Origin of the sequence: Streptomyces sp. NBC_00019 (assembly GCF_045041015.1) — a bacterium.
Classification (GTDB): Bacteria; Actinomycetota; Actinomycetes; order Streptomycetales; family Streptomycetaceae; genus Streptomyces.
Genome location: NZ_CP108302.1, coordinates 3,800,042 through 4,261,414, shown reverse-complemented (window position 1 = coordinate 4,261,414; position 461,373 = coordinate 3,800,042). Strand labels below are relative to the sequence as shown.

Annotated in this window: 387 protein-coding genes, 9 tRNA genes, 7 pseudogenes and 1 riboswitch (2 of these 404 only partly in view); of the genes and pseudogenes, 212 read left to right on the top strand and 191 right to left on the bottom strand. The window is 70.3% G+C overall.

The features are described 5' to 3' along the window. Positions 1 to 302, top strand: partial view of a GNAT family N-acetyltransferase gene (locus OHU89_RS20055; protein ID WP_405654574.1) — the 3' portion only. Its footprint begins 100 nt before the window's first position; the window shows 302 of its 402 coding nt (coding positions 101-402); its start codon lies beyond the left edge, outside the window; it ends in the stop codon at positions 300 to 302. On the opposite strand, the gene bcp is transcribed toward OHU89_RS20055, so the two are convergent. Beyond that, complete coding sequence (gene bcp, locus OHU89_RS20050) at positions 299 to 766, bottom strand: thioredoxin-dependent thiol peroxidase (RefSeq protein ID WP_266891840.1); 468 nt, start codon at positions 764 to 766, stop codon at positions 299 to 301. The two genes, OHU89_RS20055 and bcp, sit on opposite strands and share 4 nt — an antisense overlap. A 95-nt stretch (positions 767 to 861) precedes the next feature. Here bcp and OHU89_RS20045 point away from each other — a divergent pair, with 95 nt between their 5' ends. The 3 genes from OHU89_RS20045 (at position 862) to OHU89_RS20035 (ending at position 2,145) form a co-directional block, all read left to right on the top strand. Continuing rightward, complete coding sequence (locus OHU89_RS20045; RefSeq protein ID WP_405644720.1) at positions 862 to 1,191, top strand: DUF3618 domain-containing protein; 330 nt, start codon at positions 862 to 864, stop codon at positions 1,189 to 1,191. A 44-nt stretch (positions 1,192 to 1,235) separates the two neighbouring features. Beyond that, complete coding sequence (locus OHU89_RS20040) at positions 1,236 to 1,586, top strand: GroES family chaperonin (RefSeq protein WP_405644718.1); 351 nt, start codon at positions 1,236 to 1,238, stop codon at positions 1,584 to 1,586. 98 nt (positions 1,587 to 1,684) lie between these two features. After that, a riboswitch (guanidine-III (ykkC-III) riboswitch) is annotated at positions 1,685 to 1,760 on the top strand. A 34-nt stretch (positions 1,761 to 1,794) separates the two neighbouring features. Continuing rightward, a complete protein-coding gene (locus tag OHU89_RS20035) occupies positions 1,795 to 2,145 on the top strand; it encodes a DMT family transporter (RefSeq protein WP_405644716.1) in 351 nt (116 codons plus the stop codon). Here OHU89_RS20035 and OHU89_RS20030 read toward each other — a convergent pair. Beyond that, positions 2,139 to 4,517: a transglycosylase domain-containing protein gene (locus OHU89_RS20030; RefSeq protein WP_405644715.1), complete on the bottom strand. Its 2,379-nt coding sequence runs from the start codon at positions 4,515 to 4,517 to the stop codon at positions 2,139 to 2,141. The genes OHU89_RS20035 and OHU89_RS20030 overlap by 7 nt on opposite strands. Positions 4,518 to 4,730: 213 nt before the next feature. On the opposite strand from OHU89_RS20030, the gene OHU89_RS20025 reads away from it, so the two are divergent. From OHU89_RS20025 to OHU89_RS20010, 4 genes are read left to right on the top strand one after another with little or no spacing between them, the layout of a single operon-like run. Further along, positions 4,731 to 5,531, top strand: a complete 801-nt coding sequence (locus OHU89_RS20025; protein ID WP_365398640.1) for an ABC-2 family transporter protein — start codon at positions 4,731 to 4,733, stop codon at positions 5,529 to 5,531. After that, a complete protein-coding gene (locus OHU89_RS20020) occupies positions 5,524 to 6,399 on the top strand; it encodes an ABC transporter permease (RefSeq protein WP_405644713.1) in 876 nt (291 codons plus the stop codon). Before OHU89_RS20025 ends, OHU89_RS20020 begins: the two co-directional genes overlap by 8 nt. 18 nt (positions 6,400 to 6,417) lie before the next feature. After that, on the top strand, positions 6,418 to 7,383 hold the full coding sequence (locus OHU89_RS20015) for an ATP-binding cassette domain-containing protein (protein ID WP_405654572.1): 966 nt from the start codon (positions 6,418 to 6,420) through the stop codon (positions 7,381 to 7,383). A 33-nt stretch (positions 7,384 to 7,416) separates the two neighbouring features. Beyond that, the gene (locus OHU89_RS20010) at positions 7,417 to 8,229 is read left to right on the top strand and encodes a DUF1707 domain-containing protein (protein ID WP_405644711.1); all 813 of its coding nucleotides are present in this window, start codon (positions 7,417 to 7,419) and stop codon (positions 8,227 to 8,229) included. A gap of 113 nt (positions 8,230 to 8,342) precedes the next feature. On the opposite strand, the gene OHU89_RS20005 is transcribed toward OHU89_RS20010, so the two are convergent. Next, entirely contained in the window at positions 8,343 to 9,680 is a 1,338-nt protein-coding gene (locus tag OHU89_RS20005) for an SGNH/GDSL hydrolase family protein (RefSeq protein ID WP_405644710.1), read from the bottom strand. A 188-nt stretch (positions 9,681 to 9,868) separates the two neighbouring features. On the opposite strand from OHU89_RS20005, the gene OHU89_RS20000 reads away from it, so the two are divergent. Continuing rightward, the gene (locus tag OHU89_RS20000; RefSeq protein ID WP_405644708.1) at positions 9,869 to 11,245 is read left to right on the top strand and encodes a DUF445 domain-containing protein; all 1,377 of its coding nucleotides are present in this window, start codon (positions 9,869 to 9,871) and stop codon (positions 11,243 to 11,245) included. 113 nt (positions 11,246 to 11,358) lie between these two features. After that, positions 11,359 to 12,843, top strand: coding sequence for an MFS transporter (locus tag OHU89_RS19995; protein ID WP_405644706.1), 1,485 nt, complete (start codon positions 11,359 to 11,361; stop codon positions 12,841 to 12,843). A 210-nt stretch (positions 12,844 to 13,053) separates the two neighbouring features. Here the strand turns inward: OHU89_RS19995 and OHU89_RS19990 are convergent, their stop codons facing one another. Beyond that, entirely contained in the window at positions 13,054 to 14,496 is a 1,443-nt protein-coding gene (locus tag OHU89_RS19990; RefSeq protein ID WP_405654570.1) for an alginate lyase family protein, read from the bottom strand. Positions 14,497 to 14,631: 135 nt separating this feature from the next. On the opposite strand from OHU89_RS19990, the gene OHU89_RS19985 reads away from it, so the two are divergent. Next, a complete protein-coding gene (locus tag OHU89_RS19985; protein ID WP_405644704.1) occupies positions 14,632 to 14,991 on the top strand; it encodes a VOC family protein in 360 nt (119 codons plus the stop codon). Here the strand turns inward: OHU89_RS19985 and OHU89_RS19980 are convergent. The 3 genes from OHU89_RS19980 to OHU89_RS19970 form a co-directional block, all read right to left on the bottom strand. Then, complete coding sequence (locus tag OHU89_RS19980) at positions 14,988 to 15,662, bottom strand: hypothetical protein (RefSeq protein ID WP_405644702.1); 675 nt, start codon at positions 15,660 to 15,662, stop codon at positions 14,988 to 14,990. The genes OHU89_RS19985 and OHU89_RS19980 overlap by 4 nt on opposite strands. Before the next feature lie 108 nt (positions 15,663 to 15,770). Continuing rightward, positions 15,771 to 16,073 carry a hypothetical protein gene (locus OHU89_RS19975; protein ID WP_266826492.1) on the bottom strand — a complete coding sequence of 101 codons (303 nt, stop codon included), beginning with the start codon at positions 16,071 to 16,073 and terminating at the stop codon, positions 15,771 to 15,773. Between the two features lie 128 nt (positions 16,074 to 16,201). After that, positions 16,202 to 16,699: a hypothetical protein gene (locus tag OHU89_RS19970; RefSeq protein WP_405644700.1), complete on the bottom strand. Its 498-nt coding sequence runs from the start codon at positions 16,697 to 16,699 to the stop codon at positions 16,202 to 16,204. 201 nt (positions 16,700 to 16,900) lie between these two features. Between OHU89_RS19970 and OHU89_RS19965 the strand changes: the two genes are divergently transcribed. Both OHU89_RS19965 and OHU89_RS19960 read left to right on the top strand, forming a co-directional pair. Next, complete coding sequence (locus tag OHU89_RS19965; protein ID WP_405644698.1) at positions 16,901 to 17,707, top strand: alpha/beta fold hydrolase; 807 nt, start codon at positions 16,901 to 16,903, stop codon at positions 17,705 to 17,707. Between the two features lie 32 nt (positions 17,708 to 17,739). Beyond that, positions 17,740 to 18,294, top strand: a complete 555-nt coding sequence (locus tag OHU89_RS19960) for a GNAT family N-acetyltransferase (RefSeq protein WP_405644696.1) — start codon at positions 17,740 to 17,742, stop codon at positions 18,292 to 18,294. 13 nt (positions 18,295 to 18,307) lie between these two features. On the opposite strand, the gene OHU89_RS19955 is transcribed toward OHU89_RS19960, so the two are convergent. After that, the gene (locus OHU89_RS19955; protein ID WP_405644694.1) at positions 18,308 to 19,066 is read right to left on the bottom strand and encodes a hypothetical protein; all 759 of its coding nucleotides are present in this window, start codon (positions 19,064 to 19,066) and stop codon (positions 18,308 to 18,310) included. Positions 19,067 to 19,303: 237 nt separating this feature from the next. Between OHU89_RS19955 and OHU89_RS19950 the strand changes: the two genes are divergently transcribed. Further along, complete coding sequence (locus OHU89_RS19950) at positions 19,304 to 19,639, top strand: hypothetical protein (RefSeq protein ID WP_405644692.1); 336 nt, start codon at positions 19,304 to 19,306, stop codon at positions 19,637 to 19,639. A 78-nt stretch (positions 19,640 to 19,717) separates the two neighbouring features. Here the strand turns inward: OHU89_RS19950 and OHU89_RS19945 are convergent, their stop codons facing one another. The 9 genes from OHU89_RS19945 to OHU89_RS19905 all read right to left on the bottom strand — a co-directional run bounded on the left by OHU89_RS19945 (position 19,718) and on the right by OHU89_RS19905 (position 35,306). Further along, on the bottom strand, positions 19,718 to 20,215 hold the full coding sequence (locus tag OHU89_RS19945) for a peptidylprolyl isomerase (RefSeq protein WP_405644690.1): 498 nt from the start codon (positions 20,213 to 20,215) through the stop codon (positions 19,718 to 19,720). A gap of 409 nt (positions 20,216 to 20,624) precedes the next feature. After that, positions 20,625 to 21,083: a hypothetical protein gene (locus OHU89_RS19940; protein WP_405644689.1), complete on the bottom strand. Its 459-nt coding sequence runs from the start codon at positions 21,081 to 21,083 to the stop codon at positions 20,625 to 20,627. Between the two features lie 92 nt (positions 21,084 to 21,175). Further along, entirely contained in the window at positions 21,176 to 22,363 is a 1,188-nt protein-coding gene (locus OHU89_RS19935; RefSeq protein ID WP_405644687.1) for a helix-turn-helix domain-containing protein, read from the bottom strand. A gap of 107 nt (positions 22,364 to 22,470) precedes the next feature. Next, positions 22,471 to 23,112 carry an HAD family hydrolase gene (locus OHU89_RS19930; protein WP_405644685.1) on the bottom strand — a complete coding sequence of 214 codons (642 nt, stop codon included), beginning with the start codon at positions 23,110 to 23,112 and terminating at the stop codon, positions 22,471 to 22,473. A 69-nt stretch (positions 23,113 to 23,181) separates the two neighbouring features. Beyond that, complete coding sequence (gene drmB, locus OHU89_RS19925; protein WP_405644683.1) at positions 23,182 to 25,041, bottom strand: DrmB family protein; 1,860 nt, start codon at positions 25,039 to 25,041, stop codon at positions 23,182 to 23,184. Then, positions 25,038 to 28,286 (bottom strand): helicase-related protein, encoded by a 3,249-nt coding sequence (locus tag OHU89_RS19920; RefSeq protein WP_405644681.1) that lies wholly within the window; start codon positions 28,284 to 28,286, stop codon positions 25,038 to 25,040. Before OHU89_RS19920 ends, drmB begins: the two co-directional genes overlap by 4 nt. Beyond that, entirely contained in the window at positions 28,283 to 30,187 is a 1,905-nt protein-coding gene (locus tag OHU89_RS19915; protein WP_405644679.1) for a UvrD-helicase domain-containing protein, read from the bottom strand. Before OHU89_RS19915 ends, OHU89_RS19920 begins: the two co-directional genes overlap by 4 nt. After that, the gene (locus OHU89_RS19910; protein WP_405644677.1) at positions 30,184 to 34,950 is read right to left on the bottom strand and encodes a DEAD/DEAH box helicase; all 4,767 of its coding nucleotides are present in this window, start codon (positions 34,948 to 34,950) and stop codon (positions 30,184 to 30,186) included. The genes OHU89_RS19915 and OHU89_RS19910 overlap by 4 nt, the downstream gene beginning before the upstream one ends. A gap of 170 nt (positions 34,951 to 35,120) precedes the next feature. Beyond that, on the bottom strand, positions 35,121 to 35,306 hold the full coding sequence (locus OHU89_RS19905) for a hypothetical protein (protein WP_405644675.1): 186 nt from the start codon (positions 35,304 to 35,306) through the stop codon (positions 35,121 to 35,123). 136 nt (positions 35,307 to 35,442) lie between these two features. On the opposite strand from OHU89_RS19905, the gene OHU89_RS19900 reads away from it, so the two are divergent. From OHU89_RS19900 to OHU89_RS19885, 4 genes are all read left to right on the top strand, one after another. After that, positions 35,443 to 35,634 (top strand): hypothetical protein, encoded by a 192-nt coding sequence (locus tag OHU89_RS19900; RefSeq protein WP_405644674.1) that lies wholly within the window; start codon positions 35,443 to 35,445, stop codon positions 35,632 to 35,634. Positions 35,635 to 35,834: 200 nt separating this feature from the next. Continuing rightward, positions 35,835 to 37,979 (top strand): helix-turn-helix domain-containing protein, encoded by a 2,145-nt coding sequence (locus tag OHU89_RS19895; RefSeq protein WP_405644672.1) that lies wholly within the window; start codon positions 35,835 to 35,837, stop codon positions 37,977 to 37,979. 4 nt (positions 37,980 to 37,983) lie between these two features. Beyond that, the gene (locus OHU89_RS19890) at positions 37,984 to 38,979 is read left to right on the top strand and encodes a hypothetical protein (RefSeq protein ID WP_405644671.1); all 996 of its coding nucleotides are present in this window, start codon (positions 37,984 to 37,986) and stop codon (positions 38,977 to 38,979) included. Continuing rightward, positions 38,976 to 39,854 carry a DUF6339 family protein gene (locus tag OHU89_RS19885; protein ID WP_405644669.1) on the top strand — a complete coding sequence of 293 codons (879 nt, stop codon included), beginning with the start codon at positions 38,976 to 38,978 and terminating at the stop codon, positions 39,852 to 39,854. Before OHU89_RS19890 ends, OHU89_RS19885 begins: the two co-directional genes overlap by 4 nt. Here the strand turns inward: OHU89_RS19885 and OHU89_RS19880 are convergent. From OHU89_RS19880 to OHU89_RS19860, 5 genes are read right to left on the bottom strand one after another with little or no spacing between them, the layout of a single operon-like run. Beyond that, a complete protein-coding gene (locus OHU89_RS19880) occupies positions 39,829 to 41,202 on the bottom strand; it encodes a DNA cytosine methyltransferase (protein ID WP_405644667.1) in 1,374 nt (457 codons plus the stop codon). The two genes, OHU89_RS19885 and OHU89_RS19880, sit on opposite strands and share 26 nt — an antisense overlap. Before the next feature lie 28 nt (positions 41,203 to 41,230). Continuing rightward, complete coding sequence (locus OHU89_RS19875) at positions 41,231 to 42,208, bottom strand: DNA cytosine methyltransferase (RefSeq protein WP_405644665.1); 978 nt, start codon at positions 42,206 to 42,208, stop codon at positions 41,231 to 41,233. Then, positions 42,205 to 42,606 carry a very short patch repair endonuclease gene (locus OHU89_RS19870; protein ID WP_405644663.1) on the bottom strand — a complete coding sequence of 134 codons (402 nt, stop codon included), beginning with the start codon at positions 42,604 to 42,606 and terminating at the stop codon, positions 42,205 to 42,207. The genes OHU89_RS19875 and OHU89_RS19870 overlap by 4 nt, the downstream gene beginning before the upstream one ends. A gap of 38 nt (positions 42,607 to 42,644) precedes the next feature. Then, positions 42,645 to 45,599 carry a Z1 domain-containing protein gene (locus OHU89_RS19865; RefSeq protein ID WP_405644661.1) on the bottom strand — a complete coding sequence of 985 codons (2,955 nt, stop codon included), beginning with the start codon at positions 45,597 to 45,599 and terminating at the stop codon, positions 42,645 to 42,647. Between the two features lie 20 nt (positions 45,600 to 45,619). Beyond that, on the bottom strand, positions 45,620 to 47,173 hold the full coding sequence (locus OHU89_RS19860; protein ID WP_405644659.1) for an ATP-binding protein: 1,554 nt from the start codon (positions 47,171 to 47,173) through the stop codon (positions 45,620 to 45,622). A 781-nt stretch (positions 47,174 to 47,954) separates the two neighbouring features. Between OHU89_RS19860 and OHU89_RS19855 the strand changes: the two genes are divergently transcribed. Beyond that, complete coding sequence (locus tag OHU89_RS19855; RefSeq protein WP_405644657.1) at positions 47,955 to 49,274, top strand: DUF222 domain-containing protein; 1,320 nt, start codon at positions 47,955 to 47,957, stop codon at positions 49,272 to 49,274. Between the two features lie 9 nt (positions 49,275 to 49,283). Here OHU89_RS19855 and OHU89_RS19850 read toward each other — a convergent pair whose 3' ends face one another. Together OHU89_RS19850 and OHU89_RS19845 are read right to left on the bottom strand one after the other, a co-directional pair. Beyond that, positions 49,284 to 49,706 (bottom strand): DUF3592 domain-containing protein, encoded by a 423-nt coding sequence (locus OHU89_RS19850; protein ID WP_405644655.1) that lies wholly within the window; start codon positions 49,704 to 49,706, stop codon positions 49,284 to 49,286. Between the two features lie 21 nt (positions 49,707 to 49,727). Continuing rightward, the gene (locus OHU89_RS19845; RefSeq protein ID WP_405644653.1) at positions 49,728 to 50,744 is read right to left on the bottom strand and encodes an SEC-C domain-containing protein; all 1,017 of its coding nucleotides are present in this window, start codon (positions 50,742 to 50,744) and stop codon (positions 49,728 to 49,730) included. Positions 50,745 to 50,924: 180 nt separating this feature from the next. Here OHU89_RS19845 and OHU89_RS19840 point away from each other — a divergent pair, with 180 nt between their 5' ends. After that, positions 50,925 to 51,743, top strand: a complete 819-nt coding sequence (locus OHU89_RS19840) for a hypothetical protein (RefSeq protein WP_405644651.1) — start codon at positions 50,925 to 50,927, stop codon at positions 51,741 to 51,743. Between the two features lie 41 nt (positions 51,744 to 51,784). Here OHU89_RS19840 and OHU89_RS19835 read toward each other — a convergent pair whose 3' ends face one another. Beyond that, positions 51,785 to 53,257, bottom strand: a complete 1,473-nt coding sequence (locus OHU89_RS19835) for a beta-1,6-galactanase (protein ID WP_405644649.1) — start codon at positions 53,255 to 53,257, stop codon at positions 51,785 to 51,787. A gap of 417 nt (positions 53,258 to 53,674) precedes the next feature. Between OHU89_RS19835 and OHU89_RS19830 the strand changes: the two genes are divergently transcribed. Further along, on the top strand, positions 53,675 to 54,451 hold the full coding sequence (locus tag OHU89_RS19830) for a class E sortase (RefSeq protein ID WP_405644647.1): 777 nt from the start codon (positions 53,675 to 53,677) through the stop codon (positions 54,449 to 54,451). Positions 54,452 to 54,473: 22 nt separating this feature from the next. Here OHU89_RS19830 and OHU89_RS19825 read toward each other — a convergent pair whose 3' ends face one another. Together OHU89_RS19825 and OHU89_RS19820 are read right to left on the bottom strand one after the other, a co-directional pair. After that, entirely contained in the window at positions 54,474 to 54,644 is a 171-nt protein-coding gene (locus OHU89_RS19825) for a hypothetical protein (RefSeq protein WP_405644646.1), read from the bottom strand. 294 nt (positions 54,645 to 54,938) lie between these two features. Next, complete coding sequence (locus tag OHU89_RS19820) at positions 54,939 to 56,321, bottom strand: MFS transporter (RefSeq protein WP_405644645.1); 1,383 nt, start codon at positions 56,319 to 56,321, stop codon at positions 54,939 to 54,941. A gap of 69 nt (positions 56,322 to 56,390) precedes the next feature. Here OHU89_RS19820 and OHU89_RS19815 point away from each other — a divergent pair, with 69 nt between their 5' ends. The 4 genes from OHU89_RS19815 (at position 56,391) to OHU89_RS19800 (ending at position 59,127) form a co-directional block, all read left to right on the top strand. Further along, the gene (locus OHU89_RS19815) at positions 56,391 to 56,918 is read left to right on the top strand and encodes a winged helix-turn-helix transcriptional regulator (RefSeq protein ID WP_405644644.1); all 528 of its coding nucleotides are present in this window, start codon (positions 56,391 to 56,393) and stop codon (positions 56,916 to 56,918) included. A 55-nt stretch (positions 56,919 to 56,973) separates the two neighbouring features. Continuing rightward, positions 56,974 to 57,276, top strand: coding sequence for a DUF6412 domain-containing protein (locus OHU89_RS19810; RefSeq protein ID WP_365411934.1), 303 nt, complete (start codon positions 56,974 to 56,976; stop codon positions 57,274 to 57,276). A gap of 166 nt (positions 57,277 to 57,442) precedes the next feature. Beyond that, positions 57,443 to 58,141 (top strand): YidC/Oxa1 family membrane protein insertase, encoded by a 699-nt coding sequence (locus OHU89_RS19805; RefSeq protein WP_405644642.1) that lies wholly within the window; start codon positions 57,443 to 57,445, stop codon positions 58,139 to 58,141. Between the two features lie 128 nt (positions 58,142 to 58,269). Next, entirely contained in the window at positions 58,270 to 59,127 is an 858-nt protein-coding gene (locus OHU89_RS19800; protein WP_405644640.1) for a fumarylacetoacetate hydrolase family protein, read from the top strand. A 98-nt stretch (positions 59,128 to 59,225) separates the two neighbouring features. On the opposite strand, the gene OHU89_RS19795 is transcribed toward OHU89_RS19800, so the two are convergent. Further along, positions 59,226 to 59,735, bottom strand: a complete 510-nt coding sequence (locus tag OHU89_RS19795; RefSeq protein WP_266891903.1) for a heme-degrading domain-containing protein — start codon at positions 59,733 to 59,735, stop codon at positions 59,226 to 59,228. Then, positions 59,732 to 60,817, bottom strand: a complete 1,086-nt coding sequence (locus tag OHU89_RS19790) for a Gfo/Idh/MocA family oxidoreductase (protein WP_405644638.1) — start codon at positions 60,815 to 60,817, stop codon at positions 59,732 to 59,734. The genes OHU89_RS19795 and OHU89_RS19790 overlap by 4 nt, the downstream gene beginning before the upstream one ends. Here OHU89_RS19790 and OHU89_RS19785 point away from each other — a divergent pair. From OHU89_RS19785 to OHU89_RS19765, 5 genes are all read left to right on the top strand, one after another. After that, complete coding sequence (locus OHU89_RS19785) at positions 60,816 to 61,985, top strand: ROK family protein (RefSeq protein ID WP_405644637.1); 1,170 nt, start codon at positions 60,816 to 60,818, stop codon at positions 61,983 to 61,985. The genes OHU89_RS19790 and OHU89_RS19785 overlap by 2 nt on opposite strands. A 368-nt stretch (positions 61,986 to 62,353) precedes the next feature. After that, on the top strand, positions 62,354 to 63,064 hold the full coding sequence (locus OHU89_RS19780) for a hypothetical protein (RefSeq protein ID WP_405644635.1): 711 nt from the start codon (positions 62,354 to 62,356) through the stop codon (positions 63,062 to 63,064). A gap of 145 nt (positions 63,065 to 63,209) precedes the next feature. Continuing rightward, positions 63,210 to 63,989, top strand: coding sequence for an HAD-IIA family hydrolase (locus OHU89_RS19775; protein WP_405644633.1), 780 nt, complete (start codon positions 63,210 to 63,212; stop codon positions 63,987 to 63,989). 103 nt (positions 63,990 to 64,092) lie between these two features. Then, entirely contained in the window at positions 64,093 to 64,614 is a 522-nt protein-coding gene (locus OHU89_RS19770) for a hypothetical protein (RefSeq protein ID WP_405644631.1), read from the top strand. Position 64,615: 1 nt separating this feature from the next. Beyond that, on the top strand, positions 64,616 to 65,269 hold the full coding sequence (locus tag OHU89_RS19765; protein ID WP_405644629.1) for a class F sortase: 654 nt from the start codon (positions 64,616 to 64,618) through the stop codon (positions 65,267 to 65,269). Between the two features lie 280 nt (positions 65,270 to 65,549). On the opposite strand, the gene OHU89_RS19760 is transcribed toward OHU89_RS19765, so the two are convergent. Further along, a complete protein-coding gene (locus tag OHU89_RS19760) occupies positions 65,550 to 66,320 on the bottom strand; it encodes a GAF and ANTAR domain-containing protein (RefSeq protein ID WP_405644627.1) in 771 nt (256 codons plus the stop codon). A 164-nt stretch (positions 66,321 to 66,484) separates the two neighbouring features. Here OHU89_RS19760 and OHU89_RS19755 point away from each other — a divergent pair, with 164 nt between their 5' ends. Continuing rightward, positions 66,485 to 67,504, top strand: coding sequence for a glycoside hydrolase family 6 protein (locus tag OHU89_RS19755; RefSeq protein WP_405644625.1), 1,020 nt, complete (start codon positions 66,485 to 66,487; stop codon positions 67,502 to 67,504). Between the two features lie 55 nt (positions 67,505 to 67,559). On the opposite strand, the gene OHU89_RS19750 is transcribed toward OHU89_RS19755, so the two are convergent. The 3 genes from OHU89_RS19750 to OHU89_RS19740 all read right to left on the bottom strand — a co-directional run bounded on the left by OHU89_RS19750 (position 67,560) and on the right by OHU89_RS19740 (position 72,517). Next, on the bottom strand, positions 67,560 to 69,497 hold the full coding sequence (locus OHU89_RS19750; protein ID WP_405644623.1) for a galactose oxidase-like domain-containing protein: 1,938 nt from the start codon (positions 69,495 to 69,497) through the stop codon (positions 67,560 to 67,562). Next, positions 69,494 to 71,485, bottom strand: coding sequence for a glycosyltransferase family 2 protein (locus tag OHU89_RS19745; RefSeq protein WP_405644621.1), 1,992 nt, complete (start codon positions 71,483 to 71,485; stop codon positions 69,494 to 69,496). Before OHU89_RS19745 ends, OHU89_RS19750 begins: the two co-directional genes overlap by 4 nt. A 315-nt stretch (positions 71,486 to 71,800) precedes the next feature. Beyond that, on the bottom strand, positions 71,801 to 72,517 hold the full coding sequence (locus tag OHU89_RS19740; protein ID WP_405644620.1) for a FadR/GntR family transcriptional regulator: 717 nt from the start codon (positions 72,515 to 72,517) through the stop codon (positions 71,801 to 71,803). A gap of 230 nt (positions 72,518 to 72,747) precedes the next feature. Between OHU89_RS19740 and OHU89_RS19735 the strand changes: the two genes are divergently transcribed. Together OHU89_RS19735 and OHU89_RS19730 are read left to right on the top strand one after the other, a co-directional pair. Continuing rightward, positions 72,748 to 73,707 carry an ATP-binding cassette domain-containing protein gene (locus OHU89_RS19735; RefSeq protein ID WP_266891929.1) on the top strand — a complete coding sequence of 320 codons (960 nt, stop codon included), beginning with the start codon at positions 72,748 to 72,750 and terminating at the stop codon, positions 73,705 to 73,707. Between the two features lie 36 nt (positions 73,708 to 73,743). Next, a complete protein-coding gene (locus OHU89_RS19730; protein WP_405644618.1) occupies positions 73,744 to 74,580 on the top strand; it encodes an ABC transporter permease in 837 nt (278 codons plus the stop codon). Between the two features lie 65 nt (positions 74,581 to 74,645). Here OHU89_RS19730 and OHU89_RS19725 read toward each other — a convergent pair whose 3' ends face one another. After that, entirely contained in the window at positions 74,646 to 77,762 is a 3,117-nt protein-coding gene (locus OHU89_RS19725) for a BTAD domain-containing putative transcriptional regulator (RefSeq protein ID WP_405644616.1), read from the bottom strand. A 140-nt stretch (positions 77,763 to 77,902) separates the two neighbouring features. Beyond that, positions 77,903 to 77,976, bottom strand: a tRNA-Lys gene (locus OHU89_RS19720). Positions 77,977 to 78,200: 224 nt separating this feature from the next. Here OHU89_RS19720 and OHU89_RS19715 point away from each other — a divergent pair. The 6 genes from OHU89_RS19715 to OHU89_RS19690 all read left to right on the top strand — a co-directional run bounded on the left by OHU89_RS19715 (position 78,201) and on the right by OHU89_RS19690 (position 84,134). Further along, positions 78,201 to 79,469, top strand: coding sequence for a peptidoglycan-binding protein (locus OHU89_RS19715; RefSeq protein WP_405644614.1), 1,269 nt, complete (start codon positions 78,201 to 78,203; stop codon positions 79,467 to 79,469). Positions 79,470 to 79,533: 64 nt separating this feature from the next. Beyond that, on the top strand, positions 79,534 to 80,676 hold the full coding sequence (locus tag OHU89_RS19710) for an SPFH domain-containing protein (protein WP_405644612.1): 1,143 nt from the start codon (positions 79,534 to 79,536) through the stop codon (positions 80,674 to 80,676). A 98-nt stretch (positions 80,677 to 80,774) separates the two neighbouring features. Next, positions 80,775 to 81,380, top strand: a complete 606-nt coding sequence (locus OHU89_RS19705; protein ID WP_405644611.1) for a lytic polysaccharide monooxygenase — start codon at positions 80,775 to 80,777, stop codon at positions 81,378 to 81,380. Positions 81,381 to 81,429: 49 nt separating this feature from the next. Next, complete coding sequence (locus OHU89_RS19700; RefSeq protein WP_405644609.1) at positions 81,430 to 81,837, top strand: DUF3592 domain-containing protein; 408 nt, start codon at positions 81,430 to 81,432, stop codon at positions 81,835 to 81,837. Between the two features lie 58 nt (positions 81,838 to 81,895). Beyond that, positions 81,896 to 82,429 carry a DUF3592 domain-containing protein gene (locus OHU89_RS19695; RefSeq protein ID WP_405644607.1) on the top strand — a complete coding sequence of 178 codons (534 nt, stop codon included), beginning with the start codon at positions 81,896 to 81,898 and terminating at the stop codon, positions 82,427 to 82,429. A gap of 55 nt (positions 82,430 to 82,484) precedes the next feature. Further along, positions 82,485 to 84,134, top strand: coding sequence for a long-chain-fatty-acid--CoA ligase (locus OHU89_RS19690; protein WP_405644606.1), 1,650 nt, complete (start codon positions 82,485 to 82,487; stop codon positions 84,132 to 84,134). A 137-nt stretch (positions 84,135 to 84,271) separates the two neighbouring features. Here the strand turns inward: OHU89_RS19690 and OHU89_RS19685 are convergent. From OHU89_RS19685 to ehuB, 6 genes are all read right to left on the bottom strand, one after another. Further along, positions 84,272 to 84,345 (bottom strand) — tRNA-Lys (locus OHU89_RS19685). Between the two features lie 97 nt (positions 84,346 to 84,442). Further along, complete coding sequence (locus OHU89_RS19680; RefSeq protein WP_266891945.1) at positions 84,443 to 85,201, bottom strand: IclR family transcriptional regulator; 759 nt, start codon at positions 85,199 to 85,201, stop codon at positions 84,443 to 84,445. A gap of 193 nt (positions 85,202 to 85,394) precedes the next feature. Continuing rightward, positions 85,395 to 86,156: an ectoine/hydroxyectoine ABC transporter ATP-binding protein EhuA gene (gene ehuA, locus OHU89_RS19675; RefSeq protein WP_405654568.1), complete on the bottom strand. Its 762-nt coding sequence runs from the start codon at positions 86,154 to 86,156 to the stop codon at positions 85,395 to 85,397. A 19-nt stretch (positions 86,157 to 86,175) separates the two neighbouring features. Continuing rightward, the gene (gene ehuD, locus OHU89_RS19670) at positions 86,176 to 86,826 is read right to left on the bottom strand and encodes an ectoine/hydroxyectoine ABC transporter permease subunit EhuD (RefSeq protein WP_405644604.1); all 651 of its coding nucleotides are present in this window, start codon (positions 86,824 to 86,826) and stop codon (positions 86,176 to 86,178) included. Further along, positions 86,823 to 87,542, bottom strand: coding sequence for an ectoine/hydroxyectoine ABC transporter permease subunit EhuC (ehuC, locus tag OHU89_RS19665; protein WP_405644603.1), 720 nt, complete (start codon positions 87,540 to 87,542; stop codon positions 86,823 to 86,825). The genes ehuD and ehuC overlap by 4 nt, the downstream gene beginning before the upstream one ends. Beyond that, positions 87,539 to 88,468 (bottom strand): ectoine/hydroxyectoine ABC transporter substrate-binding protein EhuB, encoded by a 930-nt coding sequence (gene ehuB, locus OHU89_RS19660; RefSeq protein ID WP_405644602.1) that lies wholly within the window; start codon positions 88,466 to 88,468, stop codon positions 87,539 to 87,541. Before ehuB ends, ehuC begins: the two co-directional genes overlap by 4 nt. Positions 88,469 to 88,564: 96 nt before the next feature. Between ehuB and OHU89_RS19655 the strand changes: the two genes are divergently transcribed. Next, positions 88,565 to 89,059 carry a DUF3830 family protein gene (locus OHU89_RS19655; protein ID WP_266891952.1) on the top strand — a complete coding sequence of 165 codons (495 nt, stop codon included), beginning with the start codon at positions 88,565 to 88,567 and terminating at the stop codon, positions 89,057 to 89,059. On the opposite strand, the gene OHU89_RS19650 is transcribed toward OHU89_RS19655, so the two are convergent. After that, positions 89,040 to 90,425, bottom strand: coding sequence for an amidase (locus OHU89_RS19650; protein ID WP_405644601.1), 1,386 nt, complete (start codon positions 90,423 to 90,425; stop codon positions 89,040 to 89,042). The two genes, OHU89_RS19655 and OHU89_RS19650, sit on opposite strands and share 20 nt — an antisense overlap. Before the next feature lie 34 nt (positions 90,426 to 90,459). Next, complete coding sequence (locus OHU89_RS19645; RefSeq protein WP_405644600.1) at positions 90,460 to 91,407, bottom strand: D-2-hydroxyacid dehydrogenase; 948 nt, start codon at positions 91,405 to 91,407, stop codon at positions 90,460 to 90,462. Between the two features lie 132 nt (positions 91,408 to 91,539). Here OHU89_RS19645 and OHU89_RS19640 point away from each other — a divergent pair, with 132 nt between their 5' ends. From OHU89_RS19640 to OHU89_RS19630, 3 genes are all read left to right on the top strand, one after another. After that, positions 91,540 to 92,340, top strand: a complete 801-nt coding sequence (locus tag OHU89_RS19640) for an aspartate/glutamate racemase family protein (RefSeq protein WP_405644599.1) — start codon at positions 91,540 to 91,542, stop codon at positions 92,338 to 92,340. Beyond that, positions 92,337 to 93,068, top strand: a complete 732-nt coding sequence (locus OHU89_RS19635) for an aspartate/glutamate racemase family protein (RefSeq protein WP_266891962.1) — start codon at positions 92,337 to 92,339, stop codon at positions 93,066 to 93,068. The genes OHU89_RS19640 and OHU89_RS19635 overlap by 4 nt, the downstream gene beginning before the upstream one ends. A gap of 241 nt (positions 93,069 to 93,309) precedes the next feature. Further along, entirely contained in the window at positions 93,310 to 94,398 is a 1,089-nt protein-coding gene (locus OHU89_RS19630; protein ID WP_405644598.1) for an LLM class flavin-dependent oxidoreductase, read from the top strand. Here the strand turns inward: OHU89_RS19630 and OHU89_RS19625 are convergent. After that, complete coding sequence (locus OHU89_RS19625) at positions 94,377 to 96,194, bottom strand: bifunctional diguanylate cyclase/phosphodiesterase (protein ID WP_266891966.1); 1,818 nt, start codon at positions 96,192 to 96,194, stop codon at positions 94,377 to 94,379. The two genes, OHU89_RS19630 and OHU89_RS19625, sit on opposite strands and share 22 nt — an antisense overlap. Positions 96,195 to 96,506: 312 nt before the next feature. On the opposite strand from OHU89_RS19625, the gene OHU89_RS19620 reads away from it, so the two are divergent. Then, the gene (locus OHU89_RS19620) at positions 96,507 to 97,778 is read left to right on the top strand and encodes a M6 family metalloprotease domain-containing protein (protein ID WP_405644596.1); all 1,272 of its coding nucleotides are present in this window, start codon (positions 96,507 to 96,509) and stop codon (positions 97,776 to 97,778) included. Between the two features lie 197 nt (positions 97,779 to 97,975). Here the strand turns inward: OHU89_RS19620 and OHU89_RS19615 are convergent. From OHU89_RS19615 to OHU89_RS19585, 7 genes are all read right to left on the bottom strand, one after another. Further along, positions 97,976 to 98,049 (bottom strand) — tRNA-Lys (locus OHU89_RS19615). Continuing rightward, on the bottom strand, positions 98,040 to 98,615 hold the full coding sequence (locus tag OHU89_RS19610; RefSeq protein ID WP_405644594.1) for a bifunctional DNA primase/polymerase: 576 nt from the start codon (positions 98,613 to 98,615) through the stop codon (positions 98,040 to 98,042). Before OHU89_RS19610 ends, OHU89_RS19615 begins: the two co-directional genes overlap by 10 nt. Positions 98,616 to 98,722: 107 nt before the next feature. Beyond that, positions 98,723 to 99,088, bottom strand: a complete 366-nt coding sequence (locus tag OHU89_RS19605) for a hypothetical protein (protein WP_266891973.1) — start codon at positions 99,086 to 99,088, stop codon at positions 98,723 to 98,725. Between the two features lie 95 nt (positions 99,089 to 99,183). Then, positions 99,184 to 100,518, bottom strand: a complete 1,335-nt coding sequence (locus OHU89_RS19600) for an AAA domain-containing protein (RefSeq protein ID WP_405644592.1) — start codon at positions 100,516 to 100,518, stop codon at positions 99,184 to 99,186. Next, positions 100,515 to 102,116 (bottom strand): hypothetical protein, encoded by a 1,602-nt coding sequence (locus tag OHU89_RS19595; RefSeq protein ID WP_405644591.1) that lies wholly within the window; start codon positions 102,114 to 102,116, stop codon positions 100,515 to 100,517. Before OHU89_RS19595 ends, OHU89_RS19600 begins: the two co-directional genes overlap by 4 nt. Continuing rightward, entirely contained in the window at positions 102,107 to 103,273 is a 1,167-nt protein-coding gene (locus tag OHU89_RS19590) for a hypothetical protein (RefSeq protein ID WP_405644590.1), read from the bottom strand. The genes OHU89_RS19595 and OHU89_RS19590 overlap by 10 nt, the downstream gene beginning before the upstream one ends. Continuing rightward, entirely contained in the window at positions 103,224 to 104,177 is a 954-nt protein-coding gene (locus OHU89_RS19585) for a phosphatase PAP2 family protein (protein WP_266891981.1), read from the bottom strand. The genes OHU89_RS19590 and OHU89_RS19585 overlap by 50 nt, the downstream gene beginning before the upstream one ends. Positions 104,178 to 104,368: 191 nt before the next feature. On the opposite strand from OHU89_RS19585, the gene OHU89_RS19580 reads away from it, so the two are divergent. Beyond that, on the top strand, positions 104,369 to 104,965 hold the full coding sequence (locus tag OHU89_RS19580) for a histidine phosphatase family protein (protein ID WP_405644588.1): 597 nt from the start codon (positions 104,369 to 104,371) through the stop codon (positions 104,963 to 104,965). Here OHU89_RS19580 and OHU89_RS19575 read toward each other — a convergent pair. Beyond that, positions 104,962 to 106,401 (bottom strand): hypothetical protein, encoded by a 1,440-nt coding sequence (locus OHU89_RS19575; RefSeq protein ID WP_405644586.1) that lies wholly within the window; start codon positions 106,399 to 106,401, stop codon positions 104,962 to 104,964. The two genes, OHU89_RS19580 and OHU89_RS19575, sit on opposite strands and share 4 nt — an antisense overlap. 288 nt (positions 106,402 to 106,689) lie before the next feature. Here OHU89_RS19575 and OHU89_RS19570 point away from each other — a divergent pair, with 288 nt between their 5' ends. Both OHU89_RS19570 and OHU89_RS19565 read left to right on the top strand, forming a co-directional pair. Beyond that, the gene (locus OHU89_RS19570; protein ID WP_405654566.1) at positions 106,690 to 107,103 is read left to right on the top strand and encodes a hypothetical protein; all 414 of its coding nucleotides are present in this window, start codon (positions 106,690 to 106,692) and stop codon (positions 107,101 to 107,103) included. 78 nt (positions 107,104 to 107,181) lie between these two features. Further along, positions 107,182 to 108,051: a spermidine synthase gene (locus OHU89_RS19565; protein WP_405644584.1), complete on the top strand. Its 870-nt coding sequence runs from the start codon at positions 107,182 to 107,184 to the stop codon at positions 108,049 to 108,051. 22 nt (positions 108,052 to 108,073) lie between these two features. Here the strand turns inward: OHU89_RS19565 and OHU89_RS19560 are convergent, their stop codons facing one another. After that, positions 108,074 to 108,583 carry a hypothetical protein gene (locus OHU89_RS19560; protein WP_405644582.1) on the bottom strand — a complete coding sequence of 170 codons (510 nt, stop codon included), beginning with the start codon at positions 108,581 to 108,583 and terminating at the stop codon, positions 108,074 to 108,076. A 100-nt stretch (positions 108,584 to 108,683) separates the two neighbouring features. Between OHU89_RS19560 and OHU89_RS19555 the strand changes: the two genes are divergently transcribed. The 3 genes from OHU89_RS19555 to OHU89_RS19545 all read left to right on the top strand — a co-directional run bounded on the left by OHU89_RS19555 (position 108,684) and on the right by OHU89_RS19545 (position 112,356). Next, a complete protein-coding gene (locus tag OHU89_RS19555) occupies positions 108,684 to 109,373 on the top strand; it encodes a response regulator transcription factor (RefSeq protein ID WP_266891993.1) in 690 nt (229 codons plus the stop codon). Next, complete coding sequence (locus OHU89_RS19550; protein WP_365400347.1) at positions 109,370 to 110,776, top strand: HAMP domain-containing sensor histidine kinase; 1,407 nt, start codon at positions 109,370 to 109,372, stop codon at positions 110,774 to 110,776. Before OHU89_RS19555 ends, OHU89_RS19550 begins: the two co-directional genes overlap by 4 nt. A 107-nt stretch (positions 110,777 to 110,883) precedes the next feature. Next, positions 110,884 to 112,356: a cellulose binding domain-containing protein gene (locus OHU89_RS19545; protein WP_405644580.1), complete on the top strand. Its 1,473-nt coding sequence runs from the start codon at positions 110,884 to 110,886 to the stop codon at positions 112,354 to 112,356. Positions 112,357 to 112,443: 87 nt separating this feature from the next. Here OHU89_RS19545 and OHU89_RS19540 read toward each other — a convergent pair whose 3' ends face one another. From OHU89_RS19540 to OHU89_RS19525, 4 genes are all read right to left on the bottom strand, one after another. Further along, positions 112,444 to 113,883: a GH1 family beta-glucosidase gene (locus OHU89_RS19540; protein WP_405644578.1), complete on the bottom strand. Its 1,440-nt coding sequence runs from the start codon at positions 113,881 to 113,883 to the stop codon at positions 112,444 to 112,446. Between the two features lie 97 nt (positions 113,884 to 113,980). Further along, positions 113,981 to 114,886 (bottom strand): carbohydrate ABC transporter permease, encoded by a 906-nt coding sequence (locus OHU89_RS19535; protein ID WP_405644576.1) that lies wholly within the window; start codon positions 114,884 to 114,886, stop codon positions 113,981 to 113,983. A gap of 11 nt (positions 114,887 to 114,897) precedes the next feature. Next, positions 114,898 to 115,908 carry a carbohydrate ABC transporter permease gene (locus OHU89_RS19530; protein WP_405644574.1) on the bottom strand — a complete coding sequence of 337 codons (1,011 nt, stop codon included), beginning with the start codon at positions 115,906 to 115,908 and terminating at the stop codon, positions 114,898 to 114,900. Positions 115,909 to 115,913: 5 nt separating this feature from the next. Further along, a complete protein-coding gene (locus OHU89_RS19525; RefSeq protein WP_266892005.1) occupies positions 115,914 to 117,236 on the bottom strand; it encodes an extracellular solute-binding protein in 1,323 nt (440 codons plus the stop codon). 392 nt (positions 117,237 to 117,628) lie between these two features. Here OHU89_RS19525 and OHU89_RS19520 point away from each other — a divergent pair, with 392 nt between their 5' ends. After that, a complete protein-coding gene (locus OHU89_RS19520) occupies positions 117,629 to 118,684 on the top strand; it encodes a LacI family DNA-binding transcriptional regulator (protein WP_405644573.1) in 1,056 nt (351 codons plus the stop codon). A gap of 45 nt (positions 118,685 to 118,729) precedes the next feature. Here OHU89_RS19520 and OHU89_RS19515 read toward each other — a convergent pair whose 3' ends face one another. The 5 genes from OHU89_RS19515 to OHU89_RS19495 all read right to left on the bottom strand — a co-directional run bounded on the left by OHU89_RS19515 (position 118,730) and on the right by OHU89_RS19495 (position 122,082). Then, positions 118,730 to 119,230 carry a GNAT family N-acetyltransferase gene (locus tag OHU89_RS19515; protein ID WP_405644571.1) on the bottom strand — a complete coding sequence of 167 codons (501 nt, stop codon included), beginning with the start codon at positions 119,228 to 119,230 and terminating at the stop codon, positions 118,730 to 118,732. Positions 119,231 to 119,295: 65 nt separating this feature from the next. After that, positions 119,296 to 119,368, bottom strand: a tRNA-His gene (locus OHU89_RS19510). 115 nt (positions 119,369 to 119,483) lie between these two features. Next, positions 119,484 to 120,086 (bottom strand): oligoribonuclease, encoded by a 603-nt coding sequence (gene orn, locus OHU89_RS19505; protein ID WP_405644569.1) that lies wholly within the window; start codon positions 120,084 to 120,086, stop codon positions 119,484 to 119,486. A 119-nt stretch (positions 120,087 to 120,205) separates the two neighbouring features. Next, positions 120,206 to 121,399, bottom strand: coding sequence for a helix-turn-helix domain-containing protein (locus tag OHU89_RS19500; RefSeq protein WP_266892012.1), 1,194 nt, complete (start codon positions 121,397 to 121,399; stop codon positions 120,206 to 120,208). Positions 121,400 to 121,776: 377 nt separating this feature from the next. Next, the gene (locus OHU89_RS19495; RefSeq protein WP_405644567.1) at positions 121,777 to 122,082 is read right to left on the bottom strand and encodes a hypothetical protein; all 306 of its coding nucleotides are present in this window, start codon (positions 122,080 to 122,082) and stop codon (positions 121,777 to 121,779) included. 309 nt (positions 122,083 to 122,391) lie between these two features. Between OHU89_RS19495 and OHU89_RS19490 the strand changes: the two genes are divergently transcribed. After that, a complete protein-coding gene (locus tag OHU89_RS19490) occupies positions 122,392 to 122,919 on the top strand; it encodes a universal stress protein (protein ID WP_046260901.1) in 528 nt (175 codons plus the stop codon). Between the two features lie 150 nt (positions 122,920 to 123,069). Continuing rightward, positions 123,070 to 123,627: a GPR1/FUN34/YaaH family transporter gene (locus tag OHU89_RS19485; protein ID WP_405644565.1), complete on the top strand. Its 558-nt coding sequence runs from the start codon at positions 123,070 to 123,072 to the stop codon at positions 123,625 to 123,627. A 175-nt stretch (positions 123,628 to 123,802) separates the two neighbouring features. On the opposite strand, the gene glmS is transcribed toward OHU89_RS19485, so the two are convergent. Both glmS and OHU89_RS19475 read right to left on the bottom strand, forming a co-directional pair. Then, on the bottom strand, positions 123,803 to 125,620 hold the full coding sequence (gene glmS, locus OHU89_RS19480) for a glutamine--fructose-6-phosphate transaminase (isomerizing) (protein WP_405644563.1): 1,818 nt from the start codon (positions 125,618 to 125,620) through the stop codon (positions 123,803 to 123,805). A gap of 41 nt (positions 125,621 to 125,661) precedes the next feature. After that, positions 125,662 to 125,919, bottom strand: coding sequence for a hypothetical protein (locus tag OHU89_RS19475; protein WP_266892021.1), 258 nt, complete (start codon positions 125,917 to 125,919; stop codon positions 125,662 to 125,664). Between the two features lie 174 nt (positions 125,920 to 126,093). On the opposite strand from OHU89_RS19475, the gene OHU89_RS19470 reads away from it, so the two are divergent. Next, entirely contained in the window at positions 126,094 to 127,662 is a 1,569-nt protein-coding gene (locus OHU89_RS19470; protein ID WP_405654564.1) for a purple acid phosphatase family protein, read from the top strand. A 29-nt stretch (positions 127,663 to 127,691) separates the two neighbouring features. Here the strand turns inward: OHU89_RS19470 and OHU89_RS19465 are convergent, their stop codons facing one another. Then, positions 127,692 to 128,585 (bottom strand): DUF4429 domain-containing protein, encoded by an 894-nt coding sequence (locus OHU89_RS19465; RefSeq protein ID WP_405644561.1) that lies wholly within the window; start codon positions 128,583 to 128,585, stop codon positions 127,692 to 127,694. A gap of 173 nt (positions 128,586 to 128,758) precedes the next feature. On the opposite strand from OHU89_RS19465, the gene OHU89_RS19460 reads away from it, so the two are divergent. Further along, entirely contained in the window at positions 128,759 to 130,342 is a 1,584-nt protein-coding gene (locus OHU89_RS19460) for a beta-N-acetylhexosaminidase (RefSeq protein WP_405644559.1), read from the top strand. 75 nt (positions 130,343 to 130,417) lie between these two features. Here OHU89_RS19460 and OHU89_RS19455 read toward each other — a convergent pair whose 3' ends face one another. The 6 genes from OHU89_RS19455 to OHU89_RS19430 all read right to left on the bottom strand — a co-directional run bounded on the left by OHU89_RS19455 (position 130,418) and on the right by OHU89_RS19430 (position 137,753). Further along, positions 130,418 to 132,190: an IucA/IucC family protein gene (locus tag OHU89_RS19455; protein WP_405644557.1), complete on the bottom strand. Its 1,773-nt coding sequence runs from the start codon at positions 132,188 to 132,190 to the stop codon at positions 130,418 to 130,420. Further along, on the bottom strand, positions 132,187 to 132,750 hold the full coding sequence (locus OHU89_RS19450; protein WP_405644555.1) for a GNAT family N-acetyltransferase: 564 nt from the start codon (positions 132,748 to 132,750) through the stop codon (positions 132,187 to 132,189). The genes OHU89_RS19455 and OHU89_RS19450 overlap by 4 nt, the downstream gene beginning before the upstream one ends. Beyond that, complete coding sequence (locus OHU89_RS19445; RefSeq protein WP_405644553.1) at positions 132,747 to 134,024, bottom strand: lysine N(6)-hydroxylase/L-ornithine N(5)-oxygenase family protein; 1,278 nt, start codon at positions 134,022 to 134,024, stop codon at positions 132,747 to 132,749. The genes OHU89_RS19450 and OHU89_RS19445 overlap by 4 nt, the downstream gene beginning before the upstream one ends. Further along, positions 134,008 to 135,450 carry a lysine decarboxylase DesA gene (gene desA / locus OHU89_RS19440; RefSeq protein WP_405644551.1) on the bottom strand — a complete coding sequence of 481 codons (1,443 nt, stop codon included), beginning with the start codon at positions 135,448 to 135,450 and terminating at the stop codon, positions 134,008 to 134,010. Before desA ends, OHU89_RS19445 begins: the two co-directional genes overlap by 17 nt. A 227-nt stretch (positions 135,451 to 135,677) precedes the next feature. After that, complete coding sequence (locus OHU89_RS19435; protein ID WP_405644550.1) at positions 135,678 to 136,571, bottom strand: siderophore-interacting protein; 894 nt, start codon at positions 136,569 to 136,571, stop codon at positions 135,678 to 135,680. A 132-nt stretch (positions 136,572 to 136,703) separates the two neighbouring features. Further along, positions 136,704 to 137,753 (bottom strand): ABC transporter substrate-binding protein, encoded by a 1,050-nt coding sequence (locus OHU89_RS19430; protein WP_327717261.1) that lies wholly within the window; start codon positions 137,751 to 137,753, stop codon positions 136,704 to 136,706. Between the two features lie 275 nt (positions 137,754 to 138,028). Between OHU89_RS19430 and OHU89_RS19425 the strand changes: the two genes are divergently transcribed. Next, the gene (locus tag OHU89_RS19425) at positions 138,029 to 139,957 is read left to right on the top strand and encodes a glycosyltransferase family 2 protein (protein ID WP_405644548.1); all 1,929 of its coding nucleotides are present in this window, start codon (positions 138,029 to 138,031) and stop codon (positions 139,955 to 139,957) included. 37 nt (positions 139,958 to 139,994) lie between these two features. On the opposite strand, the gene OHU89_RS19420 is transcribed toward OHU89_RS19425, so the two are convergent. Genes OHU89_RS19420 through OHU89_RS19405 form a run of 4 tightly spaced genes read right to left on the bottom strand, consistent with a single transcriptional unit; the run spans position 139,995 to position 145,649 of the window. After that, entirely contained in the window at positions 139,995 to 141,155 is a 1,161-nt protein-coding gene (locus tag OHU89_RS19420; RefSeq protein ID WP_267015809.1) for an acyl-CoA dehydrogenase family protein, read from the bottom strand. 5 nt (positions 141,156 to 141,160) lie between these two features. After that, entirely contained in the window at positions 141,161 to 142,105 is a 945-nt protein-coding gene (locus OHU89_RS19415; RefSeq protein ID WP_405644546.1) for a hydroxymethylglutaryl-CoA lyase, read from the bottom strand. After that, positions 142,102 to 144,018 (bottom strand): acetyl/propionyl/methylcrotonyl-CoA carboxylase subunit alpha, encoded by a 1,917-nt coding sequence (locus tag OHU89_RS19410; protein WP_405644544.1) that lies wholly within the window; start codon positions 144,016 to 144,018, stop codon positions 142,102 to 142,104. The genes OHU89_RS19415 and OHU89_RS19410 overlap by 4 nt, the downstream gene beginning before the upstream one ends. A gap of 14 nt (positions 144,019 to 144,032) precedes the next feature. Then, positions 144,033 to 145,649, bottom strand: coding sequence for a carboxyl transferase domain-containing protein (locus OHU89_RS19405; RefSeq protein ID WP_267015811.1), 1,617 nt, complete (start codon positions 145,647 to 145,649; stop codon positions 144,033 to 144,035). A gap of 86 nt (positions 145,650 to 145,735) precedes the next feature. Between OHU89_RS19405 and OHU89_RS19400 the strand changes: the two genes are divergently transcribed. The 5 genes from OHU89_RS19400 to OHU89_RS19380 all read left to right on the top strand — a co-directional run bounded on the left by OHU89_RS19400 (position 145,736) and on the right by OHU89_RS19380 (position 151,343). Next, positions 145,736 to 146,332, top strand: coding sequence for a TetR/AcrR family transcriptional regulator (locus OHU89_RS19400; RefSeq protein ID WP_405644542.1), 597 nt, complete (start codon positions 145,736 to 145,738; stop codon positions 146,330 to 146,332). Between the two features lie 273 nt (positions 146,333 to 146,605). Continuing rightward, complete coding sequence (locus OHU89_RS19395) at positions 146,606 to 148,072, top strand: helix-turn-helix domain-containing protein (RefSeq protein WP_405644540.1); 1,467 nt, start codon at positions 146,606 to 146,608, stop codon at positions 148,070 to 148,072. A 178-nt stretch (positions 148,073 to 148,250) separates the two neighbouring features. Then, positions 148,251 to 149,408: an acyl-CoA dehydrogenase family protein gene (locus OHU89_RS19390; RefSeq protein WP_405644538.1), complete on the top strand. Its 1,158-nt coding sequence runs from the start codon at positions 148,251 to 148,253 to the stop codon at positions 149,406 to 149,408. A 35-nt stretch (positions 149,409 to 149,443) separates the two neighbouring features. Next, a complete protein-coding gene (locus OHU89_RS19385; RefSeq protein ID WP_266892058.1) occupies positions 149,444 to 150,316 on the top strand; it encodes an acyl-CoA thioesterase II in 873 nt (290 codons plus the stop codon). A gap of 31 nt (positions 150,317 to 150,347) precedes the next feature. Beyond that, positions 150,348 to 151,343, top strand: coding sequence for a cation diffusion facilitator family transporter (locus OHU89_RS19380; RefSeq protein ID WP_405644536.1), 996 nt, complete (start codon positions 150,348 to 150,350; stop codon positions 151,341 to 151,343). Here the strand turns inward: OHU89_RS19380 and OHU89_RS19375 are convergent. After that, positions 151,282 to 152,070, bottom strand: coding sequence for a phosphatase (locus tag OHU89_RS19375; protein WP_405644534.1), 789 nt, complete (start codon positions 152,068 to 152,070; stop codon positions 151,282 to 151,284). The genes OHU89_RS19380 and OHU89_RS19375 overlap by 62 nt on opposite strands. 62 nt (positions 152,071 to 152,132) lie before the next feature. Beyond that, entirely contained in the window at positions 152,133 to 153,584 is a 1,452-nt protein-coding gene (locus tag OHU89_RS19370) for a PucR family transcriptional regulator ligand-binding domain-containing protein (RefSeq protein WP_405644533.1), read from the bottom strand. Positions 153,585 to 153,708: 124 nt separating this feature from the next. Here OHU89_RS19370 and OHU89_RS19365 point away from each other — a divergent pair, with 124 nt between their 5' ends. From OHU89_RS19365 to OHU89_RS19355, 3 genes are all read left to right on the top strand, one after another. Beyond that, complete coding sequence (locus OHU89_RS19365; RefSeq protein WP_405644531.1) at positions 153,709 to 155,169, top strand: sodium:solute symporter; 1,461 nt, start codon at positions 153,709 to 153,711, stop codon at positions 155,167 to 155,169. Between the two features lie 91 nt (positions 155,170 to 155,260). Further along, positions 155,261 to 156,241, top strand: coding sequence for an agmatinase (gene speB, locus OHU89_RS19360; protein WP_267015814.1), 981 nt, complete (start codon positions 155,261 to 155,263; stop codon positions 156,239 to 156,241). Further along, the gene (locus OHU89_RS19355) at positions 156,238 to 157,926 is read left to right on the top strand and encodes a thiamine pyrophosphate-binding protein (protein ID WP_405644529.1); all 1,689 of its coding nucleotides are present in this window, start codon (positions 156,238 to 156,240) and stop codon (positions 157,924 to 157,926) included. The genes speB and OHU89_RS19355 overlap by 4 nt, the downstream gene beginning before the upstream one ends. 166 nt (positions 157,927 to 158,092) lie before the next feature. Here the strand turns inward: OHU89_RS19355 and OHU89_RS19350 are convergent, their stop codons facing one another. Continuing rightward, positions 158,093 to 158,902: an endonuclease I family protein gene (locus tag OHU89_RS19350; RefSeq protein WP_405644527.1), complete on the bottom strand. Its 810-nt coding sequence runs from the start codon at positions 158,900 to 158,902 to the stop codon at positions 158,093 to 158,095. A 192-nt stretch (positions 158,903 to 159,094) separates the two neighbouring features. Then, positions 159,095 to 161,392 (bottom strand): ArnT family glycosyltransferase, encoded by a 2,298-nt coding sequence (locus tag OHU89_RS19345; RefSeq protein WP_405644526.1) that lies wholly within the window; start codon positions 161,390 to 161,392, stop codon positions 159,095 to 159,097. A gap of 144 nt (positions 161,393 to 161,536) precedes the next feature. Between OHU89_RS19345 and OHU89_RS19340 the strand changes: the two genes are divergently transcribed. Beyond that, entirely contained in the window at positions 161,537 to 162,376 is an 840-nt protein-coding gene (locus OHU89_RS19340) for a serine hydrolase (RefSeq protein WP_405644524.1), read from the top strand. Positions 162,377 to 162,424: 48 nt separating this feature from the next. Next, positions 162,425 to 163,447, top strand: coding sequence for an esterase-like activity of phytase family protein (locus OHU89_RS19335; RefSeq protein WP_405644522.1), 1,023 nt, complete (start codon positions 162,425 to 162,427; stop codon positions 163,445 to 163,447). A gap of 54 nt (positions 163,448 to 163,501) precedes the next feature. Here the strand turns inward: OHU89_RS19335 and OHU89_RS19330 are convergent, their stop codons facing one another. Further along, positions 163,502 to 164,071, bottom strand: a complete 570-nt coding sequence (locus tag OHU89_RS19330) for a hypothetical protein (protein WP_405644520.1) — start codon at positions 164,069 to 164,071, stop codon at positions 163,502 to 163,504. A gap of 179 nt (positions 164,072 to 164,250) precedes the next feature. Here OHU89_RS19330 and OHU89_RS19325 point away from each other — a divergent pair, with 179 nt between their 5' ends. From OHU89_RS19325 to OHU89_RS19315, 3 genes are all read left to right on the top strand, one after another. After that, positions 164,251 to 167,964: an ABC transporter ATP-binding protein gene (locus OHU89_RS19325; protein ID WP_405644518.1), complete on the top strand. Its 3,714-nt coding sequence runs from the start codon at positions 164,251 to 164,253 to the stop codon at positions 167,962 to 167,964. 117 nt (positions 167,965 to 168,081) lie between these two features. Then, on the top strand, positions 168,082 to 168,465 hold the full coding sequence (locus tag OHU89_RS19320; protein ID WP_405644516.1) for a hypothetical protein: 384 nt from the start codon (positions 168,082 to 168,084) through the stop codon (positions 168,463 to 168,465). 121 nt (positions 168,466 to 168,586) lie between these two features. Then, positions 168,587 to 170,014: a S28 family serine protease gene (locus tag OHU89_RS19315; RefSeq protein WP_405644514.1), complete on the top strand. Its 1,428-nt coding sequence runs from the start codon at positions 168,587 to 168,589 to the stop codon at positions 170,012 to 170,014. Between the two features lie 25 nt (positions 170,015 to 170,039). Here the strand turns inward: OHU89_RS19315 and OHU89_RS19310 are convergent, their stop codons facing one another. The 3 genes from OHU89_RS19310 to OHU89_RS19300 form a co-directional block, all read right to left on the bottom strand. Continuing rightward, positions 170,040 to 170,675 carry a hypothetical protein gene (locus tag OHU89_RS19310; RefSeq protein WP_405644512.1) on the bottom strand — a complete coding sequence of 212 codons (636 nt, stop codon included), beginning with the start codon at positions 170,673 to 170,675 and terminating at the stop codon, positions 170,040 to 170,042. A 122-nt stretch (positions 170,676 to 170,797) separates the two neighbouring features. Then, the gene (locus OHU89_RS19305; RefSeq protein ID WP_405644510.1) at positions 170,798 to 172,576 is read right to left on the bottom strand and encodes a glycoside hydrolase family 3 protein; all 1,779 of its coding nucleotides are present in this window, start codon (positions 172,574 to 172,576) and stop codon (positions 170,798 to 170,800) included. A gap of 333 nt (positions 172,577 to 172,909) precedes the next feature. Further along, positions 172,910 to 173,827: a LysR family transcriptional regulator gene (locus OHU89_RS19300; RefSeq protein ID WP_405644508.1), complete on the bottom strand. Its 918-nt coding sequence runs from the start codon at positions 173,825 to 173,827 to the stop codon at positions 172,910 to 172,912. Between the two features lie 88 nt (positions 173,828 to 173,915). Between OHU89_RS19300 and OHU89_RS19295 the strand changes: the two genes are divergently transcribed. The 3 genes from OHU89_RS19295 (at position 173,916) to OHU89_RS19285 (ending at position 177,273) form a co-directional block, all read left to right on the top strand. Next, positions 173,916 to 174,848, top strand: a complete 933-nt coding sequence (locus OHU89_RS19295) for an EamA family transporter (RefSeq protein ID WP_405644506.1) — start codon at positions 173,916 to 173,918, stop codon at positions 174,846 to 174,848. Between the two features lie 555 nt (positions 174,849 to 175,403). Next, positions 175,404 to 176,657, top strand: coding sequence for a 3-phosphoshikimate 1-carboxyvinyltransferase (gene aroA / locus OHU89_RS19290; RefSeq protein WP_405644504.1), 1,254 nt, complete (start codon positions 175,404 to 175,406; stop codon positions 176,655 to 176,657). Beyond that, entirely contained in the window at positions 176,641 to 177,273 is a 633-nt protein-coding gene (locus OHU89_RS19285) for a GNAT family N-acetyltransferase (protein ID WP_405644502.1), read from the top strand. Before aroA ends, OHU89_RS19285 begins: the two co-directional genes overlap by 17 nt. 42 nt (positions 177,274 to 177,315) lie before the next feature. Here the strand turns inward: OHU89_RS19285 and OHU89_RS19280 are convergent, their stop codons facing one another. Continuing rightward, on the bottom strand, positions 177,316 to 178,269 hold the full coding sequence (locus OHU89_RS19280) for a LysR family transcriptional regulator (RefSeq protein WP_405644500.1): 954 nt from the start codon (positions 178,267 to 178,269) through the stop codon (positions 177,316 to 177,318). A 50-nt stretch (positions 178,270 to 178,319) separates the two neighbouring features. On the opposite strand from OHU89_RS19280, the gene OHU89_RS19275 reads away from it, so the two are divergent. Then, positions 178,320 to 178,895, top strand: coding sequence for an alpha/beta hydrolase (locus OHU89_RS19275; protein WP_405644498.1), 576 nt, complete (start codon positions 178,320 to 178,322; stop codon positions 178,893 to 178,895). On the opposite strand, the gene OHU89_RS19270 is transcribed toward OHU89_RS19275, so the two are convergent. The 4 genes from OHU89_RS19270 to OHU89_RS19255 form a co-directional block, all read right to left on the bottom strand. Further along, a complete protein-coding gene (locus OHU89_RS19270) occupies positions 178,873 to 180,126 on the bottom strand; it encodes an MFS transporter (protein ID WP_405644496.1) in 1,254 nt (417 codons plus the stop codon). The genes OHU89_RS19275 and OHU89_RS19270 overlap by 23 nt on opposite strands. Before the next feature lie 79 nt (positions 180,127 to 180,205). Further along, a complete protein-coding gene (locus tag OHU89_RS19265) occupies positions 180,206 to 181,006 on the bottom strand; it encodes a sugar phosphate isomerase/epimerase family protein (RefSeq protein ID WP_405644494.1) in 801 nt (266 codons plus the stop codon). Between the two features lie 17 nt (positions 181,007 to 181,023). Next, complete coding sequence (locus OHU89_RS19260; RefSeq protein ID WP_405644492.1) at positions 181,024 to 181,956, bottom strand: GNAT family N-acetyltransferase; 933 nt, start codon at positions 181,954 to 181,956, stop codon at positions 181,024 to 181,026. Between the two features lie 93 nt (positions 181,957 to 182,049). Beyond that, positions 182,050 to 182,637, bottom strand: coding sequence for a dihydrofolate reductase family protein (locus OHU89_RS19255; protein WP_405644490.1), 588 nt, complete (start codon positions 182,635 to 182,637; stop codon positions 182,050 to 182,052). Between the two features lie 180 nt (positions 182,638 to 182,817). Between OHU89_RS19255 and OHU89_RS19250 the strand changes: the two genes are divergently transcribed. Both OHU89_RS19250 and OHU89_RS19245 read left to right on the top strand, forming a co-directional pair. Continuing rightward, positions 182,818 to 183,486 (top strand): class I SAM-dependent methyltransferase, encoded by a 669-nt coding sequence (locus OHU89_RS19250; RefSeq protein WP_405644488.1) that lies wholly within the window; start codon positions 182,818 to 182,820, stop codon positions 183,484 to 183,486. 119 nt (positions 183,487 to 183,605) lie between these two features. After that, positions 183,606 to 184,517 carry a hypothetical protein gene (locus OHU89_RS19245; protein WP_405644487.1) on the top strand — a complete coding sequence of 304 codons (912 nt, stop codon included), beginning with the start codon at positions 183,606 to 183,608 and terminating at the stop codon, positions 184,515 to 184,517. 81 nt (positions 184,518 to 184,598) lie between these two features. Here the strand turns inward: OHU89_RS19245 and OHU89_RS19240 are convergent, their stop codons facing one another. Both OHU89_RS19240 and OHU89_RS19235 read right to left on the bottom strand, forming a co-directional pair. Next, positions 184,599 to 186,434, bottom strand: coding sequence for a hypothetical protein (locus OHU89_RS19240; protein ID WP_405644486.1), 1,836 nt, complete (start codon positions 186,432 to 186,434; stop codon positions 184,599 to 184,601). A 550-nt stretch (positions 186,435 to 186,984) separates the two neighbouring features. Beyond that, positions 186,985 to 188,031 (bottom strand): LacI family DNA-binding transcriptional regulator, encoded by a 1,047-nt coding sequence (locus tag OHU89_RS19235; protein ID WP_266892126.1) that lies wholly within the window; start codon positions 188,029 to 188,031, stop codon positions 186,985 to 186,987. Between the two features lie 335 nt (positions 188,032 to 188,366). Here OHU89_RS19235 and OHU89_RS19230 point away from each other — a divergent pair, with 335 nt between their 5' ends. From OHU89_RS19230 to OHU89_RS19220, 3 genes are read left to right on the top strand one after another with little or no spacing between them, the layout of a single operon-like run. Continuing rightward, on the top strand, positions 188,367 to 189,518 hold the full coding sequence (locus OHU89_RS19230; RefSeq protein WP_266892128.1) for a Gfo/Idh/MocA family protein: 1,152 nt from the start codon (positions 188,367 to 188,369) through the stop codon (positions 189,516 to 189,518). Continuing rightward, a complete protein-coding gene (locus OHU89_RS19225; RefSeq protein ID WP_405644483.1) occupies positions 189,515 to 190,666 on the top strand; it encodes a dihydrodipicolinate synthase family protein in 1,152 nt (383 codons plus the stop codon). The genes OHU89_RS19230 and OHU89_RS19225 overlap by 4 nt, the downstream gene beginning before the upstream one ends. Before the next feature lie 32 nt (positions 190,667 to 190,698). Then, the gene (locus OHU89_RS19220; RefSeq protein WP_405654562.1) at positions 190,699 to 191,496 is read left to right on the top strand and encodes a sugar phosphate isomerase/epimerase family protein; all 798 of its coding nucleotides are present in this window, start codon (positions 190,699 to 190,701) and stop codon (positions 191,494 to 191,496) included. 220 nt (positions 191,497 to 191,716) lie between these two features. Here the strand turns inward: OHU89_RS19220 and rbsD are convergent, their stop codons facing one another. From rbsD to OHU89_RS19195, 5 genes are all read right to left on the bottom strand, one after another. Further along, a complete protein-coding gene (gene rbsD, locus OHU89_RS19215) occupies positions 191,717 to 192,112 on the bottom strand; it encodes a D-ribose pyranase (protein ID WP_405644482.1) in 396 nt (131 codons plus the stop codon). Beyond that, a complete protein-coding gene (locus tag OHU89_RS19210) occupies positions 192,109 to 193,011 on the bottom strand; it encodes a ribokinase (protein WP_405644481.1) in 903 nt (300 codons plus the stop codon). Before OHU89_RS19210 ends, rbsD begins: the two co-directional genes overlap by 4 nt. Before the next feature lie 68 nt (positions 193,012 to 193,079). Beyond that, positions 193,080 to 195,029: a substrate-binding domain-containing protein gene (locus OHU89_RS19205; RefSeq protein WP_405644480.1), complete on the bottom strand. Its 1,950-nt coding sequence runs from the start codon at positions 195,027 to 195,029 to the stop codon at positions 193,080 to 193,082. Continuing rightward, a complete protein-coding gene (locus tag OHU89_RS19200; RefSeq protein ID WP_405644478.1) occupies positions 195,019 to 196,548 on the bottom strand; it encodes a sugar ABC transporter ATP-binding protein in 1,530 nt (509 codons plus the stop codon). Before OHU89_RS19200 ends, OHU89_RS19205 begins: the two co-directional genes overlap by 11 nt. Then, positions 196,545 to 197,561: a LacI family DNA-binding transcriptional regulator gene (locus OHU89_RS19195; RefSeq protein ID WP_405644476.1), complete on the bottom strand. Its 1,017-nt coding sequence runs from the start codon at positions 197,559 to 197,561 to the stop codon at positions 196,545 to 196,547. The genes OHU89_RS19200 and OHU89_RS19195 overlap by 4 nt, the downstream gene beginning before the upstream one ends. Before the next feature lie 209 nt (positions 197,562 to 197,770). Here OHU89_RS19195 and OHU89_RS19190 point away from each other — a divergent pair, with 209 nt between their 5' ends. From OHU89_RS19190 to OHU89_RS19180, 3 genes are all read left to right on the top strand, one after another. Continuing rightward, positions 197,771 to 198,136: a hypothetical protein gene (locus OHU89_RS19190; protein WP_405644475.1), complete on the top strand. Its 366-nt coding sequence runs from the start codon at positions 197,771 to 197,773 to the stop codon at positions 198,134 to 198,136. A 47-nt stretch (positions 198,137 to 198,183) separates the two neighbouring features. Then, positions 198,184 to 200,418 carry an ATP-dependent RecD-like DNA helicase gene (locus tag OHU89_RS19185; RefSeq protein ID WP_405644473.1) on the top strand — a complete coding sequence of 745 codons (2,235 nt, stop codon included), beginning with the start codon at positions 198,184 to 198,186 and terminating at the stop codon, positions 200,416 to 200,418. Positions 200,419 to 200,651: 233 nt separating this feature from the next. Beyond that, positions 200,652 to 201,941, top strand: a complete 1,290-nt coding sequence (locus OHU89_RS19180) for a citrate synthase (protein ID WP_405644471.1) — start codon at positions 200,652 to 200,654, stop codon at positions 201,939 to 201,941. A 692-nt stretch (positions 201,942 to 202,633) separates the two neighbouring features. Here the strand turns inward: OHU89_RS19180 and OHU89_RS19175 are convergent. The 3 genes from OHU89_RS19175 to OHU89_RS19165 form a co-directional block, all read right to left on the bottom strand. Next, a complete protein-coding gene (locus OHU89_RS19175; RefSeq protein ID WP_405644469.1) occupies positions 202,634 to 204,853 on the bottom strand; it encodes a heavy metal translocating P-type ATPase in 2,220 nt (739 codons plus the stop codon). Between the two features lie 79 nt (positions 204,854 to 204,932). Then, a complete protein-coding gene (locus OHU89_RS19170; protein WP_266892149.1) occupies positions 204,933 to 205,172 on the bottom strand; it encodes a heavy-metal-associated domain-containing protein in 240 nt (79 codons plus the stop codon). 279 nt (positions 205,173 to 205,451) lie between these two features. Beyond that, positions 205,452 to 206,117 carry a TetR/AcrR family transcriptional regulator gene (locus OHU89_RS19165; RefSeq protein WP_405644467.1) on the bottom strand — a complete coding sequence of 222 codons (666 nt, stop codon included), beginning with the start codon at positions 206,115 to 206,117 and terminating at the stop codon, positions 205,452 to 205,454. A gap of 143 nt (positions 206,118 to 206,260) precedes the next feature. Between OHU89_RS19165 and OHU89_RS19160 the strand changes: the two genes are divergently transcribed. Together OHU89_RS19160 and OHU89_RS19155 are read left to right on the top strand one after the other, a co-directional pair. Continuing rightward, positions 206,261 to 208,513 (top strand): MMPL family transporter, encoded by a 2,253-nt coding sequence (locus tag OHU89_RS19160; protein ID WP_405644466.1) that lies wholly within the window; start codon positions 206,261 to 206,263, stop codon positions 208,511 to 208,513. After that, complete coding sequence (locus tag OHU89_RS19155) at positions 208,482 to 209,525, top strand: zinc-dependent alcohol dehydrogenase family protein (RefSeq protein ID WP_405644464.1); 1,044 nt, start codon at positions 208,482 to 208,484, stop codon at positions 209,523 to 209,525. Before OHU89_RS19160 ends, OHU89_RS19155 begins: the two co-directional genes overlap by 32 nt. Here the strand turns inward: OHU89_RS19155 and OHU89_RS19150 are convergent. The 4 genes and pseudogenes from OHU89_RS19150 to OHU89_RS19135 all read right to left on the bottom strand — a co-directional run bounded on the left by OHU89_RS19150 (position 209,506) and on the right by OHU89_RS19135 (position 212,230). Continuing rightward, positions 209,506 to 210,072 carry a GNAT family N-acetyltransferase gene (locus tag OHU89_RS19150; RefSeq protein WP_405644462.1) on the bottom strand — a complete coding sequence of 189 codons (567 nt, stop codon included), beginning with the start codon at positions 210,070 to 210,072 and terminating at the stop codon, positions 209,506 to 209,508. The two genes, OHU89_RS19155 and OHU89_RS19150, sit on opposite strands and share 20 nt — an antisense overlap. A gap of 119 nt (positions 210,073 to 210,191) precedes the next feature. Continuing rightward, a complete protein-coding gene (locus tag OHU89_RS19145; RefSeq protein ID WP_046262470.1) occupies positions 210,192 to 210,392 on the bottom strand; it encodes an AlpA family transcriptional regulator in 201 nt (66 codons plus the stop codon). 316 nt (positions 210,393 to 210,708) lie between these two features. Continuing rightward, positions 210,709 to 211,024 (bottom strand): annotated as a pseudogene (locus OHU89_RS19140) (helix-turn-helix domain-containing protein); the annotation flags it as partial. A 288-nt stretch (positions 211,025 to 211,312) separates the two neighbouring features. Further along, positions 211,313 to 212,230: a sugar phosphate isomerase/epimerase gene (locus OHU89_RS19135; protein WP_046262469.1), complete on the bottom strand. Its 918-nt coding sequence runs from the start codon at positions 212,228 to 212,230 to the stop codon at positions 211,313 to 211,315. A 126-nt stretch (positions 212,231 to 212,356) separates the two neighbouring features. Here OHU89_RS19135 and iolC point away from each other — a divergent pair, with 126 nt between their 5' ends. From iolC to mmsA, 5 genes are read left to right on the top strand one after another with little or no spacing between them, the layout of a single operon-like run. Continuing rightward, positions 212,357 to 213,307 carry a 5-dehydro-2-deoxygluconokinase gene (gene iolC, locus OHU89_RS19130; RefSeq protein ID WP_405644460.1) on the top strand — a complete coding sequence of 317 codons (951 nt, stop codon included), beginning with the start codon at positions 212,357 to 212,359 and terminating at the stop codon, positions 213,305 to 213,307. Then, positions 213,304 to 214,194: a deoxyribose-phosphate aldolase gene (locus tag OHU89_RS19125; RefSeq protein WP_405644458.1), complete on the top strand. Its 891-nt coding sequence runs from the start codon at positions 213,304 to 213,306 to the stop codon at positions 214,192 to 214,194. Before iolC ends, OHU89_RS19125 begins: the two co-directional genes overlap by 4 nt. A 7-nt stretch (positions 214,195 to 214,201) precedes the next feature. Continuing rightward, a complete protein-coding gene (gene iolB, locus OHU89_RS19120; RefSeq protein ID WP_266892169.1) occupies positions 214,202 to 215,014 on the top strand; it encodes a 5-deoxy-glucuronate isomerase in 813 nt (270 codons plus the stop codon). After that, entirely contained in the window at positions 215,011 to 216,894 is a 1,884-nt protein-coding gene (gene iolD / locus OHU89_RS19115) for a 3D-(3,5/4)-trihydroxycyclohexane-1,2-dione acylhydrolase (decyclizing) (protein WP_405644455.1), read from the top strand. The genes iolB and iolD overlap by 4 nt, the downstream gene beginning before the upstream one ends. A gap of 14 nt (positions 216,895 to 216,908) precedes the next feature. Next, complete coding sequence (mmsA, locus tag OHU89_RS19110) at positions 216,909 to 218,411, top strand: CoA-acylating methylmalonate-semialdehyde dehydrogenase (protein ID WP_266892173.1); 1,503 nt, start codon at positions 216,909 to 216,911, stop codon at positions 218,409 to 218,411. Between the two features lie 34 nt (positions 218,412 to 218,445). On the opposite strand, the gene OHU89_RS19105 is transcribed toward mmsA, so the two are convergent. From OHU89_RS19105 to OHU89_RS19095, 3 genes are all read right to left on the bottom strand, one after another. Next, positions 218,446 to 218,982, bottom strand: a complete 537-nt coding sequence (locus tag OHU89_RS19105) for a hypothetical protein (protein ID WP_405644453.1) — start codon at positions 218,980 to 218,982, stop codon at positions 218,446 to 218,448. A 638-nt stretch (positions 218,983 to 219,620) separates the two neighbouring features. Further along, complete coding sequence (locus OHU89_RS19100; protein WP_405644452.1) at positions 219,621 to 220,430, bottom strand: DUF2637 domain-containing protein; 810 nt, start codon at positions 220,428 to 220,430, stop codon at positions 219,621 to 219,623. Next, positions 220,423 to 220,629, bottom strand: a complete 207-nt coding sequence (locus OHU89_RS19095) for a hypothetical protein (RefSeq protein ID WP_405644450.1) — start codon at positions 220,627 to 220,629, stop codon at positions 220,423 to 220,425. The genes OHU89_RS19100 and OHU89_RS19095 overlap by 8 nt, the downstream gene beginning before the upstream one ends. A gap of 429 nt (positions 220,630 to 221,058) precedes the next feature. Here OHU89_RS19095 and OHU89_RS19090 point away from each other — a divergent pair, with 429 nt between their 5' ends. From OHU89_RS19090 to OHU89_RS19080, 3 genes are all read left to right on the top strand, one after another. After that, positions 221,059 to 223,713, top strand: coding sequence for an alpha/beta fold hydrolase (locus OHU89_RS19090; RefSeq protein ID WP_405644449.1), 2,655 nt, complete (start codon positions 221,059 to 221,061; stop codon positions 223,711 to 223,713). Beyond that, positions 223,710 to 224,564, top strand: a complete 855-nt coding sequence (locus tag OHU89_RS19085; RefSeq protein ID WP_405644447.1) for an ABC transporter permease — start codon at positions 223,710 to 223,712, stop codon at positions 224,562 to 224,564. Before OHU89_RS19090 ends, OHU89_RS19085 begins: the two co-directional genes overlap by 4 nt. A 378-nt stretch (positions 224,565 to 224,942) precedes the next feature. After that, on the top strand, positions 224,943 to 226,484 hold the full coding sequence (locus tag OHU89_RS19080; RefSeq protein WP_405644446.1) for a von Willebrand factor type A domain-containing protein: 1,542 nt from the start codon (positions 224,943 to 224,945) through the stop codon (positions 226,482 to 226,484). Between the two features lie 34 nt (positions 226,485 to 226,518). Here OHU89_RS19080 and OHU89_RS19075 read toward each other — a convergent pair whose 3' ends face one another. The 3 genes from OHU89_RS19075 to OHU89_RS19065 form a co-directional block, all read right to left on the bottom strand. Next, positions 226,519 to 227,127: a chorismate mutase gene (locus tag OHU89_RS19075; RefSeq protein WP_405644444.1), complete on the bottom strand. Its 609-nt coding sequence runs from the start codon at positions 227,125 to 227,127 to the stop codon at positions 226,519 to 226,521. 82 nt (positions 227,128 to 227,209) lie between these two features. Next, positions 227,210 to 228,427 carry an IS110 family transposase gene (locus tag OHU89_RS19070; protein WP_405644442.1) on the bottom strand — a complete coding sequence of 406 codons (1,218 nt, stop codon included), beginning with the start codon at positions 228,425 to 228,427 and terminating at the stop codon, positions 227,210 to 227,212. A 345-nt stretch (positions 228,428 to 228,772) separates the two neighbouring features. Beyond that, positions 228,773 to 229,036 carry a hypothetical protein gene (locus OHU89_RS19065; RefSeq protein WP_405644441.1) on the bottom strand — a complete coding sequence of 88 codons (264 nt, stop codon included), beginning with the start codon at positions 229,034 to 229,036 and terminating at the stop codon, positions 228,773 to 228,775. Between the two features lie 159 nt (positions 229,037 to 229,195). On the opposite strand from OHU89_RS19065, the gene OHU89_RS19060 reads away from it, so the two are divergent. Beyond that, positions 229,196 to 229,672, top strand: a complete 477-nt coding sequence (locus OHU89_RS19060) for a hypothetical protein (RefSeq protein WP_405644439.1) — start codon at positions 229,196 to 229,198, stop codon at positions 229,670 to 229,672. Here the strand turns inward: OHU89_RS19060 and OHU89_RS19055 are convergent. Continuing rightward, a complete protein-coding gene (locus OHU89_RS19055) occupies positions 229,669 to 230,556 on the bottom strand; it encodes a hypothetical protein (protein WP_405644437.1) in 888 nt (295 codons plus the stop codon). The genes OHU89_RS19060 and OHU89_RS19055 overlap by 4 nt on opposite strands. Before the next feature lie 173 nt (positions 230,557 to 230,729). Between OHU89_RS19055 and OHU89_RS19050 the strand changes: the two genes are divergently transcribed. From OHU89_RS19050 to OHU89_RS19015, 8 genes are all read left to right on the top strand, one after another. Continuing rightward, complete coding sequence (locus OHU89_RS19050) at positions 230,730 to 231,071, top strand: hypothetical protein (RefSeq protein WP_405644435.1); 342 nt, start codon at positions 230,730 to 230,732, stop codon at positions 231,069 to 231,071. Positions 231,072 to 231,268: 197 nt separating this feature from the next. Continuing rightward, positions 231,269 to 231,538, top strand: a complete 270-nt coding sequence (locus tag OHU89_RS19045) for a hypothetical protein (protein WP_405644433.1) — start codon at positions 231,269 to 231,271, stop codon at positions 231,536 to 231,538. 466 nt (positions 231,539 to 232,004) lie between these two features. After that, a complete protein-coding gene (locus tag OHU89_RS19040) occupies positions 232,005 to 232,274 on the top strand; it encodes a hypothetical protein (protein ID WP_405644431.1) in 270 nt (89 codons plus the stop codon). A gap of 465 nt (positions 232,275 to 232,739) precedes the next feature. Continuing rightward, a complete protein-coding gene (locus OHU89_RS19035) occupies positions 232,740 to 233,000 on the top strand; it encodes a hypothetical protein (RefSeq protein ID WP_405644429.1) in 261 nt (86 codons plus the stop codon). 465 nt (positions 233,001 to 233,465) lie between these two features. After that, positions 233,466 to 233,726: a hypothetical protein gene (locus tag OHU89_RS19030; protein ID WP_405644427.1), complete on the top strand. Its 261-nt coding sequence runs from the start codon at positions 233,466 to 233,468 to the stop codon at positions 233,724 to 233,726. Between the two features lie 201 nt (positions 233,727 to 233,927). Continuing rightward, on the top strand, positions 233,928 to 234,179 hold the full coding sequence (locus OHU89_RS19025; protein WP_405644426.1) for a hypothetical protein: 252 nt from the start codon (positions 233,928 to 233,930) through the stop codon (positions 234,177 to 234,179). A gap of 850 nt (positions 234,180 to 235,029) precedes the next feature. Beyond that, positions 235,030 to 236,244: a hypothetical protein gene (locus OHU89_RS19020; protein WP_405644424.1), complete on the top strand. Its 1,215-nt coding sequence runs from the start codon at positions 235,030 to 235,032 to the stop codon at positions 236,242 to 236,244. Between the two features lie 210 nt (positions 236,245 to 236,454). After that, positions 236,455 to 237,639, top strand: a complete 1,185-nt coding sequence (locus OHU89_RS19015) for a glycoside hydrolase family 26 protein (protein WP_405644422.1) — start codon at positions 236,455 to 236,457, stop codon at positions 237,637 to 237,639. Positions 237,640 to 237,666: 27 nt separating this feature from the next. Here OHU89_RS19015 and OHU89_RS19010 read toward each other — a convergent pair whose 3' ends face one another. Genes OHU89_RS19010 through OHU89_RS18975 form a run of 8 tightly spaced genes read right to left on the bottom strand, consistent with a single transcriptional unit; the run spans position 237,667 to position 247,011 of the window. Beyond that, positions 237,667 to 238,809: a GNAT family N-acetyltransferase gene (locus OHU89_RS19010; protein WP_405644421.1), complete on the bottom strand. Its 1,143-nt coding sequence runs from the start codon at positions 238,807 to 238,809 to the stop codon at positions 237,667 to 237,669. Further along, entirely contained in the window at positions 238,806 to 239,489 is a 684-nt protein-coding gene (locus OHU89_RS19005; RefSeq protein WP_405644419.1) for a lipopolysaccharide biosynthesis protein, read from the bottom strand. Before OHU89_RS19005 ends, OHU89_RS19010 begins: the two co-directional genes overlap by 4 nt. Then, the gene (locus OHU89_RS19000; RefSeq protein ID WP_405654561.1) at positions 239,486 to 240,652 is read right to left on the bottom strand and encodes a glycosyltransferase; all 1,167 of its coding nucleotides are present in this window, start codon (positions 240,650 to 240,652) and stop codon (positions 239,486 to 239,488) included. Before OHU89_RS19000 ends, OHU89_RS19005 begins: the two co-directional genes overlap by 4 nt. Before the next feature lie 18 nt (positions 240,653 to 240,670). Further along, positions 240,671 to 241,456: a polysaccharide deacetylase family protein gene (locus tag OHU89_RS18995; protein ID WP_405644417.1), complete on the bottom strand. Its 786-nt coding sequence runs from the start codon at positions 241,454 to 241,456 to the stop codon at positions 240,671 to 240,673. After that, the gene (gene murJ, locus OHU89_RS18990; RefSeq protein ID WP_405644415.1) at positions 241,440 to 243,086 is read right to left on the bottom strand and encodes a murein biosynthesis integral membrane protein MurJ; all 1,647 of its coding nucleotides are present in this window, start codon (positions 243,084 to 243,086) and stop codon (positions 241,440 to 241,442) included. Before murJ ends, OHU89_RS18995 begins: the two co-directional genes overlap by 17 nt. After that, positions 243,083 to 244,402, bottom strand: a complete 1,320-nt coding sequence (locus OHU89_RS18985) for an O-antigen ligase family protein (RefSeq protein WP_405644413.1) — start codon at positions 244,400 to 244,402, stop codon at positions 243,083 to 243,085. The genes murJ and OHU89_RS18985 overlap by 4 nt, the downstream gene beginning before the upstream one ends. A gap of 6 nt (positions 244,403 to 244,408) precedes the next feature. Continuing rightward, complete coding sequence (locus tag OHU89_RS18980; RefSeq protein WP_405644411.1) at positions 244,409 to 245,881, bottom strand: exopolysaccharide biosynthesis polyprenyl glycosylphosphotransferase; 1,473 nt, start codon at positions 245,879 to 245,881, stop codon at positions 244,409 to 244,411. Then, a complete protein-coding gene (locus tag OHU89_RS18975) occupies positions 245,878 to 247,011 on the bottom strand; it encodes a glycosyltransferase (protein ID WP_405644409.1) in 1,134 nt (377 codons plus the stop codon). The genes OHU89_RS18980 and OHU89_RS18975 overlap by 4 nt, the downstream gene beginning before the upstream one ends. A 550-nt stretch (positions 247,012 to 247,561) precedes the next feature. Here OHU89_RS18975 and OHU89_RS18970 point away from each other — a divergent pair. The 4 genes from OHU89_RS18970 to OHU89_RS18955 all read left to right on the top strand — a co-directional run bounded on the left by OHU89_RS18970 (position 247,562) and on the right by OHU89_RS18955 (position 250,378). Continuing rightward, on the top strand, positions 247,562 to 248,197 hold the full coding sequence (locus OHU89_RS18970; protein ID WP_405644407.1) for a hypothetical protein: 636 nt from the start codon (positions 247,562 to 247,564) through the stop codon (positions 248,195 to 248,197). A gap of 280 nt (positions 248,198 to 248,477) precedes the next feature. Continuing rightward, the gene (locus tag OHU89_RS18965; RefSeq protein WP_405644405.1) at positions 248,478 to 248,759 is read left to right on the top strand and encodes a hypothetical protein; all 282 of its coding nucleotides are present in this window, start codon (positions 248,478 to 248,480) and stop codon (positions 248,757 to 248,759) included. 289 nt (positions 248,760 to 249,048) lie between these two features. Continuing rightward, entirely contained in the window at positions 249,049 to 249,528 is a 480-nt protein-coding gene (locus OHU89_RS18960; protein WP_405644403.1) for a tyrosinase family oxidase copper chaperone, read from the top strand. Then, positions 249,512 to 250,378, top strand: coding sequence for a tyrosinase family protein (locus OHU89_RS18955; RefSeq protein ID WP_405644401.1), 867 nt, complete (start codon positions 249,512 to 249,514; stop codon positions 250,376 to 250,378). The genes OHU89_RS18960 and OHU89_RS18955 overlap by 17 nt, the downstream gene beginning before the upstream one ends. 60 nt (positions 250,379 to 250,438) lie before the next feature. On the opposite strand, the gene OHU89_RS18950 is transcribed toward OHU89_RS18955, so the two are convergent. The 3 genes from OHU89_RS18950 to OHU89_RS18940 form a co-directional block, all read right to left on the bottom strand. Further along, positions 250,439 to 251,404 (bottom strand): D-2-hydroxyacid dehydrogenase family protein, encoded by a 966-nt coding sequence (locus OHU89_RS18950; RefSeq protein WP_405644399.1) that lies wholly within the window; start codon positions 251,402 to 251,404, stop codon positions 250,439 to 250,441. 26 nt (positions 251,405 to 251,430) lie between these two features. Continuing rightward, entirely contained in the window at positions 251,431 to 252,654 is a 1,224-nt protein-coding gene (locus OHU89_RS18945; protein ID WP_405644397.1) for a hypothetical protein, read from the bottom strand. Positions 252,655 to 252,973: 319 nt separating this feature from the next. Continuing rightward, complete coding sequence (locus OHU89_RS18940; protein ID WP_405644396.1) at positions 252,974 to 255,088, bottom strand: NACHT domain-containing protein; 2,115 nt, start codon at positions 255,086 to 255,088, stop codon at positions 252,974 to 252,976. A 400-nt stretch (positions 255,089 to 255,488) separates the two neighbouring features. Between OHU89_RS18940 and OHU89_RS18935 the strand changes: the two genes are divergently transcribed. The 4 genes and pseudogenes from OHU89_RS18935 to OHU89_RS18920 all read left to right on the top strand — a co-directional run bounded on the left by OHU89_RS18935 (position 255,489) and on the right by OHU89_RS18920 (position 258,023). After that, positions 255,489 to 255,764 (top strand): hypothetical protein, encoded by a 276-nt coding sequence (locus OHU89_RS18935; RefSeq protein WP_405644394.1) that lies wholly within the window; start codon positions 255,489 to 255,491, stop codon positions 255,762 to 255,764. A gap of 91 nt (positions 255,765 to 255,855) precedes the next feature. Next, a complete protein-coding gene (locus tag OHU89_RS18930; protein ID WP_405644392.1) occupies positions 255,856 to 256,548 on the top strand; it encodes a hypothetical protein in 693 nt (230 codons plus the stop codon). Between the two features lie 587 nt (positions 256,549 to 257,135). Continuing rightward, positions 257,136 to 257,501: pseudogene (locus OHU89_RS18925) on the top strand (DUF2637 domain-containing protein); the annotation flags it as partial. A 342-nt stretch (positions 257,502 to 257,843) separates the two neighbouring features. Further along, positions 257,844 to 258,023, top strand: a complete 180-nt coding sequence (locus OHU89_RS18920) for a hypothetical protein (protein ID WP_405655106.1) — start codon at positions 257,844 to 257,846, stop codon at positions 258,021 to 258,023. Here the strand turns inward: OHU89_RS18920 and OHU89_RS18915 are convergent. After that, entirely contained in the window at positions 258,018 to 258,797 is a 780-nt protein-coding gene (locus OHU89_RS18915) for a hypothetical protein (protein ID WP_405644390.1), read from the bottom strand. The two genes, OHU89_RS18920 and OHU89_RS18915, sit on opposite strands and share 6 nt — an antisense overlap. Before the next feature lie 534 nt (positions 258,798 to 259,331). On the opposite strand from OHU89_RS18915, the gene OHU89_RS18910 reads away from it, so the two are divergent. From OHU89_RS18910 to OHU89_RS18890, 5 genes are all read left to right on the top strand, one after another. Next, a complete protein-coding gene (locus OHU89_RS18910) occupies positions 259,332 to 259,835 on the top strand; it encodes a DUF4365 domain-containing protein (protein WP_405644388.1) in 504 nt (167 codons plus the stop codon). Positions 259,836 to 259,845: 10 nt separating this feature from the next. Next, positions 259,846 to 260,931: a hypothetical protein gene (locus OHU89_RS18905; protein ID WP_405644386.1), complete on the top strand. Its 1,086-nt coding sequence runs from the start codon at positions 259,846 to 259,848 to the stop codon at positions 260,929 to 260,931. A 30-nt stretch (positions 260,932 to 260,961) separates the two neighbouring features. Beyond that, on the top strand, positions 260,962 to 261,573 hold the full coding sequence (locus OHU89_RS18900; RefSeq protein WP_405644384.1) for a hypothetical protein: 612 nt from the start codon (positions 260,962 to 260,964) through the stop codon (positions 261,571 to 261,573). Continuing rightward, entirely contained in the window at positions 261,570 to 264,680 is a 3,111-nt protein-coding gene (locus tag OHU89_RS18895) for an ATP-binding protein (protein ID WP_405644382.1), read from the top strand. The genes OHU89_RS18900 and OHU89_RS18895 overlap by 4 nt, the downstream gene beginning before the upstream one ends. Positions 264,681 to 264,978: 298 nt before the next feature. Further along, complete coding sequence (locus OHU89_RS18890) at positions 264,979 to 265,275, top strand: hypothetical protein (RefSeq protein WP_405644380.1); 297 nt, start codon at positions 264,979 to 264,981, stop codon at positions 265,273 to 265,275. A gap of 424 nt (positions 265,276 to 265,699) precedes the next feature. Here OHU89_RS18890 and OHU89_RS18885 read toward each other — a convergent pair whose 3' ends face one another. Further along, the gene (locus OHU89_RS18885; RefSeq protein ID WP_405644378.1) at positions 265,700 to 266,368 is read right to left on the bottom strand and encodes a nucleotidyl transferase AbiEii/AbiGii toxin family protein; all 669 of its coding nucleotides are present in this window, start codon (positions 266,366 to 266,368) and stop codon (positions 265,700 to 265,702) included. Next, a complete protein-coding gene (locus tag OHU89_RS18880) occupies positions 266,368 to 266,688 on the bottom strand; it encodes a hypothetical protein (RefSeq protein WP_405644376.1) in 321 nt (106 codons plus the stop codon). The genes OHU89_RS18885 and OHU89_RS18880 overlap by 1 nt, the downstream gene beginning before the upstream one ends. Before the next feature lie 109 nt (positions 266,689 to 266,797). On the opposite strand from OHU89_RS18880, the gene OHU89_RS18875 reads away from it, so the two are divergent. Then, entirely contained in the window at positions 266,798 to 266,953 is a 156-nt protein-coding gene (locus OHU89_RS18875) for a DUF2399 domain-containing protein (protein ID WP_405644374.1), read from the top strand. Positions 266,954 to 267,143: 190 nt separating this feature from the next. Here OHU89_RS18875 and OHU89_RS18870 read toward each other — a convergent pair whose 3' ends face one another. Further along, the gene (locus OHU89_RS18870; RefSeq protein ID WP_405644372.1) at positions 267,144 to 269,375 is read right to left on the bottom strand and encodes a hypothetical protein; all 2,232 of its coding nucleotides are present in this window, start codon (positions 269,373 to 269,375) and stop codon (positions 267,144 to 267,146) included. Between the two features lie 587 nt (positions 269,376 to 269,962). Here OHU89_RS18870 and OHU89_RS18865 point away from each other — a divergent pair. Beyond that, positions 269,963 to 270,652 carry an NADPH-dependent F420 reductase gene (locus OHU89_RS18865; RefSeq protein ID WP_405644370.1) on the top strand — a complete coding sequence of 230 codons (690 nt, stop codon included), beginning with the start codon at positions 269,963 to 269,965 and terminating at the stop codon, positions 270,650 to 270,652. 197 nt (positions 270,653 to 270,849) lie between these two features. Continuing rightward, positions 270,850 to 271,482: a TetR-like C-terminal domain-containing protein gene (locus OHU89_RS18860; protein ID WP_267017331.1), complete on the top strand. Its 633-nt coding sequence runs from the start codon at positions 270,850 to 270,852 to the stop codon at positions 271,480 to 271,482. 112 nt (positions 271,483 to 271,594) lie between these two features. Here OHU89_RS18860 and OHU89_RS18855 read toward each other — a convergent pair. From OHU89_RS18855 to OHU89_RS18830, 6 genes and pseudogenes are all read right to left on the bottom strand, one after another. Continuing rightward, positions 271,595 to 271,732, bottom strand: a pseudogene (locus OHU89_RS18855) (universal stress protein); the annotation flags it as partial. Between the two features lie 38 nt (positions 271,733 to 271,770). Beyond that, on the bottom strand, positions 271,771 to 271,902 hold the full coding sequence (locus OHU89_RS18850; RefSeq protein ID WP_405644368.1) for a hypothetical protein: 132 nt from the start codon (positions 271,900 to 271,902) through the stop codon (positions 271,771 to 271,773). Positions 271,903 to 272,231: 329 nt separating this feature from the next. Beyond that, positions 272,232 to 272,867: a hypothetical protein gene (locus OHU89_RS18845; protein ID WP_405644366.1), complete on the bottom strand. Its 636-nt coding sequence runs from the start codon at positions 272,865 to 272,867 to the stop codon at positions 272,232 to 272,234. A 61-nt stretch (positions 272,868 to 272,928) separates the two neighbouring features. Next, on the bottom strand, positions 272,929 to 274,191 hold the full coding sequence (locus OHU89_RS18840) for a hypothetical protein (RefSeq protein WP_405644364.1): 1,263 nt from the start codon (positions 274,189 to 274,191) through the stop codon (positions 272,929 to 272,931). Next, positions 274,188 to 274,610: a hypothetical protein gene (locus OHU89_RS18835; protein ID WP_405644362.1), complete on the bottom strand. Its 423-nt coding sequence runs from the start codon at positions 274,608 to 274,610 to the stop codon at positions 274,188 to 274,190. Before OHU89_RS18835 ends, OHU89_RS18840 begins: the two co-directional genes overlap by 4 nt. Further along, positions 274,576 to 275,349 (bottom strand): hypothetical protein, encoded by a 774-nt coding sequence (locus tag OHU89_RS18830; RefSeq protein ID WP_405644361.1) that lies wholly within the window; start codon positions 275,347 to 275,349, stop codon positions 274,576 to 274,578. Before OHU89_RS18830 ends, OHU89_RS18835 begins: the two co-directional genes overlap by 35 nt. A gap of 66 nt (positions 275,350 to 275,415) precedes the next feature. Here OHU89_RS18830 and OHU89_RS18825 point away from each other — a divergent pair, with 66 nt between their 5' ends. Further along, positions 275,416 to 276,120, top strand: a complete 705-nt coding sequence (locus tag OHU89_RS18825) for a UPF0158 family protein (protein WP_405644359.1) — start codon at positions 275,416 to 275,418, stop codon at positions 276,118 to 276,120. A gap of 13 nt (positions 276,121 to 276,133) precedes the next feature. Here OHU89_RS18825 and OHU89_RS18820 read toward each other — a convergent pair whose 3' ends face one another. Further along, positions 276,134 to 276,448: a hypothetical protein gene (locus OHU89_RS18820; RefSeq protein WP_405644357.1), complete on the bottom strand. Its 315-nt coding sequence runs from the start codon at positions 276,446 to 276,448 to the stop codon at positions 276,134 to 276,136. Between the two features lie 366 nt (positions 276,449 to 276,814). Beyond that, positions 276,815 to 276,887 (bottom strand) — tRNA-Arg (locus tag OHU89_RS18815). Between the two features lie 321 nt (positions 276,888 to 277,208). Between OHU89_RS18815 and OHU89_RS18810 the strand changes: the two genes are divergently transcribed. The 7 genes from OHU89_RS18810 to OHU89_RS18780 all read left to right on the top strand — a co-directional run bounded on the left by OHU89_RS18810 (position 277,209) and on the right by OHU89_RS18780 (position 285,961). After that, positions 277,209 to 278,816, top strand: a complete 1,608-nt coding sequence (locus OHU89_RS18810) for a dynamin family protein (RefSeq protein ID WP_405644356.1) — start codon at positions 277,209 to 277,211, stop codon at positions 278,814 to 278,816. Positions 278,817 to 278,819: 3 nt separating this feature from the next. Further along, positions 278,820 to 280,712 carry a YfjP family GTPase gene (locus tag OHU89_RS18805; protein WP_405644354.1) on the top strand — a complete coding sequence of 631 codons (1,893 nt, stop codon included), beginning with the start codon at positions 278,820 to 278,822 and terminating at the stop codon, positions 280,710 to 280,712. Positions 280,713 to 280,916: 204 nt separating this feature from the next. After that, positions 280,917 to 281,375 carry a single-stranded DNA-binding protein gene (locus OHU89_RS18800; RefSeq protein ID WP_405644352.1) on the top strand — a complete coding sequence of 153 codons (459 nt, stop codon included), beginning with the start codon at positions 280,917 to 280,919 and terminating at the stop codon, positions 281,373 to 281,375. Between the two features lie 263 nt (positions 281,376 to 281,638). Next, positions 281,639 to 283,033, top strand: coding sequence for an LAETG motif-containing sortase-dependent surface protein (locus OHU89_RS18795; RefSeq protein ID WP_405644351.1), 1,395 nt, complete (start codon positions 281,639 to 281,641; stop codon positions 283,031 to 283,033). Between the two features lie 178 nt (positions 283,034 to 283,211). Next, positions 283,212 to 284,876: an energy-dependent translational throttle protein EttA gene (ettA, locus tag OHU89_RS18790; RefSeq protein ID WP_266892265.1), complete on the top strand. Its 1,665-nt coding sequence runs from the start codon at positions 283,212 to 283,214 to the stop codon at positions 284,874 to 284,876. A 6-nt stretch (positions 284,877 to 284,882) separates the two neighbouring features. Further along, complete coding sequence (locus tag OHU89_RS18785; protein WP_266892267.1) at positions 284,883 to 285,296, top strand: thioesterase family protein; 414 nt, start codon at positions 284,883 to 284,885, stop codon at positions 285,294 to 285,296. Beyond that, positions 285,293 to 285,961, top strand: coding sequence for a hypothetical protein (locus tag OHU89_RS18780; protein ID WP_405644348.1), 669 nt, complete (start codon positions 285,293 to 285,295; stop codon positions 285,959 to 285,961). The genes OHU89_RS18785 and OHU89_RS18780 overlap by 4 nt, the downstream gene beginning before the upstream one ends. 58 nt (positions 285,962 to 286,019) lie before the next feature. On the opposite strand, the gene OHU89_RS18775 is transcribed toward OHU89_RS18780, so the two are convergent. The 4 genes from OHU89_RS18775 to OHU89_RS18760 form a co-directional block, all read right to left on the bottom strand. Next, positions 286,020 to 286,982, bottom strand: coding sequence for an ABC transporter ATP-binding protein (locus OHU89_RS18775; protein WP_405644346.1), 963 nt, complete (start codon positions 286,980 to 286,982; stop codon positions 286,020 to 286,022). Positions 286,983 to 287,037: 55 nt separating this feature from the next. After that, positions 287,038 to 289,734 carry an FtsX-like permease family protein gene (locus tag OHU89_RS18770; protein ID WP_405644344.1) on the bottom strand — a complete coding sequence of 899 codons (2,697 nt, stop codon included), beginning with the start codon at positions 289,732 to 289,734 and terminating at the stop codon, positions 287,038 to 287,040. A gap of 1 nt (position 289,735) precedes the next feature. Then, a complete protein-coding gene (locus tag OHU89_RS18765; protein ID WP_405644342.1) occupies positions 289,736 to 292,963 on the bottom strand; it encodes an FtsX-like permease family protein in 3,228 nt (1,075 codons plus the stop codon). A 146-nt stretch (positions 292,964 to 293,109) separates the two neighbouring features. Continuing rightward, complete coding sequence (locus OHU89_RS18760; protein WP_266892277.1) at positions 293,110 to 293,514, bottom strand: globin; 405 nt, start codon at positions 293,512 to 293,514, stop codon at positions 293,110 to 293,112. Between the two features lie 139 nt (positions 293,515 to 293,653). Here OHU89_RS18760 and OHU89_RS18755 point away from each other — a divergent pair, with 139 nt between their 5' ends. Beyond that, positions 293,654 to 294,640: a methyltransferase domain-containing protein gene (locus tag OHU89_RS18755; protein WP_405644340.1), complete on the top strand. Its 987-nt coding sequence runs from the start codon at positions 293,654 to 293,656 to the stop codon at positions 294,638 to 294,640. A 181-nt stretch (positions 294,641 to 294,821) separates the two neighbouring features. Here OHU89_RS18755 and OHU89_RS18750 read toward each other — a convergent pair whose 3' ends face one another. From OHU89_RS18750 to OHU89_RS18685, 14 genes are all read right to left on the bottom strand, one after another. Further along, complete coding sequence (locus OHU89_RS18750) at positions 294,822 to 296,426, bottom strand: FHA domain-containing protein (RefSeq protein WP_405644338.1); 1,605 nt, start codon at positions 296,424 to 296,426, stop codon at positions 294,822 to 294,824. A 58-nt stretch (positions 296,427 to 296,484) separates the two neighbouring features. Beyond that, a complete protein-coding gene (locus OHU89_RS18745) occupies positions 296,485 to 297,831 on the bottom strand; it encodes a vWA domain-containing protein (protein ID WP_405644337.1) in 1,347 nt (448 codons plus the stop codon). Between the two features lie 100 nt (positions 297,832 to 297,931). Then, a complete protein-coding gene (locus tag OHU89_RS18740) occupies positions 297,932 to 299,275 on the bottom strand; it encodes a PP2C family serine/threonine-protein phosphatase (RefSeq protein WP_405644335.1) in 1,344 nt (447 codons plus the stop codon). Next, the gene (locus OHU89_RS18735) at positions 299,276 to 301,804 is read right to left on the bottom strand and encodes a tetratricopeptide repeat protein (RefSeq protein ID WP_405644333.1); all 2,529 of its coding nucleotides are present in this window, start codon (positions 301,802 to 301,804) and stop codon (positions 299,276 to 299,278) included. Then, positions 301,801 to 303,135, bottom strand: coding sequence for a hypothetical protein (locus tag OHU89_RS18730; RefSeq protein WP_405644331.1), 1,335 nt, complete (start codon positions 303,133 to 303,135; stop codon positions 301,801 to 301,803). The genes OHU89_RS18735 and OHU89_RS18730 overlap by 4 nt, the downstream gene beginning before the upstream one ends. Before the next feature lie 62 nt (positions 303,136 to 303,197). Further along, positions 303,198 to 304,214 (bottom strand): glutamate ABC transporter substrate-binding protein, encoded by a 1,017-nt coding sequence (locus tag OHU89_RS18725; RefSeq protein WP_405654558.1) that lies wholly within the window; start codon positions 304,212 to 304,214, stop codon positions 303,198 to 303,200. A 104-nt stretch (positions 304,215 to 304,318) separates the two neighbouring features. After that, positions 304,319 to 305,728, bottom strand: a complete 1,410-nt coding sequence (locus OHU89_RS18720) for a hypothetical protein (RefSeq protein ID WP_405654556.1) — start codon at positions 305,726 to 305,728, stop codon at positions 304,319 to 304,321. Between the two features lie 256 nt (positions 305,729 to 305,984). After that, the gene (locus OHU89_RS18715; RefSeq protein ID WP_405644329.1) at positions 305,985 to 306,950 is read right to left on the bottom strand and encodes an N-acetylglucosamine kinase; all 966 of its coding nucleotides are present in this window, start codon (positions 306,948 to 306,950) and stop codon (positions 305,985 to 305,987) included. After that, a complete protein-coding gene (locus tag OHU89_RS18710; RefSeq protein ID WP_405644328.1) occupies positions 306,947 to 308,212 on the bottom strand; it encodes a 6-phospho-beta-glucosidase in 1,266 nt (421 codons plus the stop codon). The genes OHU89_RS18715 and OHU89_RS18710 overlap by 4 nt, the downstream gene beginning before the upstream one ends. Before the next feature lie 5 nt (positions 308,213 to 308,217). Beyond that, complete coding sequence (locus OHU89_RS18705) at positions 308,218 to 309,111, bottom strand: carbohydrate ABC transporter permease (RefSeq protein WP_405644326.1); 894 nt, start codon at positions 309,109 to 309,111, stop codon at positions 308,218 to 308,220. Positions 309,112 to 309,114: 3 nt separating this feature from the next. Continuing rightward, on the bottom strand, positions 309,115 to 310,056 hold the full coding sequence (locus OHU89_RS18700) for a carbohydrate ABC transporter permease (protein ID WP_405644324.1): 942 nt from the start codon (positions 310,054 to 310,056) through the stop codon (positions 309,115 to 309,117). A gap of 2 nt (positions 310,057 to 310,058) precedes the next feature. After that, positions 310,059 to 311,393, bottom strand: coding sequence for an ABC transporter substrate-binding protein (locus OHU89_RS18695; RefSeq protein WP_405644322.1), 1,335 nt, complete (start codon positions 311,391 to 311,393; stop codon positions 310,059 to 310,061). A 72-nt stretch (positions 311,394 to 311,465) separates the two neighbouring features. Continuing rightward, complete coding sequence (locus OHU89_RS18690; RefSeq protein WP_365394332.1) at positions 311,466 to 312,659, bottom strand: ROK family transcriptional regulator; 1,194 nt, start codon at positions 312,657 to 312,659, stop codon at positions 311,466 to 311,468. A gap of 185 nt (positions 312,660 to 312,844) precedes the next feature. Continuing rightward, positions 312,845 to 313,681, bottom strand: coding sequence for a hypothetical protein (locus OHU89_RS18685; protein WP_405644320.1), 837 nt, complete (start codon positions 313,679 to 313,681; stop codon positions 312,845 to 312,847). Positions 313,682 to 313,921: 240 nt separating this feature from the next. Here OHU89_RS18685 and OHU89_RS18680 point away from each other — a divergent pair, with 240 nt between their 5' ends. After that, positions 313,922 to 314,515, top strand: a complete 594-nt coding sequence (locus OHU89_RS18680; RefSeq protein ID WP_405644318.1) for a hypothetical protein — start codon at positions 313,922 to 313,924, stop codon at positions 314,513 to 314,515. Between the two features lie 184 nt (positions 314,516 to 314,699). On the opposite strand, the gene OHU89_RS18675 is transcribed toward OHU89_RS18680, so the two are convergent. After that, entirely contained in the window at positions 314,700 to 315,794 is a 1,095-nt protein-coding gene (locus OHU89_RS18675; protein WP_405654554.1) for a mechanosensitive ion channel family protein, read from the bottom strand. 291 nt (positions 315,795 to 316,085) lie between these two features. Here OHU89_RS18675 and OHU89_RS18670 point away from each other — a divergent pair, with 291 nt between their 5' ends. Continuing rightward, complete coding sequence (locus OHU89_RS18670; protein WP_266892303.1) at positions 316,086 to 316,622, top strand: HNH endonuclease; 537 nt, start codon at positions 316,086 to 316,088, stop codon at positions 316,620 to 316,622. Positions 316,623 to 316,709: 87 nt separating this feature from the next. On the opposite strand, the gene OHU89_RS18665 is transcribed toward OHU89_RS18670, so the two are convergent. The 3 genes from OHU89_RS18665 to OHU89_RS18655 form a co-directional block, all read right to left on the bottom strand. Next, a complete protein-coding gene (locus OHU89_RS18665) occupies positions 316,710 to 318,131 on the bottom strand; it encodes an ABC transporter permease (RefSeq protein WP_405644316.1) in 1,422 nt (473 codons plus the stop codon). A 149-nt stretch (positions 318,132 to 318,280) separates the two neighbouring features. Further along, positions 318,281 to 318,967 (bottom strand): ABC transporter ATP-binding protein, encoded by a 687-nt coding sequence (locus OHU89_RS18660; protein ID WP_405644314.1) that lies wholly within the window; start codon positions 318,965 to 318,967, stop codon positions 318,281 to 318,283. Then, the gene (locus OHU89_RS18655) at positions 318,964 to 319,497 is read right to left on the bottom strand and encodes a PadR family transcriptional regulator (protein WP_267015864.1); all 534 of its coding nucleotides are present in this window, start codon (positions 319,495 to 319,497) and stop codon (positions 318,964 to 318,966) included. Before OHU89_RS18655 ends, OHU89_RS18660 begins: the two co-directional genes overlap by 4 nt. A gap of 650 nt (positions 319,498 to 320,147) precedes the next feature. Between OHU89_RS18655 and OHU89_RS18650 the strand changes: the two genes are divergently transcribed. From OHU89_RS18650 to OHU89_RS18605, 10 genes and pseudogenes are all read left to right on the top strand, one after another. After that, positions 320,148 to 324,176 (top strand): amino acid adenylation domain-containing protein, encoded by a 4,029-nt coding sequence (locus tag OHU89_RS18650; RefSeq protein ID WP_405644312.1) that lies wholly within the window; start codon positions 320,148 to 320,150, stop codon positions 324,174 to 324,176. 61 nt (positions 324,177 to 324,237) lie between these two features. Then, positions 324,238 to 324,846, top strand: a complete 609-nt coding sequence (epsC, locus tag OHU89_RS18645; protein ID WP_266892313.1) for a serine O-acetyltransferase EpsC — start codon at positions 324,238 to 324,240, stop codon at positions 324,844 to 324,846. Positions 324,847 to 324,943: 97 nt separating this feature from the next. Then, positions 324,944 to 325,924: pseudogene (locus OHU89_RS18640) on the top strand (acetyl-CoA carboxylase biotin carboxylase subunit family protein); the annotation flags it as partial. Next, complete coding sequence (locus tag OHU89_RS18635) at positions 325,925 to 327,169, top strand: cysteine synthase (protein WP_405654552.1); 1,245 nt, start codon at positions 325,925 to 325,927, stop codon at positions 327,167 to 327,169. Beyond that, entirely contained in the window at positions 327,166 to 328,434 is a 1,269-nt protein-coding gene (locus tag OHU89_RS18630; RefSeq protein WP_405644310.1) for an ATP-grasp domain-containing protein, read from the top strand. The genes OHU89_RS18635 and OHU89_RS18630 overlap by 4 nt, the downstream gene beginning before the upstream one ends. A 64-nt stretch (positions 328,435 to 328,498) precedes the next feature. Then, entirely contained in the window at positions 328,499 to 329,758 is a 1,260-nt protein-coding gene (locus OHU89_RS18625; RefSeq protein ID WP_405644308.1) for an ATP-grasp domain-containing protein, read from the top strand. A 50-nt stretch (positions 329,759 to 329,808) separates the two neighbouring features. Beyond that, on the top strand, positions 329,809 to 331,086 hold the full coding sequence (locus OHU89_RS18620; RefSeq protein ID WP_405644307.1) for an MFS transporter: 1,278 nt from the start codon (positions 329,809 to 329,811) through the stop codon (positions 331,084 to 331,086). 190 nt (positions 331,087 to 331,276) lie between these two features. After that, the gene (locus OHU89_RS18615) at positions 331,277 to 331,507 is read left to right on the top strand and encodes a hypothetical protein (protein ID WP_405644305.1); all 231 of its coding nucleotides are present in this window, start codon (positions 331,277 to 331,279) and stop codon (positions 331,505 to 331,507) included. Beyond that, positions 331,508 to 333,595, top strand: coding sequence for a 4-alpha-glucanotransferase (gene malQ / locus OHU89_RS18610; RefSeq protein WP_405644304.1), 2,088 nt, complete (start codon positions 331,508 to 331,510; stop codon positions 333,593 to 333,595). Between the two features lie 97 nt (positions 333,596 to 333,692). After that, positions 333,693 to 333,968 carry a hypothetical protein gene (locus OHU89_RS18605; protein WP_405644302.1) on the top strand — a complete coding sequence of 92 codons (276 nt, stop codon included), beginning with the start codon at positions 333,693 to 333,695 and terminating at the stop codon, positions 333,966 to 333,968. A 134-nt stretch (positions 333,969 to 334,102) separates the two neighbouring features. Here OHU89_RS18605 and OHU89_RS18600 read toward each other — a convergent pair. Next, positions 334,103 to 334,486, bottom strand: a pseudogene (locus tag OHU89_RS18600) (TetR/AcrR family transcriptional regulator); the annotation flags it as partial. Between OHU89_RS18600 and OHU89_RS18595 the strand changes: the two are divergent. Beyond that, positions 334,486 to 335,691, top strand: a pseudogene (locus OHU89_RS18595) (FAD-dependent monooxygenase); the annotation flags it as partial. The pseudogenes OHU89_RS18600 and OHU89_RS18595 overlap by 1 nt on opposite strands. Positions 335,692 to 335,838: 147 nt before the next feature. On the opposite strand, the gene OHU89_RS18590 reads toward OHU89_RS18595, so the two are convergent. Further along, on the bottom strand, positions 335,839 to 336,360 hold the full coding sequence (locus OHU89_RS18590; RefSeq protein WP_405644300.1) for a MarR family winged helix-turn-helix transcriptional regulator: 522 nt from the start codon (positions 336,358 to 336,360) through the stop codon (positions 335,839 to 335,841). A gap of 145 nt (positions 336,361 to 336,505) precedes the next feature. Between OHU89_RS18590 and OHU89_RS18585 the strand changes: the two genes are divergently transcribed. From OHU89_RS18585 to OHU89_RS18570, 4 genes are all read left to right on the top strand, one after another. Continuing rightward, positions 336,506 to 337,816, top strand: coding sequence for an MFS transporter (locus OHU89_RS18585; RefSeq protein ID WP_405644298.1), 1,311 nt, complete (start codon positions 336,506 to 336,508; stop codon positions 337,814 to 337,816). Between the two features lie 81 nt (positions 337,817 to 337,897). Further along, positions 337,898 to 338,839: an EamA family transporter gene (locus tag OHU89_RS18580; protein ID WP_405644296.1), complete on the top strand. Its 942-nt coding sequence runs from the start codon at positions 337,898 to 337,900 to the stop codon at positions 338,837 to 338,839. Between the two features lie 35 nt (positions 338,840 to 338,874). Next, a complete protein-coding gene (locus OHU89_RS18575) occupies positions 338,875 to 339,774 on the top strand; it encodes a DMT family transporter (protein ID WP_405644294.1) in 900 nt (299 codons plus the stop codon). Positions 339,775 to 339,784: 10 nt separating this feature from the next. Next, entirely contained in the window at positions 339,785 to 340,693 is a 909-nt protein-coding gene (locus OHU89_RS18570; protein WP_405644292.1) for a LysR family transcriptional regulator, read from the top strand. A gap of 198 nt (positions 340,694 to 340,891) precedes the next feature. On the opposite strand, the gene pepN (OHU89_RS18565) is transcribed toward OHU89_RS18570, so the two are convergent. Continuing rightward, positions 340,892 to 343,465, bottom strand: a complete 2,574-nt coding sequence (pepN, locus tag OHU89_RS18565; RefSeq protein WP_405644290.1) for an aminopeptidase N — start codon at positions 343,463 to 343,465, stop codon at positions 340,892 to 340,894. Between the two features lie 121 nt (positions 343,466 to 343,586). Between pepN (OHU89_RS18565) and OHU89_RS18560 the strand changes: the two genes are divergently transcribed. Next, positions 343,587 to 344,063, top strand: coding sequence for a DUF1203 domain-containing protein (locus tag OHU89_RS18560; protein ID WP_405644288.1), 477 nt, complete (start codon positions 343,587 to 343,589; stop codon positions 344,061 to 344,063). Here the strand turns inward: OHU89_RS18560 and OHU89_RS18555 are convergent. Continuing rightward, positions 344,060 to 345,076 carry an aspartate-semialdehyde dehydrogenase gene (locus OHU89_RS18555; RefSeq protein WP_405644286.1) on the bottom strand — a complete coding sequence of 339 codons (1,017 nt, stop codon included), beginning with the start codon at positions 345,074 to 345,076 and terminating at the stop codon, positions 344,060 to 344,062. The genes OHU89_RS18560 and OHU89_RS18555 overlap by 4 nt on opposite strands. Positions 345,077 to 345,182: 106 nt before the next feature. Further along, positions 345,183 to 347,234: a TerD family protein gene (locus tag OHU89_RS18550; RefSeq protein ID WP_405644285.1), complete on the bottom strand. Its 2,052-nt coding sequence runs from the start codon at positions 347,232 to 347,234 to the stop codon at positions 345,183 to 345,185. Between the two features lie 106 nt (positions 347,235 to 347,340). Between OHU89_RS18550 and OHU89_RS18545 the strand changes: the two genes are divergently transcribed. Then, positions 347,341 to 347,886, top strand: coding sequence for a sigma-70 family RNA polymerase sigma factor (locus tag OHU89_RS18545; protein ID WP_266892345.1), 546 nt, complete (start codon positions 347,341 to 347,343; stop codon positions 347,884 to 347,886). A gap of 1 nt (position 347,887) precedes the next feature. Next, positions 347,888 to 348,634 carry a hypothetical protein gene (locus OHU89_RS18540; protein WP_405644283.1) on the top strand — a complete coding sequence of 249 codons (747 nt, stop codon included), beginning with the start codon at positions 347,888 to 347,890 and terminating at the stop codon, positions 348,632 to 348,634. An 85-nt stretch (positions 348,635 to 348,719) separates the two neighbouring features. Here the strand turns inward: OHU89_RS18540 and OHU89_RS18535 are convergent, their stop codons facing one another. Both OHU89_RS18535 and OHU89_RS18530 read right to left on the bottom strand, forming a co-directional pair. After that, positions 348,720 to 352,013: a S8 family serine peptidase gene (locus OHU89_RS18535; RefSeq protein ID WP_405644281.1), complete on the bottom strand. Its 3,294-nt coding sequence runs from the start codon at positions 352,011 to 352,013 to the stop codon at positions 348,720 to 348,722. 239 nt (positions 352,014 to 352,252) lie between these two features. After that, positions 352,253 to 352,780 (bottom strand): CGNR zinc finger domain-containing protein, encoded by a 528-nt coding sequence (locus tag OHU89_RS18530; protein ID WP_405644280.1) that lies wholly within the window; start codon positions 352,778 to 352,780, stop codon positions 352,253 to 352,255. A gap of 110 nt (positions 352,781 to 352,890) precedes the next feature. On the opposite strand from OHU89_RS18530, the gene OHU89_RS18525 reads away from it, so the two are divergent. The 6 genes from OHU89_RS18525 to OHU89_RS18500 all read left to right on the top strand — a co-directional run bounded on the left by OHU89_RS18525 (position 352,891) and on the right by OHU89_RS18500 (position 358,501). Continuing rightward, positions 352,891 to 353,334 (top strand): VOC family protein, encoded by a 444-nt coding sequence (locus tag OHU89_RS18525; protein ID WP_405644279.1) that lies wholly within the window; start codon positions 352,891 to 352,893, stop codon positions 353,332 to 353,334. Positions 353,335 to 353,336: 2 nt separating this feature from the next. Continuing rightward, on the top strand, positions 353,337 to 354,233 hold the full coding sequence (locus OHU89_RS18520) for a pyridoxamine 5'-phosphate oxidase family protein (protein WP_405644277.1): 897 nt from the start codon (positions 353,337 to 353,339) through the stop codon (positions 354,231 to 354,233). Positions 354,234 to 354,242: 9 nt separating this feature from the next. Further along, positions 354,243 to 354,689, top strand: coding sequence for an NUDIX hydrolase (locus OHU89_RS18515; protein WP_405644276.1), 447 nt, complete (start codon positions 354,243 to 354,245; stop codon positions 354,687 to 354,689). Between the two features lie 231 nt (positions 354,690 to 354,920). After that, positions 354,921 to 356,684 carry a TIGR03767 family metallophosphoesterase gene (locus tag OHU89_RS18510; RefSeq protein ID WP_405644274.1) on the top strand — a complete coding sequence of 588 codons (1,764 nt, stop codon included), beginning with the start codon at positions 354,921 to 354,923 and terminating at the stop codon, positions 356,682 to 356,684. A 95-nt stretch (positions 356,685 to 356,779) separates the two neighbouring features. Beyond that, a complete protein-coding gene (locus OHU89_RS18505) occupies positions 356,780 to 357,925 on the top strand; it encodes a serine hydrolase domain-containing protein (RefSeq protein ID WP_405644272.1) in 1,146 nt (381 codons plus the stop codon). A 174-nt stretch (positions 357,926 to 358,099) separates the two neighbouring features. Beyond that, complete coding sequence (locus OHU89_RS18500; RefSeq protein ID WP_405644270.1) at positions 358,100 to 358,501, top strand: hypothetical protein; 402 nt, start codon at positions 358,100 to 358,102, stop codon at positions 358,499 to 358,501. Positions 358,502 to 358,593: 92 nt separating this feature from the next. Here OHU89_RS18500 and OHU89_RS18495 read toward each other — a convergent pair whose 3' ends face one another. Both OHU89_RS18495 and pepN (OHU89_RS18490) read right to left on the bottom strand, forming a co-directional pair. Continuing rightward, entirely contained in the window at positions 358,594 to 359,640 is a 1,047-nt protein-coding gene (locus tag OHU89_RS18495; RefSeq protein WP_405644269.1) for a hypothetical protein, read from the bottom strand. 245 nt (positions 359,641 to 359,885) lie between these two features. Further along, positions 359,886 to 362,459, bottom strand: coding sequence for an aminopeptidase N (pepN, locus tag OHU89_RS18490; protein ID WP_405644267.1), 2,574 nt, complete (start codon positions 362,457 to 362,459; stop codon positions 359,886 to 359,888). A gap of 157 nt (positions 362,460 to 362,616) precedes the next feature. Here pepN (OHU89_RS18490) and OHU89_RS18485 point away from each other — a divergent pair, with 157 nt between their 5' ends. Then, positions 362,617 to 363,273: a DsbA family protein gene (locus tag OHU89_RS18485; RefSeq protein WP_405644265.1), complete on the top strand. Its 657-nt coding sequence runs from the start codon at positions 362,617 to 362,619 to the stop codon at positions 363,271 to 363,273. A 10-nt stretch (positions 363,274 to 363,283) separates the two neighbouring features. On the opposite strand, the gene OHU89_RS18480 is transcribed toward OHU89_RS18485, so the two are convergent. From OHU89_RS18480 to OHU89_RS18460, 5 genes are all read right to left on the bottom strand, one after another. Then, a complete protein-coding gene (locus OHU89_RS18480; protein WP_266892370.1) occupies positions 363,284 to 363,505 on the bottom strand; it encodes a hypothetical protein in 222 nt (73 codons plus the stop codon). A gap of 68 nt (positions 363,506 to 363,573) precedes the next feature. Next, a complete protein-coding gene (locus OHU89_RS18475) occupies positions 363,574 to 363,804 on the bottom strand; it encodes a hypothetical protein (protein WP_405644263.1) in 231 nt (76 codons plus the stop codon). Continuing rightward, a complete protein-coding gene (locus tag OHU89_RS18470; protein WP_405644261.1) occupies positions 363,804 to 364,850 on the bottom strand; it encodes a glycerophosphodiester phosphodiesterase family protein in 1,047 nt (348 codons plus the stop codon). The genes OHU89_RS18475 and OHU89_RS18470 overlap by 1 nt, the downstream gene beginning before the upstream one ends. A gap of 26 nt (positions 364,851 to 364,876) precedes the next feature. Next, a complete protein-coding gene (locus tag OHU89_RS18465) occupies positions 364,877 to 366,304 on the bottom strand; it encodes an FGGY family carbohydrate kinase (protein ID WP_405644259.1) in 1,428 nt (475 codons plus the stop codon). Between the two features lie 17 nt (positions 366,305 to 366,321). After that, on the bottom strand, positions 366,322 to 367,347 hold the full coding sequence (locus OHU89_RS18460) for a 2-hydroxyacid dehydrogenase (RefSeq protein WP_405644257.1): 1,026 nt from the start codon (positions 367,345 to 367,347) through the stop codon (positions 366,322 to 366,324). A 68-nt stretch (positions 367,348 to 367,415) separates the two neighbouring features. Here OHU89_RS18460 and OHU89_RS18455 point away from each other — a divergent pair, with 68 nt between their 5' ends. Then, a complete protein-coding gene (locus tag OHU89_RS18455) occupies positions 367,416 to 368,609 on the top strand; it encodes an RNA-guided endonuclease InsQ/TnpB family protein (protein WP_405654551.1) in 1,194 nt (397 codons plus the stop codon). Between the two features lie 29 nt (positions 368,610 to 368,638). Here OHU89_RS18455 and OHU89_RS18450 read toward each other — a convergent pair whose 3' ends face one another. From OHU89_RS18450 to OHU89_RS18425, 6 genes are read right to left on the bottom strand one after another with little or no spacing between them, the layout of a single operon-like run. Continuing rightward, a complete protein-coding gene (locus OHU89_RS18450) occupies positions 368,639 to 369,712 on the bottom strand; it encodes an ABC transporter ATP-binding protein (protein ID WP_405644256.1) in 1,074 nt (357 codons plus the stop codon). After that, the gene (locus OHU89_RS18445) at positions 369,690 to 370,529 is read right to left on the bottom strand and encodes a DeoR/GlpR family DNA-binding transcription regulator (RefSeq protein WP_405644254.1); all 840 of its coding nucleotides are present in this window, start codon (positions 370,527 to 370,529) and stop codon (positions 369,690 to 369,692) included. Before OHU89_RS18445 ends, OHU89_RS18450 begins: the two co-directional genes overlap by 23 nt. Further along, entirely contained in the window at positions 370,526 to 371,611 is a 1,086-nt protein-coding gene (locus tag OHU89_RS18440; RefSeq protein WP_405644252.1) for an ABC transporter ATP-binding protein, read from the bottom strand. Before OHU89_RS18440 ends, OHU89_RS18445 begins: the two co-directional genes overlap by 4 nt. Continuing rightward, the gene (locus tag OHU89_RS18435) at positions 371,608 to 372,438 is read right to left on the bottom strand and encodes a carbohydrate ABC transporter permease (RefSeq protein WP_266892385.1); all 831 of its coding nucleotides are present in this window, start codon (positions 372,436 to 372,438) and stop codon (positions 371,608 to 371,610) included. The genes OHU89_RS18440 and OHU89_RS18435 overlap by 4 nt, the downstream gene beginning before the upstream one ends. Next, positions 372,435 to 373,316: a carbohydrate ABC transporter permease gene (locus OHU89_RS18430; RefSeq protein ID WP_405644249.1), complete on the bottom strand. Its 882-nt coding sequence runs from the start codon at positions 373,314 to 373,316 to the stop codon at positions 372,435 to 372,437. Before OHU89_RS18430 ends, OHU89_RS18435 begins: the two co-directional genes overlap by 4 nt. Before the next feature lie 2 nt (positions 373,317 to 373,318). Further along, a complete protein-coding gene (locus OHU89_RS18425) occupies positions 373,319 to 374,740 on the bottom strand; it encodes an ABC transporter substrate-binding protein (RefSeq protein ID WP_405644247.1) in 1,422 nt (473 codons plus the stop codon). A 164-nt stretch (positions 374,741 to 374,904) separates the two neighbouring features. Here OHU89_RS18425 and OHU89_RS18420 point away from each other — a divergent pair, with 164 nt between their 5' ends. From OHU89_RS18420 to OHU89_RS18410, 3 genes are read left to right on the top strand one after another with little or no spacing between them, the layout of a single operon-like run. Next, the gene (locus OHU89_RS18420; protein ID WP_405644245.1) at positions 374,905 to 376,338 is read left to right on the top strand and encodes an FGGY-family carbohydrate kinase; all 1,434 of its coding nucleotides are present in this window, start codon (positions 374,905 to 374,907) and stop codon (positions 376,336 to 376,338) included. Further along, positions 376,335 to 376,958, top strand: coding sequence for a histidine phosphatase family protein (locus OHU89_RS18415; RefSeq protein WP_405644243.1), 624 nt, complete (start codon positions 376,335 to 376,337; stop codon positions 376,956 to 376,958). Before OHU89_RS18420 ends, OHU89_RS18415 begins: the two co-directional genes overlap by 4 nt. Before the next feature lie 12 nt (positions 376,959 to 376,970). Further along, positions 376,971 to 377,747: an SAM-dependent methyltransferase gene (locus OHU89_RS18410; protein ID WP_405644241.1), complete on the top strand. Its 777-nt coding sequence runs from the start codon at positions 376,971 to 376,973 to the stop codon at positions 377,745 to 377,747. Positions 377,748 to 377,861: 114 nt separating this feature from the next. On the opposite strand, the gene OHU89_RS18405 is transcribed toward OHU89_RS18410, so the two are convergent. The 3 genes and pseudogenes from OHU89_RS18405 to OHU89_RS18395 form a co-directional block, all read right to left on the bottom strand. Further along, the gene (locus OHU89_RS18405) at positions 377,862 to 378,503 is read right to left on the bottom strand and encodes a superoxide dismutase (protein WP_405644239.1); all 642 of its coding nucleotides are present in this window, start codon (positions 378,501 to 378,503) and stop codon (positions 377,862 to 377,864) included. A 100-nt stretch (positions 378,504 to 378,603) separates the two neighbouring features. Further along, positions 378,604 to 378,864, bottom strand: a pseudogene (locus tag OHU89_RS18400) (sugar kinase); the annotation flags it as partial. Positions 378,865 to 378,922: 58 nt separating this feature from the next. Beyond that, the gene (locus tag OHU89_RS18395; RefSeq protein WP_353694792.1) at positions 378,923 to 379,009 is read right to left on the bottom strand and encodes a putative leader peptide; all 87 of its coding nucleotides are present in this window, start codon (positions 379,007 to 379,009) and stop codon (positions 378,923 to 378,925) included. A gap of 271 nt (positions 379,010 to 379,280) precedes the next feature. On the opposite strand from OHU89_RS18395, the gene OHU89_RS18390 reads away from it, so the two are divergent. Beyond that, the gene (locus OHU89_RS18390) at positions 379,281 to 379,859 is read left to right on the top strand and encodes a biotin transporter BioY (protein ID WP_405644237.1); all 579 of its coding nucleotides are present in this window, start codon (positions 379,281 to 379,283) and stop codon (positions 379,857 to 379,859) included. Here OHU89_RS18390 and OHU89_RS18385 read toward each other — a convergent pair. Both OHU89_RS18385 and OHU89_RS18380 read right to left on the bottom strand, forming a co-directional pair. Then, entirely contained in the window at positions 379,849 to 381,141 is a 1,293-nt protein-coding gene (locus OHU89_RS18385; RefSeq protein ID WP_405644235.1) for an FAD-binding oxidoreductase, read from the bottom strand. The genes OHU89_RS18390 and OHU89_RS18385 overlap by 11 nt on opposite strands. A 50-nt stretch (positions 381,142 to 381,191) precedes the next feature. Then, a complete protein-coding gene (locus tag OHU89_RS18380) occupies positions 381,192 to 381,905 on the bottom strand; it encodes a hypothetical protein (RefSeq protein WP_405654548.1) in 714 nt (237 codons plus the stop codon). A 241-nt stretch (positions 381,906 to 382,146) separates the two neighbouring features. On the opposite strand from OHU89_RS18380, the gene OHU89_RS18375 reads away from it, so the two are divergent. After that, positions 382,147 to 384,324 carry a protein kinase domain-containing protein gene (locus OHU89_RS18375; RefSeq protein ID WP_405644233.1) on the top strand — a complete coding sequence of 726 codons (2,178 nt, stop codon included), beginning with the start codon at positions 382,147 to 382,149 and terminating at the stop codon, positions 384,322 to 384,324. Positions 384,325 to 384,405: 81 nt separating this feature from the next. On the opposite strand, the gene OHU89_RS18370 is transcribed toward OHU89_RS18375, so the two are convergent. After that, positions 384,406 to 385,869, bottom strand: a complete 1,464-nt coding sequence (locus OHU89_RS18370; RefSeq protein WP_405644231.1) for an amino acid permease — start codon at positions 385,867 to 385,869, stop codon at positions 384,406 to 384,408. Between the two features lie 205 nt (positions 385,870 to 386,074). On the opposite strand from OHU89_RS18370, the gene OHU89_RS18365 reads away from it, so the two are divergent. After that, the gene (locus OHU89_RS18365) at positions 386,075 to 386,560 is read left to right on the top strand and encodes a ribose-5-phosphate isomerase (protein ID WP_266892417.1); all 486 of its coding nucleotides are present in this window, start codon (positions 386,075 to 386,077) and stop codon (positions 386,558 to 386,560) included. Positions 386,561 to 386,805: 245 nt separating this feature from the next. Next, positions 386,806 to 387,615, top strand: a complete 810-nt coding sequence (locus tag OHU89_RS18360; protein WP_405644229.1) for an Fpg/Nei family DNA glycosylase — start codon at positions 386,806 to 386,808, stop codon at positions 387,613 to 387,615. Between the two features lie 7 nt (positions 387,616 to 387,622). Here OHU89_RS18360 and OHU89_RS18355 read toward each other — a convergent pair whose 3' ends face one another. Next, positions 387,623 to 388,864, bottom strand: a complete 1,242-nt coding sequence (locus OHU89_RS18355) for a GNAT family N-acetyltransferase (protein WP_405644227.1) — start codon at positions 388,862 to 388,864, stop codon at positions 387,623 to 387,625. 162 nt (positions 388,865 to 389,026) lie between these two features. Here OHU89_RS18355 and OHU89_RS18350 point away from each other — a divergent pair, with 162 nt between their 5' ends. From OHU89_RS18350 to OHU89_RS18335, 4 genes are all read left to right on the top strand, one after another. Next, positions 389,027 to 390,208, top strand: coding sequence for a PP2C family protein-serine/threonine phosphatase (locus tag OHU89_RS18350; protein ID WP_266892422.1), 1,182 nt, complete (start codon positions 389,027 to 389,029; stop codon positions 390,206 to 390,208). Between the two features lie 121 nt (positions 390,209 to 390,329). Continuing rightward, positions 390,330 to 391,082, top strand: a complete 753-nt coding sequence (locus OHU89_RS18345) for an ABC transporter ATP-binding protein (RefSeq protein ID WP_267015897.1) — start codon at positions 390,330 to 390,332, stop codon at positions 391,080 to 391,082. Next, the gene (locus tag OHU89_RS18340; RefSeq protein WP_405644225.1) at positions 391,082 to 393,511 is read left to right on the top strand and encodes an ABC transporter permease; all 2,430 of its coding nucleotides are present in this window, start codon (positions 391,082 to 391,084) and stop codon (positions 393,509 to 393,511) included. Before OHU89_RS18345 ends, OHU89_RS18340 begins: the two co-directional genes overlap by 1 nt. Then, entirely contained in the window at positions 393,508 to 393,963 is a 456-nt protein-coding gene (locus tag OHU89_RS18335) for an HD domain-containing protein (RefSeq protein WP_405644223.1), read from the top strand. Before OHU89_RS18340 ends, OHU89_RS18335 begins: the two co-directional genes overlap by 4 nt. A gap of 17 nt (positions 393,964 to 393,980) precedes the next feature. Here the strand turns inward: OHU89_RS18335 and OHU89_RS18330 are convergent, their stop codons facing one another. Beyond that, the gene (locus OHU89_RS18330; protein ID WP_405644221.1) at positions 393,981 to 395,093 is read right to left on the bottom strand and encodes an acyltransferase family protein; all 1,113 of its coding nucleotides are present in this window, start codon (positions 395,091 to 395,093) and stop codon (positions 393,981 to 393,983) included. A 583-nt stretch (positions 395,094 to 395,676) separates the two neighbouring features. Here OHU89_RS18330 and OHU89_RS18325 point away from each other — a divergent pair. Both OHU89_RS18325 and OHU89_RS18320 read left to right on the top strand, forming a co-directional pair. After that, positions 395,677 to 395,871, top strand: a complete 195-nt coding sequence (locus OHU89_RS18325; RefSeq protein WP_030044846.1) for a hypothetical protein — start codon at positions 395,677 to 395,679, stop codon at positions 395,869 to 395,871. Positions 395,872 to 395,946: 75 nt separating this feature from the next. Beyond that, positions 395,947 to 398,106, top strand: coding sequence for a protein kinase domain-containing protein (locus OHU89_RS18320; protein ID WP_405644219.1), 2,160 nt, complete (start codon positions 395,947 to 395,949; stop codon positions 398,104 to 398,106). A gap of 53 nt (positions 398,107 to 398,159) precedes the next feature. Here the strand turns inward: OHU89_RS18320 and OHU89_RS18315 are convergent. Next, positions 398,160 to 398,230: transfer RNA gene (locus tag OHU89_RS18315), tRNA-Gly, on the bottom strand. Between the two features lie 130 nt (positions 398,231 to 398,360). Here OHU89_RS18315 and OHU89_RS18310 point away from each other — a divergent pair. The 5 genes from OHU89_RS18310 to clpX all read left to right on the top strand — a co-directional run bounded on the left by OHU89_RS18310 (position 398,361) and on the right by clpX (position 403,194). After that, a tRNA-Pro gene (locus OHU89_RS18310) sits at positions 398,361 to 398,437 on the top strand. Positions 398,438 to 398,631: 194 nt separating this feature from the next. Beyond that, entirely contained in the window at positions 398,632 to 400,032 is a 1,401-nt protein-coding gene (gene tig, locus OHU89_RS18305) for a trigger factor (RefSeq protein ID WP_266892429.1), read from the top strand. Positions 400,033 to 400,389: 357 nt separating this feature from the next. Further along, positions 400,390 to 400,995 carry an ATP-dependent Clp protease proteolytic subunit gene (locus OHU89_RS18300; RefSeq protein ID WP_405654547.1) on the top strand — a complete coding sequence of 202 codons (606 nt, stop codon included), beginning with the start codon at positions 400,390 to 400,392 and terminating at the stop codon, positions 400,993 to 400,995. Positions 400,996 to 401,045: 50 nt separating this feature from the next. Beyond that, positions 401,046 to 401,726, top strand: a complete 681-nt coding sequence (locus tag OHU89_RS18295) for an ATP-dependent Clp protease proteolytic subunit (protein ID WP_323185170.1) — start codon at positions 401,046 to 401,048, stop codon at positions 401,724 to 401,726. Between the two features lie 178 nt (positions 401,727 to 401,904). After that, the gene (gene clpX, locus OHU89_RS18290; protein ID WP_266892431.1) at positions 401,905 to 403,194 is read left to right on the top strand and encodes an ATP-dependent Clp protease ATP-binding subunit ClpX; all 1,290 of its coding nucleotides are present in this window, start codon (positions 401,905 to 401,907) and stop codon (positions 403,192 to 403,194) included. A gap of 74 nt (positions 403,195 to 403,268) precedes the next feature. Here the strand turns inward: clpX and OHU89_RS18285 are convergent, their stop codons facing one another. Continuing rightward, complete coding sequence (locus OHU89_RS18285) at positions 403,269 to 404,204, bottom strand: hypothetical protein (protein ID WP_405644217.1); 936 nt, start codon at positions 404,202 to 404,204, stop codon at positions 403,269 to 403,271. 136 nt (positions 404,205 to 404,340) lie between these two features. On the opposite strand from OHU89_RS18285, the gene OHU89_RS18280 reads away from it, so the two are divergent. The 12 genes from OHU89_RS18280 to OHU89_RS18225 all read left to right on the top strand — a co-directional run bounded on the left by OHU89_RS18280 (position 404,341) and on the right by OHU89_RS18225 (position 420,372). Then, positions 404,341 to 406,965 carry a valine--tRNA ligase gene (locus OHU89_RS18280; RefSeq protein WP_405644215.1) on the top strand — a complete coding sequence of 875 codons (2,625 nt, stop codon included), beginning with the start codon at positions 404,341 to 404,343 and terminating at the stop codon, positions 406,963 to 406,965. A gap of 173 nt (positions 406,966 to 407,138) precedes the next feature. Continuing rightward, complete coding sequence (locus tag OHU89_RS18275; protein WP_266892437.1) at positions 407,139 to 408,623, top strand: folylpolyglutamate synthase/dihydrofolate synthase family protein; 1,485 nt, start codon at positions 407,139 to 407,141, stop codon at positions 408,621 to 408,623. A 9-nt stretch (positions 408,624 to 408,632) separates the two neighbouring features. After that, entirely contained in the window at positions 408,633 to 408,989 is a 357-nt protein-coding gene (locus OHU89_RS18270) for a DUF4233 domain-containing protein (RefSeq protein WP_266892439.1), read from the top strand. A 64-nt stretch (positions 408,990 to 409,053) separates the two neighbouring features. Further along, positions 409,054 to 409,467 (top strand): nucleoside-diphosphate kinase, encoded by a 414-nt coding sequence (ndk, locus tag OHU89_RS18265; RefSeq protein ID WP_059205347.1) that lies wholly within the window; start codon positions 409,054 to 409,056, stop codon positions 409,465 to 409,467. 296 nt (positions 409,468 to 409,763) lie between these two features. Beyond that, positions 409,764 to 410,783 carry a rod shape-determining protein gene (locus OHU89_RS18260; protein ID WP_030601536.1) on the top strand — a complete coding sequence of 340 codons (1,020 nt, stop codon included), beginning with the start codon at positions 409,764 to 409,766 and terminating at the stop codon, positions 410,781 to 410,783. Between the two features lie 161 nt (positions 410,784 to 410,944). Next, positions 410,945 to 411,892: a rod shape-determining protein MreC gene (gene mreC, locus OHU89_RS18255; protein WP_405644212.1), complete on the top strand. Its 948-nt coding sequence runs from the start codon at positions 410,945 to 410,947 to the stop codon at positions 411,890 to 411,892. Between the two features lie 13 nt (positions 411,893 to 411,905). Further along, positions 411,906 to 412,586, top strand: coding sequence for a rod shape-determining protein MreD (gene mreD / locus OHU89_RS18250; protein ID WP_405644210.1), 681 nt, complete (start codon positions 411,906 to 411,908; stop codon positions 412,584 to 412,586). A gap of 80 nt (positions 412,587 to 412,666) precedes the next feature. Beyond that, positions 412,667 to 414,919, top strand: a complete 2,253-nt coding sequence (gene mrdA / locus OHU89_RS18245) for a penicillin-binding protein 2 (RefSeq protein ID WP_405644208.1) — start codon at positions 412,667 to 412,669, stop codon at positions 414,917 to 414,919. Then, positions 414,916 to 416,112: a rod shape-determining protein RodA gene (rodA, locus tag OHU89_RS18240; RefSeq protein ID WP_405644207.1), complete on the top strand. Its 1,197-nt coding sequence runs from the start codon at positions 414,916 to 414,918 to the stop codon at positions 416,110 to 416,112. The genes mrdA and rodA overlap by 4 nt, the downstream gene beginning before the upstream one ends. Before the next feature lie 21 nt (positions 416,113 to 416,133). Continuing rightward, positions 416,134 to 416,742, top strand: a complete 609-nt coding sequence (locus OHU89_RS18235; protein WP_405644205.1) for a hypothetical protein — start codon at positions 416,134 to 416,136, stop codon at positions 416,740 to 416,742. A gap of 74 nt (positions 416,743 to 416,816) precedes the next feature. Continuing rightward, the gene (locus OHU89_RS18230; RefSeq protein WP_405644204.1) at positions 416,817 to 418,316 is read left to right on the top strand and encodes a CHAD domain-containing protein; all 1,500 of its coding nucleotides are present in this window, start codon (positions 416,817 to 416,819) and stop codon (positions 418,314 to 418,316) included. Between the two features lie 82 nt (positions 418,317 to 418,398). Then, positions 418,399 to 420,372, top strand: coding sequence for a TIGR03960 family B12-binding radical SAM protein (locus OHU89_RS18225; protein WP_266892453.1), 1,974 nt, complete (start codon positions 418,399 to 418,401; stop codon positions 420,370 to 420,372). A 46-nt stretch (positions 420,373 to 420,418) separates the two neighbouring features. Here OHU89_RS18225 and OHU89_RS18220 read toward each other — a convergent pair whose 3' ends face one another. Next, entirely contained in the window at positions 420,419 to 421,261 is an 843-nt protein-coding gene (locus OHU89_RS18220) for a hypothetical protein (protein ID WP_405644202.1), read from the bottom strand. 551 nt (positions 421,262 to 421,812) lie between these two features. On the opposite strand from OHU89_RS18220, the gene OHU89_RS18215 reads away from it, so the two are divergent. Next, positions 421,813 to 423,078, top strand: coding sequence for a glycosyltransferase family 39 protein (locus tag OHU89_RS18215; RefSeq protein ID WP_405654545.1), 1,266 nt, complete (start codon positions 421,813 to 421,815; stop codon positions 423,076 to 423,078). Positions 423,079 to 423,151: 73 nt separating this feature from the next. Here the strand turns inward: OHU89_RS18215 and OHU89_RS18210 are convergent, their stop codons facing one another. Beyond that, entirely contained in the window at positions 423,152 to 423,943 is a 792-nt protein-coding gene (locus tag OHU89_RS18210) for a hypothetical protein (RefSeq protein ID WP_405644201.1), read from the bottom strand. Between the two features lie 214 nt (positions 423,944 to 424,157). On the opposite strand from OHU89_RS18210, the gene OHU89_RS18205 reads away from it, so the two are divergent. The 12 genes from OHU89_RS18205 (at position 424,158) to OHU89_RS18150 (ending at position 442,873) form a co-directional block, all read left to right on the top strand. Continuing rightward, positions 424,158 to 425,183, top strand: a complete 1,026-nt coding sequence (locus tag OHU89_RS18205; RefSeq protein ID WP_405644199.1) for a hypothetical protein — start codon at positions 424,158 to 424,160, stop codon at positions 425,181 to 425,183. Positions 425,184 to 425,231: 48 nt separating this feature from the next. Then, positions 425,232 to 425,990, top strand: a complete 759-nt coding sequence (locus OHU89_RS18200) for a TIGR03936 family radical SAM-associated protein (protein WP_405644197.1) — start codon at positions 425,232 to 425,234, stop codon at positions 425,988 to 425,990. Positions 425,991 to 426,249: 259 nt separating this feature from the next. Beyond that, positions 426,250 to 430,185 (top strand): ribonuclease E/G, encoded by a 3,936-nt coding sequence (locus OHU89_RS18195; RefSeq protein ID WP_405644195.1) that lies wholly within the window; start codon positions 426,250 to 426,252, stop codon positions 430,183 to 430,185. Positions 430,186 to 430,425: 240 nt separating this feature from the next. Beyond that, positions 430,426 to 430,746, top strand: a complete 321-nt coding sequence (gene rplU, locus OHU89_RS18190) for a 50S ribosomal protein L21 (RefSeq protein WP_046259920.1) — start codon at positions 430,426 to 430,428, stop codon at positions 430,744 to 430,746. Between the two features lie 14 nt (positions 430,747 to 430,760). Beyond that, positions 430,761 to 431,015, top strand: a complete 255-nt coding sequence (gene rpmA / locus OHU89_RS18185) for a 50S ribosomal protein L27 (protein WP_042172004.1) — start codon at positions 430,761 to 430,763, stop codon at positions 431,013 to 431,015. Between the two features lie 134 nt (positions 431,016 to 431,149). Next, positions 431,150 to 432,595: a GTPase ObgE gene (gene obgE, locus OHU89_RS18180; protein WP_266892471.1), complete on the top strand. Its 1,446-nt coding sequence runs from the start codon at positions 431,150 to 431,152 to the stop codon at positions 432,593 to 432,595. A 165-nt stretch (positions 432,596 to 432,760) separates the two neighbouring features. Then, positions 432,761 to 434,239, top strand: a complete 1,479-nt coding sequence (locus tag OHU89_RS18175; RefSeq protein ID WP_405644192.1) for an FG-GAP and VCBS repeat-containing protein — start codon at positions 432,761 to 432,763, stop codon at positions 434,237 to 434,239. A gap of 428 nt (positions 434,240 to 434,667) precedes the next feature. Beyond that, the gene (locus tag OHU89_RS18170) at positions 434,668 to 436,218 is read left to right on the top strand and encodes an alkaline phosphatase D family protein (protein ID WP_405644191.1); all 1,551 of its coding nucleotides are present in this window, start codon (positions 434,668 to 434,670) and stop codon (positions 436,216 to 436,218) included. 101 nt (positions 436,219 to 436,319) lie between these two features. Then, on the top strand, positions 436,320 to 437,513 hold the full coding sequence (locus OHU89_RS18165) for a hypothetical protein (protein WP_405644189.1): 1,194 nt from the start codon (positions 436,320 to 436,322) through the stop codon (positions 437,511 to 437,513). Between the two features lie 214 nt (positions 437,514 to 437,727). Next, positions 437,728 to 439,227 (top strand): bifunctional cytidylyltransferase/SDR family oxidoreductase, encoded by a 1,500-nt coding sequence (locus OHU89_RS18160; protein ID WP_266892479.1) that lies wholly within the window; start codon positions 437,728 to 437,730, stop codon positions 439,225 to 439,227. 155 nt (positions 439,228 to 439,382) lie between these two features. Beyond that, positions 439,383 to 441,434, top strand: a complete 2,052-nt coding sequence (locus OHU89_RS18155) for a hypothetical protein (protein WP_405644187.1) — start codon at positions 439,383 to 439,385, stop codon at positions 441,432 to 441,434. A 224-nt stretch (positions 441,435 to 441,658) separates the two neighbouring features. After that, on the top strand, positions 441,659 to 442,873 hold the full coding sequence (locus OHU89_RS18150; protein ID WP_405644185.1) for a glycosyltransferase family 2 protein: 1,215 nt from the start codon (positions 441,659 to 441,661) through the stop codon (positions 442,871 to 442,873). Between the two features lie 4 nt (positions 442,874 to 442,877). Here the strand turns inward: OHU89_RS18150 and OHU89_RS18145 are convergent, their stop codons facing one another. Further along, the gene (locus OHU89_RS18145) at positions 442,878 to 444,917 is read right to left on the bottom strand and encodes a hypothetical protein (protein WP_405654543.1); all 2,040 of its coding nucleotides are present in this window, start codon (positions 444,915 to 444,917) and stop codon (positions 442,878 to 442,880) included. 250 nt (positions 444,918 to 445,167) lie between these two features. Further along, entirely contained in the window at positions 445,168 to 446,568 is a 1,401-nt protein-coding gene (locus OHU89_RS18140; protein ID WP_405644183.1) for a polysaccharide pyruvyl transferase family protein, read from the bottom strand. Between the two features lie 224 nt (positions 446,569 to 446,792). Here OHU89_RS18140 and proB point away from each other — a divergent pair, with 224 nt between their 5' ends. The 5 genes from proB (at position 446,793) to OHU89_RS18115 (ending at position 451,800) form a co-directional block, all read left to right on the top strand. Further along, positions 446,793 to 447,899, top strand: coding sequence for a glutamate 5-kinase (gene proB / locus OHU89_RS18135; RefSeq protein WP_405654541.1), 1,107 nt, complete (start codon positions 446,793 to 446,795; stop codon positions 447,897 to 447,899). Positions 447,900 to 448,083: 184 nt separating this feature from the next. Next, positions 448,084 to 448,551, top strand: coding sequence for a hypothetical protein (locus tag OHU89_RS18130; protein ID WP_405644181.1), 468 nt, complete (start codon positions 448,084 to 448,086; stop codon positions 448,549 to 448,551). Between the two features lie 73 nt (positions 448,552 to 448,624). Continuing rightward, positions 448,625 to 449,911: a glutamate-5-semialdehyde dehydrogenase gene (locus OHU89_RS18125; protein ID WP_266827157.1), complete on the top strand. Its 1,287-nt coding sequence runs from the start codon at positions 448,625 to 448,627 to the stop codon at positions 449,909 to 449,911. Positions 449,912 to 450,016: 105 nt separating this feature from the next. Further along, entirely contained in the window at positions 450,017 to 450,622 is a 606-nt protein-coding gene (locus tag OHU89_RS18120) for a hypothetical protein (RefSeq protein WP_266892487.1), read from the top strand. Between the two features lie 101 nt (positions 450,623 to 450,723). Further along, positions 450,724 to 451,800 carry a hypothetical protein gene (locus OHU89_RS18115; RefSeq protein ID WP_405644179.1) on the top strand — a complete coding sequence of 359 codons (1,077 nt, stop codon included), beginning with the start codon at positions 450,724 to 450,726 and terminating at the stop codon, positions 451,798 to 451,800. A gap of 123 nt (positions 451,801 to 451,923) precedes the next feature. On the opposite strand, the gene OHU89_RS18110 is transcribed toward OHU89_RS18115, so the two are convergent. Then, positions 451,924 to 453,054, bottom strand: coding sequence for a M48 family metallopeptidase (locus OHU89_RS18110; protein ID WP_405644177.1), 1,131 nt, complete (start codon positions 453,052 to 453,054; stop codon positions 451,924 to 451,926). A gap of 112 nt (positions 453,055 to 453,166) precedes the next feature. Here OHU89_RS18110 and OHU89_RS18105 point away from each other — a divergent pair, with 112 nt between their 5' ends. The 7 genes from OHU89_RS18105 (at position 453,167) to OHU89_RS18075 (ending at position 457,533) form a co-directional block, all read left to right on the top strand. Continuing rightward, on the top strand, positions 453,167 to 453,328 hold the full coding sequence (locus tag OHU89_RS18105; RefSeq protein WP_405644175.1) for a hypothetical protein: 162 nt from the start codon (positions 453,167 to 453,169) through the stop codon (positions 453,326 to 453,328). Positions 453,329 to 453,468: 140 nt separating this feature from the next. Continuing rightward, positions 453,469 to 453,633 (top strand): hypothetical protein, encoded by a 165-nt coding sequence (locus OHU89_RS18100; protein ID WP_266892491.1) that lies wholly within the window; start codon positions 453,469 to 453,471, stop codon positions 453,631 to 453,633. Positions 453,634 to 453,712: 79 nt separating this feature from the next. Beyond that, complete coding sequence (gene nadD / locus OHU89_RS18095) at positions 453,713 to 454,351, top strand: nicotinate-nucleotide adenylyltransferase (protein WP_046259936.1); 639 nt, start codon at positions 453,713 to 453,715, stop codon at positions 454,349 to 454,351. 16 nt (positions 454,352 to 454,367) lie between these two features. Further along, positions 454,368 to 456,119 (top strand): LytR C-terminal domain-containing protein, encoded by a 1,752-nt coding sequence (locus OHU89_RS18090; RefSeq protein ID WP_405644172.1) that lies wholly within the window; start codon positions 454,368 to 454,370, stop codon positions 456,117 to 456,119. Positions 456,120 to 456,270: 151 nt separating this feature from the next. After that, on the top strand, positions 456,271 to 456,717 hold the full coding sequence (rsfS, locus tag OHU89_RS18085) for a ribosome silencing factor (RefSeq protein WP_046259938.1): 447 nt from the start codon (positions 456,271 to 456,273) through the stop codon (positions 456,715 to 456,717). Beyond that, complete coding sequence (locus tag OHU89_RS18080; RefSeq protein WP_405644170.1) at positions 456,714 to 457,385, top strand: histidine phosphatase family protein; 672 nt, start codon at positions 456,714 to 456,716, stop codon at positions 457,383 to 457,385. Before rsfS ends, OHU89_RS18080 begins: the two co-directional genes overlap by 4 nt. A 75-nt stretch (positions 457,386 to 457,460) precedes the next feature. Continuing rightward, positions 457,461 to 457,533: transfer RNA gene (locus OHU89_RS18075), tRNA-Ala, on the top strand. 18 nt (positions 457,534 to 457,551) lie between these two features. Here OHU89_RS18075 and OHU89_RS18070 read toward each other — a convergent pair. Beyond that, positions 457,552 to 458,400 (bottom strand): helix-turn-helix transcriptional regulator, encoded by an 849-nt coding sequence (locus tag OHU89_RS18070; protein WP_266892498.1) that lies wholly within the window; start codon positions 458,398 to 458,400, stop codon positions 457,552 to 457,554. A 109-nt stretch (positions 458,401 to 458,509) separates the two neighbouring features. Between OHU89_RS18070 and OHU89_RS18065 the strand changes: the two genes are divergently transcribed. The 4 genes from OHU89_RS18065 to OHU89_RS18050 all read left to right on the top strand — a co-directional run bounded on the left by OHU89_RS18065 (position 458,510) and on the right by OHU89_RS18050 (position 460,632). Beyond that, complete coding sequence (locus OHU89_RS18065; protein ID WP_405644168.1) at positions 458,510 to 459,976, top strand: MFS transporter; 1,467 nt, start codon at positions 458,510 to 458,512, stop codon at positions 459,974 to 459,976. Between the two features lie 69 nt (positions 459,977 to 460,045). Further along, a complete protein-coding gene (locus OHU89_RS18060) occupies positions 460,046 to 460,219 on the top strand; it encodes a hypothetical protein (protein WP_107080567.1) in 174 nt (57 codons plus the stop codon). Positions 460,220 to 460,222: 3 nt separating this feature from the next. Then, positions 460,223 to 460,456 (top strand): hypothetical protein, encoded by a 234-nt coding sequence (locus tag OHU89_RS18055; protein WP_003976229.1) that lies wholly within the window; start codon positions 460,223 to 460,225, stop codon positions 460,454 to 460,456. 103 nt (positions 460,457 to 460,559) lie between these two features. After that, positions 460,560 to 460,632: transfer RNA gene (locus OHU89_RS18050), tRNA-Ala, on the top strand. Positions 460,633 to 460,758: 126 nt separating this feature from the next. Here the strand turns inward: OHU89_RS18050 and OHU89_RS18045 are convergent. Further along, positions 460,759 to 461,373: the final stretch of an NADH-quinone oxidoreductase subunit NuoF family protein gene (locus OHU89_RS18045; RefSeq protein WP_266892502.1), read on the bottom strand. The gene runs 999 nt beyond the window's last position; only the last 615 of its 1,614 coding nucleotides appear in the window; its start codon lies beyond the right edge, outside the window — the gene reads right to left on this strand; it ends in the stop codon at positions 460,759 to 460,761.

The following is a 461,373-nucleotide window of genomic DNA, read 5'->3' as shown; positions in this document are numbered from 1 at the left end:
CCGTCGGGTTCGCCTTCGTGCGGGCGCTCAGCGAACCCACTCGTGTGCTCAACAGCTTCTTCGTCGTGCGAGGGGCTCGGCGCTCCGGGATCGGGTTGCGGGCCGTACGGCACGTCGTCGCCAGGCATCCCGGGCAGTGGACCGTCGCGTTTCAGGACGACAATCCCGCCGCCGTCCGGTTCTGGCGGCGGGTCGGGGACGCGCTCGCTCCCGGTGAATGGAAAGAGGAGCGCAGGCCGGTGCCTGAGAGGCCCGACCTGGCTCCTGATGTGTGGATCTCGTTCCGGTATCCCGGAAGCTAGATGCCCAGGTCCTTGAGGATCTTTGCCACGTGGCCCGTCGCCCGGACGTTGTAGAGGGCCCGTTCGACTTTGCCCTCCTCGTCCACGACGATCGTGGAGCGGATGACGCCCATGTAGGTCTTGCCGTAGTTCTTCTTCTCGCCGAAGGCGGCGTAGGCGTCGAGGACCTGCTTGTCCTCGTCCGCGAGGAGGGTGATCTTCAGGGATTCCTTGTCGCGGAACTTCGCCAGCTTCTCCGGCTTGTCCGGGGAGATGCCGATGACGTCGTAACCCGCGCCGGCCAGCACCTCCAGGTTGTCCGTGAAGTCACAGGCCTGCTTCGTGCAGCCGGGGGTCAGGGCCGCGGGGTAGAAGTAGACGATGACCTTGCGGCCTTTGTGGTCCGAGAGGGACACGTCATTGCCGTCGGCGTCGGGGAGGGTGAAGGCGGGGGCCACGTCCCCGGGCTGGAGTCGCTCGCTCATCGGACCAGCCTAACCGGGGGTGCTGACAGTGCGGCTGCCCGGCGAACTGACAGACTGTCCAGAACAGCATCAGCAGACACCTCGGAGGCCGTACGGTGGCGGACACGTCGGACATCAGATCCCCGGCGCAGATCGAGGCGGACATCAAGCGCCGCCGCGAGAACCTGGCCGAGACGCTCGACGAGATCGGGGTGCGGGTGCACCCGAAGACGATCGTCGGCGACGCCAAGGCCAAGGTCGTGTCGAACATCGACCACACGCTCGGGCGGGCCTACGTCGGCGTCAATCGGGCCGTCAGCAACACCAAGGCCCAGTTCGTCGACGGTGAAGGCGCCCCGCGCCTCGAGCGCATCCTTCCCGTCGCGCTCGTCGCCGTCGGACTCGTGGGGCTGCTCGCCCTGGGGACCCGGCGTCGTAAGGGCTGACCCGGGCACGTACGCATCCCCCTCAGGCAGGTAGGTTCTCAGCCGTGAGCGCCAACAGAAACAGCACCCAGGACGACAAGCTGCCCATCCGGATGCTGCACGACCGGGTACTCGTCCGGCAGGACGCCGGCGAGGGCGAGCGGCGTTCCGGGGGCGGCATCCTCATCCCCGCCACCGCGGCCGTGGGCCGGCGGCTGGCGTGGGCGGATGTCGTCGCGGTCGGACAGAACGTACGGACCGTCGAGCCGGGCGACCGGGTTCTGTACGACCCCGAGGACCGTGCCGAGGTCGAGGTGCGGGGTGTCGCCTATGTGCTCATGCGCGAGCGTGACCTGCATGCGGTGGCCGCGGACCGGTTCGAGGGGTCCGAGGACTCGACTGGGCTGTACCTGTAGATCCAACCTGTAGATCCAACCTGTAGATCCAACCTGTGGGTCCAGCCTGTGGATCCAAGCCGAAAAGGGTCGGTGACCATCGTCACCGGCCTCTTTTCGCTGTCCTTTTGCTACCTTTGAAGGACGACCCGACGAGACGCGCCGTACCGGGCTGTAAAGCAAAGACGACGCACCCCGTGAAGAAATCCGCGTCTCGGAGGTGCCTGTCATGGCCTGGGTTCTGCTCGTCGTCGCCGGTCTGCTCGAGGTCGGCTGGTCGATCGGGATTCTGTGCTTACTGGGGGACACCCCCAGACCCCCGTACACCGACGGTTTCACCCGGCTGGTCCCCAGCCTGCTCACCGGGGCGGGCATCGTGGCCAGCATGGTTCTGCTGTCCCACGCCGCGAAGACCCTTCCCATCGGTACCGCCTACGGCGTGTGGGTGGGTATCGGGGCCGCAGGGGCGGCGGTGCTCGGCATGGTGGTGCTGGGGGAGCCGGCGACCGCCGCCCGGATCTTCTTCGTGTGCCTGCTGCTCGTCGCTGTCGTCGGGCTGAAGGCGACGTCCGGTCACTGAGTCGTCGGTGGGCCTCCGCCCGCCGTCGTGCCGCCTGTCGTACCGGTTGTCGTGCCGCCGGTGGTCGTGTCTCCCGTGGTGCCGCCCGTCGTGGTCGTATCCCCTGTGGTGCCGCCCGTCGTGGTGGTGTCGCCGGTCGTCCCGCCCGTGGTGGTCGTGTCGCCCGTCGTACCGCCCGTGGTGGTGTCTCCCGTCGTCCCGCCGGTCGTCGTGGTGTCTCCCGTCGTGCCGCCGTCGGTCTGACCGCCCGTGTCCTGGCCACCGTCGGTCGTGCCGCCGTTGTCCTCGCCCTCCGTGTCCTCCGGGGGGACGAAGCTCGGTTCCTGCGTCGGCGTCTCGACCACGTCGGCGCCCTCCTGGAGTTCGAGGTCGAACTCACTGGCGGGCTTGCCCTTCAGGGCGGCCTGGGTGAACTGGGCCCAGATCTCGGTGGGCGCCCCGCCGCCGTTGATACGCGGCAGGCCCATCACGTTGTACAGGGACTTGTGCTTGGCGGTGACCGGGTCCTGGCCCATCACCGCGACGACGGTGGCGAGGTCGGGGGTGTAGCCGGCGAACCAGGCGGCCTGGTCCTCCTCGGCCGTGCCGGTCTTGCCGGCCGCCGGGCGGCCCGCGGCCTGGGCGGCGGTGGCGGTGCCGTTCTCCACGACGCTCTGCAGGATCGACGTCGTGGTGTCGGCGGCCTGGCGGGTGACGACCTGGGAGCTCTTGCGCTCCGGCAGCTCCACGACGTCCTTGCCGTCCCTGGTGATGGTCTTGATCAGCGTGTACGCGCCGTGCTTGCCGTGGTTGGCGAGCGTGGCGTACGACTCCGCCATGTCGAGGACGCTGGCGGTGTTCACGCCGAGCGCGATGGACGGCGAGGCGGTCAGGTCGGGGGTGGCGGAGGGGATACCGAGGGCGACCGCGGTGTCCTTGACCTTGTCGGAGCCCACGTCCACGGCCATCTGCGCGTACACCGAGTTCACCGACTTGTCGGTGGCGGTGCGCACGGTGATGTCGCCGTACGACACGTCGTCCTCGTTGGCCGGGTCGTAGCTGCCGCCGGTCCAGCCCTGGACGGGACGCTTGTTGGTGCCGTCGTAGATGGTGTTCGGGGTGATGGTGCGGCCGTCCTGCGTGGTCGACTCGTTCTGGACGGCCGAGGTGAACACGAAGGGCTTGAAGGTGGAGCCGACCTGGAAGTCCCGGCGGGTGGCGTTGTTCGTGTACTGCTTGACGTAGTCGATGCCGCCGTACATGGCGACGACCTGCCCGGTCTTGGGATCGACGGCGGCGCCGCCCGCGCGGACGTAGGTGTCGACCTTGCGGTTCTTCTTGTCGAGCTTGTCCATCAGCTTGTCGTTGACGGCGTCGACGAAGGCGTCCTGCTTGCTCTTCTGGAAGGTGGTGGTGATGCGGTAACCGCCTGCGTCGAGCTCGTCGGCGGTGAGGATCTTGTTGTCGCTCAGATAGTCGTTGACGGCGTTGACGAGGTAGCCGCGCTGCCCGGACATGCCGGTGGAGACGGTGGCCTCCTTCGGCATCGGGAACTTCAGGCCGGTGCGCTCGGACTGCTCCAGCCAGCCCTCCTTGACCATGCCGTCGAGGACGTAGTTCCAGCGGGCCACGGCGGCCGACTTGTTCTCGGGGTGGGCGACGACGTCGTACTCGCTGGGCGCGTTGAGCAGGGCGGCGAGATAGGCGCCCTCGGCCGCGGAGAGGTCGGTGGCGTCCTTGCCGTAATACGCCTGGGCGGCGGCCTGGATGCCGTAGGAATTGCGGCCGAAGTAGCTGGTGTTGAGGTAGCCCTCGAGGATCTCGGCCTTGGACTTCTCCCGGTCCAGCTTGACCGAGATGAAGAACTCCTTCACCTTGCGGGTGACGGTCTGCTCCTGCGCGAGGTAGTAGTTCTTCACGTACTGCTGGGTGATCGTGGAGCCGGACTGGGTGCCCTTGCCGGTGGCGGTGTTCCAGCCGGCGCGCAGCATCGCCTTGGGGTCGATCGCCGACTCGGAGTAGAAGTCGCGGTCCTCGGCGGCCAGTACGGCGCGCTGGGCCTCCACGGAGATCTGGGCGAGGCTGACGTTCTCGCGGTTTACCTCGCCGTCGCGGGCGAGTTGGCTGCCGTCCGCGTAGAGGTAGACGTTGGACTGCTTGGTGGCGAGGGCGTTGGCGGGCGGGATCTTCACCAGCGAGTAGCCGAGGAAGAACAGGCCGATCAGCAGCAGTATCCCGAGGACGAAGGTGCCGAGCACCATGCGCCAGGTGGGGATGATCCGTCGCCATCCGGTCCGCTTGGGCCGCTTCGGCTTCTTCCCGCCGGGCTCTTCAGTCGCCTGAGGTTCTCTGGGTGCCCAGCCCTGGTTCGGCTGCTGCGGCTCGTCGCTCATGTCGTGCACGGACTCCTGTTTCACGCTTTTACGTCGTACGTCGCCGTACGCCCTCGTACGTCTTCTGCGCCCCTGGATGAAGACTGTCGCACCATGCGTTCCGTTCCCGATGAGCGGCGCGCGTCCGCCCGGAAAATGGGTGGCATGCGTCACCACCAGCGGGCTAGGCTCCTGCGCTTCGGTGTCCGGACGGGCCGGGGAGGGCTGGGACTGATGGGTTCGGGACGGTTGTACCTGGCCGTCGCGGCGGGCGGATTCAGACGGTACGCGACCTATCGGGCGGCCACCGCGGCCGGGGTGTTCACCAACACGGTGTTCGGGTTGATTCTCGTCTACACCTACACCGCGCTGTGGGACGAGAAGCCGCACCTGGGCGGGTACGACCTGGCCCAGGCCGTCACCTATGTGTGGATCGGCCAGTCGCTGTTCAAGACGCTCGCCAACGGTGGCGGGGGCGTCGAGAGCGAGCTCATGGAGCGTATCCGTACGGGTGACATCGCGATCGACCTGTACCGTCCGGCCGATCTCCAACTGTGGTGGCTGGCCGCCGACTTGGGCCGGGCGGGGTTCGAGCTGCTGGGTCGCGGGGTGATCCCCTTCGTGTTCGGCGCACTGGTCTTCGACCTCGCGCTGCCGACGGACGTGTCCTCGTGGGTGGCGTTCTTCGGGGCGGTGCTGCTGGCGATGCTGGTCAGTTTCGGGATCCGGTATCTGGTGGCGTTGAGCGCGTTCTGGCTGCTCGACGGCACCGGGGTGGCGCAGATGGTGATGTTCGTCGGGTGGTTCTGCTCGGGGATGATCCTGCCGCTGAACGTCTTCCCGGGCACGCTCGGCGAGGTCGTACGCGCCCTGCCGTGGTCGTCGCTGCTGCAGGCGCCCGCGGATGTGCTGATGGGGCACGCCGATCCGCTGGGCACCTATGCCTTCCAGGCGATGTGGGCGGTGGTGCTGCTGGCGGCCGGGCGGATGGTGCAGGGGGCGGCGACGCGGCGGGTGGTGGTGCAGGGTGGTTGACACCGGCAGGGTGGCCGAGAGCGGCACGGCGACCGAGAGTGGCAGGGCGACTGAGAGCGGCAGGGTCGTCGACGGGCTGCGTGCCTACCGGATGATCTCCGCGATGTGGATCCGCTCCACGATGGCCTACCGGGCCTCCTTCCTCATGACCACGCTGGGCAACTTCACGGCGACCGCGCTCGACTTCGTCGCGATCATGCTGATGTTCTCCCGTGTCGACGCGCTCGGCGGCTATGCGCTGCCCCAAGTCGCCTTCCTGTACGGGCTGTCCAGCACCGCGTTCGGTCTCGCCGATCTGCTGCTCGGTTCTATGGAGAAGCTGGGCCGGCGGGTGCGTGACGGCACGCTGGACACACTGTTGGTGCGTCCGGCGCCGGTGCTCGCGCAGATGGCGGCGGACCAGTTCGGGCTGCGGCGCCTGGGGCGGATCACACAGGGTGTGATGGTGCTGGTCTACGGGCTGGCCACCGTCGACATCGACTGGACGCCGCTGAAGCTGCTGCTGATGCCGGTGATGATCCTGAGCGGCGCCGGGATCTTCGGCGCGGTGTTCATCGCGGGCGCGGCCTTCCAGTTCGTGGCGAAGGACGCCTCCGAGGTGCAGAACGCATTCACATACGGCGGTACGACGATGCTGCAGTACCCGCCGACGGTGTTCGCGACGGAACTGGTGCGCGGGGTGACGTTCGTGTTCCCGCTGGCCTTCGTCAACTGGCTGCCGGCGACGTATGTGCTGGGCGTGCCGCTGCCGCTCGGGCTGCCCCAGTGGGTGGCGTTCCTGTCGCCGCTGGTGGCGGTGGCGTGTTGTGGGCTGGCGGGGCTGGCGTGGCGGGCCGGGTTGCGGACGTATCAGAGCACAGGGAACTGAGGGGTCGTGGGCGAGGTCATGGGCGAGGCTTTCATCGAGCTGGACCGCGTCGAGAAGGTCTTCGACGTGCGCAAGAAGACCGGGTTCATGAAGCGGGAGCGGCGTGAGGTGCGGGCCGTCGACTCGATCTCCTTCCGGGTGGCGCGGGGTGAGATGGTCGGGTACATCGGGCCGAACGGCGCCGGGAAGTCGACCACGATCAAGATGCTGACGGGCATCCTGACGCCGAGCGGGGGCCGGCTGCGGGTGGCGGGCATCGACCCGTCCCGGGAGCGGTCGCGGCTCGCGCACCGGATCGGGGTGGTGTTCGGGCAGCGGACGACGCTGTGGTGGGATCTGCCGCTGATCGACTCGTACAAGCTGATGCACCGCATGTACCGGATCCCGGACGCCCGGTACCGCGAGAACCTCGACCGCTGTGTCGAACTCCTCGAACTGGCCGACCTGTTGGACGTACCCGTGCGCCAGCTCTCGCTGGGCCAGCGGATGCGCGGCGACATCGCGGCGGCGCTGCTGCACGACCCCGAGGTGCTGTACCTGGACGAGCCGACGATCGGCCTCGACGTCATCTCCAAGGCCAAGGTGCGGGGTTTTCTGCGGGAGTTGAACTCCGAGAACGGCACGACCGTCCTGCTGACCACGCATGATCTCCAGGACATCGAGCAGCTCTGCTCACGGGTGATGGTGATCGACCACGGGCGTCTGATGTACGACGGTCCGCTCGCCGGCTTGCACGAGGCGGGGGAGAGCGAGCGGATCCTGGTGGTGGACCTGGAGCGGGAGCTGCCGCCCATCGAGGCGGCCCCTGCCCGGGTGGTGAAGGTGGAGGGGCCCCGGCAGTGGCTGGCGTTCCCCGCGGGGGCGTCGGCGGCGCCGCTGGTGGCGCGGATCGCGGCGGAGTATCCGCTGGTGGACCTGTCGGTGCGGGAGCCGGACATCGAGGCGGTCATCGCCAAGATGTATGCCGAGCGGGCGACCGCATAGTGCGGGAACGTTCGAACTCGTAGGCTTCTGCGTATGACGGACGACGAACTCCCGGACCTTCGCGCATCCGACGCCGACCGTGAGCGAGTGGCCGAGATCCTGCGGGACGCCCTCGCGGAGGGCCGTCTCGACATGGAGGAGTTCGAGGAGCGGCTGGACGCGACGTACAAGGCGCGGACCTACGGTGAGCTGACACCGATCACCCGGGATCTGCCGACCGCGCCGGGCCCGGCGGTGAACCTGTTCAAGGAGCCGGTCGCGGACGGGAGTTGGGCCTCGCGGATCACGGGCGGCGAGGGCTCGTCGACGTGGGGCGTCGCCGTCATGGCCGGGTTCCAGCGCAAGGGGCGCTGGACCGTGCCGAAGCGGTTCACCGGCTTCGCCTTCTGGGGCGGCGGCGAGATCGATCTGCGGGAGGCGAACTTCGCGGACCGTGAGGTCGAGATCAACTGCGTGGCGATCATGGGCGGCATCGAGGTGATCGTGCCGCCGGGCGTCGAGGTCGTCGTGCGCGGGCTCGGGATCATGGGCGGCTTCGACGAGCGCGCGCACGAGGAGCCGGACGATCCTCAGGCCCCGCGGGTGATCGTCACCGGGCTCGCGCTGATGGGCGGCGTCGAGGTGTACCGGAAGCTGCCCAGGGCGGAGCGGCAGCGGCTGAAGGAGGAGCGGCGGCAGGAGCGGCTGGAGCGGAAGAACGCGCGCCGGGAGCTGGGCTCTTCCCGCCACGATCCGCTCGACCTCCACGATGTCCACCGTGACGCCATGGATCAGGTCCGCGAGGCGATGGAGGAGCACCGCGAGCTGCGCCGGGAGAGGCGGGACCGGCGGCGGTACGAGGACTGACGTCCGGGGCCGTACGAGGCTGACGCCCGGGGCTGTACGAGGCTGACGCCCGGGGCTGTACGAGGCTGACGCCCGATGGGCGGTACGAGGCTGACGCCCAGCCCGGCCCCGCCCTACAGCTCCGCCGGTGCCGAGCCCGTCAGGTCCTCCAGGTCGAAGGCCTCCGCCATCCGCGCGTACCCCTTGTCGCTCGGGTGGAGACGGTCCCCCGAGTCGTAGTCGGACCGCAGTCTCCTCGGGTTGTACGGGTCCCTGACGGCCTCGTCGAAGTCCACGACCGCGTCGTAGACCTTGCCGTCGCGGATCGCGGCGTTGATCCGCTGCCGGACGTCCTCCCTGGCCCCCGTGTATCCCCGGTGGCCCTGGAAGGGCATCAGGGTCGCGCCGACGACCTTGATGCCGCGGGCGTGGGCCTGGCGGACCATCGTGCGCAGGCCGTCGAGGATCTTGTCGGGGTCGGCGAGGCTCGGGTTGCGGAGGATGTCGTTGACGCCGAGGTCGATGACGACGACCTTCACGTTCGTACGGCCGAGCACGTCCCGGCCGAAGCGGCCCAGGCCGCTCTGGTTGTCGGCGGGGCGGCCGAGGCCGTTGGCGAGGACCTGGTTGCCGCTGATGCCCTGGTTGACGACGCTGTAGCGGGGCAGGTCGCGGCCGGCCTCGATCGCGGTGCGCAGCCGGTCCGAAAGGACGTCGGTCCAGCGGTGGTTGGCGCCCTCGGTGGAGGTGATGCCGTCGGTCAGCGAGTCGCCGAGGACGACGACCGTGCCGTCGGACTCGTTGCTCAGCACGTCCAGCGCGGTCAGGTAGCGCCAGTACGGGGTCTGTTCGGTGTACGCCGTCCCCGTCACGTCCTCGGTGAGGTCGCCGGCGGCGACGTAGGAGATCTGGCGGGCGTGCGGGTGGTAGGTGACCGGCCCGGACCGCGTGGGGGAGTACGTGGTGACCAGGACGTCACTGCCGTACGCGATGGCGATGCGGACCGCGTCGCTCATGACCTGGCCGCCGGCCGGGACGACGACCGTGGTGTTGCCGCCGAAGGTGAGGCGCCGCATCGTCTGCGCGGTCGCGGCGGCCGTGTCGCTGCCCGCGGCGATGGCGATCGACGCGTGGGTGATGGTCAGTGGCGACTGGCCGTAGAGGTTGGAGAGCGTGATGCGGGCACTCGTACCGCCTATGGAGGCGTGCACGACATTGCGCACCGAGCGGCCCGCCATGCCCTCGGCCTCGGTGCCGGGCTCGGCGCCCGCCGGGGAGGTGGACCATGCGCCGACCCAGGTGCCGGTGGAGGCGGGGGCGGCGGGGTTGTGCGGGGCGGCGCCCTGGGCGACGGTGTTGCGCTGGTCGGTGCTGCCGTCGTCGGCGGCGACACCTACGTATATGGCGGCGGAAAGCGCCACGATCAGGGCGACGATCGCGGAAAGCAGGGCATAACCACTACGCCTGGTCATGCGGTGCATATCTCCTCGGGCAGACGGGAGCCCGAGGCTCCGATGTGATCACCTCATGATGCGTCATGCGGTGAGGGGTGTTTGAACAGACCCCCCATTGGGCCACCGGAGTTCAGGAGTGAGCTCCCCCCTACCTGACAGACGCCGGGAACTCCTGTTCCGTTCCAGGAGTCGGTCATGAAGGGACAATGTGTACCGGGGATCACGAACGGGTGGAGTGGATGGAACGCACGAAACCAGACGAATCGGATACCGCTGACGTAGAGCAGCATGCCCGTCCGGTCGCCGCCGGTAACCGCGCGATGACCGCGTTCAGCGCCGCCGACGAGGAGAAGCAGCGCGGCGTACGCCGGATGAAGCTCACGGCGGCCGGGCTGCTGCTGTTCGTGGCGGTCGTGTACGTGCTCGCCGAGGTGGCCTCCGGGCAGGGAGCGGGTGCGTGGGCGGGTTATGTCGCCGCGGCCGCCGAAGCGGGGATGGTGGGTGCGATGGCGGACTGGTTCGCGGTCACGGCCCTCTTCCGTCACCCGCTCGGTCTGCCCATCCCGCACACCGCGATCATCCCGAACAAGAAGGACCAGCTCGGGGTCTCCCTGGGCGAGTTCGTCGGGGAGAACTTCCTCTCCGAGGACGTCGTACGCCAACGGCTGCGAGCGGTGGGCATCGGCAGCCGGCTGGGCGCGTGGCTGGCGGAGCCCGAGCATGCCGACCGGGTGACGGCGGAGCTCTCGGCGGCACTGCGCGGGGCGCTGACCGTGCTGCGGGACTCCGATGTGCAGGCGGTCGTGGGGGAGGCGATCACCCGTCGGGCCGACGCGCAGGAGATCGCGCCGGGCATCGGGAAGATGCTGGACAAGATCGTCGCGGACGGCGGACACCGGCGGGTCGTGGACCTGGTGGTGACGCGGGCGCACGACTGGCTGGTGCTCCATGACGAACAGGTCATGGACGCGGTGCAGGGCGGCGCGCCCGGCTGGACCCCTCGTTTCGTCGACAAGAAGGTCGGCGAGCGGGTCTACAAGGAACTGCTGCGGTTCGTGACGGAGATGCGGGACATGCCCTCGCATCCGGCGCGGGGTGCGCTGGACCGCTTCCTGACGGACTTCGCGTCGGAACTGCAGTCCGACACGGACACGCGGGCGCGTGTCGAGCGGCTCAAGGGTGAGGTCCTCGGGCGCGGCGAGGTCCAGGACCTGATCGCGTCCGCCTGGACCGCCGTACGGTCGATGATCGTCTCCGCCGCCGAGGACGAGCGCAGTGAGCTACGGCTGCGGGTGCGGGCGTCGCTGCTGTCGCTGGGGGCGCGGATGGCGGTGGAGCCCCGGCTGCAGGCCAAGGTCGACGGGTGGGTCGAGGGGGCGGCGGTGTACGTGGTGACGACGTACCGCCGGGAGATCACCCTGCTCATCACGGACACGGTGGCGGGCTGGGACGCCGAGCACACGACGAGGAAGATCGAGGCTCATATCGGACGGGATCTGCAGTTCATCCGGATCAACGGCACGGTGGTGGGTTCGTTGGTGGGGCTGCTGATCTATACGGTGTCGCGGGCGCTGGGGGCGTAGGGCGGGCGTACTTCGGGCGCGGGGCAGGCGCGGGTCGGGGTTCTGACGGGCGTAGGGCGGGCCCTTTCCGGGCACCCGGCCCGGGTTCTCACTCGATGAGGAGGAGGGAGCCCATGACCACTGCCGAGGCCGAGACGGGCCGGACCGTGACGTCGAACATCCCCGCCAGACTCGACCGCCTGCCATGGTCGCGCTGGCACTGGACGATCGTCATCGGACTGGGCACCGTGTGGATCCTCGACGGCCTGGAGGTGACCGTCGTCGGCAACATCGCGGGGAGGTTGTCGGAACCGGGGAGCGGGCTGCCGATCTCCTCCGGTCAGGTGACCGGGATGGCGGCGGCCCTGTATGTGGCGGGGGCGTGCGCGGGGGCACTGTTCTGGGGCCGGCTGACGGACAAATGGGGCCGCAAGAAGCTGTTCATGATCACGCTGGCGGTGTATCTCGCGGCTACCGCGCTGACCGCGTTCTCCTTCTCCACCTGGTGGTTCTTCGCGTTCCGGTTCCTGACGGGGTTCGGAATCGGGGGCGAGTACGCGGCGATCAACTCGGCCATCGACGAGCTGATCCCGGCTCAGTACCGGGGGCGCGTCGACCTCATGATCAACGGAAGCTTCTGGCTGGGTGCGGTGGGCGGTTCGCTGCTGTCGATCGTCGCGCTGGACACGTCCGTGTTCGCGAAGGACGTGGGGTGGCGGCTGACGTTCGCGCTGGGCGCGGTGCTGGCGCTGGTGATTCTGCTGGTACGGCGTCATGTCCCGGAGAGTCCGAGGTGGTTGCTGATCCACGGGCGGGACGAGGAGGCGGAACGGATCGTGTCCTCGATCGAGGAGCGGGTGGAGGCGGATCGGGGCGAGCCGTTGCCGCCGCCGTCCCCGGACGCCGAGCTCACGATCCATCAGCGGCGCAGCGTGACGTTCGTCGAGATCGGCCGGACCGTGTTCTCGAAGTACCGGCGGCGGGCGGTCCTCGGTTTCGCTCTCTTCATCGGACAGGCGTTCCTCTACAACGCGATCACCTTCGGCTTCGGGGCGATCCTGACGACCTTCTACGACGTCCCGACCGGCAACACCGGCTACTACTTCGCGGTGATCGCGATCGGCAACTTCATGGGCCCACTGTTGCTCGGCAAGCTGTTCGACACGGTCGGCCGCCGGGTGATGATCTCGTCGACGTATCTGCTGTCGGGGTTGCTGCTCTTCGGCACGGCCTGGCTGTTCGACCGCGGCGCGCTGGACGCGACGACGCTGACCGCCTGCTGGTGCGCGGTGCTGTTCTTCGCCTCCGCGGGCGCGTCGAGTGCGTACCTCACGGTCTCCGAGATCTTCCCGATGGAGACCCGCGCCATGTCGATCGCCTTCTTCTACGCCCTCGGCACCGCAGCGGGCGGCATCAGCGGCCCCCTCCTGTTCGCCGACCTGACCGGCACGGGCCACGTCGGCGACACCGTCCTCGCCTTCCAGATCGGCGCGGCCCTGATGTGCATCGCGGGCCTGGTGGCCGCGGTGTTGGCGGTGAAGGCGGAGCGCCGATCGCTGGAGGACGTCGCGCGTCCACTGACGGCGGTGGCTTCGGGGGCGCGGTCGGCTGCGGTGTGAGTGGGGGATGCCTGCGGCGGCCTGCGCGGGTCAGGTGGGGGCGTGCGTCGCGCATGGCGGTTCGTTGGGGGTCGGTGCCGCACCGGGGGGTGTCCGTCCTCGGTCGGGCGGTGCTGTTCTCTGGGGTAGTGCGGCGGGGTCGAAGGGGCGGCAGCCCCTGGAGGATGGGACGGGTAGGGGCGGCGGGGGCGAGAACCGCCCGGGTGCGTGCTACTCGGCGGTGCCGCGGCGGGCCTTGTCCCGGCGGCGGAGCAGGAGCAGGCCTCCCGCGACGGCAGTGATGCCCGCCGTGGCGCTCCAGGCGACGACGTCGGTGGACCCCGTGGCCGCAAGGTCCTTACCGGAAGCAGGAGTCGCGGAAGCGGACGCAGACGCGGACGCGGAGGAGCCGGTCTGCGGGCGAGGGTCCGGTGCCGCACCGGACGCCGTGGCGGACGGGCTTGCGGACGCCGTCGACCTGTCCCGCGTGAATGCCAGTGTTCCGAACCCCAGTTGGTCGTACCCCCCACTGTTGGGCCCGTAGTCCCCACCCCCACCCTCCGGCCCGGACTTCGCGGCGATCCGGGTGAGGTACGAGGCGGACAACCCCCGCCGCTTGGTGTAGTGGTTGGCGATCATCGCCCAGATGGGCCGGGTCATGGCGGGATCGACACCCGCGGCCCCGGCCACCGTCTCCGACCCCGACCAGCCGTTGACGGCCCCCTTGGCACGCGTGTTCGCGGTGAACGGCACCTCCCCACCCATGCTCCACTTCGCCACGTACTGCGCCCCCTTGAGGAAGCGGCTGTCGTCATAGCCGTACAGATCGATGCCCTGGTTCCACGCCATCTCGCAGAACGTGCCCATCAGCCCGACCCCAAGCAGCGCATGCCCCTGATCACGCCCCGCCTCCAACCACTCGGCGAGCCCGTCGTCGTGCACGACAGGTATCGCGTTCTTGACAGAGCCGAGCCCCTCGCCGTGCTTGAAGTAGTCGACCGCACGGCCGACTTGGGCCTTGTCGTCGCAGAAGACGCCGGTGGCCAGCACGCAGGCCATGGCGGCGAGGTCCCAGTTGGTCCAGTAGTTGGACACCACCGCGCCGTTGTGCTTGACGAGGAAGCTGTCACTGAGCGGCGCGAAGACCCCGGACAGCATCTCCTTGAAGCGGTCGAGCTCGAAGTCCGGGTGGTCACGAACGAGTTCGGCGGCGTTGGCGATCTGGTAGCCGTACAGCCCGGCGGCGAGGAACCGGTCCGCGTTGCCGGCGAGCGTGGTGAGCTTGGCCGACCAGGCGTTGAGGATCGCCACGGCGGTGTCGGCGTGGGCACCGTCACCGCTGACGTGGTGGCGCAGAGCGTTCTGATACGCGGCGTGGATGTCGTTGTAGAGGATCGTGTAGTTCTGGCCGGAGCCGCCGCGGGTGATGGTCGCCTGCGGGTTGGGCGTCCAGCCGCTCTGCGCATGCCGGTTGGCCGTCAGCCGGGCGTACCCGGCGGTGTAGGGCGCGGCACCCGCTCTCACCTTGGACTTCATACGGGCCAGGTCGGCGCCGGTGTGCAGCAGACCCGGGTGCGCGTACCCGGAGCCGGCGGCCGAGGCGGGCGGCGCCAGCAGGGTCGTACCGACACCGAAGGCTCCGACGGTACCGACGGCTCCGGTTGCCTTGAGCATGGTGCGGCGACTGATCAGTGAAGTCGAAGTCACGTGCGTCATTCCTCGCGTGCCTGTGGCTGGGGACGGTCAGGAGACGCGAGGGTGGGAGCGGAGATAACAGAAAGTCGACGGCGACTGCGAGGAGACGTACCCATGACCGTCCGCCGGATCATGCCCGACTTCCAGGTCGAGTCGCAGGAGGAGATGAAGGCCAGCCGTGACTTCTACGGCCTCCTCGGCTTCCGCGAGGTGATGGACATGGGGTGGGTGGTCACCCTCGCCTCACCCGCCAACCCCACCGCCCAGATCAGCTTCTTCACCGAGGAACGCACGGCCCCCGTCGTGCCCGACCTCAGCGTGGAGGTCGAGGACGTTGACGCGGTGTACGCGCAGGTCGTGGCCGCGGGCGCGGACGTCGTACGGGAATTGCGGGACGAGGAGTGGGGCGTACGGCGCTTCTTCGTGCGGGACCCGAACGGGCAGGTGGTGAACGTGCTGACGCACCGGAGCTAGCCGCCTGCCGGTGCGGGCTCCCAGTCCGGGCAGTACTCGACGTGCATCAGGGGCACCGAACGGTCCAACAGGCCGGAGGACGGGTGCAGTTCGGCGCACGCGTGCCCGTCGAACCTGCGCCACCGGATGTCCCAGCCGGGCCCCGTGTCGGCCAGGTCGAGGAAGTCCGCGGCGGCGTCCGCGAAGGGCAGGGCGCTGCCGCTCAGCACGAGGGTGTCGGCGGCGGTGGTCAGCCGGACCCGGTCGCGGAACTCGGCGTGATGGGCACCGGTGACGGGGCGGTTCTCGGTGGCGGGGAAGTCGGCCCGGCGGAATTCGACCGTGTGCGGGCTGCCGTGCCCCAGCCGGGCCCGGACCGCCTTCCAGCGGGAGGCCGGGAACTGCCGGGAGTGATGCACCAGCAGCAGGTCACGGGCCTGATGCGGCTCGAGCGGATGGGGACCCACAGGCCGCTCGCCGCGATTTCGCAGCGGCACGTGCACCAGCGAGCGGGGTGAGCGGGCGGCCAGCAGCCAGGCCGCGGCCAGCTCCGCGGCGGCCTCCCGGTCCACCCGGAAGTCCAGCCAGTGCCCGGTGTCACCGCACAGCGCACGGTGCAGCCCGGTCGTACGCAGCACCCGGTATTCCTCCGGACCGAGCCGCACCCGATGCTCCGTGATCCCCAGTCTCATCCCGCCCATTCCCCTCGTGTCGGACGGGACGGTACCGGCGAAGGCCCGTTCAAGGCGCGCGATATAAGCGCTGGGCGCTTCTGCCGGAGAGGTGACGACGAGCGCCCCTCAGCCCTGCCGGTCCGCCACCGCCCACGACGCCAGGGCCACCGCCCCCGCCACTCCGAACACCGCGGGCCAGGCGCCCACCTTCTTGGCCAGCGGATGCGACCCCGCGAAGGCGGCGACATACGCGGCCGTCAGCGCACCCGCGGCCTTCCCGCCCGCCTGCTGCCGCCACTGCTGCGCGGCCGCGGCCCCGGCGACCGCCAGCACGACCCCGCCCAGCTGCCGTTTCCCGGTCCAACGGGCCACGCCGTACCCACCGACGAGCCCGCCCGCCGCGACCACCGCACTGGGAACCTTCGCCATGCCTGCCTCCTGAGAACTGACGTGACTCGCGCTACCCCGTACTGCTCGTACTGCTCGTACTGCTCGTGCGACTCCTGGCGATCACGTTCGATATGTCCCGAGGCTAACGCCGCCCCCGGAAGACACTCCTACCGGCCCTCCTGCCGAGCCCCGCGCCTGCGGGTGCGGAGCTCCGTCGCGTATCCCGAGCCGACGGCGCACCCGGCGGCGGTGAGGGCGAGGCCCAGGGCGGCGGGATTGACGTACCCCGGCACGTCACCGTTGTCGTAGCTCCCGCCGTCGCTGGTCTCGCACACGAACCCGAGCGGCAGGTAGCTCACCGACCAGTCGACGATCTCGATGCCCTGTTCGTGCCGCTCCCACCAGCCCGGCGTACGGCAGGACTGGGGCGGGGCCGAGTCCGTACCCCCGTCCTGCGCAGTCATGATCGCGCCGATGACCCCCAGCAGCCCGAGGGCGTAGAGGGCGACCGCGGCGGCACCGGCTAGCGCGGCGAGGCTGCGGAGTATCACCGGGAGGCCGGATCGCCGTATGCCACGGTCGGCCAGGCGGCCGAAGCCTTTCCCGGTGAGCGCGACGGCCGTGATCGCCGCGATCACGAACAACAGCAAGCTCAGCCAAGCCATCGCGCCCCCTGGTGTGATCTCCTGAACGCCGAGTCCAACAGCGCTCGATCTCTACGGCTGTGGCGGAGCCCACAGTTCCGGCAACAGGGCGGTCACAGAAGACGGGCAACCAGTCATAGAAGACGGGCGGCCAGTCACAGGAGACGGGCCGCCTGGCGCCTGCCGCGGAAACGGGCCGTCACAGAGAACCGGGGGGCACCCTTGAGCCACGTCACCATGTACGACGGCACGCGGATCGCTTACCGCGACCACCCCCGCCCCGGCGCGCCCCGCACCGCCCTCCTCCTGCACGGCCTGGCCGGCCACATGGGGGAGTGGGACGCCCTGATCCCGCGCCTCCTCACCTCCGGTTTCCGCGTGGTGTCGTACGACGCCCGCGCGCACGGCGCCAGCACCCGCCGCCCGCCCGAAGTGACCCGCGCGTCCTACGTCGGTGACGCGGCGACCCTGATCGAGGAACTCGCGCTGGGACCCGTAACCCTCATCGGGCAGTCCCTCGGCGGGCATACGGCGATGCTGCTGGCGTCCGCCCGCCCGGAACTGGTGGACGCGCTGGTCCTCGTAGAGGCGGGTCCGGCCGGTCCGAGTCCGGACGTACCGGCGCAGATCCGGGGATGGCTGGACGGCTGGCCGACGCCGTTCCGGACCCTCGCTGAAGCCGCGGACTTCCTCGGTCACGAGGGGTGGGCGAGGGAGCTGGAGGAACGCGCGGACGGCTGGCACCCGCGCTTCGACCGGGACCGCATGGTCGACTCGCTGGCCGAACTGGCCGAGAACGCCTACTGGCAGGAGTGGTCACGCATCACCTGCCCGACACTCGTGGTCCAGGGCGAGAACGGCACGATGCGTCCGACGGAGGCCAACGACATGCGGGAGCTGCGCCCGGACACACGGGTGACGGTGGTGGCGGGGGCTGGTCACGACGTCCACCTGGAAGAGCCGGAACAACTGGCGGAGGCCGTCGAGGAGTTCACGAGGTCCGTGGGATACGACTCGAACCGCCGCTGACGTGTTTGCCGGACGATGACGAGGATCGCGCCATGGATGTCTTCCTGACCACCGAACGGCTGCGGCTGCGCGCCTTCACCGAGGCCGACGCCGACGCCTTGTTCGTGCTGGACAACGACCCGGACGTCATGCGCTACCTCAACGGCGGCAAGCCGACCTCCCTCGACGCCATCCGCACCCGTTCCCTCCCTCACCTCCTCCACGACTACCCCTGCCTCGGCACCCGCGGCTTCTGGGCCGCCGAGGAGAAGGCGACGGGTGTCTTCCTGGGATGGTTCGAGTTCCGGCCACTGGAGGAGCACAGTGCCGAGGTCGTGGAGCTGGGCTACCGGCTCAACAAGGCCGCCTGGGGCCGGGGTTACGCCACCGAGGGCTGCCGGGCGCTGATCGGCAAGGGGTTCGGCGAGCTGGGCGTGCAGCGCGTCACAGCGAACACGATGACGGTCAACGCGGGGTCCCGGCGGGTGATGGAGAAGGCGGGGCTGAGGTTCGTACGGGGGTTCAGCAGTGAGTGGCCGGAGGCGATCGAGGGGTCGGAGCACGGGGAGGTCGAGTACGAACTCACCCGCGCTGACTGGGGGCGTTGAGGGCGCCCGTCGGTCAGCTCGTGCGCCGCACGTCCTGGCACTCGACCTCCGGGGAGCCGCCGTACGCCTCGATGGTCGTCCTCGTGCCGGTGGTGCTGCCGGACAGGCACAGCTGGCCGCCCATCACGCGCAGGTCGAGGGTGAACTCGACGTGGTCGGCGGCGCGTTGGGGCGTGTGGACGCGCTCTTCGATGTAGCCGAGATCGTGCAGTGCCTTGGTCACCTGTGTCGCGGTCGGGTCGGGGGTCTTCTTGAGGGCCTTGGTGATGCGGTCGACGTGGAGAGGGGCCTCGCACTTCTCCACGGAGCTCAGTTTCGTCTCCTTCTTGGCGTCCTCGGGATCCCTGGGCTCGCTGGTGGGTACCGGTTCGTCCGGCAGGGGCAGGGGCTCCTCGGGCGGGACCGTGCCGCCGAGCTCTCGCTCCTCCAGCTTCTCCTGCTCCGCCAACTCCTCCGGCGGAAGTGCGGTCGGGAGATCCGACGGCAGGCACGGCTCGGCGATGTCGAGGAGGAGTTCCATGAACGGGAGGAAGTCGGCGCCCTCGGTCTCCTCGGAGGCGGAGGCGGAGGCGGAGGCGGGGGTGGGGGCGGCGGGGGAAGCAGGGAAGGCAGCGACCCGGCCCTCGGCTCGCGCGGCAGACCCCTTGTCTCCCGCCTGCTCGGTCCCGCAGGCGGCAAGTCCCAGCACACACAGCGCCGACAGTGCTGCTGACAGCGTCGTACGGCCGAAAACGCTGTTCTTCCTGGCGGGTCCGGTAAGTCGTCGTCTCATGCCCGAAGTCTGTGCCTGATCGACAAGCCGGGCATGAGTACTCCTACTCAAAGCGGGCCAGGGAAAGAGGCGCCTCACCCCGGCGCACCCTGCAACTTTGTAGGTAGACCCCGAAGCCGACATGGACCACGTTGGACAACGACCCGGCGCGGGTGACACGGGCGACACGGGCGACACGGGCGACACGGACCAGAGTCTGTGCCATCTGGCCATCTCGAAGACATGGGGGAACAACACATGCGCAATCGACTGAAATTCGGTGCTGTAGCCCTCGCCGCGGCGTTCGGCGCGGTCATCGCCGTGGGATCACCGGCGGCCGCCGACGACGAGTTCTGGACGCGTAGCTGCGGCTCCAAGTACTACGCCTTCTCCGACGAGTACACCTCATGGACCAAGAAGTACTCGGGTGGCGACTGCTCGGGTCACGCCTGGGTCCGTATCAAGGTCAACGGGAAGTGGCAGGGCTGGAAGCATGCCTCCGGAAAGATGACCATCGAGAACAGCGCCGGGAACACCGAGCTGAGCGAGCACAAGGGGTGCGCGGACTGCAAGGTGTACTTGCTGATCCCCTGACCGACCTGACCGACCTGACCGGTACGCGACGGCCGGGGCGATGGATACCGCACCGGCCGTCCGCGGAGACCGCAGGTGTCAGAGCTGACCGGACTCGGCGATGGTGATCTTCGCCGAGGTCGCGCCGTTGCCCGAGCCGAGCGACTCGATCTTCTTGACGACCGCCATGCTGGCCTCGTCGGCGACCTCGCCGAACACCACGTGCTTGCCGTCCAGCCAGCCCGTCACGATCGTGGTGATGAAGAACTGCGAGCCGTTGCTGTTCGGGCCCGCGTTGGCCATCGACAGCAGGCCCGGACGGTCGTGCTTGAGCTTGAAGTTCTCGTCGGCGAACTTCTCACCGTAGATGCTCTTGCCACCCGTGCCGTTGCCCCGGGTGAAGTCGCCACCCTGCAGCATGAAGTCCGGGATGACCCGGTGGAAGGACGACCCGGCAAAGCCGAAGCCCTTCTCGCCGGTGGCCAGCGCGCGGAAGTTCTCCGCGGTCTTCGGGACGACGTCGTCGAAGAGGTTGAAGTTGATACGGCCGGCGGGCTCGTCGTTGATGGTGATGTCGAAGTAGACCTTGGTTGTCATGGGTCTATCCTGCACCCTCGTGCTTGAGCTGCCGTAATCGTGGGGGCGGGTGCGTCGTGGTGCGGGGTGGCTGACCTCAGGCTGGTCCCGCAAGCGGCCTGTCACACCCCTGGCGCCCACTGCGCGAAGACATCGACGGGCACCGCTTGTGCAGGTAGATCGTGATTCCACCGGCGGAGGACGAGACCTTGTCGTGTTCGTCGTAGGTCTCACCGGCCACGATTGCCCGGTCACATCGTCCGCAGATCACCGTGACGCCCCCTTTTCCAGGCAGCTTTCCAGCTGTCGTGCAACGGTCGGGCTGCCGGACACATCTGGTCCGGGGCTTTGCGGCAGTGGTGGCAGCCGAGGCAGTGACTGACCAGAGCGTCGAACGCATCGACAACCTCATGGGCCGGTTCCGCACCCATCAGCGTCGCTCCGTCCGCGGGCCGTAGTGCGCTTCGGCCGCTGCGTGGAACGCCTGACGCAACTGGTCCACCGGTGTGAACGGACGATCAGGAGGTGGCGGCACCGTCCAGTGCAGGTGCATTTCCTTGGCGCCGAGCGGTGGAACGACGACGTAAGTGGCAGTTCCGCACACAGTTGTCTCTCGTACGTTCCACCCGGTCGTCGATGACGGCTTGGTCAGGAAGTAGTGAATGCGGCTCCACGGATCGCAGATCACCGCCCCCGACGCGTCACCGAGCAGGGTCAGCGCGGCTCGCCCAAGAGTCTGGCCGGCTCGAATCGCCTCGAAGTGCGTACCTGCCTCGACGTGCCAGACCGTTCCCAGGGGCGGCAGCCATGGCAGATTCCCGTGCGGTCGAGCGATGCTCACGCCACCCTTGATGAGGGTGGGCGGCGCGAACGGGATCGCCTCAGACATCCCTGTTCCCATCTGCTGGTCCCGACGTGTGGGACAGATGGTCACAGCCTGCAAGGGGCACAAGTACCCCGGCGAGGGGTACTACGGGGAGATCAGTTTGCGGCGCACCACTCGGCGAACCCGGTGAGCGCCTCCGAGTCGGTCCGCTTCAACCGACGGAGCGTGGAGGCGTCTTCACGGACCCAGGGGTGTTCTCGGGTGTGCTGCGGGGCGATCCGACGGGCCAGTTTCAGGGACTCGAACGCGTGATCCGCGAGCCCGGCCCAAAGTTGCGCTCGGGCCAGTTCGATGTAGAAGCCTGAGCGTCGTTCAGCCGGTAGTTCGGCGGGTGGCTTCCAGTCGTGTGCGGCTGTGAGAGCACGATCGACGTGGTCGTCTCCGAGGCTGACGGCCACGGACACTTCATGGATGCGGACGGTGTCGGGTCCGAATGCCGTCCCGCGGTAGACGGACTCGGGCACATGGTCCGCGAGGGCCCGAGCTTCGGCGAGGTGAGTTGCTGAGGCCGTGGCGGCCCGTGCCCGCCCGGCGATGACCGCGGCCCTCATGTGGAGAGCGCCCCTCGCAGCGATGGCAGGCACCGTGCTCGGGACGGGCGCCGAGTCGATGGCGTCCTCGAGCGTGCGCAGCCCGGGAGCATGAGCGTGTGCGGCGAAGAAGATCTCCGTACGCACGTAGGCGACGGTTGCGGCCAGGAGGGGATCGTCGGCGTCGGGGGCGGCCCAACGCATCAGTTCGACGAGACGCGCGGACAGGTCATGCGCACCGAACTTGAAAGCCACGGCGTCCGCCGCACGGTAGGCCGTGACCAAGAGCGCGGCCGGCTCGCGCCGCTCGTGGGCGGCCGATCCGTGATAGGCGCGAGCAAGTTCGGCGAGCAGGTCGGGGAGTTCGCGGACGATGCGCGTGTACTGGGCTGCAAGGCGCCAGCGAGAGGCCTCGGCGACGGCAGCGCGAAGCTCGCCTAGGGGGCGGACCGGACCGACGTCCGGGACGTCGTAGGCGGCGATCGCCGCTGAGAGGGCGGGCAGCGCTTCGCGAACTCGAGTGTGCACAGGTCCGCGGTCGACGCGCAGACGGCTCGGATCGACACCGAGAGCCGCCGCGAGGGCTTCCAGCGTGACATCGGTGACGCCACGTTCTCCTCGCTCGATCTTGCGGATGGTGCCGAGGGCGACGCACGCGGCGTCCGCGAGCTGCTGCTGTGTCATCTTCGGGCGCATGACGCTGCGGTAGTAGGCGAGTCGCCTGCCTACCCCACCGTCGGCGTGTGCGGACATACAGGCTCCAGTACGAGTCGTCTGCTTCGAACCGTACTCGTGTGGATACGCGGCGTGTTCGCGAATGGCTTCTCTGGTCCTGATCGGTGAGATCTTCCCTGTAGTCCTCAGCTCGCGACGAGCGTGGTGAGCTGACTGAGGTGTTCGATCCGCCAGTCGGCCGCCGCCCTCAACTCCGGGTCGTCCGCCCATAGATGGCCCCACGGCCCGCGACGGATGTGCGCCGCCCGTAGTCCGGCGGCTTTCGCCGGGAAGATGTCATTGGCCGGGTGATCACCGACGTACACCGTCACGCTCGGCGCGGCCCGGGCCACTTCCAGGACGCGCTCGAAGAACTCCGGGTGCGGCTTCGCCACGCCCCAGTCCCCGGACGTGACCACGAGGTCGACGGGCAGATCGAGGTCGCGCAACAACTCGCCGGCGCGAGAGGTCTGGTTCCCGGCGACGATGACCCGGACGCCGAGCTTGCGCAGCCCGGACAGGGCCGGACGCACATCGTCATACAGATCCGTCTCGTCGAGGAACTCGCCCCGGCCGGCCGTCTCACGGGCGTGGTACTCGGCCGCCACGTCGATGCCGGGGCGAGCCAGCCGTAGGGCGTCCGCGTTGTCACGGCCCTGAGCGACGACGGCTCCCACGAGGGCGGAGAGGGTGTGGCGGGGGATGTCCAGCCAGTCCGCCCAGGAGTGCCAGTAGCGGTCGTCGCGGGTGATGGTCTCGCCTACGTCTAGGACGATGGTTTCAATCACCCTGCGGACCCTACGACGTCGTGCTCTGGACCCAGGGAACATGTCGGACACCCCGCGGCCGGCCGCATCTCACTGATTGAGTACGCCCACGAAGAAGCCCACTTGAGGGTCGTCCGGTGTGCCGACGAGCAACGCGCGGTCCAACAGGATGTTGTTGTGCTCGCAGCTCGTCTCCGGGAGCATCACGCAGGCGTGGCAGGCGGCCAGGTTCGTGCCGCTGGTCCCCGACGCCTCGGTCTCCACGCAGAGCGGATCTGAGGAGCACCACTCGGCGCGACGCACCGCCGAGCGGATCGTCCGGTAGAGATGTTCCGGTTCCCCTTGCGCAACGAGGCCACCGAGGCTGCCCGCGGAGTCGCTCGTCGCCGTGTAGACGAGCACGCCGGCCATGTCGTCGGCGGAGTACAGGCGTTCACGCAGAGCAGCGGCAGGGTACCCGGCCTCCAGGCTCCACTCGTTGATGAGCACATGGGCCAGGGTGTGCAGCAGCACCATGCGTGGATTGGCCGGGGACGGTACCGCCTGGCGCAGTTCACCGGCCCGCTGGTCCAACACACGCTGGTGGGCGGTCCGCATTCGCTCGATGCGGGCCGTGACCGCTCCGGCCTTCTCCCAGCCGGCGAGTCGGTCCTCGTCCAGGCGGAGGAACACGCCCTCGCCGCGGACCTCCATGGCCGGGAGCCAGCGCAAGGGGGAGTCCGCGAGCGGCATCTCCTTCGTCTCGGTCGTCGAGTCGGGGTCGGCGAGCCGGGTGAAGGCTTTGAGGGCGCGCACCTCGCGGAGCTTCTTCACGAGCATCGTGCCCGTGACGCCGAGTGGGGCGAGCATGCCGCTGTCACTCAGTGGGGTCTCGCAGACGAACTGCTCGTCGCGCGCGTGCTCGCTCGCGTCGTTGCCCGTGCGGAGGCTCTCGTACTCCTTGACGCGCAGAGCGCGGTAGCGATGGTCGAAGGAGGGCTGTGCATCGACATCGGGATCCTCCTCGCGCTCGGCGGCGAGCAGTGTCATCACCTCGTCCAGCGAGATGGGGCACCCTTCCGGGAACGCTCCGTCGAGATAGTCCTGGATTCGCTCGCGGCTGTCGTGCCTGCTTCGCAACGCGTTCCAGTGCTCCGCCAGCGGATCGGCACGACCGTTGCTCCACGGTGGGATGGAGAGCGCCGACTTCAGCACCGGTTGCCACACCGCCGACGAACCGCGCTGGAGCGTGCGCAGGGCAAGTCCGCACTCCTGGGCCGGAGCGGAGGATCCCAACCACGGTCGGGAACCCTGGCACTTGAGCCCCAGGTCCTTCAGCGCGTTCCGGCGGAAGGAACCCTCCATCGAAACCTCGGGCGCCTGTCCGCAGGTGCACGAGACGAGGATCGATCGGAGCGACGACGTACGCCCGGAGGTGCGCAGCCGGAGCCGGCCTCCGCACTTCCCCGCCGTAGAGGCGCCGCGCTCGGTGGAACGGTGAACCCACTGCCAGTACGGGAACTCCCCGAGATGCCCGTCCTCGCAGGCCACCACGAAGCGGGACGGCACGAGATCGACCTCGCACGTACCGCAGACGCTCCGGCCCGGCGGTGGATTGAAGTCGCGGTGCCGCTGCAGTTCGTTGCACTCGGGACAGGAGTGCATCAGGGGGAAGCGGCGGACGCGCACTCCGTCCTTGCTGTGGTCGTCGGACGCGGGGGGCAGTCGGAAGTGGTCGACGTCGACCAGGCGCTCCAGTCGACGTTCATGGATCCGGGGGGATTCATCGGAGTTCCAGCTCGTGTCTGCGCTGTCCAGGCCGGAGACGACGAAGGACTCGTGGTCCACGGCGATGAGTGATCCGACGCCGTATGTGGTGATCGCCTGTGCACGGCGGACCGTGCCCCGCCGCGGAAGGTTGTGGACCGGTGCGGTGCTGGTGCGGCGACGGCGAGCGGGGGGCGGGGTCATCTGGTTCCCTCCATGAACAGGGCGGACTCGGCGTCCACGTCGCGCAGGCTCCACAGGGTCGGCCATGCCGCGGCGTCCTCGGCCTTGTCGTCGAAGGCTTTCAGGAGCGACGGGGCGCGACTGCCCCTGCGGGGCTCGAAGAGCAGTCCGTTGCGGAGGTCCGACTCGTCGCGCCACCAGTCGACGAACTCGTCGAAGGCCCAGGACACGGCGTCGACCTCCTCGGGGCTGACCTCGCGGACGCGTTGCAGGAGTACCGCCTTGACACGATCTTGCAGTATGTCCACGTAGGACTCGACCCGACCGGCGCCCTCGTTGGGGCGGGCGGCCGGGATCAGGATGCGGGCGAGCGCCACGATCACCGCGTGCAGCCCCCGGTCCCGGGCGCGGGCGGAGAACGGCGTGACGGAGGTCGATTCGACCTCGCGGTAGAGCGCCGAATGGTAGTGCTGGAAACTCTCGTAGTGGGAACGGTCCCTGGAACGGGCCGAGTTGAGCATCACCGCGACCAGGCCGGGGTACGCGCGGCCGACCCGGCTGGTGGCCTGGATGTACTCGGCGGTCGTCTGCGGTTGGCCCATCACGGCCATCAGACCGAGGCGGTCCACGTCGACACCCACCGCGATCATGTTGGTGGCGAGCAGCACGTCCACGGTGTCCTCGTCGGGAAGCCTCTTCTCGATGCCCTTGAGGCGGGTGGGGATCTCGCTGGCGTCGATCCGGCTGGTCAGCTCCGAGTAGTTGGCGACGGGGCGGACCGTCACTCCCTCGCGCTCGGCGAGCAGTTCGAGGTAGGCCACCACGTCGTCATGGACCTGGAGTTCGGCCGCGGAGAGCAGGCGGAGGCTGTTGAAGTAGCCGACCAGACTCCAGTACGCGTCGCGCACCTCGTCGGCGGTCGTCGCCTGTTTGGCCCGGTGAAGCAGTGTCGCGTACGTGCGGATCAACAGGGTGGACTGGCTGGTACCGGGGGCCAGCAGACCGACGTAGCGTCGACTCGCCTTCTCCTCGCGGGGTGTCTCCACGGCGAACCACGAGTCCCGGGCGTCGAGACCGGAGGGCGGGAACTGGCGCACCTCACGGGCGAAGAGACGCCGACCCTGATCAGCGGCGCGACGGATGGTGGCCGTGGAGGCGATCACCTTGGGTCGGTCGGCGAGCGCGTCCACGGCCGTCTCGTACAGGCCGGTGAGCGTCCCCAACGGGCCTGAGATCAGGTGGAGTTCGTCCTGGACGATCAACTCCGGGGGAGGGGTGACGTCGCTCGGGTCGTCGCGGTTGAACAGCGCGGACGTTGCCGGACGCCACGGCATCGACGCGAACTTGTCGACGGTGGCGATCACCAGCGTCGGCCGGGCGGCGTACACCGCCTCGTCGATCAGATGGACGGGCAGCCCGCCGGTGAAGTCGCAGTCCTCCCCGGGGCAACGGACGTGCATCCGCCCGGCTTCTTCGTCGACCGCGTAGTCCCGGGCGTCGAGTCGGGTCCCGCACCAGGGACAGGCGTGCAACTGGACCGGGTTCTCGGTGGCGAGCCGTTTGTCCAGGTTCCCGCGCAGTTCCGTGAGCCGGGCGTCGGCCTCGGCCAGCGTGTTGGGTGTGGCGGAACGCCCCACCCACATGCCGACGGAGAACTCCTCCTGCCCCAACTCCGGTGTGTGCCGCCTTAGTTTCTCCATGGCGCAGAGCAGGATCGCCGCACGCTCGAACTGTTGGAGGGTGAGCAGCCGAAGCGTGTAGCGCATCAGCACGGTGACTCCACCGCCGTCCGCACCCCGGCGGATGCGCCGCAGGAAGGACGTGAGGGCGATCAGCCCCAGATAGGCCTCCGTCTTGCCACCACCGGTGGGGAACCACAGCAGGTCCGAGATCCGACGGTCACGGTGGTCGGGATTCTCGATCCCGGCCAGGCAGAGCAGCACGAACGCGATCTGGAAGGGACGCCAACGGCTGGCCGCAGGGTCGGGGACGCCCACGCGTCCGCCCTTCACCCATGCACTGCGGGCACGCTGGTCCGCCATGGCACGGTTGGCGAGTCGGAACGCCCGCATCAGGTCCGGCTCGGTCCGCAGCAGCCCGATGCCCTCGCGGATCCGGTCGAGCGCCTCCAGACAGGCCGCCACCTGCTCCCGCGCGGGCTGCGCGTGCGTGTCGCCCGCCAGGGCGTCCGTCTCGATCGACTTTCGGTCGATCCAGCGCTCGTATCCCGCGGCGAGGTCCTCCAAGGCGGTCAGAACCTCGGCCTCGGGCTTCTCCGCCAGCCCGAGCATGGACAGCGCCGAGCTGTCGATCTCCGGGTTGGAGTCGGTGAGCAGCACTTCCACGGTCGGTACGAACACGCTCCGGACCTCGGCGACGGCGGCCCGCACGGCATCGGTCATGCCGATCGGCGGAGGGGTCCAGTCCCACTCCGCAGCACAGCCGTGCCCGACCGCGAAGGTCGGGGCATGGCGGTGCAGCAGCCTGCTCGTGGCCATCTCCGGGTCGTGGGCGGCGGACGGCGCGGGACGTTCGACGAACGCGGTGGAGTCGTCGGCGGCCCGGACCGTCAGACCGCACTGGAACAGGGCGAAGGCGTCCTGGAGATCCCGTTCGCCCACTTTCTGTTCGTTGACCAGCGTGACGGTCACCGTGACCGTGCCGGTGGCGGTGTCGCGTCGGCGGACGTTCACCCGGAGCTTGACTTGCCTGTCCTCGTCGAGCGTCTTCCACTTGTCGCTGTCGGGTGTCGTGACGTCGACGGTGAAGTCAGGCAGGTCGAGTTCCTCGCGGCGCCACCGCTCCCGCTGGTCCGTGGTGGTGCGCGCCTCGGCCCGGCCGGCCGAGATCAGGTTTCCGTCGGCGTCGGTGGGTTCGTAGACGGCCGCACGTGTCGAGATCACGATCGAGCCGCTCGGGCCCGGGACGACCGCGAAGGTCAGGCCCATGGAGGAGGGGCGTCGGTCCCCGGCGGCCGCGACCTCCTGCGCGGTGCCGGACTCCTCGACGTCCTCGTGCCGAAGCTGCGGAGCGGTGTCCAGGCCGTCCTGCTCGGCGGCGTTCTCCTCTCGGACCTTCTTCGAGGCCCGCGGATAGAGCACACCGGTCAGATAACGGTCGATGGGCGCGTCCTGTGTGAGGATCTCCGCGCGGTCGTCCGGTGCCGAGTCCGGTGCGGGACCGAGCAGTTCACGGCGGAGCCCCGCCAGGAGTTCCTCGTCACGGACCCGATAGTGCTCGGAGTGCCGACCTGCCCCGTACGTCATGCGCGCTGCTCCTCCTCGATGTCTGCTCGGCGGTACCTGCCGATGCCGGTGATCCGAGGAGCGATCCACACACCTCGCTCGCCGAGTCCCGCGTTGGATCCCGCGGCGGTGCTGCCCGTCACCGTCTCCAAGGTGTCGATCCGCAGGCCGTGGATCTCGTCGGGCCACCAAGGATCCCAGGTGCGGTTGACCTTCTGCACCTGGAACAGCGCCTCGCGGAACCTTTGCGACGCCTCGCCGATCTCCCGCCCGTCGTGCAGCAGGACGTAAGGCGGACTCTGTGCCTGGCCCATCGGCAGGTCGTGACGCTTGCGCAGCGCCACCTCCTGGCCGGGGCGGACCCGCTCCAGCAGGTACGCCTGTGCGGCCACGGCGTCCGTCGCGTGGTCCGGAGGGTCGTCCCGGCAGACGTCGCCCGCCGCGGCGACGATTCCGAACCTGTCGTACGACCGCCACGAGCCCACGTAGAGGCGGCCGTCGTGCCGCCGTCCCGCTCTCCTGAACTGCGGCAGGTCAGGTGGCGTCACGTGGTGCAGGTCCTGGCGGGGGCGCGTCATCGCCACGTACAGGGCGCGTGCCTCGGCAGGGAGGTCCAGCCCGTTCTTGTATCGCTTGTGGAGATCGGCGACGGTCGGCGGGGTCAGGACGATCACCCGGTCGAACTCGAGGCCCTTGGCCCGATGGACTGTCGAGACGACGATCCGCGCGGTCTCCGGATCGGCGGCGTCGTCGGGGAACCGTCCCTCGGCGACTGCGCGGCGCAGCCCGGTCACGTCGAGAACACCACGTCCGGCTCCCCGCGCGACGCGGCGCAGTACCGCCCACACGGCGCCCGCATCCGGCGAGTACGGCAGGGGGATCTCCGCAAGGAGGGAGGCGAACCGGTCCTCGGTGAGCCCGGTCGCCTCCGTGCGACGCAGCAGCTCGGCCACCCAGTACGGCACCGGGCGCTCTTCGAGCGGGCGCCGCAACCGGTGGTCGATGCCGTGGGAGTACAACAGCTCGGAGACCACGAGAGCCTGCTGGTTGTCACGGGTGAGCACGGCGCATGTCTCGGTCAGGTCCCGCAGACCCGCCAGGGTGAACTCGTCATCGAGGGCACCCATCCCGTTCGCCGGATCCAGGAGTAGATCACGCAGCTCGTCGTAGACGACTCCCGCCTCGTCCGGATCGTCGAGCCGCTGGAGGCGGGGCCCGTGCTCCAGCGCGACCCGGGCCTCGGCCGTGGTGGCCCGGAAGTTGCGGGTGAGATGCAGTTCCACCAGGTCGTCGGGGTAGGAACAGCGCAGCCAGTCGAAGAACCGGCCTGTCTCGTCCGCGCGTTCACCGAGATCCTCGATCTGGAACCCGTACACGGACTGGGCGGCGTCCCCGACGACGGTGAATCCGCAGCTGTCCTGGTAGCGGTCGAGGAGCGTCTCCACCAGTTCGCGGCGTGCGCCCAGGAGGTCCTGCACCTCGTCGATCACGACGTGCACGGGCGGGACCGCGTCGCCGATCTCCAGCGCGCCCTTCTCGATCGCCGATGTCGCGGCGGCGATCCGCTCGTCGAAGCCGACCGTTCCCCACTCGCCGTCCGGACGCGACTGGAGGAGCACTTCGTACGCCCACGCGTCGAACGTCCGGGCGCGCACCCGGTGGGCGCGTTCTCCGTGCCGGGAGATCCGCTCGCGCAGTTCCCGGGCCGCCGCCCGGGAGAAGGTGAGGACCAGGATCTCGGCGGCATCGAGGGCCTCGTCCGGATCCTGGTGTCCGCACAGCGCGTCGAGCCGGCGCACCAGGGTATGCGTCTTGCCCGCACCGGCCCCGGCGGTGACCAGGACCCGTGCGTCCCAAGGCTGTTCGACGACGGCCCGCTGCTCGTCGGTGAGCGGGGGACTGTCGAGGTAGGCGTCGGTCACGCGCGGCTCCAGAGGTGCTCGAACTGGGTGAAGGCGAGCTGGGTGTCGAAGTTGGCGATGTTGTCGCTGACGTTGAGGATCAGGCAGGTCGTCTTGCCGCCGTTCTTCGGGCCGCGTAGACCGCGACCGATCATCTGCTGGTAGACGTTGGTGCTGTAGACCGGGCGGGCGACCACCACGACCCGGGTGGCGGGAGCGTCGAACCCCTGGGTCAGGACACCGTAGTTGGTGAGGACGCGGATGCGTCCGGTGCGGAAATCGTCCACACGCCGTCGCCGATCCTGGACGTTGGTGGTCGAGTCCACGGCGGCGGACGCGATCCCCTGGTCGTTCAGCATGGCCGCCAGGTACTTGGCGTGGTCCACGGAGGTGGCGAAGAGCAGGGTCGGCCAGTCCTCCGGAAGTCCCGCCACCTCGTCGACGATACGGCGACTGCGCGCGTGGTCGTCGGCGAGCCGCTGCTCGGCGGCCCGCGAGAGCACCGACATCCGGTCGGCCTGTGCCTTCTCGTCGCGGGTCAGTTCGATCCGACCGCCCTCCAGGGTGCGATGTTCGACCTGCGCGAGCATCCCCCACTCCTGCAGGTCCCGATAGGGATCACCGGACGGGAAGACGCCCTCGTCGAGCCGCCGGTTTCCGAAGCGGCTCACCAGCCTGCGGGTCTCCTCCTCGTTCGTGTTGCGGAACGGGGTGGCCGTCAGCCCGAGCAGGTGTCGCCCGGTCTCGTACTGGGTGAGGCCCAGTCGGGACAGGATCTCGGTGTACCGCTTGGAGATCGCGGTGTGGGCCTCGTCCACGATCACGAGCGAGGCCTCGCGCAGCCACGCGTACTGATCGGTGCCGAGGCACCGCTCCAGCTTGGCGTCCGTGGCGACCACGAGATGCGGGTACTCGACGACATCGCCGGCTTCGTTGCCGCCCCATAGCCTGCTGACGGCCAGCGGGCAGTCCGCGCCGACCTTGCTCCACACGAACTTCCAGCTCTGCACCGCCTGTTCGCACAGCTCCTCGGTCTGCGCGATCCACAGCAGCGGGCCCTTCAGATCGCCGACGCGCTTGACCCAGCGGATCACGGCCTCGGAGGTGACGCGGGTCTTTCCCGCGCCCGTGGGCAGGGAGAGCATGCCGCGCTGCGGCGCCAACCGGTCGAGCATGGTGGTGATGTTGCGGACCAGGTCCTCCTGGTACTCGTGCAGGTGCGGGAAGTCCTGCGGGCCCTGGACGGTCTCGAAGGCCGGAGGCGAAGGGGTCCGCGCACCCGCGAAGGAGACCGGGAGCCGCAGGTCCGACACGAAGGCGACGGCGGTCGCCGAGCCGGTGTAGGAGACCGGCGCGTCGGGGAACCGTGCCTGAATGTCCCTGGCGTGCTGATGGAGCACACCGTCGCCGTGGGCGTTGAACGCCATCTGGGCGATGCGGCGGTCCGAGGGCTCCGCCCCCTCGATCGCCTGCGACTCGGCCTCCAGCAACCCTTCGGGCAGCCCCGCCCGGAGGGCGTCCGCCCCGATCAGCAGCTCGATCTTCGTCACCACGTCCTCGGCCTCGCGCACGGCCTTGCGGGCCGCCTGCATCGCGCTGTCCCGTGCCATCTGTTCCTGGTGCTCCAGCACGGCCCGGCAGCCGGCCGCGCCGAGCCCCAGCCCGAGTTCGCGGTCGATCAGACGCAGCATCGGCTCGGGATCGAGCGGCCCCCGGATCTTGACCAGGTTGTCCTGGCGGACCGCTTCCAGCGGCGAGGCATGGGTGCCGTTGGGGGTGCGGGTGACCTCCTCCAGCTCGGTGCAGCGCTGCACGAGGCTGTTGCGGTTCGTGCTGTTGAGACGCAGTCGCAGACCCGGGTACAGCTCGACCAGCGGCACGGGGTCGCCGTCGACGACTTCCCGGGTCTCACGGCTGATCACGTCGGAGTGGCGGAGCATGCCCCACTTCTCGACCATCAGCTCGGCGCCCCCGGCACTTGGCATCAGCAGGGCCGGAAGCTGTTCGGCGCGCAGGGCCCGGTATTCGACCGTTCCGACGGCGACGGTGATCTCGCCGTCGGGGCGAGTGCCCCAGGCGTCACCGATCCGGCAGCGGGTGAGGGAGTCCTCCGGGAAGTCCGCGCCGACCCTGGTCAGCATCACGTAGGTGGCGCCGACGAACGCATCGTCCTCGCTGTGGGACACCTGGTCGAGGAGTGTTTCCCACCGGTCGCCGGGGACCTCGTCGATCGTGGCGGGGAGCCGCAGCTTGCGGGATTTCTCGGGGGAGAGGTCAGCCACCGCCAGGACGTCGCGGTAGGCCGCCAGCTGCGGTCCGACGGCCTCGCGCAACGGCTTGAGCCCTTGAGAGGTGGCGACGATCCCGTACTTCCGCAGCATCCAGCGAATAGGGGAGACGACGGCCTGTCGTGTCGCGCTCTGCGCACCGATCTGACGGGTCCAGTTGTCCACCACGGCGTCGTCGGGGAGCGCCTTGAGGAAGGCGGCGCGCGACTCCTCGGAGAGCGTGCGGAACAGATGCAGGGGGCCACCGACCGCGGCGCCCTCCACTTTCATCCGGTTCAGCGAGGGACGAGGGGCACGGCTGTCGAGACCGCGCAGATAGGCGGAGTGGACGGCTTCCCGATACTCGTCGAACCAGCCCTCTCCCTCCTTGGGCTGCACGCCTGCGACGGGGCGGTCCCCCAGACCGATCTGTGCGAAGAAGGGCACGTCGTCGGAGTGGAAGGTCATGTCCACGGCGACGGTCGGGTCGCGCCGGGCGTCGACCACCGCGCCGGGCAGCATGCAGTCCTCCAACGGCCGGAACCGCCCGTCGGCGGTCCGCACACGCAGGGTGGAGCGAGGCGTGGTGACCCGTTCCAGAACCTTGTGCCCCAACCTGCGGATCCCGCCCTGACGGAAGAGCTGCCAGAACCGCTCCCACTCCGCTTCCCGGTAGCCGTCGAAGCCCTGGTCCAAGACGCTGACGAAGCGTCCCTCGATGTCGGCTTCGCGGATTCCGAGGACGTTGAGTGCGTGGGCGAGCGACGGGTCCTGCGCGAGCGCGTCGACCACGTACACCGTGGACTCGGGCAGCCCGTCCTGGTCGGCACGGCGGAACACCCGACCGGGCACGGCCGGTACGAGCCCGTGTTCCTCGGTGAGCACGATGTGCGCCCTGCGGGCCTCCACCGCGTGCGCGGAACCGGACTCGACCATGTCCGCGAGGATCCGGATCGCCACCGCGGAGGCCTCGACGCCGCCCGACTCGACCAGAGCCTCCAGCCACGCGCGGACGTCCGACCGGGCATGTCCGGCCGCGTGCAGGATGTGCTCCACCTTTCCGGAGCGCAGGACGTCGGCCTCGACGGCGGGGTGCAGCCAGTCCGAGGGGCGCCCCGGGCATTCGTGCCACATCCGGAGCCAGCCAGTCGTCTTCTTCGGGTCCCTGTCGAAGCGGGGGTGCACGCGCAGCTCGGAGGGCACGCGCAGGACGCCGTCCTGATCGGGGAGGGACGGCCGGGTCGCGACACACGCCCAGATCTCCCGGGTCAGGAACTCGTCCGCCCAGCTGATCGCTTCCTTGGCACGGCCGGGAAGCAGAGGGAGATAGGCGGCGGGGTCCTCGGCGGGGGCCAGGGCGGGGAGCGAGTCGACGACCAGGGCCGCCGCCACACTGATCATCTCCTGGTTGAAGGGGGAGGAGTCGAGGAGGTTCTGCCGATCTTCGTTGGTCTTCCACGCGCCGTTGACGATGCCGCTCAACGACATCTCGTACTTGGTGGGGAAGAAGGACCAGAACGTGCCGCGGCCACGGGTCCGCGGGTTGACGTACAGGCCGCTTTCCGGGTCTTTGCGGAGCGCGGGGACGGCCCAGGAGAGATCGAGGGAGAGCCGGTCGTGGAGCTCCCCGGCGTCCGCGCGGGCCGCCGGGCCGGGCTCGTGGGAGGTGGTGAACACCCGCCAGTCCTCGGAGGCGGTGGCCTTGCCGGTCCGCTCTTCGATCACGGTGCGCAGATCACCGGACTGCCGTGTCGTCAGGACCCGACGGGCCACGGGACGGGGGCGGCGGTCCTCCAGGACGACAGTCGCGACGTGCGGGGAGAAGAGCTGGAAACCGGTGGGGAACTCGTCGCGGGGCAGACCGTGGTCCTTTGCGCGACCTCCGTGCATGTCCTTGCCCAGCCGGTCGTTCGCTCGGGGGAGTAGAGGCAGGCGGACGACGGTGGTCGCCCAGGCCAGCAGCTCATGCAGGACGGAATCGTCGGCCCGCTCGGCCGCCATGTCGAGCGGGCGGGCCATGCGCAGCACGGGCGCGTCGAATTCAGGACCGTATCGGGCTGCCACATCGGGGACGGAACGGATCTGCTCGTACGACCAGGTACGGTCGAAGCCGAAACTTCCGGTGCTGCTGAAGAATTCCGGTGCGTCGGTCACCACGAGGACCGATTTCACCCCGACACCGAATCGTCCGATCTGACCGCCACGCTTTCTCGACATGCTCATCCGGAGGATTGTCTCCGCACCCTCCGGGGTGACCGGGTTTCCTTCATTGGCGCAGTACAGATGGGTCTCCGTGAGGACCACGTGAACTCTTCCGCCAGGCTCGCCGGCGATCTCGTCGGCCGCGTTCTGGACCAGTTCGAAAAGCTGCCGGTCGCCGTATCCACCTTGAGTGATACGGCGTTCTCCATTGGCGTGTTCGGCCACGAGTCCGGGGTCGACGGAATAGGTCTGCAGGACACGGGTGGACTGTTCGATAACGGTTTGGACAACGGAGGGGGGCGACGAGATCGGCATTGCTCATGCACTCCTGTTGATATCAAGGTCCGGAAGGATGAGCGGGAGCGGGGGCCGGCGGCACGATACGCCGGCCCCTCCGCTTCCCGTCTGCCCGCTCGCCAGGTGCCCGACTCCACTCCCAACAGAGAGATGTCGATGCTCTTACCAGCGGATTTGCGATGGAGGCTTCACTCGGAGGTGGGAGGGTCGTCGGTCAGGTCAGAGAAATTTTCGGAGAAGTACTTCTCGGTCGTCTCGAACGTCTGGATTACCCCCTTGACCTCGGTGTCATCCTTCGCCTTCATGATGTTCAACGTAAAACTGCTCAGGTCGCGACCTGCCATCATGAAATCATCGTCGCTCTGTCCGTCCATGAAAGAACAACCCCCGTACTGGTAGGAATCACTTGATTTTTGGGCACGGGGTTGTATTTAGACATGAAACGGCCCCGCAGCCGAGTTGCTTTCTCTGTCGAGATGCTTACTCGAACCACGGTAGCGGGTCCGTTTAGTGTTCCGCCAGCGCCTTGAGTGGATGCTGACCGGCGGCGATTATTGGATTGCTTCAGGCGTGAGAAATCTGATGGTGGACAGAGCTCTGGCCTGGCCGACCGGCTTCTCTTGTGAAGAAGCTGAACGGGGCGGCAATTCCGCCAACTCAAAACCTTATCGGTTGGGCAGGGTGGGCGTCAAGGCTGATTGATCCGGCCCGGACGGGCGCCTTCGGAATGAATTGAAACAGGGGCAATTCGGGGCAATTGTGAACATTTGAATGACTCGGTCAAGTCGTCAGGGTGGGTGTAGCGCGATCAACCGTCAGTTGACAGTCTCCCTTGTGTCAAATTAGCCTCCTGTTCGCCACAGGCGACCCGTCTGCGGCTCCGAGGAAGGAGCAGGTGGCGCGTGGAGACAGGTGAGGAGTTCGGGCCCTGGCTGGCCCGGCAGCTCAAACTCGCGGGCAGGACGCAGGCCGAACTGGCCGAGGAACTACAGCTGACTCGGGCCGCCGTCTCGGCGTGGATCACCGGCAGGTCGACCCCCCGCCCCACGGTCATGGCCGACATCGCCAAGGCGCTCGGCACGGACCTCGGCACGGTGCACACCCGCACCACCGACACCCAGGCTGGTCTGCCGATCACCTGGTACCACCGCCCCGGCTACCCCGACGGCGGGCGTGATCTTGGCAATGCCGCCGCGTTCGCCTTCGACGCCGACGTGCAGGTGCTCGCCCGGGAGACCTGCCAGAACAGCCTCGACGAGCGCCTCACCGAGAACGGGCGACCGGTCAAGGTCCGCTACACCCTGCATGAGCTGACCGGGGAAACGCTCGACGCCTTCCGTGAGGCGATCCTCTGGAACGACCTGTTCCCCCACTACTCCGCCGTCTCCGAAGGCTCGGGCAGCCAGAAAGTCGGCCGGGTCGTGGATGCCGGGGTGCGCGACATGTACGAGAAGGGGCGTCTGCTCCTGCTGCGGATCGATGACTACAACGCTTCGGGACTCATCGGCGACGACTACGGGGACGGCAAGTTCGCCGCGGTGGTCAGACGCCAACTGGAGAGCCTGAAGTCGAGCCAAGGCGCGGGCGGTTCCTACGGCTTGGGCAAGGCGACGCTCTGGGCCACGAGCGCCCTGGGGCTGGTGCTCATCAACTCCACGCTGTCAGTGCCGCACGAGGGACGTACCGAGCGGCGAGTCATCGGACGCCTGGAACTGCCCTGGCGACAGGTCGACGGCAGCGCGTACGCGGGCCCCGCCTGGTTCGGACGCCCGGACCCCGAATCACAGGGGGCCGAGGTCGTCCGCTCGTGGTGGGCGGACGAGGAGACTGTTGACCGTCTGCACCTGACACGCGACAACGACGAGCCCGGCACCTCGTTCCTCGTCGTCGGGGCGCATGATGTCGCCAGCCTCGACGAGAAGGCGTCCGACACCGAGTCCGACGACGTGGACCAGGATGACCACGAGGACACCCGAGATCTCAAGAGGATGCACCGACGCCTGGTCACCGCGTTGGGGCGGGACTTCTGGGCGGCGATGACCGGGGGTGGCAACAGGCTCCCCCTGCTGGAGGTCTCCGTCCGCTCCCTGCGCAACGGCGATGTCGTCGTCCCAGAGGAGCAGGTTGATCCCACTCGCGAACAGCCCTCCCGCACTCGTGCCCTACGGGCGCACTACGAGGGCGCGACCGTGGACCGGCTCACCGAGGCCGGCCAGGTCGCGGCACGCAACGTGCCCTTGAAGCTGCCCCTGTCCGGAGGTGCCCCCGGAACACTGGGCACACACCAGGCGGTCTTGCTGGTCACAGAGGCCATGGGGGACAAAGACGGGGACAAGGATCAGGTGCACTCGCTGCGCGGCAACCGTATGACGGTCAAGAAGGCCGGGGTACCGCGCCTGCCGGTCGGGACCAACCCCTTCCAGGCAGTGCTCCTGGTAGGGGAGGCCGCCGGCGACTCGGTTCCGTTCGCGAAGGAGGCCGAGGAATTCCTGCGCGCGGCCGAACCGCCTGAGCACGACCGGTGGGGCCAGACCGAGGAACTGTCCCTTCGGTGGTCCCCCTCCGCCTTCCGCCGGATCAACGGGCTGACGCACGAGGTCAACAGTGCGGTCAGGGAGATCGTGGCCCGTCCTCGGCGTACGAGCGTCGAGGGAGGGGAAGCTCTGCGCAAGGCGTTGACCGTGCGCACCAAACCCAAGGCCAAGACACCCACCGGGCCAGTGGTCCCGGCGCTGGACGCACTGGACGCGACGGTCGGCGACGCCGGCGAGTGGCAGATCGTCGCCGAGGTCAGCATCCCCAAGGGAGACGAGATCACCCCGATGGTGCCGGTCGCCCAACTGGACGTGCGCTCCGGGGGACGCCCGAGGCTTGAGTGGGCCGAACTCGTCGCGATCGAGGGCTGTGAGGTGCAGGACGGTGTCCTGTACTTCCAGCCCGGCACACGTCGAGCGAAGTTCCGAGGAGACACCGACGTCACCAGCCACCCGGTCAGGACCGCGCTGACCCGTCTCGTCGTCGAACTCCGGGCCGGCAAGGGGGAGTGACACCATGAAGATCTACCCCTACAAGCGTCTGAACCGGCCTGTCTCGCTCAGAGTGACCTCTGTCTCGATCAAGCTTGCCGACGGCACTCGCGACCAGTTGGAGACCACCGCTTACTCGACTCAGCAGCAGACCGTCGCGCTCGGTGTCGCGGGCCACGACGACTGGGTGAGCGCCGTGATCGGCCTGTCGGCGACCCTGCCCCCCGGGGCGAACGCGCCGGACGCGGCATGGTCCGACCTGAAGGTTCTCGCCGTGCTGACCGACGGCGAGACCAACGTCCGGACCTCTGCGCTGCTCGGCCGGGACACGGAGGACGGCCGGGACTGGTCCGGCTCGCTGGAGGTCGTCCGTGACGACCACGCGGGGCGGGCCTCACTGGCCGTCCACGCCGTGGGCACCGTGGACGGCGTGCAAGGACGGGCCGTCGCCGAGACCGACCGGAACTGGATCGTCGACACGGTCTCGGAGGAACCGGTCCGAGGGCTCAGGCTGGACGTTCGGAAGGCTTCGTTCCAGAAGAGTTCCAGGGAGTGGCTCCACGCGTACGCCGACGTGCCCTGGATCGTGGACCCGGCGGCCCGCGTCCCCACCGTGTGGGTCAACACCGACGTCGAAGGCGTCATGGACCTGCTGGACAGTGCCGGGTCGGGAGTAGAGAGCAAGGTGCGCGACCTCCTGGTCGCGCAGATGGCCACAGACGTCTGGACCGCGGTGTTCCACGCCGCCGTGGGCGACCTGGAGGTGGAACCCGGTGGCGGCCCGGTCTTCCCGACCGACTGGCAGGGGGAGGTGCTGCGAGAGATGCTCCCGGACGTGATTCCCGGCGTGCACGTCGAGGAAGCCCTGCGTCAGGTCCACCGCCGGCGCACTGGGGAGTCCGGCTGGCCCGAACTCCAGACCCGCATCCACTACGCGGCGATCCGCCGTGCCGACGCCCAGAAGTCCCTCGGATTCGTCATCCGGGGCCTGGAGCAGATGAACCGGGCAGGTGAGGCATGATCGCCCGACCGAACCATGTACCCGAGCGGCTCGGGCTGCTCGCCGCCTCGGCCATGGACCCGTTCCTCACCGAGCAGTTGATCACCGGCGAACAGGTGCACGGCGGCGTCGATCTGGCGAAGGTCGTCGAGCCGCTGCCCGAGGACGACGCGCGGTGGGCGGTCGAGCCACTCCGCAGCCTGGTCGAGGATGCCATGTTCGAGTTCCGGGAGGACCGCACGCGAGCCGACGCATGGCTCGCCCCCCGGCTCCACGCCACGCTGCGGCTGACACGACGAGAAGCGGCGGACAAACGCCTGTGGAACCACCTCGCCCTCGCCGTCGCCCCCGACTACGTGGCCTGGCGGCACCTTTCGGACGCGACAGCCAACAAGCCGGAGAGGCGTATCGCCCCCGAGCGATTCCGGGGTGCCGCGGACCGGCAATGCTTCTCCCGCCTCTGGTGGGCGGCCGAACTCTTCCGGAACGGAGCGGACTACGGGCCGGTGGAGGTCGCCTGCGGAAACCAGGACCTCATCCACACGATTCTCCGGGTGGAGCTGGTCGACCACCGCCCCACCGCCCAGGCCATCGTCCGTCTGCTGAAGAACGGACAGATCACCACCGGACGTGAGGTCAACGGCCTCAGCGTCGCGATCAACGCGGCCGGAGCGACTCTGATCTACGACGTCCTGGGGTCGGACGAACCCAAGAACCCTGCCCGGATGCGGGACTGGATCGCGGAGGCGGCATTCGCGCCGCCGGTACCGCGACGCCAGCTCCCTCTGGGGCCCGACGAGGATCCCGCACTGGAGGCTTCCGTAGCCGCGCTCACCGCCTACTTCTCGGACCTCTTCGCGACCGCCCCCGTCAGAGGGAGGAAGAGCGCCGACTGACGAGTGCGGCCGGACGCCGCGGCCCGCCGATGGTCGGGGGCGTCGTGGAACGGGGAGGGCTCTGTGTCTCGGGACGCGGGCACCTGTCGGTGCAGGCGTCGGAGGCACCGCAGCCGTGGTTGCGCAACTTGGCCTGCTGGCTCTCCGTTGCCGCCTGCCAGGGCTTGCGCAGGACATCGGCGTCCGGCGTCGGCAGGCCGAGTGCGGCACTCAGCAGGTGCGTACCGAACACGGGCGGTACCGCGTTGCCCACCTGCTGTGCCTGCGCGGTGCCGGACCACGGGTAGTCCGGAGGGAAGCTCTGCAGCATCCCCGCTTCGTTCATGCTGAACCGCGCGCCTTCGCGGACGATGTTCTCGTCGAGGTGCTCGAAGACCACGAAGCGGGAGATGCGTCCGGTGACGGTGGTGGCGGGCTGCCGGTCGGTCCGCACCCCGCGCCGGCCGGGAATCCCGGAACTGCCGTAGTTCGAGCGGACCAGGAAGGGCGTGGCCCGTCCCGGATGCGCGCCCACCGAGTCCTCGAGAGCGTCGCCCATCGATCGCCAAGGCAGCAGGTCGGAGTCGTCCGCCACCTGGGGTTCCTCGTCGAGCGTCGGCTGCCGGGCCTGGTCCGTGTCCTGCTCGCTCTGCCGGTTCCACGCTTTCGCCTCATAGGTGCGGTGAGTGGCTCGCGGGAGCGAGGGCAGACCGAGCCCTGCGCGCCGGGCGATCAGCACCGCGCGGGACCGCGTCTGCGGCACGCCGAAGGTCTCGGTGGAGAGGACTCCGACGGCGACGTCGTACTTGGTGCCGTCGGGCAGACCCGTCTCCTTCAGGACCGTGGCGTAGTGCTCCCAGAGTGCGATGACCGCCGGAACCTGCTCCAGGACGATGACGTCGTAGGGTCGCCCGTCCCGGTTCGGACTCCTGGTCGCCTGGATCGCGTACCGGAGGGGTTCAAGCACCATCGCGGTCCGTGGGTCGCTCAGATTGCTCAGGTCTTTGTCGACGGCCTTGTCGGAGTCGCCTGCCGTCAGCCGCTCGATGTACTTCTTGACCTCGTCCAGGGCCTGGCGTCCGGCTCCCTTCCCTGCCACCGAGTACGTCTGGCACGGCGGGCCACCGGCGAGCACGTTGATCTCCGGCGGCAGGGACTCGAACGCGTCCCGGCGCACAGCGCTTACATCGGCGTGCAGGGTGTCCAGCCCGGCCGCGTACCGCGTGAGGCACGCGCTCTTGTCCCACTCGATACCGAGACTCGGGATGTCGAGAACGTGCCCGGCGACGTCCAGGCCCCCGGGGCCTGCGAAGAGGTCCAGGACATAAGGCTTGTCGAGGATGGACTGCGGGGACGCCGTGCTGGTCATGAGGCGGAAGTGTAGCCGGCCGCGAAGATCATTCTCCCCCGTTCAGGGCTGCCAGTAGAGAGCGGCCCAGAGCGCGGCCGACGGGCGGCGGAGTCGCCTGCCCGACCTGGCGGTACCGGGCGGTCTTCCGACCGGTGATCTCCCACGCCTCGGGGAATCCCTGCAACAGTGCCGCCTGTTCGACTGTGATCTTCACCATGCCGTCCCGGCCGAGTTCCGGATTCCAGTCGAAATCGGGGCCGGGGATCACATCGCCGACGGTGTGTGCGTCCACCCCCATCGTCGCCCATGTGTTCTTGGCCCCGGTCGGGCCCAGATCGGCTCCGCCCCGGTTTCGCGAGCCGCCGACCAGAGTCGGAGCGGGGCGGTCCGCCTGGGCGGTCCAACGGGCAGCGTCCTTCCAGCCACGGGAGGCCATGGAGGCCTCCAGCGCCACGCCGACCGTCATCGGCTCTTGGACGGTGGGCGCCGGCGGCTGGAACGCCCTGGCCCGCTGTCGCTCCACGGCCACCAGCACGCCCAGTCGACGGTTCTGCGGCACACCGAAGTCGACGGCGTTCAGGACGAGCCAGCTGAACTCGTATCCCAGGTGCGCCAGTTCGGCTCGGGCGAAATCACGGAACTGCTGGTACTCGTCCGAGTGGGCGAGACCGGGGACGTTCTCGATGATCACAGCCCGAGGTCTGATCGCATGGACGAGATAGATCGCGGCCTCCAACAACCGCTCCTCCGCCTGCGAATCCGCCCGTCCGACGGTCGCGCTCGACTTGACTCGCGGCAGGCCGGCCGACAGGAGGTCCACATCGTGACTCACGGGGTGCTCAGCCGGATCGAAGTCCAGAAGGTCCGTGTGGAGCACGTTCCACTGCGGCCGGTTGGTCTGCAGAGTGGTGACGGCCGCTTCGTCGTCGTCCAGGAGCAGGCGCGGCTCGAATCCCGCCTGCTCGAGTCCGAGAGCGAGCCCACCCGCCCCTGAGCACACGTCCACTAAGGTCAGGCCACTCATCCTTCTCTCCCCCTCGTTCGCTCTGTACGTCGCTGCTCCACAGCAGCCATCACTCGTGCGGCCATCGCGTCAGGGGCTTCGTGCTCCCAGAAACGCAGCACTGTCCACCCCTGCGCGACCAAGTGCTCGGTCGTCTCTCGATCGCGAGCCATGTTCCGGTCCAGCTTCTTGCGCCACCACTCCGCATTGGCCTTCGGCTGTGTCGCGTGCACCGGGCACCCGTGCCAGAAGCACCCGTCGATCAGGACGGCCACCTTCGCCCGGGTGAACGCCATGTCGAGCCGGCGCCGGGCCATGCCAGGGACCGGGTACTCCACCCGGTAACGCAGGCCTGCCGCGTGGAGCAGGCGTCGCACCGCCAACTCCGCCCCGGTGTCCTTGCTGGCCTGCCGGGACATGCGTGCCGAAACTCCCGGCGACGAAGGTCTCAGATCGTTCAATGCTGTGGCGCCTCGGGGACGTACGTGTCTCGGTCGATGACAACTGCATCCTGCCGGCCCGAGTCGATCGCGCGGAACCGGACCAGCGGGCTGCCCTGTCCCACGGACGACTTAGGTGCGACGAAGGAGAAGGCCATGACGAGGTCACGCGGGTCGATCGTCCTGTCGGTGGGGATCCTGAGCTCCGACTCCACCACCGGATAGAGCATGAGGGCACCGCGCCGGAGGCGCACGAGATCCTCGACCGTCGCGTTCGCGGCCGTCGTGTGGGCACCGGCGATCCGTAGCGCGGCGGCACGATGTTTGGGTTCGCTGATCGCACCGAACAGTGGGCCTCGACGCCGGGTCCGTCGGGCCGGAGTGAACGGTCCGTGCCCTAGGACGCGGGCTCCACGCCGATCGGCAGAGGACTGAAGGGGCGTGATCACACACCAGTCGTCGATCGCCGGCGCCTGCTGGCCCGCTCGCAACAGGAACTCGAGATGCGGTGAGAACTGACTCGGGACGGACCACCGCAGGCCGCACAGGACTTGCATCAGCGCCTCATGGGAGACGGTCCCCACCCGAGCCTCGTATCCGGCGTCGTCGCCGACCGCCAGCCGAACCGGAGTCTGTCCCAGGGCGGCCAACACGGGCTCCCAGGCCTCGGTGTTGTGGGCCAGTTCATCGGAAGCCTCCGGATAGGCCGTGGGTTCCACCCAGGTCCCCGGTGATCGCACTTCCACCAACTCCGCGTTGAACATCTTGTTCCGGGCCGACGGTTTGACCCACGACAGATGCTGGGCCACCAGAGGCGGGATCTGCGCGGGCGTCACCTGAGGTCGGCCATTCACCAACGGTGCGTATCGTGCCAGCTCCTCGCGGAAGAGTTCCTCGTCACGGCAGATGGCTCCGAAGGCCTCGTACAGGTCGACCGTCTTGGCGTTACGACCTCGGCCGAGACTTTCCTCGCGCCCGATGTACAGCCGAACGAGATCCCGGTACCCACGACGGAAACCGAACCACCGCCCCATCTGCATCAGGGTGTCGGCCTGTTGGGTCGTGCGGCGGTAGTACGTGATCGTCAGGCCCTCGACCGTGAAGCCACGGGAGAGCTTGGTACCGCCGACGAGGATCTTCCAGACGTTCGAGGTGCGGTCGAAGTCCAGGTCGGGCTGGTCGTAGTCGCGTTCGCTGTCGCCGTTGACGACGATGACCGGTGTGCCTCCTCTGGCGATGAGCTGATGGGCGCGGGAGACGTACGGCTTGAGGTCCGCGTACGCCGCCGGGGTGGGCAGGGCCTCGTCCGCGTATGTGCGGAAGTCCTTTTCGAAGAGGGAGGCGAGGCGCGTGTGGCCCTCTGTCCCCCTGTACGCCGCGTTGTGCCACATCGCGCTGATGCGCAGGGCGAGCGCGGTGTGTTCGGCCATCCTGACCGACTCGTGCACCAACATGGTGTGGTGGCGGAACGGTCCTTCGGGGACGCCGTGGTCGATGCGGTAGAGCTTGAGGGCGCCGGTGAGCACAAAGGCGTCCATGGCCTCTTGGAGGCGGTCACCGGTGGAGTCGTAGATGCCGCGTACGTGTGTTGCCTCGGCCTGCCCCGGCCCCTCGTCGTTCAGGTCGTGGAAGTCCTGTACGCCCATGTAGTCCGCCGGACGAGGAAGCGAGATGAGGAAGTCGCGGGGGAAGATGTCTTCTTCGTCACCAGGGTCGACGAAGACATTGGCGAAGGGAGTCGCGGTATACCCCACGTACTGCGCTCGTGGGAGGAGTTTCAGAAGCTGGGAGATCAACCCGTTGATCGCGGTGCGGTCGGTGTTGCCGCCTTCCCACTTCTTCGGGTCGAGCGTGTTCACGGAAGCCTGATCGGACTCGTCGTCGATGATCAGGGCAGGGAGCTCGCCGAGCAATCCGTGGATCTGCTTGAGGTCCTTGACGAGTCCGGTGAGGACCGACTTGTTCTTCTTCACCACCAGGATCCGGGCCGCCGAGTGATGGAGGTTCACCGGGTCATGCAACGGGCGAGTGACCGCACGCTTCTCGAACTCCAGGGCCCGAATGCCCTGAGCGAGACCTTTGTAGTCCTTGTCCCGGGTCGTCAGCCGCTCGATGTCGAACGCGCCCAGAGACGAGGGACGACCTCCGTGTTGGACGAAGTCGGGCCAGTCGGCGTCGTCGTCGCTGACGTAGTCGATGCCGACGAGGGAGTCCAGGTCGGTGATGTCCGCACCCCGCAGGATGTTCTCCTGGCCGATCAGCTCCATGTCGAGGCGGCGTTGAGTCTGTGCGCGCAGGAGGTTGAGGGTTCCGCCGAGCACGATGACGAGGCGATAGCCGACGTCGATCGCCTTCGCGGCCACTCCGGTGAAGTTCGCTGTCTTGCCTGACTGGACGTAGCCCACCACCAGGCCCTTCGCCTGCCGGGCTGCGGGCTGTTCGGGGTCGGTGAGGCGTTCGACGACTGCTCGGCTCGCCTCGTCCAGGCTGGCGATTGCAGCGTCGGACCAGCCCTTGGCGCGGAGCTTCCCTTCGTACGACGTCCAGTAGAAGGAGCGGGCCGTCACTCGCTCCGGGGTGTACCAGGGGGTGAACTCGCGGGTGATCACCGTGGGGCCGGGAAGCTTCGCCACGGGAACGGCGTTGTCCAGCGCCTTCCGTAGATCGCTGCCGAACTTGAGCCGGTCGTACACGACCGACCGCCGTTCGTCGGAGCGGGCCGGAGTGCCGAGCGCCCACTCCGTCCCATCCGCGAAGTCCCATGAAGTCAAGTGACGGCTCCAGAGAGTCGCCAACGCCTCGTTGCTACCGACCAAGCCCTCGTGGAAGCGCTCTTCGCTGAGGTCGGATTCCGGGTGGACTTCGTCGGCGGCCAGTGCGGCCCAGCGTGCGAAATGCCGAGGGACATTGCCCATGCCCGCCAGCGCGGACGCATGGATGTCCAGAAGGACGTCGGCAGGTGTGTAGCTCATGTGCGGACCTCGATCAGCGGTCAGGAGAGCGTTTCGGTGCGCCATGCGCGATGCGCCTCTGCTGAGGCCAGGAGAATAGTGTTCCAGTAGTCCACACGGTCTTGTCGGCTGCGCTCCCAGCGGCCGAGCCCGAAACAGTCCTCAAGAAGCAGGTACAGCAGGGTCTTTGTGACGGGATTGTCGTTGGACCCGGCGCGCTTGCCGTCGTTGAAGTCCTCGCGGAAGTCCTTGTTGAGGATGACGGTGTTGTTCTCCCGGTCCAGGTCGAAGAACCGATCGCCGGGGAGAGCTCCCCAGCTGAACGTGATGGGTTCCTCGCCCGTCTTCTCCGGAAGTTCCTCCTTGATGACACGCTTGACCTTCGGATCAAGTCCCTTGCCCGGCGGGGTGACCGGTTTCCGGACGACTTCCGTGCGTCTCGAACCGTCCCGATAGGCGGCCTCGGCGTCGCTGAGGTACTGGCGGAATGTGTTTCCGGCGGAATCCGAGGCCTTGTCCACGCCGAGAGTGAAGGCCGGAGTCACCGAGACCTTTTCCTTCTTCACGTCGAGACTCAGGACACTGTTCTGGTGCGAAGGGAGGTTCACGGCTACCCGGGCCAGTACGTGATGCCCTTCGGGGTTGCGCAGGCCGTTCCAGCCTCCCGCTTGAACGAGGCGGTCATTTCGGTAGAAGTAGAAACCTTGGCGCTCAGTGAGCGCACCGATCTGCCGGAATCCCGCCTGTTTCGATTTCGCCGGCCAGATGTGGGCGGTCAGGCTCATGTCCCCGATGCCCTCCACGGGTGCTGTGAACTGCCTCGGATACCCCTTCTTCCCGGGAACCTTGTACCCGAAGGGATCAAGTGCTTCCACAGCGATGTGGTCCACCTCTTCACCGAGCTCGTTCGCGCTGCTGCTCACGTCCCATACGGCGATGTCCAGCTGGAGGCCGTGTTGCAGGAAGCGGTGCAGGTAGAGGCCGAGGTGGTTCTCCAGACGGGAGATCGCCTTCGACAGAAACTGGTCGCTCTGCCCAGGTGCCACTGTTTCGAAGGCGCGTACCTGGTCCCAACGTACGACTGTGCCGTGCCACTCGATGACGCCGTCATAGCGGTCGACGAGATCCTGCGCGTAGCGAGGGTCGACGGTGTCGCAGCGGAAGGCGTCCTCGATTCCCTCCGCGGTGAGACGGCGGCCGGTGGCACGGCTGCGCTTCGTGCGGCTCACCACGGTCAGGGAGGAAGCATGCGAGAGCGACGCGGACTTCAAGCCGGTGCCGTACATGCCGAGGGCGTTGTCGCCGTAGGCACGCCGCCGCCCGACCGTCATCGCGTCATCAAGCCCGGCCTCGTCCATTCCCTTGCCGTTGTCGATGATCAGCAGCGTCAGAATCCGCTCGGCGTCACGCAGGAAGTGCACGACGATCTTGTCTGCGCCCGCGTCGATCGAGTTGTCGATCAGGTCCGCCACGGCGACCTCGAAGCCGTACCCCTGGTTGGTCAGTGCTCTGCCGTAGCCGGCGTCTGGCGGCAGATGCGTGCTGCCGGTCGTGGGGACGTCGTACTGCCAGACGGTGCCGGGCTCGTAGGGCATCGATTCCTCAAAATGCACAGGTCAGGGCCACCCCGAAGACGTTAGCCCTTCAGATCGGACGGTGAATGTGACCGTACTGCAAAGGTGGGACATAGGAGGAGGTGGAACGTTGAAGTGGGCCGATAAGCCCCTTATCTGTCTTGGGTGGGTGATGGGGAGCGCGGGCTGCGTGGATTGCAGGGTGTTGCTCCGGGATCGGCCCACGCGCGACGTGCGGACGCCTCTCTCGTTGGCGCCGTTGGGTCGCCCGCTTCTTTGCAGTGTCGTGCTTCCGCAGCCCGCCTCAAGGGCGCTTCGCGTCGCCTTCGGCGATGGCCCTCCGGGCCACCCTTGACCCGGGCCGCTCCAGCACGGGTTAGAAGCGAGCGGGCGGCCCGGAAAGACGGTGGCCCTAGGTGGGGGCGATTCGGGTCCGCTGGATTGCGGGTCGGCGTTGTGGGGGCGCGGTCTCGCCTCGCCAGCACGCCGGGTGGGCTCAGCGGCTTGCGGTCGGTGGGTGGGGTGTGTCGGCAGGGTGGTTTCAGCGGCTGGCGACTCTGGGTCGGATTGGTCGTTCGAGGATGATTCACTCATTCGAGGACAGGTTTGACCTGGATGTATCACTCTGAGTAAGCGATAATGGGAGTGTCGATCCGCACTGGGGAGTGGGGATTTCGACGCGGTGTTGTCGATGGTCTGGGGGGTGAGCGCCGTGTCCTTGATCGAGCCGACGAGTTTTGCTTGCGAGTGGTCGGCAGCAGCTGTTGCGACCCGCCGGGGCGAGGTTGCTGACGATGCTCGCATGACCTATGCCAGCCCCTCGGATGACTGGGTTGCTGCGCTCCGGGAGCGTTCGCCCAGTGCGGAGACTGCGGTCACGCTTGACGCTCTTGATCCAGAGCGGATGACTGCGCGTGGGCGCATTGATGCGCTTGTGGTGCTGGAGCAGCACATGGCGTGGTTGCAGGCCAAGCAAGTCGAGGTGCTGGCGGCGATCGCCGCGCATACCGAGACTCCCGAGGCTGTGATCGTCGATGCAGGCGGGAGTCTGGACGAGGTTTTCGCTGCCTCGTGGGATGGGGCGGTGGAAGAGGTGGCCTGTGCCTTGCGGCTGGCCAATCAGACCGCTGCGCAGCGTCTGCGCACGGCCACATTGCTGGCAGGTCGGCATCAGGCGACGGCGCGGCTGCTGGGTGAGGGGCAGATCTCCTATCTGCAGGCGATGGCGGTTGCCGAGCAGTTGGAGGTGCTGGATGACGAGGTGGCTGGGCAGGTCGAGGCCGTCCTTGTGAGCAAGATGCCTGTGCTGGCAGTCGGGCAGACGCGGGCTGCGCTGCGGCGGGAGATTCATCGGGCCGACCCGGAAGGGGCGGAGTCTCGGCATCGGGTGCGGGTGAAGGAGCGGAGGGTTCTGCATCATCCGCAGGACGACGGCATGGCGTTGTTCGGTGCGGTGCTGCCCGCTCAGCAGGCCGCGCTCATGGAGCAGGCGGTGGATGCGTGTGCCGTGGCCTATGAGAGGGACGGTCGCACTCTGGAGCAGAAGCGTGCGGATGCTCTGTTCGACCTGGTGGTCAATCAGCCTGGCGCGTCGGCTGTGGGGGAGGCTCGGGCTGGGCGCTCCTCAGTTGTGGTGCAGGTGACCGTTCCCTTCGACATCTTGTTGGGCGCGGAGGACGGGCCTGCCGAACTCAAGGGGTACGGGCCCATCACCGCCGGGCAGGCGCGGGAGTTGGCGTTCGCGCCGGGGACGGTCTGGCGGCGGTTGCTGACCCAGCCGGAGACCGGGCTGCTCGTCAAGACCGATCCGACCACCTATCGGCCGACGGCCGAGACGGCACGGCAGGTCATTGCCCGGGATCAGTACTGCGCGTTTCCCAGCTGCCGGATGCCCGCTCATCGGTGCGATCTCGACCATGTACGGCCGTTCGATCATCGGCATCCGGATCGTGGTGGGCAGACGACTTCGGAGAATTTGCAACCGCTGTGCCGTCGCCATCATCGGCTGAAGACCCATCATCCGGGGTGGAGGGTCAGCCGTGATCCGCACACCGGGGTCGCTACCTGGACTGCCCCGACAGGGCACACGTACACCAATGCCCCACCCGTCTATCGGGAGTGACGCCCGGAGTCAGACGAACGCCCACACCGCCAACCCCACCCCGAACAGACACAACCCCACCCCGCTCCACAAACTGGAGACAGGCCCAGCCGTCCTCCGCGTGCCCGCCACCACCATCCGCCGCGGGTCCTCCGGGTCATACCGGACCGTCACCGGGAGGCCGACCTCCAGGTCGGGCACGTACTCCGCGTTGAGCGGAGCCCGGCGGTAGGTCTGGTCGGTCCGGCCCGCCTGGTAGCGGACCTGGGCGGGGTGGACCACGGGCCCTTCGCGGCGGGGGCCTCGGACCACCTCGCCCTGGGTGCGGGTGCCTGGTACGCCGAGGAGGCGGAGGCCCCGGCGGTTATGGGCGGCCACGTGGATGATCTTCAGGCCGGTGCCCAGCCAGAGGGTGGCGAAGAGTAACGCGACCGAAAGGCCTGGCTGGGACATGTCCGGCTCCCCGTGGCTCGGCTATGCCTGTGTGCCGTGGCACTCCCCGTAGATCCGCCCCGACCCGCACCAGCAAACCGCCCCCCGCTGCGGAGGCCAAGCCACCGCTCGCCCCCGGGCCGCCAGTGTCGTCGCGTACTGCGGCAGCAGCGCCCCGTCGCCGGGTGATGCGCCCTCCGAGGCGGCGAAGGCCTCGTACGAGGGGACGGTGCCTGTCACGATGCCCAGGTTCGGGGTGCCGGAGGCGGCCAGCTCCCTCAGGGAGGCCTCTATCGTCGCGAGGTGTTCTTCGTGGGAGGGATAGTCCTCCGCCAGCGTCGGGTACGCCGTGACCAGTTCCGTCAGTTCGGCCGACGGCCAGTGCAGGACCGCCACCGGGAAGGGGCGGGACAGGGCCTCGCGGAAGGAGCCGAGCTCCGCCCTCAAGCGGGAGATCTCCGCTGCCAGTTCCGCAGGGTTGTCCGAGCCCAGGGACCAGACGCGCTTCGGGTCGTGCAGCTCGTCCAACGGCACCGGGGACGTGTGAAGGGTGTCCGCGAGCATGTCCCAGTCGTCGTGGCCCGCGCCCAGCATGCGGCGGACCCGGTGGCGGCCGAACAGCAGGGGGTGCGTGGAGTACGGGGGCTCCTGCACGTCCGCCAGCAGCAGGCGGGTGCCCTCGGTGAACGTCTCCTGGGCCGCCTCCAGCTCGTCGTGGGCCTCCAGGGCCTCCGCCACGATCACCCAGGGCGCCGGGTCTCGTGGTGACGCCGCCCGGACGCCCTCGATGATCGCGCGGGCCTCCGCCTCATGGCCGTACTCCCAGAGGTTCGATGCCTTGAGGGCTCGTACCAGGAAGGGGTTCTCCAGGGCGGTCTGCGATGCCAGCAGGCTGTCGTAGAGGGCGGTCGCCGCGGGGCGGTCGCCGGCCAGTTCAAGGTGGGCCGCGGCCTGCAGGAGCAGGGCTTCGGCGTCCTCGGGATACAGGCCGGCGGTTCGCTCCAGGCGTGCCGCTTCGGCGGTGTGGTCGACGTTCTCGGCAGGCGTGTCGGGGCGCATGGGGGACACCGTACTGCCGATGGCTTAATGAGGAGAGATATACGCAGGCCAGGACCCCCGGCGGAGCCCGCGCCCGCCCTGTCGGCCGCCGCAGTGGATGAAGATAGTGGGCAACGGCAACGGCAACGGCAAGAGCAACGGCAACGGCGACACCACGGCACAGCGATACGGGGGCGCGTGATGACGGTGACCGGAACAGGTAAGAACCCGCGGTCCTCGATACCGGCGCGACTCGTAGGCGTCCTGCTCGTCCTGCTGTCCCTCGTCCCGGCCGTGAGCTGCTGGCTCGTGTTCTCCGCCTGGCTGCCCTCCGACGTCGAGCGGTATCAGGATTACCGGGCCGCCGAGCCATGCCCGGACCGATCGACGGCAACGGGAACGGCAACGGGAACGGCAACGGCAACGGCGGCGGAGAACTGCCTGCTCACGGTCGCCCTCACCGTCGAGCGCACGAGGAACGAGCCGGGCAGGAGAAGCGGCAGCTACACCGCGACCTTGGACGGTGCCCCCGTCTGGAGCGGCACCGTGTCCTTCGGTGACCCGGGCCCCGTGCTGGAGCGGCTCGTGCCGGGCGACCGGATCACCGGCACCGTCTGGCGGGGCGAGGTCATGACCGTAGGCAAGGGGGAGCTACGGCAGAACACCTCCGACGTGCCCCGCGACGAGCCCCAGATGACGTACGCCATCGGCACGTTCCTGGGGCTCCTCGCGGCGCTGGGGCTCGGGTTCGGCGCGGTGCGGATCGCCCGGCCCCGCGGTCACGAGCCGTTCACCTGGCGGCCGTTGGGGAAGACGCTGCTGATCGTCATGACGGTCGCCTGTGCCGGCGTGGGCCTGCCGGCCGTGTGGATCGGCGTTCCGTCGTGGGTCGTGCCCGCCGTCGTCGTACCGATCGTCGCGGTCACGGCCTGGCAGCTCCACCAGCACGTGCGCCAGACCGCGGTCCGCGACCGCTCGCCCTCGTCGACGGAGCCGACGGAGCCGACGGAACCGGCCTGATCAGCCGGCCCCGCCCCGGTGATCCGCCCCGGCCCACTCCCTCAGATCGTCACCCCGTCGATCTGAATCGTCTGCACCGCCTTCGCCGCGAACGGCACCGCCACCGACTTCCCGCTCAGATGCGTGTCCGAGTACGCCTTGTACGCGTCCCCGCCCGTAGTCACCGTGTTCCAGCGCGGGACCAGGCCGCCCGTCCCGCCCGTCACCGTGGTGAAGTTGGAGAGGTTGAAGGTCAGGGTCTGGGCCGAGGTCGAGGTGTTGAGGGCCACGATGACGAGCCGCTTCGCCGTCGCGTCGTACGCCGCCGTCGCATAGCTCACGCCCGTGTCCAGGATGCGCATGCCGGGGCGGATGTGGCGGCTGAACTGGGCCAGCACGTAGTACTTCCGCTCGACCGCGCCTGCCTGCAAGGTGCTCGCGTCGTACTTGATCACGCCCCAGCCCGCGGTCGGGTCCATGACCTGCCAGTAGACCCAGGCCGTCGGGTGCAGCCAGCGGAAGTCGTAGAGGAGGTTGAAGGCCATGTTGTAGCCGGTGCCGTCGCTGTCGCCGGTCTCCGAGTTCCACAGCTTCTTGCCGGCCGTCGTCACCACGTCCGTGTAGAGCAGGTCCCTACGGCCGGCGGAGCCCTGGTAGCCGTGCACGTTGACCTGGTTGACGTACCCCTTCGTCGTGGAGCTGAAGGAGTTCCAGGTGGTGCGGGCGAGGTCGTAGCTCGTCTCGTCCGAGGCCGAGATCTTCACGCCCGACAGCCCTCGGTTGTTCAACTCGCTGCGCATGTACGGCAGTACGGCCGTCTGGACCGCCGAGTCCATGTGGCAGCCCTCCTGGGTGCCGGTGGCGGTCCACCAGGACGACGAGGGCTCGTTGAAGGGGTCGACCGTCGCGAAGTTCACGCCCCAGTTGTTCTTGGCGTAGAGGGCGACGGCGGCGAGGTGGGAGGCGTGCTGGCGGTAGTTCCAGGTCTGGAGGTTGTTGCCGCCGCCCGAGGCACCCGAGGGGTTGTGGTTGGCGCACATCCACCACATCGGCGAGTTGGCGAACAGCTCCGTCGTCGCGCCGCGTGCCACCGCCTTCGTCAGCATCGCGCGCTGGGTGGCGTCCGCGGTCCAGTCCCAGGCGGAGGAGGTGGGGTCCTCGTTGTTCCAGTCCTGCCAGTAGCCCTCGATCTGCTTGAACGCGGGGATGTTGGCGGAGGCCACCATCGACTGCCCGCCGACCGCGTTCCAACTGCACGCCCCCAGGTTGTAGCGGGCGATGTTCATACCGAGGCCGGGGAGCGAGGTGCCGTTGTAGGTCGTCGACTTGGTGGTGAAGAACAGGTCGGCGAAGTCGTCCCTCGCGCCGAACACGTTCGCCCACCAGGCGAGGGACGTGCCCCAGCCCTCCCAAGTGCCGTACGACGTGCCGGGGGTGACGGCGATCGTGGCGTCCGCGCGTGCGGTGCCCGTCGCCAGGGCGCTGCCGAGGAGGGTGCCTCCTGCGGCTGTCAGCAGCGTTCTGCGTCGGATCATGGCTGTCCTGTCCGCCTCTCGTGGGGCTCGACCGCCTGTCCCTGAACGGGCGGTCGGGCTGAAGACGTAGTGGCTCGCCCATCGCGCCCCCCGCGTGCCATCACGAAGCATCGGGTGTGGTGTGCGGGGTTGTCGAGATGCGTGACAGCGCTTTCTTTCTATCCGGCTTTCTATTTTTCCAACGGTTATCAGAAGGGGTAGCGGTTAGTGAGCGGGGTGGATACCGGCGGTCAGCGCCGTGCCGGGGACGCCCGGGGGTGACCCGTCACGATCGCCGCCTCCGCACCGCGGCCCATGCGGCGCGGCACAGTACTCACTCATGGCCGACGAGCTTATGGGGCTGGTCACTTGAGGTGGCAGCGCTTATCGTGCGGGCCCGGTGAAGGCGGCGTACACGGGCGGAGGGCGGTGTACGGCATGCGGGTTCCCGTCGTGGGGCACGACACCCGGCGTCGGCGTGCCCGTCGCCGGCGCGCGCTGTGGACGGGCGGCGAACTCCTCGTCACCGTAGGGGTCGTACTCCTGCTGCTCGTCGTCCATCAGCTGTGGTGGACCAACCGGGAGGCACGGCGGGGCGCCGAGCGGAAGGTGGAGGCGCTGGAGCGGGAGTGGGACACCGGCCAGGAGCCGGCCATCGCCCCCAGCCCGCAGAGCACCGACACCCCGAACACCGACCCCCCGACCACCGACGACGCCCGCCGACAGCCGCAACAGCCCACCAACCGCTCCCGACAACCCAGTTGGTCCCAGGCCTACGCCATCCTCACCATCCCCAGCCTCGGCCTCCGCGTCCCCGTCGCCGAGGGCGTCAGCAAGCAGGACGTCCTCAACAAGGGGTACGTCGGCCACTACCCCGGCACCCAACAGCCGGGCCAGGCAGGCAACTTCGCCCTCGCCGGGCACCGCAACACCCACGGCGAGCCCTTCCGGTACATCAACCGGCTCGCGCCCAAGGACACCCTCCAGGTCGAGACCAAGGACGCCGTCTACACGTACGCCGTCGACAGGACCCTCGCCCAGACCTCGGCCCGCGACTCGGGAGTGCTCCGAAAGATCCCCCGCTCGACGGTCCACCCCGCCCGCGGCTACACCGCACCCGGCTACTTCATCACCCTGACCACCTGCACCCCGGAGTACACCTCCCGGTACCGCCTGGTGGTCTGGGGCAAGCTGGTCTCGATGCGCCCCCGTTAGTACCGGTGCCGCGCGCCACTCCTCAACGCACGTTCCACTCCTCGGCCGCGAGCTCCGAGGGCGGCCGGCCGATCAGCCGGATCCCGTCGGAGGTGACCTGGGGCCCGGACAGGGCATCGTCGGCGATGCAGGTCAGTCCCATCGAGTCGACGTAGTAGGCGACGACGTCCGCTCCGTACGGCGGGGTACCCACGCCACGGAACCGCGTACGCAGCTGCTGGAGCCGGGCGAACTTGGTGATCTCCGTGGCGCTGTCGGAGGCGTACCCCCTGCCTCCATCGCGACGGCCGCCTCCTGCGGGCTCATGCCGAAGCGCAGTGGGCCGACCCGTTAGAGCGGGGCATAGTCCCACTGCGCTCGGTCGGACTCGGCGACCACGGCCCAAGGGTCCGGCCACATGGCGAGCACCTCCTGTCGGACAAAGGCGCCGCTGACCCGATCAGCGGCTGACCGGCATGATCCACCAGCCACGCCCCGGCCCCACCCCTCACCCCCGCTCCCGCAGGACCCCCACCACGACCCCCGCCACCACGGCCAGCCCCGCCGACACCACCATCGCGATATCCGCGCCCCGGGCCAGACCGCCGCCCGAAGAGGTCGCGAGGGCGATCGTCAGGGCGACCCCCGCGCACGAGCCGATGTACCGGAAGGTCTGCTGCGCCCCCGAACCCATCGCCGCCCGCTGGGCCGGGACCGACTCCACGGCGAGCAGCGGCAAGGCGGCGTTCAGCAGACCGCTGCCCACCCCCGCCACGACCAGGCCGGGGAGCAGGCGGGTCCAGGAGCCCGAGCCGACCGAGCCCAGCATGGTCAGGACGCCGGCCGCGTGGAGCAGGAAACCGAGGGCGAGTTGCAGCCGCGGGGGCACTCGGCCGGACAGTCGGCGTGCCTGGAGTGCCACCGCGAAGGAGAGGCCGGACCAGAGCAGGAACAGCCAGGCCGTGTCCATCGCCGACAGTCCCATCGTCTGCTGGAGAAGGGCCGGCAGGAAGCTGAACAGGCCGATCACCGCGAGCCCAGTGAAGAGCCCGCCGGCGGAGGAGGCGAGGAAACGGGGGCGGCGGAGCAGACCCAGGTCGATCATCGGGGTCGCCGCGCGCCGCTCGACCACGACGAAGAGGGCCAGCAGTACCACCGAGGCCAGCAGCAACAGCCCCACCGGGGCCCGCAGCCAGCCGTCGCGGCCCAGCGTCAGGGCCGCGACCAGCGCGACCAGGGCCAGTCCGAAGGTCACGGCTCCGCCGAGATCGGGGCGGCCGCCACGCGGGGCGCGAGACTCGGACAAGGCGCGTGCCGACACGGACCCCACGACCACGGCGGCGGCGCCGAGAACGACGTAGGACAACCGCCAATTCGGCATCGCACCGGTCACGATCGGCCCCACCGCGATTCCGCCGCTCACGAACGCGCCCCACACCCCGGTCGCCCGCAGCCGCCCGGCCGGCGTCGGGAAGGCGTGGACGAGCAGGCCGAGGCTGCTCGCGAGGAGGGCCGCGCTGGCCGCGCCCTGGGCGATGCGGGCCAGGGTGAACAGCCAGGTCGTGGAGGCGAAGGCGCCGAGGACCGTGGTGAGGCCGAGCGCGAGGGTGCCGGCGACGAAGATCCGGCGGCGGCCGTAGTCGTCCGCGAGGCTGCCGGCCACCAGGAGGAGGGCGGCGAGACCGAGCGGAGTGCCGTTCAGGAGCCAGGCCTGGGCGGAGAGCGGGGTGTGCAGGGCGGCGGCGATGTCGGGGAGCGTGACCATCGGCGCGGTGTACGTCATCAGGGCCACGGCGGTGGCGGCGCTGGTCAGGGCGAGGGTGGGCCCGGCGGGTGGGAGGGGCACCGGAGTCGGCACCTCAGTGAGGGTTCGTTCACTGAACCTAGTCATGTGGAGTACCGTAACAGCGTCGGTTCGGTCACTGAACCAACCGCTCGCAAAGTGGCTAAGGTGGACGGCATGGCACTGGGCAAGGACTACGTGACACAGCAGTGTTCGGTCGCCCGCGCGCTGGAGATCGTCGGCGAGCGCTGGACGCTCCTCGTCGTCCGCGACGCGCTCTACGGCGTACGGCGCTACAACGACTTCCTCGGCCACCTCGGCATCCCCCGCGCCGTCCTCGCCGCCCGCCTCCAGATGCTCACCGAGGAGGGCGTCCTGGAGAAGCGCCGGTACCAGGAGTCGCCGCCGCGTGACGAGTACGTCCTGACCGACCGCGGCATCGAGCTGTGGCCCGTGGTGCGCTCACTCGGGCGGTGGGGCCGCGAGCACTGCGACAAGACGGTGCTGCGCGCCTTCCGGCACACGGAGTGCGGCACCGAACTCGGCTCGTACGGCGAGTGCCCCGCCTGCGCAACCTTCGTACCGCCCGCCGACGTCCTCATGATGCCGGGCCCCGGACTCGACCCGGACCCGGTGGATCCGGTCAGCCGGGCTCTGCTGAAGCCCAAGCGGCTGTTGGAGCCGGTGGTGACCGATCAGGTATAACCGACACAGGTACGAATGGCGTACCTCGTCCGGTGAGCGAGGGGAGGGGTGGCCGATGATCCGCGGTCCGCGCCCCGCCGTACCCCTGCTGCTCCTGTTCCTCCAGGTCGCGCTCCTCGACACCGGCAGCCTCTCCGCCACCGTCGCCCTCGCGGCGACCGCCGCGGCCGGCTCCGCCTTCGCCGCCTGCTCCCTGCTCGTCGCGCGCTGCGCACCCGCCGTACCGCCCACCCGGGTCCGTACGGCCATCCGCGACCGCGCCCGCCGCACGGCCTTCCTGTCGCAACGCGACCCCGATGCCAAGGGCCGCACCAGGCCCCGCGCACCGGGACACGCCCTCCTGGCGACCGCCGCGTAGGGGCACGCACCTTCTTTTCCGAAGCACCCCGAGGCTCCCTGAGAGCACTCTCCGGGTGTTTTCGATAGGTGACGCAGACCCCGCGCGGGTCGTCATGCCGCACACCTCTTCCCGGATCGCCGTATCCGGGTTCCCGGCACTGACGAGACCCCCGGAGGGCTCACCCATGTCCGTCTTCGCCACCCTGGTCGAGCATCTCGCCGACCTCCTCCAGCCCCTGCTCGGCGCATCCGCCGCGGCCGGCGCGATCGTCCTGTTCACCGCGCTCGTACGACTCCTCGTGCACCCCCTGTCCCGCGCGGCGGCGCGCGGGCAGAAGGCCCGCACCGAACTCCAGCCGAAGATCGCCGAGCTGCGGAAGAAGCACGCGAAGAATCCCGAGAAACTCCAGAAGGCCGTACTGGCACTGCACGCCGAGGAGAAGGTCTCCCCGCTGTCCGGCTGTCTGCCGAGCCTGTGCCAGCTGCCGGCGTTCTTCCTCCTCTACCACCTGTTCTCGAACACGACAAACCCGCTCCTGACCCATCAGCTCTTCGCCGCCCCTCTCGGCAACCACTGGGCGGACGCGCTCGGCGACGGCGGCGCCTTCGGGGGAGCGGGACTCGTCTACGTCGGACTGTTCACGCTGGTCGCCTGTGTCGCCGCCTTCAACTTCCGCCGTACGAAGCGGATGATGGCCGCGAATCCGGCCGTACCGGTGGTCGACGGGCAGCCGATGGCGGGGATGGGGGCGATGACCAAGGTCATGCCGTTCATGTCCTTCTTCACGCTCTTCACCGTGGCGGTGGTGCCGCTGGCGGCAGCGCTGTACGTCGTCACCAGTACGACGTGGAGCGCGGTGGAGCGGGCGGCGCTCTATCGCTGATCGGCCCGGGCCCCGGTCCAGTCCGTGAACCGGGTATTGCGGACTGGACGCCGACCTTGGAGGATCGACCAGTCATCCGATGGCTGCACCCATGGGATGGCGCCCCGCGATCGAGGGAGATTGTGATCATGAAGCTGCTGCGAGTCGGTACGGCGGGAGCGGAGGCGCCCGCGCTGCTCGACGCCGACGGGACGCTGCGGGACCTGAGCGGTCTCGTCCCGGACATCGACGGAGCGCTGCTCGCCGACGACGCGGCGCTCGGGCGGATCCGCACGGCCGCGGAGGCCGGCGAGCTGCCCGCGCTGGACGCCACCGGGCTGCGCGTCGGACCGCCGCTCGCCCGGATCGGCAAGATCGTGTGCATCGGCCTGAACTACCACGACCACGCCCGCGAGACCGGCGCAGAGCCGCCCTCCGAGCCCGTCATCTTCTTCAAGGCCGCGGACACGGTCGTAGGCCCTCACGACACCGTCCTCGTGCCCCGCAAGTCGGAGAAGACCGACTGGGAGGTCGAGCTGGCGGTGGTCATCGGACGTACGGCCCGCTACCTCGACTCGGACGAGGCGGCGCTCGCGCATGTCGCCGGGTACGCGGTGGCGCACGACGTGTCCGAGCGGGAGTTCCAGATCGAGCGGGGCGGGACCTGGGACAAGGGCAAGAACTGCGAGACGTTCAACCCGCTGGGTCCGTGGCTGGTCACGACGGACGAGGTACCGGACCCGCAGAACCTGTCGCTGAAGCTCTGGGTCAACGGGGAGCTGAAGCAGGACGGGACGACGGCCGAGCAGATCTTCCCGGTGGCGGAAGTGGTGCGGTACGTCAGCCAGTTCATGACGCTGTACCCCGGTGATGTGATCAACACGGGGACGCCGGCGGGGGTGGCGCTGGGGCAGCCGGAGCCGAAGCCGTTCCTGCGGGCCGGGGATGTGGTGGAGCTGGAGATCGAGGGGCTCGGACGTCAGCGCCAGGAGTTCAAGAACGCGTAGACGCTCCGCTGGGAGAGCCGGGGAACTGCGGCTTGTACGTCAGCCGCGGGCCGTTCGTGGCTGGTCGCGCAGTTCCCCGCGCCCCTAAGGCAGGTCGTCTACACGTTCTTGTTCAAGAACTCTTCCAGCGCCTCCACCACGAACTTGTGGTCCTGGAGCTGGGGCAGACCGCTCACCGTCACGGAACCGATGACCCCCACGCCCTCCACGGTGATCGGGAACGAACCGCCGTGGGCCGCGTACTCGTCCGCGTCGAGACGGGAGGACTCCTCGAAGGTGGAGCCCTTGGCGCGGAAGCGGGCGCCGACCAGATAGGAGGCGGAGCCGTAGCGCTCCACGACGCGGCGCTTGCGGTTGATCCAGGCGTCGTTGTCCGGGGCGGAGCCCGGCAGGGCGGCGTGGAAGAGCTGCTGGCCGGCGCGGTGGATGTCGATGGCGACGGGGGCCTGGCGCTCACGGGCCAGCTCCACCAGCAGGGAACCCAGGGCCCAGGCGTCGTCATTCGTGAACTGGCGGAAGACCAGACGGCGTTCCTGTGCCTCCAGCTCCTCGATGGGCGGGGTCAGTTCCGGATGGAACTTCGGGGTCAACTCGCCGCTGTGCGTCACAGCTTCACCACCACTCCGTCGTGGGCCGAACGGCGGGCCGCCTCGAGCACGTCGAGGGCGGCGGCCGCCTCCATTGCGGTCACCGGGTTGGGACCGCCGTCGAGCAGGGCCTTCGCCACGGCCGCATAGTAAGCGGGGTAGTCGCCGGCGAGGGTCGGTTCGGGCCGACCGCCACCTGTCAGCGGGGACTCACCGGCACCGACCCGCCCCCACAGCGACTCGGGCTCCAGGCCCCAGCCCTTGCCCTCGGCCGGCCGCTCGCCGTCCTTGAGGGCCGCCTCCTGGGGATCGAGGCCGTACTTCACGTATCCGGCCTGCGAGCCCAGCACCCGGAAACGGGGCCCGAGTTGGGCGGTGGTGGCGGTGGCGTACAGCTGGGTCCGCACCCCGCTCGCGTGGGTGAGCGCGATGAAGGTGTCGTCGTCGACCGAGGCACCGGCGCGCCGGATGTCCGACTCGGCGTACACCGAGGTGACGGGACCGAAGAGGACGAGTGCCTGGTCCACGAGATGGCTGCCGAGGTCGTACAGCAGACCTCCGATCTCTGCCGGGTCACCGGACTCCCGCCATCCGCCCTTGGGTTGCGGTCGCCACCGCTCGAAGCGGGACTCGAAGCGCCACACGTCGCCCAGCTCACCGTCGGCGAGAAGCTTTCGAAGTGTCAGGAAGTCGTTGTCCCACCGCCGGTTCTGGAAGACGGAGAGGAGCAGTCCCCGCTCCTCGGCGAGCGCGGCCAGCTGCCGCGCCTCGGCGGCGGTGCCGGCGACCGGCTTGTCGACGACGACCGGGAGACCGGCCTCGAGGGCGGTGGTGGCGAGCGTGACATGCGTCTTGTTGGGAGAGGCGATGACGATGAGATCCAGCTCGCCGGCCGACTGCTCGAACAGTTCGTCGGGCGTGGCGGCGACGCGTACGTCCGGGAACTCGGCGCGGGCCTGCTCCTGGCGCTCGGGGTTCGAGGTGACCACCGTGTCGAGGACGAGGCCCTCGGTGGCGGCGATCAGCGGGGCGTGGAAGACGGAGCCCGCGAGGCCGTAACCGATGAGGCCCACGCGGAGAGGGGTATCAGCCGTACCAGTCATGCCCCCACTTTGGCAACGCTGTTGCCAAAGTGCAAGCGGTAGGGAGAATGGTGGCGTGGACAGGACGAAGAAGTCGGCGAGCGGCGGGCGCCCGGTGACGGCCGGAGTGAACCTGCTCGGGCTGCGCAGCCACAACACCGCACTGGTGCTGGACCTGCTGCGCACCGCGGGAACCGAGGGCATCAGCCGCCTGGAACTCGCCGACCGCACCGGCCTCACCCCCCAGGCCGTCAGCAAGATCACCGCCCGACTCCGTGAGGAGGACCTCGCGACGGAGGCGGGCCACCGGGCATCGACGGGCGGCAAGCCCCGGACGGTACTGCGGCTGGTCCCGGAGGCCGGCCACGCACTGGGAGTGCACCTGGACCGGGACGAGCTGCGGGCGGTGCTGGTCGACCTGGACGGGACCGTGGTGGGGGAGCGGTGCGTCGCGATGGACCTGGGGTCGGGAGCCGACGCCGTGGTGGAGGGGGTGGCCGACCTCGCCGAGGCGTTGCTCTCAGTGCTGCGGCCGAGGTCGGTACTCGGCGTGGGCGTGGCTCTGCCGGGACCGCTCGACCACGGGCGGGGAGTGCTGCACCGCGTCACCGGTTTCCCCGAGTGGGACGGCTTCCCCCTCCGTGACGCACTGGCGCGCCGACTCGGCATGCCGGTCGCCGTGGACAAGGACACCAACGCGGCAGCCCTGGGCCTGGCCGTCGGAGACGAGGCCGACTCCTTCGCGTATCTGCATCTCGGTACGGGACTGGGCGCCGGTCTGGTGATCGGCGGCAAGGTGCACCGGGGCGCCCGTACGGGCGCGGGAGAGTTCGGCCACCAGGTCATCCAGCTCGACGGCCCACCCTGCGACTGCGGAAACCGGGGCTGCATCGAGGCCCTGTGCCTGGGAGCCGTGACACGAGGGGACACGGAGACGGCGGCCCGGGTACTCGGCGCAGGCGCCGCGAACCTGGTCGGGCTGCTCGACATCGACGTAGTACTCCTCGGCGGACGCACGGTCACCGCGGCGCCGGAGCTCTTCGTACGAGGAGTACAAACAGCACTGGACGACCGCGCACAGGGAAACGGCACCGTGCCCGTACGACTCGCCCCCGGCGGAACCAGGGGCGTGGCCGAGGGCGCCGCCCAACTACTGCTCGCCCCCCTGTTCGGCCGAGCGGACGGCTGAGCCGACCACCGTAGAACGGCCATCGCCGCCCCCAGACGGGACGCGCCCGCACCGATGTACCGCCGCCCCCAGACGGGACGCACCCGCGCTCGCGCAACGGCGAGCAGGGGACGTACCGGGGGGTGTCCGCCCGCAGCGTCGGGCGCCCAACCAACCGCACCGCCAAAGACACAGCACCGCCCGACCGAGGACGGACACCCCCCGGTACGGCACCGACCCACAATCCGACCGTAGTGCGCAACGCGAACCCCCACCGAACCGCGACGGGCCGCCGCAGGCATCCCCCCACCGCCGATCGGGCGGCATTCCACCCCGGCCCGGAGCGGCACCCCCCGTTCCCCACCCCCACCCGCCATGGTCATGTGTTTATGCGACTGTGTACGCCCGCCACCGCCACCCTCCCCCTAGCCGCGGCAGCCGCCCTGCTCCTCGCCCCCACCCCGGCCCAAGCGGCGGCCCCCGCCGCGCCCACCTGCGCCGCCCCCGACGCCCGCACCTTCCCCCTCACCACCCGCATCCACGGCGGCCCCGCCGCCTACGAGATCGGCGGCGGATACGCCACCTGGTACCTCGACCTCACCAACACCACGGACCGCACCTGCGAGAACATCCACCCGGTAGTGGTCCTCGTAGACAAGAAGCACGCCCTGGAACCCGACCAGCCCCAACTCGAGTTCTACGAGGGCATGCGCCCCCACCCCGTCCGCTTCGAGACCACCGACGAGGACGAACTCGTAGGGGTGTTCCGGCAGGGCCTCACCGTCGCCCCCGGCAAGACCCGCACCGTGAAGATGCGCCTCGCCCTCACCTCGGACGCCGTACCGAACGAGGTCACCGCCAACGCCGCTGTCGTACAACGCCATGAGGACGACGGCGACTGGGTGGGCCAGTCCAACGACTACCGCTTCGCCGTCGACACCGACACCCCGCCGCCCCCGAGCGACACCGCCGACGCCCTCCCCGACGCCGAAGAGGCAGCGGAACTCGCCCATACCGGCCCCAGCACCCCCGCCCGCCTCCTGGCCGCCGCCCTCCTCCTCACCACCGGCGGCACGCTGCTCCTGGCCCGCCGCCGCTGAGACACCCGGAAGCCGAACCAACCGGAGGCCGAACCAACCGGAGGCCGAACCAACCGGAAGTCGGCCATTCCCTCAAGATCCGGCCACTGTCTAGGCTGGGGCCGACGCAGCACCGCGTACATGCGTACGGCAGGAGATCCCGCACATGGCAGACCGCAGGCCCATCGATTCGTGGCTCACCGACATGGACGGTGTGCTCATCCACGAGGGCGTACCGATCCCCGGCGCCGACGCCTTCCTGAAGAGGCTCCGGGAGTCGGGCAAGCCTTTCCTGGTGCTCACCAACAACTCCATCTACACGGCGCGGGACCTGCACGCCCGTCTGCGGAGGATGGGCCTGGACGTCCCGGTTGAGAACATCTGGACCTCGGCGCTGGCTACCGCCAAGTTCCTGGAGGACCAGCGGCCAGGTGGTTCCGCCTATGTCATCGGCGAGGCGGGTCTCACCACGGCCCTTCACGAGGTCGGCTACGTCCTCACCGATACAGACCCTGACTTTGTCATTCTTGGTGAAACTCGGACTTATTCCTTCGAGGCGATGACGAAGGCCGTCCGGCTCATCAACAACGGTGCTCGGTTCATCGCGACGAATCCCGACGAGACCGGACCTTCACCCGAAGGGGTACTGCCGGCCACAGGTTCGGTCGCGGCACTGATCACCGCGGCGACCGGCAAAAAGCCGTACTTTGTCGGCAAGCCGAACCCGCTGATGATGCGGGCGGGCCTGAACGCGATCGGGGCACACTCCGAGTCCAGCGCGATGATCGGTGACCGGTTGGACACGGATGTCCTGGCGGGCCTGGAGGCGGGGATGGTGACGTTCCTCGTCCGCACCGGTCTGACGTCGGATGCGGACATCGAGCGGTACCCGTACCGCCCGTCGAAGGTCGTGGACTCGATCGCGGACCTCGTGGACCGGATCTGAAACGCCACGACCCATGAAGACGACTCGTACGGAGTAGTGGCGGCCCCCTGAGGATGCGGGGCCGCCGCCCCCGGGGGACTCTCCACATATCTGGAGGTTCACGATGGGTTCACTACGCCTCACTCTCTGCACCACACTGCTGGCGGTCACCGCACTGACCACCCCGGCCGCGCACGCGGCCGACGGCGAAGCAGTCGCAGTCACCCCGTCGTCCCCCGCCCCCGGCACCGACATCGCCCTTCGCGTGAGCGGCTGCGCCGACAGAACCGGTACGGCCGTCTCCGCGGCGTTCGTCGCCGACGTACGGCTCACGGGGGCGGACGGCACCCTCGTCGGCGAGACCCGGGTCCGCACCGAACTGCGGGCGGGCTCCTACGACGTCCAGGTCACCTGCGGGGACACGTCCCACAAGGCCGCGGTCACCGTCGTACAGGAGCCGTCCCCGCACACCTCTCCCGTCGCCCCGGTCCAGGCGGGCGGCGGCGGCACGGCTCACCTCGCCGCCGTCGACGCCCGCTCGGCCGGACCCGGGACCGCGCAGGCGGTGACCGGACTGGTGCTGGCCGGGGTGGCGGCCGCGGCGGTGGTGCTGCGGAGGGTCCGCCGGAGCCGTGGGAGCGACTGACATGCGCTCCTCCGGCACGGGTCGCCTCCTCACCGGGGTGGCCTGGGTGGTGCTGCTGCTCGGGCTGTGGCTGTGGGGGCGGGAGGTCACGGACGTACGCAACGGGATATCCGCGCCCACGACCGGGGACGTGGCGGCGGTCGGACGGCCACCCGACGTCGAACTGCCGCCCCCCGCCGAGCCGTTGAGGCCCGCGCTGCCGCAGCGCATCGACATTCCCGGACTCGGCGTGCAGGCGCCCGTGGTGGCCCGCGGGCTCGACGGGGGCGGCGCGATCGACCCGCCGCCCTACGACCAGGCCGGCGTCGTCGGCTGGTATGCCGCCGGGGTGAAGCCGGGGGCCGCCGGGGCCGCGCTGATGGTGGGGCATGTGGACACCGAGACCAGGCCCGCCGTCTTCTACAAGCTCAGCGCGCTGAAGCCGGGCGAGACGGTCCGGGTGATCCGCGACGACGGCAGGGTCGCCGAGTTCACCGTCGACGACGTCCAGGTCGTCGCCCGCGACCTCTTCGACGCCCGCCAGGCCTACGGGACACACGAGAAGGGCCGTGCCGAACTGCGGCTCATCACCTGCGGCGGCACCTTCGACCGCGCGAGCCGCAGCTATACGGCGAACGTGATCGTGTCGGCGTATCTGACGGGGACCGGCCTCTAGACCTGGCCGCGCCACCCGGCCCGCGCCACCTGGCCCGGTCGACGGCCCGCTCCCCCCGAAGCCGCCGACCGGGCTGGTCCTCAACCGCGCGCACAGGCTGCGGGAGTAACCCGGCGACCGGCACGGGAGGCTCGTAAGCCAGTTGTGGTGGGCAGTCGGCCGGGGGCTGAGGCCTTCTGTAGGAAGACTTTAGAACGGATGTGCCCCGAGGCCTAGGGGGCATTTGACGCCATGTCAAAACCTGGTGGCTCTGCGTCATACGGCCAGGTGGTACGCGGTTCTACGAGGGTCCACCGGCGGTGCCGTCGAACTCCCGCCGCAGCTCGGTGTCGTCCGCACTCCGTTCGATGACCGCGCTCGCGACCCGGTCCAGGGGCAGCCGGCGGCGGCGCGCGTACTGCCGCAGGGCCATGAAGGCATGGTCGGCGCGGGCGTTCCAGCGCTCGGCGAGCATGCCCTTCGCCTGCTCGATACGGACCCGGCTGGAGAGGGCCTGCTGCAACTGTCCGGCCAGGGTGCGGCACTGGGAGTGGACGGTGTTGTTCTGGAGCCCGAGGGACGCGGAGTCGGCGAGGATCTGGGCCATCGGCAGCTCCGAGCCGGACGACGGCTCCCCGAGCAGGGTGGGCACGAAGACGTTGAGCGCGCCGAACAGCCGATCGCTGCGCCGCAGGGGCACCGCGAAGGTCGTGACGACGTCGTGGCGCAGCGCCCGCTCGGTGAAGTCCGGCCAGCGGGAGGCCGCGCGGGCCGCCCGGATCGAGACCGGCGGGACCGCCCTGCCGGAGCCGTAGGTGTCCAGGCAGGGGCCGCCGCTGTGCTGGGCCTGGAGCAGATCGATCGCCATGTCCTCGTGCGCGCTGCTGCCCGTCAGCGAGACGGTGCGCCCGCCGTCGATGAGCATGACCCCGGCCGCCTGCGCGGCCAGCAGGTCGACGCAGTGGTCCGCCAGTCGCTGCAGGTAGTCCTCGATGCCGAAGCTGTCGGACAGGGTGTCCGCGGCCTCCACCAGCGCCGCTGCCAGCCGGAGCTCCCGGGTGGTGTGGTGCATCCTCGCCCACTCCCCTTCGCTGTCCGCCCGTCCCCGCCCCAGCGCGCGCCTACCCCGACCATGGGTGCTGTAACAGCTCCCCGACAAGGCTCGGGCGATCTCGTGTGCCCCACGACACGTATGTCAGGATTGAGCCTTCGACTGCAGCACCGAGGGGGAGTTGGATGTACGGCACGAGGGGGGCCGGGATGAGGACGTCCGCGATAGTGCTGGGGGCGGCACTGATGATCGCCGGATGCTCCTCGTCCGGGGACAAGGACGAGCCGGACGACGCGTCCGGCGCCAAGATCACCCAACAGCCCAAGGAGACCGACCCGTTCTGGGTCAATCCGGAGGGCACCGCGGCCCAGCAGGTCGCGGAGTTCGAGAAGTCCGGCAAGGACGCGGACGCCGAACAGATCCGCAAGATCGCCGAGCAGCCCACCGGGCAGTGGATCGGCACGGAGAACCCCGAGCAGGAGGCGCGCGGCTTCACCGAGGCCGCCGACAAGGCGGGCCGTACGGCTCTGCTGGTCCTCTACAACATCCCGCACCGCGACTGCGGCAACTACTCGCAGGGCGGCGCCGCCGACGGCAACGCCTACCGGACCTGGCTCGACGGCGTGGCCGCGGGCATCGGGGACCGCGCGGCGACAGTCATCCTGGAGCCGGACGCCGTACTGCACCTGGTCGACGGCTGCACGCAGGACGAGTTCCACGAGGAGCGCTACGACCTCCTCCAGGGCGCCATCGCCAAGCTCAAGTCCCTGAAGAACACCAAGGTCTACCTGGACGCGGGCAACGCCGGCTGGGGCCACCCGGACCAGATCTTCGAGCCGCTCCAGTGGGCGGGCGTCGACAAGGCCGACGGCTTCTCGGTCAACGTCTCCAACTTCTACTCGACCGAGGACTCGATCGCCTACGGCAAGCAGCTCTCCGCGAAGGTCGGCAACAAGCACTTCGTGATCGACACCAGCCGCAACGGCAACGGCCCCTACAACGAGGGCAAGGCCGACGAACGCTGGTGCAACCCGCCCGGCCGCGCCCTGGGCGAAACCCCGACGACGAAGACCGCGGACCCGCTGGTCGACGCGTACGTCTGGGTCAAGCGCCCGGGAGAGTCGGACGGCGAGTGCAAGGGCGGCCCGAAGGCGGGGGAGTGGTGGGGGGAGTACGCCTTGAACCTGGCGAAGGCCAGTAAGTAGCCGCACAGCGAAGGGCGCCCTCCGTCATACGGAGGGCGCCCTCAACTGTTACCGCCTAAGGAACCTTGACCCACTGTGCCTTGCTCGGCGTCCCCTGATCGTCATCGACGAACAGCATGTACCACCCCGACTGCACCAGGTTCTTGTTCTTCGGCACCGTCACCGTGATCTTGTCCCCGGACACCTTGTACTTCAGCTCGATCGACCGCTGATCCACGTCGGTGACATGCGTCGCCGCACTGGGCCGGATCAGCCGCACCTTCTCTATCGTCGAGGCGTGCTGCGAGGTGAACGTCCCGGACTCGCCGCGCTCGATGGTCTGCGGACCACCGGACAGCGACGGCCGTGAGTCCCGGTAGAGATACGGCGGCGTGTAGATCTCGATGCGCTGCTCGAACTCGCCCGGCTTGGTGTTGGCCTTGTCGCTGTAGAGCGAGTCCGAGCCGAAGAACATCACCCGGCCGTCGGGCAGCAGGATCGAACCGGAGTGGTAGTTCCGGCCCACCAGCGGATCGGCCACCTGCTCGAACGTGTTCGTCTCGGGGTGGTAGATCCGGGCCTGGAGGATGTTGGAGTCACCGCGCCCGCGGTAGTCCTCCGAGCCGCCCGACACCAGGATGGAGTCGTCCGGCAGGACCGAGATGCTCGGGTACCGCGTGCCCTTCTCCAGCGTCGGTCCGTCCTCGAACTTCGGGTTGTCCGCCTTCAGGTCGATGATCCGCGTCTTGTCGCTGGACTTGTCGGACTCACCCACCCCGCCGCCGCCGACCACCATGTACTTCTCGTCCTGCGCCGGCGCGAGCAGCACCGTGCCGGACGTCTCCATCAGCTTGGGGTCGCTGAGCCCCGACAGCTTGGTGAACTTGTTGGTGTCGACGTCCCAGACGCCCGGGTCACGCCCGACGTTGTCAGGCCCGTAGCCCGCGTTGGAACCCGAGTAGAAGACCTTGCCGTTCTGCATCAGGAACAGCGCGGGGTACGTCGGGAACTGGCGGGTCTTGGGCAGATAGGTCCAGGTCTTGGTCTTCGGGTCGAAGACCTCGTTCTTGCCCGGCACCAGCTGTCCGATGTCGTCGAGGCCGGAGACGCTGAGGACCTTGCCGTCGCTCAGGGTGGTGAGCGTCGGGTACCAGCGGGCCTCGTTCATCGGGTCGACCTTGATGTACTTCTCGGCGACCGGGTCGAACTCGTAGGTGTCCCGGATCCCCTGGAAGTCCTTCTTGTCGAGGGCGAGCTTCTGCGCGATGCCGTACGTGTTGCGCGCGTCGGTGCCGGACAGTCCCTGGATGCGGTAGTTGTCCTGCGTACCGGTCTCGTGCGTGCGGCCGGACTTCTGCGCCTCGACGTAGATACGGCCGAGCCCCGGGTCGTTGCGCAGGAACTCGCCGGTCTTCTTGTCGAAGACCTTCTCGGCACGCTCCACGACGACCGGGTCCTTCGACACGAACGTCTTGCCGTTCTCCTTGCCGGTGAACTTGGTGCCCGCCGGCAGGGTGATCGGCTTGTCGGGGTTCTCGTTGTGGACGATCATCAGGCCGCCGGCCTTGGTGACGTCACCCTTGAGCTTCTCGTACCGCTTCGTACCGCCCGCGATCAGCAGATTGCCGTTGGACAGCTGAGTGTGGCCCGTGCAGAACAGGTCGCTGGGCGTGGGCACCTTCTTGATGGTGCCCTTGACCGGGTCCCAGATACGGGTGTCGAACTTCTTGGCGTCGAAGTTCTCCTGGTTGTTCCCCGACCCCGCGACGAGCAGCACCTTGCCGGTGCGCAGCAGCGCCGCGTGGATCGTGTTCTGTCTGAACTCCTCCGGAAAATCGACGACTTCCCACTTGCCGTTGTCGGCTTTGTACTCCGGTTTGTTGATCTTGTACTGGTGGTATTTCTCGGTCCCGAAGCGGTAGAGCCACGGCCCGTTCATCCCGGCCAGTGCGAGTACCACCGCCGTACCTATCGCTAGGCGACGGGCACGACGGCGTCCGGCACGGTCGTTCATTCCTTACGTCCCCCAAGTCCACCCAGGGCGATTTGCATGGTCTGGTCGTTGCCCCCGCTGTTTCCGTCTCCGCCGCCCGGCTGAGAGGCGGCCCAGCTCGGCTTCTGGGCGGGCGCGTGCTGGGCCGGCAGGGGCTGCGGCTGGTACTGCTGCTGCGCCGGGACCGCCGGGCCCTGCGGCTGCGGCTCCTCGGCGGGCTTCTTCTTCTCCTGGCGCAGCATGTGCCGCCAGACGAAGATCGGCGTCGCGGTGATCAGCATGGCGAAGATCGCCCAGATGATCATCGCAGGGTGCGAGTGGCCGTAGACGAAACCGGCGGCGATCGAGGCGCCGAAGATCGCGATGAAGTACCAGTGGTAGCGGAAGGTCCCGAACCAGCGGTCGGGGCTGGCCGAGTCGCCCTTGGGGGTGACGACGAACTTGCTCTTGCGGCGCAGCGCGGAGTCGATCAGGGCCTTGGCGTACAGCGGCGCGGACAGCGCGGACATCACCATGCCGGCCACACCGCCGGAGCCCTCGGGCTCGTGCGGGGAGACGTTGTGCCTGCGGTTCCAGACGTAGAGGCCGATCTGCAGGGCGGAGGCGTTGCCGTAGAGCATCAGCCACACGGTGGGGTCGATGTTCACACCCGAGGCGCCCAGGCCCAGGAACAGTGCGCAACTCAGTGCCGCGAGGATCCAGTTGAGGGCGGACATCGGGTAGAAGATGATCATCATCGTGTAGTTGAAGAGCTTGCCGGGGGGCAGGGAGTACCAGCCCTTCCAGTACTGCTTGAGGATCGTCTCGTACGTCCCTCGGGACCAGCGCATCTGCTGGGTGAAGAAGTCCGTCCAGGCGCTGGGGCCCTCGCCGACCGCGAGCACGTCCGGGGTGTAGACCGAGCGCCACTTCTTCCCCGTCGCCGGGTTCTTGTGGCGGTGGATCTCGAAGCCGGTGGCCATGTCCTCGGTGATCGAGTCGTACAGGCCGCCGATCTGCTTGAGCGCCCTGATCCGCACGGCGTTGGACGTGCCGACGAACATCGGGGCGCCGTAGTAGTTGCCGGCGCGCTGGATGAGGGCGTGGAAGAGGAACTGCTGCGACTCGGCGGCCTTGGTGACGAAGTTGTCGTAGTTGCCGTAGACCTGCGGGCCGATGACGAAGCCGATGTCCGGGTCGCGGAAGAAGCCGAGCATCCGCTCCAGGTAGTTGGGCAGCGGCACGTGGTCGGTGTCGACCGAGGCGAAGAAGTCGTAGCCGTCGCCGTGGGCGTCCAGCCAGGCGTTGTAGTTGCCGTGCTTGGTCTTGGCGCGGTGCGGTCCCTTGGCCTGGTTCCACTTCGCGATGCCCTTGCGGGAGAAGTGGTGCACGCCGAGCCGGGCGCAGACCTCCTTGACCTCGGGGTCGTCACCCTCGTCGAGCAGCCACACATGCAGAAGGCCCCGGTGGCGCAGCTTGACCGCCGCCTCCAGGGTCTTCGTGACCATCTCCAGGGGCTCCTTCCCAGGCACGAAGGAGGTCAGGAAGGCCACTCTCGTGCCGGTCTCGGGCACCACCGGGATCGGGTCGCGGGCGACCAGCGTGGCGTGCGCGTTCGACAGCACGTTCATGCAGCGGAAGAACTCGATCAGGCCGATCGAGACGAGCATCACTATGTCGAGCGCGGGCAGCCACTTGAAGTCCACGTAGTCGCGCTCGGTCCAGTGCTCGGGCTGGAGCAGCCAGAACAGCAGGACCAGGGAGAGCACCGGCGCGGCGGCCAGCATCAGGGCGACTCTGATGCGGTGCGTCTCCTGCGAGATCAGCGATCGGTACTCCACCTTGTAGGGCTTCGACGGATCGGGCTGGGTGAGGGGTCCGGCCAATCGGCTGTAGTGCTCGTAGTCGTACTTCGGCAGGGTCTTCTTGATCCGGCGGAACGTGCCCGTCCGGGTCTGTGAAGTCACCCTGAGCTGAGTGGTCTCAGACGGGTCGAAGTTCTGCCGGGCGCCCGTCGGCGTCGACGTCATGAGTCATCCCCCCACACGCGAGTCATCGCGTGCTTTGTCGGTTCCTTACGTCTGCTCGAGTCCCCCTCGACTCTTCACAGACGTATCAGTGGTGGGCCGCAGTCACCACATTCTCCACACCAATAGACATGGAACTGCGACCTTCCGGTTGCATGATGCCCCCCTCGGCATCGTCCTATGAACGGGGCCCCCTCCCCGTCATCACCGGCAACCGGCTCCGTGCCCCCCCAAGTGCCGCGTATCCGCAGCATCTTGAAAACCAGGTTTCTACGGTGTCAGGCATGATCGCAAGATGCGAAACGCGGTGTTTACCGGTCATACGCGTTCATTGTGGCCCCTGTGGGGGCCTTGTGGGGAGGTTGTGGACAGTCGGGCACGGATGTTGCCGAAGTGCTCCCGTATAGCCCCCTCTGCCCGTATCGCATCCCCGGACCGTACCGCATCGAAGATCTCCCGGTGCTGCCTGCAGGTGATCCACGGATCCCGCGGCACACCCCCGAGATCCGTGCGTACGCGGTGGAAGGCGTCCCGGAACGCCTCCAGCACCTCGCTCAACAACACGTTGTCCAAACCCCGGTACAAGGTGGCGTGAAACGCTCGGTCGGTGTCGGCCAGGCCGTCGCCTCCGTGCGCGGCCTGTTGTTCCATACGGCTCACGAGCCCGTCCAGTTCAACGAGATCGGACTGCGGCAGCCGCCCCGCGAGCCGCGACACGAGCCCCGTCTCCACCGCCTCCCGGAGCTCCAGCAACTGCAGCAGCGAGTCCTCGCCCCGGTAGTGCCCGGCGACCGTACGGAACGCGAGCCCCTCGACCATCGGCGCCAGGGACATCGGTCCGACAAACGTCCCGAACCCGTGCCGGATCTCCACGATCCCCATCGCCTGCAGCGCCTTGAGGGCCTCGCGCACCGAGTTCCGGCTCGCTCCCAGGTACTCCATCAGCTCGGGCTCGGTGGGCAGCGGCGCCCCCGGGGCCAGCCGCTCGTCGAGGATGAGCCGCTTGATCCGCTCCTGGAGGTCACGGGCTGCCATGGGCGAGAGGGTATCCGGCCAAACGGCCAGGAAGCGCCCCGTTCGCCCGGGGGACTTTCGTGACCTGGGATTTCCCTGCCCCCCCCGGACACCTCTCGTACGTCCTGACAGCCCTCGTACGTCCTGTCAGCGCGCCCGCCGGCTCTGTCAGCGGGATGTCCGCGGCCTGTCAGCGCCTCCCTGCAGAGTCCTGCTCATCGAGAACGGCAGGCAGCTGACGAGGAGTTGAGATGTCCTACGCGATCCGCGCCGAGGGGCTGGTCAAGAAGTACGGGGACTTCACCGCCCTGGACGGGGTGGACCTGGAGGTCCCGGCTGGCAAGGTCGTCGGCGTCCTGGGCCCCAACGGTGCCGGCAAGACCACCACCGTGCGCATCCTGGCCACGCTGCTGCGGCCCGACGCGGGCCACGCGACCATCGGCGGGCACGACATCGCCAAGGACCCGGTGCGGGTACGGCAGCTGATCGGGCTGACCGGCCAGTACGCCTCGGTGGACGAGACGCTGTCCGGCGCCGAGAACCTGGTCCTGATCGGCCGGCTGCTCGGTCTGTCCCGGCGGGACGCGAGGACCAGGGCCGCGGAGCTCCTGGAGAACTTCTCGCTCACCGAGGCCGCCAAGCGCCCCATCGCCACCTTCTCCGGCGGTATGCGCCGCCGGCTCGATCTGGCCGCGAGCCTGGTCGGCCGGCCCCGGATCCTCTTCCTGGACGAGCCCACCACCGGACTCGACCCGCACGCCCGCCAGGAGGTCTGGGACGTGGTCAAGGGGCTGGTCGCGGACGGCTCCACGGTCCTGCTCACCACGCAGTACCTGGAGGAGGCCGACCAGCTCGCCGACTCCATCACGGTGTTCGACAAGGGCCGCAAGGTCGCCGAGGGCCGGCCCGGGGAGCTCAAGCGCCGCGTCGGCGGACAGATCCTTCAAGTCCGCCCGACCGTGCCGGCCGACGTTCCGCAGGTGGCCGCGATCCTGGCCGAGCTGTCCGGGCATGCCGCCGCCGAGGAGTCGGGCGTGCTCACCGTGCCGGCCGACGAGCCGCTGCTGGTCTCCGCGGTCGCCCGCCGGCTCGACGGCGCCGGCATCTCGGCCGACGAGCTCGGGCTGCGGCTGCCCAGCCTGGACGAGGTGTTCCTCGCCCTGACCGGCCACGCACCCGCCGTGGCCGCCACCGAACCGGCCGCCGTCTGACCCCCGCCTCTCCCCACCCGGAAGGACTCCACCGTCATGGCCACCGACATCCTCACCACCCCCGACACCGCTGCGCCGTCCGCCCCCGCCAAGCCTGCCCGGATCGGTCTCGTGCCCACGCTCCACCACAGCCTGGCCCTGGCCGGACGGGGCGCCACCAAGTTCCTGCGCTCCCCGCTCCAACTGGTCGACGTGGTCCTGACCCCGATCATCTCCCTGCTGATGTTCGTCTACCTCTTCGGCAAGGCGATCTCCGGCGGCGACCAGGACGCCTACGTGCAGCTGATCGTCCCCGGCGTCATGGTGATGACCGTGTTCCAGGCCAGCATCGGCATCGGGGTCTCCCTCAACGCGGACGCGAGCACCGGCATCTTCGACCGGTTCCGTTCCATGCCGATCGCCCGCTCGGCCCCGCTGATCGGCGCCGTCCTCGCCGACTTCGTCCGCTACGCCGTGTGCCTGGGCACCCTGGTCGTCCTCGCGCTGATCATGGGATACCGCCCCGACACCACCGTGCCCGCCGCGCTCGCCGCCCTCGGTCTGCTCATCGCCTTCGCGATGTCCTTCTCCTGGATGTCGGTGTGGCTCGGCATGGTGGCCAAGACCCCCGGTTCCGTACAGGGCCTGATGACCATCCTGGTGCTGCCCCTCACCTTCGCCAGCAACGTCTTCGTCCCCGCCGACGACATGTCCGGCTGGCTCCGCGCCTGGTCCGACGTCAACCCCGTCTCCCTCATGGCCGACACCACCCGAGGCCTCCTCGGCGACGGCGCCGTCGCCTCACCCCTGGCGGGCAGCCTGGCGTGGATGGCCGGCATGGTCGTGGTGTTCCTGCCCCTGGCGATGCGCGCCTACCGCAAGAACAACGGCTGACCCGGTGACCCTGCTCGACGGGGTGGGCGCCGCACATCACGTGCGGCGCCCACCCCGTCGTCGTGCTACTCCACCCTCACCGGAGCCTGCACCGCCCGGACCCCCAGCGCCTCCCGCTCCAGCCAGTCCCGCGCCTCCGCCCGAGGCATGGCCGCCCCCGTCCCGTACGCCGTGCGATACCCCTCCTCGCCCAGCGCCCCGACCATCCGCCTCCGATGCCCCTGGAGCTCCGGCTCCCCGGCGTCGAAGGCGCCGCGCATGACCTCACTGATCCCGAACGCGGTCGCTCCGGCGGTCGGGTCGCCCTCCAGGGTGCGCAGACCGCCCAGGAGTTCGGCGACCCAGGCGAGGCCCGCCCCGGCGCCCTGACCGAAGAGAGCGCCCGCCGCCCGGGGGAGCAGAGCCCGGGCCTCGGAGGCGCGGCCTTCGGCGAGATGGTTCTCGACGCGGGTGCTGACGACCAGGTCATGGGCGAGTTCGGCGAGGTCGGGGCGGCGGCGGGACAGCGCCTCCAGGTGGTCCAGGGTCCGGTTCGCCTGGTCCACGTCCCCGGACATCCGGTGCGCGTTCGCGAGGCCGACCAGGATGTTGGCCTCCAGCCGCAGCTGGCCGCGCTCCCTGGCCTGGCGGTGTGCGGCGCGCAGATCACGGAACGCGCCGTCGAGGTCTCCGCTGCGCCGCCGCTCACGGGCGAGTCGGGCCTTACTGAGATAGAGGTAGTCCTCGGTGCCCAGTTCGGAGCTGAGGACGACGGCCCGTTCGAAGGTCGCGATGGCCGAGGCGTGCTCCCCGCGCAGGGAGTGGTCACGGCCGATCGGCATCAGCGCGAGCACGATCCCCCACCGGTCACCCACCGCCTCGAAGCCCCGCAGCGCCTCGATCCGCGACGGCACCCCGGTCTCCAGGTCGCCCTGCTCGGTGAGCGCGAAGTCCCGCGCGAGATGGGCGCTGGCCCGCACCCACGGATCGGACGAGGCGAGCAGATCGTCAGCCGTCGGCGAGCTGCCCCCGAAGGCGACCTGGGACATCCGCAGGAGCAGCCCGGCGGGATGGAACTCACGGTCCACCGCCGAGTCCCCACCCAAGGCCGCCGGGCCGGCGGCGGACTCGGCCACGGCCGCCAGATGGGTCTCGAGCCGGCTGCCCATCCCCCGTATGCCCCAGTACCAGAACATCGCGGCACCGAACCGCACCGCCGTCTCCCGGTCCCCGGCATCCCGGACGAGCCGCAGCGCGTGCGTGAGGTTGTCGTGCTCGCTGTCGAAGACGGCGGTGGCGCGCAGCTGTGCGCCGGTGCGCAGGAGCGGTTCGTGCCGCTGGGCCAGGGCCAGGTGGTACGCCGTGAAGCGGGCCGTGAGGTCGTCGCCGGACTCGGCCAGGCGCCGGGCCGCGTACGCGCGGACGGTGTCCAGCATCCGGTAACGCGGCTCACCGTCGGCGTCCCGGACCTCCTGCACCAGCGACTTCTCGATCAGCGCGCCGAGCACGTAGAGGACGTCGTCGGCGGGCAGCTGCGGGTCCGAGCAGACCGTTTCCAGGGCCGCGAGCGTCGCCCCGCCGGGGAAGGCGGACAGTCTGCGGGCGAGGATCCGCTCCGGTTCGTCGAGCAGGTCCCAGCTCCACTCGACCATCGCGAGCAGGGTGCGCTGACGCGGCAGGGCCGTCCGGCTGCCGGAGGAGAGCAGCCGGAACCGGTCGTCGAGGCGGCGCGCGATCTGGTCCACGCCCATCGACCGCAGCTTGGCCGCGGCCAGCTCCAGGGCGAGCGGCATCCCGTCCAGGCGGCGGCAGATCTCCAGGACGGCGTCCAGGCTCGACTCGTCGAGGGCGAAATCCTGCCGGACCCCGGCGGCCCGGTCCACGAACAGCCGGACCGCGGCCGCCGCCATCGCCTCGGCCGGCTCGGGCGACCCCGTGGGGACGTCCAGGGGCCCGAGATGGAACAGCGACTCGCCGTTGATGGCGAGGGGCTCGCGGCTGGTGGCGAGGATACGCAACTCGGGCAGGCGTGCGAGGAGTTGATCGGCGAGCTCGGCGACCGCCTCGACGACGTGCTCGCAGTTGTCGATCAGGAGCAGGGTGTCGCCACTGCCGAGGAGCTCCGCCGTCCGCTCCACCGCGGAGGCCTGCTGGGCCCCGCCGCCCTCGTACAGCCGGCCGTCGGTGGAGCTGAGCGCACCGAGCACCACGTCGGCCAGCTGGTCGAGGCGGCTCACACCCGCGAGGGGCACGAAGCGGACGCGGTCCCGGGCGTGTGCGGTGTCCCTCGTCGCGGCCTCCAGGGACAGCCGCGTCTTGCCCGCGCCGCCCGGGCCGACCAGGGTCACCAGACGGGCCGAACCCATCAGATCCGCGAGCCGGTCCAGTTCGCCGTCACGGCCGACGAAGCTGGTCAGCCGGGCCGGCAGTCGGCTCGGGGCGTTCGTGGGCCGTGCTGCCGGACGCTCCAACTCGCCGCGCAGCAGCGCGAGATGGATCTCCCGGACCTCGGCCGACGGATCGACGCCGAGCTCGTCGCCCAGCCTGCCGCGCAGGTCCTCGTAGACGGCGAGGGCATCGGACTGGCGGCCCGCCGCCGACAGCGCACGCATCCGCAGGCCCGCGAGGCGCTCGCTCAACGGCCGTCGGGCGCCCGCCGCCTCGAGGTCGGCCAGGACGTCGGCGTAACGCCCCGCCCGCAGCTCGGCGTCGAAGCGGTCCTCGACGGCCGCGGCCCGCAGTTCGTCGAGGCGGGTGGCGGCCGCGCCCGCGAACGGGGCCTCCAGCACATCCGCGAGGGCCTCGCCCCGCCACAGGCCCAGCGCGGCCGTGAGTGTCCGTGCCGCCTCCTCGGTCCGGCCTGCCGCGAGGGCGTGTCTGCCCCGGCCCGCCAGGTCCTCGAAGCGGTACGTGTCCACGTCCTCTTCCTGTACGGAGAGCCGGTAGCCGCCCGCCACGGCGTCCACCGTGCCGGTGCCGCGCAGGGCCTTGCGCAGCCGGGACACCAGGGCCTGCAGCGCGTTGGCCGCGTCGGCGGGGGGCTGCTCGCCCCACAGTCCGTCCACCAGGGAGTCCACGGAGACCGGGCGGCCGGCTTCGAGGGCGAGCCGGGCGAGCAGCATCCGCAGCCGCGCGCCGCCGATGTCGACGGAACCGTCCCCGCCGTGCACCCGCACCGAGCCCAACAGATCCACCCTGAACATGCCAATTCCCCCACCCGCTGAGCCGCCCCTCGACCCCAACGCGCGCTAAGGATCACCCACTTGACCGCCCCGGTAAACCCCCGCCCAGGCCCCCACAACACGAAAGGCCCCTCACTTGAGTGAGGGGCCTTCGTTGTCTGTGCGCCGCCAGGGACTCGAACCCCGGACCCGCTGATTAAGAGTCAGCTGCTCTAACCAACTGAGCTAGCGGCGCCTACTGACCCGGAGAACTCTACCCGATGTTTAGGAGTGCTCCGGACCGCCTCACCAGGGGCGGAGTGGTCGCCGTACATCATTCGGACCGTCAACATGCGCGTCGGGAAGACAGTTGAGAAACTGACGAATGTGCACAGTCGCGGACATTTCCATCTGGAGTGTGAGGGGAATCGCATGGAGGCTCCGGGATTCAAGGAACCGGCATTCGAGGAATTCGATCCCATGAGCGACTGCCCCGGATGCGTTCACTGGAGGCGCGTACTGCCGCATTCCCGCACCGGCACCCACCCGGCGGCCCACCGCGCGGTCGTTCTCGCCGCGGCCGCCTCCACCGTCCTCGTCGGCCACGCGGCCCCCGCCCTCGCCGCTCCGCACGCCCCCAGCCACCCCGCCCGTCCCGGCGTTCCCGCAGGTGACGAGCCCGACACCCCGCAGGGCGGCAAGACCCCGCTGCACGGCCCCGGCGGCAAACCGGCGGTGATCAGGACACCGGCCACCACCCGCGCCGAGATCATCACGCGAGCCAAGAACTGGGTCGCCGCGCAGGTCCCGTACAGCATGTCGGAGTACTGGTCCGACGGTTACCGGCAGGACTGCTCGGGCTTCGTCTCGATGGCCTGGAACCTGCCGGGCAACGAATGGACGGGCAGCCTCGACCAGTACGGGGTGAAGATTCCCAAGGACGACCTCCAGCCCGGCGACATCCTGCTGTTCCACAATCCGGCGGACCCCGAGAAGGGCTCGCACGTGGTCATCTTCGGCGGCTGGACGGACTACACGCACACCTACTACATCGCTTACGAGGAGACCCGCCCGCGCGCCCGCAAGCAGGCCACCCCGTACGCGTACTGGAGCAACTCGGTCCGCTACACCGCCTACCGCTACAAGGGGCTGATGGCGGGCACGGCGGGCAGCGACAAGCCGAACGAGCCGTCGGCGACGGAGGCCGCCCCGTACCCCGGCGCCGCCTACTTCGGCCCCGGAGCCAACAACAAGTACGTCACCGAGCTGGGCCGCATGCTCGTCGAGCGCGGCGCAGGCCGCTACTACACCTCGGGCCCGGGCCCCCGCTGGACGGACACGGACCGCCGTGCCACCCAGGCCTTCCAGCAGGCACAGGGCTGGCAGGGCCGGGACGCCGACGGGCTGCCGGGGCCGCAGACCTGGACGCTGCTGGCGACGGGCCAGGGCAAGGACATCAAGACCGGGGCGACCGCGCCCGCCGCACCGGGGCCACCCTCCTCGCACGGGGTGTCCGGCTATCCGGGACGGGCGATGTTCCGGCCCGGCGTCAGCAACAAATACGTCACCCTGCTCGGAAAGCAGCTGGTGAAGAAGGGGTTCGGCAAGTACTACACGACCGGCCCCGGTCCGCGCTGGGGCGAGTCGGACCGGCGAGCCGTGGAGGCCTTCCAACGCACCCAGGGCTGGCGGGGCGGCGCGGCGGACGGCTATCCGGGGCCGGAGACCTGGCGGCGGCTGTTCGCATAGGCCGCTGTCCCGCAACAACCCATCCACTGTCATGACGTTTCTGGCGCGGAGGCTGGAGGCACGCATGAGCACGACCACTTCCCACACCCCCTCATCGACACCGGAGCCCGAAGGGCCTGCCGAGACGACCACCACGTCCCGGCCCGCCCGGCTCATCCAGAACGAGACGACCACCGAGATCCCCGTCCATCTGCTGTTCCGCGACGACCCGGACCATCCGGCACCGGCGTCGCTGGGCCCCGCGGTCGTGGGGCGCCGGCAGGGCACCGGCGAGCAGCCGCGCTTCCGGCGCCCGGTACCGGCCAAGCCGCGCCCCGTGGCCCAAGTCGACCCGGACCTCGTGGAGCGGCCCGCGCGGGTGCTGCCCGGCTCGGCGGGGGTACTCGCCGGGACCTGCGGGATGGCCGGGTGCGTGGCCACCTCGTGGTGGGCGGGTGTGCTCTCGCCGCTCGCGGTGGAGGCGCTGCGGCTGCCGGAGTTCGTCGGGGCCGGGCTCGGTCCCGCCCAGTGGGCCGCGTACGCCGGGGCCGGTGCTCTGAGCCTGTTCGGCTTCGGCGGGCTGGCCCGCGGGCGGACCGGGCGGGCCTGGGTGCTCGGCCTCTTCGGCCGCTACCGGGGCACGGTCCGGCGCACCGGCCTGATGTGGGTCAACCCGCTGTTGCTGCGTCGCCGGGTCGATGTCCGGCTGCGGCACTGGCGCAGCGAACCGATGCCGGCCGCCGACGGCAACGGGGTCGCGCTGCGGGTGGTCGTCCTCGTGGTGTGGCGGGTGCGGGACACCGCGCGGGCCACGCTGGGGGTCGAGGACCACGAGACGTATCTGCGCGAGTGCGTGGAGGCGGCGCTGGCGCGGGTGCCGGTGGAGCCGCCGGGCTCGGCGAGGGCGTCGGTGGACTCGGCGACGGACGCGCTGACCCGGCTGGTGGCGGCGGACGCGGGGCCGGTCGGCCTGGAGGTGTTCTCGGTGCAGCCGGTGCGCGTCGAGTACGCCCCCGAGGTCGCCCCCGCGATGCACCGCCGCCGGATCGCCGCACTGGACGCCCAGCACCGGTCGAGCGTGCTGACGTCGGTCGTGGACTCGGTGGAGGACACGGTGAGCCGGCTGACCATGCGGGGCCTGGTGGAACTGGACGACTACGAACGCAAGGCGCTGGTCAAGGACTTGACGGTGGCGTTCTGCGCGGGGCGCGGGGAGACGGGTCAGTGATTGGTCTGGACATGCTCAAGTAACGGCAATAATCTGGGACTTGGTCTAGACCTGCACGGCTCACTGAACTTCCCCCACGTTCTCCAGGGAGCGGCAGCATGCGCAAAAAGACCAAGTGGTACGCCGCCGTGCTGGGCCTCAGCACGGCCGGAGCCCTCGTGCTCTCCTCCGGCGGCGCGAGCGGACACGGATACACCGACCTCCCCGTCAGCCGGCAGAAGCTCTGTCAGAACGGCACCGTGACCAACTGCGGCGACATCCAGTGGGAGCCGCAGAGCGTCGAGGGCCCCAAGGGCTTCCCCGGTTCCGGCCCGGCCGACGGGACGATATGCAGCGGTGGCCACAGCCGGTTCAGCCAGCTCAGCTCGCCGAAGACCCCCTCGGGCGGCGCCTGGCCCACCACCAGGGTGACGGGCGGTCAGAGCTACACGTTCCGCTGGCAGTTCACCGCACGCCACGCCACCACGGACTTCAAGTACTACGTCACGAAGGCGGGCTGGAACCAGAACCACAACCTGGCCCGCTCCGACCTCAACCTGACCCCGTTCCTCACGGTCCCGTACAACAGCCAGCAGCCCCCGGCCACCCTCTCCCACAGCGGCACCCTGCCGTCGGGCCTGAGCGGCCACCACGTGATCCTCGCGGTATGGACGATCGCGGACACCGGCAACGCGTTCTACGCCTGCTCGGACGTCACCTTCTGATCAACTCCGGTAGGGTCCGCGTTCCGTGAATCCCTACTTCAACATAGTGATGCCCCTGATGATCGCCCTCCTGGTCTGGGGCGGGTACGCACTCGTACGCCGGACCAGGGAGCGGCGAGCCGCCTGGGAGAGCGGACTGACCGCGCAGGCGAGGGTGGTGCGCGCCTGGGCCACGACCCAGATGGTCAACAACGTGGCCCGGCGCGTGCAGTGGCACGAGTACGACTACACCACCGGCGACGGCCTCGCGGTCCGCTTCAAGGAGAGCGGCGGCCCCCGGGACCGCGACAGCGGCGAGGAGGTCCTCGTGTACTACACGCCGGCCGACCCCGAGAAGGCCACCGCGTCCGAGCCGCAGCCCGGCAAGGACACGGCGGGCATGGTGTTCGGACTGTTCTTCATCGGGGCGGCCGTCATCGCGATCCTGTACGCCTGGACGACCGTGCCGGAACTCTGAGCCTTACTTGAGACAGTCCGGCATCCCCGGCGGGTACGTTCCCTCCACGATCAGTACTTTGACCGGGGGAAGCACCATGGACGTCCTCTTCTACCTCGTACCCAGCCTCATGCTGGCCGGGGTCCTCTACCTGTCCTACCGGGTGCTGCGGCGCTCGCTGCAGATCCGCAGCGCCTGGAACAGCGGACTGACGGCCGAGGGGCGCTGTCTGCGGGTGTTCACGACGATGCACGGCGGCGGTGGCGACTCGTCCGTGAGCACCACGCTGCACCATGTCTACGAGTTCACCGCCCGCGACGGCCGCACGGTCCGCTTCGAGGAGGAGAACGGCCCGGCGACCAACCTCGAGGGCGACTTCGTCACCATCCACTACGCCGAGGGCCAGAACGTGGTCGCCACGGCCAAGCCGCCGCAGCGTGGCAGGCTGGCGGCGTCCACCGTGGGCATCCTGGCGTTCCTCGGCGTGTTCGTGGTGTTCTGCGTCGGCTTCATGGTCACGTTCCACGCGATGTCCGACGAGTTCGGATTCGGCGACGATGGCGACGACACCTCCAACACCGTCGTCGTGGACGGCGTGACGCTGACCCCGTGACCCCTGGCCCCGCGGCTCTCCACATCTGACGTCCCATCAACTACCGTGCGCCGCCATGGAGTCCAACAGGCGCACGGTCGCGGAACTCGTCGCCGCCCGGTGGGACGACCACCGGCCGGGGCTGTGGTTCGAGGAACGCACGCTCACCCATCACCAGGTCGCGGCCGCCGTCGCGGCCCGGGCGGCGCTGCTGACCGACCTGCTGCCACCGGGCGCCCATATCGGCGTCCTCCTCGACAACACCCCTGAATACCCCCTCTGGTTGAGCGCGGCCGCCCTCGCCCGCGCAGCCGTCGCCGGCATCAACCCCACCCGCCGAGGTCCCGAACTCGCCCGCGACATCCTGCACGCCGAATGCCGCGTCCTGGTCACCGAGCCGGCCCAGCTGCCTCTGCTGGAGGACCTCGAACTGCCGGGTGTCCAACTGCTGGTGACCGGCACCGAGGAGTACGACGCCCTGCTCGCGCCGTACGCGGACGCCCGGCCGGACGCCTCCGCCGCGGCCCCGAGTGACTGCCTCCTCCTCTACTTCACCTCGGGCTCCACCGGCGCCCCCAAGGCCGCGATCTGCACACAGGGCCGGCTGGCCGCCGCGGGGCGCTCGCTGGCCGACCAGTTCGGGGTCCGGCCCGACGACGTCCACTACGTCTGCATGCCCATGTTCCACGGCAACGCGGTGATCTCCGACTGGGCGCCCGCGCTCGCGGCCGGTGCGGGGGTCGCGCTGCGGCGGCGGTTCTCGGCGTCGGGGTTCCTGGCGGACGTACGGCGCTACCGGGCGACGTACTTCACGTATGTGGGCCGGGCCGTGCAGTACCTCCTCGCCACCCCGGAGCGCGACGACGACCGGGACAACCCGCTCCGCATGGGCTTCGGCACCGAGGCCGGGGCCGTGGACGCCGCGGCCTTCGAGCGGCGGTTCGGGGTGCGGTTGGTGGAGGGGTACGGGTCGTCGGAGGGCGGGGCGGCCGTGCAGTGGTCGCCCGGTACGCCTTCCGGTGCCGTCGGGCGGGCGGGGCCCGGGCTCGTCGTACTCGATCCGGAGTCGCGCAAGGAGTGTCCGGCGGCCCTGTTCGACGCGGCCGGGCAGCTGCTCAACGGCGACGAGGCGATCGGGGAACTGGTCAACCAGGGGCCGAACCCCTTCGAGGGGTACTGGCGGAATCCGGAGGCGGAGGGGGAGCGGCGGCGGGACGGCTGGTACTGGACGGGGGACCTGTTCTGCCGGGACTCCGACGGCTACCTCTATTTCGCGGGCCGTACGGACGACCGGCTGCGCGTCGACAGCGAGAACCTGGCCGCCGCGATGATCGAGAACATCCTGGCGCGATACGAGGGTGCCGGCGCCGTCGCCGTGTACGCGGTGCCGGATCCGGTGACCGGGGACCAGGTGATGGCGGCGATCGCCGGGAGCTTCGAACCGGAGGGGTTCGCCGCGTTTCTGGCCGCGCAGCCCGACCTCGGGACGAAGATGGCGCCCCGGTTCGTCCGGGTCGTGGAGCGGATGCCGGTCACGGCGACGAACAAGATCCACCGGGCACTGCTGCGGAGAGAGGGCTTCCGGTGCACCGATCCGGTCTGGTGGCGCCCGCCCGGCGAACGCACCTACCGCAAGCTCACCCGCAAAGACATCGAAGGACCCCTCGCTCCCACGAGAGGCCCCTCTGAAGTGCGCCGCCAGGGACTCGAACCCCGGACCCGCTGATGCTGTATCCCCTGGGGGATAACCCCCAGACCCCCAGCCGCTGCCGCGCGCCCCCAGCTGCTCCTGCGGGCGGCGCTGGGGGAGAACTCCCCGTCATGCCGAAGGGCCCCTCGCTCCCACGAGAGGCCCCTCTGAAGTGCGCCGCCAGGGACTCGAACCCCGGACCCGCTGATTAAGAGTCAGCTGCTCTAACCAACTGAGCTAGCGGCGCATGACTCTCGCCAGCTGCATTTTCTTGCTTCGCGGCTGGCGACGAAGAAAATACTACCCGGTCCTTGGGCGTGCTTCTGACCATCGGTGGGTGGTGCTCAGATGGCGAGGCTCAGCAGTACCGGGGCCGCGTTCCTGTTCAGGGCGTCCGCCGCCTGGCGGAGCCGGTGGGCGTGCTCGACCGGGAGTGAGAGGGCCAGGCAGCCCACCGATGAGCCCGCGGTGATCGGGACGGCCGCGCAGACCGTGCCCACCGCGTACTCCTGGAGATCGAGGTGGGGCACCGTCGGCGGCTGGGACTCCAGACGGGACAGCAGCAGCTTGTCGCTGGTGATGGTCCGCGAGGTGAGGCGGGCCATCTTGTGCCGGGAGAGGTGGTCGCGGCGGCTGTTGTTGTCCAGCTGGCCCAGCAGGCTCTTGCCGAGCGCGGTCGCGTGGGCGGAGTAGCGGAAGTCGACCCACTCGTTGACCACCGGGGTCGTGGGCCCGTCCGCGTACTGGGTGATGGTGACCTCGCCGTCCACGTAACGGCTGAGATAGACGGCCGCGCCGACCGAGTCGCGCAGTCGGTCCAGCGTGCGCTGGAGTGTCTCGCGCAGGGCCTGTTCACGGTCGTGCGCGGAGCCGAGGCGGGTCAGCGCGTCCCCCGTGACGTACGCGCCGTCGGCGACCTGCTCGACGTAACCCTCGCGGCGCAGCATCAGCAGGAGCGTGGTCAGGCGCTCCGGGTCGATGGCGGTCTGCTTGGCGAGCTCGGTGTCGGTGACTCCGGTGGTGTGCCGCGCCACGGCCTCCAGGACGCGAAGGGCGTCCTGGGCCGAGTGGTACGGCGCGGTCGGCTCGTGCTTCAGCGCCACGGTGTTCCCCCTGCGCTCTACTGGGCCGTAATCCGGACAGCGAATCCTCTCTACGATAAGGGGCAAGAGGCTTGAAGTGAGGGCCTGTTGATGAGATTCCATCCCTCTCAGCAGGGACGCTGACCCGTTGGCATATGCCAGAGTCATGCCCCAGCTGCTGGACCTCGCACATCGGGCCCTTCACTTCTTGTACTCAGAGCACCGCGCTGAGAAATTCCCGCGTCCGGTCCTTCGCCGGCTCGCTGAAGATCTTCTCCGGCGGACCGGACTCGATGATCCGCCCGGAGTCGAACATCAGGACCTGGTCCGAGATGTCCCGGGCGAAATTCATCTCGTGGGTCACACAGAGCATCGTGATGTCGGTGGAGCGGGCGATGTCCCGGAGCACGTCCAGGACGCCCGCGACCAGCTCCGGGTCCAGCGCGGAGGTCACCTCGTCCAGCAGCAGCACCTTCGGCCGCATCGCCAGCGCCCGCGCGATCGCCACCCGCTGCTGCTGCCCGCCGGAGAGCTGGGAGGGACGGGCGTCGCACTTGTCGGACAGGCCCACCAGGTCGAGCAGCTCGCGGGCGCGCTCCTCCGCCTCGTCCTTGGACATGCCGAGCACGGTGACGGGCGCCTCGGTGATGTTCCTGAGCGCCGACATGTTCGGGAACAGGTTGAACTGCTGGAACACCATCCCGATCTGCTTGCGGACCTCGCGGACCTGTTTCTCCGGCGCAGGGAACAGCTGCTGCCCGTCGACGGTGATGATCCCCTCGTCGGGCTTGGTCAGCGTCATCAGCAGCCGCAGGATCGTGGTCTTGCCCGACCCGGACGGCCCGATGAGGGTGACGTGTTTGCCGGCCTCGACGGAGAAGTCCAGATGGTCCAGGACGGTGTTGTCCCCGAACCGCTTGGTGACCTGCTCCAGGCGGATCAGCTCGCCGTCGGGCCGCTTGTCGGCGGGGTTCATGTCGGGGGTCTGCTCGATGTCAGTGGACAAGACGACGCTCCAGGGCTCGCACGAGGAGGGAGGCCAGATAGGCGATGAGGATGAAGGCCACGCCGATCACGGTCAGCGGCTCGGTGAACTGGAAGTGCTCCTGGGCGAAGAGCTTCGCCTGACCGAGCATGTCGAGGACGGTGATCGCCATCAGCAGCGGCGTGTCCTTGAGCATGGCGATGACGTAGTTGCCGAGTGCGGGGACGACCCGGCGGATTGCCTGCGGGAGGATCACCACCCGCCACGTCCTGGTCACCGGCAGGTTCAGTGCCGTCGCGGCCTCCCACTGGCCGACGGGCACCGCCTCGATGCCGGCCCGGTAGACCTGCATCGTGTACGTCGAGTAGTGCAGGCCGATCGCGAGGACGCCGGTGGTCAGCGCCGAGAACGTCAGGCCCCACTCGGGCAGCACGTAGAAGAGGAAGAACAGCTGCACCAGCAGCGGGGTGTTCCGGATGAACTCGGTGACCGCGCCCACCGGCCAGGTCACCCACCGGGTCGGCGCCCGCATCAGCAGCGCCCACAGCAGACCCAGCGCGAAGGAGATCACCGAGCCCAGCGCCAGCGCCTGCAGGGTGACCAGCAGACCGTCCCAGAACTGCGGCATGAAGTCGCCGACCGCTCCCCAGTCCCACTTCACGCGACACCACCTCCGACGCCCGTCGTCTCAGCCCGCTTCAGCTCGTGTGCGGTCACCCCGCGCTCCGGTTCCTTGCCGACCCCCGACTTCAGCTTCTTCTCGAGCCCGCGCATCACGCGGGTGAGCAGGAAGGCGATCACGAAGTAGATGACCAGCAGATACGTGTAGATCTCCTGGCTCTCCTGAAGTGCCAGCCGCACCAGGCTGCCGCTGAACGCCAGGTCGCTCATGCCGATGATCGACACCAGCGCGGTGCCCTTGAGCAGCTCGATCAGCAGGTTGGAGAACGACGGGATCATCTCCGGCACCGCTTGCGGCAGCAGGATCAGCCTGAGCCGCTGCCAGGGCGTGAAACTGAGCGCGATCCCGCCCTCCTTCTGCGCCGGGTCGACCGCGTTCAGGGCGCCGCGCACGATCTCCGAGCCGTACGCGCCGTAGGTGAGCCCGAGCGCCAGCGTGCCCGCCCACATCGGCACCAGCTGCCAGCCGAAGGAGATCGGCAGCACGAAGTACACCCAGAAGATCATGATGAGCGCCGAGGTTCCGCGGAACACCTCGGTGTAGAAGCCGGCGAGGAAGCGCACGATCCACAGTCGATGGGTGCGCGCGACACCGACGAAGAACGCGACGGCGGCCGCCAGCAGTGCGCTGAAGACGAGCAGCTGGACGGTCGTCCACACGCCCTTGAGTACGAGTTCCCACAGTCCGGTGGTCATCCGCCGCACAGCTCCTTCGCGGTGAGGTCGGTCATCTCCGCCTCCGTGAATCCGAAGGGCCTGAGGATCCGGAACAGCTCCCCGCTCTTCTTCAGCTTCCGCAGCTCCACGTTGAAGGCGTCCCGCAGCTTCGTCTCGGTCAGCCGGAACGCGAACGCGCCCCCGTCGACATGCGGCTTGCCGTCCACCAGGGGTGCGAAGGCCTTGGTGGCCTCGGTCTTGGCGGACTTCTTGACGACCTCGCGGGTGGTGAGCGCGGTACCGGCGAAGACATCGGCCCGCCCGGACTCGACGGCGTTCAGCCCCGCGACCTGGTCGGGGACGATGAGGATGTCGCTCTCGTCGTACCCCGCGTCGACGGCGTACTGGATCTCGGCATACCCGGTCCCGGTGGCGAACTTGGCCTTCTTCTCGACGACGTCCTTGTAGTCGCGCAGCCCCTTGGGATTGCCCTTGCGCACGATGAACGAATCGAGCATCTGATAGTCCGGGTCGGCGAAGATGACCTGCTCACAGCGCTCCGGATTCACGTACATCCCGGCGGCGACCACATCGAACTGCTGTGAGTTCAGTCCGGGAATGAGCGACCCGAACTCGGTGGGCACGGGCTGTACGCGGTCGACGCCCAGCCGCTTGAAGATGGCCTTCGCGAGCTCGGGCGCCTCGCCGGTCAGCTCGCCGTCCTTGTCGATGTAGCCGAAGGGGATCTCGCCGGCTATTCCCAGCCGTACGACACCTGCCGCCCTGAGGCGTTCGAGCAGATCACCGCCGTCCGTCGTCGACGCCGTGGCCACCCGCGAGCAGCCCGCGGCCCCCAGCGCACCGAGCGCCGCCACCCCCGCGAGCAGCGATCGGCGAGTGGTTCCGGGCGTGCTTCTGTCGGTCCGAACGTCGTTTCGAATGTCGTTTCGTATCGGTGGAGCCATGGCGGCGCGGCTACCCGACCGGATGCGACTTATGCCGGTCGATTTGAGCCCGATCCCGACCGAGGCGCTCTTGACCGGCGCGGGACCATGGAACGTATGGCTGACCGCTACATCGAAGTCTCGCTGGTCAAGCGGGGGATCACCGGTACCGCGAAGCTGCTGGACGATCGCGCGCCGATCACCTGCGCGGCCGTCTGGGATTCCCTCCCGCTCGCCGGCGACGTCTATCACGCGAAATACGCCCGCAACGAGATCTACGCCCTTTTCCCGCCTTTCGCGAAATCGGAGCCACCCCTGGAAAATCCGACAGTTACCCCCATCCCGGGAGATCTCTGCTATTTCTCCTTCGCGGGTACGGAACTGGGCACCAAGTCCTACGGCTACGACCGCGAGGTCCGCGCGGGCACGACGGTGGTCGACCTGGCCCTCTTCTACGAGCGCAACAACCTGCTCCTCAACGGCGACGTGGGCTGGGTGCCCGGCATCGTCTGGGGAGAGGTGGTGGAGGGCCTGGCGGAGCTGGCCGAGGGGTGCAACGACCTCTGGCGGTCGGGGGCGTCGGGGGAGACGCTCAGCTTCCGGAGGGTGTGACCTCGTCCAGCGCATGAGCCGCCCGCAGCACCAGATCGTCCCGGTGCCGGGCGGCCACGATCTGGAGCCCCACCGGCAGTCCGTCGCCGTCCACGCCCACCGGGACGGACGCGGCCGGCTGCTGGGTCATGTTGAAGGGGTACGTGAACGGCGTCCACCCCGTCCACCGCCGGTGCCCCGAGCCCTTCGGCACCTCCGCGCCCGCCTCGAAAGCCGTGATCGGCACCGTGGGCGTCACCAGCAGGTCGTACGACTCGTGGAAGCGGCCCATCCGGCGCCCGAGGTCCATGCGGACGTCGACGGCGGCGAGATAGTCCAGCGCGCTGTACCGCGCCCCCCGCCCGCAGATCTCCCGCAGCCCCGGATCGAGCAACTCCCGCTGGTACGGACCGAAACGCTGGGTCACCCGAGCCGCCCCGCTGAACCACAGGGTGTGGAAGGCGTCCACCGGATCGGTGAGGTCGGGGTCGGTCTCCTCGACGTACGCGCCGAGCCGGGCCAGCCGTTCCACCGCCCGCCGCACCGCCGCCGAGACCCCCGGCTGCACCCGCACCTGTCCGCCGAGGGAAGGGGAGTAGGCGATCCGCAGACCCCGTACACCTTCCCGGAGAACACGCCGGTGGGAAACGGCACTCGGCCCCAGCCCCGACCAGTCCCGCCCGTCCGGCGCCCCGATGACGTCCAGCATCAGCGCCGCGTCGGCCGCGTCCCGCGTCATCGGCCCCACATGCGCCAACGTGCCGAACGCGCTCGCCGGATACAGCGGCACCCGCCCGTACGTCGGTTTCAGCGCGAAGATCCCGCAGAAGGCCGCGGGGATGCGCACACTGCCACCCCCGTCCGTGCCCAGCGCCAGCGGCCCCGCGCCGAGAGCCACGGCCGCCGCCGCGCCGCCGCTGGAGCCGCCCGCGGTGCGTGACGGGTCGTGCGGGTTGCGGGTGACCCCGGACAGCGGCGAGTCCGTGACGCCCTTCCAGCCGAACTCCGGGGTCGTCGTCTTGCCCAGGAACACCGCGCCGTGCTCACGCAGCCGGGCCACGGAAGGCGCGTCCTCGTCCCAACGGCCCTTCTCCGACAGCGCCTTGGAGCCCTTCAGGGTCGGAGCGCCGCGCATCAGCAGGATGTCCTTCACCGTGACCGGCACCCCGTCGACCAGCCCCGCGGGCTCACCGCGCCGCCAGCGGTCCGCCGACTCCCGGGCCTGCGCGAGCGCTTCCTGTGCGGTGATCCGCACGAACGCGTTCACCTCCGGCTGGATCCGCTCGGCCCGCTCCAGGGCCGCCCGGGTCACCTCGACGGGGCTGAACTCGCCCTTGCGGTAACCGGCGACGAGCTGTACTGCGGTCAGTTCGGTGAGCTCCGTCATCCGCCCCTCCGGCTCTCTGTGAAAAATGGCGCCGTCAGTGCCCTGGTACGTACCCGCGCTTCTTGTCGACCACGTTCAGCATCGGTTTGCCCGCCGCCCAGCGGTCGTACAACTCCAGGAACTGCGAGCCGAGTTCCTCCCGCCAGCCGATGGTGTCGCCGCTCATGTGCGGGGACACGATCAGATCCGGGACCTGCCACAACGGGCTGTCGGGGCCCAGGGGTTCGTGTTCGAAGACGTCCAGCGCCGCGCCCGCGATCCACCGCTTGCGCAGCGCGTCGGCCAGGTCGTCCTCGACGACGAGCTGGCCACGCCCGACGTTCACGAACCGCGCCGACGGCTGCATCACCCCGAACCGCCGGGAGTCGAACATCCCGTACGTCTGCTCGGTCAGCGGCGCCGCCGCGATCACCCAGTCCGCGCGGGCGATCAGCCGGTCGAGGTCACCCGGGCCGTGGATGCCGGTGCGCGGGGTACGGCCGACGACGGCCGTGGTGATCTCAAGTGCCTTGAGGGTGCGGGCGATCGTCCGCCCGATGGGCCCCGACCCCACGATCACCGCCCGCGTCCCCGCCACCCGCCGCGACTCCCGGTGCCGCCACACGCCCTCCCGCTGCAGGCCCAGCGTCCGGGGCAGATCCTTCGCCATCGCGAGGACGAGAGCGGCGACGTACTCCCCGATGGGCTGGTCGAAGACGCCGCGCGCATTGGTCACCACCGTGTCGGACGCGGCGAGTTCGGGGCACATCAGATGGTCCACGCCCGCACTCGCCGTGTGCACCCAGCGCGGCCGGGGCCCCTCGCCCGGCCAGGCCGCGCGCACCGCGTGGGAGGTGAAGTCCCAGACCAGCAGGACGTCGGCGTACGGCAGCCGTTCGGCCAGCGTCGACGCGTCCGTGTGCTCGACGCGGGCGCGGCCGGTGAGCCTGCCGAGGCGGGGGAGGGGATCGGCGTCCAGGACGAGAAGGGTGGGGGCGGTCATCCGAAGCCGTTCCTTCACAGGCGTCTGACATGCGCGGATTGACCACGCTCGCACCCGAACCTACCTTCGTCAACACGGGCGTGCGTACGGTCCGTTGTCCCCCCGTCTCTCACCGTGAGGCCGGTACCTGCCATGAACCTCTCTTTTCTTGGTGGACCGCGCCCCCAGCGCGGTGTAGGTGTCGTCGCCCCCTTCGACTTCGCGCTGGACCGTGAGTTGTGGCGCTGGGTCCCGGACGAGGTGTCGCTCCATCTGACCCGCACGCCGTACGTCCCCGTCGAGGTCAGCCTCGACCTGGCCCGTCTCGTCAGCGAGCACGAGACGCTGCACGACGCGGTACGCACCCTGAACGCCATCGCCCCCGAGGCCGTCGCCTACGCCTGCACCTCCGGCAGCTTCGTCGGCGGGGTCGCCGGGGAGCGGGCGATGTGCGAGGCGATGACGAGGGCGGGCGCGGTCCCGTCCGTGACGACATCCGGCGCACTTCTGGAGGCGCTGATCGACCTCGGCGTACGCCGGGTGGCCTTGGTGACGCCGTACACCGTGTCGGTGACCCGGGCCCTGGAGGAGTACGTCGCGGAGGCGGGCATCGCGGTCAGCGGCTGCGCCTTCATGGGCCTGACCAGGCACATCTGGAAGGTCCCGTACCGGGAGGTCGTCGCCATGGCCCACAAGGCCGTCCGCCAGAGCGCCGACGCGCTGTTCATCAGCTGCACCAACCTCCCGACGTACGACGTCATCCCGCAACTGGAGGCGGAACTGCGCATCCCCGTGATCTCGGCCAACCAGGTGACGATGTGGGCGGCACTGCGCCGACTGGGTACCCGGGCGGTAGGGCCGTACCAGGCACTGGTCGATCCGGCGGCACGGTCCGGCCCCGTGTTCCCGCAAGAGAAGCAGCCGAAAGAAGAGCAGCAGGAAGGCTGGTCATGACCGCACTCGGATTTCTCTACCCAGGCCACTCCGCCGAGGACGACTATCCGCGCATCGAGCAGCTTCTGGGCAGCGACGTCCGCCTCGACGTGGTCCACACCGACATCGGCGAGGACGCCCACCGCCCCGACGCCCTGCGCCGCATGGGCTCCGCCGAACGGCTCGCGGCGGGTGTCGAGGAACTGCGCATGGCGGGCGCCGACTCCGTGGTGTGGGCCTGCACCAGCGGCAGTTTCGTCTACGGCTGGGAGGGTGCCCACGAGCAGGTGCGCAGCCTCGCCCGTACGGCGGGCCTGCCGGCCTCCTCGACCTCCTTCGCCTTCGTGCACGCGGCCCTGGAGCTCGGGGCGCGCCGGGTCGCGGTCGGGGCGACCTATCCGGACGACGTGGCGGCACTGTTCGCCGAGTTCCTGAGGGCCGGCGGCCTGGAGGTCACCGGTGTGAAGGGCGCCGGGATCATCACGGCGGCCGAGGTCGGCACCTGGGGCGAGAAGGAGGTCTTCGCCCTGGCGAGGTCGGCCGACACACCCGACGCGGACGTGATCCTCCTCCCGGACACGGCCCTGCACACCGCCGCCCACCTCCCCGCCCTGGAGAAGGAACTCGGCAAACCGGTCCTCACCGCCAACCAGGTCTCGGTCTGGGAGGGCCTGCGCCTGGCCGACCGCAGGGTGAACGCACCGAGGCTGGGGGCGCTGTTCACGAAGGAGCCGATCGTGCAGGTATAGGCCCGTTTTTCGCCCCCGCCGCCCTTACCCGTTCCCATCCCCAGGGGCGTGCCGCCCCTTTGTTTTTTCAGCCCGTCCGGCGTTTGAGGACGAGGCCCTTTCGGGGCCGAAGCGGGGGTCTGGGGGCGCAGCCCCCAGGGATGGGACGGGTAAGGGCGGCGGGGGCGAAGGAATAAGCGGAGCCACCCTCCTGTTAGAGGCCGAAGGACAGCGCACGGCACCCACCACAGGAGGCACCACAGTGACGGCAGACGAGATTCGGGGAACGATCCACGGCACCGCGCCCGTCCCCCTCTCCGTACTGGACCTGGTCACCGTCGGTGCCGGCCGCACCGCCACGGACGCGCTGCGCACCAGCGTCGACCTGGCCAAGCTGACGGAGTCCCGTGGCTTTCACCGCTACTGGGTCGCCGAGCACCACTCCATGCCGGGCGTCGCCTCGTCGTCCCCCGCCGTGATCCTCGCCCACCTCGCCGCCCACACCGACCGCATCCGCCTCGGCTCGGGCGGCGTCATGCTGCCCAACCACGCCCCGCTGGTGATCGCGGAGCAGTTCGGCACCCTGGAGGCTATGGCCCCGGGCCGCGTCGACCTGGGCCTCGGCCGCGCTCCGGGCACCGACGGCGCCACGGCGGCGGCCCTGCGCCGCACGAACACGCTCAACGAGGGCGCCGACGACTTCCCCGAGCAGCTCGTCGAGCTGACCCGCTTCCTGGACGACGACTTCCCCGACGGCCACCCCTACCGCCGTATCCACGCGGTCCCCGGCCCCATCCAGTCGACGTCCCCCGGCGGCGTCCAGTCCCCGCACCGCCCCCCGATCTGGCTCCTCGGCTCCTCCGGCTTCAGCGCCCGCCTCGCCGCCACCCTCGGCCTGCCGTTCGCCTTCGCCCACCACTTCTCGGCGCAGAACACCGTCCCGGCCCTGGACCTCTACCGCGAGTCCTTCCGCCCGAGCGCGGTCCTGAAGGAGCCCTACGCCCTCATCGGCGTCTCCGCCCTCGCCACGGACGACGAGAAGGAGGCCCGCCGCCAGGTCCTCGCCGCGAGCCTCAACATGGTCCGTCTGCGCACCGGCCGCCCCGGCCTCGTCCCCACCCCCGAAGAGGCCGAGGCCTACGACTTCAGCCCCATGGAACGCGACTTCATCACGTCCTGGAACTCCAACGTCATCCACGGCTCGGTGGACGAGGTCCGCGCCGGCCTGGACGACCTCCAGAAGCGCACGGGCGCCGACGAGCTCATGCTCACCTCCCACGCCCACAGCGCGGAGCTGCGTCTGCGCAGCTACGAACTGATCGCCGACGCCTACGGTTTGCCGACGGCCTGACCGCTCATCAACTCGGAGATACGATCCGGCGCCACCGGCCGCGAGTACAGCCACCCCTGGCCGGTGTCGCAGCCGATGCGGCGCAGCCGGGAGGCCTGGGCCGAGGTCTCGACGCACTCCGCGGTGACGGTCAGCCCCAGCCGGTGGGCCAGCTGGATCATCGCCTCCACGACGACCTCGTCGGCCGGGTTGGGCGAGGCGCCCGTCCCCTCGTACTGGAAGCCCCTCACGAAGGAGCCGTCCAGCTTCAGGACGGCGACCGGGAGACGGCTGAGGTAGGCGAGGTTGGAGTAGCCGGTGCCGAAGTCGTCGATGGCGATGTGGACGCCCATGTCGCTGAGGGCCTGCAGCGCCTGGAGGGGGCGGCCGGCGGAACCCATGACCGCCGACTCCGTCAGCTCCAGCTGCAGAAGGCCCGGGGCCAGGCCCGTCTCCGCGAGGATCTCGGCGACGTCCTCGACCAGGTCGGAGTCCCAGACCTGGCGGACCGCGACGTTCACGCTGACGAAGATCGGCGGCTCGCCGGGGTGGTCCAGCTGCCACTGCCGCGCCTGGCGGCAGGCGGTGGCCAGCACCCAGCGGCCGAGCTGGACGATCGAACCGTCCTCCTCGGCCAATCCGATGAACCGATTCGGCGTCAGCATGCCGAACTGCGGATGGTTCCAGCGGACCAGCGCCTCGACGCCCCGCAGACGGCCGTCCTCCATGCAGACCAGCGGCTGGTACTCGAGCGTGAACTCACCGCGCTCGATGGCCGGCCGGAGCGTGGAGGCGAGCGCCTGGCGGGTCATCCGGTGGGCGTTGCGCTCCGGGTCGAAGAGCGTCCAGCGGGCCTTGCCGTCGGCCTTCGCCCAGTAGAGCGTCGTGTCGGCGGCCTGGACCAGGGCGGTGGGGGTGGTGCCGGCCGCGTGCCGTTCCACGACGCCGATCGACGCGGAGACCGAGAGCCGGCGCCCGGAGATGTCGAAGGGCGCCTGGATCGCCTTCAGTACGGCCTCGGCGAGGTCCGCCAGCTGGTCGGTGCCGGTGGAGTCCTCGACGAGCAGGGCGAATTCGTCGCCGCCGAGTCTGGCCACCAGGGGCGCGCTGCCCCGGGTGAGGCCCGCCTCGTCGGCGCAGCGGGTCAGACGTTCCGCCACCGCCGCCAGCAGCCGGTCGCCGACACGGTGGCCGAGGGTGTCGTTGATCGCCTTGAAGCCGTCGAGGTCGAGATAGCAGAGCCCGATCCGCCCGGTGCCGCCCTGCGCGTACGACTCCACCTCCAGGGCGGCCGACAGGCGCTCGAAGAACAGGGTCCGGTTGGGCAGCCGGGTCACCGGGTCGTGCATCTGCAAGTGCCGCAGCCGCGCCTGGAGTTCGCGCTGGGTGCTGATGTCGGCGAGGGACAGCAGCACACCGGGCTCACCCGTGCCCAGCGGCGCGACCGTCACCTGCACCCACACGGACTGGCCGTCGGGGTGCTTGAGCCGGCGGGTGCACCGCAGCCGGGCCTGCCGGCCGCGCAGCACTTCCTGGTACGCGTGCCAGGTACGCGCGTCCGAGGCCAGATCCACCAGCTCGGCGGCGACCTGCCCGGCCAGCGCCTCGGGCGCGCTGCCGAGGAGTTCGCCCAGCGTCTCGTTGGCGCCGACGACCAGACCCTCGCGGTCCACGACGGCCATGGCCAGCGGCGCGGCCGCGAACGCCGATTGGTACGTCGGGGGTCCCGTACGAGGAGACGTACTGAAGTCACTGTCCGTGACGACCGCCCGGTCGAGATCTGCCGCGGGCGCCGGCCCTTCGGAGGTTCCGCTCACCGTTCGCTCCCGCAGTGCACTCGATCTCTGTCCGTGCAGGAAAGTGTGCCGATCATAGAGGCTGGCCCCCACCCCTTCCAGCCACCGTCCAGTGTCCCGGAACAACCGGCCCTTCTGACAGATCGTTTCTGCCCGCACCTGGACGGCTTGTTGGGGCGCCCGACCAGGTGTGACGTTCCGTGAGCGATTCGGGGTGTCGCTTCTGACGGTTCTTCGCCGTACTCACTCGTCTGGTGCAGACAAACAGGGCGTAGTACGACAATCTCACACAGGCTGGGTGCGGTGTCCCGCGAACCGCACCCGGAGGTCTCTGTGCCGCGCCCTTTCCCGCGCCCTCGACTGCGCAGCACCGCGGCCTTGTTCACCACCATGTCGGCATTGGCCGCCACCTCTCTCATCACCGGTCCGTCGGCCGCCGAACCCTTCTCGGCCGAACCCTGTGCCCTGACCCGCACTCAGGCGCACCACTCCGAGGGTCTGGACACCTGGAACACCGCCTATCCGCGCCCGGCCCGTGCCCTGGACGCGGCGATGGTGTTCCTGTCCTTCCCGGACGCGACCCCGCGCACCACGCCCGACGAACTGGCCGCCGACCACTTCCCGGCCACCAGTCGCTTCTTCGAGCAGGCCTCCTATGGCAAGTTCACGCTGCGCACGCATCCGCTCCGGCACTGGATCCGGATGCCGCAGCCGTCCACGGCGTACGCCATACAGCGTGACTGGAGCGCGTCCCACCGCGCCGCCTATCTGCGCGACGCGCTGACCGCGGTGGACGGGATGGTGGATTTCTCCCGGTACGACGTCGTCTACTTCGTCGCCGATCCGGACGCGCCCGGCGTGGACTCCGACGCGACGAAGGTCGTCAACCTGGACGTCCCGCTGCGGGCCGACGGCACGGACATCCGCCGGGTCGTCACGGTCTTCGAGCAGCATCCGCCGGACCGGCTGGTCCTCGCCCACGAGACCGGTCATGTCTTCGACCTGCCCGATCTCTACCACCGCCCCGTGGACGGCAAGGGCGACTGGGACACGTTCGTCGGCGACTGGGACCTGATGGGCAGCCAGTTCGGGCTGTCGCCGGACCTGTTCGCCTGGCACAAGTGGAAGCTGGGCTGGCTGGAGCCGCGGCAGGTGGCGTGTGTGCAGGGCCCGACGCGGCTGACGCTGGAGCCGCTCGGGGCGGGCGCGGGCGCGGGTGCGGGTGTGGTCGCGGCGGGTGCGGCCGGGGCGGCTTCCTTCGGGCTGGGCCGCGGCACCAAGCTCGCGGTGGTCAGGACCGGGCCCGACAGCGCCCTCGGCTTCGAGGCGCGCGGTGCGGTCGGCAACGACACGTCGACCTGTCGCGAGGGGGTGCTCGTCTACCGCGTGAACGCCGGCTCCCCATCCGGCGGCGGCCCGGTCCAGGTGATCGACGCCCACCCACGCACCGAGGCCTGCTGGGAGGGCTCGGTGTACCCGCCCCTCGCGGACGCCCCCGTCGCCCTCGGCGAAAGCTTCACGGTGCCGGGCACGGGCGTACGGGTGGACGTGGAGGGCCGGACGCCTTCGGGAACCTGGACGGTACAGATCACGCCCAGCGCGTAGCGGACACGGCAAAGGCCCCCGCACTCGCGAGGGGCCTTCGTTGTCTGTGCGCCGCCAGGGACTCGAACCCCGGACCCGCTGATGCCGCATCCCCCGGGGGACAACCCCCGGACCCCCGGCCGCCTCTGTCGCGCCGGAGAGGTGTCGCCCGCCCATGACGAAAGCCCCCCGCACTCGCGAGGGGCCTTCGTTGTCTGTGCGCCGCCAGGGACTCGAACCCCGGACCCGCTGATTAAGAGTCAGCTGCTCTAACCAACTGAGCTAGCGGCGCCTGCTGACGTCGTAGACCTTAGCACCCTGATCGGCGGGAGGAAAAATCGATATCCGCACGGCAGCGCGGGCCGCCCGTACGGCCGCCCACAGCAGGATCTCGGGGCCCGGCAGCCAGGGGTGACGGGTGTCGGGGGCGACGAGCCAGCGGCTGTCGAACGGGGTCGGAGCGGGGACGGTCACCGCGTCTCCGGCGCCATGGCACAGCAGCGGCGGAACCGCTCCCGTACGGCCGAACTCCTCCCACCGCAGCAGCGAGGGCAGCCGATGCGCCGTGCCCGGCGCGGCGAACAGCAGCGTCCGCCCACGGAACACCGCGACCGGCCCCGAGCCGGGGCCCTCGCCCCACAGCCGGTCTAGCATCCGGCGCCCGAAGATCGCGGGAACGCTCACGACGTCGAAGGCGGTACCGCAGGGCAGTACGACCGGCGCGTCCGGCCGGTCGCTCCACAGGGCCAGCATGCTCCGCGGATACGTTCCTGCCGAGGCGAGCCACTCTGCCCCGTCCGCGGTGACGCCGTAGACGTCGGAACGGTCGGCGAAGAGCTCCTTGCGTGTGTCGCTCATGCCCCAAGGTGTACCGGGCGTGAGCGTTCCGTTTCGGAGGGTTGCCGGAAACCGGGACAGGGGACGGTGCGGGGGAGTATCTTGCCCGCCTGGCATATGCCAGAGCTTTACGCAGGGTCGATGGTGCCCTTGCCCTCGGCGCCCCGCATCAGGTCCCGGCCGAACTCGATCATCTTCTTGGCATAGTCCTCGGTCCACTCGGCCCGTTCCGCGATGTCCGCCGGCGTCAGCCGGTCGAACCGCCGCGGGTCCGCCAGCTGGGCCGCCGCGAGCGCCTGGAACTCCACGGCACGGTCCGTCGCCGCGCGGAAGGCATGCGTCAGCTCCGTCGCCCGGGCCAGCAGCGCCTTCGGATCGTCGATGGACTCCAGATCGAAGAAGTGCTCAGGATCGGAGGCCACCTCCGCGGGCTCGAAGAGCAGGGGCGCGGGGCGTAGCCGCTGTTCATGCCGACGCGGCGTGGGCTCCGCCATGTCTTCTCCTCCTCGTAGGTTGCCGATGACCCGCCTGTCGGGAGTGGGCCGTCGTCCATTCTCTCGTGGCCGCGCAAGGGCGCAGTAAAGGCAGCTCAAGGGCTCCAGGTCACCTTGTGTTCCGCGAGACGCGCCAGCACCGCGTGGTTCGCCTCCCAGCCATCAGGGAACTTCACCACCGTCCCCAGCTGCACCGGCTCCGTCGAGGGATAGTCGTCCAGCAGCTCGCCCACCCCCGCCCGGCAGACCACGATGCACGCGTGCCGGTGGCGGGACGCGAGGACGCACAGGCGGCCTGTCTCCAGGTGGAAGGCGGTGGCGTCGGGGCGGCCGGAGAGCGGGTGCAGGACGACCGTGACGTCGTACTCGCGGCCCTGGAGACGGTTCGCCGTGTCGACCGTCACCTCCGTGACGCCCAGCTCGGCCAGGGCCGTGCGGACGGCCGCCGCCTGGTCGCGGTGGGCCGTGCCGACGGCGACGCGGTCGGCGGTGAGGGGGGCCGGGTCCGGTGAGCGCTCCGAGGTCGCCGCGCCACCCCGGTCCAGCAGCCGGCGCACGACCGTCGCCACCGCCCGCACCGCCTCCGGATCGGTGCGCGGAGTGTGCCGCGCGGGCAGCTCCAGCAGGCCCCAGCCCGACTGGGCCGCCTCGTCGATCACCCGGTCGGGACCGGAGCCGTCCGACGCGACCGCGAAGGCGAGACTCCGGTCGCCGTGGTCCGTGCCGCTGCGGAAGGGCGTGAACGGGTAGAACGCGTCGGAGACCAGCTGTGCCGCCGACGCCGGGAGCCGCCAGGACACCGGGAGGCGGTGCTGCGGCAGCTCCGGGTTGTGGGCCAGCAGGGTCGTCACCGCCGACGCCGACGGGTCGTACGACAGCCCCGCCCACTGCTCGCTGCCCACGATCGCGAAGGGGTCCAGCTGCCCCGGGTCGCCCACGAACAGCGCCCGCTCGAACAGCCCGGCCACGGCCAGCAGCGAGTCCGAGCGCATCTGGTACGCCTCGTCGACGATCGCGTGCTGCCACGGCTCGTCGACCTTGACGTGCGCCCACTTCGCGGCGGTGGAGAGGGTGACCGGGAGACCGGCCAGGTCCGCCGGCTTCGCCGACTTCCGTACGTTCGTCAGCTCGTCCAGCGCCTTGTCGTACGCGTCCGTGTCACTGCTGTGCAGACGGCCGACCGGCAGCTCCGGGTTCTTCTCCGCGAGCCGCATCACCAGGTCGTCGACCTGGGCGTTGGTCTGCGCGACGACCATCAGCGGGCGCCCCGCCTCGGCCAGTTCGAGCGCCGCGCGGACGACGAGTGTGGACTTGCCGGCGCCGGGCGGGGAGTCGACCACGACACCCCGTTTGTCGCTGTGCAGGGTGTTGTGGAGGATCGCGTCGGTGGCCTGCGCGGCGGCCGTACCCGGGTCGAAGACCGTGGTCACAGAACATCCTCCTCGGTCATGCGGTCGGCGGCCTCCTGGACCGCCTCGCCGGGCGGCCCGCCGTGCGTCCAGGGCGTGGCCTCCGGGTCGGGCAGCTTCGCGCCGCCGCGCTGCTCGTGCTCGAAGAGGGTGAAGCAGAGCCGGTCGCCCTTCTCCGGCACGGACCCGGTCTCGGGCTCCTTGCCGCGGCCCATCTTGTCGAGGATCCGCAGGACGATCAGGGCGGCCTCCTCCCCGTCGCTCTCGTATCCGACGAACTCGGCCGTCTGCGGCTTGCCGCCCAGCGAGCGGTACACCTTCACGCGCTCCCCGAGGTGCGGCCGGTCGTCCGTGCGGACCGTGACGAGCGGGCGCGGGCTGGGCCGCTTGCCCTCGCTGTACGTCATCACGACATCCGTGACCTCACCTGCGAACGCCTCCCCGGACAGTCGCCGCCCCGCCATCACCAGCGGGTCGTCCAGGGCCTCCTGCGCCTCCAGACGGGCCTGTTCGCGCTCGCGCGTGGCGAGTTTGTTGGCGGCGGTGACCGCGTCGTCGCGGCGCGGCTGCGGGGGTTCGCCGGCGAGGACACGGTCGCGGTGGCTGGTGAAGGACCAGCGGTCCCGGGTCCAGCGCTCCTCGACGCGCGCGCCCTCGGGCAGCGTCCGCAGCAGATCCAGGCCGCGCCACACCGCGTCCCAGGTGGGCCGCGTCCGGCTCTCGACCAGCTTCCTGATCTCCCGCTCGGCGGTGGTGAGTTCACCGAGCCGGTCGTCCGCCTCCAGACCGTCCTGGGCGGCGGCGAGGGCGGTACGCGCGCGGTCGTAGCGCTCGATGGCCGGGGCGAGCAGTTTGTTGTCGAACGCCGGGTCGGTGGCGGGACCGGCCGGCGGGTGCAGCAGCTGGCCCTTCGCGTCCCGGCCGAGCTCGGCCTCCAGGGCGGCCTCGGCGCCGGTCGTGCCCTCCGGCGGGTCGATCCAGGCGAGCAGCGCGCCCAGGTGCTGGTCCTCCAGGGTGGACTGGCCGGTCGCCCAGTGCCGGGACAGGACCTCCGTCGCGGCGAGCAGCAGGGAGGAACCGGGGACCCGGGCCCGCTCCCCGAAGTGGGTCAGCCACCGGCCCAGCAACGGCACGTGCGGCGGTGCGGGATGCGGGGACTCGGGGTCCTGCTCGGCCGTACGCCGAAAACGCATCGAGCGTCCCAGCAGCCGTACGAGGTCGATGCCAGCGCGGCTCGGCACGATCAGCTGCGGGGCGTCCGCGCACAGCTCGACCTCGACCTTGACCCGCTTGCCGGTCTCCGGATCGGTCTCGCTGCGCTCGGCCGCCTCGACGGCCTCCGCGTACGTGTCGACGTAGGGCAGCACGATGTCCGCCAGCTCGGCCAGGAACGCGAACCGCAGATCGCGGTCGCGGGGCTGCGGTACGACGAGGAGACGCGGGGCGTCCCGGTCGGTGCCGACGAGCGCGCCGAGCGGGGCGCCGGCCTCACCGGCGGTGGTGAGCGGCACGAGGACGAGGGGCCGGTCGCAGAGGTGTCGGTGCCGGACCGTGGCGGAGGGCTGGGCGCGGCCGGAGGTGACGGCTTCCAGACGGGCGAGGGTGGCGATCAGTGACATGCCGGTGCCTCCGGCGCGGTCGCCCCCGGTGCCATGGCGCTCAGTGCCTCGGCCCGCAGTTCCGCCGCTCTGCGCAGCGCGGCCACCGCCGGGTCCGCGGCGTCCCCGGCCTCCCCGCGGGCCGCGGCCAGGACGTCCGCCACGGTGGTCAGACTGCCGAGCTCGGCCCGCACGGACCGGCCCAGGGACGTCACCGCGCCGGCCGCGCGGGAGCGGTCACGGCAGTGGAAGGCCAGCTCGCACGCGGCCAGGCACTCGGGCGCGTACGTCGCCGGGACCGACTCGACGGCCGCCGTCAGCTCCTCGGCGGGCCGGGCGGGGTCGAAGCAGGTGCCCTCGGGGAGCGTCTCGGCGATGTCCTGGACTCGGGTGAGACGGGCCAGCTGGCGGCCGGTCACCGCCCGCTGCTTGCGGATGTCCACGGCGGAGGCGGTGGGCAGGTTGGAGAAGTCCTTGGGACAGACGAGAAGCACCCGGTCGCGCACCTCGGGAGCGGGGGCGCTTTCCTGGGTGAGACGCGCCGCGACCTGCTCCAGCGCCAGCACGTACACCGCCGCCTGCCGCGCCGCCGCGCCCACCTTCGCCGGGTCCGCCGAACCGTCCAGCATCGGGAAGGACTTGATCTCCACGACCGTCCACGTGCCGTCCGGGTGCACGACCACCGCGTCCGGCTCCAGGAAGGCGGGGGAGCCCGCGACGTCCAGCGCGAGCATCGGGTGGTCGAGCAGCGTCCACTCGCCGGCCGCCTCGGTGGCCTCGCGCAGCGCCAGCGCCGTCCGGGCCGTGCGCCCCTCGGGGCCGATCGCGGTCAGCTCGGGCACCCGCGCCTGGGCGGGCGGCTCGGCGGACCGGTCCAGCCTCTCGTGGACCAGCCGCAGCAGTTCCGCGCCGCCGTCCGCCTTGACTTTCGCCTCGAACGCGTTGCCCCGGGTGAGCGCGAACTGCGACTGACCGAATGCCGACGGCGAGCCGAGAGCGCCCGCCAGCGCCGCCTTGTTCACCCCGGCGCCGTCCAGGATCGCGCGCCGTCTGCAGCCCGGGTTCGCGGCGAGGGCGGCCAGGGCGCGGGCATCCAGCGCCTTGGCCGGTACGTCGGGGCCGCGCAGCTCAGCGAGCTGTTGCCGGAGCGCCGTCCCCCGCTTCCGAGGGGGAGGCACTCGGCTCGGTTCCGGCTGGGACCCGAGACTCGCGCTGCCGTGGAATTCGCTCACCCGCGGAAGTCTGGCATCCGGCACTGACAATTGAGGCCTGTGCGCCAGGAGTGCTCGCCGCGGCAGGCGCGAGGACCACCGCCGCGCGCGCCTTGAACCGGTCCGCGCCGCGCAGCACCAACGGCGCCAGCAGCAGCCCGACACCCATGACGGCGGCGCCCGCGACAGCGTCGAGGAAGTAGTGGTTGGCGGTGCCCATCACCACGATCGTGGTGATCAGCGGGTAGGCGACACCCAGAGCCTTCGTCGTACGCGTGCCGCCGTAGCGCCACAGCATGACCCCGCACCACAGGGCCCAGCCCACATGCAGGCTCGGCATGGCCGCGTACTGGTTCGTCATGCCGCCCATGCCCCGGGGCGCGCTCGCCTCGCCGCCCCACCAGCCGTACGAGCTGTACTGGGCCATCGTGTCGACGAAGCCGTGGCTCTCCGACAGCAGCCGGGGCGGGCAGGTCGGCAGCAGGGTGAAGCCGATCAGGCCGATGAACGTCGAGGTCATCAGCCAGGTGCGGGCCGCGCGGTACTGCACCGTGCGGGAGCGGAACAGCCAGACCAGGATCACCGGGGTGACCATGTAGTGCAACGACGCGTACCAGAAGTCGGCCGGTACGCCGATCCAGGTCTCGCGGGTGAACAGGCGGTTGAGCGGGTGCTCCGCGTTGATATGGAGGAACTTCTCCACCTTCAGGATCGCCAGACCGTGGTCGACGGCGTGCGTGACGTCGCCCCGCGCGAGGAGTCGGCCCGCCGAGTAGCAGGCGTACACCAGGAGGATCAGCGGCAGCTCCGTCCACCAGCGCAGACGGGTTCGCGAGGCAGCCTCGATGCCTGGTGTCTCGGCGTGCGGCATCCGATCGCCTCCCCCTTCTTGTCGCGGCGTCCGGTTGCCCGGTCTTACCACTTTACGGTGTATGTGTTCGCCCCTGTTGAGGGCCCCCGGCCCTCTAGGACGCAGAGATCGCCCGACGGGTTGCCCCCGCACAGGGTGCGGGATGATGGATGCGGCCCGCCCGCATTTTTCCTCGAAAGGTCCTTCCGCTCATGGCACCGCGCATCCTGCTGGCCCGGCACGGACAGACCGAATGGTCGCTGGCCGGGAAACATACCGGCAGGACCGATGTGCCGCTCCTGGAGGAGGGACGCCGAGGCGCCAAACTACTCGGTGAGCGTCTGCACCGCGCGCCGCTCGACGGTCTGCCCGGTGTCGAGGTGCGCACCAGCCCGCTGGCACGCGCGCGTGAGACCTGCGAGATCGCCGGATTCAAGGAGCGCGCCAGCGAGTGGGACACGCTCCTCGAATGGGACTACGGCGCGTACGAGGGCATGACCCCGGTCGACATCCACGCCGTCCGCCCCGGCTGGCTCATCTGGCGCGACGGGGTGCCCGAGGGCGAGACGCTCGCCGAGGTAACGGCCCGCGCGGACGAGGTGGTCGCCTGGGCCCGCGCGGCGGACCGGGACGTCCTGGTCTTCGCGCACGGGCACATCCTGCGGTCCATAGGCGCACGCTGGCTGGGCCTGCCGCTCGACTTCGCCGCGCGGATCCGGCTTAACCCGACGTCGCTGTCGGTCCTGGGCTGGGCCTACGGCGAGCCGGCGATCGAGAGCTGGAACGACCTGGGGCATCTGGCGGGCTAGGCCGATCTCGGCACGCTCGCGTGCCGCTCCAGGAACGTGGAGACCCCCGACGCCCTGCGGTGCGGCAGCAGCACCCGCGCCGTCCCGGCCAGCATCGACTGGATCCGTGACGACTGCACCTGACCCAACAGGTCCAGGACACGCATCCCCGCCGCCGCGGCCTCGTCGGGCCGGCCGCCGCGGGCCAGGTCGTCCGCCAGTTCGGCCGTGTACAGGGCGATGTTCCGGCTGAAGTGGGGATCCTGCAGCTCGGCCGCGCGGTGCGCGTGGCGGGCCGCGCGCGGCCAGTCGCCCAGCGTCGACCAGCACTGCGCCTCCAGGCCCTCCAGTTCGGCCTCGCCGTAGAAGCTCATCCACTCGGGGTCTGCGTCCGAGGGGCCACGGTCGAAGAGGACCTGGGCGCGGGCCAGCGCCTGTTCGCAGCCCGTGCGGTCGGCGAGCCCCGCCCAGCCGCCCGCCTCGCGCAGCGCGAGCAGCGACATCAGCCGTGCGGAGCCCAGCGGGCGTCCGACGCGCTGCGCGGCCTGCGCGGCGCGCAACGCCTCCCGCGGGCGCCCCGCGTCGCGCGCGAGGAACGCCGTGTTGCAGAAGGCGTGCGACTCCAGGGCGGCGTCACCGGTCATCCGGGCGGTCGCGAGCGCCTCCGCGTAGTGCGAGCGCGCGTCGTCGTACCGCCCCGAGTCGTGCGCCAGCCAGCCCACCGAGATGGCGAGCTCACCCGCGCCCGAGTGCAGGCGGTCGGCGGTCGTCTGCCGGGTGGCTCCGGCGTCCAGCAGCGCGTACGCGGCGCGCAGCGGCGTCGCCGCGCGCCGGTACAGCCCGTCCGCGCCGTGCCGGTCGTCCAGCAGCCGGATCCTGCGGACCGCTTCGTCCAGGGCATGCACATCGCCCGCCCCCACGCGGCGGACGGGGCGTCCCGCAGCCGCGGCGTCTTGGGCGAGCCCGATGGGGCCCATTGAGGCGGCGGCCACCGTGGCGCCCCCGCTGGTCATGAATGCGCGACGCAGCACGTCGCTCTCCTCGTTGTCGTACGTCTCGTAGGGGTCCTGCGTGTCATACGGCTCGTACGCCCCCCGTGTCTCACCCGTGGCGTGCTCGGGAGTCGAGACGCATACCGGGGGCGCGACCTCGGTGGTGCGCGCCCCGCGTCCGCGTACGGACGAGCGGGGAGCGAACCCCAGGTCGGTGAGCGTGCGGCCGGGGAACATGTGCAGGAACACCCGCTCGTACGCGTAGTTGGGGCAGCGGATCTCGCCCGCCTCGACTCGGCCCACATAGCGCGCGTCACAGCTGACCCGCTCGCCGATCTCGCGGGCGGCCCGGCGCACCGCCGCGGCGAACTCGGCCGGGGAGCGCTGTCCGCGCAGCTCCCGGAACGCGAGGTTCGGCCGCGGTGGCCTGGGGTACTGGGACGAGGTCATCGTTGACGACGCCATGGCCGGGTCCTCTCGTGCGAACCGTCGAACCATGCCGGATTCGGGGTGAGTTGTTCGTGTGACACCCTGTTTCCAGCGGGCATGAACGTACCCGCTGTGCCGGACCCGCCACGCAGGGTTTGGCTACAAACCGGATATCTCATCCGGGATCCGCCATGAACTGCCATCCTTTGCGGCTGACTTGCGCCGTAGCCGTTGACGCCGCCGGGCGTTGAACTCCACAGGACCGGGAGCCGCCCGACTCCCGACCCGCTCGTTACGAGGAGGGGTTCCGTGGTGGAGGCCGGGATGGAGACCAGGCAGAGCATCGAAGTGTGTGCGCCGCTGACGGGGCGCCGCGAACCACCGGTCCCGGAGGCCGGGTGCGACCTCGTCACGGTGCCGACCCGGCAGGGCCTCGAGGCGGTCGACATCCTGCGGCGCGGGGCGGGGGACGCGGTGGGGCCGGTCCTCCACGACGACGGTGACGACACCCTCGGCTTCGTGGTCCCGCCGGGCACGGCCGCCGCGTGGGACGTACCGGGCAGCACCTGTACGGAGACCGACGGGCGGGGGCTGCGGCTGAACCCCGAGCCTCCGGTGGAGGGCTCGGACTGGCTGCTGCCACCGGGTGAGGCCGACCCGGCGACGGACCCGGCGGTGCTGCGGGCAGCGCTGGGGGAGGCGGCGCGGTTGATCGAGGCGGCGGACAACTGCCGGTGACGTGATGGGGCCCGGCGCCGGTGCGGGCCGAAAGCCGCCCCGACGGCACGACCGCCTGCCGCTTGGGACAATGCCCCCATGGGAAAGTCCAGGAGCGGCCGACGCGGCCAAGCGGTCGCCGAAGCCGTCGTAGAAGCCGTCGACGGCGGCCTCGCCGAGCTCATACCCGACCGGGAGCGCGCGCGTGCCTGGACGCTGCTGATCGACGGGGCGCCGCAGTCGCACCTCGACCTGGACGACCCGGCGTACCTCTCCTTCGAGTACCAGCGCCGCCTCGGGCACGTCATCGACCTGGTCGCCCCGCCCGGGAAGCCCGTCCACGCCGTGCACCTCGGCGGAGGGGCGTTCACCCTGGCCCGGTACGTCGCCGCCACCCGCCCCCGCTCCACCCAGCAGGTCGTGGAGCGCGACGCGGCCCTCGTCCAACTGGTCCGCCGCGAGCTGCCGTTGGATCCGAACGCCCGGATCAGGGTGCGCTCGACGGACGCCCGCGAGGGGCTCGCCAAGGTGCCCGACGGCTGGGCCGACCTCGTCATCGCGGATGTGTTCAGCGGGGCCCGCACACCGGCCCACCTGACCTCGACGGAGTTCCTCGACGAGGTCCGCAGAGCCCTCAAGCCCAACGCCGTCTACGCCGCCAACCTCGCCGACGGCCCCCCGCTCGCCCATCTGCGCGGCCAGATCGCCACGGCCGCCGCCCGCTTCGAGCACCTCGCCCTGATCGCCGACCCGACGGTCCTGCGCGGCAAACGCTTCGGCAACGCGGTCCTGGTCGTCTCCGACGCCCCGCTCCCCGTCCCCGAACTCACCCGCAGGGCCGCCTCCGACCCCCACCCCGGCCGCCTCGAACACGGCAAGCCCCTCACCGACTTCACGGGAGGGGCGGCACCGGTGACGGACGCGGCGGCGGTCGCGTCCCCCGCGCCGCCGCCGTCGGTCTTCCGCTAGCAGGCCCCGGAACGGGCCCCCGCTAGTACGTCCCCACCTCGACCCGGGGCGCGCTGTCGTGCCAGGTGCAGAACACCGACACCCGGTCCGCGCCGGAGGCGAACTCCACCCGGATCCACGTCTCCGTCTTCCACACCTGCATCGACCAGCCCGCGCCCGGAGTCGCCGACACGAGGGTCGCCGAGGTCTTGCCGAGGTCGAAGACCGCGCGGCCGCCCTCGGTGTCGTAGCTCTTGACCTGGCCCGATGTGGAGGGGGAGGGGCTGGGGGTCTTCGTCGGCGTCTTCGAGGGCGACGGTGTCGGAGTGCGGGCCGGTGTGCGCGACGGGCTCGTCGACGGTGTCGCACGCGCCGTCGACGACGCCAGCGGCTTGGACTCCTGGGTCGTCGCGTCGGCAGCCGTGATCGGCAGGGCGCGCGGGGGGTCGTAGGCCGTGCCCGCCATCACCGTGTGGACGCCCCACCACGACAGCGTGACCGCCGCGCCCGTGGCGAGCGACCACGCCAGTACGTGTACGAGTCCTCTGCGCATCGCGGGCCATACTGCCTCACCCGTCCCATGCGTTGTCCACAGGTGAGAGTTGTCCACAGGCGCCGGATGGGCCTCCCTCGCATGGCGTACGGTGCGGCGCATGGCAAGTGTGCTCGTGGTCGAGGACGACCAGTTCGTACGCTCGGCGCTGATCCGGCATCTCACCGACGCCGCGCACACGGTGCGCAGTGTCGGTACGGCACTGGAGGCGCTGCGCGAGGTCGCCCATATCCGTTTCGATGTGGTCATCCTCGACCTCGGCCTGCCCGACCTGGACGGATCCGAGGCGCTGAAGATGCTGCGCGGCATCACCGACGTCCCCGTGATCATCGCCACCGCGAGGGACGACGAGGCGGAGATCGTCCGGCTGCTGAACGCGGGCGCGGACGACTACCTGACCAAGCCGTTCTCCGTCGAACACCTGTCCGCCCGGATGGCCGCCGTCCTACGACGGTCCCGGGCCGTCGTCGGCGAGGCGCAGCCGGAGTCCGTGATCCGGGTCGGCGGCCTCGTCGTCGACCCGCTGCGCCGCCAGGCCGAACTGGACGGTGCCCGCCTCGACCTCACCCGCCGTGAGTTCGACCTGCTCGCCTTCCTCGCCGGCCGCCCCGGCGTCGTCGTCCCCCGCAAGGAACTCCTCGCCGAGGTGTGGCAGCAGTCCTACGGCGACGACCAGACCATCGACGTCCATCTGTCCTGGCTGCGCCGCAAGTTGGGAGAGACCGCCGCGCGACCGCGCTATCTGCACACCCTGCGGGGTGTCGGCGTGAAGCTGGAGCCGCCGCTGTGAGATGGGCACTCGTCAAGGTCTGCCTCGCGGTCACCACCATGGTCGTGGTCGCCTTCGCCGTCCCCCTCGGCCTGGTCATCAAGGAGATGGCCCGGGACCGCGCCTTCTCCAACGCCGAGCGCGAGGCCGCGGCCGTCGCGCCCGCCCTGTCCATCACCACCGACCGGGACCAGCTGGAGCGGGTCGTCGCCTCCGCCGGCTCGGAGGCCGAGATGGCCGTGCACATACCGGCGGGCGGCGGCGCCCAGGCCGTCGACATCGGACGACAGCGCGCCGCCGACGGGGACATCGCGACCGTACGGAAGCTGGGCCGCGCCTCCACCAGCGAGGTGGACGGCGGCTCCACACTGCTCCAGCCCGTCGCGCTCAGCTCCGGCGAGATCGCGGTCGTCGAGGTCTACGTCCCGGAGTCCGAGGTCAGCAACGGCGTCGCCACGGCATGGGCGGTGCTCGCCGGCGTCGGCGTCGCGCTGATCGTCGGCTCGGTCGCGGTCGCGGACCGGCTGGGCGTACGGATGGTGCAGCCCGCCCAGCGGCTCGTCGAGGGCGCGCACGAACTGGGGGAGGGGAAGCTGGGCTCCCGGGTGCCCGAGGAGGGGCCGACCGAGCTGCGGCTCGCGGCGGCGGCGTTCAACTCCATGGCCGACCAGGTCGTACAACTCCTGGCGAACGAGCGGGAGCTGGCGGCCGACCTGTCCCATCGGCTGCGGACACCCCTGACCGTGCTGCGGCTCAACACGGCCTCGCTCGGTGACGGGCCCGCCGCCGAGCAGACCCGGGCCGCGGTGGCCCAGCTGGAGCGCGAGGTCGACACCATCATCCGGACGGCGAGGGAGGCCAAGCCGCAGACCGCGGCCGCCGGGCCCGGCGCCGGATGCGATGCCGCCGAGGTGGTCCGGGAGCGGATGGCGTTCTGGTCGGCGCTCGCCGAGGACGAGGGGCGCAAGGTGCGGGTGGCCGGTGTGGAGCGGCCGGTGCGCATACCCGTGGCCCGCGCCGACCTCGCGGCCGCGCTGGACGCCCTGCTCGGCAACGTCTTCCGGCACACCCCCGAGGGCACCGCCTTCGCGGTCGACGTGCACAACGGCGAGGACGCGGTCATCGTGCTGGTCTCGGACGCGGGGCCCGGCATCCGCGATCCCGAGGCGGCGATGGCCCGTGGGCGTGGGTCCGGGAGCGCCGGGTCGACCGGGCTCGGCCTGGACATCGTGCGCCGGCTCGCGGAGGAGACCGGCGGGGACGTGCGGATCGGGGCGTCGGTGCTGGGCGGCACCGAGGTGCGGATCTGGATCCAGCCGGCCGGGCGCGAGCGCACACCCGGGCGGGGGCACCGAGGGGGCGTACGACGCCGGCGGCGCGGCAGATTGGTCTCGACCTTTAACCGGTCCCGATCCCTTCCTTAAGCGCACCCTAAGATCCTCAACCCCCGTCCCGAACAGGCCTTTTGCCCGATTCGAGCTCGCTAGCGTGCTGCCGCACCCCACCCCCGAACAACGAAGGCAGGCACGCCATGAGCACGCACCGGCGCAAGGTGAGCGGCAGAAACAAGGTGATCGCCGGGGCTGTCGCCGCGGCCGTGGTCGGCGGCGGCGCGATCCTGCTCACCGGTACGGCTCAGGCGGCCGGGGTCGGCGCCGCGTACACCAGGACCAGTGACTGGTCGACCGGCTACACCGCCCAGTACGTCGTGACGAACAACAGCGGGGAGACCGAGAAGGACTGGACGCTGGAGTTCGACCTGCCGACCGGGTCCGGGCTGAGCTCGCTCTGGAACGCCGAGTCGAGCGTCAGCGGGCAGCACATCACCGTGCGGCCGGCCAAGTGGGACACCGAAGGCCTGGCACCCGGCAAGTCCGTCACCGTCGGCTTCGTGGTCAACGGCACCGGCGACCCGGCCGGTTGCCTCATCGACGATGCCGCGTGCTCCGCCGACGACGGTGCCACACCGGAGCCCAGCGGCCGCCCGACCGGGACAGCGACCTCGACCCCGACGGCCACCCCGACCCCGACGGCGACCAGCACGCCCACACCGGCCGGCACCCCCACGGCCACCGCATCCCCCTCGACCAGCAGCGGCACCGGCACCACGACGAGCGCCGGCTTCGCCCCCTACGTCGACACCTCCCTCTACCCCGCCTTCGACCTGGTCGCCACCGCCGAGGCCACCGGCGTCAAGGCCTACAACCTCGCCTTCGTCACCGACGGCGGCGGCTGCACCCCGAAGTGGGGCGGCGTGACCGACCTCGCGAGCGACGCCGTGGCCGCCCAGATCGGCGAGCTGCGCGCCAAGGGCGGCGACGTCCGGGTGTCGTTCGGCGGCGCGGCGGGCTCGGAGCTGGCGACGACGTGCTCGTCGGCGGCCGTGCTGGCGGCGGCGTACGAGAAGGCCGTGGCCGCCTACGACCTCACCAAGGTCGACTTCGACGTCGAGGGCGGCGCGCTGCCCGACACCGCGGCGAACACGCGCCGCGCGCAGGCCATAGCCGAACTCCAGAAGAACCACCCGGACCTGGACGTCTCCTTCACCCTCCCGGTGATGCCGGAGGGCCTGACCCAGGCGGGCGTGGACCTGCTCGCCGACGCCAAGAAGAACGGCGTCGACATCACCACCGTCAACATCATGGCGATGGACTACGGACCGGCCTACAGCGGCGACATGGGCACCTACGCCGAACAGGCCGCCACCGCCACCCAGGCCCAGGTCAAGAGCGTCCTCGGCCTCTCCGACAGCGCCGCCTGGAAGGCCGTGGCCGTCACCCCGATGATCGGCGTCAACGACGTCACCACCGAGATCTTCAAGGTCGACGACGCCACCCAGCTGGTGAACTTCGCCAAGTCCAAGGGGATCGGCTGGCTGTCCATGTGGTCGGCCACCCGCGACAAGCAGTGCTCCGGCGGCGCGAAGAACTACGCCGACGCCACCTGCAGCTCGATCGTCCAGGACCAGCACGCGTTCTCGAAGGCGTTCGCGGCCTACAACTGACGCCCCCCCCACGGGCCGGGGCGCGGCATCCCCCTCGGATGCCGCGCCCCTCCCCCGGTTTCCCCCGAGGTGGTGGTGGGGCCGCCCCTACTCGGCCACCGCCACCGGCGGAAGCGTTCCGGTGCGGGCCGCCTGCCCGTACCAGAGCGCACTGGACTTCGGCGTACGCGCGAGGGTCCCGTAGTCGACGTAGACCGCGCCGAAGCGCTTCTCGTAGCCGTACGCCCACTCGAAGTTGTCCATCAGGGACCACAGGTAGTAACCGCGCACGTCCGCGCCGTCCGAGACCGCGCGGCGGACCGCGGCGAGGTGACCGTGGAGGTAGGAGATGCGCTCCGGGTCGTGGACGCGGCCGTCGGGGTCGGGCTTGTCGTCGTAGGCCGCGCCGTTCTCCGTGATGTACAGCGGCAGGCCCGGGGCCTCACGCGTGTAGCGCATGATCAGCTCGTGCAGGCCGGTCGGGTCGATCGACCAGCCCATCTCCGTGCGCTCGCCCGGAGTCTGGTGGAAGGCGACGTCGTCCGCGCCCGGCCACGGGGAGAACTGGCTCGCCCCGTGGCCGTCCGCGCGCGGACCGCTCAGATCGTTGTCCGCCGCCGACACCAGCGCCGGCGTGTAGTAGTTGAGGCCCAGCGCGTCCAGCGGCTGGTTGATCGCCCGCAGGTCGCCGTCCTCGACGTAGGACCAGTCCGTGATCAGCTCCGTCGCCGCGAACAGCGACTCCGGGTACGCCCCGTGCAGTATCGGACCGTGGAAGACCCCGTTGGCCAGGTCGTCGATCTTCCGGGCCGCGGCCAGGTCCGCCGGGTCCTGCGAAACCGGCCGCACCACCGAGGAGTTGAGGCTCAGCGCCACCGAGTTGCGGGCCGGCATCGCCGACCGCAGGGCCGACGTGGCCAGCCCGTGCGCCAGGTTCAGGTGATGGGCCGCCTTCAGCGAGGCCGCCGGGTCCGTGCGGCCGGGTGCGTGCACCCCGGACGCGTAGCCCAGGAAGGCGCTGCACCAGGGCTCGTTGAGGGTGATCCACTGCTCCACCCGGTCGCCGAGCGCCTCGCCGACGATCTGCGCGTACTCGGCGAAACGGTCGGCCGTGTCACGCTCCGGCCAGCCGCCCGCGTCCTCCAACTCCTGCGGCAGATCCCAGTGGTAGAGCGTGACGGCCGGCTTGATGCCGACCGCGAGCAGCTCGTCCACCAGACGCCGGTAGAAGTCCAGACCGACCTGGACCGCCGGGCCCCGGCCCGTCGGCTGCACCCGGGACCAGGAGATCGAGAACCGGTACGCGTTCAGGCCGAGGCCCGCCATCATCGCCACGTCGTCGCGGTAGCGGTGGTAGTGGTCGACAGCGATGTCACCGTGCTCGCCGCCGGCGGTCTTGCCGGGCGTATGACTGAAGGTGTCCCAGATCGAGGGCGTACGGCCGCCCTCCCGCACCGCCCCCTCGATCTGGTACGCCGAGGTGGCTGCGCCCCAGAGGAAGGCGGGGGGAAAGGTCACCGGGGTCGCCGGCGTAGCGGGCTCAGGCATGGAAGCGCTCCCATTGGAGGTCGTGGAGACCGACGGGTAGATGGGGGGAAGGGAAGGGGCCGAGGCGGCGATGACCCGGCCCCCGGGAAAGCAGAGGTCAGCCCTTGACGGCGCCCTGCATGATGCCGCCGACGATCTGCTTGCCGAAGATCGCGAAGACGATCAGCAGCGGCAGCGTGCCGAGCAGCGCGCCGGCCATGATCAGGGCCGTGTCGGGCGTGTAGCTGCGGCCCAGGCCCGCGACCGCGACCTGCACGGTCGGACTGCCGTTCTGGGTGAGCACCAGGAACGGCCACAGGAAGTCGTTCCAGGTCTGCACGAACATCAGCATGCCGAGCACGGCCATCGCGGGCCGGGCGGCCGGGAACACCACGTGCCAGATCACCCGCCAGCTGCTCGCGCCGTCCACCCGGGCCGCCTCGATGATCTCGTCGGGCAGCGCCTGGAGCAGGTACTGCCGCATGAAGAACACGCCGAACGCGCTGACCAGCGAGGGCAGGATCACCGCCTGCAGCTGGTCGGCCCATTGGAGCTTGGCGACCATCATGTACAGCGGGATCACGCTCAGCTGCGGCGGCACCATCATCGTGCCGATCACGATCAGCATCAGCGCGTTACGGCCCTTGAACCGCAGCTTGGCGAAGGCGAACCCGGCGATCGTCGACAGGATGACGATGGTGATCGCCGAAACCCCCGCCACGAACGTGGTGTTGATGAACGCCTCGCCCAGGTTGGCGTCGGTCCAGGCGAGTTCGAGCTTGTCGAAGAGTCCCGAACCGAACCAGAACGGCGGCGGGTTCTCCGCGAGCCGCTGGTTGTCGCGGGAAGCGGCGATCGCCGTCCACACCAGCGGGAACAGCGAGATGAGCGTGAACACGATCAGGATCAGATACGCGATCGGTCCGCCGTGCAGGGTGCCGCCCGCCCGGGCGGCCTTGGGACGCCGTACCCGCTTGGCCTTCTGCGGGGGCGTGTCGGTGGGCGGAGTCAGTGTCGTCGTCACGGCCGGTTCTCCTAACTACTGGCGCGCAGCCGGCGCGAGATGACGTAGTTGACGATCCCGATGACGATGAGGATCAGGAACATCGTCCAGGCGATCGCGGAGGCACGGCCCAGGTGGTGGTTGACCCAGCCCTGCTCGTACAGATACAGGCCGAGCGTCTGGAACTGGTGCTGGGATCCGCCGGAGGCCCCCTTGCTTGCGTCGAACAGCAGCGGCTCGCCGAAGAGTTGGGAGGCGCCGATGGTGGAGACGACCACCGTGAACAGGATCGTCGGCCGCAGCGCGGGCAGCGTCACATGCAGGAACTGCTTCCAGCGGCTGGCCCCGTCCAGGGCGGCGGACTCGTACAGGTCCTGCGGGATCGCCTGCATCGCCGCCAGGTAGATCAGCGCGTTGTACCCGGTCCACCGCCAGATGACGATGGTGGAGACCGCGATCTGCGAGGGCCACTTGTCGTTCTGCCAGTCGATGTTGTCTATGCCGACCTGGTTCAGCGCCCAGTTGATCATGCCGTAGTCACGGCCGAAGAGCAGGACGAAGACGAGCGAGGCGGCGGCGATCGACGTCGCGTACGGGGCGAGCATCGCGACCCGGTAGAAGGTCGAGGCGCGCAGCTTGTAGTTGAGGATGTGCGCGAGGCCCATCGCCATCAGCAGCTGCGGCACCGTCGAGATGATCCCGATGGTCAGCGTGTTCTTCGCCGCGTTCCAGAAGAAGTCGTCGTCGAAGATCCGCGTGTAGTTCTTGAAGCCCACCCAGTTCATGTCGGTGGGGGCGGTCAGCTCCACCTGGTGCAGCGAGGCCCAGCCGGTGTAGATCAGCGGGAACAGGCCGAACGCCAGGAACAGCAGGAAGAACGGCGAGACGAACGCGTACGGGCTCCAGCGCATGTCCCGCTGCCAGCGGCGGGACAGCCTGGCCCGGCGGCGCTCGTCGGCGGAGGGCCCCGCGGGCGGGCGGGCCGGGGCCGCGCCCCCCTCCTTGGCGGGGGGCGCGGCAGCGGTTTCGTGCCCAGTGGTCATACGGGTCACTGGTCCAGGTTGTTGTCGATGGTCTTCACGGCGTTGTCCCAGGCATCCTTGGCGGACTTGCCCTGGGTCACCAGGATGACGCCGTTGTCGGTCAGGCCCTGCTGGATGATCTGGTCCTTCGGGCCGATCGTCTGGACAGGGATGTTCTTGGCGGCCTCGGCGAAGATCGTGCCGATCGGCGCGTCACCGGTCATGTCGTTCTTCGCGCTCTTCACCTCGGTCGAGTCGTACGCGGCCGGGGTGCTCGGGAAGCTGCCCTGGACGCCGAAGAGCTTGGCCTGCTGCTCGGGTGCGGTCAGCCAGGCGGCCAGCTTCGCGGCCTCCTCGGTGTTCTTACCGGACTTCGGCACGGTCAGGAAGGACCCGCCCCAGTTGCCGGACTTCGGCGCCTGGGCGATGTCCCACTTGCCGGCCGCCTCGGGCTTCGACTTGCCCTTGATGTAGCCGAGCATCCACGGCGGGCAGGACATCGCGGCGAACTTGCTGTTGGCGATCGTGGTGTCCCAGGCCGGCTGGAACTGGGTCTGATTGCCGATCAGTCCGTCCTCGGCCGCCTGCGCGGTGAGGTCGAAGGCGTCCTTGACGGCCGGGTTCGTCTTGTAGATGACCTTGCCCGAGGCGTCGTAGAACCGGTCCTTCTCACCACTGAGGATCGACTGGATCAGACCGCCGGGGGAGTCCAGGAACGTGGTGCCCTTGGGCGCCTTCGCCTTGTACTGCTTGCCGACGTCGATGAGCTTGTTCCAGTCACCGGCCCACAGCTTGCCGACCTCCTCGCGGTCGGTGGGCAGACCGGCCGCCTTGAACAGGTCGGTGCGGTAGCAGATGGCCATCGGGCCGATGTCGGTGCCGACACCGATGGTCGCGCCGTCCTTGGTGGTGGCCTGCTCCCACTTCCACTCCAGGTAGTCGCTCTTCTTGCCGTACTTCGACAGGTCGAGCAGCTTGTCGGACTGGGTCCCGACGATCTCGGCGATGTTGCCGACCTCGACCATCTGGATGTCCTGGAGACCACTGTTGGTGGTGAGGTGGTTGATCAGCGCCGGGTAGTAGTTCTCGTTGCGCTCGACGACGGTCTGCTGGATGTCGACGTCCGGGTGGAGCTTCTCGTACTCCTTGTACAGGCCCGACTCCTCGAAGCCGGCGGTGCCGAAGAGGCCGAGAGTGATCTTGGTCTTGCCGCCGCCGCCCTCCGACGACGAGCCTCCGTCGTCGTCTTTACCGTCGTCGGCACAGCCGGCCAGCAGCCCGGCGCCCAGCGACGCGACGGCCGCGAGGACCACCACCCTGCGACGGGCGGTTCGGGTACGTGCTCGCATTGAGTCCTCCTGTTGCCCTGACGTGCCGACCCCCCGGCCAACTGCAGTGTTGGGCCCGTTAGTTCTCGCGGCGGCTCGGGCGGGGAACGTGCGGGATGTGTATGTGTCAGGTACTGTGGGAGCGCTCCCATCAGTGATGAGTTGAAGAGTCGTCGGTCTTGGCGGGGGTGTCAAGGGAGTCGGCGAGGAGATATGTCTTCAGTTATCGGCCTGTTAACTAACTCGGGGGTCGGACACCGGCCGACCCTTTTCGGCCTGTCCGGCATGTGAGGGCGAGGCCCTTCGGGTCGACTCGGAGGTCTGGGGACGGCAGCCCCCAGGGACGCTCACTGTGATGGACAGGACTGTTACATTCCAGGCCAGCGTCAACATACGGCGGGAAGGCGGAGCCCATGGCAACCCACGGAGCGCGGGGCCGGAGCGGTGGCCGGCCGACCCTCGAAGAGGTGGCCGCGCGTGCCGGAGTCGGCCGCGGCACGGTCTCCCGGGTGATCAACGGCTCGCCCCGGGTCAGTGACGCGACCCGCGCGGCGGTGGAGGCGGCGGTCGCCGAGCTCGGCTACGTCCCGAACACGGCGGCGCGTGCGCTGGCGGCCAACCGGACGGACGCGATCGCGTTGGTCGTCCCCGAGCCGGAGACCCGGTTCTTCGCCGAGCCGTACTTCTCGGACATGCTGAAGGGCGTCGCGGCCGAGCTCTCCGACACGGAGATGCAACTGCTGCTGATTTTCGCGGGCAACGACCGTGAAAGGCAGCGGCTGGCCCAGTACTTGGCGGCGCATCGCGTGGACGGCGTACTGCTGGTCTCGGTGCACGCGGACGACCCGCTGCCGGATCTGCTGGCCCAGCTGGAGATACCGTCGGTGATCAGCGGTCCGCGCTCGGTGGCGGAAACGCTTCCCTCGGTGGACTCGGACAACTACGGCGGCGCCCGGCAGGCGGTGGAACACCTGCTGTCCCGTGGTCGCACCCGCATAGCGCACATCACCGGACGCCTCGATGTGTACGGTGCCCAGCGCCGTATCGACGGTTACCGGGACGCGCTGCGCGAGGCGGGCCTGGAGGCGAACGAGAACCTGATCGAAGCGGGTGACTTCTCGGAGGAGGGCGGCACCCGCGCGATGGCCGCGCTGCTGGCCCGCGTTCCCGACGTGGACGCGGTCTTCGCCGCCTCGGACGTTACGGCGGCCGGCGCCCGCCAGGCGCTCCGCGAGGCGGGCCGCCGCATCCCCGACGACGTCGCCCTCGTCGGCTACGACGACTCCGCCATCGCCCGCCACATGGACCCGCCCCTCACCAGCGTCCGCCAGCCCATCGCCGAGATGGGCCGCCACATGATCGACCTCCTCCTCACCGAGATCGCGGACCGCCGTCCGGCGGTGTCGCGGGGGTTGGAGAGACGGCAGGTGGTGCTGGCCACGGAGCTGGTGGAGCGTACGTCGTCGTAGGCGGCCGCCAACCCCACGGGAGCGCAAGGCGGTTGGCGGTCCGCTTCAGGCGCCCAGAGACAGCCGCCAGAGCGTCTCGCCGTCGTGTTGTTCGTCGGTGGGGAGCAGGCCCGCTGCGGTGGCGACCGCCGCTGATGCGGTGTGGTCCGGGTGGATGTGGGCCGTGACGGTCCGGACGTAATGGCGGACCAGCCAGGTCACCAGCCCCCGGGCGGCCTCCGAGGCCAGGCCCTGGCCCTGCCAGGGGGTGCCGATGATCCAGGCGATCTCCGCCTCGTGCTTACCCGTGACCGTGGCCTGGATGGTGCCGATGAGGGTTTCGTCCGCGTGCCGGCGCAGGACCCAGTTGAGCCAGGAGACGGCCGGGTCGGGGGAACCGGTGACCAGACGTTCGTAGCGCGCTCGTAGCTGCTCGACGTTCAGGGGCGCTCCGCCGATGAAGATGTGCAGGGCCGGGTCGGCGAGCACGGCCGACATCTCCTCGGCGTGGTCCACACGCAGCGGGAGGAGGTCGAGACGGGCCGTGCGGATGAGTTCGGTGTGCACGTGGGCTCCCGGGAAAACGAATCAGCCGGTGACCTCTGTATCGAGGTCACCGGCTGATTACTCAGGGTGAGTGACGGGACTTGAACCCGCGACTTCCTGGACCACAACCAGGTGCTCTACCAGCTGAGCTACACCCACCATGACCGGCTTTACTGCTTCAGGTTTCCCTGACCGGCCGAGAAAAAGTGTACAGGGTCCGAGGGGGTGCTCGTGCACGGCTTTTACGGCGCCCCAACGGCGGACCCTGACGCACCTACTGAGCAGGCAGGACGTACTTCGCGGCGATCTTCTTCGCGGTGTCCGAGTCGGGGCCGGGCTGCGGCACGAACACGGCCTCGCGGTAGTAGCGCAGCTCCGCGATGGATTCGCGGATGTCGGCGAGAGCGCGGTGGTTGCCGTTCTTCTCGGGGCTGTTGAAGTAGGCCCGTGGGTACCAGCGCCGGGCGAGCTCCTTCACCGAGGAGACGTCGACGATCCGGTAGTGGAGGTAGTCCTCCAGCGTCGGCATGTCCCGGAGCAGGAAACCGCGGTCGGTGCCCACGGAGTTGCCGCACAGGGGGGCCTTGCCGGCCTCCTTGACGTGTTCCCGGATGTAGGAGAGGACCTGCTCCTCGGCCGCGGCCAGCGTCGTGCCGCCGGCGAGCTCGTCGAGGAGCCCGGACGCGGTGTGCATCTGACGCACCACCTCCGGCATCGTCTCCAGCGCCTGATCCGGCGGTCGGATGACGATGTCCACTCCTTCGCCGAGTACGTTCAGCTCGGAGTCGGTGACGAGGGCGGCAACCTCGATGAGCGCGTCGTCGGACAGCGAGAGGCCGGTCATCTCGCAGTCGATCCACACCATGCGATCGTTCATGCGACCACCCTAAAGCTGACGTCGCCTTTTGGGATGCCCGGCGGTGCAGCGGACCTGAGCGCACGCCCGAACGCCGGACGGGATGAGTCGGTCATCCCGTCCGGCGTTCCGGTACGTCGTTACGATCCGCTGCGCTGTCCCGGCAGGCTCGCCGACAGCTGGGTCGACGGGCCCATCGAGCTCGCCGCCGCCGTACGCCGGGTCTGGAGCGGGACCGGGCCGCCCTCCGGATGGAGAACGGGTGCCGGGCCCACTGGGCCCGTCGCTCCGTCGCTCTCGGTCGGCCTGTCGCTCTGCGGACGCCGCGCCCGGTACGCCGCGCGGTACGCCGCCGGCGACGAGCCCAGCTGGCGGCGGAAGTGCCCGCGCAGCGCCACCGGCGAACGGAAGCCGCAGCGCCCCGCGACCTCGTCCACCGAGTAGTCCGACGTCTCGAGCAGCCGCTGCGCCTGGAGCACCCGCTGGGTGATCAGCCACTGCAGCGGCGCACTGCCGGTGAGCGAGCGGAAGCGGCGGTCGAACGTGCGACGGCTCATGTAGGCGCGCGCGGCGAGCGTCTCCACGTCGAACTGCTCGTGGAGGTGCTCCAGCGCCCAGGCGACGACCTCGGCGAGCGGGTCGGCGCCGATCTCCTCTGGTAAAGATCGATCGAGATAGCGCTCCTGACCGCCGGAGCGGCGCGGGGGGACCACCAGACGCCGGGCCAGTGCGCCCGCCGCCTCGTTGCCGTGGTCCGTCCGCACGATGTGGAGGCAGAGATCGATTCCGGCCGCGGTACCGGCCGATGTCAGTACGTCGCCGTCGTCGACGAACAGTTCGCGTGGATCCACGTGTACCGACGGATAGCGCTTGGCCAGCGTCGGTGCGTACATCCAGTGTGTCGTCGCGGGGCGGCCGTCCAGCAGGCCCGCCGCGGCCAGGACGAAGGCGCCGGTGCACAACCCGACGATGCGGGCGCCCTCTTCGTGCGCCCGGCGCAGTGCGTCGAGCGCGTCCTCCGGTGGTGGCGAGGTGATCGAACGCCAGGCCGGCACGACGACCGTGCCTGCCCGTGAGATCGCCTCCAGGCCATGTGGCGCGGTGAGTTCCAGGCCCCCTGTGGTCCGCAGTGGGCCTTCCTCGCCGCCGCACACCAGTAGGCGGTAGCGCGGCACGCCGGCGTCCTGGCGGTCGATCCCGAACACCGACAGTGGTATGGAACTTTCGAAGATGGGGCCGCCGCTGAACAGCAGCACCGCGACGATCTCCTTGCGGCGTCGCCCGGAAAGTTTCCGGGCCGCGGCTTCCGGCGCGGCAGTGGAGTCGTGGCTCATACTGCTAAGCCCCCCTCGGTGGTCGCGGCTCCTCGGTTGTGTCGCTCCTGCACGTTTCCCCTCGGTCCTGCACGAGTCCCCCGCCGTAAGACGTCAAGATCGAATCTACTGTGTCCAGTGGTGCCGGGGTGACCAGTTCGGCAACCGGCACATTGTCGACATGGCAACTTGGCGTGAAGCATTCGATCACGAAGCGTTGCACTCACGGGCCGTGCAGGGAAGTGCGCCTCGTCGTAGTGGCCAATCCACGTAGGGTGCGAGGGGCCTTGGAGACCCTTTCCGTGCAGGTCGAACGGGGGGTGGGGGGTGGTGGGGGCAACGGATGCGCGGTGGCCGGAAGTTGGCTGAAAAGATACGGGTCCGTGCACGGAAACCGGTCAAGCGACCGGTGAGTTTCCCCCAGTGTGACGACCGCCTCGATGGGCCCCGGTTCCGCTCCTGTGACGACGGCCACGATGGGGCGCGCTCTCCTCGGCGAGCAACCGGGCCGCACCGCGCTCCGACTGGCGCAGCAGGACCCGGCAGACGGCCGTGACGGCGGCCAGGCCGAGGGCCGTGCCCGCCGCACCGGCGAGCGAGGTGCCGTACCAGAGAAGGACCACGGGGACGAGGACGCAGCTGAACACCGCCCAGCGGACCACGTCCGTGGCGGAGTCCTCGGAGGGGGGTCGGTGTCCGGACATCTGTTGCTCCCTGGGGCGTGACTGCCGGGTTCAACGCGTGTTCGAGCGGTCGGTCACTGAGCGTACGGCCGTCAGGACCGTACGGTGGCGTGAATCCTGTGCAAACCGCCTGTACAGCGCAGCAGCCATTGCGTTACGGGCGCACCCTCGTGCATGCTCCCTGGAACCCCCACCGACCGTGCGCGGGATCTGGGCTAAGGAGGCGTGCCGCCGTACCCTTGGGGTATGGGGTTGGGAAGATGATTCCCGGACACAGCTCCGCCGCACACTGTCGTCCCTCCCAAAAAGGATCACAACGCCGAGACAGCCATGGCCGGTCACGAATTCTTTGAACCCGCGGACCGCAAGCGGCCCGTCGCCGACCCCACGGCGGCCGAGCCCCTGGCGGCGGAAGAGCCACGCCATTCCTGCGACCCCGCCTTCAAGCACGGCGTAGTGGTCGGCTTCGACGGCTCCACATCCAGTGAGCGCGCGCTCGCGTACTCCATCGGCATGGCCCACCGCTCCGGCTCGGGCCTGATCATCGTCCACGTCGCCAACCGGCTGCCCACGACCGTGTGGGCGGGCTGCGAGCCACCGGTCTTCGTCGATGTGCCGGACCATCGCACCGAGGTGCTCGGACTCGAGCTCGCCTGCGCGGACTATCTCGCCGAGGTGCCGTGGATCCTCGTCGAGCGCGGCGGCGACATCTGCCATGAACTCGAAGAGGTCGGGCGGGAGTACGAGGCGGACGCGATCGTCGTCGGTTCCACGCACGGACTCGTCGGGCGGATCTTCGGGTCCGTCGCGGGGCGGCTCGCCAAGCGCGCGAAGCGCCCTGTCGTTGTGATTCCGTAACTCGCCGTTGTCCCAGGTGAGATACCGCCTGGGAAGGGCCGGGCCCCCGTTGTGCAGTGCGTAAATCTACTGGCGCGTAGAGGTGTTTGTGCGCTTGTGAAGGGCATATATCGCACACCGCACAACTGCACAGCATGAAGGGAGCCCGCCGTGGACAATGACGTCTCCGCGGGAGCAACCACCACCATCGTCGGCCGACTCGCCCTCGGGATCACCCTCCTGGCGTTCGGCCTCGGCCACACCGACGTGATCGACGGCGTGACAGCCGCCGACGCGGTGTCAATCGCCCAGTACGTGGGCGGAATCGCCCTCTTCGTCGCGGGTCTCATGGCCTTCCGGGACCGTGACACCGGCAACGGTACGGCTTTCGCGGCGCTGGGTGCGCTGTGGTTCACATGGGCCGTCTCGGACGCCGGTTCCGCCAACGCGGCCGGGCTGTTCCTGCTGCTCTTCGCCCTCGTGGCACTGTCTCTCACCCTCGCGGGCGGGGACCAACTCGGGCAGGGTGCCTACGGGTTGTTCTTCGTGGCGCTGGTGCTCATGGCCATCGCTCAGTTCGCCGACAACGACGGGCTCACCAAGGTGGGTGGATGGTTCGCCGTCGCCGCGGGTGCGGTGGCCTGGTACGCGGCGACCGCCGCGATGGCTCACTGGCCGACGGTGCTTCCGAAGCGTGCTGCCGGCCGGGGGGTGACGGCCACCGGCTAACGGGCAGCCGACGCCGGGGTATTGGGCGGCCCCGGCGCATGAGAACGGACCCCCACGTGCAGGTGGCACGCGTGGGGGTCCGTTCTGTTTCGTCGGTGGCTGCGGGTGCGTGGGGGCTGGTCGCGCCCACGCGGCGGAGCCGCAGATTGACACAGCCCCGCGCCCCTTAGGCCAACTATTCGACCGTTACTGACTTTGCGAGGTTGCGCGGCTTGTCGATGTCCCTGCCCAGCACCAAAGCCGTGTGATAGGCGAGGAGTTGGAGCGGGATGCCCAGGAGGATCGGGTCCAGCTCGTCCTCGTTCTTCGGGACGACGATCGTGTGGTCGGCCTTCTCCTGGTCCTGGTGGGCGACCGCGAGGATCTTGCCGCTGCGGGCCTTGATCTCCTCCATGGCGGCGCGGTTCTTCTCCAGGAGGTCGTCGTCGGGGACGATCGCGACCGTGGGGAGGGCGGGCTCGATCAGGGCCAGGGGGCCGTGCTTGAGCTCGGAGGCCGGGTAGGCCTCGGCGTGGATGTACGAGACCTCCTTGAGCTTCAGGGAGGCCTCACGGGCCACCGGGTAGCCCCGGACGCGGCCGATGAAGAGCATCGAGCGGGCGTCGGCGTACTGCTCGGCCAGCTTCTTGATCTCCGCCTCGTTGTCGAGGATCTCGGTGATCTGCTCCGGCAGCTTGCGCAGGCCCTCGATGATGCGCTTGCCGTCGCGGACCGAGAGGTCACGGGTGCGGCCCAGGTGGAGCGCCAGGAGGGCGAAGGCGACCGTGGTGTTGGTGAAGCACTTCGTGGAGACCACGCAGACCTCGGGGCCCGCGTGGACGTAGATGCCGGCGTCCGCCTCGCGGGCGATCGCCGAGCCGACCACGTTCACGACGCCGAAGACCCGCGCGCCCTTGCGCTTCAGCTCCTGGACCGCGGCGAGGACGTCGTACGTCTCGCCCGACTGGGAGACCGCCACGTACAGCGTCTCGGGGTCCACGACCGCGTTGCGGTAGCGGAACTCGGAGGCCGGCTCGGCGTCCGCGGGGATGCGGGCCAGCTCCTCGATCATCTGGGCGCCGATCATGCCCGCGTGGTACGAGGTGCCGCAGCCGAGGATCTTCACCCGGCGGATCTGACGGGCCTCGCGGGCGTCCAGGTTGAGGCCGCCGAGGTGCACGGTGGAGAAGCGGTCGTCGATGCGGCCGCGCAGGACGCGGTCCACGGCGTCGGCCTGCTCGTGGATCTCCTTGTGCATGTAGGTGTCGTGGCCGCCCATGTCGTAGGAGGCGGCCTCCCACTCGACGGTGGTGGGCTCCGACGTCGTACGGGTGCCCTCCGTCGTGTACGTGCGGAAGTCGTCGGCCTTGAGCGTGGCCATCTCGCCGTCGTCGAGAGTCACTATCTGCCGCGTGTGGGCGACCAGGGCGGCGATGTCCGAGGCGACGAACATCTCCTTCTCGCCGATGCCGAGGACCACCGGAGAGCCGTTGCGGGCGGCGACGATGCGGTCGTTGAAGTCGGCGTGCATCACCGCGATGCCGTACGTGCCCTCGATGACGCGCAGCGTCTCGCGGACCTTGTCCTCGAGCTTCTCGGCCTGGGAGCGGGCGATGAGGTGGACGAGGACCTCGGTGTCGGTCTCGGAGAGGAACTCGACGCCGTCCGCCTCCAGCTTGCGACGCAGGTCGGAGGCGTTGTCGATGATCCCGTTGTGGACCACGGCGACCTTGAGGTCGGCCGACATGTGCGGGTGGGCGTTCACATCGGAGGGGGCGCCGTGGGTGGCCCAGCGGGTGTGGGCGATACCGGTCGTGCCCTTGAAGCGCGCCGGGACCTTGGCCTCCAGGTCACGGACCCGGCCCTTGGCCTTGACCATCTTCAGGCCCGCCGTCTTCGGGGACGTGACGACGATGCCCGCCGAGTCGTAGCCGCGGTACTCCAGGCGCTGCAGGCCCTCCAGAAGGAGGGGGGCCACATCACGCTTTCCGATGTATCCGACGATTCCGCACATATATATGTATTCCGTTCCTCGGCCGTTGCGACTCAGCCGTCTCAGCCGTAGACGATGCGGCGCAGCTGCCTGAGCGTAAGCTCCGGCGGCGCGACCGCCCGGTATTTCAGGTCCGCCTCGACCCGTTCGAAGATCTGCGCGTTCACCAAACCCTGGGCCTGGAGTTCGCGGTGGCGGCGACGGACGAAGTCCTCGGTCGTCTCGTCGAAGTAGGCGAGCACGTCCTGGATCACCCGTAGCGCCTCGCCCCGCTGGAGGGGCGTGGATCGCGTCAGATGATCAACAAGTTCGTCGTGCACCCGGTAGATCCTGAAGGACGGGCACGGCTTTCGCAAGAATCCTGCCCGATTTCGGGCAGAAGGCTGTTCGGACACTTAGAACACTTATGGGTTGCCCATGGGAGTCCGTTGGCCGGCTGTTCCCCGGGCCGATGTGTCCGACCAGCAGCTTGTGGAGCCATGGACATTCCTCGTATGGGCGTACCCGAGCAGCTCGCCGAGCGCATGAGCATGGCCGAGCAGCACGAGTACCTGCGCGCCAGATTCTCCCGGCGCACGATGATCAGAGGCGGCGCCGTCACACTGGGCGCCGTCGCGGGCGGCGTGTTCGTGCCGGGCGCCACCGCGCAGGCGACGCCCCTGGCCACCCCTTCGGCCACGCCGCGCACCGAGACGGTCGACGGCTCCCTCGTCGCCCCCTTCGGCCGCCACCTCGCCTTCGGCGCCGACCCGCGCACCGAGCTCACCGTCTCCTGGCAGGTCCCGGTCGCCGTCAAGAAGCCCTTCCTCCGTATCGGCGCCCACCCCTGGGACCTCTCCCGCAAGATCGAGGCCGAGGTCCGCACGCTCTACACACCGGCCGGCGTCGGCGCGAGCGGCGACCACACGCAGTACTACGTGCACGCCGAGCTGAGCCGGCTCAAGCCCGGCAGGACGTACTACTACGGCGTCGGCCACCAGGGCTTCGACCCCGCCGAGCCGCACCTCCTGGGCACCCTCGGCACCTTCACCACCGCCCCCGCGCACAAGAAGCCGTTCACCTTCACCGCCTTCGGCGACGAGGGCGTCGGCTACCACGGCCTCGCCAACAACAGCCTGCTCCTCGGCCAGAACCCGGCCTTCCACCTGCACGCCGGCGACATCGCGTACGCCGACCCGGCGGGCCAGGGCAAGACGGCCGACACCGGCTTCGACTCGCGGGTGTGGGACCAGTTCCTGGCCCAGACCGAGTCCGTCGCCAAGTCCGTGCCGTGGATGCCGGCGTACGGCAACCACGACATGGAGGCCTGGTACTCGCCCAACGGCTACGGCGGCGAGGAGGCCCGCTGGAACCTCCCCGCCAACGGACCCGACGCCAAGAACCTTCCGGGCGTCTACTCCTTCGTCTACGGCAACACCGCGGTCATCTCGCTCGACGCCAACGACATCTCGTACGAGATCCCGGCCAACCTCGGCCTCTCCGGCGGCACCCAGACCAAGTGGCTGGAGGCGCAGCTCAGGAAGTTCCGGGCGGCGCACGACATCGACTTCGTCGTGATCTTCTTCCACCACTGCGCCTACTGCACCTCCACCGCGCACGCCTCGGAGGGGGGCGTGCGCCAGGAGTGGGTGCCGCTGTTCGAGAAGTACACCGTGGACCTGGTCATCAACGGCCACAACCACCAGTACGAGCGCACCGACGTCATCAAGGCGGGCGAGGTCGCCAAGAAGCTGCCGATCGGCGGCACGGCGTACCCCGAGAGCGAGGGCGTGGTGTACGTGACGGCGGGTGCGGCGGGCCGCAGCCTGTATGCGTTCAGCGCGGCGGAGTCCTACGAGGGGCATGAGAACGAGGTCGAGTCCGTCGCCTCGTTCATCAACACCAAGGACGGCAAGCAGAACGAGGCCGTCACCTGGTCCCGGGTGCGCTACCTCGACTACTCGTTCCTGCGGGTCGACGTCACGCCCGCGGCCAAGGGCCGGACGGCCACGCTGACGGTGCGCGGCATCGCCGAGACGGGCGAGGAGGTCGACCGCTTCACGGTGGCCCGCAAGGCCAAGTAGCCCCGGGGGGGCCGTGGAGCCCGTGGGGATCACATCCGCTTGAGGACCGCCTGTTTGGCCAGCGTGAACTCCTCGTCCGTCAGCACACCCGTGCGGCGCAGCTCGCCGAGCTCGCGCAGACGGCGCAGGAGGGCGTCGTGGCCGTCCTCGGTGGACGCGACCGGACCGGAGGGCAGTTCCGGTCGTCCCTCGCGTGCGTCCCGTACGTCCGTGGGGGCCGCCCTGGCCGGGTGAGGAAGCCGGGCCTGGACGGCCGCCGCGACCAGGGCCATCAGCGGGTCCTTCTTGAAGCCCCACAGCTCCACCGAATTGGGGTCGTACTTCGGGGGCGCCTTGGTGGGGGCGTTCCTCACGCTGAAGCGGAGACAGCCGTTCTCCAGGCCGACCGCCGGGATCCACTCCACCGCGTCGAGGTCGGTGACGGCGAGGGTGCGGATGCCGGCGGCGGCCTTGGCGTCCTCCGTCTTCCAGTTCCACTCCAGCCGGACGCGCTCGCCGTCGAAGCTGGCGGTGCCGTCCCCGGCGGACACGGACAGCGGGACGGCCGGGCCCGGCAGCAGATACCCGGCGACCGGCGCGGACGGGACCTGGTCGAGCAGCAGGGCGTTCCTGACCTCGTCCACGAAGTACTCGGCGACGCCGTAGCGGTCGGACTCGACGAACAGCTGGTACGGGTCGTTGGGCTCGGTCAGCCGGCCGCCGGTGGCGTGCAGCAGCGGGTCGGCGCCGTCGCGCAGCCGTAACCTGAGCCGCCCGGCCTTGCGGCCCTGCTCGAACGAGACGCCTGCCAACGCGCCCAGCGGGACGACCAGTTCACCCAAGGTCTTGCGGAACAGACTGACGTTCTTGTCGCGCCCCGGGGTCAGCCGCAGGGCGTCGCCGTCGAAGGTCCAGGTGCCGTCCTTCTGGATGATTTCCGCCATGGGCAAAGTCTGGCATTCCAGTAGTGGTACTCCCTGTGACGGACCTGTGTGCCTGTGTGGCCGGCGAGGCAGAGGGGTGGACTCCCGGACCACTGCCCCCGCAGAGTGGTCTCTACCAATTTCAGGGCTGGAGGGAGCTAGATGTGAGACCGCACCACAGACCGACTCCCCGTGTGACCCGACTGCTCGGCTCGCTGCTGCTGGTCGCGGCGGCCGGTTCCTTCGCCGTGGGGGCGACCCCCGTGCCGCCTTCGGAGTCCGAGGCCGACACACGACGGCTCGGTGAGGTCGTCCCGGCGCCCGCCTCGGTCGAGCCGGGCGGATCGCCGTACCGCATCACCCGCGCCACCCGCATCCGCGTCGACGACTCCCGTGCGGTCCGCCGTATCGGCGAGTACGTCGCGGACGTCCTGCGCCCCTCGACCGGCTATCCGCTGCCGGTCACCTCCCAGGGCAAGGGCGGCATCCAACTGCGCCTGGCCAAGGGGCCGTTCGGTGCCGAGGGCTATCGCCTCGACAGCGGTGCCAAGGGTGTCACCATCACCGCCGCCCAGCCCGCGGGCCTCTTCCACGGCGTCCAGACCCTGCGCCAGCTCCTCCCGGCCGCCGTCGAGAAGGACTCGGTGCAGCCGGGCCCATGGCTTGTCGCGGGCGGCACGATCAAGGACACCCCGCGCTACGGCTGGCGCGGCGCGATGCTGGACGTGTCCCGGCACTTCTTCACCGTCGACCAGGTCAAGCGGTACGTCGACCAACTCGCCCTGTACAAGGTCAACAAGCTGCATCTGCACCTGAGCGACGACCAGGGCTGGCGGATCGCCATCGACTCCTGGCCGCGCCTCGCCCCGTACGGCGGCTCCACACAGGTCGGCGGCGGCCCCGGCGGTCACTACACCAAGGCCGACTACCAGGAGATCGTCCGGTACGCCGCCTCCCGCTATCTGGAGGTCGTCCCCGAGATCGACATGCCGGGCCACACCAACGCGGCCCTCGCCTCCTACGCCGAGCTCAACTGCGACGGCGTGGCGCCGCCGTTGTACACCGGCACCGAGGTCGGCTTCAGCTCGCTGTGCGTGTCGAAGGAGATCACGTACGACTTCGTGGACGACGTCATCCGGGAGCTCGCCGCGCTCACGCCGGGCGGGTATCTGCACATCGGCGGGGACGAGGCGCACTCCACGAGTCACGAGGACTATGCGAAGTTCATGGACCGGGTGCAGCCGGTCGTCGCCGAGTACGGGAAGACCGTGGTGGGCTGGCATCAGCTGACCGGGGCGACGCCCGCGAAGGGGGCGGTGGCTCAGTACTGGGGGCTCGACGGCACGAGCGCCGGGGAGAAGGAGCAGGTCGCGGCGGCCGCGCGCAACGGGACCGGGATCGTGCTGTCGCCCGCCGACCGGATCTACCTCGACATGAAGTACACGGCGGACACTCCGCTGGGGCTGGACTGGGCCGGTCTGGTCGAGGTGAAGCGGTCGTACGACTGGGATCCCGGCACCTACCTTCCGGGTGTGCCCGCTTCGGCGATCCGCGGGGTCGAGGCACCGATGTGGACGGAGACGCTCACGAAGTCCGCGGACATCGAGTACATGGCCTTCCCGAGGCTGGCGGGCGCGGCGGAGCTGGGGTGGTCGCCGGCGGCCACGCATGACTGGGACCGGTACAAGGTGCGGCTCGCGGCGCAGGGGCCGCGGTGGGAGGCACTGGGGATCGACTACTACCGCTCGCCCCAAGTGCCCTGGCGCTCCGCTGACTGAAGGGGCGCGACAGGCCACCGGACATGCGGACGGGCGCCCGGGGGACCGTACCCCGGGCGCCCGTCTGTCTCCGGGTCAGAACCCGGCGATCGGGTTCTTCAGGTTGCCGACGAGCTGCAGTGCGCCCGCCGGGTCGGCCAGGTCCACCATCTGCTTGTTGTTGCGCAGCTGGAGCCGGTTGAGGCAGGACAGCGCGAACTCCGGGGCGAACATGTCGTACTGCCGGAACTTGTCGGCGAGTTCGGGCAGCGAGGCCTGGTACTCGCGGGTGATGTCCGCGACCGTCCGCCAGAAGTCGTCCTCCTCCACGATTCCCTCGGCGGCGAGGTTCGCGGCGAGGAAGCGGAAGAAGCAGTCGAAGACGTCCGTGAAGATCGAGAGGAGCTTCTTCTCCTCCGGCACGTCCACGCGCAGTCGCTCGACCGTCGGCGGCAGCACCGCGTCGACGTCCATGACCGCGATCTCCTCGGCGATGTCCTTGTAGATCGCGCGCTCCACGGCGCCGTCCTTCAGGACGAGGATCACGTTCTCGCCGTGCGGCATGTAGACCAGGTCGTAGGCGTAGAAGCTGTGCAGCAGCGGGGTGAAGTACGCCGTCAGATAGCGGCGCAGCCACTCCGTGGGCGCCAGGCCCGACTGCTCGATCAGGGCGCCGGCGAACGACTTCCCCTCGTGGTCGACGTGGACGAGGGAGGCCATCGTCGCCAGCGACTCGCCGTCCTGGAGGGAGCCCACCGGGCTCTCCCGCCACAGTGCCGCCAGCATCTTGCGGTACGGCGAGTAGCGGTCGGTCGCCGCCTCGTACTCCAGGTGCCGGTAGCCGACGGCCGCGCGCTCGCGGATGACCGACAGGCCCGTCGACTTCAACACCGGGTCGTTGTCGATGAGTTGGGCGAGCCAGTCGTTGATCGCCGGGGTCGCCTCCATGTACGCGGCCGAGAGTCCGCGCATGAAGCCCATGTTGATGACGGACAGGGCCGTCTTCACGTAGTGCTTCTCGGGGTGCGAGGTGTTGAAGAAGGTCCGGATGGACTGCTGGGCCAGGTACTCGTCGTCGCCCTCACCGAGGCAGACCAGGTGCCGGCGGGCGATCTCGGCGGCGAAGGTGACGGAGAGCTTGTTCCACCACTGCCAGGGGTGGACGGGGATGAAGAGGTAGTCGGCCGGGTCGAGGCCCTCGGCGGTGAGCGTCTCGTGGAAGCGCTCGACGGTCTCCGCGCCCAACTCGTCCCGTACGAAGGACTCGTACTCGATCCCGACACCGGCCGTGAACGCGGCGCGCGAGCGGTGCGCGGCCAGCCACACCAGACGGACCGGGCTCGCCGTCTCCGGGGCGTACGACAGGTACTCGTGGATGCCGAAGCCGAGCCGTCCGTTGTTGGCGACGAAGCAGGGGTGACCCTCGGTCATGCCGGTCTCGATGGCCTGGAAGTCCGAGCGGACGAGCTCGGCGACCGGGAGCTGCGGCTTGGTGAGCTTGTAGCAGGTGCCGGAGAGGGTGGAGGAGATCTCCTCCAGGTAGACCGGCAGGATCTCGTCGCTCAGGCCCAGCGCCTTCTTCAGCTCGATGAAGAAGGCCAGCGCGGCGAGGGGGCGGTCGACGCCGTCTCGGTGACGGGAGATCGAGTCGGCGTCGACCTGCCAGTGGTCGAGGGCGCGGCGCGTGGCGGTGAACCCGTAGCGGGTCAGACCGTCGTCGCTGCGGACCTCGAAGCGGCCGTCGGCGGTGGCCTCCGGCGTGATGAGCCGCTCGTGGGCGAACTCGGCGAGGGCTTTGCGGATGAGGAGGCGGTTGGCCTGCTCCCAGCGCTCGGGGGAGAGGTGGGCGACCGCGTCGGCGAGCGTCATGCCGTCACCGCCGTCGCCGCGAGGCTGCGCTGGATTTCAAAGAATTGCTCCCGGGTGCAGAAGCTCAGCAACGCCATTTTCTCCGGCTTCCGGATCTCGCGCTCGGGCACGAACCCGACGGCCTCGTTGAGGGCGTGGACGGCCGTGTTGGAGACGTCCGGCTCGACGACGACACGTTCCACGGCAGGGTCCTCGAAGAGGTGCGCCATGACCGCCGTGATGACGGACCGGGTGAAGCCGCGCACGGGGGTGTCGGTCGCGGGAGTCAGGAAGTGCATGCCGACGTCGCCCGGCCGCGGGTCGTACAGGCCGACCAGTTCGCGGTGGGCGGGGTCGTACCTCTCCATGAGGAAGGCGGGGACGCCGTACGCGTCGAGGCCCAGCAGCGCGTGGTGGTGCTCGTCGGCGGCTATCTCCATGTACGCGCGCTCGACGTCCTCCAGTTTCGCGTCCTGCATCATCCAGAACGCGGCCTTGGGGTGGGTGACCCAGCTGTGCAGCAGCTCGGCGTCCTTGAGCGGGTCGAGCGGGCGGAAGGCGAAGGTGTGGGGGGTGGTCATACGGAGAACTCCTGGAACGCGATGGTCTTCTCGACCGGGTAGTACTCGGTGCCGAGCAGCTCACGGATGATGTAGGCGTTGCGGTACGCACCCATGCCCAGGTCGGGCGAGGTGATGCTGTGGGTGTGCACACCGGCGTTCTGCAGGAAGACGCCGCGGCCCGTGGTGTCGATCGAGTAGTTGCGGGCGACGTCGAAGTTGCCCTGCGTGTCGTAGCGCAGCCGGTCCTTGACGGGCGTCAGGAACTCCGGCTCGGCGTACTTGTAGCCGGTGGCCAGGACCAGGCCCTGCGTCTGCAGGTCGTAGTCCTTCTCCTGCTCCTCCTGGCGGAAGGAGAGGGTGTACGTGCCGTTCTCGTACTCCGCGCTGTTCAGCGAGGAGTTGGTGAGCAGCCGTGTGGGGACGGGCCCGCCGAGGTTCTTCTGGTAGAGCAGGTCGAAGATCTCGTTGATGAGATCGCCGTCGATGCCCTTGAACAGGCCCTTCTGCTGGGCCGTGAGCCGGTAGCGGGTGGCTTCCGGCAGCTCGCGGTAGTAGTCGATGTACTCCGGGGAGGTCATCTCCAGCGTGAGCTTGGTGTATTCGAGCGGGAAGAAGCGCGGGGAGCGCGTCACCCAGTTCAGCCGGTAGCCGTACACGTCGACCTCGGCGAGGAGGTCGTAGTAGATCTCGGCGGCGGACTGCCCGGAGCCGACGATCGTGATCGAGTCCTTCTTCTGGAGCTCCGCCTTGTTCTGCATGTAGCGGGAGTTGTGGAAGAAGTCGCCGCCGAGGCCCTGGACGGCCTGCGGGTGGTGCGGGGAGGTGCCGGTGCCGAGGACGAGCCGGCGGGCGCGGTAGGTGTCGCCGGCCGTGGTCGTCACGACGTACAGGTCGTTCTCGTACGTGACCTCCGCGACCGTCGTGCTGAAGCGGACGCTGCTCAGCTTGTTCGCGGCCCAGCGGCAGTAGTCGTCGTACTCGACGCGCAGCGGGTAGAAGTTCTCGCGGATGTAGAACGAGTACAGCCGGCCCTTCTCCTTCAGGTAGTTCAGGAAGGAGTACGGCGAGGTCGGGTCCGCCAGCGTCACCAGGTCCGACATGAACGGCGTCTGGAGGTGGGCGCCTTCGAGGAACATGCCGGCGTGCCACTCGAAGTCGGGCTTCGATTCCAGGAAGACACCGTCGAGTTCGTCGATGGGCTCGGTCAGACAGGCGAGGCCGAGGTTGAACGGGCCGAGCCCGATGCCCACGAAGTCATGGGTTTTTGTCGGGTTTTCAGGACGCGCGGTCAAGGGACTCTCCCAGGTACTGCTCGGCGTGGCCGGCTATCAGGTCGAGGACGGCGGCGATGTCGTCGGTCGTCGTCTCGGGGTTGAGCAGGGTGAACTTCAGGTAGTGGCGGCCCTGGACCTTGGTGCCCGCGACCACCGCGTCCCCGGAGGCGAACAGGGCCTTGCGGGCGTACAGGTTGGCGCGGTCGATCTCGGCCGGGTCGGTCACGGCGGCGGGGATGTAGCGGAAGACGAGGGTGGAGAGCGTGGGCTGGACGACCACGTCGTAGCGCGGGTCGGCGGCGAGGAGCTGCCAGCCCTCGACGGCCAGGTCGCACACCTCGTCGAAGAGCTGCCCGATACCGTCGGCGCCCATCACCCGCAGGGTCATCCACAGCTTGAGGGCGTCGAAGCGACGGGTGGTCTGCAGGGACTTGTCGACCTGGTTGGGGATGCGCTCGGTGACCATACGGCGGGGGTTCAGATACTCCGCGTGGTAGGTCGCGTGGCGCAGGGTGGCCGCGTCCCGGACCAGCACGGCGGACGAACTCACCGGCTGGAAGAAGGACTTGTGGTAGTCGACGGTGACCGAGTCGGCGCGCTCGATGCCGTCGATGCGGCCGCGGTGCTTCACCGAGGCGAGCAGTCCGCAGCCGTAGGCGGCGTCGACGTGCATCCAGGTGCTGTACTGCTCGCACAGCTCGGCGATCTCGGGCAGCGGGTCGATGGAGCCGAAGTCGGTGGTGCCGGCGGTGGCGACGACGGCCATGGGGACGAGGCCGTCCGCCTTGCAGCGCTCCAGCTCGTGGGCGAGCGCGACGGTCTGCAGGCCCTTGTTCTGGTCGACCGGGATGGTGACCACGGCGTCCTGGTCGAGGCCCAGCAGTTTCGCGGACTTCTTCACGCTGAAGTGGCTGACCTCGGAGGCGAAGATACGCAGTTTCGCGAAGGAGTCCGTCTTGGCCTCCTCGCGGGCGAGGAGCAGGGCCTGGAGGTTGGACTGGGAGCCGCCGGAGGTGAACACGCCGTCGGCGTTCGGTCCGAGGCCGATCCGTGCGTTCGTCCAGTCGATCAGTTTGCGCTCGATGAGGGTGCCGCCGGCCGACTGGTCCCAGGTGTCCAGGGAGGAGTTGACCGCGGAGAGGATCGCCTCGCCGAGCACCGCCGGTATGACGACCGGGCAGTTGAGGTGGGCGAGGTAGCGCGGGTGGTGGAAGTAGACCGCGTCGCGGAGGTAGACGTCCTCCAGCTCGTCGAGGGCCGCGGCGGTGTCGAGCAGCGGCTTGTCGAGGTCGATCGCGTCGATCGTCGGGGCGAGGGCGTCGACGGTGACACCCGTGAACGGACGGTCGGTGGCGGCGAGTTTGGCTGCCACCCGCTCTACTCCTTCGGTCACGGAGCGGCGGTACTGCTCCGCGGTCGTGTCATTGAGCAGGTGCGAGCGCATGGTGGGGGTCCTCCGGGGGGAGCAGTCCGTGCGGGTCGGACGGGGGTGGGGACGCGATTCTCGATCTCGCTTCGCGTTACTTAGGTTAGCCTAACCTAAGTAACTCAAGGTAAACGCGGCATCAGCCGTGACTACGGTCACTCCGGCCGCAGTCGGCCCTGCCGGCACAGCAGTCACCGCCGTACGCAGGGGAGTCGGGCGTACAGCGGTGGGTGTCGCTCGGCGGGTTACTCCGCGGCGCGGAGCTGCTCCTCGGTCAGCCCCTGGCGCCAGTAGCCGACGAAGGTGACGCTGCGGCGGTCGATGCCCCGCTCGCCCACGAAGTGCCGGCGCAGCGCCTTGATGTGGCTGGACTCGCCGGCGATCCAGACGTAGGGGCGCTCGGCAGGCGGGAGTTGGGCGTCGCGGATGGCGCCGAGGGCCATGGGGGTGGGGGCACCTCCCACGCCCTTAAGGCGGTGGGGGATCTCGGCGCCAAGCTCCTGGTGGTCCCGCACGAGCCAGGTGACCTCGGCGTCGGCCTCGGTCACCAGGTCCTGGACGTCCCCGGCGTGCTGCACCTCCAGCCAGACCCGGGCCCGGGTACCGGCGGGCAGCGACTCGACGATCGCGGAGGCGGCGGGTACGGCGGTCTCGTCACCCCAGATGACGACCAGGTCGGTGTCCTCGGCGGGTCGGAACCGGATCGCCCGGTTGTCGGCGACGGCGGGGCCGAGCAGCAGGACGCGGTCACCGGCGGCGGCCCGGGCGGCCCAGCGGGAGGCGGGCCCGGCCGGGGTGGCCGCGTCGGGCTCGACGCCGTGCAGGACGAAGTCGATGTCGATCTCGTCGGGGTCGCGCCTCAACTGGCGAAGTGTGTACGACCGCATCACGGCCCGTACGTTGTCGGGGAGTTCACGCCACGCCTGCCACCAGCTGTCACCGAGCTCGATCGGCACCGCGGGCTCGGTCTGCCCCGGGTGCGGCAGGAACAACGACAGCGACTGGTCGCACCCGTCGGAGCAGAACTCCCGCAACTCGTCCCCGCCGAAGGTGACCCGGACCAGGGACGGCCCGAGCGACCGCGTCCGTACGACCTGGAGAGAGAAGAAACGGAACGGGGTGGCTACGGCCGTGGTCATGAGGGTGCTCCTGTGACGAGGGGGAGGGGAGCTTGCCTGTCTTTAGGGGCGCGGGGCTGCATCAATGTGCGGCTCCGCCGCGTGGGCGCGACCAGCCACGACGGACCCGCAGCTCCCCACCGGCGTCAGCTACTAGCTGACCTTCTTCGCGTTCTCAAGAGCCTCGGCGAGGGTCTCGAGCAGCGGCGTGACCTTGTCGTACGACAGGATCGGCTCGGGCGAACGGGAGACGACCTGCCCCGCCTTCACGGCAGGCAGCTTCTTCCACGTGGCCTCGGTGATGTCGGCCGGCTGGATCGTCGCGGACCGGTCGTCCATCATGATGATGTCGGCCTTGTACTTGTCGACGTTCTCCCAGCTCAGGCTCTCGTACCAGCCGCCACCCTTCGCCTTGGCCTTCTCCGAGGGCTCGACGAAGTTCACGCCGAGGGCCTTGAAGTACTCCAGGTCGATGGAGAGGTTGGTGCCGGAGACGTAGAAGATGTCCTGGCTGGCGGAACCGGCCAGCACCTTGATCTCGGGCTTCGCCTTCGCGGCGGCGCGCAGCCGGGTGGCCGCGGCCTCGAACTTCTTCTTGGCGTCGGTGACGGAGGCGGCCGTCATGTCGGCGCCCAGCGACTCCGCGAGCTCCCACACGCGCTGCAGCGGCTCGGTGATCTGGCGGTCGTAGACGGAGATGCCGACGCTCGGGGCGAGCTTGGCGATCTTGTCCGCGGAGGCCGCGGGGACGTACCAGAGGGTGCCGGCGTCGTCGAACATCGTGGTGATGAGGACGTCCGGGGCGAGGGCGGCGTACTTCTCGACGTTGAACTGGTCCCACACGTTGCCGAGGATCTCGACCTTGGAGATGTCCATGTCGCCGGCCTGCACGTCGGCCTTGCCGTCGGTGGTCTTGGTCGGGCCGAAGACGCCCTTGACCGAGATGCCGTAGTCGTACAGCGCGGCGGCGACACCGGTGAACGCGACGATGTTCGCGGGGATCTTGTCGAGCTTCACCTCGGTGCCACGGTCGTCCTTGAACGTCCAGGGACCGGACTTCTTCGCGGCGGTCGTCTCCGTGTCTGAGCCACCGCTTTTCGCGTCGTCGTCGCCGCAGGCTGCGAGCACGGCACCGAGTCCGAGGGCGCCGCCCGCGGCGAGGATGCCGCGGCGGGTGAGGTGGGTGGCTCTGGCGTTGGACATGTGTGTGGCTGCTTTCGAACGGGGCGGATCGCCCGCCGGGCAAGTTCGAATGTAGGTTAGCCTAACCTCAGATCTTGTCCAGGGGTCGGGCCCCTTTGATCGGAAGCTGTGAGGGCCCTGTGGTGTGGGCTGTCGGGGTTCGTGCGACCCAACCCCCTTGAAATCAATGCCTGTTGGGCGACTTTGACTCCGGGTCAGGACGATGCCGGAGGCGCCGCCGCTCCCCGGTCCCACCGTCCACGGGCCGAACCCCGATCCGCAGTAAAGTCCGGGGAATGCTGAGAACCAAGGTCAGCGTCATCGTCCCTGTCCACAACACCGGGAAATACCTCGACGAGTGCGCGACCTCGCTGCTGGGACAGAGCCTCCCCGCCGATGAGTACGAGGTCATCTACGTCGACGACGGTTCGACGGACGACACCCTGGGCCGACTGGAGAAGCTCGCGGCCGCACATCCGAACGTCCAGGTGCACACCCGGCCGAACTCGGGATGGCCGGGGGCTCCGCGCAACCACGGCATACGGCATGCCAAGGGTGAGTACATCCAGTTCGTCGACCACGACGACACGCTCGGGCCCGAGGCCCTGGAGCGGCTGTACGAGCACGCGAAGCGGAACGACGCCGACGTGGTGATCGGCAAGATGTCCAGCACGATAGTGCGACCCCGGCGGCTGTTCCGGCACACGGTGGACACCTGCACGATCGAGAACGACGAGCTCATGCAGAGCATGTCGCCGCACAAGATGTTCCGGCGGGCCTTCGCCGAGGAGCACGGACTGCGGTTCCCCGAGGGGCCCTGGATTCTGGAGGACCTGCTCTTCGTCAGCGCCGCCTATCTCAAAGCGGAGCGGATCTCGGTCCTCGCCGACTACCCCGCCTACTACTGGATGAAGCGGGACGACGGCGGCAACAACACCCGGCACCGGTTCAACCCGCGGCACGGATTCTGGTCCAACTGCCGCACCGTCGTCCGCCAGATCAAGGACGGGACCACTCCCTCCGACGACATCGGCGCACTCCAGAACCGGCTGCTGCACCGCCTCTACCACATCGAGATCCTCTCCCGGGCCCGTGAGCCCGAGATCCTGCGCGAGGACCCGGCCGAGCAGCGGCAGCGGTTCGAGGCGGCCCGGGAGCTGGCGCTGGCGGAGTTCCCGGCGGCCGTGCGGGAAGGCCTGCCTGCCGTGTCCCGGCTGCGGGCCGAGCTGCTCGAGGGCGGTGACTTCGCCGGGGCGCAGGCCCTCGCCGAGCGGATCCGCGACATCAGGGCCCGCAGCCGCGTCGGTGGACTGCGGTGGGAGGACGGCCGCCTCGTCGGCGACGTCACCCTCGATCTGCTGCGCGGCGACGGCGAGCCGCTCGTCCTCGTCGAGCGGGACGGGAAGCGGTGGCTGGACCCCACGCTGCTCGACGGCGTCCCGGGAACGCAGGACGGCTGGGAGGTCCGCGACCCCTTCCGGCTGGCGTACGCGGAACTGGTCGTCAAGGACCGGGACCGTGAGGACTGGTGGTACCCGGAGGGCGAACTGGAGGTGCGGCTGAAGCCTCTCGGAAAGGGGCGGTTCCAGCTTGTCGCGTCCGGGCGGCTGCGCCTCGACCCGGAGCGGCTGGCCGGCGGCCGGCCGCTGCAGCGCGGGGTCCACGACGTGTGGGCGTACGTCCAGCTGCTGGGCGTCGAGCGGATACTGCGCGTCACCGGGGACGGCGAGCCGGGCGTCCCGGCCGTGGGGCCGGCGTTGACCGGCGGGCGCCTGTCCCTCCCGTACTGGACGGTCAGGGGTCAACTCGCCCTGGACGTGGACCAGCGCCAGCGCCGGCTCGGTCCCGACACGGCGGACCTCGTCGCCGCGAACCCCGCGCGCGCCCGGCGGTCGCTCGGACTGCCGTACATGGTGGCGGCGCCCGGCGACCCGATGCCCGTCGAGGTCACCGTGTCCACCCTGACGATCGCGGCCGAACTGCTCCCCGGCGCCGACGGAACGGCACGGCTGCGCCTGCCCGCAAGCCTCAGCAAGCTCCCGGACGGACGCCACCCGGTCACCCTCCCGAAGGCGGACACCCCGGTCGCGTACGCCGAGGTCCGCGACGGCACCCTGCTGCGGCTGGAGGGCCCGGCCCACGAGGCCGGCAGGGGCCGCCGGTTCCTGGACGCGGTCGGCGACCACCGTCAGGTCCGGCGGGTGCGGCGGCGCCTGGGCAGGTAGTGCAGTGCCGACCCGCCCTCGGCGGGTCGGCCCGCGCTCAGCCGACCAGCCCCAACTCCCGCGCGATCAGCATGCGCTGCACCTCGCTCGTGCCCTCCCCGATCTCCAGGATCTTGGAGTCCCGCCACATGCGGGCCACCGGGTATTCGTTCATGAAGCCGTAGCCGCCATGGACCTGCGTGGCGTCCCGGGCGTTGTCCACCGCGATCGTCGACGAGTAGAGCTTCGCGAGGGCCGCCTCCTTCTTGAAGGGCTCGCCCGAGACCAGGCGGGAGGCCGCGTCGCGCCAGGCGAGGCGGGCCGTGTGGGCCTTCATCTCCATGTCGGCGATCTTGAACTGGATGGCCTGGTTCGCACCGATCGGCCGGCCGAAGGCGTGCCGCTCCTTCGCGTACTTCACCGACTCGTCCACACAGCCCTGCGCCAGCCCCGTCGCCAGCGCCGCGATCGCGATGCGGCCCTCGTCGAGGATGCGCAGGAACTGGGCGTACCCACGGCCCTGTTCGCCCAGGAGGTTCGCCGCGGGGACCCGGACGTCCGCGAAGGACAGCTCACGCGTGTCCGAGGCGTTCCAGCCGACCTTGGAGTAGGGGGCCGCCACCGTGAAGCCGGGGGTGCCCGACGGGACGATGATCGAGGAGATCAGCGGCTTGCCGTCCGGCTTGCGGCCCGTCACCGCCGTCACGGTCACCAGACCCGTGATGTCCGTGCCCGAGTTGGTGATGAAGCACTTCGTGCCGTTGATCACCCACTCGTCCGTCTCCGGGTCCAGCCGGGCCGTCGTACGCGTCGCCCCCGCGTCACTGCCGCCGTCCGGCTCCGTCAGGCCGAACGCGCCCAGGATCTCGCCCGAGCAGAGCCGGGGGAGCCACTCCTGCTTCTGTGCCTCGGTTCCGTAGAGGTGGAGCGGCATGGCGCCCAGCGACACCCCCGCCTCCAGGGTGATGGCGACCGAGGAGTCGACCCGGGCCAGTTCCTCCAACACCACGCCCAGCGCCAGGTAGTCGCCGCCCATGCCGCCGTACTCCTCCGGGAAGGGCAGGCCGAACAGGCCCATGCGGCCCATCTCGCGGACGATCTCGTACGGGAACTCGTGGTGCTCGTAGTACTCGCCGATCTTCGGCGCCACGACGTCGTGCGCGAACGCCTCGACCGTACGGCGGAGTTCTTCGAGTTCGGGGGAGAGTCGGTGGTCCATTGCGGTCACTGCTCCTTGTGGGACAGGGCTCGTACGGTGCGGGACGGGCTGGGTCGGCCCAGTTGTTCGGCCATCCAGACGCTGGTGGCGACGAGACGGTCGAGGTCGACTCCGGTGTCGATGCCGAGTCCCCGCAGCATCCACACGAGGTCTTCGGTGGCGAGGTTGCCGGTGGCCGACTTGGCGTACGGGCAGCCGCCGAGGCCGCCCGCGGAGGCGTCGACCGTGGTGACGCCGTGCTGGAGCGCGGCGTAGGTGTTGGCGAGGGCCTGGCCGTAGGTGTCGTGGAAGTGCACGCCCAGCAGCTCCACGGGGACGCCGTGGCCGGTCAGTTCGGTCAGCAGGGCCCGGACGTGGCCCGGCGTCGCCACGCCGATCGTGTCGCCCAGGCTCAGCTCGTCGCAGCCCATGTCCAGCAGCGTCCGGCAGACGTCCACCACCTGCGGTACGGGGACCGGGCCCTCCCACGGGTCGCCGAAGCACATCGACAGATAGCCGCGGACATGGACGCCGGCCTCCTTCGCCCGGGTCACCACCGGCGCGAACATCGCCAGCGCCGCGTCCATCGTGCGGTTGAGGTTGGCCTTGGCGAAGGACTCGCTGGCGCTCGCGAAGACGGCGACACGGGTCGCCTTCAGTGCCAGGGCGCGGTCCAGGCCGCGTTCGTTCGGCACCAGGACCGGGAGGTCCACCGGGAGGCCGGCGATCTGCGGGAACAGCTCCTCGGCGTCGGCCAGTTGGGGCACCCACTTCGGGTGGACGAAGCTGGTGGCCTCGATCGTCGTCAGGCCCGCGTCGGCGAGGCGGCGGATGAACTCCGCCTTGACCTGCGTCGGGACGGTGCCCTTCTCGTTCTGCAGGCCGTCGCGCGCGCCGACCTCGTGGATGCGGACCCGGGCGGGCAGGCCCTTCTCCGGTACGACCATGGGCAGTGCCAGGGGGTGTGTCATTCCGTCGCCTCCTCGTGAGGTGCGATCACTGCGAGCACCTGGTCCATGGCGACCGTCGAGCCCGGTGCCACGTCCAGTTCGGCGACCGTGCCGGCGTGCGGGGCGGAGATGACGTGCTCCATCTTCATCGCCTCCACCACCAACAGGCTCTGGCCCGCGGTCACTTCGTCCCCCACGGCGACCTTCACCACCGTCACCGTCCCCGGCATGGGCGCGGTGAGCGAGTCGGCGCCCGCGTGCGCGGACCCGGTGAGCGAGGCGGCCACCGGGTCGTGGTCGCGCACATGCCAGGCGTCGCCGTCGCGGCCCACCCAGTCGGCGGCCCGGTGGAAGGTGTGGCGTACGCCGTCGAGGGTGACGCAGACCCGGTCCTCCGTGACGGTGGCGGTTCCGCGCGGGGCGTACTCCACCGGGTCCTGCACCCGCAGATGGAAACCGACGGGCTTCGGGGTCCCGCCCAGGCGCCAGCCGCTCGGCACCGAGAACGGGTCCGTCCAGCCGTCGCCCCGCGGGCGCAGGGCGTCCAGCCGTACCGCCGCCGCCGCCTCGTACACCTCCTCCGGCACGTCGACCGCGACGAGCCCCGCCACCTCCCGCTCCACCAACCCGGTGTCCAACTCGCCCGCCACGACCGCCGGATGGCCCAGCAGCCGCCGAAGGAACCCGGCGTTCGTCTGCACGCCCAGCGTGACCGTCCCGGCGAGGGCGGCCCGGAGCTTGCGGATCGCGGTCGCGCGGTCGGGGCCGTACGCGATCACCTTGCTCAGCATCGGGTCGTACAGGCTGCCGACCTCGGTGCCCTCGCTGAGCCCGGAGTCGGTGCGGACGCCGTCGCCCTGCGGCTCGGACAGCCTGAGGACCGTGCCGCCGGAGGGGAGGAACCCGCGGGAGGGGTCCTCCGCGCAGATACGTGCCTCGATGGCGTGCCCGGTGAGCGTGATGTCGTCCTGCTCGTAGGGGAGTGGTTCGCCCGCCGCGACCCGCAGCTGCCACTCCACCAGGTCGAGGCCGGTGATGAGCTCGGTCACCGGGTGCTCCACCTGGAGGCGGGTGTTCATCTCCATGAAGTAGTACGACGAGGGATCGCCGCCCGGCACGATGAACTCCACCGTGCCCGCGCCCCGGTAGCCGCAGGAGCGGGCCGCCTGCACCGCCGCCTCGCCCATCGCGGCGCGGGTTTTCTCGTCCAGGAGGACGGAGGGCGCCTCCTCGATGATCTTCTGGTGGCGGCGCTGGAGGGAGCACTCGCGTTCGCCGAGGTGGACGACGTTGCCGTGGCCGTCCGCCAGGACCTGGATCTCGATGTGCCGGGGCCGGTCGACCCACCGCTCGACCAGGAGGGTGTCATCGCCGAAGGAGGTGCGGGCCTCGCGGCGGGCGGCGGCGATCTCGTCGTCCAGGAGGTCGAGGTCGCGGACCAGGCGCATACCCTTGCCGCCACCGCCGGCGGAGGGCTTCAGCAGGACCGGGGCGCCCAGGGCGCGGGCGGCTTCCGCCAGTTCGGGGTCACGGCCGCCGGGGACCACGGGGACGCCCGCCGCCTCGACCGTCTCCTTGGCGCGGATCTTGTCGCCCATGAGGGCGATGGCGTCGGCGGGCGGCCCGATGAAGACCAGCCCCGCGTCGGCGCAGGCGCGCGCGAAGGCGGCGTTCTCCGCGAGGAAGCCGTACCCGGGGTGCACGGCCTGGGCGCCGGTCCGGGCGGCCGCCTCCAGCAGCCGCTCGACGGAGAGATAGCTCTCGGACGCCGGGGCCGGACCGATCCGTACGGCGGTGTCGGCCTCCCGGACGTGCCGGGCGTCGGCGTCCGCGTCGGAGAAGACGGCGACGCTCCGCACCCCCATCGAGCGCAGGGTGCGGATGACGCGGACCGCGATCTCGCCCCGGTTGGCGACAAGCACTGTGTCGAACATCGTCTTGGAGTCCCTCACATCCGGAAGACGCCGAACTGGGGATCACCCAGCGGCGCGTTGGCGCAGGCGGTCAGGGCCAGTCCCAGCACCTGACGGGTCTCCAGGGGATCGATGACCCCGTCGTCCCACAGGCGGGCCGTCGCGTAGTAAGCGTTCCCCTGACGCTCGTACTGCGCACGGATCGGGTCCTTGAAGGTCTCTTCCTCCGCGGCGGCCCATTCCTCGCCGCGCGCCTCCAGCTGGTCCCGCTTGACGGTCGCGAGGACCGACGCGGCCTGCTCGCCGCCCATGACCGAGATCTTGGCGTTGGGCCACATCCACAGGAAGCGGGGGGAGTAGGCCCGGCCGCACATGGAGTAGTTGCCGGCGCCGTACGACCCGCCGACGACGACGGTCAGCTTGGGCACGCGCGTGCAGGCGACGGCGGTGACCATCTTGGCGCCGTGCTTGGCGATGCCGCCCGCCTCGTAGTCCTTGCCGACCATGAAGCCGGAGATGTTCTGGAGGAAGAGCAGCGGGATGCCGCGCTGGTCGCACAGCTCGATGAAGTGGGCGCCCTTCTGGGCGGACTCGGAGAAGAGGATGCCGTTGTTGGCGACGATGCCGACCGGGTGGCCGTGGATCCGGGCGAACCCGGTGACGAGGGTCTGCCCGAACTCGGCCTTGAACTCCGAGAAGCGGGAGCCGTCGGTGACGCGGGCGATGATCTCGCGGACGTCGTAGGGGGTGCGGGAGTCGACGGGGACGGCGCCGTACAGCCCGTACGGGTCGGCCTTGGGTTCCTCCGCCGGCTCCACGGACCAGGGCATCGGCCCGCGCGGGGGCAGGGTCGCGGCGATGTTCCGCACGATGCGCAGGGCGTGGGCGTCATCTTCGGCGAGGTGGTCGGTGACACCGGAGATCCGGGAGTGCACCTCGCCGCCGCCCAGCTCCTCGGCGGTGACGACCTCACCGGTGGCGGCCTTCACCAGCGGAGGTCCGCCGAGGAAGATCGTCCCCTGGTTCCGGACGATGACCGCCTCGTCGCTCATGGCGGGCACGTACGCCCCGCCGGCGGTGCAGGACCCGAGGACGGCGGCGATCTGCGGAATGCCCGCGCCGGACATCCGGGCCTGGTTGAAGAAGATCCGCCCGAAGTGCTCACGGTCCGGGAAGACCTCGTCCTGCATCGGCAGGAAGGCGCCCCCGGAGTCCACGAGATAGAGACAGGGGAGCCGGTTCTCGAGGGCGACCTCCTGGGCCCGCAGATGCTTCTTCACGGTCATCGGGTAGTACGTGCCGCCCTTGACGGTCGCGTCATTGGCGACGATCACGCACTCGCGCCCGCTGACCCGTCCGATCCCGGCGATGACACCGGCGGCCGGGGCCTGGCCCTCGTACATCCCGTCGGCGGCGAGGGGGGCGAGCTCCAGGAAGGGGGAACCGGGATCGAGGAGGTGGTCGACCCGGTCCCGCGGCAGCAGCTTGCCGCGCGCGGTGTGCCGGGCACGTGCCTTCTCGCCGCCGCCGAGCCGGGCGGCGGCGAGCTTGTCGCGCAGCTCCTCGACGAGCTTTCGGTGGCCCCGCTCATTGGCCCGCCAGGCCTCCGACGCGGGGTCCGCCGCGCTGTGAAGCTCCGGTGCCTGATGCATCCCGCGATCCCCTCACCTTGTTAATGAGCGTTAACGTATGTCCTTCAGGTTAACGAGCGCTAACCTCCCTGTCTAGAATTGCCTCCATGGCCACCAGAACCGACGCCCCCACCCGCCGCGAGCAGATCCTCAAGGAAGCCGCCCGACTCTTCGCCGAGCGTGGTTTCCACGGCGTCGGCGTGGACGAGATAGGCGCCGCGGTCGGCATCAGCGGACCCGGGCTGTACCGCCACTTCCCGGGCAAGGACGCGATGCTCGCCGAGCTGCTGGTGGGGATCAGCGAGCAGCTGCTCAGGGGGGCGAGGCACCGGCTGGCGGAGGTCGACGGGGGCTCGGCGGAGGACGTCCTCGACTCGCTGGTCGAGGGTCACATCGACTTCGCCCTGGACGACCGGCCCCTGATCACGCTCCACGACCGGGAGCTGGACCGGCTGAGGGACAGCGACCGCAAGCTCGTACGCCAGCTTCAGCGGCAGTACGTCGAGCTGTGGGTGGAGGTGGTGCGCGAGGTGTACCCGGTCCTGACGGAACCCACGGCCCGCTCGGCGGTGCACTCGGTGTTCGGTCTGCTGAACTCGACCCCGCATCTCGGCCGCCCGGGGTCCCTGCCGGGCCGCGGTGCCATGGCCGAGCTGCTGCACCGCATGGCCAGGGGGGCGTTCGAGGCGGCGGGGACGGAGTGACCCGCCGGCGGGGGGCGATGGGTGGCTCGCCCTCCGCCGACGGGACAGGTCGTCGCGTGAACGGCCACGACCCGGTCGGTGAAGCAGAGCCGGACCGGCATCCCCTCCTCGTCGACCCGGTGTGATCATGGTGCCGAGTCGGCCGCCCCGATGGCCAGGGGGAGCACGTCCCGTCTCGGCGTGGGACATCCGTCACACCGATGACCAGGAATGACGCAGACGTCTCGGGACAAGCCTGGGAGGGTGGAACAGGCCGTCACGGGGGTGGGTGCCATGAGCGGACGGGAGTTGGCCACCGCGCTGCGAGCTCTGAAGGACCGCAGCGGGCTCGGCTACCGGGCGCTGGGACAGCGGGTCTTCATCAGCGGCTCCACCCTGCACCGGTACTGCACCGGCCTGGGGGTGCCGGGGGACTACGACATCGTCCTGCGGTTCGCCAAGGAGTGCGGGGCGGAGCCCGCCGAGCTCATCGACCTGCTGCGGTACTGGGAGGCGGCGACGGAGCAGGGGGCGGATTCCGGTCTCCCCGCGGCCGTGCCCGCCGCGTCCGCCGTGTCCGTCGCGCCGGCCGGGGCGGAGAGCTGGGCCCAGGCGCCGTTGCCGGTCGCCCCCGAGATGTTCGGTGTGACGATGAACAGTTTCAGCGGGGTCATGCCGTCGTTCCGGGTGGGCGCGGTGCGGTTGTGGGACAGCGAGACCCGCTGGTCCCAACTGGAGTCCGCGCGGGGCGTGTTCGACTTCTCCACCCTCGACCGGCTGCTCGACGGCGCCGAACGGCAGGGCCTGCCGGTGACCTTCGTCTTCGGCGGCACGCCCGGCTGGGCCGCCCCCGACGGCCGCAAGGCCGCGTACCGGGAGGACTGCCGGGCCGCCCCGCCGGACGACCTGGCCGACTGGGACGCCTTCGTCCACGCCGTGGTGCGGCACGCGGGTCACCGTATCGACGCGTACGAGCCGTGGATCACGGCCAACCACGGGCACCACTACAACGGCAGCGTGGAGACGCTCGTCGAGATGACGCGGCGCGCGAGCCGCATCATCCGGCGGCACCGCCCGGACGCGACCGTGGTCTGTCCCTCGGTCACCGACCTGTGGGACGACGCGTCGCACGCGTACCTGCTCCGCTTCGCCGAGGCGGGCGCCTACCAGTACTGCGACGCGGCGGCCGTCAACCTCTTCCAGCGCGGCGTCACCGATCCGCCGGAGACCATGCTGGAGATCGTGCGGAAGGTCGAACGGACCTTCCAGCTCGCGGGGTACCACCTGCCGCTGTGGAGCACGGGGACCACGCAGATGATCCAGCTGAACGACCCGCTGGACCCGGACACCGCGGCGAACCACGCGGTCCGCTTCTATCTGACGGGGCTGTACTCCAGGATCGTGGAGCGGATGTACTTCTACGCCTGGGGGAACAGCAAGATCCCCCTTGTCGTCCAGGCCGAGGGCCAGGCCCCCACCAAGGCCGGCCGCCATGTCGAACGGCTCCAGCGGTGGCTCGCCCACGCCGAGATCCGCTCCTGCGGTCGCGGCCCGGAGATCGGGCTGCCCGAGAACGTCTGGCAGTGCGAGGCCCTGACCCCCGGTCCCGTCCGCATCCGCTGGACCCTGTCCGGCACGGCGACCGTCCCGGCGGGCGCGGGCGCGTACCGCGTCGAACACCTCGACGGCACCACCCGCGAGACCGGCCCCGAGGACGCCGTACGGCTCACCGAAGAGCCACTGCTCGTCCGGTACCGCTGAGCCGGCGTGACGAGCGTTACGGGAGTGCGCCTCTGGCGCCTCTCGCTACTGGCCGGTACCGTTAGGTCTGAGCAAGCGCTTAGCCACGGGAGTCCGCAACCAATAATTGAGGCACCCCCACGGCGAGCAACCACATCCGCGAGAGCGGCGCCGGTTTAGGCGCAGAGAGGGGCCGGCGGTGCGCCGTACGGTGTTCAACGAGGATCACGAGGCGTTCCGGGAGACCCTGCGGGCCTTCATCGAGGCCGAGGTCGTTCCCGTCTACGACGAGTGGTTCGCAGCCGGCCAGGCGCCGCGCGACTTCTACTACAAGCTCGCCGAGCTCGGCGTCTTCGGTATCCGCGTCGACGATGAGTTCGGCGGCGCCGGCATCGACTCGTACAAGTTCGAGGCGGTGATGTACGAGGAGACCGCGCGCGCGGGTGTGCAGTTCGGCGGCTCCGGCGTGCACGTCCTGCTCGGACTGCCGTACATCAAGATGCTCGCCACCGACGAGCAGAAGAAGCGCTTCCTGCCGAAGTTCGTCTCCGCCGAGGAGATGTGGGCCCTCGCGATGACCGAGCCGGGCACCGGCTCCGACCTCGCGGGCATGAAGACCACCGCCAAGCTCAGCGAGGACGGCACGCACTACGTCCTCAACGGCTCCAAGACCTTCATCACCGGTGGCGTGCACGCCGACCGCGTGATCGTCTGCGCCCGTACCTCCGCGCCCACGGCCGAGGACCGCCGCCACGGCATCTCGCTCTTCGCCGTGGACACCAAGTCCGAGGGCTACTCCATCGGCCGCAAGCTCGACAAGCTCGGCCTGAAGACCTCCGACACCGCCGAGCTGGCGTTCGTCGACGTGAAGGTCCCCGTCGAGGACCTCCTCGGCGAGGAGAACAAGGGCTTCTACTACCTCGGTCACAACCTGGCCTCCGAGCGCTGGGGCATCGCCTTCGGCGCCTACGCGCAGGCCAAGGCCGCCGTCCGGTTCGCCAAGGAGTACGTCCAGGAGCGCACCGTCTTCGGCAAGCCGGTCGCCTCGTTCCAGAACACCAAGTTCGAGCTGGCCGCCTGCCAGGCCGAGGTGGACGCGGCCGAGGCCGTCGTGGACCGCGCCCTGGAGGCCCTGGACGCGGGCGAGCTGACCCCCGCCGAGGCCGCCAGCGCCAAGCTGTTCGCCACCGAGGTCGCCCACCGTGTGATCGACCGCTGCCTCCAGCTGCACGGCGGCTACGGCTTCATGAACGAGTACCCGATCGCCCGCCTGTACGCGGACAACCGCGTCAACCGCATCTACGGCGGCACCAGCGAGATCATGAAGACGATCATCGCCAAGGACATGGGCCTGTAAGGCTCCCGAAATTACTGACCAGTAGAAATGACTGCATGAGTCAGGCACTACAGGATCTCCTCGATCTGCTCGACCTCGAGCAGATCGAGGAGAACATCTTCCGCGGCCGGTCCCGGCCCGCCATCGTCCCCCGTGTCTTCGGCGGGCAGGTCGCGGCGCAGGCGCTCGTCGCCGCGGGGCGGACGGTCCCCGAGGACCGCCTCGCCCACTCCCTCCACGCGTACTTCCTGCGCATGGGGGACCCGGGCGCCCCCATCGTGTACACGGTCGACCGCATGAACGACGGCCGCTCCTTCACCACCCGCCGCGTGGTCGCGGTGCAGCACGGGCAGCCCATATTCGCCCTGTCGGCGTCCTTCCAGAAGTACGAGGAAGGCTTCGACCACCAGACCCCGATCCCGGCCGCCCCCGACCCGGCCACCCTCCCCACCTCGCAGGAGCGGCTGCGCGGTTACGGCCACATCGCCCCGGACGTCATCGAGAAGTTCCTCGAGGCCCGCGAGGCGATCGACCTGCGCTACGTCGACGAGCCGCCGTACGGCAAGTTCGGCGAGCCCCGCGAGCCGCACTCCCAGGTCTGGTTCCGCACCAACGGCAAGCTGGCCGACGACCCCCTGTTGCACGTCGTCCTCGCCACCTACGTCTCCGACATGACCCTCCTCGACTCGGTCCTGCTCGCGCACGGCCGCGGCGGCTGGGCGGTCAACGACGTCGTGGGCGCCTCCCTCGACCACGCGATGTGGTTCCACCGGCCCTTCCGCGCCGACGAGTGGCTCCTGTACGACCAGGAGTCGCCGTCCGCGTACGGCGGCCGCGGTCTCGGCCAGGCCCGCATCTACACACAGGACGGACGGCTCGCCATCTCGGTGATCCAGGAAGGCGTCGTCCGCGCACCCCGGCAGCACTGATCGGCCACATTGATCGGCAACACTGAGGGGCATGGCGCAAGCAGCGGACTCAGCGGATCAGCACGGCGGCGGCGAGTCGACCTTCACGGTCGTCGTCGCCGCCGTCGCCAATCTCGGGATCGCGGTCGCCAAGGCCGTGGCCGGTGTCATCAGCGGATCGAGCGCGATGCTGTCGGAAGCGGCCCACTCGGTCGCCGACACCGTCACCGAGGTACTGCTCCTCACCGCCCTCAAACGGAGCGAGAAACCCGCCGACGAGGAGCATCCGCTGGGCTACGGGCCCGAGCGGTACATCTGGGCGATGCTCGCCGCCGTCGCCACCTTCGTCGGCGGCGCGGTCTTCTCGCTCTACGACGGGATCCACACCCTCGTCGCGGGCGAGGAACTCGGCGACCCGCTCGTGTCGTACGTCGTGCTGGGCGTCGCCTTCCTGCTGGAGGGCTACTCGCTGCGCACGGGACTGAAGCAGGCACGCGGCGAGGCGGCCCGCTTCCGGGCGCCGATCAGGACCTATCTGCGGCACACCCCCGACACCGCGGTGAAGGCCGTGGTCCTCGAGGACTCCGCCGCGCTCATCGGACTCGTGCTCGCCGCCGGCGGACTGCTCGGCGGCCAGCTCACCGGCTCCGGCGGCTGGGACGGCATCGCCTCGCTGCTCATCGGTCTGCTGCTGCTCTACGTGGCGTGGGTCCTCGGCCGCTCCAACGCCGAGCTCCTCGTCGGCCGGCCGCTCCCCGGGCCGATGCGGGAGCGGATCCGGGCCGAGTTGCTGGCCGTGGCGGAGATCGAGGCCGTACTCGAACTGACGACCCTCGTGCAGGGTCCGCGCGAGGCCCTCGTCGCCGCCAAGGTGGACTTCCGGGACGTCTCCACGGCGGCCGAGATCGAGTGGGCCTGCGAGCGGGCCGAGCAGCGGCTGCGGGCGGTGTTCCCGGGAGTGAGCCGGGTGTATCTGGACCCGACGCCTACGCCAGGCCTGCCTCCGCCAGAAGGTATGCCGTCAGCGGGTCGTAATAGCGAGGACTGAGGACGTGGTCGTCGAGGGGGACCGTCACCTGGACGGTGCCCTCGGCCTCGGCGAGGAAGAGCGCCGGGTCGTTGGAGTCGGCGTAACCGAGGGAGTCGACGCCGTGCTGACCCGCGTAACCCGCCCACCCGTGGTCCGCGACCACCAGGTCCGGCAGCGGACGGCCCTCGCGCTCGAGTCCCGTGAGGATCGCCTTCATCGGCTCGCCGGAGTGGGTGTGCCACAGCGTGGCGCCGTGCTCCAGGACCGCCACGTCCGCGAACTGCATGACGTAGCCCTCGTCCGTCTGGAGCCCCTCCGGGATGACGACGATCTCGCAGCCGGCGGTCCGCAGCGCGGCGGCGGTGGAGTGGTGCACCTCGAGGAGGCCGCCCGGGTGGCCGGTGGCGAACAGGACGCGCTGCTGGCCGTCGGCGGCCTTGCGCAGCCGTGCCGCCATGCGGTCGAGGCCGTCCACGGTCAGCTCGGGGTCGATGGTGTCCTGTCCGTACCGGTACTCCGGGTCGTCGTTGACACCCACCCGCTCCGCCATCACCGCGAGCACGTCCTGCTCGTCGGTCCAGCGGTCGCCGAGCTCCAGGCCGAGCCAGAAGTTGCGGACGCCGTTCGCCAGCTGGCGGTAGTGGGAGAGGTTGTTCTCGCGGGGCGTCGCGACATCGCCCGCGATGCGGGTCCGTACGAGGTGGTCGACGAGCTCGGCGCGGCTGGGAGTCCCGGGTATCGGCATGGTGTCCATTGTGAGGCAGGCGGCTGCGGGCGTGCCGGATGTACCGGACGCTGGGACGCGGGTCACTGTCGCAGTGCGAACCACAACTCCATGCGCACGTCGGGGTCGTCCAGGTCCGTGTCCAGCAGGGACGCGCAGCGGGCGACGCGTTGGCGCACGGTGTTGCGGTGCACGGCCAGCGCCACGGCGGTGCGGTCCCAACTGCCGTGCAGGGACAGCCAGGTGCGCAGGGTGTCGGTGAGAGCCGGAGTGTCCGCGATGGGCGCGAGAAGGGCACGCGCGTGTGCCTCGGCCTCGTCGTGCGGGACGAGGGCGGAGAGGCCGGGGCGGGCACTGTGGCGGACGAGCCCGCTGCGGGTCGCCCGGGCGCGGGCGAGGGCACGGGCGGCCTGGGTGTCCGCGGCCGGCCACTCGTGCGGGCTCGCCGGCGCGCTGACGCCCAGGGTCCAGCCGGGCTGTGGTGGTGCCTCGCGGTCGGCCGGGACGAGGACGCGTACGACGTCCTGCGCGAGGTCGACGAGCGGTGAGCCGAGCGCGGCGCCCAGTGCGGAGGCGGCGACGGCGTCGGGTGCGTGCGCGTCGGGACGGGCGTGCACGACGACCCACCGCTCGGCCCCCAGCAGCACGGCCACCTCCTCCGGCGGGGCGCCCAGCAACAGCCGTACCAGCGCGGACGACCGCGCCGCCCCCGAACCGCTCTGGTGCTCGCCGGTGAGCAGGGAGAGCAGTACGGCGGCGACGGAGGCGATGGTGTGGTCGCCGGGAACGCCCTGGGGCGAGGCGACCCCGAGCACGAACCCCTGGCCGGCACCGAGGGCGTAGGCGGCGAGGTGGGTGTCGGCGACGGTGTCGGTGGCCGTGGCGGAGGAGCGGCTGGTGACGACCTGGGTCAGATGCGCGAGAGCGCTGTTCACGGCGGCTTCGGGGGGCCGTCCCGCCGAGGCGATCTCCGTCCCCTCCGGTCCGTACAGCACCGCCCGTCCGCTCACCCGCTGGGCCAGCTGCCGCAGCACCGAAGGCACCGGGTCCGGTCGTGAGGCCGCCGCCGCCAGGCTCTGCTGGGCCTCCGTCACGCGGCGCAGTTCGGCGAGGCGGGCCTGGGCCATGAGCTGCCAGACCGCGCGGGCCACGCCGGAGAAGGTGGTCCGGGGCGGGACCTCGATGAGCGGGAGCTCGTAGGCGTCGCAGGCCTCCACCAGCGCCCGCGGCACCGTGTCGTGCACCGGTGCCACACCGAAACCGAGGGCCGCGCCGCCCGCCGCCACGATCCGGGCGACGTAGTCGTCGAAGTACGCCCCCGAGCCCGCCGCCTCCGGGACGTGGACGCCGGCCGTCAGCAGCAGCTCGCCGCCCAGCAGATAGGGATACGGGTCCGCCATCTCCGAGGTGTGCGCCCAGTGGATCACCGTGGCGGGATCGGAGGGGCCCGCGATCTGCCGCAGGGCGAGGTCCTCACGGGCCAGGAGGGCCGCGAGGGGCACGGGGGGAGTGGGCGGAACGGAGGGGTCCGGCATGGTGTGCATTTCCTCCATGCGGCGCGGCTGGAATGGATGAAACCTACACTTCGCGGCCGCTTTCCGGCCACCTAGTGTCAATGCTCGACACCCGCCGCGGCGAGAACGCGCGAAGGAGGGCCCAGTGGCCGTCGACTACACAGTGATCGTCATCTACCTGGCCGGCATGCTGGCCATGGGCTGGTGGGGCATGCGCCGCGCCAAGTCCAAGAGCGAGTTCCTCGTCGCCGGGCGGCGGCTCGGTCCCGCCATGTACTCCGGGACCATGGCCGCCATCGTCCTCGGCGGTGCCTCCACCATCGGCGGCGTGGGACTGGGCTACCAGTACGGGCTGTCCGGCGCCTGGATGGTCTTCACCATCGGCCTCGGACTCCTCGCCCTCTCCGTCTTCTTCTCCGCGCGCATCGCCCGCCTCAAGGTCTACACCGTCTCCGAGATGCTCGACCTGCGCTACGGCGGCCGGGCCGGCGTCATCTCCGGCGTGGTCATGTGGGCGTACACCCTCATGCTCGCGGTCACCTCGACCATCGCGTACGCCACGATCTTCGACGTCCTCTTCGACGTGAACCGGACCGTCGCGATCGTCCTCGGCGGCTCGATCGTCGTCGCCTACTCCACGCTCGGCGGCATGTGGTCGATCACCCTCACCGACATGGTGCAGTTCGTGGTGAAGACCATCGGCGTGCTGCTCCTGCTGCTGCCCATCGCCGTCGTCAAGGCCGGTGGCTTCAGCGAGATGAAGGCCGAGCTGCCCACCGAGTACTTCGACCCGCTGGGCATCGGCGGCGAGACGATCTTCACCTATGTGCTGATCTACACCTTCGGCATGCTCATCGGGCAGGACATCTGGCAGCGCGTCTTCACCGCCCGCAGCGACAGGACGGCCAAGTGGGGCGGCACGGTCGCGGGCACCTACTGTCTCGTGTACGCCCTCGCCGGCGCCGTCATCGGTACCGCGGCCAAGGTGCTCTACCCGAACCTGGCGAGTGCGGACGACGCCTTCGCGACCATCGTCAAGGACGAACTCCCGGTCGGTGTACGGGGGCTGGTGCTCGCCGCAGCGCTCGCGGCCGTCATGTCGACGTCCTCCGGCGCGCTGATCGCCTGCGCGACCGTGGCCAACAACGACATCTGGTCCCGACTGCGGGGCGCGATCCGGCCCGCCGACGAGGAGCACGACGAGGTCAGGGGCAACCGCGCCTTCATCCTGATCATGGGCATCGCCGTCATCGGTACGGCCATCGCGATCGACAATGTCGTCGAGGCGCTGACGGTGGCGTACAACCTGCTCGTCGGCGGTCTCCTCGTCCCCATCCTCGGCGGACTGCTGTGGCGGCGCGGCACGGTGTACGGCGCCCTCGCCTCCGTCGTCGTCGGCGGACTGGCCGTGATCGGGCTGATGGCGGGCTACGGCATCCTCGCCAACGAGCCCATCTACTACGGCCTGCTGTCCTCCCTCGCCGTGTACGTGGTCGTCTCCCTGGCCACCCCCGCGACCGACGAGGCCGTCCTCGCCGCCTGGCGCGAGCGGCTCGCGGGGCGGACGTCCGAACTCGGGAACGAGCCGGTTCCGGCGCACCAGTAGAGTCGTACAAGAAGTAGTGAAGTAGCACAAAACCCTCAATACCTCAGTACCCTCCGTGCGCGAGGAAGCGCAGGAAAGAAGGCAGTACCCCATGAGCAGCAACGAGACGCCCCGTGGCCCCGTCGACTCCTCCCGCATCCCGCGGTACGCCGGACCCGCGACCTTCGCCCGGCTGCCCCGCCTCGACGAGGTCGGCCGCGCCGATGTCGCCGTCGTGGGCGTGCCGTTCGACTCGGGTGTCTCCTACCGGCCGGGCGCCCGCTTCGGCGGCAACGCGATCCGTGAGGCGTCCCGGCTGCTGCGCCCCTACAACCCGGCGCAGGACGCGTCCCCCTTCGCGCTGGCGCAGGTGGCGGACGGCGGCGACATCGCGGTGAACCCGTTCGACATCCACGAGGCCGTGGAGACGATCGAGGCCGCCGCCGACGACCTTCTCGGCACCGGCGCGCGGCTCATGACCCTGGGCGGCGACCACACGATCGCGCTGCCGTTGTTGAGGTCGGTGGCGAAGAAGCACGGTCCGGTGGCGCTGCTGCACTTCGACGCGCACCTCGACACCTGGGACACCTACTTCGGCGCCGAGTACACACACGGGACGCCGTTCCGCCGGGCGGTGGAGGAGGGGATCCTCGACACCGAGGCCCTCTCCCACGTCGGCACCCGCGGTCCGCTGTACGGCAAGCAGGACCTCACCGACGACGAGAAGCTCGGCTTCGGCATCGTGACGTCCGCGGATGTCATGAGGCGCGGGGTGGACGAGATCGCCGATCAGCTGCGCCGGCGCATCGGCGACCGTCCCCTCTACATCTCCATCGACATCGACTGCCTGGACCCGGCCCACGCGCCCGGCACCGGCACGCCCGAGGCCGGCGGCATGACCTCCCGCGAGCTCCTGGAGATCCTGCGCGGACTCGCGTCCTGCAACCTGGTCTCGGCGGACGTCGTCGAGGTGGCCCCCGCGTACGATCACGCGGAGATCACGTCGGTGGCCGCGTCCCACACGGCGTACGAACTGACCACGATCATGTCCCGGCAGATCGCGGCGGCCCGGAAGGACTCGGAAGCGAAGTGACTCACGACCACGACCTGGTGCTCCGCCCGACGGAGGCGCAGACTTCCGCTGCTCTCAACCCTCCTCCCGGCCGCAACGGCGGAGACCTGGTCGTGGAGACACTCGCCGCGCTCGGCACGACGACCGTGTTCGGACTGCCCGGCCAGCACGCGCTCGGCATGTTCGACGCGCTACGGCGCTCCGACCTGAGGTACATCGGTCTGCGGGTGGAGAACAACGCCGGGTTCGCGGCGGACGCGTACGGCCGGATCACCGGTGAGGCGGCACCGCTGCTGCTGTCGACGGGTCCGGGGGCGCTGACATCCCTGGCCGCGCTCCAGGAGGCGGCGGCCGCCTCCGCGCCCGTGCTGGCGATCAGCAGCCAGATCCCCTCCGCGGGGCTGGGCGGAGGCCGCCACGGCTACCTCCACGAACTCCCCGACCAGTCCGCCTCGTTCCGGGGTGTGGTGAAGTCGGTCCACACCGTGCGCACCCAGTCCCAGATCCCCTCCGCGATCGAGGCGGCCTGGAAGTCGGCGCTGACCGCCCCGCACGGCCCGGTGTGGGTGGAGATCCCGCAGGACGTGCTGCTCGCCGAGACGTCGATCCCGGTGGTGACGGGCGGCGACGCCTTCCCCGGGGAGCTGCCGCCGCGCCCCGAACTGACGGCTGTGGCGGCCGACCTGCTGTCCCGCGCCGAGCGCCCGGCGATCATCGCGGGCGGGGGAGTCGTACGGGCGGACGCGTCGGGCAAGCTGAAGCAGCTGGCCGAGCTGTTGCAGGCGCCCGTGGTCACCACTCCGGGCGGCAAGGGCGCGTTCCCGTGGAAGCACCCGCTGTCGCTCCAGTCCTGGATCGAGGACCGGCACACGACCGACTTCCTCGAGGACGCGGACGTCCTCCTGGTCGTCGGCTCCGGGCTCGGTGAACTCTCCTCGAACTACCACACGTTCAAGCCGCGCGGCCGGGTCGTCCAGATCGAGGCGGACCTCGGCAAGCTGGAGTCCAACCACCCGGCGCTGGGCATCCACGCGGATGCGCGCCTGGCGTTGCAGGCGTTGCTGGAGACGGTGTCGGTGAGGGAGGACTTCAAGGCCCCGGAGCGGGTGCGCGAGGTGCTCGCGAAGGTCGCCGAGCGGATCGGGTCCCAGGAACTCACCCTGGAGCAGGACGTGTTGGCCGCCGTCCGCAGGGCGCTGCCCGCCGACTCCCCGTCCTTCTGGGACATGACCATCCTCGCGTACTGGGCCTGGTCGGCCTTCGACGCCAAGGGTCCCAACCACATGCACTCCGCCCAGGGCGCCGGCGGTCTCGGCTACGGCTTCCCGGCGGCGCTGGGCGGGGCGGTCGCGGACCCGACACGGCCGGTCCTGGCGGTGTCCGGCGACGGAGGGGCGCTGTACTCGATCGCCGAGCTGGCGACGGCACGGCAGTACGACCTGAACGTGACGTGGCTGATCGTCGACGACGGCGGCTACGGCATCCTGCGCGAGTACATGACCGACGCGTTCGGCGAGGCGACGGGGACCGAACTGACGCGGCCTGACTATGTGGCGCTGGCCGAGTCGTTCGGCGTGCCGGGGGTGCGGACCACGCCGGAGACGCTGGCGGCGGACCTGGCGAAGGCGCTGGGGGAGCCCGGCCCTTCGGTGGTCGTGCTTCCGGCGGTGCTGCGGATGTTCGCGGCGACGCACCTGGAGAGCTGACGTGCCGGGAGAGCCATCGCGCTGGGAGAGCTGACGCGCCGGGGAGTTGACGTACCACCGCCGCCCCCGCGACCGCCTGGCAGACCAGGTGGGCCACAGGGGCGGCGCCCCGTACCGCGGGTGTGGGGCCCCGGCGGTACGGGCGTACGGTCCGGCGACCGCGCTGCTACCAGATCGCCTCGACCCACTCCGGGTGGTCGATGAACGGGTTGCGGTTGTGCTGGTACGTGTCGTAGATGACCTGGTTGCGCCGCTCCTCGAAGGCGCTCGGCGGGTCCGCCTCGTTCCACGCCTTGAGGACGGCCAGCTTGCCCATGTAGGGGTTGGAGCCGTTGCCGACCTTCTCGTTGGGCTCCAGGTCGGCGAAGCCGTCGTCACCCTCGTAGCGCACGGCCATGTAGAGGATCATGCGGGCCACGTCGCCTCGGTCCGCGGCGCGCGGCGCGAAGGAGTCGGAGTCGACGGTGCTGCCGCCGCCGTTGGTGACGGTGCTGCCGCCGTTGTCGAAGTCCAGGTTGCCGCGGGTGCTGTTGATCGTCACGTCGCAGGCGCGCAGGTGGTGCAGGTCCGTGCCGGGGCCGGTGACCTCGCCGAAGTCGCCGTGGGACTTGGCCCAGGTGTGCTCGCGGTTCCAGTCGCCGACGTCACCGCCGTTGAGGGACTTGCTGCGCGAGGCACCGCTGTACAGCAGGAGGACGTTGCTGGTGTTGTTCGGGTCCTGGTCGGCGAGCTTGAGCGCGTTCCAGACCGCGGAGTACGAGATCTTCGACTGGCTGCTGATGATCGTGTGCAGCGAGGACTTGAGGCTCGTCCCGGTCTTGCCGATCGCGTTCTTGTAGTACGTCGCGTCGTACGCCGTCGTGGTGGCTGCCGCCGGGGACGAGGCCACCACGGGAGCGGTGAAGCCGACGAGTACGGCTGAGACGGTGAGCGCCAGGGATTTCCAGCGGCGCGTGCGTATGGGGTTCACGGGCATCGGGGGCTGTCCGTTCTACGCGTGTTGATTGGAGCGGGCAATCGGGAGCGTGACATGGACATGCGTTCCTGTAAATGGCCTGTAGATGTCGATCACGTGACTGGAAACGGCATATCGCCCCTCATCTACGCGAGTTGACATACCAAAACGACCCCCGTCCTTTCGGTCGGGGGTCGTTGAGGGGCCGGGACGTCAGCCGACGTCAGACGCGTCCAGGCGGTAGACGGTCGCGGTGTTCGACGAGTTCGACGAGTCGGACGAATCCGAAGAGCTGGACGAACCGGACGTGCCCGACGTCGAATTCGAGCTGTATTCGCTCTCCTTCACCGCCGTGCCGTTCTTCTGCACCCACTCGGTGACCTCGGTGCTGAGGCTGGAACCCCCGCCGGGGCCGCCGCCCATGCCGCCGCTGCCGAGCTGGATGTAGTGCAGCTTGCCCGCCTTCACCAGCTCCTTCAGCCTGGCCAGGGTCATCGCCTGGTCGGAGCCGGACCAGCCCCACATCGAGATGACCGGCTCACCGCTGCTCATGATGAGCTGCGCGGCACTCTGCGAACTGGACACCGCCAGCAGCCAGGTCGCGCCGTCCTGGTGCTTCTTCAGGTACGAGACGAGCTCGCTGCTCGCGCCGCCGCCCATACCGCCGCCGCCCATGCCGCCACCACCGCCGGTCATGCCGCCGGGGCCGCTCTGGCCGTTCTGGCCGTTCTGGGTATCGCCCGAAGTGCCGTTCTCGCCGGTGCCGCCGGGGGGCGTACCCCCGCCCGCCTGGCCGCCGCTCGGGAGCTCGCCGTTGCCGCCGCCGGGAGCCTCGCCGTTCTGGCCGCCGCCCGGGAAGCCGCCCTCGGCCTGACCGCCGGCCTGGCTGTTCTGGCCGCCCTGCTGGGTGCCGCCTGGACCACCGCCGGTGCCGCCGCCGGGCATACCGCCCCGGCCGCCACCGCCCCCGCCGAAGCCGCCGCTGCCCGTGGAGGGCCCGGCCGTCGGGTTCGTACCGCCCATGCCGCCGCCCGAACCGGACGGCACCGACCAGGCGTACGAGGCCGGACCGGCCACCGAGGCGACGACCGCCGCGGCGAGGGAAGCCGCCAGCAGACGTGCCTTGCTGCCGTTGCCGCCGGACCGGAAGACCAGCAGGCCCACGATCGCCAGCGCCATGACGGCGAGGACCGTCGGCCACAGCCAGGTGTTCCAGCCGGAGGCGCGGCGCAGCAGCACCGCCGCCCAGATCGCCGTGACCGCGAGGCCGAGCGGCAGCACCCACGCCCACCGCTTGTCGGCGCGGAAGGCGCGCAGCAGCATCACACCGCCGCCTCCGCACAGGGCCGCGATGCCCGGGGCGAGCGCGGTCGTGTAGTACGGGTGCATGGTGCCCTCGGCCATGGCGAACGTCAGGTAGTGCAGGCCGGTCCAGCCGCCCCACATCACCAGCGCGGCACGGGTCATGTCGGTGCGCGGGGCGCGGCCGCACAGGACCAGGCCGCCGATCAGGGCGATCGCCGCGAAGGGAATCAGCCAGGAGATCTGGCCGCCGAGGACGTCGTTGAAGAGCCGGCCGAGTCCCGCCGTACCGGAGAAGCCTCCTCCACCGCCTCCTCCACCGCCTCCTCCGCCGTTGCCCTCGCCGCCGAAGATCCGGCCCAGGCCGTTGTAGCCCGTGATCAGGTTCCAGGCGGAGCCGTCCGTCGAGCCGCCGATGTAGGGGCGGTCGTCGGCCGGGACCAGGGAGACCGCGGCCGCCCACCAGAAGCTGGATACGGCGAGGACCACGCCCGCGAGCAGGAGGTTGACGATCCGCTTCACCAGCTTCGGCTCGGCGGCGTAGAGATAGAGCGCGAAGACGATCGGCAGCGGGATGTAGCCCTGGAGCATCTTGGTGTTGAAGGCGAGGCCGAAGCAGGCCGCCGAGCCGAGCAGCGGCAGCAGCTTGCCGTCACGCGTGGCGCGCAGCGCGAGGGCCGCGCCCGCCGCCATCAGGAAGACCAGCAGGGTGTCGGGGTTGTTGTCCCGGTTGATGGCGACCGTGATCGGGGTGAGGGCGAGCACCAGCGCGGCGACCGTCGCCGCGACATGGCCCCACACGCGCTTCACGGACGCGTGCACGATCCAGATCGTCCCGAGGGCGGTCAGGATCATCGGCAGCATCATCTGCCAGGTGCCGAAGCCGAAGAGGCGGCACGACAGTCCCATGACCATCAGCGCGAACGGCGGCTTGTCGACGGTGAGGAAGTTGCCCGCGTCCAGCGATCCGAAGAACCACGCCTTCCAGCTCTGCGTACCGCTCAGCACGGCCGCGCTGTAGAAGCTGTTGAGGCTGGATCCGGACAGGTTCCAGGAGTACAGGACCGCCGCCAGGACCAGGATCGCGAGCAGCGCGGGGAGCGACCAGCGCGGTGCCTTGTCCGGGGTCGCCGCGGGTGGGGCCGGCGGTGGCCGGTCGGCGGATACGGCGGTGTCGGTGTGGGGGTGTGGATCGGTGGCAGATGTCACCCGGGCATGGTCCAAACCCCGGGTGAGTGCGCGCTGTGCCGTACCTGGCGCTTGCCTGTGAATTCGCAAAGGAGGAAGTAACGACTGGCACATCCGTTCCCCAACTCGTACAACCTTTCCCTCGAACTCATGAGTCAACAGGGCATGACTCAGGGGATATCCAGACGCGCGAGATGGGTGGCGGGGGGCGCACTCCTCGCCTGCGTCGCCGCCGCCACACCGGCCGCGGCGGCCACGCCGACCGTCAGCTGTACGTCCGCCAAGGCCGGCCTCGCCGACAAGCTGAAGAAGGACATCACTTCGGCGCTCGCCAACCGCAAGGGCACGATCGCGGTGGGCCTCTACGACCGCACCACGAAGACCACCTGTACGCTCCGCTCGTCGACGGCCTACGACTCCGCGAGCGTCGTCAAGGTCACCGTCCTCGCCACCCTGCTGTGGGACGCGCAGAAGACCGGCCGGTCCCTCACCAGCCGGGAGAAGTCCCTCGCCACGGCCATGATCACCAAGTCGGACAACACCGCCACGTCCACCCTGTGGAAGCAGCTCGGCGTGACCAAGGTGAAGGGTTTCCTCGCCAAGGCGGGCATGACCCAGACCAAGCCCGGCGCCAACGGCTACTGGGGTCTGACGCAGATCACCGTCACCGACGAGCAGAAGCTGATGAAGCTGCTCACGGCCAAGAATGCGGTCCTCACCGACGACTCGCGCTGGTACGTCCGCAAGCTGATGGGCGACGTGATCTCCTCCCAGCGCTGGGGCACCCCGTACGGCGCTCCCTCCGACGTCCTCGTGCACGTCAAGAACGGCTGGCTGCAGCGCTCCACGCACGGCTGGCGGGTGCACAGCGTCGGCACCTTCAAGGGCGGCGGCCACGACTACGTGATGACGGTGCTCACGCACGGCAACAGCACCATGAACTACGGCATCACGACCATCCAGGGTGTCGCGAAGGCCATCCACAAGGACCTCGCCGCGTCCTGACGCCTGCCGGACTCCCGCCCTTCACCGGGCGGCCCTACGGTGACGCGCATGCGCATCAGAACCCTCCTCGCGACCGTCACCGCCGGACTGGCGGCGGCCACCTGTCTGTCCGCCGCCGGTCCCGCCAACGCCCAGCCGGGCAACGCCTGTTCGCCGTCCGTCTCCATCGACCGCTTCTCCGACGCGCTCGACAAGGCGACGTACGAGGGCACCTACGTCGGCAACCTCTCGGCACTCGCGCTCGACCGGGACGGCTCCCTCGCCGCGCTCTCGGACCGGTCGGCGCTGTTCGGCCTGGACGCGAGGACCCTCGCGCCGAAGTCGGTGGTCCCGCTCACCGACGAGAACGGCACGGCGCTCGACTCCGAGGGCCTGGTCGTCGACCGTGACGGCACCCGCCTGATCACCTCGGAGACCGAGCCGTCCATACGCCGCTACTCCCGCGACGGCGCGATACTCGACCGCCTCCCGGTGCCGGCCGCGCTTCAGGTGGCCCCCGCCGGGCGGGCCGTCTCCAATGGCACCTTCGAGGGGCTGACCCTGCTGCCGGGCGGGCACACGCTGCTCGCGTCGATGGAGTACGCGCTCTCCGGTGACACCTCCGGCGCGGTGCGCTTCCAGACGTGGCAGCGGGCCAAGGGCGGGTTCGCACTCGCCGCCCAGTACGCCTACCGGCCCGACCCCGGCCTCGGTGTCCCCGAGGTCCAGGCCCTCCCCGACGGCCGGCTCCTCGTCCTGGAGCGCGGCTTCACCTCCGGCGTCGGCAACACGGTCCGCCTCTACCTGGCCGACCCCCGGCACGCCACCGACACGAGCGCTGTCGAGAACCTCACGGGTCAGTCCGGCGTACGCCTGGTCGGGAAGACCCTGCTCGCCGACATCGTGAACTGCCCGACCCTGGGCGCCACCGCCAAGCAGCCCCAGCCCAACCCGCTCCTCGACAACATCGAGGGCATGGTGGTGACGGGCCGGAGCAAGGGGGCCTGGAAGGTACTGCTGGTGAGCGACGACAACCAGAACGCGGTGCAGACGACACGGCTCTACTACCTGAGGGTGCGGACGACTCCCTGACGAGGTTCCGCGTCACCTTCTTCGTGCGGGAGCAGCGGCTCCCGCACGAAGAGCTCAGCTGGGCCGCTCGTACTCGTCGACGGTTCCGTCCCCGTTGTCGTCGAACATGTAGTCGTACTCGTCGCCGTACTCGTCCCGGTAGCGCATGCACGAGCCCTCCGTGCGCAGCACCGGCTCACCGTTGTAGTACCCCAGGTGGAGCGTGACCCGGATGCCGTCGTCGACGGTCGTCGCGATGCCGTTCTCGATCTCCTCGACCGTGCGGCCGTCCTCGCGCCAGGCGGACCTGAGGGAGGCCACCGCCTTCCAGTAGTCCGCATCGCTCGCGAAGTCCAGGTTCCAGGTGTAGATCGGCTCGTCCCGGGCGACGCCCGTCTCGTCGAAGCCGAAGTCGTCCACACAGGACGAGCTGCCCTCCTGGGAGGCCCACGGCTCGCCGGACGGTGCCGGGGACAGCGCGTGGAAGACGTCCTCGCCGGCCCGGGTCGTGGCCCGGACGTGGTCGCGGAACTCGTCGGTGCTGTGGACGGGCCCGCCCTGCATCGTCTCGCACCCCTTGGCGACCAGCCCGAACAGCGCCACAAGGGCGACGGAGAGGGCGGGGACCACGATCTTCGACTTCATGCCGTCGATCAAAGCGGCTTCGGTGGGGCGTACGGCAGCGCTCTGCTACTCAGACGGCCTGAGTAGCAGGGCACCCAGGCCGACCGCCCCCGGGTTTGTTGCGGAGGGATGAAATCCGGTTCTTTTCGCGTTGGTGCCTTCCGAAAGATCAGGACTGCTGACCGACGGAGGGCACCCGCGTGAGCGCGCAACGGGGATGGGCACGACGACTGGCCGGATACGCCTGGCGGTATCCGAAGGACGTCGTCCTCGCCCTCGGCTCCTCGCTCGTCGGCATGGCCGTCATGGCGCTGGTCCCGCTGATCACCAAGGTGATCATCGACGACGTCATCGGCGACCACAGCCGGGACATGGCCCCCTGGGCGGGCCTCCTCATCGGCTCCGCCGTCGTCGTCTACGTCCTCACCTACGTCCGCCGCTACTACGGCGGCCGCCTCGCCCTCGACGTCCAGCACGACCTGCGGACCGAGATGTACGGCACGATCACCCGCCTCGACGGCCGCCGCCAGGACGAGCTGTCCACCGGGCAGGTCGTCGGACGGGCCACCAGCGACCTCCAGCTGATCCAGGGCCTGCTCTTCATGCTCCCGATGACCATCGGGAACTTCGCTCTCTTCCTGGTCTCCCTGGTCGTCATGGCCTGGCTGTCCCTGCCGCTCACCCTGGTCGCCCTCGCCGTGGCCCCCGCGCTCGCCTGGATCGCGAGGCGTTCCCGCAGCAAGCTGCACCCCGCCACCTGGTACGCCCAGGCCCAGGCCGCCGCCGTCGCGGGCGTGGTCGACGGGGCCGTGGGCGGCGTGCGGGTGGTCAAGGGCTTCGGGCAGGAGGAGCAGGAGACCGGGAAGCTCCGGGAGGTCAGCCGCCGGCTCTTCGCGGGGCGGCTGCGCACCATCCGCTTCAACTCCCGCTACACCCCGGCCCTCCAGGCCGTGCCCGCCCTCGGCCAGGTCGCGATGCTCGCCCTCGGCGGCTGGCTGGCCGTGCGCGGACACATCACCCTCGGCACCTTCGTCGCCTTCTCCACCTACCTCGCCCAGCTGGTCGGCCCGGTCCGCATGCTCGCCATGGTCCTCACGGTCGCCCAGCAGGCCCGCGCGGGCACCGAGCGGGTCCTGGAGCTGATCGACACCGAGCCGTCGATGCGGGACGGGAAGAAGGAACTGCCCGCCGACGCGCCCGCGACCGTCGAGTTCGACGACGTGTCCTTCGGATACGAGGACGGCCGCGAGGTCCTCGACGGCCTCAGCTTCGAGATCCGTCCCGGCGAGACCCTCGCTGTCGTCGGCTCCTCCGGCTCCGGGAAGTCGACGGTCTCGCTCCTCCTGCCGCGCTTCTACGACGTCACCCACGGCGCCGTCCTCGTCGGCGGCCACGACGTCCGCGAGCTGAGCCTGGAATCCCTGCGGGCCGCGATAGGGCTGGTCCCCGAGGACTCGTTCCTCTTCTCGGACACGGTCCGCAACAACATCGCGTACGGCCGTCCCGAGGCGACCCAGGAGCAGATCGAGCAGGCCGCGCGCGCCGCCCAGGCGGACCGTTTCATCGCCGAGCTCCCCGAGGGCTACGACACCACGGTCGGCGAGCACGGCCTCACCCTCTCCGGCGGCCAGCGCCAGCGCGTCGCGCTCGCGCGGGCGATCCTCACCGACCCGAGGCTCCTCGTCCTGGACGACGCCACCTCCGCCGTGGACGCCCGGGTCGAGCACGAGATCCACGAGGCGCTGAAGCAGGTCATGGAGGGCCGCACCACCCTCCTCATCGCGCACCGCCGCTCCACCCTGAACCTCGCCGACCGCATCGCCGTCCTCGATGACGGCCGCCTCGCCGACCTCGGCACCCACGAGGAGCTCCAGAAGCGGTCCGCGCTCTACCGGCGCCTCCTCACCGACCCCGACGAGCTCGGCGGCGTCTCGCCCGGTCACGCCCAGCCCGCCGAGCCCTGCGAGGACACCTCCCTGCGGGAGGAGCTGGACGCCGAGTTCGACGCCGAACGCGGCATCACGCCCCGGCTGTGGGCGGGGGAGCGCGGCCCCCGGGACACCGCCCTCGACGGCATGCCCGCCACCCCGGAACTCCTCGCCCAGGTCGAAGCGCTGCCCCCGGCCCAGGACACCCCCGCCATCGACGAGGCCCGCGCGGTCACGCCGGAGGAGTCCTACGGTCTGCGCAGACTGCTGCGCGGCTTCGGACTGCCGCTGCTGATCAGCCTGGGACTGGTCGCCGTGGACGCCGGGATGGGGCTCACGCTTCCGATCCTGATCCGGCACGGCATCGACTCGGGCGTCGGCGAACTCGCCCTCGGCGCGGTGTGGGTGGCGGCGCTGCTCGGTCTGCTCACCGTGGGCGTGCAGTGGGTCGCGCAGGTCGGTGAGACGCGGATGACGGGACGTACCGGTGAGCGGGTCCTGTACTCCCTGCGTCTGAAGATCTTCGCGCAGCTCCAGCGGCTCGGACTCGACTACTACGAGCGGGAGTTGACCGGCCGGATCATGACCCGCATGACCACCGACGTCGACGCGCTCTCGACCTTCCTGCAGACCGGCCTGGTCACGGCGTTCGTCTCGGTCGTCACGTTCTTCGGCATCATGGGCACCCTGCTGGTGCTCGACGTGGAGCTCGCACTGGTCGTGTTCGCGACGCTGCCGCCGCTCATCGTCGCGACGTACTTCTTCCGGCGGGCGAGCGTGAAGGCGTACGAACTGGCCCGGGAGCGGGTGTCGGTGGTCAACGCCGACCTCCAGGAGTCGGTGTCCGGGCTGCGGATCGTGCAGGCCTTCCGGCGTGAGCGGGACGGCGGGGCGCGGTTCGCCGAGCGCAGCGACAGCTACCGGCAGGCGCGTATCCGGGGTCAGTGGCTGATCTCGATCTACTTCCCCTTCGTGCAGCTGCTGGCGTCGGTGGCCGCGGCGGGCGTGCTGGTCGCGGGCGCCGGGCGGATCGACGACGCGACGCTGACGACCGGTGCGCTGGTGGCGTATCTGCTCTACATCGACCTGTTCTTCGCGCCGGTGCAGCAGCTCTCGCAGGTCTTCGACGGCTACCAGCAGGCGACCGTCTCGCTGGGCCGTATCCAGGAGCTGCTCCAGGAGCCGACGTCCACGAAGGCGGCCGACGAACCCCTCGAAGTCCTGTCCCTGCGGGGCGAGATCGCCTTCGAGGACGTGCGGTTCGCCTACGGGTCCTCCGACGGACCCGAAGCGGCCCTCACCGGCATCGAGCTGACCATCCCCGCCGGACAGACCGTCGCCTTCGTCGGTGAGACCGGCGCCGGCAAGTCGACCCTCGTCAAGCTGGTGGCGCGGTTCTACGACCCGACGGGCGGCCGGGTGACGGTCGACGGCTCGGATCTGCGGACGCTGGACCTCACGTCGTACCGCCACCGCCTCGGTGTCGTCCCGCAGGAGGCGTACCTCTTCCAGGGCACCGTGCGGGACGCCATCGCCTACGGCCGGCCGGACGCGACCGACGCCGAGGTGGAGGCGGCGGCCCGTGCGGTGGGCGCCCACGAGATGATCGCCACCCTCGACGGCGGCTACCTCCACGAGGTCGCCGAACGCGGCCGCAACCTCTCCGCGGGCCAGCGCCAGCTGATCGCCCTGGCCCGCGCCGAACTGGTCGACCCCGACATCCTCCTCCTCGACGAGGCCACGGCCGCCCTGGACCTGGCCACCGAGGCCCAGGTCAACCAGGCCACGGACCGTCTCGCGGGCCGCCGCACCACCCTCGTGGTCGCCCACCGTCTGACCACGGCGGCCCGCGCGGACCGGGTCGTGCTGATGGACCACGGCCGGATCGCCGAGGACGGCACGCACGAGGAACTGCTGGCCAGGGGCGGGCGGTACGCGGAGTTGTGGCGGACGTTCGTGGGGGAGGACGCGCCCGTGGTGGCCTGAGCCCCCGGCGGTGGCGCGTGGCCTGAACTCGTGACGGTCGTGCAACCATCCGACATACGTCATGCGTCCGTACACCAGTACGCTCATCGCCGGGGTACGGGAGGGACGAGAGTGGCCATGGGTGCGATACGGCGGCGGGTCGCCGTCGGTCTGGCCGTGCTGACCGCTTCGGGGCTGCTCGCTGTCGCGGTGCCGGCGGAGGCCGTCGCGGCCACACACTGCGAGGGCCGCAAGATCCGGACGTACACCTTCTCCACGGGCCATGTGAAGGTCTACAAGAAGGGCACCTCGCTCTGCGCCATCACCGTCCCCAAGCGGGTCGGCTCCCCGCGCACGATGATGGTCAGCCTTCAGGCGCGCGGCTTCGAGGCCGTCGTCGACGAGGGTGTCTACACCAAGCGCGCCGGGCCGGTGAAGTCGTACGTCGGGGGCCGCAAGGTGTGGATCAAGGGGCGGGTCGGCAGCGGGTCGTACTCGACCGGCGGCTGGGTCCGTCTGTAGACCTCCGACAAATCCCCCTCCGAACCCGCCAATATCCGAGGGTTTTCCCTATCTCCCCTGGTGCGCAAGCGAGTTGCTCCGATAGCTTCCGCTCGCACATCTGTCTCACAGGGGAGGGTGCATGCGCAAGGCGCTCAGATGGCTGCTGGCGCTCACAGTGCTCATAGGCACGTTGAGCACGGCAGGGGCGGCCACCGCCGCCGAGCCGGCCACCGGCACCACCGACATCAAGGAGAGACTGCTCTCCATACCGGGCGTGAGCCTGATCGAGGAGAAGCCGTACACCGGGTACCGCTTCTTCGTCCTCAACTTCACGCAGCCGGTCGACCACCGGCACCCGTCCAAGGGCACGTTCCAGCAGCGCATCACCGTGCTGCACAAGGACGTCGCCCGCCCGACGGTCTTCTACACCGGCGGCTACAACGTCTCCACGACGCCCAGCCGCCGCGAGCCGACCCAGATCGTGGACGGCAACCAGGTCTCCCTCGAGTACCGCTTCTTCACCCCGTCCCGGCCGAACCCGGCCGACTGGACCAAGCTGGACATCTGGCAGGCCGCCAGTGACCAGCACCGCGTCTTCAAGGCGCTCAAGAAGATCTACGACAAGAAGTGGATCTCCACGGGCGGCTCGAAGGGCGGCATGACCGCCACGTACTACGAGCGCTTCTACCCGAAGGACATGGACGGCGTCGTCGCCTACGTCGCCCCCAACGACGTGGTGAACAACGAGGACTCGGCCTACGACCGCTTCTTCGCGAACGTCGACACCAAGCAGTGCCGCGACCGTCTGAACGCGGTGCAGCGCGAGGCGCTCGTGCGCCGCGAACCGCTGGAGAAGAAGTACGCGGAGTACGCCGCCGCCGAGGGCTTCACCTTCAACACCGTCGGCAGCCTCGACAAGGCGTACGAGGCGGTCGTCCTCGACTACGTGTGGGGGTTCTGGCAGTACGCCCAGGCGGCCGACTGCGACGAGGACGAGCTGATCCCGCCGGACGCGAAGACCGCGACCGACGACCAGATCTGGAACTCGATCGACACGATCTCCGGGTTCTCGTTCTACGCGGACCAGGGCCTGGAGCCGTACACGCCGTACTTCTACCAGGCGGCCACGCAGCTCGGAGCGCCGAACATCCACTTCCCGCACATCGAGAAGAAGTACATCCGCTACGGCTACCAGCCGCCGCGCAACTTCGTCCCGCGCGAGATCCCGACGAAGTTCCAGCCGTACGCGATGCGTGACGTGGACAACTGGGTGCGCCACAACGCCCGCCACATGCTCTACGTCTACGGCCAGAACGACCCGTGGGGCTCGGAGCGCTTCCGGGTCGACAAGGGCGCGAAGGACGCGTACGTCCTCACCGCCCCCGGCATGAACCACGGCGCCAACGTGGCGGGCCTGGTCGCCGACCAGAAGGCCTTCGCCACCGCCCGCATCCTCGACTGGGCCGGCGTCCCGGCCTCGGCCGTCGCGCAGGCGAAGCCACTGGCGAAGTTCGACAAGAAGCTGGACGTCCGCGACGTGGAGCGCGAGCCCACGCTGCGGCCGTAACGCAGGTGCTGCGCCCGGCCACCGGTCACACCGGCCGGGCGCAGCCCACCGGCTTCTCGCCCTGGAGCTGTACGTACAGAGCCGTCGACACGGGGCACTTCGCGCGGGTCGCGGCCGCCTTCGTCACCTCGTACTCCGGTTTCTTGCCGCTCGCGCCGTCGCACGGTGTCTCGCGGACCTCGCCGTCGCCGGAGCTGTAGACGCAGTCGCCGACGATGGTGCGCGGGCCGCCTCCGCCGCCCGGGTCGCCGGGGTGCGGTGGGGTGAGGTTGCGCATGCAGGCGTAGCCCTGCGGGACCGCGCCGTCGCCGTCCTCGTCGGAGGACGGGCTCTGTTCGCTGATGTGCAGCACGAAGTCCGTGGTGCCCGGGCACAGCGGACCGTCGCCGACCGTGCCGTCGAAGCGCGCCACGACCCGTGCCGCCGCTCGCTCGCTGGTGCACGAGACCTCGGTGAAGCTGGTCGTGCCGAAGGAACTGCACTCGTCGACCGAGAGGAAGACCGCTCCGTACCCCGAAGGCCGGGTGGGTGCGACCTCGTTGCTGAGCCGGCTGTCACCGTCGGTGGTGGTGCCGTCCGACGCGTTCTGGCATCCCGTCAACAGGGCGGCGAGCAGTGCCAGCAGTGCGCACACCACCCCCATGGAACATCTCTCACGCATCGCAGTCCCCCCGGATACCCCCGTCCAGCGTGACCCGCCGCAGCGGGCACACGCCAGACGTGCGGGGTGCTTTGCGCCCTTTGGGGGGCGTACGCCGGGTGTGTGGCGTACGCGCACTACGTCTAATACGACAAGCCGTACCCGATCGGATACAGCACCACGGTCGGATCGTCGGCCTTCTGCACCGGCACCGGCAGCCTCCCGCGCGGCGCCGCCTTCCCCGCGATCACCCGTGCGGCGGCCCGCAGTTCGACGTCGGTCCAGGAGTACGAGGCCACGACGGCCGGTACGGAGGGCAGTTGAGCCACGTCGTAGGGGTTGCGGACCGCGATCGCGACCACCGGCCTGCCCGTCGCGACGAGCTGCTCGACGAGCGTCTTCTGGCTGCTGGTCGCCGAGACGTTGTACGTCGCCACGACCACCGCGTCCACGTCCTGCGCCGCAGCGACCGCCTTGGCGATGGTGGCCGCCGAGGGTGCCGTACCGGTCGACAGGGCCGTGGCCGTGAAGCCGAGCTCGGTGAACGCGGCCGCGAGCACGCCGGTAGGCGGGCCCGTCGTGCCGGACGGGGAGGCCGGGTCGGCGCCGACGACGAGGAGCTTGCGCGGCGACAGGGGCAGCAGCCTGCCCTTGTTGACCAGCAGGGTCGTCGTCCGCTGGGCGATCCGGTCGGCCTCCGCGAGGTGCGCGGGGATGCCGACGGTCCGGGTGACGCCGGCCTGGCTGACGTACGGAGCCTCGAACAGCCGCAGCTTCGCCTTCAGTCGCAGCACCCGCAGGATCGACTCGTCGAGCCGCGCCTCGGTCAGCTCCCCGTCCCGTACGGCCTTCAGGACGGCGTTCCAGGCGACGTCCAGGTTCGGCGGGTTGAGGAGCTGGTCCACCCCCGCCTTCAGTGCGAGCACGGGCACGCGGTCGTCGCCGTACTTCGTGCGGACGCCCTCCATGCCGAGGGAGTCGGTGACGATCACGCCGTCGTAGCCGAGCTCCTCGCGCAGGATGCCGTTCAGGATGGGCCGGGAGAGGGTGGCCGGATCGCCGGAGTCGTCGAGGGCCGGGACCATGATGTGCGCGGTCATGATCGAGTCGATGCCGGCGGCGATCGCGGCGCGGAACGGGGGCGCGTCGAGCTTGTCCCACTGGGCGCGGGTGTGGGTGATGACCGGGAAGCCGTAGTGGCTGTCGACGGCGGTGTCCCCGTGCCCGGGGAAGTGCTTGGCGGTGGCGGCGACCTGCCGCGACCGCTGGTACCCGTCGACCTCGGCGGCCACCATCCCGGCCACCGCGTCCGGGTCGGCGCCGAAGGAGCGGACGCCGATGACGGGGTTGGCCGCGTTGACGTTGACGTCGGCGACGGGGGAGTAGTTCTGCCGGATGCCCAGGGCTTTCAGCTCCCGCCCCGCGATACGGCCGAGGGTACGGGCGTCCTTGTGGGAGCGGCCGGCACCGATGGCCATCGCGCCCGGGAAGAGGGTGGCGGGCTCGCCCACCCGGCAGACGATGCCGTGCTCCTGGTCGGTGGAGACGAGGACGGGCAGACCCCGGGGGAGCGTGAGGGACGCCTTCTGGATGCCGTTGGACAGGTCGGCGATCTGGTGCGGATCCCGGGTGTTGTGCGCCCAGGTGAAGTAGATGATGCCGCCGACGCGGTACTTGGCGATCAGTTCGGCGGCCGTGCGGACGCCGATCTCCTTGAGGTTGGCGTCGATGTCGGCCTGGTCGGGGGCGGTGGCGGAGTGGCCGTAGACCCGCATCACGAAGAGCTGGCCGACCTTCTCTTCCAGGGTCATACGGGAGACGAGGGAGCGGAGCTTCTTGTCGTCCGCGTATGCGGTCCCGCCGACAGCGAGGGTGGCGGCGACTCCCGCGGTGGCGGCGAGGACGGTACGTCTGGAGGGCACGTGCGCTCCTTCCGGAGGTGATCCGCTGAAGGAAACTTCCGAGGAGTCACCAATATCCGGGAAGTTTCTGCCAGTCAAGGGAGTGCACACTAACCCGCGGTGGGCCCGGGGCCCGGCAAGGAGGGGCCGCCATCGGCGCTGTTGGAGGGGGGCGCGCCGATGGCGGCGTGCTGCCGGCCGCAGTACGGCGGAGAGGGTAAGTCAGCGTTCGCAGCCAGCAGCGAGGCCGACACCGCACCGCGGTGACTCTCCGACAGCTTGCGGGTTGGACGAGCGGGGATGGGGCGGGGTTCCCGGGTTGGCCCCGAATCCCGGAAGTTGGGGAGGCCGGGGTCAACGGGACGGATGAGCCGCCACTTTGGGCCAGTGGTCCTGCAGAGTGCGTACGGTCTCGGTGATCGACGGCCGCCCCGCGGCACCGGCCCGCCACAGCGCGTACAGCCGCCGAACCGGCGTCGGATCGAGCTCCACCTCCACCACCCCGCCCGGCAGCGGCCCCCGCCCGAGCCGGGGGATGAGGCAGATGCCGAGCCCGGCGGCGACGAGGGCGACCAGGGTCGGGTTCTCGTCGGCCTGGTGGATGATCTCCGGCTCATGCCCCGCGGTACGGAGGGTCCGTACGAGCCACTCGTGACAGACCCGCCCCGGCGGCTGGCACACCCACCGCTCCCCGCCGAGATCCTCACGCCGGACGGCCTTCCGGTCGGCGAAGGGGTGTCCCTCGGGGACCAGCAGGGTGCACCGGTCCTCCCCGATGGCCGCCTGTTCGACCCCCGGCGGCACGGGCAGCGGCGAGATGTCCCAGTCGTGCACGACGGCCATGTCCAGCGCCCCCTTGGCGACCAGTCCGACGGACAGATGCGGGTCGATCTCGGAGAGCCGGAGGTCGAGGGCGGGGTGCCGGGCGGCGAGGTCGGCGAGAACGGCCGGCATCAGGCCACGGGCCGCTGAGGCGAAGGCGGCCACGGTGAGCCGGCCCGCCGGGATGCTCCGGCGCAGCTCGATCCCGGTCTCGGCCCGCTCCACGATCGCCAGCAACTCCTGTGCCGTGTCGACCAATTGCAGCGCCTCGGCAGTGAGCCGCACCCCCCGCCCCTCCCGTTCGAGCAGTACGGTCCTGGTCTCCCGCTCCAGCTTGGCGATCTGCTGGGACACGGCGGAGGGCGTGTACCCGAGCGCGGCGGCGGCCGCACCGACGGTGCCGTGGACGGAGACGGCGTGCAGGGCGCGGAGGCGCTGGAGATCGAGCACGGGGCCCTCCATTGATTAGGGTTGCTACATCCGACCGTGCAGCAATCATCGCTGGTGCTTCACGGTCCCGGGAAGTGATGCTCGACGCATGCGTCCCGCACACATCGCCCTCGCCGTCCTCGTCGCCGCCGTATGGGGCGTCAACTTCACCGTCATCGAGATCGGCCTCGACCACTTCCCGCCGCTGCTCTTCTCGGCTCTGCGCTTCCTGGTGGCGGCGCTGCCGGCGGTGTTCCTCGTGGGCCCGCCGAAGGTGGCGTGGAAGTGGATCGTGGCGGTGGGGCTGGTGCTGGGGGTGGCGAAGTTCGGGCTGCTGTTCGTGGGGATGGACGCGGGGATGCCGGCGGGTCTGTCGTCGCTGGTGCTCCAGATCCAGGCGGTGTTCACGGCCGCCATCGCCTTCGCGGTGCTGGGCGAACGGCCCACTCGGCTGCGGCTGGCGGGCATGCTGGTGGCGCTGGCCGGCATCGGGGTGGCAGCCGTGGACGAGGGCACCTCCGGTCCGCTCGGCGCGTTCGCGCTCTGTGTCGCGGCGGCGGCGTGCTGGGGCGTCTCGAACGTCCTGACCCGTAAGGCGGCGCCCCCGGACGCGCTGAACTTCATGGTGTGGGTGAGCACGGTGCCGGTGCTGCCGCTGCTGCTTCTCTCGCTGCTGCTGGAGGGACCGCGCGCGGACTACGACGCCCTGCGCGCCCTGGACTGGCAGGGCGCCGGAACGGTCGTCTACGTCGCGTGGATCACGACGGTCTTCGGCTTCGGGGCATGGGGCTGGCTGCTCCGCCGCCACCCGGCGTCCACGGTGGCGCCCTTCTCGTTGCTGGTCCCGGTGTTCGGCATGTCGTCGGCGGCGGTGTTCCTTGGGGAGGATGTGAGTGGGCTGCGCTGGTGTGCGGCGGCGCTGCTGGTGGGTGGGGTGGCGTTGGCGTCGGTGACGTTTCGGAGGGCGCGGGCGGTTGGGGGGTCGGGAGTGGCCGGCGGGCCTCAGGCGGCCGAGGTGTTGAGGGTGGGTGGGGGGTCGTAGGGGGCTGCGGGCGGTCCGTGGCTGCGGTGGCCTCCGGCGGTTGGGCGGGATGCCTGCGGCGGCCCGTGGCGGTCCGGTGGGGGTTCGCGTCGCGCATGACGGTCCGTCGGGGGTCGGTGCCGCACCGGGGGGTGTCCGTCCTCGGTCGGGCGGTGCTGTGTGCTGAGGCTGCGCCCTTGGTCGGTCGCCCGACGCTGCGGGCGGACACCCCCCGGTACGTCCCCTGCTCGCCGTTGCGCAAGCGCGGGCGGTGCCCCGCCGGGGGCCGGTGCGCCGGTGCGCGCGCGTCCCGCCGGGGGTGTTGCGCCGGTGCGGTGCGCCTCGCCCGGGGGTGGTGCGTCGGTGTGGGTGCGTCCTGCCCGGGGGTGTTGCGCCGGTGCGGTGCGTCTCGTCTGGGGGTGGTGCGTCGGTGTGGGTGCGTCCTGCCCGGAGGCGTCCCGCCCGGGGCCGTTGTGTCGGTGTGGGTGCGTCTCGTCTTGGCGCGGCGGTCGTCGTGGGCGGTCCATTTCGTGGACGGCCTGGCGTTGGAGGGGGGTGTCGGTCGATCATGAGGGTATGCCCGTAGTCGACATTCCCGGTTCGAAGTCCATCACCGCCCGCGCGCTCTTTCTGGCGGCGGCGGCCGACGGGGTCACCACGCTCGTGCGGCCCTTGAGGTCGGATGACACGGAGGGCTTCGTGGAGGGGCTGACGGGGCTCGGGTACCGGGTGGGGCGGGCGCCGGACGCGTGGCGGGTCGACGGGCGGCCGCAGGGACCCGCGGTGCCGGAGGCGGACGTGTACTGCCGGGACGGTGCGACGACGGCACGCTTCCTGCCGACACTGGTGGCGGCGGGGCACGGGACGTACCGCTTCGACGCCTCGGAGCAGATGCGGCGCAGGCCGTTGCTGCCCCTGACCCGTGCCCTGCGCGACCTGGGCGTGGACCTGCGGCACGAGCAGGCCGAGGGGCACCACCCGCTGACGGTACGGGCGGCCGGGGTCGAGGGCGGCGAGGTGGTGCTGGACGCGGGTCAGTCCTCGCAGTACCTGACCGCACTGCTGCTGCTCGGCCCGCTGACCCGCAAGGGTCTGCGGATCCGGGTGACGGACCTGGTCTCGGTGCCGTACGTGGAGATCACGATCGCGATGATGCGGGCCTTCGGGGTGCGGGTGGACCGAGAGGGGGACGTCTTCGTGGTCCCGCCGGGCGGCTACCGCGCGACGACGTACGCCATCGAACCGGACGCCTCCACGGCCAGTTACTTCTTCGCCGCGGCGGCGGTGACCCCGGGCGCCGAGGTGACGGTCCCGGGCCTGGGGACCGGCGCGCTCCAGGGCGACCTGGGCTTCGTCGACGTACTGCGGCGGATGGGCGCGCAGGTGTCGGTCGGCGCGGCGGGCACGACGGTCCGGGGAACGGGCGTACTGCGCGGCCTGACCGTCAACATGCGGGACATCTCGGACACGATGCCGACGCTGGCGGCGATCGCGCCCTTCGCGGACGGCCCGGTCCGTATCGAGGACGTGGCGAACACCCGGGTCAAGGAGTGCGACCGCCTGGAGGCGTGCGCGCAGAACCTGCGACGGCTCGGGGTGGAGGTGACGACGGGTCCGGACTGGATCGAGATCCAGCCGGGTGTGCGCGGTGAGGGCGCGGAGATCACCTCGTACGGTGACCACCGCATCGTCATGTCCTTCGCGGTCACGGGGCTGCGCGTGCCGGGTATTTCGTTCGACGACCCGGGGTGCGTACGCAAGACTTTCCCCGGTTTCCACGAGGTGTTCGCGGAGTTGAAGGGTCGGCTGGGGGATGGCGTTCAAGCTTGAAGGTCCGGTGCTGGAGGGTGAGCTGGTGCGCCTGGAGCCGCTCTCGCACACGCATGTGACCGAGTTGGCGGTGGCGGCGGAGGAGGACCGGGGCACATACGAGTTCACCTGGGTGCCGAGGGCCGACGAGGTGGCGGACTACGTCGACGCGCAACTCGCCCGGGCCGCGACCGGCCGTCTGGCACCGTACGCCCAGATCTCCAGGGCGACGGGGCGGGTGGTGGGCGCGACGTCCTACTGGGAGCCCCGCAGTTGGCTCTCGGACGACACCCTGGACGCGATCGAGATCGGCTTCACCTGGCTGGCCCGCTCCGCCCAGGGCACCGGCGTCAACGCCGAGGCCAAGCTCCTTCTCCTCCGCCACGCCTTCGAGGTGTGGAACGTGTCGAGAGTGGACCTGAAGACGGACGCCCGAAACGCCCGCTCCCGAGCGGCGATCGAAAGCGTCGGCGCCCACTTCGAGGGCGTCCTGCGCAACTGGTCCCGCTCCTGGGCCCCCGGTGAGGACAACGACCTGAGGGACTCGGCGATCTTCTCGATCACGGCGGACGAATGGCCGGAGCGGCGGAAGCGCCTGGAGCAGCGGGTGGCAAGGTTCAGTCCCGGGGTCGGGTGATCGGCAGATCTGTTCTGCGCCGGGCCCCGGCCACCTGTGGTTTCACGCCTGGGCCTGGGACAAGTCCGCCAATCGCCGTGCCTCCCGGACCAGGTGCCGCCTCACCGTCTCCAGGACCGGGTCCGCGTCCGCGCCCGTGCGGACCGCCGCGAAGATGTTCCGCGAGGGAGGGGCGCCCTCCGGGGTCAGTACCGCCAGAGTGCGGTGGGCGTACAGGGGGTGGACCAGGCGGGGGATCAGGGCCACGCCCGCTCCCGCCTCCACCAGGGCCGCCAGCGCGCCCCAGTCGTTCACGGCGTGCCGGATGTCCGGGGTGAAGCCGGACGTCGCGCAGACGGCGCGGGCGATCGCGCCCACGCAGCTGCGGGCGTCCCCCGCGATCCAGGTCTCGCCGGCCAGCTCCCGCAGCGGAACCCGCCCGCGTCCCGCCAGCCGGTGATCCGCCGGAACCACGATGTCCATCACGTCCGTCAGCAGGTCGGACCGGCTGTAGCGGCGGTCCGTGTGGGGCGGGGTCGCCGCGAAGTCCACCGCGACGGCCACGTCCACCTGGCCGGCGTCCAGGGCCGTGAACAGGTCCGGCGGTTCCGCCTCCACGACGTCGACGCGGACGTGGGGGAGGTGTTCGGCCAGTCCTCGGAGTACCCCCGGCAGCAGGCCCAGGATGCCGCTGGAGAAGCAGCCGATGGTCACCGAGCCGCGGCCGCCGCTCCCGTACGCCGCCAAGTCGGCGCGGGCCCGCTCCAGTTGGGCGGCGATCTCGTCGGCGTGGGCCAGCAGGACGCGGGCCTGTCCGGTGAGCCGTACGCCTCGGCCGTCCCGTTCCGTCAGGGGTGCCCCGATCTCGCGGGCCAGCGCCGAGAGCTGCTGCGAGACCGCCGACGGGGTCAGGTGCAGGGCCTCCGCCGTTCTCGCCAGACTGCCCCGGCGCTGGAGTTCGCGCAGGACGGTCAGACGGCGCAGATCGACTGTGAAGGTCTCGCTTACCTGTTCCATCGAGAAAGGTTAACTGGACCCTTGGGGCGGGTTCGGAAACCATCGATGTCATGACCGCCTACCTCATCCTCCACGGCTGGCAGAACCACCGGCCCAAGGACCACTGGCAGCACTGGCTCGCCGACCGTCTCGGCGAGCTCGGTCACCAGGTGACGTATCCGCAGCTGCCCGACCCGGACGACCCGGACCTGGAGGTGTGGCTCGGCGAACTCGCCCGCCACCTCGCGGAGGACGCCCCGGAGGTCGTCGTCGCCCACAGTGCCTCCGTCCTGCTGTGGCTGCACGCCGTCGCCCGCGGGATCGCGAAGCCGGGCGACGTGGACCGCGTCCTGCTCGTCGGCCCGCCCTCCCCCTCCGTCCTCGCGCGGTACCCCGAGGTCGTCGGGTTCGCCCCGCCCTCGCTGGACCTCACCCTCCCCGGGCCGACCGTCCTTGTCGCAGGCGACGACGACCCGTACTGCGAGGGAGGCGCACAGGCCGTCTACGGCGACCCTCTCGGCATCCCCACCACACTCCTCCCCGGCGCGGGCCACCTCGACCTGGACGCCGGTTACGGCTCCTGGCCCTCCGTACTGGAGTGGTGCCTGGACCCGGCCGCCGAGTTCACGGTCCGGCCGGAGCGGTAGCCGTACCGGGCGCGCCCGTCCGCCGCAGTTCCGGCGTCGTGACGCCCACCGTCGTCACCGCCGCCAGACACATCAGCCCGCCGGAGACCAGCGCCGTCGCGCCCGAGGACCAGCCCGCGACCAGGCCGCCGCGCAGATTGCCGAGATGGGGGCCCGCCTGGCCGACGATCGTCTCGGCGGCGGTGACACGGCCGAGGAGGGCGTCGGGGGTGAGGGTCTGGACGATGGTCGTACGGGAGAGAACGGCGAGGGCGTCCGCCGCACCGGCCAGGGCCAGCAGCCCCAGGCCCACCCAGGCGCTGGTCGTCAGGCCGAAGAGGAAGAGGGCCGCGCCCCAGCCGGCGGACGCGCACAGCATCACCGGGCCGGGGCGGGCCAGCCGGGTCACCGGGCCCGAGAAGGCCGTCGCGGTGACCCCGCCCACGGCCAGCGCCGACAGGAACAGGCCGAGGGTGCGGGGGTCGCCGCCGAAGCGCTCCTCGTTGACCAGGGGGAACAACGCCGTGGGCATCGCCAGGAGACAGGCCGCGAGGTCCGTCAGCAGCGCGCCGCGCACCGCACGGTTGCCGGTCAGAAAGCGCAGACCGTCCAGGATGCCGTGGACGCCGGGCCGGGACCTGTCGCCCTCGGGCGGCAGCGCGGGCAGGCCGTAGGCGCCGTAGAAGGACAGGGCGAAGCTGAGGGTGTCCAGCAGGTAGCAGACGCCGATGCCCCACCAGCCGAGGACGACACCGGCGACGGCGGGGCCGACCAGCATCATGGCCTGGCCGGTGACCTGCTGGAGGGCGAGACCGGCGGCCACCTGCTCCTTGGGCAGCAGCCGGGGCACGAACACACCCGCCGCGGGGGCGCCGAGCGCGGCGAAGGACGTCTGGGCCGCCACCAGCACGAGGACCACGGGCACCGGCGCGTGTCCGGCGAAGCCCTGCACGGTCAGCAGCAGGGAGCAGACCGCCGAGCCGACGGTGCCGGTGAGATACATACGGCGACGGTCGACGCGGTCGGCCCAGGCGCCCGCGAACAGACTGACGGCGACCATCGGCACCGCCTGCGCGATGCCTACCGCGCCGCTCCAGAACGCGCTGTGTGTCATGTCCCAGACCTGGTACATGACGGTGACCATGGTCATGAAGGTGCCGAGCGTGGACACCGTGCGTCCGAACAGCAGCCGCCGGAAGACGGGGGAGGTGCGCAGGGGCCGGACGTCGAGGAGCACGTCGGACAGGCTCATGAGAGGGGGACCGGGAGCGGGGTGGGCTGATGCACCCGGGGACGCTAACCGGCCCCCGGTCCCTGAGCCACCGAATTAGTCACGCGCTCTCGTTCAGGAGCCGGGCCAGGTGCTCGCGGCCCGCGCCCAGCAGCTCGGGAAGCGGTGCGGCCCCCTCGTACCAGCGCTTCTCGTACTCCCAGCACAACCAGCCGTCCCAGCCGTGGCGGGAGAGGACCTCGACGCACTCGGCGAGGGGCAGTACGCCCGCGCCGAGCGGGAGCGGAGTGGTGTCGTCGGGCGAGGCGATGTCCTTGACCTGGACGTATCCGAGGAACGGGGAGAGTGCCGCGTAGGTCTCCGAGGGCTGCTCGCCGCCCAGCCAGGTGTGCATGACGTCCCAGAGCGAGCCGACGTTGCGGTGGCCGACCGGGCCGAGGACGCGGATCGCGTCGGCTCCGGTGCGGTGCGAGTCGTGGGTCTCCAGCAGGATGCGTACGTCGGCGTCCGCCGCGTACTCCGCCGCCGTACCCAGGCGCCGCGCCGCCGTCGCGTCGGCCTCGGCGGCCGACTGCTCGGGGCTCGCGCCGGGGAAGACACGGATGTACGGGGCGCCCAGGTCGCGGGCGAGGTCCAGGAGGCCGCGGATCTCCGCCAGCACCGGCTCGTCGTCGCCCGGTGCGGCCACGCGCGCGTACCCGGCGAGACCCAGGACCTCCACCCCGGCCGCCTTGAACTCGGACACCACGTCGGCCCGTTGGGCGGCGTCGATACCGGGATGCACCGCCTCCTCCGGGTGCGCGCGCAGCTCTACGCCGTGATAGCCGTGCGTGTTCGCGAGGCGGAGCACCTCGGGGACGGGGAGACCGGGGACGCCGAGAGTGGAGAACGCCAGCTTCATGCTCCGGACTCTACGCGTCACTCCTGGGCGGCGTGCAGATCCAGGCGCCAGTCCTGGCCGACCAGGTCCTTGCCGAAGGAGCGGTGCGGCTTCTCGGCGACGAGGACGAAGCCGTGCCGCTGGTAGATGTGGCGGGCGGCGGCGAGGACGTCGTTGGTCCACAGGACCATGTCGCGGTAGCCGACGCCGCGCGCGAAGTCGACCACGGCCGAGACGAGCCGGTCGCCGATGCCGAGTCCGCGCGCGTCCGGCTCGACCAGCAGCAGACGCAGCCGGGCCGTGCCGGGTGCCTCGTCCCGTACGCACATCACACAGCCCACCGGCCGGCCGTCGAGCTCCGCGATCCACACCCGCTCCAGGTGCGGGTCGTGGTCCTCCGCGAAGTCGGCGACGATCCGGGCCACCAGCCCCTCGTAGTCGGCGTTGAAGCCGTGCTCCGCGGTGTAGAGGGCGGCGTTGCGCTGCACGATCCAGCCCAGGTCGCCCGGGCCCGGATCGCGCAGCAGGACGTCCTCGCGGCGGGGCGGTCGGCCGTCGGAGAGGAGCTTGCGGACGGTCTGCATGGCCTCGGCGAGACGGGGACGGTCGGCCGACGGGACCGTGGCGAGCAGCGCGCCCACGGATTCGTCCGCGCGCTCGGCGAGCAGTGCGGCGGTCTCCCGCCCCCGCGCCGTGAGCGTCACACGCCTGCGACGCGGGTCGCGGCGCGACGGGGTGCGCTCGATCAGCCCGTCCTGCTCGAACTTGTTGAGGATCCGGCTCAAATAGCCCGCGTCCAGGGAGAGTTCACCCCGCAGGTCCGCCGCGTCCGTACGCGGGGAATGCGCGAGCTCGTACAGGACGCGGGACTCGGTGAGGGTGTACGGGGCGTAGAGGTGGCGGCTGTAGTCGAGGGCGCCGATGACGTTGGTGTAGAAGCGGTTGAAGGCGCGGATGTCCTGCACGGTCATGATCGTCGGTCCCCTCCTCGACCCCTTCGTCAACCCCCAAATAGTTGACTCAGTCAGAGATACCGTACGACGGCCCCGCACCTCCGTCCAGAGTCACGCCCGGCGATACACGCTGACCTGCGCCCCCGTCGGCGCGGTGGCCGTCGAGACCAGTTCGAAGGCGTGCTTGGCTCCCTCGGTCGGGAAGACCGACTTGCCGCCGCCGAGGAGCACCGGCATCACGATGAGCCGCAGCTCGTCGACGAGACCCTCGTGCAGCAGGGTGCGGGCGAGCGAGGGGCTGCCCATGACCAGCAAGTTGCCGCCCTCGCTCTCGCTCAGCTTGCGGAGGTGGGCGACCGCCTCGGTGCCGGGGACGCTGGTGGTGTTGTCCCAGGTCAGGTCGGAGTCGGCGAGGGTGTCGGTCACGACGTACTTCTTGATGGAGTTCATCCGGTCCGCGAAGGGGTCCCCGGCCCGCTCCGGCCACGCCCCCGCCATCGCCTGCCAGGTGCGCCGCCCGAACAGCAGCGCGTCCGCCGTCCGCATCGCCGAGTCGAAGGCGCCGCCGACGACCTCCGGGTCGAAGTAGTCGTGCGTCCAGCCACCGTGCGCGAAGCCGCCGTCGGTGTCCTCCTCGGGGCCGCCGGGGGCCTGGACGACACCGTCGATGCTGATGAAGGAGGTGATGACGATCGGCATGGGAGTCGCTCCTGTTGCGTGCGTGGTCGGTTACGGCAAGGGAGACCGGGGCGGGGCGCGGAACTCATCGGTGCGCCCCCGGGAGATTTTCGGCGGGACCCGCGGTCGACCGGGGCTCGCGGTTGACGCCATGAGCGAACGGGAGTTTGTGGCAGGGGAGTTGTTCCCAGCCTCTAGGGCATGACGACGACCACACCGGCGTACGACGCCCACGCGGACTGGTACAACCACTACATGTCGCCGACCTCGGGCGGCGAGTACTTCGCCCGGGTGCACGCGACGCTGAGGGAGCTGCTGGGTCCCGGCGAGGGGATCTGTCTGGACGTCTGCTGCGGCACCGGCGCACATGCGTCCGTGGCGGCGGAACTCGGCCGGACCCCGTTCGGCGTCGACCTCTCCGGCGGCCAGCTCCGCCATGCGGCCCGCCGACTGCCCGTCGCGGTCGCCGACGCGACGGCACTGCCACTGGCCGATGCCTCGGTGCCGGCCGCGATGTGTGTGCTGGCGAGCACGGACGTCCCCGACTACGCGGCCGTCCTGCGGGAGATCGCCCGGGTGCTGACGCCCGGCGGACGGTTCGTGCACCTGGGCGTGCACCCCTGCTTCGTCGGTGCGTTCGCCGACTGGCGGGAGCGGGGGCGGGTGGTGCTGGACGAGCGGTACGCCGACCGGGCCCGCACCCTCGACTCCTGGAACCCTGCCGGTGTACGGGCCCGGGTGGGGGCCTGGCACATCCCGCTGGCCGATCTCCTGAACGCGGTGGTGTCGGCGGGGCTGCGGCTGGAGCGGACCGTCGAGATCGGGCCGGGTGGGGTCCCGGAGCTGTTCGGATTCGTCGCGATGCGATGAGGTTCGTGTCGGAAATCCGGCGCAGCTAGAGAAACGCTTGCGTTTCGTTAACCTCCCTCGTAATCTGTCGGTACGAAACCGTTTCGTATCGACATCGACAGATGGGGAGGTGGGCCGCGATGACAGGTTCTCCGGTGTTCCTGGCCGTGGTCCTCTCCCTGGTCTCGGCGATCTGCTACGCGGCGGCCGCGGTCGTCCAGGCGCGGACCGCCGCCGGGACCACGAGCGTGCGCGGCGCGCTGGCCCGCGGCGCGTGGTGGGGGTCCGTGCTCCTCAACGCCTCCGGTGCGCTGCTGCACGTGGTCGCCCTGCGCTACGGACCGCTGACCCTGGTGCAGCCGCTCGGCGCACTGAGCCTCGTGCTGGCGGTACCGCTGGGCTCGCTGGTCTCGGGCCGCCGGACCTCGGGCACGCAGTGGAGCGGCATGGCCTTCACCCTCGTAGGACTGACGACCCTGCTGGCCGTCACGGCCTCGGGACGCGGGGACACCCTGGGCACCACCGAGGTCCTCCTGGTGGCACTCGTCGCCGCCGCGGTCGTCGCGGTGCTCTCGGCCCGCGGCGGCCTCGCGGTCGCCGCCGCGTCCGGCATCGCCTCCGGGGTCGGCTCCACGCTGGCACAGAAGCTCGCGGTCAGCCCGACGCTCTCCTGGAGCACGGCGCTGGTGGCGCTCCTGACGGTCGCCTTCGCGGTGGGCGGCCTGCTGCTCTCCCAGAAGGCGTACCGCCACGGCCTCGGCGGCCCCCTCGCCCTGCTCACCCTCGTCAACCCCGTCACCGCGGCCGCCATCGGCCTCACCCTGCTGGGGGAGGGCTTCGGGTACGGCGCCACGGGCACCCTGCTGGCCCTCGTCGGCGCCGGGGCGGCCGTGCACGGAGTGACATTGCTGAGCGGACACCGGAGGACCGAGGAGCTCCAGACGGATCTGCTCCGGCCGACGCCCCCTGCCCAACTGGCGCACACCGGACGCCTACGTGCTCCCGTTACCCCTGTCACCGTAGAACTGACCGGCGCGAGCCGGACCATGTGAGTGGCAGCAACCGATGATGACAATCGTGCAGATGCCCCTCGGACCGCCGTCCGCAAGGCGGGACTGGTGGACGTACCGTTCCTAGGTTGATTGGCCGGTGTTGGCCGTCTCGGGCATTCCGAACAGTGTGAGCTGGTCGTGGATGCTGGGCCCCCGAACGGTGGTGGGGCCGTGGGGCGGGTGCTTTCCGGGCGGGCCCGCTCGCGTCTGACGCACCCCGGGGGTGCTGCGCGAGGTCCGTGCCGGAGCTGTCCGCTCCGTACGGTCTGGGCTGTGGTGACTCGGCGGTGCGGGGGCGGTTGTCCCGGTGCGATCCTCCGGTCGCACGGCCGCTACCTCAACACGCCGCAGGGCGGTGGTGGCAGCGGTTTGGCGGGGTCCGTCTTTCCTGCGCCGGGCCGTACAGCCCAGACCGCGTCTGCCGACCACCACCGCGGCGGCATGATGCCCCGTGATAGCGGTGGTCGACGCGGTGGAAGTCTGTTCTTTCAGGGGGTTCAGCCAATGCTGGGCACCCCACCTGCTCGAATACGCCGGATCGACCGCGATCACGGATAGTCCGACGTGGTGGGCCATCCCCGACAACCGGTCACGGAACCTAGCCGTCGGGATCCCGGCCACGAGATGCCGGATGACTTTGCCGCGCTTGCCTCGGCCCAGCTTTTCGCGCCCGGTGGCGCGGGCATCGGCGAAGTCCAGGTTCTCGATCACCAGTGCCGCGCACTCATGCTGCTGCGCGAGGTGCAGGAGCCGGGAGATCGCTGCGCGCAGCCGTGCGTCGCGAGTGGTGGCGGGCAGCCCGGACAGTTCCAGGGGGATCGTGTGGGGTGCGCCGACTGGGTTGCCGTGAGGGTCCAGGACCCAGGCGGCGAGATGGTCGGCGTTCACATCCACCGCGAGCACCGGATGCCGCCGCAGCGTTTCCAGGGTCGGGACAGCGGCCGTCTGGGCCTTGGTCGTGGTGGACCAGGAGGCGTCCAGATACCAGCGTCCGTGGGCCGGGTCGTAGGTGATGTCGTAACGGACCGAGGCGCCCGAAGCGATCCGGTCCGCCCACTCCTCGCCCCGGTGGCCGAAGGCGGACGTTGCGTCCAGCACGTACCGACCGCGAGGGGCGTTGCTGTGTGCCTGGCGGAGCGGGTCGGGCAGCACCAGTGCGATGGAGCCGTTGGCCGGGTCGATGCCGAGGGTGTAGTTCCCGAACGGTGCCCCCGCTTCGCCGTCGGCGGTGAGGAACATCCGCCGCGCCGACCACACCTCGCCCCACCCCTCCTGCTGGGCCTGCCAGTCGGCTGCGGTCAGCGGCTTTTCGGCGGTGGCGGTGTCGTAGAGGTGGTGGCGGGCGCTGAGCAGCCAGCGTCCGCCCCGGGTGACCCGCACCCGACCGCTGTCCCGTTCCCGTACCGCCCGGCGGAGCTCACCGTGCAGGATCTGCAGCCGCTGCTGCTTGGCCCTCCGCTCGGTGTCATCGGCGTATCCGCGCACCCACCTGCGCCCTCGCCGCTCGCGGCTGCCCGGCGCGACGGCCACGCGGGCGGTGAGCGTGGCGATCGCCTGACGCAGCGAGCCGATACGGGCGTTCAGCGCCCGCCGGGCCAGCTGGTACTGGTCCTCGCTGGTACGGGTGATCGATCCCGCCCAGCGGGAGGAGGACTGCGCGGTCAGCGCCTTCTTCCGTTCGGCCCGCCGATTGTGTGCGGTGGGCACATTTCCGATCCGCACCCGCGCGGCCAAGTCGGCTCCGGCCAGCGCGCCCAAGTGCTCGCCGACGGCCCGCAGTACGACCGCGTCGGCAGGTGAGACGTGCAGACGGGTACGGATGCGGCATCCGGTCGGCGGTGCGACCACGAACGGGGCGGACAGCGCACGGTAGGGGCGCGGCTCCCGCCCCTTGGCGCCCCGGCGCCGCTTGCCCATCACCGCACCCCCTGCTCACCTGTGATGATCTCGACGGCCGAAGCTAACCTTCGTCCCCGCATCCCGGAAAGCACATGACAGCGATTGGCGAACAACTGATCTCCCCTGCCTAGGAAGGGCAGAAGATGATCGTCAATAGGGTCATTCGCTACCGACAACATCAGCCCAGGAACACCCGGCGGCGGACTGGGACCAGGCGCAGCGCGCCATGCGGCTGATGCTGGACCACTATGCGATCGAGGAGGGCCGGCTATGGGTGGCCGAGCCCACGGACGGCGGCTTGATGCGCGGCGATGGCGTTGATCCCCGCCCATCTGCAGGAGACTGCGCCGGTCCAGGCAATCTCGGCCCGTCCGGTGTTTGAGGACGAGGCTCTTTCGGGGCCGATCGGGGTCTGGGGCGGAGCCCCAGCGGGGTCGAAGGGGCGCCAGCCCCTGGGGATGGGAACGGGTAAGGGCGGCGGGGGCGAAAACAGCCCGAGGGCATCCCCCTGAAGGCCGCATCCCCCTCAAGGCCGCACCCCCAACGCCGAGCCCCCCAAAAAAAGGCCTCAGCCCCGCGGCCCCCCAGTAGACCCCCGCACCATCAACTCCCCCCGAATCACAGCGATCCCCCCAGGCGGCCCCTCCTCCCGCCCCATGGCGATCCGCCCCGCCCGAGCCCCCGCCTCCGCCAACGGCAACCGCACCGTCGTCAACGCAGGCACCGCATCAATACTGAACGGCAGATCATCGAACCCGGCGACGGAGACATCATCCGGAATCCGCAGCCCGGAGTCCCGCAGGGCAGCGCACGCCCCCAGCGCGACGGAGTCGTTCGCCGCCACCACCGCGGTAAGAGACGGATCCCGCCGCAACAACTCCAGCGTCGCCTCGTACCCGGACCGCCGGTCGTACCGGCCGTGCACGGTCCACCGCGGATCCTCGGAGATCCCCGCGTCCGCGAGCGCGGCCCGATGCCCCTCCAGCCGATCCCGGGTGGTCGTCCGCTCCTCCGGCCCCGCGATGTACCCGAGCCGCCGATGCCCGAGCCCGAGCAGATGCTCCGTCAGCTCCCGCCCGCCCCCACGGTTGTCGAAGGTCAGCGCGATCGCTCCGGTCTCCGGCGCCGGCGGCCGCCCGCACAGCACCACCCGCGTCCCGGCATCCTCCAGCCTCCGCAGCTTCGCGGCGACCGCCGCCGCGTGCGGCGCGTTCTCCACCGCACCGCCCGTCAGCACCACGGCCGCCGCCCGCTGTCTCTGCAGCAGGGTCAGATACGTCAGCTCACGCTCCGGAGAACCTCCGGTGTTGCAGGTCACCGCCAGCCGTTCGCCGCCCGCGCGTCCGCCCGGACCGCCGATCTCGGACTGGATCGCGCTCGCCATGATCCCGAAGAAGGGGTCCGCGATGTCGTTGACGAGAATCCCGACGAGGTCGGACGTCGCCGCGGCCAGCGCACTCGCCGGCCCGTTCAGTACGTAGTCCAGCTCGTCCACGGCCCGCAGCACTCGCTCACGGGTGGTTGCGGCCACGGGATAGTTCCCGTTCAGCACGCGCGACACCGTCGCGGGCGAGACCTGCGCGCGCGCCGCCACGTCCGCCAGGGTCACCGTCATCTCGTCGTCCTCCGGTCGCGCATCGTCGTACCTCGTCGCACTCGGGCTCCGCGCCCGTCCCCGCACAGTCAGCCACGCAGGACTGTGCGGCTGCACAGACGCCGCACAGTCAGTCATGGTTCCGAGCAGACCCTAAGGCCCCCACACCCCGTTGTTCGTCCCCTCGAACAACTCGAAGCGGTCACGGTCTTGTCCGAACCGCTGCTCAGAGGCTAGCTTCTCATCAGATAGAAAGCGCTTGCTGTGACGCTCATCAGTGGAGGCGTACGCGGCGCGCACAACCGCGTACGGAATGTGCAGGGAATGCTGCGCACGACGCCTACGAAGGGATCGACGTGACACGCAAGACGGTGCGTATCGCCATGAACGGTGTGACCGGGCGTATGGGCTACCGCCAGCACCTGGTCCGCTCCATCCTCGCGCTCCGCGAGCAGGGTGGCCTCGACCTCGGCGACGGCACCGTGCTGTGGCCGGAGCCGATCCTGGTCGGCCGCCGCGAGCACGCGCTGAAGGCGATGGCCGAGCGGCACGGCCTGGAGCACTGGGCCACGGACGTCGACGAGGTCCTCGCCGACGAGACCGTGGACATCTACTTCGACGCCCAGGTGACCTCGGCCCGCGAGGAGGCGCTCAAGAAGGCGATCGCGGCGGGCAAGCACATCTACACCGAGAAGCCGACCGCCACGGGCCTGGACGGCGCCCTGGAGCTGGCCAGGCTCGCCAACGCCGCCGGCATCAAGCACGGCGTCGTCCAGGACAAGCTCTTCCTCCCGGGCCTGCTCAAGCTGAAGCGCCTCATCGACGGCGGCTTCTTCGGCCGGATCCTCTCGATCCGCGGCGAGTTCGGCTACTGGGTCTTCGAGGGCGACTGGCAGACCGCCCAGCGCCCCTCGTGGAACTACCGGGCCGAGGACGGCGGTGGCATCGTTGTCGACATGTTCCCGCACTGGGAGTACGTCCTCCACGAGCTCTTCGGCCGGGTGAAGTCCGTCCAGGCACTCACCGCCACCCACATCCCGCAGCGCTGGGACGAGAACGACAAGCCGTACGACGCGACGGCCGACGACGCCGCCTACGGCATCTTCGAGCTCGACGGCGGCGCGATCGCCCAGATCAACTCCTCCTGGACCGTCCGCGTCAACCGCGACGAGCTCGTGGAGTTCCAGGTGGACGGCACCGAGGGCTCGGCCGTCGCCGGTCTGCGCAACTGCCGCGCCCAGCATCGCTCGGCCACCCCGAAGCCGGTCTGGAACCCGGACATCCCCGCCACCGAGGTCTTCCGCGACCAGTGGCAGGAGGTCCCGGACAACGCCGAGTTCGACAACGGCTTCAAGGCCCAGTGGGAGCTGTTCCTCCGGCACGTCTACGCCGACGCCCCCTACCACTGGGACCTCCTCGCCGGTGCCCGTGGCGTCCAGCTCGCCGAGCTGGGTCTGAAGTCCTCGGCCGAGGGCCGTCGCCTCGATGTCCCGGAGATCGCGCTGTGACCATCCAACTCCCCGACACCAGCGGGAACTTGAGGGCATACGAGCCCCGCCAGGAGCCACTCGCCCTCACCACGGGTTCCCCCCTCACCTCTCGTACGGTGTTCTCGGCGGCCCATGTCGTCGCCGACCCGTTCGCCGACACCACCCCCGACTCGCCCGCCGCGATCGACTGGGACGCCACCCTCGCCTTCCGCCGCCACCTGTGGTCCCACGGGCTCGGCGTCGCCGAGGCGATGGACACCGCCCAGCGCGGGATGGGCCTGGACTGGGCGGGCGCGGCGGAGCTGATCCGCCGCAGCGCCGCCGAGGCCAAGGCGGTCGGCGGCCGTATCGCGTGCGGTGTCGGCACCGACCAGATCGCGGCTGGTTCGCCGGCCGAGGTCCGTGCGGCCTACGAGGAGCAGCTCGCCCTCGTCGAGGAGTCCGGCGCGCAGTCGATCCTCATGGCCTCCCGCGCCCTCGCCGCCACGGCCCAGGGCCCCGAGGACTACCTCGAGGTCTACGGCCATCTGCTCCGCCAGGCCTCCGAGCCGGTCGTCCTGCACTGGCTGGGCCCGATGTTCGACCCGGCGCTGGAGGGCTACTGGGGCTCGTCCGACCTGGACGCGGCGACCGACACCTTCCTGGAGGTCATCGCGGCCCACCCGGACAAGGTCGACGGCATCAAGGTCTCGCTGCTGGACGCCCAGCGCGAGATCGACATCCGCCGGCGCCTGCCGCAGGGCGTCCGCTGCTACACCGGCGACGACTTCAACTACCCCGAGCTGATCGCGGGCGACGAGAAGGGCTTCAGTCACGCCCTGCTCGGCATCTTCGACCCGCTGGGCCCGCTGGCGGCCGAGGCGGTACGCGTCCTGGACACCGGCGACACGGCGGGCTTCCGTGAACTGCTCGACCCCACCGTCGAGTTGTCCCGCCACCTCTTCCAGACGCCGACCCGCTTCTACAAGACGGGTGTGGTGTTCCTGGCCTGGCTCGCGGGCCACCAGAGCCACTTCACCATGGTCGGCGGCCTCCAGTCGGCCCGCTCGCTGCCGCACTTCGCCCGCGCCTACGAACTCGCCGACGGGCTGGGCCTGTTCCCGGACCCGAAGCTGGCGGAGGAGCGGATGAAGAACCTGCTGTCCCTGTACGGAGTGAACCAGTGACCGTCGACCTCTCCCGCTTCTCCATCAACCAGATGACGGTCAAGCAGCTGTCGATGCCGGAACTGGCCGACGCCTGCGGCCGGTTGGGCGTCGTCAACGTCGGTCTGTGGCGGGAGCCCGTCCAGACGTACGGCCTGGAGGCGACGGCCAAGCTGGTCCGCGACGCGGGTCTGACCGTCACCACGCTGTGCCGCGGCGGCTTCTTCACGGCCATCGACGCGCAGGAGCGCGCCGCGGCCCTGGACGACAACCGCCGTGCCGTCGACGAGGCGGCGACGCTCGGCACGGACACCCTGGTCCTGGTCTCCGGCGGCCTGCCGGCCGGCTCCAAGGACCTGCACGGCGCCCGTGAACGCATCGCGGACGCCCTCGGGGTCCTGGGCCCGTACGCGGAGGAGCGCGGCGTGAAGCTGGCCATCGAGCCGCTCCACCCGATGTACGCCTCCGACCGCTGCGTGGTCTCCACGCTCACGCAGGCGCTGGACCTCGCGGAACGCTTTCCCGCGCACCAGGTCGGCGTCACGGTCGACACGTACCACATCTGGTGGGACGACAACGCGCCCGCGCAGATCGCCCGCGCGGGCGCCTCCGGCCGTATCCACACCTTCCAGCTCGCCGACTGGACCACCCCGCTGCCCGAGGGTGTCCTCAACGGCCGCGGCCAGATCGGCGACGGCGCGATCGACATGCGCGAGTGGCAGGGCTACGTCGAGGCGGCCGGCTACACCGGCGCCATCGAGGTGGAGCTCTTCAACGACGAGCTATGGGCCCGGGACGGTCGCGAGGTGCTGGCGGAGACGGCGGAGCGATTCGTGGCGCACACGGACTGACCTGCGAAGGGGGGCCCGGTAAAAATTTCTTGAGAAACCGTGCAACCCTTCCCGGACCTCGCGGGTCGTACTTAGCATCAGGACTTCTGGGGGGAGGGATCTGGGGGGATCGCGGGGGTTCTGATTCGGAGGGGAAAACCCGAGGGGGCCTGGTCGACGGACCAGGCCCCCTCGAAGTTTGTACGGCTGGAACGAAGCGGCTGGAACGAAGCTCGTACGGCTAGAAGAACACCCCGCAGCGCAGCAGCACGTTCGCGTACGGCCGTGCTTCGCCGGTCCTCACGACCAGCCGGGCACCCGCCGACAGCTCCTTCAGCCGCTCGTGCGAGACGAACTCCAGGCCGTCCTCGCCGAAGCGCCCGTCCAGCAGCTTCGCCGCCGCCGGATTCGCGTCCCGCACCTCCGTCGCCGCCGTGGCCGCCTCCACGACCAGCTCGGCCAGCAGCCCGTCCACCACCTCGGCGAAGGACGGCACCCCGGCCCGGAAGGCGAGGTCGACGACCCTGGGGCCGTCCGGTATCGGCATACCGGCATCACAGACCAGCACCCCGTCACCGTGCCCCAGCTCGGCGAGCGCGCCGGAGAGATGACGGTTCAGGATTCCCGCCTTCTTCACAGCGCGTCGACCTCCGCCGTGGTCGGGAAGGATGCCTGGGCGCCCTCCTTCGTGACAGCGGCCGCTCCGACCCGCGCCGCGTACGCCGCGGCCTCGGCCAGCGGGGCACCGGCACCGAGCCGGTACGCCAGCGCCGCCGTGAACGCGTCGCCCGCGCCGGTCGTGTCCACCGCGTCCACCTTGACCGGCGCCACCCTGGTCACCCCCTCCCTGGAGGCCACCAGCGCACCCTGCGACCCCAGCGTCACCACCACCGACCGCGGCCCCTTCGCCAGCAGGATCCGCGCCCAGTCCTCAGGCTCCTCCCCGACCCGGGAGTCACCGAGGATGACCTTCGCCTCGTGCTCGTTGACGATCAGCGGATCGCAGGCAGCCAGCACCTCCGGCGGCAGCGGCCGCGGCGGCGACGGGTTCAGCACGAAACGGCTGTCCGGCGCCAGATTCCGTACCACCTCCACGACCGTCTCCAGCGGGATCTCCAATTGCACGGAGACCACCCGCGAGGCGTGGAAGAGACTGCCCGCGGCCCGTACGTCCTGAGGCGTCAGCCGCCCGTTGGCACCCGGCGAGACCACGATGCTGTTGTCCCCCGACGGGTCCACCGTGATCAGCGCGACCCCCGTCGGCGCACCGCCGACGAGAACGCCCACCGTGTCGACCCCGGACGAGCGCTGCGAGTCCAGCAGCAGCCGGCCGTACGCGTCGTCGCCGACCCGGGCCAGCAGGGCCGTACGGGCGCCGAGGCGGGCGGCCGCGACCGCCTGGTTCGCGCCCTTGCCGCCCGGATGGACGGTCAGGTCGGAGCCGAGCACGGTCTCACCGGCGCCCGGCCGGCGCTCGACCCCGATCACCAGGTCGGCGTTGGCCGACCCTACGACCAGCAGGTCGTAGTCGTACATGAAATTGCTCCCCTGGTAAGTGACTTCGGGCGGGCGGTCCCCCTGGGAGAACCGCCCGCCCTGTGGTCTCAGCCCGTGAACCCGGCCACGTTCTCCTTCGTGACCACCTTCACCGGCACCATCACCGACTTCGCGACCTTCTCACCCTCGGCGGCCTTCACCGCGTTCTGCACGGCGATCCTGCCGAGTTCGGACGGCTGCTGCGCCACGGACGCGTACAGCGTGCCTGCCTTGACGGCCTTGAGACCGTCGTCGGTTCCGTCGAAGCCGATGACCTGGACGGACTTTCCTGCCTTGGAACCCAGCGCCTTGATCGCGCCGAGCGCCATCTCGTCGTTCTCCGCGAAGACACCGGAGACGTCCGGGTTGGCCTGCAGCAGGTTGGTCATGACGTCCAGGCCCTTGGTGCGGTCCCAGTCGGCCGGCTGCTTGGCGACGACCTCGATGCCCGGGTAGGCCTTCAGCCCCTCGGCGAAACCGGCGCCGCGCTCCCGGCTGGCGGAGGTGCCGGCCTGGCCCTGGAGGATCACGATCCTTCCCTTGCCGCCCAGCTTCTCGGCGAGCGACTTGGCGGCGAGCTTGCCGCCGGTGGTGTTGTCGGAGGCGACGAGCGCGGCGGTGGTCGCGTTGTTGACCGCGCGGTCGACGGCCACCAGCGGGATGTCCGCCTTGTTCACGGCCTTCGCCGCCGGGGTCACCGCGTCGGAGTCCACCGGGTTGACGATGATCGTGCCGAGCCCCGAACTGGTGAAGTTCTCCAGCTGGTTGGCCTGCTGCGAGGCGTCGTTCTGCGCGTCCGTGACGGTCAGGTCCACGCCCAGCTTCTCCGCCTCGGCCTGCGCACCGGCGCGGATCGACACGAAGAACGGGTTGTTGAGCGTCGAGAGGGAGAGCCCGATCTTCTGCGACTTCCCCGCGTCCGAGGAACCGCTGTGCAGGAAGGACGTGGCTCCGACGATCGCCGCCGCGACCACGGCGGCGAGCAGGTAGGTCGCCGCCTGCCTGCCCTTGTTGCCGGTCCCGCTCGCCGTCACCGGGGTCGCCCCGGCCTTGCGGCGCACGGTGTCGAGGAGCACGGCGAGCGCGATCACGACACCGATGACGACCTGCTGCCAGAACGCCGAGACGGACAACAGGTTGAGCCCGTTGCGCAGCACCGCCAGGATCAGCGCACCGATCAGCGTGCCGGACGCCTTGCCCGTACCACCGGCCAGCGAGGCACCGCCGATGACGACCGCGGCGATCGCGTCGAGCTCGTAGCCCTGCGCGGCCTGCGGCTGCGCGGAGGAGAGCCGGGAGGCGAGCACGATGCCCGCGGCGGCGGCGAACAGACCGGAGAAGGCGTAGATCGCGAGTTTCTGCTTCTTCACCCGCAGACCGGAGAGCCGGGCCGCCTCCTCGTTGCCGCCGATCGCGTACATCGAGCGTCCGATGTACGTCCGGCCCAGCACGAACGCGGTGATGAGCCCCATGCCGACCATCACGAGCACCGGCACCGGCAGCCAGCCGCCGAGCGTGTCACCGAGGTGCGAGACCGAGTCGGGGAAGGCGATGGGGGAGCCCTGCGAGATCACCAGGGACAGACCGCGGGCCACCGACAGCATGGCGAGCGTCGCGATGAACGGCGGCAGCTTCCCGTACGAGATGAGGAAGCCGTTGACCAGGCCGCACGCTATGCCGGTCGCGACGGCGAGCAGTACCGCCAGGACGACCGGCACGCCTTCCGACGTCGCGCTCCAGGCGAGGACGGTGGCGGAGAGGGCGGCGACCGAGCCGACCGACAGGTCGATGCCCGCCGAGACGATCACGAAGGTCACACCGAAGGCGAGGATGGCGGTCACGGCCGCCTGGACGCCGACGTTGAGCAGGTTGTCCGTCGTCAGGAAGTCGCCGGACAGCGCCGACATCGCGATGACGAGGACGATCAGCGCGGTGAGCGCGCCGTTGTCGAGGAGCAGGCGGCGAAGCCCCGAGGCGCCACTCGCGCCCGTCGTGCTCTTGAGCGTGTCAGTGGCCACGGGTGGCCTCCGTTTCGGTCTTCTCGTTCGTGGGGTTGCTGACGGCGAGGGCCATCACGGCGTCCTGCGAGGCCTCGTCGGCGGAGAGTTCGCCGGCGATCCGGCCCTGGGCCATGACCAGGACCCGGTCGCTCATGCCGAGCACCTCGGGCAGGTCGCTGGAGATCATGAGGACGGCGGCACCCGCGGCCGTCAGTTCGTTGATGAGCTGGTAGATCTCGACCTTGGCGCCGACGTCGATCCCGCGCGTCGGCTCGTCGAGGATCAGCACCTTGGTGTCGGCGAGCAGCCACTTGCCGATGACGACCTTCTGCTGGTTGCCGCCGGAGAGCGTGCGCACATGCTGCTGGAGCCCGGCCATCCGGACGCCCAGCTGCTCGGCGATCCGGGCGGCGGCCGCCCGCTGGCCCTTGAGATCGACGAGCCCCGCGCGCGTGGCCGAACGCAGCGTCACCAGCCCGAGGTTCTCCTCCACGGACGCGTCCAGGACGAGCCCCTGGCCCTTGCGGTCCTCGGGGATCAGCCCGATGCCGGCCGCCATGGCGGAGTTGACGTCGTGCCCCTTCAGGGGCGCCCCGGAGACCTTCACGGTGCCCATGTCGTACGGGTCCGCGCCGAACACGGCCCGCACGACCTCGGTACGACCGGCTCCGACGAGCCCGGCGATGCCGACGACCTCACCGGCGTGCACCTCGAAGGTGACGTCGCGGAAGGCCCCGTCGCGGGTGAGCCCCTCGACGGTGAGCAGCGCGGCGCCCTTCTGCGGCTGTTCGCGCGGGTACTGCTGCTCGATCGAGCGCCCCACCATGAGGCGTACGAGCTCGTCCTCGGGGGTGGAGGCGGGGACCTGCCCGACGGACCTGCCGTCGCGGATGACGGTGACGCGGTCGCCGAGGGCGGCGATCTCCTCGAGATGGTGGGTGATGAACACGATGCCCACGCCGTCCTCGCGGAGCTTGCGCACGATGGCGAAGAGCTTCTCGACCTCCTCGGAGGTGAGCACGGCGGTCGGCTCGTCCATGATCAGCACGCGCGTGTTCAGGCTCAGCGCCTTGGCGATCTCGACCATCTGGAGGCGGGCGATGCCGAGTTCACGCACGCGTGCGCGTGGCGAGACGTTGACACCCACGCGCGCGAGGAGGACCTCGGCGTCGGCCTCCATCTTCTTCCGGTCGATCATGCCGAGGCGGCGCGGCTGGCGGCCCAGGAAGATGTTCTCGGCGACCGTGAGGTCGGGCACGAGGTTGAACTCCTGGTAGATGGTGGCGATCCCGAGGCGCTCGGAGTCCTGCGCACCATGGATGCGCACCTCCTTGCCACCGGCCAGGATCCGCCCGCCGTCCGGGGTATAGGCGCCGGAGAGCATCTTGATGAGGGTGCTCTTGCCCGCGCCGTTCTCACCGAGGAGGACGTGCACCTCGCCGCGGCGCAGATCGAAGTCGACGCCGTCCAGCGCGACCACGCCGGGGAAGGACTTCCTGATGCCCTCGATGCGCAGCAACTCGTCCTGGTTGCTCACGACTGGCTCCTGTTCTGTGCGGGGTTCTCGCCGCACGAGCGGCGTACGACGAGACGGGCGGGGAGGGTCACGGACTGCGGGGGCCGTCCCTCGATGCGGTCGACGAGTGCGCGCACGGCGGCGCGGCCCAGCTCGCCCGTGGGCTGGGCGACCGCGGTGATGGGCGGATCGGTGTGCACGAACCAGGGGATGTCGTCGAACGCGGCGAGCGCGATGTCCTGCGGAACCCGCAGCCCACGCGCGCGTACGGCGTCCAGGGCACCGAGCGCCATCAGGTTGTCGGCCGCGAACACGACCTCGGGCGGCTCGGGCAGATCGAGGAAGCCCTCGGTGACCCGCCGCCCGCTCTCGGCCTGGAAGTCGCCCTGCCCTATGTAGGCGTCGGGGAGTTCGAGGCCGTGGGCCTGGAGTGCCTCCCTGAAGGCCTCCACACGCTCGCGACCGGTGGTGGTGGCGGCAGGCCCCGCGATGATGGCGAGCCGTCGGTGCCCGAGCGCGTGCAGATGCGCGACGAGATCGCGCACGGCGTCCCGTCCGTCGGATCGGACGACGGGTACATCGAGGCCGGGGATCCACCGGTCCACGAAGACCATCGGTGTCCCCCCGCGCGCGGTGTCCAGCATCAGCGGGGAGCCGCCGTCGGTGGGGGAGACGAGGAGGCCGTCGATACGGCGGTCCAGCAGGGTCCGTACGTGGTGATCCTGCAGGTCGGGCCGTTCGTCGGCGTTGCCGATGATGACGCTGTACCCCAGTGCGCGGGCCTCTTCCTCGACGGAGCGGGCCAGCTCGGTGAAGTACGGGTTCATCACGTCGCTGATGACCAGGCCGAGGGTGCGGGTCTGGTCGGTGCGCAGCGAACGGGCGACGGCGTTCGGGCGGTAGCCCAGCGTCTCGACAGCGGCCAGCACACGGGTGCGTGCGTCCTCGCTGACCGACGGATGGTCGTTCAGGACGCGCGACACCGTGGCGACGGAGACCCCCGCCTCGGCAGCGACATCCTTGATGCTCGCCATCGCCGCTCCACCTCCTCGTGGAATCGATTACATCGACGTATGCAGAGGATTGGAATCGATTACACGCGGGTTAATCAAGACCCTGACGGCATCCCGAGATCCGATCGTGATGATCGGCGCTCAGATGTCGCGGTGGCCGAGGGGGTGTCACGCTGAAGGCACGGAGTGATCTCACCGAGGCCCTCGCGAGGGCCGGAGACGGAGCAGTCATGACGTCGGCGACACGGAACGACGTCCCCGTGGCCATGGAGGGCAACGGGGTCGAACTGCGCACGATGCCCATCGGCGGCGGCATGTCCGTCGGCTACATCCACCTCCCCCAGGGCACGGACATGGGCCCCGCCTTCAAGGGCCTGACCGACGACGCCTGCCAGTGCCCCCACTGGGGCTACCTCCTCAAGGGCAGGCTCCGGATGCGCACGGCCACGGGCTCGGAGACCTACGAGGCGGGCCAGGCGTACTACTGGGCCCCCGGCCACATCCCGGAGGCGCTGGAGGACTGCGACTTCGTGGAGTTCTCCCCGACGGAGGACCTCGAGACGGTGCTCACCCACGTGAAGTCCCAGTCGGCCTGACCACTGACTCCCGCCCCACTGTCACAGGTCCCCGGTACCGTCGGATCATGGCTCAGGGGCTCGCCGTACTCGAAGGCGTACTGGAACGGATCACGTACGCCAACGAGGAGAACGGCTACACGGTCGCCCGTGTCGACACGGGCAGGGGCGGCGGCGACCTCCTCACCGTCGTCGGCGCGCTGCTCGGCGCTCAGGTCGGTGAGTCCCTCCGGATGGAGGGGCGTTGGGGCTCGCACCCCCAGTACGGCAAGCAGTTCACCGTGGAGAACTACACGACCGTCCTGCCGGCCACCGTGCAGGGCATCCGCCGCTACCTCGGCTCGGGCCTCGTCAAGGGCATCGGGCCCGTCTTCGCCGACCGCATCACCCAGCACTTCGGCCTGGACACCCTGCAGATCATCGAGGAGGAGCCCAAGCGGCTCATCGAGGTCCCCGGGCTCGGCCCGAAGCGGACCAAGAAGATCGCCGACGCCTGGGACGAACAGAAGGCGATCAAGGAGGTGATGCTCTTCCTCCAGACCGTGGAGGTCTCCACGTCCATCGCCGTGCGGATCTACAAGAAGTACGGCGACGCCTCCATCTCCGTCGTCAAGAACCAGCCCTACCGCCTCGCCTCCGACGTCTGGGGCATCGGCTTCCTCACCGCCGACAAGATCGCCCAGTCCGTCGGCATCCCGCACGACAGCCCGGAGCGCGTCAAGGCGGGCCTGCAGTACGCCCTTTCGCAGGCCACCGACCAGGGCAACTGCTACCTCCCCGAGGAGAAGCTGATCGCCGACGCGGTCAAGCTCCTCCAGGTCGACACCGGTCTCGTCATCGAGTGCCTCGCCGAACTGGCCGAGCCTTCCGAGGAAGGCGAAGACCCCGGTGTCGTACGGGAGAAGGTGCCCGGCGAGCACGGCGAGCCGGTCACCGCGATCTACCTCGTCCCCTTCCACCGAGCCGAACTCTCCCTCTCCGCCCAGCTGTTGCGCCTCCTGCGCACGGCCGAGGACCGCATGCCGGGCTTCCACGACGTGGCCTGGGACAAGGCGCTCGGCTGGCTGAAGGACCGTACGGGCGCCGATCTCGCCCCCGAGCAGGAGGCCGCCGTCAAGCTCGCGCTCACCAAGAAGGTCGCCGTCCTCACCGGCGGCCCCGGCTGCGGCAAGTCCTTCACGGTCCGTTCGATCGTGGAGCTGGCGCGCGCCAGGAAGGCCAGGGTCGTCCTCGCCGCCCCCACGGGGCGTGCCGCAAAGCGCCTCGCCGAACTCACCGGTACCGAGGCCTCCACCGTCCACCGCCTCCTGGAGCTGAAGCCGGGCGGGGACGCGGCGTACGACAAGGACCGTCCCCTCCAGGCGGACCTGGTGGTGGTGGACGAGGCGTCGATGCTGGACCTGCTGCTCGCCAACAAGCTGGTGAAGGCGGTACCCCCGGGCGCGCACCTCCTCTTCGTCGGGGACGTCGACCAACTCCCCAGCGTCGGAGCGGGGGAGGTCCTGCGCGACCTGCTCGCCGACGGCAGCCCCATCCCCGCCGTACGTCTCACGCGCGTGTTCCGTCAGGCCCAGCAGTCCGGTGTGGTCACCAACGCCCACCGGATCAACTCCGGGCAGCACCCCGTCACCGACGGCATGAAGGACTTCTTCCTCTTCGTCGAGGACGACACGGAGGAGGCGGGCCGGCTCACGGTCGACGTCGCGGCCCGGCGAATTCCGGCCAAGTTCGGACTCGACCCGCGCCGCGACGTCCAGGTCCTCGCCCCCATGCACCGAGGCCCCGCAGGCGCCGGAAACCTCAACGGCCTGTTGCAGCAGGCCATCACGCCAGGCCGCCCCGACGTGGCGGAGAAGCGGTTCGGCGGGAGGGTCTTCCGCGTCGGCGACAAGGTCACCCAGATTCGCAACAATTACGAGAAGGGCAAGAACGGTGTCTTCAACGGCACCGTGGGCGTCGTCACCTCGCTCGACCCGGTCGACCAGCGCCTCACGGTGCTGACGGACGAGGATGAGGAGGTTCCGTACGAGTTCGATGAACTGGACGAACTGGCCCATGCGTACGCGGTGACCATTCACCGTTCCCAGGGCAGTGAATATCCCGCCGTGGTGATCCCCGTCACCACGGGAGCATGGATGATGCTTCAACGGAATCTGCTCTACACGGCGGTCACCCGGGCCAAGAAGCTGGTCGTCCTCGTCGGTTCGCGCAAGGCGATCGGTCAGGCGGTGCGCACGGTGTCGGCGGGACGGCGTTGTACGGCCCTCGACTTCCGCCTCTCACCGGGCCCCCTCCGGGAGTGAGGTGGGACGCCGGGTCACGCATCGCGAAAAATGATCGATCAAATGAGTCATGAAGGTCACAGAGCCCTTCCGGAACCGGGCGAGGAGGGGCAGGATGGGCAAGCTGGCGGCACTGAGTGCCGCCAATTAGCCCAATGGCCGACCCCGAGTGCACTCTCCTGCGCCAAATGGGGGATGGTAGAGACAGTCAGGGCAACCTCGAAGATGAGGCACAACGTCGGGTGAGGGAAGACGTGAGCGACAACTCTGTAGTACTGCGGTACGGCGACGGCGAGTACACCTACCCGGTGATCGACAGCACCGTTGGCGACAAGGGCTTCGACATCGGCAAGCTCCGCGCCCAGACCGGTCTGGTGACACTGGACAGTGGCTACGGGAACACCGCGGCCTATAAATCCGCCGTCACCTACCTCGACGGCGAGGCGGGCATCCTCCGCTACCGCGGCTACCCGATCGAGCAGCTGGCCGAGCGCTCCACCTTCCTGGAGGTCGCCTACCTGCTGATCGACGGTGAGCTGCCGACCGTCGACGAACTCTCCGTTTTCAAGAACGAAATCACGCAGCACACCCTGCTGCACGAGGACGTCAAGAACTTCTACCGGGGCTTCCCGCGCGACGCGCACCCGATGGCCATGCTGTCCTCGGTCGTCTCCGCACTGTCCACGTTCTACCAGGACAGCCACAACCCCTTCGACGAGAACCAGCGCAACCTCTCGACGATCCGCCTCCTCGCCAAGCTTCCGACGATCGCGGCGTACGCGTACAAGAAGTCGATCGGTCACCCGTTCGTCTACCCGCGCAACGACCTCGGTTACGTCGAGAACTTCCTGCGGATGACCTTCTCGGTCCCGGCGCAGGAGTACGATCTCGACCCGGTCGTCGTCTCGGCCCTGGACAAGCTCCTCATCCTGCACGCCGACCACGAGCAGAACTGTTCGACGTCGACGGTCCGCCTGGTCGGTTCCTCGCAGGCGAACATGTTCGCGTCGATCTCCGCCGGTATCTCTGCCCTGTGGGGTCCGCTGCACGGTGGCGCCAACCAGTCCGTCCTGGAGATGCTCGAGGGCATCCAGGCCTCCGGCGGCGATGTCGACTCCTTCATCCGCAAGGTGAAGAACAAGGAGGACGGCGTCCGCCTGATGGGCTTCGGCCACCGGGTGTACAAGAACTTCGACCCGCGCGCCAAGATCATCAAGGCGGCGGCTCACGACGTTCTCTCGGCGCTGGGCAAGTCCGACGAGCTGCTGGACATCGCCCTGAAGCTGGAGGAGCACGCGCTCTCCGACGACTACTTCGTCTCGCGCAGCCTCTACCCGAACGTCGACTTCTACACCGGCCTCATCTACCGCGCCATGGGCTTCCCGGCCGAGATGTTCACGGTCCTCTTCGCCCTCGGCCGCCTCCCCGGCTGGATCGCCCAGTGGCACGAAATGATCAAGGAGCCCGGCTCCCGCATCGGCCGCCCCCGCCAGATCTACACGGGCGTCGTCGAGCGCGACTTCGTCCCGGTCGAGGAGCGCTGACACCTGCCGGTGGGGGCACCGCTTCGGTGGGTGCCCCCGTCGCTGGAGGCGTGTCCGTCGGCTTGCGGTCACGCGCCGGTGGTGCCCCGCTGTGCTGAGACGTGATGTCGCAGGGCCCCGTACACCTGAGGGTGTGCGGGGTCTTCGTGTGTTCGGTGTCCGTGTATGAGCGCACATAGGAGAAGGCGCCCCAGCGCCAGTCCCCCCACGGGCCGACGACCAGGGCGCCTTCCCATGTCCCGGTGCGGATTCCCCCCACGGGATCCGGCCGGGCGTCTGAGAGACCAGCGCCTGAATTCGCTGTCCTTCGGTATTGCCAGGTACTGCCGTTGAGCAGAACGAGCAGAACTCGCCGTACTACTCCTGTGTGCGATCTGCCGGGACAGCGCACGGTCGGGAGGGCCGCTCAAAGCTTCCCGAAGTGCGTGCCCCGGCAACGCATCTCTGAGGAAGTCCCCCAAGACATCCCCAGATGCCAGGATGCGCCCCCCAAGACGCGGCCTGACATCGTCAACTTAGACCTTCGAACCCCTTCGATGGTTACCTTCACATCACTGTGATCTGCGTCTCTTGCATATGTCCGTTAGGTACGCAAGAGGGCCGATACGTCGATCGAGGCCCAAGCGTAAGGAAGATGCGCGAGCCTTGTGAAGAGCTTATGTGAGTGACGCGCCGGACTCCAGAGGGGCCCCTCAACGGAATGCGCGCAGACGCAGGCTGTTCGTCACCACGAAGACCGAGGAGAACGCCATGGCGGCACCCGCGATCATCGGGTTCAGAAGCCCCGCGGCGGCCAACGGCAGCGCCGCCACGTTGTAACCGAACGCCCACACGAGATTGCCCTTGATCGTGGCCAGCGTCCGCCGCGACAGCCTGATCGCGTCGACGGCCACCCGAAGATCCCCGCGCACCAGCGTCAGATCACTCGCCTCGATCGCCGCGTCGGTCCCCGTCCCCATGGCGAGCCCCAGATCCGCGGTGGCGAGCGCGGCCGCGTCATTGACCCCGTCCCCGACCATGGCCACGACCCGTCCCTCGGCCTGCAACCGCCGTACGACGTCGACCTTGTCCTCGGGCAGCACCTCGGCGACGACCCGCTCGATCCCGACCTGCCCGGCCACCGCCTCCGCCACCGTCCGGTTGTCCCCGGTCAGCAGCACCGGCGTCAGCCCCAGCGCCCGCAGCTCCCGCACCGCCTCGGCGCTGGTCTCCTTCACCGCGTCCGCGACGGCCACGACACCCCGTGCCACCCCGTCCCAGCCGACCACCACGGCCGTACGCCCGCCGCTCTCGGCCTCTTCCTTGATCCGGGCCAACTCCTGCGGCAGGACGTCGTGGAGACGCCCCACGGCCACGTCACGGCCCTCCACGCGCCCACGCACGCCCCGCCCGGGCACGTTCTCGAACCCCTCGACCTCCGGCAGCGGCCCGACCCGCTCCTCGGCACCGGCCGCGACCGCCCGGGCGACGGGGTGCTCGGAGGCGTGCTCCAGAGCGCCCGCGAGCCGCAACACCTGCTTCTCGTCGGTGCCCTCGACGGCGTGGACCTCCTGGAAGGTCATGCGTCCGGTGGTCACCGTGCCGGTCTTGTCGAGTACGACGGTGTCGACCCGGCGCGTGGACTCCAGCACCTCGGGCCCTTTGATGAGGATGCCCAGCTGAGCCCCTCGCCCCGTCCCGACCATCAGCGCGGTCGGCGTGGCCAGCCCCAGCGCGCACGGACAGGCGATGATCAGCACGGCGACGGCCGCGGTGAACGCGGCGACCGTGTCCCCGGTGAGGCCCAGCCAGGCCCCGAAGGTGGCGACGGCGATCAGGATGACGGCCGGTACGAACACGGCGGAGATCCGGTCGGCGAGCCGCTGCACCTCGGCCTTGCCGTTCTGCGCGTCCTCGACGAGCTTCGCCATCCGCGCGAGCTGGGTGTCGGCGCCCACGCGCGTGGCCGCCACGACGAGCCGCCCGCCGACGTTCACGGTCGCGCCCGCGACGGCGGACCCCGCCGCCACGTCCACCGGCACCGACTCCCCGGTCAGCATCGACGCGTCCACCGCGGAGGCCCCCTCGACGACGGTGCCGTCGGTGGCGACCTTCTCCCCGGGCCGTACGACGAACCGGTCCCCGACCGTCAGCCGGCCCACCGGGATCCGCACCTCGCGCCCGTCCCGCAGCACGGCCACGTCCTTGGCGCCCAGCTCCATCAGCGCCCGCAGCGCCGCTCCCGCGCGCCGCTTGGAACGGGCCTCCAGATAGCGCCCGAGCAGGATGAACACGGTGACCCCGGCGGCCACTTCGAGATAGATGGTCGAGGCGCCCTGCGCGCGGGAGACGGTGAACGCGAACTCGTCCTTCATGCCCGCCATGCCCGCGTCCCCGAAGAACAGCGCCCACAGCGACCAGCCGAACGCGGCCAGCGTGCCCAGCGAGACCAGTGTGTCCATGGTGGCCGCGGCGTGCCGGGCGTTCGTCCAGGCGGCCTTGTGGAAGGGCAGCCCGCCCCAGACGACGACGGGGGAGGCGAGGGTGAGCGCGAGCCACTGCCAATTGTCGAACTGCAGGGCCGGGACCATCGAGAGCAGGACGACGGGGACGGCGAGCACCGCGGCGGCGACGAGACGCTGCCGTAGCGACGTCAACTCCGGGTCCTCGTCCGCCGCTTCCTCCCGGGGCGGCGCCGGCTCCTCCGCCGTGTACCCGGTCTTCACCACCGTGGCGATCAGATCGGCGACCCCGACGCCCTCGGCGAAGGTGACCTTCGCCTTCTCGGTGGCGTAGTTCACCGTGGCGGTGACCCCGTCCATCCGGTTGAGCTTCTTCTCCACACGAGCCGCGCAGGAGGCACAGGTCATCCCGCCGATGAGGAGCTCGACTTCGGAGCCGGTCGGCGATATCGGGGTCTCGGTGGCGGTCATGCCGTACTCCAGGAAACGGGCCGGGCCGTGCGGGACCAGTCTCGACTGGTCGGCACGGCCCGTGGTGAGGGGGGTGGGGTCAGGCCTTGCCGACGAGCTCGAATCCTGCCTCGTCCACGGCCGCACGCACCGCCTCCTCGTCGAGCGAGGCCTCCGACACGACCGTGACCTCACCGGTCGACGCGACGGCCTTCACCGAGGTCACCCCCGCGATCTCGGAGATCTCGCCGGACACGGAGCCCTCACAGTGTCCACAGCTCATCCCGCTCACCTTGTAGACGGTGGTGACGGAACCCTGGGTGTCGGTCTGGGCGCTCATGTCGTTCTCCTCGTCGAGGGATGTGGTCCGTTACCCACACTATACCCCTAGGGGGTATTTCTCCCAAGAAGGGCCCGCCGGCGTGCGGCAGGTGTCCCCGGGCGAACAGCTCCCTGTCCGGACGAGTGCTCGCCGGCCGCGCCACCAACCACGGCGCGATGCCGTGTGTCGAGTCCCACAGGGCGTGCGGCAGCCAGAGGCCGACGAACGTGCCGATCACGGGCCCGGCGAAGGGGGGGCGTCCGTCCGGCCGGCGGCACGACAGCAGCGCACCGCCGGTCAGGGGGTCGGAGTCGTGGTGAGTCCGTCCGGCAGGCCGAGCCCGGCTCCCACGAGCGGGGCGAGATAGCGGACCAGGGCGTTCTTCAACTCCTGGACGTACGCGTCGCGTTCGGCGCCGTCGTGGGCGAGGACGAGCTCCAGGCCGGCCATGTACATCCCCAGCGCCATGTGCGCGACGCGGGTGATCGCGGCCTGGGGTGCCTCGGGCATGAACGAGCGGAGCAGGTTCTCGACGCGGGCGACGAGGGTCGTGTGCAGGGCGTCGTGCTGCTCGGCGATCCGGCCGGGGATGTCGGGGCCGTGCATCAGTGCGAAGAACACCGGGTGCCGGCAGTTGAAGTCGATGAACCGGTCGACGATGGTGCCGACCGCCTGCTCCAGCGGGGTCGTCGGGTCGACCGGCGCGAGCGCCTCGCCGTAGGTCTCCTGCATCTCGTGCACGAGCCGGCCGCCGAGCTCGATGGCGATCGCTTCCTTGTTCGGGAAGAACTGGTAGAGCGTGCCAGGTGAGACGCCCGCCTCGCGGGCGATGGCGTTGGTGCTCGCGGCCGTGTAGCCGGTCGTGCAGAAGACCGAGGCCGCGGCTTCGAGCAACTGTGCGATACGGCGTTCACCACGGGCCTGGCGGCGGCGCGGCGGGTCCTTCTCCTCGTTCGCGGGCACGCGTTATCCCCAACTCTCCGAACAGGATTGACAACACGAGCGGTCGCTCGCATTCTGGAGAAACGCGAGCGATCTCTCGTGTTTGCCAGTCTATGGCAAGGCAATGGCAGATCCATGCTGCCCGGTGAAGGGGACACCGCACGATGACCGAAGTCGACAAGCCGCCGCGCACCGGAGGCTGGACCAAACTCGTGACCGCCCGACCCCGGTTGTCGCTGTTCGCGGCCCTCGTGCTCACCGTGCTCGCCGTGCTGGCCGGCAGCGGGGTCGCCGACCGCATGGGTGCCGGCGGCTGGGAGGACCCGGACGCCGAGTCCACGTACGCGACCAAGGCGCTGGAGCGCCAGTTCCCGGACTCCCAGCCCAACCTCCTGCTCCTGGTCGACGCGGGGAGCGCCTCCGTGGACGACCCGGCGGTCGCGGCCGAGGCCGAGCGCCTGACGGAGCGGCTGGCGGGCGGGAAGGGCGTGACAGGCGTCGGCTCCTACTGGGCCACCGGCGCCCCGGCCCTGCGCGCGGAGGACGGCCACGAGGCGCTGATCGCCGCCCGCATCACGGGCGACGAGAAGGCGATGGGGGAGACCCTGGACCGCCTCGCCCCCTCGTTCCGGGGTGCGCATGGCCCGGTGGAGGTGACGATCGGCGGCCCGGTCGCCGTGCGGCACGAGATGCAGACGATCATCCAGGAGGACCTCACCCGGGCCGAGCTGATCGCCCTGCCGGTGACGCTCGTCCTGCTGGTGATGGTCTTCGGCAGCGCGGTCGCCGCCCTGCTGCCCCTCGGCATCGGCATCGTGGCGATCCTTGGCACCAACGCGGTGCTGCGCGGCCTGACCGAGTTCACCGACGTCTCGGTCTTCGCGATGAACCTCACCACGGCCCTCGGCCTGGGCCTGGCCATCGACTACGCCCTGTTCATCGTCCGCCGCTTCCGCGAGGAACTGTCCGCTGGCGCCGACCCGTTGACCGCGGTCGGCACCACCCTGCGCACGGCCGGCCGCACGGTCCTCTTCTCGGCCCTCACCGTCGCGGTCTCCCTGGCGGCGATGCTGCTCTTCCCGCAGTACTTCCTGCGCTCCTTCGCCTACGCCGGCATCGCGGTCGTCCTGCTGGCCGCGGCGGCCGCACTGATCCTGCTCCCGGCGGCGCTGGTCCTGCTGGGAGAGCGGGTCAACTCCTGGGATCTACGGCGCCTGTTCCGCCGCGAGCGGCCCGCCCGGGAAGGCACGGCCTGGGCCCGCGCGGCGACGCTCGTGATGCGCCGGGCCCCCTTCTTCGCCCTCGGCACCACCGCGGTCCTCGTCCTGCTCGGACTCCCCTTCCTGGGCGTGAAGTTCGGCACCGCCGACGACCGCCAGCTGCCCTCGACCGCCGAGTCCCATGTCGTGCAGCAGCACATCAGGGACGGCTTCCCGGGCAGCCCCGGAGGCGGCCTGGAAGTCCTGGCGGAGGGCCGGGCGAGCGAAGCCCAGTACGCCGCGTACAAGGAGCGGATCGCCGAACTCCCCGAGGTACTGAGGGTCGACGGCCCCCTGGTGAACGGCGAGGCGGCGTACTTCACGGTGCAGCCGAAGGGCGAGGCGGTCGACGACGCGGCTCAGCGCCTCGTGGGCGAACTGCGCTCCACGGACGCCCCCTTCGACACCAGCGTGACCGGTACCGCGGCCGTCCTGGTCGACTCCAAGGACGCGATCGCCGAGCAACTGCCCTGGGCGGCCGCCTTCATCGTGATCGTCACCCTGCTCCTGGTCTTCCTCCTGACCGGCAGTGTGCTGATACCGATCCAGGCGGTGGTGCTCAACGCGCTCAGCCTGACGGCCATGTTCGGCGCGGTGGTATGGGTCTTCCAGGACGGCCACCTCTCTGGCCCACTGGGCTTCACCAGCCCCGGCTCGATCGAGACGACCCTCCCGGTCCTGATGTTCTGCGTGGCCTTCGGCCTCTCCATGGACTACGGCGTGTTCCTCCTCTCCCGCATCAAGGAGGAGTACGACACGACAGGCGATCACAACGAGGCGGTCCGCCACGGCCTCCAGCGCACGGGCGGTCTGATCACGGCGGCGGCGGTGATCCTGGCGGTGGTCATGGTCGCGATCGGCACGTCACGGGTGACGAACACCAAGATGCTGGGCCTGGGCATCGCCCTGGCGGTCGTGATGGACGCGATGATCGTACGAAGCCTGCTGGTACCGGCGGTGATGAAGCTGACGGGAAGGGCGACGTGGTGGGCGCCAGGACCGTTGCGGAGGTTCCACGATCGGTTCGGATTGAGCGAGGCCGAGGAACAGCGCCCCGACAGGGGCGCGGGGAACGGCGCGACCAGCCACGATGTACCCGCAGACGAAAACGACGATGGGATGGCAGATGCGAGCGGTGGTATTCGAGCAATACGGTGACCCGGCAGAGGTACGCGAGGTCCCCGACCCCGCACCCCCCACGCACGGCGTCGTCGTACGCGTAGAAGCCACCGGCCTCTGCAGAAGCGACTGGCACGGCTGGCAGGGCCACGACCCGGACGTCACCCTCCCCCACGTACCCGGCCACGAACTCGCCGGCGTCGTGGAAGCAGTCGGCACCGCAGTCACCGCCTGGCGCCCCGGCGACAGAGTAACCGTCCCCTTCGTCTGCGCCTGCGGCACCTGCGCGACCTGCGCCGCCGGCGACCACCAGATCTGCCCGCACCAGACCCAGCCCGGCTTCACCCACTGGGGTTCGTTCGCCCAGTACGTAGCCCTGGACCACGCCGACGTGAACCTCGTGGCGATCCCCGACGACCTCTCCTACGCCACCGCCGCAGCGCTCGGCTGCCGTTTCGCCACGGCGTTCCGCGCGGTCGTGCAACAGGGAAGGGTCGCCGCGGGGGAGTGGGTCGCGGTGCACGGCTGCGGCGGGGTGGGCCTGTCGGCGGTGATGATCGCGGCGGCGTCGGGGGCGAGGGTGGTGGCGGTGGACGTGTCCCCGCAGGCGCTCGAACTGGCACGGAAGTTCGGCGCGGCGGAGTGCGTGGACGCGTCGAAGGCCGGGGACACGGGGGCGGCGATCCGCGAGCTGACCGGCGGCGGTGCCCATCTGTCGCTGGACGCCCTCGGCTCGCCCGTCACCTGCGCGGCCTCGGTCGACTCGCTGCGCCGCCGGGGCCGGCACGTCCAGGTCGGCCTGCTCCCCTCACCCACCGGCACGACCCCGGTTCCGATGGCCCGCGCGATCGCCCTGGAGCTCGAACTCCTCGGCAGCCACGGCATGGCCGCGCACACCTACCCGCCGATGCTGGAGCTGGTCCGGGCGGGCGTGCTGCGGCCCGATCTGCTGGTGACGTCCTCGATCGACCTGGACGCGACACCCGCCGCGCTGGCCGCGATGGGCACGGCACCGGGGGCGGGGGTGACGGTCATCGAGCCGTGGCGGTGAGGGCGGCCCAGTCGCGGTCGAGGATGCCCATGACGACTTCGTCGACCCATGCGCCGTGCCTGAACTCGGTCTCCCGCCGGAGCCCCTCCCGTACGAAACCGGCCTTCTCGTACACGCGCAGGGCCCGGTGGTTGTAGGCGTATGCCTCCAACTGGATCCGGTGCAGCCCGAGTTGCTCGAAGCCGTACCCGACGATGAGCCGGGTCGCCTCCGTGCCGATGCCCCGGCCGCGTCCCCGCGGGCCGATCAGCGTGCGGAAGGTGCAGCTGCGGGCCTCGGTGTCCCACTCGTAGAGCACGACCTCGCCGACGAGTTCACCGGTGGCGGGGTCGGTGACGGCGAGGTCGAGGCGGTCGGGCTGCGAGCTGCGGGAGCCGTACCAGTTCCGCAGCCGCTCCAGGGTGATTTCGTCCGGCGGGTCGCCCGTGAAGTGGGTGACCTCCGCGTCGCCGATGATCTCCCACATGCCCTCCACGTCCGCCTCCGTGAACGGACGCAGCACGGCCTTCTCGCCGGTGAGGACAGGTTTGACAGAGAAGTTGCTCATGAGGGCGACTGTGCCAGAGACGACCTTCTTCCGGCCCGCGATTTTCCTGACCGCCGGCACCACGAAAAGGGGTGCCGGCGAGCCGTACGCAGGCACCCTTCGACACGACGGGAGATGTCTCAGTCCTCTCTGCGCCCACGGTTGCCCGGGCGCGCGGCGACCCACTTCCGGACGGTGTCCGCGTACCAGAACGGCTTGCCGCCCTCGACATGGTCGGGCGGCGGCAGCAGCCCGTGCTTGCGGTACGACCGCACGGTGTCCGGCTGCACCCGGATGTGCGCCGCGATCTCCTTGTACGACCAGAGCCTTCGGTCGGTCATGAGTGGCACCTCCCCGCGCGCACCGCGGCGGCGGCCGGGAACGGCCGTCGGGGGTACCGGGCGCTGCGCTGGCGATCACAAAGCCTGTGCCCCGTGAACGACGCCGAGTGACTGCAAGTCAGGGGCTGTGTACAGCGTGTGACGCAAGACCCGCGTACACGCGACATGTGTGACACGAAGGGGGCGTTTGTGACGTGAGTGCAGCAAAGGCGTACGCGGGCTATGGGCGGGGCGCGTTGACATCGGCACGCGGAACGCCCTTCACGGCGTGCCCCCGTGGCCGGAGCGGCTCAACACCGGAGGTCACAGACTGCATTCAGCCAACACCGCCGGTCTTGGAAAAATCCGCACCGCCACCCGGCGTGAGCACCAGACTCGTCGCCTCGCCCGTCATCCGGTCACCGTCGGGCACCCCCCCCCGGCCCGCGCCGCGCCAGAGTGAACTCCCGCGGTGTGCACCCGGTCATCGCCTTGAACTCACCGCTGAGATGGGCCTGGTCGTAGTACCCGCACACGACCGCGGTCTCCGCCTGCCCCCGCCCCGCCGCCAGCAGCCGCCGAGCCCGCTGCAACCGCAGCACCCGAGCCGCCGCCTTGGGTCCGAGCCCGATCTGCTCCCGGAACCGGCTCTCCCGGGACGGCAACACGGCCAACGCGGAAGCGAGTTCCCCCACCCGCTGGGGCTTGTGCTCTCCGACGGCAGGGGTTGTCGTGGGCCTGTGGCGACCCGAACCCCGCAATAGCTGATGATCGCGGGCCGCACCCGAGGATGAGGCGCGGCAACGGCGAACTCCCAGGTCCCAGAGGGCCCATATTCGTTCAGGACACGCACGGCACGAGTCATCCAGCCATGCATGCAACATGCCTAGGGGCGCGGGGAACTGCGCGACCAGCCCCCACGCCCCTGCAGACGAAGCTACCTACGCCCCGCAGGACCTCAAGAACGCCCGAGTCCGCTGAGCGATGGGCAACGGCTTGTCCGGCTCACAGGGATACATGTCCTGCTCGACAATCGCGAACAGATCCACATCCAGCTTCCCCGCAGCCTCCAGCACCGGCCCCAGCGCAGGCACACCCGTCGGCGGCTCACACATCACACCCTGCGCCACCGCGGGCCCGAACGGCGTCCCCTTGGCCCGCACGTCCGCGAGGATCTCCGGATCCACCTGCTTGAGATGCAGGTACCCGATCCGCGACCCGTACGTCTCGATCAGCTTGACGCTGTCCCCACCGCAGTACGCGTAGTGCCCGGTGTCCAGGCACAGCGACACGAGCGAGGAGTCGGTCCCATCCAGGAACCGGACGACATTCGACTCGCTGTCGATGTGCGTGTCGGCGTGCGGATGGACGACGATCTGCAGCCCGTACTCCTCCCGCACCCGCTGCCCCAGCCGCTCGGTCAGCGAGGTGAGATTGCGCCACTGCTCCGGCGTCAGGGTGTCGGACTCCAGCACCTCACCGGTCTTGTCGTCCCGCCAGAAGGACGGAATGACCACGAGGTGCTTCGCTCCCATCGCCTGCGCCAGCACCGCGTTGTCCGCGACATGCGCCCAGGTCTTCTCCCACACGGCCTCGCCATGATGCAGGCCGGTGAAGACGGTGCCGGCGGACACCTTGAGGCCCCGACGGTTCACCTCCTCGGTGAGGACCGCGGGATCGGTCGGCAGATACCCGTACGGGCCCAGCTCGATCCACTCGTAACCGGAGCCGGCGACCTCGTCGAGGAAGCGCTGCCAGGGGACCTGCTGGGGGTCGTCGGGGAACCACACACCCCAGGAGTCGGGAGCCGACCCGATCCGGATGCGCGACAGTGAGGGCTGAGGTGACAACGACGTCATGCCGGTCAGCTTCGGTTCGGGCAGTAAGCGCTGTCAAGGTCTCGTCCGAATGTCTGGACAAAACATTGACAGGGCTCGGGATCCGGGACTAGAAATCCGGGGGAGAGTCGATACGAAGGGAACTCGATGGCGTACGACCTGATCACCATGGGGCGGATCGGAGTAGACATCTATCCGCTGCAGACGGGCGTCCCACTGCCGGAGGTGGAGACCTTCGGCAAGTTCCTCGGCGGCTCGGCCACCAACGTAGCGGTCGCCGCCGCCCGCCTGGGACGCCGCACCGCGGTGATCACACGCACCGGCGACGACCCCTTCGGCACCTATCTCCACCAGGCGCTGAAGGGCTTCGGCGTCGACGACCGCTGGGTCACCCCGGTCCCGGGCCTGCCCACCCCGGTCGTCTTCTGCGAGATCTTCCCGCCGGATGACTTCCCGCTGTACTTCTACCGGGAGCCCAAGGCCCCGGACCTGGAGATCGACGCCCACGAGCTCGACCTCGACGCCATCCGCGACGCCCGCATCTTCTGGGTCACCGGCACCGGCCTGAGCGAGGAGCCCAGCCGTACGGCGACGCTGGCGGCCCTCGCCCACCGCGCCAAGGCGGGCCTCACGGTCTTCGACCTCGACTGGCGCCCCATGTTCTGGAAGGACCCCGCGCAGGCCCGCCCCTTCTACGAGGAGGCCCTGCGCCACACGACCGTCGCGGTCGGCAACCTCGACGAGGTGGAGGTCGCGACAGGCGTCCGTGAACCCCGCGCGGCGGCCCAGGCACTGCTGGACGCCGGTGTCGAGATCGCCGTGGTCAAGCAGGGCCCCAAGGGAGTCCTGGCGGTCGACCGAAACGGAAACACCGCCGAGGTCCCGCCCCTGCCCGTCACCGTCCTCAACGGCCTCGGCGCCGGCGACGCCTTCGGCGGCTCGCTCTGCCACGGCCTCCTCGAAGGCTGGGACCTGGAGAAGATCATGCGGCACGCCAACGCGGCCGGTGCCATCGTCGCCTCCCGCCTGGAGTGCAGCTCGGCGATGCCCACACCGGACGAGGTCGAGGCCGCGATCAGTGCGGGGGCCGTCAAGTGACCGTCGACGTCTCCGAACTCGTCCGCCTGCGCACCCGCCACCCCGAGGCGATCGCGGAGGCCGCCGCCCGCCGCGTCCGCAGACCGCTGCTCGGCTCGAACGACCGCCTGATGATCGTTGCCGCCGACCACCCGGCCCGCGGCGCCCTCGGCGTCGGCGACCGCAAGTTCGCCATGGCCAACCGCGCCGACCTGCTCGAACGCCTGGTCCTGGCACTGTCCCGCCCCGGCGTCGACGGCGTCCTCGCCACCGCCGACATCCTCGACGACCTGCTGCTGCTCGGCGCCCTCGACGGCAAGGTCGTCATGGGCTCGATGAACCGCGGCGGCCTCCAGGGCGCCAGCTTCGAACTCGACGACCGCTTCACCGGCCACCGCGCCGAGGACATCCAGCGGCTCGGCTTCGACGCCGGCAAGCTGCTCCTGCGGATCGACTACGCCGACGCGGGCTCCCTCACCACCATGGAGTCCACCGCCCGCGCGATCGACGACATGGCCGCACGGCAACTCCCGGTCTTCGTCGAGCCGTTCATCAGCAGCCGCACGGACGAGGGCAAGGTCAGGAACGACCTCTCCGCCGAGGCCGTCACCAAGTCCATCGCCATCGCCTCGGGCCTGGGCGGCAGTTCGGCCTACACCTGGCTGAAGGTCCCCGTCACCGACAACCCCGACGACATGGCCGAGGTCATGGCCACCTCCACGCTGCCCGCCGTCCTCCTGGGCGGCGAGGTGGGCGGCTCCATGGAGGAACAAGCCGGCGCGTACGAGAAGTGGCGCGGGGCGCTGCAACTTCCCACCGTCCGGGGTCTGGTGGTCGGCCGTTCGCTGCTCTACCCGGCGGACGGGGATGTGGCCGCCGCCGTGGACACCGCCGTAGGACTGCTGTGAGGGCCGCATGAGCAACGAGTTGTACGTTCCCGAGGGATCCTCGACCAACGCCCTGTACACCGTGGACATCGACCCCAAGCGGGCCGGCTGGACCTACTGCAGTCTGCGGATCGTCACGCTGGAGCCGGGTGGCACGCACACCTTCACCACCGGCGACAGCGAGTGGATCGTCCTTCCGCTGGAAGGCGGATGTACCGTACAAACAGAAGAAAACGAGTTCCAACTCCTGGGCAGGGAAAGCGTGTTCGCGTCGGTCTCCGACTTCGCGTACGTTCCCCGCGACGCCCGGGCAACGATCGCCTCCGGCGCGGGAGGCCGCTTCGCCCTGGCAGGAGCGAAGTGCGAGCGACGACTCCCCGCCCGCTACGGCCCCGCGCCGGAGGTCCCCACCGAAGAGCGTGGCAGCGGCAACCGCCTGCGCCACGTCCGCAACTTCGCCTCCGCCGACGCCTTCGACTGCGACAAGCTCATCGCCGTCGAGGTCATCACCCCCGGCGGCAACTGGTCCTCGTACCCGCCCCACAAGCACGACGAGAACCGGCCCGGCGAGGAAGCGGAGCTGGAGGAGATCTACTACTTCGAGATCGACGGCCCGAACGGTTTCGGCTATCAGCGCGTATCTCCCTCCCGTGAGGGCGGATCGGACGTCCTCACGGAGGTCCGCTCCGGCGACGCCGTCCTCGTCCCCGACGGATGGCACGGCCCGTCCATCGCCCAGCCCGACCACGACATGTACTACCTGAACGTCATGGCGGGACCGGGTCAGACGCGGGAGTGGCGGATCTGCTTCCACCCGGACCACACGGAGGGTTACCGATGACCTCAACGACGAGGCTCACGGTCGCGCAGGCACTCGTACGCTTCCTCGCCGCCCAGTACACGGAGCGCGACGGCGTACGGCAGCGGCTGATCGGCGCCACCTGGGGCATCTTCGGCCACGGCAACGTGGCCGGACTCGGCCAGGCGCTCATCGAGTACGGCGACGACATGCCGTACCACCAGGGCCGCAACGAGCAGTCGATGGTCCACGCGGCCATCGGCTACGCCCGCCAGTCCAACCGCCTGTCCACACACGCCGTGACGACGTCGATCGGCCCCGGCGCGACCAACCTGGTCACCGGCGCCGCGCTCGCCACGATCAACCACCTCCCGGTCCTGCTCCTCCCCGGCGACATCTTCGCCACCCGCGTCGCCGACCCGGTCCTCCAGCAGCTCGAAGTCCCCTACGCGGGAGACATCAGCGTCAACGACAGCCTGCGCCCGGTGTCGAGGTACTTCGACCGCGTCACACGCCCGGAGGCCCTGATCCCGGCGGCCCTCCAGGCGATGCGCGTCCTCACCGACCCGGTGGAGACGGGCGCGGTGACCCTCGCGCTCCCGCAGGACGTCCAGGCCGAGGCCTACGACTGGCCCGACGAGTTCTTCGCCGAGCGCACCTGGGTCGTACGACGGCCGGGCGCGGACCCGACCGAACTCGCCGAGGCGGTACGGGCGATCCGCGCGGCCCAGCGCCCGCTGATCATCGCGGGCGGCGGCGTCCACCACAGCCGTGCGGAGGAGGCACTCGCCGAGTTCGCGGAGACCACGGGTATCCCCGTCGCCTCCACCCAGGCCGGCAAGGGCTCCCTGCGCTGGGACCACCCCCAGGACGTCGGCGGCATCGGCCACACCGGCACCGCGACCGCCAACGAACTCGCCCGCCAGGCCGACCTGGTGATAGGCGTCGGCACCCGCTACACCGACTTCACCACGGCCTCCCACACCCTGTTCTCGGGTGACGGCGTGCGCTTCCTCAACCTCAACATCGCCCCGTTCGACGGCCACAAGCTGGCCGGGCAGCCGCTCGTCGCGGACGCGAGCAGCGGCCTGGCCGAGCTGACCGCGGCCCTGCGCATGCACGACCACCGGGTCCCGGAGTCGTACGTCGGCGAGTACACGCTCGACAAGGACCGCTGGGAGTACCGCGTCGACGCCGCCTACGAGGCCGACGAACCCGACGTACGCCCGACCCAGCCGCAGGTCCTCGGCGCGCTGGACGCCCTGGTCGACGAGTCGGACGTGATCATCAACGCGGCCGGCTCGCTCCCCGGCGATCTGCACAAGCTGTGGCGGGCACGCTCCCGGGACCAGTACCACCTGGAGTACGGCTACTCCTGCATGGGCTACGAGATCCCGGCGGCGATCGGCGTGAAGATGGCCGACCCCGAGCGCAACGTCTGGGCGCTGGTCGGCGACGGCACGTACCTGATGATGCCGACCGAGATCGTGACCGCCGTCCAGGAGGGCGTCGCGATCAAGATGCTGCTCATCCAGAACCACGGGTACGCCTCGATCGGCGGGCTCTCCGAGTCGGTGGGCGGCGAGCGGTTCGGCACCGCGTACCGGTACCGGTCCGAGGACGGTACCTACACCGGGGCGCCGCTCCCGGTGGATCTGGCCGCCAACGTGGCCAGCCTGGGAATGCGCGTTCTGCGCGCGAAGACCATGAGTGACCTGCGCGAGGCCCTCGCTCAGGCACGCGCGGCGGACACACCCACATGTGTCTACGTCGAGACCGAAACGGCAGACACAGTGTCGGGCGCGCCTCCGGCGCAAGCCTGGTGGGATGTACCTGTGGCCGAGACCGCGACCCGACCGTCGGCGGTCAAGGCACGAGAGCTGTACGACCGGCACGTCTCTACCCGACGCCGCCATCTGTGAAGGAGCTACTGGGCATGACGAAGATCGTCAACCACTGGATCGGCGGCAAGACCGTCGAAGGCGCGTCGGGCAACTACGGGCCGGTCACCGACCCGGCGACCGGCGCGGTCACCACCAAGGTCGCGTTCGCCTCCGTGGAGGAGGTGGACTCCGCCGTCGCCGCCGCCAAGGACGCGTTCCAGACCTGGGGCACCTCCTCGCTGGCCAAGCGGACGACCATCCTGTTCAGGTTCCGGGCGCTGCTCGAGGCGAACCGGGACGCGATCGCGGAGCTGATCACCGCCGAGCACGGCAAGGTGCACAGCGACGCGCTGGGCGAGGTCGCGCGTGGTCTGGAGATCGTGGACCTGGCGTGCGGGATCACCGTGCAGCTGAAGGGCGAGCTGTCGACCGAGGTCGCCAGCCGCGTGGACGTGGCCTCGATCCGGCAGCCGCTGGGTGTCGTGGCCGGCATCACGCCGTTCAACTTCCCGGCGATGGTCCCGATGTGGATGTTCCCGATCGCCATCGCGACCGGCAACACCTTCGTGCTGAAGCCGTCCGAGAAGGACCCGTCGGCCTCCCTGAAGATCGCCGAGCTGCTGGCCGAGGCCGGTCTGCCCGACGGTGTCTTCAACGTCGTCCACGGCGACAAGGTGGCCGTGGACCGTCTCCTGGAGCACCCGGACGTCAAGGCCGTCTCCTTCGTCGGCTCGACCCCGATCGCCCGCTACATCCACACCACGGCCTCCGCGAACGGCAAGCGCGTCCAGGCTCTCGGCGGCGCCAAGAACCACATGCTGGTCCTCCCGGACGCCGACCTCGACGCGGCCGCGGACGCCGCGGTGAGCGCGGCCTACGGTTCGGCGGGCGAGCGCTGCATGGCCATCTCGGCCGTGGTCGCGGTCGGTGCGATCGGCGACGAGCTGGTGGAGAAGATCCGCGAGCGCGCCGAGAAGATCAAGATCGGCCCCGGCAACGACCCGGCCTCCGAGATGGGCCCGCTCATCACCAAGGTCCACCGCGACAAGGTGGCGTCCTACGTCACCGGCGCCGCGGCCGAGGGCTGCGAGGTCGTCCTGGACGGCTCCGGCTACACGGTCGAGGGCTTCGAGGACGGTCACTGGATCGGCATCTCGCTCCTCGACAAGGTGCCCACCACGGCGAAGGCGTACCAGGACGAGATCTTCGGCCCCGTCCTGACCGTGCTGCGCGTGGACACCTACGACGACGGCATCGCCCTGATCAACGCCTCGCCGTTCGGCAACGGCACCGCGATCTTCACCCGGGACGGCGGCGCCGCCCGCCGCTTCCAGCTGGAGGTCGAGGCCGGCATGGTCGGCGTGAACGTCCCGATCCCGGTCCCCGTCGGCTACCACAGCTTCGGTGGCTGGAAGGACTCGCTCTTCGGCGACCACCACATCTACGGCAACGACGGCACGCACTTCTACACCCGCGGCAAGGTCGTCACCACCCGCTGGCCCGACCCGGCCGACGGCCCGTCGGGCGTGGACCTGGGCTTCCCGCGCAACCACTGAGAGCGACGCAGGCCCTCGGCGGGTGGCGTCCCGCCTACGGGGCGGGCCTGTCGGCGGGGCGGCCACCGCTCCGGCTGCGGGCCCGTGCGGTGGCCGCCCCGCACGTCGGGCACGGCCGCCGCACGCCGGCCCGTATCGAGAGGGTGCCCAGCGCCTGCTGGAGCGCCAGTTCCACGGCAGCCGGGACGAACAGCGTGCCGGTGCCGTCGGGCGGCACCAGCCAGCGCAGGCGCCCGGCGGCCCGATGCGGCGCGGGCACCGCGATCCACGCGTCCTTGCCCTGATAGCGAATGTCCGAGCCGATCCAGCGGCTCTTGGGATCCGGGGGCAGGAAGAACCCCACCCGGCGGGCGGCGGTGTCGGCGAGCACGGGACCGGGCATCTGCGGAATGCACAGCAAGGTGTCGAGGGCCAGCACGCCCATCTCCTCCGGCATGCTCAGCACATCCCAGAACCGTCCGCAGGCCAGCACCGCGATCCCGGACTCCCCTCGCCACTGCCGCTTGCAGGCTCGCGGGTTGGTCGCCGCGGCGGCCAGCCATTCCATGGCCCGTTTCGGGGCTCTTTGCATCGATTTCCTCCGGGATCCGGTCGCCCGACCGGGCGACGCACTTCTCCCTCGCCGCCAGGGTGGTGGCCCCGGCATGGTCATGATCCAGGGCGTTGAGCTCTTGCGGAAGGGGTGGCGAACCGTGGCGAATGCCTCCAGGGTGTTCGCTTCTGGCAAGGATGTTCCCCTGGTGCCGGAGAGTTCCTCGAGACCCTGCCCCGCGCCTCGGGCCGCCCGGCGGGCACCAGGAGGGGCCCGGGTCAATTCCGTGGTACTCGATTCACCTCCCTGCCCGTCCGGCTGACGCGCTGCCTCCCTGAGGAGTCCCGCCCTTTGCCTCCGCGATGGGCGAGCGGTGACACGAAGGTGCTGGCTGGGCAGGCAGGAACCATCACGGCCGACGCTTCCGGCTGGCGGTCAGGGCTGAAAACGGCGTCTCACAAACGGACGACGTCATGATCGAGCCGATATTCCGGGCCTCGAATCAGAACTTCCTACCCGTCGCCTGATCTCTGCCGGCACACGCGACCCGATCAAGGCCCGCACGTTCCCGAACCTCCCGCTCGTGCGGCGTGTCGAGCACCATGAGTTCGCAGAACACCTCGACCGAATTCACTGACGAGTCTGTTGATCGGAATTCGCGAACTGACGGCGCGTCTTCACAGGTCCGCACTGGCTAACTTGGACGACGACGAGGCGTCGCGATGCCGCCGGGCGGCCTTGCGAGGGGGACGGGTCAGCGTGATCTGGCGCACCAGTTGGTGGAAGCAGGTCAGTGCGGCGACCGCCGGGAGTGCCGCAGCGGCGATGTCGGGAAGGGTCCTCGGTGCCTGGATGACGCACAGCGCCATGGCCACGGCCGAGAAGAACATCACGACGCACCACGAGTGCGCGGCGCGGCGCCGGTGCAGAGCGGCCCGCAGAACCGAGAGGGAGGAGACCACCCACGGCCCGTAGACCATCAGCGGCCACCAGCGGTCCGCAACGGAGTGGGCGGGGACCTCGGTAGCCACCTCGCGCAACGGGTCGTAGGCGACGATACCGCTGAACACACTGATCATGGCGACGATGATGCTGGCCACCGAGGCGACCAGGAAGCTGACCGTCTGCATCGTCGACATCCTCGACAGCGGCATCCTGGGCGTGCGGATCCGCCGGTGCCCCAGGGGACGCCGGCGCATGGCCGGCCCCTCGGGGGTGAACACCGGCTCCTGCTCCGGCAGGAAGCCGTCCTCGTACAGGGGAACCTCGGCCAGATGCTGCTCGGCGGTCTGGGCCTGTAGGAGGTAGGCCAGTTCCTCGGCGGGGTCCCAGTTCGCCGTGACGTGCAGGTTGTCCGGGGTCCATGCCTCTCTGCCGGGCACCGTACGGGCGACGGGACGGGTCGAGTTCGAGTTCATCCACGAGTCGTACAGGTTCTCGCCGACGTGGCCGTTGCGGGAGGCAGAGGAAGGCTGTCTCTCATGCATGGCTGTTCCGCCGGGGCCGCGTCTCGGGTACGGCATAGAACTCGGTGGTGTCCGACAGGCGGGTGAAGTCGCCCTGGATCCGGCTCATCGCCAGCAGGAAGTCGTCCAGCAGCGCCGAGGTGTACCTGAGCTCCACACGCTCCCTGCCGCGCTGGAGGACCGCGCCCGCCTCCGGAGCGGAGGACACCGGAGCCGGCATGAATGTCCACTCCCCGAGCTGTGAGGCGGGGGTCCTGGCACCGTGTGAATACCCGTCCGCGGGTGCCGTGGGGAGTTGCGCTTTCGTCATACACCCCACAACGAATTCATTTATGACCCAGGTGCGAGGCATCCGAGTGAAACATGGCACGCACTCGGGCCAATTCGCGTCCTCGGCGCTTGAATTCTGTTTCGATCGTGCGATTGTCGGCGGTTGCGGTGTGACCATGCGGTGATGAGTTGGGATTCCAACGGAAAATAGGGTTGCAGGCGCCCGGGCGGGGCGCGGACCGCGCCGGCGGAGGGAGGGGTCATGCGTCGTCGTACCACGCACGCGGTACGGGACAGCGGTCCCGTACGCCCGTGGGAGGGGGAGCGGTTCAGCCCTGCGGCTGCATCGGCTGTCCGTGGCGGCCCGTACCGTTGACGCATGGATCTTCGACTTCCCGGACCGCGGATGCTGCGGCGGAGGCCACGACGGTTGGCAGCCGCCGCAGCCGCCGTGGTCGTGCTCGCCGGTGCCGGCACGTGGAAGGCCGTCGCCTCCGACGGCGCGCCCCCGCCCGTGCACCGCACCGACCGGGTCATGGCCGTGGGCGACGGGGTGCGCCTCGACACGTCGTACATCACAGCCGGTGAGGGCGGCCGCCGCCCCGCCGTCCTGCTGGCACACGGCTTCGGCGGCAGCAAGGCCGACGTCCAGCAGCAGGCCGAGGACCTGGCCAGGGACGGATACGCGGTGCTGACATGGTCGGCGCGGAGCTTCGGGAGGTCCACCGGGAAGATAGGGCTGAACGACCCCAAGGGTGAGGTCGCCGACGTGTCGAAGCTGATCGACTGGCTGGCGAAACAGCCCGAGGTGCAGCTCGACAAGGCCGACGACCCGCGTGTGGGCGTGGCCGGCACCTCGTACGGCGGCGCGATCTCCCTGCTGGCCGCCGGGTACGACCACCGGGTGGACGCCATCGCCCCGGCGTTCACCTACTGGAACCTCGCGGACGCGCTGTTTCCGAACGGCGTCTTCAAGAAGCTGTGGAGCGGCATCTTCGTCAACTCCGGTGGCGGCTGCGACCGGTTCGAGGCGCAGTTGTGCCGGATGTACGACCGGGTCGCCGAGTCCGGCACGCCGGACGCCGCGGCGCGCAAACTTCTTCAGGAGCGCTCGCCGTCCGCAGTCGGGGACCGCATCAAGGTGCCCACGCTGATCATGCAGGGCCAGACGGACTCCCTCTTCCCGCTCGGCCAGGCCGACGCGGCAGCGAAGGCGATCCTTGCCAACGGCGCCCCGGTCGACGTCGACTGGATCGCGGGCGGGCACGACGGCGGCGACATGGAGACCAGCCGCGTCCAGGCACGCGTGCGCGCGTGGTTCGATCGCTACCTCAAGGACGACAAGGCTGTCGACACCGGACCGGCCTTCCGGGTCACCCGCACCGGAGGCGTCGACTCCACCGATGGCGCCGCGCAGTTGAGGGGAGCGAGCGGCGACAGGTATCCGGGGCTGGAGAGTGGACAGCAGCCGGTCGCCCTGACCGGACGCGAGCAGAGCTTCGTCAACCCTGCGGGCGCGACCCCGCCCGCCGTCTCCGCCCTGCCCGGCCTCGGCGGCGCAGGTGGCCTCGCCCAGCTGTCCTCGCTGGGGGTCGGAGTGTCACTGGACTTCCCCGGCCAGTACGCCCGCTTCGAGTCGGCACCCATGACCCGTGACCTCCGGATCACCGGCTCCCCGACGGTCACCGTCCATGTGCGCTCGACCAGCGACGTCGCCGTGCTCTTCGGGAAGGTGTACGACGTCGGCCCGGGCGCGGCCCGGCCGGTGCTGCCCTCGCAGCTGGTCGCACCCGTCCGGGTCGAGGGCGCCAAGGTCGGCAAAGACGTGACGATCACGCTGCCCGCCGTCGATCACGAGGTGGAGAAGGGACACCGTCTGCAGCTGGTCCTGGCCTCCACAGACCTCGGCTACGCCTCACCGGCCGCCCCGGCGACGTACACCGTGGCCCTGAAGGGCGACCTGAAGGTGCCGACCGCACCCGGTGTGACGACCGCGGCCGCACCGCTGCCCGCATGGGTGTGGTGGCTGCCGCTCGGGGGCGCCGTGCTGGCGCTGACACTGCTGCTGACGGGCCACCGCCGCACGGCGACCCCGGCCCCCGACCCGCGGCTGGCCGAGGTCCCCCTCCAGATCACGGATCTGAGCAAGCGGTACGCGGGGTCGGCGGACCGTTACGCGGTGCAGAACCTGTCCTTCCGCGTGGAGAAGGGCCAGGTCTTGGGCCTGCTGGGGCCGAACGGCGCAGGCAAGACCACGACCCTGCGCATGCTGATGGGCTTGATCACACCGGACGGCGGCGAGACCCGGGTCTTCGGCCACGCGATCTGCCCCGGCGCCCCGGTGCTGTCAAGGGTCGGCTCCTTCGTCGAGGGCGCCGGTTTCCTCCCGCACCTTTCCGGACGCGAGAACCTGGAGCTGTACTGGCGGGCGACCGGCCGTCCCGCAGAGGACGCGCACCTGGACGAGGCGCTGGAGATCGCGGGTCTGGGGGACGCGCTGGAGCGTGCGGTGCGCACCTACTCCCAGGGGATGCGCCAACGGCTCGCCATCGCCCAGGCCATGCTGGGTCTGCCGGACCTGCTCATCCTCGACGAACCCACCAACGGCCTCGACCCGCCCCAGATCCGCGCGATGCGCGAGGTTATGGTCGGGTACGCGGCCGCCGGCCGCACGGTGATCGTCTCCAGCCATCTGCTGGCCGAGGTCGAGCAGTCCTGCACCCATCTCCTGGTGATGGACCGGGGCCGGCTCGTGCAGGCAGGCCCGGTCGGGGAGATCGTCGGCTCCGCCGACACCCTGCTCGTCGGCACCGCCGTGCCGGTGGAGGAGCCGGTCGTCGAGAAGGTCGCCGCCCTGCCGGGCGTGGCCTTCGCAGTCCGCACCGACGACGGCCTCCTGGTCCGGCTCGAGGCCGAGGGCAGTGCCCAAAGCCTGGTCGCCGAACTCGTCCGGCTCGAGGTGCCCGTACAGTCGGTCGGACCGCACCGCCGTCTGGAGGACGCCTTCCTCACCCTGATCGGAGGTTCCGCATGAGCACGCTCACCGAGGTCGCCTCCGGTTATCAGGCAGGCCGTACGCTGCCGCTCCGCGTCGAACTGGTCCGCCAGCTCAAGCGCCGCCGCACGCTGATCATGGGCGCCATCCTCGCCGTGCTGCCGTTCGTACTGCTGATCGCCTTCGCGGTCGGCGGCGAGCCGGACAAGCGAGGCAACCAGGTGAACCTGATGGACACGGCGACGGCGTCCGGCGCAAACTTCGCCGCGGTGAACCTGTTCGTGTCGGCGGGCTTCCTGCTCGTCATCCCGGTGGCCCTGTTCTGCGGGGACACGGTCGCCTCCGAGGCGAGCTGGTCCTCCCTGCGGTATCTGCTGGCGGCCCCCGTGCCCCGCGCCCGGCTGCTGTGGTCGAAGCTCGTCGTCGGGCTCGGCCTCAGCCTGGCCGCGATGATCCTGCTGCCGGTGATGGCGCTGGCCGTCGGCACCGCCGCCTACGGCTGGGGCCCGTTGGAGATCCCCACCGGCGGTTCGCTCGCCCCGGGCACGGCCGCCCAGCGGCTGGTGGTGGTCGTGGCGTTCATCTTCGTGTCCCAACTGGTCACCGCCGGGCTCGCGTTCTGGCTGTCGACCAAGACGGACGCCCCGCTCGGCGCGGTCGGCGGCGCGGTCGGCCTGACCATCGTCGGCAACGTCCTCGACGCCGTGACGGCCCTCGGCGACTGGCGTCACTTCCTGCCCGCGCACTGGCAGTTCGCCTGGGCCGATGCCATCCAGCCCCGCCCCGAATGGTCCGGCATGATCCAGGGCACCGCGATTTCCATAACGTACGCGCTCGTGCTGTTCGCCCTGGCCTTCCGCGGTTTCGCGCGGAAGGACGTGGTGTCGTAGGTGTACGGCCCAGGCAGGCCGGTGGAGTTCGCGCTCCGACACGGCCTGAATCCGGGCGACGGGTGAAGGCCTCCGGCTGTGGGATGGAGCTGTCGAGGAACCGCTCCGCCAACCCAGGAGCCTTCGTGTCTCACGCCAACGCCGCTTTGACGCCTCGTGCCGGCCTCGCACCGCAACCGGCGGCACATCACCCATCACCAGGTCGACCAACGTCCCTGGCAGTACACCTTGGTCAACGGAGGGTCACCCACCGGTCTCGACAGGCCGTCTCCGTGCCCTCTTCGAGACGCATCCGTAACGCTCCGTGGCGCACGTTCCGGCCCCCTCTGCCGTCACAGTCACATACGTCGGCGTCAACGGACCAAGGGGGTACGGACGATGGAGGGTTACCGGACACGGCGGCTGAGCGGCGTGCTGCTCGCGCTCACGGCGGCGGGCGGCCTGCTGCTCACCAGCTGCAGCGGGGGCGGGACCGAGAGCGGCCACTCGGCGGACGGCAGCGTGCACCACTCCCCGGGCGGCACGGGCCCGCTGCCCGCACCCGACCACAGCCAGGGCTCGGCCGAACAGCAGGACTCCCGGGAGGTCGCACCCTCGCCCGACTACCTCTCCACCTTCGCACTCGACGTCGACACCGCCTCCTACGGTTACGCCCGCCGCACCCTCGCCGACGGGCAGCGGCCGGACCCGTCGACGATCCGCCCCGAGGAGTTCGTCAACAGCTTCCGCCAGGACTACGAGCGCCCCGACGGCAACGGCTTCACGGTGACCGTCGACGGCGCCCGCACCGACGACGAGGACTGGTCCCTGGTCCGTGTGGGCCTGGCCACCCGCGGCACGCAGGAGCAGACCGGCGAACGCCCGCCCGCCGCCCTCACCTTCGTCATCGACATCTCCGGCTCCATGTCCGAACCGGGCCGCCTCGACCTCGCCCAGGAGTCCCTCGGCGTGATGACGGACCGGCTGCGCGACGACGACTCGGTCGCGATCGTCACCTTCAGCGACCAGGCCGAGACCGTCCTGCCGATGACCCGCCTCGACGGCCACCGCGACGAGATCCACGAGGCGATCGACAACCTGGAACCCACCTTCTCCACCAACCTCGGCGCCGGCGTCGAGACCGGCTACGCCACGGCCGTCGAGGGCCTGCGCGAGGGCGCCACCAACCGGGTCGTCCTCGTCTCCGACGCGCTCGCCAACGACGGCGACACCGACCCCGACTCCATCCTCGACCGCATCGACGGCGCCCGCCGCGAGCACGGCATCACCCTCTTCGGCGTGGGCGTCGGCAGCGACTACGGCGACGCCCTGATGGAACGCCTCGCCGACAAGGGCGACGGCAACACGACGTACGTCTCCGACGCCGACGAGGCCCGCACGGTCTTCTGCGAGCAGCTCCCGCGGAACGTCGACCTCACCGCCCGCGACGCCAAGGCGCAGGTCGCCTTCGACCCCGAGACGGTCGCCGAGTTCCGCCTGGTCGGCTACGACAACCGCCGCGTCGCCGACGACGACTTCCGCGACGACCGCGTCGACGGCGGCGAGGTCGGCCCCGGCCACACCGTGACCGCCCTCTACGCCGTCCGCACCAAGCCCGGCGCCGACGGCCACCTCGCCACCGCGACCGTGCGCTGGCAGGACCCCGACACCCGCAGCCCGCACGAGGAGTCCGGCCAACTGGAGTCCGACTCCCTCGACGAAACCCTCTGGAACGCGGGCCCCCGCCTCCAGGTCACCGCGGTGGCCGCCTACTTCGCCGACGCCCTGCGCCAAGGCGACGACCACTGGAGCCACCTGCCGGGAGCCCCGGGACTCGGCGAACTGGCCGACCGTGCCGAGGAGTTGGCGGACACGACCGAGGACAGGGCGGTACGGCAACTCGCCGACAGCATCCGCCAGGCGAACCAGCTCGCCGGATAGGCGGCCTACGGGGGGCGCCCGAGCGGGGAAGACGCTACCCGGCGCACACGGACAGAAGTGCCCGTCCGAGCCCCGCCAGGTGCAGGGGGTTCAGCTCATGGGCCTGGGCCGACCGCGCGGCGGCCACGCCCAGCCGGGCCTCGCACGAAGGCGCGCCCCGCACCGCCGCCGTGTCCTTCAGTGCAGTAAGGAGCTGCGTGGTGATGCGGTCCAGCGCCGGCCGCACCTCGGTGTTCAGGTCCGGCCGCTCGGTGGGCCGCTCCTCGGGATGCGCGTCCCAGCGGGTGTACAGTCCTCGCTGCACCAGCTTGTTCGCCTCGATCTGGTCCCGGAAGACCGCGCTCACCGCGGCCGGGTCCAGCCCCAGGCCCACCGCCCGGGCGGCCACGTCGTCCAGGATCTGCCGCTCGCGCACGGGATCGTCGATCGGCTTGTCGGTGCCGTACTTGGCGGCTGCCACCTTGTCGGCGAGCAGCAGCCGCTCGGCGAACAGCTCGGTGAGCGGGGCGAGTCCGCGCGAGACGGCCGTCGCACGTGCGGGTGCCGGGGCGGGCGTGGCGGCGGCTGGGGCGGCGCCGGTGAGGGTGACGGCCGCCGTGGCGCACACGGCGACGAGGACGGAGCGAAGGCGTTGGGGCCGCACGGGCTTCCCTTCCGGGGGGGTGCCTCTATGTCCTTCGTCAAGGCACCCCTGTCGGGCTTTGGGTGATTCGGTCTTGCTGGGGTCATGCGGCGAGTTCGATGTCCACGGGCGTGCGGGGTTCGTAGAAGGTGCCGTCCCGGAGCATGGCGAACAGGACGCTGATGCGTTGGCGGGCGAGGCGGAGGAGGGCCTGGGTGTGGGTTTTGCCGCGGGCGCGTTGTTTGTCGTAGTAGGCGCGGGAGGCGGGATCGGCGTTCATGCAGGCGAAGGCGGAGAGGAACATGGCACGTTTGAGCTGCCGGTTTCCGCCTCTGGGTGCGTGTTCGCCGTGGATCGAGGTCCCGGACGACCTGGTCGCCGGGGCGAGTCCGGCGTAGGAGGCGAGGTGGGCGGCGGTGGGGAAGCTGGTGCCGTCGCCGACGGTGACCAGCAGGACTGCGGCGGTCCTGACGCCGACGCCGGGCATCGACGTCAGGACCGCGGAAAGAGGGTGAGCCTCCAGCAGGGCGTTGATCTGCGTCTCCAGGGCCCGGCGCTGTGCGTGGACAGCGGCGAGCGATGCGGCCAGGGAGGGAATCACGATGTCGAGGGTGCCGGTGCCGGGCACGATCACCGTCTGTTCGTCGAGCGCGGCGAAGACGTCGTCGATCAGCCGGGCGGCCATGCGCGGGGCCTTGGGCCGGATCAGCTCAACGAGCCTGCGGCGGCCGGCTTTGCGCAGCGCGGCCGGGGAGCCGTAGCGCTCCAGCAGCCAGGTGACGGCCTGGTGGTCCAGGCGGGGGCCCAGCACGCGTTCCAGGCTGGGGTGGAACTGGGTGAGCAGGCCGCGTATCCGGTTGGACGTGCGGGTGGCCTCGGCCGCGAGGTCCTGGTCGAAGCCGACGAGGACCGTGAGTTCGGCGGTGATCTCGTCGGTGAGTTCCAGCGAGCGCAGGGTGTGCGGCATGGTGCGGGCCGCATCCGCGATCACGGCGGCGTCCTTGGCGTCGGTCTTGGCCTCGCCCGGATACAGGTCGGCGATCCGGCGCATCGCGAGTCCGGGCAGGTAGGCGACCTTGCAGCCCGCGTCGCGGGCGACCGTGAGCGGGAGGGCTCCGATGGATGCGGGCTGGTCCACGATCACCAGGACGGTGCCGAACTTCGCGGCCAGCTTGTCGAACACGGCCCGCAGTTTCGGCTCGCTGTTGGGCAACTGCTTGTCGAAGACCTTCTTCCCGGCCGGGGTGAGTCCGTGGCCGTGGTGAGCGGTCTTGCCGACGTCCAGGCCGAGGAACACGCCCACGTCTTCGGTGTCGAACATCGCGCCCTTCCCGGGGAGTTGAACGTGCCGGCCTTGGCAGTGGTGTCGTACGCGCGCATCCACGTTATGCAGACCTGCCGCCCGCGAGCTGTCCGGCATTGCGCCGGACCGGGCGGTGGCCGGACCTCTGATCAGCGTCTCCGACGGCACCTCCCGGGCCCGGTGACACCACCCCCCCAGGTCATGCCATCGACAGGGGGGGAACAGTCATGCCGGGCCCGGAGGCCAGCGGCCCTCTTGCAGGACCGCGGAAAACATAACGGGGGGGGCGGCGCCGGGCCGTGATCCGCGCCGGACAGCAACGTACCGGCGAGGTCTGCCCACCGACTGCGGCCCCGCCCCAACTCACCTTCCGCACAACTCCCATTCGGCCACCACCGGATCGTTCGGGAAGCGGAATGCCGTGCGCTCCCAGGCCCCGGCCACGTTCCGCAGGAAGCGCCCCGGCGTGAGCGGGTCCCGGGTCGCCGCGCGCAGTTCGGCCAGCGCTCCGCAGCGCAGGGCGCGCCGGGCCGCGTCGACCCGGGCCGCGTCGACCCGGGCCGCGTCGACCCGCGCCGGGTCGGTCCCGGGCGGCGGATCGGAGGGGAGCCCGCGGTCGGCGGCCACTTGTCGTGTGCCACCCGTCCGCCCTCGATCCGCTCCGAGTGCGCGGCCAGCGGATAGGCGAGCCCGATGGGATCGAGCGCGACCCCGTCCAGGGGCACGACGGAACCGTTCAACCCGAGCACCACATAACTGGCCGTCACACCAGGGGAGCCGGCGGCCGTGCGACCGCGCGCCCCTAACAGCAGCGTCGGCTCCCCCGACCGCACGGCGTCTCGTACGCGGCTCAGGTACCGCCGGTGGTACGGCGCCCCGGCGAAGTCGTGGTGCACCGGATGCGGGTCCGCGTTGTGCCGTACGTACACCCCGCGCTCGTCGGCGATCCCGGTCGGCCCGATACGCCCCTCGTACGGGACCCGCAGCCATCCCGCGCACACCCCGACACCGACGGCCGCCCACACGCCCACCCGCGACGCCGGCAACGCGAACACGGGCAGCGCCAGCAGCAGTAACCCCGGCAGCAGCATCCGCCCGTGCATGAAGTCGCCGCCCACCTTCACGACGTACAGCCAGCACAGCGCCCCGGCGACGAGGGGCGCGAGCACCGGCACAAGTGAGCCGGCCGCCGCCCTGCGGAGCCCACGGCCGTCGAGGACCACCGCCGCGACCACGCACACCACGGGCACTCACAGCAGTTAGGGGAGTGCCAGATCCGCGACATAGCCCAGGCCCCGTCCCCACAGGCTCCGCGAGGCCTCCTTCGTCACGGCGGGCAGCGGCACCAGATGCCCGTAGTAGCCGGCCCGGAACACCTCGTACGCCCCCGGGAGCGCACCGGCCGCTCCCGCCCCCGCGAGCATCCCCCGCCACGAGGGCCGCACGACCAGCCACTGCGCGCCCAGGAAGACGACGGAGACCAGCCCCAGGTCGGGCCGCGCCAGCGGACCGAGACCGATGAGCACCGAGGTCGTCGGTGACCGGGGCCGGGCGATCAACGCCAGCCACGCCCCCGCGATCCAGCAGGTCAGCAGCCCGGTCTCCAGCCCCGAGGTGGCGAAGTCCCACACCGGCGGCAGCCCCAGTAGCAGGAGCGAGCCAAGCGGCACGACCGCCCGGCCGCCGTACAGCCGCAGCGCCCCGAGCCCCGCGAGCGCGAACCCGGCGCTGGTCAGCACGAGCCCTCCGTACACCGCGGCCGACGCCGGATCGGCCCCCACCGCCCCGGCCGCCACCAGTAGCCACTGCCACAGCGTCCCCGTCGAGGACTCCACCCGTTCGCCCACGTTGAACACGGGCCCGTTGCCCGCCAGCACCTGCCGCACGGTCCGTACGTAGATGAAAGCGTCGTCGGACATCCACCGCCGCCGGAACCCGGCACACGCCACGGCCACCGCGGGCAGTAGCCACACCGCGGCTCTCAGCGCCCGGGCCCCCGTCGAGGGATCCGGAGGCACCACAGGGGGCGGGGTGGCCTTCGGCTGCGCGGGCGAATGCGTCGACGTCATGATCCAGTCATCGGCCTGTGCCGGACCGACCTTGACACCGCCGGGGGCCCGCACGACCGGATCGCGCCGGACTGCCATTCGGTTTCTCTGCGACAGGGGCCGACCCTGCCGCCCCCGCGTTGCGGGCTTGGTGTACCCATGATCACATCTCTCTGAAAGGCGCAAAAAGGACATTCAAGCGCTGTGATCTGGGGTGGGCCGCCGTCGGCGGCGTACCCAAGCGACACCTGGGAGGGCTAATGCCTCACCGCATGCTCCGTTCGGCGGCCACCGTGCTGCTGGCTTCGGCACCACTCCTTGCGGCCGTGCCGGCACAGGCCGCGCCGCAGCAGGCCTTGCCCTGCGCCGTCGGCCTCCAGAAGATCGACAACGCCCTGACCAGCGTGGTCACCCTCTCGGTCCAGTGCGATCAGGCGCGGACTCTCGGCGTGAGAATCGCCGCGGGCGACACCGAGCTCGCGAGCCAGCAGTTGACCGTTCAGGCCCATGTCCAGCAGAGCATCACCGTCGTAGCCCCCAGGGTTCCGAAGGTCTGTGTCACGCTGCAGACCGACGGTGAGACCGGCCGGCTCTGCACTCCTGGCGGTGATTGACCGCGGCCTGCCGGAACGGTCACCAAGTGCCGCGGTGCGGTCCAGCCACTCCGGCACCAAAACGTTCTGAAGTAAACCAATGACAACCATTCGGGCGTGTCGGGAATGAGGCGGTAAGTGAGGTGCATGTTATTGTCTGTGACGAGTTGGGCACGGTCCGTAATGAGGGTCGTGTGCGTGAGGAAAATGGAGACAGCATGCACAAGCTCAAGAAGGCTGCGGCCGTGGCGGTCATGGTCGGCGGCATCGGCCTGGTCGGTGGCGGGGTTGCCAGCGCGAACGTCGGCCACGGCTCCGACGGCCCGTTCCCGCACGGCGTCACCGACAACCTGCAGGTCCAGGACTGCGAGCAGTCGTTCGACGGCGGCACCGCCGTCACGCCGTCCTCCATCCTCGGTCCGGTCACCGGCGACCAGGAGGTCGAAATCGGCAACTCCTGCCAGCAGGCCTCCGTCGAGGACGACTGACTTCCAGAGAACGCCAAACGCCGTAACCAGTCGGGTCTCGTGCCTCCGGTGCGAGACCCGACTCGTTTATCCTTCCGTGCCTCTGGCCGTGGTGAACGAGGGCATTCGAGCTCCTCGTTGCCGCGTCGGTCGGAGGCATTTTTTGTTTGGGTTATTACGACCTTCGGATCCCCTGACGGTCGGAAACTCTTATGGGGCACGCGCCTCGATCCCCGTGCGCGGCCGGCTGGCGATATCGTCCGCCGAGGGGCTGTGAGGTATCGAAAGTCTGCCCGGCGTATCCCCCGGCCGGTGGGTGCATTCGGGTCTGTGCGGCAGGTGGTACCCGTAAACGCACGGAAGTAATCAACGACACCCATTCGGGCGTGTCGGGAATGAGGCGGTAAGTGAGGTGCATGTTATTGTCTGTGACGAGTTGGGCACGGTCCGTAATGAGGGTCGTGTGCGTGAGGAAAATGGAGACAGCATGCACAAGCTCAAGAAGGCTGCGGCCGTGGCGGTCATGGTCGGCGGCATCGGCCTGGTCGGTGGCGGGGTTGCCAGCGCGAACGTCGGCCACGGCTCCGACGGCCCGTTCCCGCACGGCGTCACCGACAACCTGCAGGTCCAGGACTGCGAGCAGTCGTTCGACGGCGGCACCGCCGTCACGCCGTCCTCCATCCTCGGTCCGGTCACCGGCGACCAGGACGTCGAAATCGGCAACTCCTGCCAGCAGGCCTCCGTCGAGGACGACTGACTTCCAGAGAACGCCAAACGCCGTAACCAGTCGGGTCTCGTGCCTCCGGTGCGAGACCCGACTCGTTTATCCTTCCGTGCCTCTGGCCGTGGTGAACGAGGGCATTCGAGCTCCTCGTTGCCGCGTCGGTCGGAGGCATTCTTGTTTGGGTTATTACGACCTTCGGATCCTCTGACGGTCGGAAACTCTTATGGGGCACGCGCCTCGATCCCCGTGCGCGGCCGGCTGGCGATATCGTCCGCCGAGGGGCTGTGAGGTATCGAAAGTCTGCCCGGCGTATCCCCCGGCCGGTGGGTGCATTCGGGTCTGTGCGGCAGGTGGTACCCGTAAACGCACGGAAGTAATCAACGACACCCATTCGGGCGTGTCAGGAATTAGGCGGTAAGTGAGGTGCATGTTATTGTCTGTGACGAGTCGGACACGGTCCGTAATGAGGGTCGTGTGCGTGAGGAAAATGGAGACAGCATGCACAAGCTCAAGAAGGCTGCGGCCGTGGCGGTCATGGTCGGCGGCATCGGCCTGGTCGGTGGCGGGGTTGCCAGCGCCTGCGCCGGCCACGGCTCCGACGGCCCGTTCCCGCACGGCGTCACCGACAACCTGCAGGTCCAGGAGTGTGACCAGGACTTCGACGGCGGCACCCTGCCCTCCATCGTCGGTCCGGGCACCGGCGACCAGGAGGTCGAAATCGGCAACTCCTGCCAGCAGGCCTCCGTCGAGGACGACTGACTTCCAGAGAACGCCAAACGCCGTAACCAGTCGGGTCTCATGCCTCCGGTGCGAGACCCGACTCGTTTATCCTTCCGTGCCTCTGGCCGTGGTGAACGAGGGCATTCGAGCTCCTCGTTGCCGCGTCGGTCGGAGGCATTTTTGTTTGGGTTATTACGACCTTCGGATCCTCTGACGGTCGGAAACTCTTATGGGGCACGCGCCTCGATCCCCGTGCGCGGCTGGCCGGCGATATCGTCCGCCGAGGGGCTGTGAGGTATCGAAAGTCTGCCCGGCGTATCCCCCGGCCGGTGGGTGCATTCGGGTCTGTGCGGCAGGTGGTACCCGTAAACGCACGGAAGTAATCAACGACACCCATTCGGGCGTGTCAGGAATTAGGCGGTAAGTGAGGTGCATGTTATTGTCTGTGATGAGTCAGACACGGTCCGTAATGAGGGTCGTGTGCGTGAGGAAAATGGAGACAGCATGCACAAGCTCAAGAAGGCTGCGGCCGTGGCGGTCATGGTCGGCGGCATCGGCCTGGTCGGTGGCGGGGTTGCCAGCGCGAACGTCGGCCACGGCTCCGACGGCCCGTACCCGTACGACGTCGTCAGCGACAACCTGCAGGTCCAGGAGTGCGACCAGGACTTCGACGGCGGCACCCTGCCCTCCATCCTCGGTCCGGTCACCGGCGACCAGGACGTCGCGATCGGCAACTTCTGCACGCAGACCGCCATCGAGGACTGATCCTCAGGACGCCGTTGCAGTCGGGTCTCGCACGCCCAGTGCGAGACCCGCTCCTCAGTCCTTCCGTGTCGGGCGCCCTGATCGATCTGTTGGCTCGGGGTCACAGGGAGAGAAAGGCGATAACGCGCGGATCAGGGGATGTTGAGGCGGCAAAAGCCCAGCATCCCCTTTGTTGTGCTGGTTCAACACATGGAGACACGCATGCGCGGGTTGAAGAAGGTCATGCTGGCGGCCACCCTTGCCGGCGGTATCGGCCTGACGGGGGCCGGGGCCGCCCAAGCCTACGGCGCTGATGGTGGTGACGCGCCTGACGTCACGACCGACAACGCACAGTTTCAGCAGTGCGAACAGGAATTCACGTCCTCCCTGATCACGGTCAGTGCGCCGGTCAGTGTCCTCGGCGACAGTGTTACCAATATCGGCAACTTCTGCACGCAGGCGGCCTCGGAGTAGCAATCGGGTGATCGTCCGACAGTAGGACATAGTCGTGGGGCGATAAGAAGAGCTGAACAGAGGTCGGACCTCCCGGCGGCATGCGGGGTCGGTTCGATATCAACAGCGGTCATCCTTCCGGGTGGCCGCTGACTCTGTTTACCCGATCAGTGCAATTAATATTAGTCGCGGCGCAGGGCCATACGAATGAAATTCGATGATTACTCGCCCATAAGAGTGTCACCCGCTTGATGTGGATTTCCAGCTGATGCACGATCGATTCCCCCATTCCGTCGAAGAGAAATGTGATTCGAATCGCGCCTCGGAGGGAATATGACTGATACGATCATCTTGCCGCGGTGTCCAGAGACGGGAAAAGCGTCATTCCGTACTGAATCCGAGGCGAGGGTCTGGCTGGTAAAGCAGCCATTGTTGGAGAAAATCCCGGACCGTATCTACCGTTGCTCGGGCTGTTGGTACTGGCACTTCACCGGTTCCCATCACTGGACCAGCGAAAAGATCAAGCGGAGGCGAAACTACGGGAGGCGGGAGCCCGTCTCGGGGCGCAGTCGTAAGAAGAGGGGAAAGAGCTGACGGGAGCCCCCGCAGCCGGCGCGGGCACGTGATGCACGACCCGAGACTCAGCTCCTGCGACAGGCACTCGCACGCGGTCCCTCCGGTGTGCAACACGTAGAGATTCTTCCGCCCAGCGCCTGCCGGTCCGGCAACGGTCAGCCGTTGTCAGTGCCCCGGCCGACTGGCTGTGCGCGCGGTTCGGTCCTGGCCCCGTTCCTTCGTCTCCGGGGTCTGCCTTTCCTTCCGTTCTTCGAACAGAAAGACGACGAGATTGCGAAAGAAACTGAGCAGGGGATTGGTCGTAGCCGCCGCCGCGACGGGCATCCTGCCCCTGTACGGCGTCCCGGCGCTGGCGGACTCGCACGTCGAGGTTCCCGTGAACACCAGCGGCCCGAGCGTGCTCGGATCGGACGGTGCTTCCCACGAGCCCGGCGACGACCGTGAGCGTGACGGTTACGGCCACGACAGCGGCTACGGCGACGACTCGGACACGTCGGGACACGCCGACGATACATCGACCACGCCGCCTCGGACCGCGCCGTTGACGGAGGCGAAGTCCCCGGCGTCGCCGTCCACCAGCAACGACGCTGGTTACGGCGACAGCGACAGCGGCTACGGCGACGACAGCGACTACGGGGCCGACTCCGACAAGAGCGAAGACCCGGACGCCCAGGGTGGCTACGGCGACACGCCGTCGACGGAGGCGAAGTCCCCGGCGTCGCCGTCCACCAGCAACGACGCTGGTTACGGCGACAGCGACAGCGGCTACGGCGACGACAGCGACTACGGGGCCGACAGCGACTACGGGGCCGACTCCGACAAGAGCGAAGACCCGGACGCCCAGGGTGGCTACGGCGACACGCCGTCGACGGAGGCGAAGTCCCCGGCGTCGCCGTCCACCAGCAACGACGCTGGTTACGGCGACAGCGACAGCGGCAGCGACTACGGGGCCGACAGCGACTACGGGGCCGACTCCGACAAGAGCGAAGACCCGGACGCCCAGGGTGGCTACGGCGACACGCCGTCGACGGAGGCGAAGTCCCCGGCGTCGCCGTCCACCAGCAACGACGCTGGTTACGGCGACAGCGACAGCGGCTACGGCGACGACAGCGACTACGGGTCCGACAGCGGTTACGGCGACGACAGCGACTACGGGTCCGACAGCGGTTACGGCGACGACAGCGACTACGGGTCCGACAGCGGTTACGGCGACGACTCGGACACGGGAGGCTACGGCGACACGCCCACGGAGCCCCCCACCGAGCCGCCGGCCAAGACCGAGCCCCCCACCGAGCCGCCGACGGAGACCGAGCCGCCCACGTCACCGCCGACGGAGACCGAGCCGCCCACGTCGCCACCGACCCACCCGCACCCCGAGCACCCGAAGCCGCCCTCCCTCGCCGAAACCGGCGGTGGGGAACAGGTGCTCGCGGCCTCGGGTATCGCCGCGATGCTGCTGGCGGGCGGCGCCATCCTGTACCGACGGGGCCGCGCCGCGTCCCGTCGGTAGTGCTCCGTTCCGGGTGCCGGGCGCATCGCGTCCGGCACCCGAGTTCGTTCTGGTCGGCCCTACCGAAGTTCGACCGGTGCGATCCGCCCGTACGGCCGTGAGTGGCGCACGGCTCACCCGTGCGGGTGGTCGGGGTGTACGTAGGGATACGGCTCAACTGTCTGATTGGCATACATATGACAGATCAGTGGAGCGGACGAAGGAGCAGCCATGGCCGCACAGCGGTGGCGCAGAAGATGGCCTGCGTACGTGGTGGCCGGCATTGTCGCGTCGGCCGTACTGGTGCCGGGTCCGGGACACGCCCTGAGCGCCGAGCCGGGAGAGGCCCCCGCGACGCCGACGGCGACGGCCACCGGAGAACCGCCCGCACCGCTTCCCGCGTTCGGCGCCTACCTCGACTACGACCTCCGCGGCGTGGCCCTGACGGCCGGGCTCAGCCGGTGGCTGGGGGGCACCGAACTGCGCGTGGGACACACGTATCTGCCGGGTGACGTCTGGAGCAACATCGAGGGCGCACCCCGCTTCCTCGACTACTGGGCGGCCTGGCGCCGAGAGAAGGCCGACCGGATCCTCGTCCTCAACGTGCCCATGCTGGAGCGCAACGAGGAGAGCGTCTCCGATGCCGAGGTGCGCGCCCTGCTGCGCCGGGGTGCGGCTGGGGAGTTCGACGCGCACTACCGCAGCCTGGCCGCGCGGCTGGTCGCGTTGGGGGTGCCGGAGACCGTCCTTGTGCTCGGCTGGGAGATGAACGGCACGACGTACACCCACCGGTGCGGGCCGGATCCTCAGGCCTGGAAGACGTACTGGAACAGGATCGTCACCACCATGCGCTCGGTGCCGGGGCAGAAGCTCCGGTTCGACTTCTCGCCGAGCCGAGGGCTCGACGCCGTGCCCTGGACGGAGTGCTATCCGGGGGACGACACGGTCGACATCATCGGCATGGACACCTACGACCAGCCGCAGGGGATGTCCTTCGACGGGCAGGTGACGGAGCCGTACGGTCTGCAGAAGCACTTGGACTTCGCGAAGGAGCACGGCAAGCCCATCTCGTATCCGGAGTGGGGCCTGTTCCGCAACGGCGACAACGCGGAGTACATGCGGCGCATGCTCGCCTGGATCGACCAGCACAAGCCGCTGTACAACACGCTCACCGACTACTGCCCGCACGGTGTGTGGCAATGCCGGCAGAACCCGAGGGCGGCCGAGGCGTACCGGTCCGTGCTCTACGGCCGTACCGGGACCGGGCCGACGCCCGTGGTCAGCCCCGTGCCGACGCCCCCGCCGGTGCCGCTGCCGCGCCCGGGCTGTTCCCCGCTGGACCTGGGCGACTGGGTCGAGTACTGGCTCCACGGAAAGCTGTGCGTCCGTTTCGACTGGTGGTCGCGCACCCGGTGACCCGCTGCCCTGACGGCGGCCGGAGGCTCACGTCCTGGTGCCGCTCCGCGCCTTCCACTCGCTTACGACCTCCCTGGCCCGACTGCGTACGGCGACGTGGCCGGCGACCGCCGACAGCAGCGGGGCGGTGCGCCGTCGGGCCAACAGCAACCGCTGGTTGACCACGGGCTCGGGGCGCCAGCGGAGCTTGTACGGCTCGTGGCCGCGCAGCAGACTGAGCGTGCCGTGCTCCCCGGTGGCGGCGTACCGGGCGCAGACGTCCAGCAGCATCACGGCGATGTCCGCCCTCCGCTCACGCAGCAGCGGATGGACGCCGTACAGATAGCAGCCCGCCAGGCGTGGGGACAGCAGCGTCAGGTCGACGGCCACCACCTCGCCGTCCAGCAGGAACTCGGTGACCACGGCGTCGCCGGAGCGCACCAGCGGGACGACCGCGCGCACGAGGTGTGCGGCGAACCGCTCCCGAAGGTGCTCCGGCGTCACCCCGCGGCCCTGCCACTGCAACCGGTGCAGCGAGAGGAGCCGCCGCAGCGCCGTGCCCGCCTCGTCGGGGGGCGTGGTCCGGTGTGTCACGCCCAGCGCGGCGAGTTTGCGCAGCTTGGCCCGCACCTGCCGGGCCTTCGCCGTCGGCAGCCGGGCCGTCAGCTCCTCCATGGGCAGGGCGGGCAGGTCCAGGCAGAGCGAGTCGTGCACCCGGCGGCGTGGTCCCCGCCACTGCTCGTAGACGTGCTCGACCGCGGCGCCCGGCCGTACCTCGCGGAAGTCGATCAGCGCGGTACGGGCGGACGTCGACAGGGCTACGGCGAGTGCGGCCGCCGCCCGGTCGGCGTGCTCGTCGTCGAGCAGCACGTCCCCGAAGTCGGAGATCGGCCCGCCCAGCGGGACGAGCCGGGGCAGCGGGCGCACCATCCACATCAGCGGCGCGGCTGCGCGGAGTTCGCCACCTTCTCCGCGTTCATCGCCGTCGCGCACCAGCACCAGCCGCAGTCGGCCGGGTCTGCCGTACGACATCCACCACGAGTGCAGCCAGGCGTGGCTCTGGAACGGGGTCGCCGCAGCGCACCTGCGGTACAGCCGTTCCCAGGCCGGGGCCAGTGCGGCGAACTCCCGCTCGTCCGTGCACAGTTCGGTCCGCAGGGTGCCCGCGCGGGCCGGCAGTACCCCGCTCACGGCTGTCCGTGGGCGTCGGCTGCGGTGGCCGGAGCAGGTACGACGGCCGGCCGTGTGCCGTCGGCGGTGGTGCGCCGCGGGCGGACCAGCAGCGCGAGGCCGCCCAGCAGGCCGCCCGCGCTCGCGCCCACCAGGCCGGTCAGCGCCGGGGACGCCGAGGACGGCTCGGTGGGCTTGACGGCACGGGAGAACTGCCGGAGTTCGACATGTGTGGCGTCCTTGGACTGGTTGGCGTGCAGGGTCAGCGCGCCGGTGACCGCGTTGGCCATGTCGACGGCGAGATCGGCGCGCGCGGCGGTGGCCGTCACGGCGACCATCGGAGCGTCGGGTGAGGTCGCCGCCCGCACGCTGTCGCGCAGTGTCTTCACCGGCACGCCCGCCTTCACCTGGGCGTCCCCGAGCACCGCGAGCTGCGTGGCGACCCGGCCGTAGGCCTGGGCGAAGCCGAGCGCCGTCTGCGGGTCGTACTTCTCGGTCGGCACGGCGACGACGTACGCCGTGGCCGAGTAGGCGGGCGGCGTGAGCGCGCCGTAGGCGCCCCCGGCAAGGGCTCCGGCGAGAGAACCGGCCGCGATCAGGGACGATGCCGGCAGCGTCCTCAGACGCCGGAACACCGGGCTCCGCCGGGTCGCGGAGGCCGGGGACGACGAGGATCCGGCCGTGGACATCATGGAGGTCATCGAATGGTCGCTTCCAGGGGTGAGGGAGACGAGCGGGAGACGGTGGCCGCGTACACGTCCATCAGCTGTGCGCTGCTGCGCGTGATGCAGTAGTGGCGGGCGGCCGCGGAGGCCGGGCGGCTCGGCGGGTGCGACCGCCCGGCCTCGGTCAGGGCGCGCGTTTCGGTCAGGGCGCGGGCGAACGCGTCCGCGCCGCCCCGTACTTGGCGGGCCCCCGCGGCGAGGCGCGGCGGCAGGTCCTCGACGGCCGGACAGGAGGCGTACAGCACCGGCAGCCCCGCCGCCAGGCCTTCCACGACGGCGAGCCCGAACGCCTCCTCCGGGCTCGGTGAGGCGAGCACGTCCATCGCTGAGGTCAGTGACGGCAGATCAGGGCCGGGGGTGCCGTCGGGTACGTACGGCCGCTCGCCCGTGAACAGCACCCGGTCGGCCACCCCGGCCCGTTGGGCGGTGCGCCGCAGCATGCTCTCCTGAGGGCCGCCGCCGACCAGCAACAGCCGGCAGTCGGCGGGGAGCCGGGCGAGCGCGTCGACCAGGACATCGAACCGCTTGCCCGAAGTCAGCCGGCCGATGCCGCCGATGACGTACGCGTTCTCCGGCAGCGCCAGCCGGCGGCGGGTGCGTTCGCGGACGACCGGGTCGAAGCGGAAGCGGGCCACGTCGATGCCGTTGGGCACGATCCTGATGCGTGGCTCGGGGACGCCCCAGCGCCGGAGCCGGTCGGCCACCGTGGCGGAGACCGCGACCGTGACGCGGCCCAGCCGCTCGCCGGTCAGGTACAGCGCGCGCACGCCGGTGCTCAGGTCGCGGCCTTCCATCTGCGTGCCGCCGAGGGAGTGTTCGGTGGCCACCACGGCCGTCACGCCTGCCAGACGCGCGGCGATCCTGCCGTACACGCAGGCCCGGTAGAGGTGGGTGTGCACGAGGTCGTAGCCGCCGGTCCTGATCAGACGGACCAGGGGGAGCAGGGCGGACAGGTCGCGGTTGCCGGTCATGCCCAGGTGGACGACACGGACGCCGTCCGCCCTCAGGCCGTCGGCGACCGCGCCGGGGTTGGTGAGCGTCACGACGTCGCAGTCGACGGGCAGGTGGCGCAGCAGCAGCCGGAGCTGCTGTTCCGCGCCGCCGACGCCGAGACCGGTGATGACGTGCAGAGCCTTCAACTCGGGTACCGCCAAGGCTTACACCCCCTCGACGGGGCGGCGGCGCAGTGGGGGCAGCCGATGCAGCAGGTGTTTGAGGTGCAGCCGCCAGGCCGTGTCGCGCTCGCCGACGTGGACGCGGGGCAGGGCGAGGAGGCCGGTCAGGTCGCCGGGGTCGACGGCGCAGGCGTAGGTGTAGCCGGCCGCCCGTACGGCGTCGACGGCGCGTCGGTCGATCTTCCCGTACGGGTAGCAGAAGCCGTGGACGGGAGTACCGGCCACTTCGGAGAGCAGGGCTCTGCTGTCGCTCACCTCGGCGTGCAGCAGCGCGTCGTCGGCCCGGGTCAGGTCCACGTGCGTGAGGCCGTGCGATCCGATCTCGACGCCCTCGGCGGCGGCGCGCCGGATGCCTGCCGCCGACAGCAGAGGCCTGCGCGGGCCGAGCGGGTCCCAGGCGTTGTCGCCGCCCAGCCTGCCCGGCAGCACGAACAGGGTCGCGCTACAGGCGTGGCGACGCAGCAGCGGCAGGGCCTGCGCGACGAAGTCGGCGTACCCGTCGTCGAAGGTCAGCCCCACCAGGTCCCGGCCCGCGCCCCGGGCGCGCGCGGCGAGCAACTCCCGCACGCCGACGCCGCGCAGGCCCCGGCGGCGCAGCCAGCCGAGCTGCCGGTCCAGGCGGTGGGGCGAGACGGTGACGCGGTACGGGTCGTGGGAGCAGTCGCCCACGGAGTGGTACATCGCCACCCACGGCGGCGGGCCGGGTCTCCGCGGGCGTGTGTCGGGTGCGGGGCCTGTGGAAGGTGCGGGGTCAGCGGACACGGGCATGGGGAATCCTCCGGGGGGCGGTACGGAGTACGGGGATGAGGCCTTGCCCGCCCGGAGTGCGGGCGAGCAGGAGGAAGGCGACGGTCACCGTCGCGCCGCCGGCCGCGAGACCGAGGGCGGGGGAGTCGATGCGGCTCGCGCAGAACGCGCCCACGCCACCGGCGACGACCGCCGCACGCAGCGGCCTGCCCATCCGGGCCAGCACCTGCCGGGTGCGGATCGGCACGCTGCACCTCTCCATGCCGTGCAGCAGGAGCAGGGCGGTGAGGGTGATGCCAGCGGCGTTGGCCGCGGCGATCCCCAACACGCCCCACGAGCCGACCGTTGCCGCGCCGATCCACGACGTGACGACGACCCCGGCGATCATGGCGGCCACCGGGTACCACGTGGGCCGTCCCGCGGAGAAGTACGACCGGACGAGCGCACCGACCAGCGCGTGGCCGAGCAGCCCGAGCGCGTACACGCGCATGACGGCGGCCGTGGTCGCGGTGTCCTGCGCGGTGAACGCGCCCCGCTGGAACAGGAGATGGACGAGCTGCGGGCCACACGCGACAACGGCCGCGGTGCCGAGCAGCACGACGTACGACACCACGGTGAGGTCGCGTTCGATGCGATCGCGGGCCCGCTCGGTGTCGCCCTCGGCGAGTGCCTGCGCCACGACCGGAAAGGTGACCGTGCACAGCATCAGCGCCAGCACCATCGGCATCTGGGCCACCTTCTGGGCGTAGTTCAGGTGTGAGATGGCTCCGGAAGGGAGGCTGGAGCCCAGGAAGCGCTCGACGAGGACCTGGGACTGGCGGCACAGGGCGAAGAGCGCGGCGGTGCCGACGAGGGCGAGGCCCATGGCGTGCCGGGACGCCGCCGTCTCAGCCGGTGTTGTGGGCGCCGTCTCTCCTCGGCGCAACTGCCTCAGCAGGAAAGGAAGTTGGATGACGACCATGAGCGCGCCGCCCACCGCGACGCCGACCGCCGCCGCCCGTACACCCCAGCGCGCGCCGAGGAGGAGCATCGCCGCGATGATGGCGGTGTTGTAGGCGACGTAGATGACCGCGGGCGCGACGAACCGGCGGTGCGCGCGCAGGACCGCGCTGCAGTAACCGGCGAGGCCGAAGGTCAGGACGCAGGTGCCGGTCAGCCGGGTGCAGTCCACCGCGAACCGTGGGTTCGTCAGCCCCGGCGCCAGCACCTCGACCAGGTACGGCGCCCCGCACACGAGCAGCACCGACAGGACGGCGAAGGCCAGCGTCAGACGGGGCAGCGTGCTGCGGACCAGGGCGCGCACCGGGTCGCCCGTGCCCTCCCGGACGCGGCGGGCCAGGGCCGCGCTGAACGCCGGTACGAGCGCGAAGGCCAGCCCGTCCTCGATCAGCAGCGTCGCCGCGAACTCCGGCACGGTCCAGGCGACCAGGAAGGCGTCCGTCTCGCTCCCGGCCCCGAAGAGCTGGGCCAGCACCTGGTCCCGGCCGAGGCCCAGCAGGGCACCGGCCAGGGAGAGGACAACGGTGACGAGGGCGGCCCTGGCGAGGAAGCTCTGGGAGACGTACCTGGTGACGCCGGTGTCCGGGCGGTCGGGGCCTGGGCGGGCCGGGCGGACGGTGGCGTCCCCGGCTCGTGGTGGGGTGACCGTCATCGTGCCGCAGCCTCCTCGAAGACGGCCGGGTCGGGACTTGCCAGCGCCCACCACGCCGTCAGCCCGAGGCAGACGGCGGCGAGGACGGTCGAGGGTCCGCCGATGTCGGCGTACGCGAAGTTGATCAGATGCCAGACCAGCAGGCCGCAAGCGACGAGCGCGCAGTCGAGGCCGGGGGCCCGTGCTCTCCGGGCGCGGGCCAGCTTCACGAGCACCAGCACCAGCAGCGCCAGCCAGCTCCCCGCCAGCGTCAGCAGTCCGATGAGCCCCTGCTCGCCGAGGACCAGCAGGTACATGCTGTGCGGCGACAGCAGCGGCTGCTTCCGGTACGCCGCGCCGGCGCCCTCGGTGTCGCTGCCCGACGACAGCGCCAGCGAGGCGTGCCCGTCGCGGTGGTCGGGGAAGCCCTTGAGGCCGACGCCCGTCAGCGGCCGCTCGCGCCATATGTCGGCGGCTGCCGCCCACAGGGCGTACCGGTCGGACACCGACTGGTCGGGTGCGTCGGCGACCTGCTCGATGCTGCTGAGCCTGTCCTGAAGCAGCGCGGAGCCGAGACCGAACCCGCCGACGATGATCACGGCGACGGCCGCCACTAGCGCGCCCACCGCGACCGCACGCCTGAGGCCGGCCAGCACCAGTTGCGCCGTACAGGCCAGGGCCGTCGCGATCCACGCGCCCCGGCTGAAGGACACCGCCAGTGGGACCACCAGCAGGGCCGCGCACACCACGGCCCACACCCGCTGCCGGACAGGCACGGGCCCCAGCGCCAGCCCCACCGCGCACACCAGCCCGCAGGCGACCACGGTCGCCATCGCCATGATGTCGCCGGGGCCGAAGGTGCCGACGGCACGGATCTCCTGGCCCATGTACGAGGCGCCGGTCCGGGTCGCGTACTGGTGCACCCCGACGGCCCCCTGCCACACCGCGAGCCCCACCATCGACCAGGCCAGCAGCCGGACGTCGCGCCGGTCGCGGACCAGCAGCAGGACGGCGGCCGGGACGAGGACAAGGATCTGCAGATAGCGCGCGAAACCCGTGACCGCCGCGCCCGGCACCCCGGCTCCCACCGCCGCGACCGTGACCCCGACGACGGGCAGGCCCAGCACCACGGCGGCGGTGCGCGACAGGGGACGCCGCCGGTGCCGCAGAAGACGTACCGCACAGCACAGCACGACGACGCCGGAGGCGGCGTCGGCAGGGGCCGCGCCACCCTCGCCGCCGTGCGCGACGGGCAGCGCGAGCAGGGCGATCACCGCGACCACGGGCAGGACCGATGTCAGCCCGAGCGCGCCGGGCACAGCGTATGTACGCCTCACCGGCGTTCAGCTCCCCGTCGGCCGGACGAGCGCGGCGGCCGTGCGCAGCAGGATGCAGACGTCCTGCCACAGCGACCAGTCGTCGATGTACGCGTTGTCGAACCGGGCGCGGTCCTCGATGGAGGTGTCGCCGCGCAGCCCGTGGATCTGGGCGAGCCCCGTGAGGCCGGTCCGCATGCGGTGGCGGGCGGCGTAACCGGGATGGGCCTGGCTGAACATGGCGACGAAGTAGGGCCGTTCGGGGCGCGGTCCGACCAGGGTCATGTCGCCCCGGAAGACGTTCCACAGCTGGGGCAGCTCGTCGAGTGAGGTGCGGCGAAGGAAGCGGCAGAAGCGGCTCATGCTCCGTTCGTCCGCCACGCTCCAGCGGATCGCGGCCTCATGTGGGTCGGCCGGGCGATGGGTGCGGAACTTCAGCAGTGTGAAGGGGCGGCCGTCCTTGCCGACGCGCTCCTGGCGGAAGACGACCCGCGGCCCTTCGCTGATCCGCAGCACGATCGCGCAGATGAGCAGCACCGGGCCGGTCAGAAGGAGAAGCGCCCCGGAGACCAGGACGTCGAGGACACGCTTGGCGGGGCTGCCGGGGCGTTGGCCGGCATCCAGGCGGCGGCAGGAGAAGCCGGCGATCCGCTCGCGCGGGGCCCGGCGGAAGTCCGTGCGCCCGGCCTCGTCGTACGCGGTGCTCTCTGCCCGGCCGTAAGCCGGTACGGCCGCGTCGACCTCCCAGAGCTCGCAGCCCGCATCGGACAACTGCCGTAGCAGCGCGCAGTGTTCGCCCGTGGCGCCCACGATGAGCACGGCCCGGACGCTGTTCTGGATGACGGCCCGCTGCACCTCCTCGACGGTGCTGAGCACCGGCAGTCCCTCGCCACCGGCCGCGTCGTCGGCGAGGACGCCCACGGGCCTGAGGCCGCATCCGGGGTGGCGCAGGAAAGCGGCGGCCACGCGTTGGGAGGTGGCGGCCGGGCCGGCCACGAGGACCGGGGCGGGGTGGCGGACCAGTGCCCGGCGGCGGCACCAGTGCACGGCGCCGCGGCCCGCCCCACTCGCCGCCGTCTGCAGGACGCAGCCGGTCAGCAACGTGCGGGCAGACAGGGTGTACGCCGGGGAGAGCGCCGCGACCAAGGCCCCGAGCGCGCACCAGCTCACGGCAATCCGGGCGCAGACAACCGGGAGTTCGTCGAGGACGGCGGGTACGGCGGCGGGACGGTACAGCGCCGCCCGGGCGTTCAGACAGAGGACGGCGAGAAGCAGTGGCGCGGTCAGCAGGGGAAGCGGGAGTGCGAGGGCGGCGGTGAGCGCGGCGGCTGCGTCCGCAGCGAGCAGGGGCAGCCAGGGGGCGCGCCGCGCCGCGGTCCGCTGTGCGGTGGGGAGCCACGGGCCGTCGGCGGCTTGGCGCGGGGGGATGACCGAGACGGGAGGGTGTCCGTGCTCCGCTGGTCGGCCGCCGGGAGGGGGAAGGGTACGTTCAGCGGTCATGAGCGGATGCGCTCCCTGCACTCGGTGTGTTCCGCGCGGTGGGCCACTGTGCTCCCGGCGTCGAGGAGTTCGCGGTAGAGGTCCGCGACCGCCTCGGCCGAGTACCGCACGTCGTGCGCGGTCAGTACGTGGCGGCGCCCCTGGTGGCCGAGCGACTCACGCAGCGACGGATCGAGCAGCGTCCTGGTGAGCGCGTCGGCCAGCGGGCGCGGCCGGCCGGCGGGCACCAGACAGTGCGCCCGGTGACCGGGCGGCAGGCTCTCGCGCGCTCCGGCCACGTCCGTGACCACCACGGCACGCCCGCACGCCATCGCCTCCAGCGGCGCCAGCGCCATGCCCTCCCAGCGGGACGGCAGCACCACCAGATCGGCGGCCTGGTACCAGGGGACGGGATTGGCGACGGCCCCGGCGAACAGCACTCCCTCGGACGCGTGGTGCCGCAGCCCTCGCTCCTGCGGCCCGTCCCCGACGAGCGCCAGCCGGGCCCCGGGCACTCGACGCAGCACCGAAGGCCACGCCTCAAGCAGCACGTCCTGCCCCTTCTGCCGGCACAGTCGCCCCACGCAGACCACCAGCAAGGCCGCCGGATCGAGGCCGGCGAGCGGTGCGAGGGCGGCGCGTACGGCGTCGTCGGCGGCGGGGCGGAAGCGAGCCGGGTCGATACCGTTGGGGATCACCCGCCAATTGGCGCGTACCCCGGCCCGCAGGCCTCTGAGGTGCTCTGCCTCGCTGACGCACACCACGCCGGCGGTCCATCGCGCCCCCCACCGCTCCCACGCCGTGGCGACCGCCGCCGTGAGCCCGCCGACCGCCTCGAACGACCAGGCATGCGGCTGGAACACGGTCGGGATGCGCCCCCGCACCGTCAGCCGGGCGGCGAGCCCGGCCTTGGCGCTGTGCGCGTGCAGCACATCGGGCCGGACCTCATCGACGACGCGCGCGAGTCGGTGTACCTCACCGGGAAGCGACGGTCCCGGTGCCCGTGTGGCGGGCCAGTGCCGTACGTCCGCGCCGAGTTCCCGCAGTGCCTGCCCGAGGCCGCCTTCGGGGCACGCGACCGTGACGACGAAACCGGCCGCCCGCTGCGCGCGTACCAGCTCGGTCACGACGCCGGCGACGCCACCGTCCATCGGTTGGGTGACGTGGAGGACGTGCGGCGCGGTACCCCGTCGGGTGGTGCCGCGCGATGCTCCGGAAGGCCGGCCGGTCATCACCGGGCGGAACGACCCGGACGGCGGCGGCCCCGCCCTGACGGGCCGTCGGGCAGGGGGATCCCCGTGCGTGTCGTCAAGCAAAGTCCCCGGGAGAGACGCATGACCGGCGTTGCCCTTTCACAGGAAAAATCAGGATTCCGATGGGTTCGGCGCGTCACTTTAACCCGGCATTCGCGATGTATCGGACAAGGTGGACAGGCGTGTTGCGATCGGGTGATCCGGCGCCGGCGCCCCGTCCGGCCGTGCTTCTTCGCGGGCCGTCCTCCATGGTCCCGGCGGTTTGCGGTCGCGGACTGTGCGCCGAACGTGGATGGAGTGGTGGGCCTCCCGGTGTGGCGCCTGACCAGTGAAGACGCATCCCCCAACAGGCTGGCTGTTACGCAGAGCGTTCGAGCGGTTGCGAAGTGGAGTCACTCGTTTCATGGTGGACGCAAGCCCCTACGCACTCCCTGTGAAAGGAACCTCCATGCCCGTTTTGTCTGTGCGGCGCATCGCGTCGTCCGCGCTCTGCGCCACGCTTCTGCTCGGCGTCACGGCCCCCGCCGCCCTGGCGGACGACACGGCGCGCGACCGCACCCACGAGGCAGCGCCCCTCCCCAATGCGGAAGTCCTCCGTGGGCAGGTCAAGCAGCTGAACGATCTCGGCACCATGACGACCCAGGTCACCGCGCTGGTGGACGCCGTGGCCCAGGCCGACAATGGCCAGCTTTCCGCCACGGAGGCGACCAGGCTCGGCGACGCCGCCAAGGCAGCCATCACCAGAGCCGCCTCCACCATGGCCTCAACGACCTCGACGACCCCCGCCACTCCCGCGGCGCCGAATGCCCCGACGGCGTCGACGAACCCGGCGGCCGTGCCGCCGTCGCTGGCGGCCAGCCCGGCGCGTGCCGACGCGAAGGTGCCCGCCGACGCCGTGGGCGACGCGCTCACCGCCCTGCAGGATGCCCTCAAGGAGGTTCTCGAGGCCGTCACGTCCGGTGACCCGACCAGCGTGCTCCCCGCGGCCACGTCAGTGGTGGGAGCGCTCGGGGGAGCCGTCCTCGCCATCCTCGGCCAGTTGAATCTGCCTCTCCCCAGCCTGCCCGTCCCGCTGCCTTCCTGAGGGCTCGTGGCCGTGCCTGAGGCGAAGCAGGCGCGCGGCCCTGACGCCGTACCGGCCCCGCGGCGGGCCGGTACGGCGTCCGTTTTGGCGGCCGGATCATGCCTTTCCCCTGTTCATGCGAGGATGCGAAAGGCGGATAAGACATGCCCATCATTCGGGTGAGCTTCCGTGTGAGCCGCCGGAATTTCTGTGTTCGGGGTTTCCGTTGCGCCCGGGGCTCGTTGGGGACGGTGAAGCAATTCCCCCTGGTGACTTTCGAGTTGCCGCAGAAAGGAACACGATGAAGTCTCTGAAGGCTGCCGCCGTCGTAGTCGGGTCCCTGATCGTGGCCGGTGCCGCCACCCCCGCCTTCGCTCTCGACGGCCCGGACGTCGGTGCCTCCGCCGTCACCGGAACGGTGGGCAAGCTCGCGAACCGGGTCGACGACCGGGTGGAAAAGCACCAGCCGGAGCTGCTCAACACCAAGAGCAACGGTGTCGTGTCCAGGACCGCCAAGGGCGCCAACAGCACCCTCGACCAGGCGGCCCACGGTCAGCTGAGGACGAACGCCCTGTCCCTGTAGGGCTGAGCCGTACCTCCACGCGCTTCGCCTCAGGCGGTCGTTCGTGCTTCATCCCGGGCTTTCCGCCGGGCCTTTGTGTCGGCGCCTGCCGGCGCCTCCGGGTCGATTCCGCCCCCGTGCGGGATCGGCCCGGAACCGTGTGCCGCATGGTGACCGGAAAACCGTGCCGTATTTCCACGTTGACGCGTTCGGGTGCGTCGAACCAGTGCCTCTCCGGATGAAGAGGAAACAGACATTGCCACACAGCAAACCGCCCCGCCCGCCGGCGGGGAACACCGCGGCCGACTCCATGAGCCCTGCGGCCGGGGCACCCGCCGTTCACCACGCCAAGCCCACGGGACGGCGGCGGGTGGTGCTGGGGTTGTTCGCGTCGGCGGTCGGGGCGGCGCTTTCGCCGGCTCTGGTGGTGTCGGGTTCGGCCGGGTCGGGGGAGGTGTGGTTCGACGAGACGTATCGCGGGCGTCGCATCGTCGGCTCCCGGCACGGCTCCGGGCAGCTCGGGGGCGCCGGCCACCCCGCATGGCACGTCACGGTGGATGGCAGGCCGCTGCACCTGATGCGCCGGGCGGACGACAGTTGGATGACCGAGGTCGAGCACTACCGGTCGTATCCGACTCCGCTGGCCGCCGCGCGTGCGGCCGTCGACGAACTCGGCCCGTCCGAACGGCTGCGCGCGCCGGACCACATGCACGGCCGTACGAACGGCACCGGCATGCCGGGCGGGGAAGAGGGAGTCAGGAGGGGGCATCACAGTGGTGTACACGCGTAAGGACGTCAGCACGCTCACCCGGTCCGAGCGGCGCCGGTTCGTCAACGCGCTGCTCGAGCTCAAACGGCGCGGTGAGTACGACGAGTTCGTGCGCACGCACATCGAGTACTACACCTCCGACGGTGAGACCGGACTGCGCGCCGCCCACATGACTCCCTCCTTCCTGCCCTGGCACCGCATGCTCCTGCTGGACCTGGAGCGTGCCTTGCGCCGCGTGGACGAGTCGGTCACCGTGCCGTACTGGGACTGGACGCGCAACCGCACCCCGACGGCCCTGCCGTGGACCGAGGACCTGCTCGGTGGCACCGGGCGGCGTTCCGACCGGCAGGTCATGTCCGGCCCCTTCGCCTACCGCAACGGCAAGTGGACGATCAAGGTGGGCGTCACGGACACCGACTACCTCACCCGCGACCTTGGCCGCGCCCGGGACCCGATCACGCTGCCCAGGCCCGACGACGTGGAAGCGGTCCTCGACGATCCCGTCTACGACAAGGCGCCCTGGAACTCCACGTCCACCAAAGGGTTCCGTAACAAGCTGGAGGGGTGGGGGTCCGGGCAGGGCCCTACTTCCTGGCATACCCACAACCGGGTCCACCGCTGGGTCGGCGGCCACATGGTGGGCGGCGCATCCGTCAACGACCCCGTCTTCTGGATGCACCACGCCTTCATCGACCTCCTCTGGACCCGCTGGCAGCGGCGGCACCCGGGCGCCCACTATCTCCCCGCGAAACCGCTCGCGCGGGGGGACGCCCAGCGGGGCCGGGTCGTCGCGCGGCACGAGAAGATGCCGCCGTGGGACGTCACACCGAACGAGGTGGAGGACCACAGCCGGATCTACCGGTACGCGTAGCCCGTACGTGCTACGTGCGGGGGCGTTGCGCGTATGCCGAGGCCTTCCGAGGCCTGCGCCTCAGTGGGGCGAGAGGAGCCGCACGGGCGAACCGGCCAGGTACGCCTCGATGTTCTCGACCGCCTGGCCGTAGTACGTTGCGTAGTTGGCTTGGGACACGTAGCCGAGGTGCGGGGTGGCGAGCAGGCGGGGGGCCGTGCGCATCGGGTGGTCGGCGGGCAGGGGCTCGACGTCGAAGACGTCGACGCCGGCGCCCGCGATGCGGCCCTCGTGCAGGGCGGCGAGCAGGGCGTCCTGGTCGACGATCGCCGCGCGTGAAGTGTTGACCAGGTACGCGGTCGGCTTGAGGAGGGCGAGTTCGGCGGGTCCGATCAGGCCGCGGGTGCGGTCGCTGAGCGCAAGGTGGACGGAGACGAAGTCGCTGCTCGCCAGCAGGTCCTCCTTGGAGGGAGCGAGTTCGACGCCGAGCTCGTCGGTGCGCTCCTTGGTGAGGTTCTGGCTCCAGGCGCTGACATGCATGCCGAAGGCGAGGCCGACCTGGGCCACCCGGCTGCCGATCTTCCCCAGGCCCAGTAGTCCGAGGCGGCGGCCGTGCAGGTCGGCCCCCACGGCACTCTGCCAGGAGCCGCCGGAGCGCAGGGCGTTGCTCTCCTCGACGATGCCGCGGGCGAGGCCCAGCAGCAGCGCCCAGCTCAGTTCGACGGGCGGGGTGGAGGAACTGGCCGTGCCGCACACGGTGACGCCGTGCGCCTCGGCGGCGTCGTAGTCGATGACGGAGTTGCGCATGCCCGAGGCGACGATCAGCTTCAGCCGCGGCAGACGGGCGATCAGCGCCGCCGGGAAGGGCACGCGTTCCCGCAGGGTGACCACGATGTCGAAGTCGGCGAGGGTGGCGGCCAAGGCGTCCTCGTCGGCGAGGTGGGTGTGGAAGGGGACGACCTCCACGTCGTCCGCGACCGGTGACCAGTCGGCGACCTCGGTCGCCACCTGCTGGAAGTCGTCGAGCACAGCGCAGCGCAGCCGCACGTCGGTCCCTCTCCGCGGTGGGGGCATCAGGAAATCCGACTGTACGTCGAGGCTGGCGATGCGGTTCCGCGCTCGTGCCGGCCGTGCTGGTCGTCGGCGTGTTGCTGAGCGCCTGGGCGACCGAGGAGATCGGGCTCCAGGCGGCGTTCGGGGCCTTCGCCTTCGGCGCGATCGCACCCCGTCGGCAGATCGAGCCGCAGTAGGTGGTAGAGGGCGGTGCGGAGACGGGCCAAGGCATGGCCGGGCTCGTCGAAGGCCCGCGTGGAGACCTCTGCGTAGCGCTCGGGGGTGTGTTCGCGTAGGGCGTCCTCGATCTGCTCGCGCAGGTTGCCGTGCGGGTCGAGGCGGGGGGCCAGGGCTGCCATGGTGTGGGCGGCGGTGTCAGGCACGGCGTCGGCGCCGAATGCGGCGAGTAGCAGCGGTGTGCCGCAGGACGCGCCGTACAGGCTCACCGAGCCGTGGTCGCCGACCAGCACATCGGCCGCGACGAGAGCGGGGCGCCAGGCGTGCACGGCAGGCATCAGCATCAGCCCCGCGTCCAGGGCCGACGCTTGGAGTGCGCGCAGTTGCCAGGCGCCGTGCGCCGACCAGACGTTGGGGTGGACGATGGCGCCGACCTTGTAGTTGTCGTAGGGGAGTTGGGCGAGGAGGCGGGCGGGCAGGTCCGGCTGGGTGCCGAGGAGGGAGGTCGGCCCCCAGGTCGAGCTGACCATGACCAGCCGCTGGCCCTCCGCGACCCCCAGAGCCTCGCGGTAGGCGGCCCGCATCGCTCGGCTGGCGGTCAGCTCGTCGAAGCATGGGTCGCCCACCAGGAGCGTGCGCCCCGCGGCCTTGGGATGTGTGGCGAGCAGTTGCTCCTCCTGCGACGGATGGGAGATGGCCAACCAGGCCCGGCCGGATTCGAGCAGTGCGTCCGGGACGACACCGGACAGTCGCTCGCGCGGACCGCGTGAGTCCGGTACGAGCTTCTGGAACCCCACGCCGTGCGGCAGGATCAGCACCGGGCAGTCGCCCTCCGGTAGGTCGACGTTCTCGCTGGCGGACAGGATGAGATCGGGGGTGATGTCGGCCAGTTGCTCCCAGGGCATGACTCGGCAGCCGGTCTCGCGCAGGACATCGAGGACGCCCGCGCCGAAGGCCGAGGTCGGGTCGTACGCGAAGACGACGGTGACACGGTGGTCGTCGCGCAGGAGAGCGGGGAGCGATTCGAGGACGCGTACGGTCGAGGTGACCGTGCGGGCGGCGACCACGAGGGTGCGCTCGCCGTGGAAGGTGCTCCACGGTAGGCATCCCGCCCTATCGGAACCCGGAGGGGTGCCTTACCGAACATGGCGTCGCCCCCCGGCCGAACACCGGAGACCGCTCAGCCGGCTCGCGGGTCGCGGGTCGCGGGTCGCGGGTCGCGGGTCGCGGGTCGCGGGTCGCGGGTCGCGGGCATAGTCATCTATCACACCTCAAGCCGCGGTTCCACCCCTCATGCCGGGACCATCTCTCTGGTCGTGAACGGATACACGGTAACCAGCGCGTGGGTCTGCGCCGAAGCGGGGCAGCCGCCCGCATCCCGAGGGGTCACGGCGATCCGGCGAGGTGCTGCTGCAATTCCACGTGCCGGAATTCGTAGGAGCCGCCGATCTGTCGCAGCACGCAGCGCAGGTGCGCGTCTTCCAGGAAGGCGAGAAGTCGGAAGGGCGTTCGTCGGAGCAGCCCGTGCCACAGACACGCCAAGACGAAGGGACCGCACGCCGTGCGAGAGAAGGCGACAGGGACACCGATCGCCAGGCCGATGAACAGGGCTGGCGCCAGTAGCTGTTGGGTGGCGGGCAGCAGCAGGTCGCCGAGTTCCACTTGGCGAGGGATGTCTTTGTCGTAGGCGAAGAAAAGCCCCAAGAACACGGCGAAGAGCAGGGGGAGCGCGAGACCCCAGCTCATCACGTGTGCGAGGAAGGCCTGGCAGTCGTGCCGCAACAGGTCACGAGGCGTGACGGGGCGTTCCAGGTCGGCCGTACGCGAGCTCCAGGAGAACAACGCTCCACCGACGAGCGCGAGGACGGAAGCGTGGATCACGTACACCGTCGCACTGGATCCGACGGATCCTTGCTGGATTTGGGCCTCGGCCCAGGCCAAGCCGGACACCGCGCCGATTCCTGCCGGTATCCATCGCCAACGCCAGCGCAGTCCGACCGCGGGGGACCGGATGAAGGACATGTCGTTGAGTGCTGAGCGGGTGAACGCGACGAAGAGCGCGGACAGGACCGCCGCCATGAGAAGGGGCTTCAAGCCATCCTTGGCGAGCGGCAACCAAAGTGCGCCGCATGCCAGTGCGATACCCCAGGTCAGGCGATCGCGTACGCGTGGAGTGAAGTGGTGGAGCTTCCACCAGGAAAGATCTGTACCGGTTCCGACGACCGGCTCGGTGTCCCGTCGGTACCGCGCGAGGATACGCAGCGTCCGGGCGGCTCTGGCTTCGCCCCAGGGTGAATCGGAATGCCCTCCTGTGTTCCGGTACACCGCAGGTATGAATCCGGCGAACAAATGGGCCCGAACGGCGGCCTCGGTAGGGAACCGCATCTGACTACACAGTTCGGAGGGGGCTGATGAGCGGAGTGCTGCGGGGCGGTGCTCGTACACCGTCCGGCACAGGAACAACGCCAACGGGGTTTTGAGGGTTCGCCCGACCGGGGTGTCGGTCCCCAGCAGAGCACATAGCTCGTCCCAATCCCCCTTCTTCTGACGAAGGAATTGCTCTGCCTGCTCTGCCGAAACGGGCTGGAGCACGATGCCTGCTGCTCCCTTGAGAGGGCTGCCCACGCTACTGACAACAGCCCGGTACGCCGCCGGACGGCTGGCGAGGATGATTCGGTCTCCGGTTCTGAGAGAGCGGTTTATGTTCTCCAGCACCCCGGCTTGCGCACTTGCCGGAAGTTCGTCGAACCCGTCGAGAACGGGAACGACGAGTCTCTCTCGCAGCAGGGCCTCAGCGCGGTTGATGCTTTTCGGGTACGGAGTGGGCGCGGGGTGCGCGAGCGTCGGTTCTATCGCCGTCAGATACGACGCCATCCAGGCATTGAGTCCGACCCCTTGCAGAGGCCAGTGACTCATGGGGAAACGCACATGGACGACGCCGCCCGGCGGCCGGTCCCGCAATGTGTCGTAGACCAGCCGTTCGAGCAGCACGGTCTTTCCCGAGCCCTCGTCACCGAGCACCACCAGCCGGCCGGTGGGAACCTGCTCCCGGAGAATGGCGCCGAGTGAGGCGGCTTCACCGGCGAGTGTGTCCGCCGCTACGCTCGCCTCAGCGTTGCCGGCGGCGGAGGCCATGGCACGGACCTCGGGCAGGCCCACTGTCAGGCCCCCGTTCTCATCGACCCACGAGACGGACATCGCGTAATCATCATTGAGCCTGTGGATGTCCTCCGCGGTCTCCCACTGCTGCCGCACACGTTGCGCGAGAGCGTCGGCGAACTCGGCCACCGGTCGTTCCCGATCGGTCTGCCACTTGCCGGACAGTAGGCCCCACAGGGAGACCAGCAGACCGGCAACGCTGGCGAACAGGGCCAGGCGGTCGACGAGCGTGTCGCTGCCGTCTCCGTCCGCTACAGCGTCGTACGACCAGAGCGCGGCGGCGAGACAGGCGAGCGAGGTGACGGCGTAGACGAAGAGCAGCCCCCGTTGTCCTTTACGCATGGCAGTGATGGTGCCAGAGGCTTCGGGGGTGACTTCTGGGTTTTCCGCAGCTCAAGGTACGGCCTACGGCCGCCAGGTGTCGGAGCTATTGCGAGCGTACGGTGCGGTGTTGCGAGAGTGGCCATGACCTCGGCGTATCCGTACCGGCACCGGCCACCAACGACCGTGTCCGGGGCGGCGCCGTGCGCCAGGCCGCCGGGGCACGGCGTCGGTCCTCCGGCCGCGCTGTCGGGGTGGTGTACGCCGTGACCACGTGACCCCTTCCGGACCATCACTCACAGCCCTCTGCACGTGGCCACGTGGACATCCGCTTCAGTCGCGTGGGTCCCGCTCCCGCTCGCCGCGATCTCACGCTTTACCAATTGAGGTACTTAGGTACCATGGTGTTGAGGTGATGGTCATGACGGTGGCAACGAAGGCGGGGCGGCAGGCGCCGCTGAAGGTCGACCCGGAGATCGACAAGCTGATCAGCCAGGGTGCCCATTTCCTGGGACTGACCAAGAAGGACCTCGTCGCCGAAGCGGTCCGGGCCTACCTGGAACAGCGCCGGGAGGACCTGCGTGCGGGCATGGTCGAGGCGCTCCAGGTGCTGGACGGGTCTTTGAAGTCGGACGTGATGCTGCTGACCGGGCTGACCGCGGAGGAGATCGACGCGGTCGGCGGGATCGACGAGTAGCGAGAGCCGGGAACACGAAAAGATGCGACCAGCCCGTCCCACGCTGCGTTGCCTGCGCGAGGATCTGGAACTGCCCCTGCCCCCGGTCACCGTGCCGCTGGACGAGATCGAGCATCCGATCCTGGCGAAGGCGGCGGAGCAGTTCGCCGATGTCGAAACCAAGCATGAGCGGATCCGCGCCGTCGATGATCAGATGCTGTTCAAAGTGAAGGTGCAACGGTGGCGCGGTGCGGTCTGGGTGGGTGACGATCTGCCCTGGCTGGTGGCGGCCGGGCGGCGCAAGGACGGCTCGGGCGACGACTTCTATGCCGCGCTGGAGGCGGACGCCAAGGCGGCCCGGGCTCGCTACAACGCCGTCCACGCCGACGGGTTGAAGACCTCTGCCTACACCGCGCACCTGTTGCCGACTCGTGAGGACCACGTTCGCTACCGGGCCGAGGCTGCAGTCCGCTTTGTGCGGCGACTGCGCGCGGCCATTCTGGCGCTGGCCCGGGCGACCTTGCGGGACGGCCGCGAACATGCCCAGGACTTCGACACGTTCACCCTCGGGTTGCAGGTTCGTGCGGACGAGGGGCACGAGACCTATCTCGCCATCCGTATCACCGGTTCCGTCCCCGCCAACCTCACCGCCGTGATCCTCAGCAACGTCCCGGGCTGCGACAAAGACGGCTGGTATCCCGAATACGCCCTGCCCGAACGGGACCTGCTGCCCGCCGAGCAGGCCTGGTCCAACCTGATGGATCCGCGCGAGGCGGCCAAGGTGCTGGGCGGCGACGGGACCTGACAGTGCGCGGGTCATCCCAGTTCATACCGGGGCAGGGGTTCGTGAGCTCAAACTCGGAAACTACACTGTGTAGTTCGGGGCCGGCCTTGGCCGAACTCGGTCCTACGGGGGGCGGTGGGAGTCGCTCGTGGGCCTTACGTTGCCGCGGCGAAGCGAGTCAAGGCAGCCCGTCGGTATGGGCGGCGGCCTGCGCCGGTATGCGACGCCTGATCGGCGCCTCCCGTGCTGAGCGCCAACCCCTCTGACCAGGTCGTGGTCACCAAACGTGAGGGGTGCTTGCTGGAGTTCACCCCCTGCGGCACGAACCTGCGGGATGCACAGAAGCGCGGAAATCTTCATCTACCTGCAGCGATGCCCCGCAAAGAGTCGGGGACGCCCTGCGGCACAGCGCGCAGCATGCCCACGAGAGGAAGGGCCGTCGGTAGGCCATGCGACCCACCTGGCCTGCGGAAACACACTGTGTAGCGGTGCGCCCCCGGCGGGGCACCGACAGCATCTGTACGGGCCTGGATGGGCCGTGAGCTGGTTCTTTCCGGCACAGTCACGGTACCGCAGGTAAGCCGGCGCCGTCGTAGGGGTGGTTCCCTGTGAGCGCGCCGAGCGAAACGCCGCGTGGTTCGCGCACGCAGGACGGCTCTCCGAGCGGCGCAGGTACGGGTGCCCGGGCCGAGGTGTGGGTGCGGCGTGGTTGTGCGTTGGTGGTGGCGTCGGTTGCCGGGTACGCCTCGTATGTGCATCAGCGGGAGTTCGCCTTGCAGGGTGGGGCGGATGTGGTGAGTGCGACGTTGTGGCCGTTGTCGGTGGATGGTCTCTTGTTGCTGGCGACGGTGGGGTTGCTGAACTCGTCTCCGAGTGTGGGGCGTCGGGCGCGGACTGTGGTGTGGCTGGCCTTTCTGCTCGGGATCGCGGTGTCGTTGGCGGCGAATGTGGCGGCCGCTCCGGCGCTCGCATGGCGGCCGATGTTGGTGGCGGGCTGGCCTCCGGTCGCCCTGTTGCTGTCGGTGGAGCTACTCGCCCACCGCCCGGCCGGTCTCAAGGCCGGCGAGAGTCCGAATGATCCGTCGGAGCTTCGCGACGAGACTCGGCGCGAGGGCGCCTCACGGCGAGACCGAGAGACGAGGGGAGCGGATCGTCGCAGGACGGACCCGGTGGAGCGAGACGAGACCGAGACTGTGCGGCGAGAGACGGGCCGCGGCAGCCGAGAGTCGACAGGCGGTGACGAGAGGGGGCATGCAGAGGCTCGGTCAGTGGGTGATGGTGGGTCTCGGTCTGCTGGGGTGACGGCGGAGGAGGTGATGTGGGAGCACTTCCGGCGGGAGCTGGCTGCGGGGCGGGTGGGCAGTGGCGCGGAGTTGGACCGGGTGGCGGGCACGAACAACTACGGGCGGGCCGTTCTGGCCCGCTGGCGGCGGACCGGCCGGATCCCGGACACGGTGGATCGGGCGCACGTGAACGGAGGTCGCGGCCACTCATGAGCACGGGCCGGCATGCGTGAGGGCCGCCGAGGCACTGGCTCGGCACTGGTGCTTCGGCAAGGTGATCTGGAAGGAGACATCGTCGCTTCCAGCGAGGCGGACGGTGAGCTGGGTGGATTCGAACAAGCGTCGTTGCAGCTGTTCGGGGGCGTCAGCTAGATGGCGGGCCAGGTAGGGGAGGGCGTCTAGAAGCTCGGCGAGGGTGTCGGCTGACTCGGTGGGAGTGGCCGTACCGAGAGTGCGGAGTGCACTGAGGGCGTTGATCCGCTGGTCTTCCAGGTCGTTGTAGGTGTGGCGGAGGGCGGTGGCGTAGGGGTCGTCGGCGGGGCAGCTCTGGGCCTGTTGCAGGAGGTTGTGCTGGCGGCGGGAGAAGTCGTTCAGCAGGAGGTGCAGCCGGTCTCGTTCGCCTTGGCGTTGGCTCGCGTTGCGGCGCTGGGCGCGTTCGAGGGCGGCGGCCAGCAGATCGGGCCGGTGAGGGCGGAGCACGCGATCGGTGTAGAAGGCGGCCAGTGCGTCCAGCAGAAGGTCTTCGCGGATGTACGTGGTCTTGGGGTGGTTGGCGTAGGCGTCGGGGCGGCCGCGGTTGTTGGCTTCCGGTTGGCAGCAGTAGTAGGTGATGCCCTTGCGGTGCTTGCCGTACATGCGCCGGTTGCACGCGTGCAGGACCATGCCGCGCAGCACGTAGGTGCGGTTCGTCTGCGGGTGGACGTTGATGGCGTTCCCGGCCCGGGAGCCTTGGTTGGCCGACGGTCTCTGGGTGAGGGCGTCGTACATCCACTTGGGGATCAGCGGCTCGTGTACCGGCTGGGGTGACCACACCCACAGGGCGGGGGCGTTGTAGGCGCCGCTTCGGGAGCGGCTGGCGTGCCGTGCGCGACGAACATCTGCGCACCGGCTCGGTGCCGACGCCGTTCTCCACCCAGCACCGCATCCGGCGCGATGACGACCAAGTCTCCCGGAGCGCAGCGAGCGGGCGCGAGGGTCGGCCGGCCGCGAGGAGCATCAGGACGAGGGTGGCGGCTCCGAATGCACCGTGGGCGGTGACCACGGGCACGGACAGGTGGCACATCAAGGCCCCCTGACTTCCCAGAACGGGAGAACGAGCCAGATGCGGCAACCACAGCATCGTCCGTACCCGGCCGGGGCGGGAGGCCCGCCCCTACATCGCATCGGGGATGAACAGCTGCCTGCCGGCCATCGTTTCGCAGGCCTGTCGGAAGGTCCATTATGGGGCCCTGACAGTCGTTAGCGCGTCCCGTAAGATTCCGACTACTGTGTGCCACAGTAGGGGGACATTGGGGGGCTTTCGTGCTCGATGCGAAGCAGCATCAGGGCAAGTTCGGCGAAGACTATGTCCGTGTGCTTGCCTCCGCGGCAGGGTTGATCGTTTCGCAGGACGATCTCGACGCGGATGGGATCGATCTCGGATTCCGTGCCACCGGTCGGTACGGACGGAGGCAGTCACCCACCATCGAAGCTCAGATCAAGACATGGTCGAAGCCGTCCGGATCGTCCGGCCATCTGAACTACCGCGGGCTCAATGAGTGGCAGTTCAACAGGCTCGCCGGCCCCGACTTCACCGTTCCCCGGTTCTTGTTCGTCGTCTCCGTCCCCGCGGACAAGGAGGAGTACGCGGCCATGACGACCGAGGGCGTCATGCTCCGTCACTTGGGCTACTTCGTCTCGCTTCGTTCTGAGGAGCCGATCAAGGATCCTGATCGTGAGCGAATACGTCCGGTCAGGGTTCCGACAGCGAACGTGCTCACCGCCTCTTCGCTGCGCCGGCTCACCGAGACCCAGTCGGACTGGTAGGGGAACCGAGATGACGATTCCGCTGAAAGTCGCTGACATCGCCGGCTATCTGGCCGAAACGGGCTGGGAGCGGGATCCGCGAGGCTGGCGTGGCGCGAGTGTGTGGCACCATCCGGGCGACTACGAGGTGTTGGTGCCTGGTCGCGACGGTATGGGGGACAACGAGCGTCGGGTCCGGGAGATCCTTCGCTGTCTCTCCGCGCTGGAGGACCGGCCGGCGGGCGACATCGCCCTGGAGATCGCCAGACCGCGGCTGGACAAGCAGTATTTCCGGACGTTTCCCGCGGGGCACGACCCGGGTTACACGTCGCTCCTCTTAGGTGCGCAGGCCGTAGTGGGTGTCCGCAACCTCCTGAGTGCGGCGACGCGCACCGTCGTGCAGGGTCCGCACTTCTCCTTCGCCGGCCGGGCACCGGGCGTGGTGGGTGACCTCCTGCGTGCGGCCGAACTCGGCCCGTCCAAGGCCGGAAGCTACGTCGTGGAGACCCGGGTGCCGGCGGATACGACGGCTCAGGCCCCGAGTGGAGAGCAGATCGCCGGCCGGACCGTGCTGGTTCAGATGCATGAAGCGGTGAGCGCGGCCCAGGCGGCAGTGGCGGCGGACGAGCCCGCGGCATTCGACGAAACCGTCACGGCCGGCGTCTCGGCGGATCTGTGCAAGGCGCTCAGCGATCTTTCCGGCTCCGCCCGGAGCGAGCCGTTCGAGATCACCTTCCGGTGGGCTCGCTCGCAGCCACTCGACGCGCCGTCCCACGTCGTCGCGTTCCCCGAGACCTCGGGATCGCTTCTGTCGGCGGCGGCCAACCGGCTCCGTGACCTCAACGCCACCGGTGCCGCGACGCTCTCCGGCGTGGTCGAGGGGCTGCACGACGACGCGGCCGGCAACGACCGGTGGCGGATCAAGGTACGCGGCGAGTTGCGCACCGAGCACGCCGAACTGGTCCGGCGGGCCGTCTGGGTGCGGCTTCCGGACCAGGCCTCGTACGACCGGGCGATCACCGTGCATCGGGAGCGGCAAGTGATCACCGTGACGGGCGAGTTGTCCAGCGCGACCGGCCGGGTGGAACTGGTGCCCGGGCCAGGGCTCGACATCTGAACGGCTTTCGGCTCATCGAGGAGGGGTACTGTGCCGACGGAGTTGACCGTACGCGATCATGCATCGCTGTTCGCCCTGATGGTGGTCGCACGACCGGTGACCAACCGTGAACTGCGCGATCTCGCCGGACTTGAGGTCAGCGCGGAGATACGCCGACGAGCGAATCAGGATGTCGAGCGGATCGCGACCAAGAAACGCGGTGCGGTCAACACGCACCAGCTCACGCCCGAGGGCAAGACCTGGTGCGAGTCCGCTCTGGTGGCCGGACGCCCGGACGGAGCGAAGTTTCCGGCCGGCGTGCTCTATGCGGTGCTGGACAGTGTCGGACAGTACCTGGCCCGCTCGGGCACCAAATTCGGTGAGTTCTTCAAGCCCGACGTCGAGGGCTGGATCCGCGCGGTGTACACGGAACTCACCGTGCGCCGCGAACCAGGCAGTTGGGTCAAGCTGTCGGCGCTGCGCCCCTGGCTCGAAGACATGCCACGGGGGGTCGTCGACGCCGAACTCGACCGGATGATCGAGCAGCCCGACGTACATCTGATGGCCGAACTCAACCAGCGCGCACTCAGCGACCAGGACCGCGACGCCGCCGTCGACATCGGCGGCGAACCCCGCCACCTGCTGCGGATCGGGCCGGCGTGAACAGGGAGATCGCGGCGCTGAAGACCATCCACATCAGCACCGCGCCGACGCAGGACGAGGTCTGGACGCCGGTGACTCCCTACCACGTCGACGGCCTTCATCGGGAGGTGTACCGGCGGCTGGAAAGGGCGATGAGCGCCGTCGAGCGCGCCCACTCGCCGGTCGCGGCGGTGGTGTGCGGCGAGCGCGGATCAGGCAAGACGCATCTGCTCGGCTGGACCCGCCACGAGATCCAGGAGCGCGGCGGCTTCTTCTTCTACATCAAGCTCGTGACCGGCCGGGACTTCTGGGAGGGCGCCACCAACAGTCTCGTCGACAGTCTGTACCGGAAGGACGAGGGCGACCAGTTGCAGCTGGTTCGCCTCCTCGGCGGGCTTTCGCGCCAAGCCGGCCTCGACTCGGAGACCCACAACGCCATCATCGGTGAGCGCGAGTTGACGCGCGCTCATGTCGACGCGTTCGTTCAGGGCATCCGGAGAATCGACCGGCAGGTCGGCAACGAGGCCGCCGATACGGCCCGCGCGCTGGCGCTCATCGCCTCCACGGGCGATTCCGCGGGGGTCGGCCAGGCCTACCTCGCACTTGACGACGACGATCCGGGCCGGCGTGCCGCCTGGGGGATGTCGCCGCGCCGGCGACCGGCTCAACTCCTGCTCCGCGATCTCACGCGCCTGTTCGCCCTCGACGGACCGCTGGTCTTCGCCTTCGATCAGCTGGACAACCTGGTGTCCGCGTCGGAGACGTCCGCGCTGACGTCGTCCGCGTCCGGCGGGAGCCGGGCCGCGAAGCAGCTGAGCGGCGACATCGCCGCCGGCTTGATGGAACTGCGCGAGGAAACCCGCCGGACCCTGATGGTCGTGGCGTGTCTCCAGGACACCTGGGGGCTGATTTCCCGGTCGGCGGTCCGGTCCGCCCTGGATCGGTTCGAGGTCCTGCCGACACTCGGCGCGATTCCCGACGAGGCCACCGCCGCCGCCATCATCAGTAACCGATTTCGCCAGGGCTACGAGGCCGAGGGGTTCACCCCGCCCTACCCGACCTGGCCGATCAGCCCGGCCGCGCTGGCCGAAGCGCCCCACCGTTTCACCGCACGGCGGTTGCTCAATCGCGTCGAGAAGCACCTCGCCGAGTGTGAACAGACCGGCACAGTCTCCGAACTGACCTCCTTGACAGGCGAAGAGCCCACGGGAGCCGCTCAGCCCACGCCCGCGCAGGCCGGCAACCTGAACGCGTTGACCGAGTCCTTCGAAAAGCTCCGCGCCGAGGCCGATGATCGCGGGCCGCTCAGCGCCGCGTCCGAGGATGACCTGATGCCCGCTCTGTTGGGCGTGGGACTGCGGAGCCTGGTCAAGGAACTCGGTGCGGACGAGACGCGGTTCCTCATCGAGACGGACTTCGGCCGCAAGGCGGCGCTGCACGCCCGGCTGCGCCATGTCGTCGACGAGGCCAGCGAGAACGAAATCCACTGGTCCTTACGGGCGATCGCCACGGACAACCCGCGCGCCGCCCAGACCCGGATACGCAACGCGGCTGTGGAGGCCGGCCTGGCGGCCCACCTGGCGAGTCGCCGTCTGATCCTGCTGCGGAACATGCCGTATCCGAGCGGTGCCAAGACCAAGGAAATCAAGGACGACTTCGAGGCGCGGGGTGGGGTGTCGTTACCGATCGGCGCCGCCGATCTCCGGACCCTGGCCGCTCTGCGGGCCATGCTCGACGACCGTGCGTCAGGCCTGGCCGAATGGTTGCGACAGGAACGCCCCGCCTCCCGCATAGAGATCTTCGCGCCGGTGCTGGCCGATCTGCGGCAGCAACTCGGCATCACGGCCACGGACACCGGCTCCGGGGCGGACGCGGCGGACATGCCGGAGGACGCCGAGCCGGCTCGTACCGAGATCGTCATCGGCACCACGGTCCGGGGCCGCCGTCCGTTCGCGGTTCCCATGGAACGGCTCCGGATGCACACCGCGGTGGTGGGGGCGGCGGGATCGGGCAAGACGGTCATGATCAAGCGGCTCGTGGAGCAATGTGCGCTGCGCGGTGTCTCGGCGATCGTGCTCGATCCGAACGACGACCTCGCCCGGCTCGGCGACCCCTGGCCGCGCACGCCGGATCCCTGGACGGACGCACATGAGCGCGAGGCCCCACGCTATTTCGCGGATGTCGAAGTCGTGGTGTGGACGCCGGGCCTGAACCGGGGGCGCCCGATCTCCTTCTACCCGCTCCCCGACTTCGGTCCGGTCCTGGACGACGAGGACGACTTCCCGCGTCTGGTCAGGTCGACCGTGACATCGCTAGCGCCGCATGCCGGCATACGGGGCAGCAGTGCTCGCGCGACCCAGCAGCTGGGGGTCCTCAAACGTGCCCTCGAATGGTACGCGCGGGACGGCGGCAAGACCTTGGCCGGCTTCGTCGAGCTGCTCGCCGAGCCCCCGCCCGACATCGTCAACAGCAGGACCAGGCGCTTCGCGGTTCAGATGGCGGACACGCTCGAAGCCGCGATGGAGACCGACCCGCTGTTCGGGGAGTCCGGCGCACCCGCCGATCCCGGGATGCTCCTGATCCCGTCGCCGGGGAAGACCGCCCGTATCTCGGTGATCAGCTTCGTCGGCCTGTCCGGCGACGGACGGGCCCAATTCGTCCGCCGCCTCCAGGCGACCTTGTTCTCATGGTTCCGGGCGCACCCGGTCGGCGACCGTGCCCTGGGCGGGCTGCTGGTGATGGACGAGGCGCAGAACTTCGTGCCCTCCGGTGCGTCGAATCCGAGTACGGAGAGCACGGTCGAACTCATCCGCCAGATACGCAAGTACGGACTCGGGATGGTCCTCGCCTCGCAGACGCCCAGGGGGATCCACAACCAGGCGCTGGGCAACACGGTGAACCAGTTCATCGGCCGCCTTACCGTTCCCGCTCAGATCAACGCCGTCGAGACCATGGCGGAGGCGCGGAACGCGGTCCTCGACAACCTCGCCGGTCTCAAGGCCGGCATGTTCAACGCCGCAAGCGAGGGGACCGGATTCAGCAAGATCGAGGTGCCGGTCTGCCTCAGTCACCACGATGTGCCGCTCACGGAGGACGAGATCGTCGAGCGAGCCCGCCGGGGTACCTGAGCGGTCGTGAGGTGGTGAGCGCGTCCTGGCCCGTGCCGAGATCCTGGCCTGTCGCCCTGCGCTGGTGTGTCCGTGCCGAAACCCTGACCTGCACGGACAGGGTTTCGGCACGGACAGGGTCGCCAGGGCGCTTGAGCCGTCCTATCCCGGCGGTCACCTCTGCGCCGACCTGGAAGAGGGCAGACGGACCTGCGCGAGCGAACCGCACTCTTCAGCACTGTCACCGCCGGAGGCGACACCCTCGTCGTCGACAACGCCCGTCAGGCAGCCGAAGTCCGCCCCGGCCACCGGTCTGCTCGTGGTCACCAGCCGCACCGGCCTGCCGGAGCCGGCCATGGACGGCGTGGTGGCCATGGACGGCGTGGTGGCCATGGACGGCGTGGTGGCCATCCCCCTCGAATCGCTCGACGAGCGAGCGGGGGTCGAGCTCGTACGCAGTTGGCGCGTCACGGACGCGGACGGCGCGGCCCGGGCGCTGGTCCGGATCTGCAGCGGCCTGCCGTTGGCGCTGCGCGCGGCCGGCGAATGGCTGGTGAAGAAGCGCCCTCAGTTGAGCCTCAACGACGCGGTACTGGCATTCGGCACCGGCGGCTAACCACACTCGGAGGACGGGACCCCATCGGTGAGCACGGTTCTCGACCTGGCCTACCAGGGCCTTTCCGACCCCGCCAGGCAGTTGTGCCGGCTGTTCGGCTGCCTGCCGGGTACGACGGGCCACCGGAGGTCTCGCGGCGGCGGCCAGGGTGCCGGCCGTGGAGGATGCGGTGGGTGAACTGCTCACCGCTCATCTGGCCGTCGTAGTCCAGTCCCCCGACGGACCACGCAGTTTCCGACTGCACGATGTCATCCGGGAGCACACCCAGCAGGTGTCGAGGGACCTCCCAGAGGCCGAACGCCGCGCCGTTCTGCGGGCCGTGGCCGACTTGATTTCCGTCGGCGGCGGTTCAGCGGCGTGGCTTAGATGACGCGCCGGATCGCCTCAGCCGAAGCAGCCTGGCGCGGGAGGATTTCACTCTGGTTCAGCTGCGATCTTGGTCGGATTCGGGCTGGGTGAGTTGTTGTTGCCAGTCCTTGAACTGCTGGCGGAGCGCGGCGGCTGCCTGGGTGTCGAGGCCGTAGGCGGCGTATTGCTTGTCGGTGTAGCGCTGCACACGGCGGAGGGCGTCGGCGAACATCCGTCGGTCGAATCCGGCGTCGTTCTGTGTGGCGAGTTCGATCAGCCGCTCGCGGCTGTAGCCGGTCTTGAGCAGGCCGTCGACGTCGATGGCGTCGCGGACCTCGGCCCGGGTGAACAGGGCGCCGGTTTTGCCGGCGGCGACGTCGTCGCGGTGGAGCACGGGACCGAACTCGGAGGGCACGGGCGCATGGTGGAGGAACTCGGCGACGAGTTCCACCTTGCTCTGCGCGCCGGTGGAGGGGTCGGTGACGTTCAACCGGCTGTAGGTGGGCGCCTGATGGGCTGTCTCCACCAGGTATCCGGCCGCGGAGTAGGCCTCGATGAGCCGGGCGACCGCGGCGGGCATCTCGTCGGTGGCGCGGTCGATGGGTGCGAACAGGTCGACGTCATCACTCATACGGTTGACGATGTGATGCGCCTGGATCGCATAGCCGCCCGCGAGTGCGTACCCGTAGTCTTCGGCGAGCGCGTCGAGCCCGATCCTGATCAGGCGGCGGTGCAGTTCCTCCACTAGGCGGCGGCCGCCTTCGCCGCGAGCTCGGGGAACCGGGCCTGCCAGGCGGAACGGGCCGGCAGCGGCAGGAACAACTCGGCCCACAGCTGCCGCAGGAGTGTGCCGCTCAGGTAGGCCTGGAGGTCGGCCGGGGTCTGGGCCTCACGGATGACCCGTTCGTACATCAACACGACATCAGCCTGGTCGGCCAGGTCGTAGACGTATCGGGGACCCCAGTCGAGGTGCCGGGGCAGCGTGACCGTACCCGTCGTCGGCCCGTCCAGCTCGGCCAGCGCCGTCGGCAGGGTGTAGGGCTTGGCTGCCGCGTACCTGTTCATGACCCCAGCATGCCGCAATCGGCCCGTCTGGTGGTACCACAGCGCGGTGGTTGCGGGACGTGCCGGGCGGCGTGGAGGCGGTGTCCTTGCGCCCGCCGAGTGAGCCGACGTGCCCGCCCGAGAGGTCGAGGAAGGCGACCAGCCGCTCACCGGCCCGACTGCCCTCAGCCTTTGGGATGCGGCCCTGGCCCGCGCCATGAACGCCTCGGACCGTGCCGTCATGGCAGAGCGCCTGCTTCCCGCGCTCCTGGCGGACCTCGGCTGAAGCGCTCGGCCGCGCCCCGCCTCCTCGGCGGTGCGCCCGTCCACCACGTACGTCCCAGGGCGACCTGAACTGTGACCTCGCTGGACATCCGGGTGTCACAAGATCGAGGGGAGCCGCGCGAGCCGTCTGCCGCGTGGTTCCGACGCGACCGGTGGGCAGGGGGCGTCGCCTGGAATCACTTGGCCGGGGTTCAGCGCCTGCGCCGCTTGCCCTTGCCGCCCCTGCCGCGGTGTTGTTTGCGCGCCTGTACGGCGCGGAGACGGCCGGGCCGGCCCGGCCGCCGTGACAAGGGGGCCAGGTCGATGTGGCGGAGCCCGTCCAGGCCGGCGGTGTCGGGATGGCCGGACGCCAGGGCCAGGTCGATCATCTGTGTGAGGGGTGCGCTGCCATGCTGCCGCCCCCTGGCCGAGCTGTCGCCCGGCCGCCGCGCCCCGCGCAACAGCTCCTCGTCCCCTCCCAACTCCCTTACGGTCAGCAGGCTTTCGGCGGCGAGCAGTGCGACCTCCCGCTGGTCCAGGTCGGCGACGTCGAGGAGCCCGGTGTTCGTTGCTGCCAGCAGCGCGGCAGGTGCCAGTTCCGGGTCCTGGCGTGCCTGTGTCATGAAGCGAGGGCCGTCCGGCAGAGTGTCGAGGAGCAGTTGGAGCGTGGCCGCGCGCCTGCTGTGCAGCCGGATGGCCTGTACCGCGTTCAGGAGCTGCTCGGTCGTTCCGTGCCATGTGGCGAGTTCGGCGCGTGCGCTGTCCGTGTCGTACTCGTCGAGCAGGACGCTGAGCAGCAGGGGCGCCGGTTCGTCGCGCAGTGCACCGACGGCGGGGGACTGGCGGCCGAGGGAGAGGAGGAGCTCGCGTACCGCGTGGGTGCCCAGCGGGGTGAGGTCGAGCAGTTCGACGTCTGTGCCGAGCAGGGCCCGCTTCAGGGCGTGCTGTCGATTCCGCTCGCCGGGCGGGACGAGCGCACCGGAACGTACGAGGGCCGAGAAGTCCGGGTCCGGACGGCCGCGAGTCACGCTCACCACGCCCAGGTCCTCAAGGACGCCGACGATGCCGCGCAGGTGTGCCTCCGCCTGCGTCACCGAGTTGTCGTCGTCGGCTCCGAAGAACGGGTCGTCGAGGTACGCCGCGCGCACGGTCGCCCACAGCACCGGCCATGGGGAGGCGACCGGCATTCCGTACAGGGCGGCGAGCAGGTCCGCGACGAGGTCGGCGAAGCGGGGGAAGAGCGCGGACCACTCGCCGAGGCCGCCCTCGCCGTCCTTGCGGGACGGGTGGGGCAGCAGCCGTTCGCGCAGCTCGGGCAGGGAGCGTACGGCGCGTGCGGCGAGGGCCGCTGGATCGTCCACGTCCTTTCGGGCCTTGGCCACGGCCACGAGGCGGCCCTTGCGGACCCGGATCAACCGTGCCGCGGTGGCCCAGGCGACAAGAAGGGACAGGCAGGGCAGGTCGTCCGCCGTGCGTGCCGCGTCGGGGTTGTCGCCTCGAAGGTGCGGGAGCCGGGGCGCGCGGTGGACGGGGGCAGTGGTCCGCGCGGGGGCGCCCTCGGCCGGCACTCCGGCCGCGGTGTCCAGGCGCCGGGCCAGCTCGCGTGCGTCGACGATGCGCAGGCGGCCGGTCTTCGTCAGCGAGCGGCCGCTCGGTCCGATCTCGTGGACCAGCGTGGCCAGTTGTCCGAGCAGCACCGAACCGCGCGCCTGCTCCTGCAGGTCATCGAGCGGCGCGAGGACGACGGGGGCGATGACGGGGGTGCGCTCGCGCAGCAGGCTGCCTGTGCCGCGGGCGTTGCCCGGACCGGCTCCGGCGAGGGGACCATCCGTGCCGAGCAGTTCCTGCATGTGCTGCCGCTGGGCGATCTGCGCGAGCTGTTCTTGGTCGAGACCGCTCCGGCCGTCGCGGACCAGCGTGAGGAAGCTGTCCAGCGCCTCCTCGTCCCGTACGTCGACGCCTTGTTCGGCGGCCGACAGCATGAGGAACTTGGCGGTTCCCATGAATCGCGGGTCGAACATGTCCTGGCGCCACCCGGCGCGCTCGGCAGCCGCGGCCTCGTACAGTGCCTGCGGACTGTCGGACCGGGGGTCGAGGATCCCAGCCGCATCCAGGAAGCCAACCAGGGCGCAGACGGCCCCGGGCGCGTCGACGCGCTCGTCGGAGAGCTCCTCGTCATCGGGGAGCAAGGTCACCTTGCGGGGGAACCACTCGCGCAGCAGAGCGCGTACATGCTCGGTGCGCCACAGCGCGAGTCGCCCGTCTTCCGTGCCCTGATGCCGGTACTCCAGGGCGACGGCGACCGCGAACTCGTTCACCGGCCGACCGCCGGCCTCCTCCCGCTCGGCGACGAGCCGGACGATGGCGTCCTGGACATCCTCGAAGGAACCGTCGTCGCCGGGGTCCTCTTGGCTTGTCTCGTCGATGTCGAACAGCAGTCGCACCGCGTCTCCCTCGTGGTTCCATGCCGACGGGGACCACGGTAGCGAGTTCGCCGCGTGCCGCCATTCGCGCCTTGACAGACGGGAGTTCACACCTCGCCGTCCCGCGCAGCCGCAGCCGCAGCCGCAGCCGCACGGTGCATTCCACCCCTCGCTCACCTGCCCATCGCGTTGTACGTGGTGAACGCCCCACCAGCCAACTGGTCGCCACCCGCGGTGAACACCGCGACACCAAGGGCCCTGCGCCCGGCGGACGCTCCAGCGCTGCGGGCTCGCCGTCGCAGTGCAGCACGGCGGTGGCCGGACCAGACCACGCCAGGGCGACGGATCCGGGTGGGGCCTGCACAGGGGCACAGCCTCCCGCGCAGTGCCCGGATGATGATCAGCTCGAGAGGAGTCTGGGTGAAACCTCGCCGGGCCGGCCGTCGGCAGACGGCCTGCTGGAGCCTGCCCTGCTTGCCTGAGCGGAGCACGGCCGCGTGCGTCCGGATCCTGTCATCCTCCGCATTGGAATACCGAACGACTCGGTTTAGTTTTATCGGATGGCGGTGCAGCCCGTCACCCGGCACACCTCAGAAAGGACCGCTTCCATGCGTTACGCCGTTCTCGGCACTGGCATCGTCGGCCGGCCCGTCGCCGCCAAGCTCGCCTCCCTCGGCCACGAGGTCGTCATCGGCACCCGCGAGCCGCAGGCCACCCTCGCCCGTACCGAAGGCGACGCCATGGGCAACCCGCCGTTCGCCACCTGGCACACCGGCCACGCGGACGTGCCGCTGAAGCCCTTCGCCGAGGCCGCCGCCTTCGGCGAGACGGTCGTCAACACCACCGCCGGCGTCGCAGCCCTCGACGCCCTGCACGCGGCGGGCAGTGCCAATCTGGCGGGCAAGGTGCTCATCGACATCGCCAACCCGCTGGACTTCTCCGCCGGCATGCCGCCCACGCTGAACCCGGTCAACACCGACAGCCTCGGCGAACAGATCCAGCGCGCCTTCCCCGACACGAAGGTCGTCAAGACCCTCAACACCATGAACTGCTTCGTCATGGTCGAGCCCGGCCGCGTCGCCGGGGCGCACAACGTCTTCGTCTCCGGCGAGGACGCCGGCGCCAAGAAGCAGGTCACCGGGCTGCTGGTGTCCGTCGGCTGGCCCGAGAGCGCCGTCATCGACCTCGGCGGCATCGAGAGTGCCCGGGGCGCCGAGATGCTGCTGCCGATCTGGCTGCGTCTGATGGGCACGCTCGGCCATGCCGACTTCAACTTCCACATCCAGGGCGCCCGTTAGAGCGCCCACACCGGGCCGGGATCGCGCGGGCGGGGCTCCGCCGCACCGTCCGTGCGCCCACGGCTCGCCGGTCGGACGGCCACGAGGACGCTTGTCTGCTCCTCCCTGGCCCGCGGTGCCGCATCCCGCCCCGGCTGTCCGGCCCTGGTGGGAAACCGAAACCGAACGGGGCGGTTCGCTTCATCTACGCTGCGGGCATGCACACGACGAAGTCCAGCAAGAGGGCCGGGCGGCCCCGCTCGGCCGAGAAGGATGAGGCGATCCTGGCCGCGGCCCTGGAGCTGCTGGCCACCCAGGGGTATGTCCGCATGACGCTGGACCAGGTGGCGAGTGCGGCGGACGTCAGCAAGTCCACCATCCACCTGCGCTTCAAGACCAAGGCGGATCTGCTCACCGCCGCACTGGCCGCGCTGCGGATGGCGGATGCCCCGCCGCCGTCCGGCGATGTGCGCACCGACCTGGTGGCCATCCTCAAGGACTTCGCCGCCACCATCGAGCGCGTCAACGGCATGGCCCTGATCGGCACTTGCCTGGCCGAGGAGGCCCACACCCCCGACCTGCTCGCCCTGCTGCGCGAGCGCACCGTGCTGCCCCGCCGGGCCCTGCTGCGCGACGTGCTCGAACGCGCGCGGCGAACCGGGCAGGTGCGCGCCGACGGCGACCTGGAGGCGGCGGTTTCCGCGCTGCTCGGTCCGTTCTACGCCGACTACATGGCCGGTCGCGGCGGCCACGCCGAATGGGCGGAACAGGCCGTGAACCTGGTCCTGGCCGCGCTCGCCCCGCAGCAGCGGAACGAAGCCGTCGATCCCGGCGGCCTTCCCCGCACGTGACGGGGCGCCGCCGGGCCGGGGTGCCAGGTCTGCTGCGGTACGACGGCGACCGGCAGGCGGTGTGGTGCAGCACGACGCGGGCGACCCGGCTGATCTGCTGCCCGAGCCGGCTGCGGTGTTCGGCGCCCAGGACGAGAAGGTCGGCGCGCTGCGAGTCGTCCCTGAGCACCGTGCGGGCGTGCCCCCCGACAGTGCGCTTGTGCACCTGAAGGTCCGGCGGTGCCTCGTTCAGCGCCTCCTGATGCAGCATGGCGGCCCGCTCATCGTGCACCGGGGCGGCGGGAGTCGTTATCGGAGACTGTGGCGGTCGAGGCGGTGGATGAGGGCGGGGCGGCGTTGGTAGTCCTCACGCAGGCCGGTCAGGCGCTGGTGGAAGTCGGTGTCCCGGCCGGTGTGGGCGTATGCGTCGCGCAGTTCCACGAGGAGAGTGACGGCCTGGTCGTAGGCGGCGGTCTTCTTGGCGGCGATGTGCGCCTCGATCTGCTGCCAGACGCTTTCGGCCTTGTCTGCGAGGGTGGTCAGGTGTTGGGCGCGGGCCGCGGCTTGGTCGTGTTCGGCGCGCTGTCGGCGTTCGTTGCGCAGAGCGTGAGCGGCGTCCAGGAGGTGGGCGGCGGACCGGCGCCCAGGGACGGCAGTGGCGGCGGGAGTGCCGCGCAGACGGTGCAGGAGTTCGGTGCGCGACTGGGGCTCCGGGCCGAGGGCGAGCCGCAGGAGCAGGGCGTCCTTCTCCTTCTCCGGGAGGGCTTCAATCAGTGGCGCGAGTTCCTTCTTCGTGGGCCTGGCCGACTTTCGTGGGCGTGGCGGGCTGGCCTGGGCCGCGGCTGTGAGCAGATCGGCATCGACGCGTAGGAAGTCCGCGAGCGCGCGCTGTGGGGCTGTGAGCTCGCCGAGGCCGGCTGGGACGGGTGGTTCGGGGCAGGACTGGTACTCGTCCTCGTCGTCGTCCTCGAGTTCCCAGGCGGCGAGTGCGGAGAGGCGAGTTCGTCGCGTACGCCGATGAGGGCGGCCAGCGAGTCGTCGGCGCCCTCGACCCAGTCGCCGCCCTCGTCCTCGCTGGTGAGGTCGAGGAGGAGGTGGGTGCGGGTGGCCCAGGCATCGACGTGGTGGTCGAGGCAGTACGGCTTCACCATGGGCAGGGTCAGGCTCTGCCTGGGCAGGCGGAGCATCAGCCGGTGGGTGCCCCAGTTGGTGACGTACAGGTGGGCGTCGAAGTAGCGCTCGAGCATGCGGCGCGGATTCCCGCTCAGGTCACCCCAGTTGTAGGTGTTGGTGAAGCTGGTCGCGGTGATGACGGCCCGGGTGGAGATGGCCCGCAGCCGGTCCCGTTCCTCGCGGCTGAGCGGTTGGTCGAGGGCCTGGAACTCGTAGTACTGGTACTCGCTCACACGGCGGACCTTATCGCCGCTGTCGGCGGGCGGAGCTCGCGCCGGCTTGGCAGTGAGGGGCTCACGCCCAGGGGGTGCTCCTCGGTGCGTGGGCGCGTGCCCGCAGCGCGGTGAGGGCGGCGGCGCGGCCGGTGGGGGTGAGGGCGATGGTGGAGCGACGGCGGTCGCGGTAGGACAGGAAGCCGAGCGCCTCGCCGGGGCGCAGCCACTGCCACAGGACGTGGCGGGTGTCGTCCGGCTGTGGGGTGCTGCCGTCGGCGTGGGTGAACGCCTCGGCGGCCAGGGCGTGGACGGCGCTGGTGAGGTCGTCGAGCGTGTGCTCCCCGCCGAGCAGGGCCGCCGCGGCGGCTTCGGCGAACTCGGCCCTGACGCCGTCGCCGAACCACGCCTGGGCGGCGGTGGCCTGCAGGAGCGCCGGGTCAGCGAGGTACCGGCGGCCTCGAGTGGTCAGGGAGAGCTGGCGGTGCCGTTTGGCGAGCAGCCGGGCCGTGCGGGCCAGTTCGTGCAGTTCGACGAGGAGAGTGACGTCGTACTCGGTGCGCGGCACCATGCCAGGCAGGTACCAGTCGTAGCGTTCGGCGGCCTCGACGACCAGGGCGCGGGGCAGGTAGCCGGCCTGGGTCAGTGCCACGCCGTCGCCGGTCGACTCCAGCAGCCAGCGCAGGGGTTCGGCCGCGTCGTCGTGTACTTCGGGCGCGGTGGCGAGCAGGTTGGCCAGTCGGCTGCGCAGACGGCGCCGGGCGGCGGGCGGGGCTTCCGCCCACGCGCGGCGGCGTTCGCTGTGGATCGCGTCCAGCGGGGCATGGCCGTCATGGGCGGGGTGCGGGGTCGTGAGCCAGCGTTCCAGGTGCAAGGTGCGGGCGGTGGCGTATCCGCGGGCGCTCGGCACGAGCACACCGTCGTCCAGTGCCTGTTCCAGCATCCGGGACGCGTTGCTGCGGGCGACGGCTTCGTGGATGCCCATCACCGGCCCCCAGGCGAGCAGTGCGGTGTCCGGTGGGGTCACCGGGGAGGCGTCCACCGCTTGCTGGAAGGCGGCCCGACCCTCTTCGGACGTGCGCTGCCACGCGTCGAGGATCGCGAGGGTGGCCGCTGACGTACAGACCGCGGCGGCGCGGGGCCGGTCGGCGTCGTCGAGAAGCTCGGCCAGGATGGCGAGAATGTGCGGGTACTCGGCGGGCTCGGCAGCCCACTTGACCGGCAGTTCGTACCAGCAGAACCGTTCTACATCCTGCTGGGCGAGCGAGCCGGCCGGGTCGCCGTCCGGCAGCAGCCAGCCCAGCAGGTGATCCCGAACGTCTCCCGTGTCGCCTGTGTGCATCATGTATGTCCTTCTTGTTCGACTTCCCGGGCCCGGCGCCGGACCCAGTCCTGATGAAACCCCGGCCGGTCCGCAGCCCGGAGCACGGCACACGCGGTCGTGGCATCACCGCGCCGCAGGGCGCAGGCGACCATGGCGTCCAAGGGCTGCCAGTCCTCTGAGCCGAGCATGGCCGCGGTGGCGGCGAACCGGTCCACCGCTCCGGCCGCGACCTGGGCGTAGGCGCGCCGGCCGAGGACCTCAAGGGCGCGGAAGTCCCAGCGAGCCGCGGTGTACTCGCGGTGCAACTCCGCGACCAGATCATCCACAAGTTCCAGATCGCTCTGGACCCCGGCGTGCAGGAACACCTGGGTCTCCTGCCGGAAGGTCCCGCCGAAGTCGCCGGTCTCACCGAGGACTTCGAGGAAGTCCCGCCAGAACACCTCGGCGGGGATCGACGCCTGCCGCCACGGAACGGCGGCGTACGGCCACCGCGTGGCGCAGCCACTCGCTCAGGGTGCCGCACGAGTCGTCGCACACGCGCAGCGCCCGTACCCCGCACGTCAGCGCGGCCCGCCGGACGGCCAGCAGCCGCGCCGGATCGCCGCCTGCCGCCTCGATCTGGCCGATGGTGGTTTCGATGAGCGCTTCAGCCCGTGCCATGGTCGCCCGCTGGCCATGGTGCCGGTCCTGATCCACCCCTTGGACAAGCGTCTCGTACGGCCCCTGAGGCGAGACGGGAAAACGTGGCCATGCCCCGGTCAGGGCCCGCTCGGACAGTCGCCGACCGGGAGTGCTGCGCATGGCCTCCGTCTTCGCCCGCCCCTCCAACGGCTGCCTCCATACCTTGGCGCGGGCCCGCGCGACGACCTTCGGGTCGCGCACCGCCTCGTCGGCCAGCTCGGCCGCGCCCAGCCGAGCCGCCGTGAGGCGCTCACGCAGGTCCAGGAGGTGGCTCCACAAGGGTTCCAGATACGTCCCGTGCATCATCCCGCCGGACCGCTCCCGCGTCAGGCGCGCATCGCACTCATCCCAGCCACTCCCGCAGTCCACCACGCACACGACGGCGAACCACACGTCCCAGTACGTCCACCGGCCGGACGGCGCCGCATGCGGCCAGGGCTCCGGGCCGAACACCGGCGGTCGCCGCCTGCCGGAGGGCTTCCCGGCATTGCTCTCCATGGCCACCACCGCATACTGACAGCAGCCGATGGCTTGCGGCATAAGCGTCGGCGTAGCCTCGCGGACATGACCGAGGCCTGGACCGAGCACGCGCTCAAGGCGCTCCGTGCCGCCTGCCGTACCGAGGACGGTGCGTCCCTGCTCGCCGTGCTGCGCACGCAGGACCTCGGTGATGTGCTGCAGCAGTGCGGCGACGCGCTCGGCGTGGCCGCCTCCCGGGGCGTGCCCGGCGCCGCGGAGACGGCGGCCCGGTGTGCGGCCGCTCTGCGCGAGCGGGACTGGCCCGGCGATGAGGTGCTCGCCGGACAGCTCGACAGCGCGGTCGGCTCCGTGGCCTTCGCGCTGCGGCCGCTGCCGGTGGATCTGGAGGAGTTGTCCGGCCTGCTGGAAGGCGATCCTGCCTGGAGCGGTGGTCGTATCCACCTGGACACCGGCGAGTGCCGCCCCTCTGTCGTGGACGACGAACTGCCGTGGTCCGAGGATGAATCGGAGGACGACGAGTGCTGGCTGCACGTTCCGGGCGCGGGTTCGCGTGACGCCTACCGTGACATGGAGGACTTCATCGTCACCCTCGATGACCAGGACCTGGCCAAGTTCCTCGGCATCGCGATCCAGGGGCAGGGGGCGTTCCACCGCTTCAAGGACATGCTGGCCACCTCACCGGCGCAGCTGCAGCGGTACTGGTTGTTCTCGGCGGAACGGCAGTTGGGCCGGGCCCGGGCCTGGCTCGCGGAGCACGGCTACCGGCCCGCGTCACCGGGAGGTCGCTGACCCAGACGGCCCTTTACGGTCCCCAGCGCCGGTACGCCTCGATCCACTCGGCTCCCTCGGGTGCCGGATCGGGCAGCGGAAGGTCGAGGATGCCGATTGCCTGCCGATGCCTGTCGCGTGTGCAGACCGCCGCGATCCGACTGCCCGGCAGCAGGTCCACCTTCTTCACGGTGACTTTCACCCCGAGAACGACCGTCTCGAACGGGACGGCGAGATGCTCTGCGATCATCGTGAACAGGCCGGTGAGCTGCTCCTCGTCGTCGTAGGCATCCACGGTGGCCTGTGCGACCAGTTCGTCGAGCTGTGCCTTGCTCAGCTGCTTGCCCATGGCTACCAACGTATCCGTGAGGCAGGTCAGGGTAGGCACGCCAAGGGGCGACTTCTTCGCGAGGGGCCACCTACCCGTGGTCGCGGAACGACGTGGTGGCCAACAGTGGCCGTCCTGACCGAGCTTGCCGGACGGCGGAAGCCCGAGAGACCCGCGCAAGTGGTAACGGAACAGTGAAATTTCCGCGATTCGCGACATACACCCGGGGCGCGAACCTGCGGTTGTGCGGTGAGACGACCAAGACCTGGTGAGACGGGGTATCACCCGCGGATACGTGCCCGTGTAGACAGGTGTCGCGATAGGGCGCGACCTCGCGGGGAAACCAGGAAAATGCCCCTTGACCTGCGGTTACCAAAAACAGAGCGGCGCCCCCGGCAGGACTCGAACCTGCGGCCAAGCGCTTAGAAGGCGCCTGCTCTATCCACTGAGCTACGGGGGCCGGTGTGGTGGCCTCGCACCTGGTGCCCGGGTGTGGGCTGATCCGTGACGTTGCCGGGGACAAGGATAGGGCTCCCGGATCCTTGTCCCTGCTGCTTCGCCTCCGTGGCTCAATGTGGAGGTTCGGTGAAGCGGTCCTGATAATCGCAGGCAGGTACGAATCGTGCATCGCTTTTGGCGTCTCACGCCCCGGGTGTTGTGCACTCGTTATGCCTGGACTGTGCCGTTGCCCCAGTCGTCCCTTCCGTCCCCTTGTGTTCTATCGGCGCGCAGACATGGTCATATGCTTCAGAAATCACCTAAAATTGGGCATTCTTCACATGTGGTGACCTTGGACGTACGGCCTCAGCTGCTCGACGCACTCTCCGCCCTGCGCGACCGTGTCGCCGCCGCACGCTTCCCGCTGCCCCTTGCGGGGGCTCCACGCGCGCGTGCCAACCGCGACGAACTGCTCGCCCAGCTCGACGACTACTTGGTGCCCCGGTTGAGGGAACCCGAAGCGCCCTTGCTGGCCGTTGTGGGGGGTTCGACGGGCGCCGGCAAGTCGACCCTCGTCAACTCCCTTGTGGGCAGACGGGTCAGCGAGGCGGGCGTACTGCGGCCGACCACGCGGACACCCGTGCTGGTGTGTCATCCGGAGGACCATCACTGGTTCAGCGGAATGCGCGTACTGCCCGACCTCACGCGCGTGTGGGTGCCGCACCAGGACGTGAGCGACGAACTCCTGCTGCCCGGCGAGGATCCCGCGCGCGTGCTGCGTGTCGAGACCGCCGACACCCTCCCGCCCGGCCTCGCCCTCCTCGACGCACCCGACGTCGACTCCCTCGTCGCCGACAACCGCACCCTGGCCGCCGAACTCATCTGCGCGGCCGACATCTGGGTCATGGTCACCACGGCGGCCCGGTACGCCGACGCCGTCCCCTGGCATCTGCTGCGTACCGCCAAGGAGTACAACGCCGCCCTCGTGACCGTCCTCGACCGGGTGCCGCACCAGGTCGTCTCCGAGGTCTCCCGCCAGTACGGGGCGCTGCTCACCAAGGCCGGACTCGGCGAGGTACCGCGATTCACCGTGCCCGAGCTCCCCGAGTCGGCATGGGGCGGCGGACTGCTGCCGGCCACCGCCGTCGCACCGCTCAGGGCCTGGCTCGTCCACCAGGCCCAGGACCCGGCCGCCCGGCAGCACACCCTGGGCCGCACCGCCCACGGCGTCCTCGACTCGCTCAAGGCCCGCATGCCCGAGCTGGCCAGCGCCGCCGCCGCCCAGTACGCGGCCGCGCTGCGGCTCACCGCCGCCGTCGACGGGGCGTACGACAGCGAACACGCGCGCGTGCGAGGACGGCTGCAGGCGGGCGCCGTACTCGCCGGGGACGCGCTCAAGCGGTGGCGCGCGTTCCCGCTCGACTGCTCCGCCGCAGAGCTCCTCGACGCGCTCACGGAGAGCCTCGCCGCGCTCCTGCTGTGCGCCGTCAGTGCCGCCGACGAGCGCGTCGACGAGGCCTGGCGGCGCGAACCGGCGGCGGACGCCCCCGAGCTGACCGGCCGGGACCCGGCGCTGGAGAGTGCCGAACACCGGATCGGGATGGCCGTACGACGGTGGCGGCGCGAGCTCGAGGAGTTCGCCGAGGAGGAGGTGCGCGACCTCGACCGCAGCATCGCGCCCGACCCCGAGGTGATCGCCGCGCTCGTCGCCACCGCGCTGCTGGGCGGCCGCCGGGCGCGCTCCGCGGGCGAGGGGCTCGCCGAGCGGATCGGGGCGCACGGCGCGCTCAGGCTGCGCGACCGGGGCGGGCGGCTGCTCACCGAGCACCTGGACCGGGTGGTCCAGACGGAACGCGAGCGCCGGCTCGCGCCGCTCGACGCCCTCGACGTACACCCTGAGCCCCAGGCCGAACTCATCGCCGCGCTGTCCGTACTGCAGAAGGAGAGGTGACCGGTGACCGCCGTCACTGACGAGGACCAGACCGATCACGCGCAGGACGCCGTCTCCGAGGACGAGGACGGCGGGCCGGCGGAGGACGAGGCCGTGAAGAGCGGGGATGCCGTGGACCTTGTGGAGGACGAGCCCGAGGAGCCGGGCGACGAGCACGCGCGCGGGGAGGACCGTACGGACTCCTCGGACTTCTCGGACGCGTGGGACGACGGGCTGATCGCGCGGCGGGTCAACGAGGCTGCCGCGGCGGAGCCCGTCGCCGTGGTCGAGACACGGGGTTCCGGTGCGCAGATCGCCGCGCCGCTCGCGTACGACGGACCGCTCAGGTCGCGGCTCGACGCGCTGCGCGAACTGGTGGGGCTCTCCCGGACCCGGCTCGACAGCCGGACGCTCGCCGAGGCGGGCCGGGTGCTCGACGAGGCGGCGGCGCGGCGCAGGCTGTCCGGGCAGCACACCGTCGTCGCCATCGCGGGCGCGACGGGCAGCGGCAAGTCGCAGCTGTTCAACGCGCTGGCCGGGGTGACCATCTCGGAGACGGGCGTACGACGTCCGACCACCGCCGCACCCATCGCGTGCAGCTGGAGCGACGGCGCGGCGAGCCTCATCGAGCGGCTGGGCATCCCGCCCCGGCTCAGGCGTCGCCCGGTGCAGAACGCCGAGATGGAGGCGCAGTTGCGCGGGCTCGTCCTGGTGGACCTGCCCGACCACGACTCCGCGGCCGTACAGCACCGCGAGCACGTGGACCGCATCCTCGACCTCGTCGACGCGGTCATCTGGGTCGTCGACCCCGAGAAGTACGCCGACGCCGTGCTGCACGAGCGGTATCTGCGGCCCATGGCGGGACACGCGGAGGTCATGTTCGTCGTCCTCAACCAGACCGACCGGCTGCCCGGGGAGGCCACCGAGCAGGTCCTCGACGACCTGCGGCGGCTGCTCGACGAGGACGGGATCGCGCTGGGCGAGTACGGCGAACCGGGCGCGACCGTGCTCGCGCTGTCCGCGCTCACCGGGGACGGCGTGGGGGAACTGCGCGAGACGCTCGGCCAGTTCGTGACCGAGCGGGGAGCGCCGGGGCGCCGGATCTCCGCCGACGTGGACGCCGCCGCGTGGCGGCTGCGGTCCGTGTACGCCACCGGGCGGCGGACCGGGCTGAGCGAGGAGGCGCGGGACGAGTTCGCCGTGCGGCTCGCGGACGCGGTCGGTGCGACGGCGGCCGGCGAGGCGGCCGAGCGGGCGTGGCTGCGCAACGCCAACCGGGCGTGCGGGACGCCGTGGCTACGGCTGTGGCGGTGGCACCAGGACCGGCTCGAACCGGCCACCGGGCGCCTTCCGTTGCGTGCTCAGGCCGATGAGGAGGCCACGGCTCGGCAGCGTGTCGAGCAGGCGGTGCGGATGGTGGCCGACCGGGCCTCGGCCGGGCTCGCGCCGCCGTGGGCGCAGGCGGTGCGGGAGGCGGCCGCACGGGGCTCGCAGGGGCTGCCCGAGGCGCTGGACGAGCTGGCCGCGCGGGCGGGGCTGCCGCCGGGGCGGCCGCCCCGGCCGGGCTGGTGGCCGGCGGCCGTGTTCGCGCAGGCATCCATGACGCTTCTTCAAATCGTCGGCGGGCTGTGGCTGGTGGGCCAGATCGCCGGGTTCATGGCGCCGAACCTCGGTGTGCCCGTGCTGCTGATGGTGGTCGGGATCATCGGTGGGCCGCTCGTGGAGTGGAGCTGCCAGATGGCGGCGCGGGGGCCTGCGCGGCGGTACGGCATGGAGGCGGAGCGGCGGCTCAGGGAGGCGGCGGCCGGGTGCGGGCGGGCTCGGGTGCTGGATCCGGTGGCGGCGGAGTTGTTGCGGTACCGGGAGGTTCGGGAGCAGTACGGGAGGGTGCTGGGGGCGGAGGCCGGGGTGCGATGACGTGCCCCTCGGGGGCCTTCCTGAGGGGGCGTCGTTCGTTCGGGTGGCGGAGTTCTCCACAGGTGGGCCGGTGGTCCACAGCGCTCGGCGGGCTCGTGCCGGCGGAGGCAGTCTGGCTTCACGGCGATCGCGACGGATGCGGTCGGCGCAGCAGACGCAGCCGTACGGGACGGGCCCGTTCGGCGTATCCGGGAGGGGTTCGAGATGAACGAGACGATCGTCGGTGTGGTGGGGAACGTGGCGACGCAGCCGGTGTTCCGGGAGACGGAGAACGGTTCGTCGGCGCGGTTCCGGATGGCGGTGACCGCACGCTATCTGGACCGTGAGAAGAACGAGTGGAAGGACGGGCACACCAACTTCTTCACGGTGTGGGCCAATCGGCAGCTCGCCGCGAACGTGGCGGCCTGTCTCTCGGTGGGGGAGCCCGTCATCGTGCACGGCCGGCTGAAGATCCGTACGGATGTGCACGACGGGAAGAACTGGACCTCGGCGGACATCGACGCCGTGGCGATCGGGCACGACATGGCGCGGGGCACGTCCATGTTCCGGCGCGAGCCGAAACCCGAGACGACCGGTGTGCCGTCCCGGCCCGAGCCGAACTGGGAGACGCCCGCCGACGACAGCGAGGCTCAACGCGAGCCGGAAATCGCCGCGGTGACCTGACGTCAGCCGACCGAACTGCGGCTTATCGGCGAATGCGCACCGAACGACCCGGTGGATTTGTCGATAAGCCCTGCTCACAGGCGATCTCGGCGATAACGATTCCGAGTCGGATCGGTCGCCCGAGTGCATCACCGGGAATCGTGGTGCGAGCACATACCTAGGATGCCGGGCATAGCTCTAGAGGCTGCTGATTCTGCTGGTGGGACCGTTCCCCCCACGTCAACGGGTCCTGCTCGAAGGGGAATTCTGTGTTTTCTGCGTTGTTGTCCGCGTGCAGGCGAAGGGCGGTCCGCGGCGCCGCCGCGACGCTGGTGTCCGGGCTTGTCGCGGCCGGCGTGCTGACGGCCGGTGCCGGCACGGCCGCCGCCGCTGCTGACGCGACGGCGCAGAACCAGGGTGGCGCGACCGCCACCATGGGCGGTCTGAAGACGTACGGCGCGGCCGTCATACACGACGACTCCGGGGACCTGGAGGTGTCGGCGGGCCTGTTCGAGATGTCCGTCGACGGCGGCGGCACCCTGCAGACGTACTGCGTCGACCTCCACAACCCCACGCAGCAGGACGCCAAGTACCACGAGACGCCCTGGAGCGGGACCTCGCTGGGCGTCAACAAGGACGCGGGCAGGATCCGCTGGATCCTTCAGAACTCCTACCCGCAGGTGAACGACCTCGCGGCGCTCGCCGCCAAGGCGGGAGTCGGCGGCGGCCTCACCGAGCAGGACGCGGCGGCCGGCACGCAGGTCGCCATCTGGCGCTACTCGGACACCGCGGACATCGACGCCGTCGACCCGCAGGCCGAGAAGCTCGCGGACTACCTCCAGAAGAGCGCCCGTGACCTGGCGGAGCCCAGGGCGTCGCTGACCCTCGACCCCGCCGCGGTCTCCGGCCGCCCCGGCGGTCTGCTCGGTCCGGTGACGGTGCGTACCGACGCGGACAGCGTGACGGTGACGCCGCCGGCGGACGCCGAGACGAGCGGGGTACGGATCGTCGGCAAGGACGGCAAGCCGCTGACGTCGGCGAAGAGTGGCGCCGAGCTGTTCTTCGACGTGCCCGAGGACGCGGCGGCCGGCTCGGCCGAGCTGACCGTGCAGGCCTCCACCACCGTGCCGGTGGGCCGTGCCTTCTCCTCCGAGAGCCGGAGCCAGACGCAGATCCTGGCCGGCTCCAGCGAGTCGACGGTCTCGGCGACGGCGAGTGCGACGTGGGCGGACCAGGGCGCCATAACCGCGCTGTCCGCCGCGAAGAACTGCGCCGGGGGCGGCGTGGACATCACCGCGACCAACGAGGGCGACGCGGCCTTCACCTTCGAGCTGCTGGGCGTCGAGCACAGCATCCCGGCGGGCGAGTCGCAGACGGTGACGATCCCGCTCCAGGAGGACCAGGCGTACGACTTCACCATCACGGGCTCCGGCGGCCTCGACAAGCGCTTCACCGGCGTCCTCGACTGCCAGACGCAGGGCGCCGAGACCGGGGACGCGGTCCAGACCCTCAGCGAGCCGAGTCCGATGACGGTGGGCGGCGCCGCCGGCACGAACCTTGCCGAGACGGGCAGCTCCAGCGCGACGCCGGTGATCGCGGGGGTGGCCATCGCTCTCGTGGTGATCGGCGGGGCGGCACTGGTGCTCGTCCGCCGGAAGAAGACGCCGACGCAGGGCTGAGCCGCGGTGTCGGTGTGACGGCGGCCGTCACGTGCCGTCACGGCCGGGTCACCGCCGCCGGTCATGAAGCCCCAGGTCACGGCGCCCCGCCCATATGGGTTACCACCCAAGGGTGGACGTCAGGCAAGATGGGGTGTATCTGCCCACTGCCAGATTTCAAGCTGCCGGACGGTTTCTCTTGGCTGAGTACATCTACACCATGCGCAAGACGCGCAAAGCGCACGGCGACAAGGTCATCCTTGACGACGTGACGCTGAGCTTCCTGCCCGGCGCGAAGATCGGTGTGGTCGGGCCGAACGGTGCCGGTAAGTCCACCGTTCTGAAGATCATGGCGGGGCTCGAGCAGCCTTCCAACGGTGACGCGTTCCTGTCGCCCGGCTTCAGCGTCGGCATCCTCATGCAGGAGCCGAAGCTCGACGAGTCCAAGACGGTCCTGGAGAACGTCCAGGACGGCGCCGCCGAGATCATGGGCAAGCTCACGCGCTTCAACGAGGTCGCCGAGCTCATGGCGACCGACTACTCGGACGCGCTCATGGACGAGATGGGCAAGCTCCAGGAGGACCTGGACCACGCCAACGCCTGGGACCTGGACGCACAGCTGGAGCAGGCCATGGAGGCGCTGGGCTGCCCGCCCGGCGACTGGCCCGTCACCACCCTCTCCGGTGGCGAGAAGCGCCGTGTCGCGCTCTGCAAGCTGCTGATCGAGGCCCCGGACCTGCTCCTCCTCGACGAGCCCACCAACCACCTCGACGCCGAGTCGGTGAACTGGCTGGAGCAGCACCTCTCGAAGTACGCGGGCGCTGTCGTCGCCGTCACTCACGACCGGTACTTCCTGAACAACGTCGCCGAGTGGATCCTTGAGCTCGACCGCGGCCGCGCGATCCCCTACGAGGGCAACTACTCCACGTACCTGGAGAAGAAGGCCACTCGCCTCAAGGTCGAGGGCCGCAAGGACGAGAAGCGCGCCAAGCGCCTCAAGGAAGAGCTGGAGTGGGTCCGCTCCAACGCCAAGGGCCGCCAGACCAAGTCCAAGGCCCGCCTCGCTCGTTACGAGGAAATGGCGGCCGAGGCCGAGAAGATGCGGAAGCTGGACTTCGAGGAGATCCAGATCCCGCCGGGCCCGCGTCTGGGCTCCATCGTCGTCGAGGTCAACAACCTCTCGAAGGCTTTCGGCGACAAGGTCCTGGTCGACGACCTCTCGTTCACGCTGCCGCGCAACGGCATCGTGGGCATCATCGGCCCGAACGGCGCGGGCAAGACCACGCTGTTCAAGATGATCCAGGGTCTTGAGCCCGCGGACTCCGGTTCGGTCAAGATCGGCGACACGGTCAAGATCAGCTACGTCGACCAGAGCCGTGCCAACATCGACCCCAAGAAGACCCTGTGGGCCGTGGTGTCGGACGAGCTGGACTACATCAACGTGGGCCAGGTCGAGATGCCGTCGCGGGCCTACGTCTCCGCCTTCGGCTTCAAGGGTCCGGACCAGCAGAAGCCGGCCGGCGTCCTGTCCGGTGGTGAGCGCAACCGTCTGAACCTGGCGCTCACGCTCAAGGAGGGCGGCAACCTGCTGCTCCTCGACGAGCCCACCAACGACCTCGACGTCGAGACCCTGTCCTCGCTCGAGAACGCTCTGCTCGAGTTCCCGGGCGCGGCTGTGGTCATCTCCCACGACCGCTGGTTCCTGGACCGGGTCGCGACCCACATCCTCGCGTACGAGGGTGAGTCCAAGTGGTACTGGTTCGAGGGCAACTTCGAGTCGTACGAGAAGAACAAGATCGAGCGGCTGGGCGCCGAGGCCGCGCGTCCGCACCGCGCCACCTACAAGAAGCTGACCCGGGGCTGATCGATCTTGCGGCACATCTACCACTGCCCTCTGCGCTGGGCGGACATGGACGCGTACGGCCACGTCAACAACGTGGTCTTCCTCCGCTACCTGGAGGAAGCCCGTATCGACTTCCTGTTCCGCCCGGAGAAGGACTTCAAGCAGGGGTCCGTGGTGGCGCGCCATGAGATCGACTACAAGCGGCAGCTCGTCCACCGGCACACGCCCGTGGACATCGAGCTGTGGGTCACGGAGATAAGGGCGGCGTCCTTCACCATCTCCTACGAGGTGAAGGACGGCGCCGAGATCTACGTACGCGCCTCGACGGTCATAGTGCCGTTCGACTTCAAGACCCAGCGGCCGCGTCGGATCACCTCCGAGGAGCGGGAGTTCCTGGAGGAATACCGGGATGACGACGAGGAGGAGGCCGTCGCCGCATGACGGTGCTCCACCTAGCCGACGAGGGGGAGGCGGCGGATCTCGCGGCCTTCCTCTCCAGGCTGCTCCACTACGACCGTGGGGCCGCGGTGCGTCTGCAGGCGGCCGGTACCGCGCTCGCCGTCTTCGGGCGGCCGCCGTCCTTCGAGGTACTGGCGATCCGCGCGGCGCGGCTGGCGAAGCCGTACGAGAACGGGCTGGACGTCACGCTCGACGTGACCGTGTCCGCCGGGGAGTTGCTCGAGGCCGTCGATGAGACGGGCGCGACGGCCGTCGTGCCGGGGGCGGTCACCGGACCGCCCTGGGCCGGGGTGCTGCCGCCCCGTGGCGGGTGGCGGCCGGTGCCGGGGTTGCCCGCGCCTGAGGCGCTGCGGGCGATGGTCGGTGCGGGCGTCGCCGAATTCCGGGCCCGTACGGGGGAGTTGACGGCCGAGGGGCGTACGCGCGCCGAACTCGACCGGATCGGGCGGGAGATCTGGTCCCGGACGGTCGGGGACACGCATCTTCCGGTGCGAGCCGTGCACGCGGCGCAGTCGCTCGGGTTTCTGCGCGCCACCGGTGAGTTGGCGTTGCTCTCCTCCGGGGCGTGGCTTCGGCTTCGTACGCCCTATGGGTCCATCGCCGTACGGCGGGCGGGACTTGGGGCGCTGGACGTCAGCGTGCGCTGAGCGTCGTAACCCTCGGACGTCGCACCCCTCGATGTCCTGATCCTCGACGCCTTGCCCCTCAGAGGCGGTCGCTGTCGTCCGGCCATACGCCGATGTGGTCCGGTTCCAGTTCCAGTGCCACTCGGTCGCGCATGCCCAGGGTCTCCGTGTACTCGGCGGGGAGCTGGAGGCGGCCGGCCCGGTCGAGCATGGCGTACTCGCGCGCCACGACCGTCTCGTGGCCCGTCGTCGCGTCCACCTCGCTGCGGCGCAGGACCTCCGTGGAGGTGCGGCCGTCGCGGATGGCCACCGTGCGGCGGACCTCGCTCGCCACCGCCTGGTCGTGGGTGACGATGACGATCGTCGTGCCGAGGTGTTCGTTGGCGGTGCGGAACGCGGCGAAGATCTGTTCCGCGGTGTGGGAGTCGAGTTCGCCGGTGGGTTCGTCGGCGAGCAGGACGGCGGGGGAGTTGGCGAGGGCCACGGCTATCGCCACGCGTTGCTGCTGGCCGCCGGACATCTGGTTCGGGTGGCGGTCCCGGCAGTCGGCTATGTCCAGCAACTCCAGGAGTTCCAGGGCGCGTTCGGTCTGGGCCTTGCGGGCTTTGCGGGTGGTCCTGGTGGCCAGCTGCATCGGGAGGGTGACGTTCTGGGCGGCGGACAGGTAGGGGAGAAGGTTGCGGGCCGTCTGCTGCCAGACGAAGCCGACGGTCCTGCGGCGGTAGGCGAGGCGGTCCTTCGGGGTCATCGCCAGGAGGTCGTGGTCGGCCACGCGGGCCGCGCCGGCGGTGGGGGTGTCGAGGCCGGCGAGGATGTTCATGAGGGTGGACTTGCCGCTGCCGGACGCGCCTACCAGGGCCATGAGTTCGCCGTCGCGGACGAGGAGGTCCAGGCCCTGCAGGGCCTGGACCTCTATGCCGTCCGTGGTGAAGATGCGGACCAGGCGGTCGCAGGTGATGAGGGCATCGTGACCGTAGGTGGGGGCGTTGCGGGCCGTGGTGGCGCGGGTGGTCAGGTCCGCGAGGGTGGGGTTGGTGGTCACTGGGGGCTCCTCGGGTCGTCGGCCGGGGTGAGGCGGGGTGGGTTTCTCCGGCGGTTCATCTCGCGTCCCCCGCCCTCAGCTCCCCCACCGACCCCCGTCTCCCCGACCACCACGCCTGTATCCCCGCCACCCCGACCGTCACCAGCACCACCGAGGCCGCCGGGATCGCCAGGGACAGGGCGGACGTGCTCAACTCGGCCCGGCCCGCCGACGACGGGGCGGAAGCCAGGGCGATCGTCGTCAGGTCGATGCCCGGGGAGAGCAGGGCCACCGTCGCCCAGCCCGTCAGCGCGCCGCCCGCCGCGGCCAGTACCGCCTGGGGCAGGGACTCCAGGATCAGGAGGCGGCGGCCCTGGGCGCGGGTGAGGCCCATCGTGCGGAGGCGGGCCAGGAGCGCGGTGCGTTCGGGGGCCGAACGGAGGAGGGAGAGCAGCAGGGCCAGGACCGCGTAGCCCGCGCCCGCCGCGACCGCGGCCGTGTAGATGTCCTCGGCACCCGACTGGAGGGGGGAGTCGACGTAACGGGCACGTTCCTCCGACCTCAGCTGTACGTGGCCTGCCCCGGCCGTCGCCTTGCGCAGGGCCGTCGCGTTCAGCTGCGCGCCGGTCAGGAGCAGTGCCGTCGGGCGGGCCGCCGACTCGGGCAGTTCCGCCCGGTTCACGACCAGGAACTCCGTGCCGGACACCGCCGGAGTGCGGTCCCGGACCGTCGTGATGCGGACGGTGAAGGTGGTGCCGTCCTGGAGCCGCACGGGGATCGGGCGGGTGCCGTACGTGGCGGCCACCGTCGGGGAGGCCACCGCGGTCAGCACCTCCCGCGCCTTCGTCAACTCGCCCTTCTCGAAGGGGCCCAGGCCCGTCCGGGCGGCCAGTGCCGCGTATTCGGCCGGGTCCACGCCCACCAGCGGCGCCGACTGCCGGCCGTTGGCGAGCTGGGCGTCGTACGCGATGCTCACCGCCGTCGCGTCCCGCACGCCCGGCGTACGGCGGACCCGGTCGGGCAGGGCGGCGGGCAGGGGCTCGTTCGCGTCCACGCGGGCGTCCGCGCCGATGGCGAGGAGTGCCGCGTGGTCGCGGGCCTCGCTCACTCCGGTCAGGACCGAGCCGCCGAAGGCCGCCGTCGTCAGGGCGGTGAGCAGGGCGAGGAGGGGCAGGACCGCGGAGGCGGACGTACGGCCCGCGCGGGCCAGGGACAGATGGGCGACCACTCCGCGCAGGCGGCCGGCGGGGCGGGCCAGTCGGCGCAGGGGGAGCGGGTAGAGGCGGACCAGGGCCAGGGCCGCGATCACCCCCGTCAACACCGGGGCGACGTACGACAGTTCATCGCCCTGCGAGCCGCGTCGGCGCAGGGTCTCCACCGCGGCCAGGGCCAGCACGAGCAGGGTCAGTTCGGCGACCGTGCGGCGGCGGGACGGCCGGGCCGTCGCCACGTCCTCGCGGCCGGTGTGGATCCGTACGACCCGATGGGCGACCACCGCGCGCAGCGGCAGCGCGGCGCAGGCGGCGGTCGTGACCGCGGCGGCCGCCGCGAACGCGTACGTCCGGCGGCCCTCGGGGAGCAGCAGCAGGGCCGCGGTCAGGCCCAGGGCACCGGCCGGGACGGCCACCGTCGCCGTCTCCGCGAACAGTCGGCCCGCCAGACCGCGCAGGGACGCGCCGCGGGCCCGCAGCAGGGCGAGTTCGGTGCGGCGGCGGTCGGCCGCCAGGCCGCCCGCCATCAGCAGGACGACGGCGGCCACCGTGCCCGCGCCGACCGCGGCGACGGCGACCAGCGGGGTGACGCCCTCACGCAGCCGGTCGTAGGCGGTCAGGATCTCGTCGAGGTCGGTGTCCGCGTCCGTGAGCGGGCCGGTCACCTCACGGACCTTCTGGAGGGCCGGCCCGGACTCCAGGGACGCCACCGCAGACTTCAGACGCTCGGCGTCGTAGGCGTGCAGGGCGTTCGTGACGGGCGCCAACTGCCAGTACCGCCAAGGGGTTCCGGGCGTGCCCAGCAGCGCGGGGGCCGCCTCCGGGGCGAGCAGCAGGGCGCCGAGCCAGTACTTCTCCGCGTTCGCCCCGGGGAGGGGGACCAGGGAGGGGCGGTGCAGGACGGGGTGGGTCGACCAGTAGGCGCCCGCGGGGTCGCTCGGGGTGACGATGCCGGTGATGCGGACGACCAGCGGGTCACGGCCCTCGCCGGGTACGTGGATCCGTGAACCCACCTCGATGTGCAGGCCTTTGGCCGTCGCCGCGCTGACCGCCCCCTCGACCTCGGGCGTCGACGCGGTCACCGGGTCCGACGCGCGCGGCAGCCGGCCGGTGACCGAGCGGACGTGGTCGGCGAGGCCGTGCTGGGCGACCAGGGTGACCTGCGCGGGCGTACCGGTGGGCTGCGGGATCCAGGGGTCCGGCACCTCCATGCTGTTGGCGGTGCGCACGCCGTACGTCGACTGGCCGCGGTCGGCGACGACGGGCCGTTGGACCGTGTCGAGGATCTTCGCGTACTGGTCGGCGAGCGTCGCCGGGAGGACGTCGTGCTCCGAGATGATGCCGTACTCGGGCTGCGCGTACAGCTGCACGGTCGTCCGGTCCGGGCCCGCCTGCTCGACGGCGCCGTGCAGGCCCGCGTCCTCGTACCGGTCGACCGCGCGCGGGATGGCCGCGGCGAGACACGCGGTGAGCGCCACCATCAGGGCGAGGGCGAGTGCCGCACCGGGGGCGGCGCGCAGCCGGGTGCGGATCCACGGGGCCACGACAGGCCTGGACCTCATCTCACTCACCGCCCTGTTCCCTGAGTGCCACCACCGGATTCGCCCGCCGCAACGCCAACACCCCCGTCACCACCAGCGGCATCACCGCCACCGCCCCCAGCAGCACCACGGCCTGCGCGACCGGCAGCTCGACCAGCACCTCCGGCACCGGACGCGTCGCCTCGGTGGTCAGGACGACCAGAGGGATCACCGCCCGCGCCAGCACCGTCCCCAGCACCGCCCCCACCGACAGGGCCAGCGTCACCAGGACGCCCTGCTCCAGGGCGATCGTGCGGGCCAGCCTGCGGCGCGGGGCGCCCAGCGCGCGCAGCACCGCGAACTCCGGGTCCCGCTCCCGCAGGGACCCCGCCGCGCTCACCGCGAACCCGAGCGCGGCCAGCGCCGCCGCCACCCCGGCCGCCGCGGTGAACGCCGCCTCGGGGCCCGCCCCGAACGGGTCGTCGCGCAGCTCCTCGGCGATCTCGTCCCGTACGACGACCTGCGCGGGGTCCATGTCCGGACGGGCCCGCAACGCGGACGCCACCTCCGCGGGCCGGTCCGTCCGGAGCCACCACTCCGTCGGTGTGACGCTCTCGCCGTACCGTGCCTCCAACACCCGGTTCACGGACCGCAGATCGACCAGCAGGGCCCCGCCGTCGTTCACCGTCGTCGGCAGCGCCTCCACGGACGCCACGATCCGCACGGGCAGGGTCCGCCCGCCGAACGTCACATCGACACGCTGCCCCTTCCCGGCGCCCGCCGAGGCGAGGTAGCGGTCGGTGGCGACGGCCGTGATCTGCGGCTGCGCGGGCTGGGCGACCTGCAGGCGGACGGTCAACGAGGCGATGACATAAGGGTTGTCGGCCGGAATGTAACCGGTGCCGTACGCGGCCGTCGGCGGCTTCGGGCCGGTCACGCGCGGCTTGGTGGGGAGATTGCTGCCGTCCGCGTTCTCGACGATCCCGTCGGCGAGGGAGCTCACCGTCCAGTCGGCGGGCAACTGAAGCCGTCGTACGGACTTGTCGGACCGTACGGCCGACAACTCGCCCAGGATCAGGCGCTGTTGCTGTGCCCGGCCGATGGGCAGGGGCTGGACCAGCTGTACGTCGGTCAGTGTCAACGGGCCTGAGGGGACGGTCAGTTCGAGGGTGTGGGGGCGGCCGTCCCCGACGAGGGTGCCCGCCGGAACCCGGTAGGGGGTGCCGTAGCGGTCCTCCAGTGTCACCGTCACATCGGCGGTCGTGTCCGCGGAGGCGCCGCGCAGGGTCGCCGTCAGCCGCAGCCGGGAGGTGCCCGCCGGTATCCTCGCGCCCGCCGTATCGCCCTTCGGGCCGAGCCCGGTGAGCAGCGGGCGTACCGGCTCGGAGGCCAGGTCCTGGCGCATCAGCACGGTGTCCGCGGCGTGCGCGGTGTCCAGGGCCAGCACCGCCGCCGTGCGGTTGCCGGAAAGCGGCAGTTCCGTGCGGACGGCGGGAGCCGCCTGTCGTACGTGGTCGACGGCCGCGTACTCGTCGGTGCGGCCGAGGTCGTCCTGCCCGTTGGCCAGCACCCGCACCGGCACCCCCGCCCGGAAGTCGGCCTGGTCGTCCTGCGAACGGTCCCAGGAGGCGCCCTGGGCGATCGCCAGCATCCCGAGCGCGACGGCGAGGACCAGCAGCAGCACCGGACCCGCGCCGCGCCCCGGGCGCCGGCCGATCTGCCAGCCCGCGAGGGCGGCGGCCAGACCCCGCCCGGCGGCCGCCCGGCGTTCGGCGAGACGGGCCAGCGGCGGCAGCAGCCGCAGAGTGAGGACCGTACCGGCGAGGAGCGCCAGGGCGGGGGCGGCGACCAGCAGCGGGTCCACACCGAGGGCGCCGGAGCTGTCGCCGGTGACGGCACCGGTGGTCTGTCCGCTGAGCTGCCAGTACGCGACCCCGGCGATCACCAGCAGCCCGATGTCCGCGCCCGAGCGCAGTGCGCCCGGCAGCGCGCGGGCCCGGCCGGTCGAGAAGGAGGACGTCAGCGCGGGCAGGGTCACCGCCAGGGCGCAGCCCAGCGCCACACCGGCCGCCACCAGCCACACCCCGATCCGTCCGCCGGCCGGCACGTCGAGACGCAGCCCGATCCGGGCCAGCGCGCCCTGTCCGGCGAGCAGCCGGGTCAGCGGTCCGGCCAGCAGGGGCGCGAGCGCCACCGCGGGTACCGCGAGCAGCAGCGCCTCGGTGGCGGCCAGGCCCGCGACCCGGGGCCGGGAGGCGCCGCGGGCCCTGAGTAGCCGGGTCTCGCCCGTGCGTTGGGAGCTGAGCAGCCGGGCCACCAGGAGCAGCGCACAGCCCGCGAGCAGCCCCAGTTGGAGCGCGACGATCAGCAGGGTGGAGCGCGAGACGAGCAGGGAGCGGTCGATGCGGTCGAGGACGGCGGGCAGTTGGGTGTTCGCGGCCGTCGTGCCGCTCAGCGCGGACTCGCCGCGCATCGCCGCGCTGCCGCCGAGGGCCGCCTCGCGCAGCGCGTCGATCCGGCCGGTCGTCAGCGTCGAGAAGTCGGCTGTCGCCAGCCACGCCGACGCCCCGGCGCTCACCCGGCCGTCGGCCAGCGCTTCGGGGGCGGCGAGCAGGGGGCCGTACGTCGTGAAGTCGAGCTTGTTGACTCCGCGGCCGTGCAGATCGTCCAGGAGCTGCCAGTACGGGGCGTCCGTGCGGGCCGGCCGGTACAGGCCGACGACCGTGATCCGCACGTCCGGGCCGTCCAGGCGGTCGACGAGGGTGAGGCGGGTGCCGGGCTTCAGCTTCAGCAGCCGGGCGGCGCTCTGCGGGAAGGCGACCTCGTCCACGGCGGAGGGCATCCGGCCCTCGGCGATCCGTACCTGCGACCTGTCCAGTGCCGCGAAGTGCGTCAGATCCGGGTCCTCGGACCGCTCGGCGGCGGGCTGGAGCGAGCGGGGCAGTGCGTACGGGCCCGACCGCAGGAGCTTGTGCACGGTCACCGGCAGTCCGTCGAAGGTCTTCCGTGCCCCTTCGCGTACGGCGGTGTCGGCGGCCGTACGCTCCTCGGCCGGGACGTCGGCCTTGACGACCAGCGCGGTGTCGGCGGCGTTGCGGGTGTCGGTCAGGGAGTGGCGCAGGGCCGCGTCGCCGATCGCGCCCGAGTAGGCGGTGAGGGTCGCCAGGACCGCCGTGGTCAGCAGGACCGCCAGCAGCGCGGCGGCGAGCAGCGGACGATGCGCCCGCGCACGCAGGAGGACGAACCGCGCGAATCCCCCGAACCCCGTCACTCTGACCCGGCCCCCCGCCGTGTTGTCCAGACCTCCCGGCGATGTTGTCAGAGGACAGTGGGGGCGGGTAAGCGGTTGTGGACCGGGCTTGACCGGATCGTGATCGGAATCCGGCGTCGAACGACCGGAATCCGGGACTCAGCCGGTCAGCTCGCGGTGTTCACCATCGAGGCCGCGGCGTACGTCAGGTAGTTCCACAGCGTGTGCTCGTGCTCCTCGGACAGACCGAGCTCGTCGACGGCGACCCGCATGTGCTTCAGCCAGGCGTCGTGCGCCGCGCGGTCCACCTGGAACGGGGCGTGCCGCATCCGCAGCCGGGGGTGGCCGCGGTTCTCGCTGTACGTCGTCGGACCGCCCCAGTACTGCATGAGGAACAGCGCCAGCCGCTCCTCGGCCGGGCCCAGGTCCTCCTCGGGGTACATGGGCTTCAGGATCGGGTCCCCGGCCACACCCTCGTAGAAACGGTGGACGAGGCGGCGGAAGGTCTCCTCCCCGCCGACCTGCTCGTAGAAGGTCTGCTCCTGAAGCGTGCCGCGCGGAATCTCTTTCACCGGTCCATGGTCTCAGACGGGGTGGCCCAGGACTTGAGGCCTAGGACCCCTCCCCGGACCTCCCCCACGGGAAGCGGGAATTCCGGATCGGTCGGTTGTGGTGCTCGCTTCGGGACCCGTCCCGCAGGACAGTGGACATATGGGTGCGCATGCTCTCCACAAGGACCTGGACGTCGTCGCCGCCGAGGCGCGGGCCGCGCTGGTGGACCGGATCGACGCGAGCGGGGCGTGGGCGGACGACCCCGTGTGGCGGAGGGCCTTCGAGGCGGTGCCACGGCATGTGTTCGTGCCGTACTACTACGTCGGCGTCATGGGCGGCTACGAGCGCCGGTGGGGCGAGAGCCCCGACCCGCGCACGCGCGAGCGCTGGGTGCGCGGCGCCTACGCCGACGCCCCGCTGGCCACCCGGATGCGCGACGGTGAGCTGGTCTCCTCCAGCAGCCAGCCCTCGCTGATGGCGATGATGCTGGCGGCACTGGAGGTCGAGGACGGCGCCAGGGTCCTGGAGATCGGTGCGGGTACGGGATACAACGCGGCCCTGCTCGCGCACCGGCTCGGCGACGACGGCCTCGTCACGACCATCGACCTGGAACCGGAGATCACCGAGGCGGCGCGGCAGCACCTGGCCGCCGCCGGGTACCGCCCGCTCGTGGTCACCGGCGACGGCGCGCGCGGGGTGCCCGAGCGGGCCCCCTTCGACCGGATCATCGCGACCTGCACCCTGACCTCGATCCCGCAGGCCTGGCTCGCCCAGTGCGCCCCCGGCGCCCGGATCCTCGCCCCCCTCGCCACCGGCCTGATCGCGCTGACCGTCCGGGACGCGGGGCACGCCGAGGGCCGCTTCCTGCACACGCCCGCCTACTTCGTGCCGCTACGGGGCGAGGGGCGCCCGGAGCCGGAGCCTGCCCGGCTCGGCGGGGTGCCGCGCCGGGCCCGGGAGAACGAGCTGTTCCGCTTCCTGCTGGAGCTGAGCCAGGGCAGCCTCGAGCCGCAGGAGGCCTACCAGTTGTGGGAGCGCGAGGGATGGCCGCTGCGGGAGCGGTACGGGATCACGGTGAGCGGCGGACGCGAGTGGGCGTGGCTGGACGATCCGGAGGGACCGTACGCGTGGCCGCTCGGTGGCTGACATGGCGGAGGAAGTCGGTGCGGTGAGAGTGGCCGGCGGGCCGGAAGCGGCGGCTCGGTGGGGGCGGCGGGCGTGAGTGGGCGTGGCTGGATGGCCGGGAGGGGCTGTACGCGTGGCCGCTCGTAGCCGACATGGCGAAGGGGCCCGGCGCATTTCGCGCCGGGCCCCTTCGTCGTCATGACTAGCCGCGGCGGACCGTGATCGTCGTCCAGGCGCCCACGTGCACGCGGTCGCCGTCCTGGAGCGGTACCGGGACGAAGGGCTGGATGGGCTCCTCCGCGCCGTTGACCGTCGTGCCGTTCGTCGAGTTCTGGTCGACGACCGCCCAGGTGCCGTCGGGCTGCTGGACCAGCACGGCGTGCTGGTGCGAGACGCCCGGGTCCTCCGGCGGCACCGACAGATCGATGTCGGGGGTGTCTCCGGTGGAGTGCCGGCGGCGGCCGATGGTGATCTGGTTGCCGGTGAGGGTGCGCTGCTGCTCGGGCGAGTACGCGGGCAGGTTGAGCCCCGCGGCCTCGGGGCCGGAGCGCTGCATCATCGCCATGAAGTACTCGCGGTCCGGACCGATCGTCGCCGACCATGTCGCGGGCTGCTGCGGGTAGCCGGGACCGGGTCCGGGCGGGGGCTGGGTGGAACCGGGCTGCGGGTAGCCGTAGCCGCCGCCGGGACCGCCGGGTGCGGTGGAGGACGGCGGGGAGATCACCCAGTCGTCGTCACCGCCGCCGAAGCCACCGGGACCGCCGGGACCGGACGGCTGGAAGGCCGAGGGGGCGCCACCGGCCGCACCGGGGCCGGCGGGCGGCGTCGGTCCGGGAGGCGGAGGCACCGGCCGCGACGGGTCGCCGCCGAAGGCGGAGGGGGCACCGGGGGCACCAGGGCCGCCGGGGCCGTCGTAACCGCCGGGCCGACCGGGGGCGCCAGGTCCGCCAGGTCCACCAGGTCCGTCGTAGCCGCCAGGTCCGCCGGGCCGACCGGGACCGTCGTAACCGCCGGGTCCACCGAAGCCGCCAGGGCCGCCGGGAGCGTTGGGGCCGTCGAAGCCTCCCTGGCCACCAGGTCCGCCGGGACCGTCGTAACCGCCGGGGCGACCGGGTCCACCGGGTCCGTTGTAACCGCCGGGTCCGCCAGGAGCGTTGGTGCTGCCGGGTCCGCCGGGGCCGTCGAGGCCGCCCTGGTTGCCGGGGCCACCAGGTCCGTTGGGGCCGCCGAAGCCTCCCGGACCGCCGAAGCCACCCTGGTTGCCGGGGCCGCCCTGGTTGCCCGGGCCGCCGGGTCCGCCGAATCCTCCGGGGCCGTTCGGGCCGGGCGGCGGGGGCGGGCCTCCGGCCGGGCCGGAGGGGTCGTTGCCGAAGGGCGGGATCGGTTCGGCGGGACGGTTCATCTGGGACGGGCGGGAGCCCTGGTACTCGTACGAGTCACCGGCGCCGTACGACGAACCCTGCGGCGGTCCCTGGAAGCGGACGCCCGGGCCGGGGGCCGGCGGGCGCGGGGCGGCCGGGGTGTACGAGGTGGCCGTGTTCGTCAGGAAGTTCCACCGGCACTCCTCGCAGAACGGCGCACCGCCCTCACGGGGCGTACGGCACTGCGGGCAGAGCTCCGGCTCGTGGTCCGGGACGGCGGACAGATGCGGCGGGCGCCCACCGGGCTGACCCGGCGGCGGGAAGCCGTAACCGCCACCGGGCGGCGGCGGGGGAGGGGGCGGAGGTACGGCACCAGCCATGCGGTGACCGCAGACCTCGCACCAGTCGTCGGAACCCGACTGGTGTCCGTTCGGGCAGGTCGGCATGTCGGCGCGTCCCCCTCTCCTTCTCTGTCCTACCAGGGTCCTGCTAGGTCACTTCTGGTCACTTCTTTACACGAACAGTCTTTGTGGACCGCGTCTCGAGAGTCATCTCGTCCGCTTCCGCGACCTTCGCCTTCAACCGCACAGTACCTGTCGCGGCATCGACCACGTCCACCACCTTCGCAAGCAGTTTCGCAGTATCGGCGTTCCCGGAGGCACTCGCGAGCTGAACGGCCCGGCCCAGTTTGGCCGTTGCTCCATCCATATCGCCCGCTTTGCGAAGATCGAGGCCTTGTTGGATGGCTTGTGCCAGTTCGGCCTGGCCGGTGTAGTGGGCGACCTGAGGGTTGATCGATGTCGAGGCGACCATGTCGTCGGTCCACACGGCCCGTACGAGACCCTGCGCGCCCAAGTTCTGCGCGGAGCCGTCGGGTTGGGGGACGACCAGGGAGACCCGGGCGGCCAGCATCTCCTGGCCGAGGTCGGCGGCCGGGACCTCCACGCAGAGGTGGTAGTCACGGGACTCGTCTCCCCAGGAACCGGTGGGATAGTCCCCGGCGCGCGGGCCGGCCTCGGTGCGCCGGTCGGTCAGCTCCACGACCGTGGGAGCGACCTGCTTGACGAACTTGATGGTGGTGCCGACCGGTGTCCACACCCGCAGGGAGACGTCCGCGACCTCCTTGCCCATGGCCGTTTCCATCATCTGTGTGAAGTCGGCGGCGAGCGCGGCCGGGTCGGCAACGATGTCCGCGGTGCCGAGCAGGGCCGAGGCGATCCCTGTGACTTCACTCACTTCCCAGTCGGTGCCCACGCCCCGGGCGTCACAGGTGAAGCGTCCGGCGCAGGCGTCGAGGGAGGCCTTGAGGTCCTGCGCCGACTCGTGTTCGTTGCGGCCGTCGGTGAGCAGGATGCCGTGGCGGATGGTGACGTCCGCCGAGGACAGCAGCCGGTCGGCGAGCCGCAGCCAGGTGCCGATGGCGGTGCCGCCGCCCGCGCTGAGCTTGCGCAGGGCCTGCTTGGCCTGGTCGCGGGTGGTGGAGTCGGCGACCGCGAGCCGGCCCCCGCCCGGGTACACCTCCCTGGCCACGTGCGTGCCGCCGATCACCGCGAAGTGCACCCCGTCGCGCAGGGTGTCGATGGCGGCGGCGGTGGCGTCCCGGGCGTTGCGCATCTTGGTCGGCGGATAGTCCATCGACCCCGAACAGTCGACCATGATCGCCACGGCCGCGTCCGGTCCCTGTCCCGGTGTGAACAGGTGCGGTGCCGCGACGGCGCTGCCGATCGTGCCGCCACCGGTCGCGGTCACCGTGACGATGCCGTTGACCTCGCGGGCGCCTTCCGGCAGGTACTCGTTCTGATATACGTCCATCGAGAACTGCGGCACGTTGGACTTCGAGAAATTGGCCATGCCTGCTGAATCCCCCTCGCAGACCCCACGGTTGTCGTGAGGTGATGACTGTGTGCGGACCGGTCCCCTCCGATCCGCTGAGACGTCCCCGAAATCGGCCTCAGGCCGATCCTGCCCCCTGCGGCGGGGCGGGGAACGGGACGAGGGCCACTGTTACGTTGTCGTGGCCCCCGCCGTCCAGCGCGTGACCGACGAGCACCTGTGCGCTGTGCAGCGGGCGCACGGCCGCGTCGAGCGGTACGGCCTCGGCCATCTCCTGCGCCGCCTCGGCGTAGTTCCACAGTCCGTCGGTGCACACCACCACTACACCCGCACGGTCCGGCTTGAAGGAAGCGGTGTGCGGCTCCAGCTCGTACGCGTCCGCGCCGAGCCAACCGGTGATCGCGTGGGCGCGCTCGTCGGCGTAGGCCTCCGCCTCGTTCATCAGACCCGCGGCGACCATCTGGGCGGCCCATGAGTCGTCCTCGGTGAGCCGGGCCGGCAGCGAGCTGCGGTCGACCGGGACCCAGTAGGCGCGGCTGTCGCCGACCCAGCCGACGACCAGCAGTCCGGACGTCACGATCGCGCCGACGATCGTGCAGGCCGGGGCGTTCTGGTGCGGGGCGTGCTCACGGGCCGTGGCCGGTTCCGCGGCCAGCGAGTTGACCGCGCGCGAGGCGGCGACGATCGCGTCGTGCATGGCCTGCTGCGGGTGGGTGCCGCGCGGCAGGGCGGCGAGCACCGACTCGCTCGCCGCGCGGGACGCGGCCAGGGAGGCGTCGTCGGGGCGGGTCGCCGAGGAGACGCCGTCGCAGACGATCGCCATGGCGGCGGTCCGGCCGTCGGGCAGGGTGGCGTTGCCGATGGCGAACGCGTCCTCGTTGCGGTGGTGGCGCAGGCCCCGGTCGCTGACGGCGGCGATCGGGCCGGACTCCTGCTCCATGTGGTCGCGTTCGCGCGGCTGGGCGTGGCCGCAGTTCTCGCAGTAGCCGTCGTGGTCGACCCGTCCCGCACGGCAGGCGACGCACACCTTGACGCCCTCCGCAGGGGTCGGCGTCTCCTGGGCGACGCGCGGGTCGGGCGCCTGGAGCGGGTACTCGTCCGGCTCCGGCGGGCGGTCGAAGCGCACGCCGGTGACGGGGGAGACCGGGGAACCGGTGGGCGGGAGCTCATGGGCACCCGCCGCGGGCACGGCCGGCAGCTCACGGCCGCCGGAGTCGGTGCCCGCCAGGTCCGTCGGCAGATGGGTGGCCGGCGGGGTGCCGGAACCGGCCGGCTCGGAGGCGACCGGCCAGGGGACCCCCTCGGCCGGACCCGAGCCGTTGACGACGAGCGTCGGATCGTCGTCGGGCGGGGCGGGTACGGCGGACAGGTCATATCCGCACGCACCACAGAAACGGTCACCCGACTCGAGGGGTTCCTCGCAGCTCGGGCACGCGGACAGCTGGGGCATCTGCGACATCAACTACACCCACGTCCGGGGGCGGTAACGATTGGCACGTTCCACCAGGTCGATCCTCTCCTCGCCGCCTCGGGCCAGCCGGGCCAGCGTGCGGTACGAACGCTCCAGGCCGAAGCGGAGTCCCCGCTCGTCCAGTTCGCTGCCGAGCAGTACCCGGCGTGCGGACGGTGCGGCGCCCTGGCCACCGGAGAGTATCCAGTCCAGCGCGGAGCCGAGAACTTCCGCGGACAACTGCTCCCGGCGCGCCGGATCCAGCCCGTACGCGTCCAGCGCCTCGACCTGCCCCGCGGCCGCGGTCAGGTCGTCCAGGAACGGTACGTCACCGGCGGCCGCCGTGCGTCCGCGCAGTCGCGCCCGTACGGCGGCCACGCGGGCGGCCGTGTAATGGATGGACGACTCCGGCACCGACTCCAGCGTCCGTACGGCGCCGGTGCGGTCCCCGCTCGCGAGCTGGACGCGGGCCAGACCGAAGGCGGTGCTGACGTAGCTGGGGTCGGTCGACCACACGAGACGGTAGTACTCGGCCGCGTTGTCGAGCTGTCCCAGCACCTCCGCGCACAGGCCGAGCGCCAGCTTCGGCGCGGGCTCGCCCGGGAAGGCGTCGTAGATCGCGTCGAAGGCGAGCGCGGCGGCCTCGTGATCGCCGGTGACGAGCGAGGCGACACCGCGGTACCAGACCACCCGCCAGTCGTCGGGCCGCTCCTCCTCCAGCCGCCGCAGGGCCTCCAGCGCGGTGTGGGCGTCCCCGTTCTCCAGCCAGGCCCGGATCTGCCGCAGCCGTGTCTCGACGGAGGGCGCGGGCGCGGCGCCGAGCGCCCCCAGCAGCTCGGCGGCCGCGGTGGCCATGAGCCCGGCGAGGAAACCGGCGTTGGGATCGGAGGGGTCGACCCGGGGAACAGGCAGGGCCAGGGCCGCGGCCGGTGTCCCCACCGTCTTGACGAGGGACTCGGTGCTGCCGAGGGTCGGGATGACCCCGCCGCCGGCCGAGAGCTGCGGAAGGGGAGCAGGGGACCGGCGGCGGGTGACGGCCACCCGCGCCCCCAGCCGGGACACGTCGCCGTCCAGCTTCGGGAACAACTCCGTGTCCGTCACCCGCAGTTCGGGACCGAACAGCGTCGACAGCGCGGGCCGGGCGCGCCCCGTCTGAAGGGACACGACCTCCCGCAGTACGCCCGTCAGCTGCTCGGCCATCTCCTGTGCGGAGGCGAACCGGCGGGCCGGGTCCGGGTCGGTCGCGCGGACCAGCAGCCGGTAGAAGGACTCGTACTGGCGGAAGACCTCGATGTTGTCGGGGTCCGGCAGCGAGTCCACGAAGACGTTCGTGTAGCCCTGGAAGTCGAAGGCCAGGACCGCCAGCGTCCGCGCCACCGTGTACAGGTCGGAGGCCACCGACGGGCCGACCTCCGCCACCTCCGGCGCCTGGTAGCCCACCGTGCCGTAGATGGCCGACTCGTCGTCGTCCATCCTGCGCACCGCGCCCATGTCGATGAGCTTGAGCTGGTCCTCGGTCTGGATGGCGTTGTCGACCTTGAAGTCGCAGTACAGCAGATTGCGGCTGTGCAGATGGCCGAGGGCCTCCAGGGCCTCGATGCCGTACGCGCAGGCCTGCTCCACCGGCAGCGGGTCGCGCTTGCCGGCAGGGGTGCGGCGGTCGTTGGCGATCTCCTTGAGCGACTTGCCGCCGACGTACTCCATGACGATGTAGCCGTCGAGCGAGCCGGTGCGCTGGTCGAGGTGCTCGACGAAGTTGTAGATCCGCACGATGTTGGAGTGCTCGATCTCCGCCAGGAAGCGCCGCTCGGAGATGGCGGCGGCCATCGCGTCCTGGTCACCGGTGTCCAGAAGGCCCTTCAGCACCACCCAGCGGTCGGACACCGCGCGGTCCACCGCGAGATAGACCCAGCCCAGACCGCCGTGCGCCAGACAGCCCACGACCTCGTACTGGCCGTGCACGATGTCACCGGCGTTGAGCTTCGGGATGAAGGAGTACGGGTTCCCGCACTTCGTGCAGAAGCCCTCGGTGCGGCCAGGGCGTTCCCCGCGGGAGCGGCCCACCTGCGCCCCGCAGTCCGAGCGGGAGCAGAACCGCTTGCGCTCGGGGACCTCCGGGTTCTCCAGGACCATCGCGCGCGGGTCGGGCCGCGGCACGTCCGGGACCTGGACCAGGCCCACGCCGAGCCGGCCGCGGGCACTGGTGTTGGTGCTGGACCCGGAGCTGCGCACCGACACCGAGCGGCCCGTCGTACGCCCCGACAGGGCGCGCGAGAGGCGTCCCGACACCGAGCGCCGGGACTTCGACGACTGCGACGACGTACGGGAACTGGTACGGCTGCTGGCGCGCGAACTGCTGCTGCCCGAACCGCGGGAGCCCTTGCCGCCGCCGGTGATGCCGGTCGGCGGGGAACCCACCATGCCCTTCGACGACACCACCGGTGCGAGACCGCAGGTGTCGCAGTACAGTTCGCCGCCGCCCACGTCCTCGTACGAACCGCCGCAGCCGGGCCGCTGACAGGTCTGCTGTGCCTCACTCATGACTGGGCCTCCCCCCTACGGTCCTCGGGCCCGCTCTGCTCCGGCACCCGCGGGGTGCGGAACAGATCGGCGGCCGCCTGCTGATAGCGCAGGACGGCCTGTTCGGCGACGCGCAGATCGCAGGGCGCGCTCCACAGCATGCGGCGCGCCGCGTCGTACCGCTCGATGAGGAACGGATCCTCGGCGAGGCCGTGCCGGGCGACCTTCGCCTTGTACGCGTCGAGGCGGCCGCGCAGCTCCGCGCGGACCGCCAGTGGCTGGGTGACCGCGGTCAACGACTCGCGGGCACGCAGCAGTTCGTCCTCCGCCTTCTGCTCCAGGGACTCCAGGAGCGGCGAGAGGCGGTGCCACTGGGCCTGTCTGCGGTACTCGGCGGCTGTCGCCAGCTGCTCCTGCAGCACGGTCGGCGGTCCGCTGACGACCGGTACCTCCGTGGCGGCGATCTTCGCCAGCACCTCGCCGCGCGCGATGCGGGCCTCGGCGAGCGTACGGTCCGCGCGGGACAGCACGTCACGCAGCCTGACCAGGCGCTGCTCGGCGTCCTGGCGGACCGTCAGCACCGCGTCGATCTCCCGGCGCACGTCCTCCAGGGCGCGCGCCTCGCGGTCGTACACCGTGGTGTCGGGCCGGCCGCCGCCCGGTGCCGAACTCCCCTGCGTCGGCAGCCAGTACGCCAGCGGGTCCGACACCACCTGCTCACGCAGATGCGTCAGCGTGCGCGTGATGCGCTCCAGGTCGTCGCCGGCCGGGTGCTCGCCCGGGCGGACGCCGACGGAGTGCGCGAGCTTGCGGGTGCGCTGGAGCTCCGCGGCCAGTAGATCTATGCGCGCGGGCAGCGCCGACCACACCGCGTCGGAGGCGACGACCATGTCGAGGCTCGTCGCGTACAGCTCATTCATCCGGTCGACGAGTGTGACCAGGCTGAACTGCTCGCTCAGCTTCCCCGAATTGCCGTGCAGGGTCGGTGCGTTGGCCGTCGCCGTGGCGCTGCCGGCCACCGTGACCGACTCGCCGCGCAGCAGCTCCGTCAGCTCCGCCAGATCGCCCTGGCTGGACCAGCGGCGACGGGACCTGATCTCCCGTGCGCTGCGCAACGCGTCCGTGTACGCGTCGAAGTACGCCCACAGCAGCGTGATCGACGCCTCCGCGGACGTCCAGCGGTCCTTGGTGACACCCGTGAGCGCGGCGCCCTCGAGCAGTCTGCGGCCCGAGTGGTCCTGCAGGGCGAGGAGTGAGGTCTCGATCGCCTCGTACTCCGCGCCGAGCCGCGCCAGCGCACGGTCCACCTCGTCCCGGTCCATCACCGGCCCGGGGGGTCCCGTGACGCCCATCGATCACCTCTCGCTGCTGGGTTGTCGGGGTTGGGTTCGTGTTGTGGGTGGTTCGCTCCGCGTCAGCTCTTGCGCAGGTACTCCGGAGCCGGCGGCTCGGACTTCGCCGAGTCCGTGCCCAGTGTCGCCGACAGCCACTTGTCGTACGACGCCTGCCAGCCGTTCGCGGTGTCCTTGCGGTAGTCCACCAGGATCTGGTTGACCCGGCGTACCAGATCGTCGGCGTCGAGCTTCATCGCCACGCCGTAGTACTCGGTGGTGAAGGGGGCGTCGCCCTTGAGCTCCACCGTCGGGTCCTGCGCGGCCTGGCTCGCGGCGAGCGCGCCGTCGGTGACCACGGCGTCGACCTCACCGAGCTGGATCCGCACCAGGCAGTCGAGTTGGTTGGGGACGACGGTGGAGGTGATGTCGGTGGTCTCGGGGAGCTTGCCGGCCTTCTGGCGCACGGTCAGCTCGGAGTTGGCCGTCGAACTCGCCGCCGTGCAGACCTTCTTGTCGGCGAGAGAGTCGTCGGGGCCGGTGATCGGCGAGGACTTGGGGGCGAGGACCTGCTGGCCCGTCTTGAAGTACGGGGCGGAGAAGGCCACGTCGGCCATCCGGGTGCAGTTGATGGTCATCGTGCGGACCACCATGTCGACGCGGCCCGACTGGATCGCCGGGATGCGCTGGTTGGTGGGGATCGCCTTGAACTGCACGGCGTTCGGGTCGCCGAGGATCTCCTGGGCGATCCGGTGCACCAGGTCGATGTCGAAGCCCTCCAGCGTGTTGCCGCCCTCGTCGTTGTTGGGGTCGCGGTAGCCCCAGCGGTAGCTGTTCTGGTCGACGCCGACGATCAGCTTGCGCTTCTCCCCCTCGCGGGCCTTGATCTTCTTGATGGTGTCGCCGTCCGCGCCCGACGGGGACAGCGTCTGCTTCTCCGGGGCCTTCTTGATCTGCGGGTCCAGACAGGGGTCGTCCTCGGCCTTCGCCTGGACGCCGTGGGCCACGCCCGGGCCGCCGGTGCTCTCACCTTCCCCGGACGACTGGGTCAGCGGCAGCAGCAGGGCGAAGGCGACCGCGAGGGCGCAGACGACCGCCATCGCGGCGACCCCGCCCCAGCCCTTCAGGCCGGTCCGTGGAACTCGCACACGTCGTGTACGTCGTGCCTGCGGTGCTTGCCGTGCTCGCATCGGGTTGCCCCCTCTCACCGGTACTCCGACAGCCTGCGGCCGATACCGAGGACCGCGCCGGCCGCGCCCAGGACGGCGAGCACCGCGGCGCCCACCGGGAGCCCCGTCATCGCGCCCAGGCCGTCGCCTGCCGACTGCTCGAACTCGGCCTCCTCGTGCTCCAGCGCCTTGGCGAGGTTGTCGTCGATGCTGTCGAAGCACTCGCCCGTCGCGCCCTTGGCGCCGATGACCCGGTTCAGGGCCTCTTCGTAGTTGCCGAACTCGTCCTGTTCACGGGCGGCGGCGTGCCGCTCCTTCCACACCGTCATGTTGCCCTCGGCGGCCGTGACCGGCTTCTTGCCGGTGCCGTCGTCGGCGAGCTCGGCGGCCTCCGCCAGGCCCTTGCCGAGGTTGTCCATGTCGGTCTGGAAGTCGTCGTCGTAGGCGTCCACGGTGACTTCTTCGCCCTTGGCGTTCTTGACGGTCTTCGTCTCGGCGCCGCGGGCCACCAGGGTCAGGTTCTCGTTGCCCCGCGCCTTGAGGGAGGCGATGCGGGCGTCGTGCAGCACGTTGAGCGAGCGGACGCCGTGGTCGTAGGAGTCGTTCAGGCCCGCGCGCGCGACGCTGTGACCTACGACGAGCCACAGCAGGACGACCGTCGCGGTGGCCGTCGCGGCCACCAGACCGTGGTTCATGAGGCGATTGGTGCGCTGGTAGTTGCGGTGCTGGGCCCAGGCGAGCGCGGCCAGTGCGAGGACGCCGAGGCCTATCGCGGCCCAGGGGTAGGGCGTCGCGTCGGCGTAGTCGTCGCGCAGCCGCTGGTTCTCGTTCTTGTACAGCTTCTCGGCCGCCGGGAGCATGTCGTTCTGCATGGTCTCGTTGGCGAAGCGCAGCCAGGCGCCGCCGACGGGGAAGCCCTGGCGGTTGTTGGTCCGCGCGCGCTCCACGTAGCCCTTGTACTGCGGCAGCAGGCGGTTGAGCTCGGAGACGGTCGCGGCGGCGGCGGAGCCGGGGTCGGAGTTCGCGGCGGCCTTGACGAGGCCGGCCGCGGCCCGGTCGATGTCCTTCTCGTAGCGGTCGCTGGACTCGGCCGTCTCCTGGCCGCCCGCCAGGAAGCCGCTGGAGGCGGCGGTGTTGGCGTCGGCGAGGCTGCGGTAGATGTCGGCGGCGGCGCTGCTGAGCGGCTGGCTCTTGTTGAGGACGTCGTCGGCGGCTGCCGCGCGGTCCGTCATCTGCCAGGCGGTGACCGCGCCGAAGGCCACCACGAGGGCGGCGAGGAAGGCGCCGATGATCCGCAGTCGGCCGGGTTCGGTGGTGGCCGCGGCGCGCAGACGGTCGACGCCCTCGGCGAACGCGGTACGACGGGGCTCCGGCGGTGGGGCGGGCGTGGGGGTGCCGCCGGGTGAGCCGTTGGAATGGGCCTGTTGTGGTGGTAGCGCCGGCATGGTGGGCATGCCTGGTACCGGTGGTGGCGCCGCGCTGCTTTTGGGCGGGTGTGTCACTGTTGACCTCCCCCGTGGTCATCCGTCGCCGCAAGTATCGCTGCCGGGACCGACATCCGCACCGGCCTTCACTGGATCTTGATCGGATTGCAGCGCGGTGCGCGGGTTTCCGGCATTGCTCGGCGCCCCGCACCACCCCCTGCCCATTCACACGCGGGGGGAATCTGTTCGGTTCCAGGTTCGGGTTTCGGGGGCAGTGTCAGGCGTCGTAGTACCTCCGTACACGGGTCTGTGCCGCCACGGTCGCCCCCAGCCCGTCCAGGCCGAGCAGGGCGGCTCCCAGCACCGGGCTCGCCGTCACCACCTGCGGTACGGCCTTGGGGGCGCGGGATGCCAGCAGGTCCCTTATGCCGTCGTCCAGTTGGGGATGGCGTGCCGCCAGGATGCCTCCGCCCAGCAGTACCGGGGTCTCCTCCTCCAGCAGGTCCAGGCGGGTCAGGGCCACCGCGGCCATCGTCGCCACCTCCTCGGCCAGGCGGTCCACCAGGGCGCGGGCCACCGGGTCCCCGCTCGCCGCAGTGGTGAACAGGACGGGGGTCAGTTCGTGGCGGCGGGTCGGTTCGATGTGCTCCAGGTGGAGGGCCTCGATGAGGGCGAGCATGGTGTCGTGGCCGAAGTGGGACGGCAGGGTGCGGGAGAGGGCCGTCGGCTCCCCTCGGCCGTCCTCCGCCCTCGCCGCGTGCCACAGGGCCTCCTCGGCCAGACCCCAGCCGCCGCCCCAGTCGCCGGAGATACGGCCCAGCGCCGGGAAACGGGCGGTGCGGCCGTCGGGGCGCATGCCCACGCAGTTGATGCCGGCGCCGCAGACGACCGCCACACCACGGGGTTCGGTGACACCTGCCCGCAGGATGGCGAAGGTGTCGTTGCGGACCTCCACCGTCGTTCCCCACGCGCGCGCGTGCAGGGCCGCGGCCAACTGCTCCTCCTCGACCGGGAAGTCGGCGTTCGCCAGACAGGCCGAGACACGGTCCACCGAGGTGATCCCGGCCGCGGTGAAGGCCTCGGCCACGGCTTCGGCGAGCGCGTCCACCGCGGCCGGCACCCCCACCGCCGGTGGCCGGAAGCCCCCGCCGCGCGCGGTGGCCAGGACGGTTCCGTCGGCCGTCACGACCGCGACGTCGGTCTTGCTGTTGCCCGCGTCTATGGCGAGGACCCGTGCGGTCATGCCCACGCGAGATGCTCCCGGTTGTGTGCGATCAGTCGGTCGGTGAGTTCTTCCGCGTACGCGTACTGGCCGATCAGGGGGTGGGAGAGCAGGGCGCGGAAGACACGGTCGCGGCCGCCGTGCAGGGCCGCCTCCAGGGCCAGGTCCTCATAGGCCGTCACCGCCGCCGTCAGGCCCGCGAAGAGGGGGTCCATGGTCTGTACCGGCAGCGGGGTCGGGCCCGTCCGGCCCACCGCCGCCTGCACCTCGATCACCGCGTCGTCGGGGAGGAAGGGCAGCGTGCCGTGGTTGTAGGTGTTCACCACCTGGTACGGGCTTCCGGTGCCGGTGAGCAGGCCTGCCGCCAGGTCCACCGCCGCCTCCGAGTAGAAGGCGCCGCCCCGCCGGGAGAGGAGCTCCGGCTTCTCGTCCAGCGCCGGGTCGGCGTACAGCCGGAGCAGCTCCTGTTCCATCGCGGCCACTTCGGCCGCCCGGGAGGGCTTGGTCCGCAGTTCTCGTACGACCTCGTCGTGTGCGTAGAAGTAGCGCAGGTAGTACGACGGGACCACGCCGAGGCGGTCGAGGAGCGCGCGGGGCAGATGCAGATCGGCCGCGATCGCCTCGCCGTGCCCGGTCAGCAGGTCGGGCAGCACGTCCTTGCCCTCGGGGCCGCCCAGGCGTACGCCCGTCTCCCAGGTGAGGTGGTTGAGGCCCACGTGGTCGAGGAAGACCTCCGGCGGTGCCACGTCGAGCAGGGCCGCGAACTTGCGCTGGAAGCCGATCGCCACGTTGCACAGACCCACCGCCTTGTGGCCGGCCTGGAGAAGGGCCCGGGTGACGATGCCCACCGGGTTGGTGAAGTCGATGATCCAGGCGTTCGGGTTCGTACGGCGGACCCGTTCCGCGATGTCCAGGACCACCGGGACCGTGCGCAGCGCCTTGGCGAGGCCGCCCGCGCCGGTGGTCTCCTGGCCCACGCAGCCGCACTCCAGCGGCCAGGTCTCGTCCTGTGCGCGGGCCGCCTGGCCGCCGACGCGGAGCTGGAGGAGCACCGCGTCGGCGCCGTCCACGCCCGCGTCGAGGTCGGAGGTCGTCACGATCCGGCCCGTGTGGCCCTGCCGCGCGAAGATACGGCGGGCCAGGGCACCCACCAGCTCCAGACGGTCCGCCGACGGGTCGACCAGGACCAGTTCCTCGATCGGGAGGGTGTCCCGCAACCGCGCGAAGCCGTCGATGAGTTCGGGCGTGTAGGTCGAGCCTCCGCCGACCACGGTGAGTTTCATGTGGGTCACCCCTTTACTCCGGTGAGCGTGACACCCTCCACGAACGCCTTCTGGGCGAAGAAGAACACGAGGATCACGGGGGCCATGACCAGCACGGTCGCGGCCATGGTCAGGTTCCAGTCGGTGTGGTGGGCGCCCTTGAAGGACTCCAGGCCGTAACTCAGCGTCCAGGCGCCCGGGTTCTCCGAGGCGTAGATCTGGGGGCCGAAGTAGTCGTTCCAGGCGTTGAAGAACTGGAAGAGGGCCACCGCGGCGATTCCGGGCTTCGCCATGGGGAGGACGACCTTCAGCAGGGTGCGCAGGTCTCCGCAGCCGTCCACCTTCGCCGCGTCCAGATACTCGTTGGGGATCGTCATGAGGAACTGGCGCAGCAGGAAGATCGAGAAGGCGTCCCCGAAGGCCAGCGGGATGATCAACGGCCACAGGGTGCCGGAGAGGTCCAGCTGCTTCGCCCAGAACAGGTACATCGGGATGACGACCACCTGCGGCGGCAGCATCATCATCGAGATCACCAGCATCAGGGAGAGGTTGCGGCCCCGGAAGCGGAACTTGGCGAGCGCGTACGCCACGGGGATCGACGACACGACCACGAGGACGGTGCCGAGTCCGGCGTACAGGAGCGTGTTCTTCCACCAGGTCAGAAAGCCCGGGGTGTCGAAGACCTTGCGGTAGTTGGCCCACTCCCAGGTGTGCGGGATCAGGTCCCGGCTCAGGGCCTGGTCGTCGCTCATGAGCGAGGTCAGGAACACGAACACGAAGGGGAGCGTGAAGAACAGGGCCGCGGCGATACCGAGGGAGTGGATCGCGATCCACTCCAGGAGCGCCTTGCGGCGGGCCGTGCGTTCGGCGGGGGAGGCCGGGGTCTTCAACTCCGCCGGCCGGTCGAGTACTTGGGTCATCTGTCAGTCACCTGCCTGGATGAGACCGCCGCGGCGCCGCATCAGGATCGCGGTGAAGGCCATGGAGAGGGCGAAGAGGACGAGGGCCACGACACAGGCCGAGCCGTAGTCGAAGCGCTGGAAGCCCAGGTTGTAGACGAGTTGGGGGAGCGTCAGGGTCGACTTGTCCGGGTAGCCGGGCTCGAACATGGTGCCCGCGCCCTGGATCACACCCGAGGCGACCTTTCCGGCGACCAGCGGCTGCGTGTAGCACTGCATCGCCGCGATCACCCCGGTGACCACCGCGAACATGATGATCGGCGAGATGTTGGGGATCGTGACGAACCGGAAGCGCTGCCACGCCGAGGCCCCGTCCAGCTCGGACGCCTCGTACTGCTCCTTCGGTACGTCGAGCAGCGCGGCCATGAAGATGACCATCAGGTCGCCCACCCCCCACAGGAACAGCAGGGTGAGGGCAGGCTTGGACCAACTCGGGTCGTTGAACCAGCCCGGGGCCGGGATGCCGATCTTCTCCAGGATCGAGTTGACCGGGCCCGTACCGGGGTTGAGAAGGAAGGCGAAGGCCATCGTGGCCGCGACCGGCGGGGCCAGGTAGGGCAGGTAGAAGAGGGTGCGGAAGACACCCGTGCCGGTCTTGATCTTCGTGATGAGGAGACCGATGCCGAGTCCGAAGAGGACCCGCAGGGTCACCGTGATCACCACCAGCCAGAGGGTGTTGCGCAGGGCGGGCCAGAAGTAGGGGTAGCTCTCGAAGACGTAGGTCCAGTTCTTCGTCCCGCTCCATGTCGGCGGCTTGAAGCCGTCGTAGTGCATGAAGGAGAAATAGAGCGTCGAGATCATCGGGTACGCGAAGAAGACCGCGAACCCGATCAGCCAGGGCGACATGAAGGCGGCGGTACGAAGCGCCGAGCGGCGGCGCTTCGACCTCAGTGTGTTGCTGCTCATCGCTACTTCGCCTGCGCGATGTCCGTGTCGATCTGCTTGGCCGCGGCTGCGAGACCGGCCTTGAGGTCCTTGGTCTTGCCGCTCTCGTACTCGTAGCCGAGGTCCTGGATCGTGTGGAGGTAGACGCCGCCGTTGAGGGAGGCGGGGCTCGTCGTGGAGTCCGGGTTCGCCGCGATCTCCAGGAACGTCTTGAAGCGCGGGTCGTACTTCAGCTTCGGGGACTTCAGGGCGGCCAGCGTGGAGGGCACGTTGTGGATGGCGTTGGAGAAGTTCACCACCGCGTCCGTGTCCGTGGTGATGTACTTGACCAGCTCCCAGGCCGCGTTCTGCTTCTTGCTGGTGGCGGCGATGCCGGTGATCGTGCCGGTGATGTAGCCCTTGCCGTACTGGTCCGCCTGGTCGTCGGGGACGGGCAGCGGGGCGACGCCGATCTCGAAGTCGGGCTTGGCCTCCAGGGCCATGCCGAGGCGCCATTCGCCGTCCAGCTGCATGGCCACCTGGCCGGTGTGGAAGGGGTGCTTGGGGCCCCATTCGTCACCGAGCTTGGTGCGGTACTTCTCCAGCTTCTGGTAGCCGCCGAGCTCGTCGACCAGCTTCTTCTGGAGGGTGAAGGACGAGGACACCGCCGGGTCCGTGGCGACCGTCGACTTGCCGCTCTTGTCGAAGTACGTCGGGGAGAACTGGCCCATGTAGTGCTCGGTCGTGGTCTCCCAGCCGTGGTAGTTCGGCATGAATCCGAGCTGCTTGTAGCTGTCGCCCTGAGCGATCGTCAGCTTCTTGGCGTCGGCCTCGAACTCGGACCACGTCTTGGGCGGACCGCTGATGCCCGCCTTCTCGAACGCGGTCTTGTTGTAGTAGAGGCCGTACGCGTCACCGAGCAGGGGGGCCGTGCAGCGGTTGCCCTCGAACTGGGTGTACTCGTTCATCGCCGTCGGGAACGTCTTGGCCGGGTCGATGCCGGACTTCTCGAAGTACGGGTTGAGGTCGATCAGGGCGCCGGAGGAGCAGAACTTGCCGACGGCGTTGGTGGTGAAGGACGAGATCGCGTCGGGTGCCTTGGAGCCGCCCGCGCGCAGCGCCTGGTTGATCTTGTCGTCGGTCATGTTGCCGACGACGTTGACGTGGATGTTGGGGTGCGCCTTCTCGAAGCCGGCGATCAGGGACTTGACCGCCTTCACCTCGGCGGGCGCGCTCCAGGCGTGCCAGAAGTTGAGGGTCGTCTCCTTTGAGGCGTCGTCGTCGGCGCCGGAGCTCGACTGGCCGGTACAGGCGGAGGTGGTGAGAAGGGCCACGGAGGCGATCAGGGCAAAAGCCGTTATTCGGGCACGCTTGGGCATGGCGAGGTCTCCCTGGGGCGGGGAACGGGTGTGAGGGCTCTGACGAGAGGGGGGCTTACCGGGGGCGGGGGCTCAGCGCGAGGTGTCGAAGACCTCGTCGCGGGTGGCCGCCAGCGCGCTCTCCAGCGCGCCGCGCAGCACGGGGTGTTCGGGTACGTCGCCGAGGACGAGCTTGGGCCTGGCCGCGGCCAGCTCCTCCAGCTCGGACTGGACGAGGGAACGCAGCACTTCGCCGCCGGAGGCGAGCGAGGCGCCGCTCAGGACCACGAGTTCGGGGTCGAGAACGGAGACGAGGGAGGCGAGACCGGTGGCGAGGTGGGTCGCGTAGGTCTCCAGCAGGCGCTGGTGGCGCGGGTCTTCGGACTCCGCCGCCCGCTGCACGAGGGCGGCGGCGACGTCGGCGTAGGGGCCGGTGGGGATGTCTTCGACACCCAGTTCGCGGGCGAGCTTCGGGATGGCCTGCGAGCCTGCGAGTTCTTGGTAGCCGCCGCTGTTGGCCTTGGTGACCTGCCGGACCAGGGGGGTGCCGGGCACGGGCAGGAATCCGACCTCGCCGGCGCCGCCGGTCCAGCCGCGGTGCAGTCGGCCGCCGAGAACGAGGGCCGCGCCGAGGCCGCCCTCGTTCCACAGCAGCACGAAGTCCTCGTGACCGCGCGCGGCACCGAGCCGCTGCTCGGCCACGGCGACGAGGTTGACGTCGTTCTCGTACTCCACCGGCATCGGCAGCGCGGCGGCGAGTTCGTCGAGCAGGGTCGGGGTGTGCCAGCCCGGGAGGTGGGAGGCGTAGCGCAGCCGGCCGGTGTTGGGGTCGAAGGCGCCGGGGGTGCCGATGACGAGGCGGTGGACGTCGGCGCGGGCCAGCCCGGCCGCCTTCACGGCGCCGTCGAGGGCGTCGGTGACCTGCTGGACGACGGGCTGCGCGGGGCGTCTGCCGGGGGTGGGCAGTTCGTACGACCCCACCGTGCGGCCGGTGATGTCGGCGACGGCGGCGAGGATGCGTTCGGGGGTGACGTCGAGTCCGGCGGCGTGTCCGGCGGCCGGATTGACCTCGTACAGCTGGGCGTTGGGGCCCGGACGGCCTTCGGTGGTGCCGCCGGCGAGCACGAGCCCCGCCGCTTCGAGGCGTGCCAGGAGCTGGGAGGCGGTCGGCTTGGAGAGGCCGGTGAGCTTGCCGATCCGGGTGCGGGACAGCGGGCCGTGCTCCAGGAGGAGGTCCAGTGCGGCGCGGTCGTTCATGGCGCGCAGCGTGCTCGGGGTGCCGGCCATGTGTACCCCTCTCCCGGGACTGTTCCGCAGCAGACTTTACGGAAGGCAACTGTTAGGAAGGTTTCCTATCGGATGCAGGGAACATAGGTCCCGGTCGTGGGGGAGTCAAGGGGGGTCGAACAAACCGCCCCCGCAGGAAACGGAGTCGTTACCTGCGGGGGCGGTCAGGGGTGGTGCGGGGGTGACTACTGGACGTCGATGTAGTCGCCGGTGGCCTTCGCGGCGGCGGTCGTGGTGGTGCCCGCGAAGACGTAGCGGTAGTAGCCGTCCTTCGACGCCGTCACGGTCGACTTGAGGGAGCCGCCGGTCGAGGAGGTCACCGTCTTGACGGTGCTGTAGGTGTCCGAGCCCTTGGCGCGGAACTGCAGGGTGGCCTTCTGGGAGACGTAGCCGGTGTAGCTGCCGGTCTCCCAGTTGGCGCGGGTCAGCTTGCCGCTGACCGTGATGGTCCTGCCCTTCTTCACCGGCTCCGGCGAGGCGTTGGCGGTGAGCTTGGCGGCGCGCTGGATCTTGGCGGTGCCCTTGTTGCCCCAGGCCGCGAAGCCGTACTCGAAGCTGACCTTGTCGTCCGAGTCGTCCAGGTCGGAGGCGACCTGGCCGTAGAAGCCGCCGACGTTCCAGGTGGTGGCGTCCGCGGCCTCGAAGAGGTCGCCGTACGACGGGTCGATGACGAGGGTGTCGGAGCAGGACTCCGTCACCGTGGTGTCCGTCGTCGCCGTGGTGGTGCAGGCCGGCGAGGCGTCACTCTCGAGCTCGTTCTCGAAGGTCGCGAGCGAGCCGCGGTAGAGCAGAACACCCGCCGCGTTGTTCTCGTAGTCGATCGTCAGGTCGGAGGGGCGGGTCAGGGTGTACGTCACCGGGACCGTCACCGCGTTGGTGGTGCCCACGACGATCGTCTTGCCGTTGTTCACGACGACGTCCGCGAAGACGAGGTCCGGCGTGGCGGCCTGGGCGGCGGGCACGGCCAGCGCGGACAGAGCCAGGGCACCGGAGACGACGGTGCCTATGGCGAGCTTTCTCATGCGTTTCCCCACATTCAGGGCGGGCCCCTGGGCGTTGCGCTCCAGAACAAGGGCCCGCTGATGGCTTGAACCTAAGTGGCGGAGGGTGGTGTTGGGAATGCGGAGACGGTGTGAACAAGATTAATTCCGGAGTAGTCACGCCTTCATCACGATCCGGCTTTCCGCAGGTGAACGCGTGCCGCCTTCACAGGTTCCTGTACTTTCATCCGCCTGCGAACGGGCGAGTGGAGGGGGTGCGGTGTGAAGACATCGGCGGTGGTGCTGTGTGCGGCCGTGTTCCTCGTGGCCGGGTGCCGGGTGGGTGGGGACGACTCGGACGCGGTCACGCGTACGGCCGCCGGTTCGGCGTGCCCGGACGGGGAGATCCGGTGGGCCAGGGTGAGTGAGGAGCACAGACTCATCGCGGTGTCCCGGCCGGTCGAGGTCGATGAGAAGGATGGAAAGGTCCGGTTTTCTCCCGTTCGGGTACGGGAGTTGGAGCCGCGGGTGGAGACGAGCGGCGAAGGGCCCTCGGTGGAGCGGCTGTTCGTGTCGCTCGCCAAGCGTCTGGGGTGGTCCGCGGACGCGATGGCCAGGCCGGGCAAGTCTTCTTCCGCGGCGGAGCGGGACGACGTCGGCGACTACGACGGGCCGGGTACGTTCGTCTCCGCGCGGTCGGTCCGGGCCGTCGACGCGGGCTTCGTCGCGGACTGTTCCGGGAAGCCGGTCTACGGCAGTGTCTCGACCTGGTACCCCGGCTCCGGGGCCTCGTTGCAGTGCGGCGTGGATCCGTCCGGGGAGGGCGGGGGCGAGCCGTGGATCGCGGAGGCCTACGAGTTGGCGTGCGGCTCATGAGTGCGGCGGCGGTGTGCCGGCGGGCCAGCGCGAGGTTCTTCGGCCCGCTGATGATCCTCGGACGGCGCTGAGGGCTCCGTCGGCGAGGCGGGGACAAAGCCGCGGGCCGGTGGGGGCTGGTCGCGCCTCCCCGCGCCTCTGACGGGGCGCCGTTCCGCGGCCGGCTTCGCCAGGATCGGGCGTCTTACTTCGTCACGCTCGGTGGCGTTATCGGTGTCGCTGCCTGGGCCTGGGGGGAGGAGGTGTTCGCGTAGGCCGACGGGGCCGACATGCCTGCCGTCGGGTCGGGGTCCGGGGTGGTGTCCGTGAGGACGACCGGGCCGCCCACGATGGGGATCTGGGCCGCGTCGAAGGCTCGCTTGATGCGCCAGCGGAGTTCGCGCTCGACCGTCAGGGCCTTGCCCGGCATGGTCTTCGCCGAGACACGGACGACCATCGAGTCCAGCAGGACATTGTCGAGGCCCAGGACCTCGATCGGGCCCCAGAGGAGCTCGTTCCAGGGCTCGGCCTTGCTCATCCGCTCGGCGACGTCGTCGATGGTCCCCTTCACCTTGTCCAGGTCCTCGTCCGCACGGACCGTGACGTCCACGCCGGCCGTCGCCCAGCCCTGGGAGAGGTTGCCGATGCGCTTGACCTCGCCGTTGCGGACGTACCAGATCTCGCCGTTGTCACCGCGGAGCTTCGTCACGCGCAGGCCGACCTCGATGACCTCGCCGGAGGCCACGCCCGCGTCGACGGTGTCCCCGACGCCGTACTGGTCCTCCAGGATCATGAAGACACCGGAGAGGAAGTCGGTGACCAGGTTGCGGGCGCCGAAACCGATGGCCACGCCCGCCACACCCGCGGAGGCGAGGAGCGGGGCCAGATTGATCTCGAAGGTGCCGAGGACCATCAGGGCCGCGGTGCCCATGATGATGAAGCTCGCCACCGAGCGGAGCACCGAGCCGATCGCCTGGGAGCGCTGACGGCGGCGCTCGACGTTGACCAGGAGGCCGCCGAGGGCCGTGCCGTCGACCGCCTGGACCGTGCGGTTCATGCGATCTATGAGCTTGGTGATCGCCCGCCGCACCACCACTCTCAGCACCGCCGCGATCACCAGGATCAGCAGGACGCGCAGACCGATCGCCAGCCAGGTCGACCAGTTCTGCTCGACCCAGCTGGCGGCGTTCGTCGCGCTCTCCTGGGCGTCCTGGAGCGAGGGGACGGCGGGCGTCGACGAGTCCGAAGGGGACGGGGACGGCGACGCCGAGGCGGCCAGTAGGACGGCGGACAACGACACGGCAGGTACCTCCAGGTGCAGCCCCTGCCTCCCGGTACGGCGGTCAAGGATCGTGAAGGTCACGGAAAGGTCACCGGGCGGCAGACCCACCACACTAACGGTGCATCGTGTGTGGATCGTTGCAATGTTCGGGGGAGAGACCCTCCTCACCTGGGGATGAAGAAAGGTGTGGTCGAAAACACTCTCAGCCCGTTACCGGGAGATGGTGGCGTTTCCACCAGGCATGAGGGGAGACTGACTACAGATCGTCCCGGCGCGAGCCACGCGCCGCCGACGCCCAAGGAGGCATCCGTGCCGCATGTCCTGGTCCTCAACGCGTCGTACGAGCCACTGGGCGTCGTACCGCTCCGCCGCGCGCTCGTCCTCGTCCTGGAGAACAAAGCGGTCTCCCTCGAGGAATCCGGCGCCTTCCTGCACAGCGCAACCGTCACAGTCCCCGCACCAAGCGTGGTCCGGCTCAAGCGATTCGTCCGGGTTCCCTATCGGGGGCCCGTTCCTCTGACCCGCAGGGCGCTCTTCGCGCGCGACGGGGGCCGGTGCATGTACTGCGGTGGCGTCGCAACCAGCGTCGACCACGTCATCCCGCGCAGCCGCGGGGGCAAGCACGTCTGGGACAACGTGGTGGCGTCGTGCCGCCGCTGCAACCACGTGAAGGCCGACCGACACCTCTTCGAAATCGGCTGGCGGCTTCGCCATAAACCCGCTCCGCCCACCGGTCTGGCCTGGCGCATCATCGGGACCGGGCACAGGGATCCGCGCTGGCTGCCGTACTTGCAACCGTACGGCGCGGAAGATGCGATGGCCCGGATCGACGGCATTTCTGCCTGACGACGATCCGGGCCTTTGTGCAGCCATGGACGGTTGCGCACCGGCCCCGAGGGTCCCCCGTGCCCCCGGGGCCGGTCGTTCATGCGCTCACGCGTAGCGCAGCTCCGCAGGGTTCAGGGAGCGGCGCAGCAGCGGGAGCGAGGTGGCGGCGGCGAGCAGACAGCAGGCGTACACCGCGAAGGGGACCAGGAGCGCGGCGTACGGCGTGACAGCGGGCCCGTCCCCGACCAGCCGGGAGTACCCGACCCCGATCGCCATGCCCCCGGCGCCGCCCAGCAGGAGTGCGGGCGCGAGCGGCAGCGCGGTCTCCAGGAGCAGCGCCCGGCCGAGCACCTGTTGCGGCACCCCGGCGGCGGTCTGCGCGGCCAGGCCGCGGCGGCGGGTGGCGAGCGACTCGGCGGTGCCGACGGCGAGGCCGGAGAGGGTGATCACGAGGGTGGCGACGATCGCGGCGGCGACCAGGTTCACCCCCGTGGTGTAGTACGACATGCTCGCGGCGAGCTGGTCGGCGTTCCTCCTGCTGTCCAGCTCGGCGAGCAGCACCTGCCGCACGCCCACGAAGCCCGTCCCGACGACCGTCACCAGCAGTACCGCCGCGTGGGTGCGGGCCGCGGCCCAGGGGTCGTCGCGCAGCCGTTCCGCCGCGATCAGCGTGGCCGCGGTCCGGGCCCGGCGGGCCAGCCACCGGCCCGTCAGCGTGGCCACGGCGCCGACGATCCCCACCGCGGCCACGCCGACCAGGAGAAGCGCCCCGGCCATGATCAGCGGTCCTTTCGCGTACGAGCCGCCCTCGCCGGGCATACCGGAAGCCGTGCTGTGTGTCGCGGCCAGCGCCACTGCCGCCACGACCAGCACCCCGCCCGCGAACAGCGCCCAGAACCCGCGCCCCGACCCCGTCCGCACCCGGCGCACCCAGCCGAGCGGCGAGGCCACCACCCGGCGCAGCGCCAGCACGCCCGCCGCGGCGCCGAGCACCGGCACACCGAGGGCGACCAGCGTGATCCCGGCCCAGGCGAGCCAGGTCGGGTGCTGCCACTGGCCCAGCAGCGCCACGACCGAGGCGACGGTGGCGAGCAGCGAGCCGAGCAGACAGGCCAGCCCGGTCTCCAGTGCCGCGATCCGCCGTACCTGCCCGGCCGAGGCCCCCGCCAGCCGCAGCCCGGCCAGTCGCCGGTCGCGGTGCACGGCCCCGATGCGGGCGCACTGACCGAGAAAGCCGAGGACGGGGATCAGCAGGAGCAGCAGGACGACGATGACGCCGGAGCGGGTGCCGGGGTCGTCGAGGAGACCCGCGCCCACGGACACGTCGTAGCGGCCCTGGAGCGCGGCGAGACTCACCGCGGCCAGCGCGAACCCGGTCGCGAGCCCCGCCCCCACCGCCGTGAGCCCGACCCGCCACCACTCCCGCCGGTCGGAACCGCGCGTGAGCAGCCAGGCGAGGCGAAGATCGGAGCCCAGCGAGCCCTTGCCGCCGGGCCGGGAGGTGGGGTCGGTGTGTGGAGATCGCATGCTGCCGTCTCTGGTCGGGTCACCGTGCGGGCCGCTCGGCTCGGTCCGTGGGGGTCGGGTGTCGGTGTTCTCGGTGGGCCCGCCGGGCCCGGTGTCCGGGTCGGCGTCCACGGAGCCTGTGCCGTCGCTTCCGGTGTGTGGTTGCGTCGTCACACCGTCACCCCCGTCGGTGCCACGAGGCCGTCGTTCAGGCGGGCCTCGCGGTCCGCGTAGGCCGCCACCTGGGCGTCGTGGGTGATGAGGAGGACCGCGGTGCCCTGTTCGCGGGCCGTGTGGACCAGGGCCGTCATCACCTGCTCGCCGGCGAGTGAGTCCAGCGCGCCGGTGGGCTCGTCGGCGAAGACCACCTTCGGCTCGGTGACCAGGGCCCGGGCCAGCGAGGTCCGCTGGGCCTGGCCGCCGCTCATCTCGCCGGGCCGCAGTCCTTCCTGCCCGCGCACCCCGAAACGCTCCAGCCACTCACCGGCCTTCTCGTGGGCGTCGCCCCGGGCGGCGCCCGCCAGCATCAGCGGCAGGGCGACGTTGTCGAGCGCGGTCAGCTCGGGGATCAGCTGGCCGAACTGGAAGACCACCCCGAACTCGGTCCGGCGCAGCTCGCTCAGCCGCTTCTCGGGCAGGGTGTCGAGCCGCTCACCGGCGTAGGAGACCGAGCCGCCGTCCGGGCGGACGATGCCCGCCAGGCAGTGCAGCAGCGTCGACTTCCCGCTGCCGCTGGCGCCGGTGACGGCCAGGATCTCGCCGGCCCGCAGCTCGACCGAGGCGCCGCGCAGGGCCTCGGTCCTGCCGTGCGTCTTGACGAGGTCACGGGCGGCCAGCAGCGGCACTTCGTTGTTCATGCTGTGTCGACCTCCGCGGTCAGGGTGGTCAGCCGGCCCGCCGTGGCGGTCATCCAACGGAGGTCGGCGTCGAGGTGGTTGAGGGCGTAGTCCGCCGAGAGCACGGTCGCGAGGTCCGCGCCCTTGCCCGTCTTGACCTGGGTGAGTTCACGCATCCGCGCCATGTGGGCGGTGCGTTGGGCGCTGAGATAGGCCTCCGGGTCGCCGTCGGCGAGGATCGCGACGACGACCTTGGCGAAGATCTCATTGGTCACGAAGGGCGCGGGCGGGGTGATCTCCCCGGCCCACGTGGCGAGTTCTCGCTGTCCGTCGGCGGTGGAGCGGTACATCGTGCGCTCCGGTCCGCCGTCCGAGTCGGTGCCCTCGACCTCGGCGAGTCCGTCGCGGACCAGTCGTTGAAGGGTTGTGTAGACCTGCCCGTAGGCCAGCGGACGGGCCTGCGGGAAGCGTTCGTCGTGGCGTCGCTTGAGGTCGTAGCCATGGCTCGGCCCCGTGGCGAGCAGCCCCAGCAGGATGTGGCGGGTGCTCATGGCGATCATTATGCACTCGCTACATGTACTGAGTGAATAGTGGTCGGTTATCGGTCACGGGCGACCGGTCAGCGGTGGCTGGAACCGGCCACTGCCCCCGGTCGAAGGGTGCCCGAACTGTCCCCGAAGTGCCCCCATTTGACGTCCGATCAGGCATCGGGATTCGGCCAAGAGTCGCGCTCTGTGACGAAATCAGGGTTTTACAAGGAGGGTCGACTCGATTTAAAGTAAGCACCGATCGCATGTTGATCACGGTCGGCGTCAACCAGCCGACCCATCAATCGGGGGGTATTGAAAGGTATGTTCGCGAAACCCAGTGGTATAGCACTGAGCTTCTGTTCGCGATGTGCTGAGACGGTCTGAGCGCCTAAGTGGCGCCCCGTGGTCGCAGAGAATTTTCTCGACCGTCGGCGACCGTTCATCCCAGTTCAAGCGCTTTCTGTCTGACGTAAAGCCAGAGAACCGTCTTCTGCCGCGCCCTTCTCGTTCCGAGACAGGGGCTTTTCCCGCGCGCTGATCGACGGTCGGCTCCGGCTGCCGACACTGACATGGTTTTGCCTCACCCTTGGCATGACCATGCCATTTCTTTGCCTTTTTCCAACGCACTCACAAAGTGACCAATTCCAGGTTCGAGGATGATGGCGAAAACCATGGGGTCCGAGGAATTGTCCCTGCCAGACATGCTGCGCGCGGCCGCGCTCACCCGGCCCGACCGGACCGCCGTCTCGTGCGGCACGCAGCGCCTGACCTTCCAGCAGCTCGGTGACCGCGCCGAGACCCTGGCCGACCATCTGTGTCGGCTCGGTGCGACGACGGACGAACCCGTCGGGATCTTCATGGATCCGTCCGTCGACCTCATGGCGAGCGTCTGGGGCGTCCTGTACTCGGGCGCTCCCTACCTGCCGCTGTCGCCGGAGTACCCGGACGAGCGCGTCCGCTACATGATCGCGGACTCCCGGACCAAGCTCATCCTCACGGACGAGTCCCTGGTCTCCCGGCTGGCCGCACTCACTCCCGCGCACACGCGGATCGTCACCGTCGCCGGGGCACAGGCCTCCCGGGACACCGTCACCGGTCCGCCGGCGGCCCCGCACGGCGACACCCTCGCGTATGTCATCTACACCTCCGGGAGCACGGGCAACCCGAAGGGCATCGGCATCGAACACCGCAGCATCGTCAGCCAGATGCGCTGGATGGCCGGTGAACAGGGCCTGGACGAACACCGGACGGTGCTGCAGAAGACCCCGCTGAGCTTCGACGCGGCCCAGTGGGAGATCCTCGCCCCGGCCTGCGGCAGCAGCGTGGTGATGAGCGAACGAGGCGTCTACGCCGACCCCGGCGGGCTCCTCGACCTGATCCAGACGCACCGGGTGACCACGCTCCAGGGCGTGCCGACCCTGCTCCAGGCACTCGTCGACTCCGGACGGCTGACGCAGTGCACCTCGCTCAACCAGCTGTTCAGCGGCGGCGAGGCGCTCACCAAGAGCCTGGCGATCGAGCTGCTCGACGCGCTGCCGGACGCCGGACTGGTCAACCTCTACGGCCCGAGCGAGACCACGATCAACGCCTCGTCCCTCACCGTGGACCGCGCGACCGTCCAGCACGGACCCGACCACCTCTCCATCGGCCGGCCCGTGCACGGCATGAGCTTCCACATCCTCGACTCCGCCCGGCGGCCCGTGGCGCCCGGCGAGTCGGGTGAACTCCACATAGCCGGGCGGCAGCTCGCCCGCGGCTACCTCAACAACCCCGACATGACGGCCGAACGGTTCATCCCCAACCCGTTCGCCACCGACCCGGACTCCACCCGCCTCTACCGCACCGGCGACCTGACCCGCTGGAACGACGACGGCACCGTGCAGTTCCTCGGCCGCACCGACAGCCAGGTCAAACTGCGCGGCTTCCGGGTCGAGCTGGACGAGATCAAGGTGTCCATCGAGAAGCACGACTGGGTCAAGCGGGCCGCGGTCGTGGTCCGCGACGACACGCGGGTCGGGGCCAACCTCATCGCCTTCATCGAACTCGACCCCCACCGGGCCGCGGTCATGGACCAGGGCAACCACGGCGCCCACCACCAGTCCAAGCAGAGCAAACTCCAGCTCAAGGCCCAGCTCGCCGATCTGGGCGTCCGCCAGGAGTACGGCCTCCCGTTCATCGAGCTGCCCGGTCGCACCGCGACGGCCGAGCAGCGGCGCACGGTGTTCGCCCGCAAGACGTACCGCTTCTACGAGGGCGGCGACGTCACCCGGCAGGACCTCCTGCGCCTGCTCGCCCCCGCGACGGAACAGGTGGCCGCGCCCCGGGACCCGGACACCCTGACGCTGACCGAACTCGGCACGCTGCTGCGCTGGTTCGGCCAGTTCACCAGCGGTGAGCGGCTGCTGTCCAAGTACGGCTACGCCTCACCCGGATCCCTGTACGCCACCCAGCTCTACCTGGAGCTGTCCGGCATCGCGGGCCTGGAGGCGGGCCACTACTACTACCACCCGGTCGAACACCGGCTCACGCTGATCGGCCCGGCCCCCGCCGGGGAGCCGAGGCTGCGGGCCCACTTCATCGGGCGCCGCTCGGCCATCGAGCCCGTCTACCGCAACAACATCCAGGAAGTCCTCCAGTTCGAAGCCGGTCACATGGTCGGCCTCTTCGACCACGTCCTGCCCGCCTACGGACTGCGGATCTCCGCGCGCCCGGCGGAGCCGGCGGTCAAGGACGTCCTGCGCTGCCCGGACGAGGACTACTACCTGGCCTCGTACGAGATCCGCACGGCCGCCGCCGAGACCGAACCCACCGCGGTCGACCTGTATGTGCAGGCCCACCCGGGGCGCATCGCCGATCTCGCCGACGGCCAGTACCGCTACGACGCCGGCGAACTGGTGCGGGTGTCCGACGAGTTGGTCCGCAAACAGGACGTCATCGCCATCAATCAGGAGGTCTACGCGCGTTCGAGCTTCGGGGTCAGCATGATCGGCAGCGCGCCCGAGGCGTGGCAGCGCTATGTCGACCTCGGCCGGGAGCTCCAGCGTCTCCAGATGAACGGCCTCGACCTGGGGCTGATGTCCTCCGGGTACAGCTCCGAGACCGGTAACCCGCTGCTCTCGGCCCGGCGTATCGCGGACCTCGTCGGCCTCGGCCCGGACACCGCCTCCTACTTCGCCGTCGGCGGCCGTATCAGCGCCCAGCAGCGGCTCAGCGAGGGCATGAAGGAGGACTCCGTGCATATGCGGGGTCCCGCCGAGATCATCAAGGACAACCTCGCCGCGGCCCTGCCGCCGTACATGGTGCCCAACCGGGTCACCGTCCTCGACGCCTTCCCGCTCACCCCCAACGGCAAGGTCGACCACCAGGCCCTGCGCGAGCTGGACAAGGCCGCCGTCGACGACACCGAGGCACCGGTCGTCCCGCCGCGCACCCCCACCGAGGAGGCCGTCGCCGCACTGTGGGGGAAGGTGCTGAAGCAGGAGCGGGTCTCCATCCGCGACAACTTCTTCGCCTCCGGCGGCCATTCGCTGACCGCGGTCTCCCTGGTCAACCGGATCAACCGGGAGCTGGGCGCCGCCCTGCCGCTCCAGGTGCTGTTCGACGCGCCGACCATCGCCGAACTGGCCCGGCGCGTCGACCGCGAGCCCGCCACCGCGGCCTCCCGGCTGGTGCGGCTGCGCGCCGCGGACGGCCGCCGGCCGGTCTTCTGCTGGCCCGGTCTCGGCGGCTACCCGATGAGCCTGCGGCTGCTGGCCGGGCGCCTCGACCTGGACCGGCCGTTCCTCGGCGTCCAGTCCTACGGCATCAACGCGGACGAGACCCCGTACGAGACGTTCGCCGAGATGGTCGCCAAGGACCTCGAACTCCTCCGGCAGGTCCAGCCGACCGGCCCCTACACCCTGTGGGGCTACTCCTTCGGGGCCCGGCTCGCCTTCGAGGCCGCCCACCAGCTGGAGCTGGCCGGCGAGCAGGTCGACGAGGTGATCCTCATCGCGCCCGGCAAACCACCGGTGGAATTCCTCGGGGACGCGGCCGGCCGGACCTCGACCGGCTTCGACGACTCCACCTTCGTCTCCATCCTGTATTCGGTGTTCGCCGGAAACCTGGAGAAGTCGGCGGTCGAGGAATGCCTTGCCACGACACACGACGAGGAATCCTTCATCGCCTTCGTCAGCGACCGGTTCGAGCACCTGGACCGTGAATGGGTGCGCAGGATCGTCGGCGTGGTGCGGCGGACATTCCTCTTCGAGTACGACCCCCGCGAACTCGCCGAGCGCACCGTCGCCGCACCGGTCACCGTATTCCGGGCCACCGGCGACCAGGAATCGTTCATCGACTCCGGTGAAGCGCTTACCACCGCACCTCCCGCGCTCCACCGACTCGAGGCCGACCACTACGAGTTGCTGCGCGCGAACGGAATAGACGAACTCGTCACCGCCATAAAGACCGCACGACTCACCAGAAAGGTCACCGGAGTGCCGCACGTCAGCATCAAGCATTTCCCCAACAACCTCGAGGCCGAACAGGTCACCGCCCTGGTCGACGCGATCACCAGCGCCGTCCAGGCCGCCTTCGCGGTCGACGAGGGCGCGGTCTCGATCGCACTCGAACCGGTGGCCCAGGACGTCTGGAACGAGCGGGTGTACGTCCCGGAGATCGAGAACGGCGCCGGAAACCTGGTCAAGGCCCCCAACTACTGAGCCCGGCGCCCGAATCCGACGGTGCCCACCCCCACCAGGACATGAACCACGGAGGACCGCGATGCGCACAGTGATCACCAGGATGAGGGAGGACCTCTCCGTGATCGTCGCGCGAGACCCGTCGATCCGCACGCGCGCGGAGGCCCTGCTGCACCCCGCGCTGCCGGCGCTGTGGACCCACCGGGTGGCCCACGTCCTGTTCACCCGTGGGCACCGTCAGAGCGCCCGGCTCCTCGCCTACCTGGCGCGCGCCTGCACCGGTGGCATCGAGATCCACCCGGGCGCGCGGCTCGGCCGGCGCGTCTTCATCGACCACGGGGCCGCCGTGGTCATCGGGGAGACCGCCGAGGTCGGCGACGACGTCACGATCTTCCACCAGGTCACGCTCGGCGCCGTCGGCTGGTGGAAGGACGGACGGCGCGAACCCGGCGCCCGCCGCCACCCCGTCGTCGGCGACCGCGTGGTCCTCGGCACCAACGCGATCGTGCTCGGCCCGGTCACCGTCGGCCACGACGCGCTGATCGGCGCCGGGGCGCTCGTCCTGGGCGATGTGCCCCCGAAGGCCCGCGTGATGGCGCCCGCCGCCGAGATCGTGTCCCGGCCCTCGGCCGCGGACCGCGAGGACGCGGATCAGCTGCTGCGCGCCCTGGCCACCTCCGGGTGCTGGTGACGCCCAGGTCGCCGGCCCCACCCCATCCGTCGCAGTACCCCGCAACGTTCACCGCATCTCAACCCGACCACGTGTCGGCACGCCATCGGAGGCACAGATGATTCACGTCGGCGTACTGGAGAGCAACCTCTCCGGTTCCGGCTTCGAGGGCCTGCAGATCATCAAGGAACTCGACTGCCGGGTCACCTTCTTCACCCGCGACCTGGACCGGTACCTCGAAGTGCCGGGCGGTCCGGCCTACTTCGAGAAGTACGTCGACGAGATCGTCCACTGCGAGACGAACATCCTCGAAGAACTCCTGCCGCATGTGCACCGGGCCGGCGCCGAGCACCCCTTCGACGCGTTCCTGACCCTGGCCGAGTACGACGTGGTCGTGGCCGCCGAGGTCGCCGTCCTCCTCGGGCTCCCCACCGTCAGCGTCGACGGCGTCGCCACGGCCCGCAACAAGGCGCTGATGCGCCGGCGCTGCGCCGAACTCGGCGTCGCGATACCGGCGTTCCGCACCGTGCGGACCCCCGCCGAGGCGGCGGCCGCCGCGGCCGAGATCGGGCTGCCCTGCGTGGTCAAGCCGGCCGACGAGACCAGCAGCGCCGACGTCCGGCTGGTGGAGACCGCGGAACAGGCCGCCGAGCACGTCGAGCTGATCCGCTCCCGGGTGGAGAACACCCGCGGCCAGAGCCGCTACCACGAGCTGATGGTCGAGGAGTACCTGAGCGGCCCCGAGGTCAGCGTGGAGGTCCTCGCCGACGGCGACCGGTACGAGGTCCTCGGGGTCACCGACAAGTCGGTCATCGGCCAGGGCTACTTCGTCGAACTGGCCCACAGCTTCCCCTCCGGCCTGCCCGACAAGATGGTCCGCGCCATCGGCGACCTGGCCGTGGAGGCGCTGCGCGCCTGCGGGTTCGACCTGGGCATGGCCCACGTCGAGATCAAGGTCACCGACTCCGGTCCCAAGCTCATCGAGATCAACCCCCGGCCCGCCGGCGGCAAGATCACCTACCTGGTCGACCGCGCCCTCGGCATCAAGTCCCTGGAGCTGGTGGCCCAGCAGTACCTCGGCCAGCCGCTGCCGGCCCGGGTGGTGCCCGAGCAGCCGGTCGCCGGTGCCGCCATCCGCTACCTGGTCGCCCGGCCGGGCCGGGTGGTGTCCGTCTCCGGCCAGGAACGCGCCGCCGCGCTGCCCGGCGTGGAGGAGGTCGTCGTCAAGCCGAAGCCCGGCGCCGTGCTGCGCGAGCCGCGCCGCAACGGCGACCGCGCCGGCCATGTCCTCGTGATCGCCGAGACCGCCCAGCTCGCGGCGCGGACCGCCGAGGCCGCCGTCGAGGAGATCGACATCCGGACCGAGCCGGTCACCGCCCGCCCGGTCGCCGACTCCCTCGTCGACCTGATCGGCCGCACCCCGCTGCTGAGGCTCCCCGTGGACCGCGTCCTGGACGGGGTCCCGGCCGAGACCGAGGTCCTGGCGAAGCTGGAGCTGTTCAACCCCTGGTCCAGCAGCAAGGACCGGGCCGCACTGTCGATGCTGCGCGGCGCCGAGGAGCGCGGACTGCTCACCCCCGGCCACGGCACCGTGATCGAGGCGACCTCCGGCAACACCGGTATCTCCCTGGCCGCCCTCGCCGCCGCCCGCGGCTACCGCTGCGTCATCGTGCTGCCCGACAACGCGACCCAGGAGCGCGTGGCCATGCTCCAGTCGCTCGGCGCCGAGGTGGTGCGCACCCCGCACACCGGCGGCTACCAGGCGGCGGTCGACAAGGCCGAGGAACTCCACCACCGGACCCCCGGCTCCTGGTTCTGCTGCCAGCACGACAACCCCGACAACACCCGGGCGCACTACGAGTCGACCGGCCCGGAGATCTGGGCCGACGCCGAGGGCCGTATCGACGTCTTCGTCTGCGGAGTGGGCACCGGCGGCACCCTCAGCGGCGCGGGACGCTACCTGCTGGAGCGCAACCCCGACGTACGGATCGTGGCCGTCGAGCCGGCCGGATCGCCGCTGCTGTCCGGCGGCGAACCCGGCACGCACACCATCCCCGGCTTCAACGGCGGCTTCATCGCACCGACCACGGAACGCGACCTCATCGACGAGGTGATCGCGGTCGCCGACGCCGACGCCCTCGACACCACCCGGCGGCTCGCCGTGCACGCCGGCCTCACCGTCGGCGTCTCCTCCGGCGCGGTCGTCCACGCCTGCGGTGTCGTGGCCGCCCGTCCCGAGAACCGGGGCAAGCGCATCGTGACCCTGCTCCCCGACACCGGCGAGCGCTACCTGAGCCTGCTCAGCCGCGTCGCCGAGGAGCAGGCGGCCGGGGGCACCCGGTGACGGCGCCCGTGGACGACCGGCCCCGCCTGCTGATGGTGATGCCGTACCGCCAGTTCGTCCGCAAGGCACAGGCCGAGGGGTTCTGGGTCGGCGCGATCTGGGACCCGCGGCTGGAGTCGCCGGAGTACCTGGACGACGTACGCGCACTGGCGGACGTGTTCGTCACGGCCGACTTCCGGGACGAGGAGCTGCTGCGCCGCACCATCCGTGAGGTGGCCGAGGAGCACCGCGCCTCGGTGATCTACCACATCGGCCGCGAGGAGACGATGGCCGCCGCCTACGAGGTGGCCGAAGAACTCCACATCGAGGTCAACCCGGCCGAGGCCGTCCGGCTCCTCACCGACAAGCACGCCATGCGGGACCTGCTCGCCGCACGCGGAATGTCCCCGGTGTCCTTCGAGGCGGTGGCGACCCGGCGCGAGGTACCGGACGCGGTCCGGCGCATCGGCCGCCCGGCCGTGGTCAAGCCGACCGCACTGGCCGGCAGCCGGGGCGTTTTCCTGTGGCAGGAGGAGGCGGATCTCGCGGTCTGGACGGTACTCGTCGAGGAGTACGGCTACGACGGTCCGTTCCTGGTCGAGGAGTATCTGCGCGGTCCCGAGTACAGCGTGGAGACACTGAGCCGGGACGGTGAGCACCGGATCGTCGGGATCACGGAGAAGCTGCTCGGCGCGCCGCCGCTGTTCGTGGAGGTGGGGCACGTCCACCCGGCGCCGCTGCCCCCGGAGCGCCGGCGGGCCGTCGAGGACCTGACGACCGAGCTGCTCACCGCGTGCGGGTACCGGTTCGGTCCCGCGCACACCGAGGTGATCTGGACCGAGGCCGGCCCCCGCATCGTCGAGTCGCAGGCCCGGCTCGGCGGGGACCGGATCCCACGCCTCATCGAGCTGGCCACCGGCCTCGACATCGAGCAGGCGATCTTCGCCGGCCTGGCGGGCACCCCGGCCGGGCCCGCCGAGGCGACCGCGACGGCGGTCGTGCGGTTCTTCGCCTTCCCGCCCGGCCACGTCGACGAGATCCGCGGCCTCGACACGGTCGCCGGGCTCGGGTACGTCGACGAGCTGAACCTCAGGCCGAGCCCCGGCGACACGTTGGCGGAGGTCCGCGACTCCAAGAGCCGGCACGGACACGTCATCGTCTCCGGCGCCACCGCCGAGCAGGCCCGGGACCGGGTCGCGGAGGTGCTCGCCGCCATCGAGCTCGTCATCGACGGAACGCCCGTACGCGCGGACGGCCGGGCCGGAGTGCTCGGGACGCCCGTATGACTCTCCCCCCACCCCGCAGGAAGGCAGTGCCCATGCAGTCCGTACCCGCACTCAGGAGCTCGTCATGACCGCCCTCGCCAGCGACGCCCAGGTGGTGTTCATCGGCTTCAACATGGCCTACCTGCACGCGATCGAGGGCAACGTCCCGAGCGGGTCCGTCGTGGTGATCGAGGAACCCGACATCCTCCGCAAGCGGGACCTGGCGGGGGCCGCGGCACGCTTCGACTGCGTGGACCGTGTCGTGCCGGCCAGCTACCACCAGTCGACCGAGGCCCTCGACCTGGCGGCCGAACTGACGGCCGTGCGCCCCGTGGCCGCGGTGGTCCCGGGCCTGGAGTACGCGGTGCCCGCGGCGGCCGCGCTGGCCGAGAAGCTCGGGCTGCCCGGCGCGACCGAACAGGCCGCACAGGCGCTGCGGGACAAGGTCCGGCTGCGCGAGGTCTCCGGCGCCGCCGGTGTCCGCAACCCGCGCTGGCGCGAGGTGTTCGGGCCCGAGGACATCCTCGAGTTCGCGGGCGACGGCCCGGTCGTGGTCAAGCCGGCGAACCGGCAGGCCAGCGTCGGCGTACAGCTGCTGGACTCGGTCGACGCCGAGACCGCGGCGCAGGCCTGGGAGCGGACCTCCTCCGCGACCGAGCGGGTGTCGGTGCCCGACCGGGAGCTGGCGTGGCGGTACCTGGCAGAAGAGCGCCTTCAGGGACCTGAGTTCAGCGTCGAGGCGCTGGTGCAGCGGGGCGGGATCGTCTTCCAGAACGTCACGGCCAAGACCGTGATCCCGGGGCCCTACCCGGTCGAGCTCGGCCATCTGCTGCCCGCTCCGCTCGACGAGGACACGCAGGCCGCGTTCACCACGGCCATGCGGGCGCTGGTCGCCGCGACCGGGTACCGAACCGGCATCCTGCACGCCGAGTGGATCCTCACCGAGTCCGGTCCGACGCTGGTCGAATGCGCCGGCCGCTGCCCCGGCGACCATCTGATCGACCTCATCGACCTGGCCTACGGCACCCGGATCAGGCTGACGCTGATCGACCTGCTGGCCGGACGTCCGGTCACGCTGCCCCAGGTGTCGGAGCAGACCTCGGCGATCCGGTTTCTGGCCGCCGAGCCGGGCACCGTCACGGAGGTCTCCGGCGTGGACGCGGCCCGGGAACTGCCCGGCATCGAGGTCGTGGAAGTGGGCGTCGAGGCCGGCGACGAGGTCCGGCCGTGGGCGTCCTCCTGGGACCGCGCAGGCCATGTCATCGCCACCGGGCCGGACGCGGACACCACACGCCGACGCGTCCTGGACGCGGACGCGGCCGTCCGTATCACCACCACCGGCTGAGTCCGCGGCACCGCCGACCGAGTCCGAATCACCACTGATTGAGGAAGCACATGTCCGACCTCTGGCAGCGCGTCCGCGGCTGGCGCGGGTCCGTCCCGGGAGGGACGGCCGGCATCCGGCTGGCCGTGCTGACGTCGATCGACGCCGTCGGCACCGGCGCCTTCCTGGCCGTCTCCGTGCCCTTCATCACCCGGTCCGTCGGCCTGTCGGAGGGCCAGCTCGGACTCGGCCTGACCGTGTCCGCCGCCATCGCCCTGGCCACGGCGATCCCGATCGGCGTCCTCGCCGACCGGATCGGCCCGAAGAAGGTCCTGGTCTGGCTGAGCGTGTGGCGCTGCGCGTGGTTCGTGGCGTACCCGTTCGTCCAGAACCTGTGGCAGTTCCTCACCGTGGTGTGTCTGCTCGGCCTGGTCGACAAGGCGTCCGCGCCCATGTCGCAGGCCCTGGTCGGCCAGGTGACGAAGGCCGAGGACCGGGTCAGGGCCGTCGCGATCCTGCGGTCGCTGCGCAACGTCGGCTTCACCGTCGGCGCCCTGCTGGGCGGCATCGGACTGCTCATCGACAACCGGGCGGGATACGCGGCGATCCTGTTGCTCAACGCCGCCTCGTTCGCCGTGCTCGCGATGCTGGCCGCCCGGCTGCCGATCCTCAGCGCGCCGGCGAAGAGCCTGCGCCGACGGTTCTCGGTGAGCGTGCTGCGCGATGTGCCGTTCCTGTCGTTCACGGGGATCAACGCCGTGCTCACCATGCACATGACCCTGCTGAGCATCGGTATCCCGCTGTGGATCGTCGGGCACACCGACGTGCCGTCCGCGGTGATCGCCCCGCTGGTCGCCGTCAACACCGTGCTCGCGGTCGCCCTCCAGGTGCGGGCCAGCCGGGACACGGACACCATGCCCGGCGTGGCACGCGCCCTGACACGGGCGGGGCTCTCCCTCGCGCTGTGCTGTGTGCTGCTCGTCGCGGCACCGAAGCTGCCGGTCGTCCTGGCCGTCGGCGTGCTGCTGCTGGCCATGATCGCGCTGACCGGCGGCGAGCTGTTCCAGTCCGCCGGCGGCTGGGGCGGCTCCTATCTGCTGGCGGCGCCCAAGGAGGAGGGCGTCTATCTGTCGGTCTTCTGGCTCGGCGTGGCCGTCCAGCAGATCGCGGCGCCGATCCTGGTCAGCGTGGTCGTCACGACCGGCACCACGGGCTGGGTCGTCCTGGCCGCCCTGTTCGCGTTCTGCGGTCTGGCGGCACCGCTGCTGTGCCGGTGGGCGCAGAAACGGGCGGACAGCAGGCCGCAGCCGGAGCCCGAGCCGACACCGGCCGAGGCGGTACAGCCGTAAGGCTCCACGGATCGAGGCCCGGCGGACTCCTCCGCCGGGCCCGGTCGTGTCGTAGCCGCAGCGGGATCGGGACGTACACAACAGAATGTGAGGAGATGCACGTTGTAGCCATTCGTACGTCTGCCACGGCGCCCACTGGGTAGGGCTGCGATAACCCGCAAGGTCGCCGTACTCGACAAGGAGGCCCCTCGTGGTCGCTCCCGCACACCCCCGCTCCAAACCCGTGGCGCAGCCGCTGTCCCTCGAACCCGAGCCGCACTTCTGCGTGTTCAGCGCGGAGGGCGCCTGCGCCGAGATCCCGCTGACCAGTGAGGCACCGCTGCCCGACGCGGAGCCCCTCACCAGCGAGCCGCCACTCGCCGAAGCCGCACACCTGACCAGCGAGTCCGCGGTCTTCGAGCCGGACCCCGCGAGGCTGTAGATGGCGGCGCAGGGGTCGGCCGAGCCGCCTTCCGAGGACCTGTCACGCCTCGCCGAGTTGCATGGCGTCGCCACCTCCTACAGCCCGTCCCCGGACCGTACGGTCGCCGCCTCGGCCACCGCCGTCACCCTCGCCCTGGCCGCCCTCGGCGTCGACACCGGCCGCCCCGCGGCCGCGCTGGCCGCCCGCGAGCGTGAGCTGCGCGACCGGCTGCTGCCACCGACGGTGGTCTGCTGGAGCGGCAGCCCGCCCGCGTCCCTCGGGAACCTGCCCAGGGGCACTCGGCTGCGGATCGAGACCGAGCAGGGCGAGACTCGCGCCGCCGCCGACCAACTCCCGCCCGGCATCCACCGGTTGACGGCCACGGCGCCCGACGGCCGGGTGGCCGAGTCCCACCTGGTCGTCGCCCCCGCCCGGCTCCCGACGGCCACCGGACGCTCGTACGGACTCCTCGTCCAGCTCTACTCCCTGCTCTCCCAGCGCTCCTGGGGCATGGGCGACCTCGGCGACCTCACCGAACTGACCGCCTGGGCCGGGCGGGCGCTCGGCGCCGGGTTCGTGCAGGTCAACCCGTTGCACGCGGCGGTGCCCGGCGCCCCCACGGACCCCTCTCCGTACCGGCCCTCCTCGCGACGCTTCCCGGACCCGGTGCATCTGCGGGTCGAGGACGTGCCCGAGTACGCCCATGTCACCGACCGCGAGGCGGTGTGCTCGCTCGCCGAACGGGCCGGGCGGCTGCGCGAAGCGGTGCTGGACAAGGGCGCGTTGATCGACCGGGACGCCGTGTGGGAGCTCAAGCGGGAGGCGCTGGAGCTGGTGCGCGAGGTGCCGCTCGGCCCCGGGCGGCGGGCCGCGTACGTCGACTTCCTCGCCGAGGAGGGCGAGGCCCTGGAGGACCACGCGACGTGGTGCGCGCTGGCGGAGGTGCACGGCTCGGACTGGAGCCGGTGGCCGGCCGGGCTGCGGGACCCCCGCTCGCCCGAAACGGCCCGCGCCCGCGCCGAGTTGATGGACCGCGTCGACTTCCACTGCCGGCTCGCCTGGCTCACCGACGCCCAGCTCGTCGCCTCGCAGCGGGCGGCGCGGGAGGCCGGGATGCCGGTCGGGATCGTCCACGACCTGGCGGTGGGCGTGCACCCCGGGGGCGCCGACGCCTGGGCGCAGCAGGACTACCTCGCGGCCGGGATGTCGGTCGGCGCACCGCCGGACGCCTTCAACGCGCGCGGGCAGGACTGGGGACTGCCGCCGTGGCGCCCGGACCGCCTGGCCGAATCGGGCTACGCCCCCTACCGGCGCCTGCTGAAAGCCCTCTTCCGCTATGCCGGAGCCCTGCGTATCGACCATGTGATGGGCCTGTTCCGCCTCTGGTGGGTCCCGCAGGGGCACCCGCCGACCGAGGGCACCTACATCCGCTACGACGCCGAGGCCATGCTCGCGATCCTGGTCCTGGAGGCCTCGCGCGCCGGGGCGGTGGTGATCGGCGAGGACCTGGGCACGGTGGAGCCCGGGGTGCGCGAGACGCTGCGCGAACGCGGGGTGCTCGGTACGTCGGTGCTCTGGTTCGAGCGGGACTGGGAGGGCGACGGCCGGCCCCTGCCACCGGAACGTTGGCGCGCCGACTGCCTCGCCACCGCGACCACCCACGACCTGCCCTCCACCGCGGCCCGTCTGACGGGCGAACACGTCGAACTCCGCTACCGGCTGGGCCTGCTGACCCGGGAGCTGGCGGAGGAACGGACGGAGGCGGCGGCGGACACCGGGGAGTGGCTGGAGGTACTGGCACGACTGGGACTGCTGCACGGCACCGGCGGCGGCCACAGCACATCGACGGAGGAGGCCGAGATCCAGGCCGTGCACCGGTTCCTGCTGCGTACGCCGGCGCGGCTGGTGGGGGTGTGGCTACCGGACGCGGTGGGCGACCGACGGCCCCAGAACCTGCCGGGCACGTGGGACCAGTACCCGAACTGGCGCCTGCCGATCGCGGACGCGGAGGGGAGGCCGGTGACGCTGGAGGGGTTGGCGGGCTCGCCGCGCCTGCACGGTCTGGTGGAGGTACTGCGCGGGCCTCGCGCGGTCGGAACGGGTTGATGTGGGGGACAGGCGGAACCGTCCCGTCCCCCTCTCGTCGACCACGTATGGCACCCCGGGCGCGCGGGGCCATAAGGCATTCGATACTTTTGGGATCGTGGACAAGAAGAACGCCCTGCGCGCCGGTGCCCTGGCTGCCGGTACGACGCTGATGATGCTGCTCATGACGTCTCCCGCGCTCGCAGTCCCCCGCGACGACGGCGACGACCCCGGTCCGGGCCTGAGCGTCATGGAGACGCTGGGTCTCTACGTCCTGGCCCCGCTCGCGATCTTCGCGGTCATCGCCGGTCTGGTGATGGTCCTGGACAAGTCCACGGACCGTGAGACGAAGGCGAAGACCAAGGTTCCCGTGAAGGCGAAGGCCGGAGCCTGACCGAGGCGGGGGCCGACATCACGGCCTGACCGCTCACCGCACGTTCCCGAGGGCGCCGACCCCGCCGCACGTACGCGCACCAAGCCGTACGTGGGCGAGGTCGACGCCCTCGGTGTGTTCTCCCGCGCGGCCGCTCAGGGGCTCGGCGCGGTCAGATACCGCTGCACCGTCGGCGCCAGCGCCACCGCGGACGGGATCCGCAGCACATAGCGGGTCAGCGCGAGACCCAGCAGCTGTGACGACACGAGCGCGGCCCGCGCAGGCACCTGCTGGGGGTCCGGGCACGCCCGCTCGGCGATCGGCAGCAACTGCTCCCGGAAGATGCCCTGCATCCGCTCGGCCCCGGCCGCGTTCGTCGCGCCCACCCGCAGCAGCGCCGTGAGCACCTCGTTCTGCTCCCAGATGGCCAGGAAGTGCGTGACGAGAGCCCGGCCGACGTCCTTGGCGGGCAGCGCGCCCACGTCCGGCAGCCGCAGATCGATGGCGACCGCCGCCGCGAAGAGGCCCTCCTTGTTGCCGTCGCCTCACGCTCGACCTGACCACGCTGGAGTCCCGCTTCCCGTTCCTGCTCATCACCCCGCAGTACGAGGTCGAGCGGCTGCTGGAGCGGCGGGCGAGGGAGGCCGGGGTCGAGTTCGCGTACGAGAGCGAGGTCGTGGGGCTGCGGCAGGACGCCGACGGGGTGGAGCTGGAGGTGCGGGGCGCGGACGGGGCGGTCGCCGTCCGCCGCGCGGCCTATGTCGTCGGCGCCGACGGACACCACAGCGCCGTACGCACGGCGATCGGCCTGGACTTCCCCGGGGTCTCCGTCATCAAGTCGCTGTTCCTCGCGGACGTACGGCTCGCCGAGCGGCCCGAGGACGTGCTCACCGTCAACGGCGCGGGCGACTGCTTCGCGATGATCGCCTCCTTCGGCGACGGCTGGTACCGGGTCATGGGCTGGGACCGCCATCACGAGGTCCCCGACGACGTCCCGATCGACCTCGACGAGGTCAAGGACGTCACCCGCCGCGCCCTGGGCGCCGACTACGGCATGCACGACGCCCGCTGGCTCTCCCGCTTCCACAGCGACGAACGCCAGGCACCGCGGTACCGGGTCGGCAGGGTCTTCCTCGCCGGCGACGCCGCACACATCCATTCCCCGGCCGGCGGCCAGGGTATGAACACCGGCCTCCAGGACGCGGCCAACCTGAGCTGGAAGCTCGCCGCGGCCGTGCAGGGGTGGGCGCCCGGCGGGCTCCTCGACACGTACGAGAGCGATCGGCACCCGGTCGGCAAGGCGGTGCTGCGCAGCAGCGGCGGACTCGTCCGGCTGGCCCGCGCGCAGAGCCCGGCGCTGCGCGCCGTCCGCGCCCTCGTCTCCGCCGTCGGCAACGCGGTCGGTCCCGCCCGGCGCAAGGCCCTGGGCCAGATCTCCGGCATCGGCTACAAGTACCCCGCCCCCCGCGGCGCCCACCGCCTCACCGGCACCCGCGTCCCCGACGTCGCCCTGGAGAGCGGCCGCCTGTACGAGGCCCTGCGCGGCGGCGGGTTCGTCCTGATCACCCCGGACCCGGAGGCGTACGAGGACCCGGGCACCCGCAAGGACCGGCTGACCGTGGAGCGCTGGGCGAGCGGCCGTCGTACGACCGTCCTGGTGCGCCCCGACGGATACGTGGCCTGGGCGGCGGACGCACTGGACGCCGCGGTGATCGAGGAGGCGGTCGCCGCCGTCGTCGGGTGAACGGGGTCGGGGCGGCCCGAGCGGAGTCCGGTGCCGCCCCACCTGGTGAAGGGGTGCCGGGCCGTGTCGGTGTGCGGCTGCTCCGTCGCGCGGGCGCGCTCGGGCCCGCCTGTCCGTGGGTTCGTCGCCGTGCTGCCTGCGGAGCGCTCAGTGCGGAGGCGTCTGGGTTCCTGCCAGCAACTGGCGGAGCAGGTCGGCCAGTTGGCCGGCCTGTTCGTCGTTGAGGACGGACATCGCCTGCGTCTCGGTGGCGAGGCCGGCGCCGACCGCCTCGTCGAGGACGTTCAACCCCTTGTCGGTGAGGGTGACTTGAAGGCCCCGGCGGTCGTGCGGGTCGGGGGAGCGGCGGAGCAGGCCCGCGCGTTCCAGTTTGTCGAGCCGGCCGGTCATGCCGCCCGTCGTGAGCATCAGCGTCGCGGAGAGCTGACGGGGCGAGAGGGCGTAGGGCTCGCCGGCGCGGCGCAGGGTGGCCAGGACGTCGAACTCGCCGCGGGAGATCCCGTAGGGGGCGTACGCCTTCTCCATCCGGTCGCCCATGGCCCGTGACAGCCGGAAGATCCGCCCGAAGACCTCCATCGCCCGGGTGTCGAGGTCGGGCCGCACGGTGCCCCACTGCTCGATGATCGCGTCGACGAGATCTCTGGGGGGCTGCTGCGGCGTGGCGTTCATGGGTTGAGTATCCGCCGCGAACCGGTCGGCCGCAAGAAAGTAGCTTATGGGAAAGTGGCTTGCGGAAAAGTTGCTTAGCGCTAAGCTGCTTTCGAGCAAGTTACTTTCTGGCGTGCCACCGCACGTCACTTCTCTAGGGGACGTCATGGGGAAAGCGGAGAAGGCCGAGCGCATACCGGGGGAGTGGGCCCTGCCCGTCGCCGCCGCGGTCAACGGCATCGGCACGGGCATGTACGTCCCCTTCACCCTGGTGTTCTTCCACTACGTCACCGGTCTCTCCTTCACCGTCGTGGGCCTGGTGCTCACCGTGACCGGACTCGTGGGCATCGCCGCGCTCCCACTGGCCGGCACGGCCGTCGACCGGTACGGCGCGAAGCGCGTCCAACTCGCCCTGTACGGCGTGCGGGTCGTCGGCTTCGCGCTCTACCCCTTCGCCCATTCCCTCGCCGCCTTCGCCGCGGTCGCCCTGGTCACGGCCGCCGCCGACCGCGCCTTCCCGGCCGTGCAGTCGTCGCTCATCGGCGAGGTGGCGCGCGGTGCCGGGCGCGACCGGCTCCAGGCGGCCACGCGCGCGCTGCAGAACGCCGGCAACGGCGCGGGCGCCCTGCTGGCCACGCTGGTCATCGCCTTCGCCGGCAACACCGGCTACACCTACGCGGCCTGGGGCAACGCCCTGTCCTTCGCCCTCGCCGCGCCGCTGCTGCTGCCGCTGCGGCCGGTGCGCGGCCGGGACGAGACGGCCGGGGTCACGGCACGCGGGGCCGGCTACCGGCTCGTGCTGGCCGACCGGCCCTTCCTGGTCGTCACCGGCGCCAACTTCCTGAACGCGCTCAGCTATTCGGCCCTGTCCGTGCTCTTCCCGCTGTTCATCGTGGAGTGGCTGCACGGGCCCGCCGTGCTCACCGGCGCCGCGTTCACCATCAACACCGTGCTGTGCGCGGCCGCCGGGGTGTTCGTCGGCGGACGGGTCCGCAGGGCCGGTGCCCGGCGCACCCGGGCCGCGGCGCTGGGCGCGGGGCTGTTCGCGGTGGCGTTCCTCGCCCAGATCGTGCTGGGCACCCTGCGGCCGGAATCCGGCCCGCTGCTGGGCGGGGCCCTGGTCGCCGTGGTCGTCGTCTACACACTCGGCGAGCTGATCCACAGCCCCGCCGCCGAGGTCCTCGCCGTGTCGGCGGCGCCCGCGGCCGTACGCGGCCGGTATCTGGCGGCGTACCAGATGTCCTGGTCCCTGGCGAAGGCGGTGGCGCCCTCGCTGTTCACGGCACTGCTCGCGGTGGACGGCCGAGTGCCCTGGGCGGCCCTCGTCCTCACCTCCGCCGTGGCCGCCGCGTTGCTGCTCCGCGTGGAACGCCACCTGCCGGCGGACGCGGTACGACCCGTCGCGGAGACGGTCGTCCATGCGGCGGGCGCGGAGACCGCCGAGCGGACGGTCACCGCGGAGAGCGTCCGCCGCTGACGAGCGGGGGCGTCGCCCCCGAGAGGTTCACCCGAGGCTTCCTCCCACCCCGCCACCCCGCCACCCCGAAGGGAACCGGTCATGACCCGGTCCGCGACCATCCTCCTCACCGCCCTCGCTCCCGTCTCCTGGGGCACCACCTACGCCGTCACCACCGAGTTCCTCCCGGCCGACCGGCCCCTGTTCACCGGGCTGGTGCGCGCTCTGCCCGCCGGGCTGTTGCTGCTCGGGGTGGCGCGGGTGCTGCCGAAGGGGGCCTGGTGGTGGAAGGCGACGGTGCTCGGGGCGCTGAACATCGGTGCGTTCTTCCCGCTGCTGTTCCTGTCGGCGTACCGGCTGCCCGGCGGTATGGCCGCGGTCGTCGGGTCGGTGGGGCCGCTGCTCGTCGTGGGCCTTTCGGCGCTGCTGCTGGGGGAGCGGCCGACCGCGCGGAGTGTGGTCACCGGGGTCGTCGCGGCGTTCGGGGTCAGCCTCGTCGTACTGAAGGCGGCCGGGGCGCTCGACCTCGTGGGTGTGCTGGCGGCCTTCGCCTCGGCTGCCTCGATGTCCGCCGGGACCGTGCTGACCAAGCGGTGGGGGCGGCCCGACGGAGTGGGTCCGCTCGCGCTCACCGGGTGGCAGCTGACCGCGGGCGGGCTGCTCATCGCGCCCCTCGCCCTGCTGGTCGAGGGTCCCGCGCCCGCGCTCGACGGGCGGGCGGTGGGCGGCTACCTCTATCTGGCGCTGGCGAACACGGCGGTCTCGTACTGGCTCTGGTTCCGCGGGATCGGGCGGCTCAGCGCCACGCAGGTCACCCTCCTCGGCCCGCTCTCCCCGCTGACCGCCGCGATCGTCGGCTGGGCGGCGCTCGGACAGGCGCTGACGCCGGTCCAACTGGCGGGGATGGCGGTGGCGTTCGGGGCGACGGTGGCGGGGCAACTGGGGCAGCGGGAGGCGCGCACAGCCGGTCGATCGTTCAGTTTTCTTGAAAGGAATGGTCGTAAAGGTTCGATGGACGTGACAGATGTGGCACTGCGACGGTAGATCCACCGAGATCACCGCCCAGTGGAAGGACCCCAGTGACCGCCGTCTTCGAAAGGACCGCCCGTACGACCTCCGCCCCGAGGGCTGCCGCCCTCGGGGTTCTGCTCGCCGCCGTCGCGACCGTCGTCTGGTCCGGCAGCTTCGTCACCTCCCGTGCGCTGCACGACAGCGTGCCGCCCGTCCAACAGGCCTTCTGGCGCTGGATCGTCGCGCTCGTCGCGGTCGCCCCCCTCGGCGCCCGACAGGCGTGGCGGCAGCGGAAGGTGATCAGACGGCACCTCGGTTTCGTGGTGCTCGCCTCGCTGCTCGGGGTGACCGTCTACAACAGCCTCGTCAACCAGGCCGGTTCGACCACCTCGGCCGCCAACATGGGCATGATCATGGCCGCTTCACCGGTGCTGATGGCGGTGTTCGAGCGGATGGACGGCGTACGGCCGGGCGCGCGCCGGGTCGGTGGGCTGCTGGTCGCGTGCGCGGGCGTGGTGCTGCTCGTCGGGGGCGCGGCGGGGCTCGCCGCGGGTGACCTGTGGATGATCGCCGCGGCCTGCTGCTTCGGGTCGTGCAGCGCGCTGCTGCGCCGAAAGCCGGCGGAACTCGGCGGTACGGCCTTCCTGTTCACGACCTTCCTGTTCGGCACCGTCCTGCTGCTGCCCGCCCAGGGGGTGAGCCTCGCCGTCCAGGGCGGGTTCGAGCCGACGGCCGGCACGGTGCTGCCCCTGCTGTACGTCGGCGTCTTCTCCTCGGCCGTCGCCTTCTTCGCCTGGAACCGGGCCATCGCCCTGGTCGGTCCGTCCCGGGCCGGAGTCGTGTACTACCTCCAGCCCCTCTGCGTGGCCCTGCTGTCCTGGGCCCTGCTCGGCGAGACGGTCTCCGCGGCGCAGGCGCTGTGCATGGCGCTGATCCTCGGCGGGGTGATGCTGGGTGCCGCCGGATAGGTTGGCCGCCATGCTCGAGTGGGACATCCGGAAACTGCAGATCCTGCGGACGCTGCGGGAGCAGGGCACCGTGACCGCGACGGCCGAGGCGCTGCGGATGACGCCGTCCGCGGTGTCGCAGCAGCTGACCAACCTCGCCAAGCAGTTGGGCGTGCCGTTGCTGGAGGCGCAGGGGCGGCGGGTGCGGCTCACGGACGCGGCGCGGCTGGTGCTGCGGCACGCCGAGGCGGTGTTCGAGCAACTGGAGCGGGCGGATGCCGAACTGTCGGCGTACGTGCACGGCGAGGTCGGTGAGGTGCGGGTCGGCGCCTTCTCCACCGCCGTGCCCGCGCTGGTGGTGCCTGCCGTACGGGCCCTGCGGGCGACGCATCCGGGGGTGAGCGTGCGGGTGCGCGAGGCGGAGGCCGGGGAGGCGTACGAGCTGCTGGCCGGCGGCGAGGTCGACCTCGCGCTGTCGCTGGCCGCGCAGGCGCCGGAGGTGGGGGACGGACGGTTCACCCGGGTGGAGTTGTTGGCGGACCCGTTGGATGTCGCGCTGCCGCGGGGGCATGAGCTGGCGGCGGTTCAGGGGGTGCGGTTGGCCGATCTTGCCGGGGAGTCGTGGATCTTCGGGGGGAGTGGGCCCTGGTCCGACATCACGCGCGGGGCGTGCGAGGCGGCGGGGTTCAGCCCTCGGCAGGGGCACTCCGCGGCGGGGTGGACGGCCATCTTGGCGATGGTGGAGGCGGGGATGGGGGTGGCGTTGGTACCGCGGATGGCTGCCGTGGGGCGGGGTGGCGTGGTGATGCGGGAGCTGGGGGCGGATCGGCCGGTGCGGCATGTGGTGGCCGCGGTGCGGAGGGGGAGCGAGGCGGGGGTCGCGGTGGGGAGGGTGCTGTCGGCTTTGGAGGGGGTTGCCGGTGGGCTTGCGCGGTGGTGAGCCGGGCTGGGGGCTGGGCGGGGGTGGTAATTGCCGCCGACTGCACGCAGCCAAGGGGCGCGGGGAACTGCGCGACCAGCCCCCACTCGGCCGTACTCGCGACACGGCCTCGCACCCCACCCCCCTTGGCGGCCCTGCCCCGGTAAGGCAAGGGGCGCCCGATGGCTCACCGGGCGCCCCTCATCGTCGTACCGGCGACTACGACGCCGCCGCGTCCGCCGCCTGCGCCTTCAACGCGCGCTCCACGCCCGCGCGGGACTCCGAGACCAGGCGGCGCAGGGCCGCGTTGGGCTCGGCGGAGGCCAGCCAGGCGTCCGTCTTGTCCAGGGTCTCCTGGGAGACCTGGATCGTCGGGTAGAGGCCGACCGCGATCTGCTGGGCGATCTCGTGCGAGCGGGCGTCCCAGATGCCCTTGACCACCTCGAAGTACTTGTCCGTGTACGACGCCAGCAGCTCGCGCTGCCCGGTCTGGACGAAGCCTCCGATGACGGCCTCCTGAACCGCGTTCGGGAGCTTGTCGGACTCGATGACCTGGGCCCAGGCCTCGGCCTTGGCCTCCTCGGTCGGACGGGCGGCACGGGCGGTGGCCGCGTGGCGCTCGCCGGCCGCCGTCCTGTCCCGCTCGTACTCGCCCGCGATCTCCGTCTCGTCGAAGCGCCCGACCGACGCCAGGCGCTCCACGAACGCCCAGCGCAGCTCGGTGTCGACGGCCAGCCCCTCGATCGTCTGCGAGCCCTCCAGCAGGGCGTCCAGGAGGTCCAGCTGCTCCGGCGTACGGGCCGTGGCCGCGAACGCGCGCGCCCACGCCAGCTGGTGGTCGCTGCCCGCGGCCGCCGAGCGCAGATGCGCCAGCGTGGCGTCCGTCCAGCGGGTCAGCAGGGCCTCGCGGGCGGTCGGGTCGGCGTACAGCTCGATCGCCAGCTTCACCTGGCGGTGCAGGGACTGCACGACACCGATGTCCGACTCCTTGCCGATGCCGGAGAGGACGAGGGAGAGGTAGTCGCGGGTCGCCAGTTCGGCGTCGCGGGTCATGTCCCAGGCCGACGCCCAGCACAGCGCGCGCGGCAGCGAGGACTCGAAGTCGCCCAGGTGCTCCGTCACGAAGGCCAGGGACTGCTCGTCCAGGCGGACCTTCGCGTACGACAGGTCGTCGTCGTTGAGGAGGACCACCGCCGGACGGCGCTTGCCCACCAGCTGCGGTACGGCGGTCAGTTCGCCGTCCACGTCCAGCTCTACGCGCTCGTCGCGGACCAGCTTGCCGCTGTCGTCGTCCAGTTCGTACAGGCCCACCGCGATGCGGTGCGGACGCAGCGTGGGCTCGCCCTGCGCGCCCGCCGGGAGCGCGGGGGCCTCCTGGCGGATCGCGAAGGAGGTGATGACACCGTGCTCGTCCGTCTCGATCTCGGGACGCAGGATGTTGATGCCGGCCGTCTGGAGCCACTTCTCCGACCAGTGCTTCAGGTCACGGCCGGAGGTCTCCTCCAGCGCGCCCAGCAGGTCGGACAGCCGGGTGTTGCCGAACGCGTGGCGCTTGAAGTACGCCTGCACGCCGCCGAAGAACTCGTCCATGCCGACGTAGGCGACGAGCTGCTTGAGGACGGAGGCGCCCTTGGCGTAGGTGATGCCGTCGAAGTTGACCAGCACGTCGTCGAGGTCGCGGATCTCGGCCATGATCGGGTGCGTCGACGGGAGCTGGTCCTGCCGGTACGCCCATGTCTTCATGGAGTTGGCGAACGTCGTCCACGAGTGCGGCCAGCGGCTGTCCGGGGCGTACGCCTGGCAGGCGATCGACGTGTACGTGGCGAACGACTCGTTCAGCCACAGGTCGTTCCACCACTCCATGGTGACCAGGTCGCCGAACCACATGTGGGCCAGCTCGTGCAGGATCGTCTCAGCACGCATCTCGTACGCGGCGTCGGTGACCTTCGAGCGGAAGACGTACTGGTCGCGGATGGTGACCGCGCCCGCGTTCTCCATCGCGCCCGCGTTGAACTCCGGCACGAACAGCTGGTCGTACTTCTTGAACGGGTACGCGTAGTCGAACTTCTCCTGGAACCAGTCGAAGCCCTGCCGTGTCACCTCGAAGATCGCGTCCGAGTCGAGGAACTCGGCGAGGGAGGGACGGCAGTAGATGCCGAGCGGGACGGACTGGCCGTCCTTCTCGTACACGCTGTGGACCGAGTGGTACGGGCCGACGATGAGCGCCGTGATGTACGACGAGATCCGCGGGGTCGGCTCGAAGACCCAGATGTCGTCCTTCGGCTCCGGCGTCGGGGAGTTGGAGATGACGGTCCAGCCGGAGGGAGCCTTCACGGTGAACTGGAAGGTGGCCTTCAGATCGGGCTGCTCGAAGGAGGCGAAGACGCGGCGGGCGTCCGGCACCTCGAACTGGGTGTACAGGTAGGCCTGCTGGTCGACGGGGTCGACGAAACGGTGCAGACCCTCGCCGGTGTTGGTGTACGCGGCGTCCGCGACCACGCGGAGCACGTTGCGGCCTTCCAGCAGCCCCGGCAGGGCGATCCTGGAGTCCTTGAAGACCTCGGCAGGGTCGAGCGGGTCCCCGTTGAGCGTCACCTCGTGGACGGCCGGGGCCACCAGGTCGATGAAGGTCTCGGCGCCGTTCTCGGCGACGTCGAAGCGCACCGTGGTCACGGACCGGTAGGTACCGCCCTCTTGCGCGCCGGAGAGGTCGAGATCGATCTCGTACGAGTCGACGCTGAGCAGCTTCGCCCGCTGTCGCGCCTCTTCGCGAGTCAGGTTTGTGCCAGGCACGCGGTCATCTCCTCGATATGTGTGGGTTCGGCGGTTCGGCCATCCTTCCACGGGTCCCGTACCGAACGCGATGTCCAAAACCCGCCGGTGACCGGGGCGGACACGCGCGAGTGTGGGAGACATGACCACCTACACCGCACGCCCCATCACCCCCGAGATCCTCAAAGAGCTCCGGTCCACGGACGACGCGGGACGCCAGATGGTTCCCGTGACCGACGAGGAGGGCGGGGCACCGCTCCGCTGCTGTCTGCGGCGCAGCGCGCCGGGCGGGCGGATCGCCCTCGTCTCCTACGCCCCGCTGCGCCGCTGGGCCGCGGAGACGGGCGCCGAGCCGGGGGCGTACGACGAGCAGGGCCCCGTCTTCGTCCATGCCGAGGAGTGCGCGGGGCCGCAGCCCGACGGCTACCCCTTCGCCAACGCCCACCGGACGGTCCGCCGGTACTCCGCCGAGGGGCACATCCTGGGCGGAGAGCTGGTCGGGGCCCCCGACGACGACGCCTTCCGGAACGCGTTCGACGACCCGGCCGTGGCACTGGTCCACGTCCGGGCCGTCGAGTACGGCTGTTTCCTCTACGAGGTGCGCAGGCCCAGCGCCTAGCCCTTGAGCTCCGCCGCCACCAGCTCCGCGATCTGGACCGCGTTCAGCGCGGCACCCTTGCGGAGGTTGTCGTTGGAGATGAAGAGAGCGAGACCGTGCTCGACCGTCTCGTCGCGGCGGATGCGGCCGACGAAGGAGGCGTCCTGGCCGGCGGCCTGGAGGGGGGTCGGGATGTCGGAGAGGGTCACGCCGGGGGCGCCCGCCAGGAGCTCCGTCGCGCGCTCCGGGGTGATCGGGCGGGCGAAGCGGGCGTTGACCTGGAGGGAGTGGCCGGAGAAGACCGGGACCCGCACGCAGGTGCCGGAGACCTTCAGCTCGGGGAGCTCCAGGATCTTGCGGGACTCGTTGCGGAGCTTCTGCTCCTCGTCCGTCTCGTTCAGGCCGTCCTCGACGAGGTTGCCGGCGAAGGGCAGGACGTTGAAGGCGATGGGGCGCTTGTAGACCTGCGGCTCGGGGAAGTCGACCGCCCCGCCGTCGTGGGTGAGCTTGTCCGCGTCGGCGGCGACCTTCTGCACCTGGCCGTGCAGCTCCGCCACGCCCGCGAGGCCCGAGCCGGACACCGCCTGGTAGGTGGTGGCGATCAGCGTCTCGAGGCCCGCCTCCGTGTCCAGCACCTTCAGGACCGGCATCGCGGCCATCGTGGTGCAGTTCGGGTTGGCGATGATGCCCTTGGGGCGGTCCGCGATGGCGTGCGGGTTCACCTCGGAGACGACCAGGGGGACCTCGGGGTCCTTGCGCCAGGCCGAGGAGTTGTCGATCACCACGGCGCCCTGCGAGGCGACCTTCTCGGCCAGTGCCTTCGAGGTGGCGCCGCCCGCGGAGAACAGCACGATGTCCAGGCCCGTGTAGTCCGCCGTCGACGCGTCCTCGATCGTCACGCCGTCCAGGACCGAACCCGCGGAGCGGGCCGAGGCGAACAGGCGCAGCTCTGTGACCGGGAAGGCGCGCTCCTTGAGGATCCTGCGCATGACCGTGCCTACCTGACCGGTGGCTCCGACGATTCCGACCCTCACAGCGACTCCTTTGCGTGGCGTTTACGTGGCCTGGACGTTTCCATCATGCGTCTCATCCGGGCTGTCGTGTCCAATCCTTTGCCCGAGGATTGGGACGGCACTCCTGTCAGGGGCGCAGTTCGAGCGTCCACTCGCCGAGCGACCTGACATGGAGGAACGTGCTCGAAACGCGGTGCGGGCCGGAAGATGCGGTGAGTTTCCGGTGCGGGAACAGATTTTCGTCGAGTTCGAAGACGTGGATCATGGCGGTTCCGACGACCACCAGCTCGGCCTCGGGCCCGATGTGACGTACGACTCCATACCGGTCGCCCGGGGTCCGGGCGCCGAGCACGGGGGCCGCGTCGAGCGGGGCCGGCTCCAGGCGCCACTTCGTGCCCTCGGTGGCGCGGACCGTGATGAAGCAGGTGCCGCCCGGGTCGACCCACACCGGGCCGAGGGTGGGACGGCGGCGGCCGAGGGTGTCGGCGATCAGCGCCGACTTTCCGTACGGGTGGTTCAGGGACCACGCGCTCAGGGGCTCGTTGTCGCCGCGGGAGTTCCGCTGCACCGTCATCAGCATGGGCGGCCCCTGGTAGCGCAGGACCGTGCTCCCCTTGCCCTCGGTCGCACCGGTGAGCAGGGGCGCCTCCTCCTCGGGCAGCAGCCTGAGCGTCCACTCGCCGGCACAGCGGACCCGTACGGTCTGCTCGGCCCTGCCGTCGGCGAAGAGCACCGCCGTGCCACGGGTGCCGCGGTCGTGGCCGCTCAGCCAGTCGTCCTCGTCGCCGTACTCGTCGACGGTCTTCACCTCGAGCGAGTAGTCGGCCTTGGCGCCCGGGAAGTCGTACTGGACCAGCGCGGGGCGCCCGGGCCGGGGGTTGGCCAGCGTGACGGTGTTCTCGCCGCGGCCCTGGTAGGCGCCGGTCTTCCGGCCGGCGGACGGGTCGCGGACGGGCAGGGGCCTGGCGGTGAGCTCCCAGTCGCCGTCGCCGTGCTCGATCACCAGCAGCAGCGGGCCGTCGGGGACCGGGACGGTCTGCTTGAGCTTTCCGGTCTCGTTGCACAGCAGCTCGTGGTCGTCGAGGTCGTCGAAGTGCCCGGCCTCGTGGCAGTTCAGCACGAACCATTCGCCGCGGTCGGCGCCGCCGTCGAAGCGGACCTTCACATCGGCCATGGTGCCCAGGTAGGAGACGACGTCCGGCCCGCGCCCCTTGAGTGTCTGCGTGCCCAGCGGACGGGCCGCCGACAGCGGCAGGACCGTGATCGTCCAGTCGCCGTCGTAGTTGACCTTCATCCGCAGCGGACGGTCGCGCGGGGGCTGCACCAGGGCGCGGCCGTGGAAGTCGCGCAGGGTGGTGTTGAAGACCGTCTCCTCGTCCTTGTTGCGCCGGTTCAGCGTCTCGACGCAGAGCCATTCGTCACCCCGGACCCGTGCCTCCACGATCACCGGGCCGGGCGGCAGCGGCATGTCCACGGAGACCACGCCGTTCCCGCGGCCGCTCTGGGTGTGCGGGGTGAAGTCGGGTCCCAGGGGGGCGGGGGACCGGGCCGGGACAGGAGCCGATATGAGGGTGGCGGCCGGTGGCACGCTCGCCTTCGTGACGACCGGGTTCGGCACGGGAGCCACCGGAGGCGCCACCGGCATCGGCACCGGCTCCGCCACCACGATCCCGAAGTCCGTCGCCAGCCCCGCGAGCCCCGAGTCCCACCCCTGTCCCACCGCCCGGAACTTCCACTCCCCGTTGCGCCGGTAGAACTCCCCGAGCACGAAGGCCGTCTCGCCGCCCGCGTCCGTCACGTCGTAGTGCACGACGATCGAACCGTCCGCCGCCACGGTCTGCACCGCGAGCCCGGGCACCGCCCCGAACGTGCCGTCGTCGCACGACGCGGCGATCAGCACCCGCTGGACCGCCGGCTCCACCCGGGGCAGATCCAGCTCCAGCCACTCGGCGAGCTGGTCCGCACCGTCACCGGTGCCGAGATGCCGTACCGCTCCGGACGGATGCGCGGACTGGTTGTGGAAGACGAGGTCGGCGTCGCCGCGCACCTTGCCCGCCGCGTCGAGGAGCAGCGCCGAGACGTCCACGACGGGCGTTCCCGGCACCTTGCGGCGGCAGACGGCAACCTTCAGAAGACCGGCGGGGACAGGGGTGTTGGCCCCCTTGGCGATGTGCGTCATGGGGCACATGGTGACAGTGAAGATCATGTGAAGAAAGAATTCCGGGAATCGGACCGAACGTTTCCGCGCCCACCGGCGTCATAGAGGAAACGCGGCTAGGGGAGGGGTGGCTGTGCTGCGCAGAAAGGCCCGTCGCGGCCAGGGGGACGGTGTCCATGACGGGCCGGACGACCCCCTCGACGCGGCTCAGGAACGTCGGGTGCGGGCCGTGCTCGCGCTCGGCGGTGTACCGCAGGCGGACCTGCCGGACGGGGTGCAGCAGGTCCGCCTGCGGTTGCTGGAGCGGGCGGCGAAGGGGTACGAGGCGCCGCGCGACGTCTCCGCGTGGGCGGCCGTCGTCGCCTCCAACCTCGCCATGGACTGGCACCGCGCCAAGCGCCGCCAGGAGCGGATCGGCGAACGCCTGGCCTCCCTGCGCCAGTTGGAGCACCCCTCGGGCGAGGACACCAGCGTGCTCTCCCTCGCCGTCGCCCAGGGCCTCGACGAACTGCCCGACTCCCAGCGCCAGGTCCTCGTCCTGCGTTTCTTCGCCGATCTGCCGGTGCGCGACATCGCGCACGAGCTCGGCGTCCCCGAGGGCACGGTCAAGAGCAGGCTGCACACGGCGGTCCGCGCGCTGCGCGCCCGCCTGCACGAGGGTGAGGTGGTGTGACGTGACCGTCGAACACGACGGCATCGACGCGCTGATGGCCGCGATCACCGACGAACCACTGTCCGAGGAAGCCCGCGGGGACGCCGTCTTCATGGCCGAACACCGGTCGGCGAGCGCCGACCTGACGCTGCTGCGCGAGCAACTGGGCGTCATCGGCCACGCCCTCGCCGAGCCGGCCCCGGTTCCGGCACCGGCCCCGGTTCCGGTCCCGAAGCCAGCTCGGGTGGGTCCCTCACGTGTCCGCCTATGGTTCCCCAAACTCGCCCTCGGTGGGCTGGCGGTGGCCGCGGCGGCTTCCGTGGTCGCCGGTCTGGGCTGGCTGATCGCCACGGGCGGGCCCAGCGCCATGTCCGGGTCGGACGACAGCGGGGCCAGCGCCCAGAAGTCCGGGGCCGAGGCCGACGCCGACGCCGGCACCCGCTTCGGCAGCCCGCACTATCTCGCCTGCACCCGTCTCGTGGTCGAGGGCAAGGTCACCTCGGTCGAACGGCTCGTGGACGGGGTGCAGTTGCGGATCATCGTGGAGGTGAGCCGTTACTACAAGCAGGACGGGCAGCAGCCGGACGAGCTCACCTACGTCATCGAGGACACGTTCGGCCGCGGTCTCGTCAAGGGCGACCAGGTGCTGTTCGGGGTCCCGAAGGGCGACGCGGTGCCCGACCACTGGGTGGTCGGCGAGAAGGCGGTCGCCCGCGAACGGGCGTGGATCGAGGCCTCGTTGCCGGAGTCGCGCAAGCTGACCTGCTGACGGGGGCGGGCACGACGAAGAGGCAGGCACGACGAAGGGGCGGGCGCCCGATGGACGTCCGCCCCTCCTTTGTCGTACCCGCAACCTACGGGGTGACCTTCTCGATCTTCACGCTGCCGATGCCCGCGACCGTGCCGCGAGCGTTCACCAGCTGGACCTGACCGAAGAACTCACGGCCCTCAGGAGCGGCCGCCAGGGCGGTGACGTCCGCGGTGACGTCCGCGGTGCCACCCGTGCCCAGCTTCACCGCGACCGAGTCGTCGACCGTGACGGCGCCCAGGGCGGCGGAGAAGAACACGTCCTGGTAGTCGTAGGCCGTCGAACCGGCCGGGATCGCGTAGCCGATGACCTGGATGGTGTAGGTACCGGCGGCGGGGTTCGCCACCGAGACGGACTCCTCCGAGTCACCGTCGGCGGAGGAACCGGCCTCCTCGCCGTTGCCGTCCAGGACGACCAGGTCGAGGTCGGCGGCCGCGTCGGAGACGTTGCCGATGGCGACGTCCAGCGACTTGGCACCCTCGGGGACCTCGACGGTGGTGACCTGGGTGTCGCCTTCGGCGATGGTCGGGCGGGCCGACTTGGCCGAGCCGAGCGGGCCGCCGACGAGCTTGCCGTCGAGCGCGGCGAAGTTGTTCGTCACCTTCCAGGAGGCGGCGGTCGGGGTGCCGACCTTGGCCTCGGGCACGGTCACGACCTCCGGGTCGAAGGCCGCGCCGAGGACGGTGACGTCCAGCTTGTACGGGTTGTCGAGCAGCGGCGACGTACGGCGCGACTCGACCTCGATCTCCCAGACACCGGCGACCGGGTCGGCGTACGAACGCACGTCGGGGCGGCAGCCGTTGCCGTCGAGGTAGTTGTTGTAGCAGTTCGGGGTGCTGGTCGAGTCGACCGGGACGCCGTACGGGTGGATCGCGATGAACCGGGTCTGGCTCTTGTCCTTCAGCCCGCCGATGGCGACCTCGAGGGACTTGGCGCCCTCGGGGACGGTCACGAAGTACGACTGCGTGCTGTTGCGCTGGACCGTGCCCGCCGCCGCGTAGGTGTACTTCAGCGGCGCCGAGACCACGACCGTGTTCAGGATCTGCTTGTCGACGCCCTCGGTCCTCGGGTCGTCGACCTCGAGGATCGCGCTCTTGAGACCGGCGGTCGGCGACTTCGCGGCGATCTTGACGGTGACCGGCTTGTTCAGCTCCAGCTTGACCTCGTCCGAGCCGACGATCGAGAAGGTGCCGGAGGCGTTGTTCTCGAGGTGCAGCTCGTGACGGATCGCCTTGTCGGCGCCGGACGTACGGGTGACGGTGACCTCGTACGACTTCTTGACGCCGGCCTTCAGGCCGCCCTCACGGTCGTAGATGCCGGTGCCGAAGCCCGGCGTCTTCAGGAACTGGTCGACCGCGGTGTCGACCGGCGCCTTGACGGTGTAGTCGTGGGCGGTCGCGCCGTCCTTGATGGAGTCCCAGGCGTCCTCGATGTTCATGAGGCCCGCGCCCTCCTCGTACGCCTGCACCCCCTTGATGTGGTCGGCGGTCGAGGTCAGCGCCGTGCGCAGGGTCTTCGGGGTGAGCGCGATGCCCTTCGCCTTGGCGGCGGACAGCAGCAGCGCCGAGGCGCCCGCGGCCTGCGGGGAGGCCATCGAGGTGCCCTGGAGCATGCCGTAGCCGGCGGGCAGGGAGTAGCCGGACTCGGCGACCGGGGCGCCCGGCAGCCAGGTCTGGATGGTGTTGACCGAGGCACCCGGGGCGACGAGCGTCGGGGTGAAGCCGCCGTCCTCACGCGGGCCGCGCGAGGAGAACGGCATCATCGCGTACGACTTGGACACGACCGAGCCGTAGTTGGAGTACCACGTCGCCTTGGAGATCGAGGCGCCGACGGAGATCACCTTGTCGGCCAGACCGGGGTCGCCGATGGTGTTGGCACCCGGGCCGGAGTTGCCGGCCGAGATGACCAGCTGGACGCCGTAGGTGTCGATCAGGCGGGTGTAGAGCTCGGCGCGCGCGTTGTTGCCGTCGTTCAGCGCGGGCAGACCGCCGATGGACATGTTGACGATGTCGACACCGCGGTTGGTGACGAGGTCGATCATGCCCTCGGTGAGCGCGACGTTGGTGCAGCCACCGGTCCAGGTGCAGGCACGGGAGGAGACGACCTTCGCGCCCGGCGCCGCGCCGTTCATCTTGCCGCCGAACAGGCCGTTGGCGGCGGTGATGCCGGCGACGTGCGTGCCGTGCTCGGACTCGATGACGCCGACGTTGACGTAGTCGGCCTTGTCGCCGGCCGCGTTGAAGACGACGTCCTTGCGGATCTCGACCACGAACGGCTGGCGCTCGACGACGTCGGTGGACGGGTTGTCGGTACCGAAGTAACCGACCTGGAACCCGTTCTTGTACGGCTTCATCGCCGCGTCGTCGGTGAAGTCGTTGTTGTTGTTCAGGTCGACCCGGACGGTGCCGGCGGCCGCGTCGTAGAGGACGCCCCAGACATCGGTGGTGTCGCCGTCGCGGTTGGCATCGCCCTTGGCGTCGCCGCCGGCGGTGGCCGACTCGCGGAACAGGTTGAACTGGTAGGCGCCCGCCGGGGCCTGCCAGGTGGCGCCCGCGATGGTGAAGCTCGGGCCGCTGACCGGGTTGTTCATCCGGCGCCAGGTGGCGTCGGCGTCGCCTACCGGATCGGTGGCCGTCACCCAGTCGACGATCTTGCGCTCACCGGTGGTGGTCTTCTGCAGTGCCGGGTGGCCGAGGTCCACGCCGGAATCGAGGACGCCGATGGTGATGCCGCGGCCGTCCGCCTTCGGGTGGTCCTCCACGAAGTCGACGGCGCCCGTCTCGAAGGACGGGTTGTACGGGTTCTCGGCGGGAGTCTTCTTGCCGGGCGCCGCGGGCGTGGCAGCCTTGCTCGCGGCTGCGCCCTTGGCGGTGTCCGCGCTCGGCGTCGGGTCGTCCAGCGGGATCTCCTGGCGCAGGTCGATGCCGTGCACGGAGGAGAGCTTGACGGCGGCGGCGATGGCCGAGTCCGCCTTCGCGGTGGGGACGGTGGCGCGGACGTAGCCGACCTTGTCGAAGGTGCGGCCCACGAGGCCGCCGGCCACGGCGTCCAGCTGCTTGGCGACCTGCTCGGTCTGCCCCGGAGCGGTCGCGATCATCATCGAGACGTTCTTGTCGCCGTCGGCCTTCGCCTCGGCGAGCAGGTCCGCGTCGTCCGAACCGAGCTTGTCGTGAGCGGACTTGACGCTCGGGTCGGCCGCGGCGGGCGCGTCGGCAGCGGCGACGGCCATGGGAATCGGCCCGGCCGCGGAGAGTGCGGCCACGAGACCGGCGGCCACGGCTATACGCACCACGCGTCTCGCGCCGCCCGATATCGGTTCGCGCTGGGGGGTGAGGGTCATCGGCATCCCTTGTAGGTAAAGGAACGTGCGGTAGCGGCCGGGGCCGATCGGTCCTGACCGCGAAGGTCCGGAAATGCGACCCCGGACGATCGCACAGCTTTACGCATGGGAAGGATGTTTAGGGAGAGTTGACCGAATCGATATGGGCGTATGGGGAAAACCCGCGATCCCCTTTAGGGAGATGGTCGACCAAAGGGACAACTCGCCCTGCTGTCTCTCAGGTTTCTCTGGTACAGCTCTCAACTTTCCTTGGTACGCGCGTAGTGCCGCGACGCCTTCGCCCGGTTTCCGCAGGCCGCCATCGAGCACCAGCGGCGCGTGCCGTTCCGCGAGGTGTCGAAGAAGTGCAGGATGCATGCCTCGTGGGCGCAGCCGCGGATCCGGTCGGGCGCGGTGCTGAGAAGCTCCAGGTAGTTGCGCGCGGCGAGCCAGGCGGGCCCCCAGGCGGGGTCGCGGAACTCCGGAACCTCGCCGGGTCCTTCCGTGGTGAGGGTGGCCCGGATCCGGCCGTGCTCGAGGACGGCGTCGAGGGGTGCCGCGGCCGCTTCGTGGACGGACTTGTGCAGCGCGTCCCGCGCCTGGAGCGCATGTCGCAGAGTGGGCGCATCCGCCTCGAACCGACCGTCGAGTGCGTTGGCTCCGAGCCACACCGCCAGCCCGTCGACGTCGGTCAGCAGATCCTGTACGGCCCCCTCCCGCATCCACCGAGTGTTGAGCAGGTCGAGCGCGAGGGGCTCGCCGGTGAGGGGACGGGGGTCGGCGGACATGTGGAGGCTCCCTTCCGTGCTAACCGCTCAAGAGTACGTGACTGGTTGCGCGGGCTGCGTATAACCCTTAATGTTGTTTTGACAGGTTAGATCAGCTGAAGGGGACAGTCATGACCTTGCGCACCGGCCACATCGGTCTGAACGTCACCGAGCTCGACCGCTCCCTCGCCTTCTACCGCGACGTCCTGGGTTTCGCCCTGATCGGCGAGGGCAAGGAGGAGGGTCGGCGGTACGCCTTCCTGGGCGACGGCGAGAGCCTCGTCCTCACGCTCTGGCAGCAGGCCGACAAGGGCTTCGCGGGCGACCGCGCCGGACTGCACCACCTCGCCTTCGAGGCGGACTCGATCGAGCGGGTCAGGGAGTACGAGCAGGCGCTGCGGACGTACGGAGTGGACTTCGCCTACGAGGGGGTCGTCGCCCATCGCGAGGGCGCGGCCTCGGGCGGCATCTTCTTCCACGACCCGGACGGCACCCGCCTGGAGATCTCCGTGCCGAGCGGCGCACAGGGTGCGCCGGCACCGGCCGAGTCGGCTCCCACCTGCGGCTTCTTCTAGACATGGGCGTCTATCACGCGGGCGCACGGACCGTGCAGGACCGGGTCGGGGTGCGGGAGCAGGCGGACCACGTGGGGCGGGCGATCGGCGAGGGCGTCAAGCCGGTCGCGGCGGCCTTCCTGGAACTCCAGCCGCTCCTGGTCCTGGGCGCCGCCGACCCGTCGACGGGCCGGGTCTGGGCCTCGCCGCTCTCCGGGACGCCGGGGTTCGTCCGGGCCACCGGCCCCGACCGGATGTCGGTGGCCGGCGGGGTCCCGGAGGCCGACCCGCTCGCCACCGCCCTCGCCACGCCCGGCACACCCGTCGGCACGATCGCCCTCGACCCCCGCACCCGCCGCCGTATGCGCCTGAACGGCCGACTCCGGCCGACGGCACGGGGATTCGCGGTGGAGGCGGAGAAGGTGTTCGCCAACTGCCCGAAATACCTCCAGAGGAGGGAGTCGTACGAGGTGGTGGGCGACCGGGAAAGGGGAGTTGCGGTACGGGGAGGTGAACTGGGTCCGGAACAAGCGGAGTTCATTGCCTCGGCCGACACGTTCTTCATGGCGACCGTGCACTCCGGCACCGCTGCCGAGGCCAGCCATCGGGGCGGCAACCCCGGCTTCGTGCAGGTCGATTCACCACATGAGCTGAGCTGGCGGGACTATCCGGGCAACTCCATGTTCCTCACCCTGGGGAACCTCGCGGCGGACCCGAGAGCCGGGCTGCTGTTCCTGGACTGGACGAGCGGGACGACACTGCAACTGACGGGCGAGGCGCGGACCGAGTTCGGCGGCGAGTTCGGGACGGAACGCCGGGTGCGGTTCACGGTGACCGAGGTGGTCGAGACGCCCTCGGCGGTGCCGCTGCGCTGGTCGGCGCCCGAATACTCGCCCGCGAATCCGGAGCCGGCGGGCTAACTTCCGTACATGCGGAAGAAGCTGAGGGTGGCGGCCTACGCCATGTGTGTCCGTGACGGCAAACTCCTGCTCGCCCGCTGGATCGGCGACGACGGCAGGCCGGAGTGGATCCTTCCGGGCGGCGGGATGGAACACGGGGAGGACCCGTACGACACCGTCCTGCGGGAGGTGGACGAGGAGACGGGCTACGCCATCGAGATCACCGGACTGCTGGGTGTGAACACTCGCCGCCACACCTACACCCGCCGCTTCGGCCGGGTCGTCGACCACCACGCGCTCCGGCTCGTCTACGAGGGCCGGATCACCGGCGGTGAGCTCCGCCACGAGATCGGCGGCTCCACCGACATGGCCGCCTGGCACGACCTGGACGCGGTCGCCGAACTGAACCGGGTGTCACTGGTCGACATCGGGCTGCGGCTGTGGCGCGAGCGGCCGGCGGCGGGGCGGGCGGTATAGCGGTCGTACCCACGAAAATGAACACGGAGTGACCGCCTCCCGGCGGTTCGAGGAGCGGTCGTGGGCGCGGAGGGGCGCCCAAGATCCACGTACGTGATCGGTGTTGCGCGTTGCGGTCTCGTTCACGCGCAGGTCATTCCCGGTGCCAACGATCCAGAGCGAGCGGGTTGTTCGCGACAGCGAGCTCCCCGCGACCACTGCCGACGCGTTCGCACTCGGGGAGACCGCGCCATGTCGCGCACACGCTCTGTCGTCACCTCCGCCCTGGCGGTCAACCGCCGTACCGTCCTCGCAGCCACCGGCGCCGCAGCCGTCTCCGCGGGTGTCGGTTACGCCCTGCGGCCCACCGACAGCCAGGCCGCCACCACCACCGGCACCGCTGCGGAGGGGGCGCCCGTCGCCCAGTCCCGGCAGGCCCCCGCCGTCCCGCTCGCCCCGTACACCCGGGGCACGACCGTCGCCACCGTCGCCGCCGCCCGTACCGCCTCCGGTTTCCGTCGCCTCGGTGACGGTCCCGGCTGGGAGCGGGTGGTGCGCAGTGAGCTCGCCGCACCGAAGGCGGGCCGCGCGGGCCGCCGTACCGCGCTCGCCGCGTTCGTCCAGCTCACCGATCTGCACCTGATCGACGCCCAGCACCCGCTGCGCCTGGAGTACCTCCGCTCGACCGACGTGCACGCCTGGCGGCCGCAGGAGGCGCTGACCGTGCACGGGGCGATCGCGCTCGTGGAGCGGATCAACGCGCTGCGCGGCGCCCCCGTCACCGGTGCTCCGCTGCACTTCGCCATGACCACCGGCGACAACACGGACAACAACGCCAAGTCCGAGCTGGAGTGGTTCCTGAAGGTCATGAGCGGTGGCCGCGTCACCGCCAACACGGGTGACCCGCGGCAGTACGAGGGCGTCCAGAACAGCGGGATCAAGCAGTACTGGCAGCCCGACACCACCGTCCGTGACGCCGACAAGCAGCGCGGCTTCCCGCACCTCGACGGCTTCCTGGCCGCCGCGATCCGCGAGCTGAACAGCCCCGGCCTCAACCTTCCCTGGTACTCCACGGTCGGCAACCACGACTCCATGCCGCTCGGCTGCTACGCCTCCCACGGCGACTCCTGGCTCACCGAGTACGCCGTCGGCGGCAAGAAGCTGATGAGCCTGCCCGCGGCCGAGGCCAAGAAGCTCCAGGACGCCATCAAGAAGGCCAAGGACCCGGGGGGCGTCGGCTTCCGCGACCTCCTCAAGGCCCACGCCCGTGACATGCGCTCGGTGACCCCGGACGAGCTGCGGGCACCGTTCACCCCGCGCGAGTACGTGCAGGCCCACCTGGACCCGGCGTACCGGGGTCTCGGCCCGGTCGGCCACGGCTACTCCACCGCCAACCTCGACGCGGGCACCCAGTACTACTCCTTCCGCATCGCCGAGGACGTCATCGGCATCAGCCTCGACACCACCGACGCGGGCGGCCACTACGAGGGGTCCGTCGGGACGGCCCAGATGAAGTGGCTGGACAGGACGCTGAAGGACAACAAGGACTCGTACGCCGTCGTCTTCAGCCACCACACCAGCAAGTCGATGGACAACACCCGCCCCGACCCCGCCCGCCCCGGCGAGCGCCGCCACACCGGTGCCGAGGTCGTCACCCTGCTCGGCCGTCACCGCAACGTCCTCGCCTGGGTGAACGGCCACATCCACCGCAACGAGATCACCCCGCACGCCGTCGGCAACGGCCGTTCCTTCTGGGAGATCTCCACCGCCTCCCACGTCGACTACCCCCAACTCGCCCGCGTCGTCGAGCTGGTGGACAACAAGGACGGCACGATCTCCCTCTTCACCACCTGCGTCGAGTCCTCGGCCCCGCACCGCACGGACTTCGCCGACCTCTCCCAGACCGGCCTGTCGGCCTTCTACCGCGAGCTCTCCTACAACGCCCCCGGCGGCCGCACGGACCTGGCGGGCACGACGGGCGACCGCAACACGGAGCTGGTTCTGAAGAAGGGCTGAAACCCGATCAACCGGCTCGCCCGGCTCAACCTCGGCGATCTCGGCCGGGTCTCCTCCCCCGACCACGCTCGACGAAGAGCACAAAGGGGAGAGACATGACCGTACGGACGACTCTCGTGGCGGCGACGGCCGTGGCGCTGTCACTGGCCCTGGCGGGCCCCGCGTTCGCGGCGGCACCCGCCAGAGGTGACCACGAGGCGACCCGCGAGGCGATCGAGGCCGCGGTGAAGGACGGCGTGCCCGGGGTGACGGCGACGGCGAGGACCGGACACGATGTCTGGGCCACGACCGCCGGTGTGGGCAACCTCCAAACGGACCAGCCGCGTTCGGTCAACGACCGCTTCCGCGTCGGCAGCATCACCAAGACCTTCGTGTCGACGGTGCTGCTCCAACTGGAGGCGGAGGGCCGGCTGTCGCTGGACGACAAGGTGGCGAAGTGGCTGCCGGGCACGGTTCGGGGCAACGGCCACGACGGCCGCCGGATCACCCTGCGCCAGCTCCTCAACCACACCAGCGGCATCTTCAACTACACCGCCGACGAGGACTTCGGCAGGACGTACTTCCTCAAGGACGGCTTCTTCGAGCATCGCTACGACACGAAGGCGCCGGCGGACCTGGTGGCCATCGCGATGACCCACAAGCCGGACTTCGCGCCGGGCACGTCCTGGAACTACTCCAACACCAACTACGTCCTCGCGGGCATGGTGATCGAGAAGGTCACGGGCAGGCCGTACGGGGACGAGGTCCGCCGGCGGATCGTCAAACCCCTGTCCCTGAACGCCACCTCCGTCCCCGGTACCCGGGTCACCGTCCCGGGGCCCAGCAGCCGCGCCTACTCCAAGCTCGCCGAGACGGCGACGGGACCGACGTACGACGTCACGAAGCTGAACCCCTCGCTCGCCTCCTCGGCGGGTGAGATGATCTCGGACTCCTCCGATCTGAACCGCTTCTACTCCGCGCTGCTGCGGGGCAAGCTGCTCCCGCCGAAGCAGCTGAAGGAGATGAAGACGACGGTGCCGGTCGAGGTCATCCCGAACGCCGGCTACGGCCTCGGGCTCATCGACCGCAAGCTGTCGTGCGGCGTCCACGTCTGGGGCCACGGCGGCGGCATCCACGGCTCGACCTCGGAGGCGGTGACCACGGCGGACGGCCGCCACTCGCTCGCCCTCAACTTCAACGGGGACTGGTCGGGGGACACCGATGCCGTGATCGAGGCGGAGTTCTGCGGCAAGGAGAGCTGAGGCGCCGGGCCCTGACGTTGCCAGGTTTTTCATTGACAAGGGTTCAGGGGAAAGTCGAAGATCCGCTCGATATTCATGGGATTTTCGAGGCGGCATATCGTGGCGTTGGGTCTGGCTGGTCGGGTCGTTCGGCGGTCGCAGGGGTTCCTGGAGCCCGGTGAGCAGGTCCGGCGCGTGGTGTTGGCGCAGGGTGGGCTCAATCCCTGGTTGCAGAACGTCTTCTTTCTGAGTGGGCTCATCGGGGCGCGTTTCGCCGTCGCCTCGTGGGGCGGGCCGGGCGTTTTCGATCTGCTCTGGAGTCTTCTGGGGGCGATGGCCGGGGCCTTTCTCGCCACCGTGTTCATCAGCCGGCGTGTGGTGTTGATGACCGACCGGGGTGTGGTCGTGCTGGAGTACGGGCGGCTCGGGGGCGTGAAGCCGACGCGCGTGCTGGCGCGGTTGCCGTTGGGTACGGGAATGGGCCCGCTGTCCGGGCTGTGGGCGCGGACCGAGCTGGCCGGTGAGCGGCTGTGGGTGCACAGGAGATGGCACCGGGATGTCGCTGCGCCGAGGGCGCCTCACGTCGGTAGGCGGTAGGCGGTAGGCGGTCGCACGCATGAGGAGGGGCCGCCGATCCCCCTCCGATCGGCGGCCCTCCTCTCCCCTCCTGATCCCGCCCCGGTCCGTCACTACCGGGGCAGCACCACGACATACGCCGCCGGATCGCGGTCGCCCGACGCCATGAGCGCCGTGCGGACCACCGCCGCCTGCTGTTCCGCCGCCTCGCGGAGCTTCTTCGGGGTGATGTGGACGACCGTGATACCGAGGCGCTCCAGGTGTTCGCGCTTGCGGGCGTACTCGGACCACAGGGCGTCCTCGTCCTGGCGGGGGGCCCGGGTGTCCAGTTCCACGGCCACCGCCTGCTCCGGCCAGTACGCGTCCAGGCCGCCCAGGTGGGGGCCGCCGGGGAGGCGAAGGTCGACGTTCCACACCGGGTCCGGCAGGCCGTGCTCGCGGACCATGCGGTACAGGCGGTCCTCCGCGATCGCCCGGACCTCCGCGAGCAGGGAGTCCACCGCGTCCACCACGTGCGGGCGGCTCAGCAGCTTCGCGTTGTTCAACTCACGGACCACCGCCGCCGGTTCGCAGTGGCCGCCCCGGACCGCTTCCGTGAGCAGACGGCGTACCACTCCCGCGTCCGACAGTTCCGCCACCGCGTCGGCCAGGGCGCGGGGCACCGGGGCCACCGGGAGGCCCGTGACCTGTTGCGGGGCCGGCATGGACGTCGTACGGACGATGCGGGCGCAGCCCGTCGAGCGCAGCCGGCGCAGGCGTGGGGCCAGGACGTCCAGCTTGTCCAGCGACATCAGCGGGGGCGCCGAGGTGAAGCCGTGCAGCGTCAGGGCCGCCAGGCCGGTGAGCATCGCCTCCGCGTACGTCGGGGCGTGCGGCTGCTCGGCTCCGGGCTGGGCCGGGACCCCCGCCGGGCGCTCCTTCGCCGTGTACATCAGGACCGCGTGCAGGCGCTCCTCGCTGGTCGGCGGGCCCGGGTGGAGCAGGATCACGCCCGGCAGGAGCTGCTGCCAGGGGCCGCCGGGGCGGCACTGCTCGTTCGTCTCGGACGAGGAGACGCCGTGCGACCTCAACTGCGCGGCCGTCATCACCCGGCGGTGCACCTCCGAGAGGTGGCGGACCGGGCGGGGGGAGAGCGGGGGGACCGGGGTGTTGTGGTTCATGCAGCGGGGATTCCCGCCGTTGATCTGATTCCTAACCCCTGTTACGTGCCTGTCGACGAATGCGGACAAGGCGGTACTAAAGGACGGGTGTTCGGATGCCGAGTAGGCAGCGAAAACCCCTGGTCCGAATGGGTTGGACCAGGGGTTACGGCCGCTATTGCCTGAATTTCGTAACGGCTACCAAGAGCCCAAACTCAGGGCAGAGATCGGTAGGGATCGGTAGGGATCGGCGGCAGTGCGACGGTTCAGTCCGCCGTCGCGTCGCACTCCTGTCCGCGCAACGCCCTTGCCAGGTCGTCCCTCGCCTCCAGCACCAGACGGCGAAGGGCCGGGGCGGCTTCCTCGTGCGCCGCCAGCCACGCGTCCGTCGCCTCCACCGTCGCCTGCGACTGCTGCAGCGACGGGAACAGGCCGCCGACCACGTCCATGCCGATCTGGATCGAGCGGTCCGTCCACACCCGCTCGATCACCTCGAAGTACTTCGACGCGTACGGCGCCAGCAACTCCCGCTGCGAGGACTGGTTCCAGCCCGAGATCGTCGCCCCGACCAGCGCGTTCGAGAGGGCGTCGGACTCCACCACCTGCGCCCACGCCTGCGCCTTCACCGCGGCCGACGGGCGGGCCGCCAGACAGCGGACCTGGTGGCGCTTGCCCGACGCCGTGTCGTCGCGGGCCAGTTCGGCCGCGAGCGCCGACTCGTCCGCCACCCCGTGCGCGGCCAGCGGCTCCAGGAACGCCCAGCGCAGCTCCTGGTCCACCTCCAGGCCGTCGATCTTCGCCGTTCCCTCCAGCAGACCCTGGAGCAGCTGGAGATCGGCCGCACCCGACGCCACCGTCGCGAAGAACCGCGCCCACGCCAGCTGGTGCTCGCTGCCCGGCCCCGCCAGCCGCAGCTCCTTCAGCGCGCCCTCGGCCAGCAGCCGCTCGCCCGTCGGACCCCACTCCGGGGCCACGTAGTTGACCAGCGAGGAGTTCGCCCACGCGTGCAGCATCTGCAGCACACCGATGTCCGACTCCCGGCCCGCGAACCGCAGCACCAGGTCCACGAAGTCCCGGGCGGGCAGCAGCGCGTCCCTCGTCATGTTCCACAGCGCCGACCAGCACAGGGCCCGGGCGAGCGGGTCGGTGATGTCCCCCAGATGCCCCTTGAGGGTCTCCAGGGAGCCCGAGTCGAACCGCGTCTTGCAGTACGTCAGGTCGTCGTCGTTGACCAGCACGAGCTCCGGCGCCTGCGCACCCGCCAGCTCCGCCACGACCGTCCTCGGACCCTCTACGTCCACCTCCACGCGCGCGTACCGCTCGACCGCCCCGTCAGCGCTCTTCCGGTACAGGCCCACCGCCACCCGGTGCGGGCGCAGTTCGGGGTGGGACTCGGCGGCCTCCTGGATCACGGCGAGCTCGTCCACCAAGCCCTCGGGGTTCAACAGCACCTGCGGGGTCAGTGAGTTCACCCCTGCCGTCTGGAGCCACGACCGCGACCACGCCGCCATGTCCCGGCCGCTGGTCTCCTCGAGGACCGACAGCAGGTCACCGAGGCGCGTGTTGCCGTACGCGTGCCGCTTGAAGTAGCGCCGCGCGCCCTCGAGGAACGCGTCCTGGCCGACGTACGCCCCGAGTTGCTTCAGGACCGAGGCGCCCTTGGCGTAGGTGATGCCGTCGAAGTTGAGCTTGGCGTCCTGGAGGTCGCGGATGTCGGCCGTGATCGGATGCGTCGACGGCAGCTGGTCGGCGCGGTACGCCCAGGCCTTGCGGCGGTTGGCGAAGGTGATCCAGGCGTCCTCGAAGCGGGTCGCGCCGACGTTGGCGAACGTGCCCATGAAGTCCGCGAAGGACTCCTTCAGCCACAGGTCGTCCCACCACACCATGGTGACGAGGTCGCCGAACCACATGTGGGCCATCTCGTGCAGGATGACGTTGGCCCGCGCCTCGTAGGACGCCCGCGTCACCTTGCCGCGGAAGATGTACTCCTCGCGGAAGGTCACCAGGCCCGGGTTCTCCATCGCGCCCAGGTTGTACTCGGGCACGAACGCCTGGTCGTACTTCCCGAAGGGGTACGGGTAGTCGAAGTGCTCGTGGAAGAAGTCCAGGCCCTGCTTGGTGATCAGGAAGACGTCGTCGGCGTCGAAGTGCTTCGCCAGTCCCTTGCGGCACAGGGCGCCGAGGGGGATCTCCAGCGTCGTACCGTCGCCCAGATCACGGGAGTAGGAGTCCGTCACGTAGTGGTACGGACCCGCCACGACACAGGTGATGTACGTCGAGATCGGCTTCGTCTCCGCGAAGCGCCAGACGCCCTCGGACAGCTCCCCGGCTCCGTTGCTCCACACCGTCCAGGCCTCCGGCGCCCGCACCTCGAAGCGGAACGGGGCCTTGAGGTCCGGCTGCTCGAAGTTGGCGAAGACGCGGCGGGAGTCGGCCGGTTCGTACTGCGTGTAGAGGTAGACCTCGCCGTCCTCGGGGTCGACGAAGCGGTGCAGGCCCTCGCCGGTGCGGGAGTAGGCGCACTGGGCGTCGACGACCAGCTCGTTGTCGGCGGCCAGGTCCTCCAGGGCGATCCGGGAGCCGTCGAAGACCTCGCTCGGGTCCAGATCCTTGCCGTTGAGTGAGACGGCCGTCACACTCGGCGCGATCAGGTCCGCGAAGCTGGAAGCGCCGGGCTCGCTGCACCGGAAGCGGATCGTGGTCACGGACCGGAAGGTGCGCGGCGCCTCGTCCCCGCCGCCCACGGCGGAGCGGACGTCGAGGGACACGTCGTACCCGTCGACGGACAGCAGGGCGGCCCGCTCCCGGGCCTCGTCGCGGGACAGATTCTCACCGGGCACGGGCGGCACTCCCTCGGGGGGTGTTCGGTATGTGGACAGCACCGATCCTGCCATGTGCCCCTGACGCGCGGCAGCAGGGAATGACGGGCGGCAGCGGGAATGGGGCGGGGCGCGGACGGCGTTCCCTCATCGTTCGAACACTTTCTTGAGGAGACGCATGTCCGAGACCAGCTCCGCGAAGACGCCCGTCGACTTCTGGTTCGACCCCCTGTGCCCCTGGGCCTGGATGACCTCCCGCTGGGTTCTGGAGGTGGAGAAGGTCCGGGACATCGAGGTGCGCTGGCACATCATGAGCCTGGCCGTGCTGAACGAGGACAAGATCGACCAGCTGCCCGAGGAGTACCGGGACATGCTGGCGACCAAGGCGTGGAAGCCGGTACGGGTGGCGACGGCTGCCTGGCAGAAGCACGGCGCGGACGTCCTCGGCCCGCTCTACACCGCGCTCGGCACCCGCTTCCACAACAACGGCGAGGGCCCGACGCTCGAGGCCATAGCCGCCGCGCTGGCGGACGCCGGTCTCCCCGCCGACCTGATCGACTACGCCGACCAGGAGGACTTCGAGTTCGACGCCGAGCTGCGCGCCTCCCACAAGGAGGGCATCGACAAGGTCGGCCAGGAGGTCGGCACCCCGGTCATCGCCGTCCCGGGCCCCGACGGCGAGCAGATCGCCTTCTTCGGCCCGGTCGTCACCCCGGCCCCCAAGGGCGACGACGCGGCGAGGCTCTGGGACGGCACGCTCGCGGTCGCGTCGGTGCCGGGCTTCTACGAGATCAAGCGCACGCGTACCAAGGGCCCGGACTTCAGCAACCTGTGACCGGGCGCGGTCAGCCGAAACTCGCGGGAAGACTGAAGCCCTTCGACTGGTTCCAGCGCGGCTGGACCCACCGGCACTGCCCCGTCGCGGTGTCGCCCTCGCACCGGAAGTAGCCGGGGGCCTCCTTCTTCCCGCGCAGCGACTCGATGTACTTCTCCTCCGCCTTGTTGACCTTGCGGAACGAATACGCCTTGCCCTTGGGGCATGTGGGGCAGTGGATGTAGTCGGACATACGGACCTCCCCCTGGTCGGAAGGGGAGCGTAGGCCCGCGGCCCCGGTGGGCGTGAGCCCGGAATCCGTCAGTCCTCGGCGGCCTTCTCCTCGCGGAACTTCTCGGGGAGGCGGCCGCCGTCGTTCTTGTTGAGGTGGCGGTAGTACGAGAGACAGCCCTCGGCGGTGCAGCGCCACAGGTTGTCCACCCGGTACCGCGCGCCCTTGTCCTCGCGCACCGCCGTCTTCTCCGCCTCGGTGAGAAGCCGGAAGTCCTCCATGGTCCCGCAGGTCGGGCAGGCCAACTTGCGTGTCCCCATCAACCCCTCCTCGCGATCACCGCCAGATCCGGGAAGTCCGTCACCACGGCGTCGACTCCCAGCCCGTAGTACAGCGCGTACTCCGCGAACGCGTCCCCGAAATCGTTCGCTCCGCTTCCGCGCCGGAAGGCCGCGGGCAGGAACTGGTTCTCCGCGCGGAAGGTGTACGGCCCCACCCTGAGCCCCGCCGCGTGCGCGTCCGCCAGCAGGGTCGACGCGGCGACCGACGACTTGTCCGGCCCGATCCATGCCGCGTACCGCGCGATCCGCGCCAGGCCCGCCGGGGTCATCATGTCCGCGTACGTCGTCGGATCACCGGCCGAGACCAGGTCGTACGGCCCTCCCGTCGTCCCCAGCGCCTGCCACAGCGGCACCCCGAGCCCCGTCATCCGCTGCAGGCTCGTCGGCTCGAAGGACTGGACGACGCACTCGCGAGGCCCGAGGCGGTTGCGGCGGATCAGGGCCGTCAGCCGCGGCTCCAGCTCCAGGCCGATCGAGCGGAAGTACGTCGGGTGCTTGGTCTCGGGGAAGACGGCGATCGTGCGGCCGGACGACCGCGACAGCTTCCGCGCCAGGTCCACCACCTCCTGGAAGGTGAGGATCCGCTCCCGCCCGTCGAAGACCGTGTTGCGGTTGCGGACCAGCGGCAGACGTTCCACCGCCCACAGCGTCTTCAGCTCCGCCAGCGTGAAGTCCTCGGTGAACCAGCCGGTCACCGACCGCCCGTCCACCGTCTTCGTCGTACGACGGTCCCCGAACTCCGGGTGCGACGCCACGTCCGTCGTCTGCGAGATCTCGTTCTCGTGCCGGACCACCAGCACCTGGTCCTTCGTCGGCACCAGGTCCGGTTCGATCCAGTCGGCGCCGGCCCGGACGGCGTACGTGTAGGAGGCGGCGGTGTGTTCGGGGCGCCAGCCGGCGGCTCCCCGGTGTCCGATCACCAAGGGCCGCCCCCTTTCGGGAACCGCCGCGTGTGCGGGCACGGCCGCGGCCACCGGGGTGGCGGCGGCCGCGAGCAGGACGGATCGACGTCTTATGTCAGTCATGCAACTCCCCATTCCCGTACGGCGATTCAGTGGCGCGCCCGATCGCGGGCCGCCGTCAGTCGCGCCAGATGCTCCTCGTGCCCCTTCGCGTAGTACGCCACCCGCTCGGCGTCCGGCTCCACCACCGACGTCGGCCGGGTCCACGCCTCCGTGTCCAGCTCCACCCCGTACCGCTCGGCCGCCGCGAGCACCGCGCCCCGCGCCCCCACCTCGCCCTCGACGACCCGCAGCGGGCGGCCGAGTACGTCGGACAGCAGCCGCATCCAGGCGGGGCTGCGGGTGCCGCCGCCGCACACGGCGAGGGAACCGGTCAGGCCCGCCGCCTCCAGACAGTGCCGGGCCGCGTAGCCGATGCCCTCACAGGTGGCCCGGATCAGGTCGGCTCGCGTCGACTCCAGGGAGACACCGGTGAGTTCGGCGCGCAGCCGGGGTTCGACGAAGGGCGCGCGCTCGCCCGAGGGAGCGAAGTACGGCAGGACACGGACCCCGTTCGCGCCCGGCGGGGTCTCCGCGAGCAGGCCGTCGACCTCCTCGTGCCGGACGCCCGTCGTCGACAGCACCCAGTCCAGGGCCGCCGTGCCGACCATCGCCGGCATGGCGCGCAGCCAGTGGCCCGGGCGGTCGGTGCAGATGTACAGACCGGCCGGCTCACCGGTCAGGTCCACGTCGCCGGTGGCGACGAGGCTGGCCAGACACGTGCCGACGATCAGCAGACCGTCGCCGGGCGCGGTCACGCCGGCGCCCAGTGCGCAGGCGGGCAGGTCGTAGGGGCCGTCGGCGACACGGGTGCCGGCCGGCAGGCCCTCGCCGCGCGCCTCGGCCGCGGCGACCGGGTCGCTGACCGGGGCCAGCAGACCGCGCCGGTGGGTCAGGCCCAGCAGCTCCACGACCCGGTTGTCGTAGGTGCGCGAGCGAGGGTCCAGGAACGGCATCGACGCGTCCGACACGTCCGTCGTCGCCCGGGCCGCCCCCGTCAGCCGCTGGAACACCATGTCCTTGCAGTAGACGGCCGCCGACGCCGCGTCCAGCGACTTCGGGTCGTGGCTGTCCAGCCAGGCCAGCAGCGGGCCCGGACAGCCCGGGAACATGGCGCTGCCCGTCCGCCGGAACACCGTCTCGAACGTGCCGTCCGCCAGCCACCGGTCGACCAGCTCGTGGGCCCGGCCGTCCATCCAGGACGCCGCCGACCGCACCGGACGGCCCTCCGCGTCCACCAGCCACACCCCGTCGCCCTGCCCCGTGAGCCCGGCCAGCTCCACGGGCCCGGGCACGCGCGAGGTCACCTCCTCCAGGACGGCGACGACCGCCCCGTACACCTCGTCCATGTCCTGCTCGACGAAACCGCCGTGCAGCGCGAGGCCCACCGGGCGTGCGGCGACGGCCAGTTCACGTCCCGAACCGTCGAAGGCGGCGGCCTTCACCATGGACGTGCCCACATCGATACCCACGTACATGAGCGCCTCCTCGTGCCTCAGGTCAGACAGTGCGCCGGCGGTTCCCCGCGCATCCAGCGGCCCACTTCCTCCGCGGCGATCCGTGCCGCCTTCTCCGCCACCGCGCGCGAGGCCCCGCCCAGATGCGGGGTCATCACCACCCGTTCCGCCAGCCCCAGCAGCCGTGAGTCCGCCGGCACCGGTTCCCTCGCGTACGTGTCCAGCGCCGCCGCCGACAACTGCCCGCTCTCCAGCGCGTCGCACAGCGCCTCCTCGTCCAGGAGGGGGCCGCGGGCCGCGTTGACCACGACGGCGCCCGGCGGGAGCAGGGCCAGCTCACGGGCGCCGATCAGGCCCCGGGTCTCCTCGGTCAGACGGGCGTGCAGGGTGATCACGCGGGACCTGCGCAGGAGTTCGTCGAGGGACGCCACCCGCAGACCGTGGATCTCGCCGCGGACGTAGGGGTCGTGGACCATGACCTGCGCACCGAAGGCGCAGAGCACCCGGGCGACCCGGCTGCCCACCGCGCCGTAGCCGACGAGCCCGACGGGGAGGTCCTCCAGTTCCAGCCCGCTGTTCTCGTAGGTGTAGTACGTCGATCCCTCCCAACTCCCCTGCCCGGCCAGGAGGTGGTGGGCCTGGGGGATGCGGCGGAGGGCGGCCAGCAGCAGTCCCACGGTGAACTCCGCGGTGGCGGCGGCGTTGCGCCCGGGGGTGAAGCAGACGCGGACGTCGTGCGCCTTGGCCGCCTCCAGGTTGACGTTGACCGGACCGCCCCGGCAGACGACCACCAGGCGCAGCGAGGGCGAGGCGGCCAGGACCCGTTCGGTGACCGGGCCCATCTGCGTGACCAGCACCTCCGCACCGGACAGCGCCTCGATCAGCTCCTCCTCGGCGTCGCTCGCCTCCATGACCTCCGCGACCGGCCCGAACGGCTCCAGGGGCCAGCCGAGCTTCAGCTCCTTCACGGTCGCCCGCTCCGCCTCGTGCTCCACCGCCCGCGTGATCAGCGACGGCAGGACGAAATGGTCACCGGCGGCCACAATTTTTATCGGTTCGGTCATTCGCTGTCCTCTTCGAAGTCTGGCAGTCCTTTACAAGTTGCTGCGCTATTTTGTGAGTTGTGAAGGCCATGACTGTGAAGAGGGCGTTCAAGTACCGCTTCTATCCGACTGATGCCCAGGTGGCAGAGCTGTCGCGCACGTTCGGATGCGTGCGGAAGGTCTTCAACATGGCGCTGGCGGCTCGCACGGAGGCGTGGACGCTGCGGCGGGAACGAATCAACTACAACGCCACATCGACGATGCTGACTGCGTGGAAGAAGACCGACGAACTGGCCTACCTCAACGAGGTTTCCTCTGTCCCACTCCAACAGGCGCTGAGGCATCTGCAGACCGCGTTCACCAACTTCTTCTCGAAGCGGGCCAAGTACCCGCGCTTCAAGTCGCGTAAGAAGTCGCGGAAGTCCGCCGAATACACCGCGAGCGCGTTCCGTTTCCGGCTTGGCGAGTTGACGCTGGCCAAGATGGCGGAGCCGCTGGAGATTGTGTGGTCTCGGCCGCTTCCTGAGGGTGCTCAGCCGTCGACGGTGACCGTTTCCCAGGATGCGGCCGGACGCTGGTTTGTATCCCTCCTCGTTGAGGACCCCGATGTCAGACCGCTTACCGGCGCGGAAACGGCGGTTGGCATCGACGCAGGGTTGGACCGATTGCTGACTTTCTCGACTGGGGAAAAGATCACCAACCCAAGGCATGAGCGACAGGATCGCGCGCGCCTCGGGAAGGCCCAAAGGGAGTTGTCCCGAAAGGCCAAAGGTGATGGTGCCAACCGGGCCAAGGCGCGCCGGAAGGTCGCCCGTATCCACGCCCGCATTGCCGACCGCAGGCGTGACCATCTCCACAAGATCACAACTCGACTCGTCCGTGACAACCAAACGATCGTGATCGAGGATTTGAGTGTTCGAAACCTGATGAAGAACGGCAAGGTTGCCCGTGCCATCTCCGACGCGGCCTGGAGCGAGTTCCGCAGCATGCTGGAATACAAGGCTGAGTGGTACGGCCGCGAAGTGATCGCCGTCGACCGCTGGTTTCCCTCCTCCAAGCTGTGCTCGAAGTGCGGAGTGCTGCAAGACAGGATGCCGCTGCATGTTCGAACATGGACGTGCGGCGGATGTGGGACCCACCACGACCGCGATGAGAACGCAGCGAATAACCTTCTGGCCGCCGGGCTGGCGGTGTCGGCCTGTGGAGCCGGTGTAAGACCTCAACGGAGTACTCCGGGCGGGCGGTCGGCGATGAAGCAGGAAGCCCTACGGCGCGAGCTGTAGGAGTCCCCTCCGTCAGGAGAGGGAGGAAGTCAACGCAGGGAGTCTCCCGTCTCGGCGTCGAAGACATGGGTGAGGTCCGGGTCGGCGGTGACACGGACGTCGTCGCCGTGGGCCAGCCGCACCTCCGGGTCGGTGAGGACGACCAGCTCCACGCCCTCCAGTGCCAGCGTCGCGATACCCGACTCCAGCAGGGGTTCGTGGGCCACGACCCGCGCGGACAGGCCCTCGCCCCCGGACAGCCGCAGATCCTCCGGACGGATCCCGACCACCACCTCCCGGCCCGCCGCCACCGGCACCGGGAGCGCGATCCGCACCGACTCCGAGAGACGGGCCCGGCCGTCGTCGGTCGCGACGCCCTTCAGCAGGTTGATCGCGGGCTCACCGACGAAGTCGGCCACGAAGACGTTGGCGGGGCTGTCGTAGATCTCGTACGGCGTGCCCAGCTGCTGGATCACACCGTCCCTCATCACGGCGATCCGGTCGGCGAGGGAGAGGGCCTCCTCCTGGTCGTGGGTGACCAGGATGGTCGTATGGCCCAGGTCCCGCTGGATGCGCTTGAGTTCACGGCGCGTGGTGTCGCGCTGGGCCGCGTCCAGATGGGAGAGCGGCTCGTCCAGGAGCAGGACGTCCGGTTCGCGGATCAGGGCGCGGGCGAGGGACACACGCTGCTTCTGGCCGCTGGACAGGCCCGCCGGGCGGGCGTCGAGAAGGTCGGTCAGACCGACCCGTTCGGCGATGTCCGCCACCTTCCGTGAGACGTCCCCGCGGGCGGCACGGCGCCGCGCCTTCAGCCCGAACGCCAGGTTCTCCGCCACCGTCAGCGGCGGATACAGCGCGTAGTTCTCGAAGGCGACGCCCATGTTGCGGGCCTGCGCGGGGCTCTGGATCACCGACCGCCCGTCCACCAGGATGTCCCCGCCGGTCACCGTCTCCAGACCGGCGATCATCCGCAGCGTGGTGGACTTGCCGCACCCGGACGGGCCCAGCAGCCCGAGCAACTCCCCCGACCGCAGGGCGAGATCGAGGCCCCGTACGGCGTCCACGGCCGGGCGTCCCCGTGAACGGTACGTCTTGCGCAGCTCACGTAGCTCCAGCTGGGTCATCGCCGCCCCTCGTCGCGTTCGTCGCGTTCGTGGCACAGACCTCGTACCGGACCTTGTGCTCGTCCAGGTCCCGCAGCGCGTCCGCCGGCGCCCCGTCGTCGACCAGCACCAGGTCGAAGCGGGAGAGGGGGGCGACGCGGTGCAGGGCGGTCCGGGAGAGCTTGGTGTGGTCGATCAGCAGGACGTTGCGGGCGGCCGAGTCGAGCATCGCCCGCTTCACCGACACGATGTGCTGCTCCTGGTGGTAGGCGTACCCCCCGTGCACGGCCGACGTGGACGCGAAGCAGACGTCCACGCGCAGGGACTGGACCGCCTCGACGCAGGAGACGCCGAGGAAGGAGGAGTGCAGGGGGTCGTAGTCGCCGCCGAGGGCCATCAGATGGATGCCGCGCTGGTCGGACAGGAGGTTGAGCGCCTCCAGGAAGTTGGTGACGACGGTGAGCGGGGTGATCTCGCCCAGGCGGAGTCTGCGGGCTATCTCCAGGGTGGAGGTGGAGTCGTCCAGCATGATCGCCATGCCGGGCTCGATCAGCTTGAGCGCGTGGTCGGCGACGGCGGCCTTCTCCGCCCGCATGGTCTTCAGGCGGTACTGCACGTTGGACTCGAAGACCCCGGACGGCTGAGCGGTCACACCGCCCCTGAACTTCCGTACGATCCCCTGCCGTTCGAGTTCGTCGAGGTCCCGGTGGATCGTCATCAGGCTCACCCCGAACCGCTCGGCGAGCTCCGCCGCGGTCGCCGAGCCGTCGGCGAGGACCTGCTCGGCCATGGCGGACTGGCGGGCCGCGGGGCCCTGCTGTGTGTTGGCGGCACTCATCGTTTCCCGATCCGTCGTCCTGGGCGCTCCGGCCGGTCGGCCTCGAACAGCACCAGGTTCTCAGGCCGGACGGTCAGCCGTACCGGATCGTCGGGACGCAGCCCGGTGGTGTCGGCCCGGGGCGCCACCAGGGAGACGTACTGCTCGCCGAGGCGGACGGTGACCTCGACGGCCCGGCCGAGGACCTCGGTGACGTAGACGGTGCCGGTGAGTTCGAGGCCCTGGCCGTTCAGGGCGATGTCCCTGGGGCGGACACCGACGAGGACGTCCGTCCCCGCCGGGGCCTTCGCCGACAGCGGCAGCTCGACCTTCCCGTCCGCCGACCGGAAACCCCCGTCCTCGGTCATGGTCCCCGGCAGCAGATTGATCCGCGGCCGCCCGAACGCCCGCGCCACCTCCGCGTCGTGGGGCCGGTACCAGATCTCCTCCCGTGTCCCCGTCTGCACGATCCGCCCCTCCCGGATCACCCCGATACGGTCCCCGAGCGCCAGGGCTTCGACGGAGTCATGGGTGACGTAGAGGGTGGTCGTGCGCTGCACCGCCCCGATGGCCTTCAGCTCGGCCCGCATCTGCTGGCGGAGTTTGGCGTCGAGGTGGCTGAGTGGCTCATCCAACAGGAAGGCGCGTGCGGGCCGGACCAGCACGCGACCGAGGGCGACGCGCTGCCGCTGACCATTGGACAACTGGCCGACTGGCCGATCCAATAGGCCGCTGATCCCCAGGAGTTCGGCGATCGCGCCGATCCGGTCCCGGGCCTCGGCGGCAGGCAGCCGATAGCGCGGCGAGCGCAACGGCGAGGCCAGATTGTCGTACGCGGACCGGTGCGGATACAGCGCGTAGCTCTCGAAGCACATCGCGACGCCACGGTCGTACGGCTCGACGTCCCGCATGTCCTTGCCGTCGATCTCGACCGTCCCGGCGTCGGGGAGCTCCAGCCCCGCGACGGTCTTCAACGTCGTGGTCTTACCCGCCCCCGACGGACCGAGCAGACAGAAGAACTCACCCTCCTGGACCTCCAGTTCGAGCCCGTCGAGGGCCGTGGCCTTGCCGTACGTCTTTCTGATCCCCCGCAGCCCGATCACGATTTCACCGCCCCGAACGACAGCCCCCGCACCAGATACCGCTGGATGGTCAGGGCGAGCAGCAGCGGCGGTACGACGGAGACCAGGGCCGCCGCCGCCGTGAGGTTGTACTTGGGGCGGTCGCCGCCGAGGAAGGACAGCGCGCCGACGGTCACGGTCTGGGCCTCGTTGGAGGTGAGGATGAGGGGGAAGACGAAGTTGTTCCAGGCGAAGATGAAGGCGAGCAGCGACACGGCCGCCACCCCCGGCTTGACCAGGGGGAGGGCCACCTTGAAGAAGGCTTGTTTGCGGGTGTAGCCGTCCAGCAGGGCCGCCTGTTCCAGCTCCGGGGTCAGATCGGCGAAATAGGACCGCATGATCCACACGATCAGCGGGAGGGTGACCAGCTGGAGCACCCAGATCATGCCGAGGTACGTGTCGAAGAGCCCGAGCTTCTGGTAAAGCACGAACAGCGGGATGATCACGGTCAGTTCGGGTGCGAACCGGAACGACAGCAGGGTGAACATCAGGTTCTCGGAGCCCTTGAACCGCCACCGCGCCGACGCGTACGCCGCCGGCAGTCCGACCAGCAGCGACAGCAGCACCGCCCCCAGCGACACCACCAGGCTGTTGACGAAGAACCGCACGAACGGGATGCCCTCGCTGTCGCCGAGGACCGTGCGGTAGCCGTCGAGGGTGGGGGAGAAGGAGAAGTAGGTGCTGAAAAGTTCGTTCGTGGGCTTGAGCGACAGGATCAGCATCCAGGCGATCGGGAAGAGCGCGAAGACGAAGTAGAGGATGAGGGCGGCGTCGGCCAGCCAGCCCGACAGGCGCTTGCGCACGGTCATTTGGGGGCCACCTCCGCCGCCTTCCGCTGGATCTTCCCGAGATGGCGTACGAGCACCATCGCGGCCAGGTACACCACGGCCCACAGCACGATCGTGTAGCTGATCCCGAAGGAGTACCGCTGGAAGCGGATCGCCTCCAGATACGCCCTGATCTGCAGGACCACCGTCGAGTCGCCCGGGCCGCCCTCGGTGAGGGCGTAGATGATGTCGAACACCTTCAGCGAGTCCATGAACCGGAAGATCACCGCGACCAGGACGTACGGCCACAGCATCGGCAGGGTGAGCCGGCGGAAGGTGTACCACCAGCTCGCCCCGTCGACGGCCGCCGCCTCGAAGGGGGAGGTCGGCAGCGACCGCAGTCCGGCGAGGGCGAGGATCGCGACGAACGGTGTGTAGACCCAGACGTCGACGGCGATCGACGACAGCAGCGCCCCGGTCGGGGTGTCCGTCCACTGGACTCCGCCCAACCCCACTGGTTTCAGCAGGTAGTTGATCACCCCCACCGACGGTTGCAGCATCAGCTTCCAGATGATCGCCGCGATCACGGGGGCGATCATCAGGGGCAGGATCAGGATCTTCTCCAGTACCCGGCCGACGATCGACGAGCGGTGCAGCAGCAGGGCGACGGCGACCCCGAGGAACGTCTCGGTGGCGGCCGCGCCGACCGCGTACAGCACCGTCACCCAGGCCGAGTTCCAGAACGCGTCCTGGGTGAAGACGGTCTGGTAGTTCTCGAACCGCACCATGTCGGGCTGGGGTTTGCTCGCCGAGAAGTCGAAGAGCGTGTAGTACAGCCCGAGTCCGAAGGGATAGAGGATCCCGCAGGTCAGGAGCAGGGCGGGGACGATCAGAAAGTACGGGCGCAGGGCGAGCCGCATGGCTAGTCCACCTTGTCGGCGAGGTCGCCCGCCAGACCGTTCAGCACCGACTCGGCGTTCTTGCCGCCGTAGATCTCCTGGAGGGCCGCGGCCCAGCTGGTGGTGGCGTCGAAGAACTGCGCCTGCGGAGTGAACTGGATCTTCGTCTGGTCGACCACGGTCTCGAAGGTCTCGATGAAGCCGGGCAGGCTCTTCATCTTGTCCTTGTACGCGGCGTCGTCGGCGACCGACTTCCGTACCGGATCGATGTGGTTGTGCGTGATCGCGCTCCTGCGCAGGTGTTCCTTGCCGGTGGCCCACTGGAGGAAGAGCCAACTGGCGCTCTTCTTCTTGCTCTTGGCGTTCATGCCGAGCGACCAGATCCACATGTTGGTGGCGAGCGAGCCGTCGGGACCTTTCGGCCCCGGATGGAAGGCGATCTTCCCGGAGGCCGGGCTGGCGCCCTTCACGGCCTGGAAGTACGCGGCCGTGTCCGCGTCGAACAACATCCCGGCCTTCTTCGCGCCGAGGTCGCTGGAGCACTGGTACCAGGTGTACGAGGTCCAGGACGGCGGACCGCCCTGCTTGACCATGCCGGCCCAGTCCTCGGTGAACGCGATCGCCTCCGGGGTGTTCATGGCAGGCGTGAGCTTCTCACCGCTGACCGTGAAGTCGTGCAGACCGTTGCGGGCGTACATGGTCATGAAACCGGGATGGATGGTGGCCCAGCTGCGGGAGCCGCGTACGGCGATCCCGTACATGCCGTCGAACCCGGCGCCGGGCGCCTTGTCCTTGATGGCCTGTGCCGTCTCGCGCAACTCGTCGAAGGTCTCGGCGGGCCGGAGGCCGAGCTTCTTGAACACCTCGGTGTTGTAGGCGACGACGTTCGTCTCCCACCCCCACGGCAGCGCGTACTGCCCGCCCTGTCCGAGCGGAGCACCGGCCTTGAGCGACCACTGGTCGGCCTGGAGCAGGTTGGGGAAGAAGTCGGCCTGGTCCCATTCGGCGCCGGTGGCCGCGGAGTTGCGCATCCAGGGCCCGAGATCCTCCAGCCAGCCCGGTGGCCCGTACTGCCACACCATGTACGCGCCGAGCATGAAGACGTCGTAGGAGGCGCGTCCGCTGGACAGGTCCACGGTGAGCTTGTCGAAGTAGTTGTCCTCGGGGAAGACGTCGTACTCGACCTTGATGCCGGTCTTCTCGGTGAAGGCCTTGAGGTCGGCGATGAGCGCGTCCGTGTAGGGGTGCTTGTTGAGCAGCGCCTTGACGGTCGTGTCCTTCTCGCGCTGCCAGTCGAAGGAGCCGGTGACGTCGTCCGCGGCCGAGCCGTCCCCCTTGTCGTCGTCCCCGCCGAAACCGGCACCGCAGGCGGACAGGACGGGGGCGGCGGCCAGGGCGGCGCCGAGCGCGAGGAAACGTCGGCGGTCGTGCGCGTGCGTGTCCATCCGTGACCTCCAGGTGGGGCTGGGTCCGGTGTGCTCTGCTCACACGTCGAGTCGACTCGATAACAGAGGGTGTAACGGCGGAAGATGGCCGTCAATCCCTCGCGCACGGGTAAATCTCAGGGCAGAGTGAGAAGTTCACGGTTTGAGATGTGCGGGAGGCCGGGATGTCGCAGGAGGCATGGCTGGGGATCGACCTCGGTACGCAGAGCGTGCGGGTCCTGGTCGTCGGCGCCGACGGTGCGGTCCTGGGCAGTGGTACGGCCCCGCTGGAAGGGTGGCGCGACGGGCCGCGGCACGAGCAGGATCCGGGGGAGTGGTGGGCGGCGGTGTGCACGGCGTCCGGTGCGGCGCTCGGGAACGGCTCTTGGCGCATCGCGGGCCTCGCGGTGTGCGGCACCTCCGGGACCGTACTGCTGACGGACCCCGCCGGACGGCCCGTGACCCCCGCGCTGATGTACGACGACGGCCGGGCCTGGGCCGAGGCGGAGCGGCTGCGGTCGGCGGGCCTCGCGGTGCAGAACACCTGGGGGCTGCCGAAGGCGCTGTGGCTGGCCCGAACCCATGGGCGGGGAACCGTCACCCACCAGCCCGACCTCATCACCGCCCGCCTGATCGGCCGGCCCGTCCCCACCGACTCCAGTCACGCCCTCAAGACGGCCTACGACGTGGCGGCCGACGCCTGGCCCGACGTCCCCGCCGCCCCCGGACTGCCGGACGTCGTCCGCCCCGGCACCCTGCTCGGCGAGGTCTGTCCGGCCGCCGCGGAGGCCACCGGCATCCCCGCCGGTACCCCCGTGATCGCCGGCATGACCGACGGCTGCGCGGCCCAGATCGCGTCCGGCGCCCTGCGCGAGGGCTCCTGGAACTCCGTGCTCGGCACCACCCTCGTCCTCAAGGGCGCCTCCGCCGCCCCCGTCCGCGATCCCACCGGAGTCGTCTACAACCACCGTGCACCGGACGGGAGTTGGCTGCCAGGGGGCGCCTCCAGCGTGGGCGCCGGTGTGCTCACGGCGGCGTTCGTGGGGGCGGATCCGGCGGCGATGGACGAGCGGGCCGCGGCGCACGAGCCGGCCGGCGCCATCGCCTACCCCCTCGTCTCCCCGGGCGAGCGCTTCCCCTTCCTGGCCCCGCAGGCCACCGCCCTCGTCCTCGGCGAACCCGCGGGCGACGCCGACCTCTGGGCCGCCCTCCTCCAGGGCGTCGCCTTCGCGGAACGCCTCTGCCTGGACTACCTCCACCACCTCGGCGCCCCCCTCGACGGCCCCCTCGCCTTCACCGGCGGCGGCGCCCGCAGCCCCTACTGGAACCAGCTCCGCGCCGACGTCCTGGGCCGCCCGGCCCGGATCCCGGAACAGACCGAACCGGCCCTGGGAATGGCGGTGCTGGCGGCCCACGGCGTCACCGGCGAGGCGCTGCCGGACATCGCCGAGGGCATGGTCCGTATCCGTACGGTCGTGGAACCGCGCCCCGACCGCACGGCCCTGTACGCGAAGCCGTACGCCCGGCTCGTGACCGAACTGACCGCCCGCGGCTGGCTCCCGGAACCCGTCGCGGCGCACGCGCACAGCCGCCTCACCCTGGATACTGCGGACTCATGACCACGACCCTGCTGCTGGCCCGCCACGGCCAGACCGTCTGGCACGCCGAGAACCGCTACGCGGGTGTGAGCGACGTGGCCCTCACCGACGAGGGCCGGGCGCAGGCCGCGGCGCTGGGCCGGTGGGCCGCCGCGCACCCGGTCGACGCGATCTGGACGTCCCCGGTCTCCCGGGCCGTCATCACGGCACAGCCCGCCTGCGACGCCCTCGGCCTCACCCCGTACCGCGAACCCGACCTGCGCGAGTGCGACTTCGGGGTGGTGGAGGGCCGTACCCTCGCCGAGTTCGCGGCACAGGACCCGAAGGCGGCGGAGGCGTTCCGCGCCGACCCGGTGGCGCACCCGTTCCCCGGCGCCGAGGACCCGGTCGAGGCCGCCGCACGGGGAGCGGCCGCCCTGCGTCGCATCGCGGCCGCCCACCCCTCCCGGCGTGTCCTGGTCGTCGCCCACAACACCCTGTTCCGTCTGGTGCTGTGCGAACTGCTGCACATCCCCCTGGGCGACTACCGGCGCGTGTTCCCTCAACTACGCAACGCGGCGGTCACCGAACTCCGTGTGACCAGCGACGATTCCACCGCACTTCTCTCCCTCAATGTGCCGTGCGAGCAGGGCGAGCCGTAGCACCATGGGCCCATGACGGAGATCGACACCTCGGTGCCCCACTCGGCCCGCATCTGGAACTACTGGCTGGGCGGCAAGGACAACTACCCCGTGGACGAGGCGGCCGGCGACGCCTACACCGCCGTCTTCCCCGGCATCGTCACCATCGCCCGCAGCAGCCGCGCCTTCCTCGGCCGCAGCATCCGGTACCTGGTGGAGGAGGCGGGTGTACGCCAGTTCCTGGACGTCGGCACCGGGCTCCCCACCGTCGACAACACCCACGAGGTCGCCCAGCGCATCGCCCCCGAGTCGAAGATCGTCTACGTCGACAACGACCCGCTCGTCCTCGCCCACGCCCGCGCCCTGCTCACCTCGACACCGCAGGGCATGACGGCGTACGAGGACCTGAGCCTGTACGACCCCCAGCGCATCCTGGAGGCGGCTGCCAGGACCCTCGACCTCACCCGGCCGACGGCCCTGATCATGAGTGGCATCCTCGGCCACGTCACCGACTACGACCAGGCCCGCGACCTCGTCACCCGCCTCCTGGCCGGCCTCCCTTCGGGCAGCTACCTCTCGCTCAACGAAGGTTCCCGAGGCACCGACCCGGACTACGAACACGCCCAGGACTCCTACAACGAAACCGGCGCCGTCCCCTACTTCCTGCGCCCGGTCGAGCAGATCACCGGGTACGTCGAGGGTCTGGAGCTGGTGGACCCGGGCATCGTGTCCGTCCCCCTGTGGCGCCCGGACACGGACGCGACTCCCACGCCGATCGGCCAGCACGGCGGTGTGGGCCGCAAGCCCTGAGCCGAGGCGCACCAGGAAGCCCCCGCGAGTCACGTCCTCGCGGGGGCTTCCGTCATTCCGCCTGCCGGTGAAGGTTGAGAAGACGATCACGAGGCAGGACGACTCGTACGCGCCTCACGGCGCCGGCAGCAGCACATCCGCGCGGGACTTCGCGGCCTCGTGACGCCGCGCCACGTCCTGCCAGTCGACGACGGCCCACATCGCCTCGATGAAGTCGACCTTCTGGTTCTTGTACTGCAGATAGAAGGCGTGCTCCCAGGCGTCGAAGACGAGGATCGGCACCGATCCCTGCCCGACGTTGCCCTGGTGGTCGTAGACCTGCTCGACGATGAGACGGCCGCTGAGTGGCTCGTAGGCGAGGATGCCCCACCCGGATCCCTGCGTCGTCGCGGACGCCTTGGTCAGCTGCGCCTTGAACCCGGCGAAGGAGCCGAACGACTCCGTGATGGCGTCCTGGAGGTCACCCACGCCGTCCGCGGCGTGGGGCTCGCCGCCCCCGTCGCCGCTCATGTTGGTCCAGTAAATGCTGTGCAGGATGTGCCCGGACAGATGGAAGGCCAGGTTCCTCTCCAGCCCGTTGACCGCCCCCCATGTCTCCTTGTCCCGCGCCTCCGCCAGCTGCTCCAGCGTGTCGTTCGCGCCCTTCACATACGCCGCGTGGTGCTTGTCGTGGTGCAGCTCGATGATCTCGGGGCTGATCACGGGGGCGAGTGCGGCGTAGTCGTAGGGCAGTTCAGGAAGCGTGTAGACGGGCATGAAGGGGTCCCCTCAAAAGCTCTTGTTGCAATGAACTTGCAATAACAAGCTAACAGCAAAAAGCCCCCGTGTGATCCACACGGGGGCTTCCGGCAAGTCAGTCGACCGGCACATGGGGCCGCCCCACACCGTTCGACCGCCGGGGCACGGCAGCGTCCCGGATCAGTCCGAGCCGGGCGAACCGGGCGCAGTAGTCGGTCACCGAGGCGGGGGAGAGCCCGGTGAGCCGGGCGATGGTGGAGCGCGCCACCGGCCCGTGCTCCAGCACGGACCGCAGTACGACACTGGCGCTGGTGCGCCGCCGGTTGGCATCGGAGGCGCGCGAGATGGGGGAGGCAAGGGTGGTGGGCATGGCGATCATCCTCGGGAGCGGTTCCGACACTGCGCCGTCTCGGAGGGGGAGGCGCGCCGGAGCCGCCTCACCCGGGGCGGCGACAGGCGGCCGCGCTCACTCGCCGCAGGTCGACGTGGCGACGCGACGTGAGGGTGAGGGCCTGGGCAACCATGGCTCGGAGGGTAGGGGTGTCGGCCGGATCCGGCCAGAGTGCGATGCCCTGTTTGGTGGGACCCTACAGACGCCGTTCACACTCGACACGTGAGTGAAACGTCCCGGCCTCAGTGACCGGTGTCACGTCCTACCCGGTGTAACCACCACCCTTTGTCTGGAGCCCACCAAGTCGGGGCTTGAGCCTTTGTCGAGCGCTGACGGTGATCAGCGCCGGGGTGCCGGGATAGCGTCGCGATGTCCCTCGCCGTTCATACCCTCGCGGAGTCCCCATGAGCACCGCCGTCGCCCCCGTCCGCCCTGGCCAGGTCCTCGCCGACCTGCTGCCGGCCTCCCGTGTCCGGGACGTCGCGCTCGTGCTCGGCGGCGCCGCGCTCACCGGCCTCGCCGCCCAGCTCTCGGTGCCCGTGCCGGGCTCCCCGGTGGCGGTGACCGGCCAGACCTTCGCCGCGCTGCTCGTCGGCACGACGCTGGGCGCGGGGCGCGGTTTCCTCTCCCTCGCGCTGTACGCGCTCGCGGGCATCGCGGGCGTGCCGTGGTTCGCGGGGGCCAGCTCCGGCAGCTCGGCCCCGTCCTTCGGCTACATCCTCGGCATGATCCTCGCCTCCACCGTCGTCGGCGCCCTGGCCCGCCGCGGCGCCGACCGCTCCGTGTGGCGTACGGCGGGCGCGATGCTGCTCGGCGAGGCGATCATCTACGCCGTCGGCGTCCCGTACCTGGCCCTCGACATGGGCATGTCCGCCTCCGCCGCCATCGCGGCCGGCCTCACCCCGTTCCTGATCGGCGACGCCCTCAAGGCGGCCCTGGCGATGGGCCTGCTGCCCACGACCTGGAAGTTCGTCAACCGCTGAAACCGCTGACGTGGTCAGGGAAGAGGCTCGCCGGGTCGTACTGCGACTTCAGCCCGGCGAGCCTCTTGCGCGTCACCTCGTCGTACAACGCCTCGCTCCGGTCCCCGGCCCCGAACGCGAAGTTGACCGCCCGCCCGAGTGTCACGGGCGCGAGCAACGCGAAGGCCGGGTCGAGGATCCCGCGCGCCGTCTCCCGGTCCGCCATGGTCAACAGCCGTACCAGGAACCGCCCTTCGCGCCACGGCACGGAGTTCGGCGCGGGCCGGCCGAGCGCCCCACCGAGATGATTGATCTGTACGACGGTCATGGCGCCGGCGCCCGGCCCGGTACGCCGGAGCACCTCACCGGCCCTCGCGAGATCGAACTCACCCAGCATCGCGCTGTCCCCGTAGTACGCATGCGGGAAGTCCGGGTCGCTGTGGATGGTGTGGCTCTCGCTGTACGGCATCTCCCGCAGTGAGTCGGCGAGCACCGGCCCGATCTCCCGCAGCGGCGCGACGAGCCGCTCCCCGTCGCCGCCCGTGTACGCGACCCGTACGGAGAGGACGTACCGCCCGCGCAGGTGCGGCGGCAGCGCCGGCACGTCCGGATACGGTACGGCCGCGAAGGACGAGGTCAGCCCGTCCGGTACGGTCCGCGTCCACGCCTCGTACGCCGGCAGCACGGCCGCCGGATCGACCTGACGCCCGTCGAAGGCGAGCGAGCCGCCGTACAGCGTCCGCACGGGGACGAGGCCGATCTCCAGCTCGGTGACGACACCGAAGCCGTGCCCGGCGCCGAGCAGCGCCCAGTACAGGTCGGGCGCGGACTCCCGGGTCACCTGCCGCAGCCGCCCGTCCGCGGTGACGACGTCGAGGGAGCGGACGTGGTCGGTCGCGTACCCGAACTCCCGTGCCAGGATGCCGAGTCCGCCGCCCAGCGTGTACGACACGGCGCCGACGCCCGGTGCGGAGCCGTTGAGCGGGGCGAGCCCGTGAGGTGCGGCGGCTTCGACGACCTGACCCCAGCGGACCCCGGCCTGGACGCGGGCGGTGCGTTCGACAGGGTCGACGCTCACCCGGTCCATGCGCCGCGTCGAGACGAGTACGCCGCCCTCCACCGGGCCCGGCAGCCCGTGCCCCGTGGCCTGGACGGTCACCGGCAGCCGCTCGGCGGCGGCGTGGCGCACGGCGGCGATGACGTCGTCGGCCGAGGCTGCGGCGAAGACATGTGCGGGACGCACGGTGAACCCGGTCTGGAATCCGCTGAGTTCCTCTGCTGTGTGGCTGTTCATGCACCTCATGCTGGAGGCATAACCTGACAGTTTCCGTCAGGTTATGCCTCCGTCGTCGGTCAGCTCTCCTGGCGCCGCGTCGACCACCACATCCCGGCCGCACCGGCCGTCAGCAGCGCCGCGCCCCCCGCCCCCATTGGGAGCAGGTCACGGGCGGGACCGGTCTTGGGCAGCTCCTTGTCGCCGCCCGGCCCCACGGGCTGGTTGTCGGTGCCGAGCAGCAGCGGGGTGGCCGGGGCGTTCGGCGACGGGTTCGTCGTACCGAACGGAACCGGGCCCTGCTGCCAGAACGTCTTCTTCCCGTCGCCGGTCTGCACCGGCAGACAGATCTTTCCGGTCTTTCCGAGATCGAATGTCGCGTCCACGGCGTACGACTTCGACTTACCGGCCGCGAGATTGTCGATCGGGCAGGCGAAACCACTGTTCGAGCCCTCCGGCAGATCGCTTTCGGCAATCGAGGAGCACCCTTGAACGTTATTGACCGTGAGGCCGTCGAAGCCGACGACCAAAAGCTGGATCTTTCCGCTTTCCTTGGTCCCCTCGTTCTTCACCGTGGCGGTGAGGTCGGTCTTTTCGGAACTGTTGTCGACCGAGATCTGTTCGGGCAGCAGCGTGATCAGCTTCACGCCCGCCGGTGCCTCGTCGACGGCCTTTCCCCCCTTGCTGCTCCCGGGTCCCTCGTCCGCGCCGGCGGCGGTGGAAAGGATCAGCACGGCCGAAAAAGATGCCGTGACCAGCGATCCCGCGATGGTCGTCATACGACGAGAACTCATGTTCGTCCCCCTTGGCTGCGCCTGAATTCGCAGTACTTGAAGAGCTACCACAAGATTTCTCCGCACTATGCTGGTACGGCGCAAAGTGTGACCATTGTGTTGAAGTAAGCGTTGACCGGTGCGTGGTTGAGGGGGGTGTGACGGATTGCCGGGGAACACGGGAAACACGAGGAGCGGTGGGGCTCCCGGGATATTGGTGACGGGACGTTATCGCCTGGTCGAGAGCATTGGACAGGGGGGAATGGGGCGGGTGTGGCGAGCCGCCGACGAGATGCTCGACCGGGAGGTCGCGGTCAAGGAGATGCGCATAGACGGCCTCGACGCGGAGGACGCGCGCACCCGCCGGGAACGCGCGCTGCGCGAGGCCCGGGCCACGGCGCGGATCGATCACCCCAATGTCGTACGGATCTATGACGTCGTCGACGAGGGCGAACGTCTGTGGATCGTCATGGAGTTGGTCGCCGGCCGCTCCCTGGAACGGATGATGGTGGAGGACGGCCCGCTCGGCCCCCTGGAGGCGGCGCGGATCGGCGTCGGCCTGGTGACGGCACTGCGTCAGGTGCACGCCCGTGGCGTCCTGCACCGGGACATCAAGCCGGGCAACGTCCTGGTGGAGCGGAACGGACACCGCGTGGTCCTCACGGACTTCGGCATCGCGGCGATCCAGGACGCGAAGGCGCTGACGATGGTCGGCATGCTGGTCGGCTCACCCGACTACATGGCCCCCGAGCGCATCTCCGGCCGCCCCCAGGGCCCGCCGTCCGACATCTGGTCCCTCGGCGCGACCCTCTGCGCGGCCATGGGCGGCCACTCCCCGTTCTCCCGCGACACCACACTCGCCACGCTCCACGCGGTCCTCTACGAGGAGCCCGAACTCCCCTCCGCGGCAGGCCCGTTGCGCGACATCCTGGCCGCGCTCCTGGAAAAGGACCCCGACGTCCGGCCGGGGCTGGCGGAACTGGAGATCGCCCTCCACCCGGTGGCCTTCCCGACACCCACACCGACGGTGACGGTCCGCGGAGCAGAAGAACTCCGCGAGGAAAAACGGCCGCCGGAGCCCGGGGCAGCGCTGCCCGACACGGACCCGGGATCCCGACCGGTAGCGGCCCCGAGCCGACCCCGAGCCACGGAGCCGAAGCCCCACCCGCACCCCGAGACACCGGAACACCTGGCGGGGGCGGGGCCGGAGGGGCTGGGCCGTCCTGTCGCGCCGGAGTCCGAAGCGGCGCGAGGGCCGGCCTCCGAGGGCGAGGCGGCCGGTGGGAGCGGGACCGGGGAGGCGTCCGAGTCGCCGACGCCCTCCGCACCCACTCCACGGACCCCACCCCCCGACCACGCACCCCCCGACCGCGCGACCCCTCAACTCCCGTGGGCCCCCCACGAATCACCCACCCCCGCCTACCTGGACGCCTCCCGCGTCCCCGCGGCCTGGGACCCCCGGCGCCCCGAGCCGGAACCCGAGGCCGTGCACGACGCGATCCCGCAGCAGCGCACCGCACCCGCGCAGACCCAGCAACCGGCCACCCATGAGCCCGCTGCGCACCCGGCCCGGACCGAGCGTCCCGTCAGCCTCGACCGCCCCACACCCCCACCCGCCCTCAACCCCGGCAACGCCTCCACGGAAGCGGCCGCGTCCACCAGTTCCGAGGTCCGTTCCGAAACCCCCGTCGGCAGCCCGGCGGGAGCCGTACGCGGCGTATCGCTCGACCGCTCCGAGGCGCTGACCGAGCGCAGGCCGGTGCACGAGCCGCCGCTCGGGACGGAGCCCGGCGAGCTGCCGGGACCCGCCCGCCCGGCCGGCCCGCGGCGCCCGCACCGCCGTACCGGACTCCTCGCCGCCGCGGCCGTGGTCACCGCCGGTGCGGTCGTCGCCGTCGTGCTCCTGATGAACTCCGGCTCACCCGGCGGGAATCAGGCGGACGGCTCGCCCACCCCGTCCCCGACCGTGTCCGGGACACCGTCGCCCACCGTCGAGGGCACGTCCCGCCCGCAGAGCCTGCCGCCGGGCGCGCACCGGGAGGCGGGCGGGTTCGCCTGGGCGACACCCGAGGGCTGGCGCAGGGACGTGAAGACGGGCGCGGAGGTCCACTACACGTCGCCGGACGGCAGACAGGAGCTCGTCGCCAAGTCCTCGCTGGCCCGCGGCGATCTGATGGAGACCTGGGAGACCTCGGAGGCCAACGCCCACCAGGGCGAGGACTACCAGAAGATCCGGCTGGAGGAGACGAAGTTCCGTGACTACCCGGCGGTCGTCTGGGAGTACACCTTCACGCTCAAGGGCACCAAGTGGCACGCCCGGCTGCTGGGCTTCAACGCGGACGGCAAGTCGTACCAGATCAACACCTGGTACCAGCCCGACATCGAGAACCAGGCGGTGAAGACGTACGACAAGGTCACGGACAGCTTCACGATCCTGTGACGGCATGAGAAGGACGGCATGAGAAGGACGGCATGAGAAAAGGGGCCCCTCGAGAGGGGCCCCTTCTTCATGCGTGGCGCGTCAGCCGACCTTGACCTCGTCGACCTCGTCGTGCACCTCGGGGGAGACCGCGGCCCGACCGGCCCCGACCTTCTCCTTCACGAAGGCGATGGCGAGCACGAACGCCGCGACGAGGAGCGAGAGCAGGACGGTCGTACGACCACTGCTCGCACCCTCGGTGTCGGTCAGCATGTAGCCGAGCACGAACACGATCAGCCCGGCCGTCGCCCAGGTGAGATACGGGTACAGCCACATCTTCACGACCAGCTTCTCCGGCGCCTCGGCCTGGATGATCTTCCGCATCCGCAGCTGCGAGAAGCAGATCACCAGCCAGACGAACAGGGCGACCGCGCCGGAGGAGTTGACGAGGAAGAGGAAGACCGTCTTCGGGGACAGATAGTTGAAGAAGACGGCGACGAAGCCGAACACGACCGAGGCGAGGATCGCCGTCATCGGCACACCCCGGCTGTTGGTCCGCGCGAACGCCTTCGGAGCGTCGCCCCGCTGGCCGAGCGAGAACGCCATGCGGGAGGCCGTGTAGAGGCCGGAGTTGAGACAGGACAGCACCGAGGTCAGCACGATGAAGTTCATGATCTGACCGGCGTGCGCGATGCCCAGGGAGTCGAGGGCGGCGACGTAGGAGCCGTCCTTCTTGATGGACGGGTCGTTCCAGGGCAGGAGCGAGACCACGACGAAGATCGAGCCGAGGTAGAAGACGCCGACCCGCCAGATGATGCTGTTGGTCGCCTTGGTGACGGCCTGCTGCGGGTTCTCGGACTCACCGGCGGCCAGGGTGGCGATCTCGCTGCCCATGAAGGAGAAGACGACGAGCAGCACACCGGTGAGGATCGCGCCGGCTCCGTGGGGAAGGAAGCCGCCGTGGTCGGTGAGGTTGCCGAGACCGGCCTTGTCGCTGTCGACGCCGGGCAGCACCCCGAAGACGGCGAGCCCGCCGATGACGATGAACGCGGCGATCGCGACGACCTTGATACCGGCGAACCAGAACTCGAACTCGCCGTAGGACCCGACGGAGACCAGGTTGGTCGCCGTCAGCACGATCATCACGATGAGGGCCCAGGCCCACTGGGGCACGGCCGGTATCCAGCCCTCCAGGATCACGGCACCTGCGGTGGCCTCGACGGCCAGCACCACGACCCAGAAGAACCAGTACAGCCAGCCGATGGAGAACCCGGCCCAGGGCCCGAGCGCGCGGTCGGCGTGCGCCGAGAACGACCCGGAGGTCGGGTTGGCGGCGGACATCTCACCGAGCATCCGCATCACCAGCACCACGAGCGTGCCGACGAGTGCGTACGACAGGAGGATGCCGGGTCCTGCGGTGGCGATACCGGAGCTGGATCCGACGAAGAGGCCGGCACCGATCACACCACCGATGGCGATCATCGACAGGTGACGGTTCTTGAGCCCGGCCTGAAGACCGTTACCGGGGTCTCCGGTGGCCTTGGCCGGGGTCGGCTGCGAAGTCATACGGGGAATTCCTTTGCGCCGGGCGAGCAGTGTCCCGTACGAGCGGCGTACGGATCGGTCCAGTGAATCGGAGGCAAAGGAATTCGTGAACCTTTGATTCCGGATCGTTACTTGAGGTTTTCTTGAGCTTCAATGGTCAGATCGATAATTTTCCTGGACGACACCCAGGGCTGCTGCCCCGAAACAGTCGTGTCACACTCATCCCATGCGCGTGTATCTCGGCTCCGACCATGCGGGCTTCGAACTCAAGAACCACCTCGTCGACTGGCTCAAGGCGGCCGGTCACGACCCGGTGGACTGCGGCCCCCACATCTACGACGCCCAGGACGACTACCCCCCGTTCTGCCTCCGCGCCGCCGAGCGCACAGCGGCGGACCCGGACTCCCTCGGCATCGTGATCGGCGGCTCCGGCAACGGCGAGCAGATCGCCGCGAACAAGGTCAAGGGCGTCCGCGCGGCGCTGGCCTGGAGCGAGGAGACCGCGTCGCTGGGCCGCCAGCACAACAACGCCAACGTCGTGGCGGTGGGCGCACGCATGCACACCGAGGACGAGGCCACGAAGTTCGTGGAGACCTTCCTCGCCACCCCGTTCTCCGAGGACGCCCGCCATATCCGCCGCATCGACATGCTGGCGACCTACGAGACAACAGGCGACCTCCCCCCGATCCCGCCCCACCACCCCCAGCAGTAACCCACGACGAACCTCCAGCGGGCGTCTGCGCTTCTCGTGTCCTCCAGCCCGTCGGGCGTCCGAGGACGAGGCCTTGCCTGTTTTTCAGCCCGTCCGGCGTTTGAGGACGAGGCCCTTTAGGGGCCGACGGGGGTCTGGGGGCGCAGCCCCCAGGAACCGGGGTCGAAGGGGCAGCGCCCCTGGAGGATGGGACGGGTAGGGGCGGCGGGGGCGAGAAAAGTCCCCCCGGACGAAGAGGAGCCACCGTGCCTGAGGGGCACACGATCCACCGCCTGGCCAAGGACTACGCCGCAGCATTCCGCGGCAGAAGAACCCAGGTCACCAGCCCCCAGGGCAAGTTCACCGACGCCGCAGACCTCCTGGACGGCGCGGAACTCACCCACACCGAGGCCCACGGCAAACACCTCTTCCTCGGCTTCCGGGAAACCGACTGGATCCACATCCACCTCGGCCTCTTCGGCAAGGTCACCTTCGGCCCGACCCCCGCACCCCCACCCACCGACACGGTCCGCCTCCGCCTCACGAACCCCACGTCGTACGTGGACCTCCGCGGCCCCACGACCTGCGCCCTGATCACCCCCACCGAGAAGCAGTCGATACACGACCGCCTCGGCCCCGACCCGCTCCGCGACGACGCCACCCCGGAGACCGCGTACCAGCGGATCTCCCGCAGCCGTACGACGATCGCCGCCCTGCTGATGGACCAGAAGGTCATCGCCGGCGTGGGCAACGTCTACCGCGCCGAGGTCCTCTTCCGGCACCGGATCGACCCGTACCGCACCGGAAGCACCCTCACCCCACCGGAGTGGGACGCGATCTGGCACGACCTCGTGGACCTCATGCACGAGGGCGTGAAGCACAACCGCATCGACACCGTCCGCCCCGAACACACCCCCGAGGCGATGGGCCGCCCACCCCGCGTGGACGACCACGGCGGCGAGGTGTACGTCTACCGCAGGGCCAACCTGCCCTGCCACATCTGTGGCGGCGAGATCCGCACCGCCGATCTCGCCGCCCGCAACCTCTTCTGGTGCCCGGCCTGCCAGAAACCCTGAGCCCGGCCTAGAACCCGTGCGGCAGCCACGGCGCCACGGCGGAGCCGAACCCCACCGAGGCCTCCGCCAACGCCCCGCGCCGAAGCTCGCGTACCCGCCCGGCGGCCCCCAGCGAGGCCAGGCTCACGCCACCGAGGTACGCCGCCCCCAACTCCCGTACGGACAGAGCCAGATCCGCCGGGTCGGTGGTCCGCTCGCAGGACGCCCCCTTCGCGTCCCCGCTCAGCCGCCAACGCCCCGCGTTCCACGGACAGAAGTCGTCCGCGACCTCGAACACCACGTCCACCGGCGCCTGATAGGTCCGCGCCTCCAGCGCGGCCCCCACCTCCACCAGCCGCACGTGCAACGAGTCCCGCACCCGCAGCGAACACCGCCGGATGTCGGACACGAGGTACTGCCACGCGTCGTCCACCGGCCGCCCCCGGGTCAGCAGCTTCGACGTCAGGTCGATGTCGAACAGGAACCGCCACAGCGCCGCGTACACCGCGGGGTCGAGCGCCTCGACATCACGGAGCAGCACCTTGCCCTGCGGCCCGGTCGGCTCCCAGTCCGGCTTGACCTGGAAGCGCGCGTACCCCACGACCTCCCCGTCCCGCTCCGCGACCACGCACTGCAGCGGCGACGCCCCCTCCCGCTCGCTCTCCGGGTCGAGCAGCATCAGCCGCTCCCAGCCGGGAGTACGCGCCACCATCCCCGGCCGCGACGGCACGACGCGGGCGTAGACCGCCTCGCACGCTCCCAGCGACTCGGCGGGCTCGGCGTACCGCAGGCGTACCTCGTCCGTCCCCGGCGGGACGGACAGCCGCACCTGCTTGGTGTCGATCTCGCCGGTCACGGCATGCGTACCGACGCCGTACCCGAACCGCCCGTAGATGGCGGGCTCGGAGGCGGTCAGCACGGCCAGCGGCCATCCCCACTCCCGTACGTCGTCCAGCTGTCGCCGCATCATCGCCGTGAGGACACCACGGCGGCGATGGGTCGCGGCCACACTGACCATGGTGACGCCGGCGGCCCGTACCGAGGCGCCGCCGGGTACGGTCAGCCGGAAGCTGAACGCGCCCGCCGTACCGACACACGCATCACCGTCCCACACGCCGATGGAACGGTCGGTCTCGGTGAGGGTGTCCCACAGCTCGCGCTCCTGGTCCGACTCCGGGACCCCGCCGAAGGCGCGGATCAGGTTGTCGTACCACTTGTCCCAGTCCTGCCGCCGCAGCACCCGCAGTTCGGTCGCCAAGTCAGAAGCCATGGACCATGCCTACCAGGGCATTGCGGGACGAGCCAGGGAATTTCTCCTTGGCGGCGGCACGACGGCTTCCTGTGAAGTTCACTGTGAAGTTGAACCTCGGACGGGGGACAAGTGGGACCTCCCGTGCCAAGCAGCTGGTCCGATGGATAGGGTCCCGAACTAATGGCAGCAGGACGAGAGCGGCGCGCGGAAGCCGAGACGTTCACAGCCCGGTTGAAGATGCAGTGGCACCGGGCTCGCGTCGGCCTGCGCAGAAGCGCTGTGGACTACTTCCGCGGGGACGGTTCGGACTGGGTCGCACTGGCCGGTCTGCTCATCACGATCCCGCTGATCGCGGTCACGACGCTCGCCAACTCGGTCTGGGTCTCCCCGGCCGCGCTGGTCCTCCCGATCGTCGCGGGCGGCCTGCTGCTGCGCCCGGCGAGCCTGCTCGGCCTGTACGCGGCGGCGGCGACGGCACTGATCGTGGAGTCCGTGCAGCTGGGCCCGTACACGGAGGGCCCGTCCCGGGTGACCCCGGGCATCGTGCTCGTGGTGGCTGCGTGTGGCTTCTTCGGTCTGCTGATCGCCCAATTCCGCAGCCGGGTCGGTGTGCCCTGGCGGCGCGGCGGCACCATGCTCTTCGACCTCCGCGAACGCATCCGGGTCCAGAGCAAGCTGCCGAAGCTGCCCCAGGGCTGGCACCGCGAGATGGCCCTGCGCCCGGCGGGCGGCCAGTCCTTCTCGGGCGACTTCGTGGTCGCGGCCCGCACCAACGGCGGCCGCACGATGGAGGTGGTCCTGACGGACGTGTCGGGCAAGGGCATGGACGCGGGCAGCCGCGCCCTGCTTCTCTCCGGCGCCTTCGGCGGCCTCCTGGGCAGCCTGCCGCCGCACGCGTTCCTCCCCGCGGCGAACGGCTACCTTCTCCGCCAGGACTGGGACGAGGGCTTCGCGACCTCGATCCACCTGGTCCTGGACCTGGACTCCGGCGACTACGAGCTCTACTCCGCCGGCCATCCCCCGGGCCTCCAACTGAGCGCGGGCAGCGGCCGCTGGGAGGAGAAGGCGGCCGAAGGCCCCCTCCTCGGCGTCTACGACGGCGCCCAGTTCGATCCGGTCAAGGGCTCGCTCCGCCCCGGCGACGTCCTGATGCTCTTCACCGACGGCCTCGTCGAAACCTCCGAACGCGACATCGTCGAGGGCATCGACCGCCTCACCGGCGAGGCCGACCGCTACGTGGCCGGCGGATTCCACGGCGCGGCCTGGCATCTGATCGAAGCGGTGGCGAAGGACGTCAACGACGACAGGGCGCTCCTGTTGATCTGCCGGGAGGGCCCGACGGCCCAGGCGGCGAGCCTCTGAGGGAACTCCCCCCTCGGTGGGGTTTACCCCCGCCTCGATCCGCCAGCCGCCCGCATGGTCCCCGTACCCCCCGAATCCGTACGTTCGAGACACCACCCCTCGAACGAACGGAAGGACAGCCATGCCAGCCGACTGGGCCGTAGAGCTCCACGGAGTGCACCGCCGCTACGGCCGGGGCCGGACCGCCGTCCACGCCCTGCGCGGCATCGACCTGACCCTCCCGCCCCGCACCTTCACCGCGGTCATGGGCCCTTCCGGCTCCGGCAAGTCCACCTTCCTCCAGTGCGCGGCAGGCCTCGACCGGCCCACCTCCGGGACCGTCCGCCTCGGCGGCACGGAGATCACCGGCATGAAGGAGAACAAGCTCACCGCGTTGCGCCGTACCCGTCTCGGCTTCGTCTTCCAGGCCTTCAACCTGCTCCCGTCCCTCACGGTCGAGCAGAACGTGGCCCTCCCGATGCGTCTCGCCGGCCACCGCCCGGACCGCCGCCGCACCGCGGACGTCCTCGCCCAGGTCGGCCTGACCGACAAGGCCCGCCGTCGCCCCGGCCACCTCTCCGGCGGCCAGCAGCAGCGCGTCGCCATCGCCCGTGCCCTCGTCACCCGCCCCGACGTCGTCTTCGCGGACGAACCGACCGGCGCCCTGGACACCACCACGGCCGCCGAGATCCTCGGCCTCCTGCGCCGCGCGGTGGACGACCAGGGCGCGACCGTCGTGATGGTCACCCACGACCCCACGGCGGCCGCCTGGGCCGACCGCGTCCTGTTCCTGGCCGACGGCGAACTGGTCGACCACCTGGACCGCGGCACCCCCGACCGGATCGCCGCCCGCATGACGTCCCTCACCAGGCCCTACGACGGAGTGGCAGCCTGATGTTCACCCCCAACGGCCTCGCCCGCGCCGCCGTCCGATTCCGGCCCTCCGCGTTCGTCGGCACCTTCGTCGCCCTCGCGATGGCCGCGCTGATCGTGTCGGCCTGCGGCATCCTTCTGGAGACGGGCATACGGGCCGAGGTCCCGCCCGGCCGCTACGCGAACGCCCCGGTCGTGGCCGCCGCCGACCAGCGGGCCCACTACGGCAAGGGCGACAGCGCCGACAGCGAACCGGTCCCGGACCGCGCCCGCCTCGACGCCGCCCTGGTCACGAAGGCGGCCGAGGCGCCCGGCGCCCGCACGGCCGTGGCGGACGTCACCTTCCCGGTGACCGGCCCCCAGGGCACAGCCCTCACCGCCCACAACTGGTCCGCCACCGCCTTCACCGGCGAACACCTGACGGCGGGCCGTGCCCCGGCCGCCGGCGAAGTCGTCCTGAACCAGGCCGGCATAGGCGACCGGATCGCCCTCACGACCCCCACCGGAACCCACACCTACCGCGTCTCCGGCACCACGGACTCCGCGCAGGCCTGGTTCGCGGACGCGGAAGCCGTACGCCTCTCAGGGCACCCGGGCCGCATAGACGCCATCGCCGTGCTCCCGAAGCCCGGCGTGCCCACCGACACCCTTGCCGCCCAGGTGGCCCACGCCCTCGGCGGCAAGGCCAAGATCCACACCGGTACCGGCCGGGGCACGGTGCAGGACCCCACCCTCGCCGAGGGGAAGGAGATCCTCATCGCCCTCGGCGCCTCCTTCGGTGGCACCGCCACGATGGTCGCCATGTTCACCGCGGCCGGCACCGTCGCCCTCGCCGTCGGCCAACGCGCCCGAGAGTTCGCCCTGTTGCGTGCCATCGGCACCAGCCCGCGCCAGATCCGCCGCACGATCGCCACGGAGGCCCTCCTGGTCGCCCCGCTCGCGGGCGTGGCCGGCTGTGTGCCCGGAGTCGCCCTGGCCGCCTGGTGGTTGGGGCAGCTGCGGGACAGGGGAGGGGTGCCCCGGGCCGTCGAACTGTCCGTCTCCTGGATCCCGTTGGTCTCCGCGGTCGGCGCCGTGATCATTGCCGCCCTGCTCGCCGGATACATGGCGGCCCACCGCAGTTCCCGCATCAAGCCGGGCCAGGCGCTCAGCGAGGCCTCCGTGGAGCGTCTGCGCTTCGGCTGGATCCGCACCCCGCTCGGTATCGCCGCGGCCGCCGGCGGCTGTGTCTGCGCGGGCCTGGCCGCCTCGACGACCGGCGAGGACGCGGCCAACGCCGCGCTCGGCATCGTCATGCTGTTCATGCTGGCCGTGGCCCTGCTCGGTCCGCTGATCGCCCGCGCCTGCGCGGCCCTGTTCGGCCTCCCGCTGCGTGGCGCCGGCGCCTCCGCCGTGCTCGCCGCCGCCAACTCCCGCACGAACGCCCGCCGACTGGCCTCCGCGATCACCCCGATCGTGCTCGCGATGGCGTTCTCCTCGGTGCTGCTCTTCCTGCACACCAGCGAGGACCATGTCACCGCCGAGCAGCAGCGGGACGGGATCACCGCCGACCACATCGTCACCGCCGACGGCCCGGGCCTGGCCCCCGACGCCGTACGACGGGCCGAACGCGCCCCCGAAGTCACCTCCGCCGTCGGCCTGTTGAGGACCGCCGTGCTCGTCCCCGCCTCCGGCGGCACCCTCGAGGAGGCCACCGCACAGGGCGTCACGGGCTCCGCACGCGATCTGGCGGCCGTACAGGATCTGGACGTCAAGGACGGCCGACTCTCCCTGGAACCCGGCGAGATCGCCGTGGACGCCTCCCTGGCCGGCAACGCGGACGCCGAGGTCGGCGACCGTCTCCCGATCCGGCTGCCCGACGGCACGAAGGCGGAGCCGCGGATCGTGGCGACGTACGGACGGGGCATGGGACTGTCGCAGGTGACGATGGCCCGCACCGACCTCGCCGGTCATGTCACCTCCGCCTTCGACGCGGAGCTGTGGACCAGGGGCGGCACGGGAGCCGGTCTGAAGGAACTCGGCACGGTCCTGGCCCGCGCCGACTACACCACCGTCCAGTCCGTGGACCGCAAGCTCAACGCCTGGGCGAACAACGTCATGGCGGCCGTCCTCGGCGGCTTCGCGGCCGTCGCCGCCGGCAACACCCTGGTGATGACGGTCCTCGACCGCCGCCGCGAACTCGGCACCCTGCGCCTCATCGGCTCCACCCGCCGCCAGGTGCTCAGCATGATCCGCTGGGAGGCCCTCCTGGTCGCCCTCGCGGGCATCGTCCTCGGCACGGCCATCGCGCTCGCCACACTCGTCCCGATGATGAACGGGCTGACGGGACAGGGGCCGTACATCCCTCCGCTGGTGTACGGCTCACTCGTCGCGGCGATCGTCGCCCTGGGCCTGACCGCGGCCGGCCTTCCGGCCCGCGCCGCGCTGCGCGGGGAGACACTGGAGCCGTGACCGACGCACCGCGCACCCTGACCCCGACCGAGGTCGAAGCCCTCGCCCGCACCGCCCACGAGGGCCAGACCGACAAGGCGGGCCGGCCCTATGCCGAACATCTCCAGGCGGTGGCCGAGGGGGTGCGGGCGCGGGGCGGCGACGCCGAGCAGATCGCGGCCGCCTGGCTGCACGACGCCGTCGAGGACGACGCGCTCTCCGCACACTGGCTGGAGGAGGCCGCGCTGAGCCGTCGTACGAAGGACATCGTGCTCGCGGTCACCAAGCGGTCGGGGGAGCCGCCCGAGGCGTACGCCGGGCGGATCCTCGCCACTCCCGGCGCGCTGCTGGTGAAGGAGTCGGACCTGGCGCACAACGCCGACCCGGCGCGCCTCGCGGTTCTCGACGAGGAGACCCGCAAACGACTGACCGAGAAGTACGCGCGGATGCGTGCACTTCTCGGTCTGGGGTGAGGAAGGGGTCGTAGCGGCTAGGCGAGAACCTTCTCGCGGCGCTCCTGCTTCTGGCGTTCCCGGGCCAGTTCGGCGGGGTCCTGCTTGAAGGCCCACTCCATCTTCGGCTCCATCGCGAACCAGAAGATCCGCTGCACGGGCTTCGTGCACAGCACGGTGACGACGGCGGCCGCGAGGACGCTCACGGCGATCTCGCCGAGCGGGCGGTGCAGCCAGGGGTGGTCGAACCAGCCCTGGTAGTCACCGGCCTTCACCAGGAAGCCGTGCAGCAGATAGCCGTACAGCGTGCCCGCGCCGAGGGCCGTGAACCACATGTTCCGGCGCGGCACCCAGGAGAAGAAGCAGGCGGTCAGCAGCAGCGAGCAGCCGAACATCGCGAGCACCATGACCGGCCCGGCCCACCACGGGGCGCCCAACTCCTGCGCGGAGTCCCGGTGGTAGAACCACGCGGTGTTCATGCGCGGTACCGCCCACCAGCCGATGGCGAGCGCGGCCGCGAACACGGGCACCGACAGCATCCGCACCGTGCGGGTGCGCACCCGGTGGAAGTGCTCGGGCTTCATGCACAGGCCCAGCACGAAGTACGGCAGGAACTGCAGGATCCGCTGCAGGTCCAGGTCGTCACCGATCGACGGCGCGACGGACCCCAGCATCGCGAGGCCGAGCGCGAAGGGGAGCGGCCAGCGGACGGCCTTCAGGATGGGGGTGATCATCCGCCAGACGAACAGCGCGCACAGGAACCAGGTCAGATACCAGGGGTCGAGCAGGCTGATGTCCTTGCCGGGGTCGTCGCCCGCCACGCGCTCGAAGAGGACGTAGGCGGTCTCGAAGACGATGTACGGCACCGCGACACCGGTGATCAGCCGCCGCAGCCGGTCCGGGCGCATGTCGAAGCTGCGCGAGAAGAAGCCGGAGATGATGATGAACGCCGGCATGTGGAACGAGTACACGACCGTGTACGCGGCTTCCAGGATGCGGCTGTCGCCCTTGAGCGGTTCCCAGGCGTGACCGATGGCCACCAACACGATCGCCAGGTACTTGGCGTTGTCGAAGAAGGCGTCGCGCTGCTTGCCGGCGGGCTTGGCCGACTGTTCGTTCTGCTGTTTGAGGGGCGAGCGCGGACTCGGCACTCCTGATGCCGACGGCTGGGCAGGGGGGAGCGGCGCTCTGCCGCGTGCGGGGGACGAGGCAGCGTGGAACATCTGAGGCACCCTAGCGTTGCCTGTGGGTTTTCGTAAAACCCGCCAGGTCATTCCTGGTTATTCGCTTCGGTTGCCCAGGAAATCGCGCAGTTGACGTCCGGTGAACGTGACGGTCAACACACCTGGTGGGTAGGGATTATGGTCACGGCAAGCGCCAACTTGGTGTGATTCATCCCGACTAAATAGGGCATAAGACCAGCAGGCGACTCCGGCGGAATGTCCGCTTCCTGTGGGCGCGATGACTATTCGAATTACCTGCGAACAGGATGTGTGGAGACCGAAACGATCCAGTCGAATTACCGGTGCGGGTGCACTCTCGAATTGTTGTGCGGGACATGAAGGGTCGGTCGCGCGGCCGGACGGCGCCCCACAGTTCAGGCACAGGTGTGGTCAACGATGCATCACCCGCCGCATACAGCGGCCTGGTTGGTGGCACGATGGTTCTGGCGGGGGTGCGCGGGGCTGGCACCCCCGGGCCGGGAGAGCGGACCGACCGAGGGTGTGATCAGTTGTGGCCATTTCGCTGTCAGTGGTGTTGCTGTTGGCGATCATCTTGGTGGTGTTGATCCGTGGCGGATCCCTCAAGGCCGGACCTGCCGTCGTGGCCGTGCTGTTCGGCTTCTTTCTCGCCTCGACGGGCATGGCCGACGACATCCAGCGCTTCCTCAACTCGATAGCGGAGACCATCAACTCGATCCAGTTCTGACCCCGTTGACCCGTGGAGCTAGGCTGATCCGTCCGGTCACGGGGGCCGGAGACGGCTACAGGGGGACGTACGGGGATGGTGCTGCGCGACTCGGACCCGGCGGAGGCGGGCGGCTACCGCATCGAGGACCGTCTGGGCAGCGGCGGAATGGGTGTGGTCTACCTCGCCCGCTCCGCCTCCGGCCGCCGTCTCGCGGTCAAGGTGGTGCACGCCCAGTACGCCGACGACGACGAGTTCCGCGCCCGGTTCCGCCGTGAGGTGGCCGCCGCCCGTCAGGTCAGCGGTGCCTTCACGGCTCCGGTCGTGGACGCGGACGCCGCCGCGCCGCGCCCCTGGATGGCCACGCTCTACATACCGGGCTCGGATCTCGGCACGCACATACGCGACAACGGCCCGCTGCCGCCCCACCGGCTCCGTGAACTCGCCGCGGGCCTGGCGGAGGCGATCCGCGACATCCACCGCGCGGGCGTGGTCCACCGCGACCTGAAACCGGCCAACGTGATGCTTGCCGACGACGGCCCCCGCGTCATCGACTTCGGCATCTCCCGCGCCACCGAGTTCGCCGCCTCCGATGTCCTCACCCAGACCGGCCGCGTGATGGGCACCCCGCCCTTCATGTCCCCGGAACAGTTCTCCGCGCCCCAGGACGTGGGCCCGGCGGCCGACATCTTCTCGCTGGGCGCGGTGGTCGCCTTCGCTGCGTCGGGCCGGGGCCCCTTCGACAGCCCGAGCCCCTACGAGACGGCGATCCGCGTGGTCGAGGGCGCCCCCGAACTCGACGACGTCCCGTCCGAGTTGCTCCCCTTCATCCGCCTCTGTCTGGAGAAGGAGCCCAAGTCCCGCCCCACGGCGGACGAGTTGCTGCGGTTGCTGAAGGACGGCGACTGGCCGGCCCCCCGCCCCACGGACGACACCCCGACCGTGGTCGACACGGGCAAGCCCCGCCGCCCCCGCCGTAAACGCCTCTGGCTGGCCGCCGCGGCAGGCGCCCTCGCCCTCGCGGCGGCGGCCACCACGACGGTCGCCCTCACCGGTGACGACCCGGCCCCGGGCAACCTGCCGGCCGGCTGGGAGGAATGGCGCAAGCAGGCGAAGGACCCGAGCGTCGACAAGGACCCGATAGGCGCCGGCGCCCCCTTCAACCGCTGCGTCGCCTCCGGCGGCACGTCCCTGGTGTGCGCGGGCGACGAAATCCTCGCCACACGCTTCGCTCTGGCGGACGGCCGCAACACCTGGAGCCTGCCCATCGACGCGACAGCGGACGACATCGGCAGCAGCAGCTCCGGCGGAGGCACGATCATCGGCACCCGCGACGGCCGCGTGTACGCCTACGGCTCCGACGACCGGGCCGTCGGCGCCGACGACGGGGCCACCGCGGCCCGCTACTCGATCCAGTCCCTGGACGCCGAGACCGGCAAGGTGATCTGGAAGACGGTCACCGGCGACGGCGAGGAGGCCGCGGAGCCCTCCAGCGACCAGGGCGCCTCCACCGCCGTACCCGAAGGCGTGATCACCACCTACGGCAAGCGCGGGGAGCAGTTCGCCCTGCTCGACGCCGACGACGGCAAGGTCCGCTGGAAGCAGAAGTTCCCCGAGCCGAACGAACAGATCTGCCTGCTGCGCAGCGCGGCCCGGCACGGGTATCTGGTCTGCCAGAAGTGGAACGACGACGACACCGCCGGCCATACGAGCATCGCGCAGCTCGACCCGGCCACCGGCCGTGCGCACTGGACCATCGAGGTCGCGGGGGACAAGGACATCGTCGGACAGGCCGACGGGCGCCTGATCGTCCTCGGCTCGACCGGCGAGCACCGCACGCTGACCCTGATCAACGCCGCGTCCCACGTCCTGACGACCGTACGGCTCTCCAAGAGCCAGCCGGAGGGCTCGACCCCCACCCTGCTGCGCGGCAGGCTCTACTTCACGCTCACCAGCGGCGGTGTCCGTGCGGTCGACCCGCAGAGCGGGAGACAGCTCTGGGAGAGCGACTCCGGAGTGGAGCAGGCGGGCCCGCCCACCGCCTCGGCCACCCGCCTCTACCTCTCGTCCATCAGCGGCCGCCTGGCCGTCCTCGACCTGGCCACCGGCACCGTCGAAGCCACCCTCGGGGGCCGCGACGACAGCGGCACCGTCGACTTCCCCGACATGGCCGCCCCGCCGGTCCTCGTCGGCGACGCCCTCTATGTCGCGTACGGCATCCGCTCGGCCTACACCGTGGACGTACGCACCCTCTGACCGGGTGACACGAAAGGGCCCGGTTCCGAGGAACCGGGCCCTTTGCCGTACAGAGCGGGCGACGGGAATCGAACCCGCGTAGCTAGTTTGGAAGACTAGGGCTCTACCATTGAGCTACGCCCGCACAGGGCGCGCCGCAGGTCAGATGACCGCGGCACAGAAGGCATCGTAGCGGGTCGGGACCCCTCGCCGCACACCCCGTAAATGCGGCAGCTCCACTGCCTGCGGGCATGTAGCCTACGTGTCGCACCAGACGGGGTGTGGCGCAGCTTGGTAGCGCGTCCGCTTTGGGAGCGGAAGGCCGTGGGTTCAAATCCCGCCACCCCGACCAATTGACCGGCCATTGGCGGCCACCTTCGCGATCACCTGGCTTGATCGCCTTTTGGGGCGTGTAGCCGCTGCGGTTACTATGCAAGCTGCGCGCCCGTGTGTCTCTCGTCTGATGCAGTCCTCAGGGCGGCTAATCCGCCGGAGCCGTTCTGGCCCCGGCAGAATCCAAGAAGTCAGCCACAAGGAGACCGAACCGTGAAGAGCGCCGTGGAGACCCTGAACCCGACTCGGGTTCGGCTCACTGTCGAGGTGCCCTTCGAGGAGCTCAAGGACAGCCTCGACGCGGCGTACAAGAAGATCAACCAGCAGGTCACGGTGAAGGGCTTCCGTAAGGGCAAGATCCCGGCCCGCGTCATCGACCAGCGGTTCGGCCGTGGTGCAGTGCTGGAGGAGGCCGTCAACGACGCGCTTCCGAAGTTCTACACCGAAGCGGTCAACGAGGCCGAGCTGGACGTTCTCGGCCAGCCCGAGGTCGACATCACCGAGCTGAAGGACGGCGACACGCTGAACTTCACCGCCGAGGTCGACATCCGCCCGTCCCTGGAGCTCCCCGAGGACTTCTCCTCCATCGAGGTCGAGGTCGACGCCGTCGAGGTGAGCGACGAGGACATCGAGAAGTCGGTGGAGGAGCTCCGTGAGCGCTTCGCCTCCACCTCCCCGGTCGAGCGCGCCGCCGAGGACGGTGACGTCGTCACCATCGACCTGGAGGCCAAGGTCGACGGAGAGGTGCTCGAGGACGGCATCGCCAGCGGTGTCTCCTACACCATCGGCTCCGGCGAGCTCCTCGAGGGCATCGACGACGCCGTGAAGGGCCTGGAGGCCGGTGGCGAGGCTACCTTCACCTCCGAGCTCAAGGGCGGCTCCGCGGCCGGCAAGGAGTCCGAGGTCACCGTCAAGGTCACCCAGGTCGCCGCCCGCGAACTGCCCGAGCTGGACGACGAGTTCGCGCAGCTCGCCTCCGAGTTCGACACCCTCGACGAGCTCAAGGCCGACAGCCGCAAGCGCCTCGAGAACATGAAGCAGTACGACCAGGCCACGCAGGCCCAGGAGCGCGTCCTGGAGAAGCTGCTCGAGCTGGTCGAGGTCCCGGTCCCCGAGAAGCTGCTCGAGGACGAGGTCAACACCCGTAAGCACAACCTCGAGCACCACCAGCTCGGCCAGATGGGCCTCGACCTCGAGAAGTACCTCGAGATCCAGGGCAAGACGGTCGAGGAGTTCGAGACCGAGACCAAGGACGCCGCGGTCAAGGGCATCAAGACCCAGTTCGTCCTCGACGAGCTGGTCAAGCGCGAGAAGCTGAACGTCAACCAGGAGGAGCTCACCGAGCACCTCATGCGTCGCGCCGCTTCCTCGGGCATGTCCCCCGACCAGTTCGCCCAGGCGGTCGTCGAGGGCGGCCAGGTTCCGCTCCTGGTCGGCGAGGTCGCCCGGGGCAAGGCCCTGGCCGTCGTGGTCGAGGCCGCCACGGTGAAGGACACCAACGGCGAGGTCATCGACCTGGACGACGAGGAAGAGGTCGAGACGGCCGCCGAGGTCGCCGCCGAGGCCACGGAGGCGGACGCCACGGACGCCGACACGGAGAAGACCGAGGGCTGAGCCCACGGCGCCGAGCAGGCTGTAGGGCGGGCTCCGGGTCACTCATGACCCGGGGCCCGTTTTCCTACCCAGGGGCGCGGGGAGCTGCGCGACAAGCCCCATACGACCCGCAGCCGCCCACGCGCAGCACAGCCACGGCGAGTAGGCAGTGGCCCACCCGCCGGAGGCACCCCGCGCTACGCCCCCGGCGAACAGCCCCCTTTGCGGGATTCCCCGAAGGGACCAGCGCGTTAGGGTCCATGAATACGAGGGGAGTGGAGTCCCGAGCGGCTCCAGCCCCGCAGGGAACACGCAGGGAACACGTGAAGACGGCCCGGCGCCGTCGTAAGACGAGCAGGTGGATACGTGACGAATCTGATGCCCTCCGCCGCCGGCGAGCCTTCCATCGGTGGTGGCCTCGGCGACCAGGTCTACAACCGGCTGCTTGGCGAGCGGATCATCTTCCTCGGCCAGCCGGTCGACGACGACATCGCGAACAAGATCACCGCACAGCTGCTTCTCCTTGCCGCGGACCCGGACAAGGACATTTACCTCTACATCAACAGCCCGGGCGGTTCGATCACGGCCGGCATGGCGATCTACGACACCATGCAGTACATCAAGAACGACGTGGTGACGATCGCCATGGGCCTCGCCGCCTCCATGGGCCAGTTCCTGCTCAGCGCCGGCACCCCCGGCAAGCGCTTCGCGCTGCCGAACGCCGAGATCCTGATCCACCAGCCGTCCGCCGGCCTCGCCGGCTCGGCCTCGGACATCAAGATCCACGCAGAGCGGCTGCTGCACACGAAGAAGCGCATGGCGGAGCTGACCTCCCGGCACACCGGTCAGTCGTTCGAGGAGATCACCCGCGCCTCCGACCGCGACCGCTGGTTCGACGCCGACGAGGCCAAGGAGTACGGCCTCATCGACGACGTCATCACCACGGCCGCCAACATGCCGGGCGGCGGCGGCACCGGGGCCTGAGGCCCCCTGCAAGCCCTCAGCCGACCGCCTCAGCCTCTAGGAGACAGAAAGTGAACGACTACCCCGGCAGCGGCCTGTACGACCGCACGCGCGCCGAGTACACGGGCCCCTCCGCGGAGTCCCGCTACGTCATCCCGCGCTTCGTCGAGCGCACCTCGCAGGGCGTTCGCGAGTACGACCCGTACGCGAAGCTCTTCGAGGAGCGCGTGATCTTCCTCGGCGTGCAGATCGACGACGCCTCCGCCAACGACGTCATGGCGCAGCTGCTGTGCCTGGAGTCGATGGACCCGGACCGTGACATCTCGGTCTATATCAACAGCCCCGGCGGCTCCTTCACCGCGCTGACTGCGATCTACGACACGATGCAGTTCGTGAAGCCGGACGTCCAGACGGTCTGCATGGGCCAGGCGGCCTCCGCCGCGGCCATCCTGCTGGCCGCCGGTACGCCGGGCAAGCGCATGGCGCTGCCGAACGCGCGTGTGCTGATCCACCAGCCGTACAGCGAGACCGGCCGCGGTCAGGTCTCCGACCTGGAGATCGCGGCCAACGAGATCCTCCGGATGCGCGCGCAGCTGGAGGACATGCTGGCCAAGCACTCGACCACGCCGATCGAGAAGATCCGCGAGGACATCGAGCGCGACAAGATCCTCACGGCCGAGGAGGCGCTCTCCTACGGTCTGATCGACCAGATCATCTCCACTCGGAAGATGAACAACGCATCCGTCCGCTAGTCGGAGGCTGTATTGTCTGCCGCCCCTTGGTCCGGTTCGTGTGCTTTGACACGCTGCACGTCAAAGTGAACCGCGCCAAGGGGGGCCCGAACGGGGGGCCCGGCAAGGTACCGTCGGAATAAGGCAGCACCAGGAGCCGCTGGACCTAGGCGTCTCCCAGGCGAAGGGGAAGCACACCGTGGCACGCATCGGTGACGGCGGCGATCTGCTCAAGTGCTCGTTCTGCGGCAAGAGCCAGAAGCAGGTCAAGAAGCTCATCGCAGGGCCTGGTGTGTACATCTGCGACGAGTGCATCGACCTCTGCAACGAGATCATCGAGGAAGAGCTCGCGGAGACAAGCGAGGTGCGCTGGGAGGAACTCCCCAAGCCTCGTGAGATCTACGAGTTCCTCGAGGGCTATGTGGTGGGCCAGGAGTCGGCCAAGAAGGCGCTCTCCGTGGCGGTGTACAACCACTACAAGCGCGTCCAGGCCGGCGAGAACGGCGGCGGCAGCGGCCGTGACGACGCCATCGAGTTGGCGAAGTCCAACATCCTCCTGCTGGGCCCCACGGGCTCCGGCAAGACGCTGCTGGCCCAGACGCTGGCACGCATGCTGAACGTCCCGTTCGCGATCGCCGACGCCACGGCGCTCACGGAGGCGGGTTACGTCGGCGAGGACGTCGAGAACATCCTCCTGAAACTCATTCAGGCGGCGGACTACGACGTCAAGAAGGCCGAGACCGGCATCATCTACATCGATGAGATCGACAAGGTCGCGAGGAAGAGTGAAAACCCCTCGATCACACGGGATGTGAGCGGCGAGGGCGTCCAGCAGGCGCTGCTCAAGATCCTCGAGGGCACGACGGCCTCGGTCCCGCCCCAGGGCGGCCGCAAGCACCCGCACCAGGAGTTCATCCAGATCGACACGACGAACGTCCTGTTCATCGTGGGCGGTGCCTTCGCGGGCCTGGAGAAGCTCATCGAGTCCCGGGCCGGCGCCAAGGGCATCGGCTTCGGCGCGACGATCCGCTCGAAGCGTGAGCTGGAGGCCAAGGACCAGTTCGAGGACGTCATGCCCGAGGACCTGGTCAAGTTCGGCATGATCCCCGAGTTCATCGGCCGCCTCCCGGTGATCACCTCGGTCCACAACCTGGACCGCGAGGCCCTCCTCCAGATCCTGGTCGAGCCTCGCAACGCCCTGGTCAAGCAGTACCAGCGCCTCTTCGAACTCGACGGCGTGGAGCTGGACTTCGAGCGCGAGGCGTTGGAAGCCATCGCCGACCAGGCCATCCTCCGCCAGACCGGCGCCCGAGGCCTCCGCGCCATCATGGAGGAAGTCCTCCAGGGCGTCATGTACGAGATCCCGTCCCGCAAGGACGTGGCCCGCGTCGTCATCACGGCGGACGTCGTCCACTCCAACGTCAACCCGACCCTGATCCCGCGCGATGCACGCAACGGACGGGGCCCGGGAGAGGCGAAGACGGCGTAACAGCCGCCGTACACACGGACGAACGAAGGGGCCCCGGTCAACTGACCGGGGCCCCTTCGCGGTTCAGCAAAACGTCAGGCCTTGACGCGGACTTCCTTGCGGAGCTTCGCCGTCATCTCGGCCGCCTTCACGGGGTCCGTGGCCTTGCCGGCGGCGATGTCCGAGTACTCCATGGGCATCACGAAGCCGAGCGTGCTGTGGTCACCCCAGACGCAGTACGTGACCTTCATTTCCTTGGCCATGCCGGCCGTCGCCTCGTCGGAGTTGTCGATCTTGGCGCCCTGGCACTTCAGGATCGCGCCCTCCAGCGAACTGGGCTTGTACTCCTTCGCGCTGCCCTCGAAGGTGACGTTCTCCTCGCCGGCGTCCTTCTTCATGAAGGCGAAGAAGCCGTCAACGGCCTTCTCGGGGTCGTCGATGGTGCCGTAGACGCCACCGAACTGGAGCATCTTGCCGCCCAGCGGGTTGCTCTCGTCCGTGACCTCGTAGCCGGCGCTGACGTCCTTGGGGTTCTTCACACCCCAGGACTCGGCGTCCTTGAGGTCTTCCTTCGTCATGCTGTCGCTGTCGCCGTCGGACTTCTTGTACTCGGTGAGCACGGTGCCCGGAGTCGTCAGCTTGTGCGCCCCGTCGTCCGCGATGTCCGATCCGCCGCCGTCCCCGCCACCGAGCAGGAGAGTCGCGCCCACGGCGATCGCGGCCACGACCGCCACCGCGCCGATGATGATGCCGATCTTCTTCTTGCCGCCCCCGCCCGGCACCGGCGGCATCGGGGCCGTGTAGGGCTGCTGACCGTACGGCTGCTGACCGTACGGCGGGGTCTGCGGCGGGACGCCGCCCTGCTGCTGCGGGTAGCCGTACCCCGGCTGCTGGGGCTGAGCGGGCTGCTGGGGGTAGCCGTAGCCGGGCTGAGGGGCCTGCGGCGGCTGCTGGCCGTACGGGCCCGGCTGACCGTACGGACCGGGCTGCTGGGGCTGCCCGCCGTACGGGCCCGGCTGGTTGTGACTCATTACTGGGTTCCCCTCCAGATGCTTATGTGTTCCGAACATCCTGGCGCAGGCACACGCGATGCATTGCATCGGGGGGCTCACCGTTACAGAACAAAGCCGTTTCGGGACATGCCCGCGACACCCCTAAACTGAGCCCGTGACCGAGAACGCTCAGCAGCAGCCATCAGCGCCCGACACCGAACTGCCGACCCAGTACGCGCCGGCCGACGTAGAGGGCCCGCTGTACGAGCGCTGGGTGGAGCGGGGTTACTTCGAGGCGGACGAGAAGAGCGACAAGCCGCCGTACACCATCGTCATCCCGCCGCCGAACGTCACCGGCAGCCTGCACCTCGGGCACGCCTTCGAGCACACCCTCATCGACGCCCTCACGCGCCGCAAGCGCATGCAGGGCTTCGAGACGCTGTGGCAGCCGGGCATGGACCACGCCGGCATCGCCACCCAGAACGTCGTCGAGCGTGAGCTGGGGAAGGAAGGGAAGTCCCGGCACGACCTCGGGCGGGAAGCCTTCGTCGAGCGGGTCTGGCAGTGGAAGGGCGAGTCCGGCGGACAGATCTCCGGACAGATGCGTCGCCTCGGCGACGCCGTCGCCTGGTCGCGTGAGCGCTTCACGATGGACGAGGGGCTGTCGCAGGCCGTCCAGACCATCTTCAAGCGGCTCTACGACGACGAGCTGATCTACCGCGCCGAGCGCATCATCAACTGGTGCCCCCGGTGTCTGACCGCGATCTCCGACATCGAGGTCGAGTACCAGGACGACGACGGCGAGCTCGTCTCCATCAAGTACGGCGACGGGGACGAGACGCTCGTCGTCGCCACCACCCGCGCCGAGACCATGCTCGGTGACACGGCCGTCGCCGTTCACCCGGACGACGAGCGGTACAAGCACCTGGTCGGCAAGCTCATCAAGCTGCCGCTCACCGAGCGTTCCATTCCCGTCGTCGCCGACACCCACGTCGACCCCGAGTTCGGCACCGGTGCGGTCAAGGTCACCCCGGCCCACGACCCGAACGACTTCGAGATCGGCCAGCGCCACGACCTGCCGGCCATCACGGTCATGGACGAGCACGCCGTGATCACGGCCCACGGCCCCTTCCAGGGCCAGGACCGCCTCGAGGCCCGCTCCGCCATCGTCGCCGCCCTGCGCGCCGAGGGCCGGATCGTCGCCGAGAAGCGGCCGTACGTCCACTCCGTCGGCCACTGCTCGCGCTGCAAGACCACCATCGAGCCGCGTCTGTCCATGCAGTGGTGGGTCAAGGTCGGCCCGCTCGCGAAGGCGGCCGGTGACGCGGTCCGCGACGGCCGCGTCAAGATCCACCCGCAGGAGATGGAGAAGCGGTACTTCGACTGGGTCGACAACCTCCACGACTGGTGCATCTCACGGCAGTTGTGGTGGGGCCACCGCATCCCGGTCTTCTACGGCCCGAACGGCGAGGTCGTCTGCGTCGGCCCCGACGAGGAGCCGCCCACCGGTGAGGGCTGGCGTCAGGACACCGACGTCCTCGACACCTGGTTCTCCTCGGGCCTGTGGCCCTTCTCGACCCTCGGCTGGCCCGAACAGACCGAGTCGCTCGCGAAGTTCTACCCGAACTCCGTCCTGGTCACCGGCTACGACATCCTCTTCTTCTGGGTCGCCCGGATGATGATGTTCGGCCTGTACGCGATGGACGGCACCCCGCCGTTCCACACCATCGCCCTGCACGGCATGGTCCGCGACCAGTTCGGCAAGAAGATGTCGAAGTCCTTCGGCAACGCGGTCAACCCGCTGGACTGGATGGACAAGTACGGCAGCGACGCTCTGCGCTTCACCCTCGCCCGCGGCGCCAACCCCGGCGTCGACGTCCCGATCGGCGAGGACTGGGTCCAGGGCTCCCGCAACTTCGCCAACAAGATCTGGAACGCCACGCGCTTCGCGCTGATGAACGGCGCGACGGTGGACGGGCCCCTGCCGGACCCGTCGGCGATGTCGGCGACGGACCGCTGGATCCTCTCCCGCCTCAACTCCGTCGTCGCCGAAGTGGATGCGCTCTACGAGGACTACCAGTTCGCGAAGCTCTCCGACGCCCTCTTCCACTTCGCGTGGGACGAGGTCTTCGACTGGTACGTCGAGCTCTCCAAGACGACGTTCCAGGCGGGCGGAGAGCCGGCCGAGGTCAGCAAGCGCGTCCTGGGCGAGGTCCTCGACGTCACCCTCAAGCTGCTGCACCCGGTGGTCCCGTTCGTCACGGAGACCCTCTGGACCACCCTCACCGGCGGCGAGTCGGTCGTCATCGCCGACTGGCCCAAGGACTCGGGCTTCCGCGACGACGCGGCCGAGCGCGAGATCGAGGCCCTCCAGTCCGTCATCACCGAGGTCCGCCGCTTCCGCGCCGACCAGGGTCTCCAGCCCGGCCAGCGCGTCCCGGCCCGTCTGACCCTCGACGGCACGGCCCTGGCCGCGCACGAGGCCGCCATCCGCCAGCTCCTCCGGCTCCAGCCGGAGGGCGACGCCTTCACGGCCACGGCGACCCTCCCGGTCTCCGGCGCCGAGGTCGCCCTCGACCTCTCCGGCACCATCGACGTCGCGGCGGAGCGCAAGCGCCTGGCGAAGGACTTGGCAGCGGCTGAGAAGGAGAAGTCCCAGGCCAACGCCAAGCTCGGCAACGAGGCGTTCCTGGCCAAGGCCCCGGACAACGTCGTGGACAAGATCCGTGGCCGCCTGGCAAAGGCGGACGAGGACATCGCCCGTATCCAGTCCCAGCTGGACAGGCTGCCGCAGGCGTAGAGGTTTGTACGGCGCGAAGGGCCCCCGGAGTCTTCTGGACTCCGGGGGCCCTTCGCGCCCCTCAGGGGCGCGGGGAACTGCGCGGCCAGCCACAACGCACTCGCACCCGCCAGACTTCACGGGCCACCCCACTCCATAGGCACTCTCTAGGTCCCCCTCCGTAGACTGACCCCGTGAGCGACAGCGACCCCTTCGACGAGATCATCGACGCCGAGACAGACCGCGACCCCGACCTCGCGGTCATCGAGGCCGGCAGCCGCACCCTGCGCACCCAGGGAGGACCGCCGGAGGCAGACGTGCCGACGCGCCCCCAGGACCCCGAGGTCGACAAGGCGCTGCGCGAGGTCGAGGCGGAACTCGCCACGCGCTGGGGCGAGACCAAGCTCGAGCCCTCCGTCAGCCGTATCGCCGCGCTCATGGACGTCCTGGGTGAGCCGCAGCGGTCGTACCCCTCGATCCACATCACCGGGACGAACGGCAAGACCTCCACCGCCCGCATGATCGAGGCCCTTCTCGGCGCCTTCGAGCTGCGCACCGGCAGGTACACCAGCCCCCACGTGCAGTCGGTCACCGAGCGCATCAGCCTCGACGGGGCGCCGATCTCCGCCGAGCGCTTCATCGAGACGTACGAGGACATCAAGCCGTACATCGAGATGGTGGACGCGCAGCAGGAGTACCGGCTGTCGTTCTTCGAGGTGCTGACCGGCATGGCGTACGCCGCCTTCGCCGACGCGCCCGTGGACGTGGCCGTCGTCGAGGTCGGGATGGGCGGCACCTGGGACGCGACCAACGTCATCGATGGTGACGTCGCCGTCGTGACCCCCATCGACCTGGACCACACCGACCGGCTCGGCGAGACTCCCGGCGAGATCGCCAAGGAGAAGGCCGGTGTCGTCAAGCAGGACGCGACCGTCATCCTGGCGCAGCAGCCGGTCGACGCCGCGCAGGTGCTGCTGAAGAAGGCCGTCGAGGTCGACGCCACCGTGGCCCGCGAGGGGCTGGAGTTCGGGGTCGTGGCGCGGCATGTCGCCGTCGGCGGACAGCTGGTCACCCTGCGCGGACTCGGCGGGGAGTACGAGGAGATCTACCTCCCGCTGCACGGTGCCTACCAGGCGCACAACGCCGCGGTCGCGCTCGCCGCCGTCGAGGGTTTCTTCGGTGTCGGCTCGCAGCGGCCCGAGCCGCTCGACATCGACACCGTCCGCAAGGCGTTCGCGGCCGTGTCGTCGCCGGGGCGGCTGGAGATCGTACGGCGCTCTCCCACCGTCGTGCTGGACGCCGCGCACAACCCCGCGGGCGCCCGGGCCACCGCCGAGGCGATCGGTGAGGCCTTCGACTTCAGCCGGCTGATCGGTGTGGTCGGGGCCAGTGGCGACAAGAACGTACGAGGTCTCCTGGAGGCCTTCGAGCCGATCTTCGCGGAGATCGTGATCACCCAGAACTCCAGTCACCGCGCCATGGACGCCGACGAGTTGGCCGCGATCGCCGTCGAGGTGTTCGGCGAGGAGCGCGTACAGGTCGAGCCGCGGCTGCCCGACGCGCTGGAGGCCGCGATCACCCTGTCCGAGGAGGAGGGCGAGTTCGCGGGCGGCGGTGTGCTCGTCACCGGTTCCGTCATCACCGTCGGCGAGGCCCGGCTGCTGCTGGGGAAGGGCTGAATCCCAAGAATGCGTACTCTCTGTTCATCGACCCTGATCGGCGAGTTCTTCATCATCGGCTTCGCCGGTCTGGTCGCGATGAAGGACGAAGACCTGTCCACGGCCACGGTGTGGACGGTCAGCGGCATCGCCATGTTCCTGTGTCTGGCGCTGTGCGGTGTGATCACCCGGCCCGGCGGCGTCGCGCTCGGCTGGGTCCTGCAGATCTCCCTGATCGCCTCCGGGTTCGTGGTGCCGACGATGTTCTTCCTGGGCGTGGTCTTCGCGGCGCTGTGGTGGGCCTCGGTGCACTACGGGCGGAAGGTCGACGAGGCGAAGGCGAGGTTCGCCGCGCAGGCCGACTCCACTACACCTGACGCTGCGTGACCGGCCGGCGGACACGCCGGGTAACCTCATCACCCCGCACACTTTTGATCGCAAGGAGTCTCACGTGAGCCAGCGCACCCTCGTCCTCCTCAAGCCCGACGCCGTCCGTCGTGGCCTGACCGGCGAGATCATCAGCCGTATCGAGCGCAAGGCCGGCTGGCAGATCACCGCGCTGGAGCTGCGCACCCTGGACCAGGACACGCTGGAGCAGCACTACGGCGAGCACAAGGGCAAGCCCTTCTACGAGCCGCTGGTGGAGTTCATGGCCTCCGGCCCGGTCGTGGCGCTGATCGTCGAGGGTGAGCGGGTCATCGAGGGCGTGCGCGCGCTGGCCGGCCCCACCGACCCGATCGCCGCCGCCCCCGGTTCCATCCGCGGGGACTTCGGTGTGATCGTCCGCGAGAACCTGATCCACGCCTCCGACTCCGAGGAGTCCGCCGAGCGCGAGGTCAAGATCTTCTTCCCCGGGCGTGCGTAGGTTTCGTGGCTTTTTCTGACGGGGCGTCATGGTGCCCGTCGGTCTGACCTGGGGCGGCCGTATCTTTTCGGCCGTCCTTTGGCATATGCGTGCCGATCGGGGGAACGGGTGCCCCCGATGGACCGTCTCCACAAGCGCGGCGGCGTTCCATCTGCTGACAATGGCGAAGACCCTCGCGCGGTGTTCGCGTAGGCGCCACTACGATGGAAGTCTTCACGTCACCGCACCCACTTCGCCGACCTGAAAAAGCCCTCAAAGCTCCCGGGAAGGCCAGACGAATCCTGATGGGGAACTCAATGTCGTTCATCGGCCGTGACATGGCTGTCGACCTCGGGACCGCCAACACGCTGGTGTACGTCAGGGGTCGCGGGATCGTACTCAACGAGCCGTCCGTCGTCGCGATCAACACCAACACCGGTGGCATCCTGGCGGTCGGCGCCGAAGCGAAGAAGATGATCGGGCGCACGCCCGGCAACATCGTTGCCGTACGTCCGCTGAAGGACGGCGTCATCGCCGACTTCGAGATCACCGAGCGGATGCTGCGCTACTTCATTCTGAAGATCCACAAGCGGCGGTATCTCGCGAGGCCGCGCGTCGTCGTGTGTGTGCCCTCCGGCATCACCGGTGTCGAGCGCCGTGCCGTCATCGAGGCGTCGTCCCAGGCCGGGGCCCGCCAGGTGCACATCATCGAGGAGCCCATGGCGGCCGCCATCGGTTCCGGCCTGCCGGTCCACGAGGCGACGGGCAACATGGTGGTGGACATCGGCGGTGGCACGACGGAGGTCGCGGTCATTTCGCTCGGCGGGATCGTGACCGCCCAGTCCATCCGGGTCGCGGGCGACGAGTTGGACAGTTCGATCATCCAGCACATCAAGAAGGAGTACTCGCTCCTCCTCGGTGAGCGGACGGCCGAGCAGATCAAGATCACGATCGGTTCGGCGTACGACCTCGACGCTGACGAGCACACCGAAATCCGCGGCCGGGACCTCGTCTCCGGGCTGCCCAAGACCGTCGTCATCTCAGCCGCCGAAGTCCGCAAGGCGATCGAGGAACCCGTCAACGCGATCGTGGACGCGGTCAAGACGACCCTCGACAAGTGCCCGCCCGAGCTGTCCGGCGACATCATGGACCGCGGAATCGTTCTGACCGGCGGCGGCGCCCTGCTGCGCGGCCTCGACGAGCGGCTGCGGCGCGAGACCGGCATGCCGATCCACATCGCCGAGGACCCGCTGGACAGCGTGGCGCTCGGCTCCGGCAAGTGCGTGGAGGAGTTCGAGGCGCTCCAGCAGGTGCTGGACGCCCAGCCGCGCAGATGACGTAACTCTTCGATTCCGCCGTACGAGATGATCTCCTCTCGTACGGCGGATCGTTGATATAGAGGCATAAGCTCGCCCATAGGCATCCGCGAGCCTCTGTACACCCACACCACATACCTGAACACCTGCACATTCCTATGAGGAAGGCACGGCCGCCGCACGTGAGGGACACACGAGAGAGCCGGCTGCTCCTGGTGCTGCTGATCGCCATCGCGTTCGCACTGATCACGGTGGACATCCGCGGCGGGGAGGATTCGCCGGTCGACGGTGCCCGCCAGGCCGCGGCCACGGTTTTCGGCCCCATCGAGGACGGTGTGTCGTCCGCCGTGAACCCGGTCGGCAACGCGGTCTCCGCGATCCGCGACTCCGGCGAGCGGCACGACCGGCTCGCCGCGCTGGAGAAGGAGAACGCGGCCCTCAAGGCGAAGCTCGGCAGCGACGACCGCAACTCCAGCCGCCTCAAGCAGCTGAACTCGATGCTGAAGGTCGCGGGCGAGGGTCAGTACGGCATCAAGGGCGCCGAGGTCATCGCCATAGGAGCGGCCCAGGGCTTCTCCTGGACCATCACCATCGACGTCGGCTCCAACGACGGCATCAGGCGCGACATGACCGTCCTCAACGGCGACGGACTGGTGGGGCGCGTGACGACCGTCGGCCCGAACACCGCCACCGTGCTCCTCGCCAACGACCCCGACTTCACCGTCGGCACCCGCATGGAGGCCAGCGACGAGCTCGGCTTCGCCTCCGGACAGGGCGACCGCCCGCTGCGCGTCGAACTCCTCAACGGCAAGGCCGAGATCAAGAAGGGCGACCGCCTCGTCACCTTCGGCTCCCAGGCCGACAAGCCCTTCGTGCCCGGTGTCCCCGTCGGCATCGTCTCCCGCGTCGACCCCTCCGGCGGCGACCTCACCCGCACCCTCTACGTCACGCCGTACGCCAGCTTCACCAAGCTCGACATCGTCGGCGTCGTCGTCGAGGCCCCGAAGAAGGACCCGCGCGACACGGTGCTCCCCGACAAGCCGAAACCGACCCCCACGCCGACGGTCACCGTCACGGTCACCCCGTCCGCGAACGCCCCTGTCGACGGCCAGCTCGAGCAAGAGCAGTAGGAGCTGATTCCCCTTGCGCGTCAACCGGATCCTGCTCTCCACCTCCCTCGTCGTCGTCGCCCTGGTCCTCCAGGTCAGCGTCCTGTCCCGGCTCCACCTCCCGGGCGCCGTCCCGGACGTGCTGCTGCTGACCGTCCTCGGTCTCGCGATGGTCTACGGCCATGTCGGCGGCGCCCTCGTCGGCTTCGGCGCGGGACTGCTGGCCGACCTCGCGCCGCCCGCCGACCACGCCGCCGGGCGCTACGCGCTGGTGCTGTGCGTCATCGGCTATCTGGCCGGGCTCGCCAAACCGGAGAACGGCAGACTCAAGTCGGCCACCGGCCCGATGCTCGTCGTGGTCGCCGCCGCCGTCGGCACGACCCTGCTCTACGCCGGTGTCGGCGCCCTCGTCGGCGACACCGCCGCCCGTCATGTCGGTCTCGGCAGCCTGCTGTTCACGGCCGCGCTGTACGACCTGCTGCTCGCACCCTTCGTCGTCCCCGGGATCATGGCGCTCGCCCGCCGCGCGGAGAACGACCCCCTCGCAGAGACCAGCACCTCCGCCAAGAAGGCCACCGACATCTCCTCCGGGTGGCTCTCCTCCGGCACAGGCCTGAAGATCGGCGGTCAGCGGGGCGGACTCGGCGCGCTGAAGACCAGGGCCCGGACCCGGACCGCGCGCGTCGGCCGCATCAAGGGGGTCAAGCGGCTGTGAGTACGCGCGCGTTGGCGGGCCGCGTTCACAGGTTCGCCGTATATGACACGTACACACACTGAGAGGGGGCGGCAGCCGCAGTGACCAACATCCCCGAGACCGGTCGGACTCCACGGGTCCAGATCAGGCTCATCGTGATCCAGATCCTCGTCCTGTCCCTCCTCGGCACCCTCGGCGGGCGCCTGTGGTACCTCCAGATCCGCGAGGGCGACGAGTACGCGAAGGAGGCGTCCGGCAACCACGTCCAGCAGGTCGTGGAACCCGCCGTCCGCGGCTCGATCCTCGACGCGCGCGGAGTGCCGATCGCCGACAACGAGACACGGCTGGTGGTCTCCGCCTCCCGCACCGACCTGCTGAAGATGAAGGACGACGGCAAGGCCGTCCTCACCAAGCTCGCCGGTGTCCTCGGCATGAAGCCCGCGGAGGTCATGCAGAAGGTCCGGCTGTGCGACGCCGAGACCCCCCAGCCCTGTTGGAACGGCTCGCCGTACCAGCCGATCCCCATCACCGACGAGGCCACCGCCAAGCAGGCCCTGCAGATCCGCGAGCGCGCCGAGGACTTCCCCGGCATCACCGCCGAGCCCGAGGCCGTACGCCGCTACGCGAGCCCCGGCAAGGCCAACACCGCCCAGGTCCTCGGCTATCTCTCCCCGGTCACCGACGAGGAGATCACCCAGGCCCAGGACACCGACTCGCCCTACCTGCGCTCCGACCAGGTCGGCCGCAGCGGCCTGGAGCGCAAGTACGACAAGGAGCTGCGCGGCAAGGCCGGCGTCACCCGCTACGAGGTCGACAACCTCGGCCGCGTCATCGGCCAGGCCGCCAGCGACGAGGCGCAGCCCGGCTCCAACCTCGTCACCAGCATCGACGCCCGCGTCCAGCGGGTCGCCGAGTACGAACTGAACGACGCGATGAAAAAGGCCCGCGACGTCTTCGACGACAACACCGGCGAGAACTACAAGGCCGACTCCGGTGCCGTCGTCGTCATGGAGGCCAAGACCGGCCGCGTCGTCGCCATGGCGTCCAACCCGTCGTACGACCCGAACGCCTGGGTCGGCGGCATCTCCGCCAAGGACTACACCAAGCTGACGGGCAAGGGCTCCAACTACCCGCTGCTCAACCGGGCCATCCAGGGCCAGTCGGCACCCGGCTCCATCTTCAAGGTGGTCCCGACCGCCGCCGCGATCAACGCCGGGTACTCCTTCGACGGCCCCTACAACTGCTCGAGTTCGTACTCGATCGGCGGCCAGGTCTTCAAGAACTTCGAGACCAAGGGATACGGCCCGATCAGCCTCGGCCGCGCCCTGGAGGTCTCCTGCGACACCGTCTTCTACCGGCTCTCCCACGAGGAGTGGAAGAAGGACGGCGGCACCAAGCCGAAGAAGGACGCCAAGAACTGGTTCTACAAGACGGCCCACCAGTTCGGCCTCGGCGCCGAGACCGGCATCGACCTGCCCAACGAGGTCACCGGCCGTATCCCGGACCGCAAGTGGAAGCTCGACTACTGGAAGGCCAACAAGGACGTCTGGTGCAAGACCGGCAAGAAGGGCGGCACGTACGCCGAGCAGATCGCGTACGAGAACTGCCTCGAAGGCAACCTGATGCGCGCCGGTGACTCCGTCAACTACTCCATCGGCCAGGGCGACACCCTCGTCACCCCCATCCAGATGGCCACCATCTACGCGGCGATCTCCAACGGCGGCACCCTCTACACGCCCTCCGTCGGCAAGGCCATCGTCAGCGCGGACGGCCAGACCGTCGACGAGATCAAGCCCAAGGCGCACGGCAAGCTGCCCATAAGCCAGAAGACGCTGGCCGAGATGGACGACGCCCTCGCGGGCGTCGCCACCCGCGGTACCGCCGCCTGGCGGTTCGCCGACGTCGGCTGGCCGCAGGACAAGATCCCGATGCACGCCAAGACCGGTACCGCCGAGGTCTACGGCAAGCAGACGACGTCCTGGTTCGCCACGTACACCAAGGACTACACGGTCGTCATGACGATCTCCCAGGGTGGTACGGGCTCCGGCGCCTCGGGCCCCGCGGTCCGCAACATCTACGACGCGCTGTACGGCGTCTCCGACGACGGCACGATCAACAAGAAGAACGCCCTGCTGCCCACCCCGACGAAGAGCCTCCCGAAGGTCCAGACGGACGGCACCATCAAGTCGCCGAAGGTCTCCAAGGACCCCGGCAAGGAGCAGCGGGTGACCCAGGAGGGCGCCCCCGAGCCCGACGAGACACAGCTGGCGGCGACCGTCGAGAAGCCGGCGACAGGCAACCGCAACACCCGCAGGCGGCGCCGCAGGCGAGGTAGCCGGAGGATGTGCACATGACCGGCAACAGCTTCTCCGTCTCCGGCTACGGGCCCGAACGGGCGGGCTGGACGCGGCTGTTCGCCCGCGACTCGCTCGCCCGCCGGCTGGACTGGCCGATACTGTTCGCGGCCCTCGCCCTGTCGATGATCGGCTCGCTGCTGGTCTTCTCGGCCACCCGCAACCGCACCGAGATCAACCAGGGCGACCAGTACTACTTCCTCTTCCGCCACCTCATGAACACCGGCATCGGGTTCGCCCTGATGATCGGCACCGTCTGGCTCGGCCACCGCGCCCTGCGCACGGCCGTGCCGATCCTCTACGGCGCCTCGGTGTTCCTGATCCTGATGGTGCTCACCCCGCTCGGCTCCACGGTCAACGGCGCCCACTCGTGGATCGTCGTCGGCGGCGGCTTCTCACTCCAGCCCTCGGAGTTCGTGAAGGTCACGATCATCCTCGGCATGGCGATGCTGCTGGCGGCCCGCGTCGACGCGGGTGACAAGCAGTACCCCGACCACCGCACCGTCCTTCAGGCGCTGGGTCTGGCCGCCGTACCGATGCTCATCGTCATGCTGATGCCCGACCTCGGGTCGGTCATGGTCATGGTCATCATCGTGCTGGGCGTGCTGCTGGCCTCGGGCGCCTCCAACCGCTGGGTCTTCGGCCTGCTCGGCGCTGGCACGATGGGTGCGCTCGCGGTCTGGCAGCTCGGCGTCCTGGACGACTACCAGATCGCCCGCTTCGCCGCCTTCGCCAACCCCAGCCTCGACCCGGCCGGTGTCGGCTACAACACCAACCAGGCGCGTATCGCGATCGGTTCGGGCGGGCTCACGGGCTCGGGGCTGTTCCACGGCTCGCAGACGACGGGCCAGTTCGTGCCGGAGCAGCAGACCGACTTCGTGTTCACCGTGGCGGGCGAGGAGCTGGGCTTCGTCGGCGCGGGCCTGATCATCGTGCTGCTCGGTGTCGTCCTGTGGCGGGCCTGCCGTATCGCCCGCGAGACGACCGAGCTGTACGGCACGATCGTCGCCGCCGGGATCGTGGCCTGGTTCGCCTTCCAGTCCTTCGAGAACATCGGGATGACGCTGGGGATCATGCCGGTCACCGGTCTGCCGCTGCCGTTCGTGTCGTACGGCGGCACGTCCATGTTCGCGGTGTGGGTGGCGGTCGGGTTGTTGCAGTCGATCAGAGTGCAGCGGCCGATGTCGGCGTAGCGCTGCCGTAGGGGGAGTGGAATGGCGGACGAGTACGTGGCCGTGTGCCCGGTCGGCGAGGAGCTGGTGAGCCGGCTTCTGGGGCTGGCGGAGCTGGATCTGGCCGACGCCGAGGCCGTGGAGGAACGGATACGCGAGGCCGGCTGGCCCGACTGGTCACAAGCGGTACAGGGGCCCGCGTACGAGGACACGCCGGACGTCCCCGACGCCACCCATGTCACCCCGGAGGGCCACTTCGTCACCGCCGACGGCGACGGCACGCTCCATCTGCCCTTCGCCTACCTCTACTCGGTCGACGGCGGCATCCTCGACGAGGACTGCTGGGGTCCCATACCCGGCTGGACCAGCCAGGAGGGCGGCTGGCGGCCGGAGTTCGACGCGCACTACGGCACCGTCGTCCAGCGCTTCACCGACCGGCTCGGCCTGCCGGACCACGACATCCGCCAGCCCAAGTACCACAGCCGGTACGTCAGCTGGCGTCTGGAACACAGCGTGGTGATCGTCGGGCAGGGCCCCGAACCGATGTCGTACCACCAGTTCGAGGACGCCCACATCCTCCTTGTCTCCCGGACGGCGAAGGACGCGCCGTTCCCGGAGGGCGAGGCGATGCGAGCGCTGGTCACCTCCTGATCCCCGGCAGTTCCCCCGGGATTCATGGTCGGCGCCCTCTGCCCTCGCGCCCCGACTGCGTCTAAGTTCAGTTCATGGCGGACACAAAGCGCGAGATCGAGCGGAAGTACGAGTCCGACGACAGCGGGCTGCCCGACCTCACCGGCGTCGCCGGGGTCGCAGCCGTCCTCGACAAGGGTGTCGCACAGCTGGACGCCACCTACTACGACACCCAGGGCGAACACCTCGCCGCGGCCTCGATCACCCTGCGCCGCCGCACCGGCGGCTCCGACGCCGGCTGGCATCTGAAGTTCCCCGTCTCGCCCGGTGTACGGGACGAGATCCAGACGGCCCTCTCCGACACCGTCCCGCGCGTCCTCACGGGCCTCGTCCGCTCGCGCGTCCGCGACCTCGAGCTGCTGCCCGTGGTCCGGCTGATCTCCGAACGGGACGTACGCCATCTCGTCGACGCCGACGGCGGGCTGCTCGCCGAGGTCAGCGTGGACGCCGTCCGCGCCGAGCGGCTCACCGGGGGCGACGGCATCGCCCAGTGGACCGAGATCGAGGTCGAGCTCGCCGACGGCGGCGACCCGGCCTTCCTCGACAAGGTCGAGAAACGGCTGAAGAAGACGGGCGTACGGCCGTCCGCGTCGGCCTCCAAGCTGGCCCGGGCGCTCGCGGAGACCGGCGGGGTGAAGCGGCGGAAGGTGGCCAGGAAGGCACCGGAGACCGCCGGAGACCACGTGATGGCCTACATCCAGGCCCAGCGGGACGCGATCGTCGAGCTCGACCCGGCCGTCCGGCGGGACGTACACGACTCCGTGCACCGCATGCGCGTCGCCACCCGGCGGATGCGCAGCGCCTTCAAGTCGTACGGAAAAGTCCTCGACCGCACCGTCACCGACCCGATCGGCGCGGAGCTGAAGTGGCTCGCGGGCGAGCTGGGCGTGGACCGGGACCAGGAGGTGCTGACGGAACGTCTGACCGTCGCCCTCGACGAACTGCCGCGTGTGCTGCTGACCGGCCCGGTCCGCACCCGGCTGCGCACCTGGTCGCACGCGCGGCACGGCGGATCGCGCCGCCGTCTGATCGCCGTACTCGACGGAAAGCGCTACCTGGACCTGCTGGCCACGCTGGACGCCGTGGTGGACGGGCCGCCGCTGCTGAAGGCGGCCGGCGGGCTGCCGTCGAAGGTGATCCCCAAGGCCGTACGGAAGGACTTCGGGAAGCTGACGGAGCTCGTCGAGCAGGCGGTGGAGCTGTCGCCCGGCGCCGACCGGGACCTCGCGATCCACGAGGCGCGCAAGAAATGCAAGCGGACGAGGTATTCGGCGGAGGCGGCGTCCAAGGTCCTCGGCGAGCCCGCCGTCGATCTGGTCCGCTCGATGAAGTCCCTCCAGGGCCTGCTCGGTGATCACCAGGACAGCGTGATGACCCGCGAGGCCCTGCGTGATCTCGCAGGTCAGGCGCACGCAGCGGGGGAGAGCGGGTTCACGTACGGGGTGCTGTACGGGCGCGAGGAGCGGCGGGCCGAGCTGGTCGAGCTGGACCTTCCCGTGACGTGGCCGTCGATCAAGGGCGCGATGGAGGTCTGAGCGGAAGGACGGGGGTGGTCCACGATCGCGTTACGCTAGATGGTCACCCCTGTCTGTCCAGCCCACCACGAAGGTTCGCGAGATGCCTGCCGAAGTCGCTGCGGCCGCCGAGTCTGTGTTTCCGCAGCTCGAAGCTCTGCTCCCGCATGTGCAGAAGCCGATCCAGTACGTCGGCGGAGAACTCAACTCCACGGTCAAGCCGTGGGAGTCCACCGACGTCCGCTGGGCGCTCATGTACCCGGACGCCTACGAGGTGGGCCTGCCCAACCAGGGCGTCATGATCCTCTACGAGGTCCTCAACGAGCAGGAGGGCGTCCTCGCCGAGCGCACGTACAGCGTGTGGCCGGACCTGGAGGCGCTGATGCGGGAGCACGCCGTCCCGCAGTTCACGGTGGACAGCCACCGGCCGGTGAAGGCCTTCGACGTGTTCGGTCTGTCCTTCTCCACGGAGCTGGGCTACACCAACATGCTGACGGCGCTGGACCTGGCGGGCATCCCGCTGGAGTCCAAGGACCGCGGCCTCGACGACCCCATCGTGCTGGCCGGCGGTCACGCCGCCTTCAACCCCGAGCCGATCGCGGACTTCATCGACGCGGCGATCATCGGCGACGGCGAGCAGGCCGTGCTCGACATGACGCGGATCATCCGCGAGTGGAAGGCGGAGGGCCGGCCGGGCGGCCGCGAGGAGGTCCTCTTCCGCCTCGCGAAGACGGGCTCGGTGTACATCCCGGCGTTCTACGACGTGGAGTACCTCCCCGACGGCCGGATCGGCCGTGTCGTACCGAACAAGTCCGGTGTCCCGTGGCGGGTGTCCAAGCACACCGTCATGGACCTGGACGAGTGGCCCTACCCCAAGCAGCCGCTGGTCCCGCTCGCCGAGACGGTCCACGAGCGCATGTCCGTCGAGATCTTCCGCGGCTGCACCCGCGGCTGCCGCTTCTGCCAGGCGGGCATGATCACCCGTCCGGTGCGCGAGCGCTCGATCACGGGCATCGGCGAGATGGTCGAGAAGGGCCTCAAGGCGACGGGCTTCGAGGAGGTCGGCCTGCTGTCCCTGTCGTCGGCGGACCACTCGGAGATCGGCGACATCGCGAAGGGCCTGGCGGACCGGTACGAGGAGGACAAGGTCGGTCTGTCCCTCCCCTCCACCCGCGTCGACGCGTTCAACGTGGACCTGGCCAACGAGCTGACGCGCAACGGCCGCCGCTCGGGTCTGACCTTCGCTCCCGAGGGCGGCTCGGAGCGTATGCGCAAGGTCATCAACAAGATGGTGTCCGAGGAGGACCTCATCCGGACGGTGGCGACGGCGTACGGCAACGGCTGGCGCCAGGTGAAGCTGTACTTCATGTGCGGTCTGCCCACCGAGACCGACGACGACGTCATGCAGATCGCCGACATGGCGATGAACGTCATCCAGAAGGGCCGCGAGGTCTCCGGCGCCAACGACATCCGCTGCACGGTCTCCATCGGCGGCTTCGTCCCCAAGCCCCACACACCGTTCCAGTGGGCGCCCCAGCTCTCCGCCGAGGACACCGACGCCCGCCTGGAGAAGCTCCGCGACAAGATCCGCGGCGACAAGAAGTACGGCCGCTCCATCGGCTTCCGCTACCACGACGGCAAGCCCGGCATCGTGGAGGGCCTGCTGTCCCGCGGCGACCGTCGTATCGGCGCCGTCATCCGCGCGGTCTACGAGGACGGCGGCCGCTTCGACGGCTGGCGCGAGCACTTCTCGTACGACCGGTGGATGCAGTGCGCCGACAAGGCGCTGGCCGACTTCGGCGTCGACGTCGACTGGTACACGACGCGCGAGCGCTCGTACGAGGAGGTCCTGCCCTGGGACCACCTGGACTCCGGCCTCGACAAGGACTGGCTCTGGGAGGACTGGCAGGACGCGCTCGACGAGACGGAGGTCGAGGACTGCCGGTGGACGCCGTGCTTCGACTGCGGGGTGTGCCCGCAGATGGACACGTCCATCCAGATCGGACCCACGGGTAAGAAGCTGCTGCCGTTGACGGTGAAGAACGCTGCCTCGGCCCCGGCCGGGCACGCTCACTGAGACGCGGGGTGTGTGGGGCCCTTCCCTGATGGGGAGGGCCCCCGTTTCATACCGGCTCGGGGCGGGGTGCGCCCACGGCGAGTCGGTCGCGGGCGAAGTCGCGGTTGGCGGTGACGCGTTCGCGATGGGCTTCGGGTAGTTTGCCGCCGTCCAGGAGTTGCTCGCAGCACTCCAGTGACTCGCGGTACGCGCCCATCCAGTAGGCCGACACCGCCAGTTCGTCCAGGGCCTGCCAGTCGTACCAGCCGTGTTCGACGAAGAGGATGTCGTCGGGCGGCGGGATCTCCGTCGCGCGTCGCGCGAACAGGTAGGCGAGCGGCCAGCGATTTCCCTGGACACGGCACAGGTGGGCGAGTTCGCCGAGGCGTTCGGCCCGGGTGGGCCGGTACTCGTGGGCCTCCAGGAAGCGGGCCATGACCTCGGGCGTCTTGCGCTTCAGCGTCTGGGCGAGGCGGGCGGCGTAGAGGCGGGCGCAGAACGCCTCCTCGGCGAAGCCGTCCATGGCCGCGCGCCGGTCGTAGGCGGCGAGCGCCTTCGCCGGTTCGTCGGCGTCGCGCCAGCTCTGGGCGAGGTAGAAGGCGTGCCGGGCGTTGTCCGGTTCCTTGGCGAGACCGTCCTTCAGGATCGCGGCGTCCCGCAAGTACTTCTTGCGCTCACTGCCCTGCAACCGCCCGCCGCCGCCCATGATGACCGTGCGCACGCCCTCGAGAGGCGCCCGGTCGAACCGGCCGTCGCACTCCAGGTACTCGTGCAGTACGCCGACGTACCGCCAGGGGAGCCGGGTCGACACCATCGTCGGGCGCCAGTGGACGACCGGGCCGTGGTGCACCGCGAAGTCGTAGCAGTCATGGGTCAGTTCCGGCATGGTGAAGCCGGGGTCGGTCTCCATCACATCGTCGGCGTCGATGAACAGGAGATAGCGCGCGCTCTCCCGCGCCCGTTCGATCGCCTCCGTGCGGCTCAGGGCGAAGCCTGTCCACGGGCTCTCGTACAGCGTTCCGGGCAGGCCGGCGAGTGTCTCACGGATGATGTCCTGGGTTCGTCGGTCGAGCCCGTGTCAAGGATCACCCACGTGTCGACGAGGGGGAGCACGGATTCGAGGCAGCGCCGGATCACATGCGCCTCGTTCTTGACGATCATATTAAGACAGACCGTTTTCATGGCTTTTTCTTTTCTCCGGCGGAAAGGGGCGGCTGGTGAATTTATCGAGCCTTGGCGGTCCGTACAAGAGGGCGCCGGTGGGTCGGGATGTATAAGTGGGGAGTTCCAGTCGCCGGACCGGAGATATTCCACTGGTAATCACCGCACGGCTCCCCACGGCTCGCGAAGAACCCCGGCCCGCCGACCCGACCCGACCCGACCCGACCCGACCCGACCCGACCCGACCCGACCCGGCCCGGCCCGGTCCGCGCGGCGCGGGTCGATGCTGTGGCTGTGGACATGGTGGGCCGGGACGCCTGCCGGATCCTGGCCACGCTGGGAAACGTCGACGCCGTACACGGCACGTATTACCTGCTGATGCACGGATGGGTGGAGCTGTTCGGGGATTCCGTTGTTTCCCTGCGGCTACCTTCGGTATTGGCTGTGGCGGGCGCGGCGGCCGTCATTGCTCTGATCGGGGACCGGCTCTTCGGATATCGCGCCGGAATTCTGGCCGGGTTTCTCTTCGCGATCTCACCGGTGGTGAGCCGCTATGGCCAGGAAGCCCGCAGCTACGCTCTGGTGATTCTCGCGGTCGCCCTCGCCACGCTCCTGCTGCTGCGGGCCCTGGACCGTCCGCGCAGCCCCTGGCGATGGGCCGGCTACGCACTCACGCTGGTCCTGACCGGACTCCTGCACTTGATCGCGCTGTCCGTCGTACTCGCCCACGCCTGTCTGCTCGCGGCTCATGCGCGGCAGGACCGCTCGCTGTGGTGGAAGGCCGCTCTGGCACTGGCGGCGGTCGCCGGGTGCGTCGTCCCGCTCGCCGTGCTCGGCACGTCCCAGGCCCAGCGTCAGCTGTACTGGGTGCCGGCGTCCGACGGCTGGGCCCTTCTCTCCCTGGCCCAGGGCCTGTTCGCCTCCGTACTGGGTGGTGGCGCCCTGATCGCTCTGGCTGTGCTGGCCCGCTCGCGGCACAGGGCTCCGCTGGTGCTGTGCGGTGCCTGGGCCCTGCTGCCTCCCCTTCTCGTCCGGGCCGCCTCCCACGGCGAGGTCTCCTACTTCCGCAGTGTCTACGTCCTCTTCACCCTTCCGGCCTGGGCCCTCCTGGCCGGTTCGGGGGTCGCCGCGGCCTCGCGTTCCTGGAAGACCGCCGCCGCCCTGGTCGCGACCCTGGCCGTGCTCACGCTGCCCGACCAGAGGCAGATGCGGCAGCCGTTCGAGCACGACGCCCCGGTGCCCCTCGACTACGCGGCGGCGGCCGATGTGATCAAGCGGTTCCACCGTCCCGGGGACGCCGTCGTCTACGACCGTGCGGACACCTGGAAGCTGGATGGCGGGGTGCAGTACTACCTGCCTCGCGACCTGCGGCTGCGCGATGTCTTCCTGGCGAGGACGCCGGCCGGGATCGACGACCTGTACGCGGTCCAGCGCTCCGTGCCGGACCTGTGCCTCAAGGACGAGCCGCGCATCTGGCTGCTGACGCAGGGGACGGGATTCCGCTTCAACGCCATCGGCCCCGCGCAGGCGGGCGCCTTGCAGCTGGAACGCACGGGCCGGCGGTAGACCCGGCAAGGGGAGTCGGGCAGTCGTGACGACCTGCGGGACACCCCTTGTGCGGTGTTCCGGGGTATCGGGGTTACGGGCTGACGTTCCTGCTGTTGTCAGCGCCTGGGAGCGGTTGCGAGGTGATGAGGGCCCAGGGATCGTCGCAGGTCAGCGTGGTGGTCATGGTGTTCACGTCGCATGTGGTCTCGTAGACCTGCCCCGTGGTGGTGATGACGTCGATCCGCACGTCCCCTTCCGTCTCATTGCCCTGGGCGTGGCCTTCGACGGAGATCCCGCAGGCGTTGTCCGGGTAGTCGGTGTTCGAGGTGAGGTCGGTCCACTTGAAGGGATGGGGGTCGTCCCCTGTGAGGTCACGAATACCCGCGTAGGCCCTGTTCGGGCCGCCCATGACCGGCGGGGTCAGTGCGGCGCGCAGCTCGAAGCTGTTGCTGTCCTGGGTGGAGTCGATTTCGGCACACGTGCTGGGGCCGGTGGCACCTGTCGCTCCCGTTGCCCCGGTGGCACCCGTCGCTCCGGTAGCTCCGTCCACGCCGTCCGCCCCGGTGGCTCCCGTCGCACCCTTCGGGCCGGTCGCTCCCTTCGGGCCGGTCGCCCCGGTCGCGCCCTTGCACTTGTCCTTGGGCTTGGGCTTGCTCTCGGGAACGTACGATTCCGCCGCCGACCTCGACTTGTGAGGGCGGCAGCTCTTGCCCCCTTGCTGCGTGGCAGTCGGCTTGTCGTCGGACACGGAGGCGGCGGCCGCAGCAGTGGGCGAGACCACTCCGGTCGCGAGGACCAGAGTGAGGGAGGCCGGCATCCCGGCCTTCCGGAATCTCGAGCGGGCCAGCGGACCGAGCGGCGACGGCGTCTGTCGGGAACTCATGGGCATGCTCCTCTTGCGCACAGCAGGCCGGGGATGTCCCGGCCTGCTGTGCGAGGGTGACCCGAGCGCCCAAGGCCAGCGGCTCTGCCCTCGGGGAACGCGCCGCTGTGTAGTAGGACGGTCTAACGAATTGCGGGATCCGGGTGGAGCAGACGTGACGGCATCGCAATCCGCGGGACGAATCCAGAGCGCCGGCCGCTGCGTCTTGGCCGGTATGGAACCGCAGAAGTCGTTGCCCCCGCCCCGGCAGCCCGAGGGCTGTCTCACCGCCGCCATCCGCATCCCGGTACGGATCGTCGTGCTCGTGCTGGTTGTGCCGGTGCGGATGGTGTGGGACGCGCTCGTGGTGGCGGGGCGGTTCCTGAACGACACCGTGCTGCGGCCGTTCGGGAGGGCGTTGCTGTGGGTCGCGCGGGCTGTCTTCGTGTGGCCGCTCGTGGGGCTGTGGCGGTATGTGGTCGTGCCGCTCGGCAAGGGACTGGGGTGGCTGGGGACGTACCTCGTCGTCGTGCCCCTGGTGTGGCTGTACCGGTATGTGCTCACTCCCGTCGGGCACGGCTTCGCGTGGGTGTACGCGCGTGTGCTCACGCCGATCGGGCACGGAGTCATGTGGGTGACGCGGGGGATCGGGCTCGGGCTGTACACCGCCGTGGCCTGGCTGGCGCGGTACCTCGTCGTGGTGCCCGCCCTGTGGGTGTACGAGTGGATCCTCACGCCCATCGGGCACGGCATGCTCTGGATCCTCCGGGGCATCGGCATCTGCCTGTACTGGATCGCGCGCGTGCTCCTCGTGCTGCCGGCGCTCGCGCTGTGGCGGTGGGTGCTCACGCCCGTCGGGCGGTTCCTGGCCGTCGTGGGGCGGGAGGTGTGGGACGCGCTCGGGCACGCCTGGCGGATCGCCGGGCACGTCTCGCTCGCCGTCGGACGGTTCCTCGGAACCCTCTTCCGGTGGATCTTCGTGGAGCCGGTGCGGTGGGTGTACCGGACGCTGCTCACGCCGGTCGGGCATGTGGTGCGGGACCTCGTGCTGCGGCCCGTCGCCGAGGCCGCGCGCAGTGTGGGGCGGGCCACGCGGCAGGCGCTCGCCGCCGCCCGGGAGACCGTACGGCAGGCGCGGGCCGACTTCCGGCGGATGCTCCTCGGGGAGCCCCGGAAGACGGTCGGGGTGGACCGACGGGAACCGTCGGGCCGCGAGACACGTACTCTTGGTAGCAGTACGACCGCACTCACGAAGGACTGAACGACACTGGGCAAGCGACAGCCCGAAGGCCCGCCGCCCGCACCCGCGGTGCAGCGCATCCGACTGCGCTACACCAAGCGCGGCCGCCTCCGGTTCACCAGCCACCGTGACTTCCAGCGCGCCTTCGAGCGTGCGTTGCGCCGTGCCGAGGTGCCGATGGCGTACTCGGCGGGGTTCACGCCGCATCCGAAGGTGTCGTACGCCAATGCCGCACCCACCGGCACGGGCAGTGAGGCGGAGTATCTGGAGATCGCCCTCACCCAGGCGCGGGACCCCGAGAAACTCAGGGTCCTGCTCGACGAGTCGATGCCCACCGGCCTCGACATCATCGACGCGGTCGAGGCCCGGACCTCCGGGCTCGCCGACCGGCTCACGGCCTCGGTGTGGGAGCTGCGGCTCGACGGAGTGGACCCGGCCGACGCCGAGCGCGCGGTCGCGGCCTTCACCGCCGCCGAGTCCGTCGAGGTCCAGCGCAGGACCAAGAACGGCATCCGTACCTTCGACGCCCGTTCCGCAGTCGCACAACTTGAGACGCACGGTCCACAGGCTGATAGGCCGACCGACCAGCCCTGTGCGATACTGCGGCTGGTTGTTCGGCACGTGACGCCTGCCGTTCGACCCGACGACGTCCTGTCCGGTCTTCGCGCCGTGGCCGACCTGGCGCCGCCGGTCCCCGCAGCGGTGACCAGGCTGGCGCAGGGGCTGTTCGATGAAGAGACCGGCACGGTGACCGACCCGCTCGCGCCCGACCGCGAGGCAGCTGAGGCCCCCACAACGGCCGCTGCCGCCGCGAAGGCGCCGGCGTAGGGAAGGTCCCGCGAAGGACGGACGTCGTAGCGCCGCCCTCGTACTCGGGAGCCACCTGGGTCGGGCAGCACACCGACCAGAAGACTTTCGCCAGGCCGTACCCAACAGGGTGTACGGAACCGGCGAGACAGGACACAGAGAGCTCCCGTGCGGCGCCCGCGCCCCGGACGGCGGCACCGCGCATCGCGCGAGCCGCGGACGTCACCGGCATCGCCGGACCAGGTGCGGCGCCCGGGAGCCTGACGGGAGAAACGCCCGCATGCTCGAGCCGACCGAACCCACCGAGGGTTCCGAACTCAACACCCCCAGCGACACCCTGCCGCCGCGTCGTCGGCGCAGGGCCGCATCCCGACCGGCGGGCCCGCCGGTCGGCGCCGCAGCCGAGACGCCGGACGAGGTGACGCCGGCCATACCGGCCGCCGAGGCCGCGCCCGCCGAGGAGATCGAAGAGCCGGCGGTGGCCGAAGAGGCCGCTGCGGAGACCGAGGCACCTGCCGAGGAGGCCGCGCCCGCCGCCCGTACGCGTCGTCGTGCCACCCGCCGGGCGTCCGCGCCCGCCGGTGCTCCGGCCGCGGTCGAGGCTGCCGAGACCGTCGTACCCGCCGTGGCCGAGGTGAAGGCCGAGGAGGCCGCTGCGGAGACCGTGGTGGCCGGGGCGTCTGCCGAGGAGGCCGCGCCTGCCGGGCGTACGCGTCGTCGTGCGACCCGCCGGGCGTCCGCGCCCGTCGGGGCTCCGGTCGCCGCCGAGAGCGCCGCACCCGCTGATGAAGCCGAAGAGGCCGTAGCGGCTGAAGCGCCCGCCGAGGAGGCCGCGCCCGCCGCCCGTACCCGCCGTCGGGCCACCCGCCGTACGGCCGCGCCCGTCGAGGCGCCGCAGGCTGCCGAGGCCGTCGAGCCCGCCGCCCAGGACGCCGAGGCTCCGGCGAAGGCCGAGCCGGAGCCCGTCGTCACCGAAGAGGCTGCCGCCGAGGAAGAGGCCCCGCGCCGGGCCCGCCGTCGCGCCACGCGTCGCGTGACCGCGCCCACCGCGGCGCCCGAGAGCGTGGAGGCGCCCGTGAGCGCTGTCGAGGAGAACGAGCCGGTCGAGGTCGTCGTGGAGCCGAAGGCCGCCGAAGAGGCGCCGGCGAGCGAGGCCCCTGCCGCTGAAGCCCCCGCCGACGAGGCCGGCCCGCGTCGTGCGCGCCGCCGTTCCGTGCGTCGTGCCGCCACCGGGTTCTCCGAGCCCGCCGCGCGGTCCGGCGCCGACGAGGCCGGCGAGGACGAGGGTTCGCGTCGGCCGGCGCGGCCCGCCGTGGCCGTGTTCCAGGCGCCGGTCTTCGCCGAGCCGCAGTTCCAGACGCCCCAGCGGGCCGCTGCCGAGGCCGCCGCCGCCGAGGTGGAGGTCGAGGAGCCCGAGGCGGAGTTCCAGGAGGAGCAGACGCCGCGTCGCCGTCGCCGTCGTCGCGGTGAGTCCGCCGAGGCCGAGGCCGCCCCGGTCGTCGAGGCCGTCGCCGAGGAGGAGACGGACGAGACCGAGGAGAGCGCCGACGCCGAGGACGGCGCCGAGACGGAGGACGCCGAGGAGAGCGGTTCGCGCCGTCGCCGCCGTCGCGGTGGCCGTCGCCGTCGTCGCGGTGAGTCCGCCGAGGCGGACGGCGAGGAGGGCGACGAGCTTGCCGCCGAGGCGGATCAGGATGCCGAGGACACCGCCGAGCAGGCCGAGGACGACGTGGAGGAGGACTCCGACGAGGGCGGTTCCTCGTCCTCCAGCAGCCGTCGCCGCCGTCGCCGCCGCCGTCGTACCGGTGACAGTTCCGCCGACATCGAGCCCGGTGACGACCCCGAGCGCACGGTCGTCAAGGTCCGCGAGCCCCGCCCGAAGGCCGAGCCGTCCGACGAGGTGCAGTCCATCAAGGGCTCGACCCGTCTGGAGGCCAAGAAGCAGCGCCGCCGTGAGGGCCGTGAGCAGGGCCGTCGCCGTGTCCCGATCATCACCGAGGCCGAGTTCCTGGCCCGCCGCGAGGCCGTCGAGCGGGTGATGGTCGTCCGGCAGAGCGGTGAGCGCACGCAGATCGGCGTGCTCGAGGACGGTGTGCTCGTCGAGCACTACGTCAACAAGGAGCAGGCCACCTCGTACGTCGGCAACGTCTACCTGGGCAAGGTCCAGAACGTGCTGCCGTCGATGGAGGCCGCCTTCATCGACATCGGCAAGGGCCGCAACGCGGTGCTCTACGCCGGTGAGGTCAACTTCGAGGCGCTGGGCATGGCCAACGGGCCGCGCCGCATCGAGAGCGCGCTGAAGTCCGGTCAGCCGGTGCTCGTCCAGGTGACGAAGGACCCGATCGGGCACAAGGGCGCGCGGCTCACCAGCCAGGTCTCCCTGCCCGGGCGCTACCTCGTGTACGTGCCCGAGGGCTCGATGACCGGCATCAGCCGCAAGCTGCCCGACACCGAGCGCGCGCGGCTGAAGACCATCCTCAAGAAGATCGTCCCCGAGGACGCGGGCGTCATCGTGCGCACCGCCGCCGAGGGCGCGAGCGAGGACGAGCTGCGCCGCGATGTCGAGCGACTGCAGGCGCAGTGGGAGGACATCCAGAAGAAGGCCAAGAACGGCAACGCGCCGACGCTGCTGTACGGCGAGCCGGACATGACCGTCCGGGTCGTCCGCGACATCTTCAACGAGGACTTCACCAAGGTCGTCGTCAGCGGTGACGAGGCGTGGGAGACCATCCACGGATACGTCTCGCACGTCGCGCCCGACCTGGCCGACCGGCTGTCGAAGTGGACCTCCGAGGTCGACGTCTTCGCCACGTACCGGATCGACGAGCAACTGTCGAAGGCGCTGGACCGCAAGGTCTGGCTGCCCAGCGGTGGTTCGCTGGTGATCGACCGGACCGAGGCGATGGTCGTCGTCGACGTCAACACCGGCAAGTTCACCGGTCAGGGCGGCAACCTCGAGGAGACGGTCACCAGGAACAACCTGGAGGCGGCCGAGGAGATCGTGCGTCAGCTGCGGCTGCGCGACCTCGGCGGCATCATCGTCATCGACTTCATCGACATGGTCCTCGAGTCCAACCGGGACCTGGTGCTGCGGCGGCTGCTGGAGTGCCTGGGCCGGGACCGGACCAAGCACCAGGTGGCCGAGGTCACCTCGCTGGGGCTCGTCCAGATGACCCGTAAGCGGGTCGGCCAGGGCCTGCTGGAGTCGTTCTCGGAGACCTGCGTCCACTGCAACGGCCGCGGTGTCATCGTCCACATGGAGCAGCCGACCTCCGTCGGAGGCGGCGGCAAGCGCAAGAAGCGCGGGCGTGGCGGCATCGAGCACGTGCACGAGGCCGCGGTGGCGGCGGAGTCCGTCGAGAGTGCCGAGGCTGCCGAGCTGGACGTGGAGACCGAGGCCGAGGTCGTCGCCGAGGTCGCCGAGCCGGTCGCGCTGCCCGCGCCCGTCTTCGAGGCGGACGAGGAGCTGTACAGCAGTGCCGCCGAGGCGGAGGCCGCCGCGACCCGGGGCCGTTCGCGGCGTCGGTCGAGCCGGCGGTCGTCGGCTCCGGCCGGTGCGCCGAAGCGGGAGCGGGGCGAGAGGGCCGAGGTTCCGACGGCTCAGGACGTGACGGCCGAGGAAGAGGTCGAGCGTCCGGTGCAGGTCGAGCCGGCCGCGCAGGCGCAGGTCGAGCCGGCCGCCGGCGAGGACCCGGTCGTCGAGGACGCCGCGCCCAAGGGGCGTACGCGTCGTCGTGCGACCCGCAAGGTGTCCGCGCCGGCCGGATCGCCCGCGGGTGCCGAGGCGGCCGTCGTGACGGTCACCGAGGCCGCGGCAGCGCCCGCGCCGGTCGCCGAGGAGGCTCCGGCCAAGGCCGAGCAGTCCGAGGCGCCCGCCGAGAGTGCCGCCCCGGCCCGTCCGCGGCGCCGTGCCGTGCGCAAGGCCACCGCGCCGACCGCGTCCGAGGACACGGCCGTCGTGGTCGTCCCGGCGACGGAGACCGCCACGGAGGCCCCGGCCGCCGAGGAGACGGCTCCGGCCAAGAAGACGGCCGCGCGCAAGACGGCCAAGAAGGCGACGGCGAAGAAGGCCGCCACCAAGAAGACCGCGGCCAAGAAGACGGCCGCGAAGAAGGCGACGACCAAGAAGGCCGCCGCGAAGAAGACGACGGCGAAGAAGACCGTGGCGGCAGAGCAGACGCTGTCCTCGGTCTCGGCTTCCGCCGACGAGAGCTGAGTTCCGGCTCACCCCGGGTGTGCGGCTGGTCACGAGTGATCAGCCGCACACCCGGGGACCCCGGCCCGGTTTGACCCGTTCGGCCGTGGCCCCGTAACCTTGACCGTCGGCGTGTCGACTGACACGTCACATCCCCGTAAACCCTTTCCTCCGAAGCACCTGGGTGTTTTGGAGAGGCTGTCCGCGTGCCGGGTGGCTGGACTGCGGGGGTGCCGTCCCGAGCGAGAGAGTGAGATCCGCGTGTACGCCATCGTGCGCAGCGGTGGTCGCCAGCACAAGGTTGCTGTCGGCGACATCGTTGAGGTTGACAAGATTTCCACTGCCAAGGTTGGCGACACGGTCGAGCTCTCGACCCTGCTCGTTGTCGACGGCGAGTCCGTGACCAGCGACCCGTGGGTGCTGGCCGGTATCAAGGTCCAGGCCGAGGTCGTGGACCACCACAAGGGCGTCAAGATCGACATCCTTCGCTACAAGAACAAGACCGGCTACCGCCGTCGTCAGGGCCACCGCCAGCAGTACACGGCGATCAAGGTCACTGAGATCCCCGCGGCTGCGAAGTAAGGGACTGAGGAGAGATGGCACACAAGAAGGGCGCATCGTCCACCCGTAACGGTCGTGACTCCAACGCTCAGCGCCTCGGCGTGAAGCGTTTCGGTGGTCAGGTCGTCAACGCGGGTGAGATCCTGGTCCGCCAGCGCGGCACCCACTTCCACCCCGGCGCGGGCGTCGGCCGTGGCGGCGACGACACGCTGTTCGCCCTCGCGGCCGGTTCGGTGCAGTTCGGCACCCACCGTGGCCGCAAGGTCGTGAACATCGTCCCGGTCGCCTGAGCTCAGGCTTAGGGCTTCAGACCGAACGTTTCGCGAGGCGGACCTCACTTCCCCTGTGGGAAGGCGGGTCCGCCTTTCGCGTGTTACAGCAGTAGAGAACCGTACGAACATTTCAAGTGCTGGAGGCACCCCACATGACCACCTTCGTGGACCGCGTCGAACTGCATGTCGCCGCGGGTAACGGAGGTCACGGCTGTGCCTCCGTCCACCGGGAGAAGTTCAAGCCGCTCGGCGGCCCCGACGGCGGAAACGGCGGGCGGGGCGGCGACGTCATCCTGACCGTCGACCAGTCGGTGACCACACTCCTGGACTACCACCACTCCCCGCACCGCAAGGCCACCAACGGCAAGCCCGGCGAGGGCGGCAACCGTTCCGGCAAGGACGGTCAGGACCTGGTCCTGGTCGTGCCGGACGGCACCGTCGTACAGGACAAGGCGGGCAACGTCCTCGCCGACCTGGTCGGCCACGGCACCTCCTACGTCGCCGCCCAGGGCGGCCGCGGTGGCCTCGGCAACGCGGCGCTGGCGTCCGCGCGGCGCAAGGCGCCCGGCTTCGCGCTGCTCGGTGTGCCCGGCGACCTGCAGGACATCGTCCTGGAGCTGAAGACCGTCGCCGACGTGGCGCTGGTCGGCTACCCGAGCGCGGGCAAGTCCTCGCTGATCTCGGTGCTCAGCGCGGCCAAGCCGAAGATCGCCGACTACCCCTTCACCACCCTGGTCCCGAACCTCGGTGTGGTGACCGCCGGCTCGACCGTCTACACCATCGCCGACGTGCCGGGTCTGATCCCGGGCGCCAGCCAGGGCAAGGGCCTGGGTCTGGAGTTCCTGCGGCACGTGGAGCGGTGCAGCGTGCTGGTGCATGTGCTGGACACGGCGACCCTGGAGTCCGACCGTGACCCCGTCTCCGACCTCGACATCATCGAGGAGGAGCTGCGGCAGTACGGCGGCGGGCTCGACAAGCGGCCCCGCATGGTCGTCCTCAACAAGATCGACGTCCCGGACGGCAAGGACCTCGCCGAGATGGTGCGCCCGGAGCTGGAGGCGCGCGGCTACCGCGTCTTCGAGGCGTCCGCGGTGGCGCACATGGGGCTGAAGGAACTGTCGTTCGCGCTGGCCGAGGTGGTCGCCAAGGCACGCGCCGCGAAGCCGAAGGAGGAGGCGACGCGGATCGTCATCCGGCCCAAGGCCGTGGACGACGCGGGCTTCACCGTGGTGCGCGAGGAGGACGGGCTGTTCCGGGTGCGCGGCGAGAAGCCGGAGCGCTGGGTGCGGCAGACCGACTTCAGCAACGACGAGGCCGTCGGCTATCTCGCCGACCGCCTCAACCGCCTCGGTGTCGAGGAGAAGCTGATGAAGGCGGGCGCCCGCTCGGGCGACGGTGTCGCGATCGGCCCCGAGGACAACGCCGTGGTCTTCGACTGGGAGCCGACCGTGATGGCCGGTGCCGAGATGCTCGGCCGCCGTGGTGAGGACCACCGCTTCGAGGCTCCGCGCCCCGCGGCTCAGCGGCGCCGCGACAAGGAGGCCGAGCGGGACGAGGCGTCGCGGGAGTTCGACGACTTCGAGCCGTTCGAGCAGTGAGCCGGTCGGTGACCCCGGTCGCCGGCTGAGGTTGTCGACGCCGGGAGAACCTCCGGCGTACGACAGGGCAACCAAGCGTCGTTCCGGTGAGTCGTACGGGGCAGCGTGGATGAGGATCTTGCGTCCTCTCCACGGTCAACTGCCCTTACGACAGCCGGAGTTCACGTGTCCCTGCCTGCTTCGTCCGCCTCGCACAGAACCCGGCGCGCCGTCGTCGCGGCGATCGCCCTGATCGCCGCCACGTGCGGCGCGCTGCCCGTCGCGCAGGCACAGCCGAAGGCCGATGCGCTGCAGGACTTCAACGGGGACGGGTACGAGGACCTCGCCGTCGGGGTGCCGTACGCCACGGTCGGCGGGAAGAAGGCGGCCGGTTACTTCGCCGTCGTCCAGGGGTCGGCGAAGGGCCTGGACCTCGCGACCAAGAAGGTCTACTCGCAGGCCTCGCCCGGTATCCCCGGCTCTCCCGAGGCGGACGACCGCTTCGGTGACCACGTCAGCCCCGTCGACCTGAACGCCGACGGCTACACCGACCTGGTGGTGCCCGCGACCGGGGAGCACTGGACGTCGGGCGGCGAGGCACAGGTCCAGAGCCAGACCGTGTTGTGGGGTTCCGCCACGGGCCTGTCCGGCGGAACGCTCCTGCAGCCGGGGCGGCTCCTCGACGCCTACTCCAGCCTCCCCGGCGACTTCGACGGCGACGGCCACACCGACCTGGCCATGGCCGGCGGCGTGCGCTTCGGCCCCTTCACCCGGGACGGCGTGCCCGCCCGGACCCAGGAGATCCCCGTCTACGACGGCGACAACTCGGTGCTCGACATGGCCGCCGGGGACGTCGACGGCGACGGCATCACCGACCTCCTCTCGCTGACCATGCCCGCCGACTGGGAGCCCGGCGACCAGGGCTCCAGCCACAACCTCAACTACCTGCACGGCACCGAGCAGGGCCTCGCCCCGCTGACCGCGCTGCGGAACGCGCAGGGCGCGAAGATCGAGGGCGGCGATGACGTCGAGCTCGGTGACGTGAACGGCGACGGCCGCGACGACATCGTCTTCGGCAGGCCCTTCCCGGCCAACGGCAACGAGGAGCCGAACGACCCCAGCCAGTACGGCTCACAGGTCGGCGTCGTCCTGGGCACCGCGCAGGGCCCGAAGACCGGGGACCCGCGCATGCTCCACCAGGACACCCCCGGGGTGCCGGGCGCCGGTGAGTCGGGCGACTACTTCGGCGCGTCCGTCGCGGTCGGGGACGTCGACGGCGACGGTTACGCCGACATCGTGGCCGGCATCCCGCTCGAGGACTTCGCCGGTGTGCAGGACGCGGGCACGGTCGCCGTGATCCCGGGCGGGGCGTCCGGCCCCACCGGTGCCGGTTCGAAGGTGTTCAGCCAGAACACGGCCGGTGTCCCCGGCACCGCCGAGCGCCGGGACCGCTTCGGCGAGGCGGTCACCCTGCTCGACACCGACCACGACGGCCGCGCCGACCTGATCGTCGGCGCACCCGGCGAGAACGCCGACGCCGGCTCGGTGTGGGCCTTCCGCTCCACCGCCGCCGGGGTCACCACCAAGGGATCCCTCTCCTTCGGTGCCAAGGCCTTCGGCACGACCCCGGACTCGGCCCGGCTGGGCGCGGACTTCCCGCACTGAGCCGCCGCCGAGCCGCAGTCCGCCGCGTCCAGGATCCACGCTGACTTCGACGACGACGGCTGACAGGACGTGGCCTTCACGGCCGCGGGCGGCACGGCCGGCGGCAAGAAGCGCGCCGGCTACGTGGCCGTCGTCCACGGCTCGTCGAAGGTCCCCGGGTCCCTGGCCGTCGGGGCACCGGGGGAGGCACCACCGCCTTCGGCACCACGTTGCTCGGCACCGACGGGAAGAAGGCGAGACTCGGCTCCGGTTTCGCGTACTGATCACCGGTCAGGGCCGTTGGGGCAACGAGGTGTTCGTGTGCCGTGGCGGGTCTTCTGTTGTCTCCCTAGTTGTCATGCACCCGAATCCCGTGGTTCAGCGGGCGGACTGTCCACGGGCGTGAGCTTCCAGTGTCCAAGAGGCCAGTGAGGCAGGGGAGTTCACTGATGACCGGAGCAACATCGCCCGACCGACGCCGCTTTCTGACCGCCGGGGCCGCCGTGATCGGCGCAGCCGCCTCCGCCCAGCTGTGGCTGCCGACCACCGCCCGCGCGGCCGGAACGACGTTGCCCGACGGCGTGTTCAGCCTCGGCGTCACCTCCGGCGACCCGCTGCCCGACGGCATCGTCCTGTGGACCCGGCTCGCCCCCGACCCGCTGAACGGCGGCGGCATGCCCGACGAGGTCGTGCCGGTGGAGTGGGAGCTCGCGGAGGACGAGCGGTTCAGAAAGCCCGTACGCCGGGGCGTGACCCAGGCGCGGCCCGAGTACGGGCACAGCGTTCACGTGGATGTACGGCATCTGCGTCCGGGCCGCACCTACTGGTACCGCTTCCGCACGAGCGGCCAGATCTCGCCCACCGGCCGCACCCGCACCGCCCCCCACCCGCACGGCAAGGGCGGCAGCCTGCGCTTCGCGCTCGCGTCCTGCCAGAACTACCAGCACGGCTACTTCACGCCGTACGCCGACATGCTCGCCCAGGACCCCGACTTCGTGCTCTTCGTCGGCGACTACATCTACGAGTCGTCGCCCGCGTCGACGGGCGTACGCCGGCACGAGGGCACGGGGGAGCCGTACACCCTGGTCCAGTACCGCAACCGGTACGCCCAGTACCGCACCGACCCGGACCTCGCCGCGATGCACGCCGGCGCCCCCTGGATCGTCACCTTCGACGACCACGAGGTCGACAACGACTTCGCCGGCGAGATCCCGCAGGACCCCGACAAGCAGTCGCACGACGCCTTCGTGGCCCGGCTCACCGCGGCCTACCAGGCGTACTACGAGCACATGCCGGTCCGCGCGAGCTCGGTCCCCAACGGCCCGCACATCCAGATGTACCGCCGCCTGGAGTTCGGCCGGCTCGCCCGGCTCAACGTGCTCGACACCCGGCAGTTCCGCAGCGACCAGGCGACCAGCCAGGAGGGCGCCCAGGACCCCTCGCTCACCATGCTCGGCGCCGGGCAGAAGGAGTGGCTCCTGGACGGGCTGCACGACTCCCCGGCCCGCTGGAACCTCATCGCCTCGCAGATCATGATGGCCGAGACCGATCTGAAGGTCGGCGAGGGCAAGCTCTGGTATTACGACGCCTGGGACGGCTACCAGGCCGAACGCAACCAGCTCATGCGGGAGTTCGAGGACGTCCGCAACCCCGTCGTGTTCACCGGCGACCGCCATCTGACGATGATCAGCGACCTCAGGAAGGACTTCGCCGACCCGGACTCCGACGTCGTCGGCGCCGAGTTCGTGGGGACGTCCATCTCCAGCAACGGCGACCAGGACCAGGACGCCTTCCACAAGCAGTGGGACCCGCTGATGGCGGACAACCCGCACTGGAAGCTGCTCGACGCCCACCGCGGCTACCACCTCTTCGACGTCGACCGCCACGGCATCGACGCCCGGGTCAGGATCGTCGACACGGTCCGGCAGCCGACGGCGACGGCGAGCACACTGGCCACTCTGCGGGTCGAGGCGGACCGCCCCGGCGTAGAGCTCGCCTGACCGGGCGACGATGAATTCCGTGTGACGGGAGCCTGGGACTCATCTGTGTCCCAGGTCTCTCTCAGCGCAGTCTCAGGAATCCCTCTTACCGTCCCTTAACCATGGAGACGGACTGTACGAGACATGAATCCGCGGCGAACGGCGGCGTGATCACCCCGCTGCCCGCCGGCACCCGCCTGCTGCACATCGGCCCCCACAAGACCGGGACGACGTCGATCCAGGGCGCGATGTTCGCCGTCAAGGACCGGCTCGGCGGGTACGGGGTCGACTGGCCGGCCACCACCCGGCACCCCATGGAGGCCGTGCTGGCGGCCTGCGCCCGGCCGGGGATGATGGGCGACGCCGGGCCCAGCGAGAAACAGTGGCTGCAGCTCGTGGACAAGGCGCGGGGCGCGGGCCGGCGCACCTCGGTCATCAGCAGCGAGTTCTTCGCCGACGCCCCCGACGACGCGGTCATCGCGCGGATCGTCGGGCAGCTCGGGCGCGAGTCCGTACACATCCTGATCACCCTGCGCCCGCTCGCGAAGGTCATGCCCTCGCAGTGGCAGCAGTACGTCCAGAACGGCCTGCGCATGGGCTACGAGGAGTGGCTCGAGCACATGCTCAAGAAGGCCCCCTACGAGAAGCCCAACCCCAGCTTCTGGCACCGCCACCGGCACGACCGGCTCGTCGAGCGCTGGTCCCGGGCGGCCGGCCCGGAGCGGGTCACCGTCGTCGTGGTGGACGACCGCGACCGGGGCGGGCTGATGCGCACCTTCGAGTCGCTGCTCGGGCTGCCGGCGGATCTGCTCCAGCAGGTCCCGGACACCGCGAACCGTTCCCTGACGCTCGCCGAGACCGAAATGCTGCGGAATCTTAATAAGGAATTCCGCGGCAATGACCTCCCGGAGGAGCTGTATTCCAAGCTCGTACGGCACGGCGCGGTGATGCATATGAAGAACGCGTGCAGTCCGACCGCGCAGGACGTGAAGATCAGCACCCCGCAGTGGGCCGTCGAGGCCGCGGCGGAGATCGGCGCCGAGATGGCACAGCGCATCGGCACCATGGGCGTGCGCGTCCTCGGTGACCCGGCCCTGCTGTCCGCCGTGCCGAAGCCCCCCACACAGGCCTCGGCGGAACCGCGGATCGCCCCCGAGGTGGCCGCGCAGGCGCTGTACGGAGCACTCGCCGCGGCCGCCGCCGCGCCGATCCGGAACACGGCGCCGGTCAAGTCGCGCACCGTGCACCAGACCTCGTCGAAAGAACTCATGATGGTGCTGGGACACCGCTGCCTGAAGCGGCTGCGGCGGCGCTGAGGGGTACGGTCGTCACGCACAGCAATACAGAACTCCCTGTGGAGTTACTCACAGCAATTCCAGGTACTCGCCACAACGGTCTCCTCAATCACCAGGAGTACAAGGTGAATGACAGATGGCGCGCACATATGCGGCGGACGGCGCTCACCTTGCACTGCGGTAACCCCAAGTGGGACCATTTCCGAGTTCCCTGTCGCCCCGAGGTAGGTCATCTGTGTCCCAGCACATCGCCAAGCCCCGTACCACCGCAGTGATCCTGGCCGGCGGTACCGGTCAGCGTGTGGGTCTTTCGATCCCCAAGCAGCTGCTGAAGATCGCCGGCAAGGCAGTCATCGAGCACACCCTGACCACCTTCGAGAACGCCGACTCGATCGACGACATCATCGTCCTGATGGCGCCGGGCTACGTGCCGGACATAGAGAAGATCGTGGCCAAGGCCGGGTTCACGAAGGTCAAGAAGGTCATCGAGGGCGGTTCGACCCGGAACGAGACCACCGAGCGCGCCATCGAGGCGCTCGGCGAGGGCCTGGCCGAGGGCGAGGACCTCAACGTCCTGTTCCACGACGCCGTTCGCCCGCTGCTGGCGCAGCGCGTCATCGACGACTGCGTGGTCGCGCTGGAGCGCTACCAGGCCGTCGACGTCGCCATCCCGTCCGCGGACACCATCATCGTGACGCGCACGCACGGTGAGGACGGCGAGTTCATCACCGAGATCCCGGACCGCTCCCGGCTGCGCCGCGGCCAGACCCCGCAGGCCTTCAAGCTGTCCACGATCAAGCGGGCCTACGAGGTCGCCGCCGGCGACCCCAACTTCCAGGCCACGGACGACTGCTCGGTCGTGCTCAAGTACCTGCCGGACGTGCCGATCCACGTCGTCGCGGGTGACGAGTACAACATGAAGGTCACCCAGCCCGTCGACGTCTTCATCGCCGACAAGCTCTTCCAGCTGGCGTCCACCGCCGCGCCCGAGCAGGTCTCCGAGGCGGCCTACCGCGAGCTGCTGACCGGCAAGACCGTCGTCGTCTTCGGCGGCTCCTACGGCATCGGCAAGGACATCGCCGAACTCGCCGAGTCCTACGGCTCGAAGGTGTACGCGCTGGGCCGCTCCACCACCGGCACGCACGTCGAGAACCCCGAGGAGGTCGACGACGCGCTGTCCAAGGCGTACGCCGAGACCGGGCGCATCGACTACGTCGTCAACACCGCCGGAGTGCTGCGCATCGGCAAGCTGGCCGAGACCGACAACGCGACCATCGAGGAAGCGCTGAAGGTCAACTACCTCGCCCCGGTGCAGATCGCACGTTCCAGCTACAAGTACCTGGCGGAGACCAAGGGCCAGCTGCTGCTCTACACCTCCAGCAGCTACACCCGCGGCCGCGCCGAGTACAGCCTCTACTCCTCGACCAAGGCCGCGATGGTGAACCTCACCCAGGCCCTGTCCGACGAGTGGGCCGGCGACGGTGTCCGCGTCAACTGCATCAACCCGGAGCGCACCGCGACCCCGATGCGCACCAAGGCGTTCGGTCAGGAGCCCTCGGGCACCCTGCTCTCCTCCGAGGCCGTCGCCCGCACCTCGCTCGACGTGCTGCTGTCCGAGCTCACCGGCCACGTGATCGACGTGCGCCAGCAGGACCCCACGGCCGCCGCGGGCAAGGCCTCCGGGTTCGAGCAGGCACTTGCCAGTGTCCTGGACCGTCAGGACGGCGTGGCATAATCAACAGCAATTAGAGATCTGCTATTCAGGCCTCTGTGGCTGCCCGTTATCGGAGCATTCGCAGGGGCCTGAATCAGTACCTCTCGCGAATTTCTCACATTTTCGCTGCATATCAGAACCACACCGGCACTCCCCCTCCAAGAGCAGGTTCCTCTGTGATAACCAGAGCCATTCGCGTCGCCCGGGTGGGCAGTGCGGCCGAGCTGGCCGCGGCGGCCCTCATGATCCTGGGCTTCCCGGCGCTCATGCTGGCCGCGCTCGTCCCGAGCGTTCCCGCCTTCACGGCCGCCGCAGCGGTGACGTACCTGGCGGACCACTATCTGCACCGCAAGGGCAGCTATCTGATCAACCGCCTGAGCAAGGTGCGCGCGGGTCTGTCGATCCGCTTCCTGATCAGGCAGCTGCTCCTGGTCCTGCTGCTGGCCCGGCTCGACCTCGCGGACGGTCTGGTCTTCTACGGCGCCGTCGCGTGCTTCATCGCCTTCTACGGTCTCCAGGCCCCGCACGGCGCGCTGGTCACCCTGATCCGCAACCGCCGCCGGATGCCGGTCGCCACCCGCAACGTCGACCTGAAGTCCCGCATCCGCATCCCGGACGCCCCGCCACGCCGTCTGCTCAACCGCTCCGCCGAGAAGATGCTGCACCTGGACCTCGCCGCCGTCGTCGGTGTGCTGGTCTCCGCGGCCATGGACGAGACCCTCGCGGCCTTCGTCGGAATCGGCGCGACGATAGCGCTGGGCACCCTGTACGTCGTCGCGCTCATGCCGTACGTCCGCGGCAGCAAGACCCCGCCGAACGCGGAGATCGTGCTGGCCGCGATGGACGACTGGCTGGCCGGCTACCAGCCGGAGACGGTGCTGTACTTCTCCGGCTCCAAGGACTCGGCGTACCAGGTCAACATGTGGCTGGAGACCATGGAGCAGCTGGACTCCAAGCCGCTGATCATCCTGCGTGAGCGGGCCATCCTGAACAACCTGGCCCCCACCACGGTCCCCGTCGTCTGCGTGCCCGGAGGGGTGCACCTGATGAACATGGACCTGACCAACGTGCGCGTCGCGCTGTACGCGGCGAACGTCGGCAAGAACATCCACCTGCTGCGCGTCCCGACCATGAAGCACGTCTTCATCGGCCACGGCGACAGCGACAAGCTCGCCAGCGTCAACCCGTTCAGCAAGGTTTACGACGAGGTGTGGACCGCCGGCCGTGCGGGCCGCGACCGCTACGCCATCGCCGACGTCGGCGTCCGTGACGACGACATCGCCGAGGTCGGCCGCCCACAGCTGGCGCCGATCCAGACCTGGCAGGGCGTGCCCGAGGGTCGCATTCCCACGGTTCTCTACGCGCCCACCTGGGAAGGCTGGGACGGCGACCCGGGCAACACCTCGATCGTTCTCGCCGGCGAGAACATCGTGAAGACGCTGGTGAAGGCCGACCCGCCGGTCCGCGTCCTGTACAAGCCGCACCCCTTCACCGGCACCGTCAGCAAGGAGGCGGGCGCCGCGCACGCGCGGATCACCGCCCTGGTGGAGAAGGCCGGGGCCGAGCGGGCCACCGACGCCCGGTTCACGGCCGATGTGGCCGCCCGGACGCAGGCCAAGGCCGATCTCGTCCGGATCGAGGCGCGGATCGCCGAGCTGTCCGGCCGCGGCGGCGACAAGGGCGACGAGGCCGAGGCCACCCGTGACGGTGTGGTCGACGTGGCCAAGCACGAGGAGATCGCCCGGCTGCGCGCCGAGTGGAACGACGCCTACTGGCGTTCCGTCGGCGCCTTCGAGCACCGGGTCATCACCGGCGCCGAGCCCCGGCTGTACGACTGCTTCAACGTCTCCGACGCGATGGTCTCCGACATCTCCAGCGTGGTCTCCGACTTCATCGCGAGCGGCAAGCCGTACGCGGTGACGGACTCCGCCGAGCTGGGTGTGGAGGAGTTCAAGCGGCAGAACACCGCGGTGCGCGCCGCCACCATCCTGTCCAACAGCGCGGCCGAGCTGGGCGGCCTGCTGGACGCGGTCCGTGACCTCGCGGGCGACCCGCTGGCGGAGGACCGCAGGGAGCTCAAGCAGTATCTGCTGGGCCCGGACGAGCCGAAGTCCATCGAGCAGTTCAACACCGCCGTCGCGAACCTCGCCCTCAAGGCCGAGGCGCGCAACGTCGGGCAGGAGTCACGGGCGGCGGCCGGAGCCGCGGAGGCCACCACCAAGGCCTGACCAACTCGCCGTCAAAAAGGGCCCTGTTTTCGAGGAATGATCCTCGAAAACAGGGCCCTTTTACGTACGTCATGACAGACGCGTTCCCGGCGGTCGTGACCTGCGCCACAAAAAAGCTATGAGCAGGCAACCGCTTCCCGTCCTCGTCCGTCTACTAAGTTGCGAATAAACCAATACGGGGGGAATGCCCTATGACCAAGGGTTCCTCATGATGTGGGGGAAGTGTGACCGTGACGCAGCCTGATGTGACCGTGATCATCGGGGCGTACGACGCCATGCCGTACCTGGTCGAGTGCCTCGCGTCTGTCGAAGCCCAGACCATCGACCACACGCGCATCGAGGTCATCGCGGTCGACGACGGCTCCACGGACGGCACCGGCGCCTGCCTGCAGGAGTTCGCGGACCGCGCCGACATGCCGGTCACGGTGATCCGCCAGGACAACTCCGGCGGCCCCAGCGGCCCGCGCAACGTCGGCCTGGGCAAGGCCGCCGGACGGTACGTGTTCTTCCTGGACGCCGACGACCGGCTCGGCCCCGAGGCCCTGGAGCGGATGGTCGCGATGGCCGACCGCAACGGCACCGACGTGGTCCTCGGCCACGTCGAGGGCATCAACCGCAAGCCGCCGCAGTCGATGTGGGGACAGACGCTCGAGCGCACCGACATCTGGTCGTCCAACATCAAGTTCACGCTGAGCGCGCAGAAGCTGTTCCGCCGCGACCTGCTGGACCGTCACGGCATGCGGTTCGACGAGTCGTTGTGGACCGGCGAGGACGCGCTGTTCACCATGGAGGCCTATCTGCGGGCCGACGGTGTCTCCCTGATCGACGACTACACCTGCTACTACCTGGTGGGCCGCGAGGACGGCAAGCACGTGACGAAGAGCGGGAGCTACACCCTGCGCTTCGACTCCGCGCGCGCCCTGATGAACCTGATCGCGGAGATGGTCCCGGCTGGCCCGCGGCGCGACATGCTCATGCTCCGGCCCTTCCTCGTCACACTGCTCCCGCAGTTCGGCCCGAGATACCTGCGGGACAGCGAGGAGGTCCGACGGCACAAGTTCGAGCTGGCCAAGCCCCTGATGGACGCCTACTGGACGGACGAGGTCGCCCGCCGACTCAGGGTCGACGAGCGCCTGCGTCTCCATCTGGTGGCCGAGGAGCGGCCCGAACTCCTCGCGGACGTCCTGGAGTTCCTGCGGGCCAAGAAGCAGGCCGCCGCGCTGCTGGAGAAGCGCGGTCGCCGCGTGTATCTCGCCTACCCCCACTTCCGCGACGCCGCCGTCGGCATCCCCGACTCCGTCTACCTCGCCGAACCCCGCGAGGCCCGGGCGTTCCCGGGGTACCGGGAGGGCGGGCTCGACTCCTTCGTCCGACGGGCGCTGCGCAAGGCCCGCCGGATGCTGCCGGCCCGGGACGTCAGGCCGACGGCGGTGGCGTGAGGGCCTAGGGAGTGGCGGTGTGCTGCTCCTCGGACTCGGGCTCGACCTCGGTCTGCCGCTGCCCGGGGATCTCCGCGGCCAGCCGCTCCCGCATCCGTGCGCGGTGCTCCCGGGCCTCCGTGCACAGCGCCTGTACGGCGGCGTTGAAGCGCACCTGTGAGACCGGTTCCGCCGGGCCCAGCAGATGGCGCTTCAACTCGGCCCGCTCCTCCACCAGCTTGTCCTTCTCGGGCCGGCGTACGGCCTCCAGCAGCTCCGCCACCCCGCCCGCGTCCGGCGTCAGCACGGTGGCGGCCCGGACCGTCGGGAAGCTCTCGCGGAACACGTCCTCGGACAGGCCGCTGGTGTTGGCCACCGCATAGGGCTTGCCGCTCGCCAGGAAGTCGCTGACCACGCTCGACACATCGCTGATGAGCAGGTCGGCCCGGTTGAAGCAGGCGTACAGCGTGGGCCGGGCGTCCGTGACGACCTGGTGCTCCCACTCGGGCAGCGAGGCCCAGTACGCCTCCTCCCAGGCGGCCGTGGCCCGCTCCACCGCCTTCGCACGTCCCTTGTGCGGCACCGACTGGAGCAGCATCCGCTCGACCTGGTCGGCGCTGGTCCGGAAGTCGGCCGTGGTGAGCCGGTCCAACTCCGCCGTGCACCGGGCAAGTTCGCCGTCGGCGGCGGGCCGCGGCCCCGTCCGCCGCCGGTTGGCGCTCCGGATCAGTTCCCGGATGCGCTGATCGGCCGCCCCCGCCCGCGGATCGACCGAGCCGGTCAGCGGATGCGGCTTGTAGAGCAGCCGTACGCCGTCGTCCGCGAGCAGCGCCCGTACGAGGTTCTCGCCTGCCTCGACCACCGAGGTGTTGCCCGGGTTGCCGTCCCAGCCCTCCCACGTCGGCGCGTACAGGACGGTCATGTACGGGCCGGACGGAGGCCCCGCGTACGGGTGTACGGCGTCCAGCTGGGGCCGACCGGTCTCCACCACGTCGCGGTCGTCCACACCGACCTCGGCCAGCGCGTACCGCTCGCGCGCCGCGGGACCGGCCACCCACACCTCGTCGTACGCCTTCGCGTACGGGTTGCACGAGGACAGCTTGTCGCTCTCGCCGTGGTTGACGAAGGTGTGCCTGAGCGTGGGGATGCGCAGGACCTGGGAGGTCTTGCCGGAGTTGGAGGGGTGGATCAGGACCTGGAGCGTGGACTGCTCCAGCCGCATCAGAGTGGTGACCTTGGGCAGGCAGACGACGGGGATGTCGGTCGCCGCGATCTTCTGCACCATGAAGCGCTCGCGCAGCACGACCACCGGCCGGGCGTCGAGTTTGGCGAGCGACTCCAGCCACATGTTCGCCTGGTACGCGGAGGACGCGCCGCCGGAGAAGTACAGGCCCACCGTCGGCCGGTAGTCGGCCAGCCACGCGTCGAACCAGTCGAGCACCTCCTGCTCGCCCGCGGGACGGCGGCTCGGCAGCAGCCGCAGCAGCAGCTCGCCCAGGCCCAGCAGGGCGAGCAGGAGCGACAGCGCGACCCCGGCCGCCGCGGCCGCCGGGAGGTCCGTCGCCGCCGTGGCCGCGAGACCGGAGGTGGCCGGCAGCCCGAACAGCAGCAGACGGTGCCCGGGGCGGCGCAGCAGCAGTGCGAGCGGCGCGGTCGACAGGCGCAGCGCGGAGGCGTCGATGTTCCGGGTCACCACCGGCAGGGTGCGGGTGCGGCGGACCAGGACGGAGACCGCCTGGATCGCGAAGTGCAGGCCGTAGAAGACCAGCAGACCGGCGATCAGCGGGGCGTACACCGACTCCCGCTCCTGCTCGCCCACCCGCAGCAGCCCCGCCACCAGCAGCAGGTCCCGCAGCACGTGCCGCACGGTGATGTCCGCGTGCGACTTGGCGAACACCGACATCATGGGGCGCTGCCACCGGTACAGCACGCCCTCCCCGGCCACCGAGGCGGCCGTCGCGGCCAGCAGCAGCGGGATGTCGGGGAGCAGGGCCGCGACGGCCTGTGCCGCGAAGGCGGCGGCGAGGAGGGCCGTGACGAGGACCTGGGCCGCCCGGCGACGCAGGGGGAGGGGTTTGCGGGGGCGCCTGAAGAGACGTTTCAGGGAGCGTCCGAGACGGAGTCTCTTCTGCCTTTTCGGTCTCTTCGGCCTCTTGGTGGAGCGCCGGCGGGGGAGGGAAGGGGGCACTGCGTCACTCCAAGGTCGTCGCAGGACGTGCGCCCGGGTTAACGCCCGCCGACCTCTGGACGACACGCGCGTGTCCGGGCGCCTTGCGACGACCGTGGAGTGGTACTGCCCGATCCTGCCCGCAGTCCTACTGGCGGCCCGACTGCAGGGCCCGGCGGATGGGTGCGCCCACCACCCGGCGCGCCCGGCGGTAGACCGACGGCGCCGGAATGCCCGCGACCGTTCTGGTGCTCCTGGAACCGGCCTTGGCGCGGGCCAGGTCCCGCTTCAACCGCTCGTTGTCCAGCGTCAGATCGGTGATGTGGCGCTGCATGAACGCCATCCGCGTGGCCAGCGAGGCGAGGTCGGCCTCGAGCCAGGGACGCACCCCTGCCGGGAACGACAGCTTGCTCATGCGCTTCTCGAAGGCCGCGCCGCCGTCGCCGTGCGTGAAGGTGTTCCGCAGTCCGTTGCGGTCGAGGAACGCCGTGAACCGCTCGAAGCGCTCGTGGTGACCGCTCACCAGCCCGCTGAAGTCCGCCTCCTCGTACAGCCGCGCCGGGTCCAGGTCCGCGGGCAGCTGGTCGATCCGGACGTGCGGGATCTCGAAGTAGCGGCACAGCTCCAGGGTCCGGGAGTCACCGACGAGCACGGTGGCGGGCGTGCCCGCGAGCAGCGCCGCGATGTTGCCGTGGATGCGGGAGCCGAAGGAGAAGTCGAAGTCGCGCAGGTCGTCGATCCAGGTGATCGGGTCGACGTAGACGCGGACCTTGTCCTCCCGGAACATCGGGTGGTCGGGGTGCGTCGGTATCGCCGTCACCTTGGAGTTCGGGTCCGACAGGTCCCGCCAGTGCAACTGCCGTGCGTCGGAGAGGTTCTGGCCGATGAAGCGCAGATGCGGATAGCGGCCGTGGTTCCGCTCGATGACCTTGCCCAGGCCCTGCTTCTGCACCGCGTTGTGCGACCCGTTGACCGCGATCCGGGACTCGGCGGTCAGCTCCGGGGACCGCTTCTGTACGTCGAGTTCCTTGCCGTACATGAACAGCGAGGGGCAGCCGATGGTCTCGACGTCCCGGAACCCCATGTCCTTGAGGTACTGCTCGGTGAACTCGCCGCGCACCCCGATCGAGGCGCTGTGGTCGAGCACCGCCGAGACGAACTCGCGCACGGACGGCTCGATGGGCTTCAGCCGCGCCGGGTCGTAGTTCAGCCCGGTCTGCGCACCGACGCCGACCACCACGACCGGGATCTTCAGCCGGGCGATCAGCCGCGTCAGCCGCTTGAGCTGCGGCTCGAAGGACGGGCGGAAGGCGTTCGCCAGCGGTACGACGAAGGCGTCGTACTCCTGGTTGATCCGGTCGGCCTCGGACACCAGCGACTTGATGCCGTTAGAGACGACCTCGGTGTCCGGGGCTTCCAGCAGCTTGTGGGTGGCGTCGCTGAAGATCAAGTTGCCCGAGTTGGTGGCGATCAGGTCCCGCTGGAGGGACTCTTCCACGGGGACCACGTCGTACGGGCTCTTGCCGGACCGGATCAGGATGCGCTTCACGCGGTGAACTTTAGGTGGCACAACCTTCAGAATAAATTTGGATCGTCTTTGATTTCTACGAGCAACCTGTACAACCTTTTTGCCGTATGCGAAGGGTGAGCAAACAGTTACCTCCTGATGTGTCCGGGGGCTGGACCGATACGTCTCGCAGGGGCCCCTTCGCGTAGATTGCTGCCACGCGCAAGGAAGTGGGGACAGTGCAGGTGGCAAGCGTGAGGCAGGCCGTGAGCGAGGCCCGCAGGATCGTCGTCAAGGTGGGTTCCTCGTCGCTGACCACCGCGTCGGGCGGCCTGGACGCCGACCGGGTCGACGCGCTCGTCGATGTTCTCGCCAAGAGCCGCAGCGGCGGGGAGAAGGAGGTCGTTCTCGTCTCCTCCGGCGCCATCGCGGCCGGACTCGCCCCGCTGGGACTGCGCCGCCGCCCCAAGGACCTCGCCCGCCAGCAGGCGGCCGCCAGCGTCGGCCAGGGCCTGCTCGTGGCCCGCTACACCGCCTCCTTCGCCCGCTACGGCGTCCGCGTCGGCCAAGTCCTGCTCACCAGCGACGACATGAGCCGCCGCTCCCACCACCGCAACGCCTCCACCACCCTCGACAAGCTCCTGGCGATGGGCGCGTTCCCGGTCGTCAACGAGAACGACACCGTCGCCACCGACGAGATCCGCTTCGGCGACAACGACCGTCTCGCCGCACTGGTGGCCCATCTGGTGCGGGCCGACCTGCTGGTGCTCCTGTCCGACGTGGACGGGGTGTACGACGGCGACCCGAGCAAGCCGGGCACCTCGCGGATAGCGGAGGTGCGCGGGCCCGCGGACCTGGCCGGCGTCGACATCGGCAGCACCGGCAAGGCCGGCGTCGGCACCGGCGGCATGGTCACCAAGGTCGAGGCCGCCCGGATCGCCGCCGCGGCCGGCATCCCCGTGGTGCTGACCAGCGCCATCCACGCGGCCGACGCGCTCTTCGGCGGCGACACCGGCACCTACTTCCACCCCACTGGCAAGCGCTCCGCCGACCGGCTGCTGTGGCTGCAGCACGCCTCCACCCCGCAGGGCTCCCTGACCCTGGACGACGGTGCGGTCCGCGCGGTCGTCCAGCGCCGCACGTCGCTGCTGCCGGCCGGGATCGCCGCCGTCGAGGGCGAGTTCAACGCCGGCGACCCCGTCGAACTGCGGGACGCCGAGGGGCGCGCGGTGGCCCGTGGGCTCGTCAGCTTCGACGCCAAGGAGATCCCCCAGCTGATCGGGCGTTCGACGCGGGAGCTGGCGCGCGAGCTGGGTCCGGCGTACGAGCGCGAGGTCGTGCACCGGGACGACCTGGTGATCCTGCACCCCTGAGCGCGCCAGGGTGCCGTGGAGGCCCCTTCGTAGCCGAAAACGGGGTGAACGCCCTGCCAAGACCGTCGCCCTCAGGTGGACGTTCCGCAAAAGCGCCACGCGAACCCTTGCGGCCTGCTCAACTTTGTCTCAGGGACACATTCCGCACGACCACCGGGTCGGTCACTGCGTAAAGGAGGCCGTCGTGAGACGAGTGCGCCCTGGGGACCGGTCCCGCAGTGGTGCCGCCGAGGCCCCGTCGCGTGCGGCCGGTGAGGAGCGCGCCTTGACGAGCGTCGCGGCCGGCGACCGGTACGAGCAGCCGCGGGACCTGCCCCGCCTGTGGCACGTGACCCTCAGCGTCTCCGGGAAGGAGGCCCCGCTGAAGGAAGTGCGGCGCGGCCTCGAACAGCTCGCCCACGACCATCCCTTTCTGCTGACCAGCCGCTATGCCCACGACCACGCGGAGATCCGCTACTGGGAGGAGGCCCGCGATCTGCACGACGCGGCCGCCGTCGCGCTGCGGCTGTGGGGCGAGCACCGCCTGACCGCGGGGCTGCCGCCGTGGGAGATCGTCGGCCTGGAGGTCATCGACCGCGAGACCTACCACCAGCGCATCTCCGAGGGGTACGGCCCGCTGCCGGCGACACCGGTGGGGGTTCACCCGTTTTGACGGCCGCTGGACGGGTGTCTCGCGGTTTGGGATGAGCGGTGGACGCCCCCGTACGGCGCACTACCCTTCCCTCATGACCACGCTCTCGCCGTACGACTCCATGTCCCCGGTCACACAGGCCGCCTACCGCGCCAAGGCCGCCGCCGCCGACCTCGCCCCGCTCCCGCGGGCCGAGAAGGACGACGCGCTGCTCGCCATCGCGGACGCGCTGGAAGTCCGTACGAGCGAGATCGTCGAGGCCAACGCCAAGGACATCGCCAAGGCCCGCGAGGCCGGCACCAGCGAGACCGTCATCGACCGGCTGACGCTGACCCCGGAGCGGATCCGCGCCATCGCCTCGGACGTGCGGGACGTCGTCGCCCTGCCCGACCCCGTCGGCGAGGTCGTCCGCGGCTCCACCCTCCCCAACGGCATCGACCTGCGCCAGGTCCGCGTCCCGCTCGGCGTCGTCGGCATCATCTACGAGGCCCGGCCGAACGTGACGGTGGACGCGGCGGCGCTGTGCCTCAAGTCCGGCAACGCGGTCCTGCTGCGCGGCTCGGCCTCGGCGTACGAGTCCAACACCGCTCTCGTGCGGGTGCTGCGCGACGCCGTGGGCGGGGCCGGGCTGCCCGCCGACGCCGTCCAGCTGGTGCCCGGCGAGAGCCGGGAGAGCGTGCGCGAGCTGATGCGGGCCCGCGGCCTCGTCGACGTCCTGATCCCGCGAGGCGGCGCCTCCCTGATCCAGACGGTCGTCACCGAGTCCGTCGTCCCGGTCATCGAGACCGGCACCGGCAACTGCCACGTCTACGTCGACGCCCACGCCGACCTCGACATGGCGATCGACATCCTGATCAACTCCAAGGCCCAGCGTCCCAGCGTCTGCAACGCCGCCGAGACCCTCCTGGTCCACCAGGACATCGCCCCCGAGTTCCTGCCGCGCGCCCTGGACGCCCTCGCGGAGGCCGGGGTGACCGTCCACGCCGACCCGCGGGTGCTGGCGTACGCGAAGGACACCAAGGCGACCGTCGTCGAGGCCACGCTCGAGGACTGGGACACCGAGTACCTCTCCTACGACATCGCCGCCGCGGTCGTCGACTCACTCGACAAGGCCGTGGAGCACATCCGGCTGTGGACCTCCGGTCACACCGAGGCCATCGTGACGACCTCCCAGCAGGCCGCCCGCCGCTTCACCCAGCTGGTCGACTCCACGACCGTCGCCGTGAACGCCTCCACCCGCTTCACCGACGGCGGCCAGTTCGGCTTCGGCGCCGAGATCGGCATCTCCACGCAGAAGCTGCACGCGCGCGGCCCGATGGGGCTGCCGGAGCTGACGAGCACGAAGTACATCGTCACGGGCGACGGGCACGTACGGCGCTGAGGCGCGCGCCTGCGCATATGCGTGCGGCACGCGCTCCCGGTGCGCGCCCGTGCCGCACGAGAGGTGTCTCACAAGGCGGATGAATTTCCATACCGTCTGCCCAAATTGACCCCCCAGGTCTACTCTGGATCCGTGCCGGAGGACGTGGGGGGCACGCCGTTCCCTGACGGCTGGGAGCCCGACGACGACCACGACCGCGGGGTGTCGGACGAAGAGTTCGCCTCCGTGGTCTTCGACGAGGCCTTCGTACGCGCGGCCGTGGTGCACGAGCCGACCGCCGTGGAACGCCTCCTGGCCGCCGCGCAGGCGAGAGCGGAGGCCTCCGAGGCCGAGGCCCGCCGAACCCACGGCAGAGGCGAGCGCTACGAGGACGGGTACGGCTCCGACGGGCGCGACCGTTTCGGCCATGATCCCGAGCTCGACGAGCTGGACGACACCGATGTCCTGGAGGGCCGCTACGGCGCCCCGGGGACATACGGCAAACAGGTCCGCTGGCACCGCCCGGTCGCCTGGATGCTGGCCCTCGTGATGGGCATCGGCATGGTCGCGCTGGCCTTCACCGCGGTCTACCGGGGCGCGTCCTCCAACAGCCGGGACCAAGGTCCGTCCGCCCCTGCCTCCACCGGACTGGAGCAGGGAACCGGGGTGGCACCCTCGGCCTCCGCCGACCACTCCCAGCCGGCCATCTCGGCGACCCCGCGGATGCCTTGAGCGCTTACCGGCCACCGGGCTGACGATCCTGGTGAGAACCTGTCAGAAGTTGTCGCGCAGCAGGGCGTTTACCTGAGCTCCCGGAGACCTACTCTGAAGATATGGGAGGGCCTGGAGAACCACCTGAGGGGGCACCCGAGGGCGGCCCCGGTGGTGGAGAGGACGAGTACCGATCCGTCGTCTTCGACGAGTCGTTCGTCCGTGCTGCCCGGCTCCAGGAATTCTCCGCGCAGGAGCGCATCGCCGACCACGCGCCCGCCGTCCGCCGCCGTCCACCGACCCGCCGAGGGCTGTCCCGCCAGGCGCTCGTCCTGGTCCTGCTGATCGCCCTGGCCTTCGGTACGGCGATCTACATGGGCGTACGGCACCCCTATGAGAGCCCCGCCGCGATCAGGGATGTCGAAGCGAGCCTCTTCCGGGCGACCGTCGTCCCGCTCGCCCCCGAGGGCAAGGTGCCCGGTGCGACCGACCCCGAGCAGCTGTACGCGCACAGCCCCGCCGCCCAGTTCCGCATCGGTGCCGCGGGGATCACGATGCCCGCCGCCCGCGACACCTCGCACTTCTCCCAGGCCCAGGTGTCGAGCGCGCTCGACACCGTCAAGGAGTACATCGTCCGCTCCGCGCTCTACCCGGAGGTGCTCACCGGCGGGCAGACCCGTCCCGTGCGGGTGCTGCTGCCGGCGGACCAGCACCTCCAGTTCGACGAGAGCCTGAGCCATCCGGCCGCCGACGGGCGCCACGCGGTCACCGGATGGCTGGTTCGCCTCGACGCCAAGAGCGTCGAGCTGGCCGACCCCAGGATCCGGGTGCAGGGGACCCTGCGGGCCACCGAGACCGACTCGACGTTCCTCGAGGTCACCGCGGACCACACCTTCGTGTACGCGCTGCGGCCCGTCGGTGCCGGCGCCAAGGCCGAGGCGTCGCTGTTCACCGTGCGGCGCGAGATGCGGTTCCGCTTCGACCACAACGACGTGCGCCTGCACCAGGCCCAGCTCACCGTGTCGTATGTCCAGGCCGGGCCGCTGTCCTGTGGGGGCAACGTGGCGGAGCTGCTGAGCCCGCTGCTGGCCGGCCAGACCGCGAAGACGGGCGGGCCGGCCGGGACGGATCCGTTCGCGACGGATCGGGCGACGGCGGTGTGCGGGACGTTGGCCACTGGGGCTCAGCCGAAGGTTTGACGCCATTTCGCCGTAGGGGTTCGGTTGTGCGGCGGCTGCGGGCCGTGTGTGGTTGCTCGCGCCCACGCGGCGGAGCCGCACATTGATGCAGCCCCGCACCCCTTCAGGCGTCTTCAGCGGCCCTCAGTTGTCATTGCGGGGCGGTGTGTTCGTGTCCGTCGGGGGCTCGTCGTCCCTCGGGGTCGTGCTCGCGAAGCCGCCGAAGCCTCGGCGGACGCGGCCGCCCAGGTCGCCCGCTCCGCCGGCGATGTCGCTGACCAGCTTCATCAGGGGGTCCTTGGAGCCCTTCACATTGCTCGCGTAGCTGGCCGCCGACTCACGGAAGGAGTCCGTGACCGAGGTGTCCTTGTCCTCGGTGCGCCGCGGGTAGTGGCCGTCCATGATCCGCTGGTGGTCGCGGGACTCGGCCCACTTCTTCAGCTCCGCCGCCCGCACGGTGGTGAAGGGGTGGGAGCGCGGCAGCACGTTGAGGATCTTCAGCACGGAGTCGCGCAGGTCGCCCCCGGCCTCGTACTCCTCGGCCTGCTTCAGGAACGCGTCCACGTTCATCTCGTGCAGATGGTGGCCGCCCGCCAGCTTCATCAGACCCCGCATCGAGGCCTGCAGGTCCTGACCCACCAGCAGCCCCGCCCGGTCCGCCGACAGCTCCGACTTGCGGAACCACTCGCGCAGCGCGGTCACGATCGCCATGATCGCGAGGTTGCCCAGCGGGATCCACGCCACCCGGATGGCGAGGTTGGTCAGGAACAGCAGGATGGTCCGGTAGACCGCGTGGCCGGACAGGGCGTGCCCCACCTCGTGCCCGACGACCGCCCGCATCTCCTCCTCGTCCAGCAGATCGACGAGGCCCGTGGTGACGACGATGATCGGCTCGTCCAGACCGATGCACATCGCGTTCGGCTTCGGGTCCTGGCTGACGTACATCGGCGGGACCTTCTCCAGGTCCAGGATGTAACAGGCGTCCCGCAGCATGTCGTTGAGGTACGCGAACTGCTGGTCCGACACCCGCACGGAGTCGGACAGGAACATCAGGCGCAGGCTCCGCTCGGGCAGCAGCCCGCTGAGCGCCTTGAAGACCGTGTCGAACCCGCTCAGCTTCCGCAGCGCCACGAGGGCGGAGCGGTCGGCAGGGTGCTCGTACGCACGCGAGGAGATTCCGGGGAAGCGCCTGCGCTGCCTGCTCGGCACGTTCTCGTGCCCGTTCTGCTCGTGCCCGTTCTGCTCGTGGCCGTCGTCGGACATGTCTTCCCCCATGTGCGTGAGAGTGGCCCTTTGCGGACCCTTGTGCGGTCCTTTGCGCCCCCGAAGCAGAGCCCAGCCTAGGCGGAGATACGGTGGACGGGCAGTACAGCGAAGGAGTCCCGTCATGGAGCACAACCCCGCGTCCGCCTGGCTCGCCGGAGTTGCGGGCGCAGCCGAGCAGCAAGGGGCCGGAAACCTGCTCCGGGTCGTACTGGTCGTGATGCTGGTGGGCTGTGCGCTGACCGCGTGGTTCCTGCTGCGTGGCTACAGGCAGAAGGACGACTGAAAGGGCGCGGAAGTTCCCTCGCGGCCGCCGGTGACGGCAACCCGGCTCCCCAACGGCGGAGTCGGCGTGATCGGCGCGGAGCCGCCCGCTTACGATGGGCCGACATCTTTATCCCGCCCACCGGATAGGTCCTGCCGAAGATGAGCTTCCACAGCGCCGCAGCCCAGTTGGTCACCCTTGCCGCCGAGGGCGAGGAGCACGGCGGCAACCACGAGAGCCTCAGCCCCCTTCTCACCGGTGGCGGCGCGTTCGTCGTCCTGATGCTCCTGCTGTGGATCACCACCCGCTTCAACCGCGACCGCTGAGGCGCCCGGTGCCCATAACGGGGCACTCCGGGCCTCCTCTGACCGGTGTCCTCAGGACGGGCCGGTAGGGTCTGCACGCATGGGAGAGCAGGACATGCCTACCGGCCCGGGCAACGCCCCGTCGAACCCCGGCAAGCGCCGCCTCGGCGTCATGGGCGGAACGTTCGACCCGATCCACCACGGGCACCTCGTGGCGGCCAGTGAGGTCGCCGCGCAGTTCCACCTGGACGAGGTGGTGTTCGTACCGACCGGGCAGCCGTGGCAGAAGAGTCACCGCAGCGTCTCGCCGGCCGAGGACCGCTATCTGATGACGGTCATCGCGACCGCCGAGAACCCGCAGTTCTCGGTGAGCCGGATCGACCTCGACCGCGGCGGACCCACCTACACCGTGGACACCCTGCGCGACCTGCGCGCGCTCAACCCCGACACGGACCTCTTCTTCATCACCGGCGCCGACGCCCTCGCCCAGCTGCTGACCTGGCGCGACACCGAGGAGCTGTTCTCCCTGGCGCACTTCATCGGGGTCACCCGCCCCGGCCACCACCTCACGGACGCGGGGCTCCCGGAGGGCGGTGTCTCTCTCGTGGAGGTTCCCGCGCTCGCCATCTCCTCGACGGACTGCCGTGCGAGAGTCGCCAAGGGAGACCCCATCTGGTACATGGTGCCGGACGGAGTCGTGCGCTACATCGACAAGCGCGAGCTGTACCGCGGCGAGTGAGCCGAGAGGGGCACCGGTGAACGACCGATACGACGCGGGCTACGGCGGCGACCACGACGACCGGTACGAGCTCGTCGGCTACGACGAGTACGGCCGGCCCATCTACCGGCCGACCGCCCAGCAGCAGCCGCAACAGCAGCCGTACGACCCGTACGCGCAGCAACAGGGCTACGGCTACGACCCGTACGCGGCGGGCGGACAGCAGACAGGGCAGTACCCCGGGCAGTCCTACGACACCGGAAACCAGCACCCCGTGCCCTCGTACGACCCGTACGACACCGGTCAGCAGGCTCCCGTGCCGCCCTACGACCCGTACGGGCACGGAGCGGCGCAAGGAGCGCCCGGGGCGCCCGGGACGTCGTACGACCCCTACGGCCGCGCCGCCGCGAGCGGGCAGCAGCCCCGGGTCGCCGAGCAGACCGCCTACATCCCGCAGCAGGCCGGCCCGGCCGAGGAGACCGACGGTCCCGCCGGTGACGGCCGGTCCGAACGGGACTACGCGACCGGGCAGTTCGCCTTCGTCGAGGAGCCGGACACCGACTCCGAGGACGTCATCGACTGGCTGAACTTCACCGAGAACCGCACCGAGCGGCGCGAGGAGGCCAAGCGCCGTGCCCGCAGCCGCCTCGTCGCCCTCGTCGTCGTCCTGGCGCTGACCGCGGTCGGCGGCGTCGGCTACCTCTGGTACGCCGGGAAGCTGCCCGGCCTGTCCTCCTCCGACTCCAAGACGGGCACGGCCACGTCCGCGGCCGCCCAGAAGCGCGACGTGGTCGTCGTCCACCTGCACAACACCAAGAAGGGCGGCACCTCCACGGCGCTGCTCGTCGACAACACCACCACCAATCAGGGCACCACGGTCCTGCTCCCCAACTCCCTCGCCGTGGCCGACGACGACGGCAGCACGACCACGCTCGCCAAGTCGGTCGAGGACGACGGCTCCTCCGGCACCCGCGAGGCCATCGACACGGTCCTCGGCACCGAGATCCAGGGCACCTGGCGCCTGGACACCCCCTACCTGCAGAACCTCGTCGACATCATCGGCAACATCGAGATCGACACCAACGCCGACGTGCCCGACCCCGACGGCAAGAAGGGCACCGCGCCCCTCGTGACCAAGGGCAAGGACCGGACCCTCGGCGGCAAGGCGGCCGTCGCCTACGCCACCTACCGCGCCTCCGGCGAGGCCCAGAACGCCCAGCTGGAGCGGTTCGGGCAGGTCATGCAGGGCGTGCTGCGCAAGGTGTCCTCCGACGCGCAGGGCGCCACGGTCACCGTCCAGACGCTGGCGCAGATCCTCGACCCGTCGCTCACCGACAAGGACCTCGGCACCTTCCTCGCCAAGCTCGCCGACCTCGCCAAGGGCGGCGACTACAAGACCGCCCTGCTGCCCGTCCAGACCGACGGCACGCTCAGCGCCCAGGCCAGCGGCAGCGTGGTCAAGGACGTCCTCGGCGGCTCCGCGAAGAGCCCCGACAAGGATGCCGCCGTCCGCGTGTCCGTCCAGAACGCCAGCGGCGTCAAGGGCAACACCGAGAAGGCCCGCATCGTGCTCCTCAACGGCGGCTTCACCTTCCTGGAGGGCGGCACCGCGTCCGCCGCCCAGAGCGCCTCCAAGGTCCTCTACACCGACGCCGCCGACAAGGAGAACGCCACCGAGGTCGCCAAGACCCTGGGTCTGCCCACCAGCGCCGTCACCAAGGGCAGCACCACCTCGAACGCGAACGTCTCCGTGGTCCTCGGCCAGGACTACGAGCCCACGTCGTCGTAACCGGTCGGGAGACCGGCGGGAACCGGGTCACAGGGCCGGGTCGCGGACGTCCGCGACCCGGCCCCGCGGCGTGATCGTTCAAAGGAATGAGGTGCCCTCGGCGGTCCGTGAGACCCTTGATGTCAAGTGACCGCCGACCGAAAGCCGTGTAGTGACCGCCACTGACCGCTCCATCGAGCTCATCCACACCGCCGCACAGGCGGCGGCCGACAAGCTCGCGCACGACATCATCGCCTACGACGTCAGCGACGTACTGTCGATCACGGACGCCTTCCTGCTGGCCTCCGCGCCCAACGACCGCCAGGTCAAGTCGATCGTCGACGAGATCGAGGAGCGGCTCCAGAAGGAGCTCGGCGTCAAGCCGGTGCGCCGCGAGGGCGACCGCGAGGCCCGCTGGGTCCTGCTCGACTACGTCGACATCGTCGTCCACGTCCAGCACAGCGAGGAGCGCGTCTTCTACGCCCTGGAGCGGCTGTGGAAGGACTGCCCCGAGCTCGACCTGCCCGAGGACGCCAAGGCCACCCGCGGCAAGGCCGAGGAGCACGCCAAGCTGAAGGCCGCCGAGGACGCCGAGGACCTCGGTGGTGACTGGCGGTGAGTGCCACCGGTGAAGTGACGGCGGGCCGGCCCGGCCGGGGCCGCCGCGTCATCCTGTGGCGGCACGGCCAGACCGCCTGGAACGTGGAGCGCCGCTTCCAGGGCACCACGGACGTCGAGCTCACCGAGACCGGCGTGGCCCAGGCCCGCCGGGCCGCCCGGCTGCTCGCCTCCCTGAAGCCCGACGCGATCGTCGCCTCGGACCTCAAGCGGGCCGCGAACACGGCCGGCGAGCTCGCCGCGCTCACCGGCCTCGACGTCAGCCATGACGAGGGCCTGCGCGAGACCTACGCGGGCGTCTGGCAGGGGCTGACGCACGACGAGATCATCGCCGCGCACGGTGAGGAGTACGCCGCGTGGAAGCGCGGTGAGCCGATCCGCCGCGGCGGCGGCGAACTGGAGAGCGAGGTGGCCGACCGAGCCGCCCCCGTGGTGACCCGGCACGCCGACAAGCTCCCCGACGACGGCACGCTCGTCATCGTCAGCCACGGCGGCACGATCCGCACCACCATCGGCCGGCTCCTCGGCCTGGAGACCCGGCACTGGGAGAGCCTCGGCGGCCTCTCCAACTGCTGCTGGTCCGTCCTCGGCGAAGGTGCCCGCGGCTGGCGTCTCCTCGAGCACAACGCCGGCACGCTGCCGGAACCGGTGCTCGGCGACGACGACTGAGCGGATTTCACTTTCTGGCAGGTCGCAGGCTAAAGTTCTTCTTGTTCGCCCCGCCGAGCGGGAAGAACTCAGCAAGGGGCTATAGCTCAGTTGGTAGAGCGCCTGCATGGCATGCAGGAGGTCAGGAGTTCAATTCTCCTTAGCTCCACAGACGAAGATCCCGTCCTCACAGGGCGGGATTTTTCATTCCCGTCAACAGGGCCGTGCGCTGCGCCGTCTGCTCGTCGTCCGGCGTGTAGACGACGATCCGGCACTCCGGCATCCCATGGATCGACAGCGACAACGACGTCATCCGCAGTTCGCCCACCACCGGATGCCTGAAACCCTTCACCCGCCGTCCCGGCTCCGCCACGTCGCCGCTCTCCCACAGCCGGGTGAACAACGGGCTCGCCGCGGACAGCTTGCGTATGAAGTCCTCCCAGACCGGCTCGCCGGCATGCAGCCCGTAGGCGGCGCGCAGGGTCGCCACCATCACCGGCAGCTCCGTCTCCCGGAACATCAGCGGGCAGTGCTCGTCCGGCGCGGTGAACAGCCCCCACAGGGCATTCGGCAGGCGGCCGCTGGGCTGTGCCAGCGGTACGGCGAACAGGGTCCGGTAGACCTCGTTGGCGGCCACGATGTCGAACCGCGTGTTGTAGACCACCGCCGGGCGCGGTTCGAGGGCGTCGATGATGCCCTGGATCTCCGGACCCACGGACTGCGCGACGGCCTCCGGCGCGGAGGAGTACGGCACTTCGGCCAGGTGGTACAGATGCTCACGCTCGGGCGGATCGAGGCGCAGGGTGCGCGCCACGGCGTCCAGGACCTGCGCGGAGGCGTTGATCGGACGGCCCTGCTCCAGCCACGTGTACCAGGTGATCCCCACCCCCGAGAGCTGAGCGACCTCCTCGCGGCGCAGTCCTGGCGTACGGCGTCGTAAGCCCGGCGGCATCCCCACGTCCGCCGGCGTCACCCGGGCGCGCCTGGTGCGCAGAAACGCGGCCAGCTCGGGTCGGCGGCGCTGTGTCGTCCCCATCGTCACATCCCCCATCCTCGCCGCCCGGCCCGTCCCCTGCCAGGTGCTGTCAGTACCAGCATCGGTGGGCTCTCGGCACCCGTACCGCGGTGGCGTCACGCTCGACGGCATGACGACAACGCCCCGTTCCGGAGCGGGTATCGCACCCGTTCCAAGTCCTGCGATCAGTGAAACACCCGGCACTGACAACGGGCCCCGGCCCCTGCTCGCGGTCGTGCTCGCCGCCACGTTCATGGCCCTGCTCGACGTCTTCATCGTGAACGTCGCGGCTCCCACCATCGGTTCCGAACTCCAGGCCTCCGGCGCCGAGTTGCAGCTGGTGGTCGCCGGATACACCATCACCTACTCCGTGTTGCTGATCACCGGTGCCCGGCTCGGCGACCGGTACGGCCACGGCCGGGTCCACCTCGTCGGGATGGCCCTGTTCACCGCCGCCTCGCTCGCCTGCGGTCTGGCGCAGGGCGCCACGGAACTGATCGCCTTCCGGCTGGTCCAGGGCATCGGCTCGGCGGTGATGATCCCGCAGGTGCTCAGCCTCATCCAGCGCAACTTCGTCGGCGAGGCCCGGGTGAAGGCACTGGGCGCGTACGCGGCGGTCCTCGCCGTCGGTGCCGTCGCCGGACAGATACTCGGCGGAGTCCTGGTCAGCGCCGACCTGTTCGGCACCGGCTGGCGGCCGGTGTTCCTGGTGAACGTGCCCGTGGGCGTCGTCCTCCTGATCGTCGGGCGCCGTGTTCTGCCGCGCGACCACGGCAGTCCCCAGCGACGGCGAGGCCTGGACCTGCCGGGCCTGGTCCTGCTCGGCGCGGCCGTGTCGCTGTTCACCGTGCCGCTGGTGCTGGGGCAGGAGGAGGACTGGCCGCTGTGGTCCTGGCTGTCGCTGGCCGCCGCCGCTGTGCTGTTCACGGTGTTCTGCGCGTACGAGGCCCGGCTCGCCCGGCGCGGCGGCGATCCGCTGATCGCGCCGAGGGTGCTGCGGCACCCGGGCATGGGCCTGGCCGTCCTGCGCATCATGGCCGTCATGGCGGTCAACGGCGGCTTCCTGTTCGTGCTCACGCTGCACGTCCAGGGAGGTCTCGGCTACAGCGCCCTGCGCGCCGGACTGACCTTCGCACCGACCGCGGTCGTCTTCGGCCTGGTCGGGCTGACCTGGCGGAGGTGGCCCGCGGCCTGGCAGCGCGCGCTGACGCCGGCCGGGTTCCTGCTGACCGCGCTGGCCGTGGCCGGGGTCGGTCTGGCGCTCGAGGGCGGCAGTGACGGCGGGGCGTGGGTGTACGTCGCGTACGCCGGCGTGGGTGTCGGGCTCGCCCTGGCCTTCAGCCCCACGCTGACCCGGGCGCTGGCCACGGTGCGGCCCGAGGACGCGGCGGACGCCAGCGGGCTGCTCGCCACGGTCACCCAGCTCGGTCAGCTGACCGGAGTCGCCGCATTCGGCACACTGTTCTTGAACCGGCTTGAGTCACTCGGGGCTTTCGAGGCGTATACCTCTGCGGAGGCGCTCTCGGCGTGCATGTTCGCGCTGGCCGGGACGGCGGCGGTGGGTGCCGTGTCCGGACTGGTACTGAGGCGTCGCTGACCGTATTGGTCCGGCCGTGGCAGAATCAAACGGCCGGAAGGGGGCGCGGCCCGACGGGAGGGAGCAGTGATGCCTGCGAGCATCCTCAAGGAGGTCGGCCACCTCCTTGAAGCAGCGTCGACACGGGATACGGTCACCCGGCTCACCTGCCCTTCCTGCGGTTCCCTCCATGTCGCCCAAGTCCTCGGTGACAACGGCGGGATTTCCTACGTGTGCACGGCCTGCGGCCACAGCTGGAGCTGATCGATGGGTGCACACAGGCGAAAGTGCGACTGGTGCGGCAGCGGGACGCCGATCGTGCGGGACATGGAGCCGGTCAATCCCGACTACCAGTACTGGTGCGAGGAGTGCGCGCGGGCGCTGATCATAAAAGGCGACCCGATCGAGACGTACCGTGAACTCGAGGGCGAGCCGATCTACGGCCGGCTCCTCGAGGAACACTGCACGCTCAAACGGTTCTACTCGTTCGTCACTGCGTGAGGCCCGTCGATGGGCGGGCCTCAGGGAAACGATTTGGTGTTCCACCCGGGGGAGCGTGTAATGTTGGCGTCGCCGCCGGGGGGAACCCACGGGGCCACCGCAAGGGGCTATAGCTCAGTTGGTAGAGCGCCTGCATGGCATGCAGGAGGTCAGGAGTTCAATTCTCCTTAGCTCCACAGAAAGATCCCGCCCGATCATCTTGATCCGGCGGGATTCTTGCGTTTCCAGGGGCAGTTGTCCCGCACACCCGCTGACGCCGAAGGGGGCCGCCCGATCCGGGCGGCCCCCTTCGTGACGTCGGCTCAGCGCCCCAGTGCGCGGCGGCCGCGGCCCTGGGAGAGGACCGGGAGGTTGCGGGACGCGCCGTTGTCGCGCGGGGCCCCCTCCTCGAGGCGCAGGGCGAGGGCGGGGCAGCGGCGGACCGCGCGGAGCGCCTTCGCCTCGGCGTAACGCGGCACCTGGGCCTGGGCGACGGTGGGGAAGCCGTCGGCGCCGAGTTCGAAGACCTCCGGGAGGATGTCGGCGCACAGGCCGTGGCCCCGGCACAGCGTCCAGTCGACGTAGATCTTCTGGCGGCTGGGGCCGTTCTCCTCGGCCCCGGCGCCACCCGGGAGGCCCGCGGGCGTCATGCCGCCCTCGAAGAGCGGCAGAACGCCCTCCACGGGCCGTCCGCAGCCGTTGCCGAGGACATGCGCGGCGAGGTCGTCGGTGAACGCCTTGATGGTCGACTCCAGGAACATCGCGGAGCCGTCCGGGTGCGAGCACGCGCCGCGCCGCTTCACGTTCTTGGCGACCTGCTTGAGGGCCTCCAGGGCGGCCGGGCCGCCGCCGTTGAGGATGTCCTCCAGGCCGCGCGCGGCGGCCGGCAGACCGAGGTAGCAGGGACCGCACTGGCCGGCGCTCTCCTCGGCCAGCCA

Excerpts from the sequence above, each read along its gene's own strand:
- OHU89_RS19095 (WP_405644450.1), bottom strand. The coding sequence starts at position 220,629 with ATGCCGGCTCCGGTGTCCTCCGCTCCGGAGGCGGGCGCGGTCCTCCAG.
- OHU89_RS18390 (WP_405644237.1), top strand. The coding sequence starts at position 379,281 with ATGAGCACCGCCGTCGCCCCCGTCCGCCCTGGCCAGGTCCTCGCCGAC.
- OHU89_RS18825 (WP_405644359.1), top strand. The coding sequence starts at position 275,416 with ATGACCGAGGCCTGGACCGAGCACGCGCTCAAGGCGCTCCGTGCCGCC.
- OHU89_RS19545 (WP_405644580.1), top strand. The coding sequence starts at position 110,884 with ATGAGCACGCACCGGCGCAAGGTGAGCGGCAGAAACAAGGTGATCGCC.
- OHU89_RS18470 (WP_405644261.1), bottom strand. The coding sequence starts at position 364,850 with ATGACTGACATAAGACGTCGATCCGTCCTGCTCGCGGCCGCCGCCACC.
- OHU89_RS19635 (WP_266891962.1), top strand. The coding sequence starts at position 92,337 with ATGACCGCACTCGGATTTCTCTACCCAGGCCACTCCGCCGAGGACGAC.
- OHU89_RS18395 (WP_353694792.1), bottom strand. The coding sequence starts at position 379,009 with ATGGTTGCCCAGGCCCTCACCCTCACGTCGCGTCGCCACGTCGACCTG.
- OHU89_RS19150 (WP_405644462.1), bottom strand. The coding sequence starts at position 210,072 with ATGAGCAACTTCTCTGTCAAACCTGTCCTCACCGGCGAGAAGGCCGTG.
- OHU89_RS19610 (WP_405644594.1), bottom strand. The coding sequence starts at position 98,615 with ATGAGCGACACACGCAAGGAGCTCTTCGCCGACCGTTCCGACGTCTAC.
- OHU89_RS19035 (WP_405644429.1), top strand. The coding sequence starts at position 232,740 with ATGCACAAGCTCAAGAAGGCTGCGGCCGTGGCGGTCATGGTCGGCGGC.
- OHU89_RS18410 (WP_405644241.1), top strand. The coding sequence starts at position 376,971 with ATGACGGAGATCGACACCTCGGTGCCCCACTCGGCCCGCATCTGGAAC.
- OHU89_RS18755 (WP_405644340.1), top strand. The coding sequence starts at position 293,654 with ATGGGTGCGCATGCTCTCCACAAGGACCTGGACGTCGTCGCCGCCGAG.
- OHU89_RS19750 (WP_405644623.1), bottom strand. The coding sequence starts at position 69,497 with ATGAACGACCGTGCCGGACGCCGTCGTGCCCGTCGCCTAGCGATAGGT.
- OHU89_RS18965 (WP_405644405.1), top strand. The coding sequence starts at position 248,478 with ATGAAGTCTCTGAAGGCTGCCGCCGTCGTAGTCGGGTCCCTGATCGTG.
- OHU89_RS18570 (WP_405644292.1), top strand. The coding sequence starts at position 339,785 with ATGCTCGAGTGGGACATCCGGAAACTGCAGATCCTGCGGACGCTGCGG.
- OHU89_RS19855 (WP_405644657.1), top strand. The coding sequence starts at position 47,955 with ATGACCTATGCCAGCCCCTCGGATGACTGGGTTGCTGCGCTCCGGGAG.
- OHU89_RS19500 (WP_266892012.1), bottom strand. The coding sequence starts at position 121,399 with ATGAGCCACGACTCCACTGCCGCGCCGGAAGCCGCGGCCCGGAAACTT.
- OHU89_RS19310 (WP_405644512.1), bottom strand. The coding sequence starts at position 170,675 with ATGCGTGAGAGATGTTCCATGGGGGTGGTGTGCGCACTGCTGGCACTG.
- OHU89_RS19725 (WP_405644616.1), bottom strand. The coding sequence starts at position 77,762 with ATGTTCAGGGTGGATCTGTTGGGCTCGGTGCGGGTGCACGGCGGGGAC.
- OHU89_RS18485 (WP_405644265.1), top strand. The coding sequence starts at position 362,617 with ATGTCCGAGACCAGCTCCGCGAAGACGCCCGTCGACTTCTGGTTCGAC.
- OHU89_RS19030 (WP_405644427.1), top strand. The coding sequence starts at position 233,466 with ATGCACAAGCTCAAGAAGGCTGCGGCCGTGGCGGTCATGGTCGGCGGC.
- OHU89_RS19905 (WP_405644675.1), bottom strand. The coding sequence starts at position 35,306 with ATGGACGGACAGAGCGACGATGATTTCATGATGGCAGGTCGCGACCTG.
- OHU89_RS18430 (WP_405644249.1), bottom strand. The coding sequence starts at position 373,316 with ATGCGGCTCGCCCTGCGCCCGTACTTTCTGATCGTCCCCGCCCTGCTC.
- OHU89_RS18460 (WP_405644257.1), bottom strand. The coding sequence starts at position 367,347 with ATGACCGAACCGATAAAAATTGTGGCCGCCGGTGACCATTTCGTCCTG.
- OHU89_RS19655 (WP_266891952.1), top strand. The coding sequence starts at position 88,565 with ATGGCTGACCGCTACATCGAAGTCTCGCTGGTCAAGCGGGGGATCACC.
- OHU89_RS19195 (WP_405644476.1), bottom strand. The coding sequence starts at position 197,561 with ATGGCGAGCATCAAGGATGTCGCTGCCGAGGCGGGGGTCTCCGTCGCC.
- OHU89_RS18665 (WP_405644316.1), bottom strand. The coding sequence starts at position 318,131 with ATGCGATCTCCACACACCGACCCCACCTCCCGGCCCGGCGGCAAGGGC.
- OHU89_RS18705 (WP_405644326.1), bottom strand. The coding sequence starts at position 309,111 with ATGACCCAAGTACTCGACCGGCCGGCGGAGTTGAAGACCCCGGCCTCC.
- OHU89_RS18655 (WP_267015864.1), bottom strand. The coding sequence starts at position 319,497 with ATGAGCACCCGCCACATCCTGCTGGGGCTGCTCGCCACGGGGCCGAGC.
- OHU89_RS19800 (WP_405644640.1), top strand. The coding sequence starts at position 58,270 with ATGAAGCTGCTGCGAGTCGGTACGGCGGGAGCGGAGGCGCCCGCGCTG.
- OHU89_RS19240 (WP_405644486.1), bottom strand. The coding sequence starts at position 186,434 with ATGGGCAAGCGGCGCCGGGGCGCCAAGGGGCGGGAGCCGCGCCCCTAC.
- OHU89_RS19085 (WP_405644447.1), top strand. The coding sequence starts at position 223,710 with ATGAGCACGCTCACCGAGGTCGCCTCCGGTTATCAGGCAGGCCGTACG.
- OHU89_RS19650 (WP_405644601.1), bottom strand. The coding sequence starts at position 90,425 with ATGACGGAGCTCACCGAACTGACCGCAGTACAGCTCGTCGCCGGTTAC.
- OHU89_RS19835 (WP_405644649.1), bottom strand. The coding sequence starts at position 53,257 with ATGATCCGACGCAGAACGCTGCTGACAGCCGCAGGAGGCACCCTCCTC.
- OHU89_RS19860 (WP_405644659.1), bottom strand. The coding sequence starts at position 47,173 with ATGCCCTACGAGCCCGGCACCGTCTGGCAGTACGACGTCCCCACGACC.
- OHU89_RS19135 (WP_046262469.1), bottom strand. The coding sequence starts at position 212,230 with ATGACGTCGTTGTCACCTCAGCCCTCACTGTCGCGCATCCGGATCGGG.
- OHU89_RS19175 (WP_405644469.1), bottom strand. The coding sequence starts at position 204,853 with ATGACCGCCACCGAGACCCCGATATCGCCGACCGGCTCCGAAGTCGAG.
- OHU89_RS19435 (WP_405644550.1), bottom strand. The coding sequence starts at position 136,571 with ATGACCACGGCCGTAGCCACCCCGTTCCGTTTCTTCTCTCTCCAGGTC.
- OHU89_RS18750 (WP_405644338.1), bottom strand. The coding sequence starts at position 296,426 with ATGCCGACCTGCCCGAACGGACACCAGTCGGGTTCCGACGACTGGTGC.
- glmS (WP_405644563.1), bottom strand. The coding sequence starts at position 125,620 with ATGTGCGGAATCGTCGGATACATCGGAAAGCGTGATGTGGCCCCCCTC.
- OHU89_RS18170 (WP_405644191.1), top strand. The coding sequence starts at position 434,668 with ATGACCGGAGCAACATCGCCCGACCGACGCCGCTTTCTGACCGCCGGG.
- OHU89_RS18700 (WP_405644324.1), bottom strand. The coding sequence starts at position 310,056 with ATGAGCAGCAACACACTGAGGTCGAAGCGCCGCCGCTCGGCGCTTCGT.
- OHU89_RS19520 (WP_405644573.1), top strand. The coding sequence starts at position 117,629 with ATGGCAACCCACGGAGCGCGGGGCCGGAGCGGTGGCCGGCCGACCCTC.
- OHU89_RS18935 (WP_405644394.1), top strand. The coding sequence starts at position 255,489 with ATGACGGTGGCAACGAAGGCGGGGCGGCAGGCGCCGCTGAAGGTCGAC.
- OHU89_RS19410 (WP_405644544.1), bottom strand. The coding sequence starts at position 144,018 with ATGTTCGACACAGTGCTTGTCGCCAACCGGGGCGAGATCGCGGTCCGC.
- OHU89_RS18690 (WP_365394332.1), bottom strand. The coding sequence starts at position 312,659 with ATGGCCGGCACCCCGAGCACGCTGCGCGCCATGAACGACCGCGCCGCA.
- bcp (WP_266891840.1), bottom strand. The coding sequence starts at position 766 with ATGAGCGAGCGACTCCAGCCCGGGGACGTGGCCCCCGCCTTCACCCTC.
- OHU89_RS18685 (WP_405644320.1), bottom strand. The coding sequence starts at position 313,681 with ATGAGAAAGCTCGCCATAGGCACCGTCGTCTCCGGTGCCCTGGCTCTG.
- OHU89_RS19565 (WP_405644584.1), top strand. The coding sequence starts at position 107,182 with ATGGGAAAGTCCAGGAGCGGCCGACGCGGCCAAGCGGTCGCCGAAGCC.
- OHU89_RS19400 (WP_405644542.1), top strand. The coding sequence starts at position 145,736 with ATGGCCACCAGAACCGACGCCCCCACCCGCCGCGAGCAGATCCTCAAG.
- OHU89_RS18065 (WP_405644168.1), top strand. The coding sequence starts at position 458,510 with ATGACGACAACGCCCCGTTCCGGAGCGGGTATCGCACCCGTTCCAAGT.
- OHU89_RS18880 (WP_405644376.1), bottom strand. The coding sequence starts at position 266,688 with ATGAACAGGTACGCGGCAGCCAAGCCCTACACCCTGCCGACGGCGCTG.
- OHU89_RS19830 (WP_405644647.1), top strand. The coding sequence starts at position 53,675 with ATGCGGGTTCCCGTCGTGGGGCACGACACCCGGCGTCGGCGTGCCCGT.
- OHU89_RS18560 (WP_405644288.1), top strand. The coding sequence starts at position 343,587 with ATGACCACCTACACCGCACGCCCCATCACCCCCGAGATCCTCAAAGAG.
- OHU89_RS18210 (WP_405644201.1), bottom strand. The coding sequence starts at position 423,943 with ATGAGTTCCCGACAGACGCCGTCGCCGCTCGGTCCGCTGGCCCGCTCG.
- OHU89_RS18220 (WP_405644202.1), bottom strand. The coding sequence starts at position 421,261 with ATGGAGACCGACCCCGGCTTCACCATGCCGGAACTGACCCATGACTGC.
- speB (WP_267015814.1), top strand. The coding sequence starts at position 155,261 with ATGAGCAGCAACGAGACGCCCCGTGGCCCCGTCGACTCCTCCCGCATC.
- OHU89_RS19040 (WP_405644431.1), top strand. The coding sequence starts at position 232,005 with ATGCACAAGCTCAAGAAGGCTGCGGCCGTGGCGGTCATGGTCGGCGGC.
- OHU89_RS19995 (WP_405644706.1), top strand. The coding sequence starts at position 11,359 with ATGACCACTGCCGAGGCCGAGACGGGCCGGACCGTGACGTCGAACATC.
- OHU89_RS19350 (WP_405644527.1), bottom strand. The coding sequence starts at position 158,902 with ATGCCCGTGAACCCCATACGCACGCGCCGCTGGAAATCCCTGGCGCTC.
- OHU89_RS18405 (WP_405644239.1), bottom strand. The coding sequence starts at position 378,503 with ATGCCCGTCTACACGCTTCCTGAACTGCCCTACGACTACGCCGCACTC.
- OHU89_RS19845 (WP_405644653.1), bottom strand. The coding sequence starts at position 50,744 with ATGCGCCCCGACACGCCTGCCGAGAACGTCGACCACACCGCCGAAGCG.
- OHU89_RS18710 (WP_405644328.1), bottom strand. The coding sequence starts at position 308,212 with ATGAAACTCACCGTGGTCGGCGGAGGCTCGACCTACACGCCCGAACTC.
- OHU89_RS18745 (WP_405644337.1), bottom strand. The coding sequence starts at position 297,831 with ATGGCCAATTTCTCGAAGTCCAACGTGCCGCAGTTCTCGATGGACGTA.
- OHU89_RS19710 (WP_405644612.1), top strand. The coding sequence starts at position 79,534 with ATGAGCACGACCACTTCCCACACCCCCTCATCGACACCGGAGCCCGAA.
- OHU89_RS19385 (WP_266892058.1), top strand. The coding sequence starts at position 149,444 with ATGAGTCAGGCACTACAGGATCTCCTCGATCTGCTCGACCTCGAGCAG.
- OHU89_RS18060 (WP_107080567.1), top strand. The coding sequence starts at position 460,046 with ATGCCTGCGAGCATCCTCAAGGAGGTCGGCCACCTCCTTGAAGCAGCG.
- OHU89_RS19270 (WP_405644496.1), bottom strand. The coding sequence starts at position 180,126 with ATGAGCCTGTCCGACGTGCTCCTCGACGTCCGGCCCCTGCGCACCTCC.
- OHU89_RS18110 (WP_405644177.1), bottom strand. The coding sequence starts at position 453,054 with ATGGGGGAAGACATGTCCGACGACGGCCACGAGCAGAACGGGCACGAG.
- OHU89_RS19490 (WP_046260901.1), top strand. The coding sequence starts at position 122,392 with ATGGCCGGTCACGAATTCTTTGAACCCGCGGACCGCAAGCGGCCCGTC.
- OHU89_RS18915 (WP_405644390.1), bottom strand. The coding sequence starts at position 258,797 with ATGTACGACGCCCTCACCCAGAGACCGTCGGCCAACCAAGGCTCCCGG.
- OHU89_RS18515 (WP_405644276.1), top strand. The coding sequence starts at position 354,243 with ATGCGGAAGAAGCTGAGGGTGGCGGCCTACGCCATGTGTGTCCGTGAC.
- OHU89_RS19715 (WP_405644614.1), top strand. The coding sequence starts at position 78,201 with ATGAGCGACTGCCCCGGATGCGTTCACTGGAGGCGCGTACTGCCGCAT.
- nadD (WP_046259936.1), top strand. The coding sequence starts at position 453,713 with ATGGGAGAGCAGGACATGCCTACCGGCCCGGGCAACGCCCCGTCGAAC.
- OHU89_RS19605 (WP_266891973.1), bottom strand. The coding sequence starts at position 99,088 with ATGGCGGAGCCCACGCCGCGTCGGCATGAACAGCGGCTACGCCCCGCG.
- OHU89_RS18730 (WP_405644331.1), bottom strand. The coding sequence starts at position 303,135 with ATGGGCGTCACGGGACCCCCCGGGCCGGTGATGGACCGGGACGAGGTG.
- OHU89_RS19160 (WP_405644466.1), top strand. The coding sequence starts at position 206,261 with ATGACCGAAGTCGACAAGCCGCCGCGCACCGGAGGCTGGACCAAACTC.
- OHU89_RS19870 (WP_405644663.1), bottom strand. The coding sequence starts at position 42,606 with ATGTCCCGGCAGGCCAGCAAGGACACCGGGGCGGAGTTGGCGGTGCGA.
- OHU89_RS19970 (WP_405644700.1), bottom strand. The coding sequence starts at position 16,699 with ATGGCTTGGCTGAGCTTGCTGTTGTTCGTGATCGCGGCGATCACGGCC.
- OHU89_RS18055 (WP_003976229.1), top strand. The coding sequence starts at position 460,223 with ATGGGTGCACACAGGCGAAAGTGCGACTGGTGCGGCAGCGGGACGCCG.
- OHU89_RS19280 (WP_405644500.1), bottom strand. The coding sequence starts at position 178,269 with ATGGAACAGGTAAGCGAGACCTTCACAGTCGATCTGCGCCGTCTGACC.
- OHU89_RS18230 (WP_405644204.1), top strand. The coding sequence starts at position 416,817 with ATGGCGGACACAAAGCGCGAGATCGAGCGGAAGTACGAGTCCGACGAC.
- OHU89_RS18195 (WP_405644195.1), top strand. The coding sequence starts at position 426,250 with ATGCTCGAGCCGACCGAACCCACCGAGGGTTCCGAACTCAACACCCCC.
- OHU89_RS18860 (WP_267017331.1), top strand. The coding sequence starts at position 270,850 with ATGCACACGACGAAGTCCAGCAAGAGGGCCGGGCGGCCCCGCTCGGCC.
- OHU89_RS19015 (WP_405644422.1), top strand. The coding sequence starts at position 236,455 with ATGGCCGCACAGCGGTGGCGCAGAAGATGGCCTGCGTACGTGGTGGCC.
- OHU89_RS19395 (WP_405644540.1), top strand. The coding sequence starts at position 146,606 with ATGAGCGGACGGGAGTTGGCCACCGCGCTGCGAGCTCTGAAGGACCGC.
- OHU89_RS18105 (WP_405644175.1), top strand. The coding sequence starts at position 453,167 with ATGGAGCACAACCCCGCGTCCGCCTGGCTCGCCGGAGTTGCGGGCGCA.
- OHU89_RS19755 (WP_405644625.1), top strand. The coding sequence starts at position 66,485 with ATGTACGGCACGAGGGGGGCCGGGATGAGGACGTCCGCGATAGTGCTG.
- OHU89_RS19940 (WP_405644689.1), bottom strand. The coding sequence starts at position 21,083 with ATGTCTGAGGCGATCCCGTTCGCGCCGCCCACCCTCATCAAGGGTGGC.
- OHU89_RS18100 (WP_266892491.1), top strand. The coding sequence starts at position 453,469 with ATGAGCTTCCACAGCGCCGCAGCCCAGTTGGTCACCCTTGCCGCCGAG.
- OHU89_RS18205 (WP_405644199.1), top strand. The coding sequence starts at position 424,158 with ATGGAACCGCAGAAGTCGTTGCCCCCGCCCCGGCAGCCCGAGGGCTGT.
- OHU89_RS18070 (WP_266892498.1), bottom strand. The coding sequence starts at position 458,400 with ATGGGGACGACACAGCGCCGCCGACCCGAGCTGGCCGCGTTTCTGCGC.
- OHU89_RS18550 (WP_405644285.1), bottom strand. The coding sequence starts at position 347,234 with ATGACGCACATCGCCAAGGGGGCCAACACCCCTGTCCCCGCCGGTCTT.
- OHU89_RS18465 (WP_405644259.1), bottom strand. The coding sequence starts at position 366,304 with ATGTACGTGGGTATCGATGTGGGCACGTCCATGGTGAAGGCCGCCGCC.
- rpmA (WP_042172004.1), top strand. The coding sequence starts at position 430,761 with ATGGCACACAAGAAGGGCGCATCGTCCACCCGTAACGGTCGTGACTCC.
- OHU89_RS19530 (WP_405644574.1), bottom strand. The coding sequence starts at position 115,908 with ATGACCACTGGGCACGAAACCGCTGCCGCGCCCCCCGCCAAGGAGGGG.
- OHU89_RS19950 (WP_405644692.1), top strand. The coding sequence starts at position 19,304 with ATGCGCAATCGACTGAAATTCGGTGCTGTAGCCCTCGCCGCGGCGTTC.
- desA (WP_405644551.1), bottom strand. The coding sequence starts at position 135,450 with ATGCGCTCGCACCTGCTCAATGACACGACCGCGGAGCAGTACCGCCGC.
- OHU89_RS18425 (WP_405644247.1), bottom strand. The coding sequence starts at position 374,740 with ATGGACACGCACGCGCACGACCGCCGACGTTTCCTCGCGCTCGGCGCC.
- OHU89_RS18260 (WP_030601536.1), top strand. The coding sequence starts at position 409,764 with ATGTCGTTCATCGGCCGTGACATGGCTGTCGACCTCGGGACCGCCAAC.
- OHU89_RS19540 (WP_405644578.1), bottom strand. The coding sequence starts at position 113,883 with ATGCCTGAGCCCGCTACGCCGGCGACCCCGGTGACCTTTCCCCCCGCC.
- OHU89_RS18480 (WP_266892370.1), bottom strand. The coding sequence starts at position 363,505 with ATGTCCGACTACATCCACTGCCCCACATGCCCCAAGGGCAAGGCGTAT.
- OHU89_RS19580 (WP_405644588.1), top strand. The coding sequence starts at position 104,369 with ATGGCACCGCGCATCCTGCTGGCCCGGCACGGACAGACCGAATGGTCG.
- OHU89_RS19745 (WP_405644621.1), bottom strand. The coding sequence starts at position 71,485 with ATGACGTCGACGCCGACGGGCGCCCGGCAGAACTTCGACCCGTCTGAG.
- OHU89_RS18125 (WP_266827157.1), top strand. The coding sequence starts at position 448,625 with ATGACCACGCTCTCGCCGTACGACTCCATGTCCCCGGTCACACAGGCC.
- obgE (WP_266892471.1), top strand. The coding sequence starts at position 431,150 with ATGACCACCTTCGTGGACCGCGTCGAACTGCATGTCGCCGCGGGTAAC.
- OHU89_RS19935 (WP_405644687.1), bottom strand. The coding sequence starts at position 22,363 with ATGTCCGCACACGCCGACGGTGGGGTAGGCAGGCGACTCGCCTACTAC.
- OHU89_RS18970 (WP_405644407.1), top strand. The coding sequence starts at position 247,562 with ATGCCCGTTTTGTCTGTGCGGCGCATCGCGTCGTCCGCGCTCTGCGCC.
- OHU89_RS18820 (WP_405644357.1), bottom strand. The coding sequence starts at position 276,448 with ATGGGCAAGCAGCTGAGCAAGGCACAGCTCGACGAACTGGTCGCACAG.
- iolD (WP_405644455.1), top strand. The coding sequence starts at position 215,011 with ATGACCTCAACGACGAGGCTCACGGTCGCGCAGGCACTCGTACGCTTC.
- OHU89_RS19425 (WP_405644548.1), top strand. The coding sequence starts at position 138,029 with ATGCTGAGAACCAAGGTCAGCGTCATCGTCCCTGTCCACAACACCGGG.
- OHU89_RS18725 (WP_405654558.1), bottom strand. The coding sequence starts at position 304,214 with ATGGCGGTCGTCTGCGCCCTCGCGGTCGCCTTCGCCCTGCTGCTGCCG.
- OHU89_RS19560 (WP_405644582.1), bottom strand. The coding sequence starts at position 108,583 with ATGCGCAGAGGACTCGTACACGTACTGGCGTGGTCGCTCGCCACGGGC.
- OHU89_RS19920 (WP_405644681.1), bottom strand. The coding sequence starts at position 28,286 with ATGACGTACGGGGCAGGTCGGCACTCCGAGCACTATCGGGTCCGTGAC.
- OHU89_RS19105 (WP_405644453.1), bottom strand. The coding sequence starts at position 218,982 with ATGCAAAGAGCCCCGAAACGGGCCATGGAATGGCTGGCCGCCGCGGCG.
- OHU89_RS19765 (WP_405644629.1), top strand. The coding sequence starts at position 64,616 with ATGCGCTCCTCCGGCACGGGTCGCCTCCTCACCGGGGTGGCCTGGGTG.
- OHU89_RS18385 (WP_405644235.1), bottom strand. The coding sequence starts at position 381,141 with ATGAGGTGCATGAACAGCCACACAGCAGAGGAACTCAGCGGATTCCAG.
- OHU89_RS18420 (WP_405644245.1), top strand. The coding sequence starts at position 374,905 with ATGTCGCAGGAGGCATGGCTGGGGATCGACCTCGGTACGCAGAGCGTG.
- OHU89_RS18770 (WP_405644344.1), bottom strand. The coding sequence starts at position 289,734 with ATGAGGTCCAGGCCTGTCGTGGCCCCGTGGATCCGCACCCGGCTGCGC.
- OHU89_RS19525 (WP_266892005.1), bottom strand. The coding sequence starts at position 117,236 with ATGCGAGCACGTACCCGAACCGCCCGTCGCAGGGTGGTGGTCCTCGCG.
- OHU89_RS19185 (WP_405644473.1), top strand. The coding sequence starts at position 198,184 with ATGGCTCAGGGGCTCGCCGTACTCGAAGGCGTACTGGAACGGATCACG.
- OHU89_RS19260 (WP_405644492.1), bottom strand. The coding sequence starts at position 181,956 with ATGACCGTGCAGGACATCCGCGCCTTCAACCGCTTCTACACCAACGTC.
- OHU89_RS20035 (WP_405644716.1), top strand. The coding sequence starts at position 1,795 with ATGGCCTGGGTTCTGCTCGTCGTCGCCGGTCTGCTCGAGGTCGGCTGG.
- OHU89_RS19760 (WP_405644627.1), bottom strand. The coding sequence starts at position 66,320 with ATGCACCACACCACCCGGGAGCTCCGGCTGGCAGCGGCGCTGGTGGAG.
- OHU89_RS19495 (WP_405644567.1), bottom strand. The coding sequence starts at position 122,082 with ATGTCCGGACACCGACCCCCCTCCGAGGACTCCGCCACGGACGTGGTC.
- OHU89_RS18620 (WP_405644307.1), top strand. The coding sequence starts at position 329,809 with ATGTCCGACCTCTGGCAGCGCGTCCGCGGCTGGCGCGGGTCCGTCCCG.
- OHU89_RS19700 (WP_405644609.1), top strand. The coding sequence starts at position 81,430 with ATGCCCCTGATGATCGCCCTCCTGGTCTGGGGCGGGTACGCACTCGTA.
- OHU89_RS19975 (WP_266826492.1), bottom strand. The coding sequence starts at position 16,073 with ATGGCGAAGGTTCCCAGTGCGGTGGTCGCGGCGGGCGGGCTCGTCGGT.
- OHU89_RS19145 (WP_046262470.1), bottom strand. The coding sequence starts at position 210,392 with ATGACCGACCGAAGGCTCTGGTCGTACAAGGAGATCGCGGCGCACATC.
- OHU89_RS20005 (WP_405644710.1), bottom strand. The coding sequence starts at position 9,680 with ATGACCAGGCGTAGTGGTTATGCCCTGCTTTCCGCGATCGTCGCCCTG.
- OHU89_RS19335 (WP_405644522.1), top strand. The coding sequence starts at position 162,425 with ATGCGCATCAGAACCCTCCTCGCGACCGTCACCGCCGGACTGGCGGCG.
- OHU89_RS19210 (WP_405644481.1), bottom strand. The coding sequence starts at position 193,011 with ATGTACGACTACGACCTGCTGGTCGTAGGGTCGGCCAACGCCGACCTG.
- OHU89_RS19090 (WP_405644449.1), top strand. The coding sequence starts at position 221,059 with ATGGATCTTCGACTTCCCGGACCGCGGATGCTGCGGCGGAGGCCACGA.
- OHU89_RS18525 (WP_405644279.1), top strand. The coding sequence starts at position 352,891 with ATGACCTTGCGCACCGGCCACATCGGTCTGAACGTCACCGAGCTCGAC.
- OHU89_RS18455 (WP_405654551.1), top strand. The coding sequence starts at position 367,416 with ATGACTGTGAAGAGGGCGTTCAAGTACCGCTTCTATCCGACTGATGCC.
- OHU89_RS19330 (WP_405644520.1), bottom strand. The coding sequence starts at position 164,071 with ATGAAGTCGAAGATCGTGGTCCCCGCCCTCTCCGTCGCCCTTGTGGCG.
- OHU89_RS19690 (WP_405644606.1), top strand. The coding sequence starts at position 82,485 with ATGGAGTCCAACAGGCGCACGGTCGCGGAACTCGTCGCCGCCCGGTGG.
- OHU89_RS19320 (WP_405644516.1), top strand. The coding sequence starts at position 168,082 with ATGGGTGCGATACGGCGGCGGGTCGCCGTCGGTCTGGCCGTGCTGACC.
- OHU89_RS18580 (WP_405644296.1), top strand. The coding sequence starts at position 337,898 with ATGACCCGGTCCGCGACCATCCTCCTCACCGCCCTCGCTCCCGTCTCC.
- OHU89_RS19220 (WP_405654562.1), top strand. The coding sequence starts at position 190,699 with ATGACGGTCAAGCAGCTGTCGATGCCGGAACTGGCCGACGCCTGCGGC.
- malQ (WP_405644304.1), top strand. The coding sequence starts at position 331,508 with ATGGCGGCGCAGGGGTCGGCCGAGCCGCCTTCCGAGGACCTGTCACGC.
- OHU89_RS19885 (WP_405644669.1), top strand. The coding sequence starts at position 38,976 with ATGATCGCCCGACCGAACCATGTACCCGAGCGGCTCGGGCTGCTCGCC.
- OHU89_RS19770 (WP_405644631.1), top strand. The coding sequence starts at position 64,093 with ATGGGTTCACTACGCCTCACTCTCTGCACCACACTGCTGGCGGTCACC.
- OHU89_RS18735 (WP_405644333.1), bottom strand. The coding sequence starts at position 301,804 with ATGAGTGAGGCACAGCAGACCTGTCAGCGGCCCGGCTGCGGCGGTTCG.
- OHU89_RS19570 (WP_405654566.1), top strand. The coding sequence starts at position 106,690 with ATGGAGACCAGGCAGAGCATCGAAGTGTGTGCGCCGCTGACGGGGCGC.
- OHU89_RS18715 (WP_405644329.1), bottom strand. The coding sequence starts at position 306,950 with ATGACCGCACGGGTCCTCGCCATAGACGCGGGCAACAGCAAGACCGAC.
- OHU89_RS18720 (WP_405654556.1), bottom strand. The coding sequence starts at position 305,728 with ATGCCGGCGCTACCACCACAACAGGCCCATTCCAACGGCTCACCCGGC.
- OHU89_RS19380 (WP_405644536.1), top strand. The coding sequence starts at position 150,348 with ATGGCGCAAGCAGCGGACTCAGCGGATCAGCACGGCGGCGGCGAGTCG.
- OHU89_RS18495 (WP_405644269.1), bottom strand. The coding sequence starts at position 359,640 with ATGAACCACAACACCCCGGTCCCCCCGCTCTCCCCCCGCCCGGTCCGC.
- OHU89_RS19705 (WP_405644611.1), top strand. The coding sequence starts at position 80,775 with ATGCGCAAAAAGACCAAGTGGTACGCCGCCGTGCTGGGCCTCAGCACG.
- OHU89_RS18435 (WP_266892385.1), bottom strand. The coding sequence starts at position 372,438 with ATGACCGTGCGCAAGCGCCTGTCGGGCTGGCTGGCCGACGCCGCCCTC.
- OHU89_RS20000 (WP_405644708.1), top strand. The coding sequence starts at position 9,869 with ATGTGTACCGGGGATCACGAACGGGTGGAGTGGATGGAACGCACGAAA.
- OHU89_RS18350 (WP_266892422.1), top strand. The coding sequence starts at position 389,027 with ATGGCAGCAGGACGAGAGCGGCGCGCGGAAGCCGAGACGTTCACAGCC.
- OHU89_RS19585 (WP_266891981.1), bottom strand. The coding sequence starts at position 104,177 with ATGCCGCACGCCGAGACACCAGGCATCGAGGCTGCCTCGCGAACCCGT.
- OHU89_RS18625 (WP_405644308.1), top strand. The coding sequence starts at position 328,499 with ATGACCGCCCTCGCCAGCGACGCCCAGGTGGTGTTCATCGGCTTCAAC.
- OHU89_RS19250 (WP_405644488.1), top strand. The coding sequence starts at position 182,818 with ATGACGACGACCACACCGGCGTACGACGCCCACGCGGACTGGTACAAC.
- OHU89_RS19450 (WP_405644555.1), bottom strand. The coding sequence starts at position 132,750 with ATGACCACCCCCCACACCTTCGCCTTCCGCCCGCTCGACCCGCTCAAG.
- OHU89_RS20015 (WP_405654572.1), top strand. The coding sequence starts at position 6,418 with ATGGGCGAGGCTTTCATCGAGCTGGACCGCGTCGAGAAGGTCTTCGAC.
- OHU89_RS19640 (WP_405644599.1), top strand. The coding sequence starts at position 91,540 with ATGAACCTCTCTTTTCTTGGTGGACCGCGCCCCCAGCGCGGTGTAGGT.
- drmB (WP_405644683.1), bottom strand. The coding sequence starts at position 25,041 with ATGACCCCGCCCCCCGCTCGCCGTCGCCGCACCAGCACCGCACCGGTC.
- OHU89_RS19275 (WP_405644498.1), top strand. The coding sequence starts at position 178,320 with ATGACCGCCTACCTCATCCTCCACGGCTGGCAGAACCACCGGCCCAAG.
- OHU89_RS19470 (WP_405654564.1), top strand. The coding sequence starts at position 126,094 with ATGGGCGTACCCGAGCAGCTCGCCGAGCGCATGAGCATGGCCGAGCAG.
- ehuC (WP_405644603.1), bottom strand. The coding sequence starts at position 87,542 with ATGACCACCGGACTGTGGGAACTCGTACTCAAGGGCGTGTGGACGACC.
- OHU89_RS18800 (WP_405644352.1), top strand. The coding sequence starts at position 280,917 with ATGAACGAGACGATCGTCGGTGTGGTGGGGAACGTGGCGACGCAGCCG.
- iolC (WP_405644460.1), top strand. The coding sequence starts at position 212,357 with ATGGCGTACGACCTGATCACCATGGGGCGGATCGGAGTAGACATCTAT.
- OHU89_RS18340 (WP_405644225.1), top strand. The coding sequence starts at position 391,082 with ATGTTCACCCCCAACGGCCTCGCCCGCGCCGCCGTCCGATTCCGGCCC.
- OHU89_RS19735 (WP_266891929.1), top strand. The coding sequence starts at position 72,748 with ATGTCCTACGCGATCCGCGCCGAGGGGCTGGTCAAGAAGTACGGGGAC.
- OHU89_RS19820 (WP_405644645.1), bottom strand. The coding sequence starts at position 56,321 with ATGACTAGGTTCAGTGAACGAACCCTCACTGAGGTGCCGACTCCGGTG.
- OHU89_RS18980 (WP_405644411.1), bottom strand. The coding sequence starts at position 245,881 with ATGACCGCTGAACGTACCCTTCCCCCTCCCGGCGGCCGACCAGCGGAG.
- OHU89_RS19455 (WP_405644557.1), bottom strand. The coding sequence starts at position 132,190 with ATGACGCTCGCCGACGCGGTCGCCCACCTCTCCCCCGAGCGCTGGGAG.
- OHU89_RS19850 (WP_405644655.1), bottom strand. The coding sequence starts at position 49,706 with ATGTCCCAGCCAGGCCTTTCGGTCGCGTTACTCTTCGCCACCCTCTGG.
- OHU89_RS18345 (WP_267015897.1), top strand. The coding sequence starts at position 390,330 with ATGCCAGCCGACTGGGCCGTAGAGCTCCACGGAGTGCACCGCCGCTAC.
- OHU89_RS18830 (WP_405644361.1), bottom strand. The coding sequence starts at position 275,349 with ATGGAGAGCAATGCCGGGAAGCCCTCCGGCAGGCGGCGACCGCCGGTG.
- OHU89_RS19025 (WP_405644426.1), top strand. The coding sequence starts at position 233,928 with ATGCGCGGGTTGAAGAAGGTCATGCTGGCGGCCACCCTTGCCGGCGGT.
- murJ (WP_405644415.1), bottom strand. The coding sequence starts at position 243,086 with ATGACGGTCACCCCACCACGAGCCGGGGACGCCACCGTCCGCCCGGCC.
- OHU89_RS18475 (WP_405644263.1), bottom strand. The coding sequence starts at position 363,804 with ATGGGGACACGCAAGTTGGCCTGCCCGACCTGCGGGACCATGGAGGAC.
- OHU89_RS19780 (WP_405644635.1), top strand. The coding sequence starts at position 62,354 with ATGCGACTGTGTACGCCCGCCACCGCCACCCTCCCCCTAGCCGCGGCA.
- OHU89_RS18520 (WP_405644277.1), top strand. The coding sequence starts at position 353,337 with ATGGGCGTCTATCACGCGGGCGCACGGACCGTGCAGGACCGGGTCGGG.
- OHU89_RS19235 (WP_266892126.1), bottom strand. The coding sequence starts at position 188,031 with ATGACGGTGACCCTGGCGGACGTGGCGGCGCGCGCGCAGGTCTCGCCC.
- OHU89_RS19055 (WP_405644437.1), bottom strand. The coding sequence starts at position 230,556 with ATGGCAGTCCGGCGCGATCCGGTCGTGCGGGCCCCCGGCGGTGTCAAG.
- ehuB (WP_405644602.1), bottom strand. The coding sequence starts at position 88,468 with ATGGCTCCACCGATACGAAACGACATTCGAAACGACGTTCGGACCGAC.
- OHU89_RS19645 (WP_405644600.1), bottom strand. The coding sequence starts at position 91,407 with ATGACCGCCCCCACCCTTCTCGTCCTGGACGCCGATCCCCTCCCCCGC.
- OHU89_RS19740 (WP_405644620.1), bottom strand. The coding sequence starts at position 72,517 with ATGGCAGCCCGTGACCTCCAGGAGCGGATCAAGCGGCTCATCCTCGAC.
- OHU89_RS18365 (WP_266892417.1), top strand. The coding sequence starts at position 386,075 with ATGCGCGTGTATCTCGGCTCCGACCATGCGGGCTTCGAACTCAAGAAC.
- OHU89_RS19875 (WP_405644665.1), bottom strand. The coding sequence starts at position 42,208 with ATGAGTGGCCTGACCTTAGTGGACGTGTGCTCAGGGGCGGGTGGGCTC.
- OHU89_RS18215 (WP_405654545.1), top strand. The coding sequence starts at position 421,813 with ATGGTGGGCCGGGACGCCTGCCGGATCCTGGCCACGCTGGGAAACGTC.
- OHU89_RS19415 (WP_405644546.1), bottom strand. The coding sequence starts at position 142,105 with ATGACACACCCCCTGGCACTGCCCATGGTCGTACCGGAGAAGGGCCTG.
- OHU89_RS19880 (WP_405644667.1), bottom strand. The coding sequence starts at position 41,202 with ATGACCAGCACGGCGTCCCCGCAGTCCATCCTCGACAAGCCTTATGTC.
- OHU89_RS19955 (WP_405644694.1), bottom strand. The coding sequence starts at position 19,066 with ATGAGACGACGACTTACCGGACCCGCCAGGAAGAACAGCGTTTTCGGC.
- OHU89_RS19595 (WP_405644591.1), bottom strand. The coding sequence starts at position 102,116 with ATGTCACTGATCGCCACCCTCGCCCGTCTGGAAGCCGTCACCTCCGGC.
- iolB (WP_266892169.1), top strand. The coding sequence starts at position 214,202 with ATGAGCAACGAGTTGTACGTTCCCGAGGGATCCTCGACCAACGCCCTG.
- OHU89_RS19340 (WP_405644524.1), top strand. The coding sequence starts at position 161,537 with ATGACTCAGGGGATATCCAGACGCGCGAGATGGGTGGCGGGGGGCGCA.
- rodA (WP_405644207.1), top strand. The coding sequence starts at position 414,916 with ATGACCGGCAACAGCTTCTCCGTCTCCGGCTACGGGCCCGAACGGGCG.
- OHU89_RS18920 (WP_405655106.1), top strand. The coding sequence starts at position 257,844 with ATGTGGGAGCACTTCCGGCGGGAGCTGGCTGCGGGGCGGGTGGGCAGT.
- OHU89_RS19315 (WP_405644514.1), top strand. The coding sequence starts at position 168,587 with ATGCGCAAGGCGCTCAGATGGCTGCTGGCGCTCACAGTGCTCATAGGC.
- aroA (WP_405644504.1), top strand. The coding sequence starts at position 175,404 with ATGCCCGTAGTCGACATTCCCGGTTCGAAGTCCATCACCGCCCGCGCG.
- OHU89_RS18905 (WP_405644386.1), top strand. The coding sequence starts at position 259,846 with ATGACGATTCCGCTGAAAGTCGCTGACATCGCCGGCTATCTGGCCGAA.
- OHU89_RS19910 (WP_405644677.1), bottom strand. The coding sequence starts at position 34,950 with ATGCCGATCTCGTCGCCCCCCTCCGTTGTCCAAACCGTTATCGAACAG.
- OHU89_RS19050 (WP_405644435.1), top strand. The coding sequence starts at position 230,730 with ATGCTCCGTTCGGCGGCCACCGTGCTGCTGGCTTCGGCACCACTCCTT.
- OHU89_RS18590 (WP_405644300.1), bottom strand. The coding sequence starts at position 336,360 with ATGAACGCCACGCCGCAGCAGCCCCCCAGAGATCTCGTCGACGCGATC.
- OHU89_RS19840 (WP_405644651.1), top strand. The coding sequence starts at position 50,925 with ATGACGGTGACCGGAACAGGTAAGAACCCGCGGTCCTCGATACCGGCG.
- OHU89_RS19005 (WP_405644419.1), bottom strand. The coding sequence starts at position 239,489 with ATGACCTCCATGATGTCCACGGCCGGATCCTCGTCGTCCCCGGCCTCC.
- OHU89_RS19810 (WP_365411934.1), top strand. The coding sequence starts at position 56,974 with ATGATCCGCGGTCCGCGCCCCGCCGTACCCCTGCTGCTCCTGTTCCTC.
- OHU89_RS18840 (WP_405644364.1), bottom strand. The coding sequence starts at position 274,191 with ATGATGCACACAGGCGACACGGGAGACGTTCGGGATCACCTGCTGGGC.
- OHU89_RS19785 (WP_405644637.1), top strand. The coding sequence starts at position 60,816 with ATGCCCCCACTTTGGCAACGCTGTTGCCAAAGTGCAAGCGGTAGGGAG.
- OHU89_RS18320 (WP_405644219.1), top strand. The coding sequence starts at position 395,947 with ATGGTGCTGCGCGACTCGGACCCGGCGGAGGCGGGCGGCTACCGCATC.
- OHU89_RS19575 (WP_405644586.1), bottom strand. The coding sequence starts at position 106,401 with ATGGCGTCGTCAACGATGACCTCGTCCCAGTACCCCAGGCCACCGCGG.
- OHU89_RS19430 (WP_327717261.1), bottom strand. The coding sequence starts at position 137,753 with ATGTCCAACGCCAGAGCCACCCACCTCACCCGCCGCGGCATCCTCGCC.
- OHU89_RS19420 (WP_267015809.1), bottom strand. The coding sequence starts at position 141,155 with ATGGACCACCGACTCTCCCCCGAACTCGAAGAACTCCGCCGTACGGTC.
- OHU89_RS18960 (WP_405644403.1), top strand. The coding sequence starts at position 249,049 with ATGAGCCCTGCGGCCGGGGCACCCGCCGTTCACCACGCCAAGCCCACG.
- OHU89_RS18300 (WP_405654547.1), top strand. The coding sequence starts at position 400,390 with ATGCCCTCCGCCGCCGGCGAGCCTTCCATCGGTGGTGGCCTCGGCGAC.
- OHU89_RS18270 (WP_266892439.1), top strand. The coding sequence starts at position 408,633 with ATGCGTACTCTCTGTTCATCGACCCTGATCGGCGAGTTCTTCATCATC.
- OHU89_RS18865 (WP_405644370.1), top strand. The coding sequence starts at position 269,963 with ATGCGTTACGCCGTTCTCGGCACTGGCATCGTCGGCCGGCCCGTCGCC.
- OHU89_RS19730 (WP_405644618.1), top strand. The coding sequence starts at position 73,744 with ATGGCCACCGACATCCTCACCACCCCCGACACCGCTGCGCCGTCCGCC.
- mmsA (WP_266892173.1), top strand. The coding sequence starts at position 216,909 with ATGACGAAGATCGTCAACCACTGGATCGGCGGCAAGACCGTCGAAGGC.
- OHU89_RS19100 (WP_405644452.1), bottom strand. The coding sequence starts at position 220,430 with ATGCATGAGAGACAGCCTTCCTCTGCCTCCCGCAACGGCCACGTCGGC.
- OHU89_RS18225 (WP_266892453.1), top strand. The coding sequence starts at position 418,399 with ATGCCTGCCGAAGTCGCTGCGGCCGCCGAGTCTGTGTTTCCGCAGCTC.
- OHU89_RS18535 (WP_405644281.1), bottom strand. The coding sequence starts at position 352,013 with ATGACCCTCACCCCCCAGCGCGAACCGATATCGGGCGGCGCGAGACGC.
- OHU89_RS19295 (WP_405644506.1), top strand. The coding sequence starts at position 173,916 with ATGCGTCCCGCACACATCGCCCTCGCCGTCCTCGTCGCCGCCGTATGG.
- OHU89_RS19555 (WP_266891993.1), top strand. The coding sequence starts at position 108,684 with ATGGCAAGTGTGCTCGTGGTCGAGGACGACCAGTTCGTACGCTCGGCG.
- OHU89_RS18445 (WP_405644254.1), bottom strand. The coding sequence starts at position 370,529 with ATGAGTGCCGCCAACACACAGCAGGGCCCCGCGGCCCGCCAGTCCGCC.
- OHU89_RS18165 (WP_405644189.1), top strand. The coding sequence starts at position 436,320 with ATGGAGACGGACTGTACGAGACATGAATCCGCGGCGAACGGCGGCGTG.
- OHU89_RS19255 (WP_405644490.1), bottom strand. The coding sequence starts at position 182,637 with ATGCCGATCGTCATCACCTCCTTCATCAGCATCGACGGTGTCGTCCAG.
- OHU89_RS19985 (WP_405644704.1), top strand. The coding sequence starts at position 14,632 with ATGACCGTCCGCCGGATCATGCCCGACTTCCAGGTCGAGTCGCAGGAG.
- OHU89_RS18650 (WP_405644312.1), top strand. The coding sequence starts at position 320,148 with ATGGGGTCCGAGGAATTGTCCCTGCCAGACATGCTGCGCGCGGCCGCG.
- OHU89_RS18115 (WP_405644179.1), top strand. The coding sequence starts at position 450,724 with ATGGGAGGGCCTGGAGAACCACCTGAGGGGGCACCCGAGGGCGGCCCC.
- OHU89_RS19945 (WP_405644690.1), bottom strand. The coding sequence starts at position 20,215 with ATGACAACCAAGGTCTACTTCGACATCACCATCAACGACGAGCCCGCC.
- OHU89_RS18355 (WP_405644227.1), bottom strand. The coding sequence starts at position 388,864 with ATGGCTTCTGACTTGGCGACCGAACTGCGGGTGCTGCGGCGGCAGGAC.
- OHU89_RS18530 (WP_405644280.1), bottom strand. The coding sequence starts at position 352,780 with ATGTCCGCCGACCCCCGTCCCCTCACCGGCGAGCCCCTCGCGCTCGAC.
- OHU89_RS19865 (WP_405644661.1), bottom strand. The coding sequence starts at position 45,599 with ATGAGCTACACACCTGCCGACGTCCTTCTGGACATCCATGCGTCCGCG.
- OHU89_RS19465 (WP_405644561.1), bottom strand. The coding sequence starts at position 128,585 with ATGGCGGAAATCATCCAGAAGGACGGCACCTGGACCTTCGACGGCGAC.
- OHU89_RS19775 (WP_405644633.1), top strand. The coding sequence starts at position 63,210 with ATGGCAGACCGCAGGCCCATCGATTCGTGGCTCACCGACATGGACGGT.
- OHU89_RS19890 (WP_405644671.1), top strand. The coding sequence starts at position 37,984 with ATGAAGATCTACCCCTACAAGCGTCTGAACCGGCCTGTCTCGCTCAGA.
- OHU89_RS19170 (WP_266892149.1), bottom strand. The coding sequence starts at position 205,172 with ATGAGCGCCCAGACCGACACCCAGGGTTCCGTCACCACCGTCTACAAG.
- epsC (WP_266892313.1), top strand. The coding sequence starts at position 324,238 with ATGCGCACAGTGATCACCAGGATGAGGGAGGACCTCTCCGTGATCGTC.
- OHU89_RS18375 (WP_405644233.1), top strand. The coding sequence starts at position 382,147 with ATGGGGCGGGTGTGGCGAGCCGCCGACGAGATGCTCGACCGGGAGGTC.
- OHU89_RS18975 (WP_405644409.1), bottom strand. The coding sequence starts at position 247,011 with ATGGACGGTGGCGTCGCCGGCGTCGTGACCGAGCTGGTACGCGCGCAG.
- OHU89_RS19265 (WP_405644494.1), bottom strand. The coding sequence starts at position 181,006 with ATGAAGCTGGCGTTCTCCACTCTCGGCGTCCCCGGTCTCCCCGTCCCC.
- OHU89_RS19370 (WP_405644533.1), bottom strand. The coding sequence starts at position 153,584 with ATGCCGGACCCCTCCGTTCCGCCCACTCCCCCCGTGCCCCTCGCGGCC.
- OHU89_RS19990 (WP_405654570.1), bottom strand. The coding sequence starts at position 14,496 with ATGCTCAAGGCAACCGGAGCCGTCGGTACCGTCGGAGCCTTCGGTGTC.
- OHU89_RS20010 (WP_405644711.1), top strand. The coding sequence starts at position 7,417 with ATGACGGACGACGAACTCCCGGACCTTCGCGCATCCGACGCCGACCGT.
- OHU89_RS19080 (WP_405644446.1), top strand. The coding sequence starts at position 224,943 with ATGGAGGGTTACCGGACACGGCGGCTGAGCGGCGTGCTGCTCGCGCTC.
- OHU89_RS20025 (WP_365398640.1), top strand. The coding sequence starts at position 4,731 with ATGGGTTCGGGACGGTTGTACCTGGCCGTCGCGGCGGGCGGATTCAGA.
- OHU89_RS18415 (WP_405644243.1), top strand. The coding sequence starts at position 376,335 with ATGACCACGACCCTGCTGCTGGCCCGCCACGGCCAGACCGTCTGGCAC.
- OHU89_RS19815 (WP_405644644.1), top strand. The coding sequence starts at position 56,391 with ATGGCACTGGGCAAGGACTACGTGACACAGCAGTGTTCGGTCGCCCGC.
- OHU89_RS18505 (WP_405644272.1), top strand. The coding sequence starts at position 356,780 with ATGACCGTACGGACGACTCTCGTGGCGGCGACGGCCGTGGCGCTGTCA.
- OHU89_RS18695 (WP_405644322.1), bottom strand. The coding sequence starts at position 311,393 with ATGCCCAAGCGTGCCCGAATAACGGCTTTTGCCCTGATCGCCTCCGTG.
- ehuA (WP_405654568.1), bottom strand. The coding sequence starts at position 86,156 with ATGAACCCCGCCGACAAGCGGCCCGACGGCGAGCTGATCCGCCTGGAG.
- OHU89_RS18585 (WP_405644298.1), top strand. The coding sequence starts at position 336,506 with ATGGGGAAAGCGGAGAAGGCCGAGCGCATACCGGGGGAGTGGGCCCTG.
- OHU89_RS18940 (WP_405644396.1), bottom strand. The coding sequence starts at position 255,088 with ATGCGTAAAGGACAACGGGGGCTGCTCTTCGTCTACGCCGTCACCTCG.
- OHU89_RS19190 (WP_405644475.1), top strand. The coding sequence starts at position 197,771 with ATGACGTCGGCGACACGGAACGACGTCCCCGTGGCCATGGAGGGCAAC.
- OHU89_RS18510 (WP_405644274.1), top strand. The coding sequence starts at position 354,921 with ATGTCGCGCACACGCTCTGTCGTCACCTCCGCCCTGGCGGTCAACCGC.
- OHU89_RS18380 (WP_405654548.1), bottom strand. The coding sequence starts at position 381,905 with ATGAGTTCTCGTCGTATGACGACCATCGCGGGATCGCTGGTCACGGCA.
- OHU89_RS19070 (WP_405644442.1), bottom strand. The coding sequence starts at position 228,427 with ATGTTCGACACCGAAGACGTGGGCGTGTTCCTCGGCCTGGACGTCGGC.
- OHU89_RS19045 (WP_405644433.1), top strand. The coding sequence starts at position 231,269 with ATGCACAAGCTCAAGAAGGCTGCGGCCGTGGCGGTCATGGTCGGCGGC.
- OHU89_RS19155 (WP_405644464.1), top strand. The coding sequence starts at position 208,482 with ATGCGAGCGGTGGTATTCGAGCAATACGGTGACCCGGCAGAGGTACGC.
- OHU89_RS18370 (WP_405644231.1), bottom strand. The coding sequence starts at position 385,869 with ATGACTTCGCAGCCGACCCCGGCCAAGGCCACCGGAGACCCCGGTAAC.
- OHU89_RS19375 (WP_405644534.1), bottom strand. The coding sequence starts at position 152,070 with ATGCCGATACCCGGGACTCCCAGCCGCGCCGAGCTCGTCGACCACCTC.
- OHU89_RS18995 (WP_405644417.1), bottom strand. The coding sequence starts at position 241,456 with ATGCCCGTGTCCGCTGACCCCGCACCTTCCACAGGCCCCGCACCCGAC.
- OHU89_RS19245 (WP_405644487.1), top strand. The coding sequence starts at position 183,606 with ATGACAGGTTCTCCGGTGTTCCTGGCCGTGGTCCTCTCCCTGGTCTCG.
- OHU89_RS18235 (WP_405644205.1), top strand. The coding sequence starts at position 416,134 with ATGGCGGACGAGTACGTGGCCGTGTGCCCGGTCGGCGAGGAGCTGGTG.
- OHU89_RS18780 (WP_405644348.1), top strand. The coding sequence starts at position 285,293 with ATGACGGTGCTCCACCTAGCCGACGAGGGGGAGGCGGCGGATCTCGCG.
- OHU89_RS18660 (WP_405644314.1), bottom strand. The coding sequence starts at position 318,967 with ATGAACAACGAAGTGCCGCTGCTGGCCGCCCGTGACCTCGTCAAGACG.
- orn (WP_405644569.1), bottom strand. The coding sequence starts at position 120,086 with ATGAACGATCGCATGGTGTGGATCGACTGCGAGATGACCGGCCTCTCG.
- OHU89_RS19790 (WP_405644638.1), bottom strand. The coding sequence starts at position 60,817 with ATGACTGGTACGGCTGATACCCCTCTCCGCGTGGGCCTCATCGGTTAC.
- OHU89_RS18450 (WP_405644256.1), bottom strand. The coding sequence starts at position 369,712 with ATGACCCAGCTGGAGCTACGTGAGCTGCGCAAGACGTACCGTTCACGG.
- OHU89_RS18285 (WP_405644217.1), bottom strand. The coding sequence starts at position 404,204 with ATGAGTCACAACCAGCCGGGCCCGTACGGCGGGCAGCCCCAGCAGCCC.
- OHU89_RS19805 (WP_405644642.1), top strand. The coding sequence starts at position 57,443 with ATGTCCGTCTTCGCCACCCTGGTCGAGCATCTCGCCGACCTCCTCCAG.
- OHU89_RS19285 (WP_405644502.1), top strand. The coding sequence starts at position 176,641 with ATGGCGTTCAAGCTTGAAGGTCCGGTGCTGGAGGGTGAGCTGGTGCGC.
- OHU89_RS19405 (WP_267015811.1), bottom strand. The coding sequence starts at position 145,649 with ATGCATCAGGCACCGGAGCTTCACAGCGCGGCGGACCCCGCGTCGGAG.
- OHU89_RS20030 (WP_405644715.1), bottom strand. The coding sequence starts at position 4,517 with ATGAGCGACGAGCCGCAGCAGCCGAACCAGGGCTGGGCACCCAGAGAA.
- OHU89_RS19980 (WP_405644702.1), bottom strand. The coding sequence starts at position 15,662 with ATGAGACTGGGGATCACGGAGCATCGGGTGCGGCTCGGTCCGGAGGAA.
- OHU89_RS19960 (WP_405644696.1), top strand. The coding sequence starts at position 17,740 with ATGGATGTCTTCCTGACCACCGAACGGCTGCGGCTGCGCGCCTTCACC.